Origin of the sequence: Mucilaginibacter sp. R-33 (assembly GCF_049949235.1) — a bacterium.
Classification (GTDB): domain Bacteria; phylum Bacteroidota; class Bacteroidia; order Sphingobacteriales; family Sphingobacteriaceae; genus Mucilaginibacter.
The window spans coordinates 1,845,489-2,306,861 of sequence record NZ_CP188089.1; the positions used below are offsets into that span (position 1 = coordinate 1,845,489).

Annotated in this window: 404 protein-coding genes, 3 tRNA genes, 2 other RNA genes, 4 pseudogenes and 2 riboswitches (2 of these 415 running past the window's edge); of the genes and pseudogenes, 167 read left to right on the forward strand and 246 right to left on the reverse strand. The window is 41.7% G+C overall.

Annotation, left to right across the window (positions count from 1 at the left end):
• Window positions 1–449, forward strand: partial view of an IMP dehydrogenase gene (gene guaB, locus ACP26M_RS07795; RefSeq protein WP_426587680.1) — the 3' portion only. 1,024 nt of this gene lie to the left of the window's left edge; 449 of the gene's 1,473 nt are visible here — the last part of the coding sequence; the start codon falls outside the window, past its left edge; its stop codon occupies window positions 447–449.
• A gap of 77 nt (window positions 450–526) precedes the next feature.
• Here the strand turns inward: guaB and ACP26M_RS07800 are convergent, their stop codons facing one another.
• Window positions 527–1,306: a hypothetical protein gene (locus tag ACP26M_RS07800; RefSeq protein WP_090525667.1), complete on the reverse strand. Its 780-nt coding sequence runs from the start codon at window positions 1,304–1,306 to the stop codon at window positions 527–529.
• A 96-nt stretch (window positions 1,307–1,402) separates the two neighbouring features.
• Between ACP26M_RS07800 and ACP26M_RS07805 the strand changes: the two genes are divergently transcribed.
• Window positions 1,403–1,987 (forward strand): TIGR00730 family Rossman fold protein, encoded by a 585-nt coding sequence (locus tag ACP26M_RS07805; protein ID WP_426587683.1) that lies wholly within the window; start codon window positions 1,403–1,405, stop codon window positions 1,985–1,987.
• Between the two features lie 187 nt (window positions 1,988–2,174).
• Window positions 2,175–3,803: an acyl-CoA carboxylase subunit beta gene (locus ACP26M_RS07810; RefSeq protein ID WP_426587685.1), complete on the forward strand. Its 1,629-nt coding sequence runs from the start codon at window positions 2,175–2,177 to the stop codon at window positions 3,801–3,803.
• A 144-nt stretch (window positions 3,804–3,947) separates the two neighbouring features.
• Here the strand turns inward: ACP26M_RS07810 and ACP26M_RS07815 are convergent, their stop codons facing one another.
• From ACP26M_RS07815 to ACP26M_RS07840, 6 genes are all read right to left on the reverse strand, one after another.
• Complete coding sequence (locus ACP26M_RS07815; protein WP_426587687.1) at window positions 3,948–4,691, reverse strand: hypothetical protein; 744 nt, start codon at window positions 4,689–4,691, stop codon at window positions 3,948–3,950.
• A 17-nt stretch (window positions 4,692–4,708) separates the two neighbouring features.
• Window positions 4,709–7,012: a family 20 glycosylhydrolase gene (locus tag ACP26M_RS07820; protein ID WP_426587689.1), complete on the reverse strand. Its 2,304-nt coding sequence runs from the start codon at window positions 7,010–7,012 to the stop codon at window positions 4,709–4,711.
• A 285-nt stretch (window positions 7,013–7,297) separates the two neighbouring features.
• Window positions 7,298–8,254, reverse strand: a complete 957-nt coding sequence (gene trxB, locus ACP26M_RS07825) for a thioredoxin-disulfide reductase (protein WP_090526227.1) — start codon at window positions 8,252–8,254, stop codon at window positions 7,298–7,300.
• Between the two features lie 73 nt (window positions 8,255–8,327).
• Window positions 8,328–9,503, reverse strand: coding sequence for a dipeptidase (locus ACP26M_RS07830; RefSeq protein WP_090525657.1), 1,176 nt, complete (start codon window positions 9,501–9,503; stop codon window positions 8,328–8,330).
• Between the two features lie 61 nt (window positions 9,504–9,564).
• Entirely contained in the window at window positions 9,565–10,023 is a 459-nt protein-coding gene (locus tag ACP26M_RS07835; RefSeq protein WP_426587692.1) for a DUF3592 domain-containing protein, read from the reverse strand.
• Between the two features lie 59 nt (window positions 10,024–10,082).
• Entirely contained in the window at window positions 10,083–11,078 is a 996-nt protein-coding gene (locus tag ACP26M_RS07840) for an aldo/keto reductase (protein ID WP_090525653.1), read from the reverse strand.
• Between the two features lie 172 nt (window positions 11,079–11,250).
• Between ACP26M_RS07840 and ACP26M_RS07845 the strand changes: the two genes are divergently transcribed.
• From ACP26M_RS07845 to ACP26M_RS07865, 5 genes are all read left to right on the forward strand, one after another.
• The gene (locus ACP26M_RS07845; protein WP_354482846.1) at window positions 11,251–13,299 is read left to right on the forward strand and encodes a vWA domain-containing protein; all 2,049 of its coding nucleotides are present in this window, start codon (window positions 11,251–11,253) and stop codon (window positions 13,297–13,299) included.
• Window positions 13,300–13,331: 32 nt separating this feature from the next.
• The gene (locus ACP26M_RS07850) at window positions 13,332–14,582 is read left to right on the forward strand and encodes a dihydroorotase (protein ID WP_426587695.1); all 1,251 of its coding nucleotides are present in this window, start codon (window positions 13,332–13,334) and stop codon (window positions 14,580–14,582) included.
• 7 nt (window positions 14,583–14,589) lie between these two features.
• On the forward strand, window positions 14,590–15,258 hold the full coding sequence (locus tag ACP26M_RS07855; RefSeq protein WP_176624697.1) for a hypothetical protein: 669 nt from the start codon (window positions 14,590–14,592) through the stop codon (window positions 15,256–15,258).
• Between the two features lie 8 nt (window positions 15,259–15,266).
• A complete protein-coding gene (locus tag ACP26M_RS07860; protein ID WP_090525645.1) occupies window positions 15,267–15,845 on the forward strand; it encodes a DUF4199 domain-containing protein in 579 nt (192 codons plus the stop codon).
• Window positions 15,846–16,308: 463 nt separating this feature from the next.
• Window positions 16,309–16,875: a DUF4199 domain-containing protein gene (locus tag ACP26M_RS07865; RefSeq protein WP_426587698.1), complete on the forward strand. Its 567-nt coding sequence runs from the start codon at window positions 16,309–16,311 to the stop codon at window positions 16,873–16,875.
• 171 nt (window positions 16,876–17,046) lie between these two features.
• Here the strand turns inward: ACP26M_RS07865 and rseP are convergent, their stop codons facing one another.
• The 6 genes from rseP to ACP26M_RS07895 all read right to left on the reverse strand — a co-directional run bounded on the left by rseP (window position 17,047) and on the right by ACP26M_RS07895 (window position 23,820).
• Window positions 17,047–18,381, reverse strand: a complete 1,335-nt coding sequence (gene rseP, locus ACP26M_RS07870) for an RIP metalloprotease RseP (protein ID WP_090525641.1) — start codon at window positions 18,379–18,381, stop codon at window positions 17,047–17,049.
• Window positions 18,382–18,400: 19 nt separating this feature from the next.
• Window positions 18,401–19,588 carry a 1-deoxy-D-xylulose-5-phosphate reductoisomerase gene (locus ACP26M_RS07875; RefSeq protein WP_218117146.1) on the reverse strand — a complete coding sequence of 396 codons (1,188 nt, stop codon included), beginning with the start codon at window positions 19,586–19,588 and terminating at the stop codon, window positions 18,401–18,403.
• A gap of 6 nt (window positions 19,589–19,594) precedes the next feature.
• Window positions 19,595–21,094: a GH3 auxin-responsive promoter family protein gene (locus ACP26M_RS07880; protein WP_090525639.1), complete on the reverse strand. Its 1,500-nt coding sequence runs from the start codon at window positions 21,092–21,094 to the stop codon at window positions 19,595–19,597.
• Between the two features lie 2 nt (window positions 21,095–21,096).
• Window positions 21,097–21,798 (reverse strand): hypothetical protein, encoded by a 702-nt coding sequence (locus tag ACP26M_RS07885; protein ID WP_188831928.1) that lies wholly within the window; start codon window positions 21,796–21,798, stop codon window positions 21,097–21,099.
• A 5-nt stretch (window positions 21,799–21,803) separates the two neighbouring features.
• A complete protein-coding gene (locus ACP26M_RS07890; protein WP_426587701.1) occupies window positions 21,804–22,772 on the reverse strand; it encodes a glycosyltransferase in 969 nt (322 codons plus the stop codon).
• Between the two features lie 97 nt (window positions 22,773–22,869).
• The gene (locus ACP26M_RS07895) at window positions 22,870–23,820 is read right to left on the reverse strand and encodes a glycosyltransferase family 2 protein (RefSeq protein WP_090525633.1); all 951 of its coding nucleotides are present in this window, start codon (window positions 23,818–23,820) and stop codon (window positions 22,870–22,872) included.
• Window positions 23,821–24,068: 248 nt separating this feature from the next.
• Between ACP26M_RS07895 and ACP26M_RS07900 the strand changes: the two genes are divergently transcribed.
• The 6 genes from ACP26M_RS07900 to ACP26M_RS07925 all read left to right on the forward strand — a co-directional run bounded on the left by ACP26M_RS07900 (window position 24,069) and on the right by ACP26M_RS07925 (window position 31,276).
• Entirely contained in the window at window positions 24,069–26,672 is a 2,604-nt protein-coding gene (locus ACP26M_RS07900) for a M1 family metallopeptidase (protein ID WP_426587704.1), read from the forward strand.
• 233 nt (window positions 26,673–26,905) lie between these two features.
• Window positions 26,906–28,831 (forward strand): threonine--tRNA ligase, encoded by a 1,926-nt coding sequence (gene thrS / locus ACP26M_RS07905; protein ID WP_426587706.1) that lies wholly within the window; start codon window positions 26,906–26,908, stop codon window positions 28,829–28,831.
• Window position 28,832: 1 nt separating this feature from the next.
• Entirely contained in the window at window positions 28,833–29,399 is a 567-nt protein-coding gene (gene infC, locus ACP26M_RS07910; RefSeq protein ID WP_090525629.1) for a translation initiation factor IF-3, read from the forward strand.
• An 84-nt stretch (window positions 29,400–29,483) separates the two neighbouring features.
• On the forward strand, window positions 29,484–29,684 hold the full coding sequence (rpmI, locus tag ACP26M_RS07915; protein ID WP_090525627.1) for a 50S ribosomal protein L35: 201 nt from the start codon (window positions 29,484–29,486) through the stop codon (window positions 29,682–29,684).
• 81 nt (window positions 29,685–29,765) lie between these two features.
• Entirely contained in the window at window positions 29,766–30,110 is a 345-nt protein-coding gene (rplT, locus tag ACP26M_RS07920) for a 50S ribosomal protein L20 (RefSeq protein WP_022829871.1), read from the forward strand.
• A 92-nt stretch (window positions 30,111–30,202) separates the two neighbouring features.
• Window positions 30,203–31,276, forward strand: a complete 1,074-nt coding sequence (locus tag ACP26M_RS07925; protein WP_426587709.1) for an acyltransferase family protein — start codon at window positions 30,203–30,205, stop codon at window positions 31,274–31,276.
• 52 nt (window positions 31,277–31,328) lie between these two features.
• On the opposite strand, the gene ACP26M_RS07930 is transcribed toward ACP26M_RS07925, so the two are convergent.
• Together ACP26M_RS07930 and ACP26M_RS07935 are read right to left on the reverse strand one after the other, a co-directional pair.
• Entirely contained in the window at window positions 31,329–32,063 is a 735-nt protein-coding gene (locus tag ACP26M_RS07930; protein WP_426587711.1) for an SRPBCC family protein, read from the reverse strand.
• Window positions 32,064–32,131: 68 nt separating this feature from the next.
• Entirely contained in the window at window positions 32,132–33,457 is a 1,326-nt protein-coding gene (locus ACP26M_RS07935) for a serine hydrolase (protein ID WP_426587713.1), read from the reverse strand.
• A riboswitch (cobalamin riboswitch) is annotated at window positions 33,431–33,625 on the forward strand. (Overlaps the previous gene by 27 nt.)
• A 120-nt stretch (window positions 33,626–33,745) precedes the next feature.
• Between ACP26M_RS07935 and ACP26M_RS07940 the strand changes: the two genes are divergently transcribed.
• From ACP26M_RS07940 to ACP26M_RS07955, 4 genes are all read left to right on the forward strand, one after another.
• Complete coding sequence (locus tag ACP26M_RS07940) at window positions 33,746–35,695, forward strand: TonB-dependent receptor plug domain-containing protein (protein WP_426587715.1); 1,950 nt, start codon at window positions 33,746–33,748, stop codon at window positions 35,693–35,695.
• A 51-nt stretch (window positions 35,696–35,746) separates the two neighbouring features.
• Window positions 35,747–36,319 (forward strand): DUF6580 family putative transport protein, encoded by a 573-nt coding sequence (locus ACP26M_RS07945; protein WP_426587717.1) that lies wholly within the window; start codon window positions 35,747–35,749, stop codon window positions 36,317–36,319.
• Between the two features lie 82 nt (window positions 36,320–36,401).
• On the forward strand, window positions 36,402–37,088 hold the full coding sequence (locus ACP26M_RS07950; RefSeq protein WP_426587719.1) for an SIR2 family NAD-dependent protein deacylase: 687 nt from the start codon (window positions 36,402–36,404) through the stop codon (window positions 37,086–37,088).
• Window positions 37,089–37,127: 39 nt separating this feature from the next.
• Window positions 37,128–37,841, forward strand: a complete 714-nt coding sequence (locus tag ACP26M_RS07955) for a diphthine--ammonia ligase (protein WP_426587721.1) — start codon at window positions 37,128–37,130, stop codon at window positions 37,839–37,841.
• 225 nt (window positions 37,842–38,066) lie between these two features.
• On the opposite strand, the gene ACP26M_RS07960 is transcribed toward ACP26M_RS07955, so the two are convergent.
• Complete coding sequence (locus ACP26M_RS07960; RefSeq protein WP_090525603.1) at window positions 38,067–38,315, reverse strand: hypothetical protein; 249 nt, start codon at window positions 38,313–38,315, stop codon at window positions 38,067–38,069.
• Window positions 38,316–38,322: 7 nt separating this feature from the next.
• Window positions 38,323–39,024, reverse strand: a complete 702-nt coding sequence (locus tag ACP26M_RS07965) for a DUF3291 domain-containing protein (RefSeq protein ID WP_426587723.1) — start codon at window positions 39,022–39,024, stop codon at window positions 38,323–38,325.
• A 74-nt stretch (window positions 39,025–39,098) separates the two neighbouring features.
• On the opposite strand from ACP26M_RS07965, the gene ACP26M_RS07970 reads away from it, so the two are divergent.
• The 6 genes from ACP26M_RS07970 to ACP26M_RS07995 are packed head-to-tail and all read left to right on the forward strand — an operon-like array spanning window position 39,099 to window position 43,913.
• Window positions 39,099–39,575 (forward strand): GAF domain-containing protein, encoded by a 477-nt coding sequence (locus ACP26M_RS07970; RefSeq protein ID WP_426587725.1) that lies wholly within the window; start codon window positions 39,099–39,101, stop codon window positions 39,573–39,575.
• Window positions 39,575–40,225 (forward strand): alpha/beta hydrolase, encoded by a 651-nt coding sequence (locus ACP26M_RS07975; protein ID WP_426587727.1) that lies wholly within the window; start codon window positions 39,575–39,577, stop codon window positions 40,223–40,225. The genes ACP26M_RS07970 and ACP26M_RS07975 overlap by 1 nt, the downstream gene beginning before the upstream one ends.
• On the forward strand, window positions 40,222–40,824 hold the full coding sequence (locus ACP26M_RS07980) for a DNA-3-methyladenine glycosylase (protein WP_426587729.1): 603 nt from the start codon (window positions 40,222–40,224) through the stop codon (window positions 40,822–40,824). Before ACP26M_RS07975 ends, ACP26M_RS07980 begins: the two co-directional genes overlap by 4 nt.
• 25 nt (window positions 40,825–40,849) lie before the next feature.
• Window positions 40,850–42,133, forward strand: a complete 1,284-nt coding sequence (gene kynU / locus ACP26M_RS07985) for a kynureninase (protein ID WP_426587731.1) — start codon at window positions 40,850–40,852, stop codon at window positions 42,131–42,133.
• A gap of 14 nt (window positions 42,134–42,147) precedes the next feature.
• Window positions 42,148–43,005: a bestrophin family protein gene (locus ACP26M_RS07990; protein WP_426587733.1), complete on the forward strand. Its 858-nt coding sequence runs from the start codon at window positions 42,148–42,150 to the stop codon at window positions 43,003–43,005.
• Between the two features lie 5 nt (window positions 43,006–43,010).
• Window positions 43,011–43,913, forward strand: coding sequence for a histone deacetylase family protein (locus tag ACP26M_RS07995; RefSeq protein ID WP_426587735.1), 903 nt, complete (start codon window positions 43,011–43,013; stop codon window positions 43,911–43,913).
• On the opposite strand, the gene ACP26M_RS08000 is transcribed toward ACP26M_RS07995, so the two are convergent.
• Genes ACP26M_RS08000 through ACP26M_RS08015 form a run of 4 tightly spaced genes read right to left on the reverse strand, consistent with a single transcriptional unit; the run spans window position 43,910 to window position 46,934 of the window.
• The gene (locus tag ACP26M_RS08000) at window positions 43,910–45,292 is read right to left on the reverse strand and encodes an MATE family efflux transporter (protein ID WP_426587737.1); all 1,383 of its coding nucleotides are present in this window, start codon (window positions 45,290–45,292) and stop codon (window positions 43,910–43,912) included. The genes ACP26M_RS07995 and ACP26M_RS08000 overlap by 4 nt on opposite strands.
• Window positions 45,293–45,344: 52 nt before the next feature.
• The gene (locus tag ACP26M_RS08005; RefSeq protein ID WP_426587739.1) at window positions 45,345–45,977 is read right to left on the reverse strand and encodes an AlbA family DNA-binding domain-containing protein; all 633 of its coding nucleotides are present in this window, start codon (window positions 45,975–45,977) and stop codon (window positions 45,345–45,347) included.
• Window positions 45,978–45,992: 15 nt separating this feature from the next.
• Window positions 45,993–46,448, reverse strand: coding sequence for a GNAT family N-acetyltransferase (locus tag ACP26M_RS08010; RefSeq protein ID WP_426587741.1), 456 nt, complete (start codon window positions 46,446–46,448; stop codon window positions 45,993–45,995).
• Window positions 46,449–46,457: 9 nt separating this feature from the next.
• A complete protein-coding gene (locus ACP26M_RS08015) occupies window positions 46,458–46,934 on the reverse strand; it encodes a DUF4442 domain-containing protein (protein ID WP_426587743.1) in 477 nt (158 codons plus the stop codon).
• Between the two features lie 174 nt (window positions 46,935–47,108).
• Between ACP26M_RS08015 and ACP26M_RS08020 the strand changes: the two genes are divergently transcribed.
• Window positions 47,109–47,309 (forward strand): hypothetical protein, encoded by a 201-nt coding sequence (locus ACP26M_RS08020; protein ID WP_426587745.1) that lies wholly within the window; start codon window positions 47,109–47,111, stop codon window positions 47,307–47,309.
• 81 nt (window positions 47,310–47,390) lie between these two features.
• Here ACP26M_RS08020 and ACP26M_RS08025 read toward each other — a convergent pair whose 3' ends face one another.
• The 12 genes from ACP26M_RS08025 to ACP26M_RS08080 form a co-directional block, all read right to left on the reverse strand.
• Complete coding sequence (locus ACP26M_RS08025) at window positions 47,391–48,185, reverse strand: SDR family NAD(P)-dependent oxidoreductase (RefSeq protein WP_426587747.1); 795 nt, start codon at window positions 48,183–48,185, stop codon at window positions 47,391–47,393.
• 106 nt (window positions 48,186–48,291) lie between these two features.
• Window positions 48,292–49,095 (reverse strand): phytanoyl-CoA dioxygenase family protein, encoded by an 804-nt coding sequence (locus ACP26M_RS08030; protein ID WP_426587749.1) that lies wholly within the window; start codon window positions 49,093–49,095, stop codon window positions 48,292–48,294.
• Between the two features lie 7 nt (window positions 49,096–49,102).
• Window positions 49,103–50,191 carry a GNAT family N-acetyltransferase gene (locus tag ACP26M_RS08035; protein ID WP_426587751.1) on the reverse strand — a complete coding sequence of 363 codons (1,089 nt, stop codon included), beginning with the start codon at window positions 50,189–50,191 and terminating at the stop codon, window positions 49,103–49,105.
• 167 nt (window positions 50,192–50,358) lie between these two features.
• Window positions 50,359–51,219: a glycosyltransferase family 2 protein gene (locus ACP26M_RS08040; RefSeq protein WP_426587753.1), complete on the reverse strand. Its 861-nt coding sequence runs from the start codon at window positions 51,217–51,219 to the stop codon at window positions 50,359–50,361.
• A gap of 491 nt (window positions 51,220–51,710) precedes the next feature.
• Window positions 51,711–52,973: a tetratricopeptide repeat protein gene (locus ACP26M_RS08045; RefSeq protein WP_426587755.1), complete on the reverse strand. Its 1,263-nt coding sequence runs from the start codon at window positions 52,971–52,973 to the stop codon at window positions 51,711–51,713.
• A gap of 5 nt (window positions 52,974–52,978) precedes the next feature.
• Window positions 52,979–54,097 (reverse strand): tetratricopeptide repeat protein, encoded by a 1,119-nt coding sequence (locus ACP26M_RS08050; protein WP_426587757.1) that lies wholly within the window; start codon window positions 54,095–54,097, stop codon window positions 52,979–52,981.
• Between the two features lie 5 nt (window positions 54,098–54,102).
• Window positions 54,103–56,694 (reverse strand): DNA gyrase subunit A, encoded by a 2,592-nt coding sequence (gene gyrA, locus ACP26M_RS08055; protein WP_426587759.1) that lies wholly within the window; start codon window positions 56,692–56,694, stop codon window positions 54,103–54,105.
• Between the two features lie 162 nt (window positions 56,695–56,856).
• The gene (locus ACP26M_RS08060) at window positions 56,857–57,255 is read right to left on the reverse strand and encodes a hypothetical protein (RefSeq protein WP_354482791.1); all 399 of its coding nucleotides are present in this window, start codon (window positions 57,253–57,255) and stop codon (window positions 56,857–56,859) included.
• 92 nt (window positions 57,256–57,347) lie between these two features.
• Window positions 57,348–58,262 carry an oxygen-dependent coproporphyrinogen oxidase gene (gene hemF, locus ACP26M_RS08065; RefSeq protein WP_426587762.1) on the reverse strand — a complete coding sequence of 305 codons (915 nt, stop codon included), beginning with the start codon at window positions 58,260–58,262 and terminating at the stop codon, window positions 57,348–57,350.
• 283 nt (window positions 58,263–58,545) lie between these two features.
• Entirely contained in the window at window positions 58,546–59,778 is a 1,233-nt protein-coding gene (locus tag ACP26M_RS08070; RefSeq protein WP_426587764.1) for an MFS transporter, read from the reverse strand.
• Between the two features lie 126 nt (window positions 59,779–59,904).
• Window positions 59,905–60,102 (reverse strand): cold-shock protein, encoded by a 198-nt coding sequence (locus ACP26M_RS08075; protein WP_090525558.1) that lies wholly within the window; start codon window positions 60,100–60,102, stop codon window positions 59,905–59,907.
• A gap of 138 nt (window positions 60,103–60,240) precedes the next feature.
• A complete protein-coding gene (locus ACP26M_RS08080; RefSeq protein ID WP_176624642.1) occupies window positions 60,241–60,876 on the reverse strand; it encodes a peroxiredoxin in 636 nt (211 codons plus the stop codon).
• 145 nt (window positions 60,877–61,021) lie between these two features.
• On the opposite strand from ACP26M_RS08080, the gene ACP26M_RS08085 reads away from it, so the two are divergent.
• Window positions 61,022–62,806 carry a glycoside hydrolase family 15 protein gene (locus tag ACP26M_RS08085; protein ID WP_426587767.1) on the forward strand — a complete coding sequence of 595 codons (1,785 nt, stop codon included), beginning with the start codon at window positions 61,022–61,024 and terminating at the stop codon, window positions 62,804–62,806.
• Window positions 62,807–62,905: 99 nt separating this feature from the next.
• Here the strand turns inward: ACP26M_RS08085 and ACP26M_RS08090 are convergent, their stop codons facing one another.
• The 8 genes from ACP26M_RS08090 to ACP26M_RS08125 form a co-directional block, all read right to left on the reverse strand.
• A complete protein-coding gene (locus ACP26M_RS08090; RefSeq protein WP_426587769.1) occupies window positions 62,906–63,754 on the reverse strand; it encodes an N-acyl homoserine lactonase family protein in 849 nt (282 codons plus the stop codon).
• A 226-nt stretch (window positions 63,755–63,980) separates the two neighbouring features.
• On the reverse strand, window positions 63,981–66,188 hold the full coding sequence (locus ACP26M_RS08095) for a bifunctional alpha,alpha-trehalose-phosphate synthase (UDP-forming)/trehalose-phosphatase (protein WP_426587771.1): 2,208 nt from the start codon (window positions 66,186–66,188) through the stop codon (window positions 63,981–63,983).
• Between the two features lie 150 nt (window positions 66,189–66,338).
• Window positions 66,339–66,815, reverse strand: coding sequence for a hypothetical protein (locus ACP26M_RS08100; protein WP_090525550.1), 477 nt, complete (start codon window positions 66,813–66,815; stop codon window positions 66,339–66,341).
• Between the two features lie 225 nt (window positions 66,816–67,040).
• On the reverse strand, window positions 67,041–67,853 hold the full coding sequence (locus ACP26M_RS08105; RefSeq protein ID WP_426587774.1) for an SDR family oxidoreductase: 813 nt from the start codon (window positions 67,851–67,853) through the stop codon (window positions 67,041–67,043).
• Between the two features lie 149 nt (window positions 67,854–68,002).
• The gene (locus tag ACP26M_RS08110) at window positions 68,003–68,746 is read right to left on the reverse strand and encodes a menaquinone biosynthetic enzyme MqnA/MqnD family protein (protein ID WP_426587776.1); all 744 of its coding nucleotides are present in this window, start codon (window positions 68,744–68,746) and stop codon (window positions 68,003–68,005) included.
• 13 nt (window positions 68,747–68,759) lie between these two features.
• Window positions 68,760–69,386 carry a histidine phosphatase family protein gene (locus tag ACP26M_RS08115; RefSeq protein ID WP_426587778.1) on the reverse strand — a complete coding sequence of 209 codons (627 nt, stop codon included), beginning with the start codon at window positions 69,384–69,386 and terminating at the stop codon, window positions 68,760–68,762.
• Between the two features lie 112 nt (window positions 69,387–69,498).
• Window positions 69,499–70,692: an aminofutalosine synthase MqnE gene (gene mqnE / locus ACP26M_RS08120; RefSeq protein WP_426587780.1), complete on the reverse strand. Its 1,194-nt coding sequence runs from the start codon at window positions 70,690–70,692 to the stop codon at window positions 69,499–69,501.
• A gap of 93 nt (window positions 70,693–70,785) precedes the next feature.
• Window positions 70,786–71,304, reverse strand: a complete 519-nt coding sequence (locus ACP26M_RS08125) for a hypothetical protein (RefSeq protein ID WP_426587782.1) — start codon at window positions 71,302–71,304, stop codon at window positions 70,786–70,788.
• A 96-nt stretch (window positions 71,305–71,400) separates the two neighbouring features.
• Here ACP26M_RS08125 and ACP26M_RS08130 point away from each other — a divergent pair, with 96 nt between their 5' ends.
• From ACP26M_RS08130 to ACP26M_RS08145, 4 genes are all read left to right on the forward strand, one after another.
• The gene (locus ACP26M_RS08130) at window positions 71,401–72,519 is read left to right on the forward strand and encodes a trans-sulfuration enzyme family protein (RefSeq protein WP_426587784.1); all 1,119 of its coding nucleotides are present in this window, start codon (window positions 71,401–71,403) and stop codon (window positions 72,517–72,519) included.
• Window positions 72,520–72,722: 203 nt separating this feature from the next.
• Window positions 72,723–72,833: riboswitch (SAM riboswitch) on the forward strand.
• Window positions 72,834–73,077: 244 nt separating this feature from the next.
• The gene (locus tag ACP26M_RS08135; RefSeq protein ID WP_426587786.1) at window positions 73,078–74,397 is read left to right on the forward strand and encodes an O-acetylhomoserine aminocarboxypropyltransferase/cysteine synthase family protein; all 1,320 of its coding nucleotides are present in this window, start codon (window positions 73,078–73,080) and stop codon (window positions 74,395–74,397) included.
• 90 nt (window positions 74,398–74,487) lie between these two features.
• Window positions 74,488–75,543 carry a homoserine O-acetyltransferase family protein gene (locus tag ACP26M_RS08140; RefSeq protein ID WP_426587788.1) on the forward strand — a complete coding sequence of 352 codons (1,056 nt, stop codon included), beginning with the start codon at window positions 74,488–74,490 and terminating at the stop codon, window positions 75,541–75,543.
• Window positions 75,543–76,778 (forward strand): homoserine dehydrogenase, encoded by a 1,236-nt coding sequence (locus tag ACP26M_RS08145; RefSeq protein WP_188832303.1) that lies wholly within the window; start codon window positions 75,543–75,545, stop codon window positions 76,776–76,778. The genes ACP26M_RS08140 and ACP26M_RS08145 overlap by 1 nt, the downstream gene beginning before the upstream one ends.
• A gap of 76 nt (window positions 76,779–76,854) precedes the next feature.
• On the opposite strand, the gene clpB is transcribed toward ACP26M_RS08145, so the two are convergent.
• The 3 genes from clpB to ACP26M_RS08160 all read right to left on the reverse strand — a co-directional run bounded on the left by clpB (window position 76,855) and on the right by ACP26M_RS08160 (window position 80,637).
• Complete coding sequence (gene clpB / locus ACP26M_RS08150; RefSeq protein WP_426587791.1) at window positions 76,855–79,473, reverse strand: ATP-dependent chaperone ClpB; 2,619 nt, start codon at window positions 79,471–79,473, stop codon at window positions 76,855–76,857.
• A 212-nt stretch (window positions 79,474–79,685) separates the two neighbouring features.
• Complete coding sequence (locus tag ACP26M_RS08155; RefSeq protein WP_426587793.1) at window positions 79,686–80,060, reverse strand: DoxX family protein; 375 nt, start codon at window positions 80,058–80,060, stop codon at window positions 79,686–79,688.
• A gap of 250 nt (window positions 80,061–80,310) precedes the next feature.
• The gene (locus ACP26M_RS08160; protein WP_426587795.1) at window positions 80,311–80,637 is read right to left on the reverse strand and encodes a hypothetical protein; all 327 of its coding nucleotides are present in this window, start codon (window positions 80,635–80,637) and stop codon (window positions 80,311–80,313) included.
• A gap of 183 nt (window positions 80,638–80,820) precedes the next feature.
• On the opposite strand from ACP26M_RS08160, the gene ACP26M_RS08165 reads away from it, so the two are divergent.
• Window positions 80,821–82,161 carry a sensor histidine kinase gene (locus ACP26M_RS08165; RefSeq protein ID WP_426587797.1) on the forward strand — a complete coding sequence of 447 codons (1,341 nt, stop codon included), beginning with the start codon at window positions 80,821–80,823 and terminating at the stop codon, window positions 82,159–82,161.
• Between the two features lie 733 nt (window positions 82,162–82,894).
• Here the strand turns inward: ACP26M_RS08165 and ACP26M_RS08170 are convergent.
• Window positions 82,895–83,332 (reverse strand): DUF5675 family protein, encoded by a 438-nt coding sequence (locus ACP26M_RS08170; protein WP_426587799.1) that lies wholly within the window; start codon window positions 83,330–83,332, stop codon window positions 82,895–82,897.
• Window positions 83,333–83,419: 87 nt separating this feature from the next.
• The gene (locus tag ACP26M_RS08175) at window positions 83,420–84,841 is read right to left on the reverse strand and encodes an ATP-dependent DNA helicase (protein WP_426587801.1); all 1,422 of its coding nucleotides are present in this window, start codon (window positions 84,839–84,841) and stop codon (window positions 83,420–83,422) included.
• 57 nt (window positions 84,842–84,898) lie between these two features.
• Here ACP26M_RS08175 and ACP26M_RS08180 point away from each other — a divergent pair, with 57 nt between their 5' ends.
• The 3 genes from ACP26M_RS08180 to rsmD all read left to right on the forward strand — a co-directional run bounded on the left by ACP26M_RS08180 (window position 84,899) and on the right by rsmD (window position 86,780).
• Window positions 84,899–85,372 carry a hypothetical protein gene (locus tag ACP26M_RS08180; RefSeq protein WP_373613637.1) on the forward strand — a complete coding sequence of 158 codons (474 nt, stop codon included), beginning with the start codon at window positions 84,899–84,901 and terminating at the stop codon, window positions 85,370–85,372.
• A gap of 68 nt (window positions 85,373–85,440) precedes the next feature.
• A complete protein-coding gene (locus tag ACP26M_RS08185) occupies window positions 85,441–86,253 on the forward strand; it encodes a DUF3822 family protein (RefSeq protein WP_426587803.1) in 813 nt (270 codons plus the stop codon).
• Entirely contained in the window at window positions 86,229–86,780 is a 552-nt protein-coding gene (rsmD, locus tag ACP26M_RS08190; RefSeq protein WP_426587805.1) for a 16S rRNA (guanine(966)-N(2))-methyltransferase RsmD, read from the forward strand. The genes ACP26M_RS08185 and rsmD overlap by 25 nt, the downstream gene beginning before the upstream one ends.
• On the opposite strand, the gene ACP26M_RS08195 is transcribed toward rsmD, so the two are convergent.
• Window positions 86,763–87,515: a DeoR/GlpR family DNA-binding transcription regulator gene (locus tag ACP26M_RS08195; protein ID WP_426587807.1), complete on the reverse strand. Its 753-nt coding sequence runs from the start codon at window positions 87,513–87,515 to the stop codon at window positions 86,763–86,765. The genes rsmD and ACP26M_RS08195 overlap by 18 nt on opposite strands.
• Window positions 87,516–87,575: 60 nt before the next feature.
• Here ACP26M_RS08195 and nudK point away from each other — a divergent pair, with 60 nt between their 5' ends.
• Entirely contained in the window at window positions 87,576–88,151 is a 576-nt protein-coding gene (gene nudK / locus ACP26M_RS08200; protein ID WP_426587809.1) for a GDP-mannose pyrophosphatase NudK, read from the forward strand.
• A 131-nt stretch (window positions 88,152–88,282) separates the two neighbouring features.
• Window positions 88,283–88,744: a pantetheine-phosphate adenylyltransferase gene (coaD, locus tag ACP26M_RS08205; RefSeq protein WP_090525940.1), complete on the forward strand. Its 462-nt coding sequence runs from the start codon at window positions 88,283–88,285 to the stop codon at window positions 88,742–88,744.
• Here the strand turns inward: coaD and ACP26M_RS08210 are convergent.
• On the reverse strand, window positions 88,713–89,351 hold the full coding sequence (locus ACP26M_RS08210; protein WP_426587812.1) for an NUDIX hydrolase: 639 nt from the start codon (window positions 89,349–89,351) through the stop codon (window positions 88,713–88,715). The two genes, coaD and ACP26M_RS08210, sit on opposite strands and share 32 nt — an antisense overlap.
• On the opposite strand from ACP26M_RS08210, the gene pyrE reads away from it, so the two are divergent.
• The 3 genes from pyrE (at window position 89,350) to ACP26M_RS08225 (ending at window position 92,513) form a co-directional block, all read left to right on the forward strand.
• Window positions 89,350–90,009: an orotate phosphoribosyltransferase gene (gene pyrE / locus ACP26M_RS08215; RefSeq protein ID WP_426587814.1), complete on the forward strand. Its 660-nt coding sequence runs from the start codon at window positions 89,350–89,352 to the stop codon at window positions 90,007–90,009. The genes ACP26M_RS08210 and pyrE overlap by 2 nt on opposite strands.
• Before the next feature lie 89 nt (window positions 90,010–90,098).
• Window positions 90,099–90,494, forward strand: a complete 396-nt coding sequence (locus ACP26M_RS08220) for an SRPBCC family protein (RefSeq protein ID WP_426587816.1) — start codon at window positions 90,099–90,101, stop codon at window positions 90,492–90,494.
• Window positions 90,495–90,884: 390 nt separating this feature from the next.
• Complete coding sequence (locus tag ACP26M_RS08225) at window positions 90,885–92,513, forward strand: ABC-F family ATP-binding cassette domain-containing protein (RefSeq protein WP_426587818.1); 1,629 nt, start codon at window positions 90,885–90,887, stop codon at window positions 92,511–92,513.
• Window positions 92,514–92,575: 62 nt separating this feature from the next.
• Here ACP26M_RS08225 and ACP26M_RS08230 read toward each other — a convergent pair whose 3' ends face one another.
• Window positions 92,576–92,758 carry a hypothetical protein gene (locus tag ACP26M_RS08230; protein ID WP_091164514.1) on the reverse strand — a complete coding sequence of 61 codons (183 nt, stop codon included), beginning with the start codon at window positions 92,756–92,758 and terminating at the stop codon, window positions 92,576–92,578.
• A gap of 268 nt (window positions 92,759–93,026) precedes the next feature.
• On the opposite strand from ACP26M_RS08230, the gene ACP26M_RS08235 reads away from it, so the two are divergent.
• Window positions 93,027–93,099: transfer RNA gene (locus ACP26M_RS08235), tRNA-Lys, on the forward strand.
• 967 nt (window positions 93,100–94,066) lie between these two features.
• Window positions 94,067–96,964 carry an ABC transporter permease gene (locus ACP26M_RS08240; RefSeq protein WP_426587820.1) on the forward strand — a complete coding sequence of 966 codons (2,898 nt, stop codon included), beginning with the start codon at window positions 94,067–94,069 and terminating at the stop codon, window positions 96,962–96,964.
• 242 nt (window positions 96,965–97,206) lie between these two features.
• On the opposite strand, the gene ACP26M_RS08245 is transcribed toward ACP26M_RS08240, so the two are convergent.
• A complete protein-coding gene (locus ACP26M_RS08245; RefSeq protein ID WP_426587822.1) occupies window positions 97,207–97,410 on the reverse strand; it encodes a hypothetical protein in 204 nt (67 codons plus the stop codon).
• Window positions 97,411–97,573: 163 nt separating this feature from the next.
• Complete coding sequence (locus ACP26M_RS08250; protein ID WP_426587824.1) at window positions 97,574–97,933, reverse strand: DUF1493 family protein; 360 nt, start codon at window positions 97,931–97,933, stop codon at window positions 97,574–97,576.
• Window positions 97,934–98,137: 204 nt separating this feature from the next.
• Between ACP26M_RS08250 and ACP26M_RS08255 the strand changes: the two genes are divergently transcribed.
• Window positions 98,138–98,827, forward strand: coding sequence for an HAD family hydrolase (locus ACP26M_RS08255; RefSeq protein WP_426587826.1), 690 nt, complete (start codon window positions 98,138–98,140; stop codon window positions 98,825–98,827).
• Between the two features lie 55 nt (window positions 98,828–98,882).
• On the opposite strand, the gene ACP26M_RS08260 is transcribed toward ACP26M_RS08255, so the two are convergent.
• Window positions 98,883–99,395, reverse strand: coding sequence for a GNAT family N-acetyltransferase (locus tag ACP26M_RS08260; protein ID WP_426587828.1), 513 nt, complete (start codon window positions 99,393–99,395; stop codon window positions 98,883–98,885).
• 174 nt (window positions 99,396–99,569) lie between these two features.
• Between ACP26M_RS08260 and ACP26M_RS08265 the strand changes: the two genes are divergently transcribed.
• Both ACP26M_RS08265 and ACP26M_RS08270 read left to right on the forward strand, forming a co-directional pair.
• Window positions 99,570–100,493, forward strand: coding sequence for a DnaJ C-terminal domain-containing protein (locus ACP26M_RS08265; RefSeq protein ID WP_426587830.1), 924 nt, complete (start codon window positions 99,570–99,572; stop codon window positions 100,491–100,493).
• 12 nt (window positions 100,494–100,505) lie between these two features.
• On the forward strand, window positions 100,506–100,793 hold the full coding sequence (locus ACP26M_RS08270) for a chaperone modulator CbpM (RefSeq protein WP_090526009.1): 288 nt from the start codon (window positions 100,506–100,508) through the stop codon (window positions 100,791–100,793).
• A gap of 23 nt (window positions 100,794–100,816) precedes the next feature.
• Here the strand turns inward: ACP26M_RS08270 and ACP26M_RS08275 are convergent, their stop codons facing one another.
• The gene (locus tag ACP26M_RS08275) at window positions 100,817–102,502 is read right to left on the reverse strand and encodes a MutS-related protein (protein ID WP_426587833.1); all 1,686 of its coding nucleotides are present in this window, start codon (window positions 102,500–102,502) and stop codon (window positions 100,817–100,819) included.
• A gap of 92 nt (window positions 102,503–102,594) precedes the next feature.
• Here ACP26M_RS08275 and ACP26M_RS08280 point away from each other — a divergent pair, with 92 nt between their 5' ends.
• Window positions 102,595–102,876, forward strand: a complete 282-nt coding sequence (locus ACP26M_RS08280; RefSeq protein ID WP_426587835.1) for a hypothetical protein — start codon at window positions 102,595–102,597, stop codon at window positions 102,874–102,876.
• A 173-nt stretch (window positions 102,877–103,049) separates the two neighbouring features.
• Here ACP26M_RS08280 and ACP26M_RS08285 read toward each other — a convergent pair whose 3' ends face one another.
• From ACP26M_RS08285 to kaiC, 5 genes are all read right to left on the reverse strand, one after another.
• Window positions 103,050–103,826: an enoyl-CoA hydratase/isomerase family protein gene (locus tag ACP26M_RS08285; RefSeq protein WP_426587837.1), complete on the reverse strand. Its 777-nt coding sequence runs from the start codon at window positions 103,824–103,826 to the stop codon at window positions 103,050–103,052.
• Between the two features lie 85 nt (window positions 103,827–103,911).
• Window positions 103,912–105,579, reverse strand: coding sequence for a PAS domain-containing sensor histidine kinase (locus ACP26M_RS08290; protein WP_426587839.1), 1,668 nt, complete (start codon window positions 105,577–105,579; stop codon window positions 103,912–103,914).
• A gap of 2 nt (window positions 105,580–105,581) precedes the next feature.
• A complete protein-coding gene (locus ACP26M_RS08295) occupies window positions 105,582–105,899 on the reverse strand; it encodes a circadian clock KaiB family protein (RefSeq protein WP_354483383.1) in 318 nt (105 codons plus the stop codon).
• 4 nt (window positions 105,900–105,903) lie between these two features.
• A complete protein-coding gene (locus ACP26M_RS08300) occupies window positions 105,904–106,200 on the reverse strand; it encodes a circadian clock KaiB family protein (protein WP_090526014.1) in 297 nt (98 codons plus the stop codon).
• Window positions 106,200–107,948, reverse strand: coding sequence for a circadian clock protein KaiC (kaiC, locus tag ACP26M_RS08305; protein WP_426587842.1), 1,749 nt, complete (start codon window positions 107,946–107,948; stop codon window positions 106,200–106,202). Before kaiC ends, ACP26M_RS08300 begins: the two co-directional genes overlap by 1 nt.
• A gap of 409 nt (window positions 107,949–108,357) precedes the next feature.
• Here kaiC and ACP26M_RS08310 point away from each other — a divergent pair, with 409 nt between their 5' ends.
• From ACP26M_RS08310 to ACP26M_RS08325, 4 genes are all read left to right on the forward strand, one after another.
• Window positions 108,358–111,357, forward strand: a complete 3,000-nt coding sequence (locus ACP26M_RS08310; RefSeq protein ID WP_426587844.1) for a PAS domain-containing sensor histidine kinase — start codon at window positions 108,358–108,360, stop codon at window positions 111,355–111,357.
• 79 nt (window positions 111,358–111,436) lie between these two features.
• Window positions 111,437–111,808, forward strand: coding sequence for a response regulator transcription factor (locus tag ACP26M_RS08315; protein ID WP_426587846.1), 372 nt, complete (start codon window positions 111,437–111,439; stop codon window positions 111,806–111,808).
• Between the two features lie 289 nt (window positions 111,809–112,097).
• The gene (locus tag ACP26M_RS08320; RefSeq protein ID WP_426587848.1) at window positions 112,098–112,568 is read left to right on the forward strand and encodes a ferritin-like domain-containing protein; all 471 of its coding nucleotides are present in this window, start codon (window positions 112,098–112,100) and stop codon (window positions 112,566–112,568) included.
• Between the two features lie 25 nt (window positions 112,569–112,593).
• A complete protein-coding gene (locus tag ACP26M_RS08325; protein ID WP_426587850.1) occupies window positions 112,594–112,872 on the forward strand; it encodes a hypothetical protein in 279 nt (92 codons plus the stop codon).
• 29 nt (window positions 112,873–112,901) lie between these two features.
• On the opposite strand, the gene ACP26M_RS08330 is transcribed toward ACP26M_RS08325, so the two are convergent.
• The 12 genes from ACP26M_RS08330 to ACP26M_RS08385 all read right to left on the reverse strand — a co-directional run bounded on the left by ACP26M_RS08330 (window position 112,902) and on the right by ACP26M_RS08385 (window position 124,127).
• A complete protein-coding gene (locus ACP26M_RS08330) occupies window positions 112,902–113,291 on the reverse strand; it encodes a hypothetical protein (RefSeq protein ID WP_426587852.1) in 390 nt (129 codons plus the stop codon).
• A gap of 76 nt (window positions 113,292–113,367) precedes the next feature.
• Window positions 113,368–114,162: a DUF6438 domain-containing protein gene (locus tag ACP26M_RS08335; protein ID WP_426587854.1), complete on the reverse strand. Its 795-nt coding sequence runs from the start codon at window positions 114,160–114,162 to the stop codon at window positions 113,368–113,370.
• 11 nt (window positions 114,163–114,173) lie between these two features.
• Window positions 114,174–114,806: an HAD family hydrolase gene (locus tag ACP26M_RS08340; RefSeq protein WP_426587855.1), complete on the reverse strand. Its 633-nt coding sequence runs from the start codon at window positions 114,804–114,806 to the stop codon at window positions 114,174–114,176.
• A gap of 262 nt (window positions 114,807–115,068) precedes the next feature.
• Entirely contained in the window at window positions 115,069–115,728 is a 660-nt protein-coding gene (locus tag ACP26M_RS08345; RefSeq protein WP_426587857.1) for an MBL fold metallo-hydrolase, read from the reverse strand.
• 178 nt (window positions 115,729–115,906) lie between these two features.
• Complete coding sequence (locus tag ACP26M_RS08350) at window positions 115,907–117,247, reverse strand: PhoH family protein (protein ID WP_426587859.1); 1,341 nt, start codon at window positions 117,245–117,247, stop codon at window positions 115,907–115,909.
• 651 nt (window positions 117,248–117,898) lie between these two features.
• A complete protein-coding gene (locus tag ACP26M_RS08355; protein ID WP_426587861.1) occupies window positions 117,899–118,657 on the reverse strand; it encodes a TIGR03915 family putative DNA repair protein in 759 nt (252 codons plus the stop codon).
• Between the two features lie 2 nt (window positions 118,658–118,659).
• A complete protein-coding gene (locus ACP26M_RS08360; protein ID WP_426587863.1) occupies window positions 118,660–119,916 on the reverse strand; it encodes a putative DNA modification/repair radical SAM protein in 1,257 nt (418 codons plus the stop codon).
• A gap of 481 nt (window positions 119,917–120,397) precedes the next feature.
• Window positions 120,398–120,628 carry a hypothetical protein gene (locus ACP26M_RS08365; protein ID WP_426587865.1) on the reverse strand — a complete coding sequence of 77 codons (231 nt, stop codon included), beginning with the start codon at window positions 120,626–120,628 and terminating at the stop codon, window positions 120,398–120,400.
• A gap of 101 nt (window positions 120,629–120,729) precedes the next feature.
• Window positions 120,730–121,002 carry a hypothetical protein gene (locus ACP26M_RS08370; protein WP_426587867.1) on the reverse strand — a complete coding sequence of 91 codons (273 nt, stop codon included), beginning with the start codon at window positions 121,000–121,002 and terminating at the stop codon, window positions 120,730–120,732.
• A 544-nt stretch (window positions 121,003–121,546) separates the two neighbouring features.
• Complete coding sequence (locus ACP26M_RS08375; RefSeq protein WP_426587869.1) at window positions 121,547–122,509, reverse strand: hypothetical protein; 963 nt, start codon at window positions 122,507–122,509, stop codon at window positions 121,547–121,549.
• Window positions 122,502–123,863: a radical SAM protein gene (locus ACP26M_RS08380; protein WP_426587871.1), complete on the reverse strand. Its 1,362-nt coding sequence runs from the start codon at window positions 123,861–123,863 to the stop codon at window positions 122,502–122,504. Before ACP26M_RS08380 ends, ACP26M_RS08375 begins: the two co-directional genes overlap by 8 nt.
• 63 nt (window positions 123,864–123,926) lie before the next feature.
• Complete coding sequence (locus ACP26M_RS08385) at window positions 123,927–124,127, reverse strand: hypothetical protein (protein ID WP_426587873.1); 201 nt, start codon at window positions 124,125–124,127, stop codon at window positions 123,927–123,929.
• 346 nt (window positions 124,128–124,473) lie between these two features.
• Here ACP26M_RS08385 and ACP26M_RS08390 point away from each other — a divergent pair, with 346 nt between their 5' ends.
• The gene (locus ACP26M_RS08390; RefSeq protein WP_426587875.1) at window positions 124,474–125,511 is read left to right on the forward strand and encodes a bacteriophage abortive infection AbiH family protein; all 1,038 of its coding nucleotides are present in this window, start codon (window positions 124,474–124,476) and stop codon (window positions 125,509–125,511) included.
• Between the two features lie 5 nt (window positions 125,512–125,516).
• Window positions 125,517–126,377 carry a restriction endonuclease gene (locus ACP26M_RS08395; RefSeq protein ID WP_426587877.1) on the forward strand — a complete coding sequence of 287 codons (861 nt, stop codon included), beginning with the start codon at window positions 125,517–125,519 and terminating at the stop codon, window positions 126,375–126,377.
• A gap of 60 nt (window positions 126,378–126,437) precedes the next feature.
• Here the strand turns inward: ACP26M_RS08395 and ACP26M_RS08400 are convergent, their stop codons facing one another.
• Window positions 126,438–126,776 carry a hypothetical protein gene (locus ACP26M_RS08400; protein ID WP_426587879.1) on the reverse strand — a complete coding sequence of 113 codons (339 nt, stop codon included), beginning with the start codon at window positions 126,774–126,776 and terminating at the stop codon, window positions 126,438–126,440.
• A gap of 91 nt (window positions 126,777–126,867) precedes the next feature.
• The gene (locus ACP26M_RS08405) at window positions 126,868–127,467 is read right to left on the reverse strand and encodes a TetR/AcrR family transcriptional regulator (protein ID WP_426587881.1); all 600 of its coding nucleotides are present in this window, start codon (window positions 127,465–127,467) and stop codon (window positions 126,868–126,870) included.
• Between the two features lie 207 nt (window positions 127,468–127,674).
• On the opposite strand from ACP26M_RS08405, the gene ACP26M_RS08410 reads away from it, so the two are divergent.
• The 5 genes from ACP26M_RS08410 (at window position 127,675) to ACP26M_RS08430 (ending at window position 131,833) form a co-directional block, all read left to right on the forward strand.
• Window positions 127,675–128,610, forward strand: a complete 936-nt coding sequence (locus ACP26M_RS08410) for an alpha/beta fold hydrolase (RefSeq protein ID WP_426587883.1) — start codon at window positions 127,675–127,677, stop codon at window positions 128,608–128,610.
• 38 nt (window positions 128,611–128,648) lie between these two features.
• Complete coding sequence (locus ACP26M_RS08415) at window positions 128,649–129,503, forward strand: alpha/beta fold hydrolase (RefSeq protein ID WP_426587885.1); 855 nt, start codon at window positions 128,649–128,651, stop codon at window positions 129,501–129,503.
• A gap of 22 nt (window positions 129,504–129,525) precedes the next feature.
• Window positions 129,526–130,206, forward strand: a complete 681-nt coding sequence (locus tag ACP26M_RS08420) for a metal-dependent hydrolase (RefSeq protein ID WP_426587887.1) — start codon at window positions 129,526–129,528, stop codon at window positions 130,204–130,206.
• A 113-nt stretch (window positions 130,207–130,319) separates the two neighbouring features.
• Window positions 130,320–130,943: a Crp/Fnr family transcriptional regulator gene (locus ACP26M_RS08425; RefSeq protein WP_426587889.1), complete on the forward strand. Its 624-nt coding sequence runs from the start codon at window positions 130,320–130,322 to the stop codon at window positions 130,941–130,943.
• 80 nt (window positions 130,944–131,023) lie between these two features.
• Window positions 131,024–131,833: an alpha/beta fold hydrolase gene (locus ACP26M_RS08430; RefSeq protein WP_426587891.1), complete on the forward strand. Its 810-nt coding sequence runs from the start codon at window positions 131,024–131,026 to the stop codon at window positions 131,831–131,833.
• A gap of 137 nt (window positions 131,834–131,970) precedes the next feature.
• Here ACP26M_RS08430 and mobC (ACP26M_RS08435) read toward each other — a convergent pair.
• From mobC (ACP26M_RS08435) to ACP26M_RS08495, 13 genes and pseudogenes are all read right to left on the reverse strand, one after another.
• A pseudogene (gene mobC / locus ACP26M_RS08435) lies at window positions 131,971–133,879 on the reverse strand (conjugal transfer protein MobC).
• Between the two features lie 2 nt (window positions 133,880–133,881).
• On the reverse strand, window positions 133,882–134,157 hold the full coding sequence (locus ACP26M_RS08440) for a hypothetical protein (RefSeq protein ID WP_426587893.1): 276 nt from the start codon (window positions 134,155–134,157) through the stop codon (window positions 133,882–133,884).
• A gap of 24 nt (window positions 134,158–134,181) precedes the next feature.
• Window positions 134,182–135,102 carry a relaxase/mobilization nuclease domain-containing protein gene (locus tag ACP26M_RS08445; protein ID WP_426587895.1) on the reverse strand — a complete coding sequence of 307 codons (921 nt, stop codon included), beginning with the start codon at window positions 135,100–135,102 and terminating at the stop codon, window positions 134,182–134,184.
• The gene (locus ACP26M_RS08450; RefSeq protein WP_426587897.1) at window positions 135,069–135,479 is read right to left on the reverse strand and encodes a plasmid mobilization protein; all 411 of its coding nucleotides are present in this window, start codon (window positions 135,477–135,479) and stop codon (window positions 135,069–135,071) included. Before ACP26M_RS08450 ends, ACP26M_RS08445 begins: the two co-directional genes overlap by 34 nt.
• A gap of 145 nt (window positions 135,480–135,624) precedes the next feature.
• Window positions 135,625–135,903, reverse strand: coding sequence for a hypothetical protein (locus ACP26M_RS08455; protein ID WP_426587899.1), 279 nt, complete (start codon window positions 135,901–135,903; stop codon window positions 135,625–135,627).
• Window positions 135,904–136,063: 160 nt separating this feature from the next.
• Window positions 136,064–136,678 (reverse strand): AAA family ATPase, encoded by a 615-nt coding sequence (locus tag ACP26M_RS08460; RefSeq protein WP_426587901.1) that lies wholly within the window; start codon window positions 136,676–136,678, stop codon window positions 136,064–136,066.
• A 61-nt stretch (window positions 136,679–136,739) separates the two neighbouring features.
• Window positions 136,740–137,018: a hypothetical protein gene (locus tag ACP26M_RS08465; protein ID WP_426587903.1), complete on the reverse strand. Its 279-nt coding sequence runs from the start codon at window positions 137,016–137,018 to the stop codon at window positions 136,740–136,742.
• Between the two features lie 51 nt (window positions 137,019–137,069).
• Window positions 137,070–137,387 (reverse strand): helix-turn-helix domain-containing protein, encoded by a 318-nt coding sequence (locus tag ACP26M_RS08470; RefSeq protein ID WP_426587905.1) that lies wholly within the window; start codon window positions 137,385–137,387, stop codon window positions 137,070–137,072.
• 182 nt (window positions 137,388–137,569) lie between these two features.
• Window positions 137,570–137,788, reverse strand: coding sequence for a helix-turn-helix domain-containing protein (locus ACP26M_RS08475; RefSeq protein ID WP_426587907.1), 219 nt, complete (start codon window positions 137,786–137,788; stop codon window positions 137,570–137,572).
• On the reverse strand, window positions 137,785–138,837 hold the full coding sequence (locus tag ACP26M_RS08480) for a PDDEXK nuclease domain-containing protein (RefSeq protein ID WP_426587909.1): 1,053 nt from the start codon (window positions 138,835–138,837) through the stop codon (window positions 137,785–137,787). Before ACP26M_RS08480 ends, ACP26M_RS08475 begins: the two co-directional genes overlap by 4 nt.
• Window positions 138,837–140,129 (reverse strand): site-specific integrase, encoded by a 1,293-nt coding sequence (locus tag ACP26M_RS08485; RefSeq protein WP_426587911.1) that lies wholly within the window; start codon window positions 140,127–140,129, stop codon window positions 138,837–138,839. The genes ACP26M_RS08480 and ACP26M_RS08485 overlap by 1 nt, the downstream gene beginning before the upstream one ends.
• Window positions 140,130–140,834: 705 nt before the next feature.
• The gene (locus ACP26M_RS08490; RefSeq protein ID WP_426587913.1) at window positions 140,835–144,653 is read right to left on the reverse strand and encodes a hypothetical protein; all 3,819 of its coding nucleotides are present in this window, start codon (window positions 144,651–144,653) and stop codon (window positions 140,835–140,837) included.
• A 420-nt stretch (window positions 144,654–145,073) separates the two neighbouring features.
• Complete coding sequence (locus ACP26M_RS08495; RefSeq protein ID WP_426587915.1) at window positions 145,074–147,107, reverse strand: AAA family ATPase; 2,034 nt, start codon at window positions 147,105–147,107, stop codon at window positions 145,074–145,076.
• Between the two features lie 561 nt (window positions 147,108–147,668).
• Here ACP26M_RS08495 and ACP26M_RS08500 point away from each other — a divergent pair.
• Window positions 147,669–148,730, forward strand: a complete 1,062-nt coding sequence (locus ACP26M_RS08500) for a DUF262 domain-containing protein (protein ID WP_426587917.1) — start codon at window positions 147,669–147,671, stop codon at window positions 148,728–148,730.
• Window positions 148,731–149,666 carry a hypothetical protein gene (locus ACP26M_RS08505; RefSeq protein WP_426587919.1) on the forward strand — a complete coding sequence of 312 codons (936 nt, stop codon included), beginning with the start codon at window positions 148,731–148,733 and terminating at the stop codon, window positions 149,664–149,666.
• Window positions 149,667–150,036: 370 nt separating this feature from the next.
• On the opposite strand, the gene ACP26M_RS08510 is transcribed toward ACP26M_RS08505, so the two are convergent.
• The 23 genes from ACP26M_RS08510 to ACP26M_RS08620 form a co-directional block, all read right to left on the reverse strand.
• Complete coding sequence (locus tag ACP26M_RS08510) at window positions 150,037–150,468, reverse strand: DUF6908 domain-containing protein (protein ID WP_426587921.1); 432 nt, start codon at window positions 150,466–150,468, stop codon at window positions 150,037–150,039.
• Window positions 150,469–150,470: 2 nt separating this feature from the next.
• Window positions 150,471–150,953, reverse strand: coding sequence for a J domain-containing protein (locus ACP26M_RS08515; protein ID WP_426587923.1), 483 nt, complete (start codon window positions 150,951–150,953; stop codon window positions 150,471–150,473).
• Window positions 150,940–151,071, reverse strand: coding sequence for a hypothetical protein (locus ACP26M_RS08520; protein WP_347528705.1), 132 nt, complete (start codon window positions 151,069–151,071; stop codon window positions 150,940–150,942). The genes ACP26M_RS08515 and ACP26M_RS08520 overlap by 14 nt, the downstream gene beginning before the upstream one ends.
• 80 nt (window positions 151,072–151,151) lie before the next feature.
• Complete coding sequence (locus ACP26M_RS08525; protein ID WP_426587926.1) at window positions 151,152–151,769, reverse strand: hypothetical protein; 618 nt, start codon at window positions 151,767–151,769, stop codon at window positions 151,152–151,154.
• Window positions 151,770–152,365: 596 nt separating this feature from the next.
• On the reverse strand, window positions 152,366–152,680 hold the full coding sequence (locus ACP26M_RS08530) for a helix-turn-helix transcriptional regulator (RefSeq protein WP_426587928.1): 315 nt from the start codon (window positions 152,678–152,680) through the stop codon (window positions 152,366–152,368).
• 188 nt (window positions 152,681–152,868) lie between these two features.
• Window positions 152,869–153,042 (reverse strand): histone H1, encoded by a 174-nt coding sequence (locus ACP26M_RS08535; protein ID WP_426587930.1) that lies wholly within the window; start codon window positions 153,040–153,042, stop codon window positions 152,869–152,871.
• Window positions 153,043–153,099: 57 nt separating this feature from the next.
• Window positions 153,100–154,437, reverse strand: a complete 1,338-nt coding sequence (locus ACP26M_RS08540; protein WP_426587932.1) for a hypothetical protein — start codon at window positions 154,435–154,437, stop codon at window positions 153,100–153,102.
• 1 nt (window position 154,438) lies between these two features.
• A complete protein-coding gene (gene traM, locus ACP26M_RS08545; protein WP_426587934.1) occupies window positions 154,439–155,506 on the reverse strand; it encodes a conjugative transposon protein TraM in 1,068 nt (355 codons plus the stop codon).
• A gap of 236 nt (window positions 155,507–155,742) precedes the next feature.
• Window positions 155,743–156,360, reverse strand: coding sequence for a conjugative transposon protein TraK (gene traK, locus ACP26M_RS08550; RefSeq protein ID WP_426587936.1), 618 nt, complete (start codon window positions 156,358–156,360; stop codon window positions 155,743–155,745).
• Between the two features lie 40 nt (window positions 156,361–156,400).
• Complete coding sequence (gene traJ / locus ACP26M_RS08555; protein WP_426587938.1) at window positions 156,401–157,606, reverse strand: conjugative transposon protein TraJ; 1,206 nt, start codon at window positions 157,604–157,606, stop codon at window positions 156,401–156,403.
• A gap of 1 nt (window position 157,607) precedes the next feature.
• Entirely contained in the window at window positions 157,608–158,276 is a 669-nt protein-coding gene (locus ACP26M_RS08560; protein WP_426587939.1) for a TerB family tellurite resistance protein, read from the reverse strand.
• On the reverse strand, window positions 158,263–158,910 hold the full coding sequence (locus tag ACP26M_RS08565; protein ID WP_426587941.1) for a hypothetical protein: 648 nt from the start codon (window positions 158,908–158,910) through the stop codon (window positions 158,263–158,265). Before ACP26M_RS08565 ends, ACP26M_RS08560 begins: the two co-directional genes overlap by 14 nt.
• The gene (locus tag ACP26M_RS08570; protein ID WP_426587943.1) at window positions 158,897–159,586 is read right to left on the reverse strand and encodes a conjugal transfer protein TraI; all 690 of its coding nucleotides are present in this window, start codon (window positions 159,584–159,586) and stop codon (window positions 158,897–158,899) included. The genes ACP26M_RS08565 and ACP26M_RS08570 overlap by 14 nt, the downstream gene beginning before the upstream one ends.
• A 112-nt stretch (window positions 159,587–159,698) precedes the next feature.
• Window positions 159,699–160,076: a hypothetical protein gene (locus ACP26M_RS08575; protein ID WP_426587945.1), complete on the reverse strand. Its 378-nt coding sequence runs from the start codon at window positions 160,074–160,076 to the stop codon at window positions 159,699–159,701.
• Window positions 160,073–162,538, reverse strand: a complete 2,466-nt coding sequence (locus tag ACP26M_RS08580; protein ID WP_426587947.1) for a TraG family conjugative transposon ATPase — start codon at window positions 162,536–162,538, stop codon at window positions 160,073–160,075. The genes ACP26M_RS08575 and ACP26M_RS08580 overlap by 4 nt, the downstream gene beginning before the upstream one ends.
• Window positions 162,525–162,860 carry a DUF4133 domain-containing protein gene (locus ACP26M_RS08585; RefSeq protein ID WP_426587949.1) on the reverse strand — a complete coding sequence of 112 codons (336 nt, stop codon included), beginning with the start codon at window positions 162,858–162,860 and terminating at the stop codon, window positions 162,525–162,527. The genes ACP26M_RS08580 and ACP26M_RS08585 overlap by 14 nt, the downstream gene beginning before the upstream one ends.
• The gene (locus ACP26M_RS08590) at window positions 162,857–163,141 is read right to left on the reverse strand and encodes a DUF4134 domain-containing protein (RefSeq protein ID WP_426589708.1); all 285 of its coding nucleotides are present in this window, start codon (window positions 163,139–163,141) and stop codon (window positions 162,857–162,859) included. Before ACP26M_RS08590 ends, ACP26M_RS08585 begins: the two co-directional genes overlap by 4 nt.
• Before the next feature lie 118 nt (window positions 163,142–163,259).
• A complete protein-coding gene (locus tag ACP26M_RS08595; protein ID WP_426587951.1) occupies window positions 163,260–163,784 on the reverse strand; it encodes a hypothetical protein in 525 nt (174 codons plus the stop codon).
• A gap of 109 nt (window positions 163,785–163,893) precedes the next feature.
• Window positions 163,894–164,772, reverse strand: a complete 879-nt coding sequence (locus ACP26M_RS08600) for an RteC domain-containing protein (protein ID WP_426587953.1) — start codon at window positions 164,770–164,772, stop codon at window positions 163,894–163,896.
• A gap of 505 nt (window positions 164,773–165,277) precedes the next feature.
• Window positions 165,278–166,051, reverse strand: coding sequence for a response regulator transcription factor (locus tag ACP26M_RS08605; RefSeq protein ID WP_426587955.1), 774 nt, complete (start codon window positions 166,049–166,051; stop codon window positions 165,278–165,280).
• Between the two features lie 147 nt (window positions 166,052–166,198).
• Window positions 166,199–166,762, reverse strand: a complete 564-nt coding sequence (locus ACP26M_RS08610) for a GNAT family N-acetyltransferase (protein ID WP_426587957.1) — start codon at window positions 166,760–166,762, stop codon at window positions 166,199–166,201.
• A gap of 275 nt (window positions 166,763–167,037) precedes the next feature.
• Window positions 167,038–167,460, reverse strand: a complete 423-nt coding sequence (locus ACP26M_RS08615) for a hypothetical protein (RefSeq protein ID WP_426587959.1) — start codon at window positions 167,458–167,460, stop codon at window positions 167,038–167,040.
• Window positions 167,453–167,881, reverse strand: a complete 429-nt coding sequence (locus tag ACP26M_RS08620) for a helix-turn-helix transcriptional regulator (RefSeq protein WP_426587961.1) — start codon at window positions 167,879–167,881, stop codon at window positions 167,453–167,455. Before ACP26M_RS08620 ends, ACP26M_RS08615 begins: the two co-directional genes overlap by 8 nt.
• A 325-nt stretch (window positions 167,882–168,206) precedes the next feature.
• On the opposite strand from ACP26M_RS08620, the gene ACP26M_RS08625 reads away from it, so the two are divergent.
• The 6 genes from ACP26M_RS08625 to ACP26M_RS08650 all read left to right on the forward strand — a co-directional run bounded on the left by ACP26M_RS08625 (window position 168,207) and on the right by ACP26M_RS08650 (window position 173,409).
• The gene (locus ACP26M_RS08625) at window positions 168,207–168,626 is read left to right on the forward strand and encodes a helix-turn-helix transcriptional regulator (RefSeq protein ID WP_426587963.1); all 420 of its coding nucleotides are present in this window, start codon (window positions 168,207–168,209) and stop codon (window positions 168,624–168,626) included.
• 49 nt (window positions 168,627–168,675) lie between these two features.
• Window positions 168,676–169,266, forward strand: a complete 591-nt coding sequence (locus ACP26M_RS08630; RefSeq protein ID WP_426587965.1) for a hypothetical protein — start codon at window positions 168,676–168,678, stop codon at window positions 169,264–169,266.
• Between the two features lie 332 nt (window positions 169,267–169,598).
• A complete protein-coding gene (locus ACP26M_RS08635; RefSeq protein ID WP_426587967.1) occupies window positions 169,599–171,026 on the forward strand; it encodes a hypothetical protein in 1,428 nt (475 codons plus the stop codon).
• Window positions 171,027–171,082: 56 nt separating this feature from the next.
• Entirely contained in the window at window positions 171,083–171,664 is a 582-nt protein-coding gene (locus ACP26M_RS08640) for a hypothetical protein (RefSeq protein ID WP_426587969.1), read from the forward strand.
• A gap of 33 nt (window positions 171,665–171,697) precedes the next feature.
• The gene (locus ACP26M_RS08645; protein ID WP_426587971.1) at window positions 171,698–172,600 is read left to right on the forward strand and encodes a HEPN domain-containing protein; all 903 of its coding nucleotides are present in this window, start codon (window positions 171,698–171,700) and stop codon (window positions 172,598–172,600) included.
• A gap of 233 nt (window positions 172,601–172,833) precedes the next feature.
• Window positions 172,834–173,409 carry a hypothetical protein gene (locus ACP26M_RS08650; RefSeq protein WP_426587973.1) on the forward strand — a complete coding sequence of 192 codons (576 nt, stop codon included), beginning with the start codon at window positions 172,834–172,836 and terminating at the stop codon, window positions 173,407–173,409.
• Window positions 173,410–173,753: 344 nt separating this feature from the next.
• Here the strand turns inward: ACP26M_RS08650 and ACP26M_RS08655 are convergent, their stop codons facing one another.
• On the reverse strand, window positions 173,754–174,527 hold the full coding sequence (locus ACP26M_RS08655) for a DNA-formamidopyrimidine glycosylase family protein (protein ID WP_426587975.1): 774 nt from the start codon (window positions 174,525–174,527) through the stop codon (window positions 173,754–173,756).
• A 245-nt stretch (window positions 174,528–174,772) separates the two neighbouring features.
• On the reverse strand, window positions 174,773–175,597 hold the full coding sequence (locus ACP26M_RS08660; protein ID WP_426587977.1) for a DUF72 domain-containing protein: 825 nt from the start codon (window positions 175,595–175,597) through the stop codon (window positions 174,773–174,775).
• Between the two features lie 149 nt (window positions 175,598–175,746).
• On the opposite strand from ACP26M_RS08660, the gene ACP26M_RS08665 reads away from it, so the two are divergent.
• The 4 genes from ACP26M_RS08665 to ACP26M_RS08680 all read left to right on the forward strand — a co-directional run bounded on the left by ACP26M_RS08665 (window position 175,747) and on the right by ACP26M_RS08680 (window position 177,706).
• Entirely contained in the window at window positions 175,747–176,217 is a 471-nt protein-coding gene (locus ACP26M_RS08665; RefSeq protein WP_426587979.1) for a hypothetical protein, read from the forward strand.
• A 3-nt stretch (window positions 176,218–176,220) separates the two neighbouring features.
• A complete protein-coding gene (locus tag ACP26M_RS08670) occupies window positions 176,221–176,457 on the forward strand; it encodes a hypothetical protein (RefSeq protein WP_426587981.1) in 237 nt (78 codons plus the stop codon).
• Window positions 176,458–176,633: 176 nt separating this feature from the next.
• Window positions 176,634–176,933, forward strand: a complete 300-nt coding sequence (locus tag ACP26M_RS08675) for a hypothetical protein (RefSeq protein WP_426587983.1) — start codon at window positions 176,634–176,636, stop codon at window positions 176,931–176,933.
• Window positions 176,882–177,706, forward strand: coding sequence for an SOS response-associated peptidase family protein (locus ACP26M_RS08680; RefSeq protein WP_426587985.1), 825 nt, complete (start codon window positions 176,882–176,884; stop codon window positions 177,704–177,706). Before ACP26M_RS08675 ends, ACP26M_RS08680 begins: the two co-directional genes overlap by 52 nt.
• A 126-nt stretch (window positions 177,707–177,832) precedes the next feature.
• Here ACP26M_RS08680 and ACP26M_RS08685 read toward each other — a convergent pair whose 3' ends face one another.
• The 3 genes from ACP26M_RS08685 to ACP26M_RS08695 are packed head-to-tail and all read right to left on the reverse strand — an operon-like array spanning window position 177,833 to window position 183,262.
• Window positions 177,833–181,045, reverse strand: coding sequence for an error-prone DNA polymerase (locus ACP26M_RS08685; protein WP_426587987.1), 3,213 nt, complete (start codon window positions 181,043–181,045; stop codon window positions 177,833–177,835).
• Window positions 181,042–182,544 (reverse strand): Y-family DNA polymerase, encoded by a 1,503-nt coding sequence (locus ACP26M_RS08690; RefSeq protein ID WP_426587989.1) that lies wholly within the window; start codon window positions 182,542–182,544, stop codon window positions 181,042–181,044. The genes ACP26M_RS08685 and ACP26M_RS08690 overlap by 4 nt, the downstream gene beginning before the upstream one ends.
• Window positions 182,537–183,262, reverse strand: coding sequence for an ImuA family protein (locus ACP26M_RS08695; protein WP_321556513.1), 726 nt, complete (start codon window positions 183,260–183,262; stop codon window positions 182,537–182,539). The genes ACP26M_RS08690 and ACP26M_RS08695 overlap by 8 nt, the downstream gene beginning before the upstream one ends.
• Window positions 183,263–183,349: 87 nt before the next feature.
• Between ACP26M_RS08695 and ACP26M_RS08700 the strand changes: the two genes are divergently transcribed.
• Both ACP26M_RS08700 and ACP26M_RS08705 read left to right on the forward strand, forming a co-directional pair.
• Window positions 183,350–183,502 carry a hypothetical protein gene (locus ACP26M_RS08700; protein WP_426587991.1) on the forward strand — a complete coding sequence of 51 codons (153 nt, stop codon included), beginning with the start codon at window positions 183,350–183,352 and terminating at the stop codon, window positions 183,500–183,502.
• 156 nt (window positions 183,503–183,658) lie between these two features.
• Complete coding sequence (locus ACP26M_RS08705) at window positions 183,659–183,916, forward strand: hypothetical protein (RefSeq protein ID WP_426587993.1); 258 nt, start codon at window positions 183,659–183,661, stop codon at window positions 183,914–183,916.
• On the opposite strand, the gene ACP26M_RS08710 is transcribed toward ACP26M_RS08705, so the two are convergent.
• Window positions 183,894–184,145 carry a hypothetical protein gene (locus ACP26M_RS08710; protein WP_426587995.1) on the reverse strand — a complete coding sequence of 84 codons (252 nt, stop codon included), beginning with the start codon at window positions 184,143–184,145 and terminating at the stop codon, window positions 183,894–183,896. The two genes, ACP26M_RS08705 and ACP26M_RS08710, sit on opposite strands and share 23 nt — an antisense overlap.
• A gap of 726 nt (window positions 184,146–184,871) precedes the next feature.
• Here ACP26M_RS08710 and ACP26M_RS08715 point away from each other — a divergent pair.
• On the forward strand, window positions 184,872–186,428 hold the full coding sequence (locus ACP26M_RS08715) for a reverse transcriptase domain-containing protein (RefSeq protein WP_426587997.1): 1,557 nt from the start codon (window positions 184,872–184,874) through the stop codon (window positions 186,426–186,428).
• 63 nt (window positions 186,429–186,491) lie between these two features.
• Here the strand turns inward: ACP26M_RS08715 and mobC (ACP26M_RS08720) are convergent, their stop codons facing one another.
• From mobC (ACP26M_RS08720) to ACP26M_RS08735, 4 genes are all read right to left on the reverse strand, one after another.
• Entirely contained in the window at window positions 186,492–188,543 is a 2,052-nt protein-coding gene (gene mobC, locus ACP26M_RS08720; protein ID WP_426587999.1) for a conjugal transfer protein MobC, read from the reverse strand.
• 17 nt (window positions 188,544–188,560) lie between these two features.
• Entirely contained in the window at window positions 188,561–189,511 is a 951-nt protein-coding gene (locus ACP26M_RS08725) for a DUF5712 family protein (protein ID WP_426588001.1), read from the reverse strand.
• 8 nt (window positions 189,512–189,519) lie between these two features.
• A complete protein-coding gene (locus ACP26M_RS08730; RefSeq protein ID WP_426588003.1) occupies window positions 189,520–190,098 on the reverse strand; it encodes a BfmA/BtgA family mobilization protein in 579 nt (192 codons plus the stop codon).
• Between the two features lie 153 nt (window positions 190,099–190,251).
• Window positions 190,252–190,413 (reverse strand): hypothetical protein, encoded by a 162-nt coding sequence (locus tag ACP26M_RS08735; protein ID WP_426588005.1) that lies wholly within the window; start codon window positions 190,411–190,413, stop codon window positions 190,252–190,254.
• A 333-nt stretch (window positions 190,414–190,746) separates the two neighbouring features.
• Here ACP26M_RS08735 and ACP26M_RS08740 point away from each other — a divergent pair, with 333 nt between their 5' ends.
• Together ACP26M_RS08740 and ACP26M_RS08745 are read left to right on the forward strand one after the other, a co-directional pair.
• Entirely contained in the window at window positions 190,747–194,544 is a 3,798-nt protein-coding gene (locus ACP26M_RS08740) for a hypothetical protein (protein ID WP_426588007.1), read from the forward strand.
• A 474-nt stretch (window positions 194,545–195,018) separates the two neighbouring features.
• Window positions 195,019–196,575, forward strand: coding sequence for a recombinase family protein (locus ACP26M_RS08745; protein WP_426589710.1), 1,557 nt, complete (start codon window positions 195,019–195,021; stop codon window positions 196,573–196,575).
• On the opposite strand, the gene ACP26M_RS08750 is transcribed toward ACP26M_RS08745, so the two are convergent.
• Window positions 196,535–196,608, reverse strand: a tRNA-Ile gene (locus ACP26M_RS08750). The genes ACP26M_RS08745 and ACP26M_RS08750 overlap by 41 nt on opposite strands.
• A gap of 65 nt (window positions 196,609–196,673) precedes the next feature.
• Between ACP26M_RS08750 and ACP26M_RS08755 the strand changes: the two genes are divergently transcribed.
• Entirely contained in the window at window positions 196,674–197,306 is a 633-nt protein-coding gene (locus ACP26M_RS08755) for an HAD family hydrolase (protein ID WP_426588009.1), read from the forward strand.
• 33 nt (window positions 197,307–197,339) lie between these two features.
• On the opposite strand, the gene ACP26M_RS08760 is transcribed toward ACP26M_RS08755, so the two are convergent.
• Window positions 197,340–198,542 (reverse strand): proline dehydrogenase family protein, encoded by a 1,203-nt coding sequence (locus tag ACP26M_RS08760; protein WP_426588011.1) that lies wholly within the window; start codon window positions 198,540–198,542, stop codon window positions 197,340–197,342.
• Between the two features lie 58 nt (window positions 198,543–198,600).
• Between ACP26M_RS08760 and ACP26M_RS08765 the strand changes: the two genes are divergently transcribed.
• The 3 genes from ACP26M_RS08765 to ACP26M_RS08775 are packed head-to-tail and all read left to right on the forward strand — an operon-like array spanning window position 198,601 to window position 200,796.
• A complete protein-coding gene (locus ACP26M_RS08765; RefSeq protein ID WP_090525828.1) occupies window positions 198,601–198,807 on the forward strand; it encodes an RNA-binding S4 domain-containing protein in 207 nt (68 codons plus the stop codon).
• A gap of 2 nt (window positions 198,808–198,809) precedes the next feature.
• Complete coding sequence (aroB, locus tag ACP26M_RS08770; RefSeq protein ID WP_426588013.1) at window positions 198,810–199,868, forward strand: 3-dehydroquinate synthase; 1,059 nt, start codon at window positions 198,810–198,812, stop codon at window positions 199,866–199,868.
• 1 nt (window position 199,869) lies between these two features.
• Window positions 199,870–200,796 (forward strand): sterol desaturase family protein, encoded by a 927-nt coding sequence (locus ACP26M_RS08775; RefSeq protein ID WP_426588015.1) that lies wholly within the window; start codon window positions 199,870–199,872, stop codon window positions 200,794–200,796.
• A 36-nt stretch (window positions 200,797–200,832) separates the two neighbouring features.
• Here ACP26M_RS08775 and bioB read toward each other — a convergent pair whose 3' ends face one another.
• The 5 genes from bioB to ribD form a co-directional block, all read right to left on the reverse strand.
• On the reverse strand, window positions 200,833–201,840 hold the full coding sequence (bioB, locus tag ACP26M_RS08780; protein WP_426588017.1) for a biotin synthase BioB: 1,008 nt from the start codon (window positions 201,838–201,840) through the stop codon (window positions 200,833–200,835).
• 218 nt (window positions 201,841–202,058) lie between these two features.
• Entirely contained in the window at window positions 202,059–203,411 is a 1,353-nt protein-coding gene (mgtE, locus tag ACP26M_RS08785) for a magnesium transporter (RefSeq protein WP_426588019.1), read from the reverse strand.
• An 88-nt stretch (window positions 203,412–203,499) separates the two neighbouring features.
• The gene (locus ACP26M_RS08790; protein ID WP_426588021.1) at window positions 203,500–204,114 is read right to left on the reverse strand and encodes an IMPACT family protein; all 615 of its coding nucleotides are present in this window, start codon (window positions 204,112–204,114) and stop codon (window positions 203,500–203,502) included.
• Between the two features lie 9 nt (window positions 204,115–204,123).
• The gene (locus ACP26M_RS08795) at window positions 204,124–205,002 is read right to left on the reverse strand and encodes an EamA family transporter (protein WP_426588023.1); all 879 of its coding nucleotides are present in this window, start codon (window positions 205,000–205,002) and stop codon (window positions 204,124–204,126) included.
• Window positions 205,003–206,058, reverse strand: coding sequence for a bifunctional diaminohydroxyphosphoribosylaminopyrimidine deaminase/5-amino-6-(5-phosphoribosylamino)uracil reductase RibD (ribD, locus tag ACP26M_RS08800; protein WP_426588025.1), 1,056 nt, complete (start codon window positions 206,056–206,058; stop codon window positions 205,003–205,005).
• Between the two features lie 33 nt (window positions 206,059–206,091).
• On the opposite strand from ribD, the gene prmC reads away from it, so the two are divergent.
• On the forward strand, window positions 206,092–206,955 hold the full coding sequence (gene prmC / locus ACP26M_RS08805) for a peptide chain release factor N(5)-glutamine methyltransferase (RefSeq protein ID WP_426588027.1): 864 nt from the start codon (window positions 206,092–206,094) through the stop codon (window positions 206,953–206,955).
• A 2-nt stretch (window positions 206,956–206,957) separates the two neighbouring features.
• On the opposite strand, the gene ACP26M_RS08810 is transcribed toward prmC, so the two are convergent.
• The 3 genes from ACP26M_RS08810 to ACP26M_RS08820 form a co-directional block, all read right to left on the reverse strand.
• The gene (locus tag ACP26M_RS08810) at window positions 206,958–208,067 is read right to left on the reverse strand and encodes a hypothetical protein (protein ID WP_426588029.1); all 1,110 of its coding nucleotides are present in this window, start codon (window positions 208,065–208,067) and stop codon (window positions 206,958–206,960) included.
• Complete coding sequence (locus ACP26M_RS08815; RefSeq protein WP_426588031.1) at window positions 208,067–208,702, reverse strand: ABC transporter ATP-binding protein; 636 nt, start codon at window positions 208,700–208,702, stop codon at window positions 208,067–208,069. The genes ACP26M_RS08810 and ACP26M_RS08815 overlap by 1 nt, the downstream gene beginning before the upstream one ends.
• A gap of 114 nt (window positions 208,703–208,816) precedes the next feature.
• On the reverse strand, window positions 208,817–209,806 hold the full coding sequence (locus ACP26M_RS08820) for a D-alanine--D-alanine ligase (RefSeq protein WP_426588033.1): 990 nt from the start codon (window positions 209,804–209,806) through the stop codon (window positions 208,817–208,819).
• A gap of 254 nt (window positions 209,807–210,060) precedes the next feature.
• Here ACP26M_RS08820 and ACP26M_RS08825 point away from each other — a divergent pair, with 254 nt between their 5' ends.
• From ACP26M_RS08825 to ACP26M_RS08860, 8 genes and pseudogenes are all read left to right on the forward strand, one after another.
• Entirely contained in the window at window positions 210,061–210,855 is a 795-nt protein-coding gene (locus ACP26M_RS08825; RefSeq protein WP_426588035.1) for a PASTA domain-containing protein, read from the forward strand.
• Entirely contained in the window at window positions 210,833–211,141 is a 309-nt protein-coding gene (locus ACP26M_RS08830) for a rhodanese-like domain-containing protein (protein WP_426588037.1), read from the forward strand. Before ACP26M_RS08825 ends, ACP26M_RS08830 begins: the two co-directional genes overlap by 23 nt.
• A gap of 17 nt (window positions 211,142–211,158) precedes the next feature.
• Window positions 211,159–212,211 carry an endolytic transglycosylase MltG gene (gene mltG, locus ACP26M_RS08835; RefSeq protein WP_426588039.1) on the forward strand — a complete coding sequence of 351 codons (1,053 nt, stop codon included), beginning with the start codon at window positions 211,159–211,161 and terminating at the stop codon, window positions 212,209–212,211.
• On the forward strand, window positions 212,211–212,618 hold the full coding sequence (locus ACP26M_RS08840; RefSeq protein ID WP_426588041.1) for an acyl-CoA thioesterase: 408 nt from the start codon (window positions 212,211–212,213) through the stop codon (window positions 212,616–212,618). The genes mltG and ACP26M_RS08840 overlap by 1 nt, the downstream gene beginning before the upstream one ends.
• 11 nt (window positions 212,619–212,629) lie before the next feature.
• Window positions 212,630–213,610, forward strand: coding sequence for a YihY/virulence factor BrkB family protein (locus ACP26M_RS08845; protein WP_426588043.1), 981 nt, complete (start codon window positions 212,630–212,632; stop codon window positions 213,608–213,610).
• Window positions 213,611–213,708: 98 nt separating this feature from the next.
• Window positions 213,709–213,798 (forward strand) — tRNA-Ser (locus ACP26M_RS08850).
• A gap of 291 nt (window positions 213,799–214,089) precedes the next feature.
• Window positions 214,090–214,371: pseudogene (locus tag ACP26M_RS08855) on the forward strand (Arm DNA-binding domain-containing protein); the annotation flags it as partial.
• Window positions 214,372–214,398: 27 nt separating this feature from the next.
• Window positions 214,399–214,797: pseudogene (locus tag ACP26M_RS08860) on the forward strand (ATP-dependent zinc metalloprotease FtsH); the annotation flags it as partial.
• An 87-nt stretch (window positions 214,798–214,884) separates the two neighbouring features.
• Here ACP26M_RS08860 and ACP26M_RS08865 read toward each other — a convergent pair.
• Together ACP26M_RS08865 and ACP26M_RS08870 are read right to left on the reverse strand one after the other, a co-directional pair.
• Window positions 214,885–215,118, reverse strand: coding sequence for a hypothetical protein (locus ACP26M_RS08865; RefSeq protein WP_091164184.1), 234 nt, complete (start codon window positions 215,116–215,118; stop codon window positions 214,885–214,887).
• 216 nt (window positions 215,119–215,334) lie between these two features.
• A complete protein-coding gene (locus ACP26M_RS08870) occupies window positions 215,335–216,774 on the reverse strand; it encodes an MBL fold metallo-hydrolase RNA specificity domain-containing protein (protein ID WP_426588045.1) in 1,440 nt (479 codons plus the stop codon).
• A 143-nt stretch (window positions 216,775–216,917) separates the two neighbouring features.
• Between ACP26M_RS08870 and ACP26M_RS08875 the strand changes: the two genes are divergently transcribed.
• The 6 genes from ACP26M_RS08875 (at window position 216,918) to ACP26M_RS08900 (ending at window position 223,523) form a co-directional block, all read left to right on the forward strand.
• On the forward strand, window positions 216,918–217,349 hold the full coding sequence (locus ACP26M_RS08875) for an Hsp20/alpha crystallin family protein (RefSeq protein WP_426588047.1): 432 nt from the start codon (window positions 216,918–216,920) through the stop codon (window positions 217,347–217,349).
• Window positions 217,350–217,419: 70 nt separating this feature from the next.
• Complete coding sequence (gene ppsA, locus ACP26M_RS08880; protein WP_426588049.1) at window positions 217,420–219,825, forward strand: phosphoenolpyruvate synthase; 2,406 nt, start codon at window positions 217,420–217,422, stop codon at window positions 219,823–219,825.
• A gap of 244 nt (window positions 219,826–220,069) precedes the next feature.
• On the forward strand, window positions 220,070–220,840 hold the full coding sequence (locus tag ACP26M_RS08885; protein WP_112653708.1) for an MlaE family ABC transporter permease: 771 nt from the start codon (window positions 220,070–220,072) through the stop codon (window positions 220,838–220,840).
• A gap of 3 nt (window positions 220,841–220,843) precedes the next feature.
• Window positions 220,844–221,593 (forward strand): ABC transporter ATP-binding protein, encoded by a 750-nt coding sequence (locus ACP26M_RS08890; RefSeq protein ID WP_426588052.1) that lies wholly within the window; start codon window positions 220,844–220,846, stop codon window positions 221,591–221,593.
• Window positions 221,594–221,596: 3 nt separating this feature from the next.
• Complete coding sequence (locus ACP26M_RS08895; RefSeq protein ID WP_426588054.1) at window positions 221,597–222,592, forward strand: MlaD family protein; 996 nt, start codon at window positions 221,597–221,599, stop codon at window positions 222,590–222,592.
• A 172-nt stretch (window positions 222,593–222,764) separates the two neighbouring features.
• Window positions 222,765–223,523 (forward strand): SDR family oxidoreductase, encoded by a 759-nt coding sequence (locus ACP26M_RS08900; protein ID WP_426588056.1) that lies wholly within the window; start codon window positions 222,765–222,767, stop codon window positions 223,521–223,523.
• Between the two features lie 112 nt (window positions 223,524–223,635).
• Here the strand turns inward: ACP26M_RS08900 and ACP26M_RS08905 are convergent, their stop codons facing one another.
• Window positions 223,636–224,019: a hypothetical protein gene (locus ACP26M_RS08905; protein WP_112653711.1), complete on the reverse strand. Its 384-nt coding sequence runs from the start codon at window positions 224,017–224,019 to the stop codon at window positions 223,636–223,638.
• Between the two features lie 357 nt (window positions 224,020–224,376).
• Between ACP26M_RS08905 and ACP26M_RS08910 the strand changes: the two genes are divergently transcribed.
• Window positions 224,377–225,390, forward strand: a complete 1,014-nt coding sequence (locus tag ACP26M_RS08910) for a zinc-dependent alcohol dehydrogenase family protein (protein WP_426588058.1) — start codon at window positions 224,377–224,379, stop codon at window positions 225,388–225,390.
• Between the two features lie 110 nt (window positions 225,391–225,500).
• On the opposite strand, the gene ACP26M_RS08915 is transcribed toward ACP26M_RS08910, so the two are convergent.
• The 4 genes from ACP26M_RS08915 to ACP26M_RS08930 form a co-directional block, all read right to left on the reverse strand.
• The gene (locus tag ACP26M_RS08915) at window positions 225,501–226,013 is read right to left on the reverse strand and encodes a flavodoxin domain-containing protein (RefSeq protein ID WP_426588060.1); all 513 of its coding nucleotides are present in this window, start codon (window positions 226,011–226,013) and stop codon (window positions 225,501–225,503) included.
• Window positions 226,014–226,591: 578 nt separating this feature from the next.
• Window positions 226,592–227,644, reverse strand: coding sequence for a response regulator (locus ACP26M_RS08920; protein WP_426588062.1), 1,053 nt, complete (start codon window positions 227,642–227,644; stop codon window positions 226,592–226,594).
• A 59-nt stretch (window positions 227,645–227,703) separates the two neighbouring features.
• Window positions 227,704–229,002, reverse strand: a complete 1,299-nt coding sequence (locus tag ACP26M_RS08925) for an NRAMP family divalent metal transporter (protein ID WP_426588064.1) — start codon at window positions 229,000–229,002, stop codon at window positions 227,704–227,706.
• A gap of 275 nt (window positions 229,003–229,277) precedes the next feature.
• On the reverse strand, window positions 229,278–230,561 hold the full coding sequence (locus ACP26M_RS08930; RefSeq protein ID WP_426588066.1) for a L,D-transpeptidase family protein: 1,284 nt from the start codon (window positions 230,559–230,561) through the stop codon (window positions 229,278–229,280).
• Window positions 230,562–230,785: 224 nt separating this feature from the next.
• Here ACP26M_RS08930 and ACP26M_RS08935 point away from each other — a divergent pair, with 224 nt between their 5' ends.
• The 3 genes from ACP26M_RS08935 to ACP26M_RS08945 are packed head-to-tail and all read left to right on the forward strand — an operon-like array spanning window position 230,786 to window position 233,860.
• Window positions 230,786–231,925 carry an efflux RND transporter periplasmic adaptor subunit gene (locus ACP26M_RS08935; protein WP_426588068.1) on the forward strand — a complete coding sequence of 380 codons (1,140 nt, stop codon included), beginning with the start codon at window positions 230,786–230,788 and terminating at the stop codon, window positions 231,923–231,925.
• Complete coding sequence (locus ACP26M_RS08940; RefSeq protein ID WP_426588070.1) at window positions 231,922–233,181, forward strand: ABC transporter permease; 1,260 nt, start codon at window positions 231,922–231,924, stop codon at window positions 233,179–233,181. The genes ACP26M_RS08935 and ACP26M_RS08940 overlap by 4 nt, the downstream gene beginning before the upstream one ends.
• Before the next feature lies 1 nt (window position 233,182).
• The gene (locus tag ACP26M_RS08945) at window positions 233,183–233,860 is read left to right on the forward strand and encodes an ABC transporter ATP-binding protein (RefSeq protein ID WP_426588072.1); all 678 of its coding nucleotides are present in this window, start codon (window positions 233,183–233,185) and stop codon (window positions 233,858–233,860) included.
• 39 nt (window positions 233,861–233,899) lie between these two features.
• Here ACP26M_RS08945 and ACP26M_RS08950 read toward each other — a convergent pair whose 3' ends face one another.
• The 3 genes from ACP26M_RS08950 to ACP26M_RS08960 all read right to left on the reverse strand — a co-directional run bounded on the left by ACP26M_RS08950 (window position 233,900) and on the right by ACP26M_RS08960 (window position 235,334).
• Window positions 233,900–234,481, reverse strand: a complete 582-nt coding sequence (locus ACP26M_RS08950; protein ID WP_426588074.1) for an MBL fold metallo-hydrolase — start codon at window positions 234,479–234,481, stop codon at window positions 233,900–233,902.
• A gap of 32 nt (window positions 234,482–234,513) precedes the next feature.
• Entirely contained in the window at window positions 234,514–235,005 is a 492-nt protein-coding gene (locus ACP26M_RS08955; RefSeq protein ID WP_426588076.1) for a hypothetical protein, read from the reverse strand.
• A gap of 185 nt (window positions 235,006–235,190) precedes the next feature.
• The gene (locus tag ACP26M_RS08960) at window positions 235,191–235,334 is read right to left on the reverse strand and encodes a carbamoyltransferase C-terminal domain-containing protein (RefSeq protein ID WP_426588078.1); all 144 of its coding nucleotides are present in this window, start codon (window positions 235,332–235,334) and stop codon (window positions 235,191–235,193) included.
• A 209-nt stretch (window positions 235,335–235,543) separates the two neighbouring features.
• Between ACP26M_RS08960 and ACP26M_RS08965 the strand changes: the two genes are divergently transcribed.
• From ACP26M_RS08965 to ACP26M_RS08980, 4 genes are all read left to right on the forward strand, one after another.
• Window positions 235,544–236,452 (forward strand): NAD(P)/FAD-dependent oxidoreductase, encoded by a 909-nt coding sequence (locus tag ACP26M_RS08965; protein WP_426588080.1) that lies wholly within the window; start codon window positions 235,544–235,546, stop codon window positions 236,450–236,452.
• 9 nt (window positions 236,453–236,461) lie between these two features.
• On the forward strand, window positions 236,462–236,731 hold the full coding sequence (locus ACP26M_RS08970) for a hypothetical protein (protein WP_426588082.1): 270 nt from the start codon (window positions 236,462–236,464) through the stop codon (window positions 236,729–236,731).
• 113 nt (window positions 236,732–236,844) lie between these two features.
• Window positions 236,845–236,973: a hypothetical protein gene (locus tag ACP26M_RS08975; RefSeq protein WP_426588084.1), complete on the forward strand. Its 129-nt coding sequence runs from the start codon at window positions 236,845–236,847 to the stop codon at window positions 236,971–236,973.
• A gap of 129 nt (window positions 236,974–237,102) precedes the next feature.
• On the forward strand, window positions 237,103–237,699 hold the full coding sequence (locus tag ACP26M_RS08980) for a short chain dehydrogenase (RefSeq protein WP_426588086.1): 597 nt from the start codon (window positions 237,103–237,105) through the stop codon (window positions 237,697–237,699).
• Between the two features lie 42 nt (window positions 237,700–237,741).
• Here the strand turns inward: ACP26M_RS08980 and ACP26M_RS08985 are convergent, their stop codons facing one another.
• Window positions 237,742–237,954: a hypothetical protein gene (locus tag ACP26M_RS08985; protein ID WP_426588088.1), complete on the reverse strand. Its 213-nt coding sequence runs from the start codon at window positions 237,952–237,954 to the stop codon at window positions 237,742–237,744.
• A 376-nt stretch (window positions 237,955–238,330) separates the two neighbouring features.
• Window positions 238,331–239,197 (reverse strand): AraC family transcriptional regulator, encoded by an 867-nt coding sequence (locus ACP26M_RS08990; RefSeq protein WP_426588090.1) that lies wholly within the window; start codon window positions 239,195–239,197, stop codon window positions 238,331–238,333.
• 920 nt (window positions 239,198–240,117) lie between these two features.
• On the opposite strand from ACP26M_RS08990, the gene ACP26M_RS08995 reads away from it, so the two are divergent.
• The gene (locus ACP26M_RS08995) at window positions 240,118–240,459 is read left to right on the forward strand and encodes a serine hydrolase (protein ID WP_426589712.1); all 342 of its coding nucleotides are present in this window, start codon (window positions 240,118–240,120) and stop codon (window positions 240,457–240,459) included.
• A gap of 69 nt (window positions 240,460–240,528) precedes the next feature.
• On the opposite strand, the gene ACP26M_RS09000 is transcribed toward ACP26M_RS08995, so the two are convergent.
• The 3 genes from ACP26M_RS09000 to ACP26M_RS09010 all read right to left on the reverse strand — a co-directional run bounded on the left by ACP26M_RS09000 (window position 240,529) and on the right by ACP26M_RS09010 (window position 246,396).
• The gene (locus tag ACP26M_RS09000) at window positions 240,529–242,118 is read right to left on the reverse strand and encodes a nucleoside hydrolase-like domain-containing protein (protein WP_426588092.1); all 1,590 of its coding nucleotides are present in this window, start codon (window positions 242,116–242,118) and stop codon (window positions 240,529–240,531) included.
• 140 nt (window positions 242,119–242,258) lie between these two features.
• Window positions 242,259–243,368 carry a deoxyribonuclease II family protein gene (locus ACP26M_RS09005; protein ID WP_426588094.1) on the reverse strand — a complete coding sequence of 370 codons (1,110 nt, stop codon included), beginning with the start codon at window positions 243,366–243,368 and terminating at the stop codon, window positions 242,259–242,261.
• A 289-nt stretch (window positions 243,369–243,657) separates the two neighbouring features.
• A complete protein-coding gene (locus ACP26M_RS09010) occupies window positions 243,658–246,396 on the reverse strand; it encodes a bifunctional YncE family protein/alkaline phosphatase family protein (RefSeq protein ID WP_426588096.1) in 2,739 nt (912 codons plus the stop codon).
• Window positions 246,397–246,554: 158 nt separating this feature from the next.
• Between ACP26M_RS09010 and ACP26M_RS09015 the strand changes: the two genes are divergently transcribed.
• Entirely contained in the window at window positions 246,555–249,944 is a 3,390-nt protein-coding gene (locus ACP26M_RS09015) for a DEAD/DEAH box helicase (protein WP_426588098.1), read from the forward strand.
• A 136-nt stretch (window positions 249,945–250,080) separates the two neighbouring features.
• On the opposite strand, the gene ACP26M_RS09020 is transcribed toward ACP26M_RS09015, so the two are convergent.
• A complete protein-coding gene (locus ACP26M_RS09020) occupies window positions 250,081–251,232 on the reverse strand; it encodes a glycoside hydrolase family 130 protein (RefSeq protein WP_426588100.1) in 1,152 nt (383 codons plus the stop codon).
• Between the two features lie 189 nt (window positions 251,233–251,421).
• On the opposite strand from ACP26M_RS09020, the gene treF reads away from it, so the two are divergent.
• The gene (gene treF / locus ACP26M_RS09025; protein ID WP_426588102.1) at window positions 251,422–253,014 is read left to right on the forward strand and encodes an alpha,alpha-trehalase TreF; all 1,593 of its coding nucleotides are present in this window, start codon (window positions 251,422–251,424) and stop codon (window positions 253,012–253,014) included.
• Window positions 253,015–253,144: 130 nt separating this feature from the next.
• Here the strand turns inward: treF and ACP26M_RS09030 are convergent, their stop codons facing one another.
• Together ACP26M_RS09030 and ACP26M_RS09035 are read right to left on the reverse strand one after the other, a co-directional pair.
• Window positions 253,145–255,184, reverse strand: coding sequence for a glycoside hydrolase family 65 protein (locus ACP26M_RS09030; RefSeq protein ID WP_426588104.1), 2,040 nt, complete (start codon window positions 255,182–255,184; stop codon window positions 253,145–253,147).
• Between the two features lie 30 nt (window positions 255,185–255,214).
• Complete coding sequence (locus tag ACP26M_RS09035) at window positions 255,215–256,543, reverse strand: vanadium-dependent haloperoxidase (protein ID WP_426588106.1); 1,329 nt, start codon at window positions 256,541–256,543, stop codon at window positions 255,215–255,217.
• Window positions 256,544–256,785: 242 nt separating this feature from the next.
• Between ACP26M_RS09035 and ACP26M_RS09040 the strand changes: the two genes are divergently transcribed.
• Window positions 256,786–257,715 carry a hypothetical protein gene (locus ACP26M_RS09040; RefSeq protein ID WP_426588108.1) on the forward strand — a complete coding sequence of 310 codons (930 nt, stop codon included), beginning with the start codon at window positions 256,786–256,788 and terminating at the stop codon, window positions 257,713–257,715.
• A 6-nt stretch (window positions 257,716–257,721) separates the two neighbouring features.
• Here ACP26M_RS09040 and ACP26M_RS09045 read toward each other — a convergent pair whose 3' ends face one another.
• From ACP26M_RS09045 to ACP26M_RS09065, 5 genes are all read right to left on the reverse strand, one after another.
• Window positions 257,722–261,069, reverse strand: coding sequence for an FG-GAP repeat domain-containing protein (locus ACP26M_RS09045; protein WP_426588110.1), 3,348 nt, complete (start codon window positions 261,067–261,069; stop codon window positions 257,722–257,724).
• The gene (locus ACP26M_RS09050) at window positions 261,056–264,358 is read right to left on the reverse strand and encodes a VCBS repeat-containing protein (RefSeq protein ID WP_426588112.1); all 3,303 of its coding nucleotides are present in this window, start codon (window positions 264,356–264,358) and stop codon (window positions 261,056–261,058) included. The genes ACP26M_RS09045 and ACP26M_RS09050 overlap by 14 nt, the downstream gene beginning before the upstream one ends.
• 70 nt (window positions 264,359–264,428) lie before the next feature.
• Window positions 264,429–265,967 (reverse strand): RagB/SusD family nutrient uptake outer membrane protein, encoded by a 1,539-nt coding sequence (locus ACP26M_RS09055; protein WP_426588114.1) that lies wholly within the window; start codon window positions 265,965–265,967, stop codon window positions 264,429–264,431.
• A gap of 10 nt (window positions 265,968–265,977) precedes the next feature.
• Window positions 265,978–269,019, reverse strand: coding sequence for a SusC/RagA family TonB-linked outer membrane protein (locus tag ACP26M_RS09060; protein WP_426588116.1), 3,042 nt, complete (start codon window positions 269,017–269,019; stop codon window positions 265,978–265,980).
• Between the two features lie 508 nt (window positions 269,020–269,527).
• Window positions 269,528–271,138: a DUF6377 domain-containing protein gene (locus tag ACP26M_RS09065; RefSeq protein ID WP_426588118.1), complete on the reverse strand. Its 1,611-nt coding sequence runs from the start codon at window positions 271,136–271,138 to the stop codon at window positions 269,528–269,530.
• Window positions 271,139–271,617: 479 nt separating this feature from the next.
• Between ACP26M_RS09065 and ACP26M_RS09070 the strand changes: the two genes are divergently transcribed.
• Both ACP26M_RS09070 and ACP26M_RS09075 read left to right on the forward strand, forming a co-directional pair.
• Window positions 271,618–272,214 carry a hypothetical protein gene (locus ACP26M_RS09070; RefSeq protein WP_188831897.1) on the forward strand — a complete coding sequence of 199 codons (597 nt, stop codon included), beginning with the start codon at window positions 271,618–271,620 and terminating at the stop codon, window positions 272,212–272,214.
• A 171-nt stretch (window positions 272,215–272,385) separates the two neighbouring features.
• Window positions 272,386–272,802, forward strand: coding sequence for an RNA recognition motif domain-containing protein (locus ACP26M_RS09075; protein ID WP_090525518.1), 417 nt, complete (start codon window positions 272,386–272,388; stop codon window positions 272,800–272,802).
• An 82-nt stretch (window positions 272,803–272,884) separates the two neighbouring features.
• On the opposite strand, the gene ACP26M_RS09080 is transcribed toward ACP26M_RS09075, so the two are convergent.
• The 7 genes from ACP26M_RS09080 to ACP26M_RS09110 all read right to left on the reverse strand — a co-directional run bounded on the left by ACP26M_RS09080 (window position 272,885) and on the right by ACP26M_RS09110 (window position 280,875).
• Window positions 272,885–274,621: a phospho-sugar mutase gene (locus tag ACP26M_RS09080; RefSeq protein ID WP_354482735.1), complete on the reverse strand. Its 1,737-nt coding sequence runs from the start codon at window positions 274,619–274,621 to the stop codon at window positions 272,885–272,887.
• A 277-nt stretch (window positions 274,622–274,898) separates the two neighbouring features.
• Window positions 274,899–276,998, reverse strand: coding sequence for a hypothetical protein (locus ACP26M_RS09085; protein ID WP_426588121.1), 2,100 nt, complete (start codon window positions 276,996–276,998; stop codon window positions 274,899–274,901).
• A 47-nt stretch (window positions 276,999–277,045) separates the two neighbouring features.
• Entirely contained in the window at window positions 277,046–278,146 is a 1,101-nt protein-coding gene (locus ACP26M_RS09090) for a S8 family peptidase (RefSeq protein WP_426588123.1), read from the reverse strand.
• Window positions 278,146–279,201, reverse strand: coding sequence for a hypothetical protein (locus tag ACP26M_RS09095; RefSeq protein ID WP_090525508.1), 1,056 nt, complete (start codon window positions 279,199–279,201; stop codon window positions 278,146–278,148). The genes ACP26M_RS09090 and ACP26M_RS09095 overlap by 1 nt, the downstream gene beginning before the upstream one ends.
• A 183-nt stretch (window positions 279,202–279,384) precedes the next feature.
• The gene (locus ACP26M_RS09100) at window positions 279,385–279,708 is read right to left on the reverse strand and encodes an HTH domain-containing protein (RefSeq protein ID WP_426588126.1); all 324 of its coding nucleotides are present in this window, start codon (window positions 279,706–279,708) and stop codon (window positions 279,385–279,387) included.
• 106 nt (window positions 279,709–279,814) lie between these two features.
• Window positions 279,815–280,390, reverse strand: coding sequence for a dihydrofolate reductase family protein (locus tag ACP26M_RS09105; RefSeq protein ID WP_426588128.1), 576 nt, complete (start codon window positions 280,388–280,390; stop codon window positions 279,815–279,817).
• Window positions 280,391–280,452: 62 nt separating this feature from the next.
• Complete coding sequence (locus tag ACP26M_RS09110) at window positions 280,453–280,875, reverse strand: DoxX family protein (RefSeq protein ID WP_426588130.1); 423 nt, start codon at window positions 280,873–280,875, stop codon at window positions 280,453–280,455.
• Window positions 280,876–281,032: 157 nt separating this feature from the next.
• Between ACP26M_RS09110 and ACP26M_RS09115 the strand changes: the two genes are divergently transcribed.
• Together ACP26M_RS09115 and ACP26M_RS09120 are read left to right on the forward strand one after the other, a co-directional pair.
• On the forward strand, window positions 281,033–282,013 hold the full coding sequence (locus ACP26M_RS09115; protein WP_426588132.1) for a GlxA family transcriptional regulator: 981 nt from the start codon (window positions 281,033–281,035) through the stop codon (window positions 282,011–282,013).
• Window positions 282,014–282,245: 232 nt separating this feature from the next.
• Window positions 282,246–283,640: an arginine decarboxylase gene (locus ACP26M_RS09120; protein WP_090525492.1), complete on the forward strand. Its 1,395-nt coding sequence runs from the start codon at window positions 282,246–282,248 to the stop codon at window positions 283,638–283,640.
• 57 nt (window positions 283,641–283,697) lie between these two features.
• Here the strand turns inward: ACP26M_RS09120 and ACP26M_RS09125 are convergent, their stop codons facing one another.
• From ACP26M_RS09125 to ACP26M_RS09155, 7 genes are all read right to left on the reverse strand, one after another.
• Window positions 283,698–283,931, reverse strand: coding sequence for a hypothetical protein (locus ACP26M_RS09125; protein WP_426588134.1), 234 nt, complete (start codon window positions 283,929–283,931; stop codon window positions 283,698–283,700).
• Window positions 283,932–283,949: 18 nt separating this feature from the next.
• Window positions 283,950–284,351: a hypothetical protein gene (locus ACP26M_RS09130; protein ID WP_426588136.1), complete on the reverse strand. Its 402-nt coding sequence runs from the start codon at window positions 284,349–284,351 to the stop codon at window positions 283,950–283,952.
• 265 nt (window positions 284,352–284,616) lie between these two features.
• The gene (locus ACP26M_RS09135; RefSeq protein WP_426588138.1) at window positions 284,617–285,633 is read right to left on the reverse strand and encodes a PorP/SprF family type IX secretion system membrane protein; all 1,017 of its coding nucleotides are present in this window, start codon (window positions 285,631–285,633) and stop codon (window positions 284,617–284,619) included.
• A gap of 2 nt (window positions 285,634–285,635) precedes the next feature.
• Window positions 285,636–289,172: a PKD domain-containing protein gene (locus tag ACP26M_RS09140; RefSeq protein ID WP_426588140.1), complete on the reverse strand. Its 3,537-nt coding sequence runs from the start codon at window positions 289,170–289,172 to the stop codon at window positions 285,636–285,638.
• A 208-nt stretch (window positions 289,173–289,380) separates the two neighbouring features.
• Window positions 289,381–290,085, reverse strand: a complete 705-nt coding sequence (locus ACP26M_RS09145; RefSeq protein ID WP_110582151.1) for an NUDIX hydrolase — start codon at window positions 290,083–290,085, stop codon at window positions 289,381–289,383.
• Between the two features lie 547 nt (window positions 290,086–290,632).
• Entirely contained in the window at window positions 290,633–292,393 is a 1,761-nt protein-coding gene (locus ACP26M_RS09150) for an ABC transporter ATP-binding protein (protein WP_426588143.1), read from the reverse strand.
• 33 nt (window positions 292,394–292,426) lie between these two features.
• Entirely contained in the window at window positions 292,427–294,181 is a 1,755-nt protein-coding gene (locus ACP26M_RS09155; RefSeq protein ID WP_426588145.1) for an ABC transporter ATP-binding protein, read from the reverse strand.
• Window positions 294,182–294,428: 247 nt separating this feature from the next.
• Here ACP26M_RS09155 and ACP26M_RS09160 point away from each other — a divergent pair, with 247 nt between their 5' ends.
• From ACP26M_RS09160 to ACP26M_RS09180, 5 genes are all read left to right on the forward strand, one after another.
• Window positions 294,429–295,061, forward strand: coding sequence for a MarR family winged helix-turn-helix transcriptional regulator (locus ACP26M_RS09160; protein WP_426588147.1), 633 nt, complete (start codon window positions 294,429–294,431; stop codon window positions 295,059–295,061).
• 28 nt (window positions 295,062–295,089) lie between these two features.
• Complete coding sequence (locus tag ACP26M_RS09165; protein ID WP_426588149.1) at window positions 295,090–295,689, forward strand: GNAT family N-acetyltransferase; 600 nt, start codon at window positions 295,090–295,092, stop codon at window positions 295,687–295,689.
• Window positions 295,690–295,794: 105 nt separating this feature from the next.
• Window positions 295,795–296,484, forward strand: a complete 690-nt coding sequence (locus tag ACP26M_RS09170) for an ABC transporter ATP-binding protein (RefSeq protein ID WP_426588151.1) — start codon at window positions 295,795–295,797, stop codon at window positions 296,482–296,484.
• Window positions 296,485–296,488: 4 nt separating this feature from the next.
• Window positions 296,489–299,047 (forward strand): ABC transporter permease, encoded by a 2,559-nt coding sequence (locus ACP26M_RS09175; RefSeq protein WP_426588153.1) that lies wholly within the window; start codon window positions 296,489–296,491, stop codon window positions 299,045–299,047.
• A 20-nt stretch (window positions 299,048–299,067) separates the two neighbouring features.
• Window positions 299,068–299,754: an arylesterase gene (locus ACP26M_RS09180; RefSeq protein WP_426588155.1), complete on the forward strand. Its 687-nt coding sequence runs from the start codon at window positions 299,068–299,070 to the stop codon at window positions 299,752–299,754.
• A gap of 58 nt (window positions 299,755–299,812) precedes the next feature.
• Here the strand turns inward: ACP26M_RS09180 and ACP26M_RS09185 are convergent, their stop codons facing one another.
• Window positions 299,813–300,826, reverse strand: a complete 1,014-nt coding sequence (locus ACP26M_RS09185; protein WP_426588157.1) for a LacI family DNA-binding transcriptional regulator — start codon at window positions 300,824–300,826, stop codon at window positions 299,813–299,815.
• Between the two features lie 191 nt (window positions 300,827–301,017).
• Window positions 301,018–301,803 carry a hypothetical protein gene (locus ACP26M_RS09190; protein ID WP_426588159.1) on the reverse strand — a complete coding sequence of 262 codons (786 nt, stop codon included), beginning with the start codon at window positions 301,801–301,803 and terminating at the stop codon, window positions 301,018–301,020.
• A 275-nt stretch (window positions 301,804–302,078) separates the two neighbouring features.
• Here ACP26M_RS09190 and ACP26M_RS09195 point away from each other — a divergent pair, with 275 nt between their 5' ends.
• A complete protein-coding gene (locus ACP26M_RS09195; RefSeq protein WP_426588161.1) occupies window positions 302,079–303,386 on the forward strand; it encodes a PQQ-dependent sugar dehydrogenase in 1,308 nt (435 codons plus the stop codon).
• Window positions 303,387–303,646: 260 nt separating this feature from the next.
• Here ACP26M_RS09195 and ACP26M_RS09200 read toward each other — a convergent pair whose 3' ends face one another.
• From ACP26M_RS09200 to ACP26M_RS09235, 8 genes are all read right to left on the reverse strand, one after another.
• Window positions 303,647–304,117 carry a RidA family protein gene (locus ACP26M_RS09200; protein ID WP_426588163.1) on the reverse strand — a complete coding sequence of 157 codons (471 nt, stop codon included), beginning with the start codon at window positions 304,115–304,117 and terminating at the stop codon, window positions 303,647–303,649.
• Between the two features lie 45 nt (window positions 304,118–304,162).
• Entirely contained in the window at window positions 304,163–305,896 is a 1,734-nt protein-coding gene (locus ACP26M_RS09205; RefSeq protein WP_426588165.1) for a carboxypeptidase-like regulatory domain-containing protein, read from the reverse strand.
• Window positions 305,896–306,858, reverse strand: coding sequence for a FecR family protein (locus ACP26M_RS09210; RefSeq protein ID WP_426588167.1), 963 nt, complete (start codon window positions 306,856–306,858; stop codon window positions 305,896–305,898). The genes ACP26M_RS09205 and ACP26M_RS09210 overlap by 1 nt, the downstream gene beginning before the upstream one ends.
• A 1-nt stretch (window position 306,859) precedes the next feature.
• Entirely contained in the window at window positions 306,860–307,465 is a 606-nt protein-coding gene (locus tag ACP26M_RS09215) for an RNA polymerase sigma-70 factor (protein WP_426588169.1), read from the reverse strand.
• A gap of 241 nt (window positions 307,466–307,706) precedes the next feature.
• Complete coding sequence (locus ACP26M_RS09220) at window positions 307,707–310,076, reverse strand: response regulator (RefSeq protein ID WP_426588171.1); 2,370 nt, start codon at window positions 310,074–310,076, stop codon at window positions 307,707–307,709.
• Window positions 310,077–310,371: 295 nt separating this feature from the next.
• Window positions 310,372–312,228, reverse strand: a complete 1,857-nt coding sequence (locus ACP26M_RS09225) for a glycoside hydrolase family 35 protein (RefSeq protein WP_426588173.1) — start codon at window positions 312,226–312,228, stop codon at window positions 310,372–310,374.
• A gap of 278 nt (window positions 312,229–312,506) precedes the next feature.
• Window positions 312,507–313,361 carry a sigma-70 family RNA polymerase sigma factor gene (locus ACP26M_RS09230; protein ID WP_188831883.1) on the reverse strand — a complete coding sequence of 285 codons (855 nt, stop codon included), beginning with the start codon at window positions 313,359–313,361 and terminating at the stop codon, window positions 312,507–312,509.
• A gap of 11 nt (window positions 313,362–313,372) precedes the next feature.
• Window positions 313,373–314,371 (reverse strand): NAD-dependent epimerase/dehydratase family protein, encoded by a 999-nt coding sequence (locus tag ACP26M_RS09235; RefSeq protein WP_426588176.1) that lies wholly within the window; start codon window positions 314,369–314,371, stop codon window positions 313,373–313,375.
• Window positions 314,372–314,519: 148 nt separating this feature from the next.
• Between ACP26M_RS09235 and ACP26M_RS09240 the strand changes: the two genes are divergently transcribed.
• Entirely contained in the window at window positions 314,520–314,993 is a 474-nt protein-coding gene (locus tag ACP26M_RS09240) for an Lrp/AsnC family transcriptional regulator (RefSeq protein WP_090525447.1), read from the forward strand.
• Window positions 314,994–315,003: 10 nt separating this feature from the next.
• Here the strand turns inward: ACP26M_RS09240 and ACP26M_RS09245 are convergent, their stop codons facing one another.
• A complete protein-coding gene (locus tag ACP26M_RS09245) occupies window positions 315,004–315,312 on the reverse strand; it encodes a hypothetical protein (RefSeq protein ID WP_091162842.1) in 309 nt (102 codons plus the stop codon).
• 231 nt (window positions 315,313–315,543) lie between these two features.
• Between ACP26M_RS09245 and ACP26M_RS09250 the strand changes: the two genes are divergently transcribed.
• Entirely contained in the window at window positions 315,544–315,819 is a 276-nt protein-coding gene (locus ACP26M_RS09250) for an ArsR/SmtB family transcription factor (RefSeq protein WP_426588179.1), read from the forward strand.
• Between the two features lie 79 nt (window positions 315,820–315,898).
• Window positions 315,899–317,107, forward strand: coding sequence for an MFS transporter (locus ACP26M_RS09255; RefSeq protein WP_426588181.1), 1,209 nt, complete (start codon window positions 315,899–315,901; stop codon window positions 317,105–317,107).
• A 70-nt stretch (window positions 317,108–317,177) separates the two neighbouring features.
• On the opposite strand, the gene ACP26M_RS09260 is transcribed toward ACP26M_RS09255, so the two are convergent.
• The 6 genes from ACP26M_RS09260 to ACP26M_RS09285 all read right to left on the reverse strand — a co-directional run bounded on the left by ACP26M_RS09260 (window position 317,178) and on the right by ACP26M_RS09285 (window position 327,160).
• Entirely contained in the window at window positions 317,178–318,422 is a 1,245-nt protein-coding gene (locus ACP26M_RS09260; RefSeq protein WP_426588183.1) for a DUF4998 domain-containing protein, read from the reverse strand.
• Window positions 318,423–318,456: 34 nt separating this feature from the next.
• On the reverse strand, window positions 318,457–319,662 hold the full coding sequence (locus tag ACP26M_RS09265; protein WP_426588185.1) for a DUF5000 domain-containing lipoprotein: 1,206 nt from the start codon (window positions 319,660–319,662) through the stop codon (window positions 318,457–318,459).
• Window positions 319,663–319,699: 37 nt separating this feature from the next.
• Complete coding sequence (locus tag ACP26M_RS09270) at window positions 319,700–321,676, reverse strand: RagB/SusD family nutrient uptake outer membrane protein (protein ID WP_426588187.1); 1,977 nt, start codon at window positions 321,674–321,676, stop codon at window positions 319,700–319,702.
• An 18-nt stretch (window positions 321,677–321,694) separates the two neighbouring features.
• Window positions 321,695–325,207, reverse strand: a complete 3,513-nt coding sequence (locus ACP26M_RS09275) for a TonB-dependent receptor (protein ID WP_426588190.1) — start codon at window positions 325,205–325,207, stop codon at window positions 321,695–321,697.
• 239 nt (window positions 325,208–325,446) lie between these two features.
• Window positions 325,447–326,592 carry a FecR family protein gene (locus ACP26M_RS09280; protein ID WP_426588192.1) on the reverse strand — a complete coding sequence of 382 codons (1,146 nt, stop codon included), beginning with the start codon at window positions 326,590–326,592 and terminating at the stop codon, window positions 325,447–325,449.
• 37 nt (window positions 326,593–326,629) lie between these two features.
• Window positions 326,630–327,160 carry an RNA polymerase sigma factor gene (locus ACP26M_RS09285; RefSeq protein ID WP_176624545.1) on the reverse strand — a complete coding sequence of 177 codons (531 nt, stop codon included), beginning with the start codon at window positions 327,158–327,160 and terminating at the stop codon, window positions 326,630–326,632.
• A gap of 436 nt (window positions 327,161–327,596) precedes the next feature.
• On the opposite strand from ACP26M_RS09285, the gene ACP26M_RS09290 reads away from it, so the two are divergent.
• Together ACP26M_RS09290 and ACP26M_RS09295 are read left to right on the forward strand one after the other, a co-directional pair.
• On the forward strand, window positions 327,597–327,992 hold the full coding sequence (locus tag ACP26M_RS09290) for a hypothetical protein (RefSeq protein WP_426588195.1): 396 nt from the start codon (window positions 327,597–327,599) through the stop codon (window positions 327,990–327,992).
• 147 nt (window positions 327,993–328,139) lie between these two features.
• Window positions 328,140–328,391, forward strand: a complete 252-nt coding sequence (locus ACP26M_RS09295; protein WP_426588197.1) for a hypothetical protein — start codon at window positions 328,140–328,142, stop codon at window positions 328,389–328,391.
• Between the two features lie 34 nt (window positions 328,392–328,425).
• On the opposite strand, the gene ACP26M_RS09300 is transcribed toward ACP26M_RS09295, so the two are convergent.
• The gene (locus ACP26M_RS09300) at window positions 328,426–330,279 is read right to left on the reverse strand and encodes a right-handed parallel beta-helix repeat-containing protein (RefSeq protein WP_426588199.1); all 1,854 of its coding nucleotides are present in this window, start codon (window positions 330,277–330,279) and stop codon (window positions 328,426–328,428) included.
• Between the two features lie 355 nt (window positions 330,280–330,634).
• On the opposite strand from ACP26M_RS09300, the gene ACP26M_RS09305 reads away from it, so the two are divergent.
• Window positions 330,635–332,326, forward strand: coding sequence for a sensor histidine kinase (locus tag ACP26M_RS09305; protein WP_426588201.1), 1,692 nt, complete (start codon window positions 330,635–330,637; stop codon window positions 332,324–332,326).
• Window positions 332,327–332,396: 70 nt separating this feature from the next.
• On the opposite strand, the gene ACP26M_RS09310 is transcribed toward ACP26M_RS09305, so the two are convergent.
• The 3 genes from ACP26M_RS09310 to ACP26M_RS09320 all read right to left on the reverse strand — a co-directional run bounded on the left by ACP26M_RS09310 (window position 332,397) and on the right by ACP26M_RS09320 (window position 337,486).
• Entirely contained in the window at window positions 332,397–334,592 is a 2,196-nt protein-coding gene (locus ACP26M_RS09310) for a DUF5916 domain-containing protein (RefSeq protein WP_426588203.1), read from the reverse strand.
• A gap of 331 nt (window positions 334,593–334,923) precedes the next feature.
• A complete protein-coding gene (locus tag ACP26M_RS09315) occupies window positions 334,924–335,988 on the reverse strand; it encodes a M20 family metallo-hydrolase (RefSeq protein WP_426588205.1) in 1,065 nt (354 codons plus the stop codon).
• Window positions 335,989–336,181: 193 nt separating this feature from the next.
• On the reverse strand, window positions 336,182–337,486 hold the full coding sequence (locus tag ACP26M_RS09320) for an MFS transporter (RefSeq protein ID WP_426588207.1): 1,305 nt from the start codon (window positions 337,484–337,486) through the stop codon (window positions 336,182–336,184).
• Window positions 337,487–337,630: 144 nt separating this feature from the next.
• On the opposite strand from ACP26M_RS09320, the gene ACP26M_RS09325 reads away from it, so the two are divergent.
• Both ACP26M_RS09325 and ACP26M_RS09330 read left to right on the forward strand, forming a co-directional pair.
• On the forward strand, window positions 337,631–338,917 hold the full coding sequence (locus ACP26M_RS09325; RefSeq protein WP_426588209.1) for a DUF2851 family protein: 1,287 nt from the start codon (window positions 337,631–337,633) through the stop codon (window positions 338,915–338,917).
• A 4-nt stretch (window positions 338,918–338,921) separates the two neighbouring features.
• Window positions 338,922–339,143 carry a PspC domain-containing protein gene (locus tag ACP26M_RS09330; protein WP_022830549.1) on the forward strand — a complete coding sequence of 74 codons (222 nt, stop codon included), beginning with the start codon at window positions 338,922–338,924 and terminating at the stop codon, window positions 339,141–339,143.
• Window positions 339,144–339,565: 422 nt separating this feature from the next.
• On the opposite strand, the gene ACP26M_RS09335 is transcribed toward ACP26M_RS09330, so the two are convergent.
• Together ACP26M_RS09335 and ACP26M_RS09340 are read right to left on the reverse strand one after the other, a co-directional pair.
• On the reverse strand, window positions 339,566–340,768 hold the full coding sequence (locus tag ACP26M_RS09335; protein WP_426588212.1) for a PepSY-associated TM helix domain-containing protein: 1,203 nt from the start codon (window positions 340,766–340,768) through the stop codon (window positions 339,566–339,568).
• 1 nt (window position 340,769) lies between these two features.
• The gene (locus ACP26M_RS09340) at window positions 340,770–343,127 is read right to left on the reverse strand and encodes a TonB-dependent siderophore receptor (RefSeq protein ID WP_426588214.1); all 2,358 of its coding nucleotides are present in this window, start codon (window positions 343,125–343,127) and stop codon (window positions 340,770–340,772) included.
• A 262-nt stretch (window positions 343,128–343,389) separates the two neighbouring features.
• Here ACP26M_RS09340 and ACP26M_RS09345 point away from each other — a divergent pair, with 262 nt between their 5' ends.
• Window positions 343,390–343,788, forward strand: coding sequence for a hypothetical protein (locus ACP26M_RS09345; RefSeq protein ID WP_426588216.1), 399 nt, complete (start codon window positions 343,390–343,392; stop codon window positions 343,786–343,788).
• Window positions 343,789–343,838: 50 nt separating this feature from the next.
• Entirely contained in the window at window positions 343,839–346,010 is a 2,172-nt protein-coding gene (locus ACP26M_RS09350; protein WP_426588218.1) for a TonB-dependent receptor, read from the forward strand.
• Between the two features lie 157 nt (window positions 346,011–346,167).
• Here ACP26M_RS09350 and ACP26M_RS09355 read toward each other — a convergent pair whose 3' ends face one another.
• The 3 genes from ACP26M_RS09355 to ppk1 all read right to left on the reverse strand — a co-directional run bounded on the left by ACP26M_RS09355 (window position 346,168) and on the right by ppk1 (window position 349,831).
• Window positions 346,168–346,731 (reverse strand): UbiX family flavin prenyltransferase, encoded by a 564-nt coding sequence (locus ACP26M_RS09355; RefSeq protein WP_426588220.1) that lies wholly within the window; start codon window positions 346,729–346,731, stop codon window positions 346,168–346,170.
• Between the two features lie 173 nt (window positions 346,732–346,904).
• Window positions 346,905–347,783, reverse strand: a complete 879-nt coding sequence (locus tag ACP26M_RS09360) for an exopolyphosphatase (RefSeq protein ID WP_426588222.1) — start codon at window positions 347,781–347,783, stop codon at window positions 346,905–346,907.
• Between the two features lie 2 nt (window positions 347,784–347,785).
• Entirely contained in the window at window positions 347,786–349,831 is a 2,046-nt protein-coding gene (ppk1, locus tag ACP26M_RS09365; protein ID WP_426588224.1) for a polyphosphate kinase 1, read from the reverse strand.
• A 193-nt stretch (window positions 349,832–350,024) separates the two neighbouring features.
• On the opposite strand from ppk1, the gene ACP26M_RS09370 reads away from it, so the two are divergent.
• From ACP26M_RS09370 to ACP26M_RS09405, 8 genes are all read left to right on the forward strand, one after another.
• Window positions 350,025–350,516, forward strand: a complete 492-nt coding sequence (locus tag ACP26M_RS09370; RefSeq protein WP_274988748.1) for a YajQ family cyclic di-GMP-binding protein — start codon at window positions 350,025–350,027, stop codon at window positions 350,514–350,516.
• Between the two features lie 97 nt (window positions 350,517–350,613).
• Window positions 350,614–351,165, forward strand: coding sequence for a hypothetical protein (locus ACP26M_RS09375; RefSeq protein ID WP_426588226.1), 552 nt, complete (start codon window positions 350,614–350,616; stop codon window positions 351,163–351,165).
• Window positions 351,166–351,460: 295 nt separating this feature from the next.
• Window positions 351,461–352,369: a prephenate dehydratase gene (locus ACP26M_RS09380; protein WP_426588228.1), complete on the forward strand. Its 909-nt coding sequence runs from the start codon at window positions 351,461–351,463 to the stop codon at window positions 352,367–352,369.
• A gap of 90 nt (window positions 352,370–352,459) precedes the next feature.
• A complete protein-coding gene (locus tag ACP26M_RS09385; protein ID WP_110583756.1) occupies window positions 352,460–353,590 on the forward strand; it encodes a bifunctional 3-deoxy-7-phosphoheptulonate synthase/chorismate mutase type II in 1,131 nt (376 codons plus the stop codon).
• Between the two features lie 7 nt (window positions 353,591–353,597).
• Window positions 353,598–354,911, forward strand: a complete 1,314-nt coding sequence (gene aroA, locus ACP26M_RS09390; protein WP_426588230.1) for a 3-phosphoshikimate 1-carboxyvinyltransferase — start codon at window positions 353,598–353,600, stop codon at window positions 354,909–354,911.
• A 202-nt stretch (window positions 354,912–355,113) separates the two neighbouring features.
• Window positions 355,114–356,208: a chorismate synthase gene (aroC, locus tag ACP26M_RS09395; protein ID WP_426588232.1), complete on the forward strand. Its 1,095-nt coding sequence runs from the start codon at window positions 355,114–355,116 to the stop codon at window positions 356,206–356,208.
• 152 nt (window positions 356,209–356,360) lie between these two features.
• The gene (locus ACP26M_RS09400) at window positions 356,361–357,593 is read left to right on the forward strand and encodes an MFS transporter (protein ID WP_426588234.1); all 1,233 of its coding nucleotides are present in this window, start codon (window positions 356,361–356,363) and stop codon (window positions 357,591–357,593) included.
• 9 nt (window positions 357,594–357,602) lie between these two features.
• Window positions 357,603–358,229 carry an HAD family hydrolase gene (locus ACP26M_RS09405; RefSeq protein WP_426588236.1) on the forward strand — a complete coding sequence of 209 codons (627 nt, stop codon included), beginning with the start codon at window positions 357,603–357,605 and terminating at the stop codon, window positions 358,227–358,229.
• On the opposite strand, the gene ACP26M_RS09410 is transcribed toward ACP26M_RS09405, so the two are convergent.
• Both ACP26M_RS09410 and ACP26M_RS09415 read right to left on the reverse strand, forming a co-directional pair.
• Entirely contained in the window at window positions 358,216–358,731 is a 516-nt protein-coding gene (locus ACP26M_RS09410; RefSeq protein ID WP_426588238.1) for a DinB family protein, read from the reverse strand. The genes ACP26M_RS09405 and ACP26M_RS09410 overlap by 14 nt on opposite strands.
• Entirely contained in the window at window positions 358,731–359,741 is a 1,011-nt protein-coding gene (locus tag ACP26M_RS09415) for a glycosyl hydrolase (protein ID WP_426588240.1), read from the reverse strand. Before ACP26M_RS09415 ends, ACP26M_RS09410 begins: the two co-directional genes overlap by 1 nt.
• 225 nt (window positions 359,742–359,966) lie before the next feature.
• Between ACP26M_RS09415 and ACP26M_RS09420 the strand changes: the two genes are divergently transcribed.
• Window positions 359,967–361,409, forward strand: a complete 1,443-nt coding sequence (locus ACP26M_RS09420; RefSeq protein ID WP_426588242.1) for a L,D-transpeptidase family protein — start codon at window positions 359,967–359,969, stop codon at window positions 361,407–361,409.
• Between the two features lie 65 nt (window positions 361,410–361,474).
• On the opposite strand, the gene ACP26M_RS09425 is transcribed toward ACP26M_RS09420, so the two are convergent.
• The 3 genes from ACP26M_RS09425 to ACP26M_RS09435 form a co-directional block, all read right to left on the reverse strand.
• On the reverse strand, window positions 361,475–362,239 hold the full coding sequence (locus ACP26M_RS09425; RefSeq protein WP_426588244.1) for a murein L,D-transpeptidase catalytic domain family protein: 765 nt from the start codon (window positions 362,237–362,239) through the stop codon (window positions 361,475–361,477).
• 250 nt (window positions 362,240–362,489) lie between these two features.
• Window positions 362,490–363,068 (reverse strand): nitroreductase family protein, encoded by a 579-nt coding sequence (locus ACP26M_RS09430; protein ID WP_426588246.1) that lies wholly within the window; start codon window positions 363,066–363,068, stop codon window positions 362,490–362,492.
• Window positions 363,069–363,135: 67 nt separating this feature from the next.
• A complete protein-coding gene (locus ACP26M_RS09435; protein ID WP_426588248.1) occupies window positions 363,136–365,571 on the reverse strand; it encodes an alpha-ketoacid dehydrogenase subunit alpha/beta in 2,436 nt (811 codons plus the stop codon).
• 136 nt (window positions 365,572–365,707) lie between these two features.
• Here ACP26M_RS09435 and ACP26M_RS09440 point away from each other — a divergent pair, with 136 nt between their 5' ends.
• The 5 genes from ACP26M_RS09440 (at window position 365,708) to ACP26M_RS09460 (ending at window position 368,981) form a co-directional block, all read left to right on the forward strand.
• Window positions 365,708–366,106 (forward strand): DUF1573 domain-containing protein, encoded by a 399-nt coding sequence (locus tag ACP26M_RS09440; RefSeq protein ID WP_426588250.1) that lies wholly within the window; start codon window positions 365,708–365,710, stop codon window positions 366,104–366,106.
• 134 nt (window positions 366,107–366,240) lie between these two features.
• On the forward strand, window positions 366,241–367,473 hold the full coding sequence (locus tag ACP26M_RS09445) for a pyridoxal phosphate-dependent aminotransferase (protein WP_426588252.1): 1,233 nt from the start codon (window positions 366,241–366,243) through the stop codon (window positions 367,471–367,473).
• A gap of 76 nt (window positions 367,474–367,549) precedes the next feature.
• Window positions 367,550–367,918: a transfer-messenger RNA gene (gene ssrA / locus ACP26M_RS09450) on the forward strand.
• A gap of 247 nt (window positions 367,919–368,165) precedes the next feature.
• Window positions 368,166–368,444 (forward strand): Arm DNA-binding domain-containing protein, encoded by a 279-nt coding sequence (locus ACP26M_RS09455; protein WP_426588254.1) that lies wholly within the window; start codon window positions 368,166–368,168, stop codon window positions 368,442–368,444.
• A gap of 48 nt (window positions 368,445–368,492) precedes the next feature.
• Window positions 368,493–368,981, forward strand: coding sequence for a site-specific integrase (locus tag ACP26M_RS09460; RefSeq protein ID WP_426588256.1), 489 nt, complete (start codon window positions 368,493–368,495; stop codon window positions 368,979–368,981).
• Window positions 368,982–369,099: 118 nt separating this feature from the next.
• On the opposite strand, the gene ACP26M_RS09465 is transcribed toward ACP26M_RS09460, so the two are convergent.
• The 5 genes from ACP26M_RS09465 to ACP26M_RS09485 form a co-directional block, all read right to left on the reverse strand.
• Window positions 369,100–369,252 (reverse strand): hypothetical protein, encoded by a 153-nt coding sequence (locus ACP26M_RS09465; RefSeq protein ID WP_426588258.1) that lies wholly within the window; start codon window positions 369,250–369,252, stop codon window positions 369,100–369,102.
• A gap of 518 nt (window positions 369,253–369,770) precedes the next feature.
• Window positions 369,771–370,556, reverse strand: coding sequence for a PhzF family phenazine biosynthesis protein (locus ACP26M_RS09470; RefSeq protein ID WP_426588260.1), 786 nt, complete (start codon window positions 370,554–370,556; stop codon window positions 369,771–369,773).
• Between the two features lie 189 nt (window positions 370,557–370,745).
• Window positions 370,746–371,282: an OsmC family protein gene (locus tag ACP26M_RS09475; RefSeq protein ID WP_426588262.1), complete on the reverse strand. Its 537-nt coding sequence runs from the start codon at window positions 371,280–371,282 to the stop codon at window positions 370,746–370,748.
• 312 nt (window positions 371,283–371,594) lie between these two features.
• A complete protein-coding gene (locus ACP26M_RS09480; RefSeq protein WP_426588265.1) occupies window positions 371,595–372,086 on the reverse strand; it encodes a GNAT family N-acetyltransferase in 492 nt (163 codons plus the stop codon).
• Between the two features lie 25 nt (window positions 372,087–372,111).
• A complete protein-coding gene (locus ACP26M_RS09485; RefSeq protein WP_426588267.1) occupies window positions 372,112–373,173 on the reverse strand; it encodes a flavin monoamine oxidase family protein in 1,062 nt (353 codons plus the stop codon).
• Between the two features lie 196 nt (window positions 373,174–373,369).
• Between ACP26M_RS09485 and ACP26M_RS09490 the strand changes: the two genes are divergently transcribed.
• The 7 genes from ACP26M_RS09490 (at window position 373,370) to ACP26M_RS09520 (ending at window position 378,756) form a co-directional block, all read left to right on the forward strand.
• Window positions 373,370–374,269 (forward strand): helix-turn-helix domain-containing protein, encoded by a 900-nt coding sequence (locus ACP26M_RS09490; protein ID WP_426588269.1) that lies wholly within the window; start codon window positions 373,370–373,372, stop codon window positions 374,267–374,269.
• Between the two features lie 86 nt (window positions 374,270–374,355).
• Window positions 374,356–375,114: an SDR family NAD(P)-dependent oxidoreductase gene (locus ACP26M_RS09495; RefSeq protein ID WP_426588271.1), complete on the forward strand. Its 759-nt coding sequence runs from the start codon at window positions 374,356–374,358 to the stop codon at window positions 375,112–375,114.
• A gap of 128 nt (window positions 375,115–375,242) precedes the next feature.
• The gene (locus ACP26M_RS09500; protein ID WP_426588273.1) at window positions 375,243–375,530 is read left to right on the forward strand and encodes a hypothetical protein; all 288 of its coding nucleotides are present in this window, start codon (window positions 375,243–375,245) and stop codon (window positions 375,528–375,530) included.
• Between the two features lie 69 nt (window positions 375,531–375,599).
• Window positions 375,600–376,640 carry an NAD(P)-dependent alcohol dehydrogenase gene (locus ACP26M_RS09505; protein ID WP_426588275.1) on the forward strand — a complete coding sequence of 347 codons (1,041 nt, stop codon included), beginning with the start codon at window positions 375,600–375,602 and terminating at the stop codon, window positions 376,638–376,640.
• Between the two features lie 18 nt (window positions 376,641–376,658).
• Window positions 376,659–377,411, forward strand: coding sequence for an SDR family NAD(P)-dependent oxidoreductase (locus ACP26M_RS09510; RefSeq protein WP_426588277.1), 753 nt, complete (start codon window positions 376,659–376,661; stop codon window positions 377,409–377,411).
• A 69-nt stretch (window positions 377,412–377,480) separates the two neighbouring features.
• A complete protein-coding gene (locus ACP26M_RS09515; RefSeq protein WP_426588279.1) occupies window positions 377,481–377,873 on the forward strand; it encodes an OsmC family protein in 393 nt (130 codons plus the stop codon).
• Window positions 377,874–377,988: 115 nt separating this feature from the next.
• Entirely contained in the window at window positions 377,989–378,756 is a 768-nt protein-coding gene (locus ACP26M_RS09520; RefSeq protein ID WP_426588281.1) for an MBL fold metallo-hydrolase, read from the forward strand.
• Between the two features lie 268 nt (window positions 378,757–379,024).
• Here ACP26M_RS09520 and ACP26M_RS09525 read toward each other — a convergent pair whose 3' ends face one another.
• The 23 genes from ACP26M_RS09525 to ACP26M_RS09635 form a co-directional block, all read right to left on the reverse strand.
• A complete protein-coding gene (locus ACP26M_RS09525; RefSeq protein ID WP_426588283.1) occupies window positions 379,025–379,342 on the reverse strand; it encodes a LytR/AlgR family response regulator transcription factor in 318 nt (105 codons plus the stop codon).
• Entirely contained in the window at window positions 379,278–379,781 is a 504-nt protein-coding gene (locus ACP26M_RS09530; RefSeq protein ID WP_426588285.1) for a LytR/AlgR family response regulator transcription factor, read from the reverse strand. Before ACP26M_RS09530 ends, ACP26M_RS09525 begins: the two co-directional genes overlap by 65 nt.
• A 10-nt stretch (window positions 379,782–379,791) precedes the next feature.
• Window positions 379,792–380,634: a sensor histidine kinase gene (locus tag ACP26M_RS09535; protein WP_426588287.1), complete on the reverse strand. Its 843-nt coding sequence runs from the start codon at window positions 380,632–380,634 to the stop codon at window positions 379,792–379,794.
• A 246-nt stretch (window positions 380,635–380,880) separates the two neighbouring features.
• Window positions 380,881–381,255 carry a DUF2147 domain-containing protein gene (locus ACP26M_RS09540; RefSeq protein ID WP_426588289.1) on the reverse strand — a complete coding sequence of 125 codons (375 nt, stop codon included), beginning with the start codon at window positions 381,253–381,255 and terminating at the stop codon, window positions 380,881–380,883.
• A 35-nt stretch (window positions 381,256–381,290) separates the two neighbouring features.
• The gene (locus ACP26M_RS09545; protein ID WP_426588291.1) at window positions 381,291–381,467 is read right to left on the reverse strand and encodes a hypothetical protein; all 177 of its coding nucleotides are present in this window, start codon (window positions 381,465–381,467) and stop codon (window positions 381,291–381,293) included.
• 123 nt (window positions 381,468–381,590) lie between these two features.
• Window positions 381,591–381,980 carry a hypothetical protein gene (locus ACP26M_RS09550; RefSeq protein ID WP_426588293.1) on the reverse strand — a complete coding sequence of 130 codons (390 nt, stop codon included), beginning with the start codon at window positions 381,978–381,980 and terminating at the stop codon, window positions 381,591–381,593.
• Window positions 381,981–381,987: 7 nt separating this feature from the next.
• Entirely contained in the window at window positions 381,988–383,319 is a 1,332-nt protein-coding gene (locus tag ACP26M_RS09555) for a TolC family protein (RefSeq protein WP_426589714.1), read from the reverse strand.
• Between the two features lie 1,663 nt (window positions 383,320–384,982).
• Entirely contained in the window at window positions 384,983–385,957 is a 975-nt protein-coding gene (locus ACP26M_RS09560; RefSeq protein WP_426588295.1) for a hypothetical protein, read from the reverse strand.
• Between the two features lie 32 nt (window positions 385,958–385,989).
• Window positions 385,990–386,685 carry a hypothetical protein gene (locus ACP26M_RS09565; protein ID WP_426588297.1) on the reverse strand — a complete coding sequence of 232 codons (696 nt, stop codon included), beginning with the start codon at window positions 386,683–386,685 and terminating at the stop codon, window positions 385,990–385,992.
• Between the two features lie 24 nt (window positions 386,686–386,709).
• Window positions 386,710–388,209 carry a RagB/SusD family nutrient uptake outer membrane protein gene (locus ACP26M_RS09570; protein WP_426588299.1) on the reverse strand — a complete coding sequence of 500 codons (1,500 nt, stop codon included), beginning with the start codon at window positions 388,207–388,209 and terminating at the stop codon, window positions 386,710–386,712.
• A gap of 51 nt (window positions 388,210–388,260) precedes the next feature.
• Window positions 388,261–391,446 carry a SusC/RagA family TonB-linked outer membrane protein gene (locus ACP26M_RS09575; RefSeq protein WP_426588301.1) on the reverse strand — a complete coding sequence of 1,062 codons (3,186 nt, stop codon included), beginning with the start codon at window positions 391,444–391,446 and terminating at the stop codon, window positions 388,261–388,263.
• A gap of 608 nt (window positions 391,447–392,054) precedes the next feature.
• Entirely contained in the window at window positions 392,055–392,324 is a 270-nt protein-coding gene (locus ACP26M_RS09580) for a hypothetical protein (protein ID WP_426588303.1), read from the reverse strand.
• Window positions 392,325–392,388: 64 nt separating this feature from the next.
• A complete protein-coding gene (locus tag ACP26M_RS09585) occupies window positions 392,389–393,288 on the reverse strand; it encodes an AraC family transcriptional regulator (protein ID WP_426588305.1) in 900 nt (299 codons plus the stop codon).
• Between the two features lie 501 nt (window positions 393,289–393,789).
• Window positions 393,790–395,661, reverse strand: coding sequence for a DUF4859 domain-containing protein (locus ACP26M_RS09590; RefSeq protein ID WP_426588307.1), 1,872 nt, complete (start codon window positions 395,659–395,661; stop codon window positions 393,790–393,792).
• A 465-nt stretch (window positions 395,662–396,126) separates the two neighbouring features.
• Window positions 396,127–396,624, reverse strand: a complete 498-nt coding sequence (locus ACP26M_RS09595; RefSeq protein ID WP_426588309.1) for a quinone oxidoreductase family protein — start codon at window positions 396,622–396,624, stop codon at window positions 396,127–396,129.
• A 107-nt stretch (window positions 396,625–396,731) separates the two neighbouring features.
• Window positions 396,732–397,736: an NADP-dependent oxidoreductase gene (locus ACP26M_RS09600; RefSeq protein ID WP_426588311.1), complete on the reverse strand. Its 1,005-nt coding sequence runs from the start codon at window positions 397,734–397,736 to the stop codon at window positions 396,732–396,734.
• A 17-nt stretch (window positions 397,737–397,753) separates the two neighbouring features.
• A complete protein-coding gene (locus ACP26M_RS09605; RefSeq protein WP_426588313.1) occupies window positions 397,754–398,533 on the reverse strand; it encodes an SDR family oxidoreductase in 780 nt (259 codons plus the stop codon).
• A gap of 40 nt (window positions 398,534–398,573) precedes the next feature.
• On the reverse strand, window positions 398,574–399,674 hold the full coding sequence (locus tag ACP26M_RS09610; RefSeq protein ID WP_426588315.1) for an alkene reductase: 1,101 nt from the start codon (window positions 399,672–399,674) through the stop codon (window positions 398,574–398,576).
• 212 nt (window positions 399,675–399,886) lie between these two features.
• The gene (locus ACP26M_RS09615) at window positions 399,887–400,477 is read right to left on the reverse strand and encodes a TetR/AcrR family transcriptional regulator (protein ID WP_426588317.1); all 591 of its coding nucleotides are present in this window, start codon (window positions 400,475–400,477) and stop codon (window positions 399,887–399,889) included.
• A gap of 175 nt (window positions 400,478–400,652) precedes the next feature.
• Window positions 400,653–401,237 (reverse strand): TetR/AcrR family transcriptional regulator, encoded by a 585-nt coding sequence (locus ACP26M_RS09620; RefSeq protein ID WP_426588319.1) that lies wholly within the window; start codon window positions 401,235–401,237, stop codon window positions 400,653–400,655.
• A 35-nt stretch (window positions 401,238–401,272) separates the two neighbouring features.
• Window positions 401,273–402,565 (reverse strand): TolC family protein, encoded by a 1,293-nt coding sequence (locus ACP26M_RS09625; RefSeq protein ID WP_426588321.1) that lies wholly within the window; start codon window positions 402,563–402,565, stop codon window positions 401,273–401,275.
• Between the two features lie 10 nt (window positions 402,566–402,575).
• Window positions 402,576–405,683, reverse strand: coding sequence for an efflux RND transporter permease subunit (locus ACP26M_RS09630; RefSeq protein WP_426588323.1), 3,108 nt, complete (start codon window positions 405,681–405,683; stop codon window positions 402,576–402,578).
• A gap of 9 nt (window positions 405,684–405,692) precedes the next feature.
• Window positions 405,693–406,754 (reverse strand): efflux RND transporter periplasmic adaptor subunit, encoded by a 1,062-nt coding sequence (locus ACP26M_RS09635; RefSeq protein WP_426588325.1) that lies wholly within the window; start codon window positions 406,752–406,754, stop codon window positions 405,693–405,695.
• Between the two features lie 260 nt (window positions 406,755–407,014).
• On the opposite strand from ACP26M_RS09635, the gene ACP26M_RS09640 reads away from it, so the two are divergent.
• Window positions 407,015–407,605, forward strand: a complete 591-nt coding sequence (locus ACP26M_RS09640) for a TetR/AcrR family transcriptional regulator (RefSeq protein WP_129570612.1) — start codon at window positions 407,015–407,017, stop codon at window positions 407,603–407,605.
• Window positions 407,606–408,692: 1,087 nt separating this feature from the next.
• Here the strand turns inward: ACP26M_RS09640 and ACP26M_RS09645 are convergent.
• From ACP26M_RS09645 to ACP26M_RS09660, 4 genes are all read right to left on the reverse strand, one after another.
• On the reverse strand, window positions 408,693–409,244 hold the full coding sequence (locus ACP26M_RS09645; RefSeq protein WP_426588327.1) for a hypothetical protein: 552 nt from the start codon (window positions 409,242–409,244) through the stop codon (window positions 408,693–408,695).
• 127 nt (window positions 409,245–409,371) lie between these two features.
• A complete protein-coding gene (locus ACP26M_RS09650; protein ID WP_426588329.1) occupies window positions 409,372–410,916 on the reverse strand; it encodes an FG-GAP repeat domain-containing protein in 1,545 nt (514 codons plus the stop codon).
• Between the two features lie 94 nt (window positions 410,917–411,010).
• Window positions 411,011–412,792 (reverse strand): RagB/SusD family nutrient uptake outer membrane protein, encoded by a 1,782-nt coding sequence (locus tag ACP26M_RS09655; protein WP_426588331.1) that lies wholly within the window; start codon window positions 412,790–412,792, stop codon window positions 411,011–411,013.
• A 14-nt stretch (window positions 412,793–412,806) separates the two neighbouring features.
• On the reverse strand, window positions 412,807–416,067 hold the full coding sequence (locus ACP26M_RS09660; protein ID WP_426588333.1) for a SusC/RagA family TonB-linked outer membrane protein: 3,261 nt from the start codon (window positions 416,065–416,067) through the stop codon (window positions 412,807–412,809).
• Window positions 416,068–417,125: 1,058 nt separating this feature from the next.
• On the opposite strand from ACP26M_RS09660, the gene ACP26M_RS09665 reads away from it, so the two are divergent.
• Entirely contained in the window at window positions 417,126–418,637 is a 1,512-nt protein-coding gene (locus tag ACP26M_RS09665) for a serine hydrolase domain-containing protein (protein WP_426588335.1), read from the forward strand.
• A gap of 669 nt (window positions 418,638–419,306) precedes the next feature.
• On the opposite strand, the gene ACP26M_RS09670 is transcribed toward ACP26M_RS09665, so the two are convergent.
• The 4 genes from ACP26M_RS09670 to ACP26M_RS09685 are packed head-to-tail and all read right to left on the reverse strand — an operon-like array spanning window position 419,307 to window position 423,711.
• On the reverse strand, window positions 419,307–419,714 hold the full coding sequence (locus ACP26M_RS09670; protein WP_426588337.1) for a hypothetical protein: 408 nt from the start codon (window positions 419,712–419,714) through the stop codon (window positions 419,307–419,309).
• A gap of 26 nt (window positions 419,715–419,740) precedes the next feature.
• Window positions 419,741–421,330 carry an MFS transporter gene (locus ACP26M_RS09675; protein ID WP_426588339.1) on the reverse strand — a complete coding sequence of 530 codons (1,590 nt, stop codon included), beginning with the start codon at window positions 421,328–421,330 and terminating at the stop codon, window positions 419,741–419,743.
• Window positions 421,323–422,390, reverse strand: a complete 1,068-nt coding sequence (locus tag ACP26M_RS09680; RefSeq protein WP_426588341.1) for an HlyD family secretion protein — start codon at window positions 422,388–422,390, stop codon at window positions 421,323–421,325. The genes ACP26M_RS09675 and ACP26M_RS09680 overlap by 8 nt, the downstream gene beginning before the upstream one ends.
• A gap of 1 nt (window position 422,391) precedes the next feature.
• Window positions 422,392–423,711: a TolC family protein gene (locus ACP26M_RS09685; protein ID WP_426588343.1), complete on the reverse strand. Its 1,320-nt coding sequence runs from the start codon at window positions 423,709–423,711 to the stop codon at window positions 422,392–422,394.
• A 108-nt stretch (window positions 423,712–423,819) separates the two neighbouring features.
• On the opposite strand from ACP26M_RS09685, the gene ACP26M_RS09690 reads away from it, so the two are divergent.
• Window positions 423,820–424,614: an AraC family transcriptional regulator gene (locus ACP26M_RS09690; RefSeq protein ID WP_208057843.1), complete on the forward strand. Its 795-nt coding sequence runs from the start codon at window positions 423,820–423,822 to the stop codon at window positions 424,612–424,614.
• 222 nt (window positions 424,615–424,836) lie between these two features.
• Here ACP26M_RS09690 and ACP26M_RS09695 read toward each other — a convergent pair whose 3' ends face one another.
• The 3 genes from ACP26M_RS09695 to ACP26M_RS09705 form a co-directional block, all read right to left on the reverse strand.
• The gene (locus ACP26M_RS09695; RefSeq protein ID WP_426588346.1) at window positions 424,837–425,754 is read right to left on the reverse strand and encodes a helix-turn-helix domain-containing protein; all 918 of its coding nucleotides are present in this window, start codon (window positions 425,752–425,754) and stop codon (window positions 424,837–424,839) included.
• 78 nt (window positions 425,755–425,832) lie between these two features.
• A complete protein-coding gene (locus ACP26M_RS09700; protein WP_426588348.1) occupies window positions 425,833–426,594 on the reverse strand; it encodes an SDR family NAD(P)-dependent oxidoreductase in 762 nt (253 codons plus the stop codon).
• A 337-nt stretch (window positions 426,595–426,931) separates the two neighbouring features.
• Window positions 426,932–427,372 (reverse strand): Hsp20/alpha crystallin family protein, encoded by a 441-nt coding sequence (locus ACP26M_RS09705; protein WP_090525968.1) that lies wholly within the window; start codon window positions 427,370–427,372, stop codon window positions 426,932–426,934.
• Between the two features lie 135 nt (window positions 427,373–427,507).
• Between ACP26M_RS09705 and ACP26M_RS09710 the strand changes: the two genes are divergently transcribed.
• Window positions 427,508–427,954, forward strand: a complete 447-nt coding sequence (locus ACP26M_RS09710; protein ID WP_090525969.1) for an acyl-CoA thioesterase — start codon at window positions 427,508–427,510, stop codon at window positions 427,952–427,954.
• Window positions 427,955–428,082: 128 nt separating this feature from the next.
• Here the strand turns inward: ACP26M_RS09710 and ACP26M_RS09715 are convergent, their stop codons facing one another.
• Together ACP26M_RS09715 and folB are read right to left on the reverse strand one after the other, a co-directional pair.
• A complete protein-coding gene (locus tag ACP26M_RS09715; protein WP_426588351.1) occupies window positions 428,083–429,480 on the reverse strand; it encodes an FAD-binding oxidoreductase in 1,398 nt (465 codons plus the stop codon).
• Between the two features lie 2 nt (window positions 429,481–429,482).
• On the reverse strand, window positions 429,483–429,878 hold the full coding sequence (gene folB, locus ACP26M_RS09720) for a dihydroneopterin aldolase (RefSeq protein WP_426588353.1): 396 nt from the start codon (window positions 429,876–429,878) through the stop codon (window positions 429,483–429,485).
• A gap of 200 nt (window positions 429,879–430,078) precedes the next feature.
• Here folB and ACP26M_RS09725 point away from each other — a divergent pair, with 200 nt between their 5' ends.
• From ACP26M_RS09725 to ACP26M_RS09735, 3 genes are all read left to right on the forward strand, one after another.
• Window positions 430,079–431,260 (forward strand): acyl-CoA dehydrogenase family protein, encoded by a 1,182-nt coding sequence (locus ACP26M_RS09725; RefSeq protein WP_426588355.1) that lies wholly within the window; start codon window positions 430,079–430,081, stop codon window positions 431,258–431,260.
• 104 nt (window positions 431,261–431,364) lie between these two features.
• The gene (locus ACP26M_RS09730; protein WP_426588357.1) at window positions 431,365–433,461 is read left to right on the forward strand and encodes a tetratricopeptide repeat-containing sensor histidine kinase; all 2,097 of its coding nucleotides are present in this window, start codon (window positions 431,365–431,367) and stop codon (window positions 433,459–433,461) included.
• 144 nt (window positions 433,462–433,605) lie between these two features.
• Window positions 433,606–435,687 (forward strand): tetratricopeptide repeat-containing sensor histidine kinase, encoded by a 2,082-nt coding sequence (locus ACP26M_RS09735; protein ID WP_426588359.1) that lies wholly within the window; start codon window positions 433,606–433,608, stop codon window positions 435,685–435,687.
• Between the two features lie 4 nt (window positions 435,688–435,691).
• Here the strand turns inward: ACP26M_RS09735 and ACP26M_RS09740 are convergent, their stop codons facing one another.
• Window positions 435,692–437,050: a GH1 family beta-glucosidase gene (locus ACP26M_RS09740; protein WP_426588361.1), complete on the reverse strand. Its 1,359-nt coding sequence runs from the start codon at window positions 437,048–437,050 to the stop codon at window positions 435,692–435,694.
• 295 nt (window positions 437,051–437,345) lie between these two features.
• Here ACP26M_RS09740 and ACP26M_RS09745 point away from each other — a divergent pair, with 295 nt between their 5' ends.
• From ACP26M_RS09745 to ACP26M_RS09780, 8 genes are all read left to right on the forward strand, one after another.
• A complete protein-coding gene (locus ACP26M_RS09745; protein ID WP_426588363.1) occupies window positions 437,346–437,813 on the forward strand; it encodes a DinB family protein in 468 nt (155 codons plus the stop codon).
• A 42-nt stretch (window positions 437,814–437,855) separates the two neighbouring features.
• Entirely contained in the window at window positions 437,856–438,266 is a 411-nt protein-coding gene (locus ACP26M_RS09750) for a hypothetical protein (RefSeq protein WP_426588365.1), read from the forward strand.
• Entirely contained in the window at window positions 438,266–438,913 is a 648-nt protein-coding gene (locus ACP26M_RS09755; RefSeq protein WP_426588367.1) for an SCO family protein, read from the forward strand. The genes ACP26M_RS09750 and ACP26M_RS09755 overlap by 1 nt, the downstream gene beginning before the upstream one ends.
• Window positions 438,910–439,326 carry a c-type cytochrome gene (locus ACP26M_RS09760; RefSeq protein ID WP_426588369.1) on the forward strand — a complete coding sequence of 139 codons (417 nt, stop codon included), beginning with the start codon at window positions 438,910–438,912 and terminating at the stop codon, window positions 439,324–439,326. Before ACP26M_RS09755 ends, ACP26M_RS09760 begins: the two co-directional genes overlap by 4 nt.
• 101 nt (window positions 439,327–439,427) lie before the next feature.
• Window positions 439,428–439,812, forward strand: an RNA gene (gene rnpB / locus ACP26M_RS09765) — RNase P RNA component class A.
• 182 nt (window positions 439,813–439,994) lie between these two features.
• Window positions 439,995–441,380: a sigma-54-dependent transcriptional regulator gene (locus ACP26M_RS09770; RefSeq protein WP_426588371.1), complete on the forward strand. Its 1,386-nt coding sequence runs from the start codon at window positions 439,995–439,997 to the stop codon at window positions 441,378–441,380.
• 97 nt (window positions 441,381–441,477) lie between these two features.
• Window positions 441,478–441,945 (forward strand): hypothetical protein, encoded by a 468-nt coding sequence (locus ACP26M_RS09775; protein WP_426588373.1) that lies wholly within the window; start codon window positions 441,478–441,480, stop codon window positions 441,943–441,945.
• Window positions 441,946–442,236: 291 nt separating this feature from the next.
• Window positions 442,237–443,853 (forward strand): hypothetical protein, encoded by a 1,617-nt coding sequence (locus ACP26M_RS09780; RefSeq protein WP_426588375.1) that lies wholly within the window; start codon window positions 442,237–442,239, stop codon window positions 443,851–443,853.
• Here ACP26M_RS09780 and ACP26M_RS09785 read toward each other — a convergent pair.
• Window positions 443,850–444,715: pseudogene (locus ACP26M_RS09785) on the reverse strand (fructosamine kinase family protein). The gene ACP26M_RS09780 and the pseudogene ACP26M_RS09785 sit on opposite strands and share 4 nt — an antisense overlap.
• A 93-nt stretch (window positions 444,716–444,808) precedes the next feature.
• Between ACP26M_RS09785 and lepA the strand changes: the two are divergent.
• Window positions 444,809–446,596, forward strand: a complete 1,788-nt coding sequence (gene lepA / locus ACP26M_RS09790) for a translation elongation factor 4 (RefSeq protein WP_091163934.1) — start codon at window positions 444,809–444,811, stop codon at window positions 446,594–446,596.
• Between the two features lie 385 nt (window positions 446,597–446,981).
• Window positions 446,982–447,863, forward strand: coding sequence for a tetrahydrofolate dehydrogenase/cyclohydrolase catalytic domain-containing protein (locus tag ACP26M_RS09795; protein WP_426588378.1), 882 nt, complete (start codon window positions 446,982–446,984; stop codon window positions 447,861–447,863).
• Window positions 447,864–447,925: 62 nt separating this feature from the next.
• Here the strand turns inward: ACP26M_RS09795 and ACP26M_RS09800 are convergent, their stop codons facing one another.
• The 3 genes from ACP26M_RS09800 to ACP26M_RS09810 form a co-directional block, all read right to left on the reverse strand.
• Window positions 447,926–448,261 carry a Rieske (2Fe-2S) protein gene (locus tag ACP26M_RS09800; protein WP_426588380.1) on the reverse strand — a complete coding sequence of 112 codons (336 nt, stop codon included), beginning with the start codon at window positions 448,259–448,261 and terminating at the stop codon, window positions 447,926–447,928.
• A gap of 9 nt (window positions 448,262–448,270) precedes the next feature.
• On the reverse strand, window positions 448,271–448,993 hold the full coding sequence (locus ACP26M_RS09805; protein WP_176627036.1) for a hypothetical protein: 723 nt from the start codon (window positions 448,991–448,993) through the stop codon (window positions 448,271–448,273).
• Window positions 448,994–449,070: 77 nt separating this feature from the next.
• Window positions 449,071–449,835, reverse strand: coding sequence for a hypothetical protein (locus ACP26M_RS09810; protein ID WP_090525990.1), 765 nt, complete (start codon window positions 449,833–449,835; stop codon window positions 449,071–449,073).
• Window positions 449,836–450,156: 321 nt separating this feature from the next.
• On the opposite strand from ACP26M_RS09810, the gene ACP26M_RS09815 reads away from it, so the two are divergent.
• Both ACP26M_RS09815 and ACP26M_RS09820 read left to right on the forward strand, forming a co-directional pair.
• Window positions 450,157–450,780 (forward strand): 7-carboxy-7-deazaguanine synthase QueE, encoded by a 624-nt coding sequence (locus ACP26M_RS09815; RefSeq protein ID WP_090525991.1) that lies wholly within the window; start codon window positions 450,157–450,159, stop codon window positions 450,778–450,780.
• A 38-nt stretch (window positions 450,781–450,818) separates the two neighbouring features.
• Entirely contained in the window at window positions 450,819–452,723 is a 1,905-nt protein-coding gene (locus ACP26M_RS09820) for an OmpA family protein (protein WP_426588383.1), read from the forward strand.
• A gap of 88 nt (window positions 452,724–452,811) precedes the next feature.
• On the opposite strand, the gene recQ is transcribed toward ACP26M_RS09820, so the two are convergent.
• Window positions 452,812–455,004 carry a DNA helicase RecQ gene (gene recQ, locus ACP26M_RS09825; RefSeq protein ID WP_090526251.1) on the reverse strand — a complete coding sequence of 731 codons (2,193 nt, stop codon included), beginning with the start codon at window positions 455,002–455,004 and terminating at the stop codon, window positions 452,812–452,814.
• A gap of 260 nt (window positions 455,005–455,264) precedes the next feature.
• Between recQ and ACP26M_RS09830 the strand changes: the two genes are divergently transcribed.
• The gene (locus ACP26M_RS09830) at window positions 455,265–456,350 is read left to right on the forward strand and encodes a mannose-1-phosphate guanylyltransferase (protein ID WP_426588385.1); all 1,086 of its coding nucleotides are present in this window, start codon (window positions 455,265–455,267) and stop codon (window positions 456,348–456,350) included.
• Between the two features lie 132 nt (window positions 456,351–456,482).
• Here the strand turns inward: ACP26M_RS09830 and rlmB are convergent, their stop codons facing one another.
• A complete protein-coding gene (gene rlmB, locus ACP26M_RS09835) occupies window positions 456,483–457,244 on the reverse strand; it encodes a 23S rRNA (guanosine(2251)-2'-O)-methyltransferase RlmB (protein ID WP_426588387.1) in 762 nt (253 codons plus the stop codon).
• Between the two features lie 305 nt (window positions 457,245–457,549).
• Here rlmB and dnaB point away from each other — a divergent pair, with 305 nt between their 5' ends.
• A complete protein-coding gene (dnaB, locus tag ACP26M_RS09840; RefSeq protein ID WP_426588389.1) occupies window positions 457,550–459,115 on the forward strand; it encodes a replicative DNA helicase in 1,566 nt (521 codons plus the stop codon).
• A gap of 78 nt (window positions 459,116–459,193) precedes the next feature.
• Here dnaB and chrA read toward each other — a convergent pair whose 3' ends face one another.
• Both chrA and ACP26M_RS09850 read right to left on the reverse strand, forming a co-directional pair.
• A complete protein-coding gene (chrA, locus tag ACP26M_RS09845) occupies window positions 459,194–460,393 on the reverse strand; it encodes a chromate efflux transporter (protein ID WP_426588391.1) in 1,200 nt (399 codons plus the stop codon).
• Between the two features lie 160 nt (window positions 460,394–460,553).
• On the reverse strand, window positions 460,554–460,895 hold the full coding sequence (locus ACP26M_RS09850; RefSeq protein WP_426588393.1) for a tetratricopeptide repeat protein: 342 nt from the start codon (window positions 460,893–460,895) through the stop codon (window positions 460,554–460,556).
• A 45-nt stretch (window positions 460,896–460,940) separates the two neighbouring features.
• Here ACP26M_RS09850 and ACP26M_RS09855 point away from each other — a divergent pair, with 45 nt between their 5' ends.
• A protein-coding gene (locus tag ACP26M_RS09855) for an electron transfer flavoprotein subunit beta/FixA family protein (protein WP_426588395.1) crosses the window boundary here: on the forward strand, window positions 460,941–461,373 show its 5' portion. 305 nt of this gene lie beyond the right edge of the window; only the first 433 of its 738 coding nucleotides appear in the window; its start codon is at window positions 460,941–460,943; its stop codon lies beyond the right edge, outside the window.

Sequence of the window (461,373 nt, forward strand, 5' to 3'; positions counted from 1 at the left end):
GCGGTATTAAACAAACCGGAGATATCGTTAAAGCTATTGCCGCCGGTGCAAGCTCAATCATGGCAGGTTCATTATTTGCCGGTGTTGAAGAGTCGCCCGGCGAAACTATTATATATGAAGGCCGTAAATTTAAATCATACCGTGGTATGGGTTCGGTTGAGGCGATGGCCAAAGGCTCAAAAGACCGCTATTTTCAGGATGAAACCGATGTGGTGACAAAACTGGTACCGGAAGGAATTGTTGGTCGCGTGCCGTTTAAAGGCAGCATGGCCGAAGTGATTTTCCAGTACATCGGTGGTTTACGTGCCGGCATGCACTATTGCGGTGCTGCCAATATCGAAGACCTCCAACGTGCCAAATTTGTGAGGATCACCGCTGCTGGTATGCGCGAAAGTCATCCGCATGATATTACTATCACTAAAGAAGCCCCTAACTATACAAGCAGGTAATTCTTAATATAAACTGCATAAAATAAGGCGGCTGAAAGATCCTCTATCTTTCAGCCGCTTTTGTTTTTGATAATAACCTATTGGCCGGTCACTGATGATGATTTTGAAATTAAACCGTTCGCGGTGATGATCTTTAACGCCTGTTCGTAATTGAATCCCACTTTAACAAGTGCATCAAAATAATCTTTATTTAATTTAGCTATTTCGGCTATTTTGCCGGGCTGCTTAAAGTAAGCGAGTTGAGCGTCAAGCACTGATTTTGCCATCGATGCGTACATCGGTCCCATAGAATTCATCGCGTTTTGCATGTCATTAGAGGGGCTTCCATTAAATAGTCCTGTTGAGGCTGTATCCGTGGCTACAGGTGGTGGCGGAAGCAATACAACATCGGTTACCTTGACATGCTTGGTTGCGGCAGCTTGCTCAGTTAAACTAACATTATAAAAATTAAAATAGTTAATTCCCGACCTGCTTAACCCGGCATGCTCTATGATGTCAATGGATTTTGCAGCAGAAGGTATTTTTTTAAAATATACCTTAAACTCAAGCTTATCACCAGCCTTTTTTAATACATTTTTATTGGGTACCATGGCTATGTTTTCCGACTTAACATACTCATAATGTGCGTTGCTTAAATCAGTTTGAATAAAGATCTCTTTATTGAGCTGTAGCCACGCATTATCCTGGTAAGCATAGTTTTCAAAGGTCACAATAGTATACTGACTATTGGTTTCTATCTTTTTGATGATTGTTGATTGATCGTCTTTTTGCTCAACATTAGGAGTTGTGATGTTTTGTGCGAATGCCTGCACTGCAACAATAAAAAACGTGATAATGGTTAAAATAGGTTTTTTCATGTGATAATTTTTCTAAATATATCAATATTAAAGCAATACAATCAACAGGTAATAAAACCTTAATAGGCCATTGAACAAATTTTATTATCATTGGGCATGAAATCTATCTGTGTATTTTGCGGAGCTAATTTCAATGGCGATCCCGTATTGAAACAAGCCATCGAACAATTAGCAGAGGTTATGGTAAGCCGTAACATTACGCTTGTGTTTGGCGGCGGTAAAGTTGGCGTTATGGGTTTAATGGCCGATGCTGTGTTAAACAGGGGAGGTAATGCTATCGGTATAATCCCGCAGTTTTTGATGGATAAAGAAGTAGGGCATACAGGTTTAACCGAGTTGCACATTGTAGAAAATATGCATCAGCGTAAACAAATGATGAACGATCTTAGTGAAGGCATCATTACGCTTCCGGGCGGATGGGGCACTCTTGAGGAGTTTTTTGAGGTGCTAACCTGGCTGCAATTGGGTTTGCATAACCATCCAATCGGATTGTTAAATGTAAATGGTTTTTACGATCTGTTACTTAAACAAATGGATGTAATGGTTGAACAACGTTTCCTGAAACCTACTAACCGAGAATTGATCCTTACTTCCGGCGATCCGATAGAATTGGTGAACCTTATGGATAACTTCAACGCCAAACCCGACGAGGTATGGTTTAAAGACAGAAACCTTACTTAGTCTTAAGTTCGCAGACTTAAGTCAAAAGTGTTAGTTTGTAGCATAGTCTTATTAGCTGATTAAACTGTCTGCTGCCAGCTTTATACTGCAAACTGATACCGGTTTTATCTCTTTAAAACAAAACCGTTTGCAATTCCCTTTTTAGATAGGAAATTTTCTAAATTACCTGTCCTATCTAAAACCAATTATGAATATCGAATTCAATAAAAATGAAGATATTAATAAGCAGCTTGTTTATGAACTAAACACCCGGCTTAACAAAGTATACCAGGGCGGCGGTGAAAAAGCTGCAGCCAAACAAAAAGAGAAAGGAAAAATGCTGGCCCGCGAGCGGGTGGCTTACCTCATTGATAAAGATAAACCATGGCTGGAGATCGGCGCTTTTGTAGCCGATGGTATGTATGCCGAACATGGTGGTTGCCCATCTGGTGGTGTCATATGTGGTATTGGGTATATTTCAGGCAGGCAGTGTGTTGTTGTTGCCAATGATGCCACTGTAAAGGCTGGCGCATGGTTTCCGATAACAGCTAAAAAGAACCTTCGTGCACAGGAAATAGCTATCGAAAACAAATTGCCTATCATTTACCTCGTCGATTCGGCAGGGGTTTATCTACCCTTACAGGACGAGATCTTTCCTGACAAAGAGCATTTCGGACGAATTTTTCGCAACAATGCGGTGATGAGTAGTTTGGGCATTATCCAGATTGCCGCTATTATGGGTTCATGTGTGGCTGGGGGCGCTTACTTGCCTATCATGAGCGATGAAGCTATGATAGTAGAAGGTACCGGTTCTGTTTTCCTGGCCGGATCATATCTTGTAAAATCTGCAATAGGTGAAGATGTTGATAATGAAACGCTCGGAGGCGCAACAACCCATTGCGAAATCTCTGGCGTTACCGATTATAAGCAACCTAACGATCAGGCCGCACTTGACTCCATCCGCAATATCATGAACATGACTGGCGATTATACCAAAGCCGGTTTTGACAGGATTCAGTCATCAGTTCCAAAGCTCAATGAAAAGGAGATCTATGGCATATTGCCCGATAACCGGGAGAAAGCTTACGACATGATGGAAATTATCCATCGCCTGTTGGATAATTCGGCCTTTGAACCTTATAAAGACGGTTATGGACAATCTATTATTTGTGGACTGGGCCGTATTGATGGTTGGGCTGTGGGAATTGTTGCCAACCAGCGCAAGGTGATTAAGTCAAAAAAAGGGGAAATGCAGTTTGGCGGGGTGATCTATTCGGATTCGGCAGATAAGGCTACTCGTTTTATCATGAATTGCAATCAGAAAAAGATCCCATTGGTATTTTTGCAGGATGTTACCGGTTTTATGGTCGGCAGCCGGTCGGAGCAGGGCGGCATCATCAAAGACGGTGCAAAAATGGTTAACGCGGTGGCAAATTCTGTTGTGCCTAAGTTTACCATTGTTATAGGTAATAGCTATGGTGCCGGTAATTATGCCATGTGCGGCAAGGCGTATGATCCCCGGTTGATCTACGCGTGGCCATCGGCCAAGATTGCTGTAATGGGAGGCGGACAAGCTGCCAAAACCCTGCTACAGATCCAGGCAGCGGGCCTCAAAGCCAAAGGAGAAGAGGTAGATGCTGTAAAAGAAGCTGAATTGCTGAAACAGATAACCGACAGGTATAACGCCCAAACAACCCCATATTATGCCGCTGCCCGGCTTTGGGTTGATGGGATCATCGATCCGCTTGAAACCCGTAAAGTAATATCTATGGGTATTGAGGCCGCTAATCACGCGCCTATTGAAAAGGCGTTTAATGTGGGGGTGATACAGACGTGATTTTAGTGATTAGAGGCTGGAGATTAGTAAAAAAGTGCCATGATGAACTGCTCATCATGGCACTTTTAATGTTTGACTTGTTTCGCCTTGCGCTCGTTTCCAACGAGTGCTTGACCAGGGTTTGCGTTTGTAACGCAAACTAAATTATCCTCGGTGCCTTTTATGCTTTTTCTTAGATGATTTTGACGACGAAGATGAACTTCGTTTATCCGATGATTTTCTTTCTTCAGTTTTGGAGGGCTGATTGTCCGGTTGCTTTACGTCTGTTGAATCTTTACTCAACTGTTTAACCGTAAATTCATTGCCACGTAAACCATATTCCAACTGGCGTTTTGCGCCTGAAGGTTTAGCATCTTTGCCTGTGCCATTGAAGATCGGGAACTCCCGCATCAGCTTACCTTCTTTAATATAGAAATTATCATTACCGCGATAACCTTTGCGTTGCGAACTGGTCAGCTTCGGGAAATCAAGCTTATTTGCCTTGCTGTTATTGTCGTTAAACTCAAAAGCGTAGATGGAGGTGTAGCTGGTTGTATCTTTTGATTTAGCCTGGATCAGGATTTCCGGGTTGCCATCTACATCCATATCTGAATTATAAACGTCAATGATAGCTCCATCTAAATCACCGGTTGTTGTAGTGTATTTTATCGCCGATGAGTCTGAATGCAATATCATAAACGAACCCGCTTCTTCAGCACCGCGGCCCCAGCTCAAAACATCATAGCTTTGCCCCGGCGATACCTCTATCAGTTTGTGAAACCTGAAAGGCGCCATCAAAACCGGCTTTTTAGGTGCCGCAGGAGCGGCAGGCTTCTTTGTTTCCTGCCCGCCGCATCCAGCCATTAATGCGCTTATCGCAAGCGCAAAAAGGTAAACCCTGTTAGTCATATTTTTTATGGTTCAACTTAGTTATATAACGTATCTGGTGTTAGCTCGGCTTTTGCTTTGCCGGGGGCAGTAATAAATACTTTTAACGCTACAGGACCAGTGCCCTGATCAAAATACTTTATGGTTATCTTATGATAGCCTTTTAATATCGGTACAGCTCCCATTTGTTCATCCATGATATGTTTTCCGTCGTTATCAACTACTTGCTGATCATCAATTAATAACACCGAGCCCCCTGCAGATGACGTTGTAAAGCCGTAAACGCCATCGTTTTCAATATTAACAAATCCTGTATAAATCACACCATATTTGCCTTTATTTTTTCGCAGATCGGCAGTATTAAAGGTTTTTGTCACGCCGCTGTCGGCAGGCATAACGCCGAGCTGATTTGTACTGGTATAAAGACCAGGAAAAACCTGGTACTTAAGGCCTGTTGCTGTACCTGTATAAGTAACGGCCGCCATTGGCGCTTTATTATAAATCAATGTACGGGTAACATTGCTCCGTTTGCCCGAAGGAGTGATCACTATGGTTTGTAGTTCGCGGTACTGATCAACGGGTATATCCAAATTCAAAGGGATAGTATAAATTAAATCTGTCTCGCGTGGGGTATAACCGTCAATAGTATAATAAACTTTTGCACCTTCAACTGAGGGTTTCAATACGGCAGTTAACTTACTGCCAATCATTACTGTATCTTTTGCACCTATAGCTGTGGGCACGTGATAGTCAAAACCGTTTTTATCCAGCCAGGCCAAATGAGCAGGTAAACGTGTATCGGCAAAATCTGTGTAGTTTTTGTTGGCCAATGGCGACCAGGCAATTTCAGACAGGGCCAGCAACCTCGGCAGCAGCATAAACTCCACCTTGGCATCTGTTGCTACATATTCTGTCCACAAATTGGCTTGTACGCCTTTAATGTACTTTTGCTCATCGGGTGTTAACACAGCAGGAGTAGGGTTATAGCTGTAAATTTTTGAAAGGGGTTCATTGCCGCCTATGCTCAAGGGTTCCTGACTTGGTTTGCCCTGGCCATGATCAATGTATAAACCATTGCTTCCCGGCGTCATGATCACATCGTGTTTTTGTTGCGCCGCGGCAATCCCGCCATCTTCACCACGCCAGCTCATTACAGTGGCGTTAGGTGCAAGGCCGCCTTCTAAAATCTCGTCCCAGCCAATAATACTGCGGCCTTTGGAATTTACAAATTTTTCAATGCGTTGTATAAAGTAGCTTTGCAGCGCGTGCTCATCTTTCAGCTTTAACTTTTTAATCAGTTGCTGGCAAAAAGCCGAGTTTTTCCAGGCGTCTTTCGGGGCTTCATCACCGCCAATGTGAATGTATTTGCTTGGGAAAAGTGCCATCACCTCGGTCAATACATCTTGTAAAAAGGCAAAAGTTTTTTCATTAGGGCAGTAAATATCTTTAAATACGCCCCAGGTTTCGGCAGGTTTATACGTTTTGCCGGGATCGCAGCCTAATTCCGGATAAGCAGCAAGTGCAGCCTGAGAGTGTCCGGGCATCTCGATTTCGGGTATTATATTAATAAACCTGTCAGACGCGTATTTTACCACCTCGCGGATCTGATCCTGTGTATAAAACCCGCCATACGGTGTGCCATCAAACTGCTGCGGGGTACGGTCGCGGTAACCACCAATCAGGGTTTGCGCGCGCATACTGCTGATTTGGGTTAGTTTCGGATATTTCTTTATTTCTATGCGCCATCCCTGGTCTTCGGTAAGGTGCCAGTGAAAAGTATTCAGTTTATAGGCAGCTAACAGGTCAATGTATTTTTTCACCAGCTCTACTCCAAAAAAATGACGGCCAACATCAAGCATTGCCCCCCTGTAACCAAAACGCGGATAATCTTCCACCTGTACGCACGGCAGCTTAATAGTGGCGGCATGTTCGGCAGGCATTAGTTGAAGCAGTGTTTGTACTCCGTAGAACAATCCGGCACCTTTACCTGCGACAATAACCTGTTGTGGCGTTATAGTTAAACGATAGCCTTCGGCAGGTAAACCATCGGTGCCGGCGGTAGTAAGGGTTATAACATTTGTGCTTGCACCGCTTTTAACAATCACAGGTTTATGATAAGCCTGGTTGTTGGCAAGGTAATCTTTAAAAAATACTACCGCTTTGTTTGAAGGCGTATCCGCCTGGATAATGGTTTCCTGGCTCAAAACAAATTGCCCGGGAGATTTTTTCAGTGAAACAGGAGCGGGGATAATACCCAGGTTTGGATCGGCATCCTGCGCGTTTACAATGGTGGTGGTTACTGCAAGCACAGCAAGCAGTATCAAAGAGGCCTTTTTATACATAATTTATCTATACAGGTTAGTATGAGCCCGTAAGATAAAACTTTTTAAAAAAATATAAGAAGTTTTGGTGTGTAAAATGTTTAGTGTAGTAGGAGAATACCTGAACCGAATTTGTGGAATTAAATGAATTAACAGAATGCTAAGCAAACTCAAAAAGATCTTATTAACGCAAACGAGGGAGTTGTGTATTAAGGAAAGTTAAAGAAATAAAAAAAGCGACAGGTAAACCTATCGCTTTTCTGAGGCTAAGACACTAATCACTAACCTCCAATCTCTAACCACTCATTACGCCGTCACCACGTGCTCTTTGGCTGCCAGATAACGCTCAGCGTCGATTGCGGCCATACAGCCGGTGCCCGCTGCTGTTACAGCCTGGCGATAAATATGATCCTGTGCGTCACCGGCGCAAAATACGCCTTCTACGTTGGTTTCGGTTGAACCAGGACGTGTGATGATATAACCGGTTTCGTCCATATGTAGCCAGCCTTTAAAAATATCGGTGTTAGGATGGTGGCCTATTGCCACGAAAAACCCTGTAACGTCAAGATCGGTTTCGGCGTTTGTTTGGTTATTAATTACTTTAACACCAGTAACGCTTTGACCATCGCCCAAAATTTCTTTGGTTTCGGTATTGTATAAAATTTCAATATTCGGCGTATTCAATACGCGGTGAACCATCGCTTTTGAAGCGCGGAACTCGTCCCTGCGAACGATCATATATACCTTGCGGGCCAATTTAGCTAAATAAGTAGCTTCTTCGGCAGCGGTATCACCGGCACCAACAATAGCCACATCCTGGCCTTTAAAAAAGAAACCATCGCATACTGCACATGCAGAAACACCAAAGCCGCTATATTTTTGTTCAGACTCTAAACCAAGCCATTTGGCCGAAGCTCCGGTTGAAATAATCACGGTATCAGCTGTGATGGTTTTCACATCATCAACTACAACTTTATGTGGCAGGCTTGAAAAATCTACAGAACTAACATATCCGAAACGGATTTCGGTACCCAGGCGCTCAGCCTGTTTGCGAAAATCTTCCATCAGTTCAGGACCCATAATGCCCTGCGGATAGCCCGGGAAGTTTTCAACTTCGGTAGTTTGTGTAAGCTGGCCGCCTGCCAGTAAACCAGTATACATAACTGGCTTAAGATCAGCGCGGGAAGCATATATAGCTGCAGTATAACCTGCAGGACCTGAGCCTATGATCAGGCATTTTACGTGTTCAGTTTCTTGAGACATTTTATTATAAATGAGTTGCGAATTTACGATTTTAAGCGCATAAGGCAAAGCGCATATCGTCAACAAAGTGACATCATTTGCCTGTATTTGCGGCAAGCACCCGCATTACATTTCCACCTAATATTTTATCAATATCTTTTTGGCTGTAGCCTAATTTCAATAGTTCTCCGGTTATTTTTGGATAATCAGCAACGCTATCCAAACCAAGAGGGTATGATTCGGCACCATCAAAATCCGACCCGATACCCACATAATCAACACCTATCAGTTTCACAATATAATCGATATGCTTGATCAGCAGCTCAAGCGGTGGTCTGAGCTTGTCTGATTCCGATTTATACAAGGCGTTTATCCTGATATTGGCCAGATCGACGTCATGATAAACTTTGGTCAATGAATCGAGCTCTGTTTTATGCAGCGCCAAAAACTTAAGCACTTTGGGTGTATAGGTACTATCTACAAAGCCACTATAAAAATTAATGCATACCACACCGCCGTTTTTTGCCAGCGCCTTTAGTTGGTCATCCTTTAAGTTGCGGCGAAATGGATCGATACTATAAGCACAGCTATGTGAAGCGATAACAGGCTTTGTGGTAGTTGCCAGTACATCATAAAAAGTGCGTTCACCTACGTGCGATACGTCAACCATAACACCAAGCTCGTTCAGGTGTTTAACAATCTGCTTACCATAATCGGTGAGCCCTAAATGTTTCAAACTATCTTTTTTAGTAACCTCGTCACGTGCTGAAGTTGCCCATGAAGTACTGTTATTCCAGGTGAGGGTGAGGTAACGCATCCCACGTTTAGCAAGGCTGTCGATGTAATCCATCCTGTCTTCGATCATATGCCCGCCTTCAACACCAATCAACGCCGCCAGCTTTTTGTCGGCCACAGCTTTTTTAAGTTCTTTGGTGTTGCGCACTAAAGCTATTTTATCAGGATTACGCTTGATGAGCGCGTACAAAGAATCAATTTCCCGGTTAGCAAAGGCAAAACCGGATCCTTTACCATAACTCTCACCGCACCAGATAGAAAAGATTTGTGCATCAAGCCCGCCTTCTTTCGCACGAACCAAATCGAAGTTACCTTCGCTTTGATGTTTGCTTAAATCAACTTTGGTTATCAGCTCATTTGAAATAACATCATTGTGGGCATCAATTAGAACTGCCTTTTGATGAATTTGCTGTACGTTTTGGGCAGATAGTTTTAGCGTGAGTGATAAAAGAAATAATAATAACGATCTTTTCATAATTGGAAGATAAGGAAATTGACCGCTGATTCACATGTTTTTTCGATTTTACCGATTTTGGCTATCCAGCTTTCACTATGAAAATAATAATTGATGCAGCTAATAACGTTAATCCAAGTAAAATGAAGCTAAGGAGGACGCTTTTTGAAGAACTGTCATTTAATGTAAATAGCGAATTATCAGCAGGATCATATACCACATTTACCGAATCACCCTCTTTATATGAGTATCTGCTGATACCAATGTTGTGTTTTTTTGTTATCAATTCGTTTTGTAATGTCCGATATCTAATTACCGGGTAGTTTAATACCATCGAATCTTTATTGCTCCTTTCATGTTCAATACTTATAACCGTACCCTCAACTTGTATACCTCTTTTCATGAGTTTTTTGTGGCTATCATATAGTATAGCCCCAAACAGGCTAAATATGGCTCCGGTACCCCCCAGTGTCAAAGCAGTTATTATAGGATTATCGCTTGATATTAAATGGCTGCTATATAGTAATGTATCAATGATCATGGTTCAGGTTTATATAATCATGCGAAGAGACTAATAGCTCTCCGCGGTGTTAAAGATGTTTATCCAGCAATCACCAAATCACTTAACTGGTTATTGATAAACTCCATTTCCTCTCCATTGATATGAATATTGATGGCTTTGGCATTTTGAACAGATTGTTCGGCATTACGGGCGCCAACCAGCGCTACAGTTATGCCTGGATGATTGATTGTCCAGCGGATAACCAATTGCCCTAAAGTTGCACCTTTTTCGTCGGCCAATGGTTTTATTTTGGCAAGAAAGGCATTGGTACGCTCAATGTTTTGATCTTTAAAGTATTTGACGGCTGCGCGATGGTCGCCCTCATCAAAGTTTTGGCCGGGTTTCATTTTACCGGTCAATAAACCACGCTCAAGGGGACTATAAGCTAATATCGCTTTCCTATTCTCGATGCAATAAGGAATTAGCTCATCTTCAATAGCGCGGTTTACCATGCTAAACGGAACCTGGTTTGCCGCCAGCTTAATGGTTTTGGCAGCGATTTGCATTTGACTCAAATTATAATTACAAACACCTGCTTCGCGAATTTTACCCTGTTCCTGAAGACGTAAAATGGCTTCCATCGTTTCGTCAATAGGCGTAGTTTTGTCCGACCAATGAATTTGGTACAAGTCGATATAATCGGTACCAAGACGTTTGAGGCTGGTTTCACACTCGGCAATAATGCTGTCTTTACCGGCATATCGATATACATCAATATCCTTCCCGTTGTTGTCTTTACTCTTAAAAAAGAACTCACCTTTAGCAAGGTCCCAGCGCAAGCCATATTTAGTCAGGATCTGTACCTTATCCCGGGGCAGGTCTTTAATAGCCCGGCCCACCAGCTCTTCGCTTTTACCTTGTCCATAAACTGGGGCTGTATCAATTGATGTTATTCCAAGATCGTAAGCCGCGCGCATGGCATCAATAGCTTCCTGGTCATCATTGCCTCCCCACATCCAGCCGCCAGCAGCCCATGCCCCAAAAGTTATTGCCGATACGCTTAGTTTACTTTCGCCTAATCTTCTGTATTCCATTTTTTAAGTAGATTGATGTATGCACCAAATATATTTATTTATACATGATTTGAAAGGGGCATCTATAGATGTATGAATAAAGCCAGGCTAAAACCTACGCATCTGAAATTTGCACATCGGCATATTTAAAAAATTACCACATTTGTAAATAGCACAACCATCTATATAAAATATGTATTTTTTATATCCTGCTTTTTTATTCGCGTTGCTGAGCCTGGCTATCCCGGTTGTGATCCACCTGTTCAATTTTCGTAAATACAAAAAGGTATATTTCAGTAATGTACAGTTTCTGAAAGAGGTGCAGGAACAGCAGGCTTCACGCCGCAATTTGAAGGAGCGATTGATATTGGCGTCGCGTTTACTTGCTTTGTTATTTCTGATACTGGCATTTGCCCGACCTTATATCCCCGGCGCGCAAAATGCTAATGCTGGTAAACAGCAGGTGATCAGCGTTTTTGTGGATAATTCTTACTCCATGGAAACCCTTAACCGCGAGGGCTCGTTACTTGATGAAGCCAAACGCCGTGCTAAGGAAATTACTTCGGCTTATAATATTAATGATCGGTTTCAATTACTTACGCAAGATTTTGAAGGTAAACATCAAAGACTATTGAGCCGTGATGAATTTAATGATGCAGTTGATGCGGTTAAAGTAAGTTCACAAAGCAGGAGCTTACAACAGGTTATCAGCAGACAGGAAAACCTATTGCAAAATCAACCGGGAGCTCCCAAGTCGGTGTTTATTATTTCTGATTTTCAAAAAAACAGAAATGATAAACCAGTGAAAGCCGATAGTAATATTGCCGTTAACCTTGTTCAGCTTAAAGCCGGGAACCTTCCCAATGTTGCTGTTGATTCGATTTGGCTCCTTGGTGCGGTACATCGCCCGGGTGAAAGTGAAAAACTGGTTGTACGCCTACATAATTACGCTACAGAAAAAGCAGAAAAGATTCCCCTCAAAATATTAATTAATGGTGAGCAAAAGGCGCTCGGTAGCTTCAGTATCAATGCCCGCCATGTTCAAAATGATACCTTATCATTTTCGGGCTTAAAACCTGGATGGCAGAGCGGTGAAATTCAGTTGCAGGACAACCCGGTCACATTTGACAACCAGTTTTATTTTAGTTTTAATGTAAAGGAGCAAATGCCGGTTCTGCTGATAGATGGAGGCGCTCCAAATCCATATCTGAAGGCTGTTTTTGCATCTGACGCTTTCTTTGCTGCATCCCGTGTAACCGATGGTAACGTTGATTACGCTGCACTTAATAGCTACCCTATAGTAATTATCAGCGACATTAAAACCATAGCTACCGGACTGGCACAGCAGTTGAGAACCTACGTGACAAAAGGAGGGACGCTGGTTGTATTTCCGTCGGCCGATGCTGATCTGGCTAATTATAAGTCATTTTTATTAGCCTTAAATGCCGGATATCCTGAAAAGCTAATAACCCAGGACGTAAAAGTAGCCTCCATCAACAAACAGAGCGCAGTATTTAAAAATGTATTTGAGAGCTTTCCTCAAAATCCTGATTTGCCATCCGTAAAAAAATATTATCAGCTGAATAAAAGCGGTTCTAAGCAGGAAAGCCTGATGAACCTTGCTACCGGCGAAGCTTTTTGGGAGGGTTACAGCAGCGGAAAAGGGAATGTTTACATGTGTGCTGTACCTCTTAGCGAAGATTTTAGTAACCTGCCAAGGCATGCGCTGTTTGTACCCATACTTTTTAGGATGGCATTATTAAGCGGGCATGACCAACCCTTATTTTACACTTTTGGTGCCGACGAAAGTTTTGAGGTACCACCCGTACAAACCACCGAAAAGCAATTGCTCAAACTCACCAAAGGCAATCAAAGCATTATCCCGGATGTAAGGCAGCAGGAGGGAAGTACGTTGTTATATGTTTCTGATCAATTGAATGAACCCGGAATTTATTCGCTCCGCAAGCAGGACAGTACGCTGGCAACACTTGCTCTTAACGATAACCGGGCAGAATCAGATATGAGTTATTTTACGGCGGCCGATCTCGAAAAAATACTGCCAAATGCAAAGCCCTTATTAACAGCAGGAAGCGGTTCATTAAAAAGTGTTGTTGCCGAATCAAATTTTGGCACACAATTATGGAAACTTTGTATAATTTTGGCGCTGATCTTCCTGCTTGCAGAAATTTTGTTAATCAGGTTTTATAAGCCTGATCAACAGGGCGTTATTCAGGCTGGATAGATCGATACAAATCCACACATAAAGCAGTGCTAATGAATTTGCTTATCAAATCAGCCACTATTCTTGATCCCGGATCATCCTTTCATCAACAAGTTGCCGATATTTTAATTGAAAATGGTGTTATCACCCGCATAGGCGACGATATAGATGCCGATGCCGAACTGTTTGATGCCGAAGGCAAATATGTTTCGCCCGGTTTTTTCGATCTTAACTGTAATGTAGGCGAGTTGGGCCTTGAAACCAAGGAAGACCTTCGTTCCGGTACAGTAGCCGCAGCAGCAGGAGGTTTTACGGGCATAGCACTAATGCCCAATACCCAGCCGCCGGTCCATTCCAAGTCGGAAGTTGAATACCTGCTAAACCGCTCAAAAGGTAACCTGGTTGATGTTTATCCTCTGGGTACCATATCGCAGAAGCGTGAAGGGAAAGATCTTGCCGAAATGTATGATATGTACCAAAGCGGTGCCAGGGCTTTTACCGATGGCAGTCGCCCGGTACAGGACGCGGGTTTAATGGAAAGAGCTTTACTGTATGCACAGGGTTTTGATGCACTGGTTTTCTCTTACCCTGAAGATACCGCTATAGCAGGTAAGGCAAAAGTTAATGATGGAGAGATCAGCACACTGCTTGGCATGAAGGGAATTCCTTCACTGGCCGAAGAACTGATGGTTGCCCGTGATCTTTATCTTGCAGAATACACCGTGTCCCGCATCCATTTTACAACCATATCAACTGCGCGTTCGGTCGAATTGATCCGTGAGGCCAAGCGTAAAGGCATTGAAGTTACCTGCGACGTTGCTGCGCATCATTTAATATTAACCGATGAAGCCCTTTTAGGCTTTGACAGTTTATATAAAGTGAAACCACCCCTGCGTACTGCCGATGATGTTGCTGCGTTGATAAAAGGTTTAAAAGACGGCACTATCGACGCCATTGTATCGCAACATACCCCACACGAAATTGAATTTAAAGATGTGGAGTTTGAAGTTGCTGAATATGGCATAATAGGTCTGCAAACCGCATTTTCCCTGGCTTTAAAAGCGGGTTTACCGGTTGAACTTATAGTTGAAAAACTGGCTGTTAATCCCCGCGAAATACTTGGTGTTGAACTGTCGGTTATCGCTGAAGATGAAAAGGCAAACATCGTGGTTTTTGATACTGATACCGAATGGGAATACACTGCGGCTAACAACAAATCTAAATCTGCAAACTCGCCTTATATCGGGCAGCGTTTAAAAGGTAAAGTATTGTTAACTTACAACAATCACCAAATATTTAAATAATATACCTATGATCGATCCTAAAATAGAAAACGCCTTTATAGCAGCGCTTGAGGCCTTCTCCAAATACAACAACTTTGATGCAACCCAGCTAACCGATGAGTTTGCTGATGTTTTTGCGTCCGACGAAGATTTTTTATCTAAAGTAGATGAGCTTGATGCGGTTTTTGATGAAAATCCTGAAGTAGAAGAACTTCGTGAGATCTTCTTCGATTTGCTAATGATCAACTTCTTTAGCGCAGATGTTAAAAAACTGGAAGAAGATTACCTCGATACTCCTGAATGGGAGAGCATTGAAGAAGAAACACTCGACCGCGGTACCGAACTCCTTAACCTTTTACTATATCTGAATGAGTGTGAAGATGAAGATATTGAGCCGGAACTGGAAGATTACCTGAAAGAGTTTTTATTAGTTGATGAAGACGAGTTCCAGGATGAATACCGCATTTATGAGCCGGTTATTGCCAACCAAATCCTGATTGAAAGCCCGGTATCCGAAATCAGCAAGGTTGCTACTACGCTTCCTGAAGATTCGGAGCTTAAAGAGCTGTTTTACCCCATGATGTGCTTTTTTCAAAACATTGATCCATCTGACGAAGAGAAGAAAGAGATTGCTGATAATGCTATCAACAAAGAGTTTGATATGGCAGTTTTAGAAATTTTAGTTAGTTTTCAATAGCCTTTTTGATGAGCGCACAATTAGAAAGAACCATAAAAATACAAGGACTTATCAAAGGATTGATTTTAGGTGCAGTATTGGCTGTGGTAAGTATTATTTATTTTTATTTTATGGTAAGTGTAGCATCGGCTGTCGCAATAACAGTTGGTGCAATACTTTTCACGTACATATTTCCGATAGCTATTGCTGCTTTGTTTTGCATAAATCTGAGGAGCAAAGTCGGCGGGTATTGGACAATGAGGCAGGCCGCCACCGGAATTTTCATTATGTTTTTCATTTCAAACCTGACCATATTTATACTACGTGATCAGATATTTGCAAACGCTATAGAACCGCAAATGGCTCAGAAGACTAAGACAGCTATGGTTACAGCTTTGACTAAACTGAAAGAAAGCACTGCCAAACCGGAAGAAAAGAAGGAAGCTGACGCCAAGATTCAGGAGATGGAGAAAAGCTTTCAAACCGGAAAAAGCATTACCATAGGTCAGCAAATCCAGTCATTAGGTATAAGCATTATATTTCTGTTTGTTTTATCGATAATTTTCGCTGCTTTCTTTAAACGGGAGCCGGCGGAGTCTATTTCTTGAATAAAAGATTAATCGTATAACAAAACAGGCTTTTCAAATTTTGAAAGGCCTGTTTTGTTATACCGAGTTTACGAAATTAAAACCAGGATAACACACCCTAATAAACTGGGTTAACACTGGCTAACACATTTTAAATAAAGTGATTATAAATAATTAGTAATCAGTATATTGTATTTCTACCGGGTTAACACTACTGATATTTTTGAATAATTAAGCACATCTGAATGTTTGCGCCTGTTATTTGCAAAAATAGGTGCCGAGTGGGCCTGGGCGTTTAACCTGCTTCAGACCATAAAACAGCATCTAATAGCTCGCCTGTATCATAGCCTTTCCTCAGTTATATTAATTAACAACGAGATATCGGCGATAAACATTTGAAAAGCATTTGCCTGGGTAAAAAATAAACATATACATGATATAAGATAATTAGTTAATTTTAACCAAACACTAAATAACCTATATCATGGAAATAAAAAAAGCGAGCCCATCGCAACCAGCCCTGAAGTGGGCGCTAATTAACCTGGTAACTTCAATAGTTATAACTTATGCATTTCAGTTTCTTGATATTGACCCCAACTCATCTCTTAAATACCTGAACTTTTTGCCCTTCATCGCTTTCTTGCTGTTAACGCAAAAAGAATACAAAGATCAGCTTGGCGGATATATTACCTACGGAGAAGGCTTTTTATCCGGTTTTTTATATGCGATTTTTACAGGAGTTTTCGTTGCGGTATTCACTTATGTATATTATGCGATATTAAGTCCGGAAATGGTTAATAAGGCCCTAACTGCCTCACGCGCGCAAATGGAAGCAAAAGGAAATCTGTCGCAGGATCAAATAGACAATGCCTTAAGTATGGTAAGTAAATATTTTGCGGTTATAGCGACAGTAAGCGTTGTATTTATATACGCCATTTTTGGCGCTATAGTGAGTCTGATCTCGGCAGCGGTATTCAAAAATGAAAGATCACCTTTTGACACCGTTTCCGATAATTACGAAGATCCTAAACCTATTGATCCGGCGGTATAAAACAAGCTGAAAGCAGAATGCTCAAAGCTTAAAGCTAATTCTAATTTGTACAGCTATTCAATTGATTGATAAATTCATATAAAACAAGAAAGGCCTTTCAGTAGTTGAAAGACCTTTCTTGTTTATATGCTTGGGAGGCATCTCTAACCTCCAATCACTAATCTCTAATCGCTATTTCTTCATTACCAGCTTCACAATATCGTTACCAAAAACAAATACCATTAGGGTAACTAAAATTACAAAGCCTACAATCTGGGCGCGTTCAAGGAATTTATCGCTCAACGGTTTACCTTTAATCATTTCAATGATCAGGAATACCGCGTGACCTCCGTCAAGCGCCGGGATAGGCAAAAGGTTCATCAATGCCAATACCATCGAAAGAAAGCCTACCAATGTCCAAAAGTGGACCCAATCAACAGTACCACCAAACAGGTTGGCTATAGCTACCGGTCCGCTTACTGCTTTACCAGGGTTAACATCACCTCTGAAAATCTTACCGATACCTTTGGCATTATCCCTGAAAGTTCCCCATGCTCTTTGTGCTCCTATAGGAAAAGCTTCGAAAAAACCGTACTTTATTGTTTTGATATCCGGAAAATCGCTTTTTGCACGGTAAAAGCCCAGCTTGCCTTCTGGCGTAACCTGTGCTTTCAAGGTAACCAGTTCATGGTTGCGTTTTATACCCAGTTCAACCTGTTTGCCTTTATTAGCCGATAGTTGAGCCTGCAATTCGTCCCAAAATACAATTGGATGATTGTTGGCCATTACAATGCTGTCGCCCTTTTTTAAACCTGCTTTTACAGCATTACTGCCCGGTTCCAATGAATCAACAATGAACTTGGCACGGGGCAGGCGACTGATGAAACCTTCTATATCATGATCGTTCAAATCATTTAGGATGGTACGCGGAATGCTGATCTGCAAAGTTTGGGTGCCACGCAACACGGTAAAAACAGTATTATCCAATAATACCTGCGGACTTGTAAGATCATCAAAACGTTCAAATGGCTTACCATTGATAGCAACAACCTTGTCGCCTATTTGAAGGCCTATTTTTTTACCTACTTCACCTGGTACAATACCGTATTTTGCTGCCGAATTAGGTATATAACTATCGCCAAAACGCATGGTTAGCACCCAAAATATCAAGATGCCCAGTATAACATTTACCGTAACACCACCAAGCATTACAATAAGGCGCTGCCAAGCTGGTTTTGAACGAAACTCCCAAGGTTGCGGCGGACCAGCCATTTGTTCTGTATCCATCGATTCATCAATCATACCGGCAATTTTAACATAGCCACCAAGTGGTAGCCAGCCAATACCATACTCAACGCCTTTATATGTAAATTTAAACAGGCTCACGTTCCAGGCATCAAAAAACAGGTAGAATTTTTCTACCTTAATACCAAAGGCCCGTGCCGCCAGGAAATGCCCCAGTTCATGCAGGATTATCAAAATTGAAAGGCCCAGTATAAGCTGGCCCACCATGATCACTATACTCATTATCTATATCTATGTAATATTAAAACTGTAATGTTTTTGAAGGTAGTTGCTGTATATAATTTTCCGCAAAGATGCGTGTTTCTTTGTCAGTATTCAAATAATCGGTTAGGGTTGGCTTTGCAATAAAATTTATTTTCTGCATACATTCTTCAATAATGCCGCTCATAGTTAAAAAGCCAATTTTACGGTCAAGAAACCCGGCAACCGCTATTTCATTTGCCGCATTGATAATGCAAGGTATGTTACCTCCCTGTTTTAACGCAGCGTACGCTAAGCTTAGATTACGGAAAGTTTCCATGTCTGGTTTTTCGAAAGTGAGGTTAGCGTAGTCGGCAAAGCTGAAACGTTTAAAATTCGTTTCGATCCGGTTGGGATAGGTGAGGGCATACTGTATAGGTAGCTTCATATCGGGCAAACCCAATTGTGCCTTAATTGATCCATCCCTGAACTGTACCAGTGAGTGAATAATAGATTGCGGATGAACTACAACCTCGATCTGATCGGCCTCAATATCAAACAGCCATTTGGCCTCAATAACTTCAAGCCCTTTGTTCATTAATGATGCCGAGTCGATAGTTATTTTAGCGCCCATTACCCAGTTGGGGTGTTTAAGGGCATCCTCACGGGTAACGTTGGCTAAAAAGTCGAGACTACGGCCACGGAAAGGACCGCCCGATGCGGTAATGATCAGTTTTTCTATCGACTTATACTCCTCACCAACAAGGCTTTGAAATATTGCTGAATGTTCCGAATCAACCGGTAAAATCTGAACTGCATTTTGTTTCGCCAAAGCGGTTATGATATCGCCGGCAACAACCAATGTTTCTTTATTAGCAAGAGCAATGTCTTTACCGGCTTTAATGGCAGCTATTGTTGGCTCCAGACCTGCAAAGCCTACCATGGCAGTTAGCACAACCGCAATTTCGGGATGCGTTACTGTATCAATGATAGCCTGGTGACCGGCAAGTACCTGTATTGGCAAATGTGCTAAAGCCTCTTTAACTTCCTGGTATTTGCTTTGATCACAGATAATGGCATATTCCGGCACAAACTCAATAGCCTGGCTGATGAGTAAATCGGCATTAGAATGTGCTGTGAGCAAAAACGCCCTGAATAAATTGCTGTTCCACCTTATAACATCAAGTGTTTGTGTACCGATGCTGCCTGTTGAGCCAAGGATGGCAATGTTTTTTATTTGGTTACTCAAGTATCTTTATTTTATAAAACTCTTTAATCCTTCGGCAATCTTCCTGTCGTTTGATAGCCGTGGTACTTTGTTTTGCCCGCCAAGTTTACCTTCAGTCCTCATATAATTGATAAAGGCATCTTTTTGCAGGCTTTGGATCACCAAAGGTTGCAAAATGTTACCTTCAATCAGGTCAAAATAGTAAATATTTTTATTCTGCAACGCCTTGTCCACTTTTATGGCGAAAGCCTGAAGATTGTCAGGGGCTGTACCAAACTCGATAAACCATTCATGGTAAGGTAATTGCCCCGCTGCAGGGTTAACCTGGGGTGCAACGGTAAATTCAACCACGTCAACGCCCTCTTCTTTAGCCACGCTCATTAATGCATACTCTACCTCTTCGCCTATAACATGTTCACCAAAAGCCGATATATAATGCTTAATACGGCCGGTTACGACAATACGATACGGATCTTTTGAAACAAATTTAATCGTATCGCCTATACTATAGCCCCATAAACCAGCGCTGGTGTTCATGATGAGCGCGTAGTTTCTATTCAACTCTACATCTTTAATATTAATGCGGGTTGGGCTTTCATTAAAATACTCATCGGATGGGATAAACTCGTAGAAGATCCCAGAATCAACTAATAATAAAAGGCCTTTTTCTTTTTGTGAATCCTGGAACGCGATAAAGCCTTCGGATGCCGGGTAGGTTTCTATCGAATCGACCTTGAAACCGATACTTTCCTCAATACGGGCGCGGTAAGGCTCGTAATTAACTCCTCCATAAACGTAAAGCTTAAAGTTTGGGAAAATGTCTTTTATCTTTTTACCTCCTGCTTTGGCCGAAAGTCTGTCGAAATACATCTGGCACCATGGCGGGATCCCACTGATGAGGCGCATATCTTCATTAACAGTTTCGTCTACAATGGCTTCAACCTTTTGCTCCCAATCTTCAATGCAATTGGTTTCGTAGCTGGGCAAGCGGTTTTTTTGCAGATAAGCGGGAACATGATGCGCAACGATACCCGAAAGCCTGCCTGTTGAAATGCCATGCTTTTCGGCTAAAATGGGGCTGCCCTGCAAAAATATCAATTTGCCATCAACAAAATCAGAGTTACCGGTTTCGTGGATATAGCTTAGCAAAGCATTACGTGCCGCTTTGATATGCTCCGGCATGCTTTCTTTAGAAATGGGGATATATTTTACACCGGATGTTGTACCGGATGTTTTGGCGAGATAAGCAGGTTTCCCGGGCCATAGCACATCCTCCTCGCCATTAACCACTCGGTCGATATAGGGGCGAAGGTCTTCATAGTCATGTACAGGCACCAATCGCTTAAAATCCTCGTAGTTGTTGATCTTTTCAAACTGATGATCTTTACCAAAACTGGTGTCTTTGGCCGCATGCACCAGATCTGTAAATGCCTTTTGCTGAAATGCAACCGCGTTTTTACGAACCTTATTTAATTCCCGATTAACAAAGGCAGCAAATACTTTACTTAATGCAGATTTAAATCCCATTTTTAATTGGTTTCAGATAGGTCATCATCCACATCAAGGTGGCTATAAACCAGTTTGCGATAGGCTGCCATCAAAATTATGTTAGCAAATGGAATAGCTATTATTAACCCTACAACGGTGATTGCTGCAACCAGCATCAATATTTCGATTATAATGAAGATCAAGAAATATTTAAAAAAATTCCCCTTTATCAAATAAAAGCTTTGTTGTACTGATTCTATCGGCCCCGACGCGTCATCAACAATGAAACAGGTGCAAATAGGAAAATAGAACAGGAAAAAGAACTGAACAATAAGTCCGATAATAAATTTGAAAAAATCCTGGGCGAAACCTTCTTTTAAACCTTCAACCAGGTGGGTCGCAAAAACAGCTAATGTACTCACCAGTACCAATAACGTAAGATAGCTTACCAGCATCCTGATTTTAGGAATGATCTCGCTAAAATCAAAATCATAGTATTCTTTGTCCATTAATCTGAATACCAGCTTTATAAATGCTAAGAATATGAAAGTTATTTCAACCAGTAACACAACAAAGCCAATAGAACTCACCATTGCATTATCATCAAAATAAAATACGGCAAAGCCTGATATGAAGACAAATATCATGGCAACTACCGAGTAGACCGAGATTATGGCAAAATTCTTCTTTAAAATATTCCATGCGGTTTTAATGGTCTCCGCTACAGAAAAGGGGTGGTACATATTGCTTATGATCTACTTAAAACTTTCCGCTTCCAAAAATCCTGTATAAATCCTAACCCGTAGGCAATAAGTTGTGTGAAGGCAGCTATAATGCTCAAAAATGCGATTTTTAACGATTTATTTTTCCACCAGGAATGGAAAAATATTAACAAAGTGAAAATCAACAGTATAAAATTACCTACAGGTGCTAATACAGAGCCAAATAGGTTTAGAATAATAGTAAGGATAACACCTACTGTAAAAGCAGCCGGGAAAAAATGAACCAGCTTTAACTCCTGCGGGAAAAATTTAGAAATATTGATGCGCGCCCTTCCGAAAAAGTGCAGCTGCTTATAAAACTGATAAAAGTTGGTTCGTCGTTTATGATAGACTATTGCATCTGGAATCAACCCAATTTTAAAGCCCAGCGAATGGATCCTAATGCTGTATTCTATATCCTCACCAAGGCGAGTGATAATAAATCCGCCGGCTTTTTCCCAGGCCTGCCTTGAAACACCCATGTTAAAACTACGCGGGTGAAACTGCCCTATACCTTTTTTATTACCACGAATACCTCCGGTAGTAAAAGGGGAGGTCATTGAATAGCTTATGGCTTTTTGTGTAGGGGTAAAAGATTGATGTGCGCCATCGGGACCACCATAGGCATCGAGATAGTTTTTTGCCAATGAATCGTTTACAATTCGGAGGTAATTGGGGGGGACTAAACAATCCGAATCAAAAATTACAAAATAATCGCCTTTGGCACGCTCAAAACCAAAGTTACGTGCAAAACCCTGGCCTTCATTCTGTTTTTTAAAATAGCGCAGGTTAAGTTTATCGGTAAAGGTATTTACTATGGCTTCAGCATCATTTACAGAACCATCTTCAATAACCAAAACCTCAAAATTGTGATAGGTTTGCAAGGTGAGGCTTTCCAGCAGTTCTTTAATTTCCTGCGGTCGGTTATATAAAGGAATGATGATGGAAAAAAACATGTTTTTAGAATAGATGTGAGATTTGAGATGTTAGATATGAGACAGGAGGCAAGTATTCAAAAAGTCTCAAATCTCATATCTAACATCTCAAATCTAATTAAATTGTTTCCTCAATTTGGTAATGGTTACGTTCGCTTGCGCTGCGTGAAACAAGCTCGGCAACAAAGCCTGTTAAAAACAATTGTGAACCTAATATGATAGCTACCAATGCTATATAAAACAGCGGACTCGTGGTTACATCCCTGTATTTTAGGTTGTGTGCTATATTGTAAAGCTTTTCCCAAATTATCCAGATGGCCATAATCAAACCCGTAAAAAAGCTCAATGTGCCCAGCGTACCAAAAAAATGCATCGGACGCTTGCCAAATTTACCTACAAAGAAAATTGAAAGCAGATCGAGAAAGCCGTTGATAAACCGGCTTAAGCCAAACTTGGTTTTGCCATATTTACGAGGACGATGCTCAACAACCTGTTCGCCAATTTTGGTGAAGCCGGCCCATTTTGCCAGAACCGGGATATAACGGTGCATCTCGCCATAAATTTCAATGTTTTTAACTACAACATTACGATAGGCTTTTAAACCGCAATTAAAATCATGCAGGTTATGGATGCCACTCATACGACGGGTTGCCGCGTTGAATAGTTTGGTAGGTATAGTTTTGCTCAATGGGTCGTGCCTTTTTGCTTTCCAGCCCGAAACAAGGTCGTATTTCTCTTCAGTTATCCGGCGGTAAAGTTCCGGGATCTCATCCGGACTATCCTGCAAATCGGCATCCATGGTGATTACCACATTCCCTTTGGCAGCGATAAAACCGGTGTTAAGGGCTGCGGATTTACCATAATTACGCCTGAATTTAATGCCTTTGATAAAAGGATTACCGGTTTGCAGCTTCCTGATCATTTCCCATGATCCGTCCTTGCTGCCATCGTCAACCAAAATTATCTCGTAAGTAAAACGGTTTTCGTCCATTACCCGGCTAATCCATGAGGTTAATTCGGGTAATGATTCTACTTCATCGTAAAGAGGTACTACAACTGATATATCCATTTATTAGGGCTGCGATCAACGACTGTATGTGCCGTAAATCATCCGCAAAAATATAAAAAATAGGGATTGATTTGCAACAAGGCGACAAATCAAATTGCCTATAAGCCCCACCCAACCCTCCCGGGAAGGGAGGGGGAGACTTAGAGGGGGGCCGTTATAAAAATGACGTTTGATACTACGTAACCAAGCAATTACGTTTCAAGTCAAATATATTTTAATATCTTTCCCTCACAATTAAAACACAGTTAATGAAATTCTATAAAGCCGCGTTGTTATTGGTTTTAGGCATTTATGCCGGTGAAGTAAAAGCGCAAAATGCAGATCAGGCAGCACCCAAGTATGATCAGCATAAAGTATTTAACCCTATATTTTACCCCGAAAGGGGCGGTGAGTTCAGGACGGCCAGTGGTGCTCCAGGTCCAAAATACTGGCAAAACCGGGCCGATTATAAGCTTGATGTTACGCTTGATACCGCTAAACACCGGATAGAGGGCAGTACTTTAATTACTTACACCAATAACAGCCCGGATGCCCTTGGCTTTTTATGGCTCCAGGTAGATCAGAATATCTATAAAGAGGATTCACGTGCCGAAGCTACAAGCAATGTTTCGGGTGGAAGGTTTGCAAATAAATCATATACAAAGGGTGCCGAAATAAAATCGGTTTATATCATCAACAAAGGCAAAACGCTGAAAGCCGATTATCTGATCACGGATACCCGTATGCAGATCAAGCTTAAAGATTCATTACGCGCAGCCGGGAGCAAATTGCAGATCAAGATTGAATACGGTTTTGACATTCCCGAATATGGTACCGACAGAATGGGCCGTCAGCATACTAAAAATGGCTGGATCTATGAAATTGCGCAGTGGTACCCACGCATGGAAGTTTACGACGATGTAACCGGATGGAACACCATACCATATCTTGGTGCAAGCGAGTTTTACCTGGAGTACGGCAATTTTGATTATACTATTACCGCGCCTGCCAGTTTGGTTGTAGCAGGATCGGGCGAACTGCTTAACCCTGCTGAAGTATTATCACCTACCTCGATAAACCGGTTGGCCGAAGCCCGTAAGAGTGATAAAACAGTTATCATTAAAGATTCAACTGATATTTTACGTAATAACGATTACCCGAAAAAGCCGACGCTTACCTGGCATTTTATGTGTAAAAACGCCCGTGATGTGGCCTGGGCTGCGTCAAAAGCATTCATTTGGGATGCTGCGCGGATCAATTTGCCGAGTGGTAAAAAAGTTCTTGCACAATCAGTTTATCCAGTTGAGGCTAAAGGGAATAATTCGTACGGCCGCTCAACTGAATATGTTAAAGCCGCCATTGAATTGTATAGTGATAAATGGTTTGAATATACTTATCCTGTAGCTACCAACGTGGCCGGTATAGTAGGAGGGATGGAGTACCCGGGTATAGTATTTTGTGGCTCAAATAATCAAAACGGAGGTTTGTGGGAAGTTACCAATCATGAATTTGGCCATAACTGGTTCCCGATGATTGTTGGCTCAAATGAGCGTAAATACGCCTGGATGGACGAGGGTTTTAACACCTTTTTAAATAATGTTGATACCAAGGTATTTAACAAGGGTGAATATTATGAAAAGCCCGATCAGCAAAAAAGTGCCGCTTATTTATTTAGCCCAGGTGCTGAGGCTATTATGAATACGCCCGATGTGATACAGGAGGATTTTTTAGCAGTTGCTGCTTATGAAAAACCGGCATTAGGATTAACTATTTTACGAGAACAGATCTTAGGCGAAGAGCGTTTTGATTATGCCTTTAAAACCTATATCAAACGCTGGGCTTTTAAACACCCAACCCCCTGGGATTTTTTTCATACGATGGATAATGCCGCAGGTGAGGACCTGAGCTGGTTTTGGAACGAATGGTTTTTCACCACCTGGAAAGTTGATCAGGGTATAAAGGATATTTCATATCCTGATAATGATGCCACCAAAGGTGCTATGATCACCATTGTAAACCTGGAAGAAATGGCATTACCGGTTACTATATCTATTAAAGAAGAGAACGGAAAAACCGGCACTGTAAAACTTCCGGCTGAGATCTGGCAGCGCGGCGATACCTGGACCTTCCCATACAAATCGACCTCGAAAATTGCTTATGCAACCATCGACCCTGATCATAATTTACCTGATATTAACCCCGAAAACAACTCATACAGCGGGCTTCCGATTCCACAAGGCACAACGGCAAGTACTGTTATCAAGGCGTATTTAGATGCCATTGGCGGTGCCGACAAACTCAAAAATATCCACGATCTGCAAACATCGGCAGTTGGTAATATACAAGGCGCCGACGTGCAATTGGTAACCCGGTATAAAATGCCTGATAAGTACTACCAGGAAGCAATAGTGCCCTCATATAACAACCTCGTTGTGTCGCATATAACACTTAACGGCGATAGTATAAAAGCAAGGCAGGTTAACAGGGATGTACAGCTTGATGATGCAGCCAAAAAAATGATCAAACTTAAAAGCCGCCCGTTTCCCGAACTTGATTATGAGCGGATAAATCAAAATATAACGTTGCAGCCTATTTTAAGAGTGGTAAATAACGAGCTTGCCTACGAGGTTGATATCAATATAGGTACTGAGATTCATATCCATAATTATTATAGCCAAAAAACAGGACTGAAGCTTAAACAAACCATTGAAGGAGCAAATGACCTGACTGTTGAGTTTGGTAACTATGAAGGTATAAACGGAGGTATTAAAATTCCGTTCTCTGTAAAGACCATCCTGGTTGGCCAGCCAATTGAATTTAAGGTTAAAGAGACATCTGTTAATTCTAATCCGTCGAACGAGGCTTTTAAGTAGGCTCAACACCATAAACCGATGGGGCATCTTAATTTTTCATATAAATTGAAAATTAAGATGCCCCATTTTTATTTTCTATGCTACAAGCCTGAAAATCCCCATCAAACAAAAAATTGAAACTGCTTTGATGTTAAATGCTATTTAAAATTCTATTTTTGTACCCACAAAATGAGGGTCACTTTGTAGGTGACCGTTTAAACGTAATTTTATAAAACTTTAAATCATAGTTGTAGATGATTAACATTACACTTCCCGATGGATCCGTTCGTCAGTATGACAAAGGGATCTCTTCCATGCAAATCGCGCAGTCGATTTCCGAAGGATTAGCCCGTAACGTATTAGCGGCCGAAGTTGACGGCCAGGTTTGGGACGCAAGCCGCCCTATTGAGCAAGATGCACACGTTAAATTATTAACCTGGAACGATGCCGATGGCAAGTCAACTTTCTGGCACTCATCGGCTCACTTAATGGCCGAAGCTTTGGAAGCCCTTTATCCGGGTACTAAATTTGGTATCGGTCCGGCTATTGAAACAGGTTTTTATTACGATGTTGACTTTGGCGACAAGGTTTTATCTTCTGACGAGTTTAAGCAGATAGAGGATAAAATGATTGAACTTGCTAAAACTAAAGAGGAGTACATCCGCAAACCGGTGAGCAAGGCTGATGCTATTGAGTATTTCACAGAAAAAGGCGATGAGTACAAGCTTGACCTGATCAAAGACCTGCCTGATGGCGCTATTACTTTTTATTCGCAAGGTAATTTTACCGACTTATGCCGCGGACCTCATATCCCTAACACAGGCTTTATAAAAGCGGTTAAGTTGATGAGCCTTGCCGGCGCATACTGGCGTGGCGATGAAACACGCAAGCAATTAACCCGTATATACGGCGTCACTTTCCCTAAAGCCAGCGAACTTACTGAATACCTGCACATGATCGAAGAAGCTAAAAAGCGCGATCACCGCAAACTGGGTAAGGAATTGGAGTTGTTCGCTTTTTCTGAAAAAGTGGGCATGGGCTTGCCACTGTGGTTGCCTAAGGGAACTGCGTTGCGTGAGCGCCTGGTAAACTTTTTACAAAAAGCCCAGGTAAAAGCAGGTTATGAGCAGGTGATCACTCCGCATATTGGCCATAAAAACCTGTATGTAACATCTGGTCATTATGAAAAATACGGTGCCGATTCATTTCAGCCGATAAAAACCCCGCAGGAAGGTGAGGAGTTTTTCCTGAAACCGATGAATTGCCCGCATCACTGCGAGATCTATAAAACAAAACCACGCTCATATAAGGATCTGCCGGTTCGTTTTGCTGAATTTGGTACAGTGTACCGTTATGAGCAAAGCGGCGAGTTGCATGGTTTAACCCGTGTACGTGGCTTTACTCAGGATGATGCCCATTTATTTTGCCGTCCGGACCAGGTGAAGGATGAGTTTAAAAAAGTAATTGACCTTGTATTGTATGTATTCAAAGCTTTGGGCTTTGATAACTACATAGCGCAGGTGTCGTTACGCGACCCGGAGAACCGCGCTAAATATATAGGCAGTGACGAAAACTGGGCATTAGCCGAAAACGCTATCATAGAAGCTGCCGCCGAAAAAGGTTTGCCAACTGTGGTTGAATACGGTGAGGCTGCGTTTTATGGCCCTAAGCTTGATTTCATGGTAAAAGATGCCCTCGGTCGTAAATGGCAGTTGGGTACCATCCAGGTTGATTATAACCTGCCCGAGCGTTTTGAACTGGAATATACTGGAAGCGACAACCTAAAGCACCGCCCGGTAATGATCCATAGGGCGCCGTTTGGCTCAATGGAACGCTTTATAGCAGTATTAATTGAGCATTGTGCAGGCAATTTCCCGCTGTGGTTATCGCCCGAGCAGTTCATTATACTTCCTATATCAGAAAAATATGAAGAATATGCAAAAAAAGTTTCTGATATATTAAAAGATTCCGATATTTGCGGGCTAATCGACTTCAGGGACGAGAAAATAGGCAGAAAGATACGTGATGCTGAAGTCAAAAAAATCCCTTACATGCTGGTTGTGGGCGAAAAAGAAGCTGCCGAAGGCTTGGTTTCTGTACGTAAACATGGCACCGGTGATTTGGGAAGTATGAGCATTGAAGATTTTAAAGAACAGATAACTAAAGAAATAACAGTATAACTTGGCATTAAACAAACCTTTCAATAGAGGACCAAGGCTTCCTTTTAAGAAAAAAGAAGCCGAACATAACATAAACCAATTCATTAGGGCTCAGGAAGTTCGCCTTGTAGGTGACAACGTTGAGCAAGGGGTTTACTCATTAAGAGATGCCCTTGCAATTGCACAGGAGCAGGAATTGGATCTGGTTGAAATATCTCCTAACGCGGTACCGCCGGTTTGTAAAGTAACGGACTATAACAAGTTCATTTACGAGCAAAAGAAAAAGCTTAAAGAGATAAAAAGTAATGCCAAGCAAACGGTTATTAAAGAGATCCGTTTCGGACCGAATACTGATGATCATGACTTTGAATTTAAATTGAAGCATGCCATTAAGTTTTTGGAAGCCGGCGAAAAAGTAAGGGCTTACGTACACTTTAAAGGCCGCGCCATTGTTTATAAAGAACAAGGTGAGATCTTATTACTTCGCTTTGCCCAGGCATTAGAAGAAGTTGGTAAAGTGGAGCAATTACCAAAGCTTGAAGGAAAAAGGATGTTTTTAACCCTTGCACCAAAGGCAGCAAAAAAATAATTAAGATTGCACCTGCTTTAAGGGCAGGTGCTTTGAAAATAAAACGTTGAGAAACGTTAATATCTAACACAAATAAATAGAGTTATGCCAAAAATGAAAACCAATTCCAGTGCTAAAAAGCGCTTCAAGCTTACTGGAACAGGTAAAATCGCAAGAAAAAACGCATACAAAAGCCACATCTTAACCAAGATGTCGACAAAACGTAAGCGTGCCCTTGGTCAAACCAGCTTAGTATCTGATGCCGACATGGGTAACGTAAAACGTATGCTTTGTATCGGAAAGTAATTCACAAATTTTAAAACCAGGTATTAGAGTTTTAAGTCCGGCACACGAGATGCAGGCACTCACTACCAAAAAACACACAAGATGCCACGTTCAGTTAACGCAGTAGCGTCGAGAAGACGCAGGAAAAGGATCATGAACCTCGCCAAAGGTTATTGGGGTTCACGTAGCAAGGTATACACCATTGCAAAAAACACAGTTGAAAAAGGTTTACAATACGCTTACCGTGACCGTAAAACCAAAAAGAGAGAATTCAGGGCTTTATGGATCCAACGTATCAACGCTGGTGCCCGTCAGCACGGGATTTCTTACTCTCAATTAATGGGTAAATTAGCCGCTAAAGAAATTGGCTTAAACCGTAAGGTATTAGCTGATTTAGCGATGAACAACCCAGACGCTTTCAAAGCAGTTGTTGATGCAGTAAAATAATATCGCATTATAAATGCATGAAAAAAGGCCGCAATTGCGGCCTTTTTTTGTTTTAATAGCTTGAAATTTAAATTGCTTGTTATTTTTACTGTATGATATTAAACCCGGAAGGGCAGCCTACCTTATCCAACCTATTGCGCAACAACTATTATTACTCCTTAAATGGATTTCGGGGTATTTCAATTATCCTGGTTGTATTTTACCATCTTCAGTTATCTGATAATTATTTTTATACCACAATATTCAACGGCGGGTTGGGAGTAAATATTTTCTTTGTAATAAGTGGTTTTTTAATTACGAGCCTATGTTTAAAAGAAAAAGAAGTAACAGGAGACTTATCGTTAAAGAAATTTTATATCAGGCGATTTTTGAGAATATTTCCTTTAGCCTATTTATATATCGGAGTGGTGTTTTTATTAAACCATTTCTACAGTTTAAACATTTCCTGGATTCAATTTTTTGGCTCTGCATTATATCTAATGAATTTTAGCTATTTCCGCAGCCATGATTTCACTTATTACTTCAGCCATTATTGGTCTTTATCGGTTGAAGAACAATTTTATCTCCTTTTTCCTTTTATTTTAAAGATCAACAGAACTGCATTTTATTATATCATTATCGCCATTGTATTCACATTGCCGCTATTGTGTACAGTGCAACAGTTTGTTCCCCTTTTGAATCGTGGCATTATTTACGGTTTTACTCACTATTTTATAAAGTTTCAATCAATTGGTGTCGGCTGTTTTTTTGCGTTGATGGCATCCAAAGAAACTTTAAAGGTAATTTGGCTCAAACAAACAAAGGTAGCCGGCAATATTTTGGCTATAATATTGATGTTTGGATTACACTTTGACGAATTTTATACCTTAAAATCACTGTACGTAAACCTGGCGATTTCGGTAATTACCGGCTATTTAATTTTAAGCAATATCATACCCGCAAATGATTGGATTTTTAAAGTATTAAACAATAAATTACTGTCATTTATTGGTGTTCTATCATATGGCATATACATATGGCAACAGTTATTTACCGGCCAGGATAGCAAAATGCCATTAAGCATATTTCCTTACAATGTATTGGGTTTGATTACTGTCCCTTTATTATCATATTACTTTTATGAACGGCGTTTTCTAAAACTTAAATCAAAATTCAGACGGAAATGATAGCTATTGTTGTAAGATATAAAGGCACCCTGGGATAAAAGTGTTAATTTTATTATTTAACGACAATTACTTCGACAAACTCATCCGGATCGTTATTAATATCCATATACTGTTTAAAATTCTGGATATCCTTATCAACCATATTTTTAAAAACAGGGTTTAATATTTTGGCGATGCCTGCACCAACACCACCTGCAGGCGGCTGGTAGCTAATCACTACATCAACGATGGTACCTTTCCCGTCAACGGTATCCTGGAAACGTACTTTACCCGCGTTGTTGATCATTGAATCAGACAGCGAACTCCAACCGATCACTTCATTAGGTTCGTCATGAACAATTTCAGCATGCCAGCTGATAGTGGCTACATTTTTGGGGAGTTTCAACACCCAATGCGAATATTTGGAGTCGATAACTTCTACACTTTCCAGATGTTTCATAAACAGAGGCAGGTTATCCAGCTTGCGCCAAAATTGATAAACCTTTTCCCTTGGTTTATTTACTACAAATGACGAACGGATATTTACGTTTATCGGGTTGGTTGATAGTTTACCGATGCGCTTATAAAGTTCGCAATGCCCGGTGATCCCACGGTTTAACAGATAACCGCCTGCACCTATCTTTACAATACTTGAAAGCGGATTTTTGAATATGTTTTTAAAGCCTGAAAAGCCGAGTTTCACACCTCCGGCAATGGACGTAAAACGCTCGGGCCAGTTCAGGTTTATGCGGTCATCGCCATAAAGCACGGGGAAGTTGTCGGTATATTTTACTATTGTAGTTGCCATAGGTTTTTAAATAGTTATCGTTTTTAAAACACCTTTAGGGCTACTAAGTTTTTCAGAAGTGAATTTTATTACTTTTTGCTATAAGTAAATTTAAATTTAGTTAAATGGGGAAAGTGCTTTTTAGGGCGTTTAAGTTCATATTGATATATCACCCGACTGAGGTTTTTCAGGAAAGGCAGGCATACCGTTGCGTACTCATATTTATTATCGTTGAGTATGCCATCTTCATTTGACTGTACAACGGCACTGAGCATAAACTCAACCTTATTTTTAAAATCTACTATATAGGCATTATCAATATCATAACCATAACTGTCGCCAACTTTATTAAAGACCCTGATATCTGGGTTAATAACTGCCGTGCTATCCCCGCCATAAAACAAAAACTTGCAGTAAGCCGGAAAATATTCGGGCTGGTGATAAGTAGGTTTAGTGTTTTCGGTAGGGAAGGTGCTCATATAACGGTAAATGAAACGATAGTCTTCCGCCGTTAAATTAAAGCGTTGCGCTTTAGGAAAAGTTTCCGGAAATAATAACCGTTTAAGAACCATTTGCTGATCGGCAAGAGCATAAACATTCTTTTCAGAAAAATCGAGTGACCTGTTAACCAGCCTGTTGCTGCTATCTAAATAAGCTTTTCCCTGCAGCATGTTTTCCAGGTGCATGGGATAGTTTGAAGTATCATATAATGCAGGCTTGTGATAAATCAGTTTATTGCTGGCATAAAAATCGATAGGGTTGGTGTGCCGCGTACTTTCTCCCGCATCACCAATAGCCAATCTGCCTACAATACGGGTGTTATTAAGGTGATATTTCTTTAGTTTCTGATTAATCTCCACCCGGCCAACAAATTCATAAAGCCGGTTGTACGCATCGTTATCACTCACCAGTAAGATCTTTTTAATGTAGTTCTCAATGGATGGGAGACCCGTTGCCGATGATGTATCCACCCGCACTTTGGTTTGGCCGGCAAATGAACTATCAGTGATCATTACCGACTTTTTGTTTAAGTCTTTTACTTTCAGTTCGTTCAACTTCTCAAGGGCGAATATGGCTGTGGGGAGTTTTACCGTGCTTGCCGGATAAAAATAATGATGCGCGTTAAGGCGATAACTATACGAGGTAAAGTGAGGGATGTTGTTTTTATCCCTGTCTATCCGGGTATATAGTATTTGTACCTCGTTTTGCGTGCGATGGTTCAGGATACCCGAAAATAATTCGGGATGTTCATACAGCATAGCCTTTAGAAAAATGGTATCTGGTTGCTGGGCAAAGCTGCCAGATGCGCTCATGATCAGCAGTAAAATACAGAGATATTTCATCATGATAAATATAGCTATGTAATTTGAGGTTAACGGATACTTATTGTACTTTTGCAGCGCTTTAGGTTTCATTATTTGTTTAATGAATTAAAAGGGAATACGGTGTAAGTCCGTAACTGTCCCGCAGCTGTAAGCTCCGTAACCGTTGCCAAATCTATAAAGTCACTTTCTGTAAACAGGAGGGAAGGCCAGGCAAAAAGGGGAGTAAGTCAGAAAACCTGCCAAAGCGTTATATGTTATTCATAGCTTTCGGGGATTGAAGCTTGAATGTGAATGCTCTTCGTTTGGCGTGTTTTCATTTTATTCATTTCCGTGTATGCTATTAAGGCTGCATTATTATTTTACACATATCAATCATACATGGAAAAAAAGTACGCTAAAATTACTTTGGGATTCGGTTTGTTAGCTGTTGGTTTATCTACCTCAGCAGCATATGCACAGGATACCACACGCACACTCAATACGGTAGTAGTAACTGCAAGCCGGTCGCCTAAAAAACTGTCAGACATCGGCCGCGTTGTTACCATCATTTCTGCCGATGAGATCAATAAATCTCAGGGTAAATCATTACCTCAATTATTAAATACGGTTGCCGGTATAACTTTTTCAGGTGCAAACAATGCCCCCGGTATCAGCACATCGGTTTTCTTGCGCGGAGCTTCATCTGGCAATACCCTTATCCTGGTCGATGGTTTTCCGGTAAACAATGCTTCGGGCATTGATGGTAGCTATGATCTTAACGCTTTTTCGCTGGATCTGATAGATCATATCGAGATCTTGAAAGGAAGCGGTTCAACGCTTTATGGTTCTGATGCTGTAGCAGGCGTTATTAATATCATCACCAAAAAAGCTAAACAGCAAGGATTAACCGGTGGATTGCAGCTAACAGGTGGCAGCTATAATACGTTTAAAGAATCGGCTTCATTAATTGGAAGGGTAAAGAACACAGGTATAGCTGTTAATCTTTCAAATACCGATTCAAAAGGTTTTGCCGCGGCCACAGATACTACCGGCAAAGGTGGATTTAAGAAAGATGGTTTTCATCAGCGTTCGGCAAGCGTGAACCTGAGCCAAAATGTTTCATCTAAATTTATTCTTAATGGAAACCTGCAGGTAAGCCACAATACCGGTGATCTTCCTTACGGTGCTTTTATAAACGACAATGATTACACTTATAAAAACACATTCTTATTTGGCGGTGTAGGTGCAAAATTGATTTTGCCAAAAGGTAACCTCAACGTGAACCTGTCGCAAAATACGGTTCAAAATGATTTCACCAACCTTCCCTCTGACAATGGCGGAACCCACCAGGTTACAAAAAATACAGGGCGTATAACCAATGTCGAAGCTGTGTTTAATTATGAATTGAATAAGTATTTTGATATTACCAGCGGTGCGGCCTTTAAATACAGCAACACAAGCCAGTACAGTCTGTATGAATCAACATCTTATCCGGGTGTGCCGAGCATTATTAAAGCTGGTGATGCTGCTAATAACATATTCAGCGCTTATACGTCGTTATTTTTCAAATACGATATCTTCCACATGGAGTTAGGTGGCAGGTACAACAACCATAGCAAATATGGCGACAAGTTTACCTACACCATCAACCCATCATTATTCCTTGCTGATCAGTTTAAGATCTTTGGTACCATAGCTTCGGCCTTCAAATCACCTTCGCTATATCAATTGTTTTCGCAATATGGTAATTCGAAATTAAACCCCGAGATCACTACATCATATGAAGCTGGTTTTGATTGGGAGATTGTTAAGAATACCCTTTCATTTAACACCCAGTTTTTCAAGCGCAATACCAAAGATGTTATCTATTTTAAAAACCTGTCTGGCCCTCCTTATAGTCAATATGCAAACGGGCAACAGCAAAAAGATAAGGGCTTTGAAACCGAATTAAAATATCACGATAATAAAATTCATGCATCTGCATATTACGCTTATGTAACAGGTAAACTAACCGACGAAGCCGGTACACAAACCGGCAACCTTCACCGCAGGCCTAAAAGTACCTTAGGTGCCAACATTAGTTATGATATTTTAAACGATTTTCAGGTCGGCGTTAACTACAAATATACAGGCAACCGTACAGATCTGACTTTTACAAACAATGGATCAGAAGTGATTACATTGAAACACTATAACCTGGTAGATTTACATTTGGAATACAAGGCAACCAAAAATCTAAATGTTTTTGGCGATCTGAACAACGTTTTGGATACTAAATACGTAGATTGGTTAGGATATAACACCCGCGGTATCAACTTCATGCTTGGTGCCAGGTATCAATTTAAATAGCGTTTGCGTATTGTTCGGATTATTAAGTAATTTTACGCCATATATAAAATCATGACCGCAAAAGATAACACCAATCGCAACCTGTTCCTGATCTTGATGATCCTGGTTGCTGCCGCATTCAGGCTTTTAGCATTTAAGTATAAAGAATTGAGTAATTTCAATCCGGTAGGTGCTATTGCATTATTTGGCGGTGCTTATTTTACCTCAAAGTGGAAAGGGTATGCTACTGTATTGCTTACGTTGTTTACTACAGATATCGTGATTAATTACCTGTATACTTCAAAGTTAACTTTATGGTATGGCGGAGCCGCATGGGTTTACCTGTGTTTTGCATTAATGGTGCTTGTTGGTAATTTGCTTGAAAAGGTAAATGTTCTTAATGTGCTTTTAGGCTCAATCGCAGCAGTTTTAATTCACTGGTTAATTACAGATCTGCCCTGGTTATATGGTACACTTTATCCGCATACCTTAGCTGGCTATGGTGAATCATTGATTAAAGCTATTCCGTTTGAGAAAAACATGGCATTGGGTACATTAGTATTTAGTGCAATACTTTTCGGCGGCTTTGAGTTAGCTAAGAATAAGTACACTTTTCTTCGTGACAAAAAGCAATTGGCATTATGATATAAAAGCATTTAAATTTAAAGCGGATTGTTGAAAGGCAATCCGCTTTTTTTTGGCCTGACCAATTATCATCTATATCAAAATGAAAAACTTAGTAGTATTAACAGGCGCAGGTATCAGCGCCGAAAGTGGTTTAAAAACCTTTAGGGACAGTGATGGCCTTTGGGAGGGATATAATATTGAAGATGTAGCCACCCCCGAAGCCTGGGAGCATAATCCGGTTATGGTACAGCAATTTTATAACGAACGCCGTAAAACAGTATTGGAAGCCAAGCCCAATGCAGCACACTACGCCCTTGCTGCCCTCGAAGAAAAATATAATGTAACCATCATCACCCAAAATATCGATGACCTGCATGAAAGGGCGGGTTCAACTAATGTGGTGCACCTGCACGGCATTATCACCCGTTCGCAATCAAGCATAAAGCCCGAGCTTACATATCCAATTGAAGGTTGGGAAATTAAAATGGGCGACCTTTGCGAATTAGGTTCGCAATTACGCGCACATGTAGTGTGGTTTGGTGAGCCTGTACCGATGATAGAGCATGCTGCGATGATCTGTGCAGGAGCTGATGTGTTCATGCTCATAGGTTCTTCGCTTGCTGTTTACCCGGCCGCAGGGCTTATCGGTTATGTTGACCGCGAGGTGCCAAAGTATATTATCGATCCTAATATTCCTTCGGTAAATGTTAAAGGGCCAGTAATTAAGATTCAGGAAAAAGCTACCATAGGCGTACCTGCATTGGTGAATGAATTATTGAAAGATTAAATCACTAATTCGCTAACTCAATAAATCCTCTCATTAAATATGAAATGTATTTTCAATTGGAGCGGCGGAAAAGACAGCGCCCTCGCCTTATATTATTGCCTGCAAAATCCGGATCTGGAAATCGTTTATCTTGTAACTACGATCAATGACGCGGCTGACAGAATTTCGATGCACGGTGTAAGAACAGAGTTGCTGATTAAACAGGCCGAAGCTATTGGTATTCCTTTATACCAGATCCGCCTGCCCGAAATGCCGGGAATGCAGCAATATGACGATGTAATGCGCCATCATTTAAACCGATTTAAAAATGAAGGTGTAACCCATTCCGTTTTTGGAGATATATTTTTGCAGGACCTAAAAGATTACCGCGATGCACGGTTAAGCGAGGTTGGGCTCAAAGGTATTTACCCGCTGTGGCAAAGGGATACATCCGAATTGATAGATGAATTTTTGAACCTCGGTTTCGGCACTGTAATAGCCTGTACCAAGCAGCGCCTGGAACGCATTGTTGGAAAAGAGATCAGCCGGGAACTACTTGATGCTTTACCCGATGATGTTGACGTATGCGGAGAAAACGGGGAGTTCCACACCTTCACTTTTAAAGGGCCGATATTTAAAAACCCAATTGAATACAAAACAGGTGTGAAGATCTTTAAGGAATATGCAGCACCGAAAAATGCCGATGATTCCTGCACTTCAGTTACTGACACCAAGCCTTCCGGCTTTTGGTATTGCGACCTTTTATTGGCTTGATCTTTCATTTATTCTGCCAAAGTTAACACAGAATAAAATTCTGATTAAATATATAACTCTTTTTATATCAATATATTAACATCTACTTGTTTAACTTTTTATTTATATACAAGGTAAGATGAAGACAAACAGCGCTTAAAATGTAACTTTTTGCCAAATTAAATTCTGCCTGCAGTTGCGATTGATTATAAGTTATTGTTTATCAATGCAAATGGATGTTTTACTTCAATAGTTATATCTAAAATAAGCGTCTTTGTAATCATTACGCATGTCGATAAACCGGGCGGCTATTTTTTTTAAAAACTCTTCATCAAGTAATTCAAAAACACTGTTAACCCCGTCGGTTAAGTCCATTTCAGGGATCTTGTAACTTTGCTCAAGAGAGCCCTGCTCTACCTTAACAATAAACTTATTGTTCATATTCAGGATAGAGATTTTAAAATCGGGATGGGGGAGTTCTGCAATAATTCTCATGTCTTTTTTATTTATTCAATAAACCGTTCAGGGGATCTTTTCCGTTAACGGTACCAAAGCTGGCAATCGGTTTAAACCGCGCAAAAAGCTCTTCGCTATACCAGCCTTCGCTTCTTGTCTTTTTAATCACTTCGGCATGTTCGGGACTTTTATAGGCAAAGGCCTTTACATGATCCAGGCTTTCCCAAACAGAAAATGTGGCTTGCCTGTATACCGGCGCTTCGCCAATGCCAAACGAGCTGATATAACCGGGAGCGGATCGCATCATATCTGCGACAGCATCAACATTGGCCCAAAAATTTTTAAGCTTGTTAAACCGGATAGTAGCGCGGGTAAGCACAGTGACAGGGCCATTGATATCGTTCGCTTCGGGCTTGCCAAATGGTTCTTTGCCGTCCCAGCTTCCGTGGCTTTGCAGGGGCAGGCAAAGCATTGTCCAGCTTTCGGTGCCTAACAGCTTCCACCAGGAGGATACGAACGACCGGTTATAGAACCCATCGAAATCTTCCCGGCTATTCCAGCAGGCTAATAAGCCCCATTGCTGCCAGTCTGGTTCAAGATCAAAAGTTCCGTTTTTGCCAGAGCCAAGAAGCTTGTAAAAGCTGCATCCTCTTTGCATCAACAGGGGAAGACGATGAACAGCCATTGCCAGCAGGGCAAAAGGAATAAATAGTTTGCGGTAGCGGATTATAGTAAGGCTAACGATCATGCAAATGCTAAATAAAAGATTAAATATGATATTTGCCTTATTTACTTTCAACGCAGCATAGTTACTTTTACATCATGGCAGAAGATCTAACAATAAATACATCAACCGATAAAGCGGAGCAATACGCTTCACTTGTTCCTCAAATAGAGGCATTACTTCACGGCGAGCCTGACCTTGTGGCCAACATGGCAAACGTAGCTGCAGCCCTAAAGGAACAGTTTAAATGGTTTTGGGTGGGCTTTTACCTGGTTAAAGGAAACGAATTGGTTTTAGGGCCGTTCCAGGGACCGGTTGCATGTACCCGCATTGGCCTGGGGAAAGGTGTTTGCGGAGCCGCATGGCAGCAGACTAAAACTTTGATTGTGCCGGATGTTGATGCGTTTCCCGGGCATATTGCCTGTAGTTCGCTTTCCCGTTCGGAAATCGTGGTGCCGGTATTTAAAGATGATAAAGTGGTAGCAGTACTTGATGTAGACAGCGAATTGCTTGATCAGTTCAATGAAACAGATGCACAGTATCTCGAGCAAATAGTAAAGCTTATTAATTTTTAATGAGCAGGATCTATCTGATTGCCGGCCTTGGCGCCGATACCCGCGTTTATAACAACATTAATCTCAATGATGAATATGAGGTAATTACGGTAGATTGGGTCGAACCGAATTTAAATGATACTTTAGTTACTTATGCTCAAATGCTTATTTATCAATATAATATCAAGCCAAAATCGGTATTGATAGGTAATTCATTGGGAGGGATCATCGCCGTTGAAATAGCTAAATTTATCCCGGTTGAAAAGGTTATCCTGATCTCCAGCATTAAAACCAGCGACGAAGCTCCATGGTATTTTAAACTCTTTCGCGCGCTGCCTGTTTACAAGCTTATCCCGGGAAAAGCATTTAATTCGATGGGGTTTATGATTAAACCGTTGTTCGGCCACATGAGCCGGGAAGATGCGTGGTTGTTTAGCGATATGCTAAAAAAATCATCGCCGGCGTTTATGAAATGGGCCATGTACGCTATTTTGCACTGGAAGAACGAAATTGTGCCGCCAAACCTTTACCATATTACGGGTGATAAAGATCTGGTGTTTGATTATAAAAGAATAAAGGCTGCTACCATCGTTAAGGGAGGTACGCACATCATGATCTTTGACAAAGCAAAAGAGATCAATAAATTGTTGAAGGGAATCCTGAAAAAATGAAATTACCAGAAAGTTATTACCTGGGGAACGACGTTGTAAGTATCAGTAAAGATCTGTTAGGTAAGTATTTGTTTACTTGTATTGATGGTGTAACTACTGGTGGCTATATTGTTGAAACAGAAGCTTATAATGGTGTTGTAGACAAAGCTTCTCACGCTTTTGGTAACCGCCTTACACCCCGCACTAAAACTATGTTTATGCAGGGAGGTATTGCTTATGTTTACCTGTGCTACGGCATTCATGAAATGTTTAACATCGTTACTTCTGTTGAAGGGCACCCGCAGGCTATACTCATCCGGGCTATCCAACCCACCGATGGAATTGAGGCGATGCAGGCCCGCCGCAATATGCCGATTCTTAAACCAACCATCACTGCCGGTCCGGGTTCGGTAGCTAAGGCTTTGGGGATTTCGCGCGATATCAATGCGTTTAGCTTGCAGGGCGATACGATCTGGCTTGAAGATCGCGGCCTTCATTTCCCAGATGATCAAATAAAAGCCGGCCCGAGGATAGGAGTGGCTTATGCGGCAGAAGATGCATTGCTGCCTTATCGTTTCTATGTAAAAGGCAATGTTTACGTAAGTAAGCCCAATAAATAAGTTCTCAATTTTGTAATATTGGCAAATGAACTATCAAAATGATCTGGCGTTTGCCCGGCAACTGGATGACCAGGATCCGTTAAAAAATTTCCGGAGCCGTTTTTTAATTCCTCAGCATAACGGCGAAGATGCAATTTACCTTTGCGGCAACTCGCTTGGCTTGCAACCGGTTTCCGCGCAACAATATTTAGCCGATCAATTAAACACCTGGAAAAACCTTGCTGTTGAAGGTTGGTTTCAGGGAGATGATCCCTGGCTTGATTATCACAAATCCATTACCGGCTCAATTGCTGGCATTGTAGGCGCCCAGGAAAATGAAGTTACCATAATGAACTCACTTACAGTAAATCTTCATTTATTGATGGTAAGTTTTTATAAACCAGATAATAAGCGTTTTAAAATTCTCATGGAGGGAGGGGCTTTCCCTTCTGATCAATATGCAATGGAAAGCCAGGTGAGATTCCACGGTCTCGATCCTAAGGATACAATAATTGAGATTTTCCCGCGAGAGGGGGAGGTCACATTACGTACCGAAGATATCATTCAAACCATTGATCAAAACAAAAATGAACTTGCCTTAGTGCTGTTCGGCGGAATCAATTATTATACCGGACAGTTTTTTGATCTGAAAACAATTACGGATGCGGCTCATGCAGCAGGCGCTTATGCAGGCTTTGATCTGGCTCATGCTGCGGGGAACGTCCCCTTGCAGTTGCACAATTGGGGAGCCGATTTCGCTTGCTGGTGTTCGTACAAATACATGAACTCCGGACCGGGCGGTATAAGCGGCATTTTTGTGCATGAAAAACATTTTACCGATAAGGAACTGAACAGGTTTGCCGGCTGGTGGGGATACCGTCGCGACAAGCAATTCCTGATGGCCCCTGGTTTCGATCCTGAGATTGGCGCGGCCGGCTGGCAGGTAAGCACAAGCCCGATATTACTTCTCGCTTTATTTAAAGCTTCTATGGCTATTTTTAATGATGCGGGCGGGTTAGATACCCTTCGTCAAAAAAGCATTCATTTAACGGGATATTTGGAGTTTTTGATTCAAGGCATCAATGAACAGCAGGGCGAAGAGATTTATCGGATAATTACTCCAGCTGATGCGGCTGCCCGCGGCTGCCAGCTTTCAGTAGTTTGCAAGCTAAATGCCAAGGCTATTTTCAACTATCTCGCACAAAATGGTGTTATAGGCGATTGGCGCGAACCGGATGTGATCCGCCTGAGCCCTGTACCGCTTTACAATACATTTGAGGATGTTTACAAAGCAGTCAGATTGATGGCTGATGCACTAAAAGTTGTTTAAATTTTCAGAGATATATGGTTTACTACAATCCCAAAGAGTGGTTTTCATTCATTTTTAAAATAAATAAAGCCGAAACGCTGCGCGAGTTATTTCCACTTATGCTTGCCGTAGGTGCATATGCAGGTGTTGTTACCTATTTCCTGATTGATTTTTGGCAGCTACCCGATACAAGCATACTTAAGAAGGTAATCTTTATTCATCAAACAATAGGTTTCGTATTCTCCTTATTGCTGGCATTCCGTATCAACTCGGCTTATGACCGCTGGTGGGAAGGGCGTAAGATCTGGGGAAGCCTGGTGAATAACAGCCGCAACCTTGCCATCAAATTAAAACATCTAATTGGCGAAAAAAATGAACTGGCTTTTTTTAATTACGCTATTCCGCGTTATGCAAGAGCCTTGAGAGATCATTTACGGGATGAATATGTTCCGGAGGAGCAGTCGTTCATCAGTGTTGATGCACAAAAACATGTACCCAACCAGGTAGCTTCTGAAATGATTAAAAACATTTACAGGTTAAATAAAGAAGGTGCTATCAACCCGGAGCAATTGTTTAGCATAACAGCTGAAATTACTTCTTTTACAGATATTTGCGGAGCATGTGAACGAATTAAGAAAACGCCTATTCCGTTTTCGTACAATGTTTTTATCAAGAAATTTATCTTTACGTACATCATGACACTGCCGTTTACCTGGGCCTTTGATCTCAAATATTTTATTATCCCGATAATCTGCTTTGTACTTTTTGTTTTTGCGAGTATTGAGTTATTAGCCGAAGAAATCGAGGACCCATTTGGTCGCGATGCCAATGATCTGCCGCTGGATAGCATTTGCGAAAATATCCAGAAACACGTAGGGGAGTTGATAGGATAAGAGAAATGCTTAAAATAGCTTACGATCCGATATATGCCCATCCGCTGCCCGAAGGCCATCGCTTTCCGATGCTCAAATATGAGCTGATCCCGGCGCAGCTATTGCATGAAGGTGTAATTAGTAAAGACACCCTGTTTTCACCTGGACTTCTTGCTGAAGATATTATCACTTTAACGCATGATGAAAATTATTGGCATCAGCTTCGTGATTTAACCTTGTCGCCAAAAGAACAAAGACGTACGGGTTTTCCCTTGTCCGCAAGTTTGGTGGAGCGTGAGGTAAGGATAGCCCGGGGTACAATTGACAGCTGCCATTATGCTTTTGAAAATGGTATTGCTTTCAATGTAGCCGGCGGAACCCACCATGCGGGCAGTAACTGGGGCGAAGGTTTTTGCTTATTAAACGACCAGGCTATCGTGGCTAATTATTTATTAAATAGTGAATCAGCCAAATCTATTTTAATAATTGATTTAGATGTGCACCAGGGCAATGGCACTGCCGAGATCTTCAAAAATGAATCAAGGGTATTCACGTTTTCGATGCATGGAGCTAATAATTTCCCTTACAGAAAAGAACGTTCGGATTTAGACATTCCTTTACGAGATGGTGTGGGCGACGATGAGTTTCTCGATATCCTCGAAACAACATTGCCGCGACTGATCGACCAGCATAAGCCGGATTTTATCTTTTACCTATCGGGTGTGGATGTTTTAGCTACCGATAAGTTGGGTAAGCTTGCCTTAAGTAAAGAGGCCTGCAAAGCCCGCGATCAGTTTGTTTTTGAACAGTGCATTAAACACAATATCCCGGTACAGGTAAGCATGGGAGGTGGTTATTCGCCCCAAATTAAAGATATTGTCGATGCACATTGTAATACCTTCAAAGTGGCTGTAGACCTTTATTTTTAGTCTTTCGCAATTACGGGTATCACAGGTTTAATCTTATGGCTTTTACTAAGCAGGTTGAAGCGCGCGAATAAAAGTACCGATGCTGTTCCCAAGCCAAGTACAAGGCCATACCAAACTCCGTAAACCCCAAGGTTAAATTTAATACCAAGCAGGTAGCCAATGGGCAAACCAATCACCCAGTAAGCCAAAAAGGTAATAACTGTTGGAATATTTACATCGCCCATGCCTCTCAGCACGCCCAGCCCAACCACCTGAGCTCCATCAAATAGCTGAAAGAATGCAGCAATGATAAGTAGCTGTGATGCAATAGATATTACCTCTTTATCCGAAGTAATTATCCATGGTAAAAGATGCCTGGCTAAAGCAAATACTACTGCTGTAAACGTCATGAACAGCAATACAATGTGATAATTGGATATAGCCGCAAGCCTTAAATTACGATGATCACTTACACCAAAATAGTTACCCGATTTAATTGCCGCAGCCGCGCCAATGCCGCTGGCCATCATATAGGTCATGGAGGCCATGGTTATAGTTACCTGGTGTGCGGCCTGCGCGATTACACCAATGGTGCCAACTAATAAAGCAGCTCCACCAAAGGCGCTGATCTCGAAAGTATATTGCATAGCTACCGGTGTACCAATTTTCATGATCTGAATACCTCGAAGCTTATCAATATTCTTAATGGCAAAATCCGTTAAATAAGTTTTAAAATTTTTTGACCGGAAAACGTAAGTTCCCATTACTGTAGCCATTACACATCTATCAATAAGTGTGCTGTAACCAACACCTTTGATGCCCATCGGCTGAATACCGAACAAGCCTTTAACAAAAATTATCCCCAATAAAATATTAATGAGGTTACCCCATATAGATATCATCATGGCTTGTTTGGTAAAGCCAAGACCTTCGGCAAACTGCTTAAACGTATTAAAAATTAGTAGCGGGATCAGAGACAGGCTCAACAGGAATAAATACGGCTTAGCTTCTTTTACAACCTCGGGCGATTGATCAAGGTGACCGATAAGCAACATGGTACCAAAATAAATTCCACAAAATAAAATAATCCCACTTAGGATATTAAGAAATAAGCTATTAGACAATAACAGTCCACACTCTTTATAATTTTTACGGCCATTATTTTGGGCGACAAGCGGTGTTAAACCATACGAGATGCCCATGCCTATAACCAGCGGCACCATAAAAAGACTATTTACTGTTGATACCGCAGCCAATGAAACAGTGCCTGCAAAATGGCCAACGATAATGGTATCAGACATCTGGACAGCCGTATGACCAACGTTTGATATAATTACCGGGATAGCCAGTTTAAGGCTTTCAAGATAATAAGGTTTGTATTTTTGGTAAACGGCTCTCATAATTACTCAGGCAACAGGAGCTCAAAAGTAACCATTTGGGCACACAGAAAAGTCAGCAGGCTGTATAATATTCTTCCTTTTCGGTTGTGTTGATCTTGATCAGGCCCGATAGTATCAGGTCTACCAATACATTTTGTGCACGCCTGCGCCCCACTTTAAGCAGCTCGCTGCATTCTTTTATGGTGATGCGTCCAGCCTTTTCCAAATGGCCAAGCAAGGTGCTTTCGTTTTCAGAATACTCAATTAAAACACCCTGATCATTTGAAGAGCGTTTTAAAACCTCAAGTACAATTTTGCTGGCCAGTACACTTTTGTCTTTTACACGTACATACGCCCACCATTTACCGTCTTCGGCAAGGGCATAGTGAGGTTTTAGTTCACTTGCCGGTGTATCAACAACCAACACCAGTTTATCGTCAAAGTAAACTTCTTCAAAAGTTGGCTCAAGGGCCGGGCGCGAAAATAAGTGCGCCGCCTTTGTTATCATGTACTTTTCCTCGTCTTCAGATTTTACCCCTTTTATTGTGCCATCATCAGCTACGCCAATAAGTAGCTTGCCGCCTTTATTGTTGGCGAATGATACCATTGTCCGGGCTATTTTTTCGCAACTGGTTATCGTTTTTTTAAAGTCGACGGTTACGCCTTCTCCTTCAAAAATCAGCTTCTTTACATTTGTTTTATGCATAGCCTTTTATAATTATCAGGGCTTAATGTATGGTGTGAAAATTTCCATCCAGGTTTCAGGGCGTGAAATGGGTGAAAAGCCAAACTGGCTATATAAGTTGTGCGCGTCCTTTGTAGCTAACGACCACCTTCTTAAACCTTTCAGATCGGGATGCTTGACAATGGTTTGTACCAGCCATTTGGAAAGGCCTATGCCCCGGTAACCGGGTAAAATAAATACGTCGCAGATATAGGCAAACGTAGCATTATCAGAAACAACGCGCGCAAAACCCACCTGCTCATTCTTGAGATAGATGCCAAAACACATGGAGTTTTCAATTGCCCTGGCTAATTTTTGACGCGGGATCCCTTTTGCCCAGTATGATTCATTATTTAGGTAATCATAAATACCATCAACATTAAGCAGATTTTTATCAGTTGAGATCATGAAGCCTTTTTTTTCAAAAGCCTCGTCATTCATAATTACAGCCATCAGTATAAGTTATATAGTAGTATCAATAAAGTTTAAGTTTCGTACGTAAACCTCAATTATGACGGATACGCATATTTCGCCATCTTTATTGTAAATGTCAATAGGGAAGGGGCGAATAAATTTTCCTCCCGTATTTAAAACATGCTCTGCTTCGGCTATATCGCTATCAGTCAATTCAATATTAAAAAATAAATTTGTTGCTGCCGGTTTTGCGTATTTTACAGTTGCTGATTTTGACCACACCATTAATTTATAGCCTTTATGGCTAAATATTTGATAAAACAGAATAGGGTAAAAGGGATCTGCAGCCGAAAAAAGCGTGCCGCCAAAAATTGAGTTATTATAGTTTTTGTTAAGAAAACTCTTCCTGATCTTTACCTTAACACCACGGTAGCCTTTACTGAATTTAACTACCCAGATGCGCTGGAAAAGGAGAGGAGGGTAGAAGCGCATTACCCACTTTAATAATCCTTCGGATACTACCATAGCGCTTAAAGATGAGAAAAAAATTAAACACTGAGTCGCAAATGTTAATCAAACAAGGCTATGTTTAAAAATAAAAAGATAACAAAATCCAGAATAACGGGTAAACAATACGGTTAAAGGTTGGTTTATAGTATGGTTCACATAAATTGATCATTTAATTAAAAGCAAATAACTATGAAAAAGCAATTTTTAAGTTTCGCACTTGTCGCGGCGATGATAGGCGCTATCGCGACCAGCTGCAGTTCGGAAAAAAAAGCAGGCGATGGCTCTGACAGTACAAAAATGGATTCAACAAGCCAGAGTGCGCCGGCACCGGCAGCCACTGACACAACTAAAACCGACACTACTAAAAAAGACACTACCAAGAAAATGTAATTTGGTAACGCATAAAAAATCCCGGCCGGGTATTTCACCAGACCGGGATTTTTTATGCGTTCGTTTTCCTCTTTTTAAATTTTAGAATGCGGTTTTTATAACACCGCCATCAGCGCGCAATGTTGCTCCATTAGTTGCTGCCGATAGCGGACTGGCAACATAAGTAACCATACTGGCAATTTCATCTGTAGTAATAAAGCGTTTTATTAAGGAGGTACCGCGCATATTGGTAAAAAACTCTTTTTCTACTTCTGCATTACTTAAGCCCTGATCTTTCGCCAGCGCCTCTATAAAGTCGCCAACACCTTCAGATAAGGTTGGACCGGGTAAAACAGTATTTACAGTAACACCGGTGCTTTTAGTAAGTTCGGCCAGGCCACGTGCAACCGCAATTTGAGCTGTTTTGGTTGTCCCGTAATGGATCATTTCTTCAGGGATCTGATATGCAGATTCGCTGGAAATAAAAATGATACGGCCCCAATCTTTGCTGATCATTTTATTAAAATAAGCCCTCGATAACCGCACCCCGCTCAACACATTAACCTCAAAAAACTTCAGCCAGTCGGCATCTGTAATTTCAGCAAATGGCTTAGGTTCAAAAATACCAACATTGTTTACCAGGATATCAATTTCAGGCAATTGGGTTATGAGTGCTTCAACTTGCGCAATATTTGAAAAATCGGCGGCGATGCCCTTAATTTTATTATTGCCGGTTTCTGCAATTATTTTTTTTACAGCTTCATCAACTTTGGTTTGGTTACGACCATTTACGTATACCGCAGTACCCTCGCTGGCTAATGCTTTCGCAATAGCGTAACCAATGCCGGCCGTTGATCCGGTTACAAGCGCTGTTTTATCATTAAGTTTAAGATCCATAATTTTAATTTTTGCTTTAATAACACAAGTGTAGCACTGTTGTTAGCTTAAGGCAGATTTTAAAATCAAAGATTAAATAGCATTGACAATAGATGCCAAATTTGAATTAACCCTGGCCGGGCTGGTACATTCTTTTTTCAACAGGCTGATAATATTCGTTTAAGTTTTCCGGCACCCGGGATTTATAACCCAATACTTGCCTCAGGTCATCACTTAATCCTTCGCCAAATTCATATCCCAAAAATCTGGGATAATCAAGCTGTTGTTTAAAAAAGGGCTTAGTAAAAGCCATGGTTAATGTCCTCCTTGTTGCATCAGTGTAATTTTTACCGGCCGCATGCCATAAATTGGAGTCAAACAAGATAATGCTGCCTCTTTTTGTATTGGCGCGATCAGCATTCTTGTAAAAAAAATCGCTCTCCGGTTTTTCATCGCTTTTATGCGAGCCTGACAAAAAATAAGTTGATCCGTTTTCAAGAGTAAAATCATCTAATATTATCATCATTTGAATCATTACTTTAAAGTCGCCGGTAAAACTTCTTATATCCCGATGGATGTTTTGAACATATGGTTTTTCATCTTTTAAATTAATGACCGCACCCAACGAATTTATAATGTAATTTCCTTTTAAAAAATGCATTATCTGATCTGCACAATATTTTCGTTCAAGAAACTTCAGTGAAAATCTTTCCCGTTCAACAAGATGGTGTAATGTTCCGTTCATGTTATCACCTATACCATTTGCAATTTGAATTTTACGCCTGAGATTGTATGCAGGTATCAATGAATCTGTTATTTCGACAATGAATTCATCGTCCAGGGCATTTTCGTATATAATCCATCCATATTCATCCATTACCCGGTCAAATACGGCAAGGTCAGCATCGGAATAGTTAAACTTATTTTTCATTTTATAATTAATTAAGGTTGTCAATTGTGGTTGTTTCTGATTCAGAGGCAGCTGCCTGTTTTTTTTTGTCAGGATGACGATATAAAGGGAAGAATTTAATTTCAGGGTTGGGATCCACACCCGATTTTAAAACAAGCTCGTTATAAACAGACTCATCGTTAACGTAACACCAGATCCGGTCTTTTACCTGTAAGTTGGAGAAAAGCTTTTTGAAATTAAAAAGCGAGTCTTCCTTTCCACCAACGCCGCCTCCAAGGTGAAAGATCTTTTTTCCTAATCTTCTGCCTATCATACTTATTTCATCTGTTAATAATTTACTCGGAGAGATATTCAGATAATCCGGTGATGTAGCCGAAAGATGATTCCGAACAATGTTATCAGACAATAGAATGAGCGCTCCACACATGAGGTTGGGCCCATCGTATATTAAAATAAGTTTGTTTTTCATGTATTCTTCATTAAGGAGGTTGACGAAATGCTGGACATCAAAATAGTAATTGGATGAAGCTTTCAACCGATCCATATTTTTATAATACATTTCGGCAAAATCTTCAATTTCCTGAACCGTACCTGCCTCTCTGATAACAAAGCCCATTTTCCGAAGACTTCTTATTTGACGACCAAGCCTTTTATCATATCTGTTTCGCTGGTCTTCCACAGATATGGAGAGGTCAACGTATAATGTTGTTCCATTATCCTTTATACCGCCAATGTTCTCTAACAAATGATGCTGATTAAGAAATGGATGCAATCTCGAAAAGATGCAAATGGCCGACTCTTCCTTCATGAAACTTGTAAATGCATTTTTAAATTGCATGATTGTTGAGACCGACAAATTGTTCAGATAGATGTTGGATATAGGCCCTGAATAACCATACACACAAGTCATATCGAAGTATTCGGAGTTTTCAATTTTTCTTTTGATCACCGGCAACGCAATGAAGAGTTTCTCTTCCTCATAAACAAACAAAAGTGGTTCTCCCTCAGTATTTAAAGAATGATAATACCAGGTATGAAACCCCTCGTGTGCATGTGACCGGCTTATATATTCGTCCCAATCTTTTCTATTACGTATAGTGACGCTTCGATAATTCATAAGTGAATCTCTTTATTATATACATGGTTATTGATTATATGCCGGGGAGGGCAGGAGGTAGAGAGCGATCAACAGCAGTTATTGGCCAGTTGACACGTTAAAAAAACATTCAGGTGCTGTGATAAAAAGCACAAATTAAAGTATTGGGAAGAATAAACTAATTTAGTTTAAAGCAGGTATTTTATTGTATCAAAAGCTTTACGTAACCGAAAACGGCCTAATTCAAATAGTATATATCTTTTAAGATACAACAGCAGCAGCATTTTCTTTTGCATGCCGCGATAATGAAAACGCCTGATGATTAGGTTAAAATCACTGATAACCATTTCCATACGAGCTTCATTCCTTATCATGCTCCAAATGCCTCCAACATGATTGCGATAACAACTCATTACCTCGGGAATTACATATATTTTACGCCCTGTCTTAAAGGTTGCGAAGATCTTAAAAAATTTATCAGCTGCATAACAGCTCATATACCATTGTTTTTCAAATAATTCGTGTACCTCAGGAATATTATGATAAACAACAGTAGCCGTTTTGGTTTCTACCTGCTTGCCAATCAACAAATCGTGATAAGTATACTCAAGCGGTACCGGGTTGGGATCGATATTCAGCGTATTGTTATGGATGTCAATCACCCGCGTGTAGTGACAGCAAATAATATATTCCGGGTTATTTTCCAAAAAGTCCACTTGCTTTTGCAGTTTTTTTGGGCTCGTCCAGTAGTCGTCTCCATCACAAAGCGCAATGTATTTTCCTTCACATGCTTTGATAGTATTAATTGCGTTTAAATGAGCACCACGATTTTTTTCCGGGTAAATTATCTTGATCTTATCCGGGTATTTTTCCTTGTATGATCTCAATATCTCAGTTGTACCGTCGGTTGAGCAATCATCACCAATAACAATTTCATATCGAAAGTTAGTTTCCTGCATCAGGAAGCTTTCAATGGTTTGACTGATGAAATCTTTATGGTTATAAGTAGTACAGCAAACACTGACCATCAAGTTCTGATCTGTTATCATATAAAAAGTAAAATTTATTTATAGGCTTATTAAGTGGTTTCCTGATGAAATGGCATTTGATAAATGCCGAACCATTCATACGTTTGGAGATTGTGCAATGCTTCGCCATATGACTCACATTATTTATTTAATTGAAAAAGCCTATTGTGTCAAATAGGTTTTTTTCAGTTGAGTTTCGATCAAAAAATTAAATAATTCCGAGTCGGCTAATACAGCATTTTGCTATGTCAAATATATTTATTCCACATCCAATAGCAGTCAACAGCACTTTATTGACTCCCAAATTGTAAACTACTTTTTTATTTAGTTTACACTCATGTGAATGGCTGTAAATATCAGGTGTGCATCCGTGCAATCCGGCCTAAATTTAGGTACTTAAGCGCGTAAAAATTGCCTCATAAATAATTCTCATAATTAACATTATGTTAAATAACAGTCTTTAAAGAAAGGCCTTTATAAAAAGGCCCTCTTCTATAGTATATCTTTGGAGATTATTGATTAGCTGGTAGTGCGTCGATTTGTGCTTTTAATTTAGTGGCGTTCACATCATCTTTAACACCTAAGTAATAAGTTCTTAAATTTTGCAATGCGTCAATCGATTTTGGCTGAAGTTCTACAGCTTTTACTAAATATGGTTTAGCTTGTTCAAACTGGGCTTTGGCTTTCGCAATGGCAGCATCATATTCTTTTTGTTTGTTAGCCGGTAATTTATTGGCTGCGTTATAAGCATCGATGGCCGGGTTAAGAATTACATAACCATAGTTTAAGTTAGCCTCAAAATAATTTGGATCAATTTCTAAAGCTTTTTTATACATTTCACCGGCTTTAACATAAGCTTCGGCTTTTGATGCTTGTAGCTTTGCTTTTGCAGCGGCATCTTTAGTTGCGCCCGCTTCTTTTGCGTAATTATCGGCTGTTTGTGAGTAAGTTAAACCGGCATAATAATACAAGGTTTTGTTTTTTGGGTCATTTGCTAAAGCCGCCTGGATCTTATCGGTAACCTCTTTTTCTTTGCCTGTTTGCAGGCTGATTTCAATTTCTCGTTTACGCAGCTCGCTGTTTGCCGGATATTTACTTACGCCTTCCGATACAGTTTTAAGTGCATTTGCGGTGTCTTTGCTGGCAAGATATAACGAAGAAAGATCAAGGTAAACACCAGCGTTTTTTGAATATTTAGTAGTTACCAGTTTGCTGTAGTTGGAAATTGCTGCAGGATAGTTTTTTCCGTTTGCTGCTGCAAGGCCTGTATAGTAAATAGCATTGGTATCTTCGGGCAATACTGTACGGTAAAAATCAAATGACTTATAAGCAAGATCATATTTACCCGCAGAGTATTCTTTAACCCCCTTGGTTAACTGGTATTGAGCAAGGTTTAAATAAGCCTCATCAATCATTTTTTTGTTTTCGCCTTTTGTGTCAATTTCTTTAGCTTTTTTCAAAGCTTCTTCAGCTGTAGTAAATAACGGCAATGAAGTGGCAGGAACAGTGTCCTGAACAGCTAACGCCGAGTAAATTGAACCTTTTACAGCATAGGTAAGCGGTAAAGTAGCGGTTTTTTCATTGGCTGATGCTTTGTCAATTGATTCTTTCGCAGTAGTAAGGCTTTTGCCCGCCATTGCCGCCATTGCCGGCTGTCCTCTTAAACCCGAATACTTTTCATATTCTTCTTTTGCGGTATTTAACTCGCCTTTTTGTGCAAAAGCGGTTGCTGAAACTAAGCCTAACAGGCCCGCCATCAAAAGTCTGATTTTCATGATTATTATTGATTGGTTAACTGTTTTAGTTTATTGTTTATTTTATCTAACTGATCCTGGTTATTGGTTTTGGCATAGGCCATTTGCAAAGCTTGCAAGCTACTTACGTTGTTGGGTGAAATTTCATTAGCCTTTTCAAGCCACTGTATAGCACGTCCCAGGTCCTGAATGCTCCTCTCCCCTTTTGTGGTTGTGCTTTGTTTTAAATACAATAAACCCAAATTAAATACGGGGTCAAAATAAGTCCCACTTAGTTCAATGGCGTGTAAATAAAGTGATTCTGCCTGGTCAAATTTACCTAAATGATCATAGCAATTTGCTGCAACAAATGCAATATCGGCGTTATTGGCATTAATATCAAGCAAGGGACCAATTAAAGGCTCTAACGCTTTATAATTTTTCTTATTGTTATAGATATTGGCTTCGTCAAGCAGCAAGAACCGATCATTCGGCAAAATCTTTCTTCCTTTTTGAAGGATTTGCAATGCTTTAGCCGTATCGCCTAATGATTTATAGATATTTGATGCTGTTTCGATATACTCGGTACGGGCACTGTCAACCTTGAGCATATTGCTATAATACACAGCAGCATCCTGCAAATTACCAGCTTTATTGTTTGCGAAAGCGATATAAGTATTAATTTGATTCATCGCTGGTGCATATTTTTTCGCGTTTTCAAACGAAGTTTTAGCATTAGCGAAATCTGAATTATTCACCGCATCAAACCCCTTTCGGATATAAACGTTTGCCAGACAGCGCTTGGTATAATCAAGTTCAGACTGGTACTTGAAAACCTTATTCATGCCCGATAACCGATCAACCAGTTTGGTTGTTTTGTCAAGCATATCTGCAGGCATCCCGAGTTTGTTTAAAGAATCGATGTACAGGATACTCGAATTTACAATAGCCCGGTAAAGGTTTTTTTCAATATCAGCCGTATCCGACTTGGTAATGATCAAACTATCTGCAGATTTTTTTGCCGCGGCCAAGTATTTCAGGTCGTTTTTCTGTTTATAAAAAGCCAGGTTATTTACTACAACTTTCAGCGCTTCTTTTTGTGCGAAGGCAAAAGTTGTAGTAAAGCTTGTAATTAAAACCGATAAAATGATCTTGCGGTAGTGCATATTTATTATTCTGTTGTATCGTCAGTTGATGGTTCTGCACCATTTTCAGCTGTATCACCGTCGCCTGTATTTTCGGCTGTGGTATCAGAGCCTTCTGCATTTTCATCACCTTCTTTTACTTCCTCATCCTCATCATGCTCAATTTTGGCTACTGAAGCTATCTCATCATTGTTTTTAAGCGTTATCAGCCTTACGCCCTGTGTGGCACGGCCCATCACTCTTAATTCGCTTACAGCTATACGTATAATAATACCTGACTTGTTAATGATCATCAGGTCTTCCTTATCTGTAACACCTTTTATAGCAACAAGGTTTCCGGTTTTTTCAGTAATATTTAATGTTTTTACACCTTTACCACCACGGTTTGTAACACGATAGTCTTCAATGTCGGTACGTTTACCATATCCCTTTTCTGATACCACTAATACTGTTGTTTCAGCGTCATCAATTGCAATCATGCCAACTACCTCATCGTTCTCGTCATCAAGCGTAATGCCGCGAACACCGGTAGCTGTACGTCCCATAGGCCTTACTGTCGACTCGTTGAAACGGATAGCACGGCCAGATTTAAGTGCCATCACAATTTCGCTGCTGCCACTTGTTAAGCTTGCCTCAAGTAATGAATCGCCCTCGTTAATATTGATAGCATTGATACCATTTGAACGTGGACGTGAATAAGCCTCGAGTGAGGTTTTCTTGATGGTACCCTTCTTGGTACACATAATAATGAAGTTATTTTCAAGATAATTCTGATCTTTAAGCGAAATCAGCTTAATATAGGCCTTGATATTCTCTTCTTTCGGAATATTGATGATATTTTGGATGGCGCGGCCTTTGGAGGTTCGTGTACCTTCTGGTATTTCAAACACTCTAAGCCAGAAACATTGTCCCGACTCGGTAAAGAACAGCATATAGTTGTGATTTGAGGCAATAAGCAGGTGCTCAATGAAATCCTCATCACGGCTGTTACTACCAATAGCGCCTTTACCTCCCCTGCTTTGCCTGCGGTATTCGGTAAGCGGGGTGCGTTTAATATAACCTTCACGCGAGATGGTAATTACTACGTCCTCATCCTCAATGAAGTCTTCAGTTTGCATTTCTGCAGAAGAGTGAACCATCTCAGTACGGCGCTCATCACCATATTTCTCTTTAACTTCCAATAACTCATCCTTAATGATCTGCATCCTTAAACCTTCGTCGCTAAGGATGTTTTTTAAGTGTTTGATGAGTTCCATTAAAGCGGCATATTCGTCTTTGATCTTATCACGTTCAAGTCCTGTTAACCTTCTTAGGGTCATGTCGAGGATAGCACGTGCCTGGATATCGGTTAAACCAAAGCTGCTCATCAAGCCTTCCCTTGCTTCATCAGGTGTTTGCGAAGCACGGATCAGACGGATAACTTCATCAAGGTGATCTAACGCAATCAATAAACCCTCAAGGATGTGCGCACGTTTTTCAGCTTCATTAAGCTCAAATTTGGTACGGCGTACCACAACCTCATGACGGTGCTCAACAAAGTGATGGATGAGGTCCTTCAGGTTGAGGAGCATTGGCCGGCCATTAACCAGCGCGATGTTGTTTACACTGAATGATGTTTGAAGTGCCGTATATTTAAACAGGTTGTTTAGTACGATTGCTGCATTGGCGTCACGTTTGATCTCATAAACGATGCGGATCCCTTCGCGGCTCGATTCGTCACGAATTGCCGAAATGCCTTCCAGTTTCTTTTCGTTAACCAGTTCGGCAGTACGCTCAATCATTAAAGCTTTGTTTACCTGGTAAGGTATTTCGCTTACAACGATGCGCTCACGTTCGCCATTGTAGGTTTCGATTTCGGCACGTGCGCGGATCACAACCCTGCCACGACCTGTTTCAAGCGCTTCGCGAGGGCCGTCGTACCCGTAAATGATACCGCCTGTAGGGAAATCAGGGCCTTTTACATATTTCATTAACTCGGCCACCTCAATCTGGCGATTATCAATTAATGCCATAGTAGCATCGATAACTTCCGAAAGGTTATGCGGCGCCATGTTAGTGGCCATACCTACTGCGATACCCGAAGCGCCGTTAACCAGCAGGTTTGGGAATTTGGATGGCAGTACGGTTGGCTCCTGCAGCGAGTCGTCAAAGTTTAATTGAAAATCAATGGTGTCTTTGTTGATATCGGCCAGCATCTCTTCAGCAAGCTTTTGTAAGCGTGCTTCTGTATAACGCATTGCCGCTGGCTCGTCACCATCAACAGAACCATAATTACCCTGGCCTTCAACCAGCAGATAGCGTAAACTCCACTCCTGGGCCATACGTACCATGGTATCATATACCGATTTATCACCGTGAGGGTGATATTTACCCATTACCTCACCCACAATACGGGCAGATTTTTTATAGGGCTTGTTATTTGTTAAACCCAGGTCAAGCATACCGTAAAGTACGCGCCTGTGTACCGGTTTCAGTCCATCGCGGACATCGGGCAGCGCCCTGGAAACAATCACCGACATTGAATAATCAATGTACGCCGATCGCATTTCCTCATCAATATTTATCGAAATTATCCTGTCTTCTGCGTGTGAATTATCGTTTTCTGTTCCTTCAGCCATTTTTAATTATTTGTAGAACCTTCTCTTATAATTGCGTGTTAAAATTGATTTTTCAACGACCTGCGAAGTTAAAAAAATACTTGGGATTGCGCCAACTTAGTAACAATAAACCATGGGGACTTATTGCCATGAGGCTAACAATTTTGTTACTTTAATACAGGTTTATTTCACCTTTACCCAGTAATCTTCAACCTTGTTGCCATTAGGTAAAACCGAAAGCAGTTTAAGCGTATCATTACTGATTGTGTAGTTGTATTTAATGGTTTTGTTAAGCAGTTTTGACTCCTGCATGCAATAGGTTTGGGTTTCAAAACAGGTATCCTCTTTTAACCGGTAATCGCCCTTTTCGTATATCTGGGTCTTCTCCCCTTCTTCAATCACTTTAGCCTTATAATGTTCATTGTCATAATCCCGTTGTAGCTTATAAGCTGCAGGAGCGGCATCAAGCTTTCCGTTAATTATGCCTCCTCGATACTCCCAGACGCCTTTCAGCGGACTATCATCAAAACGGAAAGCACATAACAGTAAAATACCGATAACCGGCACAATAAATTTTTTCATTGGTGATGTTATTAGCTAAAAGCCCAAAGCATAATGCTGAAAGCTTTTTTCTTTAGGCCTTTGGCTTTCTGCATTTCGCTTTCAGCTTTTTCCTATGCCCAGTTAATGCCTTTTTTTAATAAAGATAGTGTTTTTTCCTCTTCGCTGCCAGCTGACGGGTGATAGTCATAAACCCATTTAGCTGTAGGCGGCAGGCTCATCAATATCGATTCGATGCGGCCGTTGGTTTCCAACCCGAATTTGGTGCCGGCATCATAAACCAGGTTAAATTCTGCATAACGGCTGCGGCGCTGGTATTGGAAAAGCTGCTGTGCTTCTGTAAATGATTTATCGCGATTGCGGTTAACCAGCTCAGTATATAACGGTGCAAATGATCGTCCAACAGATTTTGAAAACTCAAAGATCTCTTCCCAGCTTAACTCATCATTGGCGGTAAGCCTGTCGTAAAATATACCGCCTATTCCACGGGTTTCATTACGGTGTTTGATGAAAAAGTAATCATCAGCCCATTTTTTAAAGCGGGGATAAAAATCGGCATAGTATTGATCACAGGCAGCTTTTAATCCGCTATGAAAAAAACGGGCATCATCTTCAATAACATAATGAGGGGTTAAATCAATCCCGCCACCGAACCAGCGAACAGGCTTTTGACTGTCGCCCATGGTTGATGGCATTTCAAAGTAACGGATGTTCATGTGGATGATAGGTACCAACGGGTGATTGGGATGGATCACAATAGACACACCGGTAGCAAAAAAGTCATCCTGCTCAACTTGCAGGGCCCGTTTCATGGTATCGGGTAAATGACCGTGAACTGCCGAAAAGTTAACCCCGCCCTTTTCAAGGATGTTACCGTTTTGGATAACCCGGGTACGGCCTCCGCCTCCACCCTCGCGCTCCCAAAGCTCCTCCTCAAATTTTGCGGCGCCATCTAATTGCTCAAGTGCTGCGCAGATCTCATCCTGTATTTGTTTATAATCTTCGGCTATTTGTTCTTTGCTGATCATAGGCTGTAAAAGTAATGAATTTTGGGAATTGCAGCGGAAGGCCTTTTTTTCAATGCGTGCACTCATAGCTACCCGCATTTACAGCCGATAATGAAAAGTGTTCAACTTTTTTAGGTGTGAACACCTGGTAAAAAATAAACAACTGATAATCAACAATTTACATGTTCATTATTTTACTACAGAAAATATAAATAACTGATAATCAGTGCTTGTGTTTTTAGGTTTAGGCTAAACGCAACATTTTTGAACACCCGTTTTTTAAAAATTGAACACCTGTCCGATCTTAGCTTATCTCCACGTAATTCAAATCCTTGCCGAAGGTTTCCTTTAACTGGCTTAAGGATAACAGGGCTACCGCCGTAAGTATCCCCATCATGATATATCCCGATTTGATATACCCATACTTTGCATTGAAGGCATTAAATGCTACAGTTATCGGGATCAGTGAGCCGCGCACAAAGTTGGGTACCGTAGTGGTAACTGTTGAGCGGATATTGGTGCCGAACTGCTCAGACGCAATGGTAACAAATGTAGCCCAATAGCCCACTGTACAACCCATAAAAAAGCTTAATACTGCAAAACGTTCGGGAGTAATGCCGTTATCGCTTAAATAAAAATGAACGCTTACTAATGAAAGTATTAAAAATACAGCCATCGTTAGTTTGCGCGATTTGGTAACCTGGGCCAGTAAGCCGGCCACAATATCGCCGATGGCGATGCCAATGTAGCTGTAAAAAATGCCGTCGCCCGGTTTGATCAGGGTTTTAGCCCCTAAAGCAGCCCCAAACTTATCCGAAAAGCTAATCAATACACCCACTACGTACCAAAGCGGCGCACCTATCAGGATACAAAACAGGTATTTTTTTAAACGTTCCCAGCTGGTAAACAGCATGAGCATATTGCCTTTGGATACATCGCTGTTCTCAACATTCTTAAACATGCCCGATTCAAAAGTACCAACACGAAGCAGCAACAATAAAATTCCTAAGCCGCCGCCTACAAAGTAGGCATTACGCCAGCCAAATTTAGCTACGGCATAAGCAGCGGTAGCGCCAAACAAGCCAATAACAGCTACCATCATGGTTCCATAACCCCGGTTTTCCTTGCTTAATGTTTCGCTAACCAGAGTAATACCGGCGCCAAGTTCGCCTGCAAGCCCCAGGCCTGCAATAAACCTTACTATGGCATAAGTATTTACATCATGAACAAGGCCATTGGCAAAATTGGCTATCGAGTAAAGTAATATCGAACCAAAAAGCACTTTGATACGGCCCAGTTTGTCACCGACAATGCCCCATATGATGCCGCCAAGCAACAGCCCAAACATCTGGACGCTGATAATGAACTGCCCTTTATCGGTTATTTCCTGTGCATTTAAGCCGATATCTTTAAGGCTGGGGATGCGTACTATTGAAAAAACCAAAAGATCATATATATCAACAAAATAGCCCAGGGAAGCAACAAGTACTAAGAAAACAGCGTTCCTTGTGGCTTTAGCGTTGGTAGCATCGGTCATAGCGTGTAAGAATTGGTTGGCTAATGTAGGAGATTTATGAAGATAAAAACAAAAAAATCGGCACAAAAAAACCCCTGTCATAACAGAGGTTTTGTAAGTAAGTTTTGCTCAATAATTTTATATATTTTATGCTTTTTTAACGTTTACTGCCTGTAATCCTTTTCTTCCTTCTTCCACATCGTACGTGACGCTATCATTATCCTTAATTGCATTTACACCGCCTTGCACGTCTTTAAAGTGTACAAAAAGATCCTTACCTTCTTCGGTAATAATAAAGCCGTAGCCTTTTTGTGTGTTAAACCATTTTACTTTTCCAGTTTTCATAATTATAATAATCGTAATAAAAAATTCGTGTTAAGATCAACTAAAACCAAACTGAAAACAAATAGGCTTATTGGTTCAGAAGGAATAGATATCCAGCTTCCCTCAAATATATAAAATTATTAAATAAACCAAATAAAATTATTTATTTGGTTGTGGTGTCAGGCGCAAATAGGGTTTAACTGCAGTAAAACCCTTTGGAAATTTGGCAGGGATATCTTCAGTTTTAATTGCCGGCACCACCACCACGTCCTCTCCTTCTTTCCAGTCGGCTGGTGTGGCAACACTGTAATTAGCGGTTAACTGCAATGAGTCAATAACCCTTAAAATTTCCTGGAAGTTACGGCCGGTTGATGCCGGGTAAGTGATAATGAGCTTAACCAGCTTATCAGGCCCTATAATAAATAATGAGCGCACTGTGGCATTTACCGAAGCATTTGGATGGATCATGTCATAGGCTTCAGAAATTTTGCGGTCTTCATCGGCAATGATCGGAAAATTAACTTCGACACCCTGCGTTTCGTTAATATCCTGGATCCAGCCGTGATGTGATTCAACCGAATCAACACTAAGAGCCAGTACTTTAACATTGCGTTTGGTGAATTCATCTTTTAAAGCGGCAGTTTTTCCAAGCTCGGTGGTACAAACAGGTGTATAATCGCCAGGATGCGAGAATAGTACGCCCCAGCTATCCCCTAAATATTCGTAAAAGTCAATTTCGCCTTCTGATGTTTTCGCTTTGAAGTTTGGCGCTTTATCGCCCAGTCTTAAACTCATGATGATAGATTTTTTATGGTAATTTAATACGACTAAGTTACTATACATTCATAAACAAATGCAAACAAACTTTAAATAATCGCATTATTTACGCCAACATTACAAAGGCTGTGTTGTTGAAGTTTGAAATTAATAACAGCTATCTATGAGTAAACACACCTATGATACCGGTATAATTGGCAATTGCGCCTTTTTAGCCCATATTAATAAAAACACCAATGTCGACTGGCTGTGCTGGCCCCGGTTCGACAGTACCTTTATTTTTGGCGGCCTCCTTGATAAAGATAAGGGCGGCGAATTCTCGATCCGTCCGGAAGGGGAATACACTACCAATCAGCATTACCTGGAAAATACCAATATTTTAATTACGGAAATATGCCCTGCAAGCGGCGGAAAATACCGCATAACCGATTTTGCACCAAGGTTTTACCAGCATCAGCGTTATTATAAACCATTAATGCTGATCAGGAAAATTGAGGTTATTGAAGGCTCGCCGCGCATCATTGTCAAATGCGCGCCGGTTTCTGAATATGGTGCTGTTAAATTGAGTGTAAACCGTGGCAGCAACCATATCCAATATCTGGGCGGTGAAGAAAGTATTCGCCTTACCACCAATATCCCGATAAGTTATGTATTTGATGGACAGGCTTTTGTACTCAATGAAACCAAGTACCTGGCCATGACCTACGGCGAACCGCTTGAAGCGCCGCTCATCAGCACAGCTGATCGGTTTTTGGCCGAAACCGTGCAGTACTGGCGTACATGGATCAAACACTCGTCCATAGCTACTTATTTTCAACCCTTTGTAATCCGCTCCGCTTTGGCCCTTAAAATACACCAGTATGAGGATACCGGCGCCATTATCGCCGCAAGCACCACAAGCCTGCCCGAATCGCCGGGAAGCGGCCGTAACTGGGATTATCGTTATTGCTGGCTGCGCGATACTTATTACGTAATAACCGCGCTAAATCACATTGGTCACTTTGAGGAGATGGAAAAGTATTTCGGTTATGTTACCGATATTACTTTCTCTGAAATGGAACGCTACCAGCCGCTTTATGGCATTACCGGTAAAAAAGACCTTGTAGAGCATATTTTAACTGATTTAGCGGGCTATATGGGCAACCAGCCAGTGCGGGTTGGTAACCAGGCATCCGAACACATTCAGAATGACATTTACGGCCAGGTATTGATCTCCCTGCTCCCATTATACACCGATCATCGCTTTGTTTTTTCGGAACGAAAAGATTCGGTTCACTGGATAGCGTTTTTGTTGAGTAAGATAGAACATACCATTGATGAAAAAGATGCCGGCATCTGGGAGTTCAGGAATATGGCCAACATTCATTGTTACAGCAACCTATTTCAATGGGCTGGTGCGTCAGCAGCCGAGAAAATGGCGCGTACCATCCAAAACCAGGAGCTGATTGATAAGGCCATTTCTCTTAAAGAACGTGCAGCCGCGCACATCGAGAGCTGTTATGACCCGGTGCGCAAAGTTTACACCAACTCGGCCGGGAGCAGTAACCTTGATGCCAGCACTTTGCAATTGATTATGATGAACTATCTTGATCCAAATTCGCAGAAAGCGAAGGATCATTTAGTTGCATTAGAAAAAGAACTAAAGACACCTAATGGATTATTTTACAGGTACTTATATACAGACGATTTTGGTAAGCCTAAAACTACTTTCCTGATCTGCGCATTTTGGTATGTAGAAGCGCTGGCCGCTGTTGGCCGTTTGGATGATGCCCAGCGCGAGTTTGGCAACCTGCTGCAATACTCCAATCACCTGTTGCTCTTTAGCGAGGATGTTGACGAGCGCGACGGAAGCCAGTGGGGTAATTTCCCCCAGGCTTACAGCCATGTAGGGTTGATGAACGCGGCGTACCGGATTGCCATGAAATTGGATAGGCCGATATTTTTGTAGGATTAATCTTCTCTTGCATAAATTGGTAGCAGATAAGACTTACGAAGTTTCTAAAACTTCGTAAGTCTGGATTAACCAATTCGGTGTTCACCTAAATAATTACCTGATCTCCACTACCCCATCCGCAACTTTTGGAAACATCTCTAACTGCCTGCCATCATGCCCCGGGATTATAAATTTAACATCACTGGCGAGCGTTTTCATTCGTTTCATCGCCTTTACATAGCCCTGGGGATCAAGCGTACCACCTTGCGAAGGTGGTACTAAATGTTCAAGGCTGTAATAGATCCAGATATTATCAGATGCTATGATCACCCTGTTTTTCCCGGTTTGTACCAGCACATATTGCGAATTGTAGGTATGCTTTGAACCGGTATAAACTTTTATACCTTTAATGATCTCTTTATCGTCGCCGTCTATCAGTTTGAGCCTGCCTGCCAAATTTAAATTAACGGTATTGATAACATCGCGCTTAGCATAACCACCTGTCTCTCCTGCTTTTTGCCACGCTGCGCCCACAAAAAACTCATAATCCTTCTTTTGCATCCAAACCTTAGCTTTCGGGAAAAGGCTTAAACCATCTATATGATCCCAGTGAGGGTGGCTTAAAATAATATCGGTTATATCCTGGGGCTTTACACCAAGCTTTAAAAGCGCCGAGTCCGGGCGCTGATAGGTTTTAAGTTTAAATTCTTTAGCATCTTCAATATCGGGCAAAAAGCCGGCATCAACCAAAATGTTTTTGCCGTTGCTACCTTTGATAAGCCATACCATAAAATCAATTTTAACCGGCTCATTTTTGGGGCCGTTCAATGCCCAATCGCCCACTTTAAATGGATATCCCGATTCGGCGAATTTTACAGCATAAATTTTATAGACAGGGGTTTGCGCATAAATGATGTGGCAACTAAGCATAAATGCAAAAACAAGCAGGCTGATTTTTTTCATAAAAGGTTACATTATCGCGAACCGAATATAAAAAATGCCGCGGCTAAACCGCAGGCATAAATAATTTTTAAATTAAACTAATAATAACCTATTTGTCATCTCGCGCTCGTTTGCAACGAGTGTGTAACCTGGGCTTGCGTTTATAACGCCACTGGCGATGCAATCGCTAAGCCATATTAAGCGCTCGTTGCAAACGAGCGCAAGATTAAAATAAACTGACTAAACCCTACTTGTCTGCTGGTTCCTCTACCGGCGTATACTTAGCAAAACTGGTCAGCAATTTCCTAACCTCCGATGGGTTCCGCAGGTAAAATTTGGCTGCCGAAAGATTACTGCCAACTTTAATGGTAATGGCACTTTCGGGCAGCGCTTTAAAGATATCTTCGTCGGTATAGTCATCGCCGAAAGCTATAATGAAATCATAATCACGGCCTTCCGTAAGTGTTAAAGCAGCTTTGCCCTTATTAACATCCATATTCTTCACTTCCAGCACCTTATCCCCTGCCAGTAACTGTAACCCTTTATCGCTTGCAAGGTATTTAAGATTATTCATCAGCTCGTTGGCCCTCAGTTCGCCAAGCCCGGCCTGGGCTTTACGGTAATGCCAAACCAGTGAGTATGTTTTCTCTTCAATGAACGAGCCCGGCGTACGGTCGACATAGGTCTCCAATATCGGATAAATATCATGCTTCCATTGATCGGTTAGCCCGCTTATTTTATGCCATAAAGTGCCGGGCTGCTTAAACCATGAACCATGTTCGGCAATAAGATAGATGTCGTTTTTCTTAAACCATCCATCAAGGTTTTCATGTTTTCGCCCGCTTATCAAAACCAATTGATTTGCAGGATCTTCAGCGAGTTTATTGATGATATTGTATAACTCCTTATCGGGAGAGGCCTGATCGATATTTGATTTAAAATTCACCAGTGTGCCGTCATAATCCAAAAAGATAATCCGCTTTTTAGTTTTGATATAACGGTTAATAATGCTTTGTTCGGTAGTGTTGCTTACATGCCTGGCCTGCAAGGAGCGCTGCATAAGTTTTACTTCTTTCAGCCTGTCCATAAAAATTTTAACCCAGTGTGATGTATTGAACTTCGCAACAAGCTGCCTCATCGGGATCATGCGCCGGCGCTGTTCTTCAAGCGGCATATTGATAGCCTGCAAAATCGCCCGGCAAACTTCCCCGGTATTATTAGGATTAACAATTATAGCGTCTATAAGTTCTTTAGATGATCCTGCCATTTCACTCATAATCAACACACCATCATTATTTATCCGGCTGGCGACATACTCTTTACTTACCAGGTTCATGCCGTCGCGCATGGGTGTAACCAGGCAAACATCGGCCGAGTAGTAGAGTGCCGACAGGGTTTCAATGGGGAATGAACGATAGTAATAGTGCACCGGGCTCCAGTCCATCGTGCGATACAACGCATTGATCTTCCCTACCTTTTTATCTATTTCATCCCGAAGGTGAGCGTATTGCGGTACCGTATCCCGGGATGGAACCACGATCATGTAAAGCGTAATGTGCTCAATACATTCCGGGCATTGTTCAAGCAGCAGCTCAAAAGCTTCCAGCCTCTGCAGGATCCCCTTGCTGTAATCAAGCCTGTCTATAGAAAGGATCAGCTTTTTGTTCTGGAAATTCTCTTTAATAAGCTCAATCTGCTGTTTTACATCGTCCTGCAGCGGTAGCGATGAATACCTTTTTTCATCGATCCCCATCGGGAACGACTCTATAACAACGGAGCGCTCGCCATTGCTGATGATATTGGCACTGGATGTTACCGGCAGCAGGCGTGTAGCCGCACCTAAAAAGTGGCGCACATCATCAAATGTATGTAAACCTATCAGATCGGCGCCAAGCATTCCATCCAACAGTTCCGAACGCCACGGGATTAACCTGAACATTTCATTTGACGGGAAAGGGATATGCAGGAAAAAGCCAATAGAAACATCCGGCAACTCCTGCCTGACCAGGGCGGGTAACAATAGCAACTGGTAATCGTGGATCCAGATCACATCGCCGGGCTCGGCAATACTGAGGATCATATCCCTGAACTTTTTATTTACCGCTTTATAGTAATCCCAGTTTGATTGTTTGTATGCAGCATAAGTTGAAGCGTAATAATGAAAAACGGGCCATAAAACCTCGTTGCTGAAACCTTCGTAGTATTGGTTGATCTCTTCCTGATCTAAAAAAACAGGAATCAGGCTTAACTCTTTTAATTCTTTTGTAACCTGGTCTTTATCTTCCTGCTCAGCAACTTCTATTCCGGGCCAGCCTATCCATACGTTATCGCCCTGTTTATATATTGAACCTAAACCGGTAGCTAATCCTCCCTCGCTCGGTGATGAATGGTATGCACCATCAGTTTTGGAAATTTTAACAGGCAAACGGTTTGATACAATTATTGTTTTCGACATATGAAGTAAATATTAATTAATATTTAAAAGACGAAAACACCCTTTTTGTTTTATGAAAAGAGGCTTTATGACATAAAAGTGTGATTTATAATCATAAAAAAAGCCGTCCTGATATTCGGGACGGCTTTCCATTGTTATAATTTTTCGGAGTTATTTTACTTGTTGGAAAAACTCGATGTTAGCTTGTTGAGTGATCCTTACCAAAACTTCGTGTTTGTCGTTTTTCAAGTCAACAAAATATGAAGTTGGCTCGATAGCGTCATTAATTGAAGTGTTAGCCTGGTAAACGATAACTTCGCCTACTTCGTAACCTTTGTAATCGCTGTTGATTTGTTTAAGGGCTTTTGCAGGGATAGCTTTGTTGTCAACACGTTGAGTTGTACCTAAAAATTCACCTTGTAGGTTGTAGAAAGCAGTTTTTTGAACGCCGTCAACAGTGAAAGTAGCTTTTTGAACGTTTTTGGTTACAGTCCAGTTAACGTTGGTAGCTTCAGCGAAGTCAGCAGTAAAGCCGTGTAATGCTACGTAAGAAACGTTGGTACCACCATCTGATTTTTTGCCACCATCAGCGAAAGCGTTAACGGTAAATAAGGCTGCAGTTGCTATTGTTAAAAATATCTTTTTCATGTTCGTTTAAATTTTAAATCCTGCAACAAAAATACACTACACTTATCAATATTTAAAATTTTCTTGAACTTTTATGAATATTTAATAATTATAGCCTTTTATAGCCACAAAATTTAAATTTTATCAATAAGCTTAGTGTATATTTTACAATATCTAAAAGAAAAAACACCAAATAATGGCGTTTCCTCGTTGCTAAACCGATTTATGTTGTCATGAAAATGTCATTTAGCCATTATCTGCAAAGCCCGGGTACAAAGTCATGCCCCCATCTGCAAAAATTGTGACCCCGGTAACGTAATCCGACTCATCAGAAGCCAGCCAAACTGCCAGTTTTCCGATGTCAGCCGGCTGACCTATCCGGTTGTAAGGGATGAGCGTCAATAATTTATCCAGCGCTTCCGGTGTTTCCCAGGCTTCCTTATTAATAGGTGTTTGTATAGCACCCGGCCCTATCCCATTCACCCTGATCTTATGCGGAGCGAGTTCCTGTGCTATGCTTTTCATAAACATCATAATACCTCCTTTGCTGGCCGCATAGTTTACATGGCCCGCCCAGGGAATTACTTCATGCACGCTGCTCATACAGATAATTTTGCCCGCAGCTTTGCTTCCGCCTTCAACTACACCGCGTTTTATAAACTCTTTAGCAGCCTCCCTGGCACAAAGAAACTGGCCGGTTAAATTGATGCTGATCACTTTATTCCAGTCGTCGAGCGTCATATCAACAAATCTGGCATCTTTTTGCAAACCGGCATTGTTTACCAAAATGTCAATAGTGCCATATTGCTTAAATATTTCGGCAAACATGGTTTTTACTTCGTCCTCGTGGCTTACATCGGCCTGAAATGCAAATGCCTCGCCGCCGGTGGCTTTGATCTGGCTTACAACATCATCGGCAGCGGTTTTATTATGTGCGTAGTTAATTAGGAGTTTGGCGCCGGCTGCAGCCATTGCCAATGCAACACCTTTACCAATGCCGCTATCGGCACCGGTTACGAGGGCTGCTTGTCCTTTTAATAGTTGGGGAGTATTGCTCATAGATAAACGTTTTTGTGTTTAAGATAAGCAATGGAATTGAGAAGGGAATTGTTTTTGCGCGAACCGGGATTTATGTGATTATTGGATTACATAACCAAACAATTCTGATCCTGTAATCTTAAAAATCCACCCAAATCCCGGTTCAGAGATTACAACGCTTTTATATAATCATGAAACAGGTACAGGGCTTTCTTTTTATCCGCTGTTAAATCATAATCTATTTTAACCATCAGGTAGTCGACCAGGTCAAAATCATCGCGCATGGGCAGTTCTTTAAACAGATCTTCGCGATGATCAAGGCCGTACTTTAACGACTCGTTAAACTCATCCATAAAATCCTGAGGGATAGGTTTATTAGCTATCCAGGCTGCAAAGGTGAATGGCAGGCCGGTCATTTTTTGCCATTCTTCGGCCAGATCGTAAACGTATTTGTATTGTTGTTTTTTGCCGAAGGTGCGGTCGCCTATTTGTACAAAGGCGGTTTGTTCATCTGCAGATTGAGCATAATCCGGCGCATTACTTACCTGTTTGGGGTTTACCAACCAATGGTTTTTCAGCAGCACACGGGCAAGATTATTTGATGAGCGTGATTGCGGATCAAGCTGGATAGTGGTTATATCCTTAATATCACAATTGCTGAAAATGAAAACAGAGTTTACCGCGCCTACGGCACCAATGCAGTAATCAGAGACAATTTCCCATTGCGGCAAACTCAGTGCTGCAGCAACCGGGATCAGACCAATATCAACCACATCGTCGATGAGCTTTTGGGCACAATCAGCCGGGATATCAAGGCTCAGGTTAATTTTATTAATGATGTCGGTATGTTGAATGCCGTATAAAAAGGGTTTGGTATTAGTGTAGCTTACTGCTGATATTCTGATCTTGTTCACAAATTCGCTATTTCTATTCTTCGGAATGTTTGAGGTGTTCGGCGTTATTAAAGTCGACTATTTCAAATTTTTGGCCATCGTAGTTTACCTTATATAGTACCAGGTTTTGGTGCGGAAAGGTATCCATTTCGGATAAGGGTTTATCTGTGAGGATACAAAGCAAAAGGCGTAAAGCGCGGCCATGCATACAAATAAGTACCGTTTTCTCGTCGGGGTGGCTCATGATCACCTCCATGGCTTCGCGCTGGCGCACCTCAACCTCAAGCGGACTTTCGCCACCTTCAAATTTACTGTCGAGCTTACCATCGAGCCAGTCACGCATAATCTGCAGAAAAGCAGCTTTATTATCAGTAGTTGGGGACTGGCCTTCGTGAATGCCCCAGGCCAGCTCATCCAAACCCGGAAGCTTTTCATAGGGAATCCCCAGATCAATAAAAGGCTGGATACTTTGCTGCGTGCGCTTTAATGCCGATATATAAATTTTATCGAACGGAACAGTTTTATAAGCCTCAAAAAACTGGCGGGCTTGTTTACGACCTTCGTCATTTAAATCGGTATCCACACCGCGGCCCTGTATAATACCAAGTTTGTTATACTCAGTTTGGCCGTGGCGTACTATATATAAGGTTTTTTGTACCATTTTCTTGAGCCCAAAGCTGAAAACCGAAGGCTTAAAGCTTTTTTGCTTTTATCTATGCTAAATTTATTGCTTTGCTTTAAGCTTTCGGCCTTTGGCTTTCAGCTTAAAAAGCTTAATTAATTACCGGTAATTTGTAATACTGTGGTTTCGGTTCGTCGCCGAACACAAAGTTGGTATAATCCGTTACTACATTATATAATGTATCACGTTCAATAGGCTGGCGGCCTACATGTTTAATTAACTCTACCACTTGCTTGGTGCTCATACCTGGATGCTGCTCTTCGGCGCCGGCCATTGAATAGATTTTGGTGGTATCATCAAGCGTACCATCAATGTCGTCAACGCCGAAGTTAAGCGAAAGCTGTGCGGTAGTACGACTGATCATAGCCCAATAAGCTTTAATATGGTCGAAGTTATCCAGGTAGATGCGGGCAACTGCGTAGTTTCGCAGATCTTCAATTACCGAAACCTCGGGTACGTGCGACATCTGGTTATCCTTATTACGGAACTTAAGCGGAATAAAAGTTTGGAAACCACCTGTTTTGTCCTGCAGTTGGCGTAAACGCTCCATGTGGTCAACGCGGTGTTTATATTGTTCAATATGCCCGTAAAGCATCGTGGCATTTGAACGACCGCCAAGCTTGTGCCATTCTTCATGAATGGCCAGCCACTGATCGGCAGTACATTTATCTTTCGAGATCTGGTCCCTTATTTCAGGATCAAAAATTTCAGCGCCGCCGCCGGGGATAGAATCAAGTCCTGCTTCCTGCATCAGGCGCATGCCTGTGGCGTAATCAATTTTGGCTTTTTTAAAGATGTAGTGATATTCAACCGGGGTAAGCGCTTTAATGTGCAGCTCGGGGCGATGCGCGCGGATGCGGGCGAAAAGTTCCTGGTAAAAAGGCACATCATATTGCGGCAGCACACCACCTACAATGTGAACCTCAGTAACCGGTTCGCCATCATACTTGGTAACCATGTTGAACATTTCATCCATGGTGTACTCCCATCCTTCCGCCTTTTGTTTCAGCAGCCGCGAGTACGAACAAAATTTGCAGTCGTAAACGCAAAGATTGGTGGGCTCAATATGAAAATTACGGTTGAAATAAGTTTTATCGCCGTGGCGTTCCTCGCGGATGTAGTTGGCTAAAGCGCCAAGATAGCCAAGTTCGCCCTGCTCGTAAAGCAAAACGCCTTCATCAAAAGTGATGCGTTGTTTGTCAAGAACTTTTTGAGCAATATGCTTTAAATCAGCAGATAAATTCGGATCGTTAAGTAAAAACTGTAAATTATCTGAATTATGCATCAATTAAAAATTTGGTCAAAGGTACTAAAAAGCACAAAAGTAATATGCGTTATGACACATATCGGCCAAATTTCACGGTAAATTACATTAAAGTTACAGAGCCTTGATCTCGCTTATGGAGATGCCTATCGCGCAATCATCCTGGCAACCATTAGGTACATAACTGGCTCCTGATATCATGCCATCATTATTGGTTTCAAAATAAATAGTGTTTGTTTTCTTATCTGCCGCAAGCCATTCGTTCTTTGCTTTCTGGTAAACTTGGTCGAGGGTTATTGATGCAGCACCTGAACTGTGCTGGTTTAACGAAGTTTTATCCTCATGCCATTGTTCCCTGATAGTTTTAACAGGGGGCATATTTGCAGTTTTATATTCCAAAACATACGATGAAAAATCCCTCGCTGTAACAACGCCATTTTGAACGGTGATCTTGGTTTCGGAGCCATAACCAAAAACTGAACCGGCATTAACGGTATAAGTATAGGAGTTTTTACTTTCGGCTTTAAAGTTTTGCCATGCTTTATAGCTTTTGTCATAAGCGCTATCATTGGCATCTTTTTTACAGGCAGATAGCCCAATAATAACAAACAGGAAGATAAGGCACTTTTTCATGCGGTTTGGCTTTTAAACTTATTCGATAAAAAATATAAAAACGCTACAGCTAATAACAAATATTCTTGTTTATTTTGGGCGATAACACATTATGCCATGAAAATTGAAACTATAGCCATACACGCCGGTAACCATGTTGATGAAGCAACAAGGGCCGTTATACAACCCATTATTATGTCAACCACGTTTGAGCGCGGTGAGGATGGCGGTTTCCCGGCAGGTTATATTTACAGTCGCTCATCGAACCCCAATCGTCATGCACTGGAGCATGTGCTGGCTAAGTTAGAGGGAGGTGTTGAAGCAGCTTCCTTTTCATCAGGTAATGCGGCCGGAATGTCGGCATTTCAATCATTGGAGCCGGGCACGCATATTATCGCTCCTGATGATATGTATCACGGCTTACGTAATCAGCTTAAAACCCTTTTTGCCGGCATCCTTACCTTCGATTTTATTGATGTAAACGATACCGGGGTTTTACAACAGCACATCAAGCCCGAAACAGGTTTGATCTGGATAGAAACACCATCGAACCCCCTGCTTAAAATAACCGATATTAAAAGGGTGGTTGCTATTGCCAAAGCAAAAGGCATTAAAGTTTTGTGCGATAATACATTTGCCACCCCTATGTGCCAGCGACCAATTGAGTTAGGCGCGGATATGGTTATGCACTCAGCCACTAAATATTTTGGCGGACACAGCGACCTGATGGGCGGCGTTTTGATTACTGCAGAGAACAACGATTGGTGGACAAAAATCCGCCAGGTGCAGGAAATGGGCGGCGCTATCCCCTCGCCTATGGATTGTTATTACTTGGTACGCAGCATCAAAACCCTGCCATATCGCGTAAAGGGCCATGTACAAAACGCTCAATTACTTGCCGAATATCTTGAACAGCACCCTCACGTTGAACAGGTAATGTACCCCGGCTTACCTTCGCACCCGCAACATGAGATAGCTAAAGATCAGATGCTGGCTTTTGGCGGGATGTTATCTTTTACTATTAAGGGCGATGAGAATGATACGCATAATATTATTAACAAACTAAAACTATTTATCAAAGCCACCAGTCTTGGCGGCGTGGAAAGCCTTATAGAACACAGGGCTACAGTTGAAGGCCCGGATACCAAAACACCACGTAACCTGCTAAGGGTTTCAGTTGGGCTGGAACATATTGATGATTTAATAGCGGATATGGAGCAGGCATTATCGAGGTGAAAGGAGAAAGGTTAAAGGCGAAAGGTAGCTGCAATTGTTAAGTCCAAAGTTGTTCTCGAATCAACCTTTAACCTTTCGCTTTTTGCCTTTCACCTCAAAAAGAAATAAAATTTGGTATATTACCTCACAATCCCTTATATTCGCAACATTATTTGGTATCAATACCAAGGTCGATCAATACTCCGCAACATAGTTCGGGTTTTGATTTATAAAGAAGCGGCGAGAGATCAGGCTCAATGACCCGCTGGCAACCCTTCAATGTTGAAGAAGGTGCCAATTCCTGTCCCGGCAAATAACACCGGGGAATATAAATTTATAACCATGAAAAGTTTAATTAAATTTACGCAACGCAACACTTTTTACACTTTAAACGGTAACGTACAACATATTAGCTCCCCTATTGGCTGTATTTGTATGTGTTGCTGCTGTTGATGCTTAGCACGCTCCTGTTTTCATTCTCTGAAAAAGTGTGTTGTTAAACCGGTTGTTTTTAAACCGGCTTTCCAAATCCATCTAAACATTCAAAATCTAAATTAAACACATTAAAAAATTACAACTATGTCTGCCTTAAAATTCGAAACCTTACAATTACATGCCGGCCAGGAAGTTGATCCAACAACAGGTTCACGTGCTGTACCCATTTATCAAACTACTTCGTACGTATTTAACAGCGCCGAGCATGGTGCAAACCTATTTGCATTAAAGGAGTTTGGTAATATCTATACCCGCATCATGAACCCTACTACCGATGTGTTTGAAAAACGCATCGCGGCGTTAGAGGGCGGTGTGGCCGCGCTGGCAACAGCATCCGGCCAGGCCTCACAATTTATAGCTTTAAATAACATCCTTCAGGTAGGTGATAACTTTGTGACTTCTCCTTTCCTGTACGGCGGTACTTATAACCAGTTTAAAGTAGCGTTTAAACGCCTGGGCATCGATGTGCGTTTTGCCAAAGATGATACTGCGGCCAATATTGAGGCTCTTATTGATGATAAAACAAAGGCCATTTTCCTGGAAACCATTGGTAACCCGGGCTTTACCATTGCCGATTTTGAAAAGGTGAGCGAGGTTGCCAAAAGACATGACCTGCCATTAATTGTTGATAATACTTTTGGTGCCGGTGGTTACCTCTTCCGCCCTATTGAACATGGCGCTAATGTGGTTGTTGAGTCAACCACCAAATGGATTGGCGGGCATGGTACCAGTATTGGCGGCGTCATTATTGATGCAGGCAATTACAATTGGGGTAACGGTAAGTTTCCGCAATTCACTGAACCATCTGAGGGGTACCACGGGTTGATATTTAACGATGTATTTGGCATTGGCGGTCCGTTTGGCAATATCCAGTTTATTATTCGTGCCCGTGTGGAAGGCTTGAGAGATTTCGGCCCGTCGCAGGCTCCATTTAATTCATGGCTGAACATTCAGGGACTGGAAACACTTTCGTTACGCGTGCAACGTCATGTTGATAATGCCCTGCAACTGGCTAAATGGCTGGAGCAGCATTCGCAGGTGGCAAGCGTAAATTACCCGGGACTGGAATCATCGCCATATCATGAGCTGGCTAAAAAATATTTAAAGAATGGTTTCGGTGGCGTATTGTCATTCGAGATTAAGGGGAGTAAAGAGCAGGCCGGCCGATTGATCAACAACCTGAAACTGGTTAGCCATTTGGCCAATGTTGGCGACGCAAAAACACTCATCATTCAGCCATCGGCAACTACGCATCAGCAATTGTCTGATGAAGAGCAATTGGCTGCCGGTGTTACGCCAGCTTCATTGCGCGTGGCTGTTGGTATTGAGCATATTGACGATATTAAAGCTGATTTTGAGCAGGCTTTTGCAAAAATTAAGCAAGGTGAGGGTGAGTTAGTTTAATAATGTATAGTTTTTTTAAGTGATATAGTAAACGTTATTGCAGGTTGCAGCCGGAAATACCGGTTGCACCTGAAATAACAAAACAACAGAATGAACGCAGAGATATTTAAATACACTGATACTTTTGAATTTGAATCGGGCCGTACAATTGAAGGTTTAGAAATAGGTTTTCACACTTATGGCCGGTTAAATAAGGAAAAAAATAACATTGTTTGGGTTTGCCATGCGCTTACTGCCAACAGCGATGTATTTGACTGGTGGAAAGGGCTTATTGGCGAGGGGTATTTTTTTAACCCGGAAGAGCATTTTATAGTTTGCGCCAATATTTTGGGTTCTCCTTACGGCACTACAAGTCCGTTGAGCATTAACCCGGTTACCGGCCATCCATATTATCTTTCATATCCCCAGTTTACTACAAGGGATATGGTTAAAGCGCACCAGTTGCTTGCCCAGCATTTAAACATTAATAATATCAGTGTATTAATTGGAGGTTCATTAGGCGGCCAGCAGGCTATGGAATGGGCTATTATTGAGCCGGAGCGCATCAAAAATCTTATTCTGATAGCAACTAATGCCAAGCATTCACCATGGGGCATTGCCTTTAACGAGTCGCAACGTTTGGCTATCACTACAGATCGTACCTTTTACAGCAATACGCCCGAAGGCGGTCAGAAAGGCTTAAAAGCTGCGCGCAGTATCGCGCTTTTAAGTTATCGTACTTATAAAACTTACGGCATTACCCAGCAGGAAGAAGCCGACGATGTGCAGGACAATTTCCGTTCTTCATCGTACCAAAATTACCAGGGGCAAAAGCTGGTGAACCGCTTTAACGCCTATAGTTATTGGTACCTGACCAAAGTGATGGACTCACACAATGTGGGCCGGGGCCGTCACGGTGTAGATAAAGCGTTGAGCCTCATCAAGGCAAAAACATTAGTTATCGGCATCTCGTCGGATGTTTTATTCCCTGTTGAAGAACAGCAATACCTGTTCAGGCATATCCCAAAAGCTGCCTTTTCCGAGCTGGATTCGTTTTATGGGCACGATGGATTTTTAATTGAAACAGAAGCATTAACAAAAATATTCACATCATTTTTTAAAACCGATGTGAAAGGAAAAATTATAGAACTGCAACGTACAGCGTAATGAGTAAAAAGTTAAATATCGGCCTCTTCGGATTTGGAGTTGTTGGCCAGGGGTTATATGATATCATCAAAACAAAGCATTTAAATATCGAGATAGTAAAATTTGCTATTAAAGACCCTAATAAAAAACGTTCTTTACCGGCACATTTATTTACTACCGACAAAGAAGAACTGCTTAATAACCCGGAGATCAATACCATTGTTGAACTGATCAATGATACCGAAGCTGCTTTTGAAATTGTTTCAAGAGCATTAAAATCAGGCAAAAATGTAGTATCTGCAAGTAAAAAAATGATCGCCCTGCATTTGGACGAACTGATCGAAATTCAGCATCAATACGGCACATCATTATTATATGAAGGCGCTGTTTGCGGTAGTATCCCTATTATCCGCAATTTGGAAGAATATTATGATAATGAACTACTGCATTCAATCAGCGGTATTTTCAATGGCTCATCAAACTATATCCTTTCAAAAGGCTTTATTGAAGGGCTCGATTATGATAGCGCATTGAAACAAGCCCAGGACCTGGGTTTTGCCGAAACCGACCCAACCAGTGATGTTGGTGGTTTTGACGCCAAATACAAGCTGGTTATTGCCGCAGCGCACGCTTATGGTGTAGTTGTACAGCCCGATGAGGTATTTAACCTGGGCATTCAGAACCTTGCAGCTGCCGATTTGCAATATGCCCGCGAAAAGAACCTCAAAATTAAACTGGTGCCGGTAGCCAAAGAACTTGACGACCGCAACGTTGCCCTGTTTGTATTACCTAAGTTTGTAAACGACAAAGAGTTTTTATACAACGTTGAGTATGAATATAATGGCGTAACTGTACAAGCTGCCTTTGCCGATCAGCAATTCTTTTTCGGGAAAGGCGCGGGCGGCCATCCTACCGGTTCGGCTGTACTGTCGGATATTGCGGCGCTGCGCTATAACTACCAGTACGAATACAAAAAAGCTAAAGAGAAAACAGACCTTAATTTTACCAATAACATTGAATTAACCATTTACCTGCGTTATGATGACGAGGAACTGGTTGAAGCGCTGAACTTTGAGCATATCAATGAGCGCTACTATTCAGGTAATTATAAATTTGTGATAGGAAAAATCAATTTGCAAAATCTGATCGCTAATCAACATCGTATATCTGAGAGTAAGGCTTTCGTAGCCTTTGCCGATCAGCTTACGGGGGTCAGCTTAGCATCGGTAACTAAACAAGCGGCCGAAGTGTTTTAATAGATTCTCCGGTTGTTAATAAAAAAAGGCTTCTCAAATTGGGAAGCCTTTTTACATTTAATTATTTTTCTACAGCTTATTTAGCTGGTTCCGTAGCTTCTTTAGCCGAGTTCAGGAACACAAACTGGTTATCAAACATATCTATTTTAATAACGCTGTCTTTATCAACTGTACCCGCCAGGATCTGTTTACTCAACTCGTTCAGGATCTTTTTCTGGATAACGCGTTTTAACGGGCGTGCACCAAATTGAGGATCATAACCTAACTGGGCCAACCAATCTAAGGCTTCATCGGATGCTTCGATAGTTACACCCATTTCAGCAAGCGTTTGCTGTACCTGTTTAAACTGCAGCTTAACGATATCATGAATTTCATCACGATTAAGCGGAGTAAACATGATGATCTCATCTATCCTGTTTAAAAACTCCGGACGGATAGTTGCCCTTAACAAATTGAACAGCTCATTCTTGGTTTTTGCTATCAGTTCATCGCGGTTTTCGTCCTCCAGGTTCTGGAAGTTTTCCTGGATGATGTTTGACCCGATGTTAGAGGTCATGATGATAATAGTATTCTTAAAATTCACCACACGGCCTTTATTATCAGTTAAACGGCCATCGTCCAATACCTGCAGCAGGATGTTAAATACATCGGGATGGGCTTTTTCAATTTCATCCAGTAAAACCACACTATAAGGCTTGCGACGAACGGCCTCCGTTAACTGTCCGCCTTCATCATACCCAACATAGCCCGGAGGCGCTCCTATCAGCCTTGAAACAGCATGGCGTTCCTGGTATTCACTCATATCTATCCTCACAAGCGCACCTTCATCATTAAACAGGTATTCGGCCAGGGCTTTTGCCAGTTCGGTTTTACCCACACCGGTTGTACCTAAAAATATGAACGAACCTATTGGCCTGCGTTTATCCTGCAAACCTGCACGGCTGCGGCGGATGGCATCACTTATCGCCTCAATAGCTTCTTCCTGTCCTGCCACACGTTTGTGCAGTTCATCTTCAAGATTGAGCAGTTTTTCACGTTCGCTCTGGATCATTTTGCTAACCGGGATGCCTGTCCAGCGGCTTACTACACCGGCAATATCATCGGCGGTAACCTCTTCCTTCAGCATGCGGCTGTCGCTTTGGTTTTCAAGCAGGGCGGCTTTCAACTTTTCAACTTCGGCCTGGGCTTCAACTATAGTTCCGTAGCGAAGTTCCGCTACCTTGCCGTAATCGCCTGCACGTTCGGCCTGTTCGGCTTCCAGTTTATAGTTTTCAATCAGCTCAACCTTAGTATTAATACCGTCAACAAGGTCTTTTTCGCCTTTCCATTTGGCACGTAATGAATCACGCTGTTGCGACAGGTTGGCTATTTCCTCACTTAGTTCGGCAACCTTACGGTCGTCTTTTTCACGTTTGATAGCTTCACGCTCAATTTCAAGCTGCATGATGCGGCGTTCCAGTTCGTCAACCACTTCCGGTACCGAATCCATTTCAAGGCGAAGTTTTGAAGCGGCTTCATCCATCAGGTCGATAGCTTTATCCGGTAAAAACCTGTCGGAAATATAGCGTTGTGACATTTCGACAGAGGCGATGATCGCTTCGTCTTTGATCCTCACTTTGTGGTGGGTTTCATAGCGTTCTTTCAGTCCGCGCAAAATAGATATGGCGTCGGCAGCATCAGGTTCTTCAACCATCACTTTCTGGAAACGGCGTTCCAAAGCTTTATCTTTTTCAAGGTACTTCTGATACTCGTTAAGGGTTGTAGCACCAATTGAACGAAGCTCGCCACGGGCAAGGGCAGGTTTCAGGATATTGGCCGCATCCATAGCGCCTTCTCCCCCGCCTGCACCTACAAGCGTATGGATCTCATCTATAAAAAGGATGATCTCTCCATCGCTTTGGGTAACCTCTTTTACAACGGCTTTCAACCGTTCTTCAAACTCTCCCTTATATTTGGCGCCTGCAATGAGTGCGCCCATATCCAACGAGTATACAACTTTGGTTTTCAGGCTTTCAGGCACGTCGCCTTTGATAATCCTGAAAGCAATACCTTCGGCGATAGCGGTTTTACCAACACCAGGTTCACCAACCAAAATCGGGTTGTTTTTGGTCCGGCGCGAAAGGATTTGGATAACACGGCGAATTTCATCGTCGCGGCCTATAACCGGGTCCAACTTGCCCGAACCGGCGTATTCATTCAGGTTACGGGCGTATTTGTTGAGGGCATTATAAGTGGCTTCGGCGTTTTGATCGGTTACTTTGCTATCGCCGCGGAGTTCAACAATAGCTTTTTTCAGATCCTTTTCATTAACACCCGAATCTTTCAGGATGTTGCTTACCGCACCACCCGCAGCTAAAATGCCTAAAAGCACGTGCTCAACTGATACAAATTCGTCTTTAAATTCTTTTAAATATCCCGAAGCTTTTTGTAAAGCCGAATTTGCTTCAGACGAAAGGTACACGTTGCTGCCGCTTACCTTGGGGAAGGATGCAATCTGCGCATCTAAGGTATCGTTTAACCTGTTCAGGTTAACATTTAATTTCTTTAATAAGTAGGTAATTACGTTTTCATCAACCAGCAATAAGCCTTTAAGCAGATGCGCGGTCTCGATTGCTTGCTGTTGGTTACCAACAGCAATTTCAGACGCCTTTTGTACGGCTTCCTGAGCTTTTATGGTAAAATTGTTAAAATTCATAGTACTCATGGTTAATCAAATTATCGGCCATCGTACCTATAGTGAAAAATTGTCATTTAAAATTAAACCACAATGACACTTTGCCATGATTATTAGCAATTTAGATACTATCATGTTTAACAAACTACAGGGCAAATTGTCGTTTTGCCATGCTAAATAAATCTGTTGGGCTAATAACAAATGAATGATGACGCTAATGGTTGGGTAGAGTCTTAGTTTGAATTTAAAGCGGTAAATCTACAATATGCGACTATTAAGGCTATTATTCCAACGGCAAGAAGCATCGGTAACATTTTATATTCCTTCTTAATTGTATGGTTGATAATGCCTGCTATCATGATCAAACAATAGCCAATTGCTGTTATAGGAGTGAGTATAGGCGCTATTCCGGTTAACCACGGCAATATGATTCCCAAACACCCTAATAACTCCAATACGCCGAGAATACGGATAGGTAGCAAATTTCCATCAGGCTTAATATGTTTGTCAGCAATATGTTTTTCTCTGCTTCCGCTGATCTTTCCAACACCAGGCATTACAAAAAAGGCGGCAAGAATCGCCTGCAATATCCACACTACAATATTCATAATTATTCAGCTAAAGATAATAAAAGTAAGTTGCTAATATTTAAAAATGAGACATCACCAATAGCTGTAGTCCTGCTGTATATGTGTATTTTTATAATTATGAGATATCGCCGTGCTGATGGAGTACGCCGGCGCAGGTTTAACTAATCGAGTTTATCCACTTTCACCAGATTACAAGTCCAGGCAAGCGGTTTTCCGCCATTTCGCCCGTCAACTACTCCGCTTGTCTTCATCGTCTTTTTATCACTACCTAAAGTGTATAATTTGCGTACTGCCTGCCTTTCAGATCGTAAGTGGCGTCAGGCCTCGCGTCAGTGATCGTTAATACATAAATGTTATCTGATAAAACTTTAAAAGTACCGCTGTGCGTAACAATCTGCCTCTCATTTTCCTTTGCGATATTATAAAAGCTTCCGTCTGATTTAAATACCACTTTACTTCCGGGATTGGTTGTGTCGTTCCAAATACCAACAAACGGCTTAATTTCTTTCTGATTAGCCCTTTCTACAGTTCTGCAGGAAAAAGTTGTTAATACAGTAATAAGAATTGCGATAGATTTAAGAGATTTCAGTAACATGTGATTTTGGTTTTATGTGTAAATTAGATTTATTCCTTTTAAAAAAACAATCAAAGTTCAACAAAATAGGCTTATATCTTCTTTGACCGAATATTCAGTAAAAAGGGTTAACCACGCACTGTCACATTCCTGTTACAATTTTTATAAATATTTTCATAATTTTGTTTAATCCATAAAATATAATTGAATACCCATTTCTTTTTTAACAGTCTCCCGGTAAAATACCGGTCGCAATACCGTTTGCATTATACTTACCAAAACCTGGTAGCCATAAGGGGTGCCAGTATAGTATTTTTATTGCTTAATGTAATTATCCGTATCCTTTATCTTGTATTCCCCATTAGCTTAACCAAAGCTCAAAACTTTCCCGAGTTTAATTTCAGCAACTGGGTTTTTATTATTATAACTCCCGTTTTCCTGATAGCGAGTAACCTTTTTATCGTTAGCTTCAAAAGCCATAAAAAAGCTACAACAGGCATGTCATTGCTTGTATTTTTGTTTGCGCTTTATATTATTGTTTGCGGCATGTATTCCAGCTTTATAGCCACCTCCAATCCGAGTAATGCCCTCACCTTATATCTTGTCGCATTAAGCTTAATCAGCGTGATAATTGTTTTTGAATACTATGAAACCGTATTGCTGCTTATTGCCGTTGAGCTTTTTTTTACTTCCCTGCTATTTTACAGTGAAACGCCGGCTACGGATATGTTGTATAACCAGTTGATCTCAGCTATCTTACTTTCCGGCTTTTATTTTATCTCAAGGTACTTTTTTTCCTACAAAGCCAACTATTATCTTCAGGTGATCGAGATTCGCGAAAAAAACTCGGAAATTGAAAAAGCAAGCGAGTTTAAAAACCAGGTGTTGGGTATGGTTGCCCATGACCTGCGTAACCCGATAGCTGCTGTTGAATCAATTGCCATGATGATGGAACTGGATGAGGTAGATGAGGAAACACAAGACAACATCCATATGATCAAAGCATCCTGCGTAAAAGCACGGAGTATTATTGATGACTTACTGGAGGCAGCCCGAAACGAGAACATAGCGGTTATTGAAACTCAAAATACCGAGCTTAACCAATGGCTTAACAACATAGTGGGCGAATGGAAATTACAGCTGGGCAATAAAGTTAATGTGCTGTTCAGCAGTTCGGTAGGTGTTGCCCATGCGCTCATAAACCATGAAAAATTTCATCGGGTTATTGATAATCTGATCAGTAACGCGGCGAAATTTTCAAAAGATCAGGATAATGTAGATGTACGCCTGCTTAAACTAAACGATACGGTAGTTATTGAAGTTCAGGATTACGGCTTGGGCATCCCTGCCGATATGCTGCCGGAAATTTTTAACCAATTTTCAAAAGCAGGCCGAGCCGGTTTACGCGGCGAAAAGTCGACCGGACTTGGTTTGAGTATTGTACGCCAGATTATTGAAAAGCATAAAGGCATTATCAGCGTTACCAGCACCGAAGGACGGGGGTCAACGTTCAGGATCACCTTGCCGGTGGTTAATTCGTTTTAGGATATTAAACAGGTCTTTGTTTATCCGGTGGCTTCTCTTACAGGACAAAAAAGTGGTGTCATACTGCTTGTCGATGTTTGTCGGGCGGGCCTGCCCGCGCAAGTCTTCGGCAATGTACCCATGGCAACTTAAAAAACGGGTGTCATACTGAGTAAATTAAATCCGGCGGCCTCTGAAGGTAAAATGACATCTGCGTCACATGATTGCTGTAAGGAATGAAGCAATCCCCGATAGGCTGGTAACGGGCTTCATTAGTATTTGACTTACATCGTCGCGCTCTTGGCCGCGCGGGGCCAGTTACTTTTGTCGCCACAAAAGTAACCAAAAAGGCTTGCAGCAGAGAGGCTTCTTTGCGCACAACCTGGCCCCATAGCCATCGGCGCGGCCTTCACCCTGCAAAACGAACAGAACCGCGGGCTGCAATTATTTTGCCCCGATTCGCACGCAATGCCTCCGCTTCTGCAAAAACTTGCTATGCCCCCTGCAGCCGCACCGCCCAGCATCGTTCTGCTCGTTTTCACCCGAAGCTGATCTGCTGCGAAAAACCACATTTTTTATCTTGTCATGGGTAGCTCGTCGAAGTATGGAGGGCAGGCCTCTGCACACGAGTCTTCGACAGGCTCAGACTGACAGTCCCTCTTTGTCATCTCACCTTCATAGTTCATGGATTTAATCACTCAGCATGACGGCGTAGATGCGTCATTTCACCTTCAAGCATTTATAATTTGCTATATTAAACAACCTCAATGGTCACGGTACCTCCTGCCTTAAGGGCCTCAAAAATCTTTGTATTGAGTTTAGCTGTAGCCATTGTACTATGCAGAACAGCATCAATGCCTTTATCTTCACCAGGGAGAAGGCAGCCGTCGGTGTCCCTGGCAAAATTGCCAACATGGATCTCAATTCCGGCGAAACCGGGTACATCCTCTAATAATGGCAGGTTTTCGTTGTGTTTGGGGCTGAAAAATTTGACTACATTATAAGTTCCTGTAGGGATGGCTGTTTGCGTTTTAATTTTTATTGATGCAATTTGGGCAAGGCTCATACCGCTATTTAGCCCTCTATCTACGTCCTCCAGGATAAAACATTCGAAGGCGCCATTTATTGATAGTTCGCCAATGGTTGATTGTTTGGTTTTGATTTTTCTTTCGAGTTTTAAGTTTAGGTTCATGATGCCGGTTTTTAATTGCTAATATTAACAATTAAAATACTAATTATCAATAGTTTGTATTGATAAAAGTAAATTTATCTTTGAAGATTATTCTTCCTTTAATTTATAAAACCTGCTATCAAAATTAACCAAAAATAATTCGGTGGTAGCTCGGGTGAGCGCGGTATAAAACCATCGCAAAAAATCCATATTGATCATCTCATCGGTTACATACCCCTGATCAACAAAAACTGCATCCCATTGGCCACCCTGTGCTTTATGGCAGGTAATGGCATAGGCAAATTTTATTTGCAAGGCATTGTAATAAGGATTAAGCTTCAGCTCATTGTGCATGGCCCTTTTATTAGGTAAATGTTCATAATCCTTAATTACTTCCTGGTAAAACCGTTTCTGATCATCCTGGCTTAACGCGGGCGAATCGGCATAGAGCGTATCAAGCAAAACCTTACAATCGAGGGTTGGATCTTCGGCATAGTCAATGAATTCCAGCTGCACATCGGCAAAACGAAAACCATACATCTCTTCGGTGCGGCGTACTTTTACTATACGGGCAATATCGCCGTTGGCAATAAACGCGGTACTATTTTCATCTTTATCCTGCAGCCAAAAGTAATTGTTCTTTACTATCATGATCTGATCGCCGCCGGTAAGCTCTTCCTCCCGGTATAAAATGCGGTTTCGAATTTGTCCGTTGTACAAATTGGCATTTTTGTTTGAGCGGCAAATGATAAGTGTACGATCATAGCCGTATTTGCGATAGGCATATTCCAAACCTTCGGGCAATCGCTCACCGGTCATCCTGAAAACATCTTTAAACCCCTTGGTTACAATTTTAGGGATCTCTATCATCTCCTCACGGATCAGATCGCGGATATTGGTGGCATTATATAAGATACCCGAATTCTTTTGCTGGCGCAAAACCTCGGTAAGTTCATAACTGAATATCGACAGCCCAAATTTATCACCCATAAGCTGCACGTCGAGCGCGGGGCTGTCGTCGGCCCCTACAGGCGGTAACTGTGCGGTATCGCCTACCAGTATCAGCTTGCAGTTTTTATCATTATAAACATATCTCAGCAAATCAAGCAATAACGACACGTGATTGCTGCCCATGGCCTCATCCGAGATCATGGAGGCCTCATCAACAATAAAAAGCGTATCGCTGGACAGGTTATCGGCAAGGGCAAAACCATCATCGATAGTTAAGGCCGATTTTTTACGGTAGATGCGTTTATGGATAGTAAAAGCTTTACGCCCGGAGTAGTTGGTAATGACCTTGGCGGCGCGGCCTGTTGGGGCCAGCAGCACTGCTTTATAATTATAATGCCTCAACGCTTTTACCAGCGCGCCCACAATGGTTGTTTTACCGGTGCCGGCATAGCCTTTCAGAATAAAGCATTCGTCGCCTTCGGTACTTTTTAAAAAGGCATGCAGCTTGCTAAAAAGTTCCGTTTGCTGGCCTGTTGGCTCATGCGGAAATGACTGGCGGATATGATCGGGACTTAACACCCTGCAAAAATGATGATAAGTAATTTAATTCAGTAAGATTAGTTTTACATTTGAGCCATGGAATTTGACGAAAACAAAGAGGACGAAAAATACAGCGAAGACGATTATGTAGATATTTACTCCAAAAGGGCGATATTTTGGTTTTCGTTTTTTAACCTGATATTTGGCGGGGTGCTGCTGGTTATCAATTTATACAATGCAGGTTACAGAAAGGCAGTTCCGGCGGTGCTGGCCTTTGTATTATTTTTTTCTTATCTCTCCTACTTTGTTATCATGCATTCGGGCGTCAATCTGCAACAGGTTGTTGATGCTATGAATGTAACGGCCAAAGGCGGCCAGCCAACACCAGCGCAGGTTACAGCAATGCTTTCGGTAGCAGGCCTTAACATAGGTTTTGGGCTGATTGGTGCTTTGATTCTAAGCCAGTTTTTTTTCAGGAGATATTTTCCGGATAATGATTATTATCCTAAGCCTGTAGGGTTGCCGATTTTGATATTTATCATCCTGATGATATTAACCCGTATTTTATAACAGCATACCAATTTGGACCGCGGTAATTACTGTATCTGCCAAAAAATATTACTTTTGTTAAAACCGGTATGAACGAACACAATTATACTTACCACGATGATAACTTTAGTTTAGATAAAACTGAGGATTATACTTTATTAATACAGGTTGAAGACAAATCGTTTTCGTACGCCATAAGTAATAACGGCAAGCTAATAGCCTGGGCCGAAAATTATCCGTTTGATGAGCTAAGCGATCCGCAGGAATTGCTTGACCTTCTTTCGGCCAAGTACGGGCAAATAATTATCGGTTTACCTGCTCACAGCTTTACGCTGGTGCCGGCAGAATTGTTTAGCGGTGAGCGCCTGCCGAACCTGGCCCGCTTCCTTAATGTAAAAGACGACGGCAAAGTTATAGCCCAGGTATTAGACAAACAAAATGTCATCGTATACAATACCAGCGAAACAATTGTGAGTGCCGCAGAAGAATTTGGCATCCATAATACCGTTTTTACATCAAAAGGCTGGTTAACTGCCATTGCCCAAAACAATCCCGGCAACGACTGCCTTTACCTCAATATCGAAAAAGAAAAGGTGGAGATAGCTCATTTTGCGTCCGGCAAACTGCGTTTCTATAACTCATTTGATTTTATTGGCGATGATGAACTGGTTTACTTTACCGTGCTGGTTGCTAATGAACTTAACCTCGAAGCTAAATATACCAACTTATATGTAAGCGGTAACATTGATGTCGACAGTAAAGGACTAAGTCGCCTGGCCGAATTTTTCAAAGTGGCCGAAGTCAATAATTTACAGGTGTTACAATTACCCGCGGAGGTTGTAGCTCACAGGGTGTTATCAATAGCGGCTCTTTCATTATGCGCATTATCGGAGGCAGTTTAAAAGGCTTAAGGCTTAATCCGCCAAAAAATCTTCCTGTTCGTCCTACAACCGATTTGGCAAAAGAAGCTTTATTTAATATCCTGCTTAACCAAATTGAGTTTGAAGGCATTAAAGTGCTTGACCTGTTTAGCGGCACCGGCAATATCTCGCTTGAATTTGCTTCACGCGGAGCTTCGGAAGTTATATCTGTCGACAGAAGTATTCATTGCGTTAATTATCTTAAAGATACCTCGCGGCAGCATAAGCTTACACAAATAAAAACTTACCGCGAAGATGTATTTAAATACCTGAATATTGAAACGGAACAATACGATCTGATATTTGCCGACCCGCCGTATGATCTGAACAGGATCCCCGATTTGCCAAAAGTTATTTTTGAAAAAAAACTGCTTAAACCTGATGGCCTCTTAATTATTGAACACCAGTCCCTGCAAAATTTGAGTAATCATACCGCTTTTGTTGAACAAAGAAAATACGGGCATTCGTCATTTTCGTTTTTCAGACCCGGTTTAGATACCTGCCGTTAAAATAACTATCCCGCTTTCTTTAAATCCATTTAACCGCTCAGGATCTGCATCGGTAATGATCGCGTTGATGATATCTAAGCCTGCAAAATTAAGGTAGGTTTCCTTGCTTATTTTACTGGCATCACACAGAATGTAGGTAAATGCGCTGTTTGCAGCGAAGGCTGTTGTAATGGATGCTTCATGTTCACTATTGGCGAACAATCCTGCTTCCGAAATACCGTCAACACCCAAAAAAGCTTTGGTTGCCCTATACTTTTGAATATGCTCAATAGCTGTAGTTCCATGTACAGCCTGTCGCTCTTTATCCAGCTCCCCTCCTATTATATTAACACTCACAGCGGTATCCTGAAGCTCATATACTACAGGCAATGAATTTGTTATCACCTTTATCTTCTTGTTTTTAATGAACTGGCATAACCTAAAAACAGTACTCCCGCAATCCATAAAAATAATATCCCCGTCGGTAATTTGTGACGCGGCCCTGCGGCAAATGGCATCTTTAACAGCTGCGTTTTGAGCGCTTTTATTCACAAAGCTATGTGGCTTTTCATGAGGATTAACTTTTGTTGCACCTCCATGTGTGCGGTAAAGGATCCCATCGGCCGCCAATTGGTTCAGGTCGCGCCGTGCTGTAATTTCTGAAATGTTTAGTTCGGCAGCCAATTGCTTTATATCAACCTCTCCGCTTAGACTGAGCTGCTCAATTATTTTTTGTTTTCTTTTTGGAAAGTTCATTTTATTAATCCTATTTTCGTTCAAAAATAATCATCATTAATCATAAACGATCAAATAAAAATGAATCAAATCAAAATACTTAATACCGATATTTTATCAGATAACTGGTACGTCCTTAAAAAAGTAACTTACGAGGTTACGGAAAAAGACGGTAATACCGCTGTGCAAAGCCGTGAAGCTTATGACCGCGGCAACGGCGCAACCATTTTGCTTTATAATAAAGCACAGTCATCTGTAATATTAACCAGGCAATTCAGGCTGCCAACCTATATCAACGGAAACCCCGACGGAATGCTGATTGAATGTTGTGCCGGTTTGCTTGATAAGGATAATCCGGAAGATTGCATCCGTAAGGAAACAGAGGAAGAAACCGGCTACAAAATAACCGATGTTAAAAAGGTTTTTGAAGCTTATATGTCGCCGGGATCTGTTACCGAAATTCTTTACTTTTTTGTTGCCGAATATGCCAAAGAAATGAAAGTTAGCGATGGTGGCGGGCTCGCCCACGAAAATGAAAATATTGAAGTTTTAGAGCTGCCATTCAGCGAAGCCCTGCAAATGGTAAAAACCGGGGAAATAAAAGATGGCAAGACAATTATGCTTTTGCAGTATGCTCAGTTGGCTTCGCTGGTTTAGTGTTGATTTTGTTGATGAGGTGAATGGCGCATTTTGTCAGATATAAAGTCGCGCATTAAATAATGCTGATAAAAGGCAAAAAACAATCGTTCATTTAAACAATCCAATCAACTATTCATTAATTTTACTGCATGAAGACAGCCCTTTTTCCAGGTTCATTTGATCCGCTCACTAAAGCTCATGTTGATATTGTGAAACGATCTGTCGAGCTTTTTGATAAGCTTTACATAGGTATCGGCGTGAACAGCAGCAAAAAGGGGTTGCTGAGTGTTGAACAGCGTGAACAAATGATCAGGGCCGTTTTCGCGCATGATGAACGGATCCATGTGATAGCTTATGAAGGCCTTACTGTCGATTTTTGCAAAAGCATAGGCGCCGCTTACATGATCAGGGGGATCCGTACCGTATCAGACTTTGAGTATGAAAAAGCGATCGCCCAGATGAACCATTCGCTGGCACCCGATATCGAAAGCATATTTATCGTAAGCAAACCAGGCTATTCATCCATCAGTTCAACCATTGTGCGCGAAATCATCCGCTATAATGGCGATGTAAGCCAGTTTATTCCGAAAGAGGCATTACCTTATTTGTAACCAGCTTTTCCTTGTGCAACACATCCATAATAGATGGAAAGGTGTTTTCAATTATCGGTTCAATATGGTGATGTTCAAACCAGCGCACATCGGTAATACCCTCTTCTTTTTGAGGTTTCAGCTTTTCTTTACCCTTACTTGTCATGGCAAACCAATGCGTTTTCTTAAGCACTACCTCGCCGCGGTTTACATATACATGATATGTTTTACAAATTTTTTCTCCCAGTTCGCTCACTTTTATACCGCACTCCTCCTCTACCTCGCGCACTGCCGCTTCTTTCACTTTTTCGTCTTTTTCTATTTTGCCTTTGGGCAGATCCCATTTATCATTACGATAAATGAATAAATATTGCCCCTTAGTGTTCATAACCAGGCCGCCTGCCGCTTCAATAAGTGTAATATTCTTTTTAACAGCTTTAAAATACACCTTAGCATTGGCTGTTTTTATGTAGAACAATTTATTGGGATTAGCGAGGATCCAGGTATATATAATTTTCAGGTCAAAGGTCTCTGCATCAAGCCTTTCAAAATTATCTGCATGCTTTGGTTCAGATTCTGTGAGCAGGATAACCTTTTCGTTAATATAAATTCTGTATTTTTGAGCCATGTTTACTAATAATGAGATCGAACAACAAGTAGCCGAATTCCTGCTGCAAATTAAAGCAATTAAATTACAACCCAATAATCCTTTTACATGGGCATCGGGCTGGAAATCTCCAATTTACTGCGATAACCGCGTTACACTTTCTCATCCAACTATCCGCACTTACATCAGGCAGCAATTAGTGGCAACCATACAGGATAAATTCGGGTCGGTTGGCTGCATTGCAGGTGTAGCAACTGCAGGTATACCGCAAGGTGCATTAGTAGCCCAGGAATTAGGCCTTCCATTTATCTATGTACGTTCAAAACCTAAAGAGCATGGCACAGGCAGCATGATTGAGGGCGATGCCGCTACTACATCAGGCAAGCGGGTTGTAGTTATCGAAGATCTGCTTTCAACCGGTAAAAGCAGCCTGCAGGCTGTTGAAGCGCTCCGTACAGCAGGTTATGATGTTGCGGGCCTGGCAGCTATATTTACTTATGGCTTTGATATTGCCGACGAAAACTTTAAGCAGGCCAACTGCCCATACGTAACCCTGTCAAACTATAACGCGCTTATTAAATACGCGGAAGAACATCAATTCATTAATGAAAAAGATGTAAACCTGCTCAAGCAGTGGCGCGAAAACCCATCAACCTGGGGCGAAATGGCTGCAAGTTAAACTGCTGAGTTTTTGATTTCGATGAAAGAGCTGATTGATGATTGGCTATAATTCATCTCAAATCTCAAATCTAATATCTCACATCTGTAATGAATATATTTACCAGTACCATAAGTATTAACAAGTCTTTAACGGAGGTTTACGATTTCCTGGCCGATTTTAATAATCACCGGCAATTGATGCCCGATAATATCCAGGAATGGACATCCACCCGGGATGAAGCCCGTTTCAGTATCCAGAATATGGCCAGGCTTGCTTTGAAAATTGAGGAGCGTGTGCCCGGTCAGCTGATAAGGATTATACCTGCCGAGAAACCACCGTTTAACCTGGAACTAAAATGGTCGTTATCTTTCAATAACGACCATACTGATATTTTATTCACCATTGGCGCAGAGCTTAGCATGATGATGAAAATGCTGGCATCAGGTCCGCTTCAAAAATTGGCCGACCATGAAACCCAAAGCTTATTTAATATTTTAAACTAAGCATAGGGCGTTGCCCTAAAACTTATATATTAATATATTTTTAATATACTTTGCGCTTTTGTGTATTGTTGATGGCTATTACCACATTGATGATAATTAAACCTATAATTAATGCTCCCATGACCATTGTTAAATAATTTAAATAAATTGTTATACTGTATGTTAGTCAAAGGCTGTACCATTATATTATAACTGGTTAGATATAGCAATTAAACGTATTAAACATACTTTTAGTTTACCGTCCATTATCATTTCTGTGTAATTGTATACCCATGGATTTAATTTATGGGGAAAAATTGCTGCTCAAAAAATCCCCATCCATAATATCAGCACCATATATCGTTAAAATGAAGATTTTACCGTACTTTTGCGCCAAATTAGAGGTGCAGCATGATCACGGTATCCAATCTTTCTTTACGTTATGGTAAGCGTACTTTGTTTGAAGACGTAAACCTGAAATTTACACAGGGCAACTGTTATGGTATTATTGGCGCCAATGGCGCGGGTAAGTCCACATTCCTGAAAATTCTTTCGGGCGATGTTGACCCAACCAGCGGCTCGGTGAGCTTTACTCCCGGCGAACGTATGGCTGTTTTGAGCCAGAACCATTATGCTTTTGACGAATTCACAGTTCTTGAAACCGTAATGATGGGCCATAAGGAAATGTATGCCATTATGAAGGAGAAAGATGCCATTTATCTTAAAGAAGATTTTAGCGATGCCGACGGCGAACGTGCCGGTGAATTGGAAAACCTTTTTGCCGAAATGGACGGCTGGAATGCTGAAAGCAATGCCGCTACCCTGCTCAGCAACCTCGGCATTAAAGAAGAATTTCACTATCAACTGGTTAAAGACCTTGATAACACCCAAAAAGTACGTGTTTTATTAGCCCAGGCACTTTTTGGCAAACCAGATATCCTGCTGCTGGATGAGCCTACCAACGATTTGGACATCCATACCATTAGCTGGCTGGAAGATTTCCTTGCGTCATATGAAGCTATCGTACTGGTAGTATCTCACGACAGGCACTTCCTGGATACTGTATGTACCCACGTAGTAGATATTGATTTCGGTAAAATGACCATTTATACCGGTAACTATACCTTCTGGTACGAATCGAGCCAATTGGCCCTTAAACAACGTGCCGAACAAAACAAGAAAGCCGAAGATAAAGTTAAAGAGCTTCAGGAGTTTATCCGCAGGTTTAGTGCTAACGCGTCCAAATCAAAACAGGCAACCAGCCGTAAAAAAGCATTGGATAAAATCAACCTGGATGAAATTCAGCCATCAAACCGCAAATATCCGGGTATTATATTCAATAACCTGGGCCGTGAAGCCGGCGATCAGATCCTGACCGTTGAAAACCTGGGCAAAACCCTTAATGGTGAGGTGCTGTTCAACAACATCACCTTCACTGTAAACAAAGGCGATAAAATTTCCATCCTGTCGCAAAACAGTTTGGCAACTACCGCTTTCTATAATATTTTAACAGGCCGCGATAAAGATTTTACAGGCACCTTTAAATGGGGTGTAACCATTAACGCGGCTGATATCCCTAACGACAGCAGCGAATACTTCGATGGCAAAAGCGACAACCTGATTGACTGGCTGCGCGAATATTCACCGGGCGAAAAAGACGATCAGTTTATCCGCGGCTTTTTAGGCCGGATGCTGTTTTCGGGCGAAGAAGTTATGAAAAAATGCAGTGTACTATCGGGTGGTGAAAAAATGCGCTGCATGTTTAGCCGTATGATGCTGCAGCAAGCCAACCTGCTGATGTTTGATGAACCAACTAACCACCTCGACCTGGAATCGATCACAGCGCTTAACAATGGTATGAAAGATTTCCGTGGGACCATCCTGTTCACCTCACGGGATCATGAACTGGTTGAAACGGTAGCCAATCGGATTATTGAGTTAACACCAGGTGGTTACATTGACAAACTCATGACCTACGATGAATACATCAACAGCCCCGTAGTGCAAAAACAACAGGAAGATTTATACGCCGTTGTATAATAGCGGGCAAGGAGTATATGAGGCCTGGTAGTATAATACTACCGGGCCTTTATATTTATAACTTATAATAAGTTAAAGCCGGAGGCCTGCGTTTCAAGCTGATTAATAGTAGATTCGTCGCTAAATAGATAAAAATGATCTTTAGTGTACGAATATTGAACATTTAAGCCGTTTTGGGCAATAAAATCTTTAACAACGCTTTCATACAGCAGCTTGTTAATTTTGAGTAATTTTCTTTTTTTCATGAGAGATAGATGTTAAGTTTTACAATTTAAGCAGCTTTTGTTAAAATTCCAACAAAAAAATCAACATTTTGTTATGAAGTTGCTATAATTGACTTTTTTTACCCGAGCCCTGGGGAGGAAATGAACACCAGGAAGATGAAAAGGAGGTTATTACTCTAACCATAATTTTACATAAGCAGATTAAAATAATTGATAACTATGAATAATTCAGCCTGCTGAAAAAGAAAATAATTTGCATATTTGCAACCCGGCAAAAGCTGGTACATATGACTCCGTAGCTCAGCTGGTAGAGCAAATGACTCTTAATCATTGGGTCGAGAGTTCGAATCTCTCCGGGGTCACCTTTTTAGGCAAGTTGTCAATTTTATTGGCAACTTTTTTTATGGCTTCACAACCGATAAACATGTTGGTTTAGCACAAAGAAATGTTTTACATGAGCCCTGGCTTTAATCAATAACCCATTGAATTTGTATTAATATTTTCTTAGGTTTGAGAAAGCGATAAACTACCTAAACTCACTTGATGCCCTTTACACTCCATTTTACATTTTATTACATTGCGTTTTTAGGTGCTGTATTTATCAGCTTAACGCTATCTCTATTTTTATGGATATCCCCAAAGGAGAACCAGTCTGCAAACCGTTGGTTGGCAATTTTAATGTTCGCTGTTGCTTTATGGATAATCCGGATTTTAACAATTGATGTTGGCCTTGTGACGTGCATTCCATTATGGAACCGTCTGAACATTTGGCTGCCAATTACTTTTGGCCCTTTGATCTACTTTTACGTGCGTCAGATAACCCGGCCCAGGTATATCTTCAAACGCAGGGATTTGCTGCACTTCATCCCCTTGGTGCCTGAATTGGGTGCTCAGGTATTTGCTGCAATACAAAACATTGAGACGGGTAACGTTATTTACAACAACGTTAACTCAATCTTACAATTATTGGCATTCCTGTCAATTACTGTCTATTTATTTCTCTGTTATGTACAAATTGATTGTTTTTACAAGGAAAAACAATTTCAAGCGGGAGACCGCTACCGCAATGAGTTACGCTGGTTGGATCGCTCACTTGCCGGAGTCCTTATCTTATGGTTATTATGGATACCGTTTACAGCTGTTAACTATTTTTATTACCGTTATGAGCTAAGCATACACTATTACTATTCCCTATACCTGCTTTTAATATCCATTATCATTTGGATTGCAGGCAAGAGTCATTTAAAAGCAGAAATTATTGATGCAAATGATCATCAAGCAAAACCATTATTACCGGCAGATCTGAAACAAAAAGGTTCCTGGTTAAAAATGGAAGTTAAGGAGAAAGGATATTACCGTGACGCAGAATTAAGTCTGAGCTCGCTTGCTGAAAAGCTCGGCTTGCATACGCATGAATTATCCCGGATCATTAATACGGTCTTCAAAAAAAGCTTCAATGATTTTATTAATGAATACCGTGTCCGCGAGGTTGCGCTTAAAATGCAGGATTCCTCATATGACCATATCACCCTGCTCGGCCTCGCCTACGGGTCGGGCTTTAATTCACAAAGCAGTTTCCATCGTGTTTTTAAGCAATTTACCGGTAAAACCCCTCTGGAGTATAAAAATCACCTTCAAAAAGTTATGCCAACTTATAACTTGGGAGGTTTTACCCGAACTATGCCGTTAATATTGAACCACCTAAGCCTTTCGGGGTGGGCGCGTGACACATTAACCGGCAGTCATATGATAAAAAACTATTTTAAAATTGCATTCCGCGGATTTGGGAGGCATAAGCTATTTACACTGATAAACATTATTGGTTTATCCATCGGTATAAGTGCTTTCCTGGCCATTTACTTTATTGTACACTACGATTTTACGTTTGATAAATTTCACAAGGACAGTGACCGGATTTACCGCGTTGTCATGAACATGTCATTCCAGGGGCATAAAAACTATTCGAGTGGTGTACCTGGCCCGTTGGCCGAGGCGATTAAGAGCCAGGCTGCAGGAATAGAAAATATAACGCCACTATATACTCTGTGGCCTCATTTTGTTTATATCGACAAAGATAAAAATACACAAAAGCGGTTTAGAGACCTGGACAGGATAACACTTGCTAATCAGCAATATTTTAAAATTTTTAATTATGTCTGGCTTGCCGGCTCATCGCGACACGCGCTTGATGCGCCCGGCCAGGTGGTGTTAACATCCCAACAAGCCAGGCTTTACTTCCCGTCGTTATCATATTATCAAATGATTGGTAAAGTAGTTACCTATGATTCTCTCAAGACAACCGTTAGCGGCGTGGTTGAAACACTTACTGAAAATACCGACTTTAGCTTTCATGACTTTATATCCATTAGTACAATTACAACTAACAAACGTCTTTCTGATGATTTACATATAAACACCTGGGAGCGCATCCCTTCGGCATCGGAGGTCTTTGTAAAACTGGCACCGGGTACCCCAGCGCCCCGGGTTGTAAAACAGATCAATACCATTTTCAATAAAAGTAATCCGCCGGGTTTCGGAGTAAAAGGATTTACAGACAAAGTGGATCTGACTTTGCAGCCATTGGATGATATTCACTTCAATCCCAACTACAATATTTTTAACTTCTCATCGCCGGCGAGCAAAACGACACTTTACGGCTTATTGGCTATTGGTATTTTTTTGTTGTTACTCGCATGTATCAATTATGTAAATTTAACTACCGCCCAGGCCGCTCAAAGGGCAAAAGAAATTGGGATCCGCAAAACTTTGGGGAGCAGCCGAATGCAGTTAGTGTTCCAGTTTTTAAGTGAAACCTTGCTTATAACCTTCTTCGCGGTATGTATATCGGTGTTGCTTGCGCCAGTTATTTTAAAAATGTTTGCCGATGTTATATCCCCGGATATTCATGCCAATATGCTAAGGCCGGATGTAATGTTCTTCCTGCTGATTTTAACTATTGTGATAAGTATTTTGTCGGGTTTTTATCCCGCAATTGTATTATCAGGCTACAAGCCCGCGTCGGTGCTAAAAAACCAGGTGCAGGGCAATAGTAATAAAACGCGAAACGCATGGCTCCGTAAGTCGCTTACAGTTTCGCAGTTTGTTATAGCCCAATTTTTATTAATGGCTACTATTTTGGTAACCAGGCAGATTTATTACGCCTTACATAAAAACCTCGGATTTAAAAAGGATGCCATCCTGTTAATTAATACACCCTGGCAAAACACTAAGGCCAGCAGCAACCAGGTACTGCTGAACGAGTTTAGGTTGATGCCCCAGGTTGCCCTTGTGGGTTTAGGTAATGACCCGCCTTCGGCTAATGTATATAATTCGCTGCATGGCACCTACAACGATGGAAAAAAACAGATAATAACAGATGAAGTGACATTTAAGTCTGGTGATGAAAACTACATCAATATATACCAGCTAAAATTGCTTGCCGGCAGAAACATAAGTAAAGCCGACACGGGGAAAGGAATCATCATCAACAATACATATACTAAAGTATTAGGATTTACTAACCCCAATGATGTTATTGGGGAGCAGTTAAAATACGGTGGCGGCAAAGGCCGAAATGTAACTATTATTGGCGTAGTTACTGATTTTTATCAATGGTCGCTGCATTTCCCAATTCATCCGTTAGTTTTATTTTCGGGCAGTCCGGACCACCGACCAATGATGACGTTACATGTTAGTTTGAAACCAGAAACCGCTGGCGGCAATGAGTGGAAAACCGCCATTACAAATATGGAAAAGGTCTGGAAGAAGGTTTATCCCGACGATGATTTCGATTGCCATTTTTATGATGACACGATAGCCAGATTTTACGACGAAGAACAACACACCTCAATCCTGCTCAACTGGGCAACAGGTGTCTCGATATTGATCAGTTGCCTCGGGTTGTTAGGTCTTGCCGTTTACACCACCAATCAACGAACAAAGGAAATTGGTATACGAAAAGTATTTGGTGCCAGTGTTGCGCAAATAGTGATCCTCTTATCAACCGAACTGGTATCGCTTATTTTACTCGCTTTTATCGTCGTAACGCCGATTGCATGGTACGCAGTTAATAAATGGATGGAAGGCTTTGCCGACCATGTAGCTATCAGCTGGTGGGTATTTGTTATCAGCGGTGCTGGAATGCTGCTAATAGGATTATTTACCTTAAGTTTCCGAACCATTAGGGCTGGCATGGTGCCTCCGGTGAAGAGTTTGCGAAATGAATAACAGCATATCACTGCTTTCATTTAACAAGTTGCAAAAAAAAACATTATATATTATCTGGCGAAGGTGCCCGAATATTATAGTTACTTTGGGGTTATAAGTCTTAATCCGCAAATAAACGTAAATCAAATAGAAAATAGTTCGAGATTTATAAAGTAGGGATGACTTTTTTAAGCAAGTTGTCAATTTTATTGGCGACTTTTTTTATTTTCATAACCCTGATTGAAGCTGTTTACTTCGGTACTTTATTTACTTCCCAAGGAGACTAAAATATCTCTATAGAGCTTGTCTGCTAATGCATTAATCTCTTTACAATCTTTACTATATCCACCTATGTTTTGTTTTTTATCATAAACATCAACAAGGATAATAACAGTTCTTGTTTGATTATTATTGAGGTCTGCTTCGCATTTTAAGTTATATTCGACATCTTCTACTTCAATATTCATATAGATAGCAAAGCATCTTTTCCATTACCTGTAATATCTTTAATTTTAAATTTTACACTATTATCGATTATTTCTGATTACGTTGATTTCGCTGATTTTTATTGCGAGGTTTTACCGATTATTTCTTGATTTCATCGATTTTGATTAGAAGCACATCTTATCATTAAACCAATTTGCCCGTTTTAACGGCATCTTGCAGGTTACGTACTTTAAATTTGGGGGTGTAACAGTATTGGGCCAGTTGTTTAACCCATGTTGTATTATAGCCAAACATCAGTTTAATAACTTTTACCCGGGTTGAGCCTTTGGGATAGCCATATTTATACCAACTGAATTTAGATGGATCTATATTGAACTGTTCGGCAAAATCGGCGAGAAAAAGGTCTATCTCAATGTCAAAAATATCCAGATCAAGATCGATACTGGTATCGAGGCTCAGGCTGAGCGGATCAACCTTATGTATCTTATACCTGTTGCAATAATCAACTATAAATTCTTTTAAGGGTGGCAGTATCTCTTCCATTTAAACGAATGTTAATTTGACCATTTAAGTTATGAGACGTAGCTTTTGAAATAAGGTTGCATACAAATTTACTTTATTTTTAAATCGTTTAAATTGAACCTGATAGTTAATAAATGTTAAATATTTATTACTGGATAACGGTGCCTTATACTACTAAAATCAACCTGATGTATTATTATTGTACCAGGTAAACCAGATACTCAAATGAACTTAAAAGTAATTGCCTTTGATGCCGACGACACCCTTTGGGTAAATGAACCTTACTTTCAAGCCACCGAAGAAAGGTTTTGCAGCCTGCTCGAAAATTTTTCGCCACAGCACACTATTTCCAAAGAGCTTTTCAAGGTTGAGGTTGATAACCTCCCGCTTTATGGCTACGGGATAAAAGGCTATATCCTCAGCATGATAGAAGCAGCATTGAGCATTTCTGAAAAAAATATCAGCGTTGATGTAGTGGAAACCATAATACAATATGGTAAGGATATGCTTAATCAACCGATAGAGTTACTGAACGAGGTAGAAGATGTTTTATCCTCATTAAAAGATCATTACAGGCTGGTGGTAGCTACCAAAGGCGATCTGCTTGACCAGGAGCGGAAGCTCAAAAAATCAGGGCTCGCACATTACTTTCACCATATCGAAATTATGAGTGATAAAAAGGAGGATGACTATATCAAGCTGATCAAACATCTTGACATCAATCCCGATGAGTTTATGATGATCGGCAATTCCTTAAAATCAGATGTAATGCCCGTGATCAACATTGGCGGGCATGCTGTTCACGTACCCTATCATACAACATGGGCACACGAACATGTCGAAACCGTTTTAACGCACAAAAACTTTAAACAGGCGGATAAGATCAGTGAGGTGTTGGAATTTGTGAAGTTCTAAGTCCTAAATCTTGAATCCTAAGTCGATTATACCAATTTAACTTTTGACTTAGGACTTAAACGCTCTTCTCCATTACAATCAGCTCAATATGCTGCTTGGCATCCCCAAAACGGCCATGTGCATGAAAAGGCTGAATTTCGCCGGTTGGCTTGTAGCCGCGGCGCTCATACCAGCTTATCAGTTCGGAGCGGATGCTGATTACCGTCATAGTCAAAGTATTGCAGTTATATTTACGCGCGTAAACTTCAGCTTCTTCTATCAGCGCGCGGCCCACACCTTTATTCTGCAAAAATGGCGATACACTAAACATGCCAACATACAACTTTGGAGTTCTGACTTCAAGATAAACAGTACCTGTAATATTGCCTTCCTCATCAGTATGCTTTAAAATGATGATATTTTCATCATTCATATACCCCGTCAGAGTTTCTTCATCAATGCGGGCACCACCAATTAAGTCGGCCTCAGTTGTCCAACCCCGTTTGGAGCTTTCACCACGGTAAGCGCTGTTTACTAAAACATTAAGTTCGGGTACGTCGGTAAGGGTAGCTTGGGTTATTACAGGCATATGATTAATTTAAGGAGGCCAAAGGTAGTATTTGCGAACTTTAAATAAAAGGTTATAAGCCATATTTTTAAAGTCTGCGCACTATTATCAAATGACATTAAAAAAGCCATAAGTTTTAAAACCAAGCTGTATATTTAGTAGTTAATAACACATCTGTTTATATTAAATCCCGCCATGGCTTTTATAGATTACTACAAAGTATTAGAGCTCGATAAAAATGCATCCGAAAAGGATATTAAAAATGCTTACCGTAAACTGGCCCGCAAATATCACCCCGATCTTAACCCTAACGACGAAGATGCCCACAAAAAATTCCAGCAGCTAAACGAAGCAAATGAAGTATTAAGTGACCCGGAAAAGCGAAAGAAATACGACAAATATGGCGAGAACTGGCAGCATGGCGAAGCATACGAACAACAGGCGCGCCAACAGGCTGGCGCACAGGGAGGTTTTGGTGGGTATGGGGGCTTTACCGGAGCCGAAGGATTTGGCAGTGCCGAAGGGTTTGGAAGTGACGATTTTTCAGATTTCTTTCAATCGATGTTTGGCGGTGCAGGAGGCGCACGTAGCGGCAGGCAGGCAAAATACCGCGGGCAGGACTATAACGCCTCGTTAAGTTTAAACCTTCAAGACGTTCTTGAAACACATAAGCAAACCTTGACTGTCAATGGCAAAAACATCCGGATAACCATACCCGCAGGTATTGAAAACGGGCAAACTATCAAAATAGCCGGGCATGGAGCCCCGGGTGTAAACGGCGGTCCCGCCGGAGATCTGTATATTCAGTTTAATGTTGCACCTGATACAAATTTTAAGCGTGATGGTAATAATTTGTACACCACCTTGAAACTTGACCTGTACACTGCAGTTTTAGGTGGAGAAATAACTGCCGATACATTAAACGGCAAAGTTAAGGTGAAAGTAAAACCCGAAACTCAAAACGGCACTAAAGTAAAGCTCAAAGGCAAAGGTATGCCCGTTTACAAAAAAGAAAATGAATTTGGCGATCTGTACCTGACCTATGATATCCAAACTCCTACCAACCTCACCGAAAAACAGAAACAATTATTTGAAGAACTGGCAAAATCCTCAACCTAAATTAAAATCATTATGAAAACAGCAGAATTAATAGCAGCAAACGATTTTTGTGTATATCATAATGTTGAATACACGTTCATTACATCTTTACATGAAGCGGGCCTGGTTGAGGTAACCATCATTAATGAAATCGTCTTCATCCCTCAAACTGAGCTTCAAAAGTTGGAAAAACTGGTGAGCCTGTACGAATTGGATATTAACGTAGCCGGCATTGAAGCTATCTCCCACTTGCTTGACCGGGTGGAAAAATTACAGGAAGATATGCGGTATTTAAAAAACAGGTTGAGCTTATATGAATAAGAAAGCTATCTTTTCAGTAATGCTTAAACCAAATATTTATTCATCATCCGCTCGCTTACAATATTAGCTTCATCGATAACACGTTCTGGATATCCCATGGATTTGAGTATGGCGATTCCGTTAGTGTTTTTAAGCAGGCCTTGCTTCAGGATATAGTCAAATACCAGTATGCGCCCATCTTTTGATTCTGAAAAGGAATATACAACAAAATCTTCGTCGAGCAGTTCGGCCAGCTCAAGGTCATGGGTTGATACAAAAACAAAATTTTGGTTAGCGGTAATGTACGAAAGCACAGACTTAGCCGCCGCTATACGTTCGATGGTATTGGTACCCCTGAAAATCTCATCGATGATCACCAGGCTTTTTACATCTTCTTTCTGAGAACTGCCATCGATGATATTTAAAATAGCTAAGGCCTGTGCCTGGAAATAACTCTTGTGCTCATCTATGTTATCGCTGGTTTTGATGCTGGTTTGTATTTTGAGAAAAGGAGCCTTATAGGCCTTTGCACAACTTGTAAATATGGTTTGCGACAGTAGCGTATTTAATGCCAGCGCTTTAATAAATGTAGTTTTGCCAGACATGTTTGACCCAGTGATCAATGCCCCCCTGTCCGCATCAGTTGTATAAAGGGAATTGGTTACACAGTTAGCTACCAATGGGTGAAAAAGTTCGGTAATCTCTATTTTGCCATCAGCACCCGTAAACGCGGGCTTTGAAAAAAAAGGCATACCGTCGCGTACCGATTGTATGGCTATCAGCGTATCGGCCCGGCCAATAAATTTATACACTTCTTTAATATCGTCGCGGTATTTACTGACTTGTTTTAATGATGATATATAAGTATTGGGCTCAATCACAAAAAGCAGTTTAAACAAATGGAAGACTGCGTAAGCAATATCACTTTTACTGTTCACGAAGCCACTTTCTATATTTACAAACTTAAGCGCTCGTTTTAAACCCCTTAGGCTGGTCAGAGACTGCTTTACCTCGGGTACCTGACCAAATTTTCCGCTTTTAACTAACGCCACTGCAACTTTATGCATAACCAGCAATTGTGGTAACGACTTGGTACACCCTGAAATAGCCTTGCGGTTGCTGAAGTAAATAACAATGTTGTACGCAAACAACAATAGCAAAAAGATAAAGCTGAAAATGTTAGGAATAACAATCAGCGATAATAACGCAGCTAGGATCAGAAAAGGTGAAACCTTTATATAAAAATTAATTACCGATGCAAATACTGGTGCGTGTGTCTTGAGAAAAAGATCGGCTATAAAATAAGCATCGGGGTGGTTAAGTTTTGACAATTCCACTTCAAGCAGTTCGCGGCCGGGTATATCCATATTAAGATCCTCAATATCATTATCAAGGTCATGCAAAACATCAAGATCGGTTGTGGGGTGATGTACTAAATTAAACAGGTATTGTTTGCCGGGCTTACTGTTTGTTCTGTCGATATAATTGAAAACACTTATCAGGTCAAGATCGTCAGCTGTTTGAGCCGAAAGCTTGTTTTTACTATCTGCCGAATCCAGGTAAATCTTTATTAAGTCAAAGTTTCGGCGGGCGTTAACAGGTTGGCCCCACTTCTCCTGTATTTTTATCAGCCGACTTTTTGCCCAGCGTAATTTATCATAATATGACTTAATATAAAGCACTCCGGCTATGATAATGATAACTATAGCAGAAAAAACAAAGTAATACATGTTTAAAAATATAAAATTTTAATTAAACCAACTCAACCATCGCCAGTCATAATTATGTATTACAATTGAGGTATTAACTAAAATTTATGACCATGAAATTTATCCGATTTTCAATAATAGCGTTTGTGGTGATGTTTTCATTTCAACTTGCAAAAGCTCAAAGCATAAGTATAAGCGCACATTTTGGCCGTCCTTATCATAGGGTAGTTTACACAAGCGGATATTACGGAACTCCTGTTTACTATGGCAGAGACGTCTATTATGACCGTCCTGTTTATTATGGTCGTCCGCGCTATTACGCAACAAGATATTATGACGCGCCAGTATACTATCAAAGGCACTACCGTGTTCATCGTTACTGCAGGCACTGGTAAAGTATAAAGCCTCCGTATTGCCGGAGGCTTTCTTATAATAAGAAGTAACTATGCCAGTATAAAATAGCCACATGGTTTAACCAATACTATTCAAATGCACAATGTTAAAACCCGCTAAAAATGACAAGTAGCTGATGTATTGTGTGAAAATGCCGGAAATCATTGCTCAAATGTTACTTTGATCTATCCTTAAAAAAAGAATGTAATGCCTGTTGCGTAAATTCCGATAAAACCAATTCACCGCTTATAGCCGCACGTTGTTTAAGCAAATCATCCCAATTAGCAGTTCCTTCCCAAAGCACTTGTTTTAAGCCTGCAAGTGCTGCCGGGTTATATGAAGCTAATTTTTGAGTAAGCTCATATACAGCGGCATCAAGGCTTGGGGTATCTTCATAAACCTCATTATACAAGCCATTTTGTTTTGCCCATTGGGCAGTTTGAAAATCTGAAGCCCTGATCGTGAGTTGGGAAAATGCCGATAACCCTATTTTACGGATCACAGCGGGGGCTATCACAAAGGGGCCAATACCTATGGTAAGCTCGCTTAACTTTATTGATGCCGCCTCGCTGGCCAGGCAATAATCAGCAGCGGCGGCAAGTCCAACCCCTCCTCCAACTGCTTTACCCTGCACCCTCGCAATTATTATTTTAGGACATTTGCGGCAGGCACTAATCACGTTGGAAAACCCTTCAAAAAATAAAGCCCCGGCTTCCCTATCCTTAATTTGCAACAGTTCGTCAAAGCTTGCACCTGCGCAAAAAGTACGATCTCCCGCGCTCTTTAAAACAATGACTTTTGTTTCCGGGTTATTACCGGCACTGAATACCGCATTGGTAAGTTGTTTTAACAGCGCCGAGGGCAGGGAGTTTTGTGCCGGATGATAAAAACAAATGGTGGTTACACCATCAGGCTCATTTGTAAGGGATATATTTTCGTTTTCGGCAGACATATTTATTTTTCTATATAAGATGGCTTTCTAACCAATATCAGAAGTATTTATGTCAACTGCAATTTTGAACCGAAATTAACAATGTTTAATTTTCAAGCAAATGCAGTTCAAAATAAAAAGTAGCGCCTTTGCCAAGCTCGCTTTCAACCCCTATAGCACCGTTATGATTATTAATGATCTCAGCCGAGATATAAAGCCCCATGCCAAGGCCGCTCGTCATAAACTTTTTATCCTCTACACGATAAAACCGCTCAAAAATATGCTCGATCTGTGCGGCCGACAATCCGATGCCAAAGTCCGTTACTGATACACGCACTTTTCCGTTTATATTCCGGGTTTCAATAATGATATTTTTATTCTCGGTTGAATATTTTACAGAGTTGTTAATGAAATTTACGAGTACCTGTTCCAGTCGCCCGGCATTTCCCTCTATAAAAAAATCATTTTCCGATTTATTGATAAAATTAAATTCAGGGTATAGGTGGATGGCGTTTTCTAAAGTTGACGCTACCAGGTCACGAAGATTTACTTTCGCCATGGCATATTCAAGCCCTCCCGCATGAATCTTGCTTACATCAAGCAAATCGTTAACCAAACGCTGAAGCTTATTTAAAGCAGTCCCGGCCTTTTCAATATATTGTTTTACTATTGAGGGTACTTCCTCTTTTTTATAAGCCGAAATAAGCTGCAAATAACCTTTTAAACTGGTTAAAGGTGTTTTAAGTTCATGGCTGGCCACACCAATAAACTCATCCTTCAAATCAAGCTGCTTTTTTTGTTCTTCGATATCCGTCGCGGTACCTACCCAAAAAAGAATTTCTCCGTTATCATCTCTTAGCGGCACTGCCCGGTTAAGGTGCCAGCGATAAGTATTATCCCATCGGAGATACCTATTTTCCAGTTCAAAAATACTCCCGCTTTGCAAAGATTCGAGGTAAGCACTCATTGTTTTTTGCAGATCATCGGGGTGTACAATCTGTTGCCAGCCCCAGCCTGCTGTTTCTCCATATCGCCTGCCCGTATAATCAAACCAGCGCTGATTATAAAAATCAACTTCGCCACCCGGCAAATTTGTCCAGGTCATTTGAGTAATGTTATTAGCCAGCAGCTTAAAATGTTCCCGGCTGATAAGCAGATCATTGGTACGCTCCCTTACAGTATCTTCCAGATCATTATTCAGCCTTTCGGCAATATTCTGGGCTTCTTCCAGCTGATCATTTTTAATCTTCAGTTCCCACTCGGTTTCCTTTTGAGCAGTCAAATCGGTCAGGATCAAACTCAACGCCGTTCCTTCATCAAGGTCAAGCGTGGTACATGATAATAAACACGGCGTTAGTTTACCATCCCGATTTGATAACAAAACCTCGCCCTTGCAATCGGCATTCCAGCCATCCCTGATTATCTGCTTATACTTCTCAACGGAAACTTCGGCTACAAAAATTTCAAAATTCAGGCCGATCACTTTTTCCAACGGTTCATCAACCATAGCCGCAAAGCTCGAATTGCTATATAATATAGTACCCTCACCATTCAACGTAACCGCTCCTTCGTTCATTTTTTCAATGAAAACGCGGTAGGTTTGATCGGCCGTTTTCAGTGTATAAAGCTGGTGGCCTTCATCATCTTTAACTATAAAGGCATCAACCTGACCATTACGAATAGCAGAAATGGTGTCGGTAGCTTCTTCTAACTGATAACGAAGCTTATTGTTTTCCGCAAGCAACTGCTCATATGTAAGTTTGTCCGGCTCCATAATTAGCTTTCTGTAAGTATTCCCAGTCCTTTTAAAACTTTGTCTGTGTTTGACATATCTCCGATAAGCTTGCGTTCGATGCCGGGAGATTTTTTAATAAGTAAAGGCAATGCTATGATCTGTTCTTTTTCGGCAATAAGTGGTTGCTGATAAACGTCGATTATCTCCAACTCGTAATTAGGCTTAAGATATTGCTCACAAATAATTTTTAAGTTGGCTATTGCCCTGACAGAATTGGGCGACGCCCCAATTACAAATAAACGCAATCGAAAAAACTGGTTTTCTCCTTGATCTAAAGGCAATTGGCTTTGCTCGGTCATGTAACTATTTACTTACTGGTATTATATTCAATCCAACCAAAACTTTTTCCTCGTTGCTCAAGTCGCCTATTATTTTGCGAATCGGTTCAGGTACTTTTCTTACCAGCGTGGGAATTGCAAATATTTGATCCCCTTCGGCCAGTTGAGGCTGCTGCAGCAAGTCAATTACTTCAATAACATACTGACCTTTTAAATGTTCTTCACAATATTTTTTTAGGTTGGTGAGCGCGGTAACTGATTTAGCAGTTTTGCCCGCCACATACAGCCTTAACTCATATTTTATAACTTCATCCAGTTCCATTATTTTTTACTTTTTGATTTACTTTTATGCGTATCCGCATTTCCTCGGCGGATGTCGGTTATCTCCTGGCGGTTTCTTTCTATAATATTCTGTTTCAACTCTTCTTCCAGGTATATTTTGTTCAATTCCTCCTCTGTCGATTCAAATTCGGCCTGCAAGCTTGCAATTTTTGATTCAAGCATCATACGCCGGCGCAATATCTCTTTATCTTTACGGGATATAGCAAACTCTCTTAGTGCCACGCCTGTTTTTTCCCTTAATTTTTGTGCTTCCCTTGCCGATCCTGTGAGCACGCCATCGGGGCCAAGATAAACATCAACCAGGCTTAACCCCTTATCGGTAATGGTAAACTCGCGTACCTGGTTTGAATGACTCATCCCACGCGACTTCATAATGTATAACCCCCGGTTACGTTCACCATTCGATTCAATATCCCTTACGAGCAGCCAGGTATCAACTAACGACGACACGCCTTCGTCGGTTTGTTCGCTTACTACCGTATTTAAACTAAGTGCGGTAAACATAACCGTGATCTGTTCGTCCTGTAAAAAATCTATCAGCCTTATCAGCATCGATTTTACTTCACTTACCGAACCCACCGTAATGAGGTTTGTAATCGGGTCGAGGATCACCGCTGCGGGCTTAAATCTTTTAATGATCTTGTAAATAGCAACGAGGTGCATTTCAATACCGTAAAGCGTAGGACGCGAGGCATGAAACTCAAGCAAGCCGTTGTCAATGTGTTTTTGCAGGTCGAGATTGATTGATTTCATGTTGCGAAGTATCTGCTTAGGTGCCTCCTCGAACGCAAAATAAAGGCACCTCTTTTTGTTGCCGCAAACCTCATTGGCAAAGCTGGCCGCAATGCTTGTTTTACCGGTACCCGCCGTGCCCGAAACGAGGATACTGCTGCCCTGAAAAAAACCTTTGCCTCCAAACATGCTGTCAAGAGAGGGTATCCCCGATGAAATTCGTTCGGATGAGACTTCTTTTTCCAGGCTTAAAGATGTGACCGGAAGTACAGAAATGCCATCTTCATCAATTAAAAAGGGATATTCGTTGGTACCATGCTGTGTGCCGCGATATTTTACCACGCGCAAACGACGGGTTGAGATCTGATTTATAACCCTGTGATCAAGCAGGATCACACAATCTGAAACGTATTCTTCAAGCCCCTGCCGGGTTAATGAAGAGCCGTCACCTTTTTCGCCGGTTATAATAGCAGTTACACCTTTTTCCTTTAAAAAAGCAAAAAGCCTTCTAAGCTCGGCCCTCAATATAGTTTGGTTTGATAAACCCGAAAAAAGATTTTCAAGAGTATCCAGTACTACTCTTTTTGCCCCGATGCTATCAATAGCGAAGCCTAAGCGGATAAACAAACCTTCCAGGTCATATTCGCCCGTCTCCTCAATCTCGCTTCGATCTATATGCACATGATCAAGTCTTAATTTCTTATCATCCTGGAGTTTAAGTAAATCAAAGCCCAGCGATGCTACGTTTGAAGCCAGTTCATCTGCTTTTTCTTCAAAAGCCATAAATACACCGGGCTCATTAAACTCAGTAGCACCCCTCACGATAAACTCAAGGGACATAAGTGTTTTACCACAACCCGCTTCCCCACATATCAGCGTTGGTCTTCCATTAGGTAAACCACCGCCCGTTATTTCATCTAAACCGGTAATACCGGTAGGAGTTTTGGGCAATTGATCAAACGTTATAAGCTGCTGTTTTTTATGCAATTTGGTCATAATAAATCCAATCTGTTTAAACTACCCGTATACCACAACCATCAAGTATACAGGATTTTGTTTTATTGGTATGGTAATAGTAATACTTATAAAATTGTTTTGGTATAATTGATTTTGTGAAGTAAAAAAACAAAAAACGTGGTGAAATTACCGCACTATTAATACAAGTAACTCTCCTGATTATACAAACCATTGAATCCCATACCATCAAATTCTCCAAAAACAGATTTAAACATTTATACAGGTATCACTGTTTAAAAACCAGGTATACGCTTCTGTAACCCCTTTTTATCAATAACTGCAGCTATGTTAATATAACGGCATACTTCATTAATTGAAAATTATGAGGTATGAATTGAGATTTTGATCTTAATTATTATAGCCTATATTTATAAATATTATTTATATAATGAATAACGACGCCGGCATTCGTCAACAATTAAACGAAGATATTTTTCGTATGCTGATCAGGGAATCTCCTACCCCGGTAGCATTATATATTGGCGAAACAATGGAGATCAGGATTGCTAATAAAGCCATGATAGATATATGGGGGAAGGGCGATGATGTTATTGGGCATAATTACTTTAATCTGCTGCCCGAATTCAAAGAGCCGGGTTTTCATGCAATATTATCAAATGTATACTATAACGGTACGGCTTATAAGTGGAAAGAGCAAAAGGTTGATGTTATGGTTGACGATAAACTTGAAGAATTTTACTTCGACTTTACTTTTAAACCATTACAGAATGCCGAGGGTGAAATTTGGGGCGTGTTGAATACAGCAACAGATGTTACCGAACTGGTTAACACCCGTAAAAAGCTGGTTGAAAGTGAACAGCGTGCTCAATTTGCCTTGCAAGCTGCCGAACTGGGTACCTGGGATTTAAACCCCAGATTACAAACCGCAACATGGGACGACCGCTGTAAAGAACTTTGCGGTTTTCGAAAAGACGATGAAATAAAGTATGATGATCTGTTGAAATTTGTCCACCCGGAAGATGAGCAACGCTTGCGAACGGCAGTAATGCAGGCTTATGATCCTGTAAGCAATGGAAATTATGATATAATCGTCCGCACCGTTGATGACACAGGACACCTGAAATATTGGATCCACCTAAAAGGTAGGGCTTACTTTAACGATAATCATGAGCCTATCCGCTTTGCAGGTACCGTACAGGATATAACCCGCGAAATATTAGATAAACAAGAACAACAAAAACTGATTGCACTGATTGATAAAACAGCCGACGTGGTTGCAGTAGGCAGCATGGATGGTTCTGTAACCTATATCAATAAAACAGCCTACACTATATTAGGTATTGGGAGTACAAAAGAAGCTTTAAAACCCGGCGTTGAATATTTTGCAGATCATGAAGCAGACAAAGTAAATAATGAGATAAACCCCGCGGTACAGCAGTATGGTAAGTGGGAAGGTGAAATGCACTACCGGCATTTTAAGACAGGAGAAAATATTCCGGTTTACGTTAACTGTTTCAGAATCGATGATCCGTTAAATGGCTTGCCTATTGGTATGGCATCCGTAGCCCGAGACCTGCGCCCTGAAAAAGCGGCAAGAAATGAACAGTATAAATTATTGTCGCTTATTAACCATAGCTCAGATTTTGTAAGCCTATCCAACCTTGATGGTAATGTAACTTACGTAAATACCGCCGGGCGAAAAATGTTGGGTATCAAAGGCGCCAACGAGCACAGGAGGCACAACAGCGAATATTTAATGCCTGATGAGCTTGATAAGCTGAGGGACAAAGTAAATCCAATTTTAATGAAGCATGGTAAATGGAGCGGTGAAGTACTTTACCGTCATTTCCAAACCGGCGAAGCCATACCTGTGTACGGCACCACCATGCTGGTTTATGACGCTGTAACCGGCTTGCCACAGGGCCGGGCTTCAATTGCAAGGGATCTGCGAAGGGAAATTGCCGATAAAAAAGCCCTTACTGATAGTGAAAGATTGCTTAAAAACATCACTAATGCATCGCCAACAGTACTTTGGATGGCCGATGCTCAAGGTAATATTACTTACGTAAATCAAACCTGGGTTGATTGGACTGGTATTAAATATGAGGATAATATGGGCGCAGGGTGGATCAACGCACTTTTAGAAGAAGACAGAACCAGGGCCGGTGAAAAGTTCTTAGCCGATTTAAATGCCCGCCGGTTCTATGAAGTTGATTTTAGGATCACACGCCGGGATGGTGAAATAAGATGGTGTATAGCCACCGGCAATCCGCAATATAATGAGCAGGGGGAATTTACCGGGTACATAGGTGCCTGTACCGATGTTACCGATAAAACACTTGCCGAAAGCGAAGTGAAATTACGTAACAGGGAATTGAATAACCAGATCAGGCAGTTTGAGTTTGTTACTGGTTTTATGCCGGTGCAACTTTGGACGGCCCGCACGGATGGTCAGGTCGACTACTTTAATCAACGTGCTGTAGATTATTTTGGTGCCCAAGCAAATGAAATAGCAGAATCCTGGCTCAATGCTATTCATCCTGATGATAGGGATGCTTGTGTTGAGGCTTGGAACTATGCAGTGAAGACGGGTAATGTTTACCAATGTGAATTTAGATTAAAAGATAAAGATCAAAACTACAAGTGGCATTTGTCCAGGGCTTTACCTTTCATAATTGACGGTAAGATCATTAAATGGTTTGGCACTAATACAGATATTGATGAGCAGAAACAACTTCAGCGTCAAAAAGACGATTTTTTAGGTATTGCAAGTCATGAATTGAAAACTCCTGTTACCAGCATAAAAGCATATGCCCAGGTATTGGGCGCTATGCTTGCCAAAGAAGGAGAACATAAAAAGGCCGAAATGGTGCTTAGAATGGATGCCCAGATCAACCGGCTAACAAACCTCATAGGTGATTTGCTTGATGTTACCAAGATTAACTCGGGCAGGCTACAGTTCAATAAAACATGGTTCGATTTTAATGAAACCCTGCAGGAAACTGTTGAAGACCTGCAGCACACTACTCAAAAACATAAGCTTATCCAAAACTTTACCCCAACTGGCCGTATTTATTCAGACAAAGATCGTGTAAGCCAGGTTATTACCAACTTTATTACAAATGCTATCAAATATTCGCCTCATACCGATTCCATCATCATCAACACTCGCCGCGAAAACAATGAGGTGATTGTTTGTGTGCAGGATTTTGGTATCGGGATACCCGAAGACAAGAAGGACCGGGTATTTGAGCAATTTTACCGCGTAAGTGGGAACAAGCAGCATACTTTCCCCGGTTTGGGGTTGGGATTATACATCTCGTCAGAAATTATCAAGCGTGAAGGCGGCAGAATGTGGGTAAACAGCATTGAAGGCAAAGGGTCTACTTTTTGCTTTGCATTACCTGTAGATGATGCTAACAGTTAATCATTGTTAGATAGTTTACAATTCAGGTAAGTTTATCACAGCTAATTTCAGAGGGTTTAACCAAGCCCTTACGCCTAAGATGGATACAAAGAACAAGAAAATCATGATTGCAGATGATGACCCCGGCATTGTTGATGCTATGGAAATGCTGCTTGAATTTGAAGGCTACGAGGTAACCTCAACCGTAGATGGTACAACAGTACTTGATATGAAAGACGAACTCCCCGATTTGCTACTGTTAGATATCTGGATGAGCGGCGAAGACGGTCGCTATATCTGCAAGAAGCTAAAGCAAGACAAGCTAACTAAAGATATACCTGTTATCATGATATCGGCAAGTCGCGATATACGTGATTCTGCAATGATGGCGGGTGCCGACGACTTTTTAGCCAAGCCTTTTGATATGAATGAGTTACTAAAAAAAGTGGCCCATTTTGTTCAAAAACCTTAATAATCAATATCAATCAACTAAATAACAATTACCCCTCTTCGGACAGAACCTTATGGCGACCGTCTCACCTGGTTGCCGGTTCTTCCCGTTGCTTAAACGCACCTTTAAAATCAATAAAAGTAACATGCTGAAATGCTGTTACCCCTCCTCGGGAAGAGCCCTGACTGTGCTGTGTATCCAGTCACCGATTCATGTAGCTCAATGACTATTTAGCAAGTAAGCATCTAATTAAAATACAAAAACATTAACCCAAATGATATGTTATTTATTTAAACAAAATAACAAAGCCATGGGAGTTTTACAGCACGTGCAACACCAGATCTCAGCGTTAAATGATCTGATCAAAATAAATAACGATAGAATAGCCGGATATCAAAAAGCAACCGAAGCAACAGATGAAGCCGGATTGAATTTACTTTTCAATGAATATATTGATCAAAGCAAAAACTACGTTAGTGAAATACGCGATTACATCCACGTATTAGGAGGAGATCCTGCCGACGGTACTACCCTCGCGGGAAAATTTTATCACGCCTGGATGGATGTAAAATCGGTTTTTGTCAGTAAAGACAGTCGCTCGATACTTTCGAATTGCGAATATGGCGAGGATATAGCAAAAAAAGCTTATCGCGCCGCGCTTGATGATAAGGAGCTGATATGGGAAGATGAGCAGGTTGTAACCCTGCTTAATAACCATTTAGAAGGTTTAAAAAAAGCGCATGATACCATTAAATCGTTAAGAGATACGGTTAATGCCTGATCATAATTTTTGTTATATTGAGCAAATGAACAATTCAAATCAATCATTTTTTTCGGCATGCCGCATACCTGGTCAATACGCTAAGGTTGCCTGCACACAGGATAAGGTAATTTACACGCTGTCTCAATTAAAACATGCAACAGTAGCTGATATTGCATTGAAGCTAAAGGAATACGAACCTGCGGTAAATACTTTTACACACGAGAAAAACACGATTGAAGTACTTGATTATCTTTTTGACCGGGGATTGGTAAAGATCACCAAACAAAACGGCGAGTTAAACTACAACCTGGTTAAGGCTTAAGCAGGTTGTAGTTAATGCATTTTATTTTATTACATACCTGGCGCAAGTGGTTTGGCCGAAACTACGCTGTCAACTACAAAAACGCTCACCCCTCTCCATGGCAGCGTGTGCAGGTATTCTTTATAGTGAAGTTCTAAAAATGAGCCTGCGTTGCTGCTCAGTTCTTTTGCTACTTTTTCGTCGGTTACCGAAAATATAAATTCATTTGAGCCAATTGTGCCCCCTGTAACCTGTGTGCGGAGTCCGCTTTGAATTAGTCGGCCTTCATAAGTTTTAAATACGTAACCTTTCTTTACAAAATAGTTCATGGTACCGGCTTTGGTTCCCTCGCCAAAAACAAAATAATATCGATAGTAAAAAAAGCCCACTATAATCAGTAGTAATATGAGGCTGATAATCACCTTGGTTTTTGTTTTCATCGGAGATTTTATTTGCTAAACTAAGCTACAAAAACTTAGCAGGTAAGCAAACATTTATATCATGACCATCGCCTGTTTAGTTTGCCGGCTTCTCACCTTCTTTAATTTTCGTGAGGTTTACTTTTTTAAAGGACTCCACTAAGAAGGTAACCAAACCGGTTAGGCTAAAAGGTGGATCATTGGTAGTTAGCGTAAGTTTGTCCTTATTGTTTTCAAAATCGATATCCAGGTAATAATTAGGTGCATCTGTAACCTGACTGCTCTGTTTCCAATCGTACATTTTTTTTAACTCGCTCCGTTTTAGCCAATAGTTCAGACTATCAAGTTGCTGGTTAGTGAGCTTCCCGGCATAATCACCTTTGTAGGGATCCGCAAATTCGCCCCCTTTTAAACGATACGTACCATCAGCCCAAATGTTGATCAGTAATTGAGGGCAATTGCCATAACAGGTTGAGGATAGGAAACGAAGTTTTGAAAATTTGATCCCGTTATCGAAACTGGATTTATAGTTTTTAAACTGCAAGGGAGGGCGACCAGCTAATTTTATGGCATTATCATTAACAGCTTTGATTGTAAGTTTTTTACCATCGAAATAGTTGATGATAAACTTAGAAACATCAATATGCTGTTGCTTAAAATTATCTGCACTGGTAGTATATGTATCAATTATTTTAAGCGTATCATGCTCTATTTTGTATTTGTTTTCGTGTTTCTTATATCCATCCAAATTAAAATAAACCTTGCCGCTATTAAAATAAAGATAACCGAGATCTTCGGTTATCCACTGTTCTGATTCAACAGTAGCATGCTGGCCCATTACCGGGCCGCACAGGATAGTCAGAAATAAGATAAGCAGTGATACGCTTTTCATGTAAACTAAACTTACAAACTCAAATAATATTGGGTAAGCGATTCAAAATCGTCAAACTTATGATCATAGTCATTGGTATTACCAAAGCCGTAACTAACAAACACAAATGGTATGCCGGCAAGGCGTGTTTGTTCGGCATCGCTATTAGTATCGCCTATGTAAACCGGGTTCTGCAAATTGTGTTTGTTCATGAGCAGATGCATATTGTGATTTTTAGGCATCTGGTTGGTGCCATAAGCCATGCTATCTGTAATAACCTCATTAATGCCTGCCCATGTTAAAAACAGCGGAATAATACCAACAGCACAGTTACTTAATACAAATAATTTGTATTTGCCTGCCAATTGTACCAGGCCTTCAGTAACTCCGTTATACACAATGCCACCGCTGGTTGGTAATATTTCGCGCCTTACCTGGTTTACCGCATTATAGATCTCCATCCCCTTTTCCTCATCAAATTCGGGCAGCATTACCCGGGTAAGCTTTTTACCATCCATACCTATCACGTGCAATAGTTCATCTCGTTTAATAGTCCTTTGAATGTCAAGCTTTTGAAATATCAGGTTCCATGATTCGGCGTAGGTGTCAACGGCATCCCAAAGGGTTCCGTCCATATCAAAAATGAGGCTATCGGGTTTATGCATTAGCTAAAAGTATGTTTTTCGCTAAGATGAAAAATTAACGGCAATTAATGTTCATGTTTTCTTCATTATTAATCCTCACCTTAGCATTGTGATAAGGTTAACGCGGGTCGGCTTAGCAGGAGGCTGAGCCCGCAAAGAACCCCCGCCTCTCGGCGGGGGTTTCTTTTATAACGGGTTGCCTTTTTAGTCGTAAATCTAAAGTTCTGGGTCATGATTTTCCTCCAAGACTTCCTATTTAGAACTTAAGGCTTAAGACTTCAAATTAAAGGCTTATCCCATCCCCTACTTTATAAATTTCATGAAACTTGATTCCTTGCTTGTCAAAATGTTTTTTGTACGCGGCATAGCGCTGAAGTATAAAGAAATCTTTTGCATAGCCGTCATGTACAGGAAATATCTGTTTAGGATGTAACTCATCAGCAAAAGCAGAAATTGTTGGTTCGTTGGCAAATGGCGCCATGGTAACCATAATTAATAATTCAATTCCTTTAAAATTCAACAGTTTATCCTCCATCGAATCAACCGGGTGCAGCACTTTATTATTGATCAGGAAACCCGTCATTTGTGGCAGTGGGTTATCCATAATAAGCTCATGTCTCACCGGGAAAGCCTGGAGTTTAAATGGCCCTGCCCGATGGGTGCCCTCTTCAAGAAGTATATATTTTAAATTGATCTTATCCAATTCCCTTCCTACCTGTGAATTTGTAATAATCACCGCCCCGCTTAATTCAACTATATTTTTTAAAATGTCGACATCGAAATGGTCGGGGTGGATATGCGTAATTACTATACTTTGTACATCGCCAAACATTTGCGCTGTAACTAACCCCTCGGCAAAAGAAAACTTTCCCGGATCAAATAATAACTGGTAACCATCCAACTCAAAAAGTAGGCACGAATGCAGGTACTTTGATATTTTCATAAGCAGATAGGAGTTTATTTCCTAAAGATACATAGGAAAGGATTATGAAGTTTGAAAAAAGTTAAACCCGATGGAAAAGCGGATATCACGCTCGGTGTTTGCACTCCAGGAATTTAGGGAGCGAATTATAAAAGCGTAAGCCTTACGAGGTTTTAAAACTTCGTAAGGCTGGTTGGCTCTACAACAGCTCCGTTGCCAAATTGGCCAGCTCGCTCCTTTCCCCTTTTTGCAGGGTGATGTGTGCATAAAGCGGATGCCCTTTAGCTTTATCTATCAGGTAAGAGAGTCCATTACTTTCGGCATCGAGATATGGAGTATCTATCTGGTAAATATCACCTGTAAATACAAATTTGCTATTTTCACCGGCCCTGGATATGATAGTTTTCACCTCGTGCGGGGTGAGGTTTTGCGCTTCATCAACAATAAAAAAAATCTTACTAAGTGTACGCCCTCGGATAAATGCCAGCGGGGCGATCGAGATTTTATCATTATTAACCAACTCATCAATTTTGGCCTGCATTTTTTCGTCATCAGCAAATTGATCCTTTATAAATTTCAGGTTATCCCATATCGGGGCCATATAAGGATCAATCTTCGATTTGATATCACCAGGTAAAAAGCCTATATCTTTATTGCTTAAAGGAACAATAGGGCGGGTAACAAAGATTTGGCGATAATATTTACGTTGCTCAAGTGCGCTGGCCAAAGCTAATAGCGTTTTACCCGTGCCGGCGTTTCCTTGTATAGTTACCAATTTAATATCCGGGTGCAATAACGCATGAATAGCAAAAGACTGCTCGATATTACGAGGGTGAATATTTAAAACAGGCTGCTCGGTAACTTTTTCAAGCTGCTTAGTTTGTGAATTGTAAAAACCTACAGTATCTCCTTTTTTCCCTTTTAATACATAAAAGTGATTGTTGGTGTAAGAGCCTATCTTTAAATTTTCGGCCGGTACGTTTTCGTTTTTATTCAGGGTAGTAATGAGCTTTTCAGTCACCTTATCTATATCCGTTTTACCTGTATAAAGTTCCTCCAGGTTTTTGATCTTGCCCGTTTCATAATCTTCGGCATGCAAATTAAGGGCTTTGGCTTTAAGGCGAAGGCAAATATCTTTTGATACCAACACTACTTTTTTGCCAGGATTTTCCTCCTGCAAGCCGAGGGCCGCGTTGAGGATGCGGTGATCCGTTTTATCTGAACCAAAAATCTGCTCGGCATCCTGGCCGGTAGTTTTAGTATCCATGGCAACTTTAAAGCTGCCTTTGGTTTTTCCGTTAAGGGGGATCCATTCATTGATCAGCCCATTGTGCGATAGCTCATCCATGAGCCGGATAAAGCTTCGGGCCTCGAAGTTTCGGGTATCGTTACCGTTCTTTTTATTATCGAGCTCCTCCAATACCTGGATGGGTATGGCAACATCGTGCTCCTGAAAGTTTTGAAATGCGTTGTGATCATACAGGATCACAGAAGTATCTAAAACAAATATTTTCTTCTGATTACGCCGGCCGTCCTTCATATCCGCCTAAAATAACGATTTTAAGGTTTGAAGAAAAATTTCTCCTCAAACAAAAAACCTGTAAAAGCGAAAACGGGAGTCATCTCTTGCGATTTGAACTCCCGTTTCCAAACTGTTGTTTAACCGTAGTTGCCCAACAGTATCAAGTTTTGTGTATCTATAACCGACATGATTTTCGTCCGTTGCTCTTACGAGCGGTCGACTATCTTCAATGTCACCGGTTTCTGTTGTTTCCCTCCGTAGAGTTCTTCTTCTTAATTCCGGTACCTCCTTTAATCACTTTCTTTTTTCTAAAGACTCTCGCCTTTTTCATTTTTTCTTGTGACTCAGGGACTTCCCTTGATCTTTAGTTCCCCCGAAGGTTCACCCGATTCAATTTCTGTTTTCCTGAAAGGCTGTCAAAGTACGTCGTTCTTGATGATTTCAATATCGGGACATTACCTTGATTTGACAAATGTTTTTGATTGTTTTTATTAACAGGTTATTAACAACAAATCAACACTTATTAACATTGGCTTTTAGTCCCATTTAAGTATAAATAAGGTGCTTTATTGAAGTACATACTACATTATTAACATTGCCTATTATTAACAAAAGGCATGAAAAACCAGTTCTATCGAAAAAGAAAAAATGCGTAAAATCGGCAAAACGTTAAATTTTCTCTGTTAAATGCCGCCAGTATCGTCTGGGAATGTGACGCACATGAAGCCTGGTATTTTTACGCGAAACAATGTTTACGCTATTAAAATAATTCTTCCAAAGGTTTTGATAAACACACTCATCTTCGCTATATGCCGCAATAACATCAACAGGTTTGTGCATTTCATCGAAACCCATTTCAATAAATTGGGTATCATGAAGATCATAATATAGCCCGTACTTCCGTTTAATATCATAGATCATCCATTTTTGGTCAGCGTAACGGCTTTTAAAATGCTTTGTTAACAACGGCAATACATTAAAATCAGGCTCAATGGCAGCATAAAAAGTTCCGTCATTCAGTTTTTGAAACCTAACAAAAGCCTCCATCCTGTGTTTTTCGCGCCGTACCATTTTTAAAATTTCCGACAGGCGCATCACATATTTATTGCTATAATCTTCTTCAATATTTTGGTCGCTGTCAAAAACATGGCGGATAAAACCAAGCACGTTGCAGTCTTCGCCGGCAATTTCGGCCATGTGGCTAATGTAAAGACGCTGTACCCCGGCTGCTGAAAGCTTTTTGCGCAACCCTCTTAATACCCGGTTGACCCGTACTTCGTTAGTAACGATGGGAATAACCTCTTCAAACAAGGCACTGTTACGCCACTCCCCTTTCAATAACTTTACAGGATACAGTTTACGCTCGTAAATTTCAAACACAGCTGTAAGCAGCCCCTCAAACGTTCCGTCGTAAATCAGTGTATTCATTGTCAAAACAGTTTAAGTTGGGTTTGTGTATTTTGAATGTACTTGCTTTGCGATTGGGCCATAATAAACTGCTTAATGTTTTGCCCCGTTAAATCCCGCCGTTCAAATTCATTGCTTTTGCAGGTAATAAAGTATCGCGCCCGGTTAATGGCCACTCCTATTTTTTTTAGCTGTTCCCAGCCCAGCCCGGAAAATTTACGTGCAGCCACAATTTTTTGTGCCGATAACAAACCGATACCTGGCACCCGGAGGATCAGTTGCAAATCGGCCTTGTTGATATCAATAGGAAAAGCCTGCATATTGCGGATTGCCCAGCTGAGTTTGGGATCGATATCCAGATCAAGTAATGGATTTTGACTATTGACGATCTCGTTTACATGGAAACCATAAAAACGCATAAGCCAGTCGGCCTGGTAAAGACGATTTTCGCGCACCAGCGGCACCGTGGTATTAAGAGCAGGTAGCCGCTTATCGGCCAGCACAGGTACATAACCCGAATAATATACCCGTTTTAAGTTAAAATTTCTGTAGAAATAATTAGCCGATTGCAGCACCTGCTGATCGCTTTCCGATGTGGCGCCGACAATTACCTGGGTACTTTGCCCTGCAGGTGCAAACATGGGGGCATTTTTAAAAAGCTTTTTCTCTTCTGTATTCCGGATGATCTCCTTGTTCAAAAAATGCATCGGGTCGATCATGTCCTGCCGGTTTTTATCAGGTGCCAGCAGCTTTAATCCGGCTTCAGTTGGCATTTCTAAATTCACACTGAGCCTGTCGGCATATAATCCAGCCTCTCGCATCAGCTCTACACTTGCACCGGGAATGGATTTTAAGTGAATGTATCCGTTAAAATTATGCTCGGTTCGCAGTTTTTTTGCTACGTGCACTAATCGCTCCATGGTATAATCGGCATCTTTAAAAATACCCGAACTTAAAAACAAGCCTTCGATATAATTGCGGCGATAAAAATTAATGGTGAGATCAACCACCTCCTGTACTGTAAATGCAGCACGTTTGATATCATTATTTTTGCGGGATACGCAATAAGCGCAGTCAAATATGCAGTGATTGGTAAGCAGAATCTTCAATAACGAAACACAACGCCCATCTTCCGTATAGCTATGGCAAATTCCGTTACTGGCATTTCCCAAACCCTTGTCTTTATTTTTCCTCTCACTGCCGCTCGATGCACATGATACATCATATTTAGCCGCATCGGCCAAAATATTAAGCTTTTCCGTTATCCTATCTTCATTCATACCAAATCAAAAATACTAATATTTTTAGTAATTAATGAAAGTGCGGGATAAATAAAAGGGGAAGACCCTTTTGTTATTTTCGCTGTATGCAATAATTATAAAAGCAGAATGGAATTCAACGACTGGTAAGGCTTGAAATATTCAGTTTTCATCATCGGTAAACTGAACCTTAAAAATCCTCCGGTTCTTAATTTCCGCTTTAGCAACGCTACGATTAATCAGACCATTTCCTTGAGTGCTTATAAAGGATAGTGTCAGAGTGTTTGCATCGATATTACTATCCTTCATTTCACTTCAAAAATTAAATTAAAATAATCGTCGAACTTTTTTAACGAAATATAACAAAAACGCTATCCAAACGGCAAAGCCAATTATAAATAATGGTAGCTTGTTTTGTGCTGACAAAGCTGACATGAATGCGCCTGTACCAATGATACATGTTAGGCAAAATAAAATGAATGTTCTCATATGGTTAAAATCATTATGCACTTACGAGGGACATAGTTTTACGTTGATCAATCGGGTTATTTATTTCCTTGGCTGGAGTTGGTTTTGGTTTGCCGGGCTTAGGTTTATTCAGCTCTCTGAAAAATTTCATAACAGCAGCCTGCACCTTATCAACGATTCCCCAGTCTTTTTCGATGTATATATCAGTGATTTTATGGTCGCCGTCAACGTGATTTAGCGCTTCAGCAATATTATCCTTGTCCATTTGGCACTTGTTTCTGGCAATTGTAGCGAAGGAATGTCGTGCCCAATAAAAAGTTATATCTTCAATACTGATGATTTCGCGTAATTTCCGCATACCCTTGCTCAGTGGGGTGTCGAGCCCATTGTAGGTGCTTTATCTAATTTGGGTGATAGATCGCCGATGGTTTTGCGATAATCTGTTAAAATTTCGTCCAATGACTTCAAGATGCGCTTATCCTTAATTTTTTTGTCCGAATCGAGTTGACGTTCGGTTCCATAATGGTTTGTTTCAATAAATCGACGAACGTCTTTGTGAAACACGTTAATTTGAACATGGTAAGTGCCATCTTCTTCTCGATAAAATTGGTCATAAACCACAGCTTTTACAGTTGCCATAATTCTGTTCTTTTAAGCCAGGTAAAACGCCATGACGGAATGGTGACGGTTTTACGTGTAATTCAATAAATAATTATGCAAGTCCTGACGTTTTGTAGTTTTTACGGTGTCAGCGCCGTGGAAAAAAATCCGACTCAAAAATATTAAAAAAAGGCCGTTTCCGCTGTAGAAACGACCTTTTTACCGGATAAAAGCAGGGCCATTTCTGTCTGCTTCTTAAGTGCGCCCACCTGGCTTAGGTAGGCATCTCTGTATGTTATTGATAATCAATATCTTCTGAAGGATACTACCGGCTATGGTAGCCAGTATGGTCTCCGAGCCCTTGGGGCTTACACAAAAATAATAAAAAACTCTGAAAGACAGAAAATTAAAAAAAGTGGGTTCCAGGTTCGAGCCCAACCAGGCGCACCAACATCCTTCATTAGATTGGCTAGAAGCCGCATATCAGCTAAAAAATGGTGCGTAAGTTGCACATTATGGAGCCAAAGTTTGACATTTAAAGCAAAGCCGGAACCGGCGGGGAAAGATTTCTTCGCCGGTTTTTTTATTCATACCACCTAAGTTGTAAAGTGTTCCAAAGCCTCCATTGCTCTGGTTTATTTCTCACTAATAGCTCTGTTGATATATTCATTTTAATAAATAAATTTTCAATGCTTGATGTCTCACTTTGAATATCTTTTATTATATCATGAAATTCAATAGTTATTACTATTTTATTATTCTTTGAGTGCTTTGTTATGGAAAATGGAATTATCGTTGACTTCGTAGCTTTGATAAGTCGAACTAATGTTTCGGAAAAATTGACTGGTTTTCCAAACAAAAATCCTTTTTGAGCACGCGATTCGGGATATAAAAAATCGCTGTATAGGCCAACAATCTTTTTATTTTTTAGTGCATAGAATAATTTTTTTCCTCCATTTTGATCTGCGTCAATAAGATTTACTTTGTTATAAAAACATCCTATTAGAGGAGACTTTGATAGTTCTGTGTTGGGTTTCCTGATAATATAAATTTCGTTATGTTCTATTAATTTCGGAATTAAAAATCCAATGTGATTTTTATAAACGCCCATCAATATTATTCCATTTTTGTCTTTTTGCTGAACCAATAACTCAAAGTTTTTATAATTTATTTCGTATTGGTTTAAAAGGTCGTATGCGGATTCAGGATTCTTAAACGCTATAACGTCATTTAGGGTCGTAAATAACCACTTACAGTGGTCGTTAATCAATTTATCAACGTTATCGAGTTGGCCGGTTTGTTCAATATATCGCAATGATTTTAACAATTCACTCCTGTAACCACCGACGTCGTTTTGATACACATATTCTCCAAGATTTTCTAATTTAATATGCCTTTCCATAATCGGAATCCCTCCAAAAAAATCACAGAATTTTTGATCAAATGCCAACTTGGATAAAGTTGTCGGAAAATCCATGTAAGATTCTATATTGTTTAAAACCTCACATTTCTCAAGTATGTATTGTTCGAAAGAATTACTAAACATACTTTAATAAATTATTCGACTTACTCAGTGAAGAAAATATTGAGTTAAATACATTAATGGATAACATACATTCTGTTGCATCAACTTTACTTACCTCCCCCGCCTTTGCTAAACATGTCCCTCCGCAAAAAAGTCTCCAGTCACACTTCTGACATTGGTAAAGATTATATACGTTACGACTTCTGATGTTTTTTGCCGCATCCGATTGTAGCCCAACCTTAATCGAATCGATGGAAGTTATCCGACCTAGATTATAACTCTTATTGGTTATGCAATCGCAAGCTTCTATTTCTCCGTTAACCGATATCGAAATTAAGTCATTTGCCGCGCCGCAGCTATTTCGAAGGCACATACTTACGCGCCGATTAGATGCAATGTTACTTATGTAAGTTTTTAGACTTTGAATATTGAAACCATCAAAAATACCAGATTCTATACCGTCTAATAGTTTTAGATATTCTATAACAACGTCTTCGGGATTTGGAGTGAATTTATCTTCATTGTCGACTGTCCTTCCTCCTCCGTCCTGATACAAAATAGTTTTCCACGTTTTAAACCCTAGTTTTTTTAATTCTAAAGCTATTTCAAACAGGTATTTTACGTTTGTTTTTGTTACAGTAGTTAAGACGCCTACTCTTTCTTTAACTTCCGGGTATTTATTGATACAATCGAGAATGTCTTTATACGATCCCTTCCCGTTATGGTAATATCTATTTATATCGTTAGTTGAACCAACTCCGTCAAGAGAAAGACCAATCTTAAACTCATGCTTAAAAAAAAAGTCTACCCACTCATCATTTAACAACGTCCCATTGGTTTGTATTGAGTAACTTATAGATTTATTTTCTTTTATTTTTTTTTGATTGACATATTCCACAACCTTAAAAATCACATCTTTTGCCATCATCGGCTCTCCCCCGTGAAACAGTATATTAAGTGTTTCACCGGCCGTTTCCCAAACCCCGTCAATTGCTAACTTCGCATTTTCAAATGATAACTTTAATTTGTATCGTTCTTCATCAAAATCGTAGCAATAACTACAAGCCAAATTACAGTAACCAACCATCTTCAATATAATAGTATTTACTTTATTTTTTGAATGGTCGAGTTTATTCGATGCCCAAGAAAATTTACCATCTTTAGATGCTAGCCCATTTTTATAAAGAATTTCTAACAAGGTGATTGCATTTGAGTCTAATTCTCGCTCTTTGAAATCCTCCAATAAACATTTTATAATTCTAATTCTTTCTTTTGTAATGTCCGAAACAAATGCCCAGGAACCAGTGAAAGGATCAAAAATTAAATGCTTGGAATCATAGCTTTTAAATCTAATGTTTTTGCTTAAGGCATACATATCGGCTGCGGTTGAAATAAAATAACAGCGTAACTATTATTCAAATAGCTACGCTGGTTCATTTTAACATGATCTTTCCCAGGCTGGAGCTGAAGCAGCTCCTTCAGAATCAGCAGTACTTTTAACAACCACGTGAGTAACACCTGGATTTTCAACGTTGCTAAACATTGAACTTACAATTTCTTCGAGATTTTCATTGTTCAAGCTTGCTTTTGACAACATCTCGCTTTCGGGAATTTGGATGATTAATTTTTTTTCTGACATGGCTTTGGATTTAAGTTGTAGTAAATATAAATATATATACCTGATTTATAATTAAGTGCGAAAAAATAAATATCAACTTTTGTTAATATTGCCTTGAAAATTAAATAAAAATAAGTGTTTATTTAATCGACCAATCCTTAATTAATTATGGTGCAGATACAGCCCACCAGGGTTCATCAAAATCCCTTAGCAAATTAGCAAGAAGCCGCATATCATCTAAAAAATGGTGCGAAAGTTGCACATTAAGGCGCACCGTATTAAATACATGAATATCGGTGTGATTTTAATTAGTTATTTTTGATATACTTTGTGAGAAATCAACCTTGTAACCTCAATAACTAGATAAGTGTCGGAAACGCTATATATCATCGGCAATGGATTCGATCTGCATCATGGCATAGCTTCAAAATACTCCGATTTTAAGACTTATTTGGCAAAGCATGATCGCGATCTGCTTTACGCTTTAGAGCATCTATATGATTGCGAAAATATATGGGGGGACTTTGAAACAAATCTATTGACCATTTCCAGGGAAACCTTCATCGATTATATCAGCCCTTTCTTTCCATCGAATGAAGTAGATGATGATGATTTTACATATGCGGAACTATTCTTTTCTCAAGATCATGCAGGAAACTTAGTTGATGAACTGACAGAAAGCTTAAGGAAATGTTTTCATCAATGGATCAGGACATTGAATATGCCCCAAGGATATCAACAGCAACTCATCAAACTTGATCCTAACGCTCTTTACCTGTCCTTTAATTATACTGATTTTGTAGAAACAGCATACGGAGCCATGCCTGATCAAATCTGCTATCTACATGGCAAAAAGTCGGATAAACTGGGAAGCATTATTTTAGGGCACGGAGAAAGTCCGGAAAACAGTTTAGAAAATTGGCAAAAAGCAAACGAAAATGAGCGCAGGTTTCAACTCCGATTGAAGAATAAAAGAAATAAATACTACAACAATTCAAACCCCACTTATCTCGCCTATTTTCTGGAAGACGAGACGAAAGGCAACTGGCGTTCGGAAGCCGGGTATCATGCAATCAACTTCGCAGTGGAAAGAATAGAAGATTATTACGAAGAATCATCTAAGAATTTTAAAAAAGTCCTGCAAACGCATGAGAGGTTTATTTCATCTTTGAATAAAATAAAAAAAATTGCAGTAATAGGGCATTCGCTATCTAAAGTTGACATGCCCTACTTCGAGAAGATTTTAGAGGTAAACACCAATCCAAAGCATATCGAATGGGAGATCAGTTTCCATTCAGAAGCTAACTTAGATAGGATAAATGACTTTGCCCAGGAATTAAATATTGACTCGAATTATATTAAACCATTCCGATTAAATGAACGCCTATTAACTCAAATTAAGTAGAAGCTATGTCCGATAAAAACGAGATTGACTGGAAAGAATATGAAGCTATCACGCAATACATCTATGGAGCATTAGGTGCACATGAAGGTATTAAGATCAAAGGGTATGGGCGCAACTGCAAGGTAATAGGAAAATCCAGCGTGGAACATCAAATCGATGTGCTGACCGAGCAGTTCGATGGTGAGCTGCAATTGCTTACAGCAATCGAATGCAAATACTGGAATAAAAAGGTAGACAAAGACGTCGTTATGAAGCTCGCCCAGATCATGAGCGATTCAGATATAGCGAGCGGCGTTATTGTCTGTAAAGCAGGGTTTACACCGGATACGCTAACCTATGCAGCTCACTTGGGGATAAAGCTTGTTGAACTGAGGGAAGCCGGGAAAAATGACGCAGAGTTTAACAAAATAGTGGAGCTTGGTATTCTGAACTTAAATTTCAATGCGATAGTTTCGCGTGGAGTTATTACTAGCATCGACTTTGACGATAAAACTCTTGCTGTTGCTGATGAGGAAGAAATGATCGCCCTACAGTATGTCAAATTCCATGATGCTAATGGAAATACGATTTCGCTAAGTGAATTTACAGGAGAATTTTCTAAAGAAGTACAAAGAAGAGGTGAGCTTTTAAAGACAACAACGATAACATATCCACTCAACCGCAAATTGTTCTGGAGACAATCGAACGGCGAAATAGCTTTCGAAAAAATAGTGATTACCGGCTTCTTTGCAAAAATTGATAAGAGCTCTAAAAAAACGTTTACCTTGACCGATCAGGTATGGATGATCATGGATGAACTTTTCGACAAGAGAAAGCTTACCTTGTCAAAGAGTGGATTGCTTTGGAATCTACCGCAAGACCCTTGAGGTTGTCTTGAAGCTTGAAAAAGCGTTTACAGCATATTGGTATTTCTAAAACTATCTTTCTTATACTTGTTGAAGTTCCCACATATCCGCGGGGACCAGCTCTTTTAATTGCACATACATTGCCGTCCTGAACAGCGTGGTTACCGGATACGGTTTGAACGCTACAGAGCGGTATTTGATCTTACCCTCGTCGTCGTCCACGATCAGCTCAAAACTGACCAGCTTATGGCCGTCTATGGTACCTTCCCAGATCAGAATAGTTTCATTACCCTCCTTGAATTCATGGGTGAACTTACCATCGCGAACAGTGGCAGATGTCAGCATGATCTTCGCCACCAGGTCTCTGCCGATCACCTCGCGACTGAATATCGGACTTGAAAATATCACGTCGTCTGCCAACAGCGCCTTCAATCCTTCCGGCTCGCGCCGACTGTTTCTTTAAATTCTCTTAACGGATGTTTTTTCATATTAGATGTTAATTTTTGCTCACCTACGCAATGATCTCAATTGATTGTTCGTTGATCTCGCGTTTCAAAATGTTGACGAGCATTTTCATTTGTCTAATATCCTGCGATACCCTGGCCACCAGGATGCCCCCCTCAACCATGGCATAGGCTTTCATAGCAAATTCCTTATAATCCCAATCCGGATTAAAAACACCCGTCCTCACTCCTTCAGCAAGAAGATCGACCATATTTTGCTGAACCGTGCATATGGTATTATATACTTTGTTTCGGATAACCGGGTTGGTATCATCCGCCTCCATTCCGAAATTCATCATGGGGCAGCCGCCTTGTACCGGCGGGTTGAGGGGATCACTCAGGTAATCCAGCATACCGCAGAATTTAGCTTTGGGACCTTCGAACTTTTCAGCTTCAGCAGAGACTTTGTTGATGAATTCATTCAAGTTCCAATCAACCGCACAATAAGTCAGGTCTTCTTTATTTTCAAAATGGACGTACAAGCTTCCTTTGGCCATTTGAGTGGCTTCCATGATATCACTTACAGCTGTTGCGGCAACTCCCTTGGTATTAAAAAGCGGAGCTGTCTTCTCAATAATGTACTGCCTGGTCTTTTCTGATTTGTTCATAGTTTGTCTTAATTGTATTGACAAAAATACAATGAACATTCGTTCATTTTTGTCAATACAACGTAAACATACACTAGCGCACTTTAAAATGAACAATCGTTCATTCTATATTTGTCCCGTCATTATGGCTGTAATAAATTAAACAATTATTAATTCAATCTCAAGGGACCGCGTCTGATCAACCGGTCCGGCATTAAGATCAATAAAATGGACAGAAAAGATTTTTTAAAATTAGGCTCAATCGCAACTGCCGGTTTCGCCTTGTTGCCTAAAGGCAACTTACTCGCTTCCGCAGCAACCGGCGTGGCGGCAAAAACAGCATCTACAGCGTACGTCACGGTAGATGGTGTGAAATTCGCATACCGAAGGTTCGGAAGAAAAACAGGTATACCAATGGTCTTTACCAATTACCTGACCGGTACTATGGATAACTGGGACCCAATCGTCATGGACGGACTGGCAAGAGACCGTGAAGTGATCATCTTTGATAATAGAGGTGTTGCCGCTTCAGGCGGTAAAACGCCCGACACCATTGGCGCAATGGCCAAAGATGCTGCCGCATTCATCGATGCTTTGGGGTTGAAAAAAATCGACCTTTTCGGATTTTCGATAGGCGGCATGGTTGCCCAGCAACTTACTTTGGACCATCCCGAACTTATCCGTAAACTGATCCTTGTTGGGACAGGACCGCGAGGCGGCGAAAGAATGACAGATTATTCGCCCCAGGTGTGGGCGTTGTTCAAAAAGCAATATCCCCATGCCGATGAACTATTGCTGGACACCTTCTTTACGCCTACAGCAAAAAGCCAGAAAGCAGGATGGGCATATTTAACACGGATCCGTGCACGGGTTGGCAAAGAACCGGCATTGACAGATAGTGTTGTCCCTGCTCAACTGGCTGCTATTTTTGGTTGGGGCAAACTTCAGGAAAACAGCTTTGATTACCTGAAAGACATCAAACAGCCGATTCTGGTCGTTCACGGAGACCAGGACATCATTTGCCCGACCATTAATTCAGTTACGCTGAAAGAACACCTGCCAAATGCATCACTTATTATTTACCCTGATGCAAACCATGCCCCCCATTATCAATATCCCGAATTGTTCCTTAATCAAATTGGTCAATTCTTAGATGAAGCTTAAACAGTAATCGATTTTCAACATCTTAAATACAAAATAAAATGAGTTCATATACCACTTTAACCGTCCCTACACAGTTTGCGGATGTGAGAGGCACTAAATTTGCTTACCGTCGTTTTGGTAAGCCTGGCAAATTGCCTTTAGTTTTATTCCAATATTTCACCGGCACCATGGACAACTGGGACCCAGCCGTGCTGGACCCATTATCCCAGGAGCGAGAGATCATCATTTTTGATAACCGAGGCATAGCCGGTTCAGGGGGTGAACCGCCACATACCATCGCCGAGATCGCCAATGACGCGCAAGATTTTATTGCAACGCTCGGTCTGGACAAGATAGACATCCTGGGTTTTTCAATGGGTAGTTTTGTTGCGCAGCAAGTTGTTCTGGATCAACCAGATTTAGTGAACCGTGTTATTTTGGTCGGTTCAGGTCCAAGAGGCGGTGAAGGACTGGAAACCTTCAGCCCTGAAGTTTGGGCTCTGTTTGACAAACCTTATGATCAACCGGATGAATTATTGCTGGACACTTTCTTTGCGCCGACAGAAAGCAGCCAGGCAGCGGGCTGGGCTTATTTAGAGCGTACCAGGTCCCGCAAAGAGGGCCGCGATGCCGCATTAAGTGACTTGGTCGTACCATCTCAATTAGCAGCGATCTCTCAATGGGGTAAAAAAAGAGCGAGATCTTTTGAGTATCTTAAAGAGATCAAACATCCGGTGTTGCTGGTAAACGGCAAGGGCGATGTTATATTCCCGACGGTTAACGCTTACACCCTTCAACAGGAACTGCCCAATGCGCAACTGATCCTTTATCCGGATTCGAGCCATGGGAGCCAGTTCCAGTTCCACGAGAACTTTGTCTGCCAGGTCCGCCTGTTCCTGAACGGAACTATCTAAGAGATCATTTTTTTCTGACAATATGAAAATTACCTATTATGGCCATTCCTGCTTCACAGTGGTTGCGGGAGGCAAAACACTTTTGTTCGACCCGTTCATTACCGGCAATGAGCTTGCTAAAGACATTGATACTGAAAGGATAGCGGCAGATTACATTCTGGTATCACATGGCCATTTTGATTATATGCTTGACGCGGTGAGTATCGCGAAACGCACAGGTGCCAAGATCATCGGTGCATGGGAATTATACGATCATTTCACTAAACAGGGAATAGAGAACGCTCACCCCCTTAATCCAGGTGGACAGTTTGCATTTAACTTCGGTACGGTAAAGTCTGTTACAGCACAGCATTCCAGCAGTTTCTCCGGCGGATCTTACGCCGGTGCAACTGCTGGGTTTATTGTGAAAACCACTGAAGGTAATTTTTATTATAGCGGCGATACGGCTTTAACGCTCGATATGACGCTGGTCCCAAAATGGGCAGAACTTGATTTCGCGGTCTTTCCGATAGGCGAGAATCTGACGATGGGAACCGACGATGCGATTGAGGCGGCCAATATGGTAGGCGTCGGCCAGGTAATCGGGGTCCATTACGACACTTTTGGTTTTATACAGATCGATAAGACGGCCAGTGCTGAAAAGTTTGCCCGGGCAGGCATCAAACTGCACTTACCGGAGATCGGTGAAACCTTTGTGTTGTAATGATTTGTTTTGATGGCAGGGGCGGGTGATCTGCCCCTGTTCTTTTATTAATTCGCTATTACTAGACAAATAATGGGGAAACGGTCAGAAGCACTTAAAGAATAACAGGAAATATGGAAGAAAAGTTAAAGCGGTTAGAAGAAATCACCAGGCAGATCTCCGGGATGCCTGCTGAGGACTTTGCCTTGTCAAAAAAATTCTGGCAGGAAAAGAACTACAAAAAAGGAGAGTTTTACAATGAATATAAAAATGTTTGCAAGTATTTCGGTTTTGTGATCAGCGGCGTTTTCCGGATCTATAAATACCATGAACCTACTGGAACGGAACGCAACGTACTGTTTTTTACCAATAACCAGTTCATGAGTTCTTTTAAGAGTTTCCTGACTCAAACGAGTTGTGAGTATTATACGGAGGCCATGTCCAATTCGGAGACGCTTTATATTCATTATGACCATTTACATCACTTGTATGATATCTCGCCTGCATGGGAGCGATTCGGACGTATCTATGCCGAATCTTCGCTGAATGAGCTTATGACCAATACAGAGGGATTTCTATTCAGAACACCCGAGGACCGTTATCTGGAGATGCTAAAGCTGCATCCCGATATCATGCAAAGCGTCCCCCTGTATCATGTCGCCTCTTATCTGGGTATTGAAGGCCCGTCCCTGAGCCGCATCCGCAAACGAATGATGCACCCGGCGTCCGGAAAAGAAAAGACACCAGCCCTGAAGTGACGATTTTAACCCGGGTTAAAATTTCCGGATTTTTTCATCCATAGTTTTGGCATGTCTGTACAATCAGGCAATTAATAAAGATGAAAAAGCTAATATTTCCACTACTGTTCTTAGTCTTCCTTACAGTAGCGCTCTCCGGCTGTTCAAAAGATAATAATGTGCAGGCAAAATCGTCAACTTTTGTTCTGGTCCATGGTGCATGGCAAGCTCCCTATGTCTGGGATAATGTAAAAGCGGCACTGGAAAAAAATGGCGACCATGCCATTGTTATAGAACTTTCCGGCCATGGCGCCGATCAGACTGCTCCACAGACGTTGAGTATTGATGTCTACAGAGACAAAGTGATCGATGCGATCAATAAAGTGGATGGAAAAGTCGTACTCGTTGGACACAGCCTTGGCGGCGTGATCATATCAGCAGTAGCTGAAAAAGTGCCCTCCAAGATCCAAAAACTCGTTTATATCGGTGCTTATTTACCGGCCAGCGGTCAATCGCTCCTGGACCTGGCTAACACCGATGCAGACGCACTTTTGGGCCCCTCACTCAGGCCATCAGCAGACCAGTTAACCCTGGATGTGGTCCATGAAAACATTACCAACATCTTCATCCAGGACGGCACCGATGCGATCAAAAACCTGGTATTGAAGAACTTTCGTGTGGAACCATCCATTCCATTCACTAACAAAGTGGTATTAACTGTCGCTAATTACGGGTCAATTGATAAGGTTTACATTAAAACCTTGCAAGATCACGTGATCTCACTTTCCCTGCAAAACCGCATGATCGCAGCTGCAGACATCAAAACAACTTATCAGTTAAATACAAGCCATTCCCCTTTTTTGTCCAAGCCGGATTCTGTCAGTATTCTGCTGACAAAAATTGGTCATTGATCAGTTGCACTTGCCTGACATCGGTACATTGGACCGGTGTCGGGCTTATAGCTTATTATTACGCAGATAATTACTTTTACCCGCGTATCGGTCTATCAATGGGCATGTTTGTGGCGCCAAGGAGGTCTAAGCTCTAGTTAAACCATAGCTGCTACCAATTCCACTATATCGGCCTTGATATGCTGGTAATTGAGCAATATTTCATTAGTTCCCATCTGACGGACATTGGCTATCGACTGGTATTTGTATTCTTCCGCCTGGATCGCTTCATGATTATTTTGTATCTGGCAATGAAAGGTTTTAAGTTCTATTTTCTTGGCGGGGTCATCGGCAACCATACCGACGAATTCACCCGAAGACAGGCCGGCAATTTTAGAGGCGGGAATGGCATAATCCAATTGCGTTGAACGGCTGACAGAGGTATCACTGCTATTAATGGATACACTTTCTTTAACCTGGTTGATCTTGCCGAACCGTTCGGCCAATTGCTTGGCGGTATCGCCGGTAACCTGCCCGCAAATAATATTACCAACGATGTTCATAATGACTTCTGCCTGTTCGCGACCGTAATCTTTTTTAAGCTGGCTGTAATCCTGAACAGCCAAAGTAACGGCGACTTTATTGGAGCGCGCGGTGGCGATCAGGTTATCGATGCCGTTAAAATAAATGGTGGGAAATTCATCAAAGATGAGGCTGCATTTCTGCTGATTTTTGCGGTTAACCAGTTTATTGATCCGGTTCACGTACAAGGATAGCACCGCACCATATACCTGTGACTTCTGCGGATTATTGGCCAGACAAACTACTTTAGGGTCATCTGGATTATTGATATCCAGGGAAAAATCATTGCCGCTTAAAACGTAATACAACTGCGGTGAAGACAAACGCGCCAGGCTGATCTTGGCACTGGCGATCTGACCTTCCAGTTGTTCATAGGCTTCATTCTTCCAGGCGGAGATAAAGGGATTGATCAATACTTCTATTTCCGGCTCTGTACTAAGTACTGCAAAAAGGTCTTTGTAATCTACCAGGGATAATTCGATCACGTGCGGCAAGGTACAATATTTACCACCCTCATATTTTTTAAGAAACCAGATCAGGGCGGTTACAAAGTTGATAGGCGACTCTACGAAAAAGTCGCCTTGTTTGCGTATCCATTCGCGATTTAGCCCGAGCATGACCGTCCGGGCCGATTCAATGGCATCGGTAATATCCAGCATCGTTTCCGGTTCGAGCGGATTGCTGCGGTGCATAATATTTTCAAAATTGATCACGTAGAAAGAACGCTCGCCATATTCCCGGAGCGCATTATAGGCGATCCGGGACAGGTCATCGTATTTGAAATCATAGATAAGCATACTGAAGCCTTCGGATATGCTGTGTAATGATGTGCCGGATGACAAAGTAAGATTTACCTGCTCCCGGACTGCCGCCAATCAGGGTACCGCGAAACGGATTGATGATATTGATCCAGCTATTCCGCTCTTTGCCTTTTAACTGGTATCTGGCCGGCAAATTAATGGAGAATTCGTTTTCCAGCAGGCGTTCTTCCTGCGGGAATGTTTCGTTGTATTTATTAAAAATATCACCGGCTAATTTGAGTTTCAGCATTCGGAACAACATGCCGCCGCCGGTCATAAACAAAAGATAGCCCAAAGCGGTCACAGCTATATAAGCAGGAGCGATCACCTGATTGGATAACGGTAAAGCCAGGAACAAACCGCTGATAAAATAAAGCAGCAACCCGTTCAGGCAATAAGTCACGATGGTTCGCGGCCGGATCTTCTCATCCCGTTTACCCTTGCTGCCGATAAGAGAAACGATCAGTAAAAGCAGGGCGCTCAGTTTCGCAAGGAGAACGGTCCTGAAGATCGCCATTCCGGAAAGCGGCCCTAAAATATGATCGACAATTTTATGGGTAAGCTTCAGTTCCCGGAATGCAGGATAACAGCGTAAGTAGAAATGAATGATCAATAAGGCGATACTTAAGAGGCGGGTAAAATCAATGATCTTACGCAAGGCCTGTTCATTTTCTCCGGTTTGCATAGCTATAGATTTAGTCCTTTACGTTTCTTTTTTTTGAATTTGTTGAGCGCTGCCAGGTCTTCTCGTTCGGGCGCAAACAGAACGTCCATTAATTCATCGATTCCGGTGGTTGCCGGGCTGCTTGTGTTATCATTCAATATATCATGATCGTGCTGTAGTCTTGCCGTTTTGGAGGTTGGCTCCGGCAGGAACCGGGCACTCAGCAGGTTCGCGCTATAGGCTTTGCCCAGATCACTGCCATTGAAAACCGCCTTGTTTTTCTGATCGATGAATGTCACGCCGTAAATACGCCCCTCGTCATTTTAGCGCAGAAAACACCGGATACCTTTTTCGTTCAGCGCCTGTTGAAAGCTTTTTTTGGTTTGGGGTTTGGCCAGTACTTCATCCAGAGTTTTGATGATTGCAGCCTTGAATGGTTTTCGCAGTTGTTCATTCAGCCTGAATTTTTCTTCCGGGGTTTTTAAAGTCGGCTTGCCATAGATCGTGCTGGCCTTGATCGGAACGCCAAGCTTATTTCCTTGTTTATCCGTTATCCAGTAGACCAAGCCATCGCGGGTATACATCCGGGAATCTTTGGCACCCCGGTCGGCCTGGATGTTGTATTGCTGCAGAACCGCATTGAGTTCCGGTATACTCGTGAATTTATAGGCCCGTAATGTGAAGCCCAGGATGTTGGTGATTGTGCGTTTGGTTTCGGCCTTACCGTATTCCGCCAGGTCAATAGAGGCTTTGAAGTCTGCTTTTAGCTTCGGCTGTTGTTCCGCTTTGGTCAGGCTGTATTTGATTTCTATAGCTTTCCTGGTTTTTTCGGATTCATTTTGCCCCAGGTAATGCAGGCTGATCCGGTCGCCGTCTCGTTTGATATTGGTGGTCACGATATGGATATGCGGATGCCCTGCGTCCTCATGCCGGTAGACAAGATAAGGCTGCGTTTTAAAACCGATACCCTCCAGGTAATCCCCTGCGATTCCGCGCAGCGTTTCGTCCGTTAAATGTTCACCACTCGGGAAGTTCAGCGAAACATGGACCGTATTGGTTTTTGAGCGCTGGTTCATCGAGGCCAGGTCTGTCAGGCGGAATAGCTTATCATTAAATGATAAATCTGCCGGGTCTTTCGGATAACCGGCTGCTGCTATCAGGACAGCTTTGCCCTGTTTCACTTTGTTCTCGTTGTAGTTCAGCGCGCCGGTCAGGCTTTTGCCGCTCTTAATTTTTGCGACCATATATCCGCGTATTGGTTCATCCGTTCTTTGATCTGGCTGATGGAGGGCTCCAGTTTACTGTTGATGACGCTCATTAGATTCATCCATAAACGGGTATCGGCATGGCCATGAGTCGCATTGATGTTTCGCATTGCCTGGTTCAGGTTATTACCGATGGCGTTCAACTCGCGGCGTAACAGCACCAACTCCTCCAGCACATCATCCATGGCTTTGTCGCGATAATTGACAGTCACCGGCTTTTCTAAAAGCACGCTGCGCATGTATTCGCTAAGCTTGCGGAAACTGGTCTTTTTGAAGCGCTTTTCCAGCAATTGATATTCCTCCGGTTTAAAGCGGAGATTCTTCCATTGTATCCGTTTGTCTTCTTGTGTAGCCATTGTTTTTTTCTTTAAAAATCCGACTCCGGAGGATTTTTGCCTGGACCCGCAGCAACCTGATGCGGAGGGCAAGATTCAATTGTGACACAATTGTACATCTTGCTGACTGCTGCGAAGCGGGCAGTTTAATCCTGCTCTTAGTGTTTTATTCGGCATTTTTTATGGTTTGTTCCGGCTTCGTCCTGTGGCTGAGATAGAGTTCAAGCGCTTGTATATTGATGTCTTTAAGGGACTCGTCATACTCCAGTCCGAATGTTTTCAACCGCTTTAAAAGGCCCTTAGTTATCCGGTTGTTGAACTGAACTTCGGGCTCTGGCGGTACAGGTGCCGATTTGACCGGTATCACTTCCTGGATGGGGGTAGCAGGCCTTTCCTGTTTGAGTTTGTCGGCCAGATTGCCGAGTTTGTTTTTATAATTTTCCATTTGCTATCATGATAGTTTGTTAGCAATTGCCGGCAGTTTGCTAGCTTGATAGTTTCCTATCAACGGGAGCTAGTTTGATAACTTGCTATGACAATAGCTTGCTAAACTGCTACGATCCTAGTTTGCGATTTTGCTAGCTTCCTATAGAAATAAAAAGCTATTATGCTACCTCAGCGCTAATGTGTTCCACAACTTCTTCTGTCAACTCCATGATCTCTTCTTTAGCTTTTTTATCGACACCTTTTAAGATCCCTCCGGTGATGGATGATCGGGCAATACTCACCCGGTCATGTACCTTAGTTTTCAGCAATGGGGTATCCATGCTCCGGATCAGATCGGCAACGTCTTGTGTCAGGCCAGATCGTGGTTTAACCATATTCAACACGATGCCGGCTTTAAGATACGGCGCTTTAGCCTGCGCCTCTTTGATCAAGGCCAGCGTAGACCTAATGGCCATGACATCGAAAAAGCCAGCCTTGGTCGGCACCAGGATAAAATCCGAATGCTGAAATAACTCCGGAAGCTTATTGGACAAATAGGGTGGCGTATCGACAATGATGAGATCGTAGTCCAACTTTTTGATGTCCGTTACTTTATCGGCGCCGATAACAGCCAATTCGGGAAAGTCTTCCCTAATATGGTATAAGCTACCCTGTAAGTCTGTATCGACCAGGGCTACTGATAATTGATCCTGGAAACATAATGCCAGGTTGATCGCTAAGGTGCTTTTACCTACGCCACCTTTTTGGTGCGCTACGGTGATAATTTTTGCCATGATAGTTTGCTATTTTTATAGTTTAATAAGATGATAGCAGCGCGTTTTCCCGCTGCCGTTTTCAAAGTTTTTGTTCCTGCTCATAATTGAAGATCCATTCGCCGGCTAACAGCTTCCAGTTACGGTAAGCCGTGCCTTTAGGGCTGCGCCAATTGGCTTTTTCGTAATGGTTATAAAATACGTCTGCCTGTGCTGCAAGCCCTTTCTGATCAAAATAAATCTCGACCAGGACCTTTTGCGGTGGCATTTCGGTGCCAAACACTTTTTGCAAAATGGGTTCGGGTTTCCTGTACTCTACAGGCAGCCGTTTGGCTTTACGTTTGGGCGTTTGAAATAACATAGGATTTAGAAAATGACCGGACGCTGGCTTCAGTCCCCGGCCGGTGAAACATCAGGCGCTTTTGTTGGCGGACATCATAAAGGTGATGTCTTCGTAATCATAATAGATGGAGCCGCCGATCTTGGTAAAAGGCAGCACACCACTATCTCTTAATGATTGCAAAAAGCCGTGTGAGATACCCAACAGCTTTTTAACTTCAGCAGATTTAAGCCATTTTTTGCCGGGCGCGCCACTCACACATTCTTTCATAATTCGCTTTACCTCTTGAAGGATATCATTTTTAAAATCCTCCAGGTCGCCGAGGGTCAATATTTGGTTCCGCGTCGGAACCAAATTCATTCTTGATCGCTGTTCCATTATCTTGTCCATAACTTTTAATTTTTAAAGACTTCAAAATTCGGAAGGCGGTAAATCAGAAAATGACAACTTTTGAAAGGGTGGCGTTATTTTATATGAAAAAAGGATCGGGATAGATTAAAACGAACAGCAATAAAAAAGGTATCACAATTTGTGATACCTGCCAACTGAATGTTCCAATTTGGAGCTTCAAGTTAAAAACTAAATGTGATTTGCAACTGGCCTCCCAACCCTTTCTCCACGATGGCTCGCAGAATGGAAACCGGGAGATTCCCGATGTCATTCTCTGCTTTTGCTATTCGGGATTTAGCGATACCGCATTTGTCGGCCAATTGTTGCTGGGTAATATGTTGCGCAGACCGGGCCCGGCGGATCATTGTACTGATTTGATTAATTTCATGCTGGGTTTTCATAATAATTGTTTTTGAAGTTCTTCCTTAGTGGGTAAATACAATTTATATTCCCTGCTAAAAATTTGCTCGTTATTGAGCGGTAGTGTGTACTCGACTACTGCCTGATTGTCTTCTTTACAAAGGATGATTCCGAGTGTAGGCTTTTCATGGGATCGCTTGATTTTCCGGTCATAATAGTTGACGTACATTTGCATTTGCCCAATGTCCTGATGCGTGAGTTTGCCTATTTTGAGGTCGATCAGAACAAAGCAATCCAGCAGGCGATTGTAAAAAACCAAATCCACCCAGAAATGGTCGCCCTCCAGGGTGATACGACGCTGCCGGCCTTCAAACAAGAAACCTTTACCTAATTCGAGCATGAAGTGCTCCAGTTTATTAATAATAACGGTTTCAAGGTCATTTTCTGAGTAACGGCTGTCTTCCTTAAGATTCAAAAACTCTAACACAAACGGCGTTTTTAACGCATCAATAGCAGGCTCGGTAATTGTACCCTTATCGTTATCTTCCTTTGCACTTTTCTTATCCCGGCTGAGCATCAGGCGTTCAAACAACGATGAATTGTACTGGCGCTCTAATTCCCGGAATGACCAGTTAGCTGTTGCTGCTTCTGATTCGTAGTAATCCCGCTCCTCAGATTGAGCGATCTTCATGAGCAGGATATAATGTGACCAACCTATCCTGAAGTTATCAGCAAATGCTGCTAATAAAGCTTGTTCAGACGGTTTACCGGTCGGCGAATCAGATTGCGCAAACAGTGTTTGCGCAATTCGTTCGCGATACAACAAATAAAATCGCTTATAATTATCCAGGTTTCGTTGGGAAAAACCTTTTCCGTACTCTGTCGTCAAATAAACACTCAAGTTTTTCACGATCATTTCGGCGTAACCCGCACGGGTATTACCATTTTGTTCTTCTTCAACGATCATTTGGCCGATGGTGTAATTTGTATACAACATGGCGGTGTTAACATTCCTGACAACATAGTTGCGTGCATTTTCGATCAATGCCTTGACTGACAGAAAAAGCTTATCGCTATTCATTGATTTCATTAGCTTACTCTTTTAAGGTTGGAATTAGTGTTTGCTTTTCGGTTCGCCTTGCGTTTTGGGGCATCCGGTTCGAGTTTTTCCCGCAAAACGTGCATATCCTCACTGATCTTTTTGAGCAGTACCCTGGCATAGATCTGCGTGGTCGCGATTTTGGTATGCCCCATCATTTTGCTCACGGTTTCGATAGGCACGTTATTGGCCAGCGTGATGGTGGTGGCAAAAGTATGCCGGGCTACGCCGAAAGTCAGCTTCTTTTTAATGCCGATGATCTTGGCGATCTCCTTCAGATAAACATTGACCTTTTGGTTGGTGATCGTGGGAAATATTTTTCCTAACGTAATCGAACGTGGGTTATCCTTATATTTATTCATGATGGCCAGGGCCGGTGACAATACCGGGATATTGGTCGGCTCGTTGCTTTTTTGCCGGAACAGCTTCAGCCATTTTTCGCCGTCTTCGCCGCGGACAATATTCCCCTCGTGTAAGTTCATCAGGTCGACAAAAGACAAGCCGGTATAGCAGGCGAACAGGAAATAGTCGCGGATCACTTTAAGCGTGTCAGACGCCAGTTCATAATTTTCCAGCAACTTTAATTCGTTCGTAGACAGGAAGGCCGTCTCCACTTTTTTATAGCGGAATTTGTAGCTCTTGAACGGGTCTTTAGTGATCCATTGCAGCTTAAAAGCCAGCGTGGTCATTTTCCGCAGCCGGATCAGGTGTTTCATCACGCCATTATTATTGATGGGCTGATAATGGTCTGCCGGTTTGTGGCTGCGCAGAAAGGTCTCGAAATCAATAATGAATTTATAGTCGATATCACAGATGCGGATATCGGTAGCATTACGTTTCGCTTTCAGAAATTTTTCCAGGTAACGGACAGTCACCTCATAGTGTTTCAAGGTGCTGTGAGTCAATGCTGCAGAAGCGGTCTCCCGATGGTAATCGATCAGTTTGCTGAGCATGTAGCTCTCATCGGTTTCCTCACCCAGGAAATAGGCCTTTAATAATTGCGGGGTGATGTCTTTACCGGCCATCTGCAATTGCTGGTAGTAGGTCGTGATGGTAAACTTGACTTGTTCGAGGTAAGCATTTGTTTTTTCAGCTTCCGGCACTTTGACTTTCAGGCTGCCCCGGCCAAAGTCCCAGTCTTCGACCACAACCTGTTGCTTGAGCGCGAGCATTGTTTTTTCCTTGTTGACCATAATGCCGACGTAGACACTGGTCTTGCCATCCTTGTTGGCCTTTTGTTTTTTGATGGTGAAATTGACACCAAACGACTGCGATGTTTTCATCTTTTTACAGTTTTTAAATGAATAAATGATTGATCAATTCCGAAAATCGTTTGATTTTGGGTATCCGAATCGTGCGCCAAAAGCAGTCTGTTTGAATTCATTTCAGTTCATAGATTATTTATCTAATTAACTGTACTACAGTTGTTTACCCGATTTTGGAGACCGAAAATAAAAACAAATTTTTGGTAGCCAGTTTGGTCTCAGAAACGGTGTATTCAGAAGGATTGAGAAGGATTACTAAAAAATAAAAATCCCTGTAAATCAACGACTTACAGGGATTTAAAATCGGCAAAAAAGCCATTTTGTGCACCCTAATGGGTGCTTCTCGAACCATTTTATAAGTGATCTGAAATTATTTGCCTCATTGGCAATGCCTTAAAAAACACATAGCCATTATAATTGCCGGCACTCCTTGACGTGGTTGGTTCTAACCATTTTAAAGATGACTTTATTTTACTATCGAAAATTCCATTGACAGGCCAATCTAAATAGGATTTCTATTAAAGAAACTTGTGCCAAGTAACCGCTGATTGTTTACCGAAATGTTATACTCCGCAGCGTTCTAAAATTGTAGAAAATAAATTCCTTTAATAAGTGTAATTAGAACTGGCAATACATTCATTTCGCACCCTCAATTCTTTCTCCATTTGGCTCATGGTTGAAAATTTGAGTTATTTGACTTAACTACGGTTTTAAGCGTTGCCCTTAATAATCGTCTCTTAAAAAATTATGCTTCCGTTCCCGAATCGCACTCCTCTGGCAGTAGGCTATTTGTTTGCCCACAAAAACCCTATGCTCAAGGTAATCTGCCGAGGGCTGCATTTTTTCAAGTACGGTTTTCACTCTTCGCCAAGCCCGCTCATCAATTTCGCCGGATATTGCATCCCCGCTTAATAGCCGCATTGTTCTTTCATCCCAGCGAATCTTCTCAAACTGGCTAAAGTTTTTATTTGATTGAAGGAAGGCCATTAATAATTCATCGTAGTCTTCTTGTAATTTACCTCCTATTACCTTAAAAACAGCTTTCATTCGTTTAATATTTTCGGCATTTTTTACTATATAATGTTTTAAAAATTGTCGCCTGTTTTCCCGGTAATTAGGAATTGTAATCGTGTTTTCAAACAAATCTGCCAGTAATTCTTCAGCGTGATAATAGAAACGTTGGTGAGAAGCTAAAAAGTTAGTGGCTTTTTCAATGATTTTAAATGCATCTGATAATTCCCAAACTTTTGCAATTTTCTTCTCATCACTTCGATGTATTGAACGTTCGTCTGATAACTGATCTAAAAACTTGAGGTAAAATAATGGACGGCGTTTCAATATGACCATTAATTCGCTACCATCAAAATCATAATGATCCTCTTTTTTGAGCATTTGAAGGTAAGCCTTTTCCATAAGCCCTGTATCCCGGACATCATTTTCATGATTTTCAAAAAAATCGTCATTCAGTATATAGTCGCTTTTGCCGGACTCGATATTGGCGATAAGCACCCTTAAAGCTTTAATTAGAAATAAGCGATCAATTTTCAGGTAACTTGCCACATTGCTAAAGTATAGATAGAATCGACCTTCAAAATTTTCTAAAAGATTAAGATAGGCTTGGGAACTGGCTTCATTAATATTCCGGTCATCCAGGCTGTTATAATAGGCTAATAAAACATGGTATTTATTAGGGTAATTTTCTGTGCTTAAAATGTTCGCCAGTTCCGGTATAGATGCCGGAGCCAAATCCCTCAGATAATTAAAAAGCCTGTCAAAACTGAAAATCTGATTAAATTTCGGCAAATGGATAAGATAGACAAAGAATTCCCGGACTGGAATTCCCTTTTCAACAGCAGCATTAAAGAGGATCTGCGCCGCATTACTGACGTTATAAAAATCCCATAACTGTAATTCCATACAGGTATTAATGAAATTAAACGTGTCCTTATATCCTTCGATATTTTTGTGATTGAACGCCTTTAAAATCTCTTTCCTCTTTTCTTCAAGAAACCAGTTATGCCAGTCATGAAATGGTTGATCATCCCGTGGAAAACGCTCCCTGTTTCGTAGTTGATTATAGTCCAATACCAAGAATTTCTTGTAATCAGGCGTTTGAGCTTTAATTTTAATCTCCCTGTACAACTTCTTATCAAGGCCCATACGTGCACCACGGTTTACAAACTCATTAATAGCGTATACATCCGGAAAACGGTCAAAGCTAAAGTGCCGGTTAAATATTTCTTCAATAAAAGCCCAGTCAGATGTACGGACATCCTTTTGAAAATCAGGACCAAAAGAATCCAGAATCGCCTTAAAGCTGAAAATAGAAAGTAAGGGATATAGGTCATATATTTCATTAAACCTTACCCAGAACAATGACCTGATCTGAAGGTATTTTTCCGATGCCGTTGGTTCAATATAACTGATACTTATATTTCGGCCTTCTGAAAAAGAAGTGTCGAACCTGGTCTTCAGGAAATGAGGCACCGACTTAAAGAACAGGTAAAAAAAGACCGGTTTGTTTGTTTTAGTTTTCTCAACCAGTAAGTTTGCAAAGCGCTCCTCACGGTAGTAATGATATATACCGTCCTTTACCGAAAAGTTAAATGAAGATTTGATTTCCCTTGCTACCCGTTCTACCAACAGGGGTTTCTTTTCAAGTAAATCAAATGTTAATTGCACAGCAAGTTCAAAATCGCTTGTTAGATTATAAATAAATGGAGAAAGCAGCTCAAGTAAGTCATCATTCGCATCTTTATCCAGGGTAATATCTCCGGCAACGCCAAACACCTTTTCATTAAACCTGGCTTTAGCTATTCTATTTTCGAGAACGAAATTTTCTGCATCAGGAAGTGCAGTTATCTGTTGTTTAATGTATAGCAAAGTTTCATCCTGTAAATGATACCAGAAAATTCCAAGATAATCTTTGGCATTGCCTCCGGATTCAATGATATGCTGATATTTGTGATAGATGTAAGGCCTTATCAAATTGCCAAAATCTTCAAATCCGAAAGTATTGTTCGCATCAATTGCAGTATACTTAACCCTGCCGGCATAATCCGGATAAAATTTTTCAAGTACAATCCTGTAATCAAGCAGTTTGTCGACAAAGAACACACGGAAAAATAAATAACCTTCAAGGATCTGGTCTGAGAAACGGGCAGAAGAACGATCTGTAAAAACATCCACGATCTCATTTCTTTCTAACTCGTAAAGCTTCGTCCAGAAATCATTTTCATCAACGCCGAAGGCCGGCAAGATCTTTTCTGAAACACGTTGATCATCCTTATCTATGGATCGGAAGAAGGCTAAAACTCCAAGTACGCGTAAATAATTTTCCGAAGCTAATAATGGGCTATCGCCGGTGATGCGTTCAAAATATAGCTTGTATATCTCTGCCACATTATTAAGTTCTTCAAGTGTCCTATCTTTTGCCGCAATCGCAGTCATAATTGCGAGACGGGGATTACCTCTGGCAACCTCTCTAATGCGCTCTAAAAATAAGGGGTGCCGAATTGAAAATGGTTTGGCTTTTACAATTGCCTTTATCTGCTGACTATCAAAATTTTTAACATTGATAATGTCATTTCGATACCCCTTGATAAATGGCTCAATATCTTTTAATACATAGTCGCGAACTGTTAAGATTAGCCGGAAATCAGCTTGATTTTCCTGGTAAAAAGTCAGAACGTCCCTTAGCTGCGCTATGCTTTTGTTAGCATCGTCAATAAAAATGAGGTACTTCTTTTTCTTCGCTGACAGCTGACGCCTGAGGTCCATTAATAAGGGCTGATCTTTGTTACGAATGCAAAAAGCCTGGAAATTTCTATGGGCTTTAGTAAAAGCTTTTAAGTTTTCGACAACAAGTTTCGTTTTACCAACTCCAGCTTTTCCTGAAATCACGGTAATCATATTGGCTGTTATAGAACTTTCAATAGCAGCCATTTCCGTTTTCCGATAAAGAAACGTGTTGGACAAAGGCGTTGCAATCCCCCCACGTTCATATTCTTCAATGAATTTTTTTATAGGTAATAATTGAAAACTTTCTATTTCAATTCCGAGGTGCTCTTTAGCTAAAAATGGATAATCCTTTACTATTTTATGTGCCAGCGTAGATAGGTTTATCAATTGTAGCCTTTTTCCATTAGCCCACGCTACATCCCTAAGCTTTTGTTCCTCGGCGTTCCCAATATTACTGTTAAAACAAAGAATCACCAATTCCAGGAAAGCCAGGCTTACTTTCGTTTTACGGGGGCTAAAACAGTTGTTTAAATCTTCTTCCAGCTTTTTATAAAGCAGGTCAGTTTTCGGGTAGTCCCCCTGTGTCGTGTATTGAATAAAAATATAACTACCATCTGCACGCCTGATCCTTGTATCCGGCGTTCCTTTTCTTGCCTTTTGTTTGCCCTCCACCTGGCCGACGGGAGCTATACTATCGAATTCATCTTCACTTTCAAAAAATAAATATGCATCACATAAGCGGTGAAAACCGTCCGGGTTCATGATCTTTAATTTGGTTTCGATTAGTTCAATGGTCAGCATCGTTCAGGATTTGAAAACATTAAATTTAAAAATAAGTAGAACTAAATTTAAAATCAACGAAAACAGCAATAAGTAGCTGATATTAAATCATTTACTTTATTGAATAAATTAGGTAGAGAGGATAATTTGAAGATATCAAAGCGAAAATTGATCCAGCGTTTCATTAACCCAGTGAAAGAATCTCACCTCGCTACATCTATGGTGTTAGAAATAATTATACAAACTCACATGTGCCAAAAAGAAAAACACATCGTACATCTATAAAACTGGCGTTTTGAAGTAAAACACTATATGGACACCGTTCGAGTCGTTTTCTGCAAAATTTCAGAAATATTTTTTTAAAAAAAATTATTAAGTATCGAATTAAACTCAGCGTTTGACAATTATATGCATTAATATAATACTAACTATTTTCAAACCTCATTCGATGATCTGGTTTCTTCTGTTAATAAATTCATAAAGTTTAGGAATATTTTTTGACAAAAATGATGATGATTTTAGGTTATTCCAATCAAATTTTCCTTCCTTAATTTTCTTATGTACATAATCTGCGAGCCCCTTTTTATAGTCCGATTTTAAAGTTCCGCCATCGGCTTCTGTGACTCTGAAACTTTTACCATACGGTAGCTTGTTTTTAAAATGGCGTCCAAGCTTCACACCATTCTTCACAGGAAAACATTTATCCAAAATAGAATCCTCATATCCGAAAACATCCTTAAAATAACCTTTAATAACATTATCCGGCAAAACATTTTCTATTTCGGGAACTTCAGTCTGGCAATAGAAAAAATTTGGGCGTTTTATAGTTTCAAATGGCATGTGCTTGTCTTTCTTTAAATCGCTATCTGCTAATAAGAATACATTAGTATTTAAGAAGTATGCCTCTATCTTGTTTTCAGCGCCCTTCTTTTCTGTTTTATGAAATTCATGATCAAATTCATAATGCAATAAGTTTATGCCGCCATATTCCACAAATGAAAAATGCAGACCTTCAATAGGTCTCAACTTATCTGGTTCTAAACTTTGAACATACGCATGTAAGAATGCCTGCAAGTAAAAACGATCAGTAACGCCCTCGACCCAAACACTGCAATTACTTGTGAGGACCGAGGTGTTGAATACGCCTAATATTTCCAAAGTATGATAAGCCTGCCCGTCAAAAGATTGTATGGTTGACGTGTCTTTATCTCGTCGATTAAACACAAATATTTCCGATGCATTGGCTGTCATAAGGGCAGCGGATAAAATATGATTGGAGTGAGTATTAATGAAATACCTGAATTGTTTATTCTTTAAAAACGCATTATTTGCCAAAGCATGGATCAGAATAGTTTGATAGCCCGGATGCAGGTGATTCTCAGGCTCATCGATAAAGATCCATGCACCATCATCTGCATCGAAGACAGGGAATAACAAATTAATTATTGCTTGCACCCCGTCTCCCAGATTATGCATTGCCACATCTTCGTTTTCCCCAGGGAGCGTAATTTTTATATTTCTTTCTTCTCCTTTTTCCGTTTGCTCGGCAACTATGTGTATATCTTCGTTTTGAAAGAATGTCGCTCCAATAAATTTCTCAAATTCACGAAAGTTATTTGCACGTTTACGGCTTGTATTTCTGGCCATTCCTATCTTCCCGTACAATTCCATACCGGTTTCAATTTTGAGCTTACTCGTCGGATTGGAAAAATATTGTGTTAAGATTGTTTGTTTATAGACATCATCTTTGAAGCCTACAATCATTCTGCTGGTACGCAAGACGGGTATATAGATTAAATTTTTATTAAAATCTTTAAATTCAAGCGCGCTTACTACCTTAAGGTATTGTCTAAGCTTTTTTAACAATTCAAACTTCAGTGCGAAGTCAGGAAATTCATCGTTATCCCGCAGATTGTGCTTCCAATTTATATTGACCACATTGGTTTCCCTAAAGTAACTGCCATCCGGTATAGATTTCTCTAAAATCTGATAAACCCAAATGAACAGATTTACAGCGTCAAGCGCCCTGTTCGCTATTACTTTCAAGGAATCAAAATCGGTTTGAATAGCGACTGCGATCAACGTTTCATTTATATTATTTAAAGTGTTTTTTAAATGAAAAAAATCGAGCTGGGTATTATTTGCAGTAAAAAATTCTTTAATGCTATCATAAACGGGATGCCCATCTCCTCCCGGTGAAAACTGAAATTGTAGGATTTTTTCATCCATTGTCTCTTTGCCTTTTTTTGACAGATCATCAAAAAAATTCAGACTTTCATGGTAAAGTGAATTGAAATTTTCAGGACCATCAAGTAATATATTGTGCTCCTGATTAATGATGGTACGAAGGAATCGGCTTTTCCGTGTGTTGTTAGCTCCTATAATAATATTTATGTCAGTAATATTACCAAGGAATCGTGTCGGTAGATCATCTTTAAAGTACTCATGATTATTATTAATCCTAATAAATTTCATTTATCTATATCTGAATAAACTAATTTAAAAATAAAATCTGCATAACTATCTTGTAAGCTATTGCCTAAAATCGCGCCGTCAAATCCGGCTATGTTTCCATTTAAAATATTGCGCCATTAATTCACTAAATTATCGCAGATCAAACGAGAAGTGAATTTTTTAAAACTTAAAAATTAGCATTTCAACAATGGATGATTAGGACTTTTATAACTGTAAAAAAATTTGCTTACTTTCTATTGTTGAAGGCGATTTAAAATATCTGCCAATTGGGTCGAACCTTAAATGATTTTCAACTTTGTAACCACTTTCAAAGAAACATGGGTTTTCGAACGTTTTTTTACAAGATTTAGAGCATTTAGCAGGCCTATCCAACAAGTATGTATGTCATATTAGTCAAAAGATCAATTTATGATAAAATAATCGAAAAATTCAGTTTTACCCACACCTTATTACTACTATTCCGTCTCTTTTAATAAGCAGCATCCTGCTATCAAAAACGCTAACAAATTTCAAAGGAATAATATTCCCGTAATACTTATATTTGGAGATTAACCCTCGCTTATGAGTGATATAATTGAAAAATTTCTTGAGAGCCAAAACAGGCTTGTGACCCAATCTTCGGATTTATCTTTGGACTCAATTGCAAGTATGGTTGATTCAGGGGCCATAGATGTTTCTCCTGGTTATCAACGAAGGGAAAGGTGGAGTATCGAAAAAGAATCGGCGCTGATAGAATCATTTATTTTAAATATTCCTGTACCGCCAATTTATTTAGCTGAAGATGAATACGGAAAGTATACGGTGATCGATGGAAAGCAACGGGTGACAGCGATTTACAAATTCATGAAGACAGATCAAAAACTTAAAAAACTTGAACGCTTTACTGAATTAGAAAATTTCACTTTATCAAATTTGCCATCTCAATTAAAAAATGCTCTGACAATTAGGCCATATATCAGAGTGGTGACGTTGTTAAATCAGTCAGATCCGAATCTTAAATATGAAGTTTTTACAAGATTAAATACGGGTGGTGATAATTTGCTGTCACAGGAAGTTCGAAATGTTGCTTTTAGGGGGCCACTGAATGACCTAATTTTTGAACTATCAGCAAACGAATTTTTAAGAAGGCAATTAAAAATCGTAACCAAAAATGAAAAGGTTTATAAGGAGATGGTTGATGCGGAATATGTTCTGCGGTTTTTCACAATTAGGTGTTATTGGAACAACTTTCCCGGCAACATGAACATTGCTATGAATAATTTCATGAATGAATTTCGATTTGCCGAAAATAATTACATAGAAGAGTTTCGACAACTATTTAATTCTGCAATGAATATCTGCCAACGAATTTGGGGCGACAATGCTTTTCACAGACCAGCCGGAGAAGACTACCGGCGACTTATGCTGCAAGGATTTTACGATGTTCAAATGGTTCCAATATCTTTTTACCTGAATCGAGAATTTTCTGATGGTCAGATTGGAAATATTCGAGAGGCTTTTTATGATCTATACGCCAATGACGACGAATTTCAAGATTCCATACGACAATTTACATCAAATTCCCAAAGGGTTAGTTATAGGATTGGTAAAATGCGCGAGTTAATTGAACGTATATTAGCCTAAATGCACTCGACAGCAAGAATTTCCCTTTTAGAGCGACTTCGAATCCTTCACGAGACGTTGCAAGATACTTACTTAATTGATCAGGCACCAGCAAACATAGACCATAATGAAAAAGCAAGGTTCTTAAGAAATGGATTATCAATTATAGCTTTCAATATATTGGAAGATTTCCTAAAGATGCGAATGACAGAATTGCTAAATAAAATAGCGGGATGCGGTATCACATTTCATGACTTGCCGGACAAAATGCAACATATCGCTTTACTAAATTCTCTAAAGGGCATACAAGTTGTTGGCAGTAGAAAACAAAAAAATTTAGAAGATTGGAAGCTTTTCATTCAGCAAGAGGCATTAAAAATTTCCAGTATTAACGCATCTCCATTCCAGATTTCAACCTATGGGATAGGTTGGGAAAAATCAAATCTTGACGCCGAAGATGTTCCTTTATTTTTGAAGATATTTCATATTGACGGTGCATGGCGGGCGATTCAAGAAATTACTTCAGCAATTGGTTGTACCATTCCCTCTCCTAAAGATTTTTTTCAAAACGCTGCACTTAGAAGGCATAGCGCAGCTCATGATCCCACGACTGGATCATTATACACAGATTTAGCAGATTTCACGTCGACTGTGCGATCTTTTGCTGCATCAATTGATTTCCTGCTTTCATTTGCAACAAGATTGATAACTACAGGCGACAATGATTATTTAAACAATAAACGAAAAGTAGTTTACACAGACCTATCTTTTCGTTATATTCAAAGACATGGATCTTTGTTCAAAGAGATGTCACAAACTAACACAATATCCATAGCAAACTTCCATAACCTTTCTGATGCGGTTGCATCTTTAAAAAGTCGTACGAATTTCGCGAACGAATCGATTGTCGTGATAGACTATCCATCGAAAGTCTATAGCTGGTTTACAAATCTCTAAATGGGTATCGTTGGAAACCAAACGCTTTTTTCACAATCGCCTTTTGGCGCTTATTTATTTGAAGTCGCATTCAAAAATTAAAGTGATTAATGGTTGACTGAAATTTAAGTGCCCTTTCTTTCCAATGTTGTCAACATTTTGCAGAAGCAGGAAGTTTAGAAGTTCATAACTTTTAGTGGTTACCAAATATTTTTCGAGAACTTAGTGAAGTTCCAACAAGGTATTTCAATTTATGGCCTCCCCGTTAATTAATGGCTACTTGAAAAAATGCGAAAATTTGGAAGAAATTAATTAGACCTAATCAAGATTTTTTTCTAAAAAAAATGGCCTCGTACTTGAATACAAGGCTCATCATTTTGAGTTAGAAAAATTATTTGCTAAAAAAACCTTGATGCCATAAATTCTTTAGCCAACCATCAGCAAATGCCGTATGCTCATTTTGCATCTGTTCGTCGCAATGTTCCACGACGCCACAGTAGAACGTTATACTTACCTGATAAATTCCGAGGTTTGCCTGTTCAAAGGAATACGGTATAACCTGTACATGCTCTAAACCTGAATGTTCATCGTTTCTTCCATCAATGAAGACAAAACACACTTCCGGGTCTTGCATCAGATCACCGTTTTGCTTGTAATAATGGCAAAGGCTAAAAAGCAATGCTTCCCCGTCGTAGGCCTCGCCAATCTTTTCAATTACCAACGGCATAAATGGTTCGTTCTCAATTTTAAGATGCTGCTTGCCGTTAAGTTTTTCAATCAGCAAGCAAAATATTTCGGTACTTTCTTTATTTAAAGTTTTCATAATTATCTTTTTAAGTGATGTTGTTTTGGCCTGTGGTCATTTAGCAAGTCGCTCCCGTACTTGCTGCGGATCTCGTCCAATGATTTGCCACTGCTTTGGCTAACCTTGTATTCCGCTGTCCTGAAATACCAGGCCTGTTTTGTTGATGCAAAAAAGAAACCCGCACTTTTTAAAGTTGCCCTTACCGGGTAGGTGCTGCCCGTTACCCAAATCCAGTATCCCACTAATTCAATGCTGATACCGTCGAGGTGTATAATTTGCTCAATGGCTTTGCGGTAGGCTTCCGAGGAAAGGATTTCATTTTCTGTCTCTTCATCGGAAAGGCTTTCACCTTTGATGGCCTTCGCACTTCCAAATGCATATTCTTTATTGATTTCCTGCATGGTGGCGGTATCGCCTCCTAAATCCGGATGAAATTGCTTGGCCAGCTTCTTGTATTGCGCCTTAACCTCGTCAAGGGTGGTGCAGTCATTAAACCATTTCATAGGCATTTAGAAACTCATTGTATTCAAATTGGAATAATGCAGGGTCGGCAGTCGCTAAATCCTGTGCATAGCCCGGCCAAAATATTTGGTTGGTTAATTCGATGAATAATTCTATCATTGTTGCAGCTATTAAGGTGATACCATCTAAGCAAGATGCCCTATGTATGATGGTACATAGGGCATCGCCCATTTATTGGTTTATGCCGGGATGATGATTTCGGCTTCGATCTCTGCCAGTTTTTCCACGCATAGGCTATTCACGTACTGGCTTACGTGGTCAATGATGTAGGCGTTTTTGGTTACAAACTCGTTACCGTTATCATCACGAATGATCAGTTCGCAGCGGTAAAATTTATTATTGCCGGTCACATCGCCGTCCTCATTGGCCTGAATAGTAAAAGTGTCGAGGTTGTCGATAGTTCCTTTCAGCCTGTCCCGTTGCGCTATTTTTTTGCTAAGGTCACCAACCAGTTTAACCGTTGCATCAAGGTTGAAAAACGGTTTCAGACTAAAAAGTTCTTTAATCTCCTTTTTGGTCGGCTCACCCTGCGATTGGTTTTGCTCCTCGGGATTTACTTGTCCGGCTTCGGTTGCTCCTGCAAGGTTAGCGGGTTGGTTATCCACTGTAGCGGGATCACCGGCCTTAACTTCGGGATTGCCTGTTTGCGGCGCATGTTCATTTTCCGCACCGCCATTTTTACCATCTTCTTTGTTGGTTTCATTTTTAGCCTCCTTGCCTGTAATGTTCGGGCGGTTGTTGTTTTTAACTGATTTATTGTTTTTTGTTCTTTGGTTTTCTATTACTGTAGTTTTCATGATTTCTAATTTTTTGTTTACTGATATTTATTTTTTGTGACAGGTCGGCGGCGTTTGTATTTTGTGGTGGTGCCCTGCTTTTTAAGTTTTTCATTTCCGGGTGCTTTTTTATCCATTTTTTAGGTGATGCTCGCATGCGCTCGCTCTCGCTTTTTATTAAGCACCTCACCTGTAAAAGCCGGTCACTAAGGCAAGCCTTTTGGAAAAAAAATACGCTCTCCAACACCCGCCGCGGTAGCGGCATCCAATAAAAAAATGAGAGGAAGATTTTTTTTTCAAAACCGAATGGCTCGGGCTTGCTGTGTGGGCGGCTTATCAGAAATTTGTTTAATAAAAGGCCGAGGAAGCGCATTTTATGCGCCTAAAGAAGCGAAGCCGTAAAGGAAAGTACGGGCGCAGCCTGTACCGAACGCGGGAAGCTGCTGAATGGAGAAGCGGAATGAAGCGGCCGCACCGCTCACATCTATCGCTCTAAAAAGCAATAAAAAAGGCCACCCGAAAACGGATGGCCTTAAAAGAATCTGTGATTGAGTAAGTCATTGAAAGTTTGCAGCTATGTCACAGCGTTGGCTGCTCCGTAGCAATCGTTTGTGGAACTACGTGGTAATGTTTTCGCCTTGTATTTTGGCATTTTGCTTTTCGCTGTTTTCCGCTTCGACTCCTTGAAAGAAGGCCTCAAGAAAACTACCTTTAAATAAGACTGATAACGTAATATCCAATCCCCTGGCTAATCGTAATATTGTTAGCAAGGTAGTATCACCCTTTGCACCTTCTATCCGCCGGATAGTTCTGATGCTGACGCCGGATGCCTCGGATAGTTTAGCCTGGCTAATTTGCTTTTCCGCTCGTGCCGACTTTAAGCATGACGCTAAATAGCTAAGAGATTCCGGATCATTACTGTTTTTTCTCATAATTATGAATCGAAGATGGAGCTAACCATTTTTTACAAACTTAATTATTAAGGGCGGCTTATTTAAAGTCATAATTTTTCATCACGCGATTGTATGATTAGCTTTCACCGATTCGAAATAAAAAATTTGAAACAAAAAAAAGGCCACCCGTTTCGGGTGGCCTGGAGAATGAAAGGATGAGATTTAGTTTACTTCCTTTTCAGCTCGACGACCTCTTTTCGTACTTCAGTAGCTAAAACCTTGATCTGCTGTAACCCATTGCGCAGGCGTGTACCGGCTGCCTTATTTCCTTTCTCATAAAACCTTACGGCGTCCTGTTCAATGGCGTCTACTAATTCTTTCAATTCCTGGAATTTTTTCATGATCTTAAATTTTATGGTTAATAATAAATTCATTAAAAGTCGGGAGCATTACCTCCTTTAAATTTTCACAGAACGGCTTTCGTCCAGTTCCTTTTCCTTGCCTTTGCCTTGGCTTTTACTTTCGGATTGCGTGTTAGCCGGCTTCTTGTAGAGCTCGCGTTTTTCCCTCGTCCCCTTTTCGGAATAGAAATCAAGCGTTTTGTATTGCGGCGCGGCTTCGGCCATCAGGCGCACTTCCTTGCCTTCCCGGTTGGTGGCAGTGACCACAATACGGTCGCCGTTTTTCATGGCTGACATGATCCCTTCCTTCTGCGCGGGATCGGAAAGTTCTTTTATCTTAAAACCTTTCAACGTTTTTTCCAAATCGAATCCAAATGCAGGATCGTTCATCTGCTTCAGTTTAAAATTTCCCCAGTCATCTTTCTTTTGCTCAAAATCCAGCTTGATCCACGCTTTGTAGCCTTCGCCATTCCTTGGGTTGATCAGATCGTCACGATGAACGGTGCGGCCCTGTACCATGTTAGCTGCTTGGGTCGCAGAATATCCGGCACCTTCTTTTACATAAAAGGTTTGTTTGATCGCGGGACTGAAATAAGCGCCGCGAAAATCGTCAAGTACGAAATTTACTTTCCCGTTTTCTTTGCTGGCCAGCAGCTGCCTGCTTTCCGGGCTTTCACCGATGCTCAATTCACTTGTTCCCTTGTATTTCTTAAAAAATTCAATGGCTTCATTCGGACTGTCGAACGATTTGACCAGGGGTTTTTCCTTGTTGTCCTTGTTTTCGGATAGTACCATATAGGACTGGTTTGGGGCAGATGGCGGTACCTTGCCTGCAGTGGCCTCGAATTTTCCAAAACTGTAGATGTCGGAAACACCCGATTTGTGGAAATGCAAAGTAAGGTCTACTTGCCCCCTGTCGCCGGGCAACTGATCCTTAACGGTAAAATGCTGCGGCAGTTGCCGCATGTTCTTCTCCAGTTCCTCTGCCGTTTTGGGACTAAAGCCCAGGGCGGCAACCTCTTTTTTGAGATCTTGCAGATTGTTTAAATTCATTGCTTTAATATTTGATTGGTTATCGTTTATGATGCCCTTTTCAATCGCCGGGTTTAAAGTTGCAGCTAGGTTAGCTGTTCTGATATCAGCGAGAAAGTTATCAATCCGTTGATAGTATAAAGGATGTTCGTCGTTGCCAAAGCCCGAAACATGTTCCAGATCCTCTTTTTCATCCAGGTAGTCCAACGCATCATCCAGTGTTTTAAAAACTTCGATGTCGTTAGCGCGTAACTGTGCATCCATCGGCCGGGTTTCCAGCACAATGTATTGAGCGTCGTTTGCTTTCGCAGCCTCTACTTTGGCTATGATCGCTTTGGCGTGGTCTGTTTCGAGTAAACCCATTTTAGTTTTTGTTTATCCTGAGCAATACCTGCTGGCCTCCATGCAGCTTGACTTTGATCTTTTTAACTTTTTTGCTGATCAGTGTTTTGGCGGCGTTGATGCCGGCGCTGGCCGCCTGGATACCAAGCGATTGATCCATCGGCAGAAAATCCATGCTTTGAACCGCGTTGGCTGTACCCATGCCGCCTGCTTCGGCGAGTTCTGCCTCGGGAGCGTCGATGCCGGGCAACCCGTCAAGCGAATACACGGAAAAAGAAACAGGTACGATAGAAGTACCGAGCCGGATATTTTTGATGTCAAGCAATAGTCGTTGGTTGGTGATGTTGCAGGAACCGAAAAGTAGCTGGCCTTTTGGTATGATTACGTTTTTAATGATAATCGTATCCAATGAACGCAATTTGACCACACCTCCCTGTGCTATTTTTTGATCGCCCTCGATCACAGCCGGTATTGCTTTAAAGGTGCTGTCGGCGTTCTTTTGCGTCGGCGCATTTGTCGGAACATCAGCTTTTGGCGGCGATTGTATGGCAGCTATCTTATCAAGCATCGCATTTAACTGCTTCAAGTCGGGATCCTCAGCATCTTTGCTGTTAATAGCCGCAAGCATTTTTTCCAGCTTTTCAGTTTCCGGTGTCGGTTGTTTATCGTTCGCGTGCGGAGGTAATGGTTTAGCTTCGAGCGCGGGGCTATTAATTACGCGTCCGATTTCCAATAGCTTTTGATTGATTTTAGCAGCACTGGCATCAGCGGACACGGGATATACCGGATGTTTTTCAAGGCTGTTCCCGTTGAGGCTGAATAATGGATTATTTGCATTGCTTTTTGACCGTACAGAATCTTTTGCTGCCTCATCGTATAAGCTCAACTTATCCTGGGGATGCTCTTTTCCGAATTTTGCATCCGGCAGTTGGGTATTGATGCCCTGATTATTATTGGCCTGGTCACTCGGTTTACCCTTACCACCGCCCAGCGCTGTGAATATCAATGCCGCGCAAAAAACGATGATCACCGGCAGCACCAACAGAAATTTGCGCAGTCTGGCTTTTTGTTCTTCAGTTTGTTGTTTCATCTTTTTAATGTTTTAATAATTAATACCATGCGCGCAGCAGGAGCCATAAACTCACACCGCCGAATAGAAGGCAGATCGCGGCCAGCATCAGTAGTTTGGAAGCCCGGTTCCAATGCTGTGTTTGCCGGTTAAGGTTATTCGAAATTTGGTACTGTATACGGCCAAGGTGCTGTTCAAACCGTGTTCTAAGCCGGTTTTGCCTTGCGTTTTTTGGTTTTGATTTATATAGCCTCATATCATTTGCTTTGAGGGATATCGTTATTTTCCAGTATTTCCCAGCCCTGAATTAAAAAGCCGTGCGGGTTCCTGTCCGTCTCGATTTTCAGGTCACTGACCTTACCGGTGGTCACGAGCCGCCGCCTTACGGTACTTGTTGCGCGAATCAGTTTTTCGGTCGCGAAGCACGTAAATGCCCAGGGGTAAGCGTTCATGTCCAGCCCGATGCTGTCAACCGTAATTTGTTGGTTGATGTTCCCGGAAATCAGGTTGTTGAAATAGTTGGCTTCTTTCAGGTTGTCATACACACGTTTAGCGGAATTATCGGACAGGTACAAAGCTTTTCTGATCGCCGTATCTATCTGACCGTCATCCGGTGCCAGCGTAAAGAAATCTTCGTGGAAAGTTTTGATGTGATCGCGCAGCTCTACCGGCAGATTTGTTTTCCGGTCGGATGTAAAAGCAGCCAGTACTTTTCCGTTGTATAGGATATGTACCTTATTTTGCGCTTTGTCGGCGAAGTCATAGCTTTTGTAAATACCGAAGCATAATACAACGGCTGTGACCAGCATCAAAACAATGTTGAATAGTCTTTGAAGCCTTGCAACCGTATCGATGTTTTTGAGTTGTTTGAACATAAGTTTTACCTCGTTTGGATAAGAATTGTGATTGGATCAGTTAACTTTTCCCGGATAACCGGTCTTTTTGATGATCGCTGCCTCCTGAACCTGCACTGTGATAACCTTTCATAAATTGGCTTGGCGCATTCAAAATATTGCTCACTCCGCGCTCCATTCGATCACCGGCCGCCGCCCCTGTTGACGAGGATGTGCTGATAACAGTGGTTGCCGCACCGGTGGTGACACTGTTTACCCGTTGCAGCATCCCGTTTTGGCCGTGGGCGTGTACGATGAAATTGGCGACGGTAGGCACGGAAAAATAACCGAGAATACCGATCAGCAAAAACACGAGGTAGGCCGTATCAGTACTCGAAAAGAAAGTATCGCCCTGGTTTTGTATCTGGGATATGTCCAACTTCAGCATATTTTCCTGCACCTTGCCGATAATCGCCCCAAAAATATTGGCAATCGGCAGCCAGAGAAAGATATTGATGTAGCGGGCCAGCCATTGATGCAAGCTATGCTGGAAGCCGTCGAATACGGACAGCCCAAATACCAAGGGACCAAGTATGGCCAGCACCACCAGAAAAAATGTGCGGACAGTGTTGATACAAAGGGATGCTGCGGAATAAACAACTTCCAACACCTCGGACAGCCATTGCTTGATGCTGTTGCGAAACGCATACGATTGTTTGGCAGCCCAAAACTTAATGTCATTGCCGATGCCGTCGAAAACTCCCTCGTTATCGCCGTTGGGATCATCAGGATGGGTGTATTTATACCACTTATCCTGGTCGCCGTTTCCATCAGCGCCCTCGTACATCTGGTAGGCATCAGAACTTTTGACAGCCAGTTCCTTTTGCCTGATCAGTTGTGCTATTGCCGTGTTGCTGCTTTGCACTATGCTTGCACTCGCCGAAACGACTGGCTGCAATACACCATTCATTAAAGCGATCACCGCCGGAAAAAGCAGGATGGCCATGCCGAGCGCGAAAGGCCGCAGCAAGGGATAAAAGTCGATGGCCTCGGCAGCGGCGATCTGTCGCCATATTCTGGATGCGATGAACCACAAGGCAGCAAAACCGGCAATGCCACGTGCTGTTCCGATCAGCTGACTGCAAAGCGGCAGCATCTGGCTATACACGTTATCCAGCACCGGCTGCATGCCTTTGAGGTCGTCCGCGATCCCGTCTGCTTTTGAAAGGTGCGGAACCCCGACAAGAAAAAGCAGGGCCGCCAGACTAAAAATGATTTTTGATTTCATGTTAATAAAGGTTTTTGAAAGTTTGTATTTCATCTGTTGCCTTCTGCCGCTGTGCCGAAAGCACAGCTACCTGGCTGGTGAAATGCCGCAGGAATACCAATTTATGCTGTGTGTCCGCATAGATCTGATCGATAGCGCCTAAGCGATCCGCATCGCTCATCCGCAATGTACCCGCTGTTACTACATTGGCCAGGTTGGTCAGATTATCTATGCTTCCGCTTAGCAGGTGCTGGAAAACATTATTCATGTAGGAAAGTTCCTGCGCGTTGAAATGTCCACCTCTATTTGCCTGCTTCCAGGCAGCTTTATATTCGGAAACGATACTGGCCTGGTCAGCAATAATGTCAGCAATTCGACCGTATTTCTTAACCTGCGGGCTTACTGCCATCAAACTGTTGAGGAATACCGAATGCAGGTTAAAGTTGCCTTCCGAAATATTTTTGACCGCGCTGTACCCTTGTGTTAGGATCGTATAGCCGGCTTGCATATCGGAAAGTATGGCCTTGAACTGCGTTAGTTTTTCGATGTCCAGTATCAGCTGCTGCGTATCCTGTGCTGTTGATGTTTGTGCTTCCGAGTACTCAAAAGTTATTGTGCAAAGGGCAAAGCAAAGCAACATCGCGATCCCGGTCTTGCGCGGACCTATTGACAGCATTTTAGTTAGTTTCATAATACCTCCTTAGCGTTTGCGTATTTGACTTATCCTGTTTTCTTTGGGCGCTGAGCAACCTGACCTGGTTAGTAAATGAGCAGGCAAAAACATATTTGTCGTTGATTGCAGCGCTGATTTTATTGATCCTTTTGATTCGTTCGTCATCCGACATTTGCAATTCACCTGTCGTAAGTACGGTTTGCAGATCGTTGAGATCAAGATGGCATTGCGCGACGAGATTTTCACGGACACTGCTGATATAGGTTTGTTCAGCTTCGGTCAAGCCCTCCAGATTATCTACCGAATTTAACTGGTTGATAATGTTTTGCAGCCGGGCTTGCACCACCCAAAGGTTTACTTCATTTCTGACAACGGGATTAACCGCCGAAAGGGATTTGTAAAAATCCTGGTGCAGGTTAAATTCAGCTCCCTTGAAATTCGCGATGCTATTCCATTCGCTTTTCAGCATATCATAACCCTGCCTCAGCGAGATTTCTTCAGCTTTTAAAGCTGCGATCTGCTGTTCCAGGTATTTGATCTGTGTTTTCTTCTGGTGAAACCATTCATCCCAGCTCTGCGCGTTCACGGGCTGCAAAGCGCAAACGCAAAGCATAAGGCAAATCATTGCCATTTTTACGCTAATCGATCCCATAATATTTTTTCAGGGTTGCTGCTTCATTTTCATCTTTTGCCCGGTGGAGGCTCAGGATGGCATTTTGAGTATTGAATTGTTGCAGGTCATTGTAATTGGCGTCCATGTGATCGGCAGCTTTGTTGATGAGTTCCAGGCGCGCCGCGTCAGGCATTTGCGTTTTACCGGAATGAATAACATCAAGTATCTGATCGAGATCGTTTACACTGGCTTCAAGGATACCGGAATACACTTTGGTCATATACGCAAGCTCATCACCTGTAAAATGCCTGTCGTTTTTCAGCAGGCTCCAGGTGTGCGTATAGGCGTTGACTAACGCCACCTGTTTTTGGGTCAGTTCACCGATCTTCGAATAATACGCAATGGCCGATTTGATATCCCATAGTTCTTGGTAGTACTGGCTGAACAGGTCTTTTTGCTTTGATGACCAATCTGAGATTTCCGTCAGCTTCAGTTTGGACAACTGGTTTTCCAGCGCTTTTTGTGCGTTTTGCAGCCAGATCGTCTTGTTCTGCATGCTTTGTATCTTCAGGTCAATGGCACGTATCACCCGGCCGACCGTGGAGGAAATCACGGATCCGACCACGGTTTGTGCATCGGCCCCTTTCGGGATCGTGACAAAGACGGTCATGGCTGAAATCGGCAGGATCACCATGTATTTTTTTAAGGCGTTCATATCGCTATCTTTTGAAATTTGCATAAAAGGCCCCCTTACCCCCGTAAGGGGGCACAATTGATTAATGAATTGATTGATTATTTCCGGGCTTCTTCCGACCCGGATTCAGGCGTTACAGTTTCCTGTATTCGCTGTTCCCGTTCAGAAGGCTGCCTTTCTCGGGGTTGAAAAACAGCACTTTACCGGTTTGGATGATTTGCAGCGTTTGTTTTTGATCATCCCATTCGCCTGTCCAGTGTTTTACCTGGTGCTGAAGGCCCTGAAGTTTCCCCCCTGTAATGCGCCTGTAACCGGTATTTCGGGTAATCGCGTATATGCTTTCGGTATTTTTGGCTGGTTCGATAATGAGGGTATCGTTGGCTACACTGTATTCGCTTTGCGCTTCATTGACATATTTGCCGGGAATAAAATCTTTAACCTTGTTGTTTTCACTCTGGCAGGCAGCCAATCCCAGGACTGCAATTGCCAATGGATAAATGAACTTTTTCATTGCTTCGATTTAATTTTTGATTCAACTAATGCTGCGATCCCTTTTTCCATGCTTCCGTACTGTCCGGCATATTCCAGTACCTGTGCTTTTTCTGATGATTCCGTGGTGTAGGCGTAATATTCCTCGGGCGAAACTTCAGTCCGGTATACTTTTGAACTTTGTCCACCCAGGCTGATAAATACTTCCTTGTATTTGTAAGCAGGGTCATTGGCCTTGTTCATAGACAGGATGAGCGCTTTTTCCTTTTCGGTCAAACCCAATAGTTCCTGTACATCGTCGAATTTATTCTGATACTTGCTTTGATCTAAAAGGATCTTGCAGTCACTGTTATTCACGATGGCCTGCTTAATAACCGGGCTGCTTAAAATGTCCTCAACGTCCTGCGTTACTACGATGGCTTCACCAAAAAACTTCCGGACAGTCTTAAAAAGGTATTTGATGTACTCCGCCATACCGTCCTTGGCAATCGCTTTCCAGGCCTCTTCGATCAAGATCAGCTTACGGACGTTTTTTGGAAGCTTGCGCATTTTGGAAATAAATACCTCCATTATGATGATTGTAACCACCGGGAACAAAATCTCGTGCGACTTGATGTTGTCCAGTTCAAAGACAATAAAGCGCTCATTCAGCAGGTCAAGGTTTTCCGTAGCGTTAAGCAGGTAATCAAATTCGCCGCCTTTGTAATAAGGGTTCAGCACGTAAAGGAGGTTGCCGATGTCAAAATCCTTTTCCTTGACTTTCCCATTTTCCAGAACTATCAGATATTCGTTCATCAAAAAATCGTAGAATGAATTAAAGCAAGGAAAAACAGCCGGATGCTTTGCGAGGTGCTGGTAGTAAAGTGTGACGGCATTGGAAATGGCAACATATTCGGACCTGGCAAAATGCTCGTTTTCTTTCTTCCAGAGCGCCAGCAACAAAGTTTTCAGGCTTTCTTTTTTTTCAATGTCCAGCACTTCACCTTTAGCAATGTAAAATGGATTGAACTTGATCGGATTGTTCTCTTCATAAGTAAAATAGTAACCGCCGACCAGATCACAAAGCCCTTTATAACTGTGACCGACGTCCACCAAAACAATATGTGCACCCTGTTCATAGTAACTGTTGACCATGTGATTGGTAAAAAAGGATTTACCTGAACCGGATGGGCCTAATACCATCTTGTTTCGGTTAGTGATGTAGCCTTTCTGCATGGGTTCGTCCGAAATATCGGCCCGTACAGGCTGCCCAGATAACCGGTCACCGAGCCGAATGCCCGCACCGCTATGCGAACTGCGGTAATTGCTTTCGAGGTTTAAAAAACAAGTGGCCTGCTCCAGAAAAGTATCGAACGTGTCATTCATCGGAAAGTCGGCGGCGTTGCCCGGCAAACCTGCCCACCAGATTTGTGGTGCACCGTCCGATTCCTGCTTACCAGCCGCATCCATTTGCGCCATAGCCGAACCAACTTTGTTCCTGATCTCCTGTATCCCATCAACATGGTTTGTCCAGGTCATTACATTGAAGTGGGCTTTGACGGGTAGCCGCTGTTCGGCTATAGCCTCGTTTAAAAAATCACCGGTGGCGTCACGGGCAATAGCATTTTCCCTGCTGTAAGCAGATAACGATTGCAATCGCAGTCGTTTCTTTTCCAGCGACTTGACCGTTTTTTGGGCATCGCCAATAAAAATGAACTGGTTACAGATGTGGTTACAGTCTAACAATAATCCCAGCGGAGAAGCAAAACCAATACTGAATTTTGTGCGATCGGTACTGTACCTATCGTAATTGACACGGCTGCCGCAAAGTGAAGGCAAGTCTTCTACGTCCGAAAGTGTAAACAACTGGCAATGGTCATCGCCGATCCGGATTTCGTCTTTGAGGTGCACATCTTTGATCAACGGCCTTTCGTTTTCGGGCTGCAAAAAACAATACTGCTCAATAATTCCGGCTTTTGATTTGGTTCCGGCCAGTTCATCGGCCTTTAATCGTTTTAATGAAATCAAACCACTGTCCGATAAAATCCGCTCGAATGCACCAGCCTTTTCGGTAAAATCGCGAAAAAGGTTTTCATTAAGAGACTGCGGAGGAACCGGGGATTTTCGCATCAGGCCTGAATAACCACTGCTCGCTGTCCTTCGGTTGCCTGGCTGTTTGGTCAACATGACATAGCAGGTATGCTTCAGATATGGACGGCCTTCAAAATAATGTTCGCTTGCAGCAGTTAAAAAACTTAATGAGTTACTTAAACTGTTGTGATAACCGGTACGAATAAAAACATCCTGCTTGTGAACGATGCTGTGCTTTGGCAACACCTTCATGGCCTTTATCCATGCATGGTGTAATGCTTCGTATTCCTGGCTTGACATAGTAAAAATATCCGGCAGCTCCAGCTTAAAGGCAATCGTAATATCACCCTGGCGGGAAAGAATGCAATCGTTCTCAACTTTGTACACCGGCAAAATATCTTCAATGTTTACCATCGCTTTGTTTTGTTAATTGTATGAATAACTTCCTTGAGTGAAATTTCACATAGTCGGGCAGGCTCCTTTTGGCGTTTCGTTTAGCTAAACCATGCTGACCGTATTTGTGGCTTAACCGGAATATTCCGGTTACCAAACCGGTGCCCGCGGCGCCTATCAAAATCAGGCAGACCCACATATTGACGCCGCAGATATAAAGGATTGCGTAAAGCAGTAGTAAGGCAACCAGTCCGCCGGCTAAGTAACCGATATACTGGGCTTTGACACCTTTAAATTCGATGGCTTTGTTAATGCCTTTGTTAACCTGATAAACGCTACTCATAACCCAAAGAATGATTTAATAACTGTTGCAACTACCACCAGAAAGATGCAGGATCCAAACCAGGCGGCTGCAACTTTATTAGTATCCGGCTCGCCTTCGTTCCATTTGCGGAATACTTTGATGGCACCCACAATGCCCAGTACCGCCCCTATTGCGTACATCAGGTCACACCCTGCATCGAAATAACCTTTGACCATTGTGGTTGCCTGTGTAATACCGGCCGCACCATCCGCTCCAAAGCAGTAATCGACCGTCAGTAAACCCATTAGGAACATCAGCATTTTGGTGAACGCAATTCGCTTCTGTTCTGCTGGCACTGAGCGGTAATCACTAATGCCGTTTTTGATATGTATATAGATCGCTTTAAAAACTGATTTCATGTTTTTGTCATTTAGGGGATTAGTTCCAGAGGTTAGTTAATTCTTCATCCGAGATTGGGAACAGGGCATTCTCGCGGATGAATTCATTAATTGCGGTGAAGTTTGCTATTTCTGCGATATTGTAGTATCTTGCTTTCACAGACGCAAAAAGGGAATAGAAATCGTCCTTTGTTCCGTTTTCGTTTTCGAGGATATGGAAAATCGTCTTTAAATCCTGTAGCACGTCAGGTATGATACCCAACTGTGTTTCCCTTCCGTCTGCATCTGGCTCACCCCAAACTCTGGGTACAAAACCGAGTTTATGCGCTTCGATTTCGCTAACCCCTTCCGGCAGCTTATTTGCACCAACCAGTTCGTCATCTTCCAGTTCATCTTCCCAATCCTTTTGCAGCCGTTCGACCGTCTTTTGCTTTTTAGCACCCTTTGCTGTAAAAAGCAGATAGCCCGCATACCAGGCGATTGTAAAAATTACCGCGGCAACTAAAAATTGCTGCCATGTGAAAAAATGTAGTATCATAAAATTGCTTTTGTCCTGCCGCTCCATTGCGACAGGATTCAAAAGCAAAGGTTGGGAGATCTGAAATCGGCCTTGGACAAGTTGCCTAAAATTGATTATTAAGACTTATATATCAATCAATTACAAAGTGACAATTTCAACTTCGCCTTGATTTAAGCTTTCCAGGATGGTAAGCCTCTTCGTCATCGATCTTTCTGTTCACCGACTCCCTGAGATTGTCTAAGAAGCGTGTCCTGCTAAGGCGTTTCCTCCTTTTGATTTCTACGAATCTACGGGCAGGGATCCCTATGGAGACGTTAAAGTGCTCTTCGAGCCATTTAAAAATGTCATTTACGCCTGCTTTGCCATTGTTGATCTGGCCGCTGTCCAATAAGGCGTAACCCAATTCAACTAAGTTTATGCTTTCCCCAGTCCAACTGAGGGCTTTGGATTGAAAAGTCTCAGGGTATTTTTGTTGCGATGACAGTGCGCCATTTTTAATCTGTTGTAAAATAAATTCCTGCAACATTTCACAAGCTTTGAATTTTGAAAATATATAATCACCCCATGTTGAAAGCTCTAAAAAAATTTCGTCCACTTCATAGATAAAGATTGACGGGGCTTCCTTCCCTCGCAGAAAATATGACCGGTCAAGTTCCGTCAGGCCCAGTCGATAATACTGATGCATGTAAGCATTTCGTTGATAAAAACGGTTGATGGATTCCAGTTCGCTATCGTAAAATGCAAATTGTTTATTCCATGTTCCGACCTGTTTGCTTTGTTCCACATTGTACCGTTCGACGATAAATATTTTAGTAGCTAAAAATTTCGGCTTGATATTTTTAAAAAAATTAATTTCGTCCTGCTCATCTTTGAAACCTTGTTCAAGGATATTTAAACGCAATAACTGAAGGTACTTTTTGATTACTGAGAGGTTCGCAGATAACTGCATAACCTCGTTGGCTTCCTTTGAAGTAGTAATTCTTAGCTCCGCTAAAAAGCTTTGGTATAATTCATCACAGATAGATTTAAGCATGTCTTAGATATTAAATTTGTCAATTGTACGATCCGCAGATCGCTACATCCCTTTTCACAGAAATATTTAAGTATCTATAAAGCGCGGGCTAATAGCGGGTTCCCTAACTGAGGTACTGGTATACCCAAAATACAGAACAGGCCAAGCCGGCGCTTAATATTGTGTATCCACCAGCTATCAGCATTTTTTTAAAATTACCAGTTTTCAGTTAGCGATCAGCATGGTTTTAAATTAGGAGGTAAAAGCTATCGAGTATTAGCTACTGTCAAAGGGTTTATAAGAGGTTAACAGGTTTAAAATAAAATGACTTTTTCGAGGACGTTTGCCGTCATTCGCTTCTAATAGCTTATTTTGTGGTTTAGTTATTGAAAGATAACGTTGGTGCATTTTTAAATTTGCTTAGTGTTAATTATTAAGCAAATAACAGCGCAATATTTTCAATAATATATAGGGAAAAACACTCAAAAATGCATATAGGTGATATTCCCTATACGAGTTCAAACGTCTATTCAAATAGCTTATGGATCAACGCAACCTTATTATTAACTCCTGTTTTATCGTAGATATTTTGAACGTGGTTACTTACTGTTTTCGACGAAATAAATAATGCCTCAGCTATCTCATTATAAGTTAACCCTTTGCGAAATAGTAATATTATCTCAACTTCTCTCTTTGTTAATTTAAATACCTTACACTTTTCGCTGAAATCCGTTGTTATTGTCTCGGCCGACCTTGATTGTTCATTTCTTGCATTCTTTACAGATTGTGCTAAAAAAATAATCGTGATAAATACGATCCCGCTGTTGGTGCACAATACTTCAATAACCTGGCTTGCCTCCACAACACCAAATAACGTCAATGACGCCCAGGGGCTTATCGCGCAATACATGGCGATCTCCTCAAAGTATTGCTTTTCATTTCGATTCGCGAGGTATTTAGCGCGGATACTTTTGAACATCACATATAACAATACCATAGCATAGATAAATGGGACGATTAGCCCATATTTTAAGTCTTTATCTATATTGCCATGGATAGCATAATCGATTATAAAAAAAATAACATAAGGAAGTATCAAAAACAGGGGCACTCCGAAGTATGCATGCCATCGCAAGGCCGGCAATTCCATTACTTTGTAAAAGAACAGGGGAAAAAATGACGCCATAAGAAATCCACTTCCATAAGCAATCATTAATTGGATGGGAATCGCCAAAGAAAAATTAGGATCTGGGAAAAGACCGCCGGTAATGTTATAGAACAATAACAACAACAGCAGCAATACATAATAGTTCCTGTGTTTATCCTGCGGCCGGTAGAAAAATCTCGCCAACTGGAAATTAAACATGCAAAACTCCAACACTACAAATGCAAAAGTTATAATATGCATTTGTGTTCCAAAAACCAACATAGAAATATTCCGTCGCTCCTAACGACGCAAAAAGTATAAAGAATAGGTTAAGTCAAGTGTTTGATATACTTCAAATCCTAAATTTCGATACCACGGTAAATTTTCCGAAGTTGAAGTTTCCAAAAATATTGGCATCCCCTCAGTCTCAGAAAGCCGAATAATTTCCCACACCAACTGGGTACCAATACCTTGATGCTGGTAATTAGGAAGTACCCCGATAAACCATAAGTATGTTATCGGTAATTTGGGATGAAAAGCTTTAATTTTAGCTTCACGGCTCAGAGCAGTTTTTACCCTGAATAGCCCAATAGAGTTAAAAATCAATTTTATATCCAGCCAGATGGATCGATAATTAACAGTTTTGCGTTGCGGGTAAAGGATTAATGCGCAGGCATTATGTTCATCTGAAAGCAGCACCTTACCGAAAAGAAGGCAGATGTCAAATGAGTATTCCATCAGAGCTTCAATTTCTTTTACACTCTTTTCATGTTGAATTATGTAATTGACACTCTTGTTTTCGATAAATGCTTGCGTTAAAATGTCTACCACCGTTGCCTTATCGTTTTTTGTTGCGATAATCATAGGATTCGTTATAAGATTTGGTTAACAGATATAAATTTCCTGACTTTCACAATTATTATTTTAATTGCTCAGTAATATTCTATCCAGAAATTATTACTTATTAGGAATTTATTATGGTTTATAACGAGAAAAAGTGTGAAGTAATTACAGGAATGTAAGCCGATTTACTTTTCTATGACTTAAATAAATACTATGGTATCTATACCGCTATGCAACTTCGGAGTCAATTCAATGTAAACTAATTTGTTAACATGGTTGTCACCGAACCTAACGCTTTAAGGTTTCTTATATAAGAAACGATTGTTCAGCGGGTTATTAGATCTGATAAGTCTTCCTTTTTTAACAAAAGCAAGTAGAATTCCCGATACATCAGTCGCTTTAAATTTGTTGCCGTCTTGATTCAAGTGTTCAATGATTTCGGCTATGGTTCTTTCCTTGTTAAAAAAGTCGGTTAGCAAAACTTGATCCAACACAATTTTCACGCCTGGCTTTTTAAAGCGTGAATTGGAGGATTTTTTTTTCGATGCCACTCCAAATTCGTTTCGTTCGGGAGAATTTTTCGTTTGCTTGCCTTTAGGTTCAACAAAAGGAAGTAGAAATTCCACAATCCTGATTTGAACGGGCTCCGATTGAAATTTTATAACGATATCCGATATATCTTGAACTTGTTTTATAAATCGTTCGATATATTTATCCATTACCTTTTCTAAGCATTTCTACTTTCTCCTTTTCACTTTCTAACAACCGCTCAAGCAAAGCTACTTTTTCATCATATAATGACACGATCTTTTCAATTGGATTGAAATGCATCGAACAATTATTATTTATTGCTGATGCGTTGTCCTTAAAGTCAGTAAAAGTATTGGCAATGATATTTACAGCCTTATCTTCATCGAGGTTTTTTATGGCATCCACTGGAACTTTCAAAATTATCGCAACTTGATTTAAAATATCTTCCTCGACTTCTTCCTTTTGCTCCAACAGTGATACCCTTTTTTGGCTCCACTCTTCACCTAATGCGTACGCGAGCGCTTCTTGCTTCAAGCCCAGCATTTCACGAAAACGTTTAATGTTACGGCCTTGATGGATATTTTTAGGTTTTTCAGTATTTGTGTTCATCGGTTATATGTCGATTGTGTCAAAATTAAACAAAATTGTAAAAGCCTTGCTTTATCTAATATAGAAATAATATCTTGATGGCTGCTCCATTCCTTGATGTAGTTCTAAATTCTTTGGTTTTGATACTATGTCGCTCATTATGCATTTATTTAATTTCAAAAAGAAAACAGTGCACTTTTCCGGCTAATATATGGTATACAAGTACTTATAAAATATAGGGCGCGAAAAGAGTTTAAATCTGACCGACTGATTAACGAGAGAATATTTTAGCAAGTAGCAGAATTTTATATACGCCCCAAACTCTTCTTATTTGTAAAAAAAGGATATGAACAGCGTATTGTATATAGCACGTAAAGCTAAGGGGTTTACCGAAGGGCAGCTTGCACGTTTATTGAATATGGACGAAAAGGCCTATGTAGAACTTGAAAATGAAGTTAAACTGCTGGATAATGATACCTGTTTTAAGCTTTGCAAAATTTTTGATATTCCCGCGGATTATTTTTTTATAAGCATAAAAAGAGAGGCCAAGCTGCGAGCTAACACGATGAAAGATGTTTTAGCTTTATTAAAACTTCCTGGAGCAGGGCTTTTGCCACCAGAAATACACGTTAAAATGGTAGCAATGGGTACTGAGGCTCTTATGGCACACCAAGAGCTGTACGCAGCTTATCATGAAATCGATATACTAAAAAGGGAAAATATTGCGATTAGAGGTCTTTACACGTCTTTATTGGAGGAGAAATGACTTTCGATTTCGAAATACATCGAATTATGAATCGCTTAAATAAAATAAAATGAATCGATTCAAATCTTATTCTTGGGAAAACCGTCCAAAAAATCTCGATGCTGACGAAATACGATCACCCTTCTCTGTCTTGGATGATTATTATGATGAATGGTCGTTTGATTATGAAAATGATTTGGAGGAGTGGGAATATTCTGTCATTGCATATGATTGTTTCAAGGAGGGCGCTTTGGGTTCCGGGGAAGATTTATTGTATATGTACAAGGCTGTCCTAAAAATAAGTGAGGCGTTATTTGTCATAAACGATTTGATTGAAATTGGACATACTTTTCCGATGTACACTGAAGAGCAAGTCAATTTGGAGAACCGTAAGTCGCTATGGTTCCCAAAGAATCTGAATAAAAGAGAACGGATGGATCCTTATAAGACAATCAAAACAGTGTTTAAAAATATTGAGTTACAACGGTTAAGGGATTATCTATGGGAGTTTTTGGTATATGGCTTATCAGCGAGGCCCTGTGACGATATGTTTGATTTCGAACAAGTGAATTTGGTTTTTAAGCAAATTCACAAATTGGTATCAATTGCATATTTGCTCATCAATCGCAATGAGTTAGATTGGAAAGAAACCAAATGTTAATTTACTTTCTAAACTTTCCATTGATAAGGCTAAGAATTAAGAAACGGTTATGATGATTATGTGTTCTTTACTTTATGTGCTTAGCAATTTGGATTTTTAATCCGAAAAAATATTTTGAGTGATAGCCAGATAGGCCGTGGCGAGAGCCCGGCCTCTTTTATTTTAAATCGGGTGCATTCAATTTATTGCGATGATAAAAAAAATCAACCGAATTGAGAATAAGATATCCAGATTTCAAGTATGCGATAGAAGCCTAAAGAATAGGTTAGCATTTTTTCGCCACAGAGATTTGTACTGCCGGTTAATGCAGATCGGTATCAAATTGAAAGCTTATGTATTGTGGCGTTTATGCTCCCTGGGATCATGCCCCAAAGTTCCTTCGTTTTTCAGAAGTGAGGGACCCGATGATACCGGTGAAATATTTTTTTGATGCCGATGATGTGGGCGGTCACCAGGAAACGTTAAAAACCTGGCGTCACCATGTTGTGAATGACGGATTTTACAGTGACAAACGCTTTGGCCCGGGAGTCCTTGTTCATGATTATGAGCTTAACGTTCGGCTTATTGAAGGGCTTTACTTGCTTTTCCTGGAGCATCAGGAGTTTTCCTATAATAAAAAGAAGGTAGATGTGGAGCAGCTTAGTGCGGAGAAAGATGATTGGCTTTGGTTTCCGCTTGAGCTCTCAGAAAAAGAATTGTTAGATCCGTACACCATACTCGAAGCAGCGTTTGATAAAGTTAAGCCGCAGGAATTCCGGGATCATCTTGCCGAATGGCTCGCTGCTGCTTTATCAACTAATGCCGTTGATGAGTCCATGTCACCCGGCGAAATAATCACGATATATGAACATCTCAAAAAGATGTACTCGGCAGCCTGGCTAATTTTCCAGCGGGAAACTGAGCATACATTTTTTAAGTTTAAAGCCACTAAAGGGAAGTCACTGGAAGAAGGGAGTAGTAATGTAACACAAGCGGATATGAACACCTCAACATCGCTAATAAAGCGATCTCCAGCGTCGATACTTGCACTAAAAGAAGTTGTAAAAGCGATTTTAAATACTGAACCAACCGTGAGGGCGATTATCGAAATCGGTACCCTTGAGAATCCGTTCGGTTATATCCTTTATCTGCTAATCGATGAAGCGCGTTATGAGTTGGATTATCTTGTCAATGAATTGATCGAGAACAGTCTCAAGCCATTAATCGGTATTTTTACGATTGTTTCAAGTGTGTCAATTATCAAAAACGACAATCCTTTAGAAAGAAGGTTTCTGAACTGGTCGCTCATAAATGGCGTTGTTATTTACGAAAATGGAGGGCTTGGCCTCGATGCCTTGAGGCGTGAGGTCAAAGAAACTACACTAAACATTCCGCCCTTTGAAACACAACTTAAATTCGCAAGACTTCATTACACAGGGATAGGTTATTACATCAGAAAAAAACAGTTCGGGGATGCGCTTCATTCAGCACACCGTTCTATAGAGGCAGCATTAACTGAATACCTGGATGTTAAGATTGGTTTTGAGACGACCATACCCAATTTAAACCGGTTAATCACGATGACTTTGATTATTGATAAGACAGTGTCAGACTGGTTTCTCGATTTAAAAGCCGGGCACGCGAGATTGTTTGATCTTTTGCAAAGTGTATATCCCGAGTCGGTCAGGGATAAATTAGATATTTCAGAACAAGATATAATGGATTTGATGGTTAAGACAGCTGATTTGCTGATGCTTATCAGTGATCTTTTAAACGTGTAACGGAATCTTAAAAACTTAGTAACAAGTAGAAACCCCTTAAAGCTTATAGTAAGATTATGATGTACTGTGGTAAACATGTTCCCTGGGATCATTTTCCCAAGAGTCTTAGTTTTCAGGAATTGCAATATCCATTAATTGTTCTCAAACAGTATTTTGACTTTGATTGGCCTAATGGCCATTTCAAGGATTTAAAGACGTGGCGATCTTTTGTAATAGGGAATGAAAGTTATAATCATGAAAGACTGGGTGCAGGTAAGCTATTGAGTAAGTATCATTCAACTTTGAAGTTACTTGATGCTTTATATGTTTTGCATTTGGTCAACGAAGATGAACCTTCAGGAAAAGTAAGTAAAGAACAATTAGATAACGAACGGAGCACATGGTACTGGATGCCTGAAAATCTTTCTGAGCAGGAACTGTCCTGTCCTTATGTTTTGATCAAACGCATTTTTAAAAAAATCAAACCTCAACTATTTAGGGACTATCTAATGGAATGTATTGATTTTGCTCTCTCGCCTCATTCGGTAAATTCTATGACCGCAGAGGAAATTATTTCTCTGTTTAAAAAGTTAAAAAAACTTATATCGGCAGCCTGGATAATCCGACAGAGGGGAACAAATACACCATTTTGCAAATAATCATTAAACTTTTTCAAAATGAATTTTCACGCTATGAAGAATACAGTATTAAAATTAACCGATCAACAAATTAAAGAATTGCAAGAAATAGCAAAAGCTCTTGATAATCATTACCAAATAGAGAAGATTATTTGTTTTGGCGCAATAAACAATTCAAGCAAATACAAGACTTGTTTTGATGAACCAAAATCTTCGTCGGAGACCTTTTACTATCTTTTAGTGCTAACCAAGGAGGTTACACGGATAGAGCATGCGATGCAGGATTATATTAATAAATTATTTCCGGGAACGTTCATTTTACAGCATGGACAAGAAACCGTAATGAAAGCTGTTTACAATTATGATCTCTTTTTCCTAAACACATGCCTTAATGGAGTACTCGTTTTCACGAAGGACGGCTTTACCATGATACCGGAATTTGATACGAAAAAAGCCGATGAGGCGGCTTCAAAAGACAAAGAAGCTTATAAGAGATTTTATAATCTTGCCGCTGGATTTTTGGAGAGCGCTTTCATTTGTCTGGAAAACGACTTTGATAACAATGTGATCTTTTTGCTTCACCAGGCGGTTGAACAAGGATGCAGAGCTTTGATCAGATTATTTACCGGATACCGCTCTGATATCCACAACATCAGCAGACTGTTGGATTTATGCAGCTGTTTCTCTCAGGAACCATCAATACTTTTTAGGAGGCATTTTTCAAACGAAAAACATCTTTTCCGGATATTGTCTTCAAGTTATACAGATAACCGATATAAAGATAACTACCAGGTAGTTGACCATGAAGCTGATTTATTATGCACACAAGTGCAAGCCTTTCTTGATCTCATACAAGAACTGGCCAAAAAAGAGACCGCACCGGGTACTGCTAAGACCACAGTTGAGACATCGGCAGAGGTCGTGGATTATTCCCCGGCCCTGCCTGCTTCGCTGTGATTTGTTCTAAGGAGTGTCCATGGAACATCATCAATAAGGAACTGCCATAGACTAATGAAGTCAGCAATTGTAATTTTTTTATAACTGATGATTGATTATAAAGAAACCGCACAGGGTACCGCCAAGGACGCAGCGAAAGTACCGGCAGAGACCGTGGAATATTTCCCGGCTCTGCCAGCTTCGCTGTTAATGTCATCTGAAAGGATATTTACAAAGATTTTAAATTAAAAAAAATGTACGACAGACCAATAGCGCCATGGGAACATTTCCCCAAAACGTTAACGATAAGTGAATTGCTCAACCCACTAAAAACAATAAAGGAATATTTTGATACTGGGTTACCAAAAAAGAAGTTCGATAAGATCGATCAATGGAGAGATTTTGTTCTCAAATATGATTACTACAACGATCCAAAACTTGGCCCGGAGTCATTACTTTTAGTTTACGATCAAAATTTGAGGTTTATGGAAGCAACTCATTTATTTCTAATAAACCAGACTGACCTTAATCGTCTTCCAGGAAGAATTTCAAAGGATGAATTGAAAGTAGAACGGCGAGAATGGGATTATTATCCGATAACACTTTCCGATGATGAAATTATTGATCCATATATAACATTAGAAAAATGCTTTAAAGGATTTCCTCCTCAACTTTACCGAGATCATTTACACGAGTGGTTACATGCTGCTTTATCTACTCAAGCCGATTTTGATGTACTACCACCGAGCGAAGTTATGGCTTTTCATGAATGCATTAAACGTTTAATAGATGCCGGATGGCTTTTTAAAGAAAGATTAAATCACAGTTAAATATTAATTTATTCAATAAAGTTTAGAATATCGGCACGTTTGGCAGGCGGTTTAGTTTCTCAGGCCGCCTCGCCATTCGGCCTAAGTTTAGCGAAACCCGAGCAAGCGCAATTGCTAATTCTTATAACCGAGGACTGGTAGATCAATGGAGGCGACGCGGGATCACAATACAGTGATCTTGCTGCCCCATTGTATGATTTGTCCCTACAACCAAACCATCCTAATTAAAAATTAATTAGCATATTTGAAAATCTGAGACATTCCTAAGTCTCTTTGTGATAAGGTTTAGGAAAAAGTCCCGACGGCGAGCGTTTAGGGGCTTTTATTTTATAACTATCCTGTGCTTACTCGAACAATTGTTGACTTTCAACATAATACGTTTTACGCTTATCCAATTCAGCTTTAAGAATCACCTCACCATTGAGCGTCAGGGCTTGTTTAGGCCGATGAACTTGCAAAAAATCGCGTTCCTTTTCGGTGATGGTGTCCGGAAAATTTCGACGAATATGGTTTTCCGCGTCCACTAAAACAGTATTGATTGCCTGAACCAGAATGTCAATATTAGTTTCAGGAATTTTGTTGGCTTTTGAAAAAGGAGATATTTTTGCGGCATAAAGAATTTCATCTACATAGGCATTGCCAATACCCTGGACAGTTTTGCCTTCAGTAAGAACTGTTTTGATGGGCTTCGAAGTTTTTGCCAATGCAGATTGCAGATATCCTGACGAAATATCCATAGCGTCGGGGGCAGCGGCGGGTTTAGGGTCAAGGGTTAAAATAACGGCCTTTTGCCAGTCCGTAATTGCCAGACCAGTACCATCTTCAAATAACAGTTCAGCGATAGTAAAACGGTTCTCATTTTTACTTTCAAACCAATACATAGTTCCATGTAGCATCAGGTGGATGCTTAACACATGCCCGTTTTGGAAATCAAAATGTAATTCCTTACCTATTCTGGTGATTCTTCTTAAAACCTGGCCTTCCAATGCGGCCTCAATTTCTGCGACGGGAACTTTGAGTTGCCGGGTTATTAGAATATCAATTAACGATAACATCTTTCCTTCAAGTTGCTTAGCGAGATTACTGCTAAATATGTTTAAATCTGGTATTTCTGGCATAAGTTGGTTTTATAGGTTACTTATATTCACTTTCTATCCGATAGCCGATCTCATCAATGACCGAAGCCGGTAATATCACCCCCGATTCCTGTATCCATGTCCAATCATCAGTATGTCCTATCGTGGCCATGAATCGACCATTAAAGAACACGTCATAGCTTTGCGGTTGCATGATCACTTTGCAAGTTACGGTTTCGCTTGCGTAACCTATTTCGAAACTAAAAATCGGGGTTTGATCTTCCATGTTAGGGGTTTTGTCCGGGCAGAGGGACTTTTAAGGTAAGTTCCTGGTTCAGTTTGGTTACGAAATGTTCATACAATGGCAAGGACGGCGTATCACCTGCGTGGATAAAAAAGTATAACGATTGCAATCCTTGTTGTTTCCATTCTTTCAAACGGCCCACCCATTCCTCTAATCGTAGAAGGTCGGTTGGCTCATCGCCGCAATTGACGAACCGGATAAAGGCATGCGGTGTTGTTAACGCCATGTGAAGACAATCTCTCCGGCCGGCAGTATCGGAAATAACTGCACCTATTTTTAATTGTCTAAGACAGTTAAACAGGTTTTCGCGTTCCCCGTTATCAGCGAACCAGTTCTTATTCCGTACTTCAACAAATAACGGGACGTCTGTCGGCAAAGTTATTAAGTAAGCTTTTAAATCAGATAAACCTTTGGGAGAAAAGTTATCCGGCAGTTGCAGGAATAACGGCCCGAGGTGTATACCAAGTACGGATATGCTGGTGTAGAATTCATTGGTCTGTTCTTCCACGTTTCGGAATCTTCGTATGTGGGAGACGCTTTGCGGAAATTTAGGACAGAATTTAAAGTCGGGAACTTCTTTTACCATTTGTTTCCAGGCATAAAGCCGCTCGGGAGACTGTGGTTGATAAAATGTAGAGCTGAACTCAACTGTATTAAAATGATCGGCATATATGCCCAAAAAGCTTGCATCTTTCGTACCCTTGGGATATATTTTACCAATCCAGTTTTTGTAACCCCATTTCGGCGCGCCTACATAAGCTTTAAACTCGCTTGCAGGCTGAAAGCTTTGCAATGTGGATTTAGTCATGGCGCTATCAGCAGGTAAGTGATAATCAACGTTAGATAAATCTGGTTCGTTTCTTCCAAAATGCATTGGCCGAAGTTACGCATGATATTCGTTTGAGTAATATGATCCAAACATTTTTTCTCATGGATTGCTATATAGGAAACATCGTTATGATCAATATCACCACATTTACAGTCTATAAAGATGATGGCACCAAACAGACCGTCACCATAGAGCCTGTACTGATTGAGCTTCCCGAGGCCAAACATTTTACAGGTGTATACCGGTTAACGGATACTGACCTGACAGGCACGGAACTTGGGGAAGTAGCCTTTCATCTGTACAACACGGGGGAATGGGAGTTTACAGGCGATGCATTCAGCTGTACAGAACAAGATCAGATCGTGGAATTCATTAAAGAAAAGGAACCGTTTGATTCCATTGCTTTCTCAGAGACCGTCGATGGTACTGAACACCATTACCGGATCACGGACAATGAAGGACATTTCGGAATCGAAAAAGACGGTATTTTCATTGGCGTTATTGAACATAACGAAGACTGGGAACAAATCGCAGGTGATCCGCTCCCGGACGAGTTGTTCGAAAAACTCGTATCAAAGATTGAGAGTTTTAACGATTAAGCCATGGGCCCTCTACAAATCTCCTATGTTATCGGTGACAAGCATTGCGATATGGAAGCTATCGAAACTGAATGTGCCGGACATGCAGGTCCCTGTTTTTTATTAAAACAAGATAACGACATTATCGGAACGATATGTAAAACAGTTGGAGGTTATATTCACGTTGGCGATACCGGGCTTGGCCTGGATGATATTAGCGGAACTGGGGAGCAGATCGACGCCGGCCTGAGCAGCTTTTAGCTTACTGTGTAATAGCAAAAAGATGCCCCTATCAATTTTATCATCGGAAAGGTGATCAAAAATCAAAGTAGACAGTCTTACGAATGAGATTAAAAAAATGCAAATAAGGGTTTGGAAATCACAAAAATACTAACTATATTAGCATTGTATTATTCCTGAATTCTTTGTAACTTCAAATGTCAGTAATTAAGCAATTCGATATCGTTTATGACGGAGCTCCGGCAACTGTGACCGAACATGGTTTGAAATCTGGCCGGGTATTTCGTATTGAGTTTTCGAAACGCGCGCTCCTGCCCTTGATCATCACTGTTGCCCATGACGAGGATGATAAAAAGTTTTGGACGTCAATTCCTGAAGGGCGGCAAGCATTGGCTGAAGAGGTCGGCAAGCTTGTTGCCAGTTATCTTAGAAGCAATATACAGATATGTGTTACTACAACGGACAAAAAGTCACCCGTGCCGAGTTTATTCGATTAAAAAACCTGGAAAAGGAAGTTCGCCGGTATAGTTTTCTAAATGTAGGCGTACATAATGGCTTCATGTTCCAGCCTGCGGCTATCGCTATTGCCAATAGCGATAAAACGGATTTTGAATTGGTGCAGGCCCATTGGGGCTACATGCCTTATGGTATAAAAACTCATGAAGATGCACAACTATTTCTGAGGAAGTATACCACAATGAACTTCAAATCCGAAAACATGCTGGTGAATGATAAAGGTGAAAGTTCGATGTGGTCAGGTGCTGTTAAAAATGGACGAACCTGCCTGGTACTTTCTACCGGAATGGTAGAAAACAGGCACATCAACAAAATTGGAAAAAGAGGCGAACCTTTAAAAACCACTGATGCCTATCCTTATATGGTAACGATGAAGGATAAGGAATATTGGTGGATGCCCGGCTTATATAACCAGGTACTGGATAAAGAGACAGGGGAATTGGTTTATACGTTCGCCTTTGCTACAACTAAAGCCAATGCCCTGATGCGCCAGATTCATAACAAAGATAATAAATGGCGGATGCCGGCAGTTTTGAGCGATGACGTTGCGTATGAATGGCTGCTTGGGAATCCATCCGTTGAAAGAATGCAGGAAATAGCCCGTACACAGGTGCCGTCAAAAGATATGGAATTCTGCACGATAACGAAGGAATATTTACAACGCGAAGCCAATCCTACATCCTACGATACGCTGCCGCCAATTGATATGAGTTATATGGATATAGAAGAAACGCTTCTTTATCCGGCTGCTTGATAACGGCCTGCAAAATAAGGGAGAAGAACTACTAAAAAAGTCTTTTGTGTTTCGTCGTGCACCGAAATAAAAACCCTTGCCATCCATTTTGTCGGGTCTGCTGAATTGCAGTAAATCATCTATTTATCATCTAAAATTCCTGCCTTTATCTAAATAATCATCCGGGGCCGGCTCGCGAACTTGCGTACGCTTATCCACAGGAACGAATGGCGATGCCTTTTCATCAGCACGCGAAAGGGTAAGAACAGGTTGCTGATCGTTTTGAATAGCTGTCAGGTTGCCCAAAAGCCTGGTGTAATCAAAGCAACGGCGAACGATCACGTGAACGACCTCTGTTTTCTGGATTTTACCCTCAACCATCAGCAGGCGGGCATTTTGTATTTCCTTGCGGTATTTATCAAAAAGCTGAGGGAACACGACCAGGTTGCTGTTACCTGTTTCGTCCTCCAGCGTGATGAAACAAACGCCACCAGCGGTACCTGGCCGCTGGCGGACTAACACCAATCCGGCAACTTTGACTATCTGGCCGTCGGTACAATCACTTAACTGTTTACAGGCTAACACATTGAACAAATTCAGTTTGTCACGTACAAAACTTACAGGATGTCCTTTGATAGATAAACCGGTAGTTGCATAGTCCTGCACTACGTGCTCGGAAGTCTTCATTAATGGTAACTGTACCTGCGGTTCGAACTCACTTTCTGAGGGCTGGCCTTCAAAAGCGCCGATAGGACGGTCTTTCAGCGCGGCTACTTCCCAAAGTGCCTGCCGCCTGTCCATACCCATTGAACGGAACGCGTCGGCGTTTGCCAGCAATTCAAGCGTAGCAACAGACACACCTGCCTCGCATAGCTGGTTTGCTGCTATGTATTTTTCATTTCTCCCCCTGATGAGCATCGTTATTTCATCTTCCCGGATGCCTTTGATCTGCCGGAAACCCAGCCGTAACGCATAATAATCGCCCCATTTCCTTTCGAGAATATTGTCCCATTGGGAAAGGTTGATATCTGCAGGTAATATCTTGACGCCATGTTCGGAGGCGTTCCTGACAATTTGTGCCGGCTGATAAAACCCCATTGGCTGGCTGTTTAAAAGCGCGGCTGCGAACACATCCGGGTAATAATATTTGAGCCAGCAGGAAACATAGACCAAAAGGGCGAAGCTCGCCGCATGGCTCTCGGGGAAGCCGTAACTCCCAAACCCTTCGAGTTGTTTAAAAATACGTTGTGCAAACTCCTTGGTATACCCGCGCTCCACCATGCCGCCTATCAGCTTGTGTTCAAATTTGGTAACCAGCCCGTTGAATTTAAATGTAGCCATACTGCGGCGCAACAAGTCGGCTTCCGCAGGTGTGAAACCGGCAGCGACAATAGCAATTTCCATCGCCTGTTCCTGGAATAATGGAACACCCAATGTCCGCTCCAATATCGCCCTGATTTCCTCCGACGGATAATCCACGGCTTCTTCACCTGTTCTGCGGCGCAGGTACGGATGTACCATATCTCCCTGTATTGGTCCGGGCCTGACAATGGCAACCTCTATTACGAGATCATAAAAGCAGGTGGGTTTCATCCTGGGAAGCATGGACATTTGTGCCCTGCTTTCGATCTGAAAAACGCCCAGGGTATCGGCCGCTGTGATCATTTCATAAACTTTTGGATCATCCTGCGGAATATTGGCCAATGTAAGGTTCAACCCATAATGCTGTTTAGCCAGGTTAAATGCTTTGCGAATGCAGGTCAGCATGCCCAGGCCCAGGACATCCACCTTTAAAAAACCAAGCGCATCGATATCATCCTTGTTCCATTCGATGTTTGTGCGATCCTGCATCCTGGCTTTAAAGATCGGACAAAGGTCACTCAGCTGGCCTTCGGTGATCACAAAACCGCCTGTATGCTGCCCCAATTGCCGGGGAAACCCGATCAGTTGAGAGGTCAGTTCCAATACTTTCAGCATCAGCGGTTCCTTCGGGTTCAGCCCCATTTCCAGTAGTTTGCCTTCTTCAAACCACTCGTCAGTAAATTCCCAGATCGCGTTGGACAGGCGACTAACGGTATCCATCGACAGCCCCATGGCCCTGCCCACATCCCGGATCGCACCTTTTTGATGGAGAACGGTCACGGTCGGTAAGATCGCAGCGCGGTCACGGCCAAAGCGGTTAAAAATATATTGGATCACTTCTTCCCTCCTTTCATGTTCAAAATCAACATCGATATCCGGCGGCTCGTTCCGGGCTTCGGACATGAACCGGGCAAAAAGCAGATTGAATTTATCCGGGTTGACGGAAGTGATGCCAAGGCAGAAACACACAGTCGAGTTCGCCGCTGAACCACGACCCTGGCAAAGTATACCATGTTCACGGGCCCAGCGTACATAGTCTTCCACAGTCAGAAAGTAATTCGCATTATCGGTCTTTTTGATAAAGTCCAGTTCGTATCTGATTTGCTTAACTACCTTATCCGGCAGGTTTTCGCTATAATAATTCTTGGCACCCTCCCAGGCCAAAACCTCCAGTTGTTCATCTGGTGTCCGGCCATCCGTTGTCAGTTCCCGCGGGTATTGGTATTTCAGCGATTTCAGATCGAACCGGCAGCCGTCAGCGATCTTAGCGGCATTTTCGATAGCTTCCGGGTAATTACGGAATAAACGCTCCATTTCTTCTCTGGCTTTCAGGTGCCGTTCGGCATTCCTGTGCAATTTATAGCCGGCATTGAAAATGGTACATTTTTCCCTTACACAAGTCAATACATCCTGGAGCTCACGACGGGACGGATGATGATAATGAACATCGTTCGTGGCGACTAAGGGCACTCCTAATTCAGCCAGCAGAAATAACCGCTTGGCATCATCGCTGGTATAATATTTTGTTGCCGCAATGTAGAGTGCATCCTTAAAATGCGCTTGAAATTCCCGCAGATCATTTTTGAACACCATTTCAAACTCAAAGCTTTGATTCAGGCTTGCGGGCGGCACAACAATGAAATAGCTGCCTTCAGCATATTCGTAGACATCTTTTTTATAGATAAAACATTTTTCTTTTTCTGCACGCAGGTTGCCTAAGGTTAATAAAGCAGACAACCGGGCATAGGCATCTTTATCTTTTGGATAGGCCAGTAAGCTCGGCCCGTCAAGCAGGTCAAGGCGACAGGCCGGTATGATCCGGATGTTCCGGTCTTTTGCTACAACATAACCACGAACTACCCCGGCAAACGTATTCCGGTCGGTAATTGCGATCGCGTCATAGCCGAGGTCGGCCGCCTGGTCAACCAGTTCTTCGGGGTGAGAACCACCGCGCCGGAAACTGAAATTGCTCGTGACTTGTAATTCGACGTAACTCATGCGAAAAAGCCGTGTAAAAACCAGTGATCTTCCTGTGTGCCGTTGTAATGCCCTGATCTAAAGATCCAGTAACGCCGGCCATCCTGATCCTCGACAACATAATAATCACGGTGTTCACCAGGCTCGATCCACCATTCCCGCTCAATTCTTTCGGGGCCGTCTGCCTTTTTAATTTCATGCCTCCGGCCTCTATATAAAAATAATATCGGCGGGTAATCGGGTGTTAATGCCGTTGCTTTAATAGGCTCAGGCACTGCCAGCAATTGTACAGGCAACGGTTTATCGGCAGGCCACTCCGTTTCCGGCTTTTTTTTGATGTCGCTTGTTGGTTTTGTACTCCGCTCCGGCCAGTAATGCTCATCTGGCAAAAAGCGCTGAATCCCGTCACAACCGATCTTTCCCGCAACGCGATCGAGGAGCTCTGCAACTTGTTTGCTGTCCGCTCCCGGTTTGGCGGCCCAAAGATCCTTTTGCTGTGCATCTACAGGTTCTGTTTGACAGGCATCCAACACAAAGAGTTCGATGCCCATACCTGGTGAGACCGTATCCAAAGTAAGGCTAAAAAGTTTGAAAAGATGTTCAATCTGATGGCTGGCGTGATTGGTACCTATAGCAATCGTGCCTTTTTCACCATCAATACAATAATAGGTTATCGTCGCTTTTCTCAATCCCAGGCCCTCATTTCGAAGACGTTTGCAAATATTATCCAGCAGGTTGTTAACGACGATTTCGATAGCTGTACGCGTCCTGACAGGTTCCAGGCAACTCAACCGTTCACTGTATGGAACGGGCTCTTTCATCGGAAGCAGAAATTCTTCTTCCTGACCAAGGGCCTGTAACATTCTTAAAACCATATTTTTTCCAAACCTGCGCCGCAGTACGGCTCTTGGAATATGAATAAAACTGCTGATTTGATATAAACCAAGGTTCTGTAATTTCAGAAGCAGATCAGTGGGCAGGCGTAGTGCGGACGGCGGCAATGGCATCAGGGCATTTCGATGCCCGGCTTCCGGCACGATCAGACCGGATGAAGCGCAACGAGCTACGCCCCAGGCGCAGCCGATAGTATCGGCCATTCCCGGTCGGACATCGTAACCTAAGCCCTTTAACCGGATTACCATATCTTTTAAAAATTCCCTTTCGCCCCCTTTGAGATGCGTGCAGCCGGTAACATCCAGTAACAAACCGTCTGGCGGGTCAACTGCCACCAGCGGAGAATAACGCAGGCACCATTCCGCCAGGCCTTTAAGCAATTTAAGGTTACGTCCGGGTTTACCGTCAAACACCTGCAAATCAGGCGTAAGTACTTTGGCATCAGCTACTACCATACCTTCACTCACTCCTGAATTTTCGGCAGCGCTGCTTGCCGCTGTAATGACCATCCGCCCGTGATCAGGCTCCGCAAAAACAAAAGGACGCCCTTTGAGCGATGGCTGACGGATAACCTTCCAATCGGTCAGCAAATGTCGGAACCATATGGAAACAAAACGTTTAGGCATATTGACGCACCGTTTCTACACTTGCCTGTGGTATTATCGCCGTAAACCTTCGTTCTGACCACTCTATTGTCCAGCTTCCCGGATTGCCGTTCCTTACTTTCAGCAGGTCGACCTGCCAGCGCGGAAAGCCAACGCCCGGCATGCCGGAACGTAATTGACTTGGCACTTGTGTTATCCGCCATCGGGCGACACTTGCGGTCGCACCAAACTTCTTTGCCCCTTTTTGAATAACAAAACCGGTTACATGGCTTTGCTCTACGGCCAGTTGAAGCCTTCGGGATTCCATAAAGCTCATTTGATTCACTTCGCAGATCACCGCCGCGACTCCTTCGCATTTCAACGCTTCCTCGGTTACCCAAAGGACATCTTTCATTTGCGGCACATCGACAAAAACCACCCGGTCCGGTTCAACACCAAATAATTTGAGTGAGGGCGGATAGATACGCCGTGACCAGCTGATCCATAAACAGGCACCGCCCTGGTCAAGCAGCGTTTTTACTAATCCTGCAACAAAGCCGCCGCAAGCCGCCGTATCTTCAGGACACAGGCTGGCAAATTCGTGGATAGCCCCTGTAGGGAATACCCCATGTGGAAAAGCGTTTTCAACCGGGCCAAGTCCGATACTGCCGGTGCTGCCTGGCTGCGGCGGTCTGAATCCTTCCCATTGCAGGATATCCTGCCGGAGCTGATTGATGATATCTTCTTTTGCGGCTGTCATGACGATCAATTTGGGGACTACAAAACTATGCTAAAAATATTAGCATTTTACTATGCTTTTTTACATTTTTTTATTCACTTTTGTTTTATGAGAAGTAAGTTATTTGAAGAACAGCCGGAAATGGCTAAAACCAATACAGAGCGATGGTTCAGAGTATTGCCCGATAAAGGCGACGGTTATCAATTGTATGACGCGCTTGCTGAATTGTTCATTGGGCCGGATCTTATTCGATCAAAATGATAACTGGATTTATGATGGTAATGAATTAAGTGTAGATGAACAGGAAGAGCTGGCCGGCTTTATTACCGGACACCAACGGGAAATGGAACAATTGCTTAAACATTTATAAAAAGATTAATTTGGACCGTTTTTCCATTTTATCGTGATTATTCCATCATGAATAGTAAGTACTTGAATCGGGTTGTTGTTTTTTTGCGGCAGGAATTACCTGAATATGCGTCAATGATCAGTTTAGAAGAAGAGAAAATATTATTTTCAATTTCCGGAGATGCTCCGTTCCAACACTTTTATGAAGGAATATTTGAAAAAGTATCGGCTTCGATAAGTCGTATAAGAAACCTGGAATGCGATCTTGATTTCAGGGTCGCTGCCAAATATCAAATGCGGGATTTTAAAATTCTCGGCGGACATTAAATCTGATATGAGCGATATAAGGACCCAGGCGGCTGGTATCTTTAAATGCACTGACTTTAAGGATGCGGTTGGCCAATCTGTCATAATGCCTCTCAACATAAAGATGTTCAACGGAGAATAATTGTACTATTAGGCCGTTTTCTTGACGGTCAGCTAAGAATGTTCCATCCAGTAACAAGGTGTGCTGGTCATATTCAGGCAGGTTGTTAAAGTCGTCAGGATTCAGCATTCACAAAAATAACGTTGTTCCTGAAATTCCTGATGTAAAGCATTTAATTGCTTACCACAATGCTGTCTTCTTTTTGGCTGGGACGTTTTCTATGACAGTATTGCTCCGTCACTATCTTTGAAACATCTATTTATTTCGAGGTAAAATGTTTCCTGATTCTGAAATCCAAAGAGCGACGACAACCCTGGCGATAGCTTGTGCAGATGTGGAAAATTTCGACGTGACAACATCGCATAATTTTACCTAACTTTACAACGCCCTTGAAAATCTTTTGGTTAGGCCAAGGGGATTTACTTAAAGTTAAATAATTCTTTGATGATTTGCAATAGCAGTATTCCCAGGTTCAGTACAATCTGAAACCCTGTAGAGTAAAGGCTCAGCTGGTCTATATTGATGTGTTTAGCATTCATAGTAATTAAGCTTTTAAAGCAACTTCGCTGTAAACAGTATTACCGAAGAAACCACAACAGCAGTGGTTTCAACGTTCGGGAGTTAAATCGGCTCAGTCGGCCGACGAATTACCCGAAAGGTTAAACGAAAACGTTCGTTTGATTTGTCAGTGCCGCTGAAGAAATTTATCGGCCAAGTGTGGAATAAGGTCTGAAGAGGTGCACAATCCTCATGTGATGGAAGAAATCGCAGGCTTAGTAATGCAAAGACATTGCGCATTAGCCGGAAAGGTGAAGGCTGATATTGCTTTCCGGCTAATGTCCCATTAAATAAACCATGTCTTTTGATGAAGATATCTGGAAGGAATTTTGTGAAAAAGTAAACAAAAAGAAAAACTTCCCCAAACGTTATTCACATTTTGATCTACCGTTCAAAGTAGACAACGGCCTTGTTAAGCTTAAGAAGATGCTTTTGGGTAAATCGAAGCACACCGTAGCAAAGCACCCATTTTCGCCGTTTGTTAAAATTATAACCAAACACCCAAGATATCGATACCAGGAGTCGTCTCAGGAATATCAATTAGAAACTAAGGAGCGACCAATCTCTTTCGCTTCGCATTTTGATGCCTTCATTTTTTCTTATTTCGACCTGGTGTTAAAACGCAATTATCAACAATATATTCGTGACAAAGGCTTTTCTGAATGTATTCTGGCCTATCGTGACGACCTTAACGGTTATTGCAACATCCAGTTTGCTAAAGAGATTTTCGACTGGATCGAAAAGAACACTAAAAAAGGCCAGGCATACAGTGCCATAGCCTTTGATATCTCGGGCTATTTTGATAGCATACCGCATGCCGAGTTAAAAAGGCACTGGGAAACTGTATTAGGGATTACTATGATGGATAACGACACTTTTGCGGTTTATAAAGCAATTACATCATACAGCTACAGCGTTCTGGCAACACTTAAAAAGCATTTCAATTTTAGCCGAGTTCCAAAAGGCAAGACATTGATGGACATGATGCCTTCGACAATCTCAACCAGTGGTAAGCGTTATGAACTTTTTCACTACTTACGAAGCAGCAATCTCATTGCGGTAAACGAGAATAAATTAGAGTTAGATAAACCTGACCATCCTTTAGGCACCGGCACCATTCCGGTAGGCATTCCACAAGGTTCCCCAATTAGTTCAACGCTTTCTAACGTTTACTTAATTGAATTTGATCAGCATATGTTTAATGTTTGCAATTCGATGGGTTGCATATATCGTCGATATTGCGACGATATCCTTATTGCTTGTAAAACAGGAGATCTCTCCTATCTTAAGGACCGCCTTAAAAGCCAGATTGAACTTCACGGCCTTACCATTCAACCGCGTAAGACAGAAATTATACATTTCAAAAAATATAAAAAAAAACTGAGAGGATTTGACGGTTCAGCGAAATTTAAACCAGGAATATTTAAAAACCTCCAATATTTGGGCTTTGAGTTTAGTGGAGAAAAAATTTACATACGTCCCGGTAGTCTTTCCAGATACTTTAGAAAAATGAAGGCCTCTATAAGGAATACTCTTATAAAAGCCTACGGGAAAAAATCTAAATCGGAAAAAATCCTAATTCAAAGCTTGCTTGAAAAATACAGCCATTTAGGGGATAATAATTTTATAGCTTATGCGAAAAGAGCTGCTTCTCCTGAATACGGCACACTACCACACACTAAGCCTGGAATGAATTCACCCTCCATTCGAAAGCAAATTAGTAACCATTTTCAAATTCTAATGACTGAACTCGAAAAGGAAAACAGACAACGCTACAGTAAAAAACGTAAAGAAATAGCTTACCGGATTAAGGAGGGCAAGCCCGCAAGAGCCGTCGTAAAAAGGCATTTGTAGTATGCTGGATTTAAGTAGAACATTGTTAAAATTTGCACGGCATCGGCTAAGGCTGTAGATTGATCATAATGAGATGCCTTGCGTTGTTGAATCCGCGCCGTCTTCATTCTCCGGCTTCGCAATTTCATTGTCGGGTTCTGATATCTCTTCGGCGGCTTTCCTTTCCTTTAGTATGCCAATCTCCGTATCGATTAGGTTTCGCACATCCAATTTAATCATCAGGTAGTTTTCCTGGATATCAAATGTCGATATAACTTTGATAACTGGCACCGACTGATAGCCATCTTCTTCCGCTTGGATGGCGGCATGGTCGTTCTGTATTTCGCTGTGAAATACCTTCAGATCAACCTTTTCTTCAGGATTATCCGCAATCATGCCTACAAACGTACCTGACGATAAACCAGAGATCTTGGATGAGGGTACAGCATAATCAAGTTGCGTAGATTTGCTGACTGAAGTATCGCTGCTATTGATACTTACGCTATCACGCTGCTGCATTATCTTGCCAATGCGTTCGGAAAGCTGTTTGGCAGTATCGCCGGTAACCTGACCGCTGATGATATTGCCAACAATATTCATGATAACTTCTGCCTGCTCTCTGCCGTAATCTTTCTTTAATTGACTGTAATCCTGAATACCCAAAGTCGTAGCCACCTTGTTACTTCTTGCGGTTGCCAAAAGTCCATCGATGCCCGATCCGCCACCAACATAGATCGTTGGAAACTCATCATAAATGTGGCTACTCTTTAACTTGCCCTTCTGATTAACCAATTTGATCATTCGGGAAATATATAACGACAGTACCGCACCGTACACCTGTACCTTTTGCGGATTGTTGCCCATGCAAACGATCTTCGGTTCTTCGGGGTTATTGATGTCCAGGGTAAAATCGTTTCCTGACAACACATAGTAAAGCTGTGGCGATGACAAACGCGCTAAACTGATCTTCGCGCTGGCTACCTGCCCCTCTAACTGCTCTTTGGCTTTGTTCTGGTAAGCTGATACGAACGGGTTGATCAATACCTTGATCTCTTCCTGCTCCATTAAGAGGGGAAATAGTTCTTCGTAATCAGCCTGCATCAGTTCAATGACATGCGGCAAAGTGCAATACTTGCCATCTTCATATTTGCGTAGATACCAAATGATAGCTGTCAAAAAGTTAATCGGACTTTCGACGAAGAAATCACCCTGCTTGCGTATCCATTCGCGGTTTAAGCCTAACAAAATGGTGCGGGATGCTTCGGTGGCATCGGTAATATCGTCCATGCTTTGCGGGTCGAGCGGGTTGCAGCGATGCGTTTTGGACAGATCATCGAAATTGATCATATAGAATTGGGGCTTGACCTTGTAGTTGCGCCAGTGTAGTTTTAGTTTGTTATAGGCCAGTTTGGTCAGATCGTCGAACTTGAAATCGTAGATGAACATCGAAAAGCCTTTTTTGATATGCTGATCAATGATGTGCCTGATAACGAAATAGGTTTTACCAGCGCCAGGCGTGCCTAACACCAATAATCCCCTGAACGGGTTGATGAAGTTGATCCAGCTATTGCGGATTTTACCCTTCAGGTTGTATTTGGCTGGCAGGTTGACCGAGTATTCGTTTTCGAGCAAGCGTTCTTCCTGGGGAAAGGTTTCGTTTTCGTTATTGAAAATGTCATTTTGCAGGTTCAGTTTGAGCAGCCGGGATAAGCGACCGCCGCCGGTCAGGATGAGCAGATAGCCCAGGCCGGTGATGCCCATGTAGCTGATGGCGATAATTGCAGGTGCAGCATTGAGATAAAAGCAAAATGCGCCGATGAAATAAAGCAGCAGCCCTGCGCCGATGTAAATGGCGATGATATCCTTTCTGATCTTTTCATCTTTTTTTCCTTGTGCACCAATGAGGGAAACAGCCAACAGTAACAGTGCTGCCAGCTTTGGCTTCAGCATACCATTAAATAACCCGGTCTTGCTGATATTCAGTAATATGTTATTGGTGATTTTAGCAGTCCAGTGCCATTGCTCAAATGCGGCGTAGCAGCCTATATAAAAGTGGATGCTCAAAATAACTAAACTTAAGAGCCGGGTAAAATCAATGATCTTTCTTAATCCCTGTATATCTTCTCCTGTTTGCATAACAATTTATTGATGATTTATAGGTTCAACCCTTTACGTCTTTTGCCTTTTCTGCGGGTGATAAGCGGCGCGCCGTCGCTTTTATTCCTGGTATCAAGTAATGAACTGAGCAGGTTATCAGGCGAAGTTTGCAGTAGGTCGGCAGCATCGGTACGATGCTCTTTGTCCAGTAAACCGGCGGCTACCTTGTTTCTTTGTTCAACAGAGCGCGGCGTTGGCTGATTAGTTGATTGCCGGTGTTCCCTGCGGGCTGCCATCCGTTGCTCCGGGCCGCCGTTTTTCTGTGCATTGGCGTAACGGAAGGTATCTTTTAGATCGCGTTGGAATTTGAATTGGCTATCAAAAAGCTGTTCGCCCGATACTTTGAAGGCCGAGCGGTCAAACTGACCGACCTTTTTAGAATGCTCCGCGTTTTTGCCCCTTGATTTATTCATGGGACTAAGCTTGATCTTGTTGGTAATATCTTTGCGGCTAACAATCACTTGTATGTGCATCTGTTCGCCCGGCTTCACGTCGCCCCGTTTTTTTAGCCCTTGTTTTACTTCTGGGTCTTTATGGTTGTAATATCGTTGGTTCTCCAGTTTCCCGAACCAAAGTAAATCCTTGTTGGTTTCGATACCGGGACGGTCGAAATTCTTTGCATACTTATCCATAATTCCGATGGCAAATGTTTTAAGAATTTCCTTAGCGCTATCCTCACCATACTGTGATTTAAGCCAGGCAATTTCTTTTTGGCTTGGACTGATATTGATGAGAAAAAATTTGGCATCGTCCCGGCCTAACTTAGCAATGTTATTATCCAGCTTGCTGGTTACCTTATGAGACGGAAAGGCGTTGCTTGTTCCGTTGAACCATTGTTCCGGCTTCCTGTTATCAAAGAGACGGTTTTCTTTATCGAGATAATGCACCAGTTGTTTGCTGCTACCTTTATTGTCGCCGGATTCGCTGTCGGTGATATTGATGTACATGGTAATAATTATAAATCTGCGATCTGTTTTCTGAAATTCTCGGCCAGTTCATCTTTTTCACGGTTCTTGAAGCTGCCGACTTCTTCCCGCATTTTAATGTAACCGTTAAGGATGAGCAGGAATTTTGCTTTTAGCTTCTCTTTGCTATCCATACGACCGAACAGGGCTTGAAGCAGCTTGTCGGTTTCTTTCTGCTTTATGGCCAGCATCTCCTGGCCTGACAAAATAGCTTTGTTGGCACCGATCACCTGTTCGTTGAAGTATTTGACAATCTCGCGCTGGTTATTTATCATCCGGTCTACTTCTTCTTTCAAGGGGATAAGCAGCGCATCTTCCTGTGTGCGGATGAACCGGATATAGGTGTCATGGTTTTTTGCCAACGCTGTTTTCAGCATTTCGTCGCTGATGTCTGCCGGATCTTTTTTGGTCTTGTAAAAGTATTCGACCATCTCGGCAAATAGCTGCATTTGGTTACGCTTCAGGCGTCCGCAAAGCTTTAGCAGCTTTCCATGTATGGCTAATGGAAAACGGATCGATTTTTCAGATGCCGATTTTTTTCCTCCTTTTTGCTCATCAAGTATATTCATCAGTATATCGTTTTGTGGTCTAAATGATGTTTTGAAGCGGTAAAATATACCTGGAGTATATTTCAATCCCCCGCAGCGAAGCGTAGGGCAAGCAAAGTAGGGCTCTGCCCAACTTCCGCTTGCTCCTTTTTTCTTTAAAAAAAGGACGCGCTTTTAACGGCTGTCCAGCCTTTGGCCCAGCCGCCCCAGCGGTTGGAAGGAGCGCGGCAATTGACGAATCCGCTGACGCGGTTCGTTTCGGATGCGTTTGATTTGGGTGATGTTGGCGTTGTACTTAGGGCTTTTCAGGTCGGGTATGACTTCATTGCTTTTCATGACTATCTGATTTGATAGTCAAAGGTGCTAAGTGAACATTTTTGCCTTTGACAACTTGCCTAAAATAAAAATTCAGGTTGCGCCGATTCGGAGGTTCCGGCGCTATTGCTTATTTGTTTTCGACTGATGAAATTGTCATATATGGCTCAGATTCCTTGAACCTGACAAGATAATTGTTATCCGATTGTCGGATAAACTCCCAGTTTTGTTGTCAGGCCGGATTGAGCTGTTGCTGCCCCAAGGTTACATCAGCAGCCGGAAATTATCTTATTCATTTGAAACAAGCCTGAAAAGTAAAAAAGTTTTAATTTAGATGGTTTAAATAACCTTGTCATGGAGTTAAATCAGATAAGCCAAGAAGAAGTCAGACTTTTAAAGCCAGTAGAACTCGTTGAACTTTTGGAAATATTGATTTCAGCAGAAGTAAGTAATCATTTCGTACCCAAAGAAATAACCAGTATTTCCGTCCCACGCCCAATAACGATTAAAGATGGTGGTGAAGATGCGCATGTCAATCTGGATGTGGCGGATGAAACTAATATCACCTCTCTATACATTAAAGCTGCATTCACCTGCTTTCAATCCAAAGCTCAAAAAATGAACGAGAGCGATTGTCGTAATGAAATAGACGCCGATCCCAAAAAGCGGAAAAACAAAACCTTAAAGCCCCGCGTCCAGGCTTGCTTCGATAAGGACGGCGAATATATTCTGTTCACAACAGACTCCCTTACTGCCCAGGCAATCAGCAACAGAATTGATGCCATGCGAGAAGTCCTCAAAAAATGTAAGGTTACCGATCCTGATAACAAGAAGATAAGAATCTTTGATGCCAACCAGATAGCTGCATGGGTTAACAACTACGTTAGTGCCGTCATCTTCGTGCAAAAATGCCGGGGAATTTCGCGATTGCAAGACTTCATGACTTGGGCGGAGTGGCAACAGCTATTCAACACGGAGAAAAAATACGATTTTCAGCAGACCCCTTATATTACTGGTCAGATTTTAAAGCTCAATACCTATGTGAAGTCAGACAAAGTTATTCGAGTCGTCGGTCATAAGGGCCTCGGAAAAACCCGCCTTGTATTGGAGGCGTTTAATCCATTTTCCGACGATGATGAGATTAAAAACTTTAGTCAAAGCCTCGTTTACATTGATTTAGCACGATCTACACCAGAATCATTATCGAGTTTCATACTTGCACACAGGTATCTTGAAGGAACAATCATTGCGGATAACTGTACGGACGAATGGCATAATCACTATGCGCCATTGATAAAAAGCAGCGGCAACCTAAAACTAATAACGATCAACGACAGCAACCCGATAAATACATGCCCATGTATCTATCTTACTCGTAAAGAACAAAAGGACACCGTTTCCCTCATATTCAAAAACTGTTTTGTGGGACTTTCCGATGCTCAGGTTGAACACTTGGTAACTATATCAGAGGGTTTTCCTGAAATGGTATCCTATATTGATAACGTTTTGCGCGAAAACAGTGCGGAATTGGTATATAGCACGATACCTTCAGCTTTCATTAATAAATTTCTGTTTGCTGGAAAAAATGACGATGACGAATATCAGCTCTTTAAGGCCTGTGCCATTTTTACAAATTTCCTATTCTACGATGACAAAGACGACGACTTACTAAATACACAGGAAAAAGACAAAATTGCCAACCAAAATGCGCTGATACATGGAAAGATTACGAAAAGACCTGTCAATGAGAACGCCTTTTACGCCTTCTGTGTCAAATATAGAGATAGTCGTTCGCTATTAGAAAAACATGGCTTAAAATATTCTGTTATACCGGAGCCAATCGCAGTTAATCTTGCAGCCGAATGGTGGAATGAAACACCATTTAGGTATGTCGAATCATTAATGTCAGAACTTGAGCAAAATGAACTGCTCGTACCGATGATTGATCGTTTAATGATGCTCGATCAAAGTGAGCGAGCACGCGGCGTAGTTGCCAAAGCATGGGGACCGAACGGCCCTTTCGTAACAGCGGAGGTTTTAAATACCCAACTGGGTTCACGCCTCTTCCGCTCAGTCGTTGAAGTGAACCCGGAACCTACGATGGCCGCACTTACTCAAGCATTCGAGAATTACTCTATCAAAGACCTGAAGGATAAGCTGGTGATCGGCAGAAGAAATCTTGTTTGGGCATTAGAAAAACTTGTTTTTAGGAGCGAGACATTTATGGAGGCCTCACAATTTCTTGCCCGGCTGGCCGCAGCCGAGAATGAAAACTACGGCAACAACGCGACCGGGCAGCTAAGGCAGTTGATGCATATTTTTCTACCGGGTACTTCAGCGAATCTGGATGAGCGGTTAAAATTGATCGATTGGTGTTCCGCTCAACCTGAACCGGAGTTACAGGAAATGTCTGTTCGTTTGATGGCGTCTGGCTTAATGGCCCATGGCTTCACAAGGACTGGCGGTGCGGAAACGCAAGGTTTCGGAATTACGCTTGTTGAATATAAACCAGACACCTGGAACGAGATTTTCATTTATTGGGATTCAATAATTGAAAAACTGGTATCAATTGCCACATCTAACCCGTCAATGTTAACTGTGGTAAAACAGATATTGGCGAGTTCTATAAGAGATCAGTTTTCAAGCGGCCGGTCGGAAATCATATCGAATGCTATAATTGCCATTAATCAAGTTGATAACACTCTATGGAATGAAGCACTGGTGAGCCTCACGCAGACCGCACAATATGAGAGTTTATCTGACGATGATATCAATTTAATACAAAGATTAAAACAGCTTTTATCGCCGATTACTTTGGAAGATAAATTCAGGTTACTTGTTGACACTCCCCCTTGGGAATATGAGGCAGAAAATTATGATAGAGACCTTTCTCAAAACAAGGCAGAAGCATTCGCGCGTGACCTTATCGATCGGGATATTGACTTAACCCCATACATTTCCTTCCTGGTCACTGGTGAACAACGACAAGCCTATAATTTTGGAAGAGTATTCGGTGCCGAAAGCAAAAACGCGAGTAACGTTATTGCAGCTACCATAAATGAACTCAAGCAATTGCCACGCAACAGCCAGAACATCTCTTTCTTGGCGGGCGTCCTAAGTAAATTAAATCGCGACCGACAAAAGCAGGTCATTCATATAGTCATCAACTCGGATGGTTTGTCACACCAGGCGTTTCAGCTCGTACGGATGATTGGACCCAAGAGTGAAGATTTTGAACAGCTTTTCGAGTTAATTGACAATGGCTCAATGAACATAAGAGAGTTCGAAGCGCTTCAATACGGACGGCCATTTGAGCAAATGACTCCAGCCGAAGTCTGCGCTTTATGTGAACGGATTGCGCGATACGGAATTGATGGCGCCTGGACTGCTTTTTTACTTTTATTCCAGTACACTTGGTCTAATAAAGAATTATGGACGGCCTGTAGTGAAACGCAAAAAAATATATTGCTTTCCCATAATTTCATAGCGATTGATTATGGAATTATAACTTTTGAAGATTACAAATGGACAAATGAACTTGAAAGACATCTCAATAACACGGCTGACAACGAATTCGCTTTGAAAATCAGTGAGCAACTGGCTCAGGCGGCTTTGAATGGCAAACATTTTATCGCTAAGAATGGCATTACGAATTTGGTCAAGATCTTGTGCGAACAATATTTTAGTGAGTTTTTCAGTGTCGTCGCGCCTCTTATTCCAATGGATAACGCTGCATTCTTTTATTTGAAAGGATTGATCGGGGCATCAAACGGGGCGTGGGGACACAATGGATTCTTTTTTGAAGACCACCAGGAAAAAATCATTGAATTTTGCCGTAATTCCGGCAACAAAGCACAGCGCCGTGTAGCTTACATGATGCCTCTATTTAAAAATAAGGAATGGCATCCATTCGCTTTAGAGATGATCAATGCATTTGGAGAAGACGATAAAGTATTAGATGAGATTGCTGCGAACATGGGAAGCTTCAGTATAGTGGGCTCATCTGAGGGATATTATAATAACATCATCAACCTTGCGAAAGAACTTTACTCGCATCCGATTTCAAAGGTTCGTTCCTGGGCAAAAAAATGCGTTCAATATTATGAAAAAGCGATACGGCGTGAACGTCTCGAAGAGGACGGAAGGCTTTAAGAAAAAGTTACAGCAACAATTGTGACTGACGAAAGCATTTGGCGATTTGTGATGTAGTTAGATGGCCGTCTCTAAATTTGATCATCAATGCTTTGCGTCCGACAGCTTTACTTATCTAATTCTCGACTAATCTTGACTTCGCGCAATGTCGGGACGCTTTCTTTTTGGCGGTACGATGTCCTTTCACAACTTCCTTTATTGCCTGAAAATCACTGAACGTAAAATTCAATTTAGCAAGGGCCGAAATTGAAAATTAAATTTTAGGCAACTTGCCTATGTCGCAATTTTAAATTGAGCAAAATTGTTCAAACCAAAAAGGGTCGATATGTCACCAGAAAAAAGAAAGATAACCCCAGAAAAAGCAGTCGAAATTCTTAAAAAAAGTGGCACGATAATTACTGTCAAGGATGCAAAATTTGTATTGGATTTCTTGTATAAATTCGCTAAATTAACGCTTGAAACAGTGTTAAAACGATGAAAACAGCCGATTTATATATACGTGTAAGTACTGACGAGCAGGCGGACAAAGGCTACTCGCAGCGCAATCAAGAAGAGGTTTTAAGGAAGTATTGCGCCTTTCATAACATAAAAATTCGAAAGGTGATTTTTGAAGATCATTCCGCAAAAACTTTTAACCGGCCTGCTTGGTCTTCGTTGCTGGCAGACCTCAAAAAAACTAAGGGCAGGTTTTCGGATTTAGTTTTGTTTACAAAATGGGACCGGTTTAGTCGTAACGCAGGAGATGCTTACCAAATGATTAGCACCCTTAACAGCTACGGAATAGAACCGCAAGCAATTGAACAATCACTCGACTTATCAGTTCCAGAAAATAAATTAATGTTAGCTATTTACCTGTCAACTCCTGAGGTTGAAAATGATCGTCGTGCATTAAATGTATTGAATGGTATGCGGCGCGCAAGGAAAGAAGGGCGTTGGATGGCTTCAGCTCCAATTGGATATAAAAACGTTACAGCGGAAAATGGAAAAAAAATGATTGTCCCGAAACAGCCGGAAGCATCTATTATTAAATTTTCATTTGAAAAAATTGCGACAAGTCAGTTTTCGTCAGAGCAAATTTGGAAAACTGCGAGAGAAAACGGCCTTAAATGTGGAAAGAACAATTTTTTACTTGCCATGCGCAACCCAGTCTATTGCGGGAAAATTACTATACCAAAGTATAAGGACGAGGAAATGCACATTGTTCAGGGATTACACGAACCGCTGATATCAGAACATTTATTTTACGAGGTTCAAGACGTGATGGACGGGCGGAAAAGACAACAAGGAACAAAACTTGTATCAACGGATCAATTGCCATTACGAGGTTACCTATTGTGTTCGAGATGCAATCGAGTACTTACTGGCAGTGCATCGAAAGGACGTAAAAGCTATTACTATTACTATCACTGTTCATCGCAATGCGGATGTCGATATAAAGCGAATGAAGTAAACGATCTTTTCTTAAGTGAAATTAAACGCTATGCGCCAAAGCCTGGTTTAGAAGACTTATGCAAAGAAATCATTTTGGATGTATATCGGCAGGATTATGAATCAAAAGGAGATGGTCGGAAAGAACTAATTGTTCGAATTGATGAGTTAACAACTCGACAAAAAAAAGCAAGAGAACTTTTGCTTACAGGCGATTTAGATGGCGTGGAATATCGTGAAATAAAAACCGAGTGCGAAAGTAAAATTAATGCTTTGGAAGCAAAAATTAGTGGATTATCTATAGCAACACGCAGTATTAATGATGATTTAAACAGAGCTGTGTCTGCATTGTCCTCAATAAACGGATTAGTTAGCCTGGAAGATGGCAAATTAAACCGCGAATTAATTGGTTCGATGTTCCCGGAAAAATTCACATTTGAAAAATTAATAGATCGAACCGCTCGAATAAACGAGGTTGCAGATATTATATGGCAGATTAACAGCGGGTTACAAGATAAAATACAAAGGGCAAGCGATGATAAATCATGCTTGCCCAGTTGGGTGCGCCCACCTGGGCTCGAACCAGGGACCAAAAGATTATGAGTCTTCTACTCTAACCGACTGAGCTATAGGCGCGGTTATTTTGTTTTTGTTTGCGGGTGCAATTTTACATATTTGCCGCCATATCTCAAACTCTTTTTATGGAAAATATTAAAAATATCATCTTCGATTATGGTAACGTTATTTTCAGTATCGACTTTCTCCGCGTTCAACAATCATGGAATCAGTTAGGTATAAGCAATCCCGAAACGTTTTTTGGCCACAAAACCCAGGATGAAATTTTTGATAAATTTGATCGCGGCGAAGTTACAGCAGCACAATTCAGGGATTACGTAAGGGAAAAAACCAACGACTCTTCTATTACAGATGATCAGATTGATGCTGCCTGGAACAGTATTCTGGTCGGAATTGCGGAAGGGAATCACGAATTACTGTTGAAGTTGAAAGACAAATACCGTACTTTTTTGCTCAGCAATATTAACGCTATCCATTATGATTATATCATGAACTATCTTAAAACCGAATTCGGATTTGAAGGTAACGATCACCTGTTCGAAAAAACATATTATTCGCACCTTACGGGTAAGCGCAAGCCAGAGCCTGCCATTTTTGAACAGGTACTTAAGGAAAATAATTTAAAACCCCAAGAAACCTTATTTATTGACGATAGTCCGCAGCATTTGGAGGCCGCAAAAAAGTTGGGCATCCAGACCTTTCTAATGACGGCTCCGGATACTATACAGTTCTTTGCAAAAAGGGAGCATTTAATTTAATAAATGCCCCCTTTTGTATGGTGGTTTTATAAGTTAAGCGCTTCGACGCTTTCTTTCTTTTGTAATTAAGCTTAGCTCGCGGCTCATTTGCCCGGCTATTGCCGTATTTTCCTGTGCCCGGCGAAATAAATATGGCAGTACAGCCTTTACCGGTCCATAGGGCACATATTTGGCTACATTATAATCGGCATGAGCGAGGTTAAAGCTTAAGTTATCACTCATGCCAAGCAATTGCGAAAAATAAACATGCGGATGTTTATGATCGATGCCTTTATTATCCAGCAACTCGGCCAGCAAACGGCAGCTTTCTTCATTATGCGTACCTGCAATAAAAGCTATTTCATTGATATGACTGGTGCAATAGTCAAGCGCCGAATCGTAATCAAGATCAGTAGATTTTTTATCGGGTTGAATCGGCGATGAGTAGCCCTTTTCTTCGGCACGTTTACGTTCCTTTTCCATGTATGCACCGCGCACTATTTTCGCTCCCAATATAAAGCCTTCGCTTTGGGCAATAGTATGATCGTTTAACATCGAGGCCAGTTTATCATGCCTGTACATTTGATAGGTATTATATACTATCGGCTTTTGCTTGTTAAACTGTGTCATCATGGTAAGCGCCAAAAGATCAATAGTATCCTGGATCCAGCTTTCTTCAGCATCTATCATTACAGGTACATTGTTTTTAAAGGCCTTATCGCAGATACCTAGCACGCGGTTTTGTACCCTTCTCCACTCCTCTTCTTCAGTATCGTTCAATTTAATACGGGCATCAATTTTTTCAAGCAGACCAAAGCGGCCTACACCAGTTACTTTAAATACGGTAAGGGGGATCGCTTTATCTTTCGCGGCACGCTCAATGGTACGGATAATCTCATCACGGGTATTATCAAATACGGTTTCTTCGTCCTCTCCCTCTACCGAATAATCCAGGATAGTACCTACCCTGCCGCTGTAAAGATTTTTGATAGTATTATCACATTCGGCAATGGTTTCACCGCCGCAAAAATGTTTAAATATGGTAGCTTTGATAATATTCTTTATCGGCAAACCAATCTTCATGGCAAAATTGGTAACCGGTGGGCCTATCTTTACCAAAAAGTTAACATTGATCATCCTGAACAGCCAGTAGGCCCGGTTAAGATCGGCATTGGATGAATGGCGAAAAGCTATTTCTGTATTTTCGAACGAGGGCGTATTTCGTCCTTGATTATTGTTAGTTTCAAAAGAGGTCATCCGCAAAATTATAAAATGATAACTCATAATTGCATGAATAGTTTATTTTTGCCATCCCATGATCGAATTTAAGTTAGAAGGGGACTTTATCCCAATGATCCAGCTACTCAAGGCTGCGAACTTAGTGCAAACCGGCGGCGAGGCGCAAATAGTTGTAACTGAAGGCCTCGTGAAGTATAACGGTGTAGTTGACTACAGAAAACGCCTCAAAGTAAAAAGAGGCGACACGGTAGAGTTCGATGGAAATAAAATTATAGTCATATAATAATGAACACTATTTTAAGCGATAATTACTCGGTTTATTTCGATAATAGCCTTGATGAATTAGTTGATTTTGTTAAAAAAGGCAACTATTCAAAATTCTTTATTTTAACTGACGAAAATACAGGCGAACACTGCCTTCCGTTACTTACCAGCAAACTTACAGATTTTAATAATTACGACTTGATCGAGGTTTCGTCGGGCGAGGAAAGCAAAAACATTGATTTTTGTGTGGGCGTTTGGAAAATGCTGATTGATTTTGGTGCCGATCGTAAAAGCCTTATGATCAACTTAGGTGGTGGTGTTATTACAGACATGGGGGGCTTTGCAGCTTCTACCTATAAAAGAGGGATAGATTTTGTACAGGTACCCACTACCCTGCTTTCACAGGTTGATGCCTCTGTGGGCGGCAAAACAGGTATCGATGTTGATGGCATAAAAAATATTATCGGAACATTTACTATGCCTAAAGCTGTGTTTATAGCGCACGAGTTTTTACAAAGCCTTCCGCCTCGCCAGATCCTCTCAGGCTTGGCCGAAATGCTTAAACATGGTTTAATTGTCGATGCCAATTATTGGAATCAACTTAAAAACAGCGACCTGAAAAATCCTTCGGTTGAATTGGTTCATCGCTCTGTAGAAATCAAGAATGAAATCACCATCGAGGATCCGCACGAAAAAGGTATCCGCAAAGCTTTAAACTTTGGGCACACTATCGGCCACGCTGTCGAAACATATTCATTATTGCATGACGAGGACAGCCTTTCGCACGGTGAAGCAGTAGCTATCGGCATGATCTGCGAATCATACCTCGCCCACAAAAAAACAGGGTTGCGTTCAGAAGAACTTCATGAAATTGTAAAGGTATTGACCGACCTTTATCCCAGGTATACCATCAACGAAGATAGCTTTGATGAACTGCTGCTGAATATGAAAAAGGACAAAAAGAACGTTGGTGACGAAATTAATTGCACCCTGTTAACACATATAGGTAAGTTTAGTATTGATAATGTGTGCACTGCCCACGAACTTTGTGAAAGTTTAAGATATTACATTAACTTGTAACATGCTTCAGCATTTAGATCCGCGAAATCAGGCGGCCCTTGTTTTAATGGGCTTATTGGTTGTTTTAACGCTTGTTGAAATGGCTTTGAGCTATTGGGAAGATCGCAAATACTATGAAACCCGCGATACACTAACCAATATTTATCTTACATCGCTGGCTGTTGTTACTAATCTCTGCGTTAAGGTATTTACCTTTTTTATACTTGATTATACCTACCAGCATTACAGGCTTTTTCAAATTCAGAATATTTTTTGGTATTGGTTTGTGTTGGTTGTTGTACAGGACTTTTTATATTGGGTGCTGCATTATACCGGGCATTACTGCCGTATGTTTTGGGCCATGCACGTTACCCATCACTCATCCGAACATTTCAATTTCACAACCGGCTTCAGATCCACGGTTTTTGAACCGCTTTACCGGGTATTCTTTTACCTCCCGCTGGCTTTAATGGGCTTTACCGCTTTAGATATCCTGTACGCATACCTTATTACCCAGCTTTATGGCAATCTGGTGCATACTCAATACAAAATTCCCTTGCCAAAATGGTATGGGTGGATTTTTGTAACACCCGCGCATCACCGTGTTCACCATGCTTCAAACATCCCTTATCTTGACAAAAATATGGGAATGGTGCTTATCATCTGGGATAGGCTATTCGGCACTTTTCGTGATGAAGATTTGCCCGAGCCCGTTAAATATGGCTTAACCAAACAACCTGAAGACATGGGCCCGGTTAATGTATTATTCCACGAGTGGAAAGCATTACTACAGGATGCCAGGAATGCCCCCAATCTTAAATCAAAGATCGGTTATTTCATAAATCCACCGGGTTGGAGCCATGACGGTAGTACTCAAACTGCACGCGTACTGCAACGCGAATATGAGGCAATGGAAGACGCGCATAAAAAACACGAAACAGCCGCTTAACAATATTATATTTGGATGCGGCACTTTTATGCCGCACTAACCTGCAACTTCAACTTCTTCTTTATTAACTTCATTAGGCCGGCCATTTTTGAAAGCTTTGCGCGGCGATAAACCAAGCAATTCAAACATAGCCATATCGGTATCAAATGATGGGTTTGGCGTGGTAAGCAGTTTTTCGCCGGCAAAAATTGAATTAGCTCCTGCCATAAAACAGAAAGCCTGCTCAACCGTACTCATCTCTGTACGCCCGGCAGATAAACGGACTACGGTTTTAGGCATAATGATCCTTGTTGTAGCCACCATCCTAACCATGTCCCAAACAGAAACACGGGGCTGATCAGCTAACGGAGTTCCTGCTACCGGAACTAAAGCGTTAATAGGCACTGATTCCGGGTGTTTGGGCAGGTTCGACAATGTTTTGAGCATGGATACCCTGTCCTCCACCGTTTCACCCAGGCCAATGATGCCGCCGCTGCATACGGTGATCTTAGCTTTGCGCACATGCTCTAGCGTTTTAAGGCGCTCATCATAGGTACGGGTGGTGATGATCCGTTTGTAATCTTCTTCGGATGTATCAAGGTTATGATTATAGGCATACAAACCCGCATCTGCCAAACGTAGTGCCTGGCTTTCGGTAAGCATGCCAAGGGTACAGCACACTTCCATATCAAGGCTGTTCACCGCTTTAACCATATCAATTACCTTATCAAAATCGCGGTTATCACGAACCTCGCGCCAGGCCGCCCCCATACACAAACGTGATGCACCTCCGGCTTTTGCCTTTTCGGCAGCAGCAATTACTTCATCTTTCGGCATTATGGCATGTACATTTACACCCGTATTATAACGGGCAGCCTGCGGGCAGTAAGCACAATCTTCAGAACATCCGCCTGTTTTTATCGAGATCAAAGAACTGATTTGCACTTCTGCATAATCTTTATTCTCGCGGTGGATTGTAGCGGCCTTGTATACAAGATCAAGCAATGGTGTATGGTATATTTCGGCTATTTCTTCTTTAGTCCAGTTATGTCTAACTTCTGTCATCAGTTTCAGATTAAATTCGTCCCAACAATGTTATTAAGTTATTGTAAACACGCAAATATTCAAAGATTATTTATAAATATAACATTTTGTCGGCCCTCAAAAAGAAACTTACTATATAACAAGGTTTTAAATATTTGTCAGCTTAGTGCTTCCGGGGTTCGTAACTACGCTATCTCCTTATGAGTTGCTGTGGGGACAGGCGTAACCGGCGGGATATATTACTTCAACAAAAGCTTGGTAGCCAACCAAAGCGGTAATAAAAACCCAATACAATCGGTAAAAGTAGTGATGATGATGGATGATGCTACCGCGGGGTCAATCCCTACCCTTTTCAATATCAACGGGATGGAAGCGCCTGTTAAGCCTGCTATGATCAGGTTGCCTGTCATGGCTAAGAACAATACCAGGCCAAGCAGCGGGTTGGCATCGTAAAAGAACGCCACTATAAACACGATGAGCCCATTGGCCGCGCCGTTAATCAGGCCTACTAAAAACTCTTTTAATACGGTGTTATAAGCTTGTTTGTCGGAAAGATCGCTTAACGAAATACGCCTTACAGTTACCGCCAATGCCTGTGTGGCGGCATTGCCACCCATACCTGCAATAATGGTCATATAAGCCGAGATAATGGAAAGCTTGGCAACTGTCGAATCAAATGTCCGGATAATGGATGCAGCAAGGAACGCGGTACCGAGGTTGATCACTAACCACGGCAAGCGGCTTTTTACAGCCTCCACCCAGTTACCGCTCAATTCCTCATCTTCTGATACACCGGAGATCTTCAAAATGTCCTCGGTGTTTTCTTCCTCCATTACGTCGATGATGTCATCTACTGTAACGCGGCCAAGCAGTTTCATATCGTCATCAACAACCGGGATACTGGTAAGGTTGTATTGCTTGATCAGGCGGGCTACCTCTTCCTGGTCAAGCTCGGCTTTTACGTAAACAAAATCGGTAGTTACCAGATCGCTGACACGGGCATCGGCGCGGGCTTTGATAACTGTTTTAATAGAGAGGATGCCTTTCAGTATGTCGTTATTATCAACCACACAAATGGTGTAAAACTCCTCCATCTCCTCGGATTGCCGGATGATCTCGTCCAGCGCGTCCTTTTTATCCAGGTTAATGTTTACCTTGATAATTTCAGAGTTCATCAAACCGCCGGCAGTATCCTCGGCATAGGTCATCAGCGCCCGGATGCTGCTGGCATCTTCATGGTCAAGATCCTCTAAAATCTCCTGCTGGTCTTCCTCATCAAGCTGGGATATGATATCGGTAGCATCGTCATAATCCAGCTCTTCAACTATCTCTGTACGTTTTTCGGGATCAAGGTTTACAAGCAGTTCGGCAGGGCCGTGCTCTTCGTCCATTTCGGATAAAACTTCCGAAGCAACATCAGCCGGGAGGATATTGATGATCCTTTCTTTTTCTTCCTGCTGAAGTTTTTCAAATAGTATAGCAATCTCCGAAGCGTGATATTCCTTCAGAACATTCTCTAACTCAGCATCATCGGCTTCGAGCGCAGTTTTAATGCGGAGCAGGTCGGTTTTATCTAAATCAAAAGATTGCATACCCGACTAAATTAAGACAATTACGTCACAATTAAGGAATTAAATCGGCACAAAAACAGTGCCCGAAGCAGATAAAGTAATGGAATAGTTAGATGCTGTGGTTGTATTTGGCCAATGCACCGCTTACCTTGTTTAATTTAAAAAGTGCCTGCTCAACCTGCGTTTTACGAATAGAAAGCTGGATGCTGCAGTCGTTGTCAAATAGCTGATCAAGTATAATAAGGTTCTCTTCCTTAATAATACGCATCACATCATTCATCTGCAGATAGTTAAACGATACGGTATAGACATCATTGACCGTTTTTGAAATGATAACCGCCTGATTTAATGCTTCTTCAGTTGCGGCTTTGTAAGCGTTGATTAAACCCGGAACCCCTAATAAGGTGCCGCCGAAATATCGGACTACCACAACCAGGAGATTGGTAAGGTCTTTTGACAGCAGTGTATTCAGGATTGGTCGACCCGCAGTACCTGAAGGCTCACCGTCATCGTTAACCCTGAACACCGAACGGTCGATGGTTAAGCGCATCGCCCAACAATGGTGATTGGCTTTGGGATGTTCTGATTTTAGTCGGGCAACTATTGCCTTGATATCATTTTCAGAACTGATGGGATAAGCATAGGCCAGGAACTTGCTGCCGCGGTCGCGAAAAACACCTTCGGCAGGGTTTTCTATGGTTTTATAAGTATCGTCAAAAAGCATTCAAAAATATTACAGATGCAGGAAGCCTAATGTTTGCGGGAAATAAATAATGATAATAGCCAGCACCGCTATAGCTATGCCGATTTTATTAAGCAGGCTCAGCTTCTCTTTAAATACAAAGATGCCAACCAGCGTACCAACCACAATAACGCCAATATTTACCGATGAAAAAACTGCCGAAGGGCTGTTCGCCAGTGCCTGGTGCGCCTTTAAGTAAAACAGGATATTGCCAAAGTTAGCTATCCCTAATACCCAACCTATGAGGATATGCGGCAATGAAAATTTCATTTTTTTTGTGGATACCTGGTAAATCAAACCAGCAAGGGTTAATATAAACGCAATAATAAAGATGACAAAAATGGCTGTGGTAAAAGGCACATTATTTACCTTGGTAAGCTGTTTTAGCAATACATCAATTACGCCAAAACCGAGAAAAACAATTAACAGGTAAATCCATGATCCCTTTTCAACTTTATTACCGGCAGATTTTTGCCAGGGTATAGAGCAAATGATAGCAATGAAGGCCAGTATAATGCCAATTGCTTTAATTGTGCCGGTGGCTTCGCCAAATAAAACAAATGCTGCCAGTATGGGGATAAACAGGGATAAGCGTTGCGCTACGTCTGTACGAACAATACCGGCCTTGCGCACTGACGTTGCCATGATTATAAATATAGCGGGAAACAGGATGCCCAGGGCCACGTAATTATAAACAGGCCCGTTTTGGATAATGCTCAGCTGTGGTTTAAAAAAGAACCAGGTGAGCAGAATAGCCATAGAGTAATTCCACGTAATGGCCTGGTAAACGTCCACATGGTAGCGTTTTGCCAGTTTCAGCAAAATGGAAACGATAACACTACAGCAAATACTTAAAAAAACGAACAGCATTTATATAACCGGCTTATTGTATAACAATTGGAGGCGATCGGCGCCTACAGGATATTCATCGGCAAGTATACCTGTTATTTGCGGTGCTTTTATACCTTTCCCTAAAACTTTATTACCGGTAAATATCCTGGCTTCGTCCCAAAGTCCGGCTTCAATAAATGATTCAAGTGTTTTAGCGCCGCCTTCAATAATAACAGATTGGATATCCTGAAGGTATAATTGGTACAAAATGTATTGCGGCACAAAGCGTTCAAAATCTTCAAGTGCTATATACCTGTTTTTACCGTCAACATCAAACTTAACCTCGTTAAATATCAACGTTTCGGCAGACTGATCAAATACCTTCAATTCTTTATTTAATTCCAGCCTTCGATCTATCACTACACGTTTGGGTGATGGCCCATCCCAGTAACGGGTATTTAATTGCGGATTATCGCTAAATACCGTGTTTTTGCCGACCAGTATGGCATCCTCTTCGCTACGCCACTTGTGTACAAGCTTGCGCGATTCGGGACCGGTGATCCAGAACTGGCCGCCATCTGCCGGGGCAAAAAAGCCATTCTGTGTTTGTGCCCATTTCAGAATAATGTATGGCCTGTGCTTTTGTACTTTGGTAAAAAAACGGCGGTTAAGCCATTGACATTCTTGCTCCAGTACGCCGGTTATTACATCAATCCCTGCCGCCTGCAGCTTTTCGATGCCTTTTCCGTCAACCTGGGCGAAAGGGTCGCGGCAGCCTACTACTACTTTAGGGATCTGATGTTTGATGATGAGATCGGCACAAGGTGGTGTTTTGCCATAGTGTGCACAGGGCTCTAATGAAACATATATCGCCGAAGTTTTGAGTAACTCGGCATGGTTATTAAACTTGGCAGTAACCTGCGCAATAGCATTAACCTCGGCATGGGCCTGGCCATATTTCTGGTGATAACCCTCTCCTATTATTTTGCCATCGTGAACTACAACCGCGCCAACTATTGGGTTGGGGCTAACATAGCCTGCACCCAATTGAGCAAGCTCCAAACAACGGCGCATATATTTTTCATGTTCAAGCATGCTGCAAAAGTAGCTTTTATGTTACTTTGTTGCATGATTACGATTAAGGATGTTTTTGAAGATTACAGGCAGCAGATAAATGGCATTTATGATACTAATGAAACCGAAGCTATTACGCTGTTTGTTATTGCCGAAGTGACCGGTTTATCAAGGGCATCTGTTAAGGCATTCCCCGAAAGAGCGTTAACTGCTGAACAGTCGGAACGGGCGAAAAACATCCTTGCCGAACTAAAAACAGGCAAACCCATTCAATACATTTTTGGTATCACCGAGTTTTTTGGCTTGCTATTTAAAGTAAACCCATATGTGCTGATCCCGCGCCCGGAAACTGAGGAACTGGTGGAATGGATTTTAGAAGGCGAAAGGTTAAAGGCGAAAGGTGACAGGTTTTCTGTGCTGGATATAGGTACCGGTAGCGGGTGTATCGCCATCAGCTTGAAAAAGAATTTGGCAAATGCGGATGTTTCTGCGATAGATATATCCGAAGGAGCTTTGGAAACCGCCAAGGAAAATGCTTTATTAAATGAAGTTGAGGTTAATTTTATTCTGGCTGATATTTTAAATATTGGGCCTGGTAAAGAAGAGGCTCAATATAATATCATTGTAAGCAACCCTCCGTATGTTACGCTTGATGATAAAAAGCGGATGCATAATAATGTTACAGATTTTGAGCCACATACTGCTTTGTTTGTACCCGAACATGATCCGCTGATATTTTACAGGGCAATAGCCGATTTTGCATTAAGTAATTTGATTGCCGGCGGTCTGCTTTTTTTCGAGATTAATGAAAATTTAGGTAATGAAACTGTTGAGCTATTAGCCGGTAACGGATTTAAAAACATTGAGTTAAGAAAAGATATGAGCGGCAGGGACAGAATGATTAAAGCACAGTTTTAAAGCTACAGCTTATCGCTTACCTCTCCTTCAAATTTGTAATAATTATTATAGAACAGCAGGTAGGCTAAACTTAAGTTTAACGGTATAAGTATCCAAAGCAGCTTGAACATAATGATCCAAAACAATACTATAAATAAACCCAGGACCCATTGCAGGTACTTATCCATATTAAGGCCAAACCAGTAAAGCAGGCAATGAAACAGCATCGCGGTGCTTAAGCCAACAAACAGCAGTTCAATAGCCATTAGCAAGTTAAACCTGCTGAACAGCCAGATACTTTCGGGGATGAGGAGAATGAAATAGACGCCTATAAAATTTAGAAATAGCTGTGGCCTGCTATAAGGCAAATTGCGGGAAAAGCAAAGGCCGTTCTCTTCAAATTTCCTTTCCTCAAATATCAATACAATATGTGCCGTTATAACAGCAAGGATTGCTATACCGGCAACACGGACATCAGTTTTAACATCAGCAAACACGTAAAACACCCCGGTGATGATAAGCCAGGAAAGCGCCTTGGTAATGAGGTATGGAACCTTGCGCTTATCTAACAGGTGGTAAACGTAAAGGCTGAAATAAGGTTTACGCCATTTGCTGCTTAGTTTTAATAATATAGATTGATCATTGCCATCAACAAGTCCGTTAATTTGCTTTGTATAAATAACTGCACTTAAATAAGTTAAGGCGATTAAATACAGTAAAATGCAAACTGGAAATAAATAATACTGATTGGAAAAACCCACCCCCACAGCGATGAGTGCGTACAATATTACCGGCGATAATATAGCAGCCTGTACCCAAAACCAGCTTATTATTTGTTTCCCTTTGTTCAGGGCATTGCTGCTATAAAATAAAAAATGTTGACTGGGGGCAAAGATTTGCCCGGATACGTAATGCCAGCTTTTAACGGCATAAATAAACCAGCTTATAAACACCAGGATCATTACAACCGAACTGCTGTCCATAGCCAGCATCAGTGCTTTGTGATAGCCTATTAAATACTGGGGAGGCACTACGCCAACCATTGCCAAAAATATAAATAGCAAAATCCCGGCATGCACCCGGAAAAAACCGTTTGCAAAAATCTTTAACAATACAATGGTTAGCGATTTCATCAGCTGATAAACTTTAAAGTTTGATCTTCGACGAGAAGTTCACCTGATACAGGTAATGAGCCATCTTCAAGTATCTGGTGCGATGACAGTAAAAAGCCGGTTCCCTCCTGCTCATACCTTTCCCTTATCCAACTATTTAATGTTGCTAACGACGCCATATCAATGGTGATCAAAGGTTCATCGAGCAGGATCAATTTGGGCTTGCCCAAAAAGGCAAGTAACAGGGAAAGCTTTTTCATCATGCCACTGCTGTAAGTGCCAACCCGGCGGTCTATGAAGCTTTGCATGCCCATGCTTTTAATATACTGCTCCTCCTGTCGCGCTGGCGCGCTTTTAGCAGCGATAAACAGGGCGATCATTTCTGAACCTGTTAAAAAATCGGGAAATACGGGTTCGGCCTCGGCAAAGTTTACCAGCTTTCGGTAAGCCACCGGTTGCTTTTTTATGCTGATACGTTCTTCAAGCATGATGTCGCCATCAAATGCCAATATGCCGGCGATGGATTTTAATAGAGTGCTTTTACCCGATCCGTTTATTCCTTTTATCCAATAAATGCCGGTTTCAAGGTTAAGATTTTCAATTTTTAAAGCAGGATAATTACCGTATGATTTTGTGAAATTTTGAAACTGCAGCATCGTTGGTTTTTGACGGTAGAATGATCTTGTTGTTACACTAAAAGAGACGCTTGTAACGCGTCTCTGAAAGTAATTATCTAAATAAATCCAAAATCGAAATCCCCAATTCCGAAATTATAACGTGGCTCCTTCGATCAGCGCACTGTAAAACTCGCCTACATCCATACCTGCCGCACGTACCTGTTGCGGAATCAAACTAGCGGCAGACTGGCCTGGTGTGGTGTTGATCTCAATAAAATAAAAATCATTACTGCCTTCAAGCAAAATAAAGTCGATCCTAGCCATGCCGCGGCAGTTGAGGCGGGTATACACCTCGGTAACTATGCCAGCAATTTCTTTAACCTTTTCAGCCGAAAGGTCGGCGGGAGTTATTTCTTGTGTTACACCAGAAGTATATTTCGCCTCGTAATCAAAAAAATCTTTTGAGGTTATAATTTCTGTAGCAGGCAATACCTTTATTTTACCGTGCAGGCGTGCTATACCAATACTGAACTCGCGGCCTTTAATAAATTCTTCTACTAACACCTGGGCATCTTCCAGAAATGCCCTGTTCAATGCTTCTGGCAGGCCGGCTATGTTTTGAACCTTGCTCATACCCACGCTGCTGCCACCATTATTAGGTTTAACAAACAACGGAAATTTCAAATTAGCTGCTATGGTGGCAACGTCATGCACATCGCGCTCAAATAAACGCATGGAATGTGCAGTATGCAAGCCATGGATCCCGTTCACGATAGCTTTGGTATAAGCCTTGTTCATGGTAATGGCCGATGTCGTAGCGTCGCAGGTATTATAAGGAATGCCAAGCATATCAAAATAGCCCTGCAGCTTTCCATCCTCGCCGGGCGTGCCATGAATGGTGATGAAAGCAAAGTCGAACTTTATTTTTTCCTGGTTAAGAGTAATGGTAAAATCATTTTTGTCAACATCAACTGTTGCGTCGTCTGCTTCAAAAAACCACCTGTCGCGGGTAATTAATATAATATAAACCTTATAGTTGCTGTTTGACGCCAGGTTAGCCGCAATATTTTTTGCGCTGTTAAGAGATACTTCATATTCGCCGGTAAAACCTCCGGCCAAAAGGGCAATATTTTTAAGACTCATTTTATTTCGGATTTCGGATGTTCGATTTCGAATTTATTTCCAGGAGCAACGAAAGCGACCTGATTTCGAAGTCGAAATTAGAATAAATATCATTGCAAATAATACTAAAGTTTAAATTTTGAGTTTAAAACTCCCGAAATTCTGCAATAATTAATTCCGAAATCGAACATCCGAAATCCGACATCCTAACACCCATATCCAAAATAATTCCTATGTTTGATACTTAATTAAAAGGTTTACCCTTACATATACTGATGAGCAAATTTGGGGCTTACTTAAAATCAAAATCATTTCGGAATAACTTATTGATGGCTATTGTGACCGTGATAGCCGTTGTTTTAATAGCATTTTTCAGTCTTGATTATTACACCCGTCATGGATCGGGCATACCTGTACCAAAGCTTAAAGGCCTTACTATTGATAAGGCGATGGATATTTTAAAAGAACAGGGATTCGGCTATAAAATAGATTCTGTGTATGTACAGGATGTGGCCCCCGGTACTATCGTAGAGCAAGACCCGGATCCCGGGACCAACGTTAAAGAAAGCCGGGTAATCTATCTTACTATGGTAACCCTGCAGGCGCCAAATGTAGCCCTGCCCGATCTTGAACAAAGCAATTATCGCGAAGCTATAGCTACCATATCAAATTATGGCTTAAAAGTGGGCGACACAACGTACCGTTCGGATATTGCCCGCGACCGGATCCTGGAGGTACGTTTTGGCGGACAGGTGATAAAAACAGGTACCAAGATCCCCAAAGGCTCAAGAATAGATTTGGTTTTGGGTGATGGTGAAGGTGCAAGCGAAGTGGAAATACCTGAACTCGTAAATCTTGACCTTGATGCCGCCCGCTTTGCTATAAAAGGCGCTGGCTTAACTGTTGGGATCATTACTTACCAGGGTACTATTACCGATTCGACCAATGTGGTTGTTGTTTCGCAATACCCGATGAAGACCGATTCGTTAAGCAAAACAAGTATTGGTACGCGTATTAACCTAACTGTTTCACAAGGCACAAAAACAGATGCAGCTCCACCGGCAAATTAAAGCTACCGAGCTGCTTGAACGTTTAAATAAAGGTGAAAGCCTTAATTTGATTGACGTGCGCGAGGTTATTGAATATCATACCTACAATATAGGAGGCGAAAATATCCCGCTGTCAAATTTAGAGAATACACTTAACCGTTTAAGCTACAACAAAACCGATGAGGTAATCGTTATCTGCAAAGCTGGTTTACGGAGCGAAACAGCGCAAGCCCTATTGGAACAGCGTGGCTATAGCAATGTGCGTAATTTAAGCGGCGGGTTAATGGCTGTTCAAAAACTAAAATAAATACTCTATTCAATATCATGACCGCGGAAAAACAAGGATCAGGCATGCTCAAAAAATTTATCATAGCATTGGTAATCGTTATCATTGTGCTTTTAGGCTTTACAGGTTTCAATTATTACCTTAAATACTTTGGCCCTAACGTTACCGATAAACAGGAGTATTTATACATCCATACCGGCGCTACTTTTAGTGATGTTTTTAAAACCATACAGGATGAAGGCATTGTAAAAGATACGGCTTCATTTGGTTGGGCTGCCCGAAATATGAATTATACTACCCGTGTAAAACCAGGTAAATATCGCCTGCATGAGGGTATGGGAAACCGCAAGCTCATCAATATGCTGGCCTCAGGTACACAAGAACCTGTTAAGGTTGAATTTCACGGATTGCGACTTAAAGAACAGTTTGCGGGATTTATATCGAAAAAGATTGAACCGGACTCAATGGCGATTATCCGGCTGCTCGATTCGGCAAGTTTTGTAAGTAAGTACGGTTTTACTACCGATAACGTATATACGGTAATGATGCCGGATTCCTACCAGATGTATTGGAATACAAGTCCGGAAAAGTTCTTTAAACGGATGTATGATCATTATCAGGCTTTTTGGACCCCTGAACGTAAACAAAAGGCTGCCGCTATAAACCTTACTCCGCAGGAAGTATCTATCCTGGCATCAATAGTTGATGCCGAAGCGTTGCACGATGATGAAATGCCTGCTGTAGCGGGCCTATACCTTAATCGCTTAAAAAGAGGCATGACACTGGACGCTGATCCTACAGTCATCTTCGCGATGAATGATTTTACTATAAAACGTGTACTCACCCGCTACCTTTCATACAATTCGCCATACAATACTTATCTGCATAAAGGTTTACCTCCGGGCCCTATCATGATGCCATCTGTTAATGCTGTAAAGGCCGTGCTCAACTATCAAAAGAACGATTACATTTACATGTGCGCCAAAGCTGATTTTTCGGGATACCATGCCTTTGCCACCAATGTGGCCGACCATTTGGTTAACGCGCATAAATTTCAGCAAGCCCTTAACGAACGTAACATCCTCAGGTAATGTTTGAGCACACCATCAAAATACGGGTGCGCTACGGCGAAACCGATCAAATGGGCTATATGTATTACGGTAACTATGCCGAATTTTATGAAGTTGGCCGGGTAGAGATGCTTCGCAGTCTTGGTCTTACTTATAAAGGTATGGAAGAATCGGGCATTATGATGCCTGTGCTCGAGCTTCAGTGCAAATACCTGAAACCTGCTTTATATGACGAGGAGATCAGCATCAGGGTGATTATGGATGAGCTGCCCGGCATTCGAATCCATTTCAGGTACGAACTTACAAATCCCAAAGGCGAACTTATTAATACCGGCGAAACGCTGCTCGTATTCATTAACATGAAAACCAACCGCCCATGCCTGCCCCCACAGGATTTTAGCGACAGATTAATGCCCTTTTTTAAGTAGCTTTGGTTTAAATGAAATGGCTGCACCGCTTTTTACTTCGGTTTAGGTTCTACAGGTACATCATCGAGTGGACGAAGTCTGTCATTATTCCAGGTTTCAGGCCACTGCCCCTTTATACAGTTATAGACTTTTTTGTAAAAGAAATCACCAATAACTCGCTTATTAACCGGGCCTATGCTTTAGCCTACAGCTTTATGCTGGCTGTTTTCCCTGCTACCATTTTTTTGTTCACGCTTATCCCCTACGTGCCTATAAAACATTTTAAAGGCAATCTGATGATGGTGCTGGCCTCTGTAATGCCTACAAATGCCTATATGGCGTTCAGAGAAACCCTTTTCGATATTGTAAGTAATCAAAACGGCAAGCTCCTTTCATTCGGTTTCTTAACAACCTTGTATTTTGCTACGAATGGCGTTATCAACCTCATGAAAGCCTTTAATAAATCCTCATTAATTGAGGATAAACGGAGCTGGCTCAAAAGGCGCCTGGTAGCAACAGGAATTACCGTAGCTATAAGCTTCGCGTTATTACTGGCCATTTCCATACTTATCCTGGGTCAATCCATTATCCGGTTCATCCAATCGCATGTAGCGTCTGAAAATCATTTTTGGGTTTACCCTGTGATGCTGTTCAGATGGGTGATTATTGTGGTGATCATTTTTGTAACCATAGGGTGCTTGTACCGTTACGCTCCTGCACATAAAAAGAAATGGAATTTTATTAATCCAGGCTCCATACTGGCTACGGCACTGGCAGTTTTAACCTCACTGGGCTTTTCCTATTATATCAACAATTTCTCGTCGTACAATAAAGTTTACGGCTCGATAGGTACGCTCATCGTTGTGATGATCTGGATGTATATAAACTCATTAATTTTAATAATCGGGTTCGAATTAAACGCGTCCGTAGAGCTTTCCAAGCGTACAATTCGCATCGTAAAACCCAGATTTAACACTTTTCGGGCAAAAAAAACCGACCAGTCAAAAAATTAAAATATTATTAATCAATAACTTACATAGATTATTTAATTAAATCAAAAAAAGTGAAATTCAAATTTGGCAATTCGCCCCGGATTTGTACTTTTGTCCCCGGAGAGTTGGCAGAGTGGTCGATTGCGGCAGTCTTGAAAACTGTTGAACTGTGAAAGGTTCCTGGGGTTCGAATCCCTAACTCTCCGCCAAGTATTATTCAATTAGGATCAGAAAGCGCTGTAAATGAATCATTTACGGCGCTTTCTGATTTTAGCCCTCACCAAAACAAACCAATCAATAGCTTTGTTCTGGTGCCCAGTGGGTGACCTTTTTCAAGGTAAGCTTGCCGGGTCACCGGAATGCTTATAAGTCTCTTATATTGAGCGTTTTATTAATTTAAACACCTTGATTTCAGCAGGATATGTAACTGATTTTATTCACTTAAAGCTTCAGTGATGAACAAATCTTTTAACCACCTCTTTTAAGTAAAGAGATCAAAAGCAAATGCCGAAGGCTTCGCCCCTGTTTATCTGCGTATCACTGTTGATGGCGTACGCATCGAAGTCTCCTCTAAGCGCTATGTCAATCCCGACAAATGGAACACAAATGAACAAAAGTTAACCGGAAACAGCGAAGACGTAAAAAGTATTAATGCCTACCTGAAAACTTTAGAACACCAGGTGTATGATGTTCACCGTGATATGATAGAGCGAAAGTTTAATTCCCCGCGGGAAATCTTTAGGCGCGGCATTATACTTGCCAGAAGAGAGGCAACTGCGTAACAAAACTGCTTTCGTGGACATCTATGTGCTACCCTGGCAGGCAGGGCGGCAGAAGAACTTACATTTGGCGAAATATCGTCCGGGGCGTTGGATGATTTGGAAAAAGCGACCAAAGAAGCAAGATCGATGGTCATGTATTATGGTTTTGCCGAAAAGCTTGGAAACGTCAGTTATTACGATTCAACCGGTCAAACCGATCTGGAAATACAAAAACCCTTCAGCAAATCAACCAGCAAAATCATTGACGATGAAATAATAGGATTGCTGGCGCAGGCCTACCAGAACGCGAAAGGAACTCTTGCCAAAAAGAAGCCTATATTGGACCAGTTAGCAACGCTATTGTTAACTAAGGAAGAAATAGATAAAGGTGACCTCGAAAAGATTTTAGGCACGCGGTCCGATTTTTTTCATTTACCCATACTTTAATAAGTGATTATAAGGAGTTTGGGATTGATTGTCGGTAAATCAATTATTTTCCACAGAATTATATTGGGGATTATAGGTATTTAAAACTCAATTTACCTCGGGTATCTCAAATTCTTGTTCATAATAATAATTCATGCCATCATGTTCCCACTCAAGCATTGCCTTCCATTTACCGCTGCAGAGACCTGTTACCGAAATTTCAATTAAGCCCCCGTGCTGGTCATCAATCGGTACTACGCGTATTTCTGCCGGATAAAGTTTATTCAAAAGCCTGAGGAGACCTTTTACGGGATGACAAAAATTAAATGTGAGCTTTTCCATGATCCGCACTTAACAAGTTCGCGTAACATTGCAATTTAACAACCCTGCTTTAAATGGCTTAGAAAGTAACCAGTATTCAAATATTGATAAATATTAGCTAAAGAAAAATGACGTTTATCATTAAATTAACCAATACAGTCAATTTACAGCATCAGGCACCGATTAACAGTATTGTTGCATTCAAAATCAAGATATTACACAGTACCACGTATCACATTACAGCTGTTGATTCAAACTGAATAAAAGTTCCTTGTGGTAAGGCTTCATAATCTTTACTGTTAGTTTCAACTCATCCTGGATCTTAACCCGAAGAGTGTCTTGTGCGCATGGTTCGCCATGTACCAGGTAAACCCCCGACACCGAATTGTGAAACTGCTTTAACCAGGTAATCAATTCGGACTGATCGGCGTGAGCGGACAAACCTTCTATCTCCTGTACCTTCGCCACTACCGGGTAATATTGACCATGAATTTTCAATTCGTGGGTATGGTTAAGCAACGCCCTTCCCCGTGTGCCCTCGGCCTGGAAACCAATCAGGAGTATGGTGTTACGCGCATCGCCCAAATAACGCTTCAAATATTCCAGCACACGGCCTCCGGTTAGCATTCCACTTGCCGCAAGAACGATCTTAGGTCCTGCCCTTTTAATAATCTTTTCGGTATTCTTATAATCCTTGTTGATAGTTACGCTGTTAAACATGTCGGCACATTCTTTTTCATCAATAGTAAACCATTCGGGAAAGTGTACCAGGGTCTTTCCGGCAACTGCGGCCATCGGGCTATCAAGGTATACCGGAATGGATGACGGAATCAGATTATGTTGTTTTAAGCGATAGATCAGGTGCATCACTTCCTGGGCCCTGCCAACTGCAAAACATGGGATCAGGACATTCCCTTTACTAAAAATAGTATCATTAATAGCACCCGCTAAATCCTGTGAAGTGTCATTTTCAGAGTGTAGGCGATCACCATAAGTAGACTCCATGACTACAAAATCGGCTTGCCCTAATAGCTCGGGTCCAGGTAATAGCTCTGACTGGTCACGCCCGATATCCCCGGAAAATACAATTGTCTTCTCAAAGCAACTTATTTTGACCGAACAAGCACCCGCGATGTGCCCGCATGGGTACAAACTAAAACTTAGCTGTTTAGCCAGGCTGATTGTTTTATGTATTTCACAAACTTCAAAATAGGGCAACGCAGCCTCAACATCTTTCACGGTGTAAAGGGCCTTTGCCGGATGATGTCTGGAGTAGCCGTATTTATTAGCCTTTTGGGCATCTTCTTCCTGTAGTTTGGCGCAGTCGCGCAAAATAAGCTCTACAAGGTCCCTGGTCGGCTGGCTCATGTAAATCTTGTTACGATACCCGTTCCGTACCAGTAAAGGGATATAGCCACAGTGATCGAGGTGTGCGTGGGTCAGTATCAGTGCACTAATATCAGCCAGGTTAACAGGCAGGCTTTCCCAGTTTTTTTCCCGCAAAGCCTTTATCCCTTGAAACAGGCCGCAATCGATCATGACGTTCCCCCCGGGGGTAAGCAGCAGATGCTTGGATCCGGTTACAGTACCTGCTGCACCTAATGATTGCAGGTAAACATTTTGCATTGCAGGCCCGGTTTCTATTGCCGACTCCCTGTCATTAAAAGATTCATTCATAACTTATTACTTGTTACTATAAAGGTATTGCGATATAGAAACCACCAAACTGACATGAATCAAACCAAAGCGTGACAGTCGTCATTATACTTAATGTCTCCCATGGCGAAATTTGGATAACCAATCATTCAACAAACATATTTATGACAGCCTTAATAAAATCACATCGCGTTCCATCATGGAAATCAATGATGGAGAATTTTTGGAGTCCAGACCGTTTTTTTGATAAAACTTCCAGCGGCGGAGAATTTCTCCCGGCTGTAAATATCCGTGAAACCAAAAATCATTATAAGCTTGACCTTGCTGTTCCGGGCTTTAAAAAAAACGATTTCAAAATCATTACCGAAGACGGCTTACTGATCATCAGTGCGGAAACCAATAAAGAAGAAAAGGAAGAGATTGATAGTTATACACGTAAAGAATTTTCCTTTGCTTCCTTCCGTCGCACATTTAAGCTGCCAGACAATGTTGAGGAAGACGGGGTGAATGCCAATTATCGCAATGGCCTTTTGGAAATCGAACTTAAAAAAAGCGGCAGAAACCAGGCGGCAAAGAAAGAAATTAAAGTAGACTAAAAAATTTTCTGTCGGCAACACCGGCGATTTTGACAACCGGACGCTCTTCGGCCGGCTTAATAACAGTAACATGGAACATTTTATCAGAAAGTTTAGTGAAATCACCATAGGTGATATTGGTGATGTTGGTGGAAAAACAGCTTCATTGGGGGAAATTTACAATCAACTAACCAACAATGGAATAAATACGCCAAACGGCTTCGCTGTAACTGTAGCAGCTTTTCGTTATTTCATCGGGTTCAACCGGCTCGAAAAAAAGCTTATTGATTTGATGACCGGTTTAGACCGGCAGAACTTCTCTAACTTAACGATAAGCGGCGCCAGAGCCCGAAAACTGATCATGGACGCCGTTATGCCGAATGACCTGCAAATGGCAATCATAGACGCCTACGATTATATTTTTGAAAATGCAGAACCGACTGTGGCCGTGCGAAGCAGTGCCACAGCAGAAGATTTGCCAGGGGCGAGTTTTGCAGGACAGCACGAATCCTTCCTGAATATTAAAGGTCATAGTGCTTTATTAACTGCCGTAAAGCAATGCTTTGCATCACTTTATACAGATCGCGCTATTAAATATCGGGAAGATAAAAATTTTGATCATGGGAAAGTTTATCTTTCAGTTGCAGTCCAGAAAATGGTGCGATCTGATATGGGGTGTTCCGGTATCGGATTTACTTTGGAACCTGAAAGTGGGTTCAAGGATATTATACATATTTCGGGTGTGTGGGGATTAGGGGAAAATATCGTACAAGGTACTGTTACGCCTGATGAATTCCTGGTGTTTAAACCAACTCTTAAAAAAAATTTAAGGGCCACTATCCAAAAAAACCTTGGTAGCAAAAACAAAACCATGGTTTGCGCAACTACCGACGACGCAACCAATCCAACGATAAATCAGGATACGCCCTGGGAACTCCGGCAAAAATTTGTGCTCAGCGATCAGGAAGTTGAAAAGCTTGCCAACTGGGCGTTGATTATCGAAGACCATTACCGTCAGCCTATGGACTTTGAATGGGCTAAAGATGGATTCGATCACCAACTCTATATTATCCAGGCTCGTCCCGAAACTGTACATAGTCAAGAAAAAAAGATACAGGTAAAAAGTTTTAAAATTGCCGAAAAAGGGGAAGTTATAACCATGGGGGCTGCCATAGGCAATGGTATTACAGCCGGCAGGGCCCGTGTGCTCAAAACTCCTGACCAGGCTAACCTGCTTAAAGAAGGCGAAATTTTGGTTACTGAAACAACCAGCCCGGATTGGGACCCCGTATTGAAAAAGGTAGCGGGAATTGTTACTAATAATGGCGGCCGCACCAGCCATGCTGCTATTATAGCCCGGGAACTCGGCGCGGTGGCTGTAGTTGGAACGACAAACGGAACCTATAACATTGAGGATGGTGAGATGATAACCATTTGCTGCGCCGAGGGGAAGACAGGGATGGTTTACAGTGGCAAACTGGAGTGGACTGAAACGGTCAGTGACGTGAGCAAAGCCCAGCTGCCGGCACACCCGAAAGCCCAACTAATCATAGCCGATCCGGGGCAGGCCTTTAAATCATCGATGTTTCCCAACCAAGGTGTTGGATTAATGCGAATTGAATTTATTATCGCGAACCAAATTGGGATACATCCGATGGCACTCGCACACTTTAACCAGGTGTTGGACGAGCAGGAACGGGTAAAAATCGCTCACCTAACAGCTGGCTATGCCGATAAAAAAGCTTATTTTGTAGATAAACTTGTACAGGGTGTTGCCACGATAGCAGCGGCATTTTACCCGAAAGATGTGGTCGTGAGGATGAGCGATTTTAAAACCAATGAATATGCCGGCCTAATTGGCGGAAGGTACTTTGAGCCAAAGGAAGAGAACCCGATGATTGGCTTCAGGGGGGCCTCCAGGTATTATGATGATCATTACCGCGACGGCTTCCTGCTTGAATGCGAGGCCATGAAAGTGGTTCGTGATGAAATGGGCTTCAATAATATTAAATTGATGATCCCTTTTTGCCGGACAGTTAAAGAGGGGCAAAAAGTTATCGATCTGATGTCGTCCTGCGGGCTTAAACGGGGTCTGAATGACCTTGAGATCTTCGTTATGGCAGAAATTCCCAGCAATGTATTACTTGCCGAGGAATTCGCGGAAGTATTTGACGGTTTCTCAATTGGTTCAAATGACCTTACACAATTAACATTAGGCATTGATCGGGATTCAGCACTCATAGCAGGCTTATTTGACGAACAGGACGCCGCGAGCAAACAACTGATCGTCATGATGATCCAAAAGGCAAATAAACTGAAAAAAAAAGTAGGCCTGTGCGGCCAGGCGGCAAGCGATTCAGAAACGTTCACCAGGCTACTGGTTGAAACCGGCATCGACAGCATCGCTTTTAACGCGGACGCATTGATTAAAGGTATCGAAAATATTAATGACGCCTTGAAATCCTGCAAGAACAAGTCTCAACCAAGTGCGGTATAAGAAAGGAAACCATGAGTTATCTCTTGGATAAACACAAACCGGTTTCTGCCTATGACACACCTGTTAAAACCATCTTTTATATCCTGGTTAACCAGTTGTTCCGTCGGGCTTAAAAATGATTTGCGTCACTTATCAGTGGTATAGATATCAAAAAAAATGCTGTCCGATATCACAAATTTTTCTTCGGACCCATATTAATTTTACCGTAGATCATTTTTTCAAATCAAGTTAAACAGATATAACGATGGCTTTCACTAAAAATATCAAAGCCTTTTTGAATGACACTGGGGATATCGCAGGATTTGCCGGCCAGTTTTTCTCTACCGGAATTAAACCGCGCTTTGAGGTCCGCGAATTATTAAACCAATGCTATATAATTGGATATAAATCGTTGCCGCTTATCGGCCTCACAGGTTTTATTATGGGCCTTGTTCTTACAATGCAGCTGCGGCCATCCCTGGTTGCCTATGGTGTTGAATCTCAACTTCCGGTGATGGTAGGCATTGCCATAGTTAGGGAGATAGGTCCGGTTATAACAGCGCTGATATTTGCAGGTAAAATAGCCAGCAGTATAGGAGCCGAACTTGGATCCATGAAGGTCACAGAGCAAATTGACGCAATGGAGGTAAGCGGAACCAATCCATTCAAGTACCTTGTCGCTACGCGTACCGTGGCAACTACATTAATGCTACCCGTGCTCACTGTCCTGGGCGACGCTATCGCCTTGTTCGGAGCATACATAGGCGTTAATATCAGGTCGGCCACCAGCTTTTATCTTTTTTTTATTCAGGTGTTTAGAAGTCTCAGTTTCGGCGACGTACTTCCTGCATTTTTTAAAACATTTTTCTTTGGTTTTGCTGTTGGAATCGTTGGTTGTTATAAAGGTTACACATCAAGCAAAGGTACCAGGGGTGTTGGAAGTTCGGCCAACTCAGCGGTTGTGTTATCATCTGTAGTAATCTTTTTCATCGACTTGCTGGCTGTGCAACTCACGGATCTGCTTGGTTTAAATTAAAGCATGAAAAAACAAACAGCCACCGAAAACAAAGTGATTGTGATAGAGAAACTTTGTAAGCATTTCGGCGATCATACCGTGCTGCAAGACTTTGCATTATCAGTCAAAAAAGAAGAGAATGTGGTAGTGCTTGGCAAATCCGGATCCGGCAAGTCAGTACTGATCAAATGCATTATCGGTTTGTTGAAACCTGATAGCGGAAACATCAAAGTTTTTGGTCAAAATGTCCCTGATATGTCTCACGAAGTACTCGATCAGGTCCGCGCCCGCATTGGCTTTCTTTTCCAGGGCAACGCATTGTACGATTCCATGACCGTTCGTGAGAACCTGGAATTTCCTTTACGCCGTCACTGGATTGCTGCTTCGCAGAACGAGGTGGAAGCCCTGGTTATGGAGGCTTTGGAAAACGTAGGGCTGGCGCATACTGTTGATCTGATGCCGGAAGAATTATCCGGAGGCATGCTAAAACGTGTCGCTCTCGCCAGGACCATGATCCTTAAACCGGAAGTGATATTATATGATGAACCAACAACAGGGCTCGATCCGGTTACAGCCCGGGAAATCGATAAATTAATTTTGAAACTGCAGGATAAATACCATACATCATCCATTATCATCACACACGACATGAACTGTGTAAAAAACACCGCCGACCGGGTGGCTCTGCTGCTGGACGGTCGTTGTTATGCACAAGGTACATACACTGATTTCGAACATTCGACAGATCCAAATATTCATCAATTTTTCGAATAAATTATGGCAAACCAAACAGCAGGCAATATAAAACTTGGCGCATTCGTACTATCAGGCCTATTTGTGTTAATACTTGCCTTCTATCTTATCGGCAAAAATCATAACCTGTTTGGTAGCGATTTCAACATACGGGTGAGGTTTTCTAACCTCAATGGCCTCACCGTTGGCAATAACGTACAGTTCTCCGGAATTCAATCTGGTACAGTAAAAAAGATCAACATGATCAATGATACTACAATTGAGGTAACATTATCAATCGACAACAAGTTCACATCCTATGTTCATAAAAATGCGGTTGCTTCAATTGGCACAGAAGGGCTGATGGGCAATAAAATAGTAAATATAGTTCCTTCAAACTTACCAAGCCCACAAGTTATTGAAGATGATCTTCTTATAGCGCAAAAAAAAATCAGTACCGATGAAATGTTGCAGACCTTGTCCAAAACCAATAATAACGTTGCAGTTATCTCAGAAGCGTTAAAGGGTACTGTCCTGAAGGTTAACGGCAGCACATTCATGGCCCTGCTGAACGATAAAAATGTCTCCGGCAATTTACTTGCCTCTTTGCAAAATTTAAACAAAGCGAGCGCAAATGCTATCAAAATTACCAATGGTATAGATGATCTGATTGTAGGGATAAAAAATGGAAAAGGAGCGGCGGGGGTCTTGCTCAGGGACACCATAGCTGCCGGCAACCTACAGGCGGCTATTTCGAGTATCAGGAAAGCAAGCGATAACGCCGATTCGTTAACCTGGCAGCTGAATAACCTGGCGCGTACCGTAAACGGCCATTTAAACAGCGGGAATGGCTCGCTGCCAATGATTTTAAAAGATTCAGCATTTGCCAAAGACTTAAGGGCAACTATGTATAACCTGCGCCAGGGCACAGATGGATTCAATAAAAACATGGAAGCGCTCAAGCACAATTTCCTTTTTAGGGGCTATTTCAAAAGCCAGGAAAAAGCGCGAAGAAAACAACAGGCTGTGCAATCCCAATAAGCATTTGGGCAATATATTTTAATATGCAAATTCATAAATAGCATATAGTGGCAAATGACTATTAACATGTTTAAAATTTTGTAATTCGCCTCTAATCACATTTTTTAATGACCGGAATCATTCTCTACATGTTGTTTACGAGTGATTTTTGTATATGTAAGTTAAACCAATTATGAAACAACTATCACAAAAAGTGGCCCTTGTAACCGGGGCCGGATCAGGGATTGGAAAAGCCATTGCAAAGCTTTTCGCTGAACAGGGCGCAAAAGTTATGCTTACCGATATCCATCAATCAAATATTGAAGCCGTCGCGGCTGAAATTCGCGCAAATGGCGGTATGGTAGCATGTATCGCTGCAGATATCTCCGTAAAGGGCGATGTGCAATTGGTAATGAAGTATGTTCACAACACTTTCGGCACACTTGATATTTTGGTAAATAATGCCGGCGTTATGGACAATTTTACTCCGGTGACCGATGTAACAGACGAATTATGGGAGAAAGTAATAGGAACAAACCTGAACGGTTGTTTTTTTGCCTGCCGTGAAGCTATACCTCTTTTCCTGGAAAGCGGCTCCGGTACAGTTATTAATATTGCATCCATCAGCGGCTTCCAGGGAGGCCGGGCCGGTGCCGCTTATACAGCATCCAAGCATGCAATAATCGGTTTAACTAAAAACATAGGATATCAATATGCGGATAAAAATATCCGCTGCAACGCTATAGCACCGGGGGGAGTGAATACCAATATCGTTTTTGGCATGGAACCCAATCCATTTGGTTTTGAAAGGATGAACGCCGGAACAGGCAATGCACCAGGTGCTGCAGCTCCCGAAGCAATTGCTGAAGTTGCCCTTTTTCTGGCTTCGGTAAAATCAAGCTTTATTAATGGCTCTGTGCTAACTGCTGATGGAGGCTGGACAGCATATTAAGCTTCGTTCAAGAAGCAATTCGGACTTGTTTTTCTGGTTTAATTGCTGCCACCGGTTTTTACAGTGGCAGCAACAGGAAACATACCCCGGGAGTCACTATCCATTAAATAAATCACAACCACTCCGCAGAAAACCGGTTAAACTCGTGGCGCAAATCGTTGAATATTTTTTCTTCGTTAAGATAGCGCTCATGAACTCTTGAATGTTCGGCAGCTATACTTTCAGAAACCATAGTACCGGAAAGCAAAAGATCTGCTTTTATGTCAAGGTCATTACGGTGAATGTCTTGTTTTAGCTCCGTAAGGCATTTTTCATGAATTATGAACTGATTCTGAAAATGTTCCACTTGTTCCTGTACTTCGCGGGCCGTATTGTCGCCGGCAATCTCCTGTAACCTTTCCTGTAAAATAGCCAACTCCTGTGTATAGAACGCGATACCCCTTAACACATCGTTGTTAAGGTTCTTAATGTGTTTGATGTTAATTTGATTTTTCATAACACAAGGTTACAACGCGCGTTATTCCGGATGAATGACATCCGGCAACCACGAAAATGATATTGGTCATGTTATTACTGATTGTCGCTGATTTTAAGACAAGTGACCACTATCATTTTCAAAGGCCAATAATATCATCTTTTTTTACTTGCCGAAAATCTATTTTTATAGTCGTTGGCGCGCCGGCAATGTAACACATAGCTATGCCTCGCGGGAGGAAATGTTTTTCTCTTACCATCTACTGGCAACGGAGCCGGAAATCTGCGATATATCGGTTACTCTCAAATGGTATGTTAATGAACAGGTAACTTTCTGAAACAGGATATTAAGATTATTGTAAATTAATAAAAGATTAATATGAAACACACTGGTGACATGCAGGCAATGGTGCTTGAAAAAGCCGGCGGGCCACTGATATATCGCCAGGTTCCCATTCCTCAGCCTTCTGACTATCAGGTGCTGATCAAAATAATTGCCTGTGGTATCTGTCGTACCGACCTCCATATATTAGATGGCGAACTGGATAAACCAAAGCTTCCGCTGATACCCGGCCACGAAATTATCGGAACCGTGGTTAAAACGGGCAGTACTGTAACTGAACTTTCTTCCGGTCAGTTAGTGGGTGTTCCCTGGCTCGGTCATACCTGTGGGCGTTGTAAATTTTGCCTGTTGGGCATGGAGAACCTTTGTGATGCCCCCTTATTTACGGGATACACCATTGATGGCGGTTATTCCGAATATACGGTGGCCGACGCACGTTTTTGTTTTATATTAGACAAACGATATAATCAGCCGGCTTCAGCCCCCCTGCTCTGTGCAGGTTTGATCGGGTTTCGTTCCTATAGCATGATCGCACCATCGGCCAAAAATGTTGGTTTCTATGGATTTGGCGCTGCTGCTCATATCTTGATCCAGGTAGCTATAGCGCAGGGTAAACAAGTATTCGCGTTCACCAGAGATGGGGACGAGCGTGCGCAGCGATTTGCAAAGACCATGGGTGCACACTGGGTTGGCGGAAGTTACGACGTACCACCCGAAGTGTTGGATGCGGCTATAATTTTCGCTGCCGCAGGGGAACTTATTCCCAAAGCTTTAAAAGATGTAGACAAAGGAGGCCAGGTAATCTGTGGCGGTATCCATATGAGCAATGTACCCGAATTTCCATATAACTTGCTCTGGGGCGAACGGTCTGTTAAGTCGGTGGCTAATTTAACCCGTCAGGATGGTTTGAATTTCTTTTCTATTTTAAAAAACATCGAAGTATTAACACAAACGAAAGTATTCCGCTTATTTGAAGCCAATGAGGCGATAAATCAATTCAGATCAGGCCAAATTAGCGGAGCGGCTGTATTGGTTATGAACGATATGTAATTAGCATTTCGCTAACTGGGCATATGTGTATGTATTGGGATAAGCAGCTACTTTTATCGATGAATACGTCCTTTTACAACGCCTTGCTTTATGCATACAAACCGGTAAAGTCAGTCATCAGCCATACGGTGAATATTTTCGATTAGAGGTTTAAGCTGACTCCGTTCGAGATGATCAAACCCATTACGCATCACTGATTTCTTTTCAGGATCTTTTTCAATCCAGGCGCCCAATTTTAGCATAAGCCGGTCTTTCCACGACAGCCCGGAAACGACACACCTGCCGGGCAGGAAAAATATTTCGGCAACATCTTTGATCTTGGTACCAAGATTATTTTTTATTATCTCCCGTTGTTGCGCCATGTCATTAACTGCGAAGCTGCAAACAATAAAAATGAAAAGCTTTTTGTCTTTTAGCCTGATGTCATTTTCCTTTAACCAATCTTGCAATACCAGCCGACCGATGTAAACTGAGCTGCCTATAATAATGGTATCATAAAGAGCTAAAACTGCAGGTGTTACATTCTCCACTTTTGATACCGGCATCTGCAATGTCTCTCCAAGCCAATGCGCATACTGCCTGGTTGCACCATATTTGCCCTGATAAATAATAATTCCATTCATAGCGGTAATTTGATTTGGTTATACAAGTTACCGAACCGGAGCTAATGCAAAAATGACAATGGTCACCCCTGAACCGTCAATTACACCACAGCCCACTATAGCGTCACTCGATTCTTAACCCGAAACGAGATACAAAAAGCTTTTATGAGTACTACTCCCCTCTTATCCATGACGAGAATCAATGATCTTGCTGACAGAAATCACAGCATACATCGCTGATATATAGTTTATTTACATATTAATTACTCATTAACAGGGAGCATGAGAACAGATCAAGAAAGTCAGGAAATTAGAAAGAGCATTCAATTATTTGAAACTACCTGGGCAAGGTCGGGCCCGCTCCCATCTTATCCATTACATACACTAACTCATTAGCTATGGTTACGAATCACAAAAACACGGCAATAACCTTTTTGATTGCTATCAGTCTGATAGCAATAATAGTACTGATGATGATTTTGTCTGGTATTAAAGTGTATGGTTATCCGTAGTAATTTTTAATTGGTAAAAACAGATAAATTCAGCGCGGCAATTATGTGCATAACGCCCCTATTGCGTGCCTGTCTTTTTCGGCAAATTCAGTTTTTCATTTTAACCAATCGCTGCAGATCAAGCACTGTTATTACACTTCCATTCTTTTCAATCAGGCCTTCGTTACGAAAATCCGACAGGGTACGGCTAACTGTTTCAGTAGCCATACCTGCAAGTGCAGCCAGGTCTTCACGCGAGATCCGGATGCCTTCATTTGGGGAATCGCTTTGGCGATAGAGCCTCAGAATCGCATCCGCCATCTTTTTTCTGACAGAATAATATGCAAGTTGCAGTAATCGCTCTTCGCTTTCCCTTATCTGACCTGCCATCAATTTGATAAAACTATCCGTTACTTCCGGGTATAGGTTCAACATTTCCTGTAACTGCTCTTTGGGTATGAGGCACAATTGGCTATCCTCAAGGGCGCTTGCGGTTTCTGAATATGCCTCGCCGGCAAGCAATGCCTGAATACCAAGGTACTGATCCGGGGTATGTAAACCGGTAATCAATTCGCGCCCATCGTCTGCAAGTTTACTGGTCTTTATCTTTCCACTAAGAACAACGTATAGTCCATTTCCTCTGTCACCTTCATAATAAATCACCTGGTTCTTTTTAAAAGAACGAATCTTGCGTTCCCGGATAACACGCTTTAGTTCGTTCAACCCATCAGTCCTCGCAACTATATTACTGAGTTCGTCCAACCCCTTACTGTAAAATTCCTTTTGTTGCTTTTTCTTTTTCAACCTGCTTTCGATTGCATTAAGTAATTCTACGTCATCAAAAGGTTTGGTCAGGTAATCGTCGGCACCCATTTCCATAGCTTTACGCAAATCGATCCGTTCGGCTTTGGCTGTAAGAAAAATGAAAGGGATATTAGCCGTGTCGGCCGATTTTCCGAGCATAAACAGCACACCATACCCATCCATTTCCGGCATCATGACATCGCAAAGTATTAAATCAGGTAACTGGACTTTAGCCAATTCCAATCCCATTTTACCATTACTTGCTGAAAATACGGTATAGCCGGCCAGCCCCAGTATTTCCACTACACCCTCGCGAATATCCGCGGAATCTTCAATGATCAGGATTTTAAAACTCATATCGGTGAGCAGTATATTGTGTAATTTAAATCATTAAATTGATGTGTCCAAATCCCGTGCTAATACAATGTATAACACAAAGCTATTGCAGCTGCCCCCATGGCAGCAAAACTGCTCCAAAGCAGCAATTTGGAAATAAACTTGCTATTGTACTCCCCCATGATTTTGGGGTTAGAGGAGATCCTGGCAATCAGGAACAATAGTGGTACCGCTGCTATCCCATTCAATACAGCCGCATAAACTAATGCCTTAACAGGATCGATGCCAATATAATTGATTAGTAATCCAATTAAAGTGGCAACGCATATGACGGCATAAAAAGAGCGCGCCTTTTTCAATTTTAAATTAAGCCCGGCCTTCCAGTCAAAAGCCTCACAAGCGGCATATCCTACCGAGCCTGAAAGTACCGGAATAGCCAATAAACCAAGGCCTATAATGCCGATCGAAAAAATTAATTTGGCTAAAAATCCGGCGTTAGGAAAGGTATGCACCAGCGGCTCTATTGCCCTTGCCGCATCAGACGCACTTTTTATGTCAGTTACACCGCTATTATGCAAAACTGTTGCAGCTACCACGATAATACTCCAGGTAGTGAATTCTGAAAATATCATGCCAACGGTGTTGTCAATCCGCATTCTTTTAATTTGCATCCAACCGGGCCTGGGTTTATGTCGCGAAAGCCTTTCCTTTTCTTTCTGTTCTTCCACTTCCTGTGAGGCTTCCCAAAAAAACATATATGGAGAAATTGTGGTCCCCAATACCCCGGTTATGATAAATAGAAAATTAAAATTTAACTCAAAATGAGGGATAACAGTTGCTTTCAGGACGGTAAGCCATGGCTGGTGTACAATAAACAAAGTTATGGGATATGCCAACAAAGTTACCGCAAGCCATTTTAATATCCTGGCATAAGAATGATAAGAAGTAAAAATCTCCAGAAGGAGGGTTAACAGTGTAAAAAACAACGTTAATGCAACAAATGAGGCTGGGATAAGTAATTGGGCCGCAGCTGCCATAGCTCCTATATCGGCCCCGATATTGATTGTATTGGCCACTAATACGAGCCCGACAACTGTATATAAAACAGTTTTGCTGTAATGTTCCTTAATTACAGCTGATATGCCTTTACCTGCTACCATGCCGATGCGTGCGCAAGCTTCCTGAACGGCAATCATAAAAGGTAACATATACAGCGCTGTCCACAGCTGATTGTAGCCAAACTGTGCGCCGGTTTGCGAATAAGTAGCAATGCCAGAGGGGTCATCATCGGCAGCACCAGTAGTAAGGCCCGGGCCTAAAACTGAAAAAAATCTCAAAAAATGGTTCTTTTGTTTCTTAACCTGTTGATTCCCTTTCATGGTTTTGAATATCAGAAAATTATATTATTCCCGTACACTAAATGATGAATTTTCTGATGGCCTACTATGTTTTGACGCTGGTAGTAGTGGCCGCTTATAAGTTAAAGGTTCAAAATTTGATTTAACAATTTTTGCGCAACACGAAGCTTATCTTATGCTCGTATTGCGTTGAAGCTTGCCGTAAATAGCCAATTCCAGGTTTGTGTCCATATTGTAGATATCCTCAAACCTGATTAGTTCACCTTTTTTTATGTCACATGTCAGGTAAGTGATTTTTATAGGAACAGGTTTATTAAGCACGAAATTATGTGTCTTTGATTTTTTAAGAATTTAAACAATTTGTCGCTTTGCTCTGAAGCGTCATATTTGAGCAATAACGCGGCGAGCCCGGCAGCGTTATCTAACCAGATACAACCATTGCTTAAATCACGTTTATCTTTTTCAAACAGCTTTTGATCAGCAATTTGATTTAAATATATGTTGTACAAATTTTGAAAATGAAAAACCAGCGATCCCAAGGTGTTATCACAGCCGGGAGCCTGTTTAGCGTAATAGCCCTGGGGCGAAGCCAATATGCTCTTAAGTTGGGCGTTAGTGATATCTGTTAATTGACCAGCCTTATTATAAATACTGATCTGAAGCCGGTCAAGGAATAAACTATCAGCTATTGCTTTCGGAAGGATGTCGCGGATAAATATCCGGTCAGGAACAAGCCAGTCTGGAAAAGAAGTAAAATAAGTGATTTGGCTCTGCAAAGTCGGGCTGGGAGTTTGTGGCGTCCCGACAATAGCTTTAAATACCACCAATGTATCCGGCAAATGAAATGTCAGCTCGTAGGTAGGGATATTGATTTGTATATATTTTTCCCGGTCATCAACGTTTGCCCACCTGATTCTTTCCATGTTGACGGCGATTTTCATTACATCATTTCCTGGGGTTCCATAGCAATCATCCGGAGCCTGTCCTCTGATTATGTGCAGCATTTCCTGAAAAGCGGTATAGAGCTTTGCATTAGGTTGTACTTCCAAAACAGCTTTCGTAAACTCCTGCGAATGTATAATGTCCTGTAGTTTAGCTTCTGCATGAAATGGTACATCCATCCCATGGTCTACCCTGTCGAATCCGTAGTCAGGATTAAGCTTTCCATAATGCAAATAGTTCAGCATGGTAATGACAGCATCTGTAAGCAAAACATCAAACTGTGCCTTTAAGGAGTCACTGACCGAACCTGGATTTTCCAAAATATCGCGGAGCATATCAAACTGAAGCTCTTTAGGATGAAAATCATCATGCGATAATCCGTATTGTAACACACAATCTAAAAGCACCATTGCATTCCCGGTGTTTTGACGCGATTCCGGATTAGTCCATACCGGAAGGTAATTGTTTTGGCGATAAAACCGGGTAACGCTTTGCGGGTAATGTAATTGCTGCGACGTAGCAGCGCTTTTGAGCTGTTCGTTAATTGCGTTATTGGTAATCCCCTTCTTTTCCTGGGCGAATACATTAATCAGAAAAAACGAACAGAAAGTGAATAACAAAAGAACTGACTTTTTCATTGCAATATTTTGTGAGTATCCAAATCTTCTTCAGTGCAGCCCATGGCTACATTCATATTGTGTAAAGTTTTGAATAACGCCCAGCAAAAAGAATGACACACATCAAATAACTTGTTGATGCAGATCATAAAATTATGCCTGCCACCAAATTGGCGTGAGCACCGTCACTATTCATCCTGATATTTATCAAACTTAAAGTACTTAAGAGTGATGACATTAGCAATATGAAAATTGTTAGGAGCTTTAGTATTACTGATAATATAACAAACCATCAGATAAATATTGTAAAAGCGATAATTACTGCATCCACGTTTCTGTTCAGCTTTTCCTGTCAATTAAAAAGCGATAAAATAAGGCCGGTAGTTGCTTCCATATCAGAGTCTGTATATGCGTCTGGCATAATTAAAAGCGGGGATCAATATCAAGCTTTTGCCTCAGTTAGCGGTATCATTCAGGAACAATTTGTAACTGAAGGCCAATATGTTACTGCTGGAACTCCTTTAATATCTATTAAAAAAGAAAATCAAAAGCTAAATGTTGAAAACGCGATGATATCGGCTTCATTTGCTGACTATAAGCTAAATAAAGATAAACTGGCCGCAGCGGCAATTGTGGTTGATCAGGCCCGGTACAGGATGCTGAACGACTCGGTAATGTTGGTCAGGCAAAAAGAACTGTGGGGTCAGCAGATCGGTACGAAAGTACAGCTTGAGGAAAGGGAATTAGCCGTAGTCAATTCAAAAACAGCCTTACAAACAGCCATAATTAATTTCACAGAATTAAAAAGGCAATTGCGTTATAACGCCGCTCAAAGCATAAACAATCTCAGTATTAACAAACAACAGGAAAGTGACTTTACCGTTAAAAGCAATATAGCCGGAATAGTATATAACCTTTACAAAAATCCTGGCGAAACTGTTGGCCCGCAAACGCCGCTGGCCCTCATTGGCAAAGCCGACTGTTTCTTACTTGAATTACAAGTGGACGAATATGATATCGTTAAGGTAAATCCGGGGCTCACCGTTTTTGTTACGATGGACAGTTACAGAGGTAAGGTATTTGAAGCCAGAGTGACCAAAATATATCCGGAAATGAACGAACACACCAAAACATTTCGCGTTGAAGCTATTTTTACTACCCCGCCGCTAAAATTGTATCCTAACACTACTTTGGAAGCAAATATAATTATCCAAACCCGAAAAAAGGCTTTGCTTATTCCCAGAAGCTACTTGCTCAATGATTCTATTGTTGTAAGAAGCGACGGTGAAAAACTTAAAATAAAAACAGGTCTTAGTGATTACCTGCAAGTAGAAGTAATTTCTGGTCTACAGTTAAATGATGAACTAATAAAACCGATACCATGAATTTTAAGCTGACCTGGAATATTGCGGTAGCTTTATTATTAGCCCACTTAAGACAGACGATTGTTGCCGCAACCGGTGTAACTTTTAGCATAACAATGTTTATTGCCCTATTGAGTTTTATGGGTGGCTTAAACAAGCTTTTAGATGGGCTGGTAATAAACCGCACTCCCCATATCAGATTGTATAATGAAATTGCAGCTGCACGGCATCAACCAGTGGACCTTACCAACGCGTACCGCCACAGTTACAACTTTGTAAGCTCCGTTAAGCCGCAGAACAAGCGCCTGGGCATTTACAATAGCAAGGCTATAATGAAGGCTATCGCAGTCGATCCACGCGTGCAGGGACTTTCACCGCTAATTACCGCGCAAATATTCTACAATACCGGAGAGGTTAATATCACCGGGCTTATTAACGGGATTGATCCGAACAAGGAAAATCAACTTTTTTTATTTGGGGACTATATTATAGCAGGCAAATTCATTGACCTGAAAAATACTCCCAACAGTATTATTTTAGGAAAAGGCATTGCAAAAAAAATGATAGTCCATCTCGGAGACATCATTCACGTAACCCCGGCTAATGGCAACCAGGTGCCTTTAAAAGTAGTAGGAATTTATCAATCCGGTCTTGAAGAGATTGACAACAAGCAAAGTTATACCTCTATCGCAACAACTCAAAAATTACTTGACGAATCAAACAATTATATCACAGACATCCAGGTCAAATTAAAAAACATCAGCGAAGCACCGAAAATTGCAGCTTATTACAGGCAGGTATTTAATATAGATGCGATGGATATTCAAACGGCCAATTCACAATTTGATACCGGTAGCTTTATCCGCTCGCTGATATCTTACACAGTTGGGGTAACTTTACTGATTGTAGCAGGTTTTGGGATATATAATATTCTGAATATGATGATTTATGAAAAGCTCGATTCAATCGCAATATTAAAAGCCACAGGATTTTCAGGCAAAGATGTCAGTCGCATATTTAGTACAATTGCATTAGGCATAGGTATTTTTGGCGGCCTGGCAGGGCTGATTCTGGGTTTCATCTTATCTGTTATCATAAACCACATCCCATTTAATACAACCGCGCTTCCAACAATTAAAACCTATCCCATTGATTTCAATATAGGTTTTTATTTTATCGCTGGTCTATTCTCTTTTCTAACCACCTATTTTGCGGGATATTTTCCCTCTAAAAAAGCAAGTAAAGTAGATCCTGTAATCATTATAAGAGGGAAATAACATGGACTCAATAATATTAGAAGCTTTAAACATCTCAAAAACCTTTTATGAACCCAAAGCGGTAAAAGTATTGAGGGATGTTAATTTTTCGCTTCATAAAGGCGAATTCGCCTCAATTATGGGAAAATCAGGCTGCGGCAAATCAACACTATTATATATCCTTTCAACCATGGACACTGATTATGAAGGAGACCTTAGGATTGATCATATCAGTATGAAACAAAAGAACGAACCGGAGCTGGCCTCGGTAAGAAACGAAAAAATAGGCTTCGTATTTCAGTTCCATTACCTGTTAAATGAATTCTCTGTACTCCGAAATGTGATGCTCCCAGGCCTGAGGCTTGGGAAATACAGCGCAGAAGAAACTGAACACCGGGCTTTTGAAAAATTAAAAGTATTAGGCGTTGAAACGGAAGCAAAAAAAAAGCCGAATCAATTATCTGGCGGGCAAAAGCAAAGGGTAGCCATTGCACGGGCATTGATCAATGACCCGCTAATTATCATGGCTGATGAGCCGACCGGTAATTTGGATAAAAAAAATACAGAAACTGTATTTAACATTTTTAGTGAATTGGTTTCCAGATATCAGCAGACTATACTTGTAGTTACACACGACAGTGAATTCGCGGGTAAAACTCATAGAATTATTGAAATGGAAGACGGAACGATCAAAGACTGATTGAAAAAATCAAGGTTAGTATTTCTGGACTATTACCTGTTAAATGAAGTGGTCCAAAATGTGATGCTCCAGGGCCTGAAACTTGGAAAATATAGTGCAGTAGAAACAGAACATCGCGTTTTCAAAAATTAAGAAATATTGGATATTAATTCGGTTATTTAAAATTTCATCCTGCTTAAGGGAGCCGCCTAAAGTGTAAGGCTCTCCAATACGCGGAACGTTTAATTCGATGCCCCACAATTTTGCAGCAGGCACAAGCCTTTTTATCGGTTCATTCCATGACTGATTAGCTTCCACAAACTTGGCCCAGTGAATAGGTTGCGCCAGGTCGGCGGCTGCCTGGGCGGGTTGTCCAAGCCAAAGATGACTCCAGGGCCAGTTAGGGCTGTACTGCCCACATTCTAAAAACGCCAGATCAAATGGCCCGAATTGCTGGCCTATTTTTTTAAAATGTGGGCAGTAACCACCATCACCACTGTAAAACAGCCTATAGTTACCAATCTGCAAAACGTAAGATGCCCACAATGTTTTGTTTTCCTGATTATACGTACGGTTACTGCGATGTTGCGCCGGGGTGGCGGTAATCCGGATATCACCGGGTAACGAACTGATTGGTTCCAATTAAGCTCGGGGATTTTCTTTTGGTCAAATCCTCAAAACACCAGATCAGAGCCTACTCCCATCGGTACAACAGCCATTTTAATACGGTTCTTCAATTTTTTTAAAGTCCGGTAATCCAGATGATTATAATGATAATGTGAAATGATCAGCACATCTATTTGAGGCATATCATCATGATAATGCTTTGTACCCGGAAATCCGGTAATCAGTCCTGGTACAGGTCCTGCATAATCCGGATTTCTACCCAGAGATTTAATTATGCCGCAACCGTCAATAACAGCAATACAGATAACATTACTCCCCAAACGACTCTTTTCATGCACTAAACAATGAATGTAACGCTCAATTACCGTCTTTATTCTATCAATGTGCCCATATTGCCGGCCCGTTCTTTTACAACAGCATTGTAATAAAGATAGGATCAATCCGGCCAAACCAATGATTAGCACGTTGGCCGACAGCAATATGCTGGCGTCATATTGTGCTAAAAACGTCCATAAACCCGCACAAATAACGGTAAGCACAATTGCAGGTAGCGGACAGGATCTTGAAGTCGACGGCATCAGTGCTTCAGCCTCATTTAGTAGGCCCGTTTAGCTTCCTGCCGCTGTCATCAAGTATTATTTAATATTAAAATTGTAAACTTGTCGCTAATCTAAGTCAACTACCTGTAAATGGCTGGGTTTTGTAGGTTAACAATTGACTCCATCTATTCTGCGTATGTCTTCTTTTTTATGCAATACCCTTCAATTACCAGGATGTCTATATTTGTTTGGAGAAAACAGTTTATCGCTTCCTGTGGCGTGTTTACGATAGGCTCTTCGGTTGAATAAAGTATTAAATAGGCGGGCAACGTGTTAAACCGTAAAAAGCTTTATAAGGTATAAAAACCAGGGTGACTACCATTTTAAAATTAGTCAACGGCGTCAGTCAAGTGTAATTTATCCACTCAGAAGTGTTGAAATACCGTTTAAATAACATTTTGAGTTAAGTCCCACTTAACTCGTTCATCGTCCTATTCCCCATCAATGTCCGCGAATATCTTTGTATCAAAAAGACAGAATGAAAACGCAAACACACTTTGACGTGATAATTATCGGTAGAAGTTACTCCGGGCTGGCCGCCGGCTTGGCCTTAGGTCGGGCCTTACGCAAAGTCCTCATCATCGATAACGGTAAACCCTGTAATGCGCAGACCCCTCATTCGCATAATTTTCTGACCCGGGATGGCGAGACACCCGCTGCAATTGCGGCACAAGGCCGCAAACAGCTGGAACAATATAGCAGCGTAAGTTTTTTAAACCGGACAGTGGTTAAAGCTGTCAGGACAGACAAAGATTTTGAAGTGGAGGTGTCTTCTGGTGAGGTTTTTGGCGTCGCTAAGCTGCTCTTCGCTACCGGGATCTGCGACCTGTTGCTAAATGTCGACGGCCTGGCTGATTGTTGGGGGATATCAGTACTCCATTGTCCATTTTGCCATGGTTATGAAGTGCGTAATCAAAAAACCGGTATTATCGGGAACGGTAATGACGCTTATGAATTAGTCAGCTTAATTGCTAACTGGACCGGCAAGCTTACCGTCTTTACAAACGGTCCGGCAACGTTAAGCCCTGAACAAACCGCAAAGCTTCACGCGCATCATATCGGTATTGTAGAAAAACAGATAATTCGGTTGCAGCATCATAATGGCCACCTGCATCACATACAATTTGTAGACGGCAGTGAAGTTGCGTTGTCGGCTGCTTATATCCGCAGCCCGTTCCGGCAAGCCTGCCCGCTTCCGGAACTTTTGGGCTGTGCCTTAAACGACGAAGGCTATATTCAGGTGGATAGCGCTCAGGCAACCAGTATTGCCGGCGTTTTTGCCTGCGGTGATAATACCACCAAAATAAGAACTATAGCCAACGCTGTCTCTTCCGGGGCCACAGCCGGTATTGCTATCAGCCGTCAATTGATTACCGAACAATTTTAAAATAAGGAAATGAAAGAATTCTGGAACGAGCGCTATAGCCGGGCGACCTATGCCTGCGGGACTGCGCCAAATAAATTTTTTGAAACACAATTGCCCGTAGTAAAACCAGGATCGATCTTAATGCCGGGCGACGGCGAACGCCGTAACGGTGTTTATGCGGCCAAATTGGGATGGGAAGTTACCTGCGCAGATTTGAGCGAGGCTGGAAGGACAAAAGCACTGGCAATAGCCGGCGCTAATTGGGTTAGCCTGGATTACCGCGTGGACATATCGAAATAGTAAATTTTGAACCCAGCTCTTTTGATGCAATAGCCCTTATTCATGCGCATTTCGCTGCGAGCCGGAAGGCGGCTATACACCAGCAACTCCATTCCTGGCTCAAACCAGACGGAATGATTATCCTGGAAGCTTTTCGCAAAGCGCACCTGGAGTATAATAAAGCCAATCCCAACGTGGGCGAGCCCAGGGAATTAGGCATGCTTTATTCGCGCGAGGACTTTTTACAGGTTTCCCGGAGGTGATATTTTTAGACGAACCTTATATCAGGCTGCAGGAAGGTATATACCATGACGGAACGGGCTCGGTGATCAGGTGTGTTGGTCAGAAACCCAACCTTGACACTTAAACTTTAATAAATTAATAAATCAAGTATGAAAATCATCATCGTAGGTGCTACAGGCACCATGGGGCAATATTTAAGCAGTGCCCTGGAAAAAGAACATGAAGTGATACGCGTCGCTTCCAAAGGCGGAGATATTACGGCAGATATTACTTCTACTACCTCAATCGAAAATATGTTTAAAATGGCAGGTAGTTTTGACGCACTCATCTCGACCGCGGGCCCAACCTATGTCGGCCCCTGGAGTAAACTGGATGATAGGGAATTCCGTAAAGGTGTCGAAGGAAAAATGATGGGCCAGATTAACCTCGTATTGATCGGCCAGCGGTATATCAATCCGAAAGGCTCCTTTACGCTTATAACCGGCGCCCTGGCCGAAGAACCGCAACACTACTTTGCCAATGCTTCGGCAGCTAACGGTGCGGTGGAGGGCTTTGTACGTGCCGCTGCTATAGAACTGGAAAATAGCATTCGGATCAACGCAGTAAGCCCGACTGTTATTGAAGATTCTCCTCAGTACTTTCCATATTTCCCGGGAGAAATACCCACCACGATGCGCGAGCTGGAATTCGCTTTCCGTAAAAGTTTGTTTGGCGCGCACACCGGGCAAATCATCAAAACCTGGTAAGTTAGTTGACAAGGGCTGCTCGATTGGAACAGCCCTTTTTTGTTAATCCGCTTTGGTTTTCCTTAAGAGTCGTTCCAGGCCCGGAATCGCCACAAATACCATCCAGGGCACTAAGGCAAGCGTTAAAATAAACATACGTTGATAGCCGGGCAACCCCGTTAACGCTGCTCCGAACAACACGTTGAAGAGCAGTATCGATGGGTAAATCACCACCCAGATCTTGAGGGCGGCGACAAGTTTCATTTTTATTTTCATCGGATTTTGTGAATTGTTAATACTCGCAAAACTACCATCAGGGCGTACCGGGCAGGTAGGACAAGTCTCCAATTTTATAGGATTAAGCCAAAGAAACGCTACTTCGATAACTATAAATAAGCCAATTAAAACTTTAATACCCGATTCAACTCGCTGTTGGTCGTATCAATCCATAGTCTTGTTTGGTAACGCAAGAAGTGATTTTCGCCGCTTGAAGCAAGCGCGTAGCTTGGGGGTAAAGCCTTTCCATTCAGACAAAGCGCATCGAATTGGTTGTTCTCTATGCTTACGGATTGAACAATATTGGCCAGCCAGCGAATTATATAGCCGTGGCGTTACGGCAAACGTATAGACGTATATCTGGTTTTTAAGGAGTTTAGGCCTTAAACTGTTGGCGAAAAGCATCCGGCGAAGAGCCGGCATGTTTTTTAAAAAAGCGAATAAAGTACGAAACATCCTCATAGCCCAGCTGCTCTGCGATTTCCTTTATTTGGTTTGATGTAGCCAGCAAATAACGTTTAGCTTCGAGAATAATATGTTCATTGATAAGGTCAGAAGCGGTTTTGCCTACGGCAGATTTAGTGATTTCATTCAGCTGGTACGGCGAAAGGTGCATCAGATCCGTATAAGCCGCTACCTGCTTCAGGGTTGCGATATTTTTATCGATCAGTTCTAAAAAATCTTCAAAACGTTCCTGCACATAAGTCCGGCCTTGTAAAGTATTGCCATTGGTATTTCTGCTTTGCCTGACATATTCCGTGCAAAAAATGTCCAGGTTCGACCTGATCATATCTTGATAACCCTCCTTCCGGTTGGTATATTCCCGAAACATATAGGCCAGCGCCGTCTCAAGTTTCTTAAAACTTTCAGCATCAGGCCGACAAAAATTCTTGTTGCTGGCTTTTCGTAACCGTTGCTGTGAAGAGTGATCTTTAGGATGATAAAATTCATCGTTGAATTCAAGCAGGTAGCCATTACAACCCACTTTTAAAAAAAGTTGGTGTACCTGTCCTGGACGCAGAAAGAAAACAGACTGACCCTGTACTTCATGTGCAATGAAATCAATTTCATGACTGCCATTTCCCTTTGTAAGTGCGAGTAAAAAGAAGAAACTATGACGGTGTAAAGGGTGTCGTAAATCTTTATCCGCGATTATGTCCTCCAGGCGGCGAATTTTGAACTGTTCAGCGATCGGATGGACTTCCTGCGCCTTGTTCAATTGCCGGATAGGGATCTTTTGCATGAACCGAAATTAATCAAAAAAAGGCAAATGATAACTGTTTTATCACTCTAAACCAGGGCTGGAAAATACAGCCAGCTATCCCCTGTGCCCCAATATTTTACATCCATGTTTGGTTATTTCTGGCAGGAGAAATTACTCTCCTTGTCCATCACTCAACCCAGGCGAGTTGAATATCCGTTTTTAAATGGTTAGTTTCACCTCAATTGGTAAAATAACCATAAATATTTTTTGAAAGCGCTCGTAAGATGGGCCTGATCCTTAAAACCTATCGCATGGGGCTTCAGCTACACTTGTATGCTCATAGAGTATCATTTTTTTGCGGCTTCCATTCTCAGCCTGCCAATATATCCATAAACGTTGTACCGTAATAAGCTTTGATGCCTTGTTTTAATTAAACTCATTCAAACTAATTAATCTGGAAAATTTTCTGACAGTTAGTGGATTTACGTAGTCCCTGTCGAGTAAATACCTTTGCCTGGTAAAGTTTATCAAGATCATCTGCTTTTATCAATGTTCTCTCCGCTTCATCGCTGTTAATCTGCATTTGCTCCAGTTGCAGCATCAACAGTCCGAGTACTTTCGATTCTGTATAAAACTTTTTAATTCGCCTGTTTTTTACACTCGCAAATAGCATTGATTACGCGTTTCATTTCCATAGTCGCGGCGAGGTTTTGTGCAGCGAGCGATGTATATTTACCCTCGAGGATAGCTGATACGAATGCAGAATGGATCAAAGCATGACGATCGTAAAATGAAATAATATTCTTTGGAAAGCACCATCAGGAAATAATTATATTCTACATCAGGTACGACCTCATAATTGCCTTTTGAAGAAGGAATATAGGAGATGTTATGGCGATCATTTCCATAGATACTTTTTTCGGGGGGGGGTGACAGGATGCGTGGCCCCTTCATAAAAAATAAACTGTGAAGTTACCGTATCCCCACTTTCCGAAACTAATTCAGCACTTACAGAAGATGCCATTTTTAGCCTGGCTTCTGTCAGCAAAATATTTACGGGAATAGTTGTTATGAAACTGGTGAAACAAGGGAAGCTTCAGCTTAACAACGATTTGCGGAGATATTTACCAGACCTGCCTTATAACCATATTAACATCTACTATTTATTACCCCATACTTCGGGGCTGGAAGAATATTTCGCGCCTCCCGTCCGTAACATACTCGGTGTGGAGCCTGATAACTTCGCTATCGAAAAAGCCTATGTGAAAGCAAATCTAAAATCAAATTTCACCTGGAGCTGACTGGCGTTACAGTAACACCAATTTTATGTTGCTGGTGTTGGTCATCGAAAAATCTTTTAAGGTTTCTGTTTACCGCACTGTTATAATCACACGCTGATAGCCGGTAAGAGATGGTGTGCCGTTATCAGTTGCCTGAAAAATAAGGTGAATTGTTTGGCCAGAAACAGCGTCTTTAGGCACCCCGATTTGTGTTTGCTTAGCTTCGGGATTTAATATCGACACTTTTCCAGGATAAGTTCCTTGTTGAAATTGCCACCAGCTAACAGAAACCAGATTTCCGTCAGGATCAGAAACGGCTCCGTTTAATCTGATCGTTTCGCCGGCTGCTGCCCTGACATTTAATGGACCTTCTATTTTGGCGACTGGCTCGTGGTTTGCTCTTGTATATACTGGCGTTACCGACCATTTAAGCCGGGCGGCAAAATCCCGCTGAGCGGCGGGAAAAAAGTCAGGGTACGTATTATTTCGGTCTTTCGGCGCAGCGAGTGAAGCTGCCATAGCCTGGGATGACGTATCACTATTCTGGAAGAAGATGTTTTTACCTTTAGAATCAATAAATGCGGTGCCGCCCCAGCCTCCATAAGTACCTTTTTCATATGCGCGCAATCCATTGTCAAGCATGTTCATAAATGTTGGGTTGTCGCCCTCCCCTAACCATGAACCTTTTTGCTGAACAGGCATCCATACAACATAACCTATTTCCTTCAACTCGTCGTTGGTATGGCCGCCGAGACCAAAATAGTCCATAATGTCGCCTTTTACCATTTGTTTTCCATCGCCCCATACCCTGTACAGGGCCCCTAATGGCCCCCTGCCTGATATATTTTCCTTCATCCAGGATGCTGTCATATAAACGGAATCCTGTGAAGCCGCATTTAACTGGGCTCCATATCCATAGTTCGGTCCGCCTTTAAACTCACGGTATTCGATACCCGGCCAGTTAGGTTTAATGTAATTTGCATAAGTATCATCCTGGTCACCGGAGGGAAGTAAAACCACCTTTCGATAAATTTTTAATTTTATTTGCTCCCAATTGGTGGTGAACTCATATTGTTCCTGAATAGCTTTTAAAGCACGCGCTATAGTGCTTTGGCCTCCCCATGCTGTAATAAATAATTGGCCCGGTTTATCATCAAGTATCAGGGTTTTGATGAGATCTGAACCTGGCGAATCTTTTGAAATATCACCATCAAATTCAATATTCCCAATCCTGATTTTGCCTTTGAGTACATCGGGTGCAGGATAATTGGGATTATGAATTTTTAGATTGGGGTAAACATTTGCGTAGGTATACACAGCATCATGAATGAAATGCTCATCTTCACCCCACCGCCAGGATTCACATGGGCACAAGTTTAATCCAAAGCGGGTATACTCCCGCCCCGGTACAAACCATTTGGTTCCTTTGCCATCTCCTTTCCAATGAAAAGCGCTGCTCGCGTAAATCAATCCTTCAATTTCAACATCACTGCTATATAGCAGGAACCGAATAAGCGAATTATTATCATCCAATTCCGGATCGGCTGTAATAATGATGCGTGGTCTTGTTTCGTTGGATAAGTTTTGAGCATGCGCAAAGCCGTTAGTCGTAAAAAGAACGATTAACAAAAATGCGTAGCCCCCCGCTCCGAAGCTAAAGTATTTCCGGTTTAAAATCATTGGCTGCACTGGTTTATAATTCTCTATCAAGCAGAGAGTTAAAAATAAGCAAATCAGCCCTACTATGTATACAAAAATCCCGCCTGAGCAGGATATTTGTATACAGTCGCATATGGAAAAATTTAAATTGTAAATTACGTTTACTGCTGTTCCCTCAATGGTGCTTCCGCATGAAGATGATGCGTTTTTTGGATCAGCACGTGCGCTTCGGTCCTGTTATGCCCCGGAGGCGCTAAAAGCAAACTTGTTTTGGATAAACCCGACCATAAGGTTTGATTTTGAAATGCAATTGTACAACCGCCGCGCCTCCTTTGCGAAATCATGCGGTTGATATCGCCAACACAAACCCAGGGATCATGCAATGTGACTCCCCATTTGGCATGGTCATGTGTTTCGGGCCAGGCCCAGTGTGCGCCCATGAAACCTAAGTTGATATACTTGATGTCAAAAGTTTTATGAATGCCGTCGCTATCAGCAATAGGTGGAATAGGACCGCGAATCCAGGTTTCAATGTCTAAATCATCGTTTAGGATAGGCCCTACCAATTCGTTCCAAAAATCTTTATTCCATTCCCGGTTCTTGGCTATAACTTTGAATGGCATACCGCCAATAGACTTTAAATCAATGGAGTCGCCCAGAGCAATCGGGTGGCTCGTCAAAGGCTGTGTTAGCGAATGCAGCTCAGCAGTTGCGGGCAGATTGGCGGTATTATGAAGATAGATTTGCGGCTCCTGGTGGTTCAGCATCTGTTTGGCAATAAGATTAGCGGTATCCAAATCCAATGAAATGCACAGATAGGTTTGCCCGTATTTGGGCGTAGGATCTTTGACAGCACCAGGATCTGCAAATTTCGGCCATGAGTGAAGTAACCAAAATGCGGTTTTAGATTCGGTATCAAATGCCAGTACCCCTTTGGTATGCCCTTTGGTGCCATCATCATGTTTATTAACACTTTCGGGCATCTCGTCATTATAAAGGACCCATCCGATACTCGGAGCCGGTGATTTAAAGTTTTTGAAAACGGAGTCCATCGTCAGGTTAAGTGCTCCTTTATCGCCATTCAAAACATTGGATGATTTGGTAATCGTTCTTTTTCGGGCATCGGTATTTGCATCGATAGTTGAGTCGTAATAAACATATTCGTACCCTGTAGCTTTGTCATTACCCACACCTCCGTCAAGTTGCGGAACTTTGTAGATAAACCACCAGTCAACTGGCGCGCCGTTCTCATCAAGCGCAGAAATTTTCATAATTTTTTTGGTTAGGTTGAAAAATTGATTGATTAATTGCTTGCAGGCGCTGACGAGGTTTGCAATAAAGATAAAGTAATATCGTGCATAAATGACCACGTAATTTCACGGAATTTTCAGAAGAGTTTCCCGTATTTTTACGTATAAAACAATTAATCAATCATTAGAGATTTAAGGCAATCAGCTATAAAAAAACTCACTATCTGATTAAGACAGCGAGTTCTGAGCATCCATATGATATTATATAGTTAACCTCTGGAAATGATGTTAACGTTAGCTATTTTCCCGATCAATCATCATCGTCTTCATCTTTGCCGGCCAGTTTAGCAGGATAAGCTTTTTTGCCTTTGGCAGCAAACCACAGTATCCTGTTCATCACATCGTCATTACCACCGTCAATATGGTCATATTCGGGCCTCGATGATAGCTGTGCAAAATGCAAAGCGGAGCCTTTTAACGCAGAAAAAGGCTGATTGATTTTATTAATCGGCACCCTGTTTCTTAAACTGGTATAAGTGTATGCAGATGGCTTGCCGGTAAAGCAATCAAACATAGGTAATGCAGTAGCATCGATGATATTCATTGGTGGTAAACCCAATATTTGCTCAATAGAACGTACTACACAGGTTTGATTATAGTTTTTGCTCACCTTGTGCTGCAACCTGCTATACGGACTAATCACAAACCCTGTAGTACGATAAGCGGACACATGGTCCCACCCAGCCTGTGAATCATCTTCGGTGACAAATATTACCGTGTTTTTCCAAAAACGGCTTTTTGAAATAGCCTCAACAATCCGGCCAAGCGCCAGGTCGTTATCAGCTACCATAGCATCAGGTGTCGGGTAGCCTGGCCGGGTGCCTACAGTATGATCGGCCGATAGGGCCATGATCATCAGTTGCGGTAATTGGTCACCAGGCTTTTGCTCATATTCATGAAGCTCTTTAATAAAAGCGGTGGCCCGTAACTGTTCATTAATCTTATGCTCGTCGGATCCCGGGAAGTTTTGTGACAGCATTGGCCTCACCCGAGAAATAGTGCTGGTGTTTTTAAATGCGAATGGTTTACCTGCTGTGTAATTGTTATAAATATCGCTCCAGTTTAACTTATCATCAAAATGCACGGCACAGGCTTCACCGTAAATTCTGACCGTTTTGCCATGATCGGCGGCATTATTCCAGATAAAACCGTTCCCGTCATAAACCAAAGCATCCTCCTGCACATGAGGATAACTTCTAAACCATGAACGGACGCTTTTTTCAACATAATCTGTAACCATAGCGGCATCAGTCCATTGGTGCCCTTCGGCAGAGCATTTTCCTGAGGCATAATAATTATCAAGCAATAAAAAGTTGCGCGCTAAATTATGCTGATTAGGGGTAACACTATTACCATAAATACAAAGCGATTTATTGCCTTCACCTTCAGGCATATCGCCCAAAACCTGGTCGTATGTACGGTTTTCCTTGATGATATAAAGCACATGGTTAAATACCGATGGCTCGCCAATACGCTCTGGTATGGGTTTAGGCGCAATGTTTTTACGGGGCAGTAGCTGCGCTATCTGCTGGCGGAAACTCAGGTTTAGGTTTTGGACTTTTTGAGTATACTTTTTAAGCAAAGCATCATCGGGAATGGCTATCATTGATACCGTAGCCTTCGAATGGTGCGAGTTGTAAGCTGTAACGTCTGCTCCCGAGGGTAAATCACCTTTCAAATTGCTTTTACCGATCTCATCGGCACTTACCCTCGAGCCTTCTCCTTCCAGGTTAGTTACAAATAAATTATTGCCGTCAACAGCCAGGCCGCCAGGGTATGCTTCGGTTGGAATAAAGCCTTTCACTTCGTTAGTGCCGGTTCCTTTAAGAGATGTTTTACTACCCAATTTTACCATGGCCACAGCGTTATCCAAACCATTTGCTACATAAAGTATTGTACCATCGGCATTAATGGCTAAAGCATTGGGCGTATCACCTATATAACTCTTTTTGCCAGGATTTAATTTAACATCAATCGCTGCTACATTTTGTAATGAACTTGTTGAAATTACCGATACCATGTCACTATTGCCATTCGCAACATAAACAAAAGCTTCATCGGCACTGTTGATAATGGCATTAGGATGCAGCCCCACAGTAATTTCCTTGATCACATCTCCTTTAGCCAAATCCATAACCATTACAGTGCCCTGCACTGTTGCCCCTGTTTTAGGATCGACATAAGCCTTACCATAGGGTACACCCGCTGTTTCACGCTTCAATGTATCAATAGCTTGCGGCCCGGCCCAGTTGGTTAAAAATATCTTGCCCTTTGCTATCGTCAATCCATAAGGTGCAACACCGGTCGATCTTGTCCAAACGGTTTTATTATCAGTTAAATTAATCTTTACCAGTTGATTATTCCCGTTTAAAACTACATATAAGTAATTTGTGCTGCTTTCTTTATTGATGGCTAAATCGTTAGGTAATGCCAATGGCGACTCGCCTTCAGCTTTAAAATTGAAAGTGTTTTGTATGCTGATATTACCATCTTTCCAGATAGCCTGGAAAACGTACGATTTTGAATCCTTACCCTTGCCTGCTGCAGCGCTCCAATATATTTGAGTTTGATTGTCAATATTTACAACTTTTAGGCCGGAGTAAGTACTTGTAAGTCCGCCGTAGCGGGGATCTTGTTTATAGGTCCAGCGGGTGGTTACTTTTTTTGAGAGTGTATCAATTATAGTAAGTCCGTATCGGTCTTCGACAGCGATAAACCTGGTGCCGGGGATCAGCCTTACATCCATGCTATGATTTTCGTCGGATGCATCGCCAAACGATATCACCGTTCCTGCCGGATCAATAATACGGTTGTAGGGCATTAAAACCGGTAGTATATGGCGATTTAGTGTGCTGTCATCATAAGCACTGTGCATATTAACCTGTTCATTATCGGAGGTTTGTTTGTTGCCAGAAACGGTATGGCAGGCATAAAGGGAAAAAGAAATTGCTAATATGGATAGATGCAATAAGAATTTTGAATACTTCATAGTACTGAACTAAGTGGCTAAATTAAGGCAGATACGTTTACTAAAGGTAAATATTTGATAAAGAATATAATTGTTACATAGTTAACGAAAATGCGTTGGTGATTGTCTTCTTTTATATAATTGTTATGATATTTACCGGGTAACACATCAATATACGAGTGATCAGGATAATCAGCTACCAGGAAGGCGAAAGCAACCATAATATTATCATCAAAGGCGCAACCATAACCGACTTTAGTGAAAGTGTTATTGCCGCTCATGCAGCCGTCAGCATTTATTTTGACAAGCAAAGTTACAGGCAAATACTGGCTAAACATTTGGAAATTAACCACGGAGCTTTTACCAATCAGTCGGGTACGGTTGCCTTCCCCGAGGTAATCATTACCAGTCATGAAGGGCAGCTGGCACTTTCGTGCGGGTGCCATGCTACAGGTAATAAACTGTGCGAGCACCAGGCACAGGTACTATCGGCAATAACACAGCGTGATGAGTTACGGTTATTTTTTGATGACGAACTAAGACATAAAAAGTTAAAAAAAGCAGCAGCTGATTACGGACTTGAAGAGGCCCCTGATCTCGACAAGTTTTTCGAGGTAAAATCACTGTCTAAAAATTTCGAGATAGTCCCCCGCTCCGCCGCGTTAACAGCCATTACCAAAGAGAGCCTTGCCAGTTTGCAAAGCGTTATAGTTAATAACATTTCTGAACCGGTTGGGCAACCTGGCGAGGACACGGATAAAACAACTTGTATCATACTAAAACAGCATAAATACTATAAATATTTATTTATTGAACTATACACCGCACAAAGCACCAAAGATGGAAAAATCAAGAACCCCCTTGTGCCTATAGCTCCTTTAGACCTGATTTGGGAAACGAATGACGCACAGCAACTCAAATTCTTTACCGGGGTACATAAGTTTCAAAATCATATTAACATACAAAGAACTGCTGCGGATATCGCAGCACTAAAAGCCGTTGTTAAAAACCCATTGGCCTACAGTTTTTACGCGCATGACAACACTGTTTCGGATAAAGTAACAGCTGGCTCGATAAACCCTGTATTGGTTAAAAATTTAAAAAGTGACCTGGAGCTAAAAGTAAATACCTGGGATGAGTTTTATGAAATAAGCGGTATTTTTAACATCGATGGTTTGCTGTATGATATTAAAGATCTTGATATCAGGTATACCTATTTTATCGGCATAGGTAACGCGCTTTATCTTATTGAAAACCTGCAGGTATTGAATATCATTGATTTGCTGAAAAAGAAACAGGGTAGCCTGCAGGTGCATAAGAGTAAGTTTGCAGAATTAAAATCACACTTGCTTAATAAGCTGGAAAGCAAACTCCGCATTGATTACACTTACATTAAGCCTGCAACACAGGAACAGATAATAAAAGAGGGCTTTGATCAGCCTGCCGAAAAGATCATTTATTTGTCGGACTTTGGCGCACATGTAATGATCATCCCCGTGCTGCGTTATGGCGAGGCCGAGATTCCTATTCGCACGCAAAAGCAGATCTACGGAACCGACGAAAAAGGCAACCAATTTTTAGTTAAACGGCGCGATGATGAGGAAATAGCCTTTGCAGCCCTGCTTGTAAAACAACATCCTTATTTTAACGAACAGTTGGATAACGGCCTCGACTACTTCTACCTGCATAAAAGGCACTTTTTAGATGAGAAGTGGTTTTTAAATGTATTTGACGAATGGCATAACAACAATATCGAAATACTCGGCTTTAACGAACTGGAAGGCAACAAGCTGAACCCTCATAAAGTAAAGATAACCATCAACGTAGTGAGCGGGATTAATTGGTTCAACACAGTTATCGATTTAAAATTTGGCAAAAAAAGAGCTTCGTTAAAACAAGTTCACCAGGCCGTAAAAAATAAAAGCAAGTATGTACGCCTTGATGATGGAACCCGGGGAATTTTGCCAACCGAATGGATAGAGAAATTCACCGGTTATTTTAATTCGGGAGAGATTGCTGATGATGACACGCTGCATACTTCAAAAAGTAATTATACTGCTATACAGCAATATTACGACGAGGAAATGCTTGACGAGGACGTGCGAAACGAACTTGCGATATACAACAGAAAGCTTACCGGTACAGAAAGCATTGATGAAGTACCGGTTCCTCCCGGATTAAACGGAACGCTTCGCGCTTACCAACGCCAGGGATTAAACTGGTTAAGTTTTTTGGATAACCTTAATTTTGGCGGCTGCCTTGCCGATGATATGGGTCTGGGTAAAAGTCTCCAGGTGATTGCCTTTATCCTTTTACAGCGCAGCAAAACCGAAAACAATACCAATCTTATTGTAGTGCCAACCTCGCTCCTGTTTAACTGGCAGCAGGAGGTACAAAAATTTGCGCCTTCCATCAGCATCCATACCATTTACGGTGCTGAACGGCTTAAGCATACCAAACACCTGCACCAGTATGAGATAGTGCTTACCTCCTACGGCACGTTACTGTCAGATATTAATTTCTTAAAGGATTTCAATTTCAACTACGTTTTTCTCGATGAATCGCAGAATATAAAGAATCCCGAATCGCAGCGTTACAAGGCTGTAAGGCTTCTGAAATCGCGCAATAAAATTACGATAACGGGTACCCCGGTAGAAAATAATACGTTCGACTTGTACGGTCAACTTTCATTTGCCTGCCCAGGTCTATTGGGGAGCAAGCAATATTTTAAGGATATTTATGCTGTTCCTATCGATAAATTTAAGGGCAGCAAACGCGCCGCCGAACTACGAGAAAAAGTTAGGCCTTTTATACTTCGGCGTACTAAACAGCAGGTTGCAACAGAACTGCCCGAAAAAACCGAAATGGTGCTGTATTGCGAAATGAAGCAGGAGCAGCGTCATATTTACGACTCATACGAAAAGGAATTCAGAGAGTACATTTCGGCCACAACAAACGAGGAGCTAAAAAAAAGCCCGATGAACGTATTAAAAGGGTTAAACAAATTGAGGCAGATCTGCGATTCGCCGATGCTCATAAAAGGCGAAAAAATGCCCGGTGATGCATCGGCCAAATTGGAAACGCTGATTGAGGAAATAGAAAACAAAAAGCACCAGCACAAGATTCTCATATTTTCGCAGTTTGTTTCTATGCTTGATCTTATTCGCAAGGAGTTGATATCCCGCGAGATTCGCTTCTCGTACCTCACCGGTCAAACCCGCAAACGAGAGCAGGTTGTTAATGAATTTCAAAACGATCCCGGCATCAGGGTGTTCCTCATTAGCCTAAAAGCTGGTGGTACCGGTCTTAATTTAACAGAAGCAGATTATGTTTACCTCGTCGACCCGTGGTGGAACCCGGCTGTCGAAAACCAGGCCATAGACCGCTGCCATCGCATAGGCCAGGATAAAAAAATTGTGGCAGTAAGGCTTATTTGCCCCGGCACTATTGAAGAAAAGATCATGGTGATGCAGCAATCAAAAAAAGATATCGCAAATAACCTGATCAAGCCCGACAGCGCTGTTACAAGTTCACTGTCAAAAGATGACCTCCTTGATTTGTTGAATTAGTTAATTACTGTTGAGTATTCAAGCTACCCGTTGCTATTGCGTTTTAGATTTTCATAATAATGGGAGCACTAAAAAAGTAACAATAGCATGAGCAACTAATGCCGGGCCAAAAGTAACAGTAAACAAATGTCAAATACTATTCAACCGGATCAGGAGACGCCGGTATCGATGGATCATATACGGCTACGGCTACCCGCGAATCGGCACAGCCATAGTAAAGGAACCATTTCCTTTTAAAATAAACCATTCCTTCAATAAAAACTGTTCCGTTAATATATTGGCCGCTTTTCTCGAAAGGTTCCATTGGTCTTAAGAAAGGAATATCAAGGCGTGTTTTGAATTTAGAAGGATCTTTTGCATGGAACAAGGCTTGCCCTGCACAGTATGAATTAGGGTTAAACCGAGTGTCCCTGCCTTCGGCGGGTTTGTTTTTGCCGTTGTAAAACAGGATTACACCATTTTTGGTCATCAATGCAGGCGGGCCGCATTCGGTTAAGTCGCTATCGAAATAACCATCACGTGGGGACATGAGTTCTTTCAACTCTCCTTTATTATCAACCACCGGGGCCCAGTCTACCAGGTTTGTCGATGTTGCCGCGTATACGTGATGTTCGCCCCAGTACAGCCAATATTTTCCATTTGTTTTAATAATCACTTGTTTACCATTAACTACCCGGGTTAATATAGAAGCCGATTTACTGGCGATATTGAAAAACTTGCCATGATAGGCAGCTTCAAATATCGGCCCGTGTTTTTTCCAATGGATGAGGTCTTTCGATGTGGCTACACCTAACCTTGGCAAGTCGCGGTTCCATTCGGTGTAAAAAACAACATAAGTCCCCCCGGCGGTAACGGCTACGCGAGGGTCTTCGCAGCCTCCGGGCCATTCGTACTTTTTAGCAATATCATTATCGGGATACAGCACCGGGGTTTTTCTTCTGTTAAACTGAATACCATCGGCACTTTCGGCATACCCAACACGTGAAGTACGGAAGCCAATACCGATGCCGTATAGGTCTTCCGCCCGGTATAATACTATTATTTTGTTGTTTTTTACGGTTGCGGCCGGGTTAAAAGTGTCATTGGCCTCCCATTGCACCTGCTTTTTACTCATCGGATCAAGAAAGCGTGAAACCGTATCTGGTGAGATAATAGGATTGATATTTGCCGGCCGGACAAAGCCACCAAACGCCCAGGAAGGCAGGGTATTCACTCGCAACTGTCCATAGCATAGCTGGGTAAGTAACAACGAAAATATAATACTTCCCTTCTGTAAAAAGTTTATCATAATAAATGGATTGTATATTTTGTTTTATAATTGGCCTATGCCCTGATATCTATTATTTCTCTGCGGTAATATCGCACAAAAAACCTTGAAAACAAACCAAATACCAGTTATATTCTTTTCAAAAATAGTAAATTTATGGTCTGTTATAAACCAGTTACCCATCCTGCAGCAGGGTATAATTTTAGGCCGATGAGAAAACTTTTTTTACTCGCATTTTTATTCTTTGTACTTAATGCAAAATCACAAACACTTACACCCCGGCAACAATTTCCAGGGTTGTTTGAGGCGGTTCAAACTTCAACCATTTTCCCTGATAACAAAACTTTTGTCGACGCAACACCCAAACAGGATCCAGCACTGATCATGAAAGCTTATAACGAACAGAAAGATCAGCCGGGGTTTAACCTGCAGACATTTGTATTGGCCAATTTTAACGTACCTGTATCCCACAACAATTTTCAAACAGATATATCTGCAGGTATCCGCAAACATATTGATACTTTGTGGCAGGTATTACAACGCCGTCCGGATGAAACAAAACCTTTTTCATCAACCCTGGCGCTGCCTAACCCTTACATTGTACCTGGTGGCAGGTTCAGGGAAATTTACTATTGGGACTCTTATTTTACGATGCTGGGTTTACAGGAAAGTCACCAGGTTAAAGTGATCCGTAACATGGTTGAAAACTTTGCTTACCTCATTGATAAATATGGCTTTATACCCAATGGCAACCGAAGTTATTATCTTACCCGTTCGCAACCACCATTTTTTGCTATGATGGTAAACCTGTTGGCAAAAATTGAGGGAGAGAAAGTATTGGTACATTTCAGGCCGCAATTAATCAAAGAATATGAATATTGGATGTATGGTTGGGAAGCTGTACAAGCCAATCAGGCTACACACCGGATTGTACGAATGCCGGATGGGCAGATATTGAACCGCTATTGGGACGAAAGTGATGAACCCCGCGAAGAATCGTATATAAAAGATGTTGATGCCGCCAAAGAAAGCAAACAACCGGCAGCGCAATTTTACCGCAACGTACGGGCGGCTGCGGCTTCGGGTTGGGATTTCAGCACCCGTTGGTTTGATGCTTCGGGAAAACTGCCAGCTATACAAACCATTGATATTATCCCCGTAGATTTGAACTGTCTTTTGTATAATTTGGAAATGACAATCGCCCGCAGTCTGAACCAGGGTCAGAATGCCAAACTTGCTAAAATGTATCTAAAACGAGCCCGTGACCGTAAGATTGCTATCCTGAGATATTGCTGGAACCAGAAAACAGGCTGGTTTGATGATTACAACTGGCAGCTGAAACAACAATCTGCCGTGGAAACACTTGCCGGTGAGTTCCCTCTCGAATTTAAAATTGCCAGTGATGAGCAAGCCCGCCTTGTAGCCGACGGGCTTAAAAATAATTTCCTGAAACCCGGCGGGCTGGTTACTACCCTCAACTTTTCCGGCCAGCAGTGGGATGCCCCCAATGGCTGGGCCCCACTGCAATACATAGCTATAGACGGCCTTGAAAAGTACAATTACAATACGCTGGCTAAAGAAATAGCCACCCGCTGGCTCAAACTTAACATCCGGGTGTTCAAACAAACAGGCAAATTGCTTGAAAAGTATAACGTGGTTGATACCCAATTGACAGCAGGCGGCGGCGAATACCCGCTTCAGGATGGTTTCGGCTGGACGAATGGGGTACTGCTGCATTTAGTTAACAGGTATCATATCGATACTCAGCAGTTAGAAAAGGCACCTGCAGAAGTTCAGAACTAACTACCTGGTAAAAGTAGTTTCAGAAGCCAGACTTACGAAGTTTTAAAAACTTTGTAAGTCTTCCAATCGCCAATTCGTTCTCTCTAGTGCAGGAGATTAAAAGGGCATAATGTATAAAGTTATAAAGCAGTTACTTTATTGTATAAGTAGCCTTATTCATCCCCACACCTGTAATTTTCAATGATTTCCAGTTAACAGGCAACTTGCTTTTAACTTGCACTATACCGGTCGGTGTAATATCCAAACCACCAAAACCCATCAGCAAGCTTTGAATAATGCCACCTGCACCTGTAGCAAAATACGGATTGGTCCCGCCTTTTGTTTCGGCAATTATCCGGAATGGCGGGTTGAGATTAGGTTCGTAAGCATCCTTAAAAAAGTGAAATGCCTTATCGCCATTGCCCAACCGCGAGTATAATAAAGCAAAAACGGCCTGGGTCATGGCAGGAGTACCTTCGTTAGGTACACGGGTTTCATAATATTCAAGGTCTTTTTTTATTTGTGCCGGATCGATTATTGTTTTAAGCGGATAAGCCAACAAGTTAACATCAGCCTGTTTAATTCCTTCACCTTTGTAAGAAGCATGTTCGCTGGTAACGCCGTTATCCAACTTCAGGATCGGGATGTTTTGAGCAACATTTACCCAATCGGCATCGGCCTTTTCTCCCAGGATTTTGGCAGCAGCGGTAGCATTTAGCAAGTTGGCTTTTGCTGCGGCGTTGGTGAAAGCATTGTTGTCAATATTCTCGGCCCATTCATCTGCCGCAACTACGTTTTTAATATCGTAATGACCGGGCCCATTGCGTTCAACTCTGCTTGCCCAAAAATCGGCAGTGGCTGAAAGTATCGGCCAGCCTTTTTCTTTTAACCATTGCTTATTCTGGGTTACGCAATAGTAATTCCACGCGGCCAGCGCTACATCCGCAGTAATGTGGTGCTCAAAGGGACCGCTCAATGCCCAAACCGGTGTTTCCTCTACCCCGCTGTCAGCGCTTTCCCAGGGGAACATCGCTCCTTTATAACCATGCGAAAAAGCATTTTTACGCGCGGCATCCAATCGTTCAAACCGGTATTCAACCATTGATTTGGCAATGTCGGGGTGTAAAATCAGCATAGCCGGATACATCCAAACATCACAATCCCAAAAAACGTGGCCATTGTAACCCAACCCTGAAAGTCCCATAGGTGAGGGTGAGTATGCTGTACCAGCCCTCGAGAATGAATATAAATGATATAACATGCTGTGAACATCCTGCTGTGACTGCTCATCACCCTCAATTTGGATATCGCTAGTCCACAGGTCATCCCAAGCCTTGTTATGAAATTTAATTAGCCTATCCCGACCTTCCAGTTTGGCAAAAATGGTGAGTCGTTCGGCTTCATTCAGCGGGTCGGCATGGTGGGCTGAAGTTATAGACGAACCAGTTACCGCATAATTATAAGTTTGCCCTGCAGCTATCGCTTTGCTAAACTTCATAAGGTGCATGTTGTTGTCCCACATTTCATGAATAATGCGCGGCTCTTGTCCATGCGGTTCACTGAATAAGAACGAAGTAGATGCACATAACTGCATTTTATCTGTAGGGCTCTTTGCCGTTGAGGTAAGCAAACTAATGGTTACATGCGGTCTGTCGATTTCATTATAATAATTCTGCACTTCTTTAAGCGCATCGGGCGCTTCCATTACACAGGCCGAAGTAATGTTGATAGCCTGTTTCGCTGTTACCGAAACGTCTATCAAAACGGTAAAGGGCAGTTGACGGAGTGAGTAATAAGTATATTTTACGGTCGCTTTATCGGCATAGTCAAAAGTAGTAGTGAAGGCGGCGCGTTGCATATCCAGTTCCTGCTTAAAATTGCTGATACTTTTGGCATCGATGCGCCTGCCATCTATTTCAAGGTACATATTAAGCAGGTTAAAGCTGTTCAGGAAATTGCTTACCCGTCCCCTGCCGTACAGATCATAGGCGCCGGCCAGTACTACATTTTTAACCTTGAAAGGCTCCGGTGCTGATACTATCCCAATCATCCCGTTGGCTACGGTAATTCCGTAATAGTTTGCGGGATCAATTTTGTCGGCTTTAATTTTCCATGGATCGATGCTTTGCGCCTCAGACACAACCGGTACCAGCAAAGCAAAAAGGAAACTAAATTTAAATATCTTATTCAAAATAACTATCTAAGTAAAATAATTAAAATACTACTTAACCTTTAATTGTAGCTTTTTTACCACCAGTTGCCCAATCTCGGCGCCTTGTTTATTGCCAACAATACAGGCATTTTTAAAATGGATCCCTCCCATTACCCTTGACATTCCTGCCGATTTCGCGGCCGCCCGAAATGATTTAAAAGAAAGCGGATCGATCCCAAACTCCATTTCTGACGAATCTGTATAGGCAAAATTATCACCAATCCTATTGGTAAGTACTTCGGCCGCGGCTGCGGAAATTACGGCATGGCCGCTACTATATTCCGGAAATGGAGGCGTTTGAATATATGGGCGCCATTCGGCATCCATATATTTGGTAATTATGGTTTCGGGGCGAACGTAATTTGAGCGGTATTTAAGGTACCAGCAATTAATAAAGCCGTCAAACAGGGCAATGGCAGTTTCGGTATAAACGCTTACTGTGGTTCCAAAATCAAACTTTTTACTTCTTGTACCGATTGCAGTAATATTCATCCAGTGCCCCCCTGGGGAAAATTTCTTGGTTGCAAACGATGCATGGCCAACTACATTAAGTTTAAAAGCATTATCGTCCCAAAAATCTGCCTGGTGTTTCTCTTCTTTGGTTAAGCTGTCAACTATTTGTTTTACCTCAAGCGCTTGTTTATAAAACGGACTATTATGGTCTTTAACATTGAAGGCCGGTGGGTCGGGCGGTATAAATTGGGCTGTGGAATCCAGCACCATGGGCCTGATCTCACCCCAATGGGCCTCAAGGGCCTGCGCGTACATGGGCGGCGTAGGAATCCAACGACCATCCAGCTGTTTTACCGTGTATTTACTTGCCGACCGGGTTTGGGCATAGTGATCACCTTTGCTCCACTTCAATATAAATTTGGCGACTTTATCAGCGTAGTTTACAGAGCCCTCAAACAAAGCCGACGGCATACCTGCATCTTTGGCCTTCTTTTTAAGCTCATCAACATACTGATCCATGCTACCTTCCGGAAATGTTACCGCGTTGCCAACTGTGCAAAAGGCAAGCAACGAAGCAAACTGGTAATCAACAGCAGTATCTTTTGATGCTTTGGGTACGGCCGGTAAGTGTTTGATTTGCCCGGCTAAAGATCTAAAATGCTCAGGATCGCCGGAAGCTATAACTTCATATGCCGCTATATTAGCATATACATAATTACGGGAAGCTGTAACCGGCGGAAAGTTATTTTCCAGTACAATATCATTAAGTTTTTTTACGGTTATACGATAAAGTTCGGGATCGTGGAGTACTTTTTTATAGTAGGGCTTTTTACAGGATGCGAATAAAAATAATACACCGGCAAGGCAAAATAAAAAGGATCTCATAAATTATAAATAGGTTAAAAACCGGGTGGAGATATCGGAAAAAAGCCGCCCGCTTTTTGATTGATCAACAGCCAATATAGGCTTTTTTTAGTATGTTACTGCATATTTTTGTTAGTTTTTTAGGCTGGTCGGGTACTTTTTTTATTTAATCAAACGGCGACATGTTTTATAACAAAATACACCTGTTAATCCATCTGATATTATTAAATTTATCCCCCCGGTATCCGTCTTTTATAAACTAAATGAAGAAGATCTTTTTTATTGTACTCACCATTATCGTAATTATTGCAGCAGCGTATATTTTGCTCCCCGAAAAACCTGTTATAGCACAGGACCTGTCAATTGATACCTCCGATGTTATTGCCGGAAAATTCCTGACCACAGAAAGTGGATGGAATAAATGGTGGCCCGGCACCAAAACCGGGTACAGGCAATACAATTTTAAAGGTACAAAGATCGGTATCGATAAAATGACCAATAGCAGTACCTATCTTAAATTGAAAAAAGATAACCTGACCTTTAGCGGCAAAATAAGCTATTTTGCCGACGCCGAAGGTTCTGTCAAATTTAAATGGGATGCTGTTGATGAGAATAACACCCAATTTTTATCACGGATAACTAATTATTTCAAAACCAAAGATGTCGAAAACCGGGTTGCGGAAATTTTACTAAACCTTAAACATTTCCTTGAGGATGAAAGAAACGCATATGGCTATAGGATCTACTTAAACCATGCCAAAGACACAGTTTTGCTCGCTTCAGCTAATACATATCCGGAATATCCTTCATTGCAAGCTATTTATAGCACCATTAAAACCCTGCAAGAACAGGCCGTCGGCCAAGGGGCTAAACAAACAAACTTCCCCATGCTTAACGTTACCCAAACGGATGAACATGAATACCAGGTAAATGTTGCCCTGCCAATCAACAAAACGATCACTCCTTTTCAAAAAACAAGTATAAACAACATACCTAAGGGGGGGAATTTATTGGTGGCCGATGTACGTGGCGGACAAAATACGGTTAACAATGCCCTGGCGCAAGTGAAGATATACCTGAAAGATCATAGGTTGATATCACCTGCCATGCCGTTTCAATCGCTTGTTACCAATAGACTGGCACAAAAGGACACCTCAAAATGGATAACTAAAATATATTATCCGATACTATAACCGTGATTATTTACTTAATAACATTACCCGGCCATCATAGGTAACCGCAAGGTAAGTATTCAGGTTAGTTGCTGTTTTCACTGGCACCAGATAATTGACTTCCTGTGAGTTGATTGCACCGTTAACATAGTATGTCGGCGGATCAAATTGCTTTTGCTCTTTGTTGTAGTGTAAGCCAGCCAGGCCGAGTGCATCGTACTTTCCTTCATAGGGAACAACACCCCAAAAGTTTCCGTTCAACAATATGTCGCCATTGTTATATTTTAGCATCGATTTAATTGGAGCCTGCTGATAAAGAAATGGCAGTGCAGTAATCGAAGCAGAATGCAATACATCGCTCACAAAAATACTATTGAACTGGTTCACACTTAAACGATCATTGTCATCCAGTTTGTCCTTAAATACCTCAGTGGTGGTTTTGTCAGCCATTTTTTGATAACTAAGCCATTCTTTTTTGAGATATGGAAGTTCCTGCTCCAAATCATTTTTGGGACGAAAAGGGAAATAGAGACCTTTATAAAAATATGATAATATCAAATCGTTTTTACCATCCTTGTCCAAATCGGTATTATAGGCATACAGCGGCTGATCAGCAGTAACATTATATTTGTTATTCAATCCCCAATTACCGGCAATAAGGTCGGCCTTGCCGTCGCCATCCATATCGCTTATTATAGCCGACTGCCACCAGCCCTTTTCCTTATCCAAAACCGGTGATGAAAAACGATTTAATTTTTTTCCATCATTCAGGAAAATGTAAACGGGCTGCCACTCGGCTGTAATCAGCAGATCGGGCTTGCCATTATGATCGATATCAGCAGTTGTTATACTAGTGACATATTGCAGGTTCGTGATTTGATTATAAGCCTTGTCGTGACTTATTTCAAACTTTCCAGTGCCTTTATTAATCAATATTGAGGAAGGAACAGTCGCTGTATAATCCTTAAATGAAACGGCGCTGGTAAATAAAATATCGTTCAGCCCATCTCCGTTAAAATCAAACAGCGTAATTTTTGCTGCCTGGTAATTAAGCTTTGGTAAACGCTGATATTCAAACTGGAAATTGCCCTTATTGAGATATAACCGTGGCTGTACCAATTTCTCTGTTTCCTGGAAAGGATGGTTAGCACTGATCACGATCAGATCGGGCCTACCATCGTTATTTACATCAGCCCATGCAGCCTGCTCATCCGCAGCATATTTATCCTGATCAAATAGTGACACTTTAACTTTGGTAAATCCCCCCGATTTATCACCTGCAAGTATGTATTTTTCTTCGTCGGCTATACCTCCTACATAAATATCATCAATGCCATCATTATTGGCATCAGCTACAGCAACTGCGGGGGTGTGCTGTAAATAGGTGTGCGGCAAAAGCGAATAATAATTAAAGTCGGGAGTGTCGAAAGTTTTAACGTTGGCTAAAAGCTTTGCTTGTATAGATTTGCTGTCAAACTGCTTCCTATCGCTGATGAAAGCTCCAATAGCCTCAGCTATAGGTTTACTATTTTCAACTGCTTGAGGGTTATATCTTAAAGTAGTTTTCTGACCGAGCCTAAAATCATTGACCACTTCATAGCTATTGTCTGGCCAAACAACTAACAACGATTCTGGTTTATCGTCAGGGGCAAATGTGAAAAGCAACTCGTTATTCAAATTACTTTCGTACGCGTTGCTGGTTTGTATTTCCTGGTGATCGAGATGATGCTTTGACTTAAGGAAAAATTTAGTACCGATGCCATCACGGTTTAAAAGGTTATATTTTACAGTGTATTTAAGATAGCCCGGCTTGCTTTCTTTGCGGCCCTCCATTGTGGTATTATTATAGATATATGCCGGCTCATCCATATTGTTGGTCACAATATCCAAATCACCATCATTATCTAAATCAACGGCAACAGATCCTGCCGATATAGATGCCCGCTGCATATCGTTGCCGTTAGAAACATCTGTAAATTTCAATTTATCCTCACCGTGATAAAAGTAATTATGTACGCCGCCTTCAGGCATTCTGTTGATCTTGTCCTTGTCAAAAACGCGATTTTGTTTATATGCCTGCATAACCATAGGGTCACCAAGGTATTTCAGGTAATCCATATCGTTGAGACGGCGTTTAATACCGTTGGAGAAGAACATATCTTTCTTTCCGTCCATATCAAAATCCTGCACCAGTGGCGACCATGTCCAATCTGTAGCAGAATTCCCGCCGTACAAGCTCAGGTCGACAAACTTATTGCCGTTGCCTACGTTCAACTGCATACAATTTTTTGAATATTGATAGTAATACCCGGCGTTAACTTCCTGGTTATAAATATCCAAAGGTTCGTCGTTGATGGTCGATCGTAACACCTTCATCTCTTCCGGAAGCATGTCGGTACTAAGCACATCCAAATGGCCGTCCTGGTTGATATCACTGATAGTGTTCCCCATTGAAAAAAGACTGGTATGTCCGAACGCACTTTTTAACTCTTCCTTAAATATGCCGTTATGCTGGTTGACGTAGTAATAGTCCTGCTCAAAAAAGTCGTTACTTATATAAAGGTCATCCCAGCCATCGTTATTCAAATCACCTACACTTACACCTAAGCCGTAACCAATCGGCGCCGAATAAATACCTGAACCCGCCGTTACATCGGTAAAGTGACCATTGTCATTCCTGAAAAGATGATCGCCGGCATCATGGCTGTATTTAAACCTTTGGGTTGAATCTCCATAGGTATCATTGCTATGAACTGATGACGTAAGCAGGAACATATCCAGGTCACCATCCTTATCATAATCAAAAAAAGAAGCCTGGGTAGAAAGTCCTGCAAAATCAAGCCCGTATTTGGCCGCGCTTTCGGTGAAAGTTAAATTACCGTTATTGATGTAAAGCTGATTTTTACCTTTAAAGGTTTTATAACCTGACACCACACTTACGTAGATATCTTTAAATCCATCGCCATTGATATCAACTACAGTTACACCGGTTTTCCAATTCCCGGTACCTGCAACGCCCGCTTTATCGGTGATGTCTTCAAACTTCATCCTTCCTTTGTTAAGGTAAAGTTTATCACGACCCTGGTTTGATACGAAATAAAGATCGGGCAAGCCGTCGTTATTAAAATCAGCGGTAGCTACGCCGGCGCCGTTGTAGAAATACAGATAATCTAATACATTAACCGAATCGGATACTATGTTCCTGTTTTCGAAGGTTACTCCCGTTTCATTAGCTGGGAGTAATTTAAATACACCTTCTCCGGCCTTTTGGGGTTTACAAGAAGACAAGCCGATCACACCAATACAAAGAAGAATAAAGAAATATCTAAGAATATATTTGGCAAGCAGCATTAAATCGATGTTAACGTAGTTCATAAGCTTTAAGCGGTTCATCATTAATGCCAAACAGGTAATAATTTTTACCGGATGCATTTCTTATACCTAACGATGAGCGTACCTGCCCGTTTAAATTGAGGCCCGTTTTGGCAGCAGGAAAATAAGCAAACCCATTTTTTGTATATTGATAAACAAGCCCCCGATTAGCATCAAGCCGGCCAACTTCGGGTTTAAAGCCGTAAAAGTTGCCTCCTAAGATGATCTTCACAGCTCCGGTATTATCAAAATCTGCACACAAAATAGTATTTATCATAGATAACTGTGCATCAGCAGGCAGTGGTTTACAAATAAATTTTCCGCCTTTATTAAAAAATACAGCCGAAGCCAGGAAATTCATTTGGTGCTTTTCGGCGCCCTCAAGCATATCAGCAGGAAATACCTCGTCAAATGGTTTGCCCGCATAGTCAATATAGCGCAGAAAACGCTTTTTGAAAATTGGCATCTGGCCTACTAAATCCGGCTTCATATGAAAAACATAGTTTACTCCATCACTTTTATACATGGAAGTTACACATTCTTTTGTGCCATTATTATCAAAATCCTTTACAAAAATTTCCATCGGCTGCTTAAACGAAGCCCTGAATTTTGAGTTAAGGCCGATGTTTCCACCTATAATATCAAGAGTGCCATCGCCATCCACATCAGCAATTTCAAGACTGCTCCACCAACCTTTGTAATTGGCCAATTGTTTATCTTCAGCAAATTTCCCTTTGTTGTTTTTGAAGATCTTAATCCCCATCCAATCACCGGCAATTATCAAATCGGGGGAACCGTTATGATCAATATCAGCCCATTGGGCTGCTGTTACCATACCGAGCCTTGTATCCGTGCCCAATACCAATTTTGACACATCGGTAAAATGCCCGTTACCTTCATTATGAAAAACAAATGATTGCGGCGAACATCCGTAAAGCCCGGGCACACTTCTGCCCCCAACAAAAAGATCGGCCTTGCCATCGCCATCATAATCGGCCGAAATAATGACCGAGGCATTAACAGTTGCATGGAGTGTTCTCTCAGGGTCCCTATGAAAATTCCCTTTGCCGTCATTCACAAAAAAACGCGGATTATACACTGGTGTTTCGGCTTCATCCGCATTACCTCCTACTCCTATAATCAGGTCCTGGTCGCCATCGCCATCAAAATCGCCAAAAACAGCTCCGGCATTTTCCAGGTATTCCTGCTTTTTAAAATCTTCGGGAATGGTTTGTTTAAACCTGCCGTCCTTTTGTTGGATATAGATACTGGCAAAGCTGTTTTTTGAACTTCCGAAATAAAAATCAGTCAGCCCGTCGCCATTAACATCACCAGTAGTCATATACGGATTTTCTGTCGATAGCATCTGGAGCATCAGGCGCTCGTTGTCGAAATCGATAAAATCATCCTCCTTATGCTTAGGAATGCTGTCAAATATTGATTTGGTAACATCGGCAAATAGTGTTTTAACAGCAGGCTTTGTCCAGTTATATTTCAAGGCGGCATCGGTTTGCTTAACTGTGTAAACTTTATCCGCGTTTACGTTCTTTAGCAATTGATAAGTATTACCCGGCCAAATCACCTGGACAGAATCAATAGATTTGTATTTACCTATACCTATTGTAAGTAAATTGGGCGATGTGCAACTTTGAAAACCACGTGTAGGCTGATTATAATAAATTAGCGAACTGCCCTTCATAAACGCTTTTACCGTAGTACCTATTCCAAAAGTATTCAGGCCTGTCCCTTTTAATTTTATTTGAATGTGGTGGTTCCCATTTTTTTCGGCATTATTTTTAAAGATAGAAACGGGAGCATTCTCATTATTTATAATCAGGTCATTATCCCCATCATTATCCAGATCGGCATATGACGAGCCATTACTAAACCCAGGCTTATCCAAACCAAAATCAGTTGATTTATTGGTAAAAGTAAGGTTGTGATTGTTCAGATAGGCATAGTTAGACAAAGGCGATGAAGCCATTTTATCAGTAAAATCTTTATAATCAAATTTCTTCCGGCCTTCGGCTATTTTGGCCATGTTATCGCGATTGCCCAAAAACTCGATATAATCCTGATCCGTCAGGTCTTTATAAATACCGTTTGATACAAAAATATCTTTCCAACCATCGTTATCCATATCAAACATCAGCGCCCCCCAGCTCCAATCCGTTGCAGCTACGCCCGAATAGAAAGCGGTTTCGGAGAACGTACCATCGCTATTACGCACCTGCAGGCAGTTTTGCATGTATTGGTTATAATAGCCATCGCGCTGCTTGGCTTTGATCACATCATACGATTCAAACGAGGTCATTTTTTTTAATCGCTGATCGCCTTCAGGCAGCATCTCTGTAGTAAAAATATCATACTGCCCATCGTTATTGATATCGGCAATATCCGATCCCATTGAGGCCAGGCTCAAGTGCCCGGTTTCATTTTGAATATCTTCTTTAAAAGTTCCGTCTTTTTGGTTGATATAAAGATAATCGCGTTCAAAAAAATCATTGGAGACATAGATATCAGGATATCCATCCTGGTTGATATCGGCGACAGAAACGCCTAAACCGAAACCTATATCACTTGAATATATGCCCGCTTCTTTGGTTACGTTAGTAAAATGGCCGCCATCATTGCGATAAAGACGGGCACCACCCAACTCATCAACAACGGCACGCAGATTTTTACTAAAATCAAACGACTCTATGGGCCTGAAAGAATTATTTAGTACAAAGCAGTCCAGATCGCCGTCATTATCATAGTCGAAAAAAATGGCCTGGGTGGATAATCCATTATCTACCAGGCCATACTTTTGGGCTTCTTCTTTAAACGTACCATCGTGCTGATTAATAAATAGTTCATTACCCTTTTCGTTGCCGCGAGCATTACCGCTGTGGCAAACGTAAATATCAAGCCAGCCGTCGCCATTAATATCAACCATAGTAGCCCCGGTGCTCCAGTATTTAGTACCCTTAACCCCTGCCTTATCGGCTATATTTTCAAATTTCCAATTTCCCTTATTTATATAAAGTTGATTGCCGCCCATGTTTGATGTCAGATAAACATCATTCAGGCCATCATTATTGACATCGCCAATGGCAACCCCGCCTCCATTGTAATAATTACGAAAGGTAAACACATTGGTACGATCCTGGTCATTGAGCTGATTAGCGAAATTGATGCCGATGGCTTCATTATTTTGCTCGGTAAACAGGGTTTGTTTATCCGCCCCATTACAGGCGCAAAAAATAGTAAGGATCAAGATAAGCAGAAACAGGGGTATTTTTGGTTGCATATACTTTGCGAAAAAACAAACGTAGCGGAAATTTCCGCTACGTTCCTTTCAATCAAATAAATCTCAATTATTAATAACCTGGATTTTGTTTAAGATTAGGGTTAGTATCAACCGCACGCTGAGGAATTGGATAAATTGTTTTGCTTTTATCTGTTTTGGCCGGGCGCTGATCAACCGGATCGTTAAATTTCTCAAAGCGGATCAGGTCATTCCTTCTCCAGCCTTCCCAGTAAAGCTCACGGCCTCTTTCGGCAAGCATGGCGGTCAGATCAACTGTTGCCATGGCAGTAGCACCACGTGGAACGCGGACAGAGTTAACAAGCTGCAGGGCTGTTTGACCCAATGGGTCGGTCCCCCCACGCAGAATGGCTTCGGCTTTTTCAAGCACCACGTCAGCGTAACGCAAAATCACATAGTCATTAGATGTATTATCATCGTTAACTGTGTTATCAGCTTTTGGTTGAGGGAAATATTTAAATACCCTAATCCCTTGAGCTTCGGTTGAAAAGTTAAGGTTAACATCCGGTGTAAAAATGAGAGGCTTGCCACTACGTTGTGTTAAAGCTTTGTGACCAGGGCCATATTGTTGTCCCACAGCAAAGCCTGCCCTTAAACCAACTTTATCAGTTAATCCCGGATAATCTACTCCACGGCGTTCGTCGGTAGCTTCAAATGAGTTATAAAAATCGGCCAGTGTGGTAAAACCGTTCCAACCATCCGGAGTTTGGTTATAATGAAGGCCCATCCTCCAGCGGTTTTTGGCAGGTGCAGGAGAAGACGTAGCTGTATTGTAGAAGCCAAATATGTTTCCATGTGATTGTTCTGAGTTATCCCATGCAAAATCCTGGAAATATTTGCCGGCCGGCTCCAAAGTATATCCTGCCGCAGTAACCTTGTTGGCATATTCTATCACTTTATCCATATCTGCCTTAGCAAATGTAAACGGACCACCAACTGTGGTTGCGGCATAAACCGCCCTGTTTAGATAAACTTTTGCTAACAGTGCCTGAGCTGCCGCTTTATTAGCAACACCAATATTTGCGGTAGTGGCTGCCAGGTTAGCTTCGGCAAATTCCAAATCTTTGATGATGAAATCAGTTGCTTCTGCCCGTTTCATAACTGTAGGAATGGATGAGGTTGGCGCATCAGGATCACGCATTGGTTGCTGTCCGTACAAATCAACCACCTGGAACATAAAGTAGGCTCGTAAAAAGCTTGCCTGTGCTTTGATATTGTTATCGGTTGCCTTTGAGATTACCTGTGTTGCACGGAATACACCAATATTTAGCTGGTCCCAGGTATCATTTACCTGGTTGTGGGTAGGTGTCCAGGTATGAGTGTGCAATTTACGCCATGTACCAAAATCGCCCCAGTCAGTACCGCGGGTAGGACCCATCATTTCATCCGTTGGATGTTCCTGTAGGGCATATGTATTGGCTTGATCAGTTTGTCCATATAATTGTGTGTAAACACCATTCAATTCGGCCGATCCGGCATTGTTACCATATAACGATTTCGATCCGTAAAGTTTTTCATCCAGTTTTGCACAACCGGCTGCGGTTATCAGAACTAAGCTACAAAGAGCTGCTCGTGATGTTATATTTTTCATTTTCATGTTATTAAAAGCCTGCGTTTAAACCTAAAGTGAATATACGGGCTTTGGGGTAAGAAGTATAGTCGATACCCTTTGAAGCCACGTCATTACGTTGTTTATCTGTGTTAATTTCCGGATCCAAACCAGAGTAACCGGTGATCAGGAATAAATTCTGCCCTGTAAATGATACCCTTAAAGTTTTTATCGCCTTAGATTTAAGCGGGAAGGTATACCCTAAGGTGGCATTGCTTAATCTTAAAAAATCACCTTTTTCAAGAAAACGGGTTGATACCTCACCAGAGTTAAGCGGGTTTTCATTGGTTGCTGCTACTTCTTTTGTTACGTTACGACCACTAACAAGGTTGCCTTTGTAAAAGAATGCGTTTGCGGTGTTGTTGTAAATATAGAAGCCTGTAGCGGCATTTAGGAAGAAGCTTAAGCTCCAGTTTTTATAATTAAAGTTATTGGTTAAGCTAGCAGTGAATTTAGGGTTAGGGCTTCCTTGCAGTGAAGAAACATCGACACCCTGAGGATAGATACTAAAGCCATTTGCGTCAAGCCCTTTATAATTCGGAACGTTGAAGGTATATAGCGGGACGCCGTTGGTAATTAATTGCGAATAAGCGCCAGAAAGGCCTTGTCCGTCGATATTACCCGTAACAATATAATTTTTGAAGTTTTTAAGCGTATTGCTTATAAAAGTCATGTTGTAAGCAACATCCCAATTAAAGTCCTTGCTCTGTATAGCAGCAAGGTTTAATCCTACTTCGACACCTTTATTGATTACGTCACCGTCCAGGTTTTTATAAATTCTCGAAGAAAACGTTGGCTGCGCAATATCCTGGAAGAAAAGCAAATCTTTAATTGATTTGTTGAAATAATCAACCGAACCCGTTAATCGTCCCTTTATGATTGAGAAATCGAGACCTGCCCCATAAGTGGTGTTAGTTTGCCATTTCAAATCGGGATTAGCCTGGTATAACGGAGCAACTGCATTACCTGGAAAATCCTGTAATTGCTGCACAGGTAATGAAGCGTACGCAGGAATTTCCTGGTTACCGGTTTTACCATAGTTTAACCTAAGGCTCAGATCATCAAATAAACCATCTTTAGGCATGAAGCTTTCATTGGTTATACGCCATTTTACAGCCAAAGCCGGGAAGTTACCATATTTATGGTTAGCCCCAAAGCGTGATGAACCGTCCCTTCTAATTGTACCAGTAATAATGTAACGGTCTTTATAAGAGTAATTTACACGAGCAAAGTATGATTGTAGTTTATAGCTCGAGCTATCGCCAACCGGATAAGGAAGATGAGTTTTAAAATCATCATAATTTTTAACTAATACACCGGCAGTTGATGTGCCGAAACCAAATTCGTTACGGTTAAAGTTTTTGAAAGTCTGGTATGAATAACCGGCCAAAGCTGTAAGCGAGCTTCCATCCTTCCACTTCTTGTCATAGTTTAAGGTATGTTCGGTTGTGTAATTTGTTAACTCATTATGTGTAAGGATAGCAGTACCATTACCTGTTGGCGACGGGAAGTTTATCTGCCTGATACCAATAGCATCTGTATAGCCAACAATTTTAGGATCATAAAAAGTCTTTCTTAATCCCCTTGATATATCAGCTCCAAAATTGCCCTTATATGAAAGACCTTCAAATAACTTCAAGGTAAGTGTAAGGTTATTCAAAAACCTGTTTATATTATCCCTGTCATCTATCTGATTTAATAATGATACCGGGTTCCTGAAACTGTTACCGTTAGGGTAACCAGCATCGTTATAGCCGTTAAGGTTAAAATATCTTCCTTGTGAGTCAAATACCGGGGCCGTTGGGTTTAGCTGTATAGCTGCACCCACTAAACTTCCGTTAAAACCGGCATTATTAGTAATCGGGGCATACTGGTTTTTAACATTTGAATAGGTTGACTGGAGATCTAACTTGATCCTATCGTTTAAAAATGATTTGGAAGCATTAATACGTCCGTTTAAACGTTTAAGGCCTGAATTTTTCACGATGCCCTGCTGGTCGTCATAGCCAAAGGAGGCACGGTAACTTGCAGTATTATCTTTGCTTGCGCCACCCAGGCTTAAGTTATAGTTCTGCGATATCGGACTGCGGAATATCTGTTTTTGCCAGTCGGTATTGGCACCATAATCAATACCTCCATCAGCTACCGGACCCGCATTAGCACCAACTGCAGCTACTGCTTTCAAAAACGCATCCCTGCCAAGTACGTCATAACGCTTTGCAGTGCTTGAAACACTTGTATTTGATGAAAATTGGATACCCTGACCTTTACGCCCTTTACGAGTGGTTATCAAAATTACACCATTAGCACCACGTGAACCATAAATAGCAGCCGAGGACGCATCTTTTAACACAGAAATGTTTTCAATATCAGCAGGGTTCAAGAAAGCCAGCGGGTTGCGTGCAGATGAGCTACCTGCTCCAACACCATAACCACTGCTTGTACCTCCACCGTTATCCAATGGAACACCATCAACTACATAAAGCGGGCCATCGCCTGAACGAATAGAACCAGCACCACGTATTGCGATTGTAGCCCCAGCACCCGGTTCGCCGCTTGATGGTGTAACCTGTACGCCCGAAATACGGCCCTGAAGTAATTGATCAGGAGTTGAAATAACGCCTTTGTTAAAATCTTTTGTGCTCAATGAGGCTACCGAACCCGTTGCATCTTTAACTTTTTGAGTACCGTAACCGATAACTACAACTTCGTTCAGCGCACGATTCGCTTCTTCCATCTGCACATCAACAGAAGTCCGACCGTTTAATGGAATAGTTGCGTTCAGGAAACCAACATAAGTAAAAGTAAGACTTGGGGTATTTGCCGGAACGGAAATTTTGTACGATCCGTCTGTTGCTGTTATGGCGCCACCCTGGGCACCTACAGCAGTTACTACCGATACTCCTATTAAAGGGGAGCCATCTTTTTTGTCGGTTACTTTACCTGTTATTATCTTATTTTGGGCCATAGCAGGCTCCATCAAAAAGAGAAAAACAGCAAAGAAACATACGTTGAGTAAATGTTTAATTTGCATAAAACTTGAGATTTAGTTGAAATTGGTTGTTGTTTGGGTTTAGTTTTTAATCCGTAAAAAGAGATCCCGAACATTTATACGAAATCATGCTAATATGGTTTCGGGTTTATCATAATAAATAATACCGAAGTATACGCACACAGGTCATGCAAACATCGCCCGTACCGGCAGGTTAGCAGGGGAGCACAGGAAAAGGTTAACAATGACTGATCGTTTAAAAATGTAATGGTTTACAATTATTACAGGTTAAATTCTGATGCAATTTACTTATAAATAAACTCAGAAAAAGACTTGTCCGGTGCGGTAAAGGTAAAAAGAGTCCATTTTAATAATTTTATAATTTTTTTCGATGTTTTTTAAATTCAATGCATTGAAAAACAAATAGTTATAAAAAAAATAGCGACGAAAAATATAATGTTTTTTTAATCATTTATAATACTTTTTTTGCTACACACCCTGTAAGATTCGGGTATTTTACAGGGTGGCGAGGGTGTATTTTCTAAACAAATCACTCGTAATCAAAAGCCTTAATATCCATAATCCGTTGTTCAAATTGATCCGGGTGCAACGATTTGGCTTTGATCCTCATTTTGTAAACATAGATTGTATTGACAGAATATTCCAATATTTTGGCAATAGTTTCATTATCAGCAATACCCATCCTTATAAGCGCGAATATGCGAAGATCGGTATTTAATACTTCATCTTCGTCGGGCCAGATCTGATCTTTCTCGGCAAACAAGCTATTGAATACCGTAATAAAGTTAGGGAAGATCTTTAAAAAAATATGATCAAAGCTGTAATACAAGCTCTCTCTTTCTTTTTTAATATCAATATTATTTACAAAAGTATGAATGGCATCATACTTCTTCATCGAGAGCTTGGCATCAATAGAGATTTTCAAATTTTCGAGCTTAACGATATATCCCGAAATGGCTTTAAAAAACTGTCCGATATATTCCTCTTTAATTTTTGCATCTTCAATTAGTTTCGCGTTTATGTGGTTTAATTGCACATTTTTCCCTTCAATTATTGCTTCTTTAACCTTCAACTTTTTTAATTGGTTAATGATCATCACCAGGAAAAAGACAACCAGCAATGCAAGCGCAGTAATAATTAACAGGAACACCAGGAAGCGGTTTTTTTGATGCTCGGTATTATTAAGCTCGGCTGCTGCTATTAATGGTAAAATTGAAGCAATTTGTATTTTACGCTGCCGGGCTCCGTAAAAGTCGGCATCAGCTTTTGCCAATTGAATGAAACTGTAAGCATCTTTGATGTTGCCCTGTTTATACAACAGTTCTGCCAGCGTATAAAGCGCAACCGTTTCACGGGTTGATGATTTGATATCGGCTATAGCAGCCCTCATCATCAAATTAAGGCCTTCCTGCCTTTCGTTATCTTCAAGACAGATTGCTCCTAACGAGCATGAGACCATTGCCCGCAAGTGCATGGAAATTGGCATATCTTTCTCCAGTAATTTTTTAAACCGTAAGCGTCCTTCTCCGTAATTCTTTTCCTGGTAATCCTTCAAACCAAGTAAATAAGTATGCATTATATGGTCGTTGCCGCAAAACGAGACCGCCGAATCAATGTATTTATTGCCGGCCTTAATATAATCGGGGCTAAAATATTTGTCATTACTGTAATTCGCCAGGTCATAATTGCACCTGCCTAAAAAGAAATAGTAATCAACTTTATCGGCATTGCTTAGGGCTTTTACATTTACTTTTCGTAAATAGTCAAAGGTTTCGTTAAACATCCCCGACGACAGGAGAATAAAAGCCATCCTTACATAACTATAATACTCCTTTGGTTTATTAGCTGTTACCTTGCTTAGCGATATCATTTTATCGACATAAACATACGCTGAATCAAACTGATATGATTTGTATTCGGTGTAAAGCTTGTCCCAGGTATCAAACCGCGCATCATAATTGGTTTGCGAAAGATTTGATTGATATGCCTTTAATTTTCGGATCCTTGCTTCTTTACTGCTATCATATATATTTTTTTTTGCGATTTCAGTTTTTAATTCTTCGAGTAAGGTATTAGGATCAGTGAATGCATTTGCCGAAAGAATAATTAATGAAAAAAACAAACAGAAGATATATTTCATTTTTGTTATAACGGTTTTTAAATAGCGTACCGATCCGATGATTAATCAAACACACAATTTCTGCAAATCAAATGCGGCAATAAATTAATTAAACTGCAACCAACAAGGCTATCATTTTAGGAGATAAATTGCACACCTATCCCCGGTTTATATTCTCAAATATATGGATTTACGGCATTGCTAATGCGTTTTAGTTTTGTTTTTTGGTCAACAGAGATTACACTGTCCGAACCGAAAAAAGATTGAGACTATGCCACTCAAACGACGGGCTTTGTTTTTAACCTATAGTTAACAAAAGCAGACAGTATTTTCAATTACTGCGTTCTTTTCTATACAAGAAGTGCGTAACTAACTAAAGTATTGCAATAAATTCAATTATATAAACTCAAATTTTCAAAATTTAAGTAAAAATTAATACAAACTAATTTTTAGGGCGAAGATGGCATCTCCCTTGTTTTTATTATTGTAAAACCTGACTTATGAAAGCATATTATGAATCTCTAACAACAGGCATCAAAACCCTATTGATTGCAACAGTCTGCCTTTTACCATCGCTGGTTTTCTCACAGTCTAAAACACCAGGATCGGTTGAGTATTTAAAATTTTGCAATGGAATTAGCGGACTGACACTTGGTGAGGACATTAGCCAAATTCCGGCCCGTAAGTTTACCTATTTAGATAATGATGCTAAACCCGATGCAGACAGCTGTATCCGTTATCAATATAAAGACAGTAGCTCATTGATACAGGGAGATAGTTTGTTATTAGATGCAATAGGTTTCCGCGCTTACAAAAACAAAATAGTGAACATTTATCTTTTCTTTAAGATGACTGACGCTTATAAAATACTGGACTATTTCTTAAAAGCATATGGGCCATTTACAGGGCGCCCGAACGCTTATGCTGATATTTATAACTGGGATACAACCGCACTGAATTTGTCATTGAGATACCAGGTAAAAACCGAGATGGGGGTAGCTATATTTAGCAATAAAAACCTTGAAAACGAAATTGCAGCCAACCGGCCTTCAGTACTCCTTAAAGATGCATATCAGTCGTTTTCTGTTTTGTATTGATGACGTTCTATTATTAAGGGTCACAAAATGCCTCTTCAGGACCATTACTGACTTGAAAACAACGAATTATTAAATAAACTTTGGTTTTAACGCGAAAACATCCTTTATTTAAAAAAAATCAAACGAAATTTGTGTACGGTGGTTATCTATCATCTTAATCTCAATTTATAAATGGTCAAATTATTTGTAGGCGGCTTTCCTCTGGAAATGACAGAGCTGGAACTTGTTAAAATGATAGGTCCACATGGCGATGTGGAAACGATTAAAATTGTACGCGACAAAAAAACAAGGATATGCAAAGGATATGCATTTCTTGAAATGAAGGACCGCACCGGGGCCGAGAACGCGGTGATTGCCTTAGACGGTACGCCCATTGCCGATCGGGTATTAAGTGTAAAAATAAACGACGACTTTGTTAAGAAAACTCCTCCGCCACGTAAGTCATTTGGATACGGCAACAACAATAATAGAGGCACCGGTGACAGAACTAACAATACCCGAAGCTATAATAGCCCAAGCAATTACCGGAGCAATAATGATCAGTCACCTGGAGGTGACAGACCAAGGCGCCCCAGAAAAACGATGTAACAAACCACTGATAGGTCATACTAAAAAAAATCCCGGCCAGATCTCAATCGGCCGGGATTTTTTCAAACATCATTATCCGTAGTTAAACACCGAGGTCCTGCATAATTGATGCAATCTTAGCATCAAGTTGTTTATCTGTTTCACTGTATGTTTCTTTACTATCAAGTTTGCCGTTCACGCTGCAATAAAACTTAATTTTAGGCTCCGTGCCTGACGGACGGGCCGAGATGATACTACCGTCCTCGGTAATGAATTGTAAAACATCAGATACAGGCAATTCAATTGGTTTGCTTGTATTGGTTGCTAAATCAGTTTCAATCCGTTTTTCATAATCCTTAAGCGTGCTTACTTTTGAGCCGCCTAAGGTTGCCGGAGGATTGGTACGGAATTTCTCCATCATTTCCTTAATTTCTTCGGCACCGGTTTTACCTTTTTTAGTCAGGGAGATCAGCTTTTCCTTATAAAACCCATATTGCACGTAAGTATCAATCAATGCTTCAAAAAGGCTGCTTCCTTTGTCTTTGTAATAAGCGGTCATTTCTGCAATGAATGCGCTTGAAACTACAGCGTCCTTATCCCTTACCAGTTCGCCTATCAAATAACCATAGCTTTCTTCACCGCCACCTATAAAAGTTTGTTTACCCTCAAAATGGGTCATTAACTCGCCAATATATTTGAAGCCGGTAAGGGTGTTATAGTAAGTAACATTCTTGGCTTCGGCTATGCGTTCGATAAGATTTGTGGTAACAATGGTTTTAACAATGTATTCTTTACCGGTAAGCTTGCCTTTTTCTTCCCATGCGCTTAATAAATAATTGATCAGCATAGCGCCGGTTTGGTTACCATTGAGCAGAATAAACTCGCCATCGGTATTTTTCACAGCAATACCCACACGGTCTGCGTCCGGATCCGTTGCCAATACCAGATCGGCATCAGTATCCTGGGCTTTTTTAAGAGCAAGTGTAAGCGCTTCTTTTTCTTCGGGGTTAGGGTAAACTACTGTTGGGAAATTTCCATCGGGAGTTATTTGCTCGTCAACCAGGATCACATTCTCAAAACCAAACCGTTTCAGGGCTTGGGGTACCAACGTGATGCCTGTACCATGGATGGGCGAATAAACTATTTTAAGATCTTTTTGACGTTCAATAGCATCAGGCGAAACAGAAAGCTCAGTGATCTTGCTCAGGTAAAGCTCGTCAATGTCCTCCCCTATTTCTTCGATATTAGCATCAACGCGGTTAAATTTGATGTCATCAATGCTGCTGATTGCAGCAACCTCGTCCATTACGGCCTTATCGTGCGGAGAAACAAATTGCCCACCATCGGCCCCATAAGCTTTGTAACCGTTATACTCTTTTGGGTTGTGCGATGCTGTAAGCATTACGCCGCTTTTGCAACCTAAATGGCGCACGGCAAATGAAAGCTCGGGTGTAGGACGCAATGCCTTAAAGAAGTAAACATAAATGTCATTAGCTGAAAAAACTTCGGCCGTAATAGTCGAAAAGAAATCGGCATTGTTACGGCTGTCATGAGCAATAGCTACTTTGATTTTTTCGCCGGGGTAGGTTTTTTTCAGATAATTAGCTAATCCCTGTGTGGCGGCGCCTATAGTATACTTATTGATACGGTTTGAACCCGGCCCCATAATACCGCGAAGGCCACCGGTACCAAACTCCAGATCACGATAAAATGAATCCGTCAGTTCGGTATATGCCTTATCGTCAATTAATTTTTGAATTTCCTGCTTTACATCAGCATCATAATTTCCTTGAAGCCATGAGTTTGCTTTTTGAAGAATGGTGGGGTCTAATTCCTGCATAAGTGGTTGTATATTTTCAATTTATCAGATTCGGTTTTGTTTTAAATATGATAATAAATAATCAAAACAGAACGCCTTAAAGTTAAATCATCTTTTTAATTATGCCAGCCCAATATGCAATAACTTTTAAATATAATGCACGGCAAGAGCGGCGGCCGCCGAACCGTTATCTGAACAAGATACTCCAGTAAAAGTTTTATCAATTTCAAGCTGTAAATGGCGCTGCCATCCTTCGCCCTCGATTTATCGTTGGCCGACGAACCGTTGATCAAATCTGTTAACGTCCTTTAGTAAACAAATTGAGTATCGGTATATCAACTAAAACCCCCACCGACCAACGTGTATATAACTTATTATCGCCGTAAGTGTTAGTTATCACATCTTTATTGGCTCCTGTTAAACTAACGCTACGCAAATTTGGCGCAACCTGGAAACCACCCGAAATTGAAATTGGTGTGGATGGTATGCCTACAGATAAAAACAAACCCGGGCTTATGATATTCTTCAGCTCAATTTTAGGCACCTGCGCTACAGTGGCGCTGGTATCTTTTGCTACCGGGGTACTTCCGGATGTAAAACGGTATGAAGCAAGTGCGCCGATATCAATTAAAGAAACAAAAACAGAAGTCGACCATTTTTTATCGCCCGTGGGAACAAATAATAAACGGTGCCCCCAGCTAAATGAAATTCCTACCGGTGCTGAGAGCCCGTATGTGCCTTTATACTTTTCATCAATGCCATGCACTTTTTCTTCACCTACATAAGGGCCAACATAGGCGTTTAGAGCGACATTAAAAATAACCTCGCGTTTAACGGTTGAACTGCCTACCGGTAAAGCAATTGCTTCAATAGCATTTTTTACTTCGTCGCTGTTTTTCGCTTTTGATACCTCAGCGGCAAAATTGGCATATTTAATAAACATTTTATTTATTGCCGGCCACTCGGTGAACGCTGCAATTTTCGCTTCAAGTTCATTTATTTCTTTCTTTATGGCAGTCTTGACGACTGCATCCTGCAGTTTATCATATTCTGCTTTTTTGTCTGCAAGATTTCTAACTAAATCCTGTTTTATTGGGTTAGTAACGACTTTATTAATAAACAGGTTATCGTAAACGCCGCCAAGCTCAACTATGGCCGATGGGTACTGTTTTTCGTAAACATCAATGTAAACGTTGCCAAGACTCCTGGCTGATGACAGGTACTGATCAATCTTTGTGTCTTTCCGGTCAATCATTGGTATAGTAATATTGGCCGGGTCGACATTTAAAAGCAATGGTGATTTCAATAATTGCTCAAAAAGATTAAGTGATGAATTATAAAGCGCGTAATAATCCTGGTAATTAAAAGTATTTTCACCTTTTTGCTGAAGTTGCTTTAAATTAATGAAATACCTGTTTACTATTGTTGCTTTTTGGATAAATTCAATGTTATAACTCTGATAAATTTCCTCAAACTTTAAAAAGTCACCACTACGATCTTTCAGAAACTGCTTCATTGACCCCTCTTTAAAATTAATGTCTTTTTTTTCCAATTGCTGATAAAGCAAACCAAGGTAGATTTGGAAAGTTACAGGGTTACTAAACAGCATCTTCGCCGAATCGGCATCGACCCAGTATTTATCTCTCTGATTTGACCGTAATGATTGTGAAAAAAGATCAAAAGCTTGCAATGCCGGATATACATTTTCATTTACAAGCTTTAAGGTGCCATTGCCTGCTTTATTAACCAGGTAGTTATGAAAAATATCCCCCGGATGCGAACCCTCATGAAACTCGTTGGCTATATACAAGGCATCGATGAAGATTATCCTGACGTGGGGCATGGCAGCAAACAATTGATCCATGCACGGGTCGTCAATCAAATTGGAAACATTGGGAAGTAATAGTGCCAGGTCTTTCTGAAATGACTCCCGCAGCAAATCCGTATAGGCGGCGTAATTATAGATCTCAACATCTATAGCTGTAAGTGATTTGTAAGTAACCGGGAATAATAACTGCAACTGCCTGGTACTGTCCAGCTCCTTTTTAAACCGTGAAAAAAAGGCAGTGGAAAGTTCCTGCTTTGTTCGTTCCACTAAAAACTTTGCAAGACCGTCGGCAAGATTGGTAACATCAAGTGAGCCTATGGATTGTAGTAATCCGGATGGGCTGGGTATTGTCCCTCCGCTTGCACCGCCAGCTTCATAAATCCCGTTCAAATTAAAAAAAGGGTTTTTCTTGATAACAGTATCTACATTAGTGGTGTTCTTGAGATTAAAATAATAAGCAAACAGCGGCTTATTTTGCGGGCTGATCCTTATTTTCCCGTCTTTGTCGTAAAGGCTTTTCAAATATAACACATCATAAAAAACGCGCCTTTCGGGTTGTTGTGCAAACATTTTGCAAGACAGAAGCAAGAACAAAAAAAGGGGGGCGTATTTATATTTCATACAACATCATTAAAAAAATTCAATAAAAGTTCGGGTTTTAGCAGTGGAAGATCGAAGGATGCTGGCGGGTTTCCATCTTCGGTTATAATGAAGGTTGTTTTCTGCGTCATAGCCGCCAATTTTTCAATGATCGTAGCAAATGAATAACTAAAATTCATTTTTTGAATCATCAGCGCAATTATGCCCGATGTAATAGCCGTCGCAAAACTACTCCCGCTATCAGCTATCAATTCGTTATTCTGATCATATGATTTTATTTGCGAGCCATTGATCACCAGCGACAGGAACTCATTTATACAAGGATAGCCATTCTCCTTATCCGGAACCATGCCGACCCCGATTGTATTTTTCAAACAGGCCGGATAATATTTACTTGTATCTCCAAATACTATCGAATTTCCGATAGAACAAACAATTATTTTATTGTTAGCTACGGCATTGTTTATAGCCTCCTGAATTAAACTTAGAGTAGCTGCATTGCTTATACCTGACGACCAACTTATTGACACTATATGAATATCGGGATTTTTTGCACACCAATTAATCGCGCCAGCATATCTTTGGGCATCTCTCTCCGTGTTTTCAAATGTTCTTTTTTCGGATATTTTACAGGCGAATAAATTACATCCCGGAGCCACACCGACATAGTTGCCGCTGGTATTCCATAGCCCAACAAGGGAAGCACAAAATGTACCATGACCGGCGTTATCTTTTATCTCAACATTATCGCCATAAACATAATACTTACTCTGATTATAAAACAGGTCTGTTATGCCTGGCGCAATACCGGTGTCAACCACAGCAACACCAACGCCTGTACCTGCATACCGGCCCCAAATCTCCGGCAGGCTCAAGTCAATCATCCATTGCTGATAATTGCTCCCAGCTCCTTCTATTTGTTCGGCCCCGCCGCTCCAATAATGACTATTAGCATCGTCACCCACTTTATACCAGGTATTGTTTCCATCAAGTTCCTCTCCCTGCACAGTACCCGTTACTTCTATCTCGTCACCCGGCTCTCTTACAGCACCGGTTTGATAGGTTGTATGAGCGCCTCCTACCCTGGTATTGAGCAGCTTGGTTACTTTAATACGCATTAGCCTACTGGTTTTACGGTTACGGTGGTATTCTTAGTTGGTGTGGTTGCTTCTTCTTCAGGCTTTTTGCCTGCCGCACGTAAACTTACAATTTTATTGATCAAATCGAACCAAAAGGGAGCGCCTAACATTAAAGCTACAGCTGTTAATAACAAACCCGTTATCTTGATTAAAAGCGACAAAAGGCTTTGACAAAATGTTTTACCCTTCAAATCTGGCGTGTTTTGTGCCGTCCAACCAACAGGGATACCAGAGCTTACCAGAAACGTACTAACTGTGCTGATTTGTTGGGCGACTTTTTTCCCGTTAGGTGCGTTTTTACTCGTATCGGCAGGTATGTTTTTAATAACCGTTACTTTGCTGGCTTCAAACTTTATCGTATCAGTTTTAGGATTATATCCTTTTTCGTTTACTTGTTTAACTACGGTTTGTAAATTATCGGCTGTATGTTTCAGTGCTTCCTGGTTACCCCAAAGCTTGTTCACAATATTTATGGTATCAACATTCAAGGAGGCACAGATTACCACCGAAATAATAAATACAATAAGCTGAGACGATCGTTTATAAACTCCCGAGGCCCTGTCCATGGCCGAATTATAAAATGTTTCGATCTGTTTTTGAAAACTCTGAAGATCGCCCTGGGCGCGTTCATAAAAATTAAGAAGAAGTTTCCTGATCCCGGCAGAGATACCAACCTGTGCCGCTATTCCATCATCTGTTAAAACGTCCCTGATCTTATTCATATCAAGGATAATATTTTTATCGTCTTTAAACTGATCCATTAAAGCCGCGGCGAAATTGCCCGCTGGGATATATGATGGCAAACTGTTTAAATCTTTTTTTAAAGATGTAATGTTCGGATTGTTATAAAGCTTTTCAGCTATTTTTTTCCAGTCCTGGTCAAAAAGTAAACAGTCAATAGCATTTTTCAGATACTCTCCCCGCTTGTTAAGCAGGGCAGACAGATACTCATGAATTGTACTAACAGTTAGGCTCAGTGAAAAATAGGTGAACGACAGCGTGAGCGCAAGATCGATAATTGGGGAATTAAACATAAGGTTGCGGGTTTAGCAGGGATAAAAATGTTTCCCAATTTACAAAGCAATCAGCCAAATATCAACCCGTTAAAATACGGTATTTCCATACGTAATTTTGCGCAACAGTCAGTATTCCATCGCTTTAAATTGGATCAAAACAACAACGGCGTAAATTTTTTGAGTTGCCTAAAAATCAAGATATTACGACGATGAGTTTTGAGAATCATTATTTAACGCACGCGGTATAATTGATAACATTTCATTTTTTATGGCCGGCGGAATAACCAACATAGGCTGAGAAATGATGTCACTTTTACCATCCGTCGAAGGGCAGCTTGCAACTAAAACTAAACATCCCTTTTCAGCTTCAAAGGTCACTGTTATTTTTAATTGCTTCAGGCACTCAAGGTCCTGATAGGCTGTACGGGTACTGATATGAAAATGTGATTTCAGCAGGTCGATAGAAACCACATCCCTGGTTTGCAGAAGCACCAATACCCTGAGCAACCTGTCGGCTCTGTTCATAACGGATCACATTTTTATATACAAAGGTGTAACGCGCTATTGACAACAGTGTGTCAGCAGTAAAGATGCGTTTTTAAACCGGTCGGTTTGATTCTGTTACCTAAGTTTAATTAGGTGATTGATAAACCATCAATATAACACCCGATGAAAAAACTTTCTTTAAAACCAGTTTTAAAGGCAAGTTGTTTTTTAACCCTTTGAAAAGTGTTTTTCCATTACCTAAAATCACCGGATGGATCCAAAGCTGATACTCATCAACTAAATTCGCGGTCACCAGCTTTTTGACCACACTGATGCTTCCGTAAGTAAGGATGTCACGGCCATGCTGCTTTTTTAAATGCTCAACAGCTTTCTTCAGATTTCCTTTGAGCAGTAATGAATTGTTCCACCATACGGAGGTCATTGTTGAGGACACAACCACTTTTTGATAGTTGTTCATCATATCTGCATAAGCAATATCCGTACGGGGAAAGTTCATGCACTTAGCCTGAAAAGGCCAATAGGCAGCCATAGCCTGATACGTGTTTTTACCCAATAAAATAGTATCGGCCCGGCTAAGCAATTCTGTTGTTGTCTCGGCTATTTCATCCGTCCAGTATTGATAGTGCCAATCCAGGCCCTCATCCTCCGCCGCTACAAAACCATCCAGCGTAATGTTTAAGGATACGATCAGTTTGCGCATGGTAATAAACAAACAAACCGGGATTATTGACAAACCCGGAATTTATAATTAAACTAAAAAAATTAAGCCAGTTCGGTATTTCCGGTAAGTTTAGTGTTGGTTAAGCCCAGTTCTTTTACCTGCTCATACCTTTTCCATAAATAGTAGGTAAAGAACATAACAAGCAGCATAACTACCGGCGGAATGAGCATAGCTGCCCCGGCTCCAACAGCAAGCCATGATAAAAATGCACCGATAAAGCTGATGGTGAAGCCTGCATAAGCCCATTCTTTAATAACCTGGTACCTGGTTTGAGCGATGGCCAGTACACCTGCTATTTTTGCCGCCCCCATAATAACCATGAGGTAAAAAGGGTAACCAAGTTTAGCTAATGAATCTTTGCCTGCCTGCTGCATTGTGATCCCTCCGTACGCATCGCCAAGCATAGCTAATAGAAAAAGGACGGTAAAGATCCAATAAAGGGTTTTAATTGTTTTTGGTTTCATGATGATATTTGTTTTGTGTGATTACATATCTGTTAACGATACAAAGTTATCCCGGGCGATAAAGTTGTGTAGCACGTAAAAAGGACTTGTTAAGGGGTTGTTTGCGACTTTAGTGTTCACTATCTTTATCCCAGATAACCAGTTATACAATAATAAAATGAAACATGTTGCCATCCTGATCCCCAATGAAGCAGTTTTAGCCAGCATAGTTGATGCCCGAACCATTTTTACAGGCGCCAACGATTTTTTACAATCGATGGGGAGGCAACCTGTTTTTGACGTACAGATGGTTGGGCTTTCTAAGGAAGTTAAAGTGCATGGCGGCATGTTTTCGGTTCATACGGATATTTTGTTAAACGAGCTGCAAAAAAGCGATATGGTGATCATCCCTGCCATAAGCGGCGATCTTCAAAATGCGGTAAATGTAAACCGGGATTTTGTACCGTGGATCATCAACCAATATAACAACGGCGCCGAAATAGCCAGTCTTTGTATTGGCTCATTCATATTGGCCTCTACAGGGTTATTGAACGGTAAAGAGTGTTCCAGCCATTGGATCACAGCCGATGCTTTCAGAAATATGTTCCCGGAAGTGAAGCTGGTTGACGGGCGTATTGTTACCGAACAGCAGGGTTTATATTCAAGCGGCGGCGCTACCTCTTACTGGAGCTTATTACTGTTATTGATTGAAAAGTATGCCGGCCGGGATATAGCCATCATGGCTGCCAAGATCTATGCTCTGGAAATCGACCGGAAAAGTCAATCGCCATTTGCGATGTTCACCGGGCAAAAAAAACATGAAGACAATCCTATAAAGCAAGCCCAGGAATACATAGAAAATAACGTTACCGAAAAAATCTCAGTTGAAGATTTATCATCAATGTATGCTATTGGCCGCAGGCATTTTGAACGACGGTTTAAAAAAGCCACCAATAATACCCCGGTTGAATATATACAGCGCGTAAAAATTGAAGCAGCCAAAAAACAATTGGAAAGTACCCCCAAAAACATCAATGAGGTAATGTATGATGTTGGGTATACCGATGCCAAAGCATTTCGTACAGTTTTTAAAAAGATCACCGGGCTCTCGCCAATTGACTACCGTAATAAATATAACAAGGAAGCAGCTGTAGCATAGGTAGTACATCAAAATTTGGGGGCGCCAGCTATCCCTCCCGCATTACCCATGTTGTAGCTGGATTATTATCGAATATAGATATTGATTATTAACCGCAACATACTGTATTGCAGCGGGTAATGGCTAATCCGGCTTCTACGGCAAAAACATTACATTCCGTCAATAAAATTAATCCTAACAAATAGCCAAATATTCCGTTTAAAAATTACATTTTTGCCCAAAATTTTTAAGGATGCAGAGTTATCAGGAATTTCTTGACTTAAGTGTAGGCTTTCCACAGGATGGTTTTGAGATCATCGACGATGAACTATACTTTCAGGACCTAAATTTGATGGAGATGATTGAAACGTACGGTACTCCCCTACGCTTTACTTATCTGCCTATGATATCCAAAAAGATCCAGCAAGCCAAATTGCTGTTTCAACAGGCCATTATCAAAAACAATTATCGCGGCAGTTATAAATACTGCTATTGCACCAAGAGCTCGCATTTCAAGCACATTGTTGAAGAAGCCCTGAAAAACGAGATCCACCTGGAAACATCATCGGCGTTTGATATGCCAATGATTGATGCGCTGGAGAAAAAAGGTACTGTAACAAAGGATATAACCGTAATATGCAACGGCTTTAAAACTTTCCAGTACAAAACATACATTATTGACATGCTGCATGATGGTTTTAAAAACATCATTCCGGTATTGGATAATAAAGAAGAATTTAACCTTTACGACGACGAAATTGAGATGGACACTCCTTGCAACCTGGGCATACGGATTGCAGCTGAAGAGCAGCCTGATTCTCAGTTTTATACTTCACGTTTGGGTGTGCGCATGGAAGATGTTATTGATTTTTATCATAACAAAATTGAGGATAACCCTAACTTCCAGGTTAAGCTGTTACATTTCTTCATCAACTCGGGTATTTCTGATACACCATACTACTGGAACGAGCTTGAAAAATATGTAACGCTTTACTGCAAATTCAAAAAAGTAAATCCACATCTGGATACGCTTGATATTGGCGGTGGTATGCCATTTAAAGACTCACTGGTTTTCGATTTTGATTATGAATACATGATCAACGAAATTGTAAGCCGGATCAAAGAGATCTGTGCCGAGCACGATACCATGGAACCAGATATCATTACCGAGTTCGGTAAGTATACTGTAGCCGAAGCTTCAGGTATTTTGTACAAGGTATTAGGCCGAAAACAACAAAACGACCGTGAGCGCTGGCTGATGCTTGATGGCTCGTTCATTACCAACCTGCCTGATGTTTGGGCGCTGAACCAAAAATACATCCTGTTGCCGGTTAACAACTGGGATTCGGAATACGAACGTGTAAACCTTGGAGGTATTACCTGCGACGGGCAGGATTATTACAACCAGGAAGCGCATATGAACAGCGTATTTATGCCTAAAACCCGTAAGGTGCAATATTTAGGGTTCTTTAATACTGGCGCCTACCAGGAAGTATTAAGTGGTTACGGCGGTATCCACCACTGCCTATTGCCATCGCCCAAGCATGTAATCATTCGCCGTAATAGGGACGAAACGTTTAACTTTGAGGTGTTTGGAGAAGAGCAAAACAGCAAGCAAGTATTGAAAATTCTGGGTTATACCACGTAATCGTATATCTAATCCTAACAGCATAAAAAAGGTGACCATTTCGGTCACCTTTTTTGCTTAACGGCCTATGGTGCCATCTCCGACACCTGCTCCTTCAACATTTGGATCCGGAAGATCAGCCAGGCTCCCATCCTCATGTAAAACTTTAAAGTGTTTTCTTTGAGGACCTCTTGTTTCAAGACAGGGATTGTTTCGGCCAGCATAGTTATAGCTGTCTGTAATGTTACTTTCCCTTGTCTCCTTAATATTACCCTGCCGGGAGGCAGGATAGTCATTTTTATAATCATTCATGATTATACCCTCCTTTTGCTAAATCCCTTCAGTTCCTGGTTCATGACCAACCATCCTGCCGGTAGTGCGTCCTTGCGGACGGCTCTCAAAATCGGTTTTAGCCGGGCCTACCGACGGAAATTCCTTTTTATTCGGCGGCGTTACATCTGTTTGCTCGCTAAATGAGGTGTCGGCACTTCGGTTGGGCTGGTCAATTTCCGATTGACTATGGGTACCCACCTGTTCGTCTTCGGTTTTTTCCACCTCAGGCTGTTCATCATAGTCTACTATGTCGTCTACCTCATCCAGGTCATCATCATCGTTTTCAAGATCACGGTTTGGATAGGCTTCATCACCATTCACAGAAAATGAGTTGGTGTTGTTTTCAAAATCATTACGATCATTATCCTGGTTTCCCCAGTTTTCATTATTGGTATTCATAGGTTTTAATTTTAGTTGTCATTAAATAAACCCACGAAACAATTGTATTGTTTTATTTTTTATCTTTTTAAGAAATTAAATATCGTAAATTAAAACTATTATAGTTGTAATTATCAGGAAGCTTCAAAATAGTTTATAAGTGCTTACCCGGGATGGCATAATTGGGTCGTCATAAGGCAAACCGGATTACAGAGCATAATTCTGACTAATTTTGAACGATACAACAATTATTTATACGCCAGTATAATAAGAACGCTTTTAAGAATTAAAAAGTATGCTGAGGGCAAGTTACTTTATATCGATTATTAAGCAGGATACCTAACACAATTTCATGCGAACCATGACTCACTGTGTTTAAGGCAGATGTGGTAAAATCATATGAGTAGCCAACATTAATAAGCGAACTCAGGTTAAATCCAACCAATGCCGCGTATGAATCATTACGGCGGTATGAACCACCAATCCAGAACCTGTCTTTGAATGACATTTTCATATTCACATCAAAAGTTACCGGAACCGGTGCTATAAATTTCAACAAGGCTGAAGGCATAAGCGTAATATCATCAGATACAAAAAGCTTAACGCCGCCGGTCACAAAATAATGCGGTACCGTTTTGTTTTGTACAGCGGTTGTCGAAGTTGTTACATATAAATTTTGCGGAAGGATTTGTTGTACCGACGCGCCAAAAAAATAATTGGAGGAATATGCCCATACGCCCACCCCCAAATCAGGTTTCCACTGTGCCCCCGCAAGGTTATTGATAGTTGGGTCATTTTGGTCAACATAGGTAAGTTTACTTTTGTCAATAATATTATGACTTACACCGGCAGATACTCCTACCGCTAAATTTAACGTTTCGGTAAGGCCGAGGTGATAAGCGTAAGTAGCGTCAATATTGGTTTGTGTTATCGGGCCTGTTTTATCAGACACCACCATTAAGCCCACGCCATGATGCGGCTCGGCAGCCATGTAATTTTGTGTATATGACCTGCTTGATGGATTTAAACCTCCGCCCGCAGGAAATGCAGTAGCATCGCCCTGTAAAAATCGGTTACCTATAGGCGCGTTTACTGAAAAATAGGATGTTACCGGTGCACCTTCAAGCCCTGTCCATTGGCTACGATAACCCAGCTTTACATCGGTATAGTTTTCAATACCGCTTAAGGCAGGATTTAAAAGATAGTTATTGAATACGTATTGAGTGTACTGCGGTCGTTGCTGTGCTTTTGCTAATTGAATTGTTGTAGCAATAATAAGTAGAGTATATAAAATTCGCTTCATTTTTATCTGATAATGGTCACATTACCTGCAATAACCTCCCGGCCATTTTTGGGGTCAATAATATAATAATAAGTCCCGGGCGGCAAATACGAACCTTTATATTTCCCATCCCAAGGTACACTATAACCAATTGACGAATATACCTTTTCTCCGAATCGGTTGTATACGTCAATCTTATTATTTGGATAACTTTCTAAATATTTAACATTCCAAATGTCATTTACCCCATCGCCATTAGGCGTAAACACATTGGGAACGACTAAAAACTTTAAAACCTTTACCGATACACTGGCCATTGCCTGGCATCCATGTGCCGAAGTAACCACTACCTGATAGGTAATATCCTGCGACGGGCTTGCAACAGGATTAGCTACATCGTCATGATCAAGGCCCGTTGAAGGGGTCCATTTATAACTTAAGTTATTATCGTTTACTATGGGTTTTAAAACATGCTTTGTGCCTTCAAGCATAGTAAAATCCGTCCCCAACATTACAACAGGCGATGCATCTACCTTAACCTGCTGTATAACAGTATCGGCACAGACATCGGCAGTTGTATAAATATACGTAATATCAAATATGCCGGCACCGGAAACAGCCGGATTAAACATACCGTCAGTACTAATACCTGTTCCTGAAAATACGCCCGAACCGGCAGGGGCCTTAATTTGGGGTATCAATTTTTTTGGCTCCGATTCGATACAAAGAACAGGCGCCTGATCAAAGGTGACCACAGGTGACGCTTTTAAATTAACCGGGATTTCTGCGACATCAGAGCATGATGTACCCGAATGTGCAATTACTCGCAAGGTAACCTGCCGCGATCCTGATGTAAACAAAGGATATTTATGTCTGAGTTGCATTCCATATGCCGGATGGTCATAAACTACCGTAGTTGATGGGTCGTTGATGTCATAAGTAACCTCCAGCCGGGTAATCTCGCCGAAATTAACCCCGGACTGGTTTTCAAAAAATACTTCCTGAGCGCTGCACAAACCTGCCGGGTCCTTAATAATTACTTTAGCTTTTGGTTTGCTACCGTTAATTGTTAATGACTTTGAAGCCGATGTAAAAGAGCATCCATTTTTTGAAGTGACCTTAAGTGTAACCTGGTAATTGCCGGCTAAAAACTTGTGCCTGGGATTTTTCTGGTGGGAAATATTCGGGTTAGCTGGTGTTGAATTAGGGTCGCCAAAATTCCATTCGTAGGTAAAGTCAGCTTCTGTGGCATCAGCAATTGTGCTTTGATCAATAAACTGAACAAAGTCGTCTTCACAGGCATCGGGCAACAAAAAATCAACTACCGGCACAGGACAAACTTTAACAGGCAGGGGGGCTATATTACTTGTACAACCATTATCATTTGTGACGGTTAGCTTAACCAGATAATCTCCCGGTGTATTATACTTATGGTTAAACGGATTTTTATCTGTAATGATTTCAACCGGTGTACCATCACCAAAGTCCCATTGCCAGCTAACAATTTCCCCTTCTGCAGATGTAGATTTATCAGTAAAAGTAACTTCCTGGCCGGCACAGCCAGGTGCTGAATAGCTAAACAAGGCTAAAGGAGGCCTGGATATGTGTACTTTGATAGGATCAGATGTTTCCCCGCAACCATTTTCATTGGTAACAAACAAGGTAACAAGATAATAGCCCGGCTGGGTGTATTTGTGTGTTGGATTTTGTACCACATCGGTCATTCCATCGCCAAAGTCCCAATGCCAGGTTTTTATTTGCCGGGTACCTGAGGTTGACTGATCGATAAATTTAACGTCGCTTCCGAAACATGTATTTGCAAAACTAAACTTTACAACAGGCGGCACCGAGATATTAAAATCAAACTCGATATCTTCGTTCGACCCACATTCATCAGCAACAGGATTAAATACAGTAGCAACTACACTATAGTCCCCATCGCTGTACGCTTTGTCTTCCGGATACTCATAAGTATAGAGCACCTTTGAGTCTTTTACTATTGAACCGGTTGGTGTTGGATTATTGATAATAACAGGCGGGGTTCCATTTTTTAAATCCCATGTAATTTTATTTGTTTGAAACGGCAGCGTCAATTGCAGTTTATAATAAATACCTGTACAGCCGTTTGCCTGCGTTGAATTGTTTGCCGGGTTTCGTAATGTGATAAACTCATTCAGGTTTTTAAGATTGGTGCCTGCAGCATAACCGTATGATTCGGTTCTGCCAAATCCATAAGCTATGGCATTAAATCCGTCTGATGCCTTAATGTTATGTACGCCGGCGCCTACACTAATTTGCGCATACGAATAGATACTGTTAGGTACCTGTGAAAACTGGGTATAAGGCTGGCCGTCGAGCGAAAAAGTTGGCACGGCTGCAGTTTTAATAATAACATTAATAAAATTATTATGTATCAGGTAATTTGGGGTTGAGTTTAGCGTAACATGGTCAAGTGTTTGCTCAATTGGTGTTAGATATATCATTTCGGGATCACCGGTATCTCCGGTAATGAGTTGGCAATTTAATCCCTCGCCCTGGGTTACCGCGTATTGCACCACCTGAATTGGTTTGTCGGCAGTGATAATATTGCTTGAAGATGAAGTAAATTCATAATAAAGGCTATTAATTAGTCCTCCCTGGGGTGCCGCCCCATTTACGGTTACCTTTGTGTCCGGCGAACTAAGTACTATTCTTAAAATATCATAGTTGCGTGTCTTCAAAGGCGCGGTTATATAATTTTTACCCCAAACGGCTAAAGGATAAACCTGTTGAAAAAGGTTATCTGATGATCCTTTATCTCCCTGGCACCCTATGCTTATTTTTGAGCTGCCGGAAAAAACGGCTATTTTTTTGCATGCACCGCTGGCACTTACAATTGAATGGACGCGGGTACCGGTTAAATCGGTAGCTGATAAACCTTGGTATACCTCCCCTTTTTTTAAGTTTACAGTGAAGGGTTGGTTTGCAGGGATCCCGTTTAGTAATGGTTGCGAGGGTGTTATTTCAACAGTGGTATTATTCTCAGTGGCTATTACTGCAAAAGTTGAATACGAAGGAACACCTTCAGTATTTTTTGTACCATTGTTTGAATTTGATATTTGTTTATAGTTGATGGAGAGGTAATCTTTGCCGAGGGTATTTACCGGCAGCAAAAGGGTCGCCCCGGATACATTCTGCGCAAAAATATGCGCGTAAACCGCGATAGGTTTCAGGGAAGTAATGTGAATGCCCTTTAAAAACTGCCCCTGGGTCCCGATAAAAGCCGCCGGAGGAATATCTACCGTTAATATATCGTTTGCCTTAACCTGATAGGTTTTTGAAAAGCTGCCGTCAGCTACGTCAACAGTAACTGTTGTATTTACGTCGGCAGTTATATATAGTTCCATCTGGCTGCCCCTGCCCAATGCGTCGGGATTGCCGGCTGCGCCATCAACATGGTCAATGTATGCAGTATAAAACTCTGTGCCCTGGTTTGATGAACCTTGTGCATAAGTGTAAGCGATAAAGCAAATGAAAATAAATGCGAGGCTTAACGATCGCAAAAAGGTTATCTTGCTCAAAGGTGTTCAGTTGTATTTGGTTTTGCAGTATTAACTACCCTTTAAAAATACAAAATCCTTCAATGCTACAATGGGTAATTATGTAAAATTAACCACGCTGTTTAATTACGCGGTCATTTTAATAATAATATAACCATCTGCCGGCTGAGTTATCAAAGTTTGGTCTATAAAAAGCAAGGCCTCTTACCTTTTTAAATTAAGGCGATATTTAAAAAAACTTATCAGGGTTGGGCACCAGGTTCAGGAACTTTTCAAAATTTTCCTCGTAATGTGACTGATCAAGCTTGTAGTAAAATGCACCTTTTTTTGATGAGAGCTTATCTTTTTCAGGAAGCTTTACAAGCAAACCTGTTGAAAGCAGCTTACGGCTAAAGTTTCTGTCATCAAACTTGGTTTGATAAACTCCTTCATAAAGGGCCTGTAATTGCGGAATGGTGAACTTTTCCGGAAGCAATTGAAATAAAATCGGGTGAAGCGCAGCTTTATAACGCAGTTGTCTTTTAGCCAGGCGCACCATTTCATTATGATCAAAGATCAGATCGGGCATCTCATCCAGCAAAAACCATTCGGGGTGATATTCTTCACTTAACTGTGCCTCATATTGATGAATATCAATAAGTGCAAAATAAGCAACGGAAAGGGTCCTTTCTACCGGGTCACGTTCCGGTTTACCGAATACCTGAAACTGCTCCATGTACACATTCTTAAGCCCAGTGCGCAATTCAAGCACACGGTTTGCAGCATCTTCGGGTGATTCGGTTGGTTTTATAAAACCGCCTATCAGGCTCCACTTGTGTTTTTCGGGCTCAAGGCCACGCTGAACGAGTAATAACTTAATATTTGCACCGTCGAATCCGAATATGATACAATCTGTTGCAACTAAAATGCGCGTTTCGCCGCTGTACTTATGCATAACTTAGGTTAAGTTTATATGCAATTGTAAAAATAATTTAGCAATTATTTAGTGTTGATGGGACAACTATTTTATAAGTTCGTAATTTATCAACCTAATTAAAATGATTTATCACACCCGGATAAAAAAATGGGGTAAGTTTCTGGTATATGGAGTATCTTTTATAATAATTTCCAACGCTATTATCAGAATTTATTTAACCCAAAGCAAACAAACAATTGATCTATTTAGCCTGATATCGTTCATGCTTGCATTCGGCACTGTGGTAGTTTACTATTTATTGATATTGCCTTTAAATCATATAACCAACAGCATTAGTAATCTTTTAGATGCCCTGCTTTTATATATTTCCTCCGAAATTGCATTTTTATTTACCGGGGATTACTGCTGTCTATTCGGTATCAGATATATATTTCACTGGTATACCGAACAAGTCGATGCCGATATTCTTCAATTCCGAATCAATTTTGAAATTGCCCTCTCAACCTCATTCATGTTATCATCTGTTATTTATTTTATAATAGCCCAAGCATTTAACAATAAAAGATCAACTAACTCTTTTACCTTGAAGCAACAGATCCATAGCGTCGTCAAATGATCCTGCCCTGATCACCTCACCCGAGTTTACAAAAAAGATCTCATCGGCATTTTCTATCGTATTTAAACGGTGCGCTATGATTACCCTCGTGGTAGTTTTTGGCAGGTTATCCAAAATATCGCTCAGCAATTTTTCGGTAATGGTATCAATATTGGCCGTGGCCTCGTCTAATATCAGGATCTCCGGATTGCGCAGCACTGCACGCATAAACGCAATTAGCTGTTTTTGGCCTAAACTGATACTGTCCCCTCCTGATAAAACTTTGGTGTCCAACCCTTCTTCAAAAATCGCCAGCAGGCTGCCCAGGTTAGCATCCCTGATCACCTGTTCCATTTCTTCGTTAGTATGATCTTTAAAAAGCTCGTTGCCATAGAGGATATTATCCCTTACCGTACCGGTAAACAGGAACGGCTCCTGTAAAATAAAACCTATTTTTCGGCTGCGTTCCTCGGCCGTAAAACTCCTGATATCTTTCCCGCCAAGTAATACCAACCCTTTAGTAGGGTCATACAAACGTGCTATTAATGAAGCCGTTGTTGTTTTGCCGCCACCGGTGGGGCCAACTAAGGCATAGGTTTTACCTTGCTCAAGCTTAAAACAGATATTATGGAGAATCTCCCGGCTTTCATCGTAACTAAAATGCACATGCCTGAATTCCAGTAAAGCGGCATCGGGGTCGTTAATACCTGCTTCAAGTACGGGCAAATCGGTTTCGAGAGATAAAATCTGAGAGATCCTGTCCCAGCCGGCCATTGCCAGTTGAAAGTTTGTCCAAAGTGCAGCCAGCTGCCTTAAAGGGTTATAAAAGTTGGTTACATAGGTAAAATAAGCCACCAACATACCGATTGTAAAAGGACTATTTTGTATGAGGTAGATCCCGAAACATAATACTATTAATTGACCTATACTCGCAAATAAACCGTAAAGCGGTATAAACACGTTATTAGCGAGGCCCGATCCTATAGCTGTTTTATAGTTTTCATTATTGACCGTATTAAACCGTTTTCTGAAGTAATCACGACGGTTGAAAGCGATGATCACTTTAAAATTATTAATACTCTCCTGTATTTCCCCACTTAATGCCCCCGTACTTTTTAAGTTCGCGGCGTTTTTTCTTTTTATCCATGGAGACAACACCAAGGTTAAAAACAGGATAACCAACGCCGGACATAACGTGGCTGCTCCAAGTTCGATATTAATAGCCAGCAAAAAAATACCGGCGCCAATCATGATAGAGATATTGCCGATGAACTGCATCAGCGACTGCGAGAAAAACTGGTTAAGCTTATCGGTATCGTTGTTAACCCTTGAGATCAGGTCACCGGCCTTATTTTGATTAAAAAAAGCTACAGGCAATTGCTGTAATTTATTAAAGATGGAATTACGCAGGGTAAACAACATTCTTTGCCCTACCCCTCCCATCAATGTAGTTTGCTTGTAACTTGTAAATAATGCTACCAGGTACATACAAAACAAAATGGCTGCATTATGTAAAACACCATTAAAGTCTTTATGCTGTACATATTTGTCGATGGTATGCCCAATTATGAGTGGCCCAAGCAAGTTGAGTGATGAATTGGTAAGGATTGCAAAAAAAGCGATGATAAGCGTACGCTTTTCGTGGGTAATAAGCTGAAACAGTTTTTTTAACCCGGCCAGCGTAGAGGTTTTGGGTTGACTTTTACCTAATTGGTTAAGATCGTAGTTCATTGTAATGAATATTTTTTCAGGTACCACCGTAATTTAGTGATTAACCCCTTGTTCGTAGTTGCTGGTACTTTGCTGCGAGTTGAAGATCTGCACATAATCCGGACTGGTTTTCATTAACTCATCATGTACGCCGGTGGCCACAATTTCGCCCTGCATAAGCAGGATGATCTGATCGTAATGCTCAACAGAAGCAATTTTCTGAGTAACCGATATCAATGTTAAACCCGGATAGTTCTTTTGAACATTGGCGAGGATCTTTCGCTCTGTATTGTTATCAACCCTTGCGGTAAAATCATCAAGCAGTAAAACCTTCGGATTAACCGCAAGCGCCCTGGCCAGCATAATACGCTGTTTCTGACCACCCGAAAGGCTTGATCCCCGTTCGGAAACAATGGTGCTTAACTTATCAGGCAGGCTATCGATAAATGTGCCTAATTCAGCCGTTTCAATCGCTTTTTGAAGCGATTCGTCAGTCACCGTGTCGCTGAAAGCGATATTTTCACGAATGCTCATATTAAAGATAATGCTGTCCTGGAAAACAAAGCCAACCTGCCGGTGAAAGGTTTCACTGTCATATTCGGCAAGGGCTTTGCCGTCAAACAACACTTCACCTTCGGTAGCATTGATCAAGCCGGTGAGCAGGTACAATAATTGCGTTTTACCGGCAGATGTAGGCCCGATGATTGCGATTTTTGAACCCGCCTTAACTTTAAATGAGATGTTTTTCAGCGCCGATTTTTGGCCGTAGCTTATTGTGACGTTCCTCAGTTCCACATCGCCGTGCAAAGTATCCTTTAACGGGCCACCGTCGGTAACATCCGGCGCATTCAAAACCATGCTGATCCGGGTGAATGAAGCAGTAGCCTGGGCTATCAGGTTGCTCATGAAACCTAAAATGAATATCGGGAATATCAATAACGACAGGTAGCTGTTGAAAGCCGCGAAACTACCCAGGGTCATGCTGCCGCTGATCACGAAATGCCCGCCCATTACCAAAATGGTAAAAGCTGCCATATTAGCCGTAAACGTCACAATGGGAATGAGCCCGGCAAAAAAGCCGAGGATCTTTAAGCCGTAATCTTTTGCTTCGGTATTGGCCGCCAGGAATTTATTGTATTCCAACTGCTGCGAGTTGATCACCCTGATGAGTGCTGCGCCAAGTATGCTCTCGTTAATTACCTTATTAAGCTGATCGATAACGCCACGGCTTTTTATAAACAAGGCGCGCACGTTTTTCAAAACGTAAAAAAAAGTACCGCCAATGATGGGAATAATAGTGATCACAACCAGCGCAAGTTTCCAGTTAATGGTGAGCAGCATCACACTGCAGCCAATAATAATAAACAGCGATGATACAATAGAAACCAAAGCCTGCGATACAAATAGTTTGATCGAATCGATATCCGAAGTTAGGTTGGTTAACAGTTTTGATGGATTTGCCTGTTCGATAAAAGCGTGGGTTTGGCGGGATATTTTATCAGCCAGTTGCTGCCTGAGATCACGCGCTACCTTTTCAGATGCATATATCTGAACAATTGCCTGTAAGCCAGCAAACAAAAATACCACAATTGTTGCCGTCAGGAATTTGGCCATAACCTCGTTTATCACAAAATGATGATTGGAGTAGGCATCAATACCGTTAGCTATAATTTTAGGCAGCCAAAGGTTCATAGCGTTGCCCAGTAAAGCAAATAACAGTAACAGCGCCACAAGCCCTTTATATGGTTTCAGCAAACTAAATACGCCGGGAGGTTTACTGTTTGTTTTTTTTGTAGGATCAGGTTGCATAGTGATCTTGATTTATAATTCTCTTTTGCGGGTATCAAATCGCGCTTTTATTATAGTTGACGACTCAGCCTGCAAAACATTTTTATTTCAATCTAAAATTATCGAAATAAATCAGAACAGAACGGCAAGCCATTCTCGTTTTCCATATATTTCTATTTCGATATAGTTTGGCAAATATATTTCTATTTAGGAACAATTAAAACATTTTAAAAATAAATTTATAATTTTACACCCAAACCGTAATAAAATGAAACCAATAGTGCAATTAGTTGATGAATGGGCTGCTTTTGAAGAAGTAAGTGAACAACCTACTGTAGAAGCGTTTTGCAGATATTATCTGCAAAAGCAACGCCCGAAACCTAAACAAGCCGGCAAAAAAGGTGAGCGCATCATGAACGGCGCATACCTGCTTAAAACCCTCGGCCGCATCCTGAGCGCTTATTCGCTTTATTTCCGGTCGGCAGTTAACCACATCGGCATCCCTCCTGCCGAAAGTTTCTATTACCTGAACGGTTTACTTCACCTTGGTGAGGTAAGAAAAAGCGACCTGATCAACTATATGTTTGCTGAAACAACAACCGGCATGGAAGTCATTAACCGGCTCATCCGGGAAAACAAGATAGATGAACGGGCCTCGCCCGATGATAAACGGGCTAAGCTGATCAAAATAACCGAGAAGGGTATTTCGGCCCTTGACGAATATTATAAGATCTCTGGAAAAGTGGTTGAAATGACCTTCAAAGGTATTGACGATGATATCTTAACCGACTGTTACGAAATGCTCAAATATTGTGAGCAGCGGAACTCCGCTATTGCCATCGAACTAAAAAATAAACCTTTTGACCAGATGTATGAGCTTGCAATGGCCGATAAAGTTTAACTTCAATATCAGGTAATAACAATTAACGATGAGCACTGCATTTAACCCCGAAACAACCTATGTTTTAGAAGATGAGAGGGTATTATTACGCCCTTTACAGGAAACTGATCTTCACTACCTGCTCCCTTTCGCCATCAACGAACCCGATACCTGGAATTATTCGCTCGCAAGTGCCGCCGGTGAGGATGGCATGCGAGCTTATATCAAAGCAGCTGCTAATGGCCGCATTAAAGGTAGGGAATATCCTTTTATAATTTTTGATAAAGCAAGCGGCGGATACGCAGGCAGTACCCGTTTTTATGATATTCAGCCTGCCTATCAAACCTTACAGTTAGGCTATACCTGGTATGGCGAAAAGTTCAGGGGTACGGGACTTAATAAACATTGTAAATTTTTGCTGCTTCAATTGGCTTTTGACCAACTGGGAATAGAGCGTGTGGAATTCAGGGCCGATGCTCGAAACGAGCGAAGCATAGCTGCCATGAAAAGCATTGGTTGTACAGTTGAAGGCGTTTTGCGAAATCATACACCTCTCGCCGATGGCAGCCGCCGCGACTCGATAGTGCTGAGTATTTTAAAAGACGAATGGGAAAATAAACTAAGAGACAGCTTGAAAAGCCGCCTTTAAACTCAATGTCAGCTAAAAGTAAAGATGGCATAATACTTGGACATTCAATGGCCGGGCGTGGTAACAACCCCGGCTTTTTTGTATCTATACCATAAAAAAACATCTGTGGACAATATCCTCAATATCTCTGATTTAAGTAAAACATACCAAAGTGCCGGTCGTACGCTCACCGTGCTCGATCAAATAAATTTTTCGGTGGCGGCAGGTTCAACCAGTGCTATAGTCGGGCCATCAGGCAGCGGAAAAACCACCCTGCTTGGCCTTTGTGCCGGGCTCGACCGCTCAACTTCAGGCACTGTTGAGCTTAATGGTATTAACCTTAATAAGCTTACTGAAGATCAGCGTGCACAAGTGCGGAATCAGCATGTGGGATTTATATTTCAAAATTTTCAGTTATTGCCAACACTTACCGCGCTCGAAAATGTGATGGTGCCCCTTGAGCTCAGGGGCGAAAAAAATATCCGGGCAAGGGCTTTAGATCTTTTGGATAAAGTGGGCTTATCAGAGCGCGGACATCATTACCCGCTCCAGCTTTCGGGTGGTGAACAGCAACGTGTATCATTGGCTCGTGCTTTTTCAAATGCCCCCCGGATCCTCTTTGCCGACGAGCCTACGGGAAACCTCGATGCAGAAACCAGTGACAAGGTGATCAAACTCATTTTCGACCTAAATAAGGAAGCGGGTACTACACTTGTAGTGGTGACCCATGATCTTGAATTGGCAGCCAAAACCCAGCGCATTATCAGGATCAAAGGCGGCAAGCTGATTGCCGACGAAAAAACCATTAACGGATAAGCTAATGGACAATACCGCTGTTGATTTCAAAAGAAAAATAAATATCCCCTGGCTGTTTCGGATGGCATGGCGCGATAGCCGGCGCAACCGTTCGAGGCTGTTCCTTTTTATATCGGCTATTGTGTTTGGGATTGCTGCATTGGTGGCTATTTATTCGTTCAAATACAATGTACAAAATGATGTGAACGACCAGGCAGCTACGCTCATAGGTGCTGATCTGGCGATATCCGGAAATAAACCCGTAGATGATAAGTTAAAACACCTGCTCGATTCACTGGGTGATGAACGTTCGCAGGAACGGAGCTTTGCATCCATGCTTTATTTTCCGCGTACAAAAGCCACCCGGTTGGTACAGATCAGGGCATTGCAGGGAGGTTTCCCCTACTATGGTGCTTTAGAAACCACACCCGAAGCTGCTGGGGTCGATTTTAAACGGGGTAAAATGGCCCTGGTTGATAAAACCCTAATGCTTCAGTTTAATGCTAAAGTGGGTGATTCGGTAAAGGTGGGAAACCTCAATTTCCTGATTGCCGGCATCCTGAACAAGGCGCCGGGACAAAGCGGGGTCATGGCGGGTATTGCCCCCGTAGTGTATATCCCAATGCAATATCTTGAGCAAACCGGGCTTGTAAAAATTGGCAGCCGGGTTAATTACAGTTTTTATTACAAGTTCAATTCATCCGTAAATGTAGATAAGCTCAGCAAAAAGATCGACCCGATACTCGACAGAGCAGGAATGCGCTTTGAAACCATCGAAACCAAAAAAGACAATACCGGCCGCGCCTTTGGCGACCTGAGCCGCTTTTTATCGCTGGTTGGTTTTGTAGCCTTATTGCTGGGTTGTGTTGGGGTAGCCAGTGCTATTCATATTTATGTAAAAGAGAAAATCGCGTCAATAGCTATCATGCGCTGTTTGGGCGTTAAATCATCCGAAGCATTTTTAATTTACCTGATACAAATTGTTGGCATCGGCATCATTGGTTCTGTTACCGGGGCAATATTGGGTACCGCTGTTCAACATCTATTACCCATTGTATTTAAGGATTTTCTGCCTTTCACCATCTCCGTAAAAATATCATGGATGGCTATTGGCCAGGGCATTTTGCTGGGTGTGATCATCTCTATCCTGTTTGCTTTACTCCCTTTAATCTCGGTACGAAATATCTCGCCGCTTAACACGCTCCGAATTTCAGTTGATGATAGCGGGAACAGACGGGATCCTCTGCGTTGGCTGGTTTACCTGTTGATACTGATCTTTATAATAGCTTTTACTTATTTGCAGTTGGACAGCGTGATAGGTAGTATCCTGTTTACACTTGGAATTTTAATTGCATTCATGATACTTACGGCGACAGCTTGGTTATTGATGCGCGTTACTAAATCCATTATTAAAGGCTCCTGGAGTTATTTATGGCGACAAGGATTTGCCAATTTATACCGTCCAAATAATCAAACAATTATTCTAATCGTATCAATCGGTTTAAGCACCATGTTTATCTGCACACTTTATTTTGTGCAAACGTTATTGGTACAGCAGGTTAATCTTTCAACCAGCGGCAATCAATCAAACATGATCCTGTTTGATATCCAGAACAGTCAGGAAAAAGGCGTTGTGCAATTAACAAAGCAACAGGGGCTTCCGGTATTGCAACAAGTACCAATTGTAACCATGCGCATTGAACAAATTAATGGTAAAACCGCGGCTGATCTTACAAAAGACAGCACCATCAAAATACAGCATGGTGTATTTGCCTGGGAATACCGGGTAACCTTCAGGGACTCGTTAACATCTTCAGAAAAATTACTGAATGGCAAATGGATCGGTAAAGCTGATCCCTCTAAAGAAATCCCGGTATCCGTTGAAGAAAATCTATCAAAAAGGGGAAACCTTAAAATAGGTGATAAAATAGTATTTAATGTACAGGGGGTACAAATGCCGGCCTATGTGGCCAGTATCCGTAAGGTTAACTGGGGCAAGGTGCAAACCAATTTCCAGGTAGTTTTCCCAAAAGGTATATTGGAAGATGCGCCGCAATTTCATGTATTGATGACGCATGTGCCCTCAAACAAAATATCGGCAGCTTTTCAGCAGTTGGTAGTGCGCACCTATCCCAATGTTTCTATTATCGATTTGGGTTTAATTTTGAGCGTTGTTGATCAATTGTTGAGCAAAATAAGCTATGTTATCCGTTTCATGAGCGCGTTCAGTATTATAACAGGTATAGTGGTACTGATAGCATCGGTGCGCATCAGCAAGTACCAGCGGATCCAGGAAAGTGTTTTATTACGTACGCTTGGTGCAAGCCGTAAACAAATATTCACCATAACAGCGTTAGAGTACTGGTTTTTGGGCAGTCTATCGGCCTTAACCGGAATCCTGATAGCTTTTGCAGGCACTTATTTCCTGGCAAAATATAGTTTCGAGATACCGTACAGTGTGAACATATTACCGGCACTTGTACTATTTTTAACAGTAAGTTTGTTGACTGTTGTTATTGGCTTACTGAACAGCCGCGGAGTGTTAAACAAGCCGCCGCTTGAGATTTTGAGAACAAACGCCTGAGCGCATTGTATTTATTTTATATGAACAAAGTTACATTAAGCGGTATCTTGCTTGCAGCCCTCACAATGGCAGGTTGCGGCGACCGTGCTAAATCATCAAACAATGATCAGACGCAAGCTGCCACAGAAACCGCTAAAACTGACTCGGCTTCAAAAAAAATAGTTTTATTTTTTGGCGATAGCCTCACAGCCGGTTATGGTCTCGATGACCCTGCCGATGCATTTCCGGGTGTGATAAGTCGCCGGGTTGATTCGTTAAAATTACCGTATAAAGTAATAAATGCCGGATTAAGCGGCGAAACTACCGCAGGCGGCAATGGCCGGATAGACTGGCTGTTAAAGGAAAAAATAGACGTTTTTGTATTGGAGCTTGGGGCTAACGACGGCCTTCGCGGAATCCCGGTAAGCGAAACCGCCAAAAATCTTCAGTCTATAGTAGATAAGGTAAAAGCCAAATATCCTGATGCTAAACTTGTTTTGCTGGGTATGCAGGTACCGCCGAACATGGGCGCCGATTATACCGGTAAGTTCAAAAACATTTTCCCCGATCTGGCTAAAAAAAATAATATGGACCTGGTACCTTTTTTATTACAAGGCGTTGGCGGGGTACCCTCACTTAACCAGGGCGATGGCATCCACCCTACCGCTCAGGGTGCAAAGATTGTAGCCAACAACGTATGGGCAGTTTTGCAGGATGAATTGAAATGATCAATCGTTCAGGACCTGGTACACTATCAGCCTGAATTTTATCCTGCAAAATAGTTCATTAGTTTGATGAATCCCTGATAATTAGTTCGGTTGCTAATGTTATGTGTTGATTTTTTTCTTCGGGGACAGTTGCGTTAAGCCTTTCCATCAGCAACTTGATCACGTTGTCGGCTATTTCGTCGATTGGCTGAGCTATAGCGGTAACAGCCGGGGTATACAATTCAAAAAGTTCGTAATCGTCAAACGCGATCAAAGCAATATCACCCGGTACATTTTTACCAGCCTTACGGATAGCCTTCAAGCCGCATTTGCCCAAATGGTTATTGGCGAACAGAATGGCATCAACATCTTTATTTTTTTCCAGGAAGCTTGTCATTAACTTAAGCAGTTCCTGAACAATGGTGTGAAAATCAACTTCGGTTATATTGGGCTTTAATTTGCTTTGGTGCATGGCTTTTTCATAACCTTCAAGCCTTTCTATCATTTGAGTTTGGATAGAACTGTAAGTTATAAAAGCGATATTTTTATGTCCTTTATCAATAAGGTACTGTGTGGCGTTAAAGGTACTGAATAGGTTATCAACCACCACATAGTCGGTATCTACTTTAGGCAGGTAACGGTCAAAAAGTACCACCGGGAAACCATCTTTGATCAAATCGCTGATATCCTCTTCAATATTATCGGGCGGGGTAATAATGTAGCCGTCAACGTGCCTGTCGCGAAACATGGCTATCAGTTCGCGGGTTTTTTGAGTATCGTTATCTGTACTGCTGTAAATGATCTTATAACCGTTTTGGTAAGCAAGATCCTCTATGCGGCGGGCTATTGTAGCAAAAAAATGATTGGAAATATCCTGTACCAGCAAGCCAATGATATTTGATTTGCCGGTGCGTAAACTTTTGGCCAACGAATTAGGTTTATAACCGACTTCCTTTACATATTGCAGTACGCGCTTCACCAGCTCATCGCTAATACGTTTTTCCTGCGCACGACCATTAAGGATAAAAGATACCGTAGTTTTAGATATATTAAGGCTATTGGCAATGTCAACTATAGATAATTTCTTCTTCAAGGATTTAGCATTTTAAAACCAAATATATAATATAAATGGTAATGCTAAACAGGTTTAGTAGATAATAAATAGTTCATATTGGCTATTAATTAATAAATGCCGGATAACTCAAAAATGCACAACGATATATAAAACAAAAAAGATCGCCCATAACAGGCGATCTTTCAGTTAATATATAGGGAGTTAGAATATTAAAACCTGTGCATGCCCCGGCCGTAATTTCCATTTTGAGAAAAACGTTCACCACCATTGCCCCTGTCATAGCCGCCGCCGTTTGATGGTCGGCCACCCCAGTTGCCGCGATTGTCATGACCGCCATGGTTATCATTGTTGCCATTGTTAGGCTGTCCGTTACCCCTTCCGCCATGATTACCATGGTTGTCATTGCCCCAGTTACCGCGGTCATGATTACCGTTGCCCCAGTTGTGATTATCCCTGCCACTTCCCCAGTTACCACGGTTATCATATGGATTAGGCCTTCTGCCCCAGCTTCCACGGTCACCACCCCAGCCCGGGCGATAAGCATAGCCGCCTGCCGGCCTTCTGTCAAAACGGTGTCCCCAGTTACCACGGTCACCCATGTAACCGCCCCACCTTTGCCTGTAAAAATCGTGACGCAAGTATGGTCGTGGCGCTCTTACTTCGTATCGTACAGCAGTACGCCAGTTATAGTCACGGTAAGCGCCTGGCAGGTAAGCACAGCTTATCCAGCGGCTGCCGTCATTGTAATAGTAACATCCTGCTCCTACATTATAGTAAGCTTCTACTTCCGGTAAATAGTAATAATCATCGTCATCACTAACGTTTACGTTATCATCATAAACAGGCTCTTCTTCTATTACAGGCGGAGGAGGGGCAGGTACGTAAACACGATGAGCGGGGATATTTATACCAAATTGTATAGATACCTGTGCGTTGGCTTTACTGATAAATAAGCTTCCGGCTGCTATTGCTGATAATATGGCTAACTTCTTCATAATTGTAAATTTTATATAGTTAGGACGATATCTATCAGCAATGGTTTAATCAAACACGGCATTATATGTCATAACATCGGTTAATTAATACTATGTTTTACCTACAAGCCATTTAACCAAATTTCATTTCAAAAAATTCGGCCACAATAGATTGCGGCCGAATTTTATTACTGATATACTTAAATAAAAAAAACAACATTGTCACTCGATTACTACAAAACAGATTTTAGGATTATCGGTATATTTACTTAATTTGATAACCGTTAATCTTTACCATGAAAAACCGCAAATTATTACGTTCCATACTGCCTGTAGTTGCTATGGGAGGTATCATGTTTATTACAGCCTGCAAAAGTAATAGCGACTCGAAGAAAACTGCCGATAGCACTTCTACCCCTGCTCCATCAACAGAAAACGCGGGTATTAAAACTCCTGAAGGCTTTAGCGCCAGTATTATTGCTGAAAAACTTGGTGGTACCCGCCATATCGCCATTACACCGCAAGGCGACATCTATGTAAAGCTTACCAATGTTAAAAACAACAAGGGGATATTAATGCTTCACGAAGATGGCGGCAAGGCTACCGTAAAGAACAGCTTTGGCGCTTATAGCGGCACAGGTATGTCGATTAAAAACGGATACCTGTATGCATCGTCGGATGAAGAGGTTTTTCGTTATAAACTGAACGATAAGGGCGAGGTGATCAATCCTGATCAGCCCGAAAAAATAGTGACCGGCCTTATTAGCCGTCATGAGCATGAAGCTAAGGCCATAACGCTTGATAACGATGGCAACATTTACGTAAACATTGGCGCTTACTCAAATGCCTGCCAGGTTGAAGACCGAAAAAAGGGTTCCCCGGGCCAAAAAGGCTGCCCTATTTTAGATTCGGCCGGCGGCATCTGGCAGTTTAAAGCAGATAAATCGAACCAGCATTATGGCGATGGTATGCGTTATGCCACCGGTCTGCGTAATGTTGTAGGCATCACCTGGAACCAGCAAAACAACCAGCTTTTTGTAATGCAGCACGGCCGCGACCAGCTTTTTGAATTCTATCCACAATATTTCACTGCTAAACAATCGGCCATATTACCTGCCGAGTGTATGTATGCACTTAAAAAAGGTGATAACGCAGGCTGGCCTTATATGTATTACGACCAGGAACAACATAAAAAAATGCTGATGCCTGAATATGGCGGCGACGGCAAGATTGAAGGCGGAAAAGATGCTATCGACCCCGCAGCTGCTTATCCGGGCCACCTTGCCCCTAATGGCCTGTTATTTTATACCGGCGATCAGTTCCCCGCAAAATATAAAAATGGTGCATTCATAGCTTTTCATGGTTCATGGAACCGCGCACCTGAACCGCAGGCTGGTTACTTCGTGGTATTTCAACCATTTAAAGATGGCAAGCCTGATGGTCAGTGGGAAGTTTTTGCCGACGGCTTTTCTGGCTCTGCTGCTAATACAGCTTCAGGTGCTGCGGCCCACCGTCCATGCGGCTTAGCGCAAGGCCCGGATGGCTCACTTTACGTTACCGATGATGTAGCTGGAAATATTTATAAAATCACCTATAAAAAATAATGACGGACTAAAAAAAGGCCCCTCATTTTATTATTCATAATCTTGCTTACAAGTATTACCTCACAGGTATAAACAAGGCATAAAAAACCGGCGACAAGGAAACCTTTAGTCGGTTTTTTAAATTAATTGCCTTTGGCAATAAGGCAAATACGGTAACTGTTGCACAGGTAAAGGTAGCAAGGGCCGCCAATAAAAAGTGGTAACACGTAAGTCAAATCAGTCTACGAAGTTTTTAAAACTTAGCAGGCTTAATATCAACCTCACTTCTTTTTGATAACAGCTGTCGCTTTTATCTCAATTAAAATATCATCCCTGAAAAGCTTGCTTACCTGCACCAGTGTACTTGCGGGTGGTTGCTTTGTATTCACATATTTATCCCTGATGTTACGAATTACCTGTACCTGCGATGCGTCTATGATATAGTAGTTCAATTCAATCAGGTCATCCATAGTCCCGCCTGCAGCCTCAACAATGTTTTTGATATTGGCAAAAACCTGTTCAGTTTGGCTGGCCAGATCGCCTTTGCCGGCAAGCTTGCCAGCCTGATCCAAGCCAACCTGGCCCGACATGATCACCATTTTATTTTTTCCCAGATCAATAATTACAGCGTGCGAATAGCCAAAAGGCTTGCCAATAGTAGATGGGTTTAAGAACGTCACTTCTTTATTAGCCTCCTGGGCAAAACAAGCCGACGATGCGCAGAACAAAATGAGATAAAGGAGTTTTTTCATCAGGTAATTATTGGTTTCCACAAATTTGAACATATTAAAGCACACTTACAATATGGTGATACCGGCCGACCAACCGATCCAGCCCTTTGTACGGTTGCCCCAATCAATTAAACCGGGTTTGCCTTTTATGATCTGCTGAATATCGCTGTCTCCGGGATGATTGCCATAATTAGTATAAACATTAAACGACGGTCCTGCAAAGAAGCTTACTTTTGAGCTTGCCCTGAAATTGAGCAATGCACTTACCCGGTTTATTTGATTTTGATTTTTCCATCCTTTAGCCAACAATAAATGCGTTGAGCCTTCGGCAGAAAGTAACAGGTTATTGTTAAGAATAAAATCGTGACCCAAACCAAAACCTGTGCTGTAATAAACATGCTTGTCCGTAAAATTAACGCCGCCTGATATGATGGAATACAGTTTAGCATTCCCCGATTTAAAGGCGATGTTTGTTGTATTGATCTCGTTGCTATATACCTCAATTTTGGCATATCCATTACGCGAAATGTTTAGTAAACCTATGCCATAACCATCGAGTGTATCAGCAATATTTACCATAGCAAATGACACGCCTTTTATAACCCGGGCTTTATTGAAAATTCCGGCTATCTGCATTCCCCTTGCTTCGTTGCCTGTAACATTGGCTATCCCCGCAATACTAAAACCTTTGTTGTTTTTCCGGGTGTAATTGTAAATACCTGCCGCCTGGACACCTTTGCTATTGCTCACGTGGTTAAAGATCCCGGCAAGCTGAACACCATTGAGACTGTCTTTTACCATATTGTATATGCCTGCCGCCTGGATACCTTCTATGTTTTTCTGGTCGTTATTATTAATCCCGGCCAGTTGAACACCTTTGCTGTTACCACCAACAATATTAAAGAGCCCGGCCGCCTGTACATATTTAACTTCCTGTTTGTTGATATTAAATAGTCCCCCAAGTTCAACGCCGTTAACACCGCCGTTGTACCCCCCTAAAATATTGAGCGAAAAGTTGTTGACTATTTGCCCGCTCATTATACCATGGCTTCCTAAGCTTGGCAAAAGCGAGGTTTGTACCGGAACTGTCGAAAGATAACCGCCTAAATTAAGGTTCTGTATTTTCTGGCCTGATGAAAGGAACATTCTGCCCAGCCAGCTCCTGTCTGATTTTGAATTTGCGGCATCGGCGCTGTAATAATATTCGCGTGATTTTATGGATACGTTTACATTATTTAAAAAATTGATACTGGTATCACGATATAGCTCCTTGCTTACGTTAAGTGTAATCATACCGTTGGCTTTTACCTTGAGCTGGAAGTAACCGTTCTGATCGGTAAGGGTTGATTCCAGCGAATTTTTTTCATAAACACTGGCATTGTAAAGTTTTTTGCCGGTGATATCATCATACACGTAACCGCTGATGTAATAAACATTGCCTGGCCCGGCCAGGGTATCAGGCACAAGTGTTAACCTGTACGGCGTAGGCCGGAGTATAATATATCCCGGCGACTCCTTATAATCAACCCTGCCGTGAAACAGCTCGTCAAGCAGGTTTTTAATTGTTTGCCCGGATGATACTATGCTCACCACGCTATCGGTTTTGATGACATCATTGCTGTACGAGAAATAAAACTTCCCTTTTTCGCCGATAATGGTGAGGATCTCGGCTATCTTTTTTTGTTTAACATTGAGCGCTACAGTACGGTTCAGGTTATCCTGCGCCAGCGCATTGGTAATGAGCAGGCAGCCCGCCAACACGAGCATTATATAAAATAATATGTTTAGTTTCTTTTCCATCAGTTTTTGATTATGATGAGATGAGGCTTTTTGACCACTTTAACATCGCCAAGGGTTTTGCTTATGACCTCTAATATCCCATCAAGTGAACCAGCTTTAAATGTGGTTGTTATAGTCCTGTTAGCCAGCTTTTTATTATCTATGACAATATTTGCGTGATAGGCTTCATTAAGCACATCCACAAGCCGCCACAGTGGTGTTTTATTGGCTACGAACTTTTGGGTACGATAATAATTATATAGCTCATCCTGGCTGCTGCCTTTCTGCAGGCGGCCACTTTGTACCGATGCTTTCTCCTTAGGCCTTAGTTTCACCACTATCTCCTGCTGAATTACCTGCACAACGCCGGTTTCAACAATAACCTCGGTATTGGAGCCGGTAGTTTTAATATTGAACGATGTACCTACCACCTTCACAACCAGGTCATTTACGTGGATCATAAATGGTTTTGATTTGTCATGAGCCACATCAAAAAAGGCTTCCCCCTTTAATGATATCTCCCTGGTACCGCCGGTAAATCTGTCCGGGTAATTCAACACCGAGTTTTTATTCATGGTGATAAATGATCCATCAGCTAAGGTAACCTTGCGTACTCTATTACCGCTTTGCAGTGTAAGCATATTGACTTTGACCGGCTTAAAAAGGGTGTATAAGAGCCCCGCACTTCCCAATATCACCAGCCACATAGCAGCCATTTTAAGCCAGCGGTTTACCGGTTTTAAAGGTTTAATTGTAGCCGGTGCTTTATCCCTGTTTTGCACCAGCTGTTTAAATTCGATCCATGAAGCATCGGGATCAAGCTTACTTTCTATATTAAGTTCGCGGCTGGTATCCCAGATCAGTTTAAAATGATCAAAATACTTTCGGTTATCGTCATTTTCACCAAGCCAGCGGTTGATGGTTTCGTTCTCAACCGGCGTGGTCTCGTTCAGCATGTATTTGGTTAATAAATCGTCCATCATGTTAAATAATATTAAAAGTCCGGCTGATAAGCCAAATGATCAACGGCAGGTAATCAACTAATTTGAGTCGTAATGTTTTTAGGGCCTTGCCCATCTGGTTCTCTACCGTTTTTATGGAGATTCCTAATTCATCAGCAATTTGCTGGTATTTTAAATCCTCAAACCTGCTCAGCTGAAACACTGTGCGGCATTTTTCGGGCAGGTCATTTAATGCCTGTTGTAATTTTTCTTTGAGGTCAAGCAGTTCCATACCGGCGCCTCCATCAACTTTATCTTTCGTCATATACAGTACGTGCTGCTGGTGGTTAACCTTTACTTTCTGGTGCCTGAGGTTATTGAGGCATTCGTTATAAACCGCGCCATACAAGTAGGCTTTTATCGAACCGGTGAAATTCAACCGCTCCTTTCGTTCCCAGAGCCGCATAAAAACGTTTTGTACCATCCCCTTCGCCGTATCTTCATCTCTTAAAATAGAGACAGCATACACATGCAACGGCCTGATGAAGTGCTTATATACCTTTTCAAAGGTTGCTTCATCGCCCGAGAGCAGCAGCGGGATCAATTGTTCGTTATTTATATCCAAAATATGATCAGTTTGGGTTAACATTCAATTAAATCTTAATGCGGTAATTAATGTTTGTAAGGATGTTTATCCATTTATTTTCCTCAATCATCCGCCTGGCCCAATTATTATCGGGAGAATAAATAAAAGTAATAAGAAGTAATAAGGAAGCTAATCTGTTCATTTTAGTAAAATTTATCCTGAAACACGCCAGGATCATTTTACCCCTATGAGTAAATGAAATTTTTATTTAGAAAATAAACAGGAAGTTTGATTCACGAACATCTTACACATGCTCCTGCTTAAAAACGTGGTGCAATACTTTACTATGTAGTTCATCGGGTAAAAAAGGTTTCATCACAATATCGTCAAAACCTGTTTTATAAGCTTCGTCCTCTACATCTTTGGGAAGATTGGCGGTAAGCGCTATAATGGGGATATTTATACCGTTCAATCTCATTTTTTTTGTGGATTCATACCCATCCATCACAGGCATTTGCAAATCCATCAACACAAGACGATGTTTTGACGTATCCAGCTTGTCAAGTGCTTCTTGCCCGTTGGTTGCCACATCAGTAGTGGCGCCCCAACGTTTTAAATAAGTTTGCGCTACCAGCACATTCATCGGGTTATCATCAACCAGCAAAATAGAGACCCCGCTCAGGAGCTTATCATTTGCATTGGGTTTAACGTTAACATTAATTGCCTCCGATATTTTACCCGCTTTTTCAAAGGTTTTAATAAAATAAAATACTGAGCCCACTCCTTCCTCACTAATTAACTGCAAGGACGATTCCTGTAACTCCAATATTTTTTTACTGATTGCAAGACCTAAACCTGTCCCCCCAAAACTGCGTGATATGGACGAATCAGCCTGTGTAAAGCGTTCAAATATGAGTTTCTGTTTGCCACGGGGGATACCGATACCAGTATCTTTAACAAACACCATTAATGTGGCAGTAGTTTCGGTTTGTTCTTTCACCTCAATCCCTAACACAACCTCCCCGCTTGGGGTAAACTTTATGGCATTATGAACCAGGTTAGTAATTACCTGCGATAAGCGGGTGGGGTCGCCAAGCAGTTTATGCTGCAATTTCTTATCAAAATCAAGGCGTAGGGTTATATCCTTATCGTGCGCTACTGTTTGCAAACCACCTACTACATTACGGGCAAGTGCAGCCAGGTCCATTTCAATGCTTTCAAAAGTTATCTTCCCGGCTTCTATCTTGTTATAATCCAATACATCATTCACTATTGCCAAAAGATTATTAGCCGAAAAAAGCATGACGTTGAGATGTTCGATCTGATCCTTGCGTGGCTCGTTCTTAAGCAGCAAATGGCTCATCCCTATTACCGAATTGAGCGGTGTCCGGATTTCATGGCTCATCGTGCTCAAAAATTCACTTTTAACCTTCAAACCCTGTTCAGCTTCGGCCCTTGCCTTTTTCAATACAAATGATACCCGGTGCGCTAAAACAAGCGACTGCAAAAAGAAAAAAGCGATATATCCTAAAAAACTAACCAACTGCAGCGGAGGTATTAATGCCCAGTAATGAAAAAGCGATATCGCAAATACCGACATTAAAGCAAACGCGCTCATTAAAGCATAAACAGATCCAGGCCTGTTATTGCGCCAGGCTTTTGAGTATACATAAGGAATATAAACCAGGCAAAACAGCATCACTGCTAAAAATGGGTTCACGAGCTGGGTAAAAATCCAGGGAGGACTAAATAATGTCATTAAAGTGAACGAAAAGCAAATGCCGTTAATAATATTTACAACCCGGCGATTTACATCTGCCGGATATAAGTATAACGTATAAAGCCCAAACAGCCCTATCCCTAAAAATAAGCTCATATATTCCAGCCGGGCCGTTATGTACCAGTTAATATTAGGCAATAAGGTGTGCAGCACATAGTTATCTGTACCTATGATCCGGTAACTATAAACTATAGAGAACAGGGCAAAAAGTAAAATGGCTTTATCACGGCTGCCCAGCAGGTATAAACCAAGGAAAAACAATCCCCCCATCAGTAAACAGCCCGTCAGCATCAGATCAATACCTTCGGCGCGATGCCGGGCCAGATCAATTCTTTCCGCAAGCCCTATGAAAATGGGTTTACTAATCCCTCCTTTACTGTGTATAAAATTGGAAACTTGTAATGTGATATTGATGGTATCGCTGTTGGGCAGGGCAACAGCATGATATTCCCAATGTGCTTCAAATCCCTTTCGGGAAGTAGTTGCTTTCCCATTTGACGATACTAACTTTTTGTTAATATAAAGCCTGTACGCGCTGTAAACATCAGGCATGGCCAGCTTTAATTCGCCGTGTTTTTGGGGAAGTAAAATTTTAAGCCGGTAAGTACCATAGCCAAACGCAGGTAGCTTTTTGCCCCGCCAGGTATACCCACTCCATTTAAATGGAAACTCAACCAAAAGCCTGTCCTTAATAGCAGTAGTGTCATTGGGATTTACTAATTGGTTCCAATAGAACAGCCAGTTTCCGGTCAGTTCAATTTTATCATTGACAGGCTGATTACGAAGATCGAGTACGCCGTGCACCGCGGCTACATAGGTATTTTGTGCAGATACCCTTGCTTTGGTTCCGATCAATAATATAAATACAACATATAGAACCTTACTGATCTTCATCGATTTACGGCACCTATTATCAAACCAAAAGCTTGTAAACTGTTTCGTTCAGAAATATGAAACAGGATTATTTTCCTTAATCTAACTTAGAATTTCATAATTAAGTGTGAATATAACAACCCGTACCAATATTTAGAACTATTATTAAGGCTTATCTATTGATATAAACGATAGGTTAAATTACCCATTATGTTTAAATAGTAATAGTTAAATATTAAAACTCAACCCTGTTGAATAACAGCCATAAAAAAACGACAGGATAGGTTCCTGCCGTCATTCCTTATGTTAAATTATATTATTTACTTACCGGGCCATCTAATACCGGCACGGTTACCGTAGCGATGTCTGTTTGCTGGATATCATTCAACTGATCAAGTACAACGATACTGTTTGTACCTTTTTTAAGCCAGCACCCTGGCAAATAAAGCGTTTGCTGTGGCCCAATTTTCCAATAGCGGCCAATGTTGATCCCATTTACGAATACTATACCTTTACCCCAATTCTTCATGTCTAAAAAAGTATCTCCCACTTTATTCAGGTCAAATGTTCCCTGGTAAAGTGCTGGATGGCCCGCTGTGTTTGTTGTGCCTGCCCCGAGCGCCGGTGCTTTATCCATAGGTAGCTTATACATTTGCCAGTTGCCTGTAATTTCATGATCGTCAACCTTCACCGGGCTAATGATTCCTTTAAGATTGTGAATGATCTCGCCACCGTAATTGATCCTGCCAAGGTTTTCAACCAAAATATCCAAACGCGCATTAAAAGGAATATTTATAGGGCAGCTGAATTTATTGCTTTGCCTGTTAAGCTCCGCAATTTTTTCGCCATTTATATATATGGTTGCATAATCCCTCAAACCTTCCAGGTTTAAAGTGCCGCTGACAGGTTGGGTAAATTTACGGCTGTATAATACATAGCCATTGCCCTGGTTAAGCTCTTCAAATGTTTGCGGGGTATCGCTTTCTACTGCCTGCTGATCTTTCGCCATCTCCAGCAAATCGGTTGTTTTGGTAAGCTTAATAGCCGGAATACGGATCCCAGGGAGCTGCGCAGGCACTTCAGGAATAGCATAAGCTGCATACTTTTTCATCATGTTGCGGATAGCTGTAAACTTGGGAGTTACCCATCCTGCCTCGCTGATAGGGGCGTCATAATCATAGCTGGTGATATCCGGCTGAATTTGATGTTCCTTGTCATAATTAGCACCGCTTGTGAAACCAAAATTGGTGCCACCATGTGCCATGTATATATTAAATGATACGGTATCTTTCAAGTACTTCTCCAGGTCTTTAATTACCGAGGTCTCGGATACTTTTTCAAATTTCTCGCCCCAATGGTCAAGCCAGCCAGGATAATATTCGGCCACCATATAAGGGCCTTTTCCTCCGTTATATTGGTTAATGAGCTTCTTCAAATTTTTGGTATCACCTTCGCCATTGGCAGTTGGCAATGCCCCTTTAATTACGCCGCCTTCAAACAACCAGTCGCCATCAGAAGTAAACAATGGCACATCAACGCCCGCTTTTAAAAGCAGATCTTTTATAGCTGCGCTGTAAATTTTATGATCGGCAAGCGGCACATCCTTACGCTGGGCTACATATGATCCAAATTCATTTTCGGCCTGAACCATGATTATTGGCCCGCCATGGGTTATTTGCAAGTCTTTAACCTGCCCCATCAACTGGTTAATATAAGTTTTGCATGAATCAAGGAAGCGTTCGTTTTTACTGCGGATAACCAATTGTTTATCATTTTGGAGCCACCAGGGATAGCCGCCAAATTCCCATTCGGCACAAGCATAAGGCCCCGGCCTTAATATTACCATTAAGCCCTCCTGCTGTGCGGTTTTTACAAACTCGCGGATATCGCGGTTATCCGTTTTAAAATCCCATACACCCGGACTGACCTCATGATGGTTCCAGAAAACGTAAGTAGCAACCGTATTCATACCCATTGCCCTGAGCATTTGCAGGCGCTGCTTCCAGTAAGCTTTAGGGATTCTTGCAAAATGCATTTCGCCCGAGTGGATTTGGATGGGTTTTCCATCATAAATAAAATTGCCATCAGCAATTTTAAAACTATGTTTCGCCTGGCTAAAAACCTGTGAAATTGTGAGGGTTAGCAATAATAAAGAGAGGAGTATTTTTTTCATTTGCATTTGTAGGGTTGAACATGATTGACCGTATATTAAGTGTACCGACCATGATGTTTTTAAGTTCCTAAATTATAAAGGTTAAATAGGAATGCCTAATTTCCTGCGATCTTAATTTAGCGCAAACGTTTGCTTAATTCAGCGAATGCAAGATAAATGGTTCAGGAGCTCATTTTAGTCGCAAATTAGCCCTGAATAATGGGCTAGTGAAGTTAACAAACAAAGGATAAAGCACCGAAAGAAATTAAGACACAGAAAATAAATCCCTACCCTTTATCTTAAATTTCAAGTTTTTGCAAATTAGCACTTTCCCTAAGCTTGTCAATAGCCCGGTTTCTTAGCTGCCTCACCCTTTCTGCGCTAATACCAAGCCGGTTACCGATTTCGGGAGCCGAGAGTTCACTGTGCCCGTCCAGACCATAATGATAAAACACAACAGATCGTTCAGCATCGTTTAGCTTATTAAGCAAATCATCAAGCTGTTGTTTAAGTTGGTAAGCTTCCAAAAGGCCTTCTATTCCGGGTTCATCTGTATGTAAACGATCAAGCAGGCTGTATCCGTCATTGCCGGGTGTATCGGCTTTATCATACGAATGAGTAAAAGGAGCCACATGTAAAGCTTCTTTTACTTTCCATTCAGCAGTTTCCAGGAATGCCGCTATTTCATCCTGGACGGGCAGTCGCTCAAGTCGTTGTTCCAGAACCCCTGTAGCCCTGTTAACATGAACAATCATATCCACCTGGTTGGCAGGCAGGCGGATCATCCGCGTTTTATCCAACAGCGCTTCCATGATTCGCTGCCTGATCCACCAAACTGCATAAGATATAAACTTGAAGCCGCGGGTTTCGTCAAACCGTTTCGCAGCTTCAAGCAAACCCAAATTACCTTCGCTTATCAGGTCGCCCATGGGCATGCCCTGGTGCTGATACTTTTTTGCCACGGAAACCACAAAACGCAGATTGGCCTTTACCAACCTATGCAAAGCCGACAGATCTCCCTGCCGGATCTTCCGAGCTAACAGAACTTCTTCTTCCGTATTGATAGTTGGCTCGCGGGCAATATCACTAAAATACTTTTCCAGCGAAGCAGCATCCCGGGCTGTGATCGATTGGGTAATATTCAGGTCTCTCATTAAACCCTTATTTAACTCACTGCGGCAGTATTGCTGTTATTTTTATAAACAGGCGTAAGATGACCGAGCATATCTGCAGTCATAGTAGCAAGATCATATTCAGGACGCCAGTTCCAGTCGCGCCTTGCTTCAGCATCCTCAACACCGGCGGGCCATGAGTTTGCAATGGACTGGCGCTTGTCGGTGTTATAACTAATGGTAAAATCGGGCAGGTGATTTTTCAACTCTACGGCAAGCTGAGCAGGTGTAAAACTTAAAGCACCGATATTATATGCTCCGCGTTCTTTGAGTGCTTCCACGGGCGCGTTCATCAGTTGAAGTGTAGCCCTTACCGCGTCATCCATATACATCATAGGTAATGCGGTGTTGGGGCTTAGGTAGCATTCGTAACGTCCATTCTGCAAAGCTTCGTGAAATATAGCTACTGCATAGTCTGTAGTGCCCCCGCCAGCAGGAGCACTGTAGCTGATCAATCCCGGATAACGCAAGCTGCGTACATCCACCCCATAATGCTCCCTGTAATAGGCGCACCACTGTTCACCAGCTTCCTTACTGATACCGTAGACCGTTTGCGGATCAAGCAAAGCATTCTGGGAGCTGATCTTACGTGCTGTTGATGGCCCAAATACGGCAATACTGCTCGGCCAGAACACTTTATCCAATTTATGATCTTTGGCTGCTTCCAATATATTGAGCAGGCTTTGCATGTTCAGGTGCCATGCTTTTAGCGGGGCCTCTTCTCCTTTGGCAGATAAGGTAGCTGCGAGGTGATAAATTTGAGTTACTCCATAGGTAGCAACCAGATTTTCCAGCTCATCTTTACCTAATACATTTAACTGGTGATATGGCCCCTCTAAATCCGGGAGTGCCGCAGCATCATGCAAGTCAGTGGCAATTACTTGTTCCCTGCCATAAACATTTCTTAAAGCGGCAACCAGTTCGGTACCGATCTGCCCCCGGGCACCCGTAACAAGGATTACCGGGGACGGTTGATTTTTTTCGTACTTCATAGTATTATGACGTAAAATTGTATATTCACAACCTCATAATCCACACAGCACTTAAAATTTAGTTTTTAAGACTAAAAATATTCTTAAAAACAGGTTTTAAAACTTTTTGTAAATATTTAAAGCTTATATTTTAGTTTTTATAACTCTTATGCTCAACCAACTCGATGAAACAGATATCCGCATACTCCAGCTTTTACAGGAAAATGCACGCCTTACCGGCCAGGAGATAGGCCTTAAGCTTAACAAAACCACTACTCCTATTAATAACAGGATCCGTTCGCTCCAGGAGCGAGGCTATATAAAAAAATATGTTGCGGTGCTTGATCATGAAAAGCTTGAGCTGGATTTCATGACCTTTACGCATGTGCAACTGAAGGACCACAGCCAGCACAGTTTAAGTCATTTTGAAAGTGAGATCATTAAACTTCCGGAAGTGCTGGAGTGCTATCATCTCACCGGCGATTTTGACTTTATACTTAAGGTAACCGTAAAAGACCGCAAAGAGTATTATGATTTTTTGATGAACCGGCTTTTCGCGGTTGTTGCTATTGGCAAGGTAGAAACCAAACTCGTGATGAAAGCTGCGAAAACAGAAACGGCATTACCAATCGGCAAACAGTAGTTTTAGTGCATTAAAAATAGGTCTCCGTAGACGCCACAAGCGAAAGCAGCTCAAGCTTAGGTTCGACTTCTAAATCACTGGCCTCAAGTTCGTCAGCAAACTTATGGAACGAAGCCAGCCCTTGTAATACAAGGTGGGCTTCTTCATTTTCGAGCTGATCGAAATGCATGAATGTTTTACCGTCGGGCAATAGCCATGCTGTATATTTAATACCGGGATGATTTAAAGTTTTCAACTCTTCAACAATGGCAGCGATGTTCCGCTGATTGGTGGCCGCAAACTCCGCGCGCGTGGTGTATTGTACTCTTACTACTTTCATACGATAAAATTAAGATCAGCACGATCACTATTAAACAGGCAAATGTGCCAACAAACGGGGGTGTTTGTGACAAAATGAAACACAGGAGAAGCATCTCTCCTCCATTAGGCCTGCCCATATATCCTTTTATTGTCATTTATATGCTTTAAATACATAGAAACATTTCTATATGTTAATATTATTTTACCTTTACATTATAACGTTGATTACATATAATTGACGGCAAAAAAAATGGACAACAAAAAAATAGAGAAAATATCCAGGGCGCTGAGCGATGCAAACCGGATAGCTATTTTACAACAGTTTAAAAAAAGGAAAGATTGCCTTTACTGTGCAGAGGTAAACGACCTCCTTGACCTTACCCAACCTTCCGTATCACACCATCTTAAACAGCTGGTTGATGCCGATTTATTGTTATCACAAAAAGAAGGCCGCAACCTTAAATATGTATTGAACCAGCGGGTACTTGATGAATACATTGCCTGCCTAAACGAATTGAAAAGTTAAGTATTAATATCTTCTGATTTAACCCGCTATTTCAAAGCAAAAAACATCGAAACATTCAAATATTTAAATATATCTACTCATGAATAAATTAATCTACATTATGGCCCTTGGTGCCTTCGGTATCATAACCACGGAGTTCGGGGTTATCGGTATCCTTCCCGACCTGGTGAAAGAATTTCATATTTCCATTGATACGGCAGGCTGGCTGCTTAGTGCCTTCGCGTTAACGGTGGCGCTTGCAGGCCCGTTTACCAATATGCTAACAGCACGTCTTAACCGCAAATTTGTGATGTGCCTGGTATTGGGAATATTTGTTGTTTCTAACCTGTTATCGGCAATAGCGCCTAACTTCACCGTACTTATGATTGCCCGTATACTACCGGCGTTTTTACACCCGGTGTTTTGGGCTGTATCCATGACTGCAGCTGCAAAACAAGCAGGGCCAAAAGATGCGCCCAAAGCCATCTCTATAGTAATGGCCGGGCTTAGCGTTGCTACCGTGTTGGGCGTACCCTTAACCACTTATATGGCAGATATTTTTAGCTGGAGGGCGTCTTTTATCTTATCAGCCGTCATTAACCTGTTAGCCTTTGGCGCGTTGACGCTATTTGCACCTTCAATGCCGGTTAACGAGGAACAGGCAAGCCCCAAAAGCCAGGTAAAGCTACTGCGGAGTGCGCACTTATGGATTAAGCTACTGGCTTCAACCATTATCCTGGCGGGCATGTTTGCCACCTATGGTTATCTTGCAGAATATCTGGATAAAGTTTCGCGTATGAGCGGGGCGCAGATCAGTATCATGCTGTTGGTATTTGGTGGTACAGGCATTGCCGGTAACTGGTTTATGGGCATTGCGCTTAGCAAAAATGTAACACTAACCACACGCCTGTTTTTACTTTCATTGATCGCAACCCATATATTAGCGTATCAGTTTGGCGGGCATTTTATTCCGATGGTTGTTATTCTTTCGGTTTGGGGGTTTATACATACCGGGGGATTCCTGGCGGCCAACATACAACTTACCCATGGTATTCAGGAACCAGCGCTTGACTTTGTAAACAGCCTGCTTCCCTCCTTCTTTAACGCCGGTATTACATTGGGCACTTTACTGGGTGGTTTTGTGATTGCCCATTATGGTATCCATCAAGTAATCTGGATGACAATACCACTGCTTTTACTTGCATTTGGCATGAGTTTTATTACCTCAAATGCAACAAAAAAATCAATATCAGCTCAAATTAAGGAAATACCTGAGGACGAACCTGTACAGGTAGCCATTTATGAATAAGCTCAATTGTAAACGGTAGCTAAATTAAAGTAAAAAGTCCCTGGCTTACACCGGGGACTTTTTATCATTTTTAATTTTTAAACAGTTTAATATTAAACACCGTAAAATAATTGCCTGGGTTTCCATTACCAACCAGGTTACCCAGAAATCCTATGGACACAACCTGCGGTGAAGAAAGTGTAAAAGTAAAAGTTTTCACATCCCTTGAACTCGGACTGGTTGTACCAGCCTTTGCGCCGTTATACATCTTTACAGATCCCAGCGCTGTTGAAAGATCTGCGAGTATCGGGATGCCGTTCCCTCCGGCGGCTGCCACACAGTAAACCGATGAATTTGATTGCACTTCCGAATAGGCATCAAATGACACAGTATAACTTCCTGCCGATAGCTGCGAAGACGTAGCCTGATATACTATACCGTTTACAACAGGTGTATTGTTCCATGTTTCCCAGTTAATAGTACCGCCGCCATCAGAACTATAGCCCCCATTGGTACCGCCATCTTTATTTTTGGCCGCCGCATTGGTTATCCATGGCGCGGCGAGGGTTCCCCAACGGCCATCAAAGGTGTTTCTTTGAAAAGGCCCTGTGTTTAAGAGGTAAGCATTAGTTACATCGATTACTTTCTGATCTACGTAATCTGCATAAAAAGTATCGATGGCCGTTTTATTGGGTTTAAAACCTGTGCGGTAACTAAGCGTTTTTCCGGCATTAAATTTAGGCAGAGAGGTGCTTAAACCAGTTGGCTGTGATACAATTACTGTATCGCGTTGTTTATTGGCAGCATCTGTGTATTTTAGTTCCATTGAAACCAATCCGTCATCAGCATTAACGTCAGCCCAGTTAATTAACGCGGAGCCATCTGTTTGTAATTTGACCGCGATTATACCTCTATTGATAAGTGAACTTTGGTAAAGAGTACCATATACATTAGCAGCCAATGTAACCGGAACGGAAATATGGCCCCCGTTATCAAAAGTGCGGACCTCGAAGGTCATTGTACCTTCAGGTAAATTAGGTATGACCAATTTAGCCGTGTCAACCCCTGATGTACGGGTTACAGGCGTTTCTATCGAATCTTGTTTACTGTTCCAGTATACCCGGTATTTCACAATTTTAGGATCAGATGTAAACAGACCAGTTAGCAAAACACGGTTCTTGCCAGAAAACACCTGAACGGAATCCAGTTTGCCCGGATATATTATTGCCCCATTGGGCTCATATTTCTTTTTATAATCATCCATTTTTGTACAGGCGCTCATAGTGAAAGCAGCCAGCACTAAAAGATAGCATGATGTTATTTTATATAGTTTCATAATTGTAATTAAATTGATAAATGCATCGGCCTTGTTACTTTCCAAACATGGTAAATTCACTGATACTCATAAAGTACGATCCTGTCCAGTTACGCAAGCTCCTGATCCTGATGTATCTGTAAGCACTTAATCCGGCCGGAAAATCAAAGCCCCATCCATCGTGTGCGTATTTATAATCAGCGGCTGTTTCCGTACCTGAAGGTGAACCAGATGGTTTTACTATGTTACAGGTTAACAATTTCGTCCATGAAGCATCCAGCGCGCCATTCACATTTGGCGAATTTGATCCCCATATTTCAAAATCACGCAAATTACCCCTTACATAATATACATTACCGATCTCGATGAATGGATTGAGAATAAAGCGGCTGAATACCCTTTGTTTACCAAGATCGATTGTTACCATTTGCGGGCTTCCGGCACTTTCAACCGTAAAGAGGCAATTTGGCCAACCGCCGGTAAAGTTTCCATCAAAAATTTTGGTTACATCGGTATATGAATACAAGTTGGTTGCGTCGCCTGGCAGCTTGTAAACCGACCAATCCGATTTTGAAAACTGCTCCTCATAAAAAGGTGTAAGATTTAAAAATAAAGTGTCGGATTTATTTAAAAATCTATCCCTTACAAAGAATGCGTACTTACGCTCAATAGCCGGCTGACCTCTTACAGCAGCTTTTATTGAGATGCTGTTACTGTAAACATTATCCATACCCTTTGGCTGCACATATAAACCATTGTTAGCGGTATCAACCATTGGTACAATAACCAGGTTATCCTGGGTAAGGTTATCACAAGCAATGTTAAAACCACCGAAAGTAGCAGTTATTTTAAGTGATCGGTAAGCAAGAAGATACGGTGGCGTTAAAGGGTTTGCTGTGACACTAACAGGTGCCGAAACCTTTTCGCTTGAATTTACCGCGTAAAGCTTTATCACATGTGCCAGGGTATCGCCAAAGCCATCAACAGTTAATGTATTGGTGTAGCGTGATGCAATTACCTCGCGTGTTTTACCCGGAGAGGTTTCGTAAACTGCTTTTACGTAAAACAGATCATTATCTCCGGGTAACGTATAAGTTAAACTGGCTTTACCGTTTTCGTTTTGTACCTGCACGTTGGTAACAACTCCAGGCGGGTTGTTATTAGTTATAGTAGGTTTATTAAGTGTTTCCTGCTTACAGCCTGTTATTATTATTGCTAACAACCCGATCCAGAAAGCAGCCCGTAATTTCATTGTTTCCATGTGAATGTTTTTATTGTTAAACATATTGTCGCTATATCTACCAGTTAGGGTTTTGAACCAGGTTTTGGTTAACCAGTAAATCGCTTTCTTTTATTGGCCATAAGTAATCGCGCGGAATCACAAAATGCCTCGAAAAAATCAACCGTTCGCGATAATATAACTGAGGTGAATTTTCGCTTATTGTCCATCCTGTTACGTTTCCATTAAGTTCAACACCGGCTGTTTTCCAGCGTAAAAGGTCCCAAAACCGGTGGCCTTCAAAACAAAGTTCAAGGCTGCGTTCCCGCTGTATGATTGACCTCATTCCTTCTTTCGTAGTATATTTGGTTGGATTAATACTGTAATTAGTCCAGGCATCCTGAACCGTAGGCAGGCCGGCCCGCGCTCTCACGCGGTTTACGTAGGTATATACATCAGCTACAGGCCCCTGAGCTTCATTTAATGCCTCTGAATAAAGCAAATACAGATCAGACAAACGCATTTCGGGCCAAGGGTAATTGATATAGGTAACCGTTGCCCATTCGTAGTGCCAGTTAAGGGCTTTTTTCATATAAAAACCAGCAATTGGTATAGGTGACGATTGCCCAACTTCGGCACCGCGGGCCTTCATCCACCAGGTATCTTCATCGGTTTTAGTTGGGCTGTTGGCCATATACCAAACACCGCGGTCAAATCCAAGGTCGGCATAATAACGTGGCTCCCGGTCAAAATTAAGCCTTGCAGTTGTTTCCCCTTCTTTGATGTTAAAACGCTCGTCATGGGTACCAACCCTTAGCTGAGCTATATCACTAAAATCAAGCGTTTTATCTTCGTTAATCGGCACCCCGTTTTTAGTGTAGAACATCTTAGCCATTTTTAAGGTAGGGCCAAGTAACGGGCGATTGGCTGACTTTGCGGCATCGGCATTGTTAAAATCATATTGCCCGGCGCACATCGACTGGAAGAATGAATTATAGTTGATGTTATTATTGGCAGTTAGCCCCCATATCAGCTCTTCATTCCACTTTTCGCTCATCGCGTTTCTTATACCCATTTGAGTCATAGTAGTTTGACTAAGTGGATTAGTAGGTGTAGGAAACGTATAAAGGCGTATATTTTGCGACTCGCAAAAATCAATGGCTGCTTTGCAGGCATCGGCAGCGCGCTGCCATTTTTCGGCACTAAAAGTGGGGTTAAACAACTGCTCGCCATCCTTATTCTTGAATGAATTATAATCCGGGTTGCCATTAAACAACGGGCTCGCCGCCGTTACTAACAATTTGGCTTTCATACTCAAAGCAGCCGCCTTGGTAACACGCCCCAGTTCACTTCCTTCATTCCTGATTGTTAAAGGTAATTTTGCGGCAGCCTGATCATATAACCCGGCTATATAATTTACTACTTCATCAACCGGCCGGCGTTTTACCCGTATATCGTCAATGGAGGCGTCAATAGGCAGATTTTTATCGATAATGGGGATTGGCCCATAAGCCCTGAAAAGTTGAAAATGATAAAAAGCTTTTAAAAATTGAGCTTCTGCAATCCAACGCTCACGTGTGTCAATATCCAAATCAAGCACTTTGCCTTTGTCGCTTACATTTTCAATAAAAACATTACAATCCCGTATAGCCTTATAATTCGCAGCCGCGTCCCTGGTACCATTCATATAATTAGCAATAGGATCTGACGAGGTTTGGAATCCTCTGGGCAACTGCAGTACATTTGTTGACCGTATGTGATTTGCAGGGTCTTCCACCCAAACTTCATCACCGGCGGTAAGCCCAACATTATAAGTGGGATCTGTTTCCGTAGGTAGGTATGAGTAGCAGGTAAACAAATACTTTTCGGCCTCGGTTTGTGAAACAAAGGCGTTGGCTATTGTTGATACGTTATCAGGTACAACATCCAAAAAAGATTTTTTACAGGATGTTACCGGCACAATCATTATTAAGATCATTATTACCATGGAGATATTTCCCTTTGGTGTTTGATTTAATACCGATTGCTTAATTTTTTGTATAAAATTACTTTTCATATAATTAATTTGAAAGCTTTAAAATTCTACCCGCAGGCCCACGTTAAATACTTTTTGAATCGGGTAACCCAATCCTGAGGTTCCCATTTCGGGATCCCAAAGCTTGAAGCTACTGAAGGTTAACAGGTTTAAACCGTTTAGATAGATACGTGCGCTATTCAAATGGATAAACTTGAGTTGACTCTTATTGAAATTGTATCCAAGTTCTGCCGACTTCAGGCGCAGGAACGAGCCTTTTCTTAACCACCATGTTGATGTTGGAGAATTTGGTGTAGCGCTGTTGTTGGCTTGTATGGTATTACTTAAGCGTGGCCAAAACGCATAAGGGTTACGATTATCTTCAGACCAGTGATCATCGGCAATTGATTTTAACAGACCGCTTTGGTTACCTGTATTAAGGCCGTTGTTCTGCAGGCCGCTCACTAAATAAAACGGAGAAATATCTGCTGAATTGATGACAAAAGAAGACCTTGCCGAGCCCTGGAAAAACGCGCTGATATCAAAGTTTTTATACCCAACAGAAAAACCGAAACCGTAGATAATTTCCGGCACTTGCGGATACCCTATCGGCACTATATCTGAACTGGTTATTTTTCCATCGCCGTTCATGTCGCGGTATTTAATATCGCCGGCTTTATAGTCGCCAAAGCTTTGGACGGGCGAGTTGGCTACCTCTACATTGTCAATAAATAACCGCTCGGCTATAAGGCCATATATCTGGCTTAAGGAATTACCTACTTTGCTCAGGTATTGAAGGTTATTTGGATAAACAGGTTCTTCATTTTTCAACAGCTTGCTCTTAGCATAAGTAAGCGTACCGCGCGATTGGATCCAGAAAGAGTTGTTAAAGTTTTTCTTGTAATCCATAGCAATGTCCACCCCTTTACTGGATGATTTACCTGCGTTTGAAGATATATCAGCTTGCAAACCCATAGAGGTTGGGATGGTGCTGCGTACCATTAAAATATTGTCACGTTTTTGTTGGTAGGCATCAACTGTTAAGGTGAAGTTTTTGGCCACAGTTAAATCCATGCCGAGGTTAGTTTGCCTTGATTGCTCCCAGGTAATATTCTGATTTTCATAACGTCTGGTAGCTACGCCCGGCCTGCTATATACGTAGTTGGTACCAAACTGGCCATAGGCGCCATTATTTAAACTAACGTCAGACAAATAGAAAAACCGATCTTCCGGCTTTCCGATCTGATCATTACCTACTAAACCATAGGTAACCCTGAATTTAAGGTTATCAATAGTTGAAAGCAATGGCTCAAAAAACTTCTCGTTCGACACTACCCAACCCGCACCTACAGACGGAAAAAAACCAAAACGGTGATTACTTGCAAAACGCTCAGACCCATTGTAACCAAAGTTAAACTCAAACAGATACCGGTTATCATAACCATAGGTAAACCTGCCCGATACCCCTTGATTACGTGACGGCAATGATAATTGTAATGTTTTGGCATTACCTGTAAGATAGTTACGCATAGTCCCGATCAGTAACCCGCTAACAGCATGTTTTTGAGCAAAGGTGCGGTTATAGGTTACCGCTGTTTCGATGTAAGCTATGGAATTAGAAACATTTAACGCCGGATCTTGATTATAAGTCAAATATTCGGTTGGCGTATTGCCAATGCTGCTGCCTGCCAATCCGTTATTAAGTAGCGTTAAGCCGTTAAAGGTTCCGTTAACTACATCTGATTGGTAATAATAAGGACTATACTGACGTGAAACAGTGAAGTATGAATAACGCGTAGTATACGCCATTGCCCTTGCCGATAAACCCTGCGTTATAAAATCAAGCTTTTGACTTAAGCTTAATTGCGCTGTCAGTGTGCTGGTATTTGAGCTTTGGAAACCAGACAGGGATTGCGCATAAGGATTCATATACAAACCGCCACCAGGTATAATGGCATTACCGAAAAGCGGGTGATTTACATATGGCAGCAAATTACCCGGATAAATTGCCGGAAAAGCTACAGGGTTACTCCAAAGGGCGTTTAAAAAAGTGTAACCACCACCGCCGATAGGGCCATGATAACTATCAAACTGGCCTTTTAAGCTCACCACCGCCTCGGTGGTTTTAGTAAGGTTTAAAGTTGTGTTTGATAAAAGAGAATATGATTGCAGCTTAATGTTGTTGCTGAAATTGTTAAGGCTGTTCTCGGCCAGGTTGCCATTATCAATATTATAGGTCATGGCCAGATAGTACTTAGCTTTTTCTGACCCGCCGCTGGCGTTCATATTAAACCGTTGGTTATTGGTTTTGGTTTTGATCAACTGCTTGATCCAATTATTACTGGGATATAACAACGGGTCATCACCTTTTGCAGTATGGTCTATTTTATTTTGCGAATAAGGCAAGATGCCCAGCGGATTACGGGTAAGTACCGCTTCATTAGCCAATGTCATGTAACTAATATTATCGGCCAGATCAATATTCTTGACGTTTGATGATGTTGAATTTTCACCGCGGATATTGAATTTTACAGCCCCCGTCTCACCACGCTTAGTTGTAACCAATATTACACCGTTTGCCCCCCTTGCACCATATAGTGATGAGGCTGTAGCGTCCTTCAGCACCGAAAAGCCCGATATGTCATCTGGTTGAAGCCTTGCCAGATCGGTGGTGCCCATTTCAATACCATCGATCAATATCAGCGGATCAACCTTACCAGCTCCAAACGTACCCACGCCCCTGATAAAGAACTGGGCATTATCAGCACCCGGTTCACCGCTTCTTTGGTAAGAGATCATCCCCGGTACAACGCCTGCCAACATGGTGGTAAGGTTACTTGACGGCCCCTTGAGCTGTTTAGGGTTTATAGAGGTAATCGAACTAACAAGGCTCGCCTTTTTTTGCGTACCGTAGGCAACTACGGTAACTTCTTCAAGGCCATTTTTATCAGCGCCCATTTGCACATTAATTTTATAAACGCCGCCGGCTGATGGAGAATAGTTTGCAAGATCAAATTCCTGCGATTTTGATCCCACAAATGAAAATACAATAATTGAACCTCCGCCTTCCTTTAAATTAAGAGTGTACTTTCCATCCATGTCTGACTGTGTGCCGTTCATGGTTCCCTTAACCTTAACACTTACACCTGGTAAAGTAAGGCCTTTGTCGTCAGAAACAATCCCCTGCACTTTTTTAGGAACGACGGCTCCTGCAGGTTCTTTTTTGGGAGGGTTTACAACGGGCGCGGGTTCGCTCTTTTCAATAACAACGAGTTGGTCACGCACTACATAATTCAGGTTTTTTCCTTTCAAAAGAACGCCGAACACTTCTTTCAGTTCAGCGTTTTTAAAATCAACAGTAACCAATTCTTTGTCATTCAAAAGAGTGTTACTGTAAAAAACGGTTAGGCCCGTTTGCTTTTTGATTGATTTAAATACATCGGCCAAACTGATGTTAGCCTTTTTAAGTGTTATTGGTCCAGTACCCTGCGCTTGTACAGCGCTATACCGGGTTACCAATAAAAGAAAAATAAAGGGCAGTATAAGCCGCCGGCTGAATAGAATTCTCTCCATATTTATTGGGTTTACGATTGGTTTTCTCTAAGACCTGTTCCTGCTAAAACGGGTGAACGGAAACAAGAAAAATTGTATTTTTTTTATTACAATGAAAAACAAACATTGTTAATCAACACTATTTCAATGCATTACTAATGCTACCCATTTGACAAACAAGGGCAAATGATTCCCATGGCGCTTAAGGGCCAGGCATTAAATAACCGGGAAACAGGTTGTGGTTTAACCGTGGCGCTTTCTTACCTGATGTGTAAAACCCCTTCCTTTAAAAGGGCCGAAACTCCTGCAGATGCTTTAATATTTTGAATGAAAACTTCAATTGGTTTGTTTTTTTGAATAGCACCACTAAATGCTTCGTCGGCTTTCGCTGGATCGTCAAAAACCACTTTTACATCAAACCAGCGGAGCAGCACATCGCTTATATCGTGAAGTTTAATGTTATGGAAATAATAAATATCATTCATCCAGGCCAGTTCAACAGCAGAATCAAATGGTTGGGCCCGAAACCCAGCCCCCGATGTATAAACAGCTTGGTAGCCAGGTTGTAAAAGCATTTTTTGTTTATCCTGACCGCTTGTTGATACCGAGCCCTCAACCAACGAAGTTACTGTTTCACCGGCATGATAAGTATTTACGTTAAACTCTGTACCTAAAACTTTTACATCAGTTTGGCCTGTATGAACTATAAACGGGTGGGCAGCATTTTTTGCAACTTTAAAAAAAGCTTCGCCTGTTAAGTACACTTCCCTGGTTTTGCCTAAAAATGAAAACGGGAAGCGCAGGCTTGATACAGAATTTAACCAAACCTGTGTACCGTCTGAAAGTACTATCCGGTAGTTTAATTTTGAAGGAATAACGAGTGTGCTCCACTCTTCACTTTTACTATTATCCACCTGGTAACTTAAACCGTTAACACTTTTCTTTAAATGAGCAAACGACATATTGATCACCTTTTTGCTGGTATCAGACAGGTTGATATGCTGCCCGTTTGCCAATCGTAGCTCAATGGCCGGTGTTTTAAGATTTCTTTTTGCAGCAACAAGAGCATTAACAGGCATTTGCCGCCAATAATATCCTGCGGTAAACGCGATGCATAATAAAGCTGCTACAGAAAGCCATTTTACTGCGCCTGCCCAGCCAGGCCTGATCGATCGCACCGGCTTTATTTCAGGCTGGATTGTATCCCAGGCTTTATTTTCATCAATATTATTAAAGAAGATTTGAGCTTTATCTGAAGTAAGTACCTGTTGCATTTCATCCCACAGTTGTTTAATCCGGGGATCATGTTGTATAGCCTGTTCAAGCAAATGACTGTCTTCCTCACTTATTACGCCTGTAATTTGCTCAATTATCAGTTCCTGAAAATACGCTTTATTGTATGTCATTATTTATAAGACCTCATTATGGATAAAAAGGGTGAACTTATTTGGCACTCTTTAACCCTTCTTTTAAAGTTTTTATTGCCAGTTTTAAATGAGTTTTCAAAGAATTTATGCTAATGCCCATTTCAAGGGCCGCATCTTTATACTTTTTATGCTCATAATGCACCAGCGTAAAAGCCTGCATCCGTTGTATCGACAAATCAGCCAGCACTTTTTCAGGATAAATTTCCGGTACAGGTGTTTCTTCCTCCTCTATTTCGGTAAGAGTATATTTATAATCTACCAATTTTTTTTGCGTTCGTGTTTCGCTTTCAACTTTTTTGAGGCATCTGTTACGGATTGCTGTAGTTAAATAAGCTTTTAATGACGAATTAATATTGGTATATAATTGTCTCTCCCAAAGATCAACAAAAAAACCCTGAACGGTATCTTCAGCTTCCATTTCATCCCGTAAAATATAAAAGGCCGATACATTAAGCAGCTTATAGTATTTTTTAAATACTGCTTCAAAGGCCTCCTTGTTCCCCAATTTTAATTGCTCAATAATATGAGCATCGTTCAAAATCTCCATGAATTGGTCTTAACTGGTTTATAATTAAATAGGTTGGGCTACTATAGAAAGCTAAATGTAAAAACTTTTATTGTCAAAACAACAATTATTAAAAAAAATTAAAAATCGTCACTTTATTCAAAACGTGAATCTCTAACAAGCTTTCTTTATTAAACTGGCTATTTAAAAATTATAATTTATAGCGGAGATATTATTGATACATCATAAGAAACGGGATATATCTTGCTTTTGAAAAAAATTCAAAAGCAATCGATTTCGTGCAGTAATTATTGTAATAAAAACAATTAAAAAATAAAAATACTACTTTCTCTTTTAATTCTTTTTAACTCAGGATATCCAGTTCAGGATCAAAATTTATCCGGTGCCTTTTTTACAAAACGCCTCCCTTGTGTTTCGCATTTCATTTAATCCGGCTTTTGTTTTTAAATTTGTATTGATGATGAATAGCTTACAAATTAAACTCAACAAAGGTCAGCTTGATGAGCTAAAGAATGAACCTGCAAGCTTGTTAAGTTTTCTGAATGTTATGTTTGAGCCGCTTTCGGCAAACTACGAACAGCTTAAACATGCGCTTGAGCGCGAATTCAGGCCGGAAGGTTCGCCGGAAGTGACCCGTTTAAATTTCGACAGGATCAAATTTGATCAGAACACGGGGCAGGGAAGTTTCCGCATAGTGCTCGACGTTAACTACTCGTTTGGTTGCGAAGATGTTGTTACTTACAAAAAAGATCAAACTTCTGAATGGACTTTCCTTGTTGATCACACGCTTTTGATTGTAAGTTTTTATAGCTCGCCCTTTATTGACAGCCGTAGCACGACCGACGAGTTTTAGCTCCCGCTGCCTCCGGAAAGTTATATTACAGCCATCGACAAAACGCAACAACATTTTCCTGCGTTTAGCGATGGCGTCAAAATAGATTTCAGAAAAGCTGATTTTGTAAACGAGCAGATTGGCGTTAGTTTGCTGGATGGGGTACTTATGGCAAACTCACTGCATTTTGTAGCTGATAAACCCAAATTGATAAAACAGTTGGAGAAAGGATTTAAAGCTAATCCTCAATTGCTGATTGTAGAATATGATGCCGCTAAAAGTAATCCCTGGGTTCCCTACCCTATATCATTTCAAAAGTTAGAGGTCGAGTTTACTCTTTTAGGTTATAAAACAGTTAAACTGGCACAAACACCATCAAGGCTTGGAGGAATAATCTACTCGGCACTCGCTATTAAGTAAACTACCCTTCTGTTGGCATCTGTTCATCTTCCGATTACTCTTTCTGCTTTGTTAGCTGATTGTTATAAATCCTGGTGTCCTGACAGTCTTTTAAATTTATCAACTGATCAATATTTTTAACACTGCCAGTTGTGGTTATTTTATTCCCTGTAACTTCAATTCCGGATGTACTTGAAGCATCAAAAAATTGGGTATCCTTCAATGTGACGTTATTATTAATTACTTTAATTCCCGAATGAACCGGCGCCGTCGATTTCACTTTATTTTCGGGCGACAAGGCTATAACCGGTCCTCCACACTTATAAAACGTATTATTTTTAATAGTAACATCTTTTGCCGCCCCCGATTCGTACCAGCTTGACGCATCATCATTGATCATAATTGCGCTGTTGCGGGTCCGGTTAATGATATTGTTTTCAATTATTACTTTCCTGGGAGTGGTAACCAGGATACCTCTTGTAGGGATCTTCTCAATGGTATTGTGATGGATCCATACCTGTGGCGTGGCAGTAATGTTCTCCACCACATCGCCTGTTTGCATATCATCAGGCATCGGGTTGCTAAAATTTAGCAAAAATTCCCTGTTATTCAGCTTCTCGACTTTCGATACCTTATTATTTTGATAAGTAAGTAGGTTGGCGGGGTGAACAAGGCCAATACTGTCGTTAGCCGCAAAAGCATCAAATCCGTAAGTTTGATTATGCATGAACCTTACTTTAACCTGAGTTGCGGAAAGTTTTTCTGTTATTTTAAGAAAAGTGCCATGTACATTAATTGCATCGTCATTTGCTGCCGACAGGTATGAGCCTGCAATTTCAATTTTGCCACTACAACCCGAAAAATGCAGAATATCTGCCCAGGCAGCACACGTGCGACCGTCTTTAGCCTTTACTACAACATGATTGAAGTTCAGGTCCTTGCTAAACTGGCTTACTACGCCCATGCCATGCATAAAGTAAATGCGAATATGGCTTAAATTTACATTACTGCTTCTTTGTATAAAAAAACCGGCGCAATCGCGGGTAACATCACGATTTTGATAGGTTAAGCCTTTTTTAAAACCCGGATTGTTTTTGAAAAATATTCTCAGGCTATGCTCTCCTGTGGCTTCATAGCGGAGTACCTCCTGAGGGATTTCCATTCTCGATAATTCATTGGTGGCATGGTCATACACCTGCCAGTATGACCCGGGCTGATAACTCCAGCCTTCTCCAAGCCATGTTAATGTACTATCTTTAATACTGAATTTGCATTCGGTGTTAACCGCGGCATCGGCATATTTTGAAGTTGTTGTTACCACGCTGAACTCGGAAACCGTTGGACGCTGGTAATCGAAACTCAAGCCATTCAATTTGATATGATGACTGTTATTGATATACGTTTCAATCATTTTGCCGCGAAGGTTTACCGTTGCGCCTTTCCCGTTAATATCAACAAACGTGCTGCTATCAAGCATTAAGGCAATTGCTTTTAATCCGTAGGGCACGTCATTAGTATTGGAAATCTGTAATTGTGTTTTGTAAGCCCCATCCGGAAAGAAGTTATACCGCCCAGGGGCAAACCAGATCTTTACCGGCCTGTCTTTCGTTCCATGGGCCATAATTGACAAGGTTTCGTAAAATCCTCCTGGCGACAGTATCTTCACTACATCACCCGGCGACAAAATAAGCCGGTTAATACCTATAAACGTTTTCCATGCGTTTAAACTGGTTAACCCGGTGTTATCATCATTGCCCTTAACAGGATCGATATAATAGGTTCGATTGCCCGGAGAAACACGCCTTGCGGATGAAGCTAAATATTCAACAGGTTTATTTTGAGTTTTTAATACGTTGCATATCAGACACGGACTTAAAATTAACAGGCATTTTATTGTAAAATATCTCATGGTAAATATCAGGTTACTAATATATGCTGTAGATAGCATAACATTTACGCTTAGCATCTATAATTTTGGCCATCCACAACCAGCATTTAAAAATTACCTTGTCTTTACTTCATAACTTATGGTTAAAACAGCGACCCCTCTTTTATATAATATCCAATACGTTTAACATAAGCGAAAATCATTCATTAAAATATAGGTTAAATATTTACCGCTGTGCCAAAGGTACTGACAGTCAATCGTGATAATCACCGGGTGATTATATTATTTTTATCATTATCATTGTTCTTCAAACCATTAGCAACGACGGTATCAATTTCAAATTGACACCAGCCGGAATACTGATGAAAATAACTATATGAACGTTTTATCCAGGAAGATACTGCTTGCTTTTTTAGCCTTTACCATAATTTTAGTTATCGCTGCCCTTTTTGTGAGAGACAAAATCACCGAAAGATTGGCCCATACGGCACAGATCTCGCACCTTATGGACCTTAATAATTCCAGGCCCCAGCAGGCGCTGCTTTTACTTCACCAGGCCGAGGATTTATTTCAATCCTCACTCGTAGACGCCGACGCTGCTAAGGCTCAGGCTTATCAGGCGAAACTTTCGCTGGCCTTTGCTGAAATTGATACCCTTTTAAACATGCAGCATGACACTACCAAACTAAATGCTGAACAGCGGTCTCAACTTCATACATGGCATAATCAAAAGGTAAAACTATCTGCTGATCTTCTTTCTGCCCGGCACGACTTTGATTCCCTGCTCACAACCTATTCAGATTATAGCACAGCAACCGTTCAAAATAAACTTGCCGTTAAAAGTAGCCGTACGGTACAAAACAGCAGCGACACCTTAACCCAACCCGGCCAGGTAAAACGAAAAGGTTTTTTTGCAAGAATTAAAGAAGCCATAAAGAACAAAAACGCCTATGCAACCAATTCGGGAGGTGTTGTTATTAACCACCGGACCCGAATTTATGTCGACTCGGTTACGCAAAAACTTCGCAATAAAGATCAATCCAACTATCTCAATAAAATCAGGCAATTACAACAAAGCAACTCCAAATTACAGGAAGCGCAAAGACAGCTCATCGCCCTCAATATGCGCATTACCCATAAAATGGAGCAGTTAATTAGTACCATTAAGGATATAAATTACAGCATGACCGATGCCTTTAAGGGTTTAGCCTTTAACAGTTACCTGGAAACAACTCGTTTACTAAACAGGCTTTACCTTGTTGCGCTTTTATTGCTTCTGGCTTTCGCAGTGTTGCTGATCGTGTTTGTTATTAAACTGGGAAAATCTGAAGAGCTTTTACTTAAGGAGAATGAGCGCGCAGTAATGATAGCACGACAAAAAATGGACCTGCTGCTGCATATGAGTCATGAAATCCGTAATCCGCTTACATCAATAAATGGTTTTCTATACATTTTCAGCAGAACGACACTCACACCCAAACAGGCGGAAATGTTGGGTACAGTGCGGGCATCATCCGATTTGTTACTACAAACGCTCAATGATACCCTTGATGCCGCAAAAATGGAAAGCAGTGAACTCAAGATCCATCATGATCCATTCTGTCCGGATAAAACGTTAAAAGAAGTAATTGAAAGCATGGCATTTAGTGCTGATAAAAAACAATTGGAATTAAATTATCATTTTGAAGGCGATCCGGAAGCTGAAGTTTTGGGTGATAGTTTCAGGTTAAAGCAGATTATCGTAAACCTTGTTAGCAATGCTATCAAATATACCGATACGGGAAATGTAAAGATCAAAGCAGCACTAAAATTATCTGACAGCAAAGGGGGCCTAACAGTTGATATCAGCGATACAGGAGCCGGTATAAGCCAGGAACAACAGGTTAACCTGTTTTCAAAATATTACCAAACCAATTCGGCAAAAGGAAATACCGGTACAGGTCTCGGTTTATACATTTGCAAACAATTAATTGAATTGCAAAAAGGTAATATCAGTGTAAAAAGCGATGCGGGCAAAGGAAGTACTTTTAGCTTTGAAATCCCTTACGAAAAGTATGAAATAGATTAACTGCCGGCGTTTTATTTAAAATTTGATGTATATGCCCATAATCTTAGAAAACTCTTTATCCTCCAGCCAATTATAAGTTACACCAGTACGTCCATTTTAACGTTAACTGCCTGTTTTTTACTGTATACGGTGATGGCGTGGTATTATCGCCGTAAACAATAAACAGGTCGGACGCAGGTTTATAGCGCCATTGCAGGCGGGTATTAATGTTGATATTATCCACCTGCTCATTATATTGTATATAGGTGGTAAAATACAAGCTATTGGTGAAGGTAACATCAATTTTTGGCCCTACCAGCCAGAATGTATTATGGCCAAATGGCTGCGGCAACCTTAAATCATTGAAGGAAGTATTGATAGCAATATTTATATAAGGCTGAAAACGATAGCCTATTAAACCTGTAATGCTATTACGAACGCCCTTATCATAATACCCACCGCGCGATGCTTCCAGCAAATAGGTAAACACATTTTGCGGCTTCGACACAAACTGCACATCAATTGTATTCCAATTGTGCTCAGAGCCGGTAGGTAATAAGCCTTTACCGATATTGGTTGGATCATAAGGCCTCAGGAGACGCACATAATCATTTATGCCCGATACCGACAGTGTTGCGCGGTTACGAAATGTGATCAAATATGACAGGATACTTTCATTATCAGTACGATGGAAAGACTCATCGAAGAAATAATTAGAGGTAAGCTGGATGCCATGGCTTAGAATATTACCTTGCTTAGGAAAAAAATTACGTAGTAACAGCGGGCTTAACTTCACATAACCAACACGGGGAACATAGCCCACTTCGGCATTGTAATTTTTACCTACGTACTCCTCCTGCATATAAAGCGTCCAGTATTTGCTCAGGTATTGGAAATGATCGGATACCACGTAATCATGCCCGCTTACACCTGGTGTAAATGATTTAAGGGCGAGTACTTTGCCTGTCCAGATATTGCTGCGCGAGGCAAGATTAAACTCGGCGCCTATATTGCGGTTATAGGCGGTTGATCCGGTATTGGTGCCGGGAATATTGGCAGTAGCGTCCTTATTTACAAATAGGAAAGCGATGTTTGAACGATCAAGGATCCGTCTTTGCAAGGTAATAATGCCGTAGTTTTCAGGAGCCTGCCGGGCACTGCCCGAGCCGCCTGTTTGAATATCCATAGCGCCTATACGCCAGTCCTTATCCAATTTACCGGTGAGTCTTGCTCCAAAATCAATCGGTACGTTGAGGCCTATCCGCCTTGAAAAAAATGGGCGAATATCTGAATAACCAAAGTTAGCAAACAGGTCACCGTTTTCTAAAAAAAACTGCCGTTTTTCAGGAAAGAAAAGTTCGTATCTGTTGAGGTTGATTACCTGTTGATCAACATCAACCTGCGAAAAATCGGGATTGACTGTTAAATCGAGGTTAAGCGCTGGTGTGACGGAGATCTTGGCATCCCCTCCTATTTCATGTCTATATTCGGTTTTGGTATTATGCTGATAATCTTTAGATAAACCCGTAAGCGCGTATGGGATTATAGATACGTTGCTGCTGGCCGTTGGAGGCGCTTCGTCCCAAACAAGTGTGCCGGTGTAAGCCAATGAAGCTGTAGGAAATTGCCGTGGGATGGGTGTCCAGCTTGATTTTTCGGCAGTCTTGAGATCATTACGGCTAAAGTTGATCCCCCATTCCTTTATACCTTTTTTATAACGGATACTCTTAAACGGGATGGATGCTTCCCAAACCCATTTATCAGGATAATTTTTTACTGCCGAATACCAGCGATTATCCCAGCTAAGGTCAACCTTGCCGCCTTCATACATGCTGCCATCCCACTGCCCTCCCGCCGCGTTGGCGCCAAAGCTAAAGCCATCGGTGCGGGCATCAAATGGGTCCATGAAGATCAGGAAATTATCATTTTTCACAAAATTGAAATCACGTTTTAACGACTCAACCATGTAAGGCCCTGGCACCGAATTATAATTGATAGCTATGATGTACAGGTTTTTATCATCGTAGGTCATCCGTACCTCGGTTTTAACAGTAGCCTTACTGGTATCCATCGGCAATACCATAAAAAAATCGCCTGCCGCATCGGCCTGCATCCAGGCTTGCTCATTCATCACCCCGTCTATATTAATAGCCGAAGCTGCCCTGCGGATATGGTACTTATACCCCGCGTTCTTTTTTTGAGCCGATGCATAAAAGCAGGTTATACAGCATAAGATGATGAGCAAGAATGTTTTTGCCGAAAGCCAGCAATAGCGTTTTAAGGGCATTAAGATAAGGGTATATAAACTTATTGGTTCACGAATTTTAAAACTACATTTTTTTAGTAAAAATCAACGCCTTGTATCATATAATTTACGGCCCGGGTTCTACACAAACAATTATATATCTAACAATCAGTGCATTATATATATACCCTTGTAAAGCAGGTTTAATCTTATAACCAAACAGCCCGCTTAACCGATCGGTTAAGCGGACTGTAATTTACCCGTTATCCTGAACTTATCTCGGTACCTTACAGAACAAGTACCCGACATGCAATGTCGGCTTACCCTGCGGAGTACCGAAAGAAGTTCGGCATGACCTTTTACTTTTAAAATGTTAATTAATACTCTCTAGCATCTTAATGTACAACTCAATGCCCTCCCTGATCTCATCTACATAAACAAATTCATCGGCAGTATGTGAACGTGCGGAATCGCCGGGGCCAACTTTTATGGAAGGGATATCCAGCAATGATTGATCTGATGTGGTTGGTGAGCCATAGGTGGTACGGCCAAGCGCTATACCAGCCTGAACTATGGGATGTTCTTTAGGGATAGATGATGGTTTTAACCTGATAGAACGCGGTTTTACATCGCTGGCAACATGCTCACGGATAATCTCCAGTACTTCCTCATTACGATAAGCATCAGTTACACGCACGTCAACAGTATACACGCAGCTGGCAGGCACAACGTTGTGTTGTGAGCCGGCATTAATAATAGTCACAGACATTTTTATCGGTCCAAAAACTTCTGATTCTTTCGGAAATTTAAAAGTACGGAACCATTCAATATCTGTTAACGCTTTGTAGATAGCGTTTTCCCCTTCTTCGCGGGCGGCATGGCCGGCACGGCCATGAGCGGTGCAATCCAACACCATTAACCCCCGTTCGGCAATTGCCAATTGCATTAGGGTTGGCTCACCTACTATACCAAAAGATAGTTGCCCTAAATCGGGAATGATCAGCTCCAGGCCGTTTACGCCTGAAATTTCTTCTTCGGCGGTAGTCGCCAGACAGAAATTATACTTCATGTTCTCCTTATCATGAAAATAAAGAAATACAGCTATAAGTGAAACCAGGCAGCCGCCGGCATCATTACTGCCAAGGCCATATAATTTACCATCTTCAATTTTGGCATCGTAAGGATCGCGTGTATAGCCCGAATTGGGTTTAACGGTATCATGATGTGAGTTAAGGAGGATAGTTTCTTTAGTTGGGTCGAAATGTTTATTCCAGGCCCAGATATTGTTAAGCTTACGATGAGTGGTTACCCCATGCGACTGCAGGAATTCGTTGATCAGATCGGCGGTGCGGTCTTCCTCTTTACTAAACGATGGAATGGATATTAGTTGTTGCAGTAATGTTACCGCCAGTTGAAATAAATTGCTTGTGTCAGTCATAAATTTAAGGGTTATCCCTTGTAATGAACGGGCAAAATTAACACTTTTTATTGATCAGAATTTTCAGAATTCGAGAATTCGCAGAATTGACATCAGAAATATCAGCCCCATTGATCTATAGTTAACCATTAAATAACAATTAATTAACGCACCCATTCAGCTAATTCTAAAATTCTGTAAATTCTGATTCAGACTACTCTTCTTCCATTTTTGAATGTTTGCGGGTATCATTCATGGTGATATATAAAATCAACGATAACCCGATACAAACTGTTACATACCAATAAAACCATTGCGCATGATGTTCATTTTTGAACCACAGGGCAATATATTCGGCAGTACCGCCAAACAGGGATACGGCTATTGCATAAGGAAAACCTACGCCCAGGGCGCGTACATTGGCCGGAAAAAGTTCGGCCTTTACAACAGCATTGATCGATGTATAGCCGCTTACAATGATCAGTGCGCAAAGGATTAGCGCGAATGCAACCCATGCATCTTTAGTATGGCTTAGCAATGTCATAATAGGAATTGTACAAAGCGTACCCAATATGCCGAAGCCAATCAGCAAAGGCTTCCGGCCAATTTTATCAGAAAGTAGGCCAAATAAAGGTTGTAGCAGCATAAATACAGCTAATGTTAAGGTTGATATGAGTGTAGCGGCACTCTTACTGAAGCCGGATGTATTAACCAAAAACTTTTGCATATAAGTAGTAAAGGTGTAAAACGCCAGCGTACCACCAATGGTTAATCCTATTACCGTAAAAACAGCTTTGGGATGTTGTGTTAAAGCTTTTATCGTGCCATTCAGGTTATCGGCTTTTTTATTTTCTTCATCAAACGACGCCGATTCCTGTAAGCTTCGCCTTAAATACATAGTGGTGACAGCCAGTATTGCCCCGATTCCAAATGGAATGCGCCAGCCCCAGTCATGCAATTGTTTTTCAGATAAAAACGCTCTTTGCAGTAACACTAAAACGCCCAACGCCAGTAATTGCCCCATAATAAGCGTTACATATTGAAAGCTTGAATAAAAACCACGATGCTTTTTTGTAGCCATTTCGCTCAGATAGGTGGCGCTGGTTCCATACTCCCCTCCTACACTCAGGCCCTGGATAATGCGGGCCAACACCAGCAGTATAGGCGCAGCAACCCCGATGGATTTGTAGCCAGGCGTTATGGCAATGATCAATGAACCAACGCTCATGAGCAGTACCGAAAATGTAAGCGCTGTTTTACGGCCGCGTTTATCGGCAAAGGAGCCCATTACCCAACCGCCTATAGGGCGCATTAAAAAGCCGATGGCAAAAATGCCGGCGGTGTTTAAAAGCTGTACGGTTTGGTCATCTGAAGGGAAAAAAGCATCTGAAAAATAAAGAGAAAAAGCTGTGTAAGCATACCAATCGTACCATTCAACCAAATTACCCAGAGATCCGCCAATAATGGATTTAATGCGCCCACCCGTGGTCCGGGGTACTGGTGATTTTATTTCATTCATAGGCTTGGCAAATATTGTTGGTTTCCGTAATATTAGGAATTTTAAAATAGAGGCGCAATACCAATATAATAACAGGCATATTTGCTTTAATAAAACTTATTCAACCTAATCTAACGGTATCAACCATTCACCCAAAACACAACCATGCTTTTCACCGAAGATTTTTTGCATTACATCTGGAAATTCAGGCTTTTTGAGCGCGAAAACCTTCAAACTGTAGATGGCGAAGAACTGGAGATCTTTTCGGCAGGGCTGCACAATTCAGATTCAGGTCCCGATTTTCATAATGCGAAGATCCGTATTAGCGAAACTGTTTGGGCAGGTAACGTAGAAGTACACCTTTCCGCGTCCGACTGGCAAAAGCATGGCCATACTAATGATGGCGCTTATGATAATGTGATATTACATGTGGTTTATCGTAACGATGCGCAGCTGTTTTTACCAAACGGGCGCAAAGTTCCAACTCTTGAACTGCAAAGCCGTATTAGTGAAACACTTTACAACAAATACCATAAACTGGTTTTCGGCAACCAAAGCTTTATACCCTGCGAAAACGGCATCGCTACAGTGGATGCCCTCACCATGCAAAACTGGCTTACCCGCGTACTCGTTGAGCGGATGGAAAAACGATCGGCCAATGTGGTGGCGGCTTTGGCACTTAACAAAGGCGATTGGGAGGAAACTTTTTACCAGTTTTTAGCGGCAAACTTTGGTTTTAAAGTAAACGCCCTGCCGTTTGAGCTGATGGCTAAATCGCTGCCTCAGCTTATCCTCGCCAAAAACAAAAATAACCCAATGCAGATAGAGGCTTTGATATTTGGACAAGCAGGCTTTTTAGAGGGTGAATTTAAAGATGATTATCCCCTCAAACTTCAAAAGGAGTATGAATATCTGCGTAAAAAATACAACCTTAAACCTATAGAAAGCCACCTGTGGAAGTTTATGCGGCTAAGGCCCCAAAACTTTCCAACCATCAGGCTGGCGCAATTTGCCGCACTTATCGTACAGTCAAACCACCTGTTATCTAAAATATTAGAAATTAAAGAGGTAAAAGCACTGCGTAGTTTATTTACAGAGATCAAAGTAAACGATTACTGGGAGGATCATTACCGGTTTGATGTACAATCCAAGCCGTCATCAAAAAACATGGGCGATGGATCTGTTGATATTTTGCTGCTCAATGCAGTGGCCTTGTTCCTGTTCAGTTACGGCAAGCAGCATCAGCAGCAATATTTTATTAGCCGTAGTCTTAAATTGTTAGAAAATTTACCGGCCGAAAAAAACAATATTATTGCTGATTTTGTTAACTTAGGAGTGAAAATTGAAACTGCGTTTGAATCACAGGCATTGCTTGAATTAAAAAATAATTATTGCAATTATAAGAAATGCCTGCAATGCGGCGTTGGTAATAAGATACTAAAACTGGCCTGACACCATGCTACAGCGGATACTTACTTTCTTTGAACGGTACTCTTTTGGTGTATGCACCTACCTTGGCGAACGCTTTAACATCTCGATTTCCAAGATCAGGCTTTTCTTTATCTACTCGTCTTTCCTGGCAGTAGGCTTTCCGCTTATATTTTATTTTTTTGCAGGTATTGTGTTAGATATCCGGAACTTTATTAAACGCAAGCATACCGGGGTTACTGATCTTTAACCGTTGACCGTAATATAGCTTCGAAGACTAATTATTAATTCATTAAGAGTACCTGAATAATTATACTCCTCAATTGCAGGATATTTAGAACTAATTCCCGTCACAAAATACACGTAGATACTTACGATTCCAATCAGACTACACCCAAATACAAATTTAGGGCATTAAAACTAAAAATGTCAATGCGTTTGAGTGGAGCCGAATCTACCTTTGCTAACTGAAATGATCCTATTGGGTTTGCTTTGGGCTTATAGAATATATGTATTTGTTTATTACTGTAAGTTGCTCGATCATATCTCAATATCCTGCTCAATTTCGAATGATTAACAATTCCTTTTACGTAAACTGAAGTTAGGATAAATACCGTGGCGCCTGAACTGCCTGCCCGAAGATCAGCTTCGGGGCAGGCAGGACTTTGATCCTTAGGCCAATGGCGAGGCTGCTTTTTTCTTCTTTTTACCCCACTTGCGGTTATACCAGATCAGCGTGCCCGTTACCGGTAAACTCGCGCCGATCATACACGCGACGAAAGCCAGTATTTTGGTCGGCAGTCCGAGGATCTGACCGGTATGGATATCGAAATTCATGCGGTATAGTTTTTCGCCCGCAGACAGCTCGCCGTAAGGGCGGTCTTCCTCATCAATATAATGTAATGGTTTAAGTGTGCTTTGATCATAAAAATAGGTTGCGCGGTTATAAATAATGGTGCCGTCACTGAAGAATACCATCGCCTCGTAAGGTTCTTTGGCTTCATGGGGGGCGGTTAAAACGATACGCCCGAAATCCGGATGGCGTTTGGCCGTTTGCCGCCAGATATGGTCCAGTGCCACGGCTACCACAGTCTTGTTTATAAGCGTCGTATCTGACGATGGCTCATCTTCTTTGAGTTCAACGGGCGTTTTCCAGGTCAGCGTACGGTACATGCCGTGTTTGAACCAATCGAACGTAAAATAGATGCCTGTAACCGTTAAAAAAAGGATAAAAATGGAAGCATAAAACCCGACCACATTATGCAGGTCGATATTCAATCGTTTCCAGTTGGCGTTCCATTTGATCTTAAAGCTCCTATTGCGGTTTTTTTGGCTCCAGCTTCGCGGGTACCACCAGATCAGGCCGGTAATGATAATGACCAGGAATATCAAACAGGCCGAACCGACGATGGGACTGCCGATCTTTTGCGGCAACCATAGAAAGCGGTGCCCTGCGCGTACAAACAGGATAAAGAATTCGAAGGACGAAGGCTTACGTTTATCCAGGATAATATGCCCGTCATAAGGATCAACATAGATATTGACAATACCTTTTTTACCGAAAGTATAGCCAACCATGACCGAACGCCCGCGGCCGTTATTGATGAGATTGCTCAGTGTTGCCCCGGTATCTTTTTTTACCCCAAGGTAAGCCTGGGTTTTGGCAATAAGCGCGGAGGGCTGAAGATACGGCCTATCACGTACTTCAACGCGCTGGTATTTTTCCGTAAAATAGCCGATCTCGTAGCGCCAGACCCAAAGCCCCCCTGTAAAACATACAATGAAGACGATCAGGCCGGAGATCAGCCCCAGCCATAAATGCAGCCATTCCGCTACAAGGCGGAAGGCTGATTTCTTTTTTCTATTCGTTACCATATTAAAACTTGATCGTGAGATTAGCAGCTATATTGGCCAAAGGCTGGGCTGAACCGGCAAGGTCCCAATACTTTTGTTTGGCGAGGTTATTTACCTTAAAATCAAAGCGCCATTTCGGCTGATCATAAAAAACAGCCGCGTTTAGGATAGTATAATGCGGCAGGCTGTAAGTGTTGTCTGCGGTTAGAAAGGCCTTGCTTACATAGTTGCCGCCAAAGCCGATCCCGACATTTTTTAAAGTCTGCTGGAAGCGGTAGCTGACCCACCAGTTAGCGATTCTTGCGGGCGCGGTAGCTGCCATATTGCCTTCCAGGACAGGATTGGTAGTTTTTAAGATCTTATTGTTATTATAAGCATACCCCATGATGATGTTCAAACCAGGCAAGGGGTTGGCAATCAGCTCGGCATCCACTCCTTTGCTAACCTGCCTGCCGTCCTGAAAGGTAAAACCTTTTGAATCCGTACGGGTGGCGTTGGCGATGTTGGTATAGTAGTAACTTAAGGTCAGGTTCACTTTTTTTTCAAATGCTTCGGTCTTGATCCCACCCTCCGTTTGGTTGGCGAAGATGGGCTTCACTACGAATAAAGTACCGTCGGGTTGTTGAACTGGGGCAATATTCTGGAAACCGCTCATGTAATTACCAAACAGCGAAACCTGGTCTTTAACCGCCTGGTAAACCAAACCCAGCTTCGGAGCCACTGAGTTTTGGGTATAAGGACTTGATACGCTCGGGCTGGTATAGCCTTTATAGCGGTAGTGATCAAAGCGGAGGCCCAGCATGGCGAAAAGGCGTTCATTCAGGCTGATCACATCCGTCGCATAGGCGCTGGTGGTAAACTGGTCTGAAACACCGAATGGAGCAAGCATGCCGTATTTAAGAAAATACTCATCTACTTTAGCCTTGCCCACAGCAACCGGGTTAGAGGTTTTGTTTACATCTACCGTGTCGATAAACCGGTTAGCCGGTGTAAACGTACTATAGAAATTGCCGTTATAATAACGGTAGCTCAGGCCAATCAACACTTTATGTTTGATTGCGCCAGTTTTGAATTCTCCATTGATGTTTTCCTGAAAATTGGTATAATTATTAAACATCGGGCCATAAAGCACCACATTGCGGGCCACTTTTGTTGGAGAGATCCAGGTCGGATAATACTGGTAGCTCTGTTTCACGTTCTCGCTTACGAAAGAGAATAAAGTGGTCGCGGTCCAGTTGTCTGAAATCCTGTATTTGCCTTCCAGAAATATTTTATTGGAACTGGTCAGCGCGTTGGCATCGTCGAGATACAGTGACTTGTTATAAGCCAGCGGGATTTGGTCAGCACTGGTGATCCCCGAAGCAGGTGTCACGCGGGTATACATGATCCTTGTCTGGTCGGTATTGAAATACTCTAAATCGGCGCTCAGTTTTAGGCGGTCGCTGACTTGGTAAGACAAGCTGGGCGCAATGAGCACGGTGTTATTATGCCCGTTGGTTAAAAAACTGTTCTGGCGGTTCACAGCGGTATTGATCCGAACCAAGGCTGTTCTTTCGGAATTTAGCGGAGCGTTCACGTCCGCACTAACCCGGTTCAATCCGTAGCTGCCCAACGTATATGAGGCGGAACCGCCAAACGTATCGTACGGCCTCTTGGTGACCACATTGACCACTCCGCCGAAAGAAGAAATATTAGCTCCGAACAAAGTACCTGAGGGGCCCTTCAGTACTTCTATACGCTCGATATTACCGATATCCAAGCCAGAACGGCTGTCTACCGTTTCCATCCCGTTACGGGCGTTAATCCCTGTAATAAAGCCGCGTGAAGTAATGGCGAAGCCACCCGCCGGGTAGGTATTTGGCGCAGCCCCTGTAATGTTACTGGTGGCCTGGCTGATATTGGTTGCCACCTGCTCCTGCAGTAATTCCTTAGTCACTACACTGTAAACCTGCGGGTTTTCCAGATTGGCCAGCGGCATCCTGGCCACCAGCTCGCTTTTTTTATTGGCAAATTTGTTGGTTTTAGCACCCTTTACCACTACTTCCTGCAATTGCTCATTATTCTCGGCCAATACAAAATCAACGGTCAGTGTTTCGCCGGCTTTGAGCTCCACTTCTTTGTTTTGGGTGATCAAGCCTATAAAACTGGCCGTCAACGTATAATTGCCCGGAGAGACGTTTTTTAATTGATAATTGCCCTTTTGATTGACGGTCGTTCCCCTGGTTGCACCATTCAAGGCGATCGTCACAAATTCAGCGGGCTGGCCGTCCGAGGTTTTGACGGTCCCCTTGATGGTCCCGGTCTGGGCGAACAGGACCGCCGAAAAAAATAATGAAAGAAAAGTAAAGTAAAATTTTTTACTGCATAAGAAAGAATACATCTTTGTTTAAATGATTAATGGGTTGAAGGATCTGTTAACATTGGCCGGTAGGAAGTTTGGCGACGGATCACCGGCTTTTTATGCGTATTAATTTATTACATAGGCCACATCTTATTCGTGGCAAAGAAACACACTATTTAGAATTAATCCAAATAAAAATAGCGCCACCTGCATACACTAATCGCATGTAATATTATACACCCGTTTTTCCATGAGATGTAAACTCAGTTTTCCTACAGAATTTATTAGTTAATTTACGCTCATGCTCAAAAGGATCGCGGCTTTTTGGATGATCGGATATTTGCTCTTTGGCTGCATTGTTTTGCCATTGGGTGATTTTTCGCTGCTTAACGAATTACCGCGCATGTACCAGGCTTATGAAAGGGTGGTCACACCTGACGAAAAAGGCGTACTGGATTTCATCGGTGATTACCTGCTGAACGGCAAAGATCTGTTAAACCATAACCAGCATGATCAGCCATCAAAACCCGGAGCGTTGCAATTCCAGGGCACGCCATCCTTTGCTGTTAATATTCAACCGGTTAGCCCGTTTTTGGCTGAACCGTTATCATTAGGCTCCATCATCCCAGCTTTGTTACATCATAGCTCCGGTGCTTTGAGTTATTACCACCCTTCTTTGTTTCGTCCGCCTTTAGCATAAGAAAACCCTCATTTTCTCAATCATCAATTTCTTATGTTTTAAGCTATTTCATGCGCTATTTACTTTTAGGCGCTGTGTTGCTGGCTTCAGTGGCCGCACGTGCACAGCATATTTTATCTATTCTGGTCAAAGACGACCAAACCAAACAGTCCATAGCCGGTGTTACGGCTTATATCAACGAATTAAAAAGAGGCGCTACTGCGGATAGCAACGGGCATATTATGTTCAACCTGCCCAGCGGCAAATACGAGATCAAATTCAGTATGGTGGGTTATCTGCCGCAGGAAAAAACTTTCGTGTTGCCAGTCAAAAATATCAAGCCTGTTATCGAGGTTTACCTGGAGCCAATGGCAGGTGAATTGGCGGAGGTGGTGGTACAAACCAACCGCACCAATCAAAACCGCAGTGATGTGCCTACCCGTATCGAAGCGCTGCCTGCTGAGGAACTGGACGAAAAACGCACCATGCGCCCCGGCGATATAAAAATGCTGCTGGGCGAGATCACGGGTGTACATGTACAAGCGACTTCGGCGGTAAGTGGCACAGCGAGTTTCCGAATCCAGGGGCTGGATAGTCGTTATACGCAGTTATTGCAGGACGGATTGCCAATGTACGATGGCTTTTCGGGTGGGTTAAGCTTGGTGCAGGTTTCGCCACTTAACCTGAAGCAGGCCGAGATTATTAAAGGTTCGGCATCGACACTTTACGGTGGTGGGGCTATTGCCGGTTTAGTTAACCTGATCACCAAAACGCCAGCGGCTAAACCCGAATTGACCTTGCTGCTTAACCAGAATTCGGCCAAAGGCACCGATGCCAGCGGTTTTTACAGCCAGCAATGGACACACATTGGAACAACAATTTTTAGTTCTTATAATTATAATGGTGCTTACGATCCGGGTAATACGGGGTTTTCGGCAGTGCCTAAAACCAATCGCTTCACGCTTGTGTCAAAAGTATTCTTAAAACCAGGCAACTGCGATCAACTTTGGTTTGGTGTTAACCTCACGCACGAAGATCGTTTAGGTGGCGATATGCAGGTCATCGACGGCCATGCCGATAATCAGCACCAATATTTCGAGCGTAACCTAAGCGACCGTCTTTCCACGCAGTTTTCCTACACGCATAAGCTTGACTCGAACAACCAACTGAACTTTAAAAATACGATTGGCTACTTTTATAGGACAATCGCTGAGCCGCAGTTTCTATTTAAGGGCGATCAATTATCATCTTATACCGAAGCTAACTATGTCCGTAATGGCAAAATTGCAAGCTGGGTAGCCTGTGCGGATGTTTGGACAGATCATTTGTCGCAACCAGACAGAAGTGTAGATTTAAGCTATAGCCGCAACACTTACGGAATTTTTGCTCAAAATACCTTCAAACCCACAAAATGGTTAGCTGTAGAAAGTGGCATTCGGCTTGACGAAAACTCGCCGGTATCGGCAAGTTCAAACGGGTTATTCCTGTTGCCACGCGTTAACACGCTATTTACGCTCGATGAACATTGGAGTAGCCGCGTAGGCGGCGGTCTGGGCTATAAGATGCCAGATATTTTTAATGACGATGCCGAAGAACAGGGCTACCGGTATTTGCAGCCATTAAATATTGGCACAACCAAAGCCGAACGTTCGGCCGGTGCCAACGCAGATGTAAATTATAAAGGCGCAGTAGGCGATGCTTTTTTGCAGGTTAATCAGCTATTCTTCCTCACCAAAGTGAATGATCCATTGGTATTACAAAATAATGCCTTTATAAACGCTACGGGTTACCTGATCAGCAAAGGGGCCGAAACCAATGTTAAGCTGCTGATGGATGAGTTAGGGATTTACCTTGGTTATACCTATACAGATGTACAACGCCATTTTAACGGGTTAAGCAGTGCTCAGACATTAACACCCAAACACCAGTTAAACGCAGACCTGACCTACGAAGTGGAAAACAGTTTCCGGGCAGGCGTTGAGGGATTTTATACAGGTTCACAATTATTAGATGGTGGCACAACAGGTCGTGATTATTGGACTTTCGGACTGCTTGTGCAAAAGATGTGGAAGCATTTTGTTATTTTCATTAATGCCGAGAATCTTACTGATCAACGACAAAATAAATGGGGACCGATTTATACTGGCTCGATTTCTAATCCCGTGTTCAAAAATATTTATGCGCCGTTGGACGGTAGAGTTATTAATGCTGGAGTTATAATAAAGCTGCTTAACAATAAATAAAAGAAACGCCCCCTCGGTAAGTTGTCAATTTTATTGGCAACTTTTTTATGATTAAACATTACTATGTTGCCTGGCTAACAACTTTCTTTGATTAAAACCATACTATATAAGCAACTGATTAATAGACTATTGATACTTAACCGAAGTGATGTAGAATTCAGATCCCCTTCCACTCATAGCTTTTACTTTCCAGACCTATTAAATCAATAACCCGGTTTACTACTGTCATAGCCAGCTCTTCTATAGTTTGGGGCTTGCTGTAATATGATGGGATAGCCGGGCATATGATACCCCCTGCTTCTGTAACTGCCGCCATGTTACGGATATGGATCAGGCTGAGTGGCGTATCACGGGCTACCAATACCAGCTTCCGGCGCTCTTTAAGGATCACATCGGCCGCACGGGTGATCAGGTCGTCGGAGATCCCTCCTGCTATCCTTCCAAGCGCCCCCATAGAGCAGGGAACAATTACCATGGTATCAAACTTTGCCGAACCCGAAGCAAAAGGTGCCATGAAATCATTTTTAGCGTAAAATTTAAAAGGGAACCGGCTGTATTCTTCGTTGTCGAGTTCAAACTTCCAAACATCTTTGGCATTATCTGACATAACAACGCCCACTTCGGCAATTTGATCCTGCAATTGAGTTAGTTTTTTCAGCAGCAGACTGGCATATATTGAACCACTGGCGCCCGTAATAGCAACAACTATCTTTTTCTTCATAATTACTCCGTCAACAACCCAAACACACAAAAAGTTAGGGGCACAAAAAAGGGTCGAATAACTTGTACCCGACCCTACATCTACCTATGAAAAACATGCCCTTGAGAGGGCACTACAAATATAATAACACTTTTTAAATTATTAAACAATTTGTTAAAATAATTTTAACCTGTTTATTGAATATTTTTTTCTATTAAAGTTTGGATAATTCCATCAACCATACCTACCCTGGGCACATATATGTTTTTGATATTAGCATTTTTCATTACCGTAAGATAAATTTCACAGGCGGGAATAATTACATCGGCCCTATCCTGGTTTAGGCCAAGCACGTTGATCCTGTCTTTCAGTGAAAAAGAGCTCAGGTACGTATATAATGATCTTAGTTTAGCGAAAGTTAGCGGCATATCTTCTTTTTCTTCGGATAGCCTGAACAGTTTATTAATGTTGCCGCCGGTACCTATGCCCGATAATTGCTTAAAGCTACGGGTATTGTCGCGCACAAAATCCTTCATTTCGTTCCAGGTTTCTTCGGTGTCCTGGTTATCAAGAATGCGGATGGTGCCAATGTTAAACGAACGCGAAACGATCAGCTCCCCTGCCGAAAACAGCGAAAGCTCTGTACTGCCGCCACCTACGTCAATATAAAGGTAGTTTTTGCTTTTATCAATATTTTGCTCGGCATGACTGGCATAAATGATACTGGCTTCTTTAGATCCATGTACAATTTCAATATCGATGTTAGCTTCACCCTTAATCAGCTTCACAATATCTTCCCCGTTTTTGGCTTCGCGCATGGCCGATGTTGCACAGGCTAAATAATCGGTAACCTTATATACATCCATCAGGTTACGAAAAGCAACCATTGATTTAACCAGTTCTGTAGTTTTTTTCTCAGATATGTGCTGCTGTATAAAAGCATCGTCTCCCAAACGCAACGGAACACGGATCAATGTATTTTTTTTGAACGACACCGATCCGGTGTTTTGAATTATGTCGGCAATTAACAGCCTCACGGCGTTTGAACCTATATCAATGGCGGCGTATCTCAATGTTATTTCGTTTTATTTTTTAAATAATTATATATTTCAATTTGCGCCCGGTGGCTTTCGGGCGAATTTGTTTTGTGGTATTTATTGGTATTCTGACTGTTGATCTCGCGGGCTTTGGTGTTATCCTCAAGCTGGATATCAATAATATCCCTTATCTCCTGCTGCAGCTTTTCGTCATATATCGGGAAGCCAACTTCAACACGGTTGTCAATATTTCGGGTCATGAAATCGGCCGATGTAAGGTAGATGAGCTCCTTGCCGCCATTGCAATAAATATGTACCCGGGCGTGTTCAAGGTATTTATCTACAATACTAATCACCTCTATATTTTCGCTATAGCCCTTCACTCCCGCAATTAAGCAGCACATCCCTCTGATGATCATCTTAATTTTTACGCCTGCATTACTCGCCTGGTATAACTTGCTAATGAGATCTTCATCAGCAAGACTGTTCATCTTCAGGATCATATATGCCTGTTTGCCAGCTTTCGCGTTTTTTATCTCGTTATCTATCAACCTGTAAATGGCAGGCCTTGAGTCAATTGGGGATACAATTAAGCTTTTAAGCCCCTTGGGTAATAATCCCTTGTTGATAGCTTTGAAAACGTTCACCAGGTCATCGGTGATTCTTTTGTTAGCTGTAAAAAGGGTATGATCGGCATAGATCTGCGCTGTTTTTTCATTAAAATTACCAGTTGAAAGGCAGGCATAATAAGCCAGCTTACCTTTTTCGGTACGGCTAACCAAACATATTTTTGAGTGCACCTTGTAACCGGGCACACCGTACAATACTGTTACGCCCTCCTCTTCAAGCCTGTTACTCCAGTGAATATTGTTTTGCTCATCAAAGCGGGCCCTTAACTCTACAAGGCAATTTACCTTTTTGCCGTTTTTAGCGGCATTGATCAAAGCATGGACCACTCTTGAGTTTTCGGCCAAACGATATACAGCAATGCTGATCTCTTTTACCTTAGGGTCTATAGCGGCCTCGCGCAAAAAATGGATCACGTAATCATACGATTGATAAGGTGTGCTTACCAGGTAATCCTTTTTGGCGATGAGCCCTATAAGGCTTTTACCAAATGAAAGGTCGGCCACAGGCAGTGCTATATATTTGCTATACTCAAGCTCCGGTCCGCCAACGTTGGGGAACGAAATAAAATTCTTGAAATTATGGTACCTGTTACCCGGGATAAGACTTTCGCCATGCAGACCCATTTTGCCTACCAGGTATTTCAGCATATCCATAGGCATCTCTGAGTCATAAAGCAAACGCATCGGCTTACCTTTTTTGCGCTTTTGGAGGCTCTTGGCCAGTGAATCGACAAATTTTTCACTCACCTCTTTATCCAGGTCAAGTTCCGCGTCGCGGGTAAGCTGGATGGAGTAAGCCTCGATACTGTCATGTTCAAAAATGAAAAAGATATCCTCCAAACTGTACCTGATAATATCATCAAGCAAAATAATGAACTTCAGGTTATTGGTATCAGGCAGTTTAACAAAGCGTGAAAGATTATCCGGGAACTCAATAAGGGCAAACCTTGTTTTTTTATTGGTGGTAAGCTTTACAAAAAAGTAAACGGCCCTGTCCCTAAGCTCAGGCAGCGGTAAAGTGTCATTAAGCATAATAGGCACCAATGTAGCCAGCAGCTTCTCCCTGAAATAGTTTTTCACGAAAGTACCTCGGGTTACGTTAAGCTGTTTATCATTCAGGATAAAGATCTTTTCTTCGGCCAGCTGTTTGACAATAATGTTTTCGTACAGGTTGTTGAATTTACGTTCCTGCCTTACTACAATATTCTTGATCTGGTTAAGGATCTTTTTAGGGTTATAACCAAGTATCTCTTTCGATTTTTCGTTGAGTGCAGCTAAACGGCTTAGTGTAGCAACCCTCACCCTGTAAAATTCGTCAAGGTTAGATGAAAATATAGCTAAGAACCTAATCCGGTCTATCAGGGGGACGGTTGGGTCGGCCGCTTCCTGCAAAACCCTATCGTTAAAATATAGCCAGCTTATTTCTCTGTTAATTAAGGGAACCTGTTTATCCATAAAAATTTCTCGCTTTACAGCCAGATGTTACAAATCTGCTTATTTATTTGTTAACTTAATATTAACTCATGAGGAATTAACCTGTTTTCATTCATCATTATTTATTGCAGAAATTAAACAATTTGTTGCAATATTGCGCTGTATGTTAACAATACATTAGTTTTGCAAAACTTTTATAACCAACACACTACTTATGCCAACATTTGATATAGTTAGTAAAATAGACGGGCAAACGCTTGATAACGCTATAAATACCGCCAAAAAAGAGATCCTGAACCGCTACGACTTTAACGATTCAAAAAGCACTATCGATCTTGATAAAAAAACAAACCAGGTTACCATAGTTACTGAAAACGATATGCGCCTTAAAGCCATACAAGACAGCATCATAAGCCGGATGGTTAAACAACATCTTGACCCCAAAGCGTTGGATTTTGGCAAAGAGCAATATGCATCGGGCAACATGATCCGTAAGGAAATCAAGATCAGGGAAGGTATAGATAAGGAAGCTGCTAAAAAGATAGTAAAGAAAATTAAAGATAGCGGTCTTAAAGTGCAAGCCTCTATCATGGACGACCAGGTGCGGGTGCAAGGAAAAAAGATTGACGACCTGCAATCTGTTATCAGCCTTTGCCGTTCCGAGGATTTTGGTCAGCCATTGCAATACATTAATATGAGAGACTAATAGAAATCTCTGATAAGAATTTAAAAGATCCTCTTAAAACAAAAGAAGCCGTAGCAAATGCACGGCTTCTTTTGTTTATCTGAAAGTACTATAAACCATGTTTCAATTAACATCCAAACTCCTGCACGACTTTTTTGAACAGACACCCAATCTAAGTTCATTTGAAAAACACTTCTTTAATATCGGGAATCAACCACATTTCATAACCAGTGACTTTATCTATAGAGTTAACCCTGTGAGAATATTTGTTCTTGCAGCTTTTTTCTCAATATATCTATTATTTGCCATTTCAGCATTTTGTGCAAGCGTACTTCATATTGGCGGTGGTTCGTATCCAATAACGCTTCTCTTAATAATTCTTGGACGACTGGGGATATTTATTGGCAGTATAGCCTCTGTAGCGATAAAAGGTCGTAATCAGTATTTGCAAATATCACGTGGCAACCACATATTCTATTACGGGATTGACGAAAAACACATTAAAGAGTACAATAAAGCCGACGTAGCAGAACTTGCTCATAGAACAACGACGAGCGACCGGAATATGGGTAACGTACAAATCAGGTTCAAAAACGGAGAATTTATACAACCTAAGATGTTAATCCATGATAGGATCTTATTCAGAAGTTTCCGGAAAATTGGGGAATAAAGATAATCTATCCCCAAAATTCTCTTTTCAAACGCTCCCAAAGTGCCGAACACAGAATTTAATTTGGTTGACCTATTATTTTTTACAAAAAATAAAATTTTCTATTGACAAACTCTTTTTTTACCGTACATTTACGTCGTAATAAAAAAGCAAATGAAATTAACAGGTGCATACTTCTTTGGCTACTACTTTTACTTTACCAGTGAGAGCCGGGACTAATATGTACAAAACAAACATATAAAAAAACTAAAAAGTCCCGGCCCACCAGCCGGGACTTTTTGCTTTAAGCAGGTTTATGAAAATAGAACAACCAAAAGTCGCAATTCAGGGTATCCGGGCCTCTTTTCACGAAGAAGCTGCATTGAGATACTTCGGCGAAAACACCGAGACCATTGAATGCAACTCTTTCAAACAAACGTTTGAAAGTTTAAAAAACCGTGAGGCTGATTATGTGGTAATGGCTATCGAAAATAGCATTGCCGGCAGCATCCTGCCAAACTATACCTTGCTGCTTGATTATGGCTTTCCCGTAGTTGGTGAAATTTACCTGCCCATCCAGCTGCACCTGATGGCTTTACCCGGGGTAAAATTCGAGGATATTAAATATGTAACCTCCCACCCTATTGCTTTGCGCCAGTGTGTTGATTTTTTTGATGAGTATCCACACCTTAAAATTGTGGAAAGCAGTGATACCGCGGCCTGTGCTAAACGCATTAGGGATGAGCAGCTAACAGATACGGTTGCTATTGCAAATTCCTTAGCCGCGAAACTTTACGGCCTGGATGTTTTGGAGCGTCGCATCGAATCGAACAAAAGAAACTTTACCCGTTTTCTGATCCTTACCCATCATGATAATATCGAGAAGAAACCGGCTAACAAAGCTTCTTTATGCTTCCAGGTGAGTAACAAAGTTGGTGCATTAGCTAAAGTGCTTAATATTTTTGCCGAAGAAGGCGTAAATATGAGCAAAATTCAGTCGATGCCAATTTTGGGCAAGCGCAACGAGTACAATTTTTATGTAGATATAGAATGGGAGGAGCAAAAACAATATGACGCTTCCATAAGGCAGATCCTTAAGTACACCCATAACTTCAATATCCTTGGCGAGTACGAAAGGCACGATGATGAGCATGCGGTGAGCCCAAAACCTCGCCGGGCCGAACGGAGCATCCGCAAGTATATCAATATCAGGCGTAGTGTATAATAAAGACAATTGGCAAACAGAACCCAAAAAACTAAATAATTTAAATTATCAACTAACACTCCCGGCTACCACCGGACAAACAAAAAAACGATGAAACTAAATTTAAACATACAGCCGCTTAACACCTGGATTAAAACAGGTAAGGAACCTTTGGTTATTTCAGGCCCTTGCAGCGCTGAAACAGAAGAACAATTAGTAGCTACAGCTCATTTATTAGCCCAAACAGGTAAAATCTCAGCTTTGCGTGCAGGTATTTGGAAACCACGTACCCGTCCGGGTGAGTTTGAAGGTATTGGCAGCATTGGTTTGGAGTGGTTAAAACGCGCCAAAGAAGAAACAGGCTTGCCAACAGCTGTTGAGGTTGCTACTGCAAAACACGTTGAAGAAGCTTTAAAAGCGGGTGTTGATATCCTTTGGGTAGGCGCACGTTCAACCGCTAACCCTTTTACAGTTCAGGAAATTGCTGATGCTTTAAAAGGTGTTGATGTGCCTGTAATGGTTAAAAACCCGGTAAATCCGGACCTTTCATTATGGGTGGGCGCTTTAGAGCGTATCAACAACGCAGGTATCACCAAATTGGCTGCCATTCATCGTGGTTTCTCATCTTATGAAAAATCAGCTTTCCGTAATGAACCGATGTGGGATGTTGCTATTGCCTTAAAAACACTGGCTCCTGAATTACCTTTGATTAACGACCCAAGTCACATTTCAGGTAACCGGGATCTGATCGGTTATGTGTCACAAAAAGCTTTAGATCTTGATATGCAAGGCTTAATGATCGAATCACATATCGATCCAAGTGTAGCATGGACAGATGCTAAACAACAGGTTACTCCTGCTGCCCTTGCTGATATCATTGACCATTTAACTTTACGTAAGCCAGAAGTTAAAAACTCTGAAGTGAGCGATAAACTGGCTGAACTACGTAACCAGATTGACAAAATCGATGACCTGGTGATCCAAAAAATTGCTGAGCGTATGCAGATTGCAGAAAAAATCGGTCAGTACAAAAAAGACAACGATATAACCATTTTGCAAGTTGGCCGTTGGGATGAGATCCTGCAAAAACGTACTACTTACGGTAAAGCATTGAAATTAAGCGCCGAGTTCACCGAAAAACTGCTTGAACTGGTTCACAACGAATCTATCCGCAGGCAAACAGAGGTAATGAACGCAGGCGCCGCTCAAGGTCAGGCAGCAGAAAAACTTACACACGCTTAATTTTATAATGATGCAAAACATCATTCTTAAAAGAAACAACAAGATCGTTAATGGTACGGTTAACCTCACAGGTTCAAAAAGTGAGTGTAACCGGGCCCTTATTATCGAAGCACTAAGCGAAGGCAAAGTACACGTTGAAAATGTATCTGAGGCTGCCGATGCTGTTTTATTGGCAGCTATCTTAAGGAAGAGTCAAGAATCAAGAGCCAAGAGTCAAGAGGTTTTGGCAGGAGATGCCTCTTCTAATTCCGAAATAGCAAATTGCAAATCCGAAATTGTTGATATCGGCCCGGCAGGCACGGCTATGCGTTTTTTGACTGCTTATTATGCTATTCAGGAAGATGAGGTGATCCTAACCGGCAGTAAACGCATGAAGGAAAGACCAATAGGTATATTGGTTGATGCATTGCGCGTGCTGGGTGCCAATATTGATTATGAAGAAAATGATGGGTACCCACCGATTAAACTAAAAGGCGGCTTTAAACAACAAACCGGTAAAATCAGTATTAAAGGCAATATCAGCAGCCAATACATTACTGCATTATTACTTATTGCCCCGGCTTTACCTTTAGGCCTGGAGCTGCATATTGAAGGTGAATTAACTTCGCGTCCTTATGTTGAAATGACCCTGGCTATGCTTGAAACTTCTGGTATCAAGCACACCTGGGAAGGTAATATTATTGCAATTGCAAACCAGCCATTTACATCAACATCATTGTACGTTGAACCAGACTGGAGCGCTGCTTCATATTGGTACGCTATTGCAGCACTTGCTGATGAGGCCGAGCTATTTTTAACTGGTTTAACACCATATAGCTTACAGGGCGACAGCGTGATCACCGAGATCATGGCTAACTTTGGTATTACTTCGCAGTTCAGGGATGGCGGCGTTCATTTGAAGAAAGAGAACAAACCAATTTCTCGCCGCGAATTTGACCTGAAAGAATGCCCCGATCTGGCACAAACAGTAATTGTTGTTTGCGCGGCACTTAATCATGAAGCATCTTTTACCGGCCTTGAAACTTTAAAGATCAAAGAAACCGACCGCATCCTGGCCCTGCAAACAGAGCTTGGCAAAATGGGTGTTAAACTGATTGAAAAAGATGAAGTTTACACGCTTGATTGCAGCGGAAAATTTATACCTGATAGTATCTTCATCAATACTTATCATGACCACCGTATGGCTATGGCTTTTGCGCCACTTGCCCTCATCCTTCCGCAAATGGAATTTGAGAACGGGCCGGTAGTTGATAAATCATATCCCGCTTTTTGGAATGACCTGGAAAAGCAGGGGTTTGAAGTGGAAGAGAAGGAAGCTTAAAGCTGAAGGCAGAAAGCCTAACGCAAACGTACAAAAGTGCGTTATTGCGGGGAACAAAGCAATCTCAAGCGAGATTAAGACTTACGAAGTTTTGAAAACTTCGTAAGTCTGGATTTTACAATGACAGTTATAAAATAACCAATTAAAGATATTCAGATAGGATTTTCTCCTGTCTCCTATCTAACATTTCATATCTAAAACTATGGCAGGCAATTCATTCGGGCAAATATTCAGGATAACTACTTTTGGCGAATCACATGGCGAGGCCATCGGTGTAATTATTGACGGATGCCCGGCCGGCTTACAAGTTGATCTTGATTATATCCAGGGCGAACTGGATAAACGTAAGCCTGGCCAGTCAAAGATCACTACCCAGCGTAAAGAAAGCGACACGGTAAAAATCCTTTCGGGTGTATTTGAAGATAAAACTACGGGCACCCCTATTGCTATGCTGATCCCCAATGAAGACCAGCGTTCAAAAGATTACGGCCACAACGTGGATGTATATCGCCCGTCGCATGCCGATTATACCTATCAAACCAAATATGGCATTCGCGACCATCGCGGCGGCGGCCGTTCCTCTGCACGCGAAACTGCCGCCCGCGTTGCGGCCGGCGCTTTGGCCAAACTGCTGCTTAAAACACATGGTATAGAAATTGTTGCCCATGTAAGCAGCGTAGGTAAGATCAATGCACCAAACGTATTTATTAACGACCCCCTGGATTTTATTGCAGAACGCGAAAAAAATATAGTACGCTGTGCCGACCCGGCCACTGCGGAAGAGATGATCGAATTTATTGATAGTGTGCGTAAAGATGGCGATACCGTTGGTGGCAAGATCAGCTGTTATATAAAAAACAGCCCCGTTGGCCTTGGCGACCCTGTGTTTGATAAACTGCATGCCGATTTGGGCAAAGCGATGCTAAGCATCAATGCCGTTCATGGCTTTGAGTTTGGTTCGGGCTTTGAAGGCAGCGAAATGCGAGGATCTGAGCATAACGATATCTTTGTAAAATCGCACCTGGGCGATATACAAACCATTACCAATTTCTCGGGCGGGATCCAGGGAGGCATTAGCAATGGTATGCCTATCGAATTTAAGGTAGCCTTTAAACCTGTAGCCACCATCATGAAAAACCAGGCCACAATTGATAGCGAAGGCAACGCTGCCGAAATATCAGGCAAAGGTCGTCACGACCCCTGCGTAGTTCCGCGCGCCGTACCTATTGTTGAAGCCATGGCAGCCCTTGTATTAGCCGATCATTGGCTCAGGAACAGAAACGCCCGTTTAAGCTAAAAGCGCTCAGTTAGCCTAAAGCAAAAAGCCGAAATCTTAAAGCGTTCCACTGAGAACATTTTGAGTTTTCGGCCTTTTATTTTCACCAAGCTTCTTTTGCTTTTGGCTTTCTGCTTTAAGCTTTCAGTCCAATAACCTACCTTTGTAAAGCCATGCTTATCTCAATTATCCAATTATACAAACAAGCCTATAGCGGACTATCAAAAAACAGCTGGTACCTGAGCATCGTAATGCTTATTAACCGTAGTGGCACCATGGTTGTACCTTTCATGACCATTTATACCATCAGGCAGCTGCATTTTACCATTGAGCAGTCGGGATATATTATGGCTATTTTTGGCGTGGGTGCTGTTTCCGGCGGCTTCATCGGTGGTAAGCTGATCAATAAAATAGGCTTTTATGACTTGCAGGTTGGGGCATTGCTTACCGGCGGATTACTATTTTTGATCCTTGGTTATCAAACCAATTTCATCAGCATGGCCATTTTCACCCTCGTGTTGAGCATTTGCAACGAATCATTCAGACCTGCCAATTCAACGGCTATAGCACATTACAGTACAGAAGAAAACAAAACGCGCTCCTACTCGCTTAATCGGTTGGCTACAAACTTAGGCTGGGCTTTTGGCGGCGGTTTAGGGGGATTATTGGCATCTATAAATTATCATTTGCTTTTTTGGGTAGATGGTTGTACAAATATCGCGGCAGGTATATTATTGCTCACCTTGATGCCCCGTTCAAAAGTGGCAAAAACAATCAAAGAAGCAGTGGCCGGTTTTGATGAAGTGGTTTCATCGGCTTATAAAGATGGGCTTTACTTGGTGTTTATCTTATTGGCAACCCTGTTCGCAACTTGTTTTTTCCAGTTTTTTATTATGCAGCCTGTATTTTATAAAATACAATGGCATTTTAACGAGCGTTTTATCGGCTTTCTGCTGGCATTGAATGGTATACTCATCGTGCTTGTTGAGATGATACTAATTAACTGGCTCGAGGGTAAACGCCATGCTTTATCTTACATCATCTCCGGCATTTTAGTTACCGGTGCCGGCTTTGCATTACTTAACCTGATGCCGCATGTGCCTTTGGTAGCCATATTAATTGTATGCATGATAACAATGGGTGAAATGCTTTCCATGCCATTTATGAACACGTTTTGGATAAGCCGTTCAAATGTGCGTAACCGTGGTGAGTATGCCGCGTTATATAGCATGTCATGGGCCGGTGCGCAGATCATCGCTCCATTTTTGGGTAGCCAGGTTATCGCCTATGGAGGGTTTGAAATGCTTTGGTGGCTATTGGGTGGCGTTTGCCTGATTGTGGCCTGCGGCTATTTGATCATGAAACGGTCAATACATACCACTAAACGAGTACCTGTTTTACCTTAATTTGCTATCATGAAAAAAGCCATCATATTAGATCTTGATAATACCATATACCCGGTAAGTTCCATTGCCGATCATTTGTTTAACGAACTGTTCAATTTTCTTGATCAGCATATAGCCGGCGAAGGTATTGATCATATCAACAAAGCAAAGGAGGATTTGAAGCGCATCCCATATCAAAAGGTGGCAGACAAGTACCAATTTAGCGAGCTCGTTAAAAACAAAGGGCTCGAACTATTAAATAACATCGAGTACAACCGGCCAATGCAGCCTTTTGATGATTATAAACAGATCCGCGAAGCAAAGGTTACCAAATTTTTGGTTACCACAGGTTTTACCAAACTGCAATGGAGCAAAGTTAAAATGCTGAACATTGAAGCAGATTTTGAAGCCATCCACATTGTTGACCCTGAACTTTCGCCCCTTACCAAGAAAGATATTTTCGCGTCGATATTGGAGAAATATGATTACAAACCCGAAGATGTACTCGTTATTGGGGATGATCCGGAATCTGAAATAAAAGCAGCAAGCGAATTGGGTATCGATACTTTTCTATACGATCCCGAAAATAAACATCCAAACGCCCAGGTAACCTATCGCTCACAAAATCTTAAAGACGCGGCCGCTATTGTTGCTTAAGCACCTTTACCGTAACCAATAGCTGCCCGAGATGGCGCATGGTATGCTCAGCCGAATGCGTGTACAAGCCGATAACTGTTGATGGTAATTGCGCCCGGCCTACTCCTCTCCACTCGGTTAATGTATTTGCATCGGTAGCTTTAAGTTGATCAATAGCACTATCTACCTGATTATTAAACGCCTTTATCAAATCAGCTACGCCGATGATATGTTCACCAGGTTTACCTTCGGCTGCAAGATAATTTAGTTGTGCCGCACTAAGCGCTTCACCTTTTGCATAGGTAAAAAGCCGGTTAAGTACCCCGGTGAGGTGTTGCAAATGAAAACCCGGCGAAGCCATGCCGGCAAGCTTTTCCCACAGCAGCTTTTCCGGAAAATCGATCATCAATTCATTAAGTTCTTCCCTTGCCTGTAACAGCACGTGTGCAACGGGTTGAAGCAGGACCGGCACATCATCCAGCGGTCCGCGAAGCCAAACTTCAGGTAATTTTTGAGTAGACATTAGTTTTTATTTAACATGGTTTTCACTTGTTCATGATTCAGCGTTTGAGGCAAACCATAAATGGTTCTTACGCGCTCATGTGTATTATCAGTCCAAAGCCAGCTCGTCCACACCATAAACCAGGCCCATTCGGGTTGGGCTGCCAGAATTTCGGGTTTTGGAAGTTCGCCGGTTTCTGTCAGCGCAATGACCTTACCATTAGCAACCTTTAGCAAATCGTTATAATTCCGTTGTTCATAATCAAAATGATAGATATCAGCGCCTAAAATGTCTACGTAATCGGCGCCCGGATAAAAGTCTTTATAGTCATACGCTTCATCTAATGGAAGGTCGCGCAAACCGTTTGGGCCCCATACCCAAATCAGATTATTTAAATGATGATAATTGGTATACCGATCGTACATCATTTTCCAGAGCTTGATGATACCGTCGTTCCCTTTTTTGTTTCCCCACCAAAACCATACGCCGTTCATTTCATGATAAGGCCGCCACAAAACAGGTACATGGGCATCCCTGAGCTGTTTCAGGTAACCAGCTACCACGTCAATTTGGGCAAGCCATTTTTTATTCAGATCGGTATTGGGTGTAACTAACTGTTTCCATTGGGCATCAGTTATTTTGCCCTGAATACTTTGCTTCCAATCATATGGCGGGTTATCCAAAGGGCGCCCCTGGTGCCACATGAGTGTTACCAGATAGCCATCCTGCCATTTTTGCTTAGCTTCGTTTACCAGGTCCTGCCCCAGATCTTTGTCTCCCCAAAGCATGAAATCAGAGCCCCAAACGGCAGGATATTGTCCTGTAATTGACTTGGCACTGTCTGAAAAAACGTCACGATCACTGTTATAATTTTGCTGCCCTGATAAGATATGCTTGCCTTTTATATTATAAAGGAAGCTAAGCAATTTATTTACCTCAAGCGATGCTTCTTTATTTACTGGTTTAAAACTTTGTGCTAATGCCATGAAAGGCAATGATATGATGAGAGCAAGCGGGAGTAGTTTTTTCATTTTAATTAAACAGGCTATTCGGCTTAAAGGCGATAACGGGCTTTGTTCAAAAATAAATAAAAAGCGCGGCCGTTTATGGTATGGCTATTGCTATTCATAAGCAATATTTAACTATCTTTCGTCTATATGATACCTATTCCCTTTAGGAAACACTTTATCCCGATTATACTTTCCGCGTGTTTGGTTTTACCTGCTGTATTACAAAGCTGCAAGAAAAAGCATGAAATGATTGCTGAAGATATGTTCAGGATCACACAAAATGAAATTTTTAAAAAGGCAGATACTGAAGGATACATCCCTGTTTTTAAAAGAGTATTCACAAAATACCGGTCCAAGACAGCTAATCCGCTGGTTATCGAATCATTTTTCAAAAAGAACGAATACCGGCCCCTTTTAGTTATAAACCACTTAAACAATGGTGATCTCGAAGCTTTAACAGAATATCTTGATAAAATCAATGAACACGGCCTCGATCCAACTGTGTATCCATCGGCAGAGATCAAAGCACTTGTAGCCAAACTCAAAGACAAAAAGGCTATAAAAACAATTGATGAAGCCTATGAAACTGTTGCCAAACTTGAGGTGTTAACAGCGGGCGCTTTGATAAAATACTCCAATGCGTTGCAATACGGAGTGATCAATCCTAAAAAGATCTACTCGAGGTATTTTATGGCCACCCGCCGGCCCGATAGCACAACGATGCTTGCGACTTTAAACCGGGCAGACTTTAAAACATTCCTTGACAGTATCCAACCCAAAAGCCCTCAATATTTAGCGTTGCAAAAAGCATACAGGGACAGTGCAACTATCGAAGGCCTTTCCCGCGAGGAGAGCAAACGCTACTTATTGGTTAGCCTGGAGCGGCTGCGTTGGAGAAATAAACCGTTTGAACCCAAATATGTGATTGTAAATATCCCCGATTTCAGGCTTGACGTTATGGAAGATGGCAAATCGGTTTTAAATATGAAAGTTTGTGTAGGCCAGGGACGAAACATGAAAAACCAGAACACACTTGAACATTTTGATGATACAGCGAGGGCCGATAAACCTTTTCCCCGGGAAACGCCGATACTGAACAGCCTCATCCATAGCGTTGAAGTAAACCCTATTTGGAATATTCCCCGTAGTATTGCCACAAAAGAAATCATTGTTGAGGCTGCCGAGGACCGTTACTATCTCTCCAACAAAAACATAGATGTTTTTAAGGACGGTAAAAGGATTGAAGACCCGGAAACCATCGACTGGTCGCAGGTTACGCCCGACAATCTGGAATACGAGTTTAAACAACGCCCCGGAGAAGACAACTCGCTGGGTAAAATAAAGTTTTTGTTTAAAAACCGCAGCAGCGTTTATCTGCACGATACACCTAATAAAGAAGCATTCAGACATGCTATGCGTGCAGTAAGTCACGGCTGTGTACGATTAGGTGATCCGCTTGGCCTGGCACAAAACCTGTTTGGAGAAGGCGCCGCCCTCGACACCATTTCGAAAGATATGGTTGAAGATAAACCGAACCCTACCAATATAGGCTTGCCAAAGAAAACGCCTATTTACATCACGTATGTAACCTGCTGGGCAGATGACAATGGCACCATCCAATACCGCCCGGATGTTTATGGCTTAGATATAGTGCTTTATGCACACCTGCAAAGCTTTATGGCCAAATAAAAAAGAGCCCGGCAAACTTTTGAGTAAGCCGGGCTTCATGATTTGGTTTATAGTTGGGTTGGATTTTAAAACTTTGTAAAATTGAATGAGGTATCAGCGCTCGCCATTAAGTTGAGCGGCCCCGTTTCATCCAGGTATTTTGAATAGTAAGACTCATCGTTTCCGTTAATAAATAAAACGGTTTTGCCGGCAATGGTATTGATAACTTTATTAACAACTTTTGGCGATACCGCGGGGCAGCCGAAGCTTCTGCCGATATATCCCTGCTCATTAATAGCAGCAGGCCCAACATAATTAGCGCCATGTACAACAATGCTGCGCATACGGGCATTGCCGTTAAAGCCTTCATCCATACCATCAAGATATAGTGAACGGCCATGTTTACCATTATAAACCTTATCAGTTACATAAAATCCGAGACTGCTTTCATGTGAATCGTTGGCATCCGAAAAATGATTTGCCATTTCCTGCCCGCTGCCTGATCCATGTGCGACCCATGTATTAAGCACCAGCTGTTTGTTTAACAAATTTATGATCCACATACGCTTTTCACGGCTTGATTTGGAGAAATCAACCACCGTGAGCACGTCACTGCTTTGAGGTACCTGGTGCGAAAGCTTCAGATTGGTATAGCCTGTTACAGCTTTTTCAAACACATTAAAAGCTAAACCAGCCTCTTTAAGGCGCGCTGCCTCATATAAATTATTAACGTATTGCTCAAATAGTTCTTTAGTTGTAAACGTTGCATTTTCTTTCCTTACGCTCACTGATCTGTTTGCACCATCCGATTTCCAGCTTAAAATTGTTGCTGAAAGAAAAAAAATCGACATAGTGACCCACAAAAAATGTTTCCTCATACGCTTTCCTGAGTTTAATTTAATTTTAATTAATTAGGGTATAGTAACAGGGTTTGGATAAAAGGTTAACCTGCTATTAACAGATTAATACAAAAATATACTTTAAAACTTGAAATCCAAATCAGCAACATGATATTTTTTACTAAAATGAAAATAAATTTAAAAATAAGCAATATTTTAAACTGTTATACGGAGCGGAAAAAGGAAAGGTTATAGATTAAATTTATTTAACCCATTTAATTTTATTTTCAAGCGGAATAGTGCGTTTACCTTCGGGATACTGGTCGGCATAACCAAGATATAATACGCCCATTACATTATCTTCATCCCGCAAATTCAAAAATTCTTTAAAAGCGGGTTTCAGGATAGCACCGCCGGTACTCCAGAAGGAGGCCATATTTAAGGCGGTTGCACCTAAAAGGATATTCTGAATAGCGCTCGACACAGCTGCAACTTCCTCGAACGGCGGTATTTTCGGCAGATCGCCGCGCTGCATTACCGTAATAATTACATGCGAAACTTTGCTGCCCAGGGTTTTCAGGTTATTGTATGCAGCCTCATTAAATTCTTCGGCAGATACGCTCTGTTTATAAACTTCGGCATGTTCGTCACAAAACTGATCGGGGTTTTCATAAACAATAAAGCGCCAGGGCTCGGTGAAACCATGGGTTGGCGCCCAGTCGGCAAGTTCCAGCAGGGCGGCGATATCACCGTTTGGTGCCTTATGACCATTCATCATGGCTGGTTTTACGGTACGACGGGTTTTGATATTCTCGGCAACAGTTAAAAAAGTATTGTCCATTTCAGATAAAAAACGGTTATTGAAATCAGATTATAAATCACTGATTCAACAACCTGCAGTTATGTTATTAATAAATAGCGGGATATTTTGAAGGACTGGCCTCATGCATCATAGCGTAAACGGTTTCAACAACGTCATCAACAGATGGCTTGCTGAAGTAGTCACCGTCCGACCCATAAGGCGGCCTGTGTTCTTTTGCGGTAAGCGTTTTTGGCTGGCCATCAAGCGCATAATAGCCATTTTGGCCCTCCATTATCTTTTGCAGGATATAAGCTGAACCAGCACCCGGTAAATCCTCATCAACAACAAGTAACTTGTTGGTTTTCTTTAATGAAATACCACAAATCCCCTCTGTATCAAATGGATATAAAGTTTGCGGATCGATAATTTCGATATTGATGCCCATTGCTGCAAGCTCTTCAGATGCTTCCTGTACGATGCGCAGCGTTGAACCGTACGATACCACAGTAATATCGCTGCCTTCGCGCAAAACCTCGGCTTTACCAAGCGGTACGGTGAATTCGCCGACATTGGCAGGCAGCTTTTCTTTAAGACGATAACCGTTCAGGCATTCTATTACCAGCGCAGGTTCGTCGCCCCTTAACAGCGTATTATACATACCTGCTGCCTGGGTCATGTTACGGGGCACACAAATATGAAAGCCGCGCATCGACCCTAAAATAACACTCATTGGCGAACCTGAATGCCAGATCCCTTCTAAACGATGGCCACGGGTACGAATAATCAGCGGAGCTTTTTGCCCGCCCATCGTACGGTAGCTTAAACTGGCTATATCATCACTGATAATGGTTATGGCATAGATCAGGTAATCAAGGTACTGGATCTCAGCAATCGGCCTTAAGCCGCGCATTGCAAGTCCCATACCCTGCCCTATAATACTTGTTTCGCGAATGCCGGTATCTGTAATGCGGATTTCGCCATATTTTGCCTGTAAACCGGCAAAGCCCTGGTTAACATCGCCTATCGCACCCAAATCTTCACCAAATGCAACAATACTTTTATCGCGTGCAAAATTGGCATCGAAAGCGGCGTTCAATACTTCTCTTCCGTCCAATAGCTTTGCATCATCGCTATAAATAGCAGGCACAATAGGCACATATAGAGGCGATTCAGGAGTTCCTGTAAACAGCTTTGAGTTGTAACGTTCCGTATTTTTTGCTTTCTCAACTTTTAACCATTCTGTTAAAAGCTGGCGTTCAACATTATTTTCGGTGGTCGTTAACCGTAATGTTTTGCGGATGGCTGAAAAGATTTCGCGACGCCCGGCATCAATACTGGAGCGCAAACCAGCGGATAATGCTGATATTGCTTCTTTTTTATCCGGCACTGTTTCGGCAAAGGCATCGATCAGGGCTGCAGCTTCTTCTATTTCGCTTTTTATTACGACAGCTAATTCATTAGCCGCCTCACGCTGACATTCGCGTACATACCTTTTCGCTTCGGCTTCAAGCTCTTCCAGTTCTATTTCGGTCGAGATAGCCGATGTGATCATCCATTCGCGCATTTTTAGCAAACAATCGTGCTCATCCTCCCAGGTAAGGCGTTCCCTGCTTTTATAGCGCTCATGTGAACCAGAAGTTGAGTGCCCCTGTGGTTGGGTCATTTCGGTAACATGAATCAGCACAGGCACATGTTCCTCACGGCAAATATTAATGGCACGCTCGTAAGTTTCACAAAGGGCAATATAATCCCAACCACGCACTTTAAAGATCTCGTAACCATTGCTTCCATTTTCGCGCTGAAAGCCTTTTAATATTTCAGAAATATCTTCTTTGGTAGTTTGCAGGTTTGCCGGCACCGAAATAGCATAAGCGTCATCCCAAATAGAGATGGCCATAGGCACCTGTAGTACCCCTCCCGCATTAAAAGTTTCAAAAAATGAACCTTCGGATGTGGCGCCGTTACCAACGCTGCCAAATGCAACTTCATTACCATTAACCGAAAATTGTTTCAGGTAATCCAGTTCTTTATTTTGGCGATATAGCTTTGACGCGTAAGCTAAACCTAATAAGCGGGGAATTTGTCCGGCGGTGGTTGAAATATCCGACGAACTGTTCATCGTTTCGGCCTGGTTAACCCAACTGCCATCAGTATTTACAAAACGTGTAGCGTAGTGGCAGTTCATTTGCCTGCCGCCAGAGGCCGGATCTTTTTCAATATCGGGGTTAGCATATAACTGGGCAAAAAACTCTTTCATATTGCTCATGCCCGTAGCAAACATAAAAGTTTGATCGCGGTAGTAGCCCGCGCGCCAGTCGCCGGCGCGGAAAGCCTTGGCCATTGCCAATTGCGCAACCTCTTTACCGTCGCCGAAAATACCGAACTTTGCCTTGCCCGTTAGCACTTCCCTGCGGCCTATTAAACTGGCCTGACGGCTCTCATAACCAATGCGGTAATCATCAATAACAATCTTCTTGAAATCATCAAAACTGAGCTCGGCAGTATTAAATTTACTGGTAGCGCGTGTTGTAGTTTCAGGCATATAAAATTTTGTTTAGACGGTAAAAGTATAAAATTCTATTCTGTATTAAGCAAACTAACAGATAAAACCCCGAGTTTGAGTAATAGTTTTGTAATTACATTAAACCTTTTATATTTGTAATAATCAAATATAACGTATGAAAAAGATATTAATGATTTGCGCGGTAATATTAGGCTTTGCCTTTACCGCATCAGCACAAGATAGCGGAAAAGCTGAGTTTAAATTTAACGAAGAAAAGCATGATTTTGGTAAAATACCACAAGGCACTCCTGTTACTACCGTGTTTGAGTTTACCAATATTGGTAAAGAGCCTCTTATTTTAACAGAAGTAAGACCAACCTGCGGCTGTACCATTGCCGACTATACAAAAACCCCTGTAAAAAGCGGCGATAAAGGCACCATCAAAATCACTTACAATGCTGCCGCTGCTGCTCCGTTTAATAAAACTATCGTAGTTAAATCAAACGCAGTAACGCCCGAAAAATATTTGAACATTGTTGGTGAAGTAGTAACTAAACCCGCGGCGAGCAAATAACTGATTGCATGCTTGATATATCCCGTATATCAACCGGGGTATTTAAAAATATATTTAAAAGACCCGAAACCGGGTCTTTTTTCGTTTACAAAGGTTTTACAAAACAGTATTTTCATTTTTAGTAATTTTGCAGGATGCCAAAAATATCTGAAAAAGGGCAACGGATGCCCGCATCACCGATAAGAAAATTAACACCTTACGCTGATAAAGCTAAGCAGGATGGAAAAAAGGTGTATCATCTCAACATCGGCCAACCCGATATTGCTACACCCGATGGCATGCTGAATGCCATTAAAAATATTGATTTTAAGGTTTGGGCCTATACCCCAAGCGAAGGCACATTAAGCTATCGCAAAAAGCTTACTGAATATTATAACAAACTGGAGTATAATATCACTCCCGAGGATATTATTGTTACAACAGGAGGCTCTGAAGCGATTACAATTGCCATGATGGCCTGCCTTGATTCGGGCGATGAAGTGATCATCCCTGAACCTTTTTATGCCAATTATAATGGATTTGCAAGTCAGGGCGATGTTGTGGTTAAGCCTATATTGTCATATATTGATAATGGTTTCGCGCTCCCTCCCATCAGCGAATTTGAAAAACTTATAACGGATAAAACCAGGGCCATCATCATATGCAATCCTAACAATCCTACCGGGTATTTATACTCAAAAGAAGAGATGGAAGCATTGAAGCAACTGGTTTTAAAGCATGACCTTTACCTTTTTTCGGACGAAGCTTACCGCGAGTTTTGCTATGATGGCCGTTCATTTATATCACCGGCGCACATGGATGGGCTTGAAGAAAACGTTGTAGTACTAGATACAGTAAGCAAACGCTACAGCGCGTGCGGTGCCCGGTTAGGTTGCCTGATCACTAAAAATAAAGAGTTGCGTGTCACGGCTTTAAAATTTGCCCAGGCCCGTCTAAGCGCAGGCATGGTTGAACAAATTGCCGGCGAAGCTGCAGTTGATACTCCGGATAGCTATTTTGAAGCCGTAAATAAAGAGTACACCAGCAGGCGCAACACACTTGTTAGTGCATTGAACAAAATAGATGGCGTTTATTGCCCTAACCCGGGCGGTGCTTTTTATGTGGTTGCCAAATTACCTATTGACGATGCCGACAAGTTTTGCCAATGGATGCTTGAATGCTTCAGCCTCAACAACGAAACTTTGATGATGGCCCCTGCCACCGGCTTTTACAGCACACCAGGCGCGGGACTAAATGAAGTGCGTATGGCATACGTTTTAAATAACAACGAGCTTAAAAAAGCGATGATTTGTTTGGATGAAGCATTGAAAGTTTATCCGGGCCGCGTGGTAGCTGAAAGCTTAAAGCAAAAGGCCGAAAGCGTTTGAATTTGCCCAGTTTGCTAAAATTTTATATCTTTGATGGCTTTTTGCTTTATCCTTTCAGCTTTAAGCTCCAATAAATGGGGTCGACCGGAATTGACAGGATGGAGATAAGTAGGTAAGCATGCAGCGCGTTGGGTGAATTAGCGCTTTAATCTGAACACTCAAACTTACAAATGGCGAAAATAACTACGCCTTAGCTGCCTAATTTAGAATTAGCATAGCTTTTGTCCCGCCGGTTTTCCGTTTCATCGGATCGGCAACCGGGGCATCGAAAGATGAAACTGGCCTGCTTAGGGTGTGATAAGCGGGTAAGATAAAGCACCTAAGGAAGACGGTACAGGTGAGCGACTGACCTTCCCCTTCCCTACAATTAAACAGAAGCTAAGCATGTAGAAAGCTTACCTTATACCATGTTTGGACGAGGGTTCGAATCCCTCCGGCTCCACGAAAACAGAACTTCAACAGTCTAAAACGCTATAAATTGACCATTTATAGCGTTTTTTTATGTTTTATCATCCATAACAGTCTTTAAAAGTGCATAGCTCTGGAGACCTATTCGGAGACCTATTTAGGTCTCCTACTTTAGGTCTCTCGAAATGCTTGTAGCATCTGTAAATCACATAAATATACAAAAAGAAACTATTTGATTTACCGGTGCATAAAGCAAGAATTTTAACACTTTAATAAGCACTAGAATGCCTAAATCATTTGCTCTTTTGTTCCAATTGAAAAGGACAAAAATGCAGTCCGGCGGGACTGCCCCTATTTATCTGCGGATAACTATAGAAAAAGAACGAGTTGAGATTGCGACGAAACGCTCTATTGACCCCGAAAGGTGGAACTCTTTAGCCCAAAAAGTAACAGGAAATAACCCCGATGCACGTTCCATTAACGCACATCTCAAAACCCTCGAACAAAAGCCTTACGAGGTTTACCGCGAAATGATTGAGAAAAAAATTCCGATAAATTCATAATCAGTAAAAGATCGTATCAATGGTATAGATAAGGCCGAACCCTGCCGTATGCTGGTAGAAATATTTGAAGATCATAATCGCCAGATGGAGGCGTTAATAGGTCGAGAATTTGCGCCAGCCACAGCTATACGTTACCTAACCACCCTCAAACACGTGACAGATTTCCTTAAATGGAAGTACAAAATTTCCGACATCAACATCCGTGAATTAGATCATGAGTTTGTAACCTCATTGGAGTTTTGCCTTCGAACAATGAGGAAATGCAACAATAATTCTGCAATTAAGTACATCAAAAACCTGAAAAAAATAGTTCATATCTGCGTTGCTAATGACTGGCTTCCGAAAAGCCCGTTTATCAATTATAAGTCGAAAATCAAAGAAGTTATCAGAGTTCTTTCAAGCCAAGAATTGGAAACCATGGCCAACAAAAAATTAGTTAGTGCCAGGTTAACGCAATTATGTGATGTTTTTTTGTTTAGCTGTTATACTGGATTAGCCTATGCTGACGTGAAGAAATTAAAACGTGCCTGCATTTAGATTTACGAGGTCCGCATGGTTCAGCAGATCGGTAATGGTGCCAACTGAATAATGCGGTGTCCGCAGGTTGACATCAAACACACGGTAGCTGGCATGGCCTATCATTTTTAAAAGCGTACTACGATCCTATTACCGTACCCATAAGCGCGATAGAAATAGTCAGTCCGTGTTCTACTACTGACAGGTGCCAATATTGCTGAATTGATTTTTCAGCGCCCGATATTACCGCTGTATCAAAGCCAAAAAGGAAGCCGCCAAGGGCTACGACCATGGACCAGGCCAGGACAGAATGTTTTCTAATAAATCTAATAAAGGTGTTACCTTGGTTTTAACTATTGCAAAGTAGTTGCATTCTCGGATACACCGTTACCAATTTCATATCAAAAACGTTCAAATATTGAACAATAAATAATATATTGATTTACAAGCTATTATAATCAACCCACAGTAACCTTTAAATCTCCGGGTCTGTTTTTGTAACCTGCTTAAGACGATTTTGATACATTCAGTAAACAACTCAGGGTTCACCACCCAACAGCTGTTGTAAAGGTCACAAGTACCGGTAGCCCACCATTGTCTTATTGATTTATATTTAGCGTCCGAGACTTTAAAAACGACTGTACTTACATCGCTTAAAGACCGCTTGCTATCCATCTCAGGCATTGATGAAACACGTGTAGCTGGTATGTATGACTTGTTTTAGTTAAGGTCTTTTTCGAGACTGCGGTTAGTTGAAACACATTATAACCGGAATTTCTTATTCATCCGTGTATATTTATTAGCCTGCTTTCATATCATTATTTCTCCCTGCATATACAATACCGCCCGGCCGCTGATATTAACCCTATTGTTCAGCAGACGGCATTGCAATTCACCGGAACGTTCGGATAGCTGGCGGGCAAGAAATTCTGTTTTAGCCATTTGTGCTGCCCAGTAAGGAATAAGTGTTGTATGAGCGGATCCGGTAACGGGGTCCTCATTTACGCCAACAGCGGGTGCAAAGAAACGGGACACAAAATCACTATCAACGCCTTTTGCTGTTACGATCACCCCTCGTGCATCTAAGTTCGCGATCGTCTGCAGCCTGGGTTCCAGTGTGGCAATATCTTCCTGGTCTTTAAATACTAACATGAAGTCTGTTTTGCCTTTGTAAGCTGCAATGGGGACCTTGTCCGTAGCCATTAAAAGTTCTGCTGTCATACCTACCGGAGAAAACTGATCCGCCGGAAAGTCAAGTACATATTTATCGCGTTGAACCGTTACGGGCAAGGTACCACTACGTGGAGAATGGAACGGGATCGTGTTATCGCTGAAGTCTTCATACTGATGCAGTACGAAAGCCGTTGCGAGTGTAGCATGGCCGCAAAGGTCGACTTCTGTATTGGGTGTGAACCACCTAATTTCGATAGCGGCAGCCCGTCGTACATAGAAAGCCGTCTCCGAGAGATTGTTCTCTTTCGCAATTCGCAATAATATGTCATCGTCCAACCATTCTTCCAATGGACACACCGCTGCCGGGTTACCTTTGAAAATCGTATCCGTGAAGGCGTCTACCTGATAGATCTTTATTTTCATAACTGTTATATTTAATTGTAGAATTACAAACCATTTTCTTTTCTTTTTATAGTCGCATTACAGCTTTGCTTTGTTCTTTGTGTAGCAACCACAATCAGCGCTGTAATAGGAGAACAGACGTAAAAACCCATATGATCTGCACTGAAAAGACCGGGTGGTTTGCCCGGTCCTTCAAACCATAAGCATGGGTTAAAGTTGCTTGTTGATCGTGATTTTCACTGGATCGGCCATGGTCCTGTAGCCGGGCGAAACCTTGCGGACATGCTCAACCAGGTCATCATAATCTTTCTGCGTACCGCTTCCGGACACCTCAAAGTTGAACTGTAATTCCTCAAAGCCCACGCTTACGTCCGGGTCCACTTCAAGAAACCCTCTCAGATCAAGATGACCTGCAACAGATAATCTTACATTGTCCAAACGGATACCCTTGCTTGTCGCTCCGGCGACGAAACCAACCATCATACAGCCGGCCATACCTGCAAGCATATAGTCCTGTGGATTAGGGTTAAGATTATCTCCTAATAGCTCTTCCGGCTCCCCGATCATAAAAGAAAACTGCCTGGCGATTTTGGAAGATCCTACTTGTTTGGGATGAGTAGTAATCTCCGTGTTGACGCCACCTTTCCAATTTGCGGTAACTCCTACCGAGGTAATTGCTTCATCAGCATTACTTCTGATCGATTCGATATAGCCGTTTAAGGCTTCTAAATTAATTTTGTTTAACATAAACTTACTTTCTAAATAACCTGAACAAAGGTATGAGGACACGATATGGCTTAAAATGGACATAACCGTAAATAAATGGTAATAATGGGGCATACCCGGACCAGGGAGAAGCCCCTGTTGTTTGCCATCATGAGCAAAAAATTTCAGGCAACTTCCTGTAAGGCGAATTGTACACCTATTGCCTCAAGTTTTCTTTCAAGTCCTGATGTATGAGTGCAAAAACCAAAACATTGTAACTATTGTTTAAAGGGAAATTCTTCCCTGTCAAAAAGCATTTCGGCTTCTGCTACTTCATGTGATTGCCTGTTTTCATCATTGGTTTTCCTGGAGGCTTATATTTTTTTCCATGTAAACCGTTCCGATTACCGGATTATTGAAATAGGGTGGTATTTCCTCAAACCCTAAAGAATGGTAAAGCGATTTCGCTTTTAGCAATGAAGGGATCACATCTAGCCGAACCTTTTTGTAACCCAGTTGCTGCGCACTTTCCAACACTTTCTGTAACAGAATTAATCCAATCTTCAGGCCGCGGTAAACATTTTTAACGTAGAGTCTTTTCAATTCTGCCATTTCCCAATTTATCTTCCGGATTCCCACACAGCCTGCAACCAGATCACCATCAAATGCGAGGATAAATACACCTTCAGGTGAACTATATTTCTGCTCCATGGAGGAAAGCTCATTCGGAAGATCCATATAGGTCAGATCGACGCCCAGGGTTTTCACGTATTCCAATATGATTTCTCTGCAGCGCCCAAAGTCGTCCCGGCTTTCAGCAATTTTGTAGGTTATGTTCTTTTTCATTTACGTGAGTATTTTGGGCCGAGACTTAATCCTTAACTAATCGTAAGGCAGTTTCCTTTGCGGAAGCAACCGCGCCTTCCATATACCCCCCAAATTGCCAGGCGGTTTCTGTTCCGCAAAATAACAATTTTCCGGCCATATAGGATCGCTTCAACAATGGGTGCCCGTTGTTCTGGTGTGGCCGCTGGTTGACAGGGCTGCCGGATATCAGGTATTTATCGTTCCAGACCTTATCCAGATATACGGAAGGTGCGGCGGCCTGCTCGCCAAAAAGCTCAACCAGGTGCTTCTTTACCAATTCCTTCCTGACTTCCTGACTATAGTATGCGGCCCCGCCATTTAAAAAGCCGGTAAATCCGAATTTGTTCCCCGCCTTGTTGGTATGGTCATACATTTCAGAGACGATCCCGGCATGACTGTAAAGCATGCCCGAATAGCCGTTTTTCCGCCAGAATGCGCTGGGATATTCGAGCGCGAACTTAACAGAACCTGCCATCCATGTCTGCACAGCGGGCAACACTTCTGTAATATTGGAAGGTAGCGCAGGATCAAAAGATAACTCAGCGGATATGAGCTGGGGAGGCAAACAAAGTACAACCTTCCCTGCAAAAACAGATTCGCCTGAATCGGTGAATATTTTCAGACTTTCACCATGATCTTCAATCGCTTTTATTTTTGTACTTAGTTTGATGGTATTGCTCTTTATTTTTTTTACAAGGGCGTCGATTAATTGTTGAGTGCCGCCGCCCAGGCGATATGAGGGAGACTCGGATTCCGGTACAAAGAACTTTTGCGGCGGCTCGAAAGATTTGGTTTGAAAAAGTGAAATGCCTCTGGCAAACTGATGAAATTTTTCAAGTCCAAGCTCATCGATCAGACTCAAGAGATTAGTGTGCAGGTCAGAGAACCAGGTAGCTCCAAGTTCCAGCGGTGTTCCCAATGTGCCCTCGACGGTCTCTATCCTTCCTCCCACGCGGGCAGACGCCTCTAAAATGACAGGCGTAATCCCTTTTTTAGTTAACTCATACGCGAGTGACAGTCCGCTTAACCCTGCCCCGGCGATAATGATTTGTTCGCTCTTTTTCATAACGCGAATTTGAAGTATGAGGTGAATGATAAAAACGGACATATTGGAAAAGAAATGGTAGATATCTGCAAGAAAAATAGTTGCATGGATTGTTTGATCGTTGAACGGATATAAATCTATAATTTAGATGTCTAAATAAACAGTACAGGTTAGATGTGACTGCACAGCACGCCGCAATAATAAGGAACTACATAGCATGAAAAAACAGGATACAGACAAAATAAGCGAATACCACCTTAACCTGAACCAGCCGAAGAAACCGCAGTTCACTATGTTCGATCTCGGCGAATACTTAAAGGAACATATAGTACATGCGAGTAAAGCCCACATCCATAGCTTTTACCAGATCATCTGGTTCAGGGGAGGCCGCGGCAGGCACTTCGTGGACTTTAAGGAATATGAGGTTACAGACAATTCCATTTTCTTTATTGCTAAAAACCAGGTTCATTATTTTGACGGAAATCCGGATTACCGCGGTATATTGATTCATTTCAATGAACCTTTTCTGGTTCAAAAAGACAGTGAATTCGAATTCTTTCTGAATTATGACCTGTTTAACAACCCTTACCAGCAACCTTCCTGTTGTGTCGGAAGCGGTATAGACCATATTTTAGAGGGATATCTGGAACTGATGAAAGCCGAGCTGGTCAACCCTGAGGCCTTTGCCCAGGAAGAATTACTGCGGATCTACCTGAAAGCTTTTATGATCCAGGTACAACGGCGCAGAAATGAGTTCCAGGAAAAGGATGGAAAGGCGGCTTCTCAGATTGACGAAAAGCGGCTTCAGCTCATGCGGTTTATTAACATGATAGACGAAAATTATAAAAAAGGTTTCACTGTGGCCGAGTATGCGCAGGCTTTGTATGTATCCGCCCGGACTTTAGCCGACCTCACCAATCAGCTGGTAGGCAAGAGCCCTTCGTTGATGATACAGGAACGGATCATCCTGGAAGCCCAGCGCATGCTCTTGCATTCCCCCCTCAACGTAAACCAGATCGGCTATAGCCTGGGCTTCGATGACGCTTCTTATTTTGTAAAGTATTTTAAGAAACATACCGGGATATCTCCGTCCGAATTCCGCAGATCAGTTTCCTAAAAGTACCATTTGTTTTCGGATCTGTTCATTTTATATGACCGGCGCCCTGTTGAACTTTGCTTAAACAAATATTCACAGGACAATAAATGGAACAGGCATTAATTATAGGAGGCTCGACCGGGATCGGCAAAGCTACGGCTGCCAGGTTGTTACAAGAAGGTATTGAAGTGACACTTGTCGGCCGTCACCTTCGCACCCTGGAGGAAGCAAAAAAAGAACTGGGAGATATCGGCCCTATTGTTCGCACTTTTTCTTTGGACCTGGCTAATATGAAAGATGTCGAATGCTTCAACAAGGAGCTAGGCATCTCATTGCCTCGTCTCAGATATCTGGTTAACTCCGCCGGTTATTTCTTCCCCAAACCGTTTATGGAGCATACCACGGCTGATTATGACAGGTACCAGAGCTATACGAAGGCTTTCTTTTTCATCATACAGGCATCGGCAAAAATCATGAAAGAAAATGGTGGCGGCTCAATGGTCAATATTGGCTCTTTTTCCGCTAACCAGGCCTTGAAAAGCGCCCCTGCCTCAGCTTATTCGGTTGCAAAGTCGGGTTTGCTCGGTCTTACCAAACAATTGGCTGTTGAACTCGCGGACTGGAACATCAGGGTCAATGCGGTATCCCCCGCTTTCGTTATTACACCGATTTATAAAGCATTTATCCGGGAAGATCTGATCGCAGAAACGCTGCACCGGTACGACGGGTTCCATCCAATCGGGCGGGTCGGTCTGCCCGATGATGTAGCAGGTACAATTGCCTTTTTGTTGTCGGATAAGACAGCCTGGGTCACCGGTGCTATCTGGGATGTTGATGGCGGGGCAATGGCAGGCAGAAGTGAGTAATCGTTCAAGCCTTCTTCTTTCCAAAATCTACCATTTTAATACCGATATCTCCATTTTATCAGCGGAAGTTAAGACGGAACTTTGTATCACAATTTAAAACAAATATATAATCATTAAAAATTAAAGAAATGTCAAAAGCATATTTAGCGATCACCTTAAAGATTGATGAGGCAGACAGGGCAAATGCTGCCGGAGTTTATACAAAATTCAAAGCGCCGTTCCTTAATACCATCAAAGGAGCGACCTCAAAAGAGCTGCTGATCCGTGATGAGGACGTACAGGTTCTCCATGGTTTTGACTCTGCCGAAGATGCAGGCGCGTATCTGTCAAGTGAACTCTTCAACAACGATGTTGTGGTGGGATTAAAACCTTTTCTTAAAGACAATCCTGATGTCAGGATCTATTCGGTTGCATAAGAAATAATTTTAAACAACTGTGGAAATGCTGTCGGTGGCAGCATCTCCATACTTAAAACATTCAGAGTTATGATAAAATCAAAAGGATATGCGGCGCATAACGCTTCATCCGGGTTAGTACCTTTCGAATTTGAAAGGGCTGAACCAGGCAAAGAAGAGGTGTTAATAGATATTTTATACTGCGGCATCTGCCATGCAGATATTCACCAGGCAAAAAATGAATACGGTGGCACGATGTATCCGCTGGTTCCCGGACATGAGATCATCGGAAGAGTTAAGGCAACGGGTGAGAATGTGACAAAATTCAGATCCGGTGATCTGATAGGAGTTGGTTACTTTATCGATTCGTGCAGGCATTGCAGCAGTTGTAACGAACAGGAGGAGCAATACTGCGAAAACGGTATTACCCCAACACAGAACGGAAAAAAAGCTGATGGGACAGTAACCAAAGGCGGTTATTCGGACAGTATCATTGTCGATGAGCAATATGTGCTGAAAGTTTCAGAAGACCTGGATTCAGCGGCGGTAGCCCCGCTGCTGTGCGCCGGCATTACCGCCTATTCTCCTTTGCGGCATTGGAAAGTAGGAAAAGGGCAAAAAGTTGCCGTGTTAGGGCTGGGCGGCATAGGTCACATGGCCGTTAAGTTCGCCTCATCGTTTGGAGCAGAGGTTACTGTGCTGAGCGGCTCGCCCTCAAAACAAGAAAGTGCATTAAAACTTGGCGCGGATCATTTTGTGCTTACATCTGACAATATGCAGATGAAAGATGCTGCTTCGTCTTTTGACTTCATCATTGATACGGTATCTGCCAAACATGACTATAATACTTATCTGAACCTTCTTAAAAAGGACGGTACCATGATACTGCTCGGCGTACCGCCGGAAGCACCACAGCTTGCGGCATATATGCTGATCTCAAAAAGAAGACGGGTGGTAGGTTCGATGATCGGCAGTATTGGCGAAACGCAGGAAATGCTGGATTACTGCGCAGCGAACAATATCACTTCAGAAGTGGAAGTAATCGCGCCCGATTATATCAATAAAGCTTTCGAGCGGACTTTGAAAGGCGATGTACAGTACAGGTTCGTCATTGATATGAACATAATATAAAAATTCAAGAAAAAAATCATGATACAGGCATTAATTATTGGCGGCACAACCGGAATGGGAAAAGCCACCGCGCAGCTTTTATTACAAAAAGGAATAGAAGTTACCATTGTCGGCAGAGCCGATAAAAATCTTGACAACGCAAAAGCGGAATTATCAGCGTTTGGAGCGGTAAAAACGAAAGGCGTAGATCTTTTCGACTTAGATAAAGTAAAAGCATTCGCCGCTTCTTTGCAAATTGAAATGCCCGATTTGAAACAACTGGTAAATGCAGCAGGCTATTTCAGCCCAAAATCGTTCCTGGAACATACTGAACAGGACTACGACGTTTACCACAACTTCAACAAAGCCTTTTTCCTGATCACCCAGGCAGCTGTCCGGGTAATGCAGGGGAATGGCGGCGGTTCTATTGTGAACATCGGGTCTATGTGGGGTAAACAGGCCATCAAAGCTACCCCGTCATCCGCTTATTCTATGGCCAAAGCCGGCTTGCATAGTTTAACACAACACCTGGCCATGGAATTGGCAGACAGCAACATCCGCGTAAATGCGGTTTCCCCGGCCGTGGTAGTAACACCGATCTATGGTTCGTTCATTGAAGAAGGTAAAATTGAAGAAACCTTACAGGGCTTCAATGATTTCCACCCAATTGGACGGGTAGGCAGGCCGGAAGATATCGCGAAAATCATCGCGTTCCTTTTATCGGATGACGCAAGCTGGGTTACCGGAGTGATCTGGGACATAGATGGCGGCGTAATGGCCGGCAGAAATTAAAACTAACTAATAATTTATCCTGTAAAAAGGGGACGGCTAATGGCGTCCCCTTTTATAAAAAATAAAATCATGTCAAAAAAAGTCGAAGTAAAATATCAGGGAAAATACAAATCAACAACCAAATCCCCCTTAAATGAAGAAGAAATAACCGTAAATGCTGTTCGTTTTACACCGGTTGATTTATTGGCTAGCGCTTATGGAAGCTGTCTGCTGGGGACAATAGACTATGAAGCACATAAAAATCAATTTGAAACGCCGGCGGCGAGAAGCGAAATTGTATATGAAATAGACGATGTTAAATCGAAAGTATCCGAAATCAATGTTAAGATCTTTTTGGGAAAGGAATATACCGCCGAACAAAAAGGCGTTATTGAAAAGGCGGCGAAAGAGAAATGTCACGTCGGCAATACCATTGATCCGAATATTCCAAGGAAGTACGAGTTTTTTTATAACGCAGAATAATTTACGGTCCGTGCTAAGGGAAATATGGGCGCATTAAAATGCCTCATATTTTTCATTACCATAATAGCTCGGGTGCTTTCAGGCGCCCTCAATCAGGGAACAAAATAGGTTAAGTATGTCAGATATAACGAGTATAGAATTGATAAGGAATGCCACGTTGCTTATCAATTATGGAGGCAAGAAGATTTTGGTAGATCCGATGTTTTCTGCAAAAGGAACATTTGAATCTTTTGGCGGCATAGCCAAAAACCCGGGCGTCGATCTTCCTGTCAGCATCAAACAAATAACGGAAGGACTTGACCTTGTCCTGGTCAGCCATACACATATCGACCACATGGATCCAAAGGCACAGAAAGTACTGGATAAGAATCTTCCTTTTTTTATCCAGCCGTCCGATAAGGAATTCTTTGTGGGAAAGGGTTTCAGGAATGTAAGGGTTATCGAATGCACTACCACCTGGGAAGGTATTACCATTTGCCGGACGGTTGGGCAGCATGGCAGCGGGGAAATTCTCCAAAAAATGGGGCATACATCGGGATTTATTCTGCAGAAGAAAGGATATCCTACCATATATATCATAGGTGACAGCATTCTGACGCTGGAGGTAACGATGACCATCGAAAGGTTTAGGCCGGATATCATCGTAACAAACTCAGGCGGTGCCGTAGTACCCGGGTTTGAAGACAGTCCTATTTTAATGGAAGAAAAACAGACGATGGAACTGATAAAACGAAGCGGTAGTGCAAAAGTAATAGCCGTGCATATGGAAGCCCTGGATCATTGCAGGACCACAAGAGCGTCTTTACGGCAGTTGGCTATTCAGCAACATATCAGCGAAAGCAAATTACTGATCCCGCTGGACGGTGAAAAGATACTTTTTTAAATTGCCTAAAGTTCTGTTCAGTTAAACGGTTGTATTCCCATATCTACGAAGCTTTTCAAAGCTCATGCGGAACGTCTATAAAAGCGGTCAGGCCATCTTTAGGAGTTATAGTTTTATACGGATCATTTTTTGACAAAGTAATTCAACAGGATAGCTATACCAGCTTCCTGCACATTTTTAAACATTAAATTAGTTTCTTAAATCAGGATTTGAATGAGATCAATCCCATTATCCAATAACGATGAGGTTTTTCGCTGCTCTATCAATCCTATTGGTTCAACCACTTTTTGAGTTGGGTCGATCTCTCCCTGCTCGTCAGCACATGCTCATCCAGTGGTGGCAAAAGTTCTATTTTCAATTGACCGTTAAAAGACTGATGGATCTTATGGATGGCTTTTAATGAAACGATGAATTGTCGGCCTATCCGGGAGAAGATCTCCGGGTCCAACTCCTTTTCCAATATTTCCAAGGTTTGATCTACAACAAATCGTTGCGCATTGTGCGTAACCAAAAACGTTATCTTATTTTCCGAAGTAAAATAGGCAATGTCCCCGCCGATAATGAGGATACCGGTCCCGGTAAGCAACCAGAAACCTGGTCCGGTAAATAGGTTGTTTTGACTGCATACTTTTAATCAATTGCAGTATGCTTTCATCACTTCCCGATCTTGAAAGTGACCTGGCTTTGCGGATGCTTTTCTCCAGTTTATCGGCTTCCAGGGGTTTCAGCAGGTAATCAATACCATTGACTTCAAAAGCTTTTAACGCGTACTCGTCATAAGCCGTAATAAATATAACGGGGGCCGTGATGGTTACCTGGTTAAAGATCTCAAAGCTTAATCCATCGGTTAGCCTGATATCCATAAAAATCATATCCGGCTGCACATGCGTTTTCAGCCATTCGATACTGGCTTGCACCGTTTGAATACTCGTTATCACCGTTATATTGTCGTCTGAAGCGTGAAGCATTTTTTCGAGGCGTTGTATGTTAGGCAGCTCGTCTTCAATGATTAAAACACCTGGCATAATATCTATTTTAATAATTATCCGAATCGATTAATGGTATTTCCACCTTGAAAAAAGCACCGTCGTCCTTAATAACAGGCGCTTGCTGATTCATCAGACGATACCTGTCCAGGATATTGTTAAGCCCCATTTGTGTGCCGGGTTCGGTAGTCGCTTTGGGCATTTTATTATTTTCTACGATCATGGCATTTCCGCCGGGGAAATAGATATGGATGTTCAGCGGTGAGCCGGTGCTGAATACATTGTGTTTGATGGCATTCTCTATCAATAGCTGCAGCGTTAAAGGAGGCAGACTTGAATGTAACGCCTTTCCCATATCCCGTATCCGGACGTTTATGCCTGCTCCATACCTGATCTGGTATAAAAACAAATAATTCTTAATAAACTCCAGCTCTTCTGTCAATGGAATCAGGTTCTGCGCCCGGTTCGTGAGCATGTACCGATAGATCGAGGATAATTTGGCGACATAGGCAACAGCCACAGCGGGCTGATCTTCGATCAGCGCGGTGACGATACTCAGGTTATTGAACAGAAAATGCGGGTCAAGTTGCAATTTAAGGGCCTCCAGTTGAGCCTGCGTGGTTAACTGCTCCATTTCAAGGGTCAGTAACCTGGCATCGTTCCATTTGTAAAAGAAATGTTCTGCCGCGAAAACGGCTGTGACCAAAAGAGAAAATATTACACCGATGATAACCGTCTGTCTTTCCATTAGTTCATCATAACCGAAATATGCCGGAAACCTAACTTCAAAGAACAAACGCAGTATAATGTAAATAACGACAATATGCAGCGCGAGCTGAATGCCAAACCTGCTTTTAAACCTGTTTTCCCATGGATACCATTTGTTCAGCATCCCGGTAAGCTGAATTCCTGTTTCAAATAATACGGCCGCGTAGGCAAACTGAAAATAAACTCCAGGAGGAAATCGCCAAATGCATAATAACGCCAACTGTTAAAAGTCCGCTCGAAGGGATTGATCAGCGTCAGGATCCGGTATAAAACCAATCCAAACCCGGATAACCGTAAATCCTGAATAACCGGTAGCTGTGTTTGCGCATGTGTTAAAATAAGGATAACTGTATTAAATAAACAGAATGGTTCAATTGACACGTTTCCAGGTTTCATTAAAGCTTAAAAAGCCCCATTTAACTTTGAGCTGCAGTTCCGTACCGGTATCGTTGATAATAAACCACCCGTGATAGGTTTTATTATCTTTAGGGTCGATCACAATCCCTTCAAAAATCTTCGCCGCTGCCGGCTTCAGTTCCTTAGCAATGATCTTGTTGTTGTTATTTTTATCTTTTTCTGTTTCGGTACTGATCTGTCTGGCTGTAAACAGTTGTCCTTCGGGATAAAATTCGATAATATCTTTATCCGGAGTTTGCCATTTGCCTGTTATCGCCAACTGTTGTGCATGAGAGATCAGACCGAAAAAAACTGAAAACATGGTAGTCATAAAAGTGTATTTACACATGATCATAAAATTTAAAAGGCTGTTATACTTATAATTTATAAAGGGGCTTTGATACCGATGAGCGCGCTGATACCGCTCAGGTGCGTGTTAGAACTTTTAGGAACGTTGGGTATGGTGGACCCCTGCCCTTCCAAAAAGAAGGTAAACGATTTAGATATTTTATAATTAATACCGGCCCCCGGCATTGACATACAGGTAAGTACCAGATACATTGTTGTAGTTGATGGTATTGGTGTTACTATCAAACGTAGTAGCCGGGTAATCAATAAAAGAAGCGCCTACCCCGGCTAACACGAAGGGCTGCCATCGGCCAAAGCTATGCTGATAGCCTGCGCTTAGGCCCAGGTTGGTGCTATTGGCTTTGACATCGATCTGTGATCTAATGCCATCAATGTATTCTGGGATTTAAAATTTACTGCGGTTTGGCCGAACTGAAGCTTGACAAAATAATTCTGATGATAGTTTAGCTGCAAAGAAGTCATTGCATTGGAACCGAAATTTGTTTTTTTATCCTTAACATTATCGTAGGGAATAAAAACACCGACGGAGCCGCCAAAATCCAGGTACAGGTTCCGTGTGGAATGATCGTCGGAATTTTGCGCCGGGGCAGCGTGGGCCGATAAAATCGTAAATATCAATACCAGGAGCCATTTGTTGTTCATGAGCGATGTTAACGGGTGGACAGGTTTTATACCCGAGTTATAATAATTCATTCTGTTATTCATATTAGTTTTAAAGTATGTTCCCGGTCGCCTTGTAATAGCCGGCAACCGCGGCGAGGTATTCAAAAACGCTTTGGGTATAATCATTATCCGCCTGTACCATTTGCAGTTCCGCGTCAGCGACATCGGTATATTTGGCGAAACCTTTTTGCCATCTTGCCTTTATAAAGGCCAGTGCCTGTTCCCGGGCATATTGGATATTTTTTTGCCCCTTTATCTTTTCCGTACTTTCTGTAATAGCCAGGCGGTTATTGCTCACCTGCAGGTTGGCCTGGTTCTCTAATACGCTGCGCGCTGTGATTGCCTGCTCTAATGCCAGCTTGCTTTGTTTAACCCTGGCATCTGTACGGAACCCGGTGAAGATGGGGATACTGAGCTGTACATCTACATAAAAACTGTTGGGTACGTTGTAACGGGCAAAATTGAAATTATCAGACTGTGCCTGCAGCGTATACTGGCCGACGAAAGCCAGTGAAGGCAGATATTTTGACTGCTCGTTTTTAACCTGCTGCTGTGCGATCTGTGTTTTCCAGTCGTTAGCCCTGAAATCGGGGCGCTTGAGGTTATTGGCCTTCAGGGTATCATTGATCAGGTTTTGTTGTTCGCCTACCAATTGTACACCGATGCTGTCTGTCAGTTCCAGATCTTTGTCAAGCGGCAGATTTAAAAGAGATTTCAGGTAATTACCTGATTGCTTAACGGCTGTACCTACTTTACTGCAATTGATCTTCATCAGTTCCACATTACTCCAGGCGCCCAGCGTATCGCTTTTATTGGCGTAGCCTTTAACAAATAATTGCCGGCTGTCATTTAAATTACGTTCGGAGCGCTTCAGTGACGCGTCGGTCAAAACCTGGTTCTGCCGGGCGATTAAAATATTGAAATAGGCTTTTCTGATCTCATCGGCGAGTTCCCAGCGGCTTAATTCCAGGTTGGCATTATTCAGGCTTTCATCCAGGTGTGCTGTCTTTACATTTCCCGATATTTCCTGGTTAAAAAGCGGCATGCTGACATTGACATTGCCGTTATACGCGTTTTTGGATGATGCCGGTATTGCCTGTAATTGCTTGTCATCAAACACGATCTGCGAAGCGGAATTAATACTAAACACGGGTAAAAAGAAAACTGCCGGTTTAATGTTCCTAACGTATTCGACAGTAATCCCAACCTGCGGATACAGGTATGACTGCGCTTCTTTAAACCATATTTTGCTTTCTGCGCATCGATCTGTGCTAACCTGATCTGCTGATTGGCGTCCAACCCAGCTACTACCGCTTGCTTCAGAGATAGCGGCACTTTTTCCTGTGCATGAGCAGGACCCATCAGACCAAAGCTCAGCAATAAACCTATGGTAGCAGGCAGCACGGTTTTAGCCGTTTTATTACTAAACAACCTTTCCCATAATTTACCCAGGTTTGTTGTCAACCGCATCATCGCATTATAAACCACCGGAACAACAACCAGTGTCAGGAACATACTGCTGCTTAAACCGCCGATGAGCACCCAGGCCAGGCCGCTGCTGAAGGTTTCTGAATGCGGTTTTAAAATAATTGCAGAACATACGATTGTGTTTTAATTTTTCGAGAACCCGGTTTGGTGGGCTTTCCGAACACAATTACCGGCCGCCGATGCGGCAAAGTGGCCAACTTATCAAATGGCCATTCTTTTTTCAGGTTGTTTTTGTATTCCACAGGGGTCTTTCCGGTCATTTCTTTAAAAACCCGATGAAGGTTCTTTTGGAATTGAATCCCGACTCGAAGGCGATGCCGAGCAGAGTCAGATGGTCCCGGATGATGGCCTCGGGCTTAAATATTCCCTTGCTGGCGATACCTGCCTGACTCAATAAAGCTTGTCATGATCGTTTTCACAACGACAATTGTTTCGCAAATTTAGATGGCCTCGTTTTAATCAACTGATAAAGATATTATCGTGGGCAGAAAAGTTAAGGTAACCGACAGCATAGGCGATCTCGCTAATAGGTCAATAAGGTATTAAATATAGTGGGAGTCTTTCGATAGTTATAGCTATTTGCTATATTTGAATAACCAATTATGTTTCTATTTTTTTTGAGGAGCTGCCTAATCTCCTTTACACGGCTACCATCGTTGCACTCGCCCCTGCTCCCAAAAAGACCTGCCCTTGTGGCAAAAAAAACGGATCCAAACATGGAACGCATTCGCAGAACGTTTTTCATGAAGACATTTCTGTTTTGGCTTCCGTTGAAACGTTATAGATGTTATGAGTGCATGCGTAACCGGTGGACCTTTGGGTAATATTTGAAAGCGGGGACGCATACCATAACCTTCTACCCTACGATCAACAAATGGGAATACAGCAGCGACCTTTTCGATGGGTTCGTCGTTACAGAACTTCGACATATAGGTGACTTAAGACAAAAAAGCACAACAGCAGGAAAGCCTTTGTAATCGTCGAACGTCATTCAGCTATCGCATATCAGAAAAAGATTGCTGTTCAAAATATACCGGCCTGCCCTATGCATCTGGCAGTTGTCCAGGCGGTACCAGGAACATTTGTCCGTTGTACGTAACCGGCAGTTCAGCTATATCCGGGCTGGAAGGATACGTAAGGGCGGTGTTACCCTAAAACAAATTAAAGTAACTTTGCAGTAGCTTATGTGAGGCGTCTTTAATTTATGCGATGCTCCAAAAGCAGACCGGCTCATGGTTCATTGGCTCAATGACAGCGACCAAATTTGGGTCGTGCGTGCGTAGGTTAATTAATAAGGCAAATTCAGTCCTTTGTATCCCGATTATTATTGAATAAATGCTCAAAAAGTTGCGAAATCGCGGAATAGCCTCCATTAAAGAAGAAAAAGTTCACCATCTGTTGATCGGTGCAGACATACACCGATCAACAGAAAGTCTTTTTTTAAGGTCTTCCCTGAAAGGAACCGCAAGGAATTGTCTTGCGCAAATTGATAAGGATTAAATGCTAGTTTGATTGCACTTTACGAGATAATGAATACAGCCGGAAAATGACCTTACTTAAGGGACTCTGGTCACGTCTGTTACCGTAGTTGTAACAACAAAAGTTCCCTTTGTCAGAAAAAAACCCACAGTTAAAGTCGTATTAACAGCCATTGCAACATCAGTGTGCTTTCCAACAATACTGTAATAATAAGGTCCACCGACAAAACCGGGATAGTTTTTTGAAGTGGTAAAAACCGGGAAAACTGGAACACCACCCGGATACTTGTATTCTAATGAGGTATCTGTTTTCGCCACTGGATAATAGGGGTCGAAGTCCGAAAAATTCGGTCTTCCAGGCCGTCCGATAACTTCCCCGTTGGCCGGGTTCCAAGGTTTGCCATTTTTATCTTTCCATACATAGATGATTTTGTCCGGACCGTCCGGCTTATAGGTAACTTTAATATCTAATAACGAAGCCGAAAAACCCACGAAGTTAGTATACGTTGCGTCAGAATGGTTATATGCTTTGTAACTTACCGTATCCGGTATGCTGCCTACTACGTTTATTTTGCAGGCGTTCGTTAATATCCGTGTTCCTCTGACGTTAGATACCTGTAAATCGATATTGTAAGACCCTACAGGAACAAACTTGGATGCTTGCGTAAACTGAAGCCGTCCACCTATCGGATTAATACTAAATGGAGCTAGTGTACTATCCTTAAGTTTTGTACTCAACAATGCAATCGTAGAGTCGTCAGCAGTAACATTGCCTTTGTATACCCGCACAGTATCCTTTGTCAGCAGATATTTAGAAGCGTCAGCGCCTGTTGCCATATCTTTGACTGCCAGCAATTTTACATTGACGGGTGTCGTGGAGCCATCAATCACTAAGCCGGCGGACACGGTTGTAATTCCTTGTGCTACAGTAAACGGATTGACATTATAGTAGATGTTGTCACTTATAAACCCTGTTTTTATTTTATTGCAACTGAAGGTTGCTATCGTCAGCAGCAGCGTTACTGCTATCCAATATGTAAAATTCTTACGCATGATAATTGATTTAAATACGTTGATAATTTATTTTATAACTTTCTCAATACGGCAAAGTTAGCCAGCACGTGAAGCGTGGTGCCCGTACTGGTTTGGATACCTGACGTCTGGCAGGGTAAATTTGCGTCGACCAGGTCGCCTGGAGACGGACCGGAGGGGCCATCTATCGTACCGTTCACCACTACATACTCTAACGTATAATAATTATAACTTAAAGCGCTGTTGGACAAATAGACAGAGCTTATTCCTGCAACTTTTTTTATAGCACACGGAGCCGCGGAACCCGCTTTGTTGGTGTAAGAAACCGCTGTAATACCTGCCCCGTCGAGCGTAATGGTGTGGTTAAACATATATTGTTTAAACAGATTGGCACTGACAGAATCTGTAAGCTGTTTCAGAGTGGTGATTGGACTGGAAAGTATGGCACCATCTACTTCTCTCTTTATAGTTATTCTTTTCATTAACAAGTTGATAGCCATATCGGGCGGTGCGAAGAAGGTCTTGCTGTTATTTATGCTGTCCTTTAATTTGTAGAAATCAATTAAAGTAAGCAAGGTATCAAATTGGTGAAATTTGTTGTTTTTCAGATAATCATATGTTGAGAACGGAGTTGCAGCTTTTTGAAGTCCACCGTCGGTGAGGTAGCTATTCTTTTTACAGGCACCTAAACAAAACAGGAGCAATAGTGCCACTGGCACAACACTTAAATAATGATTTGATTTTTTCATCGTATGTCTTTATTTATTTGTGGATCAATTAACTTTCCCGATCCAGAACGGGGTCTGGATAATTTTAGAATTATTGAGAAACAAATTTGGATCGATAGGCCAATAAGTTTTCCCTGCCGCAAATTCACCCGGGGTGACATTGTCAAACTGTTGTTCCTTCGTAATTCTTTCCAGCCTGATCAGGTCAAATGTTCTATGACCTTCCAGGAACAATTCACGCCCTCTTTCATCGGTTACAGCTTGAACAACTGCCGTGCCCGAGACGCCGGCCAGGGGTTTGGCATTTCTGGCACTGCGTACCGCATTAACAAGAGATAACGCTGCAGCATAGTTGGTGGTTTGCCCTGCACTTAGTGCCTCTGCTTTTAATAATATGATATCAGCCAGCCTGAATATCACTATATTATTAAGCGCAACCTTTAACGCAGTATTGTTATTAACTGTTTGAATGTTAGTATATTTGACACATTCGTAAAAAGATGTCGTTCCATTTTTTACTATTATAAATCCCTTTTTTAAGCGTACGTCAGCCGTATCGTTGTATAAGCTCTGAACAAGCGAATTATTCACATGCCAGACAGGAACAGTGTTATTTAAATAAGGAGCAGTAAGTGTCTGGGATGCCAGGGTGTAATAAACGTTTGCATTGTAACCTTCCGTCAGCGTGTTTTGCGCAATTTCAAAAATACTTTCCTGCGACTGGCCTTTATAGATATCCATAAAGGATGCTGCAGGCATTAGGGAATATGATCCGGAGTTAATAATGGCGTCACAGGCGGTATTGCAGGCAGGATAATCACCCATCCATGCGTAAATATGAGCTAGCAAAGCGTAAGCTGCACCCTTATCTGCACGAACTGAACGATCAGACGAACCACTGTCCTTCCAATTTAGGTATTGAATGGCCAGGCTAACATCTTTGATTACCTGCTTAAGCACATCAGTTTGCGGAGACCTTGCATACTGTTGTGCCGCCGTCGCGTCGCTATTCTCCAACACCAAAGGAACATCTCCCCATATCCTGGCCATTGTGAAATAACAAAATGCTCTGGTAAAATAAGCTTCGCCCAGATATTTGTTCTTTTGGGCAAGTTTTTCAGCATCTGATGCCCCGTTAAAAACGGTGACCGGCATGGCTGTAATGAACGATATTGCCCTGTTACTTTGTGCAATGGCGGTAAAAAAAGGAGTCCATAACCTTAATTTTAACAACGGGTTATCGGTAGCCGTTGAAGCTACTCCCGCGCCAAGGTTAAAGTCTATCACTTTTTGAAAGTCGGGCTGGTCGGAGCTGCTGAATTCGCCCGACGCAAGATCTCCATATGCATAATATCCTATGGAAGCGTTAAATGCCGCTCTGATCAGGGAGTAGCAAGCCGCTACGCCGGTATTCGCATCACCGTCGGCTTGCCATGTAGTAGCATCTGTAGGTGTGCTTACGGGCGTTTGATCAAGAAATTTGCGGCAGGAAGCAGTAAATAACGCCGCAGCCACAATATATATCAATATGTATTTTCTTTTCATTGGAGTATGATTTATAAGTTATTTACTAGAATTAAGGTTTATCCCGCTCTTTTAAAAACCGATGTTAACGCCAAGGGTAAATTTCGCCGCTGTCGGATATATGATGTTTGCGGAGCCTGTTGTCGGGTCTACCAATTCGGGATCTGCTATATCCTTGGCTTTTTTCCACATGGCCAGATTGTCGCCCATTACGTATATATTAAATCTGTTCATACCGAGTTTCTTGATCCATCTGTCTGGCAGATCATAGCCTAAAGTCACGTTTTTGAGTTTTACAAAGCTTCCGTCCTCCACAAAGTATTCGTTTCCTATATTCCAGGGATCCTTCACGTTGGCGTCCGCGTTACTGTAAACTAACCTCGCATATTTAGTTTGGTCCCCAGGATTTTGCCAGAACTGGTTAAGCAGGCTGACATAGGTAGCCGGCCCCGCTGTAGTACCATAACTACCTGGGTATTTGCTGCCGTTTAACTCGTCGGAAAGCGCTCCGTTTAATATTTTCCTTCCAAAGACATACGATGCGAAGAAGCTCAGCGAAATGCGTTTGTATCGGAATGTACTACCGAGCCCCCCTGTGTATTTAGGATTGGGGTTACCTCCGTCATACTTATCGTCATTGTTAATGTTATAATCGCCATTTACATCGACATATCTCGGACCACCGGCTTTCAATGGCACACCGTTAGCGGTTTCTTTTGCGCCCGTAGTCGGATCAATAGGAACTTCCGCATCTGTGGCATAAACACCGTTGGTATGGAATATCCGGTAACTGAATATCGGTTTGCCTAAGGTTAATGTTTTGTAAAACCATGGCACATCAAACAAGAAATCGCGGTTGTTATTTGGCAATTTGGTCACCATGTTTTTGTTGAAGGAAATGTTAAAGTTGAAGTTCCACTGAAAAGGGGACTTGGCACCTAAAACGTTGATGTTAGCAGCAAACTCCAGGCCCTGGTTACGCAAGTCGACATAGTTACCGGATTGATATTGATAGCCACTCGTCGCCTGAGCGGGGACATTATAGAAGAATACATCTTTTGAATCTTTCCTGTACCAGTCAAAAGTTAAATTAACCCGGCTGTTAAAAAGCTCCACATCAGCACCAAAATCCAGTTGGGGGTCCCTTTCCCACCTTACCGTTGAATTTGCCTTTGTTCCATAGTTCGAAAAGTTATTGTAATAAGAAAAAGGAGATACAACCGTAGTGCCGTTATAAGTGCTGGCATTTCCACCCAACTGTCCAAAGTTGTTAATTGTTCCGTTTGTACCGCCGAAGTAGCTTGCATCGTTTGACAGTGACTGGTATTTAGAATACCATTGCCCAGGATCTTTTCCGGTTATGCCGTAGCTTGCACGGATCTTAAAGAAATTGACAGTTTTTTTTATTGGCTCAAAAAATGATTCGTCCGAAGCAATCCACCCGGCAGCAACCGCTGGAAAAGTGGCCCATCTATAGGCTGAACTATATATAGAACTTGCGTCTCTGCGTATGCTGGCGGTTAAAAGGTACCTGCCTGCATAATCATAGTTAACACGCGTATAATAAGACTCGGTTGTTTTTCGCTGATAAGAGGTAGACGCATTCAGGTTCGTTCCCGGAGGGACGGTCTGGACGGTACTTATCCCCGAAACGGAAATACCTGCTGCAGAAGCATAATTATAGTAACTTTCATAGCTATAGAGCGAAGCCCCTGCGGCAAGCAGAAAGTTGTGCTTGCCAATCCGTTTGTTGTATTGCAGAAAATTCTCAAATGACCAGGATGGATTGCTGGCATAAATATCGTAAGCTGTATTTAATGTGCCATTTAATTCAACCGGAGAAAAGTAACCGTATTTATTGGTATAATTGGTCGACCCGTAGGTGCTGTTAAACATAAGGTCAGCAGTGATCTGTTGTTTCAATTGTAAAGAGCCGATAATTGAAAATGTACGATCATCATCATAATAGTGTTTTTTGCCGGTGTAAACGTCATATTGGGCCTGTGTCAACGGTGCAAAAGAAGTTGGAAAATTCCATGCACCAAAAAGATTGGCCCCTGCTCCTCCAACCCCATGTTGCTGGCGCTGAGAAGACATTAACAGGTCGGCAGTTAATTCCATGCCTTTCAACGGTTTGATCGTGAGATTTAAGTGAGGAGAAAACTTTTCCAGCCCATAACCGTGCAAAACGCCCTGTTCGTTGTAGTGGTTGATAGATAGCCGGTACGATGTCGAACCAGTGATCGCAGAAATTGCCACATCCTGGCTATTGACCAATGATTGTTGCCGAACAAGCAAGCCCTGCCAATCAACATCGTTGTTAAAAGCAGAATTGAGACTATCGGTTATAGCCAGCGGTATGACACCCAGTTGCCGGTCACCATAGGTAAGCTGCTGCAACAATGCAAGCTTAAGCGACCTCTCTGCCGCTCCCGTCGAAACTTTGATAAAATTAGGCTCGGTAACCGAACCTACAAAAGCGGATACGGTAACCTGAGGCTTTCCCTGCTTGGCTGACTTTGTTTTTACAATAATTACCCCATTACCCGCCCGTGCACCATATATGGCAGCCGCGGAAGCGTCTTTCAGCACATCTATCGATTCAATATCGTTAGGGTTGATGAGTGATAAAGGATTGTTATTCCCATAAGCGCTACCCATAGCATTGACGTCGAAAATAATACCGTCTATGACATATAGGGGTCCTGTGTTCCCACCGTTGGCGTTCCCAAAGTCTATATTGGCTGACCCCCGGATTACAATAGCGGGCTTTGACCCCAACTCGCCGGTGCTTGACAAAACGCTCACACCGGCAAGGCGCCCTTGAAGCGTCTGATCGAAACTTGCTGCCGGTATATTGGCAATGTCCTTTCCACTTAAAGAAGATACCGCCGCGGTGACTTCCCGTCTGTTTTGTTTCTGGTAGCCTACAATAACGATATCTGATAAAGAATTTTCCTGAATTTGCAGGGTTATTGTTAATGGTTTGCCGTCCGTTTTAATTTCCTGCCGTCTAAAACCGATTAGACTGACGGTGATAGTATTTAAATTGCCCTTTAAGGTAAGCTGAAATTTACCATTAAGGTCGGTGGTAGTACCGTTAGTGGCCATTCCTTTTTCGGCCACAGTAGCTCCCGGCACCGCTTTACCCTCGTTGTCCTTAACTACGCCGGTTACGGCATTGGTCTGCGCCAGAACTTTTGTAACACTATTGCAGAGGAAGTAGCAAAGCATTAAAATTAGTAAACGTTTTCCCATTTCGTTGATGTTTAAATTTAATTAGTGGATATTGAACTTTAATTAACAGGTTGATGTACTGGTAACACCTGTGGAATGCCACCGTTTGTTGTTATGTCATAGGCAAATCTTAATTTTAAATAATCAGTTTAACCGCCGTTGAATCGGTATATTACTGCCGGGTATTCAGTTTTAGTTTTGTAATGGCTGTTTTAATTCCCTACAATAACTTGCTGTTAACCAAATGTAAACAGATATTAAACTGCCATTTAGTCAGAAATTACCCTTTGATAATAACATTTTGTAAATTATTTGAATGAATAAATGCAGTCTAAATACGCCGGCGGCGGGCGCATTTCAATAACAAACCAACCCGGACCTGTTGTACCGGTTACAGTCGACGCAGCATGCATACATCGATAGAAATCGACCATTTATACAGGAGCGAACCACACCAATGATTAATGGAATATATCGTTGTACTTAAAGTTTAGATGAGCCGTGAAACTTATGCTTAAGCAAGGCGGGTATTGCCGCACCGAAAGATTTCAGTTTCGATCATTGAGAAGCGCCCGAAGGTTACTCCGATTAACAGCACGGCGTTTCGCAGCTATGGCTGATGATCAAGGTCATCCCGGATCACCTGACGCCCCGGAATGATGTTCCAGGTTTTTACCATTTGTCAGACCTGATAACAGATTCCCTGATCGTGGAATTTGTAAATACTTGTTAAAACTCCAGCCGTCCTGCGTATTGGTTTGCACGCGCCGGCCCGGTTGAAAATAGGTAAACAGGCCGCTCCCCGGGCTCTTCCACATCCATAACGTTTTGAGGCTGAAACGATTGAAGTTAAGTTTACTGCCGAACGTAAAAGGGTACCCATCAATAATTCTTTTCACACCGGTTTATCGTACTTTAAGTAAGTAATAATTTAATCGTACGTACGGTTAGAAACGTGAAACATCAACCTGCCTGGACGTTAAATGCTAAAATATTTTGGTTATAATTGTCCATATAATTTTTGGGTGTTATGCCGATAATTAATTTAAACACCCGGTTAAAATTGGTGATGCTTTTAAATCCGCATTTATAGGCAACGGTATTTATGGTTTCAAATCTGTTTGCTACAAGCTTTTTACAAGCCTCATTAATTCTCACTTCATTTAAAAAAGAAACAAACGTGTGTCCGGTATGCTTTTTAAAATATCTGCAAAATGATTCCGGGGTCATAAATGCTATTTTCGCGACATCCTCCAAGGTTAGTTCCTTACCATAATGGTGGATAATATAGTCGTAAATGGTGCCAATCCGGATACCTTCATGATCAGTAATTACAGGAAGATTTCCACAGGACAATGGATCAAGTTTTGTTTTTATATCAACAACCAATTTAAGCAGGTCGAAGAAGGCAATTAACTGGTCAATCCCGGAAACCTGTTCTAAATTAACCATAGCGCTTGATATTTTTCCCCGCAGATAAGCCGGAAATTTAAACCCTTGCTGGTGTTGCTGTATAAAAAATAATGTTTGCTTCATTTCCGGAAGGTCAAACAATTGGGTGAGTCCTCCCTCTGGGTTAAAGAATATGGTAAGAGCCTCTACTTCCTTATCCGGGCTTGTAAGAAAATAATCCGGGTTACTCTTGAAAACGTGCGGCATATTAGCTCCGATAAAAAACATATCGCCGGCGGTATAATCATGCATATGGTTTCCCGCTATCAATGTTCCTTCTCCCTTTCTGATCCAGGTAATTTGTATTTCTTTATGGCGGTGCAGATAAGGATAATGGTGTTTCTGGCAAACTTTTTCTGCGATCACAGTTTTATCGTAAGCGACAGGGATGGTAAACTGCAAAACTTTCATACAGGGGCTTATTAATTGTTGTTTAATTTACAATTAATAAACACCATGAAACAAGCTTTTAAAGTTTTTGGATAATTTAATATAATGAAAGGATAATTTATTGCCGCATATACCTTAAAAGTGAAAATTTATAGAATTATTGATAATTATAATTGTATTTTATACGTTTATAATCAATCAAGGAGATGTGGTAATATTAGCTAATTGATTAACTATATACCTATCTGAATCCAGGTTGGTTAGAAAACAATAGAACTTAAATGCCGTACTAAATAATTTCACGCTAGCATTCCCAAACTATGTACATCTTGTACTTCTGCCTTGCCGGCTATCAAATACAACAATAGAATTAAATTCACCTTAAAAGAAATGAGCCCGATAAATACCGGGCTCATCATGAATAATTAAATTAGTTTGTCTAACTTTTCGGTTACACTTCAAATAGTGATACAGCTTTGTGTTTTTTAACTTTTCGAAAACGCGGCGCATCTTCAAAATTTATTACAAAATAGTAACGTTAAACGTAAAGGTTGCCTTTGCGCTATTGTTGCTTGGTGTGGTGTATATCAGAGCTTGTTTGATTGTATATTTATCACCTGCTTTCACATGTCCCGGATATTGGCCCACAGTAAAAATAAAGTTCTTCTCATCATATTCGGACCAGACCACTGCGTCCGTTCCCCAGGGGACTACGTTACCGGAGGTATTAAACCATTGGCCGTATCCGTTGGCAGTCGTAGTTGCATTTAATTGTCCATTACTTTCAACAGCATAAAACTTAATATTCGAGCCCATAAGGCTCGTCAACTGATCGGACTGCAACAAAAATGCACTGATAAGTTTTGAAACATCGACATTTATCTGTGTAGAGGCGTAATTAATGTCATCATGGGCTATAGACACATCATATGAAAAAGATACATCTTTAGGAATGGCAGAGCTACCTGGGGTTGCATAACCTAAAAGGTTGGTGTTGGAAAACTTTATTTTATAAGGCCATTGCTCATCGTTGCTGTTATCATTGTCCCAGGCATGTCGTGAATATGTTTTAGGCGCTCCCGTAACCACAAACCAGAGGCGGTCGCAGTTGGCCGGTACGGCAAACGTTGCTTTACCGTTATTCTTACTGAACATGTTACTATAAACACGGCTTCCGTCCTTCATCAATGTCACAAATCCATATCGCCAACCAGCATTGGAAGGATTGGCAACCTGATTAAAACCTACAGCATTTGCCATACCCGCAAAATCGGCACTTACCGTTGTGCTTCCCTCGGGTAAGTTGAGCGGAAGCGCGTTAAATCCGGTTGTTTGCGGGCAAAAGCTATAATCAGGCTGAAACCATCCGTTTTCCAGCGGGGTCATCTTGTAATACAGTTTCCCGATATAAGGCCTGCCATCGTTCCTTAAAGCATCCAGATCCCAGGTAACTACTTTACTTGCCTGCTCGTAAATTTCATCATTGAATTTGTTGTTATCAATTCCGGTTAATCTTTGGTATGCCTGAATCGGGTCTTCAGGCTTAGCAGACTGCCGCCATATCCTGGCGATAATATCCACCCCGTGTTTCTGGGCCCAAAAATCATTAATGATGTAACTTGCATAACGATAATCTTCATGAAGGAGATGTTTATTGTAATTCTTATAGTAATCTGCAAATTCCCAGGCGGTAAATGTTTCTGACGGATAAGCTTGAAATGCCTGCCATTGCGCGGTTTGTTCCCAATATCCGTTTCCACCGGAAGCGTCCGGCCCGTATCCATATCTGAAACCATGTGTTAGACCCAAATCGCATGATACCTGATATTGGAAGCTATGGCCGATTTCGTGGGCAATTACCGAGCCTACAGGTTTACAGGTTGAAGGGCTAACCCATAAAGCACCAATTGTATCATCGTACCCCGAACCAGTTGCCAGCCAGGCATCCTGGTGGTAAAGAAAGATCAGCATTTTGTATTTACTCAGTTTGGAGGTTCCGCTGCTTATGTCGGCAAACTTGAGTTTGTTAACGTTCAGGTCATAAAAGGTTTCTGCTTTACTTAAAAGGTCTTCGATGTCTACCCGGTAGGCATCAGGTACAGTACTTGCGGAAGGCAGATCCTTACCATATTCTTTAGACCAAAAAAGGATAAAATGAGCTGATTGTTTTGAACGTGCATAGCAGAATTTGCTGGTGTCAGCATCCCAGTTCATATTCTGCATTTCTATCGGTTTATAGATGGCAAGCGTCTGAGCTTGGGGCTTTACAACCGCCGTTTCGGGATCATTGGGTTTGGTTATTTGTTTTTTGCAGCCGTTTAAGGATATAAGTAAGGATAGACATAGGACAACAAAAAAAGTTTTTGTTATTGCCGTGATGGAAAAATTGTTCATAGTGATTCGATTTATAATTAATTAAAAATGGTTATAAAGGTTAAACAAAAATGCGGCGGTTTACGACAAAATCTATGTAGGGCAAAAGCCAGCCCTCCTAAATATTTGCTTATCTTGATTTTAACTTTTTTAGAACATAAGAACCTTAAGCCCCGTTTATATACCAGTTAAAAGACCTAGCAATTTTATCAAACAATTGGCTATCAGGCTATACAAGAATTATCCAATGAGAATCAATTATTAACCTCTTATAAACCGGGCTGGCATATGTGACAATTCGGAACATTTAACTTAGTAAAAAAAGGTGGCCAATATGGCCGTGTTCATTTAGCATGATATGCGACTCAATGAAGGCTTCGGATCCAGAATTAAAATTGGGAATGCTATTATTTGACAACATGCATAAAATCAACCCGGCTGGGTAAAAGGACAGGAAGGGAAAGAAGCGGTTAAGGTTTACATCAATCAGTCGGCTTCTCCACTGTGTTTAGACCGCACATTTGCAATAACCTCCGAAACAATAAGTTTTGCTAACTGTATGCTGAAAGAACCGAGACCACCGGCTGCGCCTTCTACTAAAACAGTGTCCCTCGGCTGGATACGCGCTGATTTTTTTAAGGCGACCACTGCGGTCAGCGCATGCACAACCAGCGCTGCCGCCTGCTCTGGCGAGAGTCCCGGAGGAAGCGGGGTAACGGTTGCCGTAGGCACACAGATGTATTGAGCGTACCCGCCGTCACCTGGTGTAGCAAAAACCGGAGTACCGACCTCCAAACCTGTAACGCCTTCACCCGATTCTGCCACGGTGCCTGCGATCTCGGCACCCAGCGTAAACGGTGCTGGTGAAGGAACGGGATAAGGGGTGCCGCGGCGGCGCATTACGTCGGCGAAATTCAAACCTACGACTTCAATTTTGATCAGCACTTCGCCTGCTTTGGGGGCTTGGCTGCGGAACATCCTCATGTACCAAACACTTCGGGGTCATTTTATTTTTTTTACTTTTAATAACACAGCGGAGATTGGGAGCTGGGGCACTTCTTGTAACCGCCGTATTCTACAAGAAGTACTTTTTATTTAATTTTTATTACAGCTTTTCCTTTTGTGCGACCGGATTCAACATAGGCCAACGCTTCGTTGGTTTGTTCAAATGGGAATATTTTGTCTATTACCGGTTTAATCACACCTGATTCTATCAATGATGTAATTTGTCTTAATTGATTGCCATCTGCCCGCATAAACAGGAACCGGAAACTGCTATTCGCCTTTTTTGCCTTTTTCTTTGCGCCGAAACTCAATAATTTTGTCACCAATTTTAAATACCAGGGCAAGCCCAGTTCTTGTGCAAATTCCGGGGTTGGGGGACCAACCAATGAGATCACCTGCCCTCCGGCTTTTAAAACGCGGAATGATTTTTCCAGTATCCTGGCATCCCGGTTACTATGTATCACCAGGTCGTAATCTTTAAGTTTGGTTTCAAAATCTTCTGTTTTGTAATCAATGACAAGGTCTGCACCAAGCTTTTTAACCCAACCTATATTAGCTGAACTGGTGGTTGTGGCAACATAGGCCCCTAAATGCTTCGCCAGCTGAATAGCGAATGTACCCATACCACCGGAGCCTGCCTGAATGAAAACTTTTTGGCCTTTTTTTACATTCCCGATCTCAACAAGTGCCTGCCAGGCAGTTAAGCCAACCAATGGAATGGAGCACGCTTCGTCCATGGTAAGATTTTTGGGCTTTAAAGCTAAATCACCGTCATTTACAGCAATATATTCAGCAAAAGTGCCTATCCTGTGATCACCCACCCTCGAATACACTTCATCGCCGACATTGAATCGGCTGACTTTTGAACCAACTTTAGTTATCACACCTGCTAAATCATGACCGTTTACAAATGGTGGCTTGTAGGGTAAAAACAACTTGAAATCACCGTTTCTAATAAGTGAATCGAACAAATTGACACCTGCTGAATGTATTTGTACCAATACTTCATTTTCCTTTACCTTCGGTTCTGGCAATTCGGTCAGATGTAGTTTTTCTTTTTTGCCGTAGCTTTTTACTATGAATGCCCGCATGATTTTATTTTTTATGGTTATAAGGATTTCTGTGATGCTATTGCTTTGTAACTTCTTTTAGGATTAACCAAACCAAAAGTCAATTTTGGAGCAAGCCGGTTAAGGACAGAAGCTAATTTGGTATCGCCTACACGGATAGTTAAGTGATCTTTTTGAAGACCGTTGACAAACGCTTTCACCAGGGCTTCAGTAGTTATTCTTTTCCCCTCCATGTTAGCCGCCATTTCTGTAGCAACAAGCGGCGGTATCAGTTCGAATACCTTTATGCTGCTGTTTAAAGTTTTTAAGTGCTCTCTTAGCGATACGGTGTAAAAATGCAACGCTGCTTTGGAAGCCGCATATGTAGCTTCCAGCAACGACGGAACAAAGCTCAGTATGGATGTGGTATTGATGATCGCACTGTCTTTTCTTGATTTCAGCATGTCCATAAACAGGTTGTTAAGCCTGATCACCGCCAGGTAATTAACGTTTATCTCATAAGCTGCGTCGTCAAAATGCCGGTCATCCGCCAGGCCGAGGTTGATCGGATCGGCAAGTACACCTGCATTGTTGTATAAAATATCTATACCGCCCAATTGCTGTACCTGCCCGAAAAGCTTTTTCGCTTCATCTGCATCTGATATATCACTTCTAATTGCCGTAATAGCCGGATAAAGTTTCTTTGCTTCATCTAATTTCCCCTGGTTTCTGCCGATAATAATGACATGGGCTCCATTGGCTAAAAACTGTTTTGCGGCTTCCAACCCGATACCTGATGCACCTCCTGTGATCAATATCGTTTTTTCTTTTAATTGCATGATTTAATTTTATGAGTTCTGTTGAACACTGTTTTTTTGATTAGGATTGTTGGGCCAATGTTGGATAATCGGTATAACCTTTTTCACCCGGCGTATAAAATGTTGATGGATCGGGCTGATTGAGCGGTGCATCCGCTTTAAAACGTTCAACAAGATCTGGATTGGCAATAAAGGGAACCCCGAATGATACCAGGTCGGCATCACCGTTGTTCAATACCTGGCTGGCTGTTTCCTTGTTAAATCCGCGGTTAATGATTATCGTGCCATCATAGAGCGGGCGGTAACGTTTGGCTACTTCTTCAATACCCCAGGGATTGCCCGATACATCGGTAAATGGCTCGGTCAGGTGGAGGTAAGCCAGGTCATATTCATTCAATTTGGCAACGATATAATCATGCACAGCCATAGTTTCCTCGTCAAGCATCATACCCTGGATACCGTGAAGAGAAGGATTTAATCTTACACCCACCCTCGTGATATCAATTACTGTACGCAGTTCATCAAAAATTTCGAATAATATCCGTGCGCGGTTCTTTATAGTGCCGCCGTACTGATCCTGGCGTTTATTGGAGTAAAGATTAAAGAACTGGTGCAGCAGGTAGCCATTGGCGGCATGCAGTTCAACACCGTCGAACCCCGCCTCTACCGCGTTTGTGGCAGCCTGTCTAAAATCGTTAATGGTCTTTTGGATTTGCGCAGTTGTCATCTCCCTGGCATCAACTGTGTCTTTGAAGCCTTCGGGGGTGAATACTTTGGTAAGCGGATTTAATGCGGATGGCGCCAGCGGAAGTTCACCGTTAAGCAGATCAGGGTGCGATATGCGCCCTACGTGCCATAATTGGGCGAAAATTTTGCTGCCCCGCTCGTGCACCGCATCGGTAACCAGTTTCCAGCCTGCAACCTGCTCTTTTGTATAGATCCCGGGTACGTTCAGGTAACCTACTGCCTCCCGGCTGATATAGGTTCCCTCGGTGATGATCAGGCCGGCCGAAGCGCGCTGCTGATAGTAGCGTGCCGTCAGTTCGGTGGCCACGTTGCCCGGATTTGCTGACCGGTTACGGGTCATAGGTGCCATAACTATACGGTTGTTCAGTGCAAGGCCATTTAAATTATATGGCTCGAAAATAATTTGATCATTCATTTTTTCAGTTTTAAATAGTATCAGGAAGCAGGTTTGCAACCTTATTCATTGTCGTTTAATTGTTATTTTATACTTTTTAGTATATTCTATTTCATGTTGATTGTTAGTATTCCTTGCTATATCATGTCTGCGGCAGTGGGTTGAATACTTGATCACAAATACAATCCCATTGTCTATAAAAAAGACTTTTTAGTATATTCTATATCAAAAAATTATATTGCATAACTTTCTAACTCCGCTTTCAGGCTCCTGAGTAAACCGGCCATCGGTTTTGCGGTATTCATCGCCCTGCACATTACAACTGCACCTTCAACCGCGGCTACCGCTTTGAATGCATAAACAGCCGGATCAAGTTTGTCAGAAAATTCACCATCGGCAATACCCTGATTTAAAATACTAACAAATACTTCCTGTCCGTGGCGAATGACACCGGCTATCTTTTCTTTAATAGCCGGAAAGTTATCATCGGATTCCACTGCAATGTTAAATACAGGACATCCGCCTTTAAGGTAAGTATTCAAAGGATCTTTATAAAAATCGAGAAAAGCAAATACTTTAGCCTTCGCTGTTTTACCCTTGCTAATAGTTAACAACATTTTTTCGCCGTTAGTATTCAACATGTGGTCAACAACCTGCAGGGCAAGGTCTTCCTTTCCTTCAAAATGACCGTAAAGGCATCCCTTAGTCAATTTTGTGGCAGCAAGCACGTCGTCTATATTAGCGCCGGATATTCCTTTCTGATTAAAGATAGGCGCCGCTGTTTCCAGGATGAATTGCTTTGTTCTTTCGGCTTTAGTAAGCATGTTAATAAATTTTATGATACAAAAATATACTAAAAAGTCTAATTAAAAATACTTTTTAGTATATTATATGCTTTATGATATGAGAATGACAATCACGGTGATCCTTAAAAATATCCGGAGTTGCGCTACTGATATAGCCTGCTTAACAATACGTTATACAGAGCGCTGTTTCCTTTTACTTGGTATAATTTGCGAGAAGACGCCGCCCGTCATCGGTAATTATTCCGTTTATAAATAGCCGGAGCGCTTCAAATATATCAGCCGGGGTTCTTACAGTATTATTAAACAGGTAAAAGTCTGCTACCGATATATAGATGGCTGCTGTAGCCGGCACATCCAGACCAGTGCGGTACAATCCCGTTGCAATGCCATCTGTTAAATTTGATTCAATAATTATCTTCAGGTGATTGATTTTAAACTCATGGAACGCTTTCATAGCCCTCGGGTACCTTTTCAACGTCATGTCGTTAAAAAGGTACCGTAAGGCGATCAAATGTTTAAAAAGCCCTTGTTGAAGAACCAACTCCTGTACCGGGTCATCTGCGGCATCGATGTTTGAACTGATGATGCTCTTAGATTGACCGATCAGTTGGTCAACAACAGCTTCAACAAGGATTCCCTTATTGGCAAAACATTGGTAAACGGTTTTCTTCGACATACCGGCTGCTTTCGCTACTTCATCCATTGTTACACTGATGATACCATGGTTGATAAAAAGCTCAATAGTAATATCAATCAGACGTTTTCGTTTATGTTCCATTCCCGTAGCTAATTTGTTAGCTTTTTAAATTCAGGTCAGGGCTGATTTCCAGTTTTCGCGGTAACATAATTATATACCGCCGACCTTACATAAAAATCAGCAAATGCCGTAGCAACGGTACTTGAGGCCTGCTGATAAGCAGCCTGGGCATCCAGCACCTCCGAAATGGTAGCCAAACCGGCTTTGTAATTATCCTGGTTAACTTTCAGATTTTCGGCAGCCTGTTCCAGGTTGTCTTTTGCATAGCTGATTTGTGTAAGCTGGTCCTGCATATCATACCAATAGCGTATAATGCCTACTCTCAGCTGGTTTTGTCCGTCGCGGAAATCATTTTGAGCTATTTGCTCATTGATCCTTTGCTTCTGCATCTTTTGCTTGCCCCGGCCCCATAAACCGCTGGAGATGGGAATACTCAGGGTAACAAAACTGGCCGGTGCAAAGTTGCTCCCGATCCCGCTGTTGATTGACCCTGTTTGTGATGCACTTAGACCAACTGCCAGGCTCGGCAAGTTATCGCCATTGGCTAACCTGGTCTGTAGCTTTTCGCCTTCCATGCGTTTGGTCAGTAGCTGATAATTGGCATTACGGGCCAGGTTGGTATCTGGCTGCAGGGCAGGCAATACCGGCGTGCTGTTTGTATTAAGGGTGTCTTGCATTGCCATGAGCGAATCAAAGGCAATACCTGTATACATGGAAAAATCCAGCAGGGCCACCCGGCGGCCGTTCTGCAGCTTGCTTTTATTAACAAGCAACTGGCTTAGCTGAACTTTTACTTTGAGCAGATCGTTACGGGCAATTAATCCGGATGCTAGCATGTCCTTTTGCATTTTCAGTACAGTGTTAAGCAATGCTTCGTTAACCAGTATGGTTTTCTGCTGTTCCTGTATGTTGACGAGGTTCCAGTATTTCTGTTCGGTAAGCAGTATCACAGAATCTGCTGATTGCTTTTTCCTGATCTGGCTGACCTGTAGCTGCAATGCCGCTAACTGGTTACCCGTTTTAATTTTGCCGCCGGCATAAAGGGATTCCGTGCCGGTTACGCCAAACAGGTAAAAGTTATTGATGCCTTTTTCCAATAATGGCGGCGCGGCCGATACGAAGTCTTTAAACCCAAATAAACCCAGCCCGGTTGCGCTGACCGATGGGAGATAATCTGACTTGGCTGCAGCTACATCGGTTTTTGCAGAGCTTATCCTCAGCTCACCATTTTTTAAAGCGTAACTATAGGCTATAGCAGCCTGCTTACTTTCCTGCAGGGAAATGATATGCTGTTGGGCACCAACCTGCAGACATGTAAAAGTGAATATTGATAATAGGAATGTTTTCATGATAATGAGCTTATGCAGTTACAGATTCCGGTGTTTTGCTTTCCGGATGCTTTTGATCCTCCTTGCGGAAGAACAGCCAGTATAGCGTTGGCAGCACGAATAGGGTCAGCAACATGGATAACAGTAACCCGAAACAGATCACAGTACCCAACGGCCCCCAAAGCGAAGACCTGCTGATTACCATCGGTATTACACCCACGGCCGCTGCCGAAGAGGTTAAAAAGATCGGCCGCATCCTGCGTTCGGCAGAAAGCTTTGCAGCTTCAAAAACAGATTTACCCTCATGTAATCGTAGTTCTTCTGCAAAATCTATCAGGATAATGCCGTTACGGACCACGATTCCGCAAAGGGCAAGTAAACCGAGGAACGACGTAAAGCCAAAGGGATAGCCCATGATAAAAAGGCCAAAAGATGCCCCCAATAAGCTTAATGGCATAGTAGTAATGCTCAACAGGGCATGTTTAAGGTGCTTAAAGTGCCATAATAAGATAAGGAATATCAATATGATACTTACCCCAAGCGCGGTCCCCATTGGGCCCTGGTTCTCTCCCTGCAATTCCAGTTCGCCCCCATAACGCAGTTCAACACCGGCGGGAAGTTTTATTTTTTCGATGGCCGGTTGCAGTTCCTGCAATACGGCATTGGCAACAGCGTCCTGGGTTACATCCATACGTACCGTCAGCGTACGTACACTGTTTCTGCGGGCAATCTGGCCGTCATTCCACTCCGGGTTTACGTCTGCAACCTGTCTTAAAGGGATCAGGGATTTAGTTTGTGGCGCTACGATATTCAAGTCACGCAGGGCTGAAAGGTCAGTCCGGGACAGTTTAGGCGATTTGATCTTTACATCTACCGCGTAATTATTTTCCCAAACCTGTGTAGCTGTAATCCCTTCTGAATGCATGGCTATTGCATTAGCAATATCGCCCTTGCTTAATCCAAGCCGTGCAGCTTCTGCTGTTTTTACATCTATTTTTAGGGTTGGCTGTATCTCGTTATAATCTGTCCGGGCCCAGGTAACCTGTTTATGCGTTTTGCCGATGGCTAAAACCTGATTGGCTACCTGTTTTAAGGCTGGAATATCATTTCCGCTGATCCTTACCTCGATAGCTGCCAGCGCATTGATCATGTTTAATTGTTTCATCCGGACATAAGCAGCCGGAAACAGGTTACTGTATTTATGCTGATAGTCAACAATCACCTCTGCGGTTGCGTCTTCAGATACTGTTTTGACCAGGATCTGCGCATAATTTTTTGACGGAAGATTTGGCGCATATACCGAGTGGAAACGTGGCGAACTGCTGCCGATAAAGCTGGTATAATTAAGAATGCGCTTATCCTGTTTTAATATCTTTTCCATTCCCTTCACCACGCTGTCCGTTTGCGAAAGCCTGTAGCCCGATGGCAGGTAGATCTCCATTGCAAATTGGTTTCGTTCCACTTTAGGAAACAACTGTTGCGGCAATACTCCCATAATCCCTATGCCAATCACCACCGACAGTACCGCAAAAAATACGGTTAGCTTATAGTGTTTCATGGAATTACCGATATGGTTATTAAAGAAATCCTGTAATCGGTCCAGGAAAGATCTTTTTTCATCTGCCTTATTATGCAGCAAGCCTTTTTTGATGAACAGCGTATTGAAAAACGGTACCACCATCATAGAGATGATCAGTGACAGTGTCAAAGCAATCATGATCGTTACAGGGAACAGGCGGATAAAATCTTTCGCCGTACCGGTCATAAAAAATGCCAGTGGCACAAAGGTTGCTGATATGGCCAGCGTAGCCGTAAACACTGATGGAAACAATTCCTTGGCGCTGCTAATGGCGGCATCCCAAACCGACATGCCGTGGTCCAGCTTTTCTACGTGGTTATCAATTACCACAATAGGGTCGTCAACCACAATCCCCAGCACCACAATCAACGCTGCAAGCGTAACAGTGTCCAGTTCTATACCTGTCATATACATAATACCCAGCGTTGCGGCTATGGTAATTGGTATAGTGGCGGCTGCAACTGCGGCAACTCTGAAAGGAAGCAAGAGTAAGGCAACGCACACTACGCCGATAAGCGCAAAAGCAAACTCTTTCATAAAGTGACTGATTGAATCATCTACCACCTCAGGCTGATCGGCCAGTTTTACCAGTTGGATATCAGGCGGCAGGTGCTGCTTTACTTTTTCGATATGTTCTTCCAGCTCCTTACCAAACTGTACAATGTTTTTGCCGGTGATCATTTCCAGTGATATCACGATGGATTTAGTGCCGTTGGAGGTTACATAGCTGTCCGGCTCATCATACTCACGTTTCAGGGTTGCTACATCACGAAGGCGCACCGAATTGCCGCCAGGATCTTGCCTGATGATCTGTTCAGCAAGCTCGGCCTCGGTTTTATAGTAGGTGCTTAAATGAATGGGCTCATCTACCACCTTTCCTTCTACTTTACCGGTAGCGTTAATAGCGCCGTCATTTTGTAGCACCTGCATCACATTATTGACCGATACCCCTTTTTGCAGCAGTTTATTATTATCTACATAAATGGTGATCTGCTCGTTCAGGTTGCCGGTATGGGATATCTTGGCAACGTCCTGTACCTGCCTCAGTTCTGCCTCGATGTCTTCTACATTACGAAGCAGTTCCTTATAGGGCCGTGTCTTGGACTCTACGGACAAAAGCATGGCAGAGGTATTACCGAAATCACTATCGATATAGAAGCCTTTAACTTCTTTAGGAAGCTGGCTTTGCAGAATCAGCATCCCGTTTTTGATTTTGTTCCAGAACGCTTTGGTTTGGATGGCATTTTGGTTATCTGCTACCTCCACAAAGATGTACATTACGCCATCCCGGGAAAAGGAGTAGGTTTTTTTCTTGTTAACCTCGTTATTACTAAAAAGGTATTCTTCTACTTTTTTTGTCAATTGCTCTTCTACCTGTTTGGATGAAGCGCCGGGGTATTGCCCCACGATGAGGCCCTGCCTGATAGTGAAATCCGGAAATTCGTTTCGGGGCATATTGAACAGCCCGGATAGGCCGAGCAGCACCAATATGGCCGATAGCGCAAGCGGGAACACATGGTACTCCATCGCCCATGCTATTAAATTCGAGTTCTTCTTCATGATAGGTGATTATTTACTAACGATAACAGGGGTTTGATCGGCAAGCTTCTGATAGCCGGAGGTAATCACTTGTTCGTTACCTGACAGGCCTGACTTGATGGCGATACCGTTGCTGTAAAGCTGTCCGGTGGTCACATCTTTACGTACCGCTTTATTTTGAGCATTCATAATGAATAAGAAGTTGTTTCCTTTATCGTCAACCTGTACAGCCTGTACAGGTACGATGATCTCTTTAGTATCTACTAAGGTATTGCCTTTTTTTTCTGCTGCGCCAAATGACACTTTACATAGCATGCCTGGCCTTAATTGGGCGCTGGTATTGGGTAAGGCTATTTTTAGATTGTAATTGGCACTGCCGTTCAAAGCAAGCACGCCGACTTCGGTCACTTTACCCTGTAAAGTCTGATCGCCGAGCGCATCGATTTTTATGAATGCCGGGGTCCCGGCTTTATAGTGGTTGATCTCACTTTCAGGCACGGCGACCAGCACCTTTACCGAATGGGTATCCAATAATTGTAACACTGGCTGGCCTGGATTGGCCACCGCACCGGCTTCTGCCATTTTAGCGCCAACATATCCGCTTACCGGGGCGTAAAGATGTGTATGTGCTATGTTCTGGTAGGTTGCATTAGCAGCTGAAGTCGCTTGCTCGTAATTCGACTTAGCCTCCAGCATTTTGATCTCGGCAACGCTTCCCTTTTTAAAAACCTCGCTGATACGGGTATAGTTTTCATTGGCCAGTTTAGCCTGCGCCAGTTGTGCGTTGTATTGGCTGCGGTAGGTGGTTTCATCCACAGACCCGACCAGTTGACCTTTTTTAACGTAATCACCAGTTTTGAACGGGAATGACAAAATGGTACCCGAAACCTGGAAACTCAGGTCGATCGTTTTTTCTGCTTCCAGGGTTCCGTCATAAACAATGCGATCATTGATTGCCTGGGCCTCTGCCGACAAATTAAATACTTTTACCGTGAGGGTATCAGGTCCCGGCTTCAATTTGCTGTTGTTGGAGCAGCCGGTAATCCATAGGGCAGTTAATACCGCTCCGGCCAGTGTGATCGTTGTTTTCATTGAGTTAATTGAACGTTTATTGTTTTTTTGTCGATTTTTTTTTCATAGGAAACATCAGATTTCGTTCTTTTTCTACCTCATTGGGGTGAACAATAATCAATCTTGCCGAAACCAATTTTTTTTTAATTTCGACAAATATACATTTTTTGTATTTGATTTTTTTTCAATTTAATTGTCATAAATTCCTTAAGTCGGGTCCTTTGCGCCCATATCATAAAAGACGACGCCCGTATTAAACAAATAATGTATTTTTGTCGACTATGAAAAGAGTAGAAAATGATCAGGTGCGGGAAGAAATAGTTTTAGCTTCTGAAGCGGTTTTTGAGCGTTACGGTTATCTCCGGGTTTCCATGCAGGATATTTCTAATGAATGTAAGAAAGGCCGAAGCACCATATACCATTACTTTAAAAATAAGGAGGAGGTGCTGGACGCGGTGTGCGAGAAGATTTTTTTGAATTGCCTGGCGGAGAGCGAAGCTACTATCAGTAAAAGGCGCTCCTTTTCGGCTAATATCGAATCTTTTAATATCACCAAATTAAAGAACCTCCGTCAGATGGTCTCAAAGTATAAGTTAGCCATTGACGACTTGCGTTTAGACCCTTCAGGCTTTATATTCAAATTGAGGAGATTTGCTGAAAAAGAGGTTGCCGTTGTCAGTCAAATCATCGTATGGGGCGTCGAAAACAAGGATATTGGCGAACTGACAAAGGAAGACATTGATTTTTTGTCAGAAACATTGAATGCTGCCTTCAAAAGTTTTGAGCAGGAAGTACTCGTTTTTGGCAAATTTCCGCAAAGCGACAGCCAGGTGGCCTGGTTGGCGCAGATGCTGCATAAGGGTTTGTTATAGCCCTTGAAACGGATTGTTGACGTTGCTCTTCTGACCTTTAACTACGATGACATGATCGTTATACAGGATATTGTTGTTATCTTTATTTATAACTTACACGGAGGAAGGCTCAAAGCTTACCCGGCTATTCTCTAAATGGACGTTAACGTACGCTGCCGAGCCTCGCGCTGTCTGGTATAAAAGCGATCGCCCTGTTTTCATACTGAAGTAAAAATAATTTCATAATTGGTTGTCATTATTTGGAGGTTTTTTTAATTTTTATGATTTATCCAGCCGGTAACCATTATCCTGGCAGCATACACACCGGACCATTGTGATTTTAGCCGAATCAAAAAAAAACCTCCGCCCTCCCAGAAAAAAAGTTATTAGCATAATTGGTCAACATCATCCTAAACTGCCCCGGATCATTTGCAACTAATGCAGGGCGCTAATAGAGACTATCGTTAAAGCAAACATATTATTACCGCTATCAAAATTCATTAGGCAGATTCGAGCATTTACATGCAAATTCAAGAAAACTCATTATCACATAATAATCAATCACTTACAAAAATCCACTTACTAACTCATAGTTGTGCGATCTTCGAGCCATTAGTACATTTACCGAATTCATTAAAAATTATTTTCAATTCAAATTAAGAAAATAAACCCTATAGAAATTCACGACCGATCTTTATACAAAGAGAGTCAATAAGATCTATCGTAAAAAAAGCGCTCCGTATCTCACCCCGGAGCGCAATTCAATGTTCCTACAAACACTGTTCAACTAAACTCAGATCTCTACAATCTAAGATTCATACTGTTCAATAACGTATGCTATAAATGCAAGGGTACAGAAAACAGGGGCAATAATCGCCTATATATCATAATATTTACAATTCAACAGAAAAATAAATTTGAAATTCAAACAAAAATCAACACCGACTTATTTTTTCACAACAGATACTGCTATTTCTTATATGAAAAATGACAATATCAATCAACGAAATGATATTTAATACAACATCATAAACATAGTTGCGATATAAACTCATCCGGAAACGAGTAATTGCAGGCAACTCGAAAAAAGAAAATCAGGGGGAGGTATTTAGCAGTTAGCCTTGGGCGGCTGTTTGGGAGTTTTTATACAACGGGTGGTTTCAAACTCAAAACTGTACGCATCAGCTGATGTAAGCTTTGTTTCAAAAACCCTGAAATCAATGGATTGAAATGACTGGGCAATCAATACATCCGCAAAGGAGATGCCCACATAAGGTACATGTTCTTTTTGAGGTACGGGTATACCTTTTACCGGCGCTGTATGCAATACATTATCTGCATTAAAGTGCGTTTCTGTATAGGTGGGGATACATTTTAAGTATAATTTCTTACTTGTAACCCGCATCTGTATGTAATTATATGCCTGCTCCCCAAACTGGATCTGCCCCCTAATATTCTCATAATTTTTCCAATCATGAATACCCGGAAGGTTTACAGGGATAGCTATTTCCTTAAGGTCATGAACATCATATAAGCCTTTTGACGCTTGCTTATTATAAAAATCTTCCATCCTCCATGACAAATATTGTTGCAAAATCAGCGATCCGCCCGAACCATAGGTATGCACGATCAACAACAATATGGCAACAAATTTCTTCAAAGGTTGTATAATTTTATATCTGTAAATATAGAAAACCCGCAACATTTATGCAACAATTCACGAAACTATTTTATTCAATTATTGCACTTATTTAAACAAAACACACACTTTTGCCTATTATTAAAACTTATAACCGCCGCTTTCCAATATTCGAAAGCAAAATAAATGGCGCAACCGGGTTCCACCCCGGCTTAACCCCCTGCTGATTAATAAAACCTGTAGAATAATTACCGAGCAGGATATCTGGTTTGCCATCTTTATTAAAATCCCCTACGTCCATACAGATCCATCGCCCTTCATGCTCAATCGGTAAATTATGCGGCATAAAATGCAGCGGACTGTCTTGCTCAAAATACGTAAAGCCTTCTGCAGGATTATTTTTCAAATCTGAAAAAAAGGCGATCACCGCAATATCCTGCAAGCCATCTCCATTGAAATCAGTAGCTACTGCTTTTGTAGCACCGTTAACCGGGAAGAAATAAGCCTTTTTGTATTTAAAATCACCCTGATTCAGGAAAATGTAAACACCATGAAACGGTTTCAACACACGGGAATAATCGCTGTTATCACCGCTTGTATACAGGATATCCAGCTTTCCGTCTCTATTGAAATCAACCAGCTGAAAACTGCTCGACCCGTAAAATGGAGGGACCCGCAACAAATTGCGTGTTGTAAAACCACCTTTGTGATCATTCAGAAACAACCAGATCCCTTCGTCGGCCTGGGCAAATAAGCAGGCTACATCCGGCCATCCGTCATGATCAAAATCGCCTGTTACTGCCTGCTCAGCTCCTGGCATTGAGCTAACAACATGCTTTTTAAATTTTTTATCGGGCAGCTGCGTGTATAAATACAAGCCTCCTGTGTTATGGCCAAACCCGCATACTACAAAATCATTCAATCCATCTTTGTCAAAATCGGCGGTTAATGATTGAACAGGTCGAGGCAAACCGTTCGCTATTTCTTCATCCTGCCAGGTCCCATTGTCATTGAGTGTAATGTCAGTCAAAAAGCCATTAAACACGTCAACTGCATCCATCGATCCGATAAAAGTAAACAAACCATGTTCTTTGCCCGTTGCATCTTTTGCAAAACTGGCATCAACAGCAGGCGAGCTATACCGGTGCGCCGAAAGCTGAACCAGTTTATCAGACCATTGATAGATGCTTTTGTCGTTATGGTCGCTGGTGTAAACCTTGCGCCCAATAGTATCAAAGGCAATCATTGTGGTTGTGGCATCGAGGGGTTTGTAACCGCTGGGCTTTTCCAAACTAAAAACACCCCAATCTTTAACCGGCTTAACAGGTTGCTGTGCCGGTTTAAGTGCCTTCGGCGCCGATTTGCTATAATAATCTACTATTTTCAGCCACTCATCATATGACAAAGCCGATTTTGCTGATGGATTATTCACATACTGATCTTCATCATAAACCTGTATCCCAAGCCGGGGCGCCATTGCAGGCAATACATGTTTAACCCATGTTTCTTTATCAAGAAATTGAGCTTCCGGGTACTCATGACAACTTTTGCAATATTTTAACGATAGCGACTTACCATCATTTTTTGCCAGGTCGCGCTCGGTTGCCGGTTCACCGCAGTTAAACTGCATAAAGCATACTACAACACCAATCAAAAATACACAAAACGATAACCGGCGTTTTCTCGGATCCATTTAAGCTTGCTTATACCTTACCACAATATTAAAATACAAGAAAGAGGCAGCAACAAGCACCACCTCTTTCTCGCTAAAAACAGAATGATTGAAATTAATATTTAGGATTTTGCTTCAAAATAGAAGTCCCACCTATTTTTTCAAGATCTATCTGAGCTTGCGGTATCGGATAAACCTCGTTTTTTCCAGTTGTAAAATGAGCACCTGTAACATCGGTAATCACTTTACCATCAAAAGCAAAGTATACTCCCAAAGCTGCTTGTGCTATCCCCCAGCGCGAAAGGTCAAAGAAACGATGTCCTTCCATGGCCAGTTCCAGCTTACGCTCAAAGTAAATCGCTTTTAAAGCAGCATCTTTGCTTGCAAAAAAGCCGGCTGGGTATTGACTTACCACATAATTAGCTGCGGGAGTCGTTGTATAACCTCCCATCGGGCTTGCCGCGTCTTTGTAAGTATATACAAAACTGGCCGGGTTAGCAGCCCGTGCGCGCACCTGGTTTACATAGCCAAGACCAAGATCACCTGTACCTAATTGTGCTTTTGCTTCGGCAGCCATCAGGAGCACATCTGCAAAGCGGATCACATTAACCTGGTTTGCATTGCCCGGGGCCCATGAGTGACTATCGGCATATGTGCCTTTGGTAGCCTGGTAATAAACATTCTTTTTAGGTGAATACGGACCTGCCGAGCTTTGTTCACGGATCCAGTTCATACCGGGATGGTTACCCCAATCAAGATAAGGGATTCCACGACGGCCAACAGTCCAGTCCAAACGCGGATCAAGGTTACCGGCATCAAGTGTAAATGGTTTATCCGATGCAATGTTCATATCATTTGCAACCGGATGTGAATTATAATCGTCAAGATATGGTAAACCGGCGGCGTCAGTTCTAAACGAGTTAGCAAGATCTAAAGTAGGCTGAAAAAACCCGCAGCAACCGAACGGGCTGTTGTACGGGTAGTTAAGCATATCACCATTGTTGGCCTCACCGATAGTGTTAGTGCCATCATTTGCTGCCTGTTGGATAGCAAACACGGTTTCCTTGTTGTTTTTGGTGGCAGCGTTGAAGTTATCAAAATAATTATCAGTTAAACCGTATGCTACGCCCTGCGAATTAGTACCTCCGTTGATCACCTCGGTAAATATCTTATCGGCATTGGTATAATCCTTTTGATACAGATACGTTTTCGCCAGGTATGCGCCTGCCGCCCATTTATTTACACGTCCCTTTTGTGCTTGCGTGCCGGGTAAATTAGCATAAGCATATTTAAAATCATCAACTATTTTAGGCCAGATATCTTTGTCGTTAGGTTGTACATAGTTGGTTGTCGTTTCATCAATATAGGGCACATTGGCAAACATCTTTTTCAAATCAAAATAGTAATGTGCGCGTAAAAAACGAGCCTGGGCTATAATATTGGTTTTATCGGCATCAGCAATCCCGCTTGCTCCCGCAACTGCCTTTAACACGTTGTTGGCGCGGCTTATACCCTCGTAATCAGCCTTCCATTTACTGTTTAAAAATCCATTACTGGCATCAACAGTGAAAGTAGCAATGGAGTTAATAGCCGGCTGATCGATACCAGAACTGCCTTTATGCGCATCGCCTCCGGCAACGCTGCCGTAAATCCAGTTATCCGGCGATACCTCCCAGGCACTACCACCACCTAAACCGGCATTATTTCCGTTACCTCCCTGCCCGTCAAGTGCAGAATAAGCTCCTATCAACAACCCGTCAACGCCGGCTTTTGTAGTAATTTGCGCTGAACTAAGCGCACCTATAGCCGGCTGATCGAGATATGCCTTTTTACATGAACCCTGTAAAATACCAGCAGCAATTAATGCTAATACTGATACACGTTGTATATTTTTCATAATGATTTCTCTATTTAAAATTTAGCCTGAACACCTAATAAATATGTACGATTTGGAGAATAGTTACCACGGTCAACACCAAAGTTTGTGCTGCTGTTGGTATTACTATTGGTACCTCCGCCAACAATCTCCGGATCAACTCCCGAGTATTTAGTTATGGTAATAAGGTTTGCACCTGATAAATACACACGCAGGTTGCTCAAACCAATTGATTTGATGATTTTAGGAGCAAACTTGTAGCCTATTTGCATATTTTTCAGTCTCAGGTATGAGCCGTTCTCAACATAAAAAGAGTTAGGAACCGTATTGGTGCTGAATGAACCGTCAATTTCCTGGATAGGAGCTTTGGCATTGGTGTTTGACGGTGTCCAAGAATCATATAAAGCATTTTTGCTTTTTGCGCCGGCAAAGTTGGCATAAAAATCTGTCCACCACCTCACGTCATTCCAGATCTTGTTGCCGTATGATCCGTACCAGAACATATTAAGGTCAAAGTTTTTATAGCTAAAATCAAGGTTTAAGCCACCTGTGAATTTAGGGTTAGGATTACCGAGCAAAGTACGATCGTCGGCAGTAATTTTTCCGTCACCGTTTATATCTGCGTATTTGAAACGACCAACTGCGGCATCGTTCTGATAAGTTCCGCCAGCAGCCGTATTTGCGGCGTCAATTTCAGCTTTCGAACCCCAGAAACCGTCAGTTTTATAACCAAAGAAACCGCCAACCGGGCCACCTACGCTGTTTCTAATAATTGAGCTGCCATTAAATCGGCCAGAGTTTTGCTCAAAGTAGGTTTGTCCGAGAGTTACTTGCTTAATAACGTTGTGATAAGTTGTAAACGTTAAGGCGGCATTCATTTTCAGATCGTGGGTTATATTGGTGTGGGTACCAATTGTAATATCCAAACCGGTATTATTCATTGCACCTACGTTGCTGTACGGTGCAGTTGCCGAACCGGCAGTACCAGGAAGTGCAGGATTAAATAACAGATCAGTGATGATCTTTTTATAATAATCAGCAGAGATGTCCAACTTTTGACCAAAGAATGAACCATCAAAACCAACGTTGAAGTTTTTATCTTTTTCCCACTTGGCGTCAGGGTTACCTATACGGTTTTGAGCGAAACCGGCAACCGTACTTGTAGAGGTACCGTTAATATCGTAGTAGGAGTTTGTTTTGTTACTGCCAAATGTAGTAAAGGCATTTGCAGGGTCAACGTTAATCTGGTTACCCATAATACCATAACCACCCCTGATCTTCAAATCGTTAATCCACGATACACCTTTCAGAAAATCCTCCTGCGATATACGCCAGCCCGCACTAACGGCCGGGAACCATCCGTATTGGAAAGACTTGAACCTTGAAGAACCGTCACGACGGATGGTAGCGTTCAACAGATATTTGTCGGCAAAGGTGTAATCCAAACGGGCAAGCAGTGAAAATATCTTATCCCGTGTTAGTGTGCTGTATGCAGTTGGTGTACCGGTACCTGTAGATATCGTGGTATAATCCTTATCAAAGGTAAAGTAACCGGTATTGGTTGCTCCTAAGGTTTCGTACCTGTTTTTATAAGCTTCGGTACCTGCCAATACTTTAATATCATGTTTCCCAATGGTTTGATGATAGGTTAAAGTATTTGTCCAGGTATAGTTATATCCGTTAAATGAGTTTTCCGAATACGAGTTTGTGGAGTTGTTTTCAGAGTTCTCATATTCCGGGAAAGTAAAGCTATGATTATAGTCTGAATAATACTCACCACCAAACTGCGTACGTAAAGTGAAGTACCTCAGGAAATCCACCTCGGCAAATGCATTACCAAACAACCTGTTAAATGCACCGTAGTTATTTTTAGTACGATCCATAATGGCTACCGGGTTACGTGCATTACCTAAGTTGGCAGTATTTGAACCCGCGTAGTTGCCTTTGATGTCATAAACCGGAATAATAGGCTGCTCGCGGAATGACATGCCGATAGCCGAACCCTCATCATTTTCGTTGATCAGCGGGTTTTCGGTTAATGAATATGACAAGTTCTCACCTATCCTGATATGTTTGGTTACGTTGTAGCTTGTATTAGCCCTTACGGTGTAACGCTTATCGTAGGTATTTTTCAGGGTACCCCTTTGGTTAAAGTAATTCAATGAAAACAAATAAGTAGCGGCATCAGTGCTTCCGCTCATAGCCAGGTTATGACTTTGAATCGGCGCCGATTTAAATATCTGGTGGTACCAATCAGTACCGGCTTTGTTTGCTCTTGTAAGACGATAAAAACCCGACGCATCGCCTGACGTATAAAACGGGTTCACATTGTATTTAGCAGGATCAACAGCAGGATCACCATCATGTACTCCAGCTGGGCCTACGCCACCTGCACTGATATAATCAGGCAAAACATCGCCGTTAGCGCCGTAAAGGTTGCTGCTCAGGTCAACAGGAATATTTTTAAGTGCTGCGGTATTTTTTATAGCGAGGGCTCTTAATTGCATCATCTCGGTTGGATTCAGCAAATGGAACACATTACCGCCTTTCGGCACCTGTGTACCATAGTAGGCATCGTAGGAAACGTTGGTTTTTCCGTTACCTTTTTTGGTGGTGATTACGATTACACCGTTTGACGCCCTTGCACCGTAAATAGATGCCGAGCTTGCATCCTTAAGTACCTGCATGCTTGCCACGTCATTGGGGTTGATATCGCTTACGTTAGTTGTTGGTACACCATCAACCACGTACAGCGGCTGGTTATTACCAAACGTGTTAGCACCACGGATTTTTACAGAAGGATTTTCACCCGGTTGCCCTGAAGCGATAACGGTCACACCGGCCGCCTGACCCTGCAGCTGGCTTTCAACCGATGAAACCGGCTGACGGGTCAGTGCAGCAACGTCGACAACGGCTACAGCACCCACCAGGTCTTTTTTACGTTGTGAACCGTAACCTGTAACCACTACTTCATTAAGTGCATTGCTGCCCGCTGTAAGCGTAATCCTTAAACTAGGATCGGCTCCTACGGTAACTTCAGTTGTTTGATATCCAATATAAGATATCACTAATACATTGCCTGGTTTTAAGCTGAGTGTAAACTCGCCATTAACATCGGTCACCGCACCTGTCGTTGATCCTTTGAGCCGGATAGAAGCACCAACAACCGGCTGCTTGTCATCGCTGCCGATAACCTTTCCTTTGTACTTTGTTTGGGCCATAACTACCACCGAGGATATCAGGCAGCACAACAGTACAGCCAGAAACCTCCCTCTGAGAAGTAAATTTTTAAGCATGATTTTAATTTAATTTAGTTAATATATTTGATTAAGAACATAGCCCAAAAAGCTGAAATACAGCAACTTGGTTTCGGCAGTGGTAGAGGCAGCGCCTGGGATTTTTTTAGTTTTTGGCTTAAAGCAATGGTAGAGACATTGCTGCGAAATAAATACTTACTCCGGCAAATACAACGTTACAGGCTATCGTGTAGGACAAAGCCATATAACAACCAAAAAACAAATGCAATACTGATTATTGTGTAGGCAATAACAGTTTTAAATTTACTCAAATGCAAATCATTGCTCCGTGACTGAATGTGAGATAAGCCTTGCGGCAGTAGCCACGAAAAATGAAATTCATTCATCTAACTTGTAAGGAGAAAAATGCCTTTCATCATGTTGATTGCCTCTGGATTAAATTGTGAGATAAGCCTTACGGCCGTAATCCAAAAACTAACAATGATCTAAACATTACTATCCTTTCAAAGTACTAAAAAACTTAATTTTATTGGTGATAAAATAGTATTAAATAAGGTTATTTATAGTGTTGGTTTATTTCTGTTTGATTAACCCTAAAATAGGCATAGTGTACTATTTGCACAAATCACTTTTTAGTTTTACGAATTAAATATTAAACAAGGCTTAAAATTATCAATAACAAAAGCAAAATATTGTTTTAAAAAAATATTTCAGCAAAATTGCCACTTTTATTAAAAATCGATTTTTACCTGTATTTTTTACAATAATCATATATCGGGATAATATGCGGTAAAAAAAAGAGTTTTTTTATAAACCAATTGTTTGTTGAAAATAAAAACATAACATCATCTGAATTTAATGTCAAAATAGTATTAGCAAAAATAAGAGACTTGTTTATCATTTTACTTTTAGAGATTCCTCTTAACTGGGCGGAATTCGAACCAACTTTAAGATCAAATGTGCATTTTAAACCAATTAGAAACTTTTAATGAAACCCTTAGTGGGCGTTTTCGAACCACATATTTTGGGTTTGAATCCGATTTGGCGGGTGCGTTATTCGCTAAAGAATTTTGAGACACATTGCAAATTAAACATAGATGAAGCGTTCACAAAGGGCGAATCTGGCGTCAAGCCCATTCCAGGTTAAAAACACAAATCCCAGTAACAATACTATCAGTTCAAATGTCTTAATATTAAAGGCTTCAATGAGAATGTTTATATTGTTTTTAATCTGTTTAATTTCCTTTGGTGAGATCGCGCAGGGTCAGAGTTGGCAGGATACGATCGGGCAAATCGATCAATTGTTTGATCACTACAGTTCTGATAATCCCGGCTATCAACTCGCAATCAGCCGTCATGGACAAATAATTTACTCAAGAGCACAAGGCATGGCTGACATGGAACGCTTTACTCCACTCAGCAAGATTTCGCTTATCGAAGCCGGATCTGTATCTAAACAATTTACGGCGGCTGCTATTTTACTTTTACAACAGGAAGGCAAGTTGTCACTCGATGATGATGTCCGCAAATATATTCCGGAACTGCCCTCGTACGGAAACACAATTACCCTATCACAAATGCTGCACCATACAAGCGGACTAAAAGACTGGGGTAGCTTGATGAGTTTATCCGACTGGCCTCGCGGTACAAAAGTATATACTAATACAGAAGTGCTTTCAATCATGACCAAACAAGGTTCATTAAATCAAGAGCCAGGAACTGTATATGCTTACAGCAATACTAATTATGTACTGTTGGCGATTATCGTCGAGCGAACAAGCGGGGAAACCCTCGCAGATTTTACACGAAAACGGATTTTTATTCCAGCTGGCATGAATCATACCCAATGGAGAACGGATATCAGGACAATTGTGCCAAACCGCGCTATTGCCTATACAAAGGGCGAAAATGGTTTTTATACAGATATGCCAAACGAAGATGTTTATGGGAATGGCGGTCTTTTGACTACCGCTGAAGATCTTTTACGTTGGAACATCTTCTATACAAGCGGGAAACTGGGCATGCCGTCGTTGTTTCCAGAACAGTTGCATTTGGTAAATCTAAATAATGGCCAACAAAATAATTATGCCGCCGGCTTGCGTATAGATTTCGTTAAAGGCCGAAAAGTAATTAGCCACGACGGGGCCACAGCGGCCTACCGCGCTTTACTTGAGTATTACCCCGATGAAGATGTGTCAATAGCCTGGCTTAGCAATAATGCAGAATCAGACAAATTCACCAATGACTTTACAGCATTACACTACTTGTTATTTAAAACATTGCAAGATCTGAATACAGGTATTAGTGCACCTGCTGCAAAACCAACATACTTTCATCAAATACCTAGTAAATTGGCGGACTATATAGGCAAGTACTACTCAAATGAGGTTGAATCGGGATTATTTATTAGCCTTACCGAAGGGAAACTAATAATTACCCGAAAGAATAAATCTACCTTCACTCTTGTAAGAACAGCACCGGATAAGTTTCAAATTAGCGATTCTAATGTGACTGTGTATTTTGAACGGGGATTAAACCATAAAGTGAAAATGCTCGCCTTTGCCACGCCGAAGGTTCACAATGTATTATTCAATAAATTGCCCAAGTAAACAGCGCTATCGTTTATAGTTCCCCTAACTGGGCTCGAACCAATAGATAATTTGATTAGCGATTCATTAATGAATAACGCTTAAATGGCCTAATATATTCATCAAGTTACATCACTTGCGTATTCTAAAATCTGCAAAGATTTTAAAAAGCTTTTTTGATAATGAAATCAGCAAAATTATAACCCCTGATTTACAAACCTATAAGAGTGTTCGACTATCGAACATTTTGAGTATACAAAAATGTCGCCATAAATCGCTTTCAAATAAAAACGAAGAAAACAAACCCTGTTTTTATGTTTCGCCATAGAGCTATATAATGTTTAAACTATTTGATTTCAATTCATTAAAATAAAAGTAGCGACATTAACTGTTCGATAGGATTCCCTCCGGCTCTACTAAAACGGTATCAAACACAACTAAAACCCTTCAAATGCTACGTTTGAGGGGTGTTTGGTTGCATTTTGGTGTCATTTGCTCACCGTTGAACAGCCATTTTGGTGAGTATTCTGGTGAGCACCTAATTCATAAATAAGTGCTCACCAGGATTTCAGGCGGTTTGCTTTTAGATTAAGATCTATGGTAGAACCTTCCAACTGAAGTTTTTGGATGACTTCAGATGCCGTGGTCATGATATTGTTGTTTTTTTTATAATCTCGGTATTGTTAATGCTTAGTCCCAGTTGCCTGATAGCGTAACATCCATGTCTTCGTTTTTGACATCCATCTCTAACGGAAAGATGATTTTATAACTGTCCATATTCATTTTTTGCGAACTAATCAAACCTGTAGAGTCGGCCCACAACTCCACTATACATGTTTGTTTATATAGCGCTTGTTTGAGACTCGAAGTTATACCCAGCGTAACCGGCAATGGCAGGTTTGACGGATATGAAGCAGATTTACCGATAACTCGCTGCTGATCCGCGGCGTCAACAATCCTGACGTAAACATGCTGCAAGCCGGAGTTTTTGTTTGTGTATGCGTTTATGGTAACCGTTTTTAATTTAAAGTTTTGGTTATCTTTTTGGCATGCAGTCATACTGACGATGATAATAGCCAACAGGGTTATATATTTCATTTGTCGTTTAATATTGAGTAATTAGATTATGCAGGTACTAGCCGGCGCGAACGCAGGTAAACCGCTGTACGATTTAGATAAGGGAATAAAGCAATAAGTAGCAAGGTTGCTACTAACATCATTGACATCATCTCGTAATAATCCATAGCGAACCTGATTTGGATTTGCTGATTAACGGCGCCCACCAACTGCTTGTTTGCGCCTTTGCTGGCTTGCTTTAACGAAAGCCCCTTTGACAACAGTTCGGTCCCACGCGTGGCCAGCGCGTGCAATGCAAACCGGTCAACTTTTGTTAGATGGTCCTGAAATGCGTTGTAATGCCGGCTTTTTTCGTAGAGCTCGCAAAAATTGATGATTGCAGCACTAACACAGAAGCCAACATACCCCATAGTTGAACATATCGAAGTTGCTGACGGGCCAATTGCAACAGGCACTGCAGAGATGGCATACACAATGGTGGGTACCATGATCATCCCCACGCCTATCCCCTGCATAAAAAGCGGAGCGTAAAAGTTGTTTTCATTTGCCTCTGTAGCAAACAAAAAGAACATAATGACGTGAAAAGCCAGCAATAATATAAAGCCCGGAAACCAGATAAACCTGATATTTTTTTTCTGCAGGATCATAGCACCGGAAATTATAATACCAATTATGAGGCCGCCCAGGTTGCAACTGTTTATATAGCTTACGTGAATAGGATCAAGCTTAAGCACACCTGTAAAAAATGAATTGGTGATATTAACCGCAAACCGACATATATAAAGTATTAAGATGAGAAAGGCCGCGAACTTAAAATTGCGAAAGCGAAATATACCCAAATGCAGATATGGTCTTTTTAAACCTCCTTGGCGTACAATGTAAATCAGTGTGCTAACTATCATAGCGGCAACGCTATAGTAAATGCGGGCATCATCCAACCAATAATATTCCTGCCCATAAATACTAATATACCCCAGCAAAGTGAGCATGATGCTCCAAAACACAAAACTCTGCCAGTCGAGCTTGTATAAGTGAAACCGGGCGTTTAACCTTACGTTATTCATACACAGCATGATAAGGCACAGGCATGGCAGGTAAGAGAATAATGCGCCCTTGTAAACCAGGTTAAAATTATAAGAGTCTATCAAATCGGCGGTAACCAGATTGGTAAAGGGCAGAATACATATCAGCATTCCGAAAAAAACCGAGAAGCTTATTTCGCGGGCCCTTTCACTGTGCAAGCGGGTAAACATGAGGGATAAAGACAGGTTTACTGTACTGCAGAATAACATCCCCTGGAAAAAACGGATCGGGAATAATATATAAAGATCATTGGTTAAATAGCATACCACTATTGTCAGCAACTCCAACATTGTAAAAATGATAAAATATTCTTTTGCTGCCAGGAAGTTAAAGAATCGCCGTTCAAGGCTGTAAAAGGCTATATACCCGGCATAAAACAAGGCTACCGCAAATTGTATATCTGCCGGTTCGCTGCCATAATAGCCTGCTGCCGCATTAATGTTTGCAAATGGCAGAAAAAAAAGCACCAGCGTGGGCAGGATAAGCGAAAACAGGATGATCTTGATAGCCCACCCCGGGACCCAGCTTCTAAAAATTGGAATACCCCTATCCATGGCGCTGCTGTTTTTTAGGGACGTAAACATTAACATTCATCCCCACCCTAAGCATGGCCAGCTGCTTTTTTTCAGCATCGACCCTGATGCGTACCGGCACACGCTGAACAATTTTCACATAGTTACCGGTAGAGTTATCCGGAGGCAGCAACGAGAAGCTCGAACCGGTCGCGGGCGACAATGAAATGATAGTGCCCTTAAACTCCTGGTCCGGAAATGCGTCGGCAACAAATTTTACAGTATCACCTATATGCATGCCGGCAATCTGGGTTTCTTTATAATTGGCTATTACCCATTTGTCAGTTTCGTTATCAACTATATAGGCCAGCACTTCGCCAACATTAATCATTTGACCAACCTCTACCGTTCGACGGCCCATTCTTCCATCATAAGAAGCCCTAATAACGGTATATTCAACATCAAGCATGTTGCGGTCAAGCAAGGCTTTTAAACGTGCAATTTCTGCCCTTAATACCGTCTTTTCTGCTATAATATCTTCTATTTTCGATTCTGCAGCTCCGTAGTTTTCCTCTGCCGACTGGAAATCGCTATTGTTTACATCCAGGGCAGCCTGAACATTTTCAAGCTGTTGTTTAGTTGCTGACTCCTCTTTATAAAGGCGCAAATAACGTTCAAAGTCAAGCCGCTGTTTCCAAACTTTTGCAGCGCTTGCTTTAATTTGAGCTTTAGCAGAACCGGCAGTTTTTTGCGTGGTGTGTATGTTACTTTTTAATACCTCTAACTGTGCTTCGGCTTTTTGTATAGTTGCCCGGGTCTGCGCAACTTGTAAAGTGTACTCCCGGTTATCTATAATTAATAAGGTATCTCCCTTTTTTACCGGCTGGTTCTCTTCAAACCTTACGGCCACTATAAAACCTCCCGCACGCGATATAACAGGGTTTACGTACTCCTGTACCTGTGCGTCATTAGTTTGCTCATACTCATGATACTCCCAAAGAGTAAATACAGCCCAAATTGCCAGGGCTACAATGGTAAGACCGGCTATCCAACCGGTTATCTTAGTAATAATTCGATCTGTTACTATATGCTTTTTTTTCATGTTAAAGTACGCCGGTGATGTTTTGAAGTAGATAATATTTGTTTTGGGCCACAATACGTGCGGTTGCCAGCTCAAAGCGCGTTTGCAGCACCTGCACATCGGCATCAAGCAAGTCGGTAATTAATGAAGTTTGATTGAAATATGTATTTTTAATAATGCGGGCATTTTCCTGTGCATGGGCCACATCAACCTCGGCCACACCAATTTGCACCAGCGATTCCCGATATCGTAAGTAAGCCTCTTTAACCTGTTGCCGTACTTTGTCCTCAATGTCTTTATGAGTGGTTTCTTCTTTATCAAGCTCCAGTTTAGCCGAGTTCACTTTATGCCTGTTTTGATAAAGTTGCGATAGCGGCATAGTAACCCTGATACCGGCAACACCAAGCGAGTACCAGGCAGGATTGTAAGGAAATAAGAATATTTGCGGGTTAGCGTATGAAAAATCGCTGTAAAGCCCAACCTTTGGCTGATAGTTGGCTTTTACCTGGCTAAGATGCAGTTTACTAACCTGCGTTTGCTTTTCAGAAATATGGTACGCAAAGGAATGTTCCATTGCGTCGGCGAGGTATTTTTCATAAGGCAATTCTGGCACGTCAACTGAATCGAACTCCGTGGGGATGATCACACTTTCATCCGGTTCGCCCATAATGATGTTTAGTTTCTGCGTAGCGATAAGAATATCATTCTCTATGGTTACCAAAGCCATCTTACGCCTGGAAAGATCCAGTTCAACACGCAGCACATCGCTTTTTAAGACCACCCCATTTTTTTGAAGGGCTTTTATCTCCAACAATTGCTTTTCCTGATCGGCAATATCCTTAATGATCAGTTTCCTGAAGACCAAGGCCTTTTGAAGATCAAGATACAGCGCGGCCGTTTTATACCTGATGACAGAGATAGCTTCGTTATTATGGATAACCGCAATCTGGTACAATAACTTATTCTCCTCAATTTTAAGGTTAAGCTTATTGCCATTATAAAGGTTCAGATAAAAATCGGCCCCCGCTTTGTATAAAGTGTGTATAATTTCGTGTTCCTGCGTGTGCGAAGAAAAAAGGCCATTTTCATAAATGGGCATATTGGTTGCCTTTTCAATGCTGCCAAGCAAACTTACTTCGGGCAACCGTTCCATTATTGCGTCCTTAATCTCCTCGTCAGCAATCAAATTGGCTTTTTTGGTAATCTCAATCTGCCTGCTGTTTTGTTCGGCTTTGCGCCAGGCGTCCGGCAATGTAAGGATGGCAGTGTTTTTAGACTGGCTGTATGCGCTATTTGCGGCTAACAAACCAGCAAATGCGATCAATATTTTACTGTAGTACATATTTGTGGCAAAAATATGCCTCTCACAACTGTTCACTTTCGCCTAAGTTGCCAATATTTTCATCATTCCGGCCAATTTTTATTAACTTTGAATTGCGATGATATTCTAATGACGAAGATTGGATTAATAGCTTCCCTCCCCGAAATTGATAATAAGCCGGATTCGGTTTTTGTGATGCATGAAAGATCAGAGAAATTAATCCCTTTTCATACCCATACCAAGGGCCAGTTAAGCTACGTTGAGGGCGGTCTGGCTTACATCACTACACAAAACAAAACCTATGTAGTGCCCGCAAGGCACTATTTCTGGATTCCGCAGGGCTTGATACATGAACTTCGGGTGGGCGTCTTCGCAACCGCTTTAAGATCACTTTATTTTTATTCCACCAACGACGACGCGAACGAATTTTATGGCAAACTGGGTATTTATCCGGCCAGCGAGTTGCTGATCCAAATGATCAATTATACCGAGCGTTGGGACGAACTCCATATAGGCATTGGAGATCGTAATTTCGATTTCCTGGTAGCGTTAAAGAATATGCTGCCCGACTTAAATAAAAGGTCGTTGCCTATTATGTTGCCCAAAACTGAACATGAGCTAATGCAAAAGATCATGAATTATTTAGAAAGCCATATAAGCGAAAAATTAGTTATAGCTGATGTAAGCGGACATTTTGCCATGAGCGAGCGGTCGTTATCGCGCCTGTTTCAGTCGCAATTACGTATTTCTTTTTTACAATATGTTAAGAGCCTGCGTATGATAACGGCGATAGAGATGATTGTTAAAACACAAAAACCTATCGCTGATATTGCTTTTGAGGTGGGGTATGCCAGTGTGGCGTCATTTAGTGATACATTTTATGCTTTCACCTCATCACGTCCGTCTGACTTGCGGAGGCGTTGATCTGAAAAGTCAGCCGAACGCTCAAGTTCCCACTACCGCTTACCCACACACGTACACTTTGCACCTCTATAGTAGAATATCCAATCTCTACCCTGTCTGTGGCGCTTGCCAGCTTTTAAGTCTGCCTGTGAAAAAATAGATGTCATTAAACCCTTGTCTTCATTTATTCCCATACAAAGGTTTTGGGCGCTGGCCCCATCCGCTAACAGAAAGTAAGTTTAATCAATTCAATGAAGATTTGAATTGAGCAGGCGATAGCTGCGTTTTGGTCTTAAAAAGGCGGCTAAACGATTGCGGATGCCCGAATCCCAATCGATAAGCGACTTGGCTAATGCTTAATGTGGAGGTCGCAAGTAATTCTTTAGATCTCTCGATCAGTTGCTCCTGGATGTGCTGCTGTGCGCTAAGTCCGGTGAGCGAACGCAACAGATCACTCAGGTAATTTGGTGTGTAGTTTAATCGATCCGCCAGGTGCTGAACAGTGGGCAGCCCCTTTTTTGTTGGCATTTCTTTTTGGAAATAATTATTGAGTGCCGCTTCGAACTGCTGAAGCAGGTCGCTGGTGGCGGCCTGTCTCGTCAGGAACTGACGTTTGTAAAAGCGTTTGGCGTACGTCAAAAGCAATTCGATCTGCGCAATGACCACTTCCTGGCTGAAATCGTCGATGCGGCTGTTCAACTCTTCTTCAATGATCTTAAAAATGGATGAAATGGTCTTTCTTTCCTGTTCAGAAAGGTGAAGCGCTTCGTTTGATGAATATGAGAAAAAACCATACTGCCTGATCTTGGCAGCTAAGGGAAAACCTTGCAAAAAATCCTGATGAAAGATCAACGAATAACCTTCATTTCCTTTATATACGGCTGTACTGCCAACCACCTGGTTAGGTGCGGTGAATACCATACTGCCTTCGTCAAAATCATAATAGCCCTGCCCGTATCTAAACTTGCCGCCCAGCTTTTCAATAAAGGATATCTTGTACAAAGAGGTCACGTAACTGACCGGTAAGCAGCTTAAATTAATCCGTTCGTCGCGTGTATCAAACAAGGTAATCAACGGATGCTTAGGCCCTGGGAGATCCAGCATACGGTGAACCTCTTTAATCGATTCTACTTTAGCGATTTTAGGCTTTTCTATTTTCATAGCTAAAATTACTTAATATGACCGGCAACTGCCTCAGCCGCCGGTCATTTAAGTGCCAGGTAATAGCGATTAATCGAATTACCAGGGCAGTTTTCCTTCCGGACCGGTAAATCCACCTGTCGGGCCATCTGTTTCGAGTGCGACGCGTACTGGCTCACGCGAACCCACCTCCAGGCTATCTGTTCCCTGGAAGTTATTGAGCGCAGTAGCTGTATAACCTGGGCTGGTCGCGTTTACCTTGATCCCCTCTTTCTCCAGCTCTAAGGCGAAAGCCAGGGTTACCGCATTTAAAGCAGTCTTAGATGCAGCGTAGACGATGCCGAAATGTTCACGTGCCCAGCATTCCGGATCGGAGATCCAGGTAAGGGAGCCAAGGCCGCTGGATACGTTAACGATGCGTGCTGCTGCCGATTTTCGCAGTAAGGGCAACGCCTTCTGGGTTACAGCGATCACACTGAAAACGTTGGTTTCCCAAACAGTACGTACTTCATCCAGCGATACGTTAATGGCACGGCCGGTGGCCATTAACTCTTCCGGATTTTTGGGAGATGTTCCTGCGTGAGAGATACCTGCGTTATTCACTAGCAGGTCCAGGCGTCCATATTCACTGGCTATTTTAGCTACCGCCGCATTGATACTTTCCTGCTGTGTGACATCCAGCTGTACTGCTTTTGCATTATTACCAATCTCGGCGGCTGCCTTTTCGCCGTTCTCCAGGCTACGGGAGCCCAAATAAACAATATAGCCGTTAGCGGCAAGCGCTTTAGCAATTTCATTCCCTACACCCTGATTAGCGCCCGTTATCAGCGCGATCAGTTGATTATGATCTTGACTTTCCATTTGCTTAATGTTTTTAGTAGAACAAAGGTCTGTGTCACGATCTGCACCGTTTAAACCAAATCAAGGATATTCCTAACCAAATCATTCTTTTATTAACAGGGCTACCTATCCTAAGACATTGCCCTGACGCCATATTCCGACCATTAGATTATCCTTAGTTAATCAAACGGGAGATACAATCTACGGTCATCTCTTTGGATGGTCTTTGTTTAATTTAATTACTAAAAAATCAATTAAAATATCTTACAACCATAGCTTGGTTATTTTGCAAAAAAAACCGCCCCATAACAGGGCGGCCTTCAAACCAAACTAACTACTTTATGAAAACAGTCTTTAATTATTTCACAGCTATTTCTCTTGTTTGAAATTTAGCTTCTTCTCTTTTTGCTACGGTGAGCTTCAGGATACCATCGGTATAATCTGCTTCAATTTTTGATTGATCAGCACTTTCAGGTAATGTGAATGACCTTACAAATGAATTGTAGCTATATTCACGTTTGCTGAATTTTTTACCTTCTTCAACATTTTCGGCTTTCTTTTCTGCAGCTACACTTAATACATTTTTGTCGAGATTGATTTTAAAATCTTCTTTCTTTAAGCCAGGTACAGCCAGTTCAACATGAAACTCATTTTCGGTTTCTGCGATGTTAACTGCAGGCACACGGGCAATCAGTTTATCACTTAAAAATGAATCATTGATCAGTGAATCAAATACATCGCTAAAAAATGGGTTAGCTGAAGTGTTTTTAAGGCCGTTGTTAAATTTTACTAATGTCATTTTTATATCCTCCTAAAGTTTTGTTTTTGTTAACTTCGTAACCTATTGATCAACTGCTGTACCAACAGCAAAACCGCCTATATCAAACGACAAAAAGTCACTATTAAATATTTTAGGCAGACAAAATGACTGAAAATGGCTGAAAAACTTACAGATTATAAATATAAAACCCTTATCCCTATCCGCTTTTCGGATATCGATTCATTTGGACACGTAAACAACGCTGTATATCTTACTTATTTTGAAATAGCCCGGATTGGTTATTGGAAGGAAATTATCAACTGGGACTGGAGCAATACCGGCATTATCCTGGGCCGGTCGGAGATCAACTATCTTAAGCCTATTACTGTTCAGGATAATATTGCCTGCTATGTACGTACCATCCGCATAGGCAACAGCAGTTTTGATATGATGCATGTATTGGTAAAAATAACTCCCAATGGCGAAGAAATTGTAACAACCGGCAAAACGGTTTGTATCAGCTACGATTACTCGGCCAATAAATCTGTTTCTATTCCATCGCCCGAAAGGCACAGGATGATCAATTATGACGAACCGAGGTTAATTCTGAATACGAATTGATGTGCAAATTCAAATGTGCAGATGAAGCGTGTATTGTGCAGATTTCAAATATGCAGATGGAGCTACATATCTAATTCAAACATTTACGCACCTGAAATCTGCACATCCATAATCTGCACATCTGAAATCTAAAATATCTTTCCCGGGTTCAAAATTCCTGTAGGATCAAACACGTGCTTTATTCCTTTCCACAACGCAAAATGCATTTCCGAATATTTTATCGGCATAAATTCTTTTTGTACCAGGCCAATTCCGTGCTCACCCGACAAGGTGCCGCCAAGCAATACAGTTAATTCAAATATCTCCTGGATGCCGGATTTGAGCTTGTTATTCCAGTCTTCATCGCTCATGTTGGCTTTAATGATATTTACATGCAGGTTTCCATCACCGGCGTGGCCATAACAAACTGATTCAAAGCCATATTTGGCTCCGGTTTCTTTTATTCCTTTAATCAACTGCGGCAGTGTAGCGCGAGGTACAACGGTATCTTCCTCTTTATAAACCGAGTTTGATTTCACCGATACTGCCATGGTACGCCTTAAACGCCAAAGCTCCTCTTTCTGGGCAGTAGAATCGGCAAACAACACGTCGCGGCAGTCAAACTCTTCAAGCACTGCATTTATTTTTTCACAATCGGTAAAAATCACGTCCTGGTTGGTGCCATCTACTTCAATCAATAAGAACGCTTCAATACCATCCTGCAAATCAAAAGCAATATCATCATGCTCCTTAACCCACTCTACTCCTCTTCGCTCCATAAACTCCAGTGCAGACGGGATGATCCCTGCCCTGAATATAGCCGAAACAGCTGCGCAAGCCATTTCATTGGTTGGGAATGAGGCCAGCATTAAAGCATCTAAAGTGGGAGCAGGAATAAGCTTCACCACAATTTTAGTAACAATGCCAAGGGTACCTTCCGAACCGATCATCAATTGGGTTAAATTATAACCTGATGCATATTTAAGCGTATTTGCACCCGTCCATATGATCTCGCCCGATGTTAAAACAACCTGTAAGTTCAGCACATACTCCCTGATGGTACCGTATTTAACAACCCGCGGCCCGCCTGAACCATGGGATACGTTGCCTCCAATAAAGCAGCTGCCTTTACTGGCCGGGTCAACAGGGTATAACAAGCCTTTTGCAGCCACTGCGTTCATGAACTCTTCGGTTATAACGCCGGGCTCTACAGTGGCCTGCAGGTTTTGTTCATCAATTTCAAGGATTTTATTAAAACGCTCCATGGCTATCAGCAAACCGCCATTAACCGGCAGGGCGCCACCGCTTAAACCAGTACCTGCTCCACGCGGTGTTACCGGGACCAGGTTTTCGTTACAGATTTTCAACAATGCAGCAACCTCTTCGGGGCTTTGCGGTCGGGCTACCACTTCCGGATAATAAACAAGGTCTTCGGTTTCGTCATGGCTGTACTTTTCGAGGCTTTCTCGGCCGGTTAAAACATTACCGGTGCCAACAATTGCGGTTATGGCCTCTAATATTTGAGCCGATATTTTATTGAATTCCATGATCAGGATTTCTTGTAATTTATAATAACAGCCGAATGCGCTACCTTACCGCTTAAGGGCGGAGTAAGTTTTTTAATGGTAACCTCAATACTTTCAACAAACGGGTATTTCTTTTTTACACGATCGATAATTGCCTGGCCAACGGTTTCAATCAATTTACGTGGTTGTTTCATCTCTTCGCATGTTATAATATACACACGTTCATAATCAACAGTTTTGCTTAGATTATCTTCCAGCAAATCGCCGGGAGGCACAAAACCAACATTCACATCAACTAAAAAACGGCAACCTATTTTTTGTTCTTCGGGATAAAATCCATGGTACGCGAAAAACTCCGCGCCCTGTAAGGCTATATTGATCATGGCCAAAAATAAAAAAAAGCCCTCTCTAAATCTCATTCTCTATAGAAAGACTTTTCAAAATATTTTATTTCAGCTGATTTCCGGCACCTCAGAAAATATTTTGCAATCAAAAACATGCTTTAAACCGTTTAAACCTGCTTTTTACCATAAAGTGGCTTCACGCATCAAAAAACGGCCTTTTCGACTTGCTTTTACCGGCGATAAATGCTTTATATTTGCCCACCAACTATAATATTATGGCCAAAACAGATCTGTACGAAGCCCCCGATTATTATTTATTAGATGAGTTACTAACCGATGAGCATAAGTTGATCCGCTCATCAGTTCGTGATTGGGTGAAGAAGGAATTGAGCCCCATTATTGAAGAGTACGCTCAAAAAGCTGAATTCCCTTCGCAACTGTTAAAAGGGCTTGCCGAAATAGGCGCTTTTGGGCCTACCATACCGGTAGAATATGGCGGAGCGGGCTTAGATTATACTGCTTATGGCATTATCATGCAGGAATTAGAGCGGGGCGATTCGGGCATCCGTTCAACAGCATCGGTTCAGGGTTCGCTCGTGATGTATCCTATTTATGCCTACGGCAGTGAAGAACAGCGTAAAAAATATCTGCCTAAGCTGGCGAGTGGTGAATTAATGGGATGCTTTGGGCTTACCGAGCCCGATCATGGCTCAAACCCTGGTGGCATGACCACCAACATTAAAGATTCCGGCGACCATTATATCCTTAATGGCGCTAAAATGTGGATCTCCAATTCGCCTTTTGCTGATATTGCAGTTGTTTGGGCCAAGGATGAAGCTGGTAAAATTCGCGGGCTGATAGTTGAGCGCGGCATGGAAGGTTTCACTACACCTACCACTCATAATAAATGGTCGTTAAGGGCATCGGCAACTGGTGAGCTTGTTTTTGATCATGTTAAAATCCCAAAAGAGAACCTGCTGCCTAATGTAGCCGGTATAAAAGGCCCGCTGGGTTGTTTAAACCAGGCACGTTATGGCATTGCCTGGGGTGCATTAGGCGCTGCGATGGATTGTTACGACACAGCCCTCCGTTACACCAAAGAACGTGAGCAGTTTGGCCGGCCGATAGCCGGGTTTCAGCTTCAGCAAAAAAAACTGGCCGAAATGATAACTGAAATTACCAAAGGACAGTTGTTAGTTTGGCGCCTTGGGGTACTTAAAAACGAAAACAGGGCTACTCCTGCCCAAATATCAATGGCTAAGCGAAACAGCGTTGAAACGGCCATTACTATAGCCCGTGAAGCCCGGCAAATGCTCGGCGGTATGGGCATTACCGGCGAGTATCCTATTATGCGGCACATGATGAACCTTGAATCAGTAATAACGTATGAAGGTACGCATGATATCCACCTGCTTATTACCGGTATGGATGTTACCGGACTCGATGCTTTTAAGTAATAGATAATCGATATACTTTGACTTTTAGCAGCGCCGGTGTTATTCATGCGCATAAATATTGCTCATTATAATTATGAGCGTTATATTTGTTGTGTAACCACTTAATGTTGTCAACCCCTGATAGCCCAGTTAGTTTAAACAAACTGCTGGTCAACCATTTAATTTGGCTGGCCCTTGCTTTTCTATTGATATTTAATTCCTGTGCAAATAGCATCAATGATACAGGCGATTACTCCAGGCAGTTTAAAACAATATTTGATACGGTAAACCTGTATAATGGCGAAAGAGCTCAGCCGCATAAGGGTATTCAGTACCTTGACTCGGCTTACAGAACAATAAAATACCCGTTTGTAAGCGACAAGTTCCGTTTTTATGCCTTCCATTTTCTTTACAATTTAAAAGGACTGCATGACCCCAAAAAAGCCATCCTTTATGCTGACACTATGTGTGCTGTGGCTACCGAAAGTGTTACCCCGGATCAGCATATTAAATTAACTGCCGAAGCCGATTTTGCTACCGGCGATGCCTATTCGGCCCTGGTAAGGTACGATCAGGCTTACAGGTATTTTTACAAAGGTTACTCTATCGGCAAAAACGCCATCGACGATGCCATCCTGGCCGAATACACCTACCGGATGGGGATGATCATGTTTAAACAGGGGCATTTTAGAGAAGCGGCCAATTATTTCAAGATCAGCTACAGGCAAAGCTATGCCTATACTGATGATTTTAAGGCCTTTTATCAACGGCAGGAGCTTTTGGATAATATTGGCGAGAGCTATAAAAACAGTGGCGACATTGACAGCTCAATCTTTTATTTAAATAAAGCGCTTGTTTATATCAATGAAAATAGTTCAAGGTTTGCCGAAAGGGCAAACCTGCTTGAAGTTGCAAGGGGCGTGGTATACGGCAACCAGGGCGATCTGGCTCTATTAACCCATAATTATAACCAGGCACACGAATTACTGAAAAAAAGTATCGCTATTAATTTAAAACAAGGTTATGACAACCGCGATGCCGAATTAACCGAAATAAAACTTGCCCGGCTATATTTAATAACCAATAAACCAAACGACCTTTTTGAACTGCTGAAAAACCTGCGCACCCAGCTCGATACTATCAAAAACGATGATGCTGAAACCAACTGGAACGGGTTAATGAGTACTTATTACCTGCAAAAAAAAGATTACCAGAATAGCTTGTTGTATTTAAAAAACTATTCATCATTAAAAGATTCGGCAACAAAAAGGACTTCATCGTTAAAACGGACGGATATTAATCAACAACAGGCCAATTTTGATAAAGAAAATCAGATAGAAGACCTTAAAAGCCACAATAAACTGCAATTGATATACATTTACCTTGCTGTGCTTTTTTCAGTGATGGCAGTGATCATTATCTTCCTTGTTTTTCGTAACCTTAAAAGGTCAAAAAGAGACATCGTAGCTATAAAAACACTAAATGACCAAATTAAGCTGCAAAAAACGGAATTAGAAAACACACTTGAAGAAGTAAACCGGGGGAGCCGGGAAAAAGACCGAATTCTGCGGGCAGTAGCACATGACCTCCGCAATCCGCTCGGAGGAATAGCATCGTTATCGGCCTCAATGGTTGATGATGCATGTGATGAAGAACAAACAGACCTGATCAACCTTATAAAAGAAACTTCCTATAATTCCCTCGAACTCATCAATGAAATTTTAGAAGCGGCCAATACTGCCAATATGACTTTTAATAAAGAATGGGTTGAAATTAACAGCCTCATTAATAAGAGTGTTGATCTGCTGCGGTTTAAAGCAGCCGAAAAAGACCAGGATATCATGCTTAGCTTATTGGATGCACCCACTGAAATATTGATAAACAGGGAAAAAATATGGCGGGTTATCAGCAACCTGATTAGTAACGCCATAAAGTTTAGCCCCAAAGGTGCCGTTATTTATGTAATTGTAAACCAAAAACACCAAGGTGTTGAAATATGCGTAAAAGATTATGGTATAGGTATTCCTGATAAATTACAGCAACAGGTATTTAATATGTTCACCGAAGCTAAACGGCCCGGCACTGACGGTGAAAAATCATTTGGCCTTGGCCTTTCCATCTGCCGTCAAATAGTTGAAAAACATAGCGGCAGGATCTGGCTAAAAAGTGAATCAAATAATGGTTCAAGTTTTTACGTCTATCTTCCGGCCCAGGCATCTTAGTACATCAGTTATTCCAAACCAGTTTATTTTGAACGCATGATAATAGATAAAAAAATATTGGTAAAACGACCCGGTCATTTTTAATTTTTTTATAGATTACCCTTGTTTTACAATCAACTCTAAACCTCGCATAATTTAATATTGATGTTTATATACAAAAGCTTCAGGCAAATATGGCTATCCGGTAATATGCAAGGTTTTTTGCTTTTTATTTGCTTTTTGCTGATAATCACTTCGTGCGGCCAACAGCCAAAGGGCTTTCTTTCGTCTTCAGCATATAATAAGGCTGTTGACGCTGCAACTATAATGTATGATAATGGGCACCATAAAGCAGCCGTAAATTATCTTGATTCAGCCTTCCGTCATTCAAGCAACCTTAGCTTTAAACAGGTTTATAATTATTATTATTTTATCTACAATTATGCTTCGCATATAAAGGCCGATCGAAAAATGGCTTTGCTGTACGCCGACAGTATGCTCAATGTTTTCGACACGCCGGAGAAGAAGCTAAAATTTACCAGTGAATATGGACAGGCTCATCTTGCCAAAGGAGACGTGTTATTTGACGAACATCGTTACAACGAAGCATACGGTTATTTTTACGAAGGGAAAGTAATTGCCAATAATAACCTTGATGAATGTACTATGGGTGATTATAGCTATCGCATGGGCATGATCCTGTATAAGCAGGAACATTACAGCCGGGCCGCAGAATATTTTAAGGAAAGCTTTGATGAAACCAGGTCATGCGAAGGGAATTTCAATTATTTTTATCGCAGGCAGGAATTATTGAATAATATAGGCTTAAGCTACAGTAAAATGTTGATGAATGATAGCGCTATGTATTTTTACAACAAGGCTCTTGATTACATTAATGATAATACTGCAAGGTTTAAAGACAGGCCCCAAATGGGGGAAGTATCCAAGGGCGTTGTATACGGTAACATGGCTGATATAAGTATCAAGCAAAAAGATTATAACAAGGCTAAAAGCCTGCTTAGAAAAAGTATAGCTATCAATCTGCGCAAAGGAAACGATAATAGTGACGCTCAACACTCCGAATTGAAGCTTGCATCTATATATGATCGTCAAAACTTAAATGACTCTTTATTAAATCTCCTCAATGTTATCAGCCTCCAGTTTGATAGTGTTCAAAGTCCGGAAACAAAACAAAACTGGCACTTATTGATGTCAAATTATTTCGAGAAGCAAAATGATCATCAGCAAGCTATGGCGCATTATAAGCAATATGACGAGCTTAAGGACATCATAGCAAATGAAAACAAAAAACTAAAAGAAGCCGACGTTGCAGAACAGGTTAAAAGCCTTGAAAAAGATAATGAGTTTAATAACCTTAAGAAAAACAATGAATTGCAGCATATCTATCTGAGGGTAACTGTTGTTTTTGCTCTGATGCTTATTATTATCATTTCCCTGGTATTTTTAAACTGGCAAAAATCAAAAAAGAACATTAAAACACTTGGAAGCCTTAACAGCCAGATAAACCATCAAAATCACCATCTTGAAAATGCTCTCCGTGATTTAAACCTCAATAACCAAGAAAAGGACCGGATTTTACGCACTGTTGCACATGACCTGCGCAACCCTATAGGCGGAATAGCCTCGCTTACCAGTGTAATGACAGAGGAAAATTACAGCGACGAACAAAAAGAGCTGCTAAATATTATCCGGGAAACTTCATTTAACTCCATTGAACTGATCAATGAAATTCTGGAAGCCACCGAATCTGCTTCGGCTATATTACATAAAGAAGCCGTTGAAGTTAATTCCTTATTAAGCAATAGCGTTGAGTTAATGCGTTTTAAAGCCGCTGAAAAACAGCAGATTATCAATACCTTCCTGTTAAATTCACCACTCGAAATTTACATTAGCCGTGAAAAAATATGGCGGGTGATCAGTAATCTCATCAGTAATGCTATTAAATTCAGTCCGGAAGGATCGGCTATTTTAGTTATGGCCATTGATTTGGAAAACGAAATCCAGGTTTCTGTAAAAGATCACGGTATAGGGATTCCCGAAAAGCTAAAAAACCAGGTGTTTAACATGTTTACAGATGCAAAACGCCCCGGAACTGCGGGCGAAAAATCATTTGGCCTCGGGCTTTCCATTTGTAAGCAAATTATTGAAGATCATGACGGCCGGATCTGGTTTGAAAGTGATACCGAAAATGGCACATCATTTAATTTCACTTTGCCAAAAAACTAAGGGCCTACTTCAAAAATTCAGCATACCATTTACCCGAAGCTTTCACAGTACGCTGCTGGGTTACATGATCAACATGAACCAATCCAAAACGCGGATGATAGCCTTCGGCCCATTCAAAATTATCGGTGAGGGTCCACACAAAATAACCCTGAATTTTATGGCCTTCATTCTTCGCTTTTAATACCTGCGCTAAATTGTCTTTCAGATATTTCAGCCTTTGCGGGTCGTTTACTTCACCGTCTGTTACTTCGTCAGGAAATGCCGCCCCGTTTTCTGTAATGATGATCTTTTTAACATTGGGATAGGCATCATATTTTTTGATCATATGATAAATAGATGGCGGGTAAACCTCCCAGCGCATAGCGGTGAGCTCTACGCCTCTATTCTCGGCTTTGACCATGCTTGCATGGATGTAGGGTGTAAAAAACGAATATTTTACAATTTCGCGGGTGTAATTCTGGATACCAATAAAATCAAAATCGAAACGCAGCTTATCCTCGTCGCCGGGATAAAAATACTTTTTGAGGTCCTTAAGTGCAGGAAGGTCATCGATCGGATAGCCCATCCCCAGTAAAGGCTCTATGTACAAACGATTGATCAGCGCGTCGGCACGAACGGCAGCGGCTATATCCCTTGGTTTACTTGAATAAGGCTCAATCTGCGAACATGAAAATGTTGTTCCTATCTGTGAAGTCGGTGGCAGTAATTTTCGTAAAATCCTTCCCCCTTCAGCTATACTCATAGTAACGTGATGTATGGCGGGCACAAAGTTTTTCATACCGCTACGGCCCGGCGCGTGAATACCAAAAAAATAACCGGCCCCGGTAAATACTACAGGTTCGTTCATCACCATCCAGTGCTTTACCCTATCGCCAAAGCTTTGAGCACAAATGGTAATAAACTCGCTAAACCAGGTTATGGATTCACGGTTTGTCCAGCCTCCGTTAACCTCAAGTATGTGAGGCAAATCCCAGTGATAAACAGTTACCCAGGGCTCAATACCCTGTTTAAGGCAATAGTTAATTACCCTATTGTAATAATCAATACCAGGCTGGTTGATTTTCCCGGTGCCTTCGGGCAAGATACGGGTCCAGGATATAGAAAAACGAAAATTGGGAATATTAAGTTCTTTTATGAGGTCGATATCACGCTTATACAAATTATAAAAATCGCAAGCGGTTTGTGCATGGTCACCATTCAGGATCTTTCCTTTTTTTGTGGTAAAAACATCCCACACAGATAGTCCTTTTCCATCGGCATCATGAGATCCTTCTACCTGAAAAGCGGCAGTTGAAACGCCCCATTCAAAGTCGTTACCAAAAAGATCTTTGCTTAAATGTATTTCCCGGTCAGTAAGTTCCATTAATTTGAGCTACAAAAGCTCAAAAGTGCAATTATATTTATAAATGAAAAATTATAAGTGATAACTTAATGTATGAACGATGAACGCATACTTTTAAGCATCATCCACTGACGGAAATTAATCAGCAGTTTAGAGATATTAATAATGAATTTCATAACCTTTGTGTTTTAGCTATAAAATAAAGGTAACAAGCAGATGTTTGCTGAATGTGACAACTATGTTATTTAATTGTTAACCAGCATTTTTACCAATATACAAAATTGCTTTAATACATTAGCCATAATTTACGAACACTATGAAAACATACTTTTTGAAAATGTTTAATTATAATCTTTTTGCCAATCAACAGCTTATTCAGGCCGTTGAGACGGGCGGTTCACCGGCTACAACCCTTAAACTGATGGGGCACTTACTCGCTGCCGAGCAGGCCTGGCTTGAAAGGTGTAAGTTGATCCCTCCTTCCATACCAAACTCATGGCCCGAAAATATTACAATTGAGCAATGTAAAAAACAGGTACCTGAGCGTTATGAAGCATGGGTCGCATTTTTAAACGAAATCAATGAGGAAGATCTGAATAAGATAATTCCGTATCATAGCTTTACCGGCGACTATTTTGAGAACCAACTTAGCGATATTATTACGCAGGTACTTAACCATGGTACACATACCAGGGCCCAAATTGGGCAGCAGCTAAAATTTGCAGGTACAAAAACTTTACCTGTTACAGACTATAGTTATTATTTAAGAGTGTTAAACAGCTAAACATTTAGCATATTTGCCAAGTTTTATCACGCATCAAAAACCATGAAAAAACATCTATTCGCAGCTGCGGGTATTGCCTTACTATTAGGTTGCACCGACACTAAAAAACAGGAAAAAGATCTTTTAAATCAAGTAATTGCCGTACATGATAAAGTAATGGCCAATGACGAGCAATTGATGAAAAATAAGATGCTGCTGGATAGCCTGATAAAAAAGAACGCCCCCAATGTCAATAAAGATAGCGCACAGGTTTATTTAAAACTGGTTGATGATGCCGACAATGCGATGAGCGACTGGATGCATAAGTTTGACGCGGAAAATAAGGGCAAATCCCACCAGGAGATCATGGACTACCTCGAAGCCCAAAAAAAGCTCATCAGCAAAATAGATACACAGATAACCATAGCTGTAGCTGGTTCAACTAAATATATAACCCAAATACCGGCAAAATAATGAAACACCTGTGGATAGGCATTATTATAATAACTCTTTTTAATGCCTGCAAATCAAATACTAAGTCTGCCTTACCAATATTAGGATACAAAACACCGGTAACTAAAACAGTTGATGGCAAAGCTGTAACAGATACGGAATATGCAACCATTCCGCCTTTTAAGTTTGTAAACCAATACGCCGATACAATTACCCAGAAAAACCTGGATGGTAAAATTTACGTAGCCGACTTTTTTTTCACCACCTGCCCCTCCATTTGCCCGGTGATGCACCGAAATATGCTTAATGTATACAAAGAGTTTAAGGATGATGATAACTTCAGGATCATTTCGCATACCATCGATCCCAAATATGATACCGTGCCTGTATTAAAACGTTATGCGGATAAATTAGGGATTGCAGGCAATACCTGGTGGTTGTTGCATGGTGAAAAAGGCGATACTTATAAAATTGCCAAAAGCTACCTGCAAAGTGTATCCGAAAAAAACCCCAAAGGCGAATATATCCATGACGGCTTTTTTATTTTGATAGATAAACAAAAACGTATTCGCGGTACCTACGAGGGAACAGATCCGGCAGAAGTAACCAAACTGATTGCCGATATCAAAACCCTGAAAGCCGAACCCGACCAAATTGCTGCCAAATGAAGATAAAGGCAATAAGCGCTATAGCTATTTTGTTGATCATAATTGGTGCATCATGCCAAAGCGATGATCAAATTGAGTTTAAACGCTATTACTCGGGCGGAAGCCTTGTTTACCAGCAGCATTGTCAAAATTGCCATGGCGATAAAGGACAAGGCTTGTCGGCACTTATTCCTCCATTAACAGATTCAACGTATCTAAAACAGAACAAAGCTGTACTTGCTTGTTTTATCAAAAACGGCCTTAAAGGAAAAATAACTGTAGCCGGCAGAACATTTGACGATGACATGCAGGCGGATGATATTGCGCCCTTAGAAATTGCTAAAGTGCTTACTTATGTCTCCAATTCCTTTGGTAATAAGATGGGGACAGTTACTTTGCAGCAGGTTCAGGAGGATATTATAAACTGCAAATAGTTTTTAGTTCATTGTTCATAGCAAAGACTTATTGGTCGGCGCCATTTTACCATGATCCATGAACTATCAACCATGAACCACAAAATTTCCGTACCTTTACAACCGCAAAACGTTCTATCGCTGCCAGCTTGTGGCGGAGGAAAGTCCGGGCAACACAGAGCATCCTGCTTCCTAACGGGAAGGCGCCGGCAGCCGGCGACAGCAAGTGCCACAGAGAAAATACCGCCCGCTTAGGCGGGTAAGGGTGAAAACGTGAGGTAAGAGCTCACGGCATAACCGGGCGACCGGCTATGACGGTAAACCTCAGGAGTTGAAAAACCAAATAGGTCCTGAAAGCGGAGTTGCTCGCTCCCGTATTAGCTCCAGGGCTAATCGTTAGGATGGGTAGGTTGTTTAAACCTGTTAGTGATAACAGGGCCAGATAAATGATAGAAGTTGCCCTTTAACAAGGCAAAACAGAACCCGGCTTATAGGTTTGCTGCTGTATAAACCCCTTGCTGTAAAGCGAGGGGTTTTTTTATTTGCATCAATTTATTTTTAATAAATTTTACAACCCTGCAAACATTTAGCCCCCTTAAACCTTTATAGCACATTAAAAGTGTTTATTTTTCTATACAAACCCATATATTAGCAAACAACAATTACATATCGGTACATAATTACAAAACATGGCTAAAATTTTAATAATTGATGATGAACGGTCTATTCGTAATACGCTTCGCGAGATTTTAGAGTATGAAGATTACGAGGTAGAAGATGTAGATAACGGGGTTGACGGCCTTCAGTTAATTGAAAAAAAAGACTATGACCTGGTACTGTGCGACATTAAAATGAACCGCATGGATGGTATGGAGGTTCTTACCGAAGGCCTTGCTATTAAACCCGATCTTCCTTTTATTATGATATCGGGCCATGGCACAGTTGAAACCGCTGTAGAAGCCAGTAAAAAAGGCGCGTTTGACTTTATTTCAAAACCACCTGACCTTAACCGCCTGCTTATTACCGTTCGTAACGCGCTTGATAGGGGAAGCCTTGTTGTTGAAGCTAAGGTACTTAAACGTAAAGTATCAAAAGTACGCTCGATTTTAGGCGAATCACAGGCTATCCTCAAAATAAAAGAAACTATTGACCGGGTTGCCCCCACCGATGCCCGCGTATTGGTTACGGGTGCCAATGGCAGTGGTAAAGAGCTGGTTGCGCGTTGGTTGCACGAAAAATCAAACCGCTCAAGTGCACCTATTATTGAGGTAAACTGTGCTGCAATCCCATCAGAATTAATTGAGAGCGAGTTATTTGGCCACGAAAAAGGCTCATTTACATCCGCTATCAAACAACGTATTGGCAAGTTTGAATCGGCAAATGGGGGAACGCTATTTTTGGATGAGATAGGCGACATGAGCCAGTCGGCCCAGGCTAAAGTTTTGCGTGCATTACAGGAAAATAAGATTACGCGCGTAGGCGGCGAAAAGGAAATTGACGTTGATGTACGTGTAGTGGCGGCAACAAACAAGGACTTGCTTAAAGAAATTGAAGCCGGTAATTTCCGTATGGACTTGTACCACCGCCTAAGTGTAATATTGATCCACGTACCACCGCTTATTGAACGCAAAGACGACATCCCGCTGTTAACTCAAAGCTTTTTGGATGAGATTTGCAATGAATATGGCATGCCTGTCAAAAAGATCTCTGACGCTGCACTTGAGGCCCTTAAAGCCCTGCCATGGACCGGTAATATCCGTGAACTCCGCAATATGGTTGAGCGCTTGATCATTCTGAGTGATAAAATTATCACAGATAACGATGTGAGGGCATTTGCAAACCCGTCTGCACCAGCAGCAGTTGGCACCGATGGCGCAGCCTCTCCTGCCCCGCAAACAGATTTTGATCAGTTCAATAACTTCCAGGAATATAAGGACTATGCTGAACGCGAGTATATCAAATTTAAACTGGAAAAAAACAACTGGAATGTTTCGAAAACTGCCGATGATATTGATATCCAACGCAGCCACCTATATAGTAAAATTGAAAAGTTTGGCCTAAAACGCGGCGAGTAAAGTAAACTTTTGAAATTATTTTAAAAAGCATTAGCAAATATGATAGCTGATGCTTTTTTTATGCTATTATTGTATCTCAATAACCTTTATTAACACCATGAAAACCTATTACTTAGCATCTTTTTTACTGCTTGCCCTATGCTCATGCGGTAACCCGCCAAAGGCAACTACAGAAACAGCCGAACCAACTGGTAAGCTTGATGGAACGTGGCACCTGATATCGAGCAAAAGTATCACGAAGGGTGACACTACCGTAACCACCCCTCCTAAAGACCAGGAAATGTTTAAAATGTTTAACGCCACTAACTTCGCCTTCTTTACGCATGACCTGGTACACGGCAAAACTGCCAAACCGGTTTATTCATCGGGCGCGGGCACTTATACCCTATCCGGCGATGATTATACCGAGCACCTGGCTTATTGCGATGCCCGCGATTGGGAAAACAGGGATTTCAAATTTAAGCTCACTATGAAAAATGACACCCTAACTCAAAAAGGAGTTGAGAAGATAGACAGCCTTAAGGTTGATCATGAGATCATTGAAACTTATGTAAGAGTGAAATAAACCTTAAAACTTATATTTTAAAGCCCGGCGTGTTCCGGGCTTTTTATTTGCACGGTCCCGTCCTGAACGAGCCGAACAGCAGTTCCCCTTTACAACAACAATAAATCGTAACCTGCGCGGCAGCCCATTCGTTAAAACCTAAATTATCCCTGTTTATAATAAGTTAAATTTTATTGGAAAGCCTTCACAAAAAGTTAGCCGGTTGTTGTTTGCAAACGATGGAATTTATCGGAGAAGTCTTTTGTCGGCCCGGATTTAATTGTAGTTTACCCGCTAAAAACCACTCAAAGAATGAAACTGTTAATCAACCATAAAATACTGTTTATGTTATCGTTATTTACTTTTTCATTTAATCGCTGCCAGCCGCAAAAAAGCTCAGAAGGCATTACAACTACTAGATCTATTCACACAATTTCGGCTACCTCTTCAAGTATTCAGCTTAAAAACATGTTTGGCATAAACGCGTATGAATGGAACTTCTTGCAGGATCCCGCCAATCCGAAGCAAAAAGGAGCCATTTACGAAACCAACATGAACCTTATCAAGTCATTTAGTGCGGTAAGGCATTATTTAGGCTGGGCCCGGATGGAAAGTACTAAAGGCAACTATACCTTCAACCCAACTCATGAAGGCAGCTGGAACTATGATCTCATTTACAGCCGTTGCAAGCAGGAAGGTATAGTGGTTTTGGCGGATATAAAAAATTGTCCGCCGTGGTTGGTGGATAGTTATCCTAATAATATGCGGGATCTTGAAAATGCGCCGCTTATTTATGGTTTAAGCAAGGCTGATCCGGCAAGCTATATTGACCAGGCGCACATGGCCTTTCAGTTTGCCGCCAGGTATGGCTATAATACTAATATTAACAGGGTATTGATAAAAGTTGATACCAGCATAAGATGGGCAAATGACCAGCCTAACTGGGTAAAAGTGGGCATGGGCCTTATTACCTACGTAGAGTGTGATAATGAGCGCGATAAATGGTGGAAAGGATTGGCAACACAACAAACCGCTGAAGAATATGCAGCTAACATGTCGGCCTTTTATGATGGCAACAAAGGGAAGTTAGGAAAAAATGCCGGTGTAAAAAATGCTGATCCTAATATGAAAGTGGTAATGGGCGGATTAGCTACGGCCGACGTAAATTTTGTAAAGAAAATGGTAGAGTGGTGCCGCATCAACCGTGGTTACAGGGCCGACGGCAGTATCAATCTTTGTTTTGACATTATTAACTACCACTATTACAACAATAACGGTGATATTTTAACACATCAGTCTGCCACGTTTGGCCTGCCGCCGGAATTGTCGATGGCGGGACAAATTGCTGATTCGTTTGTTCAGTATGCAAATTCTTTTGTTAAACCAATCCCTGTTTGGGTAACCGAATCCGGCTACGATATAAACAAGGGAAGCTATCAGAGAGCTTTAGATGTAGGGCAAAAGACATCGAAAAACACACAGGCAGATTGGATTTTAAGAACTTCGCTCCTTTACATCAGGCATGGTATACAACGTGTATTTTATTACCAGCTTTTTGACGATGCTCCTAATGCTGCTGTTCAATATGCTACATCTGGTTTAGCCGAAAATGGCAAACGCAGGCCCGCTGCCGATTTTATATTGCAAACATCAAAATTAATAGGTAACTATACCTACTCAGGCACCATTAATACCGACCCTTTGGTTGATAAGTATTCATTAGGTTTACAAAGCATGTACGTATTAAACATTCCTGATTATCAGGCACGTACAGGTACGTATACACTTAACCTTGGTACAGCTAAAGCAAATGTTTATACACTAAAAACAGGTGCCGATAATGTTGTTAAAACAACACTAAAAACAGTTAACGGGAAACTTATTGTTAAAGTAACCGAAACACCAATATTTGTACAGGGCACAAACTAAATAAATACCGAAAGACTCACCCTCACCTGTTTAGCGTACACACCGCCAAAAAGGTTTACGTGAACCAGCAGCGGATAAAGGTTCCAAAGTTTAAGACGCTGTTGCCAGCCAGGCTGTAACGGAAATTCCTGGTTATAAGCCTCATAAAAAGCTCGGTCAAAACCACCGAAAAGCATGGTCATCGCAATATCAAACTCCCGGTTACCGAAGCTAACCGCCGGATCGATCAGGAAAGGTTTGCCATCGGTATCAATCAAATAATTGCCTCCCCAAAGGTCACCGTGCAGCAATGCGGGCGGTTCTTCTGTAAACAGATCCGGCAGTTTTTTATAGAACTCGTCAAACAGACACTTGTCGGTTTGATTAAGTTCTCTTTTATTTACAGCCATTTTAACCATCGGCTGCAATCTTTCTTCAATAAAAAACCGGGCCCAGCTATTGTGCTGTTTGTTGCTTTGATGGAGCGAACCCATATAATTATCTGCGTCAAACCCAAATTGTGCAACAGTGTAATAATGCATGGACGCAAGCTGCCTGCCCAATTTTTGAGATGATATAATGTCACCGCGCCCTGCTTCAATCCATTGCAGTATAAGATAGCTTTCATCACCGGTATCGCTCTGTAAAACAACCTCGGGACAGCTATTGTATTTGTTTTACGGATAATACCTAAACCCCTCTCCTCACTTTTAAACATACCCGGATATTTATGCAGGCTATTTATTTTTATAAAAAAATTACCTGACGTGGTTTGTAAGTGACAGGCTTGATTAATATCACCTCCGCTTACCGGGCTTACATTCTTAATATGAGTGTTTAGCTTACCCTCAATATCATTTATTACACCAGCAGATATAGCCATTTTGGTAGGATATTATTTAAATTGAACATTTCAAAATAGTTAATTTATTAGCCGATACAAATTATCGGTTTAAAAAGTTATTTTTGCGGTTCAATGGAGCACATTCGTAATTTTTGTATTATAGCACATATCGACCACGGCAAAAGCACACTTGCTGATAGGTTATTAGAGTATACTAACACCATTACCCAGCGCGAATCGCAGGCACAACTGCTTGACGATATGGATCTGGAACGCGAGCGCGGTATTACCATAAAAAGCCATGCCATACAGATGGATTATGTGCTTGACGGACAAAAATACGTGCTCAACCTGATCGATACCCCCGGTCACGTGGATTTTTCATATGAAGTATCACGTTCAATTGCTGCCTGTGAAGGTGCATTATTAATAGTTGACGCTGCACAGGGTATCCAGGCGCAAACCATTTCAAACCTCTATCTGGCTTTAGAGAACGACCTGGAAATTATCCCGATCCTGAATAAAATGGACCTTCCGGGCGCTATGCCAGAGGAAGTTAAGGACCAGATAGTTGACCTTATAGGATGCAAACGTGAAGAGATCCTTGCTGCATCGGGTAAAACCGGAATGGGTGTACATGACATCCTGCGTGCTATTGTTGAGCGTGTACCTGCTCCGGTAGGTGATCCCAAAGCCCCGCTACAGGCATTGATCTTTGATTCGGTGTTCAACTCATTTCGTGGCATCATAGCTTATTTTAAGGTTGTAAATGGCGAGATCCGTAAAGGCGACAAAGTAAAATTCGTAGCTACTGAAAAGCAATACCTTGCCGACGAGGTTGGTACACTGAAACTTCGGCCCCTGGCTAAAGATGTGATCAAAACCGGCGATGTAGGTTATATCATATCCGGTATCAAAGAAGCAAAAGAGGTTAAAGTTGGTGACACCATTACCCATGTCGACCGTCCCTGCGAAGTCGGGATCCAGGGTTTTGAAGAAGTAAAACCAATGGTATTTGCCGGTATTTACCCTGTTGATACTGAAGATTATGAAGAACTTCGTGAGTCAATGGCTAAATTACAGCTCAATGATGCGTCGTTGGTTTTTGAACCGGAATCATCAGCGGCTTTAGGCTTTGGTTTCCGTTGCGGTTTCCTGGGCATGCTGCATATGGAGATCATCCAGGAGCGTTTGGAGCGTGAATTTAACATGACGGTGATCACTACCGTTCCCAACGTATCATATCTGGCTCATACCACCAAGGGTGATTCGTTTACGGTAAACAACCCCTCCGATCTTCCTGATCCAAGCAAAATTGACTTTGTAGAAGAGCCTTATATTAAAGCTACCATCATTACCAAATCGGAATTTGTTGGCCCGGTAATGTCGCTTTGTATTCAAAAACGTGGTACTATCGTAAACCAGTCATACCTTACATCCGAGCGTGTTGAGCTGATCTTCGAGATGCCTATGGGCGAGATCGTATTTGACTTTTATGATAAACTGAAAACCATTTCTAAAGGCTATGCTTCGTTTGATTATCATCAGATAGGTTATCGCCAGTCAGATTTAGTAAAACTTGATATCCGCTTAAACAGCGAACCTGTTGATGCACTTTCATCCCTGATCTTCCGCGGTAACTCATACGATTTTGGTAAAAAGATCTGCGAAAAGCTAAAAGAACTTTTGCCACGTCAGCAGTTTGAGATCATTATCCAGGCATCTATCGGTGCCAAGATCATTGCCCGCGAAACCGTAAAAGCCTTACGTAAGGATGTAACCGCCAAATGTTATGGTGGTGATATTTCCCGTAAACGCAAGTTGTTGGAAAAACAGAAACAAGGTAAAAAACGCATGCGCCAGGTAGGTAACGTTGAAATACCACAGTCGGCATTTATGGCAGTTTTGAAGTTGGACTAATCCCTCGATTTCCTTAAGGGCGTTGAGGGGAATTAAATTAACATATTCTGTACAGATTAGTTACATATTTTACGGTAACAGGGCTTGTTAAACATATTCATTTAGGAGACTTTGTTTATGGTAAATGGATTGTGTACGAACGCGACGAACCAAAGTTTTACATTGATGCTTTTAATAAAGATGCTGCCTCAAATAAAACTATATTTGAAATGCTCCTGAACAATAAAACGGAAACCATTGAAAGCATCATTAGCAAGATCAATCAAAATCACGGACCAAAACTATCCCTGGATAACAGGCCTTTTATAAGACTACGATTAAAATCGGAACCGGTAAATTTAAATTTACCTCCTTTGCCCGATTACCTTATTAAAAACATTTAACAATGCAGCTTTTAGACGGAAAATACGTTTCAGAAAAACTTAAGGTAGAAATAGCTGAAGAAGCAGCTAAAATTTTAGGCAAAACCGGCCGTAAACCACATTTGGTTGCGGTATTGGTTGGTCATGACGGCGGCAGCGAAACTTACGTTGCCAGCAAAATGAAAAACTGCGAAAAAGTTGGCTTCAAATCATCGCTGGTGCGTTATGAAGACGATGTTACTGAAGAAGAGCTGCTGAAAAAAGTTGAAGAGCTCAATGCTGATTCTGATATCGACGGTATTATCGTACAACTTCCGCTACCAAAACATATCGATCCCGAAAAAGTAACCGAGCGTATCGACCACCGTAAAGATGTTGATGGTTTTCACCCGGTTAACCTGGGCCGTATGCAGCGCAATTTACCATCGTTTATACCGGCAACGCCTTACGGCATTACTTTAATGCTTAAAGAATACGGTATTGAAACTGCCGGTAAACATTGCGTGGTTGTTGGCCGCAGCAATATCGTTGGCTCGCCAATGAGTATCCTCATGGCACGCAACACTACGCCGGGCAACTGTACGGTAACCATTTGCCACAGCCGTACACCCGATATCAAAAAATTCACCCTCGATGCAGACATACTGATCGTAGCTATCGGTAAAAAGAATTTCATTACGGCCGATATGGTTAAAGATGGTGTAGTAGTTGTTGATGTGGGTATGAACCGCGAAACCTCAACTACAACAAAATCGGGCTTTAAACTTTACGGCGATGTTGATTTTGAAAACGTAGCACCAAAATCATCATGGATTACCCCTGTACCGGGGGGCGTAGGCTTGATGACCATTGTCGGTTTGCTTAAAAACACATTGGCTTCGGCTAATAAAGAGGTTTATAAATAGTGAGTAGTTTATTGGGTTGATTAAGTGAATGGTTCCTTTTTTCCATTCACTTAATCAACCCCTCACTTAAATCCTCTCAACTTATCCCAAATAGAGGCTACGCCAACGTACACTCCATCCTCCCTTACTTCCACAGGATAAGTTTCAATAAAATCATTTTGCCCTTCGCCACCTTTTCCTGTTTCAAGATTATAAGTATAGCGATGATATGGACAAACAATCAGCTTCCTCACGCACAAGCCTTCGCTTAAATCGGCTCCGGCATGAGGACATTTAGCAGATACTGCATAAAGCTTAGTTTCAAAATTTACGAGGCAAATATTCTTGCTGCCTGCCTTAGCCTTTTTTATAAATGGGTTGCTGATATCCGAACTTGGTTCAATTTTATGCCACTTCATTTGACCAGCTTATGAAATATATTCGAGCGAAGCTTGGAGATACTCGCTTCCTTGTAATAAACCAAAAACCTCATATGCGATACGCGATAATAATATTTTCACTGCCGTAGCATCCTTAAAATCATTCATATCAAAAAAATAAACGATCCACTCTGACTCGCCCACTTTTTCAAATCCCATCTTTTTTAAGATAAAAAGCTCCCGTTCGTTGTCTTCGTCATCATAATTCTCTTTATCATATCCATACATTTCCATTATCTCTTGCGAACTCATGAAAATATTTAGCATGTTTCCAGCACTCAATTCAAAATACATATATAGATCGCTTGGCTTATTTAGACAGAGCTTGAATTTCTTAAACTTCCCTTCGTATAAATTAAATAAAGCATCGTCAAGTACTTGAGTATCATTAAAATAATACCTTTTCGACTCACTTATTTTTATCTCACCTTCCTTTTCAGTTATTCTACGTCCGAAGCTGAACCTTACACGGTCATCCTCAGGAAATTTGTTAAACATGTCCCTCAATCTTTCAAGTTCTTGCTTTTTAAAATATAATGGATCCTTTAAATAATGCAAATGAGATAATTGCCTGTCAATTCGCCACAACTCCTCCTGTTGATAGTGAGCATACAGATAATCTTTTTCTAAAAGATAATTATTTATTGAAGATGTAAGAGCAAGTTTTTCACCTTCAAAATATTCGATAACTTGGTCAAGGTCAGATTTCATGAGTACAAGTTATGCACTGCAAATTTCAAAATCTAACATTACGCTAACATTTCTGAATCTTATTGAGCCAACCGATTTTAAAAATCAATTTTCAGATTCATCACATTTGGATTTTTAATTACCTCGTCCATGCTGGTAACAAGCGTAACTTCCCTCCTGTCGGCCGAGAGCATTGCCTTTGAATTATTGATCTTCTTTACCGGGTGAGCAAATCTCAGGATCACCTTATAGGGCATGTCGATCAGCATCGCCTTTGCCATCATAAAAGTAGCCTGAGTTTTCTTTAAAAAAGCGTTAAACTTAGCTTTATCAATGATGCGGTAAAATTTATGAGGAGTTATATCATACGAGTAGTAGTCCTGCCCTCCTACCATTTGCCGCGCATCGAATGGCTTATTCGTTTTATCGGTGGTGGTGATAGCGCTTATCTGGGTATTAAGTGCAATTTTTGATACATTTTGCAAATAATATTGCAGGTCTGCTGCATTTTTGGCGGTATGATTAAGTGTTACTTTCATAACACTCTTTTTAAGGTTCATATTCACCGTTAGCTCACTGCTTTTGGCCATTTCAACTTCTTCAGTTTTTAGTTTCTGCTGCGCACTGTCGGGTATAGCACTATAAAAGTTAAGCGTAGTGTCCTTAACCAAACTAAATTGAGGCGTTTCCTTAACCGAATCAGACATCAAATTAACCAATACCGATACTGCCCTACTCATATCAAAGGCGTAGGCAACTTTACAGGTTCCGTCGCTTTTAAAATCGTAATGCTCTTCAATATCTACACATGAACTAAAACAAAGCACTGCCATTAAAAATAAAGGAAGGTAAAGCTTTTTCATCTCCGGATATAAATTAAGCGTTAACGATACAGTTATTGCATTTTACGAAAAGGGATTTAATTGGTTATCTTAAAATTAAAGTAATTATAACAATTATAAATGAAAATAAAAAAAGGCAAAAGGATAAAGGTGAAAGGCAAAAGGTATTTTAGCGTGTACTTTTATTTTTTTTATAATGTACTTTGATGATAAAGCCAAGACCTTTCACCTTTGGCCTTTTACCTTTCGCCTTATTAAGGTACTTCCATATTAGTGTAACCTTTTGGCTTTCACCTTTTAGCTTTCGCCTATATTTCAGTACCTTTGCACCCTCAAATAACTATGGCACACCAAATACCAGACGACGGCACGCTGCTTCCTTTAATGGAAGAGTTTTATACGATACAGGGGGAAGGGTACAATACGGGCAAAGCCGCATATTTTATTCGCCTTGGCGGCTGTGATGTAGGTTGCCATTGGTGTGATGTTAAAGAAAGTTGGGATGCCGAGTTGCATCCCCTTACCGCGGCTGATACAATTGTGAGCAACGCCGCCCTTCATCCTGCAAAAGCTGTTGTGGTTACCGGCGGCGAGCCGCTTATTTACAACCTTGATTATTTGACCCACAACCTGCACGAAAAGGGAATAAAAACATTTATTGAAACTTCAGGTGCGTATCCGCTTTCAGGCGATTGGGACTGGATTTGCCTTTCACCCAAAAAATTCAAAGCGCCTACGCCAAACGTGGCCGAATGTGCCCACGAGTTAAAAGTGATCGTTTTCAATAAATCCGATTTTGAATGGGCCGAATATCACGCCAAAATGGTATCGCCCGACTGTAAGCTTTACCTGCAGCCCGAATGGTCAAAATCCAAAGAAATGACCCCGCTGATTGTGGATTATGTAAAAGAAAACCCGCAGTGGGAAATTTCACTACAAACACATAAGTATCTGAATATTCCATAATCTTTGTAACTTACGGTATTAATTATCCTAAGTTACAAATGAAAATTGCAGTATTATTGGTGCTTGCATTGTGTTTACCTGCTTTGCTTGGCGCCCAGCAGCAAACCCGGTATTCGTCATCCAATAAAGAAGCTGTAAAATATTTTGCTACCGCTTATCAAAAGCTTGATGAACATCTTTATGATGAGGCGATTCAAAACTCGCTTAAAGCTATTAGCGAAGATTCAAAGTTTATAGAAGCGCGGTTATTACTCGCCGACCTGTACCGAATGAAGCGCATGTACAAGCCAGCTGTTGAGCAATACGCTAAAGTAATTTCACTTAGTCCGGAATTTAACCGGGGGGTGTACCTCAAAGCCGCTGAAATGGAAATCCACGATGCAAGCTACGCACAGGCTCAGCAACATCTCGAAAAATACCTTACTTACCCTGATATCAGCCCTCAAAACAATACCTACGCAAAAAAACTGCTTGCCGATGCCAAATTCAGCATCCAGGCGATGACACATCCTGTGCCATTTAAACCTATAAATATCGGCCCTGAAATAAACACTGCCAATGACGAGTACCTCCCGGTTGCTACAGCCGACGAAGGCACGTTGATATTTACCCGAAAGATCAATAACAACGAAGATTTTTATAAAAGCGAAATGATAAATGGCAAGTGGAATACTGCCACTTATTTAAGCAACCAAATTAATACTGAAAAATATAACGAAGGTGCGCAATCCATATCGCAGGATGGTAAATACCTGTTTTTCACGGGATGCAATCGCCCCGACGGTTTAGGCCGTTGTGATATTTATATTGCTCAAAAACGGGGAAATGACTGGGGTAAACCTGTTGACCTGAACCCACCGGTAAATACGTCGGGCTGGGAATCTCAACCCTCGATAAATGCCGATGGCCGCACGCTTTATTTTGTAAGCAACCGTAAAGGCGGTTATGGCGGCTATGACATTTGGAAAAGCACGCTGGGTGAAAAAGGCTGGGGCGAACCTGAAAACCTGGGCCCCAATATTAATACCCCCTACAATGAATTATCACCGTTTATTCACCCTGATGACAGTACACTTTATTTTAGCAGCGATGGCTGGCCGGGTTTAGGCAGCAAGGACCTGTTTGTTAGCCGCATGGATAAAGACGGTAAATGGCAAAAACCCGAAAACCTTGGATATCCTATCAATACCAGTGGTGATGAGGGCGGCTTATCATTAACTGCCGCCGGAGATTATGCTTTCTTTTCATCGGATAATTTAAAGGGTTTGGGCGGTTATGATATTTATAAGTTCGAGCTGCCTGTAAAGTTGCGGCCCCATTTAGTAACGTATGTTAAAGGTTTTGTTAAAGACGTAAAGACGAAAGCCCCCCTTGAAGCTGCTATTGAGATTATTGACCTGGAAAGTAATTTGCCGGTTTACCAGGATTACAGTGACGATGAACAGGGGGACTTTTTAGCCACACTAACGTCGGGCAAAAACTATGCGCTTAATATTTCAAAAAGCGGATATCTGTTTTATTCCGAAAACTTTTCGCTTAAAAATTATAAGATTAAAAGCCCGTTTAACATTGTGGCACTGTTATCACCCATTGAAATTGGCAATAAGGTAATCCTTAAAAATATTTTCTTCGATACCAATAAGTTTGACCTTGAAAAGGAATCAAAAGCCGAACTTGCCAAGCTCATTGAATTTTTAGGGATAAACTCAACTACCCGTATTGAGATCTCAGGTCATACAGATAATACAGGTAATCACCAGGGTAACCAAACCTTATCTGAAAACAGGGCAAAGTCTGTTTATCAATATCTCGTGTCGAAAGGAATTGCCCCTACCCGCCTTGTTTACAAAGGATACGGTGAAACGCAACCGATAGCATCCAATACAACAGAGGAAGACAGGGCAAAGAACAGGCGTACGGAATTTATGATCATAACTAAATAAAGTTAAAGCCAACAGCGGTAATCAGGGGAAAAGCAAAAAGCCTTCAGAATTTAATCTAAAGGCTTTCTGCGTTAGAACTTTTACACCCCTAATTCCCCAACTCCGACATGAATTTGATACGCATTAACTGCACCTCTTCACGGGTGTAATCATCACTGCCCAGTTCAGCTAAGGCTTCATCAATAGAGTCGGCTTCTGCAGTGCGGAAATAATCAAATACTTCTTCCTGCTTATCTTCGTCAATCACCTCATCAATATAGTAGTTCAGATTGAGCTTGGTTCCTGAGTTAACGATAGTTTCAACTTCTTTCAGGATCTCCTCATAAGTAAGACCTTTTGAAGCAGCAATATCATCAAGGTTTAAATGCCTGTCGATATTTTGGATAATGAACACTTTAAGCGCCGATTTATTGGCAGCACTCTTGATCACCATATCAATTGGCCGGTCAATATCGTTATCCTCTACATATTTCTGGATCAAATCCGTAAAAGGTTTACCAAATTTTAGCGCCTTGCCTGCACCAACGCCCGAAATTTGTTTAAGCTCTTCGGTGTTGATCGGATAATGGGTGCACATCTCTTCTAACGAAGGATCCTGGAATATTACAAACGGTGGCAATCCTTTTTGTTTGGCCAGCTTTTTACGCAGCTCTTTAAGCATTTGCAGCAGCTGGGTATCAAGTGCCCCACCGCTTTGTTTTGGCCCGTCATCGTCACTATCATCATCAGTAGCTTCCATGACTTTGTTTAAAACAAACCGGATGCTGTGCGGGTTCTCAATAAAGCCTATGCCACTTTTGGTGAGCCTTAAAAGCCCGTATTGATCAATGTCTTTTGAAATGTAATTATTGAGTAACGCCTGCCTTAAAAGCGAGTTCCAAAGATTTTTACCTTGTTCTTTGCCCGAGCCGTAATAGTCAAGCTGATCATGCTCATAATTTTTGATCTGAGCATTTTCCTCACCCATTAATATGCTGAGGATATGGTGGTCGTCAAACTTTTCGCCAATATGCTTAATCAAACTTAATGCCCTGTGCAGGTGCTCCTCCCCATCAAAATGTTCTTTATGGGTGCAGCAATTATCGCACATGTTATTACAGCCTGCTTCATTAAAGTTTTCGCCAAAATAATGCAATAATTGTTTACGGCGGCAAACCGACGACTCGCAATAATCGATAACCTCCTTTAGTATCTGAGTACCTATTTCACGTTCCGAAACAGGCTTGTCTTTCATAAATTTCTGGAGCTTGTCAATGTCCTTTTCCGAATAAAAAGCCACGCAAACACCTTCTCCTCCGTCACGCCCGGCCCTTCCTGTTTCCTGGTAGTAGCCTTCCATACTTTTAGGCACATCATGGTGTATAACGTAGCGAACATCGGGTTTGTCAATACCCATACCGAATGCAATCGTAGCAACAATAACATCGACATCTTCCATCAGGAATTTGTCCTGCGTTTCTGCACGCACTTTAGGATCAAGCCCTGCATGATAGGGCAATGCCCTTACGCCGTTAAGATTTAGTGCCTCGGCTACTTCCTCAACCTTTTTGCGGCTAAGGCAATAAACAATTCCCGACTTGCCCTGGTTTTGTTTTACAAATTTTACAATCTCTTTTATTACGTTACGCTTGGCCCTAACTTCATAAAAGAGGTTACCGCGATTAAATGACGATTTAAATACGGTTGCGTTATTCATTTGCAGGTTTTTTTGAATATCCTGCTGAACTTTTGGAGTAGCTGTGGCCGTTAAAGCAATTATGGGGATATTTTCGCCTATATTACTGATCACCTGGCGTATTTTTCGGTATTCGGGCCTGAAATCATGCCCCCACTCCGAAATGCAATGTGCTTCATCTACCGCCACGAATGAAACGTGGTTAAGGCGTAAGAAATCAATATTTTCCTGCTTGGTTAACGATTCGGGGGCTACGTACAATAACTTGGTTTTCCCTGCCAGTACATCTTCCTTAACCTTGCCTATCTCTGATTTTGTAAGTGATGAATTTAAAAAATGGGCTATACTATCTGATCCTCCAAACGCCCTGAGCTGATCTACCTGGTTTTTCATCAGGGCTATCAATGGCGAAATTACGATTGCCGTGCCATCGCTCATCAAAGCTGGTAACTGATAACACATCGATTTGCCGCCACCAGTAGGCATAATAACGAATGTATCATTACCGGCCAGGATGTTGGTTATTATCGCTTCCTGTTCTCCCTTAAAATTATCAAACCCGAAAAAATTCTGGAGATTGTCAAATAGCGATTTCTTTGTTTCTATCATTATTTTAACAAATTCTTAAATTGTATTTAAAAGTTTAAAGTAACAAAATTTTCTAAATAAACGATGGATTTACTTTTAAATTTTATGCAAAAATGATGATTAGATGAAAAACAATTTCATCGCTTGTTTATTTAAAGAACCAGACAAATTTGTGGTTATGCCCACCGTTAAATTATTTAGCTACACTTAATGGATAATTAACAAATTATTACACATTTTTACGGTCGATATACCAAATTAAAATTCTTTACTTGCTCATGAATAAAAACTATTATGCGATAATTATGGCTGGAGGGATTGGAAGCCGCTTTTGGCCGATAAGCCGTACATCGCACCCCAAACAGTTTATAGATATACTTGGTACCGGTAAAACCCTGATTCAAAACACCTACGAACGCTTCCTGAAAGTTTGCCCCAAAGAAAATATTTACGTTGTTACTAACGAAAACTACACCAAACTGGTAAAACAACAATTGCCCGATATGGAGGATCAGCAGATCCTTACCGAACCGGTAATGCGTAATACGGCACCTTGTGTTGCCTATGGCTGTTTTAAAATTGAAAGCCTTAACCCCGATGCCGCTATTGTTGTAGCCCCTTCTGATCAGCAGATCCTGGATGAAGATGCTTTTGTTGCCGCTATCGAAAAATCATTGCAGACCGCTGCTTCAAATGACTACCTGATAACCCTGGGCATTAAACCATCAAGGCCAGATACCGGTTACGGATATATCCAATACACTGATAACGTCATCAATGATGAGTTTCATAAGGTAAAAACCTTTACCGAAAAACCAACTCTTGAAATAGCTAAAACCTTTATTCAAAGCGGCGACTTTTTATGGAATGCCGGCATCTTTGTTTGGTCGGCCAAAACTATTGTTAAGGCCTTTAATCAGTATCTGCCCGAAATGCATGAGATCTTTGCTGATGCAAAACCGGTTTATAACTCGGACGATGAAAAGTCTTATATACACAAGGCTTACCAGCAATGCGTTAATATCTCGATAGATTACGGCATTATGGAAAAAGCAGATAATGTGTATGTATTACCTTCGGATTTTGGGTGGAGCGATCTGGGTACCTGGGCATCAATATATGACCTTGCCGAAAAGGATTATGTAGGCAATGCCGTTATCCCCGCCGAAAAAGTGATCATGTATGATTCTTCAAACTGCATGGTAAACGTGCCGGGCGAAAAACTGGTAATATTGCAGGGCCTGCATGATTATATCGTGGTAGAATCAAACAACTCCCTGCTCATTTGCCCCCGCGACCAGGAACAGAACATCAAACAGGTTGTGGCTGATGTAAAGAATAAGTTCGGGACGAAGTATATTTAGTATTTAGTGAGTTGTTGATTAGGTGAATGGAGAGTGGTTACTTCTTGTTCGTCTAATCAACAACATATTCAATAATATTCAACGGCATAGTGCATTCTAACTACCCACCTAATACAACCATTTACTACCCACTTACGCCGTACGCTGCCTTATCGCCTCATACAAAATCACCCCGGTTGATACCGATACATTCAACGATTCAATTTCGCCGAACATAGGGATCTTGGCCAGGTGGTCGGAGATCCGGATGATCTCGTTACGAATTCCATCTTCTTCCGATCCCATGACGATGGCCGTAGGTACTGTATAATCCGGAGTGTAAATATTGTCCTGTGTTTTTTCGGTGCAACAAACCAGTTGCAGGCCCGATTCCTGGAGGAACCGTACAGTTTGCATAAAATTATCATGCCGGCAAACAGGGATTTTGTATAATGCGCCAGCCGATGTTTTAATGGCATCAGGATTTATCTGCGCCGAGCCTTTGGCCGGGATCACGATAGCATGCACACCTGCACATTCGGCAGTACGGGCAATGGCACCCATATTCCTCACATCAGTAATGCTGTCTAAAACTAAAATTAACGGCGTTTCCCCCCTCTCAAATACTTCGGGAATGATGTTCTCTATCTTTTGATAAACGATAGGCGAAATCACAGCTATAACTCCCTGGTGATTTTTTTGGGTAATACGGTTCAGTTTCTCAACAGGGACTTGCTGTGCACTTATCTGATACTCGTTCATTAGTTCTTTAAGCTCCTGTATCAAACCACCGCCTATGCCTCGCTGTATAAATAACGCCTCAATCTCTTTACCCGAACGGATCGCTTCCACTACCGCCCTGATACCAAAAACCATTTGATTGCTTTCGCGCTGAGGCCTTGAATTAAATGCCATTTTATTATTTAAATTTTGGCAAAAGTAGCTATATTAATTGATTAAGCCGTTATTGAACTGATAACCCTTTTGGGTTTAACAACATTTGAATGCGAATGCTATCAACACTTCAAAACTTTATTAACATTGGCTCAATTACCTGAAAATCAACTTGCCCAAATTCCACTAAAAAGTTATCAACACCGAGGTGTTTATTAAAAACCTTAAAATTATCGCCCTGTGTATGATTATTTTAAAATGCCGATACACTATGTTAGGTGTTTCCTTTGCCTGCCGAACCATTTTTTGTATATTTTTGTACCCTTATGAGTTTTGAGAATAACAACCAGTATAACAAGCCGAATACTTTTGAACGCCGCGGCCGGATCCCCAATCCAACGCCATTCATTGCAGGTGGCAAATTGCAGCCACAGGCTACAGATTTGGAGGAAGCCGTTTTGGGCGCCCTTATGCTGGAGAAAGATGCGCTCTCATCTGTTATAGATGTTTTAAAACCCGAAGTTTTTTATCAAACCAATCACCAAAAGATTTTTTCTGCAATAAAAATCCTGTTTGAAAAAACACAGCCTGTAGACATCCTTACCGTGACTGCCGAATTGCGCAGGCTGGGCGAGCTGGAAATGGTTGGCGGTGCTTACTATATCACTGAACTTACAAGCCGCGTTGCATCAGCCGCCAATATCGAATTCCATTCGCGCATCATCATTCAAAAATTTATCCAGCGCGAACTTATCCGCATTTCTACAGAGGTGATCAACAATGCATATGAGGATACTGCCGACGTATTCGACCTGCTGGATATGGCTGAAAAAAACCTGTTTGAAATAGCCCAAAGTAATTTACGCCGCGATGCCCGTAATATGGACGATCTTGTTCATGAGGCCCTGCGCGATATTGAAGCCCTAAAGGATAAAAAAGATGGTTTAACAGGTGTTGCCTCTGGCTTTACCAACCTTGACCGGATGACCTCAGGCTGGCAAAAATCAGATCTGGTGATCATTGCTGCTCGTCCGGCGATGGGTAAAACAGCTTTTGTATTAAGCTGTGCCCGTAATGCAGCAGTTGATTTTGACAAACCTGTTGTTGTATTTTCGCTGGAGATGTCATCTGTACAGTTAGTTAACCGTTTGATAGCTGGCGAGGCAGAAATTGAGCAGGAAAAGATCCGTAAAGGCACGCTTGAAGAATGGGAATGGCAGCAGGTACACTCCAAAATTGGCAGGCTTGAAAAAGCAACATTTATTATCGACGACACCCCTGCCCTCAACATCTTCGAGTTCAGGGCAAAATGCCGCCGCTTAAAATCACAGTATGATATCCAGTTAATCATCATCGACTACTTACAACTGATGCATGGCAAGGCTGAAGGCAAAGGTGGCGGGGGCAACCGTGAGCAGGAAATCAGTAGCATTTCTCGTGCTTTAAAATCAGTTGCCAAGGAGCTCAGTGTGCCGGTAATCGCACTGTCACAGTTAAGCCGTGCGGTTGAAAGCCGGCCGGGCAACTCAAAAAGGCCAATGCTTTCAGACTTACGTGAATCGGGCGCAATTGAGCAGGATGCCGACATGGTATTATTCCTCTATCGTCCAGAATATTATGGCCTGACCGAAGATGAGGACGGTAATCCAACCCAGGGTGTGGGCGAGGTAATTATAGCCAAACACCGTAACGGTGAAACGGGTACTGTTCGACTTAAATTTGTGGGCAAATATGTTAAGTTCACAAATCTTGAAGAAGGTATGGATGGCTTCCCCCCTCCCTCAGGTAACGCTTTCGCAGGCCTTGCCCCTTCGCAGGATTTTGAAAAGCAGAGCAACTTCATTATACGTCCATCAAGAATGGACGACATAGATGATGAACCTCCGTTTTAATCTCATTTCGAATGTGGGATTTTCGATTTCGGATTTATTTAAAGACAATATCCGAAATCAAAAATGCAAAATCACAAATCAAAATATTATTCCTAAAACCACACCGATAATGATCACTATCGGTGTTTTTATTTTGGTAAAATGCAGCACCAGGAAGGTGCCGATCATTAAGGCATAGGCTGTCCAATTTAAGCCAAAAGGCCTTACCAGTAAAATCAGCGCAGTAGCCATAAAACCTACAGCTACTGCATTTATACCGCTCAGTGAGTTTTTGATACGTGTAATCTTCTTCAAATCCTCCCAAAACGGCACAATAAACAGGATAAGGATAAGGCCTGGTGTATTGATGCCAATAACAGCAACCAGGCTCCCAATTACCTGCCCCCAAATGCTGTATCCCTTGTTGCCAAGCGTTATGCCGCCCAAAAACGAAGTAAATGAAAATGTAGGCCCGGGCAAAGCCTGCTGCAAGGCATAACCCGACAAAAACTCCGACCGGCTTAAGTAATGCTTAACCTCAACAAATTCGGTATACATGAGCGGTACCAGCACCTGTCCTCCTCCAAAAATAAGGATGCCGTTGCGGTAAAAGTTTTCAAATAAACGGATTGGTAAACTTAATGGGGACGTTTGATTTACAACCGCCCCTAAAGCAGCAAAAAAAAGCAGGATCCCTATAAAGTATGCTACTTTATTAGGGTTTACATTTGAATACAGCTTTACCCTCAATTCGTTTTCATGCTGCTGGGTTTCCATGGCCGATGATATAATGCCGCCGAGCAATATAAGTATCGGAAAAGCATAAGCATTTTGAAGGATGAGTGTCACGATCAGTGAACCAATAGCCAGCATGGTGCTGACCCTGGTCTTCAAAAATTTATTGGCAAATGTATAAGTGGCATAAGCAACTATGCCTACCGCTATAGGCTGTACATAACTGATTACATGAGCAAATTTGGCCTTATTAGCAACCATACTATAGCTGATAGCCGCCATACACATAATAGTGGCCGAGGGCAGGATCCAAATTAAAAATGTAATAATAGCCAGCCTAAGTCCGCCCACTTTCCAGGCTATCCCAACCAGCGTTTGGGTTGACGAAGGGCCGGGCAATACCTGCGATAAGGCATTAAGCTCCATCAACTCATCTTCGGTAATATATTTTCGTTTTTCAACAAACTCGCGCAGTAAAACAGCAATGTGGGCCTGCGGCCCGCCAAAAGCGGTAAAAGTATAAATTAGCACATCCCGCAGAAATAATAGTTGCCGTTTTTTCATTCTTTAAAAAAGTTCAAGTTGATGGTTCATAGTTCATGGTGATGGCTCTTAAGACCATGGTTATAGCCTAATATCAAATATTACAAGTAAACTTATTTAGTTTATAAAACTAAAATCAAAAGGTCATCTTGCATTTACCATCAACTATGAACCCTAAAGGCTAATAATCGTCATCGTCTTCTTCAAAACCCATTGCTTGCCTGTATACTGCCTGCAATTCAGAAAAAGCATGATTATCACGCTTTTCTTTTGTCACTTTCATACCGGTTTCATAAGTTTTAATGGCGTCATCTTTTCGGTTTAGCGCTTCATAAAGCTTACCCAAATGATAATAGGTACCTGTATAGCCGGGGTGGTTATTTACCAGGTCTTCATAATAAGCGAGTGCTTTATCTGTCTCATTCATACGCAGATATTCTGTTGCCAGGGCATATTTCAGAAACTCATCATCCGGTTCATTTTTTATAAATTCCAACAGCTTATTCAATCTGCTTAACTCCATTTTAAACTCTATCTTTTTTAACTAAATTTGCAAAAACCTATTGATATGAAGATTTTGGTATGTGTAAGTAATGTTCCTGATACCACCACAAAAATAACTTTTACTGATAATAACACGCAATTTAATACAAACGGGGTTCAGTTTATACTTAACCCTTATGATGAAATTGCACTTGCCCGCGCCATTGAACTAACCGACGGCGGTAAAGGGACAGTAACTGTAATAAATGTTGGGGAAGCCAATACAGAAGCCACTATACGTAAAGCCCTGGCCATTGGCGCTACCGACGCGGTACGAATAAGTGCTAAACCGCACGATGCCTGGTATGTAGCGTATCAGATTGCGCAATATGTAAAATCGAATCCTTTTGATCTGATCCTGACAGGTCGTGAATCTATTGATTATAATGGATCAAAAGTTGCCGGTATGCTTGGCGAACTGCTTGATCTGCCATCCGTATCCATCATTAAAAAATTAG

Coding starts and splice junctions, on each gene's coding strand:
- ACP26M_RS07800 (WP_090525667.1), bottom strand. CDS start 1,306: ATGAAAAAACCTATTTTAACCATTATCACGTTTTTTATTGTTGCAGTG.
- ACP26M_RS07805 (WP_426587683.1), top strand. CDS start 1,403: ATGAAATCTATCTGTGTATTTTGCGGAGCTAATTTCAATGGCGATCCC.
- ACP26M_RS07810 (WP_426587685.1), top strand. CDS start 2,175: ATGAATATCGAATTCAATAAAAATGAAGATATTAATAAGCAGCTTGTT.
- ACP26M_RS07815 (WP_426587687.1), bottom strand. CDS start 4,691: ATGACTAACAGGGTTTACCTTTTTGCGCTTGCGATAAGCGCATTAATG.
- ACP26M_RS07820 (WP_426587689.1), bottom strand. CDS start 7,012: ATGTATAAAAAGGCCTCTTTGATACTGCTTGCTGTGCTTGCAGTAACC.
- trxB (WP_090526227.1), bottom strand. CDS start 8,254: ATGTCTCAAGAAACTGAACACGTAAAATGCCTGATCATAGGCTCAGGT.
- ACP26M_RS07830 (WP_090525657.1), bottom strand. CDS start 9,503: ATGAAAAGATCGTTATTATTATTTCTTTTATCACTCACGCTAAAACTA.
- ACP26M_RS07835 (WP_426587692.1), bottom strand. CDS start 10,023: ATGATCATTGATACATTACTATATAGCAGCCATTTAATATCAAGCGAT.
- ACP26M_RS07840 (WP_090525653.1), bottom strand. CDS start 11,078: ATGGAATACAGAAGATTAGGCGAAAGTAAACTAAGCGTATCGGCAATA.
- ACP26M_RS07845 (WP_354482846.1), top strand. CDS start 11,251: ATGTATTTTTTATATCCTGCTTTTTTATTCGCGTTGCTGAGCCTGGCT.
- ACP26M_RS07850 (WP_426587695.1), top strand. CDS start 13,332: ATGAATTTGCTTATCAAATCAGCCACTATTCTTGATCCCGGATCATCC.
- ACP26M_RS07855 (WP_176624697.1), top strand. CDS start 14,590: ATGATCGATCCTAAAATAGAAAACGCCTTTATAGCAGCGCTTGAGGCC.
- ACP26M_RS07860 (WP_090525645.1), top strand. CDS start 15,267: ATGAGCGCACAATTAGAAAGAACCATAAAAATACAAGGACTTATCAAA.
- ACP26M_RS07865 (WP_426587698.1), top strand. CDS start 16,309: ATGGAAATAAAAAAAGCGAGCCCATCGCAACCAGCCCTGAAGTGGGCG.
- rseP (WP_090525641.1), bottom strand. CDS start 18,381: ATGAGTATAGTGATCATGGTGGGCCAGCTTATACTGGGCCTTTCAATT.
- ACP26M_RS07880 (WP_090525639.1), bottom strand. CDS start 21,094: ATGGGATTTAAATCTGCATTAAGTAAAGTATTTGCTGCCTTTGTTAAT.
- ACP26M_RS07885 (WP_188831928.1), bottom strand. CDS start 21,798: ATGTACCACCCCTTTTCTGTAGCGGAGACCATTAAAACCGCATGGAAT.
- ACP26M_RS07890 (WP_426587701.1), bottom strand. CDS start 22,772: ATGTTTTTTTCCATCATCATTCCTTTATATAACCGACCGCAGGAAATT.
- ACP26M_RS07895 (WP_090525633.1), bottom strand. CDS start 23,820: ATGGATATATCAGTTGTAGTACCTCTTTACGATGAAGTAGAATCATTA.
- ACP26M_RS07900 (WP_426587704.1), top strand. CDS start 24,069: ATGAAATTCTATAAAGCCGCGTTGTTATTGGTTTTAGGCATTTATGCC.
- thrS (WP_426587706.1), top strand. CDS start 26,906: ATGATTAACATTACACTTCCCGATGGATCCGTTCGTCAGTATGACAAA.
- rpmI (WP_090525627.1), top strand. CDS start 29,484: ATGCCAAAAATGAAAACCAATTCCAGTGCTAAAAAGCGCTTCAAGCTT.
- rplT (WP_022829871.1), top strand. CDS start 29,766: ATGCCACGTTCAGTTAACGCAGTAGCGTCGAGAAGACGCAGGAAAAGG.
- ACP26M_RS07925 (WP_426587709.1), top strand. CDS start 30,203: ATGATATTAAACCCGGAAGGGCAGCCTACCTTATCCAACCTATTGCGC.
- ACP26M_RS07930 (WP_426587711.1), bottom strand. CDS start 32,063: ATGGCAACTACAATAGTAAAATATACCGACAACTTCCCCGTGCTTTAT.
- ACP26M_RS07935 (WP_426587713.1), bottom strand. CDS start 33,457: ATGAAACCTAAAGCGCTGCAAAAGTACAATAAGTATCCGTTAACCTCA.
- ACP26M_RS07940 (WP_426587715.1), top strand. CDS start 33,746: ATGGAAAAAAAGTACGCTAAAATTACTTTGGGATTCGGTTTGTTAGCT.
- ACP26M_RS07945 (WP_426587717.1), top strand. CDS start 35,747: ATGACCGCAAAAGATAACACCAATCGCAACCTGTTCCTGATCTTGATG.
- ACP26M_RS07950 (WP_426587719.1), top strand. CDS start 36,402: ATGAAAAACTTAGTAGTATTAACAGGCGCAGGTATCAGCGCCGAAAGT.
- ACP26M_RS07955 (WP_426587721.1), top strand. CDS start 37,128: ATGAAATGTATTTTCAATTGGAGCGGCGGAAAAGACAGCGCCCTCGCC.
- ACP26M_RS07960 (WP_090525603.1), bottom strand. CDS start 38,315: ATGAGAATTATTGCAGAACTCCCCCATCCCGATTTTAAAATCTCTATC.
- ACP26M_RS07965 (WP_426587723.1), bottom strand. CDS start 39,024: ATGATCGTTAGCCTTACTATAATCCGCTACCGCAAACTATTTATTCCT.
- ACP26M_RS07970 (WP_426587725.1), top strand. CDS start 39,099: ATGGCAGAAGATCTAACAATAAATACATCAACCGATAAAGCGGAGCAA.
- ACP26M_RS07975 (WP_426587727.1), top strand. CDS start 39,575: ATGAGCAGGATCTATCTGATTGCCGGCCTTGGCGCCGATACCCGCGTT.
- ACP26M_RS07980 (WP_426587729.1), top strand. CDS start 40,222: ATGAAATTACCAGAAAGTTATTACCTGGGGAACGACGTTGTAAGTATC.
- kynU (WP_426587731.1), top strand. CDS start 40,850: ATGAACTATCAAAATGATCTGGCGTTTGCCCGGCAACTGGATGACCAG.
- ACP26M_RS07990 (WP_426587733.1), top strand. CDS start 42,148: ATGGTTTACTACAATCCCAAAGAGTGGTTTTCATTCATTTTTAAAATA.
- ACP26M_RS07995 (WP_426587735.1), top strand. CDS start 43,011: ATGCTTAAAATAGCTTACGATCCGATATATGCCCATCCGCTGCCCGAA.
- ACP26M_RS08000 (WP_426587737.1), bottom strand. CDS start 45,292: ATGAGAGCCGTTTACCAAAAATACAAACCTTATTATCTTGAAAGCCTT.
- ACP26M_RS08005 (WP_426587739.1), bottom strand. CDS start 45,977: ATGCATAAAACAAATGTAAAGAAGCTGATTTTTGAAGGAGAAGGCGTA.
- ACP26M_RS08010 (WP_426587741.1), bottom strand. CDS start 46,448: ATGGCTGTAATTATGAATGACGAGGCTTTTGAAAAAAAAGGCTTCATG.
- ACP26M_RS08015 (WP_426587743.1), bottom strand. CDS start 46,934: ATGGTAGTATCCGAAGGATTATTAAAGTGGGTAATGCGCTTCTACCCT.
- ACP26M_RS08020 (WP_426587745.1), top strand. CDS start 47,109: ATGAAAAAGCAATTTTTAAGTTTCGCACTTGTCGCGGCGATGATAGGC.
- ACP26M_RS08025 (WP_426587747.1), bottom strand. CDS start 48,185: ATGGATCTTAAACTTAATGATAAAACAGCGCTTGTAACCGGATCAACG.
- ACP26M_RS08030 (WP_426587749.1), bottom strand. CDS start 49,095: ATGAAAAATAAGTTTAACTATTCCGATGCTGACCTTGCCGTATTTGAC.
- ACP26M_RS08035 (WP_426587751.1), bottom strand. CDS start 50,191: ATGAATTATCGAAGCGTCACTATACGTAATAGAAAAGATTGGGACGAA.
- ACP26M_RS08040 (WP_426587753.1), bottom strand. CDS start 51,219: ATGATAACAGATCAGAACTTGATGGTCAGTGTTTGCTGTACTACTTAT.
- ACP26M_RS08045 (WP_426587755.1), bottom strand. CDS start 52,973: ATGAAAATCAGACTTTTGATGGCGGGCCTGTTAGGCTTAGTTTCAGCA.
- ACP26M_RS08050 (WP_426587757.1), bottom strand. CDS start 54,097: ATGCACTACCGCAAGATCATTTTATCGGTTTTAATTACAAGCTTTACT.
- gyrA (WP_426587759.1), bottom strand. CDS start 56,694: ATGGCTGAAGGAACAGAAAACGATAATTCACACGCAGAAGACAGGATA.
- ACP26M_RS08060 (WP_354482791.1), bottom strand. CDS start 57,255: ATGAAAAAATTTATTGTGCCGGTTATCGGTATTTTACTGTTATGTGCT.
- hemF (WP_426587762.1), bottom strand. CDS start 58,262: ATGATCAGCAAAGAACAAATAGCCGAAGATTATAAACAAATACAGGAT.
- ACP26M_RS08070 (WP_426587764.1), bottom strand. CDS start 59,778: ATGACCGATGCTACCAACGCTAAAGCCACAAGGAACGCTGTTTTCTTA.
- ACP26M_RS08075 (WP_090525558.1), bottom strand. CDS start 60,102: ATGAAAACTGGAAAAGTAAAATGGTTTAACACACAAAAAGGCTACGGC.
- ACP26M_RS08080 (WP_176624642.1), bottom strand. CDS start 60,876: ATGAGTTTAAGACTGGGCGATAAAGCGCCAAACTTCAAAGCGAAAACA.
- ACP26M_RS08085 (WP_426587767.1), top strand. CDS start 61,022: ATGAGTAAACACACCTATGATACCGGTATAATTGGCAATTGCGCCTTT.
- ACP26M_RS08090 (WP_426587769.1), bottom strand. CDS start 63,754: ATGAAAAAAATCAGCCTGCTTGTTTTTGCATTTATGCTTAGTTGCCAC.
- ACP26M_RS08095 (WP_426587771.1), bottom strand. CDS start 66,188: ATGTCGAAAACAATAATTGTATCAAACCGTTTGCCTGTTAAAATTTCC.
- ACP26M_RS08100 (WP_090525550.1), bottom strand. CDS start 66,815: ATGAAAAAGATATTTTTAACAATAGCAACTGCAGCCTTATTTACCGTT.
- ACP26M_RS08105 (WP_426587774.1), bottom strand. CDS start 67,853: ATGAGCAATACTCCCCAACTATTAAAAGGACAAGCAGCCCTCGTAACC.
- ACP26M_RS08115 (WP_426587778.1), bottom strand. CDS start 69,386: ATGGTACAAAAAACCTTATATATAGTACGCCACGGCCAAACTGAGTAT.
- mqnE (WP_426587780.1), bottom strand. CDS start 70,692: ATGCATAATTCAGATAATTTACAGTTTTTACTTAACGATCCGAATTTA.
- ACP26M_RS08125 (WP_426587782.1), bottom strand. CDS start 71,304: ATGAAAAAGTGCCTTATCTTCCTGTTTGTTATTATTGGGCTATCTGCC.
- ACP26M_RS08130 (WP_426587784.1), top strand. CDS start 71,401: ATGAAAATTGAAACTATAGCCATACACGCCGGTAACCATGTTGATGAA.
- ACP26M_RS08135 (WP_426587786.1), top strand. CDS start 73,078: ATGTCTGCCTTAAAATTCGAAACCTTACAATTACATGCCGGCCAGGAA.
- ACP26M_RS08140 (WP_426587788.1), top strand. CDS start 74,488: ATGAACGCAGAGATATTTAAATACACTGATACTTTTGAATTTGAATCG.
- ACP26M_RS08145 (WP_188832303.1), top strand. CDS start 75,543: ATGAGTAAAAAGTTAAATATCGGCCTCTTCGGATTTGGAGTTGTTGGC.
- clpB (WP_426587791.1), bottom strand. CDS start 79,473: ATGAATTTTAACAATTTTACCATAAAAGCTCAGGAAGCCGTACAAAAG.
- ACP26M_RS08155 (WP_426587793.1), bottom strand. CDS start 80,060: ATGAATATTGTAGTGTGGATATTGCAGGCGATTCTTGCCGCCTTTTTT.
- ACP26M_RS08160 (WP_426587795.1), bottom strand. CDS start 80,637: ATGTTACTGAAATCTCTTAAATCTATCGCAATTCTTATTACTGTATTA.
- ACP26M_RS08170 (WP_426587799.1), bottom strand. CDS start 83,332: ATGAACCTAAACTTAAAACTCGAAAGAAAAATCAAAACCAAACAATCA.
- ACP26M_RS08180 (WP_373613637.1), top strand. CDS start 84,899: ATGGAATTTGACGAAAACAAAGAGGACGAAAAATACAGCGAAGACGAT.
- ACP26M_RS08185 (WP_426587803.1), top strand. CDS start 85,441: ATGAACGAACACAATTATACTTACCACGATGATAACTTTAGTTTAGAT.
- rsmD (WP_426587805.1), top strand. CDS start 86,229: ATGCGCATTATCGGAGGCAGTTTAAAAGGCTTAAGGCTTAATCCGCCA.
- ACP26M_RS08195 (WP_426587807.1), bottom strand. CDS start 87,515: ATGAACTTTCCAAAAAGAAAACAAAAAATAATTGAGCAGCTCAGTCTA.
- nudK (WP_426587809.1), top strand. CDS start 87,576: ATGAATCAAATCAAAATACTTAATACCGATATTTTATCAGATAACTGG.
- coaD (WP_090525940.1), top strand. CDS start 88,283: ATGAAGACAGCCCTTTTTCCAGGTTCATTTGATCCGCTCACTAAAGCT.
- pyrE (WP_426587814.1), top strand. CDS start 89,350: ATGTTTACTAATAATGAGATCGAACAACAAGTAGCCGAATTCCTGCTG.
- ACP26M_RS08210 (WP_426587812.1), bottom strand. CDS start 89,351: ATGGCTCAAAAATACAGAATTTATATTAACGAAAAGGTTATCCTGCTC.
- ACP26M_RS08220 (WP_426587816.1), top strand. CDS start 90,099: ATGAATATATTTACCAGTACCATAAGTATTAACAAGTCTTTAACGGAG.
- ACP26M_RS08225 (WP_426587818.1), top strand. CDS start 90,885: ATGATCACGGTATCCAATCTTTCTTTACGTTATGGTAAGCGTACTTTG.
- ACP26M_RS08230 (WP_091164514.1), bottom strand. CDS start 92,758: ATGAAAAAAAGAAAATTACTCAAAATTAACAAGCTGCTGTATGAAAGC.
- ACP26M_RS08240 (WP_426587820.1), top strand. CDS start 94,067: ATGGAAGTTAAGGAGAAAGGATATTACCGTGACGCAGAATTAAGTCTG.
- ACP26M_RS08245 (WP_426587822.1), bottom strand. CDS start 97,410: ATGAATATTGAAGTAGAAGATGTCGAATATAACTTAAAATGCGAAGCA.
- ACP26M_RS08250 (WP_426587824.1), bottom strand. CDS start 97,933: ATGGAAGAGATACTGCCACCCTTAAAAGAATTTATAGTTGATTATTGC.
- ACP26M_RS08255 (WP_426587826.1), top strand. CDS start 98,138: ATGAACTTAAAAGTAATTGCCTTTGATGCCGACGACACCCTTTGGGTA.
- ACP26M_RS08260 (WP_426587828.1), bottom strand. CDS start 99,395: ATGCCTGTAATAACCCAAGCTACCCTTACCGACGTACCCGAACTTAAT.
- ACP26M_RS08265 (WP_426587830.1), top strand. CDS start 99,570: ATGGCTTTTATAGATTACTACAAAGTATTAGAGCTCGATAAAAATGCA.
- ACP26M_RS08270 (WP_090526009.1), top strand. CDS start 100,506: ATGAAAACAGCAGAATTAATAGCAGCAAACGATTTTTGTGTATATCAT.
- ACP26M_RS08275 (WP_426587833.1), bottom strand. CDS start 102,502: ATGTATTACTTTGTTTTTTCTGCTATAGTTATCATTATCATAGCCGGA.
- ACP26M_RS08280 (WP_426587835.1), top strand. CDS start 102,595: ATGAAATTTATCCGATTTTCAATAATAGCGTTTGTGGTGATGTTTTCA.
- ACP26M_RS08285 (WP_426587837.1), bottom strand. CDS start 103,826: ATGTCTGCCGAAAACGAAAATATATCCCTTACAAATGAGCCTGATGGT.
- ACP26M_RS08290 (WP_426587839.1), bottom strand. CDS start 105,579: ATGGAGCCGGACAAACTTACATATGAGCAGTTGCTTGCGGAAAACAAT.
- ACP26M_RS08295 (WP_354483383.1), bottom strand. CDS start 105,899: ATGACCGAGCAAAGCCAATTGCCTTTAGATCAAGGAGAAAACCAGTTT.
- ACP26M_RS08300 (WP_090526014.1), bottom strand. CDS start 106,200: ATGGAACTGGATGAAGTTATAAAATATGAGTTAAGGCTGTATGTGGCG.
- kaiC (WP_426587842.1), bottom strand. CDS start 107,948: ATGACCAAATTGCATAAAAAACAGCAGCTTATAACGTTTGATCAATTG.
- ACP26M_RS08310 (WP_426587844.1), top strand. CDS start 108,358: ATGAATAACGACGCCGGCATTCGTCAACAATTAAACGAAGATATTTTT.
- ACP26M_RS08315 (WP_426587846.1), top strand. CDS start 111,437: ATGGATACAAAGAACAAGAAAATCATGATTGCAGATGATGACCCCGGC.
- ACP26M_RS08320 (WP_426587848.1), top strand. CDS start 112,098: ATGGGAGTTTTACAGCACGTGCAACACCAGATCTCAGCGTTAAATGAT.
- ACP26M_RS08325 (WP_426587850.1), top strand. CDS start 112,594: ATGAACAATTCAAATCAATCATTTTTTTCGGCATGCCGCATACCTGGT.
- ACP26M_RS08330 (WP_426587852.1), bottom strand. CDS start 113,291: ATGAAAACAAAAACCAAGGTGATTATCAGCCTCATATTACTACTGATT.
- ACP26M_RS08335 (WP_426587854.1), bottom strand. CDS start 114,162: ATGAAAAGCGTATCACTGCTTATCTTATTTCTGACTATCCTGTGCGGC.
- ACP26M_RS08340 (WP_426587855.1), bottom strand. CDS start 114,806: ATGCATAAACCCGATAGCCTCATTTTTGATATGGACGGAACCCTTTGG.
- ACP26M_RS08345 (WP_426587857.1), bottom strand. CDS start 115,728: ATGAAAATATCAAAGTACCTGCATTCGTGCCTACTTTTTGAGTTGGAT.
- ACP26M_RS08350 (WP_426587859.1), bottom strand. CDS start 117,247: ATGAAGGACGGCCGGCGTAATCAGAAGAAAATATTTGTTTTAGATACT.
- ACP26M_RS08355 (WP_426587861.1), bottom strand. CDS start 118,657: ATGAATACACTGATTTACGACGGAACGTTTGAGGGGCTGCTTACAGCT.
- ACP26M_RS08360 (WP_426587863.1), bottom strand. CDS start 119,916: ATGAATGAAGATAGGATAACGGAAAAGCTTAATATTTTGGCCGATGCG.
- ACP26M_RS08365 (WP_426587865.1), bottom strand. CDS start 120,628: ATGGACAAGGATAATATTGCTGAAGCGCTAAATCACGTTGACGGCGAC.
- ACP26M_RS08370 (WP_426587867.1), bottom strand. CDS start 121,002: ATGGCAACTGTAAAAGCTGTGGTTTATGACCAATTTTATCGAGAAGAA.
- ACP26M_RS08375 (WP_426587869.1), bottom strand. CDS start 122,509: ATGTTTAGTAATTCTTTCGAACAATACATACTTGAGAAATGTGAGGTT.
- ACP26M_RS08380 (WP_426587871.1), bottom strand. CDS start 123,863: ATGTATGCCTTAAGCAAAAACATTAGATTTAAAAGCTATGATTCCAAG.
- ACP26M_RS08385 (WP_426587873.1), bottom strand. CDS start 124,127: ATGTCAGAAAAAAAATTAATCATCCAAATTCCCGAAAGCGAGATGTTG.
- ACP26M_RS08395 (WP_426587877.1), top strand. CDS start 125,517: ATGTCCGATAAAAACGAGATTGACTGGAAAGAATATGAAGCTATCACG.
- ACP26M_RS08405 (WP_426587881.1), bottom strand. CDS start 127,467: ATGAACAAATCAGAAAAGACCAGGCAGTACATTATTGAGAAGACAGCT.
- ACP26M_RS08410 (WP_426587883.1), top strand. CDS start 127,675: ATGGACAGAAAAGATTTTTTAAAATTAGGCTCAATCGCAACTGCCGGT.
- ACP26M_RS08415 (WP_426587885.1), top strand. CDS start 128,649: ATGAGTTCATATACCACTTTAACCGTCCCTACACAGTTTGCGGATGTG.
- ACP26M_RS08420 (WP_426587887.1), top strand. CDS start 129,526: ATGAAAATTACCTATTATGGCCATTCCTGCTTCACAGTGGTTGCGGGA.
- ACP26M_RS08425 (WP_426587889.1), top strand. CDS start 130,320: ATGGAAGAAAAGTTAAAGCGGTTAGAAGAAATCACCAGGCAGATCTCC.
- ACP26M_RS08430 (WP_426587891.1), top strand. CDS start 131,024: ATGAAAAAGCTAATATTTCCACTACTGTTCTTAGTCTTCCTTACAGTA.
- ACP26M_RS08445 (WP_426587895.1), bottom strand. CDS start 135,102: ATGGTCGCAAAAATTAAGAGCGGCAAAAGCCTGACCGGCGCGCTGAAC.
- ACP26M_RS08450 (WP_426587897.1), bottom strand. CDS start 135,479: ATGGCTACACAAGAAGACAAACGGATACAATGGAAGAATCTCCGCTTT.
- ACP26M_RS08455 (WP_426587899.1), bottom strand. CDS start 135,903: ATGGAAAATTATAAAAACAAACTCGGCAATCTGGCCGACAAACTCAAA.
- ACP26M_RS08460 (WP_426587901.1), bottom strand. CDS start 136,678: ATGGCAAAAATTATCACCGTAGCGCACCAAAAAGGTGGCGTAGGTAAA.
- ACP26M_RS08465 (WP_426587903.1), bottom strand. CDS start 137,018: ATGTTATTTCAAACGCCCAAACGTAAAGCCAAACGGCTGCCTGTAGAG.
- ACP26M_RS08470 (WP_426587905.1), bottom strand. CDS start 137,387: ATGGACAAGATAATGGAACAGCGATCAAGAATGAATTTGGTTCCGACG.
- ACP26M_RS08475 (WP_426587907.1), bottom strand. CDS start 137,788: ATGAAAACCCAGCATGAAATTAATCAAATCAGTACAATGATCCGCCGG.
- ACP26M_RS08480 (WP_426587909.1), bottom strand. CDS start 138,837: ATGAAATCAATGAATAGCGATAAGCTTTTTCTGTCAGTCAAGGCATTG.
- ACP26M_RS08485 (WP_426587911.1), bottom strand. CDS start 140,129: ATGAAAACATCGCAGTCGTTTGGTGTCAATTTCACCATCAAAAAACAA.
- ACP26M_RS08490 (WP_426587913.1), bottom strand. CDS start 144,653: ATGCTGACCATTGAACTAATCGAAACCAAATTAAAGATCATGAACCCG.
- ACP26M_RS08495 (WP_426587915.1), bottom strand. CDS start 147,107: ATGAAATTTATTAGGATTAATAATAATCATGAGTACTTTAAAGATGAT.
- ACP26M_RS08500 (WP_426587917.1), top strand. CDS start 147,669: ATGAGTGATATAATTGAAAAATTTCTTGAGAGCCAAAACAGGCTTGTG.
- ACP26M_RS08505 (WP_426587919.1), top strand. CDS start 148,731: ATGCACTCGACAGCAAGAATTTCCCTTTTAGAGCGACTTCGAATCCTT.
- ACP26M_RS08510 (WP_426587921.1), bottom strand. CDS start 150,468: ATGAAAACTTTAAATAAAGAAAGTACCGAAATATTTTGCTTGCTGATT.
- ACP26M_RS08515 (WP_426587923.1), bottom strand. CDS start 150,953: ATGAAATGGTTTAATGACTGCACCACCCTTGACGAGGTTAAGGCGCAA.
- ACP26M_RS08520 (WP_347528705.1), bottom strand. CDS start 151,071: ATGATAGAATTATTCATCGAATTAACCAACCAAATATTTTGGCCGGGC.
- ACP26M_RS08525 (WP_426587926.1), bottom strand. CDS start 151,769: ATGAAAACTACAGTAATAGAAAACCAAAGAACAAAAAACAATAAATCA.
- ACP26M_RS08530 (WP_426587928.1), bottom strand. CDS start 152,680: ATGAGAAAAAACAGTAATGATCCGGAATCTCTTAGCTATTTAGCGTCA.
- ACP26M_RS08535 (WP_426587930.1), bottom strand. CDS start 153,042: ATGAAAAAATTCCAGGAATTGAAAGAATTAGTAGACGCCATTGAACAG.
- ACP26M_RS08540 (WP_426587932.1), bottom strand. CDS start 154,437: ATGGGTTTACTCGAAACAGACCACGCCAAAGCGATCATAGCCAAAGTA.
- traM (WP_426587934.1), bottom strand. CDS start 155,506: ATGAAACAACAAACTGAAGAACAAAAAGCCAGACTGCGCAAATTTCTG.
- traK (WP_426587936.1), bottom strand. CDS start 156,360: ATGTTCAAACAACTCAAAAACATCGATACGGTTGCAAGGCTTCAAAGA.
- traJ (WP_426587938.1), bottom strand. CDS start 157,606: ATGAAATCAAAAATCATTTTTAGTCTGGCGGCCCTGCTTTTTCTTGTC.
- ACP26M_RS08560 (WP_426587939.1), bottom strand. CDS start 158,276: ATGAAACTAACTAAAATGCTGTCAATAGGTCCGCGCAAGACCGGGATC.
- ACP26M_RS08565 (WP_426587941.1), bottom strand. CDS start 158,910: ATGGGATCGATTAGCGTAAAAATGGCAATGATTTGCCTTATGCTTTGC.
- ACP26M_RS08570 (WP_426587943.1), bottom strand. CDS start 159,586: ATGAACGCCTTAAAAAAATACATGGTGATCCTGCCGATTTCAGCCATG.
- ACP26M_RS08575 (WP_426587945.1), bottom strand. CDS start 160,076: ATGAAAAAGTTCATTTATCCATTGGCAATTGCAGTCCTGGGATTGGCT.
- ACP26M_RS08580 (WP_426587947.1), bottom strand. CDS start 162,538: ATGGTAAACATTGAAGATATTTTGCCGGTGTACAAAGTTGAGAACGAT.
- ACP26M_RS08585 (WP_426587949.1), bottom strand. CDS start 162,860: ATGAGTAGCGTTTATCAGGTTAACAAAGGCATTAACAAAGCCATCGAA.
- ACP26M_RS08590 (WP_426589708.1), bottom strand. CDS start 163,141: ATGCTGATGTTCCTAATGGGTTTACTGACGGTCGATTACTGCTTTGGA.
- ACP26M_RS08595 (WP_426587951.1), bottom strand. CDS start 163,784: ATGGAGCGGCAGGACAAAAGCAATTTTATGATACTACATTTTTTCACA.
- ACP26M_RS08600 (WP_426587953.1), bottom strand. CDS start 164,772: ATGCTTAAATCTATCTGTGATGAATTATACCAAAGCTTTTTAGCGGAG.
- ACP26M_RS08610 (WP_426587957.1), bottom strand. CDS start 166,762: ATGATTATCGCAACAAAAAACGATAAGGCAACGGTGGTAGACATTTTA.
- ACP26M_RS08615 (WP_426587959.1), bottom strand. CDS start 167,460: ATGGATAAATATATCGAACGATTTATAAAACAAGTTCAAGATATATCG.
- ACP26M_RS08620 (WP_426587961.1), bottom strand. CDS start 167,881: ATGAACACAAATACTGAAAAACCTAAAAATATCCATCAAGGCCGTAAC.
- ACP26M_RS08625 (WP_426587963.1), top strand. CDS start 168,207: ATGAACAGCGTATTGTATATAGCACGTAAAGCTAAGGGGTTTACCGAA.
- ACP26M_RS08630 (WP_426587965.1), top strand. CDS start 168,676: ATGAATCGATTCAAATCTTATTCTTGGGAAAACCGTCCAAAAAATCTC.
- ACP26M_RS08635 (WP_426587967.1), top strand. CDS start 169,599: ATGTATTGTGGCGTTTATGCTCCCTGGGATCATGCCCCAAAGTTCCTT.
- ACP26M_RS08640 (WP_426587969.1), top strand. CDS start 171,083: ATGATGTACTGTGGTAAACATGTTCCCTGGGATCATTTTCCCAAGAGT.
- ACP26M_RS08645 (WP_426587971.1), top strand. CDS start 171,698: ATGAAGAATACAGTATTAAAATTAACCGATCAACAAATTAAAGAATTG.
- ACP26M_RS08650 (WP_426587973.1), top strand. CDS start 172,834: ATGTACGACAGACCAATAGCGCCATGGGAACATTTCCCCAAAACGTTA.
- ACP26M_RS08655 (WP_426587975.1), bottom strand. CDS start 174,527: ATGCCAGAAATACCAGATTTAAACATATTTAGCAGTAATCTCGCTAAG.
- ACP26M_RS08660 (WP_426587977.1), bottom strand. CDS start 175,597: ATGACTAAATCCACATTGCAAAGCTTTCAGCCTGCAAGCGAGTTTAAA.
- ACP26M_RS08665 (WP_426587979.1), top strand. CDS start 175,747: ATGATCAATATCACCACATTTACAGTCTATAAAGATGATGGCACCAAA.
- ACP26M_RS08670 (WP_426587981.1), top strand. CDS start 176,221: ATGGGCCCTCTACAAATCTCCTATGTTATCGGTGACAAGCATTGCGAT.
- ACP26M_RS08675 (WP_426587983.1), top strand. CDS start 176,634: ATGTCAGTAATTAAGCAATTCGATATCGTTTATGACGGAGCTCCGGCA.
- ACP26M_RS08680 (WP_426587985.1), top strand. CDS start 176,882: ATGTGTTACTACAACGGACAAAAAGTCACCCGTGCCGAGTTTATTCGA.
- ACP26M_RS08685 (WP_426587987.1), bottom strand. CDS start 181,045: ATGAGTTACGTCGAATTACAAGTCACGAGCAATTTCAGTTTCCGGCGC.
- ACP26M_RS08690 (WP_426587989.1), bottom strand. CDS start 182,544: ATGCCTAAACGTTTTGTTTCCATATGGTTCCGACATTTGCTGACCGAT.
- ACP26M_RS08695 (WP_321556513.1), bottom strand. CDS start 183,262: ATGACAGCCGCAAAAGAAGATATCATCAATCAGCTCCGGCAGGATATC.
- ACP26M_RS08700 (WP_426587991.1), top strand. CDS start 183,350: ATGAGAAGTAAGTTATTTGAAGAACAGCCGGAAATGGCTAAAACCAAT.
- ACP26M_RS08705 (WP_426587993.1), top strand. CDS start 183,659: ATGAATAGTAAGTACTTGAATCGGGTTGTTGTTTTTTTGCGGCAGGAA.
- ACP26M_RS08710 (WP_426587995.1), bottom strand. CDS start 184,145: ATGCTGAATCCTGACGACTTTAACAACCTGCCTGAATATGACCAGCAC.
- ACP26M_RS08715 (WP_426587997.1), top strand. CDS start 184,872: ATGTCTTTTGATGAAGATATCTGGAAGGAATTTTGTGAAAAAGTAAAC.
- mobC (WP_426587999.1), bottom strand. CDS start 188,543: ATGCAAACAGGAGAAGATATACAGGGATTAAGAAAGATCATTGATTTT.
- ACP26M_RS08725 (WP_426588001.1), bottom strand. CDS start 189,511: ATGTACATCAATATCACCGACAGCGAATCCGGCGACAATAAAGGTAGC.
- ACP26M_RS08730 (WP_426588003.1), bottom strand. CDS start 190,098: ATGAATATACTTGATGAGCAAAAAGGAGGAAAAAAATCGGCATCTGAA.
- ACP26M_RS08735 (WP_426588005.1), bottom strand. CDS start 190,413: ATGAAAAGCAATGAAGTCATACCCGACCTGAAAAGCCCTAAGTACAAC.
- ACP26M_RS08740 (WP_426588007.1), top strand. CDS start 190,747: ATGGAGTTAAATCAGATAAGCCAAGAAGAAGTCAGACTTTTAAAGCCA.
- ACP26M_RS08745 (WP_426589710.1), top strand. CDS start 195,019: ATGAAAACAGCCGATTTATATATACGTGTAAGTACTGACGAGCAGGCG.
- ACP26M_RS08755 (WP_426588009.1), top strand. CDS start 196,674: ATGGAAAATATTAAAAATATCATCTTCGATTATGGTAACGTTATTTTC.
- ACP26M_RS08760 (WP_426588011.1), bottom strand. CDS start 198,542: ATGACCTCTTTTGAAACTAACAATAATCAAGGACGAAATACGCCCTCG.
- ACP26M_RS08765 (WP_090525828.1), top strand. CDS start 198,601: ATGATCGAATTTAAGTTAGAAGGGGACTTTATCCCAATGATCCAGCTA.
- aroB (WP_426588013.1), top strand. CDS start 198,810: ATGAACACTATTTTAAGCGATAATTACTCGGTTTATTTCGATAATAGC.
- ACP26M_RS08775 (WP_426588015.1), top strand. CDS start 199,870: ATGCTTCAGCATTTAGATCCGCGAAATCAGGCGGCCCTTGTTTTAATG.
- bioB (WP_426588017.1), bottom strand. CDS start 201,840: ATGACAGAAGTTAGACATAACTGGACTAAAGAAGAAATAGCCGAAATA.
- mgtE (WP_426588019.1), bottom strand. CDS start 203,411: ATGCAATCTTTTGATTTAGATAAAACCGACCTGCTCCGCATTAAAACT.
- ACP26M_RS08790 (WP_426588021.1), bottom strand. CDS start 204,114: ATGCTTTTTGACGATACTTATAAAACCATAGAAAACCCTGCCGAAGGT.
- ACP26M_RS08795 (WP_426588023.1), bottom strand. CDS start 205,002: ATGCTGTTCGTTTTTTTAAGTATTTGCTGTAGTGTTATCGTTTCCATT.
- ribD (WP_426588025.1), bottom strand. CDS start 206,058: ATGCTTGAACATGAAAAATATATGCGCCGTTGTTTGGAGCTTGCTCAA.
- prmC (WP_426588027.1), top strand. CDS start 206,092: ATGATTACGATTAAGGATGTTTTTGAAGATTACAGGCAGCAGATAAAT.
- ACP26M_RS08810 (WP_426588029.1), bottom strand. CDS start 208,067: ATGAAATCGCTAACCATTGTATTGTTAAAGATTTTTGCAAACGGTTTT.
- ACP26M_RS08815 (WP_426588031.1), bottom strand. CDS start 208,702: ATGCTGCAGTTTCAAAATTTCACAAAATCATACGGTAATTATCCTGCT.
- ACP26M_RS08820 (WP_426588033.1), bottom strand. CDS start 209,806: ATGAGTCTTAAAAATATTGCCCTTTTGGCCGGAGGTTTTACCGGCGAA.
- ACP26M_RS08825 (WP_426588035.1), top strand. CDS start 210,061: ATGAGCAAATTTGGGGCTTACTTAAAATCAAAATCATTTCGGAATAAC.
- ACP26M_RS08830 (WP_426588037.1), top strand. CDS start 210,833: ATGCAGCTCCACCGGCAAATTAAAGCTACCGAGCTGCTTGAACGTTTA.
- mltG (WP_426588039.1), top strand. CDS start 211,159: ATGACCGCGGAAAAACAAGGATCAGGCATGCTCAAAAAATTTATCATA.
- ACP26M_RS08840 (WP_426588041.1), top strand. CDS start 212,211: ATGTTTGAGCACACCATCAAAATACGGGTGCGCTACGGCGAAACCGAT.
- ACP26M_RS08845 (WP_426588043.1), top strand. CDS start 212,630: ATGAAATGGCTGCACCGCTTTTTACTTCGGTTTAGGTTCTACAGGTAC.
- ACP26M_RS08865 (WP_091164184.1), bottom strand. CDS start 215,118: ATGGAAAAGCTCACATTTAATTTTTGTCATCCCGTAAAAGGTCTCCTC.
- ACP26M_RS08870 (WP_426588045.1), bottom strand. CDS start 216,774: ATGAATGAATCTTTTAATGACAGGGAGTCGGCAATAGAAACCGGGCCT.
- ACP26M_RS08875 (WP_426588047.1), top strand. CDS start 216,918: ATGACAGCCTTAATAAAATCACATCGCGTTCCATCATGGAAATCAATG.
- ppsA (WP_426588049.1), top strand. CDS start 217,420: ATGGAACATTTTATCAGAAAGTTTAGTGAAATCACCATAGGTGATATT.
- ACP26M_RS08885 (WP_112653708.1), top strand. CDS start 220,070: ATGGCTTTCACTAAAAATATCAAAGCCTTTTTGAATGACACTGGGGAT.
- ACP26M_RS08890 (WP_426588052.1), top strand. CDS start 220,844: ATGAAAAAACAAACAGCCACCGAAAACAAAGTGATTGTGATAGAGAAA.
- ACP26M_RS08895 (WP_426588054.1), top strand. CDS start 221,597: ATGGCAAACCAAACAGCAGGCAATATAAAACTTGGCGCATTCGTACTA.
- ACP26M_RS08900 (WP_426588056.1), top strand. CDS start 222,765: ATGAAACAACTATCACAAAAAGTGGCCCTTGTAACCGGGGCCGGATCA.
- ACP26M_RS08905 (WP_112653711.1), bottom strand. CDS start 224,019: ATGAAAAATCAAATTAACATCAAACACATTAAGAACCTTAACAACGAT.
- ACP26M_RS08910 (WP_426588058.1), top strand. CDS start 224,377: ATGAAACACACTGGTGACATGCAGGCAATGGTGCTTGAAAAAGCCGGC.
- ACP26M_RS08915 (WP_426588060.1), bottom strand. CDS start 226,013: ATGAATGGAATTATTATTTATCAGGGCAAATATGGTGCAACCAGGCAG.
- ACP26M_RS08920 (WP_426588062.1), bottom strand. CDS start 227,644: ATGAGTTTTAAAATCCTGATCATTGAAGATTCCGCGGATATTCGCGAG.
- ACP26M_RS08925 (WP_426588064.1), bottom strand. CDS start 229,002: ATGAAAGGGAATCAACAGGTTAAGAAACAAAAGAACCATTTTTTGAGA.
- ACP26M_RS08930 (WP_426588066.1), bottom strand. CDS start 230,561: ATGAAAAAGTCAGTTCTTTTGTTATTCACTTTCTGTTCGTTTTTTCTG.
- ACP26M_RS08935 (WP_426588068.1), top strand. CDS start 230,786: ATGAAAATTGTTAGGAGCTTTAGTATTACTGATAATATAACAAACCAT.
- ACP26M_RS08940 (WP_426588070.1), top strand. CDS start 231,922: ATGAATTTTAAGCTGACCTGGAATATTGCGGTAGCTTTATTATTAGCC.
- ACP26M_RS08945 (WP_426588072.1), top strand. CDS start 233,183: ATGGACTCAATAATATTAGAAGCTTTAAACATCTCAAAAACCTTTTAT.
- ACP26M_RS08965 (WP_426588080.1), top strand. CDS start 235,544: ATGAAAACGCAAACACACTTTGACGTGATAATTATCGGTAGAAGTTAC.
- ACP26M_RS08970 (WP_426588082.1), top strand. CDS start 236,462: ATGAAAGAATTCTGGAACGAGCGCTATAGCCGGGCGACCTATGCCTGC.
- ACP26M_RS08975 (WP_426588084.1), top strand. CDS start 236,845: ATGATTATCCTGGAAGCTTTTCGCAAAGCGCACCTGGAGTATAATAAA.
- ACP26M_RS08980 (WP_426588086.1), top strand. CDS start 237,103: ATGAAAATCATCATCGTAGGTGCTACAGGCACCATGGGGCAATATTTA.
- ACP26M_RS08985 (WP_426588088.1), bottom strand. CDS start 237,954: ATGAAAATAAAAATGAAACTTGTCGCCGCCCTCAAGATCTGGGTGGTG.
- ACP26M_RS08990 (WP_426588090.1), bottom strand. CDS start 239,197: ATGCAAAAGATCCCTATCCGGCAATTGAACAAGGCGCAGGAAGTCCAT.
- ACP26M_RS09000 (WP_426588092.1), bottom strand. CDS start 242,118: ATGATTTTAAACCGGAAATACTTTAGCTTCGGAGCGGGGGGCTACGCA.
- ACP26M_RS09005 (WP_426588094.1), bottom strand. CDS start 243,368: ATGAAAATTTCTGCGCTTGATGAGAACGGCGCGCCAGTTGACTGGTGG.
- ACP26M_RS09010 (WP_426588096.1), bottom strand. CDS start 246,396: ATGAAGTATTCAAAATTCTTATTGCATCTATCCATATTAGCAATTTCT.
- ACP26M_RS09020 (WP_426588100.1), bottom strand. CDS start 251,232: ATGATAAACTTTTTACAGAAGGGAAGTATTATATTTTCGTTGTTACTT.
- treF (WP_426588102.1), top strand. CDS start 251,422: ATGAGAAAACTTTTTTTACTCGCATTTTTATTCTTTGTACTTAATGCA.
- ACP26M_RS09035 (WP_426588106.1), bottom strand. CDS start 256,543: ATGAGATCCTTTTTATTTTGCCTTGCCGGTGTATTATTTTTATTCGCA.
- ACP26M_RS09040 (WP_426588108.1), top strand. CDS start 256,786: ATGAAGAAGATCTTTTTTATTGTACTCACCATTATCGTAATTATTGCA.
- ACP26M_RS09045 (WP_426588110.1), bottom strand. CDS start 261,069: ATGAACTACGTTAACATCGATTTAATGCTGCTTGCCAAATATATTCTT.
- ACP26M_RS09050 (WP_426588112.1), bottom strand. CDS start 264,358: ATGCAACCAAAAATACCCCTGTTTCTGCTTATCTTGATCCTTACTATT.
- ACP26M_RS09055 (WP_426588114.1), bottom strand. CDS start 265,967: ATGAAAAATATAACATCACGAGCAGCTCTTTGTAGCTTAGTTCTGATA.
- ACP26M_RS09060 (WP_426588116.1), bottom strand. CDS start 269,019: ATGCAAATTAAACATTTACTCAACGTATGTTTCTTTGCTGTTTTTCTC.
- ACP26M_RS09065 (WP_426588118.1), bottom strand. CDS start 271,138: ATGAAATATATCTTCTGTTTGTTTTTTTCATTAATTATTCTTTCGGCA.
- ACP26M_RS09070 (WP_188831897.1), top strand. CDS start 271,618: ATGAAAGCATATTATGAATCTCTAACAACAGGCATCAAAACCCTATTG.
- ACP26M_RS09075 (WP_090525518.1), top strand. CDS start 272,386: ATGGTCAAATTATTTGTAGGCGGCTTTCCTCTGGAAATGACAGAGCTG.
- ACP26M_RS09080 (WP_354482735.1), bottom strand. CDS start 274,621: ATGCAGGAATTAGACCCCACCATTCTTCAAAAAGCAAACTCATGGCTT.
- ACP26M_RS09085 (WP_426588121.1), bottom strand. CDS start 276,998: ATGTTTGCACAACAACCCGAAAGGCGCGTTTTTTATGATGTGTTATAT.
- ACP26M_RS09090 (WP_426588123.1), bottom strand. CDS start 278,146: ATGCGTATTAAAGTAACCAAGCTGCTCAATACCAGGGTAGGAGGCGCT.
- ACP26M_RS09095 (WP_090525508.1), bottom strand. CDS start 279,201: ATGTTTAATTCCCCAATTATCGATCTTGCGCTCACGCTGTCGTTCACC.
- ACP26M_RS09100 (WP_426588126.1), bottom strand. CDS start 279,708: ATGAACAGAGCCGACAGGTTGCTCAGGGTATTGGTGCTTCTGCAAACC.
- ACP26M_RS09105 (WP_426588128.1), bottom strand. CDS start 280,390: ATGCGCAAACTGATCGTATCCTTAAACATTACGCTGGATGGTTTTGTA.
- ACP26M_RS09110 (WP_426588130.1), bottom strand. CDS start 280,875: ATGAAACCAAAAACAATTAAAACCCTTTATTGGATCTTTACCGTCCTT.
- ACP26M_RS09115 (WP_426588132.1), top strand. CDS start 281,033: ATGAAACATGTTGCCATCCTGATCCCCAATGAAGCAGTTTTAGCCAGC.
- ACP26M_RS09120 (WP_090525492.1), top strand. CDS start 282,246: ATGCAGAGTTATCAGGAATTTCTTGACTTAAGTGTAGGCTTTCCACAG.
- ACP26M_RS09125 (WP_426588134.1), bottom strand. CDS start 283,931: ATGAATGATTATAAAAATGACTATCCTGCCTCCCGGCAGGGTAATATT.
- ACP26M_RS09130 (WP_426588136.1), bottom strand. CDS start 284,351: ATGAATACCAATAATGAAAACTGGGGAAACCAGGATAATGATCGTAAT.
- ACP26M_RS09135 (WP_426588138.1), bottom strand. CDS start 285,633: ATGAAGCGAATTTTATATACTCTACTTATTATTGCTACAACAATTCAA.
- ACP26M_RS09145 (WP_110582151.1), bottom strand. CDS start 290,085: ATGCATAAGTACAGCGGCGAAACGCGCATTTTAGTTGCAACAGATTGT.
- ACP26M_RS09150 (WP_426588143.1), bottom strand. CDS start 292,393: ATGAACTACGATCTTAACCAATTAGGTAAAAGTCAACCCAAAACCTCT.
- ACP26M_RS09155 (WP_426588145.1), bottom strand. CDS start 294,181: ATGCAACCTGATCCTACAAAAAAAACAAACAGTAAACCTCCCGGCGTA.
- ACP26M_RS09160 (WP_426588147.1), top strand. CDS start 294,429: ATGAAACCAATAGTGCAATTAGTTGATGAATGGGCTGCTTTTGAAGAA.
- ACP26M_RS09165 (WP_426588149.1), top strand. CDS start 295,090: ATGAGCACTGCATTTAACCCCGAAACAACCTATGTTTTAGAAGATGAG.
- ACP26M_RS09175 (WP_426588153.1), top strand. CDS start 296,489: ATGGACAATACCGCTGTTGATTTCAAAAGAAAAATAAATATCCCCTGG.
- ACP26M_RS09180 (WP_426588155.1), top strand. CDS start 299,068: ATGAACAAAGTTACATTAAGCGGTATCTTGCTTGCAGCCCTCACAATG.
- ACP26M_RS09190 (WP_426588159.1), bottom strand. CDS start 301,803: ATGAAGAAGTTAGCCATATTATCAGCAATAGCAGCCGGAAGCTTATTT.
- ACP26M_RS09195 (WP_426588161.1), top strand. CDS start 302,079: ATGAAAAACCGCAAATTATTACGTTCCATACTGCCTGTAGTTGCTATG.
- ACP26M_RS09200 (WP_426588163.1), bottom strand. CDS start 304,117: ATGAAAAAACTCCTTTATCTCATTTTGTTCTGCGCATCGTCGGCTTGT.
- ACP26M_RS09205 (WP_426588165.1), bottom strand. CDS start 305,896: ATGGAAAAGAAACTAAACATATTATTTTATATAATGCTCGTGTTGGCG.
- ACP26M_RS09210 (WP_426588167.1), bottom strand. CDS start 306,858: ATGATGGACGATTTATTAACCAAATACATGCTGAACGAGACCACGCCG.
- ACP26M_RS09215 (WP_426588169.1), bottom strand. CDS start 307,465: ATGTTAACCCAAACTGATCATATTTTGGATATAAATAACGAACAATTG.
- ACP26M_RS09220 (WP_426588171.1), bottom strand. CDS start 310,076: ATGAAGATCAGTAAGGTTCTATATGTTGTATTTATATTATTGATCGGA.
- ACP26M_RS09225 (WP_426588173.1), bottom strand. CDS start 312,228: ATGAAAAAAATACTCCTCTCTTTATTATTGCTAACCCTCACAATTTCA.
- ACP26M_RS09230 (WP_188831883.1), bottom strand. CDS start 313,361: ATGAGAGACCTGAATATTACCCAATCGATCACAGCCCGGGATGCTGCT.
- ACP26M_RS09235 (WP_426588176.1), bottom strand. CDS start 314,371: ATGAAGTACGAAAAAAATCAACCGTCCCCGGTAATCCTTGTTACGGGT.
- ACP26M_RS09240 (WP_090525447.1), top strand. CDS start 314,520: ATGCTCAACCAACTCGATGAAACAGATATCCGCATACTCCAGCTTTTA.
- ACP26M_RS09245 (WP_091162842.1), bottom strand. CDS start 315,312: ATGAAAGTAGTAAGAGTACAATACACCACGCGCGCGGAGTTTGCGGCC.
- ACP26M_RS09250 (WP_426588179.1), top strand. CDS start 315,544: ATGGACAACAAAAAAATAGAGAAAATATCCAGGGCGCTGAGCGATGCA.
- ACP26M_RS09255 (WP_426588181.1), top strand. CDS start 315,899: ATGAATAAATTAATCTACATTATGGCCCTTGGTGCCTTCGGTATCATA.
- ACP26M_RS09260 (WP_426588183.1), bottom strand. CDS start 318,422: ATGAAACTATATAAAATAACATCATGCTATCTTTTAGTGCTGGCTGCT.
- ACP26M_RS09265 (WP_426588185.1), bottom strand. CDS start 319,662: ATGGAAACAATGAAATTACGGGCTGCTTTCTGGATCGGGTTGTTAGCA.
- ACP26M_RS09270 (WP_426588187.1), bottom strand. CDS start 321,676: ATGAAAAGTAATTTTATACAAAAAATTAAGCAATCGGTATTAAATCAA.
- ACP26M_RS09275 (WP_426588190.1), bottom strand. CDS start 325,207: ATGGAGAGAATTCTATTCAGCCGGCGGCTTATACTGCCCTTTATTTTT.
- ACP26M_RS09280 (WP_426588192.1), bottom strand. CDS start 326,592: ATGACATACAATAAAGCGTATTTTCAGGAACTGATAATTGAGCAAATT.
- ACP26M_RS09285 (WP_176624545.1), bottom strand. CDS start 327,160: ATGGAGATTTTGAACGATGCTCATATTATTGAGCAATTAAAATTGGGG.
- ACP26M_RS09290 (WP_426588195.1), top strand. CDS start 327,597: ATGATGAATAGCTTACAAATTAAACTCAACAAAGGTCAGCTTGATGAG.
- ACP26M_RS09295 (WP_426588197.1), top strand. CDS start 328,140: ATGGCAAACTCACTGCATTTTGTAGCTGATAAACCCAAATTGATAAAA.
- ACP26M_RS09300 (WP_426588199.1), bottom strand. CDS start 330,279: ATGAGATATTTTACAATAAAATGCCTGTTAATTTTAAGTCCGTGTCTG.
- ACP26M_RS09305 (WP_426588201.1), top strand. CDS start 330,635: ATGAACGTTTTATCCAGGAAGATACTGCTTGCTTTTTTAGCCTTTACC.
- ACP26M_RS09310 (WP_426588203.1), bottom strand. CDS start 334,592: ATGCCCTTAAAACGCTATTGCTGGCTTTCGGCAAAAACATTCTTGCTC.
- ACP26M_RS09315 (WP_426588205.1), bottom strand. CDS start 335,988: ATGACTGACACAAGCAATTTATTTCAACTGGCGGTAACATTACTGCAA.
- ACP26M_RS09320 (WP_426588207.1), bottom strand. CDS start 337,486: ATGAATGAAATAAAATCACCAGTACCCCGGACCACGGGTGGGCGCATT.
- ACP26M_RS09325 (WP_426588209.1), top strand. CDS start 337,631: ATGCTTTTCACCGAAGATTTTTTGCATTACATCTGGAAATTCAGGCTT.
- ACP26M_RS09330 (WP_022830549.1), top strand. CDS start 338,922: ATGCTACAGCGGATACTTACTTTCTTTGAACGGTACTCTTTTGGTGTA.
- ACP26M_RS09335 (WP_426588212.1), bottom strand. CDS start 340,768: ATGGTAACGAATAGAAAAAAGAAATCAGCCTTCCGCCTTGTAGCGGAA.
- ACP26M_RS09340 (WP_426588214.1), bottom strand. CDS start 343,127: ATGTATTCTTTCTTATGCAGTAAAAAATTTTACTTTACTTTTCTTTCA.
- ACP26M_RS09345 (WP_426588216.1), top strand. CDS start 343,390: ATGCTCAAAAGGATCGCGGCTTTTTGGATGATCGGATATTTGCTCTTT.
- ACP26M_RS09350 (WP_426588218.1), top strand. CDS start 343,839: ATGCGCTATTTACTTTTAGGCGCTGTGTTGCTGGCTTCAGTGGCCGCA.
- ACP26M_RS09355 (WP_426588220.1), bottom strand. CDS start 346,731: ATGAAGAAAAAGATAGTTGTTGCTATTACGGGCGCCAGTGGTTCAATA.
- ppk1 (WP_426588224.1), bottom strand. CDS start 349,831: ATGGATAAACAGGTTCCCTTAATTAACAGAGAAATAAGCTGGCTATAT.
- ACP26M_RS09370 (WP_274988748.1), top strand. CDS start 350,025: ATGCCAACATTTGATATAGTTAGTAAAATAGACGGGCAAACGCTTGAT.
- ACP26M_RS09375 (WP_426588226.1), top strand. CDS start 350,614: ATGTTTCAATTAACATCCAAACTCCTGCACGACTTTTTTGAACAGACA.
- ACP26M_RS09380 (WP_426588228.1), top strand. CDS start 351,461: ATGAAAATAGAACAACCAAAAGTCGCAATTCAGGGTATCCGGGCCTCT.
- ACP26M_RS09385 (WP_110583756.1), top strand. CDS start 352,460: ATGAAACTAAATTTAAACATACAGCCGCTTAACACCTGGATTAAAACA.
- aroA (WP_426588230.1), top strand. CDS start 353,598: ATGATGCAAAACATCATTCTTAAAAGAAACAACAAGATCGTTAATGGT.
- aroC (WP_426588232.1), top strand. CDS start 355,114: ATGGCAGGCAATTCATTCGGGCAAATATTCAGGATAACTACTTTTGGC.
- ACP26M_RS09400 (WP_426588234.1), top strand. CDS start 356,361: ATGCTTATCTCAATTATCCAATTATACAAACAAGCCTATAGCGGACTA.
- ACP26M_RS09405 (WP_426588236.1), top strand. CDS start 357,603: ATGAAAAAAGCCATCATATTAGATCTTGATAATACCATATACCCGGTA.
- ACP26M_RS09410 (WP_426588238.1), bottom strand. CDS start 358,731: ATGTCTACTCAAAAATTACCTGAAGTTTGGCTTCGCGGACCGCTGGAT.
- ACP26M_RS09415 (WP_426588240.1), bottom strand. CDS start 359,741: ATGAAAAAACTACTCCCGCTTGCTCTCATCATATCATTGCCTTTCATG.
- ACP26M_RS09420 (WP_426588242.1), top strand. CDS start 359,967: ATGATTGCTGAAGATATGTTCAGGATCACACAAAATGAAATTTTTAAA.
- ACP26M_RS09425 (WP_426588244.1), bottom strand. CDS start 362,239: ATGTCGATTTTTTTTCTTTCAGCAACAATTTTAAGCTGGAAATCGGAT.
- ACP26M_RS09430 (WP_426588246.1), bottom strand. CDS start 363,068: ATGGACAATACTTTTTTAACTGTTGCCGAGAATATCAAAACCCGTCGT.
- ACP26M_RS09435 (WP_426588248.1), bottom strand. CDS start 365,571: ATGCCTGAAACTACAACACGCGCTACCAGTAAATTTAATACTGCCGAG.
- ACP26M_RS09440 (WP_426588250.1), top strand. CDS start 365,708: ATGAAAAAGATATTAATGATTTGCGCGGTAATATTAGGCTTTGCCTTT.
- ACP26M_RS09445 (WP_426588252.1), top strand. CDS start 366,241: ATGCCAAAAATATCTGAAAAAGGGCAACGGATGCCCGCATCACCGATA.
- ACP26M_RS09455 (WP_426588254.1), top strand. CDS start 368,166: ATGCCTAAATCATTTGCTCTTTTGTTCCAATTGAAAAGGACAAAAATG.
- ACP26M_RS09460 (WP_426588256.1), top strand. CDS start 368,493: ATGCTGGTAGAAATATTTGAAGATCATAATCGCCAGATGGAGGCGTTA.
- ACP26M_RS09465 (WP_426588258.1), bottom strand. CDS start 369,252: ATGGTCGTAGCCCTTGGCGGCTTCCTTTTTGGCTTTGATACAGCGGTA.
- ACP26M_RS09470 (WP_426588260.1), bottom strand. CDS start 370,556: ATGAAAATAAAGATCTATCAGGTAGACGCCTTCACGGATACGATTTTC.
- ACP26M_RS09475 (WP_426588262.1), bottom strand. CDS start 371,282: ATGTTAAACAAAATTAATTTAGAAGCCTTAAACGGCTATATCGAATCG.
- ACP26M_RS09480 (WP_426588265.1), bottom strand. CDS start 372,086: ATGAAAAAGAACATAACCTACAAAATTGCTGAAAGCCGGGACGACTTT.
- ACP26M_RS09485 (WP_426588267.1), bottom strand. CDS start 373,173: ATGAAAAAGAGCGAACAAATCATTATCGCCGGGGCAGGGTTAAGCGGA.
- ACP26M_RS09490 (WP_426588269.1), top strand. CDS start 373,370: ATGAAAAAACAGGATACAGACAAAATAAGCGAATACCACCTTAACCTG.
- ACP26M_RS09495 (WP_426588271.1), top strand. CDS start 374,356: ATGGAACAGGCATTAATTATAGGAGGCTCGACCGGGATCGGCAAAGCT.
- ACP26M_RS09500 (WP_426588273.1), top strand. CDS start 375,243: ATGTCAAAAGCATATTTAGCGATCACCTTAAAGATTGATGAGGCAGAC.
- ACP26M_RS09505 (WP_426588275.1), top strand. CDS start 375,600: ATGATAAAATCAAAAGGATATGCGGCGCATAACGCTTCATCCGGGTTA.
- ACP26M_RS09510 (WP_426588277.1), top strand. CDS start 376,659: ATGATACAGGCATTAATTATTGGCGGCACAACCGGAATGGGAAAAGCC.
- ACP26M_RS09515 (WP_426588279.1), top strand. CDS start 377,481: ATGTCAAAAAAAGTCGAAGTAAAATATCAGGGAAAATACAAATCAACA.
- ACP26M_RS09520 (WP_426588281.1), top strand. CDS start 377,989: ATGTCAGATATAACGAGTATAGAATTGATAAGGAATGCCACGTTGCTT.
- ACP26M_RS09530 (WP_426588285.1), bottom strand. CDS start 379,781: ATGCCAGGTGTTTTAATCATTGAAGACGAGCTGCCTAACATACAACGC.
- ACP26M_RS09535 (WP_426588287.1), bottom strand. CDS start 380,634: ATGCTGAACAAATGGTATCCATGGGAAAACAGGTTTAAAAGCAGGTTT.
- ACP26M_RS09540 (WP_426588289.1), bottom strand. CDS start 381,255: ATGTGTAAATACACTTTTATGACTACCATGTTTTCAGTTTTTTTCGGT.
- ACP26M_RS09545 (WP_426588291.1), bottom strand. CDS start 381,467: ATGTATCTGGTACTTACCTGTATGTCAATGCCGGGGGCCGGTATTAAT.
- ACP26M_RS09550 (WP_426588293.1), bottom strand. CDS start 381,980: ATGAATAACAGAATGAATTATTATAACTCGGGTATAAAACCTGTCCAC.
- ACP26M_RS09560 (WP_426588295.1), bottom strand. CDS start 385,957: ATGCGTAAGAATTTTACATATTGGATAGCAGTAACGCTGCTGCTGACG.
- ACP26M_RS09565 (WP_426588297.1), bottom strand. CDS start 386,685: ATGAAAAAATCAAATCATTATTTAAGTGTTGTGCCAGTGGCACTATTG.
- ACP26M_RS09570 (WP_426588299.1), bottom strand. CDS start 388,209: ATGAAAAGAAAATACATATTGATATATATTGTGGCTGCGGCGTTATTT.
- ACP26M_RS09575 (WP_426588301.1), bottom strand. CDS start 391,446: ATGGGAAAACGTTTACTAATTTTAATGCTTTGCTACTTCCTCTGCAAT.
- ACP26M_RS09585 (WP_426588305.1), bottom strand. CDS start 393,288: ATGAAAGTTTTGCAGTTTACCATCCCTGTCGCTTACGATAAAACTGTG.
- ACP26M_RS09590 (WP_426588307.1), bottom strand. CDS start 395,661: ATGAACAATTTTTCCATCACGGCAATAACAAAAACTTTTTTTGTTGTC.
- ACP26M_RS09595 (WP_426588309.1), bottom strand. CDS start 396,624: ATGAGGATGTTCCGCAGCCAAGCCCCCAAAGCAGGCGAAGTGCTGATC.
- ACP26M_RS09600 (WP_426588311.1), bottom strand. CDS start 397,736: ATGCGGGCATTCATAGTAAAAAGCTACGGCAAAAAAGAAAAACTACAT.
- ACP26M_RS09605 (WP_426588313.1), bottom strand. CDS start 398,533: ATGCAATTAAAAGAAAAAACGATATTGATCACAGGAGGTGCATCAGGT.
- ACP26M_RS09610 (WP_426588315.1), bottom strand. CDS start 399,674: ATGAATGATCAAATTATTTTCGAGCCATATAATTTAAATGGCCTTGCA.
- ACP26M_RS09615 (WP_426588317.1), bottom strand. CDS start 400,477: ATGCTTACTAAAGCCGAAAGAACAAAGCAATTCATCCTGGAAACAGCG.
- ACP26M_RS09620 (WP_426588319.1), bottom strand. CDS start 401,237: ATGGAACATAAACGAAAACGTCTGATTGATATTACTATTGAGCTTTTT.
- ACP26M_RS09625 (WP_426588321.1), bottom strand. CDS start 402,565: ATGAAAACATTCCTATTATCAATATTCACTTTTACATGTCTGCAGGTT.
- ACP26M_RS09630 (WP_426588323.1), bottom strand. CDS start 405,683: ATGAAGAAGAACTCGAATTTAATAGCATGGGCGATGGAGTACCATGTG.
- ACP26M_RS09635 (WP_426588325.1), bottom strand. CDS start 406,754: ATGAAAACAACGATCACACTGGCCGGAGCGGTATTAACTGCCCTATGG.
- ACP26M_RS09640 (WP_129570612.1), top strand. CDS start 407,015: ATGAAAAGAGTAGAAAATGATCAGGTGCGGGAAGAAATAGTTTTAGCT.
- ACP26M_RS09650 (WP_426588329.1), bottom strand. CDS start 410,916: ATGGATCCGAGAAAACGCCGGTTATCGTTTTGTGTATTTTTGATTGGT.
- ACP26M_RS09655 (WP_426588331.1), bottom strand. CDS start 412,792: ATGAAAAATATACAACGTGTATCAGTATTAGCATTAATTGCTGCTGGT.
- ACP26M_RS09660 (WP_426588333.1), bottom strand. CDS start 416,067: ATGCTTAAAAATTTACTTCTCAGAGGGAGGTTTCTGGCTGTACTGTTG.
- ACP26M_RS09665 (WP_426588335.1), top strand. CDS start 417,126: ATGAAGCGTTCACAAAGGGCGAATCTGGCGTCAAGCCCATTCCAGGTT.
- ACP26M_RS09670 (WP_426588337.1), bottom strand. CDS start 419,714: ATGAAATATATAACCCTGTTGGCTATTATCATCGTCAGTATGACTGCA.
- ACP26M_RS09675 (WP_426588339.1), bottom strand. CDS start 421,330: ATGGATAGGGGTATTCCAATTTTTAGAAGCTGGGTCCCGGGGTGGGCT.
- ACP26M_RS09680 (WP_426588341.1), bottom strand. CDS start 422,390: ATGAAAAAAAAGCATATAGTAACAGATCGAATTATTACTAAGATAACC.
- ACP26M_RS09685 (WP_426588343.1), bottom strand. CDS start 423,711: ATGTACTACAGTAAAATATTGATCGCATTTGCTGGTTTGTTAGCCGCA.
- ACP26M_RS09690 (WP_208057843.1), top strand. CDS start 423,820: ATGACGAAGATTGGATTAATAGCTTCCCTCCCCGAAATTGATAATAAG.
- ACP26M_RS09695 (WP_426588346.1), bottom strand. CDS start 425,754: ATGAAAATAGAAAAGCCTAAAATCGCTAAAGTAGAATCGATTAAAGAG.
- ACP26M_RS09700 (WP_426588348.1), bottom strand. CDS start 426,594: ATGGAAAGTCAAGATCATAATCAACTGATCGCGCTGATAACGGGCGCT.
- ACP26M_RS09705 (WP_090525968.1), bottom strand. CDS start 427,372: ATGACATTAGTAAAATTTAACAACGGCCTTAAAAACACTTCAGCTAAC.
- ACP26M_RS09710 (WP_090525969.1), top strand. CDS start 427,508: ATGGCTGAAAAACTTACAGATTATAAATATAAAACCCTTATCCCTATC.
- ACP26M_RS09715 (WP_426588351.1), bottom strand. CDS start 429,480: ATGGAATTCAATAAAATATCGGCTCAAATATTAGAGGCCATAACCGCA.
- folB (WP_426588353.1), bottom strand. CDS start 429,878: ATGAGATTTAGAGAGGGCTTTTTTTTATTTTTGGCCATGATCAATATA.
- ACP26M_RS09725 (WP_426588355.1), top strand. CDS start 430,079: ATGGCCAAAACAGATCTGTACGAAGCCCCCGATTATTATTTATTAGAT.
- ACP26M_RS09730 (WP_426588357.1), top strand. CDS start 431,365: ATGTTGTCAACCCCTGATAGCCCAGTTAGTTTAAACAAACTGCTGGTC.
- ACP26M_RS09735 (WP_426588359.1), top strand. CDS start 433,606: ATGTTTATATACAAAAGCTTCAGGCAAATATGGCTATCCGGTAATATG.
- ACP26M_RS09740 (WP_426588361.1), bottom strand. CDS start 437,050: ATGGAACTTACTGACCGGGAAATACATTTAAGCAAAGATCTTTTTGGT.
- ACP26M_RS09745 (WP_426588363.1), top strand. CDS start 437,346: ATGAAAACATACTTTTTGAAAATGTTTAATTATAATCTTTTTGCCAAT.
- ACP26M_RS09750 (WP_426588365.1), top strand. CDS start 437,856: ATGAAAAAACATCTATTCGCAGCTGCGGGTATTGCCTTACTATTAGGT.
- ACP26M_RS09755 (WP_426588367.1), top strand. CDS start 438,266: ATGAAACACCTGTGGATAGGCATTATTATAATAACTCTTTTTAATGCC.
- ACP26M_RS09760 (WP_426588369.1), top strand. CDS start 438,910: ATGAAGATAAAGGCAATAAGCGCTATAGCTATTTTGTTGATCATAATT.
- ACP26M_RS09770 (WP_426588371.1), top strand. CDS start 439,995: ATGGCTAAAATTTTAATAATTGATGATGAACGGTCTATTCGTAATACG.
- ACP26M_RS09775 (WP_426588373.1), top strand. CDS start 441,478: ATGAAAACCTATTACTTAGCATCTTTTTTACTGCTTGCCCTATGCTCA.
- ACP26M_RS09780 (WP_426588375.1), top strand. CDS start 442,237: ATGAAACTGTTAATCAACCATAAAATACTGTTTATGTTATCGTTATTT.
- lepA (WP_091163934.1), top strand. CDS start 444,809: ATGGAGCACATTCGTAATTTTTGTATTATAGCACATATCGACCACGGC.
- ACP26M_RS09795 (WP_426588378.1), top strand. CDS start 446,982: ATGCAGCTTTTAGACGGAAAATACGTTTCAGAAAAACTTAAGGTAGAA.
- ACP26M_RS09800 (WP_426588380.1), bottom strand. CDS start 448,261: ATGAAGTGGCATAAAATTGAACCAAGTTCGGATATCAGCAACCCATTT.
- ACP26M_RS09805 (WP_176627036.1), bottom strand. CDS start 448,993: ATGAAATCTGACCTTGACCAAGTTATCGAATATTTTGAAGGTGAAAAA.
- ACP26M_RS09810 (WP_090525990.1), bottom strand. CDS start 449,835: ATGAAAAAGCTTTACCTTCCTTTATTTTTAATGGCAGTGCTTTGTTTT.
- ACP26M_RS09815 (WP_090525991.1), top strand. CDS start 450,157: ATGGCACACCAAATACCAGACGACGGCACGCTGCTTCCTTTAATGGAA.
- ACP26M_RS09820 (WP_426588383.1), top strand. CDS start 450,819: ATGAAAATTGCAGTATTATTGGTGCTTGCATTGTGTTTACCTGCTTTG.
- ACP26M_RS09830 (WP_426588385.1), top strand. CDS start 455,265: ATGAATAAAAACTATTATGCGATAATTATGGCTGGAGGGATTGGAAGC.
- rlmB (WP_426588387.1), bottom strand. CDS start 457,244: ATGGCATTTAATTCAAGGCCTCAGCGCGAAAGCAATCAAATGGTTTTT.
- dnaB (WP_426588389.1), top strand. CDS start 457,550: ATGAGTTTTGAGAATAACAACCAGTATAACAAGCCGAATACTTTTGAA.
- chrA (WP_426588391.1), bottom strand. CDS start 460,393: ATGAAAAAACGGCAACTATTATTTCTGCGGGATGTGCTAATTTATACT.
- ACP26M_RS09850 (WP_426588393.1), bottom strand. CDS start 460,895: ATGGAGTTAAGCAGATTGAATAAGCTGTTGGAATTTATAAAAAATGAA.